At 45.3% G+C, this 343,669-nt stretch carries 301 protein-coding genes and 7 pseudogenes (1 of these 308 running past the window's edge); 143 read left to right on the top strand and 165 right to left on the bottom strand.

Going from position 1 to position 343,669, the window contains the following annotated elements; translation table 11 throughout:
• Window positions 1-37 precede the first annotated feature (37 nt).
• The 6 genes from rbsK to ACXABW_RS23430 all read right to left on the bottom strand — a co-directional run bounded on the left by rbsK (window position 38) and on the right by ACXABW_RS23430 (window position 6,353).
• Entirely contained in the window at window positions 38-958 is a 921-nt protein-coding gene (gene rbsK, locus ACXABW_RS23455) for a ribokinase (RefSeq protein WP_252033591.1), read from the bottom strand.
• Between the two features lie 240 nt (window positions 959-1,198).
• Window positions 1,199-2,077 carry a ribose ABC transporter substrate-binding protein RbsB gene (gene rbsB, locus ACXABW_RS23450; protein WP_457525905.1) on the bottom strand — a complete coding sequence of 293 codons (879 nt, stop codon included), beginning with the start codon at window positions 2,075-2,077 and terminating at the stop codon, window positions 1,199-1,201.
• A 115-nt stretch (window positions 2,078-2,192) separates the two neighbouring features.
• The gene (gene rbsC, locus ACXABW_RS23445; protein ID WP_457527198.1) at window positions 2,193-3,161 is read right to left on the bottom strand and encodes a ribose ABC transporter permease; all 969 of its coding nucleotides are present in this window, start codon (window positions 3,159-3,161) and stop codon (window positions 2,193-2,195) included.
• A 32-nt stretch (window positions 3,162-3,193) separates the two neighbouring features.
• Window positions 3,194-4,699: a ribose ABC transporter ATP-binding protein RbsA gene (gene rbsA, locus ACXABW_RS23440; protein ID WP_457525903.1), complete on the bottom strand. Its 1,506-nt coding sequence runs from the start codon at window positions 4,697-4,699 to the stop codon at window positions 3,194-3,196.
• Window positions 4,700-4,728: 29 nt separating this feature from the next.
• Entirely contained in the window at window positions 4,729-5,148 is a 420-nt protein-coding gene (gene rbsD / locus ACXABW_RS23435; RefSeq protein ID WP_457525901.1) for a D-ribose pyranase, read from the bottom strand.
• Window positions 5,149-5,462: 314 nt separating this feature from the next.
• Window positions 5,463-6,353, bottom strand: coding sequence for a dihydrodipicolinate synthase family protein (locus tag ACXABW_RS23430; RefSeq protein ID WP_457525899.1), 891 nt, complete (start codon window positions 6,351-6,353; stop codon window positions 5,463-5,465).
• A 289-nt stretch (window positions 6,354-6,642) separates the two neighbouring features.
• Here ACXABW_RS23430 and ACXABW_RS23425 point away from each other — a divergent pair, with 289 nt between their 5' ends.
• The 5 genes from ACXABW_RS23425 to ACXABW_RS23405 all read left to right on the top strand — a co-directional run bounded on the left by ACXABW_RS23425 (window position 6,643) and on the right by ACXABW_RS23405 (window position 11,904).
• Window positions 6,643-7,512, top strand: a complete 870-nt coding sequence (locus ACXABW_RS23425; RefSeq protein ID WP_457525897.1) for a MurR/RpiR family transcriptional regulator — start codon at window positions 6,643-6,645, stop codon at window positions 7,510-7,512.
• A 305-nt stretch (window positions 7,513-7,817) separates the two neighbouring features.
• Window positions 7,818-8,522 carry an N-acetylmannosamine-6-phosphate 2-epimerase gene (locus tag ACXABW_RS23420; RefSeq protein ID WP_457525895.1) on the top strand — a complete coding sequence of 235 codons (705 nt, stop codon included), beginning with the start codon at window positions 7,818-7,820 and terminating at the stop codon, window positions 8,520-8,522.
• 138 nt (window positions 8,523-8,660) lie between these two features.
• Complete coding sequence (locus ACXABW_RS23415; RefSeq protein ID WP_457525893.1) at window positions 8,661-10,160, top strand: sodium:solute symporter; 1,500 nt, start codon at window positions 8,661-8,663, stop codon at window positions 10,158-10,160.
• Window positions 10,161-10,223: 63 nt separating this feature from the next.
• Window positions 10,224-10,697: an N-acetylneuraminate anomerase gene (gene nanQ / locus ACXABW_RS23410; RefSeq protein ID WP_457525891.1), complete on the top strand. Its 474-nt coding sequence runs from the start codon at window positions 10,224-10,226 to the stop codon at window positions 10,695-10,697.
• A gap of 139 nt (window positions 10,698-10,836) precedes the next feature.
• Complete coding sequence (locus ACXABW_RS23405; protein WP_457525889.1) at window positions 10,837-11,904, top strand: porin; 1,068 nt, start codon at window positions 10,837-10,839, stop codon at window positions 11,902-11,904.
• A 116-nt stretch (window positions 11,905-12,020) separates the two neighbouring features.
• Here ACXABW_RS23405 and ACXABW_RS23400 read toward each other — a convergent pair whose 3' ends face one another.
• Window positions 12,021-12,188, bottom strand: a complete 168-nt coding sequence (locus ACXABW_RS23400) for a hypothetical protein (protein WP_457525887.1) — start codon at window positions 12,186-12,188, stop codon at window positions 12,021-12,023.
• A 153-nt stretch (window positions 12,189-12,341) separates the two neighbouring features.
• On the opposite strand from ACXABW_RS23400, the gene ACXABW_RS23395 reads away from it, so the two are divergent.
• Window positions 12,342-12,836 (top strand): peptidylprolyl isomerase, encoded by a 495-nt coding sequence (locus ACXABW_RS23395; RefSeq protein WP_457525885.1) that lies wholly within the window; start codon window positions 12,342-12,344, stop codon window positions 12,834-12,836.
• Between the two features lie 51 nt (window positions 12,837-12,887).
• Here the strand turns inward: ACXABW_RS23395 and ACXABW_RS23390 are convergent, their stop codons facing one another.
• Window positions 12,888-13,259, bottom strand: coding sequence for a YybH family protein (locus ACXABW_RS23390; RefSeq protein ID WP_457525883.1), 372 nt, complete (start codon window positions 13,257-13,259; stop codon window positions 12,888-12,890).
• Window positions 13,260-13,383: 124 nt separating this feature from the next.
• Here ACXABW_RS23390 and ACXABW_RS23385 point away from each other — a divergent pair, with 124 nt between their 5' ends.
• Together ACXABW_RS23385 and ACXABW_RS23380 are read left to right on the top strand one after the other, a co-directional pair.
• Window positions 13,384-14,217 carry a LysR family transcriptional regulator gene (locus tag ACXABW_RS23385; RefSeq protein ID WP_457525881.1) on the top strand — a complete coding sequence of 278 codons (834 nt, stop codon included), beginning with the start codon at window positions 13,384-13,386 and terminating at the stop codon, window positions 14,215-14,217.
• Between the two features lie 135 nt (window positions 14,218-14,352).
• Window positions 14,353-15,369 carry a polysaccharide deacetylase family protein gene (locus ACXABW_RS23380; RefSeq protein WP_457525879.1) on the top strand — a complete coding sequence of 339 codons (1,017 nt, stop codon included), beginning with the start codon at window positions 14,353-14,355 and terminating at the stop codon, window positions 15,367-15,369.
• 136 nt (window positions 15,370-15,505) lie between these two features.
• On the opposite strand, the gene ACXABW_RS23375 is transcribed toward ACXABW_RS23380, so the two are convergent.
• Complete coding sequence (locus ACXABW_RS23375) at window positions 15,506-16,027, bottom strand: MerR family transcriptional regulator (protein WP_457525877.1); 522 nt, start codon at window positions 16,025-16,027, stop codon at window positions 15,506-15,508.
• Window positions 16,028-16,042: 15 nt separating this feature from the next.
• Window positions 16,043-16,954, bottom strand: coding sequence for a DMT family transporter (locus tag ACXABW_RS23370; RefSeq protein WP_457525875.1), 912 nt, complete (start codon window positions 16,952-16,954; stop codon window positions 16,043-16,045).
• Window positions 16,955-17,199: 245 nt separating this feature from the next.
• On the opposite strand from ACXABW_RS23370, the gene ACXABW_RS23365 reads away from it, so the two are divergent.
• Window positions 17,200-17,445: a hypothetical protein gene (locus ACXABW_RS23365; protein ID WP_252033561.1), complete on the top strand. Its 246-nt coding sequence runs from the start codon at window positions 17,200-17,202 to the stop codon at window positions 17,443-17,445.
• Between the two features lie 218 nt (window positions 17,446-17,663).
• Here ACXABW_RS23365 and ACXABW_RS23360 read toward each other — a convergent pair whose 3' ends face one another.
• The gene (locus ACXABW_RS23360; RefSeq protein WP_457525873.1) at window positions 17,664-18,329 is read right to left on the bottom strand and encodes a class I SAM-dependent methyltransferase; all 666 of its coding nucleotides are present in this window, start codon (window positions 18,327-18,329) and stop codon (window positions 17,664-17,666) included.
• A gap of 453 nt (window positions 18,330-18,782) precedes the next feature.
• On the opposite strand from ACXABW_RS23360, the gene ACXABW_RS23355 reads away from it, so the two are divergent.
• The gene (locus ACXABW_RS23355) at window positions 18,783-20,249 is read left to right on the top strand and encodes a tetratricopeptide repeat protein (protein WP_457525871.1); all 1,467 of its coding nucleotides are present in this window, start codon (window positions 18,783-18,785) and stop codon (window positions 20,247-20,249) included.
• Window positions 20,250-20,355: 106 nt separating this feature from the next.
• On the opposite strand, the gene ACXABW_RS23350 is transcribed toward ACXABW_RS23355, so the two are convergent.
• A complete protein-coding gene (locus ACXABW_RS23350) occupies window positions 20,356-20,904 on the bottom strand; it encodes a nuclear transport factor 2 family protein (protein WP_457525869.1) in 549 nt (182 codons plus the stop codon).
• 11 nt (window positions 20,905-20,915) lie between these two features.
• Entirely contained in the window at window positions 20,916-21,779 is an 864-nt protein-coding gene (locus ACXABW_RS23345; protein ID WP_457525868.1) for an alpha/beta hydrolase, read from the bottom strand.
• 298 nt (window positions 21,780-22,077) lie between these two features.
• Between ACXABW_RS23345 and ACXABW_RS23340 the strand changes: the two genes are divergently transcribed.
• The 4 genes from ACXABW_RS23340 to ACXABW_RS23325 all read left to right on the top strand — a co-directional run bounded on the left by ACXABW_RS23340 (window position 22,078) and on the right by ACXABW_RS23325 (window position 27,566).
• Window positions 22,078-22,983 (top strand): helix-turn-helix transcriptional regulator, encoded by a 906-nt coding sequence (locus ACXABW_RS23340; RefSeq protein ID WP_457525866.1) that lies wholly within the window; start codon window positions 22,078-22,080, stop codon window positions 22,981-22,983.
• 529 nt (window positions 22,984-23,512) lie between these two features.
• On the top strand, window positions 23,513-24,655 hold the full coding sequence (locus ACXABW_RS23335; protein WP_457527196.1) for an MFS transporter: 1,143 nt from the start codon (window positions 23,513-23,515) through the stop codon (window positions 24,653-24,655).
• 245 nt (window positions 24,656-24,900) lie between these two features.
• Window positions 24,901-26,925: an alkyl/aryl-sulfatase gene (locus ACXABW_RS23330; RefSeq protein WP_457525864.1), complete on the top strand. Its 2,025-nt coding sequence runs from the start codon at window positions 24,901-24,903 to the stop codon at window positions 26,923-26,925.
• A gap of 242 nt (window positions 26,926-27,167) precedes the next feature.
• Window positions 27,168-27,566, top strand: coding sequence for a hypothetical protein (locus ACXABW_RS23325; RefSeq protein WP_457525862.1), 399 nt, complete (start codon window positions 27,168-27,170; stop codon window positions 27,564-27,566).
• Window positions 27,567-27,644: 78 nt separating this feature from the next.
• Here ACXABW_RS23325 and rpoH read toward each other — a convergent pair whose 3' ends face one another.
• Window positions 27,645-28,502, bottom strand: a complete 858-nt coding sequence (gene rpoH, locus ACXABW_RS23320; protein ID WP_457525860.1) for an RNA polymerase sigma factor RpoH — start codon at window positions 28,500-28,502, stop codon at window positions 27,645-27,647.
• 322 nt (window positions 28,503-28,824) lie between these two features.
• On the opposite strand from rpoH, the gene ACXABW_RS23315 reads away from it, so the two are divergent.
• The gene (locus tag ACXABW_RS23315; protein WP_457525858.1) at window positions 28,825-29,208 is read left to right on the top strand and encodes an STAS/SEC14 domain-containing protein; all 384 of its coding nucleotides are present in this window, start codon (window positions 28,825-28,827) and stop codon (window positions 29,206-29,208) included.
• A 156-nt stretch (window positions 29,209-29,364) separates the two neighbouring features.
• On the opposite strand, the gene ACXABW_RS23310 is transcribed toward ACXABW_RS23315, so the two are convergent.
• From ACXABW_RS23310 to ACXABW_RS23285, 6 genes are all read right to left on the bottom strand, one after another.
• The gene (locus ACXABW_RS23310) at window positions 29,365-29,610 is read right to left on the bottom strand and encodes a hypothetical protein (RefSeq protein ID WP_457525855.1); all 246 of its coding nucleotides are present in this window, start codon (window positions 29,608-29,610) and stop codon (window positions 29,365-29,367) included.
• A gap of 43 nt (window positions 29,611-29,653) precedes the next feature.
• Complete coding sequence (locus ACXABW_RS23305; protein WP_049844907.1) at window positions 29,654-29,869, bottom strand: DUF3820 family protein; 216 nt, start codon at window positions 29,867-29,869, stop codon at window positions 29,654-29,656.
• A gap of 125 nt (window positions 29,870-29,994) precedes the next feature.
• Complete coding sequence (locus ACXABW_RS23300; protein ID WP_252033528.1) at window positions 29,995-30,345, bottom strand: helix-turn-helix domain-containing protein; 351 nt, start codon at window positions 30,343-30,345, stop codon at window positions 29,995-29,997.
• Between the two features lie 244 nt (window positions 30,346-30,589).
• Window positions 30,590-31,192, bottom strand: coding sequence for a 2OG-Fe(II) oxygenase (locus ACXABW_RS23295; RefSeq protein ID WP_457525852.1), 603 nt, complete (start codon window positions 31,190-31,192; stop codon window positions 30,590-30,592).
• 145 nt (window positions 31,193-31,337) lie between these two features.
• Window positions 31,338-32,498, bottom strand: a complete 1,161-nt coding sequence (locus ACXABW_RS23290) for a serine hydrolase (protein WP_457525850.1) — start codon at window positions 32,496-32,498, stop codon at window positions 31,338-31,340.
• 196 nt (window positions 32,499-32,694) lie between these two features.
• Window positions 32,695-33,051: an NADH:ubiquinone oxidoreductase gene (locus ACXABW_RS23285; protein ID WP_252033525.1), complete on the bottom strand. Its 357-nt coding sequence runs from the start codon at window positions 33,049-33,051 to the stop codon at window positions 32,695-32,697.
• 483 nt (window positions 33,052-33,534) lie between these two features.
• Here ACXABW_RS23285 and ACXABW_RS23280 point away from each other — a divergent pair, with 483 nt between their 5' ends.
• Complete coding sequence (locus ACXABW_RS23280) at window positions 33,535-34,698, top strand: threonine/serine exporter family protein (protein ID WP_457525848.1); 1,164 nt, start codon at window positions 33,535-33,537, stop codon at window positions 34,696-34,698.
• A 46-nt stretch (window positions 34,699-34,744) separates the two neighbouring features.
• Here the strand turns inward: ACXABW_RS23280 and ACXABW_RS23275 are convergent, their stop codons facing one another.
• On the bottom strand, window positions 34,745-34,960 hold the full coding sequence (locus ACXABW_RS23275) for an alternative ribosome-rescue factor A (protein WP_457527194.1): 216 nt from the start codon (window positions 34,958-34,960) through the stop codon (window positions 34,745-34,747).
• A gap of 370 nt (window positions 34,961-35,330) precedes the next feature.
• Here ACXABW_RS23275 and ACXABW_RS23270 point away from each other — a divergent pair, with 370 nt between their 5' ends.
• Both ACXABW_RS23270 and ACXABW_RS23265 read left to right on the top strand, forming a co-directional pair.
• A complete protein-coding gene (locus tag ACXABW_RS23270; RefSeq protein ID WP_047047292.1) occupies window positions 35,331-35,540 on the top strand; it encodes a cold-shock protein in 210 nt (69 codons plus the stop codon).
• Window positions 35,541-35,613: 73 nt separating this feature from the next.
• Window positions 35,614-36,042: pseudogene (locus ACXABW_RS23265) on the top strand (YaeQ family protein); the annotation flags it as partial.
• Between the two features lie 626 nt (window positions 36,043-36,668).
• On the opposite strand, the gene hmpA reads toward ACXABW_RS23265, so the two are convergent.
• Window positions 36,669-37,847, bottom strand: a complete 1,179-nt coding sequence (gene hmpA / locus ACXABW_RS23260) for an NO-inducible flavohemoprotein (protein WP_457525846.1) — start codon at window positions 37,845-37,847, stop codon at window positions 36,669-36,671.
• A 227-nt stretch (window positions 37,848-38,074) separates the two neighbouring features.
• Between hmpA and norR the strand changes: the two genes are divergently transcribed.
• From norR to ACXABW_RS23240, 4 genes are all read left to right on the top strand, one after another.
• The gene (gene norR / locus ACXABW_RS23255) at window positions 38,075-39,658 is read left to right on the top strand and encodes a nitric oxide reductase transcriptional regulator NorR (RefSeq protein ID WP_457525844.1); all 1,584 of its coding nucleotides are present in this window, start codon (window positions 38,075-38,077) and stop codon (window positions 39,656-39,658) included.
• A gap of 101 nt (window positions 39,659-39,759) precedes the next feature.
• A complete protein-coding gene (locus ACXABW_RS23250; RefSeq protein ID WP_265687523.1) occupies window positions 39,760-40,122 on the top strand; it encodes a glutaredoxin family protein in 363 nt (120 codons plus the stop codon).
• 92 nt (window positions 40,123-40,214) lie between these two features.
• The gene (locus ACXABW_RS23245; protein WP_457525841.1) at window positions 40,215-41,570 is read left to right on the top strand and encodes an MATE family efflux transporter; all 1,356 of its coding nucleotides are present in this window, start codon (window positions 40,215-40,217) and stop codon (window positions 41,568-41,570) included.
• A 281-nt stretch (window positions 41,571-41,851) separates the two neighbouring features.
• Window positions 41,852-42,775, top strand: coding sequence for a DMT family transporter (locus ACXABW_RS23240; protein WP_457525839.1), 924 nt, complete (start codon window positions 41,852-41,854; stop codon window positions 42,773-42,775).
• A 10-nt stretch (window positions 42,776-42,785) separates the two neighbouring features.
• Here the strand turns inward: ACXABW_RS23240 and ACXABW_RS23235 are convergent, their stop codons facing one another.
• Window positions 42,786-44,159, bottom strand: coding sequence for a UDP-glucose dehydrogenase family protein (locus ACXABW_RS23235; RefSeq protein WP_457525837.1), 1,374 nt, complete (start codon window positions 44,157-44,159; stop codon window positions 42,786-42,788).
• 728 nt (window positions 44,160-44,887) lie between these two features.
• Here ACXABW_RS23235 and ACXABW_RS23230 point away from each other — a divergent pair.
• Window positions 44,888-45,445, top strand: coding sequence for an MSHA operon transcriptional regulator (locus ACXABW_RS23230; RefSeq protein ID WP_457525835.1), 558 nt, complete (start codon window positions 44,888-44,890; stop codon window positions 45,443-45,445).
• A gap of 331 nt (window positions 45,446-45,776) precedes the next feature.
• On the opposite strand, the gene ACXABW_RS23225 is transcribed toward ACXABW_RS23230, so the two are convergent.
• Together ACXABW_RS23225 and ACXABW_RS23220 are read right to left on the bottom strand one after the other, a co-directional pair.
• Complete coding sequence (locus ACXABW_RS23225; protein ID WP_457525833.1) at window positions 45,777-46,559, bottom strand: substrate-binding periplasmic protein; 783 nt, start codon at window positions 46,557-46,559, stop codon at window positions 45,777-45,779.
• Between the two features lie 77 nt (window positions 46,560-46,636).
• Window positions 46,637-46,918, bottom strand: coding sequence for a hypothetical protein (locus ACXABW_RS23220; protein WP_457525831.1), 282 nt, complete (start codon window positions 46,916-46,918; stop codon window positions 46,637-46,639).
• Window positions 46,919-47,094: 176 nt separating this feature from the next.
• On the opposite strand from ACXABW_RS23220, the gene ACXABW_RS23215 reads away from it, so the two are divergent.
• The gene (locus tag ACXABW_RS23215) at window positions 47,095-48,135 is read left to right on the top strand and encodes a sensor domain-containing diguanylate cyclase (protein WP_457525829.1); all 1,041 of its coding nucleotides are present in this window, start codon (window positions 47,095-47,097) and stop codon (window positions 48,133-48,135) included.
• Window positions 48,136-48,151: 16 nt separating this feature from the next.
• On the opposite strand, the gene ACXABW_RS23210 is transcribed toward ACXABW_RS23215, so the two are convergent.
• Window positions 48,152-49,069, bottom strand: coding sequence for a DMT family transporter (locus ACXABW_RS23210; RefSeq protein WP_457525827.1), 918 nt, complete (start codon window positions 49,067-49,069; stop codon window positions 48,152-48,154).
• A 95-nt stretch (window positions 49,070-49,164) separates the two neighbouring features.
• Between ACXABW_RS23210 and ACXABW_RS23205 the strand changes: the two genes are divergently transcribed.
• Window positions 49,165-50,592, top strand: coding sequence for an aminotransferase-like domain-containing protein (locus ACXABW_RS23205; protein ID WP_457525825.1), 1,428 nt, complete (start codon window positions 49,165-49,167; stop codon window positions 50,590-50,592).
• 77 nt (window positions 50,593-50,669) lie between these two features.
• Here the strand turns inward: ACXABW_RS23205 and ACXABW_RS23200 are convergent, their stop codons facing one another.
• On the bottom strand, window positions 50,670-51,629 hold the full coding sequence (locus ACXABW_RS23200) for a nitrilase family protein (RefSeq protein WP_457525823.1): 960 nt from the start codon (window positions 51,627-51,629) through the stop codon (window positions 50,670-50,672).
• Between the two features lie 99 nt (window positions 51,630-51,728).
• Between ACXABW_RS23200 and ACXABW_RS23195 the strand changes: the two genes are divergently transcribed.
• From ACXABW_RS23195 to ACXABW_RS23180, 4 genes are read left to right on the top strand one after another with little or no spacing between them, the layout of a single operon-like run.
• Window positions 51,729-52,616 carry a LysR family transcriptional regulator gene (locus ACXABW_RS23195; RefSeq protein ID WP_457525821.1) on the top strand — a complete coding sequence of 296 codons (888 nt, stop codon included), beginning with the start codon at window positions 51,729-51,731 and terminating at the stop codon, window positions 52,614-52,616.
• Between the two features lie 10 nt (window positions 52,617-52,626).
• Window positions 52,627-53,259 (top strand): type B chloramphenicol O-acetyltransferase, encoded by a 633-nt coding sequence (gene catB, locus ACXABW_RS23190; protein WP_457525819.1) that lies wholly within the window; start codon window positions 52,627-52,629, stop codon window positions 53,257-53,259.
• Window positions 53,249-53,785, top strand: a complete 537-nt coding sequence (locus tag ACXABW_RS23185; RefSeq protein WP_457525817.1) for a DUF924 family protein — start codon at window positions 53,249-53,251, stop codon at window positions 53,783-53,785. Before catB ends, ACXABW_RS23185 begins: the two co-directional genes overlap by 11 nt.
• A 2-nt stretch (window positions 53,786-53,787) precedes the next feature.
• Complete coding sequence (locus tag ACXABW_RS23180) at window positions 53,788-54,237, top strand: GNAT family N-acetyltransferase (RefSeq protein ID WP_457525815.1); 450 nt, start codon at window positions 53,788-53,790, stop codon at window positions 54,235-54,237.
• 91 nt (window positions 54,238-54,328) lie between these two features.
• Here the strand turns inward: ACXABW_RS23180 and ACXABW_RS23175 are convergent, their stop codons facing one another.
• A complete protein-coding gene (locus ACXABW_RS23175; RefSeq protein ID WP_457525813.1) occupies window positions 54,329-67,330 on the bottom strand; it encodes a retention module-containing protein in 13,002 nt (4,333 codons plus the stop codon).
• 454 nt (window positions 67,331-67,784) lie between these two features.
• Here ACXABW_RS23175 and ACXABW_RS23170 point away from each other — a divergent pair, with 454 nt between their 5' ends.
• Window positions 67,785-69,368: an EAL domain-containing protein gene (locus tag ACXABW_RS23170; RefSeq protein ID WP_265686151.1), complete on the top strand. Its 1,584-nt coding sequence runs from the start codon at window positions 67,785-67,787 to the stop codon at window positions 69,366-69,368.
• A gap of 39 nt (window positions 69,369-69,407) precedes the next feature.
• Here ACXABW_RS23170 and ACXABW_RS23165 read toward each other — a convergent pair whose 3' ends face one another.
• From ACXABW_RS23165 to ACXABW_RS23130, 8 genes are all read right to left on the bottom strand, one after another.
• Window positions 69,408-70,193 (bottom strand): LytR/AlgR family response regulator transcription factor, encoded by a 786-nt coding sequence (locus ACXABW_RS23165; RefSeq protein ID WP_457525810.1) that lies wholly within the window; start codon window positions 70,191-70,193, stop codon window positions 69,408-69,410.
• The gene (locus ACXABW_RS23160) at window positions 70,183-71,241 is read right to left on the bottom strand and encodes a sensor histidine kinase (RefSeq protein ID WP_457525808.1); all 1,059 of its coding nucleotides are present in this window, start codon (window positions 71,239-71,241) and stop codon (window positions 70,183-70,185) included. The genes ACXABW_RS23165 and ACXABW_RS23160 overlap by 11 nt, the downstream gene beginning before the upstream one ends.
• Window positions 71,241-72,542 carry a hypothetical protein gene (locus tag ACXABW_RS23155; protein ID WP_457527192.1) on the bottom strand — a complete coding sequence of 434 codons (1,302 nt, stop codon included), beginning with the start codon at window positions 72,540-72,542 and terminating at the stop codon, window positions 71,241-71,243. Before ACXABW_RS23155 ends, ACXABW_RS23160 begins: the two co-directional genes overlap by 1 nt.
• A gap of 61 nt (window positions 72,543-72,603) precedes the next feature.
• On the bottom strand, window positions 72,604-73,356 hold the full coding sequence (locus ACXABW_RS23150; protein WP_457527190.1) for an outer membrane lipoprotein-sorting protein: 753 nt from the start codon (window positions 73,354-73,356) through the stop codon (window positions 72,604-72,606).
• A gap of 28 nt (window positions 73,357-73,384) precedes the next feature.
• Window positions 73,385-74,659: an ABC transporter permease gene (locus tag ACXABW_RS23145; protein ID WP_457525806.1), complete on the bottom strand. Its 1,275-nt coding sequence runs from the start codon at window positions 74,657-74,659 to the stop codon at window positions 73,385-73,387.
• Entirely contained in the window at window positions 74,647-75,342 is a 696-nt protein-coding gene (locus ACXABW_RS23140; RefSeq protein ID WP_265686154.1) for an ABC transporter ATP-binding protein, read from the bottom strand. The genes ACXABW_RS23145 and ACXABW_RS23140 overlap by 13 nt, the downstream gene beginning before the upstream one ends.
• Window positions 75,343-75,351: 9 nt before the next feature.
• Complete coding sequence (locus ACXABW_RS23135) at window positions 75,352-75,996, bottom strand: hypothetical protein (RefSeq protein WP_457525804.1); 645 nt, start codon at window positions 75,994-75,996, stop codon at window positions 75,352-75,354.
• Between the two features lie 256 nt (window positions 75,997-76,252).
• Window positions 76,253-77,161: an aldo/keto reductase gene (locus tag ACXABW_RS23130; protein ID WP_457525802.1), complete on the bottom strand. Its 909-nt coding sequence runs from the start codon at window positions 77,159-77,161 to the stop codon at window positions 76,253-76,255.
• Window positions 77,162-77,257: 96 nt separating this feature from the next.
• Here ACXABW_RS23130 and ACXABW_RS23125 point away from each other — a divergent pair, with 96 nt between their 5' ends.
• On the top strand, window positions 77,258-77,662 hold the full coding sequence (locus tag ACXABW_RS23125) for an XRE family transcriptional regulator (RefSeq protein ID WP_457525800.1): 405 nt from the start codon (window positions 77,258-77,260) through the stop codon (window positions 77,660-77,662).
• On the opposite strand, the gene ACXABW_RS23120 is transcribed toward ACXABW_RS23125, so the two are convergent.
• The gene (locus ACXABW_RS23120) at window positions 77,613-78,236 is read right to left on the bottom strand and encodes a hypothetical protein (protein ID WP_457525798.1); all 624 of its coding nucleotides are present in this window, start codon (window positions 78,234-78,236) and stop codon (window positions 77,613-77,615) included. The genes ACXABW_RS23125 and ACXABW_RS23120 overlap by 50 nt on opposite strands.
• A gap of 234 nt (window positions 78,237-78,470) precedes the next feature.
• Between ACXABW_RS23120 and ACXABW_RS23115 the strand changes: the two genes are divergently transcribed.
• The 5 genes and pseudogenes from ACXABW_RS23115 to ACXABW_RS23095 all read left to right on the top strand — a co-directional run bounded on the left by ACXABW_RS23115 (window position 78,471) and on the right by ACXABW_RS23095 (window position 86,031).
• Window positions 78,471-80,516, top strand: coding sequence for an alpha-amylase (locus ACXABW_RS23115; RefSeq protein WP_457525796.1), 2,046 nt, complete (start codon window positions 78,471-78,473; stop codon window positions 80,514-80,516).
• Window positions 80,517-80,740: 224 nt separating this feature from the next.
• The gene (locus ACXABW_RS23110; RefSeq protein ID WP_252033471.1) at window positions 80,741-81,370 is read left to right on the top strand and encodes a chemotaxis protein; all 630 of its coding nucleotides are present in this window, start codon (window positions 80,741-80,743) and stop codon (window positions 81,368-81,370) included.
• Complete coding sequence (locus ACXABW_RS23105; RefSeq protein WP_252033469.1) at window positions 81,348-82,082, top strand: oxygen-binding di-iron domain-containing protein; 735 nt, start codon at window positions 81,348-81,350, stop codon at window positions 82,080-82,082. The genes ACXABW_RS23110 and ACXABW_RS23105 overlap by 23 nt, the downstream gene beginning before the upstream one ends.
• A 335-nt stretch (window positions 82,083-82,417) precedes the next feature.
• Entirely contained in the window at window positions 82,418-83,659 is a 1,242-nt protein-coding gene (locus tag ACXABW_RS23100; RefSeq protein WP_457525794.1) for an outer membrane protein transport protein, read from the top strand.
• A gap of 13 nt (window positions 83,660-83,672) precedes the next feature.
• Window positions 83,673-86,031, top strand: a pseudogene (locus ACXABW_RS23095) (VolA/Pla-1 family phospholipase).
• 36 nt (window positions 86,032-86,067) lie between these two features.
• Here ACXABW_RS23095 and ACXABW_RS23090 read toward each other — a convergent pair.
• On the bottom strand, window positions 86,068-86,550 hold the full coding sequence (locus ACXABW_RS23090; protein WP_457525792.1) for an Lrp/AsnC family transcriptional regulator: 483 nt from the start codon (window positions 86,548-86,550) through the stop codon (window positions 86,068-86,070).
• A gap of 117 nt (window positions 86,551-86,667) precedes the next feature.
• On the opposite strand from ACXABW_RS23090, the gene ACXABW_RS23085 reads away from it, so the two are divergent.
• Entirely contained in the window at window positions 86,668-87,267 is a 600-nt protein-coding gene (locus tag ACXABW_RS23085) for a LysE family translocator (RefSeq protein ID WP_457525790.1), read from the top strand.
• Window positions 87,268-87,324: 57 nt separating this feature from the next.
• Here ACXABW_RS23085 and ACXABW_RS23080 read toward each other — a convergent pair whose 3' ends face one another.
• The 5 genes from ACXABW_RS23080 to aroG form a co-directional block, all read right to left on the bottom strand.
• Window positions 87,325-88,179, bottom strand: coding sequence for a C13 family peptidase (locus ACXABW_RS23080; protein ID WP_457525789.1), 855 nt, complete (start codon window positions 88,177-88,179; stop codon window positions 87,325-87,327).
• A 191-nt stretch (window positions 88,180-88,370) separates the two neighbouring features.
• A complete protein-coding gene (gene tnaA, locus ACXABW_RS23075) occupies window positions 88,371-89,837 on the bottom strand; it encodes a tryptophanase (protein ID WP_457525787.1) in 1,467 nt (488 codons plus the stop codon).
• 592 nt (window positions 89,838-90,429) lie between these two features.
• Entirely contained in the window at window positions 90,430-90,855 is a 426-nt protein-coding gene (locus ACXABW_RS23070) for a hypothetical protein (RefSeq protein WP_457525785.1), read from the bottom strand.
• Entirely contained in the window at window positions 90,852-91,289 is a 438-nt protein-coding gene (locus ACXABW_RS23065) for a CC0125/CC1285 family lipoprotein (protein WP_457525783.1), read from the bottom strand. The genes ACXABW_RS23070 and ACXABW_RS23065 overlap by 4 nt, the downstream gene beginning before the upstream one ends.
• A 147-nt stretch (window positions 91,290-91,436) precedes the next feature.
• Window positions 91,437-92,489 carry a 3-deoxy-7-phosphoheptulonate synthase AroG gene (gene aroG / locus ACXABW_RS23060; RefSeq protein ID WP_252033453.1) on the bottom strand — a complete coding sequence of 351 codons (1,053 nt, stop codon included), beginning with the start codon at window positions 92,487-92,489 and terminating at the stop codon, window positions 91,437-91,439.
• Between the two features lie 307 nt (window positions 92,490-92,796).
• Between aroG and ACXABW_RS23055 the strand changes: the two genes are divergently transcribed.
• From ACXABW_RS23055 to ACXABW_RS23040, 4 genes are read left to right on the top strand one after another with little or no spacing between them, the layout of a single operon-like run.
• On the top strand, window positions 92,797-93,510 hold the full coding sequence (locus ACXABW_RS23055) for an amino acid ABC transporter ATP-binding protein (protein ID WP_457525780.1): 714 nt from the start codon (window positions 92,797-92,799) through the stop codon (window positions 93,508-93,510).
• A complete protein-coding gene (locus ACXABW_RS23050; RefSeq protein ID WP_457525778.1) occupies window positions 93,510-94,307 on the top strand; it encodes an amino acid ABC transporter permease in 798 nt (265 codons plus the stop codon). Before ACXABW_RS23055 ends, ACXABW_RS23050 begins: the two co-directional genes overlap by 1 nt.
• 23 nt (window positions 94,308-94,330) lie before the next feature.
• Complete coding sequence (locus tag ACXABW_RS23045; RefSeq protein WP_457525776.1) at window positions 94,331-95,179, top strand: transporter substrate-binding domain-containing protein; 849 nt, start codon at window positions 94,331-94,333, stop codon at window positions 95,177-95,179.
• Between the two features lie 25 nt (window positions 95,180-95,204).
• On the top strand, window positions 95,205-96,125 hold the full coding sequence (locus tag ACXABW_RS23040) for an amino acid ABC transporter permease (RefSeq protein ID WP_457525774.1): 921 nt from the start codon (window positions 95,205-95,207) through the stop codon (window positions 96,123-96,125).
• 198 nt (window positions 96,126-96,323) lie between these two features.
• On the opposite strand, the gene ACXABW_RS23035 is transcribed toward ACXABW_RS23040, so the two are convergent.
• The 8 genes from ACXABW_RS23035 to ACXABW_RS23000 form a co-directional block, all read right to left on the bottom strand.
• Window positions 96,324-96,758, bottom strand: coding sequence for a TadE/TadG family type IV pilus assembly protein (locus tag ACXABW_RS23035; protein WP_457525772.1), 435 nt, complete (start codon window positions 96,756-96,758; stop codon window positions 96,324-96,326).
• Entirely contained in the window at window positions 96,755-97,207 is a 453-nt protein-coding gene (locus ACXABW_RS23030) for a TadE/TadG family type IV pilus assembly protein (protein ID WP_457525770.1), read from the bottom strand. Before ACXABW_RS23030 ends, ACXABW_RS23035 begins: the two co-directional genes overlap by 4 nt.
• Before the next feature lie 19 nt (window positions 97,208-97,226).
• Window positions 97,227-98,660, bottom strand: a complete 1,434-nt coding sequence (locus tag ACXABW_RS23025) for a pilus assembly protein TadG-related protein (RefSeq protein ID WP_457525768.1) — start codon at window positions 98,658-98,660, stop codon at window positions 97,227-97,229.
• Window positions 98,661-98,815: 155 nt separating this feature from the next.
• On the bottom strand, window positions 98,816-99,502 hold the full coding sequence (locus ACXABW_RS23020) for a hypothetical protein (protein WP_457525766.1): 687 nt from the start codon (window positions 99,500-99,502) through the stop codon (window positions 98,816-98,818).
• Window positions 99,503-99,675: 173 nt separating this feature from the next.
• The gene (gene cyoE, locus ACXABW_RS23015) at window positions 99,676-100,572 is read right to left on the bottom strand and encodes a heme o synthase (protein ID WP_457527188.1); all 897 of its coding nucleotides are present in this window, start codon (window positions 100,570-100,572) and stop codon (window positions 99,676-99,678) included.
• Between the two features lie 26 nt (window positions 100,573-100,598).
• Window positions 100,599-101,627, bottom strand: a complete 1,029-nt coding sequence (locus ACXABW_RS23010; RefSeq protein ID WP_252033441.1) for a COX15/CtaA family protein — start codon at window positions 101,625-101,627, stop codon at window positions 100,599-100,601.
• A gap of 91 nt (window positions 101,628-101,718) precedes the next feature.
• Window positions 101,719-102,264, bottom strand: a complete 546-nt coding sequence (locus tag ACXABW_RS23005; RefSeq protein ID WP_457525764.1) for a hypothetical protein — start codon at window positions 102,262-102,264, stop codon at window positions 101,719-101,721.
• The gene (locus ACXABW_RS23000) at window positions 102,261-103,040 is read right to left on the bottom strand and encodes an SURF1 family protein (protein ID WP_457525762.1); all 780 of its coding nucleotides are present in this window, start codon (window positions 103,038-103,040) and stop codon (window positions 102,261-102,263) included. Before ACXABW_RS23000 ends, ACXABW_RS23005 begins: the two co-directional genes overlap by 4 nt.
• A gap of 19 nt (window positions 103,041-103,059) precedes the next feature.
• Here ACXABW_RS23000 and ACXABW_RS22995 point away from each other — a divergent pair, with 19 nt between their 5' ends.
• Window positions 103,060-103,287 carry a DUF2909 family protein gene (locus tag ACXABW_RS22995; RefSeq protein ID WP_252033435.1) on the top strand — a complete coding sequence of 76 codons (228 nt, stop codon included), beginning with the start codon at window positions 103,060-103,062 and terminating at the stop codon, window positions 103,285-103,287.
• Between the two features lie 26 nt (window positions 103,288-103,313).
• Here the strand turns inward: ACXABW_RS22995 and ACXABW_RS22990 are convergent, their stop codons facing one another.
• From ACXABW_RS22990 to coxB, 4 genes are read right to left on the bottom strand one after another with little or no spacing between them, the layout of a single operon-like run.
• The gene (locus ACXABW_RS22990; RefSeq protein WP_457525760.1) at window positions 103,314-104,198 is read right to left on the bottom strand and encodes a cytochrome c oxidase subunit 3; all 885 of its coding nucleotides are present in this window, start codon (window positions 104,196-104,198) and stop codon (window positions 103,314-103,316) included.
• Window positions 104,195-104,926 (bottom strand): cytochrome c oxidase assembly protein, encoded by a 732-nt coding sequence (locus ACXABW_RS22985; protein WP_457525758.1) that lies wholly within the window; start codon window positions 104,924-104,926, stop codon window positions 104,195-104,197. The genes ACXABW_RS22990 and ACXABW_RS22985 overlap by 4 nt, the downstream gene beginning before the upstream one ends.
• 19 nt (window positions 104,927-104,945) lie before the next feature.
• Window positions 104,946-106,577: a cytochrome c oxidase subunit I gene (gene ctaD / locus ACXABW_RS22980; protein ID WP_252033430.1), complete on the bottom strand. Its 1,632-nt coding sequence runs from the start codon at window positions 106,575-106,577 to the stop codon at window positions 104,946-104,948.
• On the bottom strand, window positions 106,574-107,740 hold the full coding sequence (gene coxB / locus ACXABW_RS22975; protein WP_457525756.1) for a cytochrome c oxidase subunit II: 1,167 nt from the start codon (window positions 107,738-107,740) through the stop codon (window positions 106,574-106,576). The genes ctaD and coxB overlap by 4 nt, the downstream gene beginning before the upstream one ends.
• A gap of 343 nt (window positions 107,741-108,083) precedes the next feature.
• On the opposite strand from coxB, the gene ACXABW_RS22970 reads away from it, so the two are divergent.
• Window positions 108,084-109,790 (top strand): phospho-sugar mutase, encoded by a 1,707-nt coding sequence (locus tag ACXABW_RS22970; protein ID WP_457525754.1) that lies wholly within the window; start codon window positions 108,084-108,086, stop codon window positions 109,788-109,790.
• Window positions 109,791-109,851: 61 nt separating this feature from the next.
• Here the strand turns inward: ACXABW_RS22970 and ACXABW_RS22965 are convergent, their stop codons facing one another.
• Window positions 109,852-110,484, bottom strand: coding sequence for a LysE family translocator (locus tag ACXABW_RS22965; protein ID WP_457525752.1), 633 nt, complete (start codon window positions 110,482-110,484; stop codon window positions 109,852-109,854).
• 247 nt (window positions 110,485-110,731) lie between these two features.
• On the opposite strand from ACXABW_RS22965, the gene ACXABW_RS22960 reads away from it, so the two are divergent.
• The 3 genes from ACXABW_RS22960 to ACXABW_RS22950 all read left to right on the top strand — a co-directional run bounded on the left by ACXABW_RS22960 (window position 110,732) and on the right by ACXABW_RS22950 (window position 112,735).
• The gene (locus tag ACXABW_RS22960) at window positions 110,732-111,541 is read left to right on the top strand and encodes an AraC family ligand binding domain-containing protein (RefSeq protein WP_457525750.1); all 810 of its coding nucleotides are present in this window, start codon (window positions 110,732-110,734) and stop codon (window positions 111,539-111,541) included.
• Window positions 111,542-111,671: 130 nt separating this feature from the next.
• A complete protein-coding gene (locus ACXABW_RS22955) occupies window positions 111,672-112,412 on the top strand; it encodes an AzlC family ABC transporter permease (protein ID WP_457525748.1) in 741 nt (246 codons plus the stop codon).
• The gene (locus tag ACXABW_RS22950; RefSeq protein ID WP_265686180.1) at window positions 112,412-112,735 is read left to right on the top strand and encodes an AzlD domain-containing protein; all 324 of its coding nucleotides are present in this window, start codon (window positions 112,412-112,414) and stop codon (window positions 112,733-112,735) included. The genes ACXABW_RS22955 and ACXABW_RS22950 overlap by 1 nt, the downstream gene beginning before the upstream one ends.
• Before the next feature lie 24 nt (window positions 112,736-112,759).
• Here the strand turns inward: ACXABW_RS22950 and ACXABW_RS22945 are convergent, their stop codons facing one another.
• The 3 genes from ACXABW_RS22945 to ACXABW_RS22935 form a co-directional block, all read right to left on the bottom strand.
• Complete coding sequence (locus ACXABW_RS22945; protein ID WP_457525746.1) at window positions 112,760-113,374, bottom strand: fumarylacetoacetate hydrolase family protein; 615 nt, start codon at window positions 113,372-113,374, stop codon at window positions 112,760-112,762.
• A 233-nt stretch (window positions 113,375-113,607) separates the two neighbouring features.
• Window positions 113,608-114,597, bottom strand: coding sequence for a porin (locus ACXABW_RS22940; RefSeq protein ID WP_457525744.1), 990 nt, complete (start codon window positions 114,595-114,597; stop codon window positions 113,608-113,610).
• Window positions 114,598-114,794: 197 nt separating this feature from the next.
• Window positions 114,795-115,826, bottom strand: a complete 1,032-nt coding sequence (locus ACXABW_RS22935) for a porin (RefSeq protein ID WP_457525742.1) — start codon at window positions 115,824-115,826, stop codon at window positions 114,795-114,797.
• 438 nt (window positions 115,827-116,264) lie between these two features.
• Between ACXABW_RS22935 and ACXABW_RS22930 the strand changes: the two genes are divergently transcribed.
• The 7 genes from ACXABW_RS22930 (at window position 116,265) to ACXABW_RS22900 (ending at window position 123,570) form a co-directional block, all read left to right on the top strand.
• Window positions 116,265-116,645, top strand: coding sequence for a hypothetical protein (locus ACXABW_RS22930; RefSeq protein WP_457525740.1), 381 nt, complete (start codon window positions 116,265-116,267; stop codon window positions 116,643-116,645).
• Window positions 116,646-116,965: 320 nt separating this feature from the next.
• Window positions 116,966-119,053, top strand: a complete 2,088-nt coding sequence (locus ACXABW_RS22925; RefSeq protein ID WP_457525738.1) for a protein-disulfide reductase DsbD family protein — start codon at window positions 116,966-116,968, stop codon at window positions 119,051-119,053.
• A gap of 4 nt (window positions 119,054-119,057) precedes the next feature.
• Window positions 119,058-119,582, top strand: coding sequence for a protein disulfide oxidoreductase (locus ACXABW_RS22920; protein ID WP_265686184.1), 525 nt, complete (start codon window positions 119,058-119,060; stop codon window positions 119,580-119,582).
• 32 nt (window positions 119,583-119,614) lie between these two features.
• A complete protein-coding gene (locus tag ACXABW_RS22915) occupies window positions 119,615-120,349 on the top strand; it encodes a DsbA family protein (RefSeq protein WP_457525736.1) in 735 nt (244 codons plus the stop codon).
• A gap of 244 nt (window positions 120,350-120,593) precedes the next feature.
• Window positions 120,594-121,595, top strand: a complete 1,002-nt coding sequence (locus tag ACXABW_RS22910; protein WP_457525735.1) for a porin — start codon at window positions 120,594-120,596, stop codon at window positions 121,593-121,595.
• Between the two features lie 407 nt (window positions 121,596-122,002).
• Window positions 122,003-122,884, top strand: coding sequence for a DMT family transporter (locus ACXABW_RS22905; protein WP_265686186.1), 882 nt, complete (start codon window positions 122,003-122,005; stop codon window positions 122,882-122,884).
• A 62-nt stretch (window positions 122,885-122,946) separates the two neighbouring features.
• Window positions 122,947-123,570, top strand: a complete 624-nt coding sequence (locus ACXABW_RS22900; RefSeq protein WP_265686188.1) for a glutaredoxin — start codon at window positions 122,947-122,949, stop codon at window positions 123,568-123,570.
• 338 nt (window positions 123,571-123,908) lie between these two features.
• On the opposite strand, the gene ACXABW_RS22895 is transcribed toward ACXABW_RS22900, so the two are convergent.
• From ACXABW_RS22895 to ACXABW_RS22885, 3 genes are all read right to left on the bottom strand, one after another.
• Window positions 123,909-124,043, bottom strand: coding sequence for a hypothetical protein (locus ACXABW_RS22895; RefSeq protein WP_286036694.1), 135 nt, complete (start codon window positions 124,041-124,043; stop codon window positions 123,909-123,911).
• 148 nt (window positions 124,044-124,191) lie between these two features.
• Window positions 124,192-124,542 (bottom strand): hypothetical protein, encoded by a 351-nt coding sequence (locus ACXABW_RS22890; protein WP_457525732.1) that lies wholly within the window; start codon window positions 124,540-124,542, stop codon window positions 124,192-124,194.
• Window positions 124,543-124,635: 93 nt separating this feature from the next.
• Window positions 124,636-125,835 (bottom strand): multidrug effflux MFS transporter, encoded by a 1,200-nt coding sequence (locus ACXABW_RS22885; protein ID WP_252034170.1) that lies wholly within the window; start codon window positions 125,833-125,835, stop codon window positions 124,636-124,638.
• Window positions 125,836-125,932: 97 nt separating this feature from the next.
• Between ACXABW_RS22885 and ACXABW_RS22880 the strand changes: the two genes are divergently transcribed.
• Complete coding sequence (locus ACXABW_RS22880) at window positions 125,933-126,820, top strand: LysR family transcriptional regulator (protein WP_265686190.1); 888 nt, start codon at window positions 125,933-125,935, stop codon at window positions 126,818-126,820.
• 180 nt (window positions 126,821-127,000) lie between these two features.
• Window positions 127,001-128,833 carry a putative bifunctional diguanylate cyclase/phosphodiesterase gene (locus tag ACXABW_RS22875; protein WP_252033403.1) on the top strand — a complete coding sequence of 611 codons (1,833 nt, stop codon included), beginning with the start codon at window positions 127,001-127,003 and terminating at the stop codon, window positions 128,831-128,833.
• 75 nt (window positions 128,834-128,908) lie between these two features.
• Here the strand turns inward: ACXABW_RS22875 and ACXABW_RS22870 are convergent, their stop codons facing one another.
• The 3 genes from ACXABW_RS22870 to ACXABW_RS22860 all read right to left on the bottom strand — a co-directional run bounded on the left by ACXABW_RS22870 (window position 128,909) and on the right by ACXABW_RS22860 (window position 131,428).
• Window positions 128,909-130,168 carry a peptidoglycan DD-metalloendopeptidase family protein gene (locus ACXABW_RS22870; RefSeq protein ID WP_457527186.1) on the bottom strand — a complete coding sequence of 420 codons (1,260 nt, stop codon included), beginning with the start codon at window positions 130,166-130,168 and terminating at the stop codon, window positions 128,909-128,911.
• Window positions 130,169-130,379: 211 nt separating this feature from the next.
• Window positions 130,380-130,682, bottom strand: a complete 303-nt coding sequence (locus ACXABW_RS22865; RefSeq protein WP_252033400.1) for an isoamylase early set domain-containing protein — start codon at window positions 130,680-130,682, stop codon at window positions 130,380-130,382.
• 119 nt (window positions 130,683-130,801) lie between these two features.
• The gene (locus ACXABW_RS22860) at window positions 130,802-131,428 is read right to left on the bottom strand and encodes a hypothetical protein (RefSeq protein WP_457525729.1); all 627 of its coding nucleotides are present in this window, start codon (window positions 131,426-131,428) and stop codon (window positions 130,802-130,804) included.
• 211 nt (window positions 131,429-131,639) lie between these two features.
• Here ACXABW_RS22860 and ACXABW_RS22855 point away from each other — a divergent pair, with 211 nt between their 5' ends.
• The 5 genes from ACXABW_RS22855 (at window position 131,640) to ACXABW_RS22835 (ending at window position 136,497) form a co-directional block, all read left to right on the top strand.
• Window positions 131,640-132,047 carry a GFA family protein gene (locus ACXABW_RS22855; protein ID WP_457525727.1) on the top strand — a complete coding sequence of 136 codons (408 nt, stop codon included), beginning with the start codon at window positions 131,640-131,642 and terminating at the stop codon, window positions 132,045-132,047.
• A gap of 102 nt (window positions 132,048-132,149) precedes the next feature.
• Window positions 132,150-132,809: a YoaK family protein gene (locus tag ACXABW_RS22850; RefSeq protein WP_457525725.1), complete on the top strand. Its 660-nt coding sequence runs from the start codon at window positions 132,150-132,152 to the stop codon at window positions 132,807-132,809.
• Between the two features lie 515 nt (window positions 132,810-133,324).
• Complete coding sequence (locus ACXABW_RS22845) at window positions 133,325-134,695, top strand: YjiH family protein (RefSeq protein WP_457525723.1); 1,371 nt, start codon at window positions 133,325-133,327, stop codon at window positions 134,693-134,695.
• Between the two features lie 246 nt (window positions 134,696-134,941).
• Complete coding sequence (locus ACXABW_RS22840; RefSeq protein WP_457525721.1) at window positions 134,942-135,406, top strand: hypothetical protein; 465 nt, start codon at window positions 134,942-134,944, stop codon at window positions 135,404-135,406.
• Window positions 135,407-135,426: 20 nt separating this feature from the next.
• Window positions 135,427-136,497, top strand: coding sequence for a GGDEF domain-containing protein (locus ACXABW_RS22835; protein ID WP_457525719.1), 1,071 nt, complete (start codon window positions 135,427-135,429; stop codon window positions 136,495-136,497).
• A gap of 24 nt (window positions 136,498-136,521) precedes the next feature.
• Here ACXABW_RS22835 and ACXABW_RS22830 read toward each other — a convergent pair whose 3' ends face one another.
• From ACXABW_RS22830 to ACXABW_RS22820, 3 genes are all read right to left on the bottom strand, one after another.
• Window positions 136,522-137,955: an NAD-dependent succinate-semialdehyde dehydrogenase gene (locus ACXABW_RS22830; protein ID WP_457525717.1), complete on the bottom strand. Its 1,434-nt coding sequence runs from the start codon at window positions 137,953-137,955 to the stop codon at window positions 136,522-136,524.
• Window positions 137,956-138,112: 157 nt separating this feature from the next.
• Complete coding sequence (locus ACXABW_RS22825; protein ID WP_252033372.1) at window positions 138,113-139,126, bottom strand: LacI family DNA-binding transcriptional regulator; 1,014 nt, start codon at window positions 139,124-139,126, stop codon at window positions 138,113-138,115.
• Between the two features lie 156 nt (window positions 139,127-139,282).
• Entirely contained in the window at window positions 139,283-142,372 is a 3,090-nt protein-coding gene (locus ACXABW_RS22820; RefSeq protein WP_457525714.1) for a GH116 family glycosyl hydrolase, read from the bottom strand.
• Window positions 142,373-142,438: 66 nt separating this feature from the next.
• Here ACXABW_RS22820 and ACXABW_RS22815 point away from each other — a divergent pair, with 66 nt between their 5' ends.
• Complete coding sequence (locus tag ACXABW_RS22815; protein WP_457525712.1) at window positions 142,439-143,407, top strand: aldose epimerase family protein; 969 nt, start codon at window positions 142,439-142,441, stop codon at window positions 143,405-143,407.
• A gap of 58 nt (window positions 143,408-143,465) precedes the next feature.
• On the opposite strand, the gene ACXABW_RS22810 is transcribed toward ACXABW_RS22815, so the two are convergent.
• The 7 genes and pseudogenes from ACXABW_RS22810 to ACXABW_RS22780 all read right to left on the bottom strand — a co-directional run bounded on the left by ACXABW_RS22810 (window position 143,466) and on the right by ACXABW_RS22780 (window position 152,640).
• Window positions 143,466-145,877 (bottom strand): GH36-type glycosyl hydrolase domain-containing protein, encoded by a 2,412-nt coding sequence (locus ACXABW_RS22810; protein WP_457525710.1) that lies wholly within the window; start codon window positions 145,875-145,877, stop codon window positions 143,466-143,468.
• Between the two features lie 89 nt (window positions 145,878-145,966).
• Complete coding sequence (locus ACXABW_RS22805; RefSeq protein ID WP_457525709.1) at window positions 145,967-147,058, bottom strand: ABC transporter ATP-binding protein; 1,092 nt, start codon at window positions 147,056-147,058, stop codon at window positions 145,967-145,969.
• A complete protein-coding gene (locus ACXABW_RS22800) occupies window positions 147,058-148,407 on the bottom strand; it encodes a GH1 family beta-glucosidase (RefSeq protein WP_457525707.1) in 1,350 nt (449 codons plus the stop codon). The genes ACXABW_RS22805 and ACXABW_RS22800 overlap by 1 nt, the downstream gene beginning before the upstream one ends.
• A gap of 16 nt (window positions 148,408-148,423) precedes the next feature.
• Window positions 148,424-149,272, bottom strand: coding sequence for a carbohydrate ABC transporter permease (locus ACXABW_RS22795; protein WP_457527185.1), 849 nt, complete (start codon window positions 149,270-149,272; stop codon window positions 148,424-148,426).
• 55 nt (window positions 149,273-149,327) lie between these two features.
• Window positions 149,328-150,310: pseudogene (locus tag ACXABW_RS22790) on the bottom strand (carbohydrate ABC transporter permease).
• Window positions 150,311-150,370: 60 nt separating this feature from the next.
• Window positions 150,371-151,610: pseudogene (locus tag ACXABW_RS22785) on the bottom strand (ABC transporter substrate-binding protein).
• Between the two features lie 22 nt (window positions 151,611-151,632).
• On the bottom strand, window positions 151,633-152,640 hold the full coding sequence (locus ACXABW_RS22780) for a LacI family DNA-binding transcriptional regulator (RefSeq protein WP_252033335.1): 1,008 nt from the start codon (window positions 152,638-152,640) through the stop codon (window positions 151,633-151,635).
• Between the two features lie 344 nt (window positions 152,641-152,984).
• Between ACXABW_RS22780 and ACXABW_RS22775 the strand changes: the two genes are divergently transcribed.
• Genes ACXABW_RS22775 through ACXABW_RS22765 form a run of 3 tightly spaced genes read left to right on the top strand, consistent with a single transcriptional unit; the run spans window position 152,985 to window position 157,358 of the window.
• Window positions 152,985-154,154, top strand: coding sequence for an HD domain-containing phosphohydrolase (locus tag ACXABW_RS22775; protein WP_457525704.1), 1,170 nt, complete (start codon window positions 152,985-152,987; stop codon window positions 154,152-154,154).
• 59 nt (window positions 154,155-154,213) lie between these two features.
• A complete protein-coding gene (locus tag ACXABW_RS22770; RefSeq protein WP_457525702.1) occupies window positions 154,214-156,244 on the top strand; it encodes an MHYT domain-containing protein in 2,031 nt (676 codons plus the stop codon).
• Window positions 156,225-157,358 (top strand): HDOD domain-containing protein, encoded by a 1,134-nt coding sequence (locus ACXABW_RS22765; protein WP_457525700.1) that lies wholly within the window; start codon window positions 156,225-156,227, stop codon window positions 157,356-157,358. Before ACXABW_RS22770 ends, ACXABW_RS22765 begins: the two co-directional genes overlap by 20 nt.
• 45 nt (window positions 157,359-157,403) lie before the next feature.
• Here the strand turns inward: ACXABW_RS22765 and ACXABW_RS22760 are convergent, their stop codons facing one another.
• The 9 genes and pseudogenes from ACXABW_RS22760 to pstS form a co-directional block, all read right to left on the bottom strand.
• The gene (locus tag ACXABW_RS22760; protein ID WP_457527183.1) at window positions 157,404-159,401 is read right to left on the bottom strand and encodes a methyl-accepting chemotaxis protein; all 1,998 of its coding nucleotides are present in this window, start codon (window positions 159,399-159,401) and stop codon (window positions 157,404-157,406) included.
• A gap of 174 nt (window positions 159,402-159,575) precedes the next feature.
• Entirely contained in the window at window positions 159,576-160,868 is a 1,293-nt protein-coding gene (locus ACXABW_RS22755; protein WP_457525698.1) for a carbohydrate porin, read from the bottom strand.
• Window positions 160,869-161,225: 357 nt separating this feature from the next.
• Window positions 161,226-161,669 (bottom strand): annotated as a pseudogene (locus tag ACXABW_RS22750) (EAL domain-containing protein); the annotation flags it as partial.
• A gap of 15 nt (window positions 161,670-161,684) precedes the next feature.
• The gene (locus tag ACXABW_RS22745) at window positions 161,685-164,036 is read right to left on the bottom strand and encodes a transporter substrate-binding domain-containing protein (protein WP_457525696.1); all 2,352 of its coding nucleotides are present in this window, start codon (window positions 164,034-164,036) and stop codon (window positions 161,685-161,687) included.
• A gap of 223 nt (window positions 164,037-164,259) precedes the next feature.
• Window positions 164,260-167,070, bottom strand: coding sequence for an EAL domain-containing protein (locus ACXABW_RS22740; protein ID WP_457525694.1), 2,811 nt, complete (start codon window positions 167,068-167,070; stop codon window positions 164,260-164,262).
• Window positions 167,071-167,300: 230 nt separating this feature from the next.
• The gene (gene pstB, locus ACXABW_RS22735; RefSeq protein ID WP_457525692.1) at window positions 167,301-168,149 is read right to left on the bottom strand and encodes a phosphate ABC transporter ATP-binding protein PstB; all 849 of its coding nucleotides are present in this window, start codon (window positions 168,147-168,149) and stop codon (window positions 167,301-167,303) included.
• Entirely contained in the window at window positions 168,146-168,982 is an 837-nt protein-coding gene (gene pstA / locus ACXABW_RS22730) for a phosphate ABC transporter permease PstA (protein ID WP_457525690.1), read from the bottom strand. The genes pstB and pstA overlap by 4 nt, the downstream gene beginning before the upstream one ends.
• The gene (pstC, locus tag ACXABW_RS22725) at window positions 168,979-169,908 is read right to left on the bottom strand and encodes a phosphate ABC transporter permease subunit PstC (RefSeq protein ID WP_265689199.1); all 930 of its coding nucleotides are present in this window, start codon (window positions 169,906-169,908) and stop codon (window positions 168,979-168,981) included. Before pstC ends, pstA begins: the two co-directional genes overlap by 4 nt.
• Before the next feature lie 67 nt (window positions 169,909-169,975).
• The gene (pstS, locus tag ACXABW_RS22720) at window positions 169,976-171,019 is read right to left on the bottom strand and encodes a phosphate ABC transporter substrate-binding protein PstS (RefSeq protein WP_457525688.1); all 1,044 of its coding nucleotides are present in this window, start codon (window positions 171,017-171,019) and stop codon (window positions 169,976-169,978) included.
• Between the two features lie 357 nt (window positions 171,020-171,376).
• Here pstS and ACXABW_RS22715 point away from each other — a divergent pair, with 357 nt between their 5' ends.
• The 3 genes from ACXABW_RS22715 (at window position 171,377) to ACXABW_RS22705 (ending at window position 176,130) form a co-directional block, all read left to right on the top strand.
• Window positions 171,377-172,771 carry a sensor histidine kinase gene (locus ACXABW_RS22715; RefSeq protein WP_457527181.1) on the top strand — a complete coding sequence of 465 codons (1,395 nt, stop codon included), beginning with the start codon at window positions 171,377-171,379 and terminating at the stop codon, window positions 172,769-172,771.
• On the top strand, window positions 172,768-173,400 hold the full coding sequence (locus ACXABW_RS22710) for a response regulator (protein WP_252033313.1): 633 nt from the start codon (window positions 172,768-172,770) through the stop codon (window positions 173,398-173,400). Before ACXABW_RS22715 ends, ACXABW_RS22710 begins: the two co-directional genes overlap by 4 nt.
• Before the next feature lie 540 nt (window positions 173,401-173,940).
• Window positions 173,941-176,130: a hypothetical protein gene (locus ACXABW_RS22705; protein ID WP_457525685.1), complete on the top strand. Its 2,190-nt coding sequence runs from the start codon at window positions 173,941-173,943 to the stop codon at window positions 176,128-176,130.
• Window positions 176,131-176,181: 51 nt separating this feature from the next.
• Here the strand turns inward: ACXABW_RS22705 and ACXABW_RS22700 are convergent, their stop codons facing one another.
• The 3 genes from ACXABW_RS22700 to ACXABW_RS22690 form a co-directional block, all read right to left on the bottom strand.
• Window positions 176,182-177,132 carry a DUF2955 domain-containing protein gene (locus tag ACXABW_RS22700; RefSeq protein ID WP_457525683.1) on the bottom strand — a complete coding sequence of 317 codons (951 nt, stop codon included), beginning with the start codon at window positions 177,130-177,132 and terminating at the stop codon, window positions 176,182-176,184.
• A 53-nt stretch (window positions 177,133-177,185) separates the two neighbouring features.
• Window positions 177,186-178,247 (bottom strand): HlyD family secretion protein, encoded by a 1,062-nt coding sequence (locus ACXABW_RS22695; protein WP_457525681.1) that lies wholly within the window; start codon window positions 178,245-178,247, stop codon window positions 177,186-177,188.
• Window positions 178,248-178,365: 118 nt separating this feature from the next.
• Window positions 178,366-179,514: an AI-2E family transporter gene (locus ACXABW_RS22690; protein ID WP_457525679.1), complete on the bottom strand. Its 1,149-nt coding sequence runs from the start codon at window positions 179,512-179,514 to the stop codon at window positions 178,366-178,368.
• Window positions 179,515-179,878: 364 nt separating this feature from the next.
• Between ACXABW_RS22690 and ACXABW_RS22685 the strand changes: the two genes are divergently transcribed.
• Window positions 179,879-180,856, top strand: coding sequence for a helix-turn-helix domain-containing protein (locus ACXABW_RS22685; protein WP_457525677.1), 978 nt, complete (start codon window positions 179,879-179,881; stop codon window positions 180,854-180,856).
• Between the two features lie 115 nt (window positions 180,857-180,971).
• Here ACXABW_RS22685 and ACXABW_RS22680 read toward each other — a convergent pair whose 3' ends face one another.
• The 3 genes from ACXABW_RS22680 to ACXABW_RS22670 all read right to left on the bottom strand — a co-directional run bounded on the left by ACXABW_RS22680 (window position 180,972) and on the right by ACXABW_RS22670 (window position 183,211).
• Entirely contained in the window at window positions 180,972-181,526 is a 555-nt protein-coding gene (locus tag ACXABW_RS22680) for a sugar O-acetyltransferase (protein WP_457525675.1), read from the bottom strand.
• A 216-nt stretch (window positions 181,527-181,742) separates the two neighbouring features.
• Window positions 181,743-182,396, bottom strand: a complete 654-nt coding sequence (locus ACXABW_RS22675; protein ID WP_457525673.1) for a cupin domain-containing protein — start codon at window positions 182,394-182,396, stop codon at window positions 181,743-181,745.
• A 47-nt stretch (window positions 182,397-182,443) separates the two neighbouring features.
• Window positions 182,444-183,211, bottom strand: a complete 768-nt coding sequence (locus tag ACXABW_RS22670) for an SDR family NAD(P)-dependent oxidoreductase (protein WP_457525672.1) — start codon at window positions 183,209-183,211, stop codon at window positions 182,444-182,446.
• Window positions 183,212-183,315: 104 nt separating this feature from the next.
• On the opposite strand from ACXABW_RS22670, the gene ACXABW_RS22665 reads away from it, so the two are divergent.
• The 9 genes and pseudogenes from ACXABW_RS22665 to ACXABW_RS22625 all read left to right on the top strand — a co-directional run bounded on the left by ACXABW_RS22665 (window position 183,316) and on the right by ACXABW_RS22625 (window position 189,206).
• On the top strand, window positions 183,316-183,660 hold the full coding sequence (locus ACXABW_RS22665) for a winged helix-turn-helix transcriptional regulator (protein WP_457525670.1): 345 nt from the start codon (window positions 183,316-183,318) through the stop codon (window positions 183,658-183,660).
• Between the two features lie 8 nt (window positions 183,661-183,668).
• Window positions 183,669-184,601, top strand: a complete 933-nt coding sequence (locus ACXABW_RS22660; RefSeq protein ID WP_457525668.1) for a Gfo/Idh/MocA family protein — start codon at window positions 183,669-183,671, stop codon at window positions 184,599-184,601.
• A gap of 287 nt (window positions 184,602-184,888) precedes the next feature.
• Window positions 184,889-185,101: a transcription antiterminator/RNA stability regulator CspE gene (gene cspE / locus ACXABW_RS22655; protein WP_252033299.1), complete on the top strand. Its 213-nt coding sequence runs from the start codon at window positions 184,889-184,891 to the stop codon at window positions 185,099-185,101.
• Between the two features lie 341 nt (window positions 185,102-185,442).
• Complete coding sequence (locus ACXABW_RS22650; protein WP_457525666.1) at window positions 185,443-185,652, top strand: hypothetical protein; 210 nt, start codon at window positions 185,443-185,445, stop codon at window positions 185,650-185,652.
• 216 nt (window positions 185,653-185,868) lie between these two features.
• Window positions 185,869-186,573, top strand: a pseudogene (locus tag ACXABW_RS22645) (class I SAM-dependent DNA methyltransferase).
• A gap of 2 nt (window positions 186,574-186,575) precedes the next feature.
• Entirely contained in the window at window positions 186,576-186,791 is a 216-nt protein-coding gene (locus ACXABW_RS22640; protein WP_457525664.1) for a DUF3565 domain-containing protein, read from the top strand.
• 55 nt (window positions 186,792-186,846) lie between these two features.
• Complete coding sequence (locus tag ACXABW_RS22635; RefSeq protein ID WP_457525662.1) at window positions 186,847-187,440, top strand: TetR/AcrR family transcriptional regulator; 594 nt, start codon at window positions 186,847-186,849, stop codon at window positions 187,438-187,440.
• Window positions 187,441-187,547: 107 nt separating this feature from the next.
• On the top strand, window positions 187,548-188,579 hold the full coding sequence (locus ACXABW_RS22630; protein WP_457525661.1) for an NADP-dependent oxidoreductase: 1,032 nt from the start codon (window positions 187,548-187,550) through the stop codon (window positions 188,577-188,579).
• A gap of 9 nt (window positions 188,580-188,588) precedes the next feature.
• Window positions 188,589-189,206 carry a glutathione S-transferase family protein gene (locus ACXABW_RS22625; protein ID WP_457525659.1) on the top strand — a complete coding sequence of 206 codons (618 nt, stop codon included), beginning with the start codon at window positions 188,589-188,591 and terminating at the stop codon, window positions 189,204-189,206.
• 55 nt (window positions 189,207-189,261) lie between these two features.
• Here ACXABW_RS22625 and ACXABW_RS22620 read toward each other — a convergent pair whose 3' ends face one another.
• Window positions 189,262-190,416 carry a response regulator gene (locus tag ACXABW_RS22620; RefSeq protein WP_457525657.1) on the bottom strand — a complete coding sequence of 385 codons (1,155 nt, stop codon included), beginning with the start codon at window positions 190,414-190,416 and terminating at the stop codon, window positions 189,262-189,264.
• A gap of 328 nt (window positions 190,417-190,744) precedes the next feature.
• On the opposite strand from ACXABW_RS22620, the gene ACXABW_RS22615 reads away from it, so the two are divergent.
• Window positions 190,745-192,175, top strand: coding sequence for a catalase (locus tag ACXABW_RS22615; RefSeq protein WP_457525655.1), 1,431 nt, complete (start codon window positions 190,745-190,747; stop codon window positions 192,173-192,175).
• A gap of 164 nt (window positions 192,176-192,339) precedes the next feature.
• Here ACXABW_RS22615 and ACXABW_RS22610 read toward each other — a convergent pair whose 3' ends face one another.
• From ACXABW_RS22610 to ACXABW_RS22600, 3 genes are all read right to left on the bottom strand, one after another.
• Entirely contained in the window at window positions 192,340-192,789 is a 450-nt protein-coding gene (locus tag ACXABW_RS22610; RefSeq protein WP_457525653.1) for a MarR family winged helix-turn-helix transcriptional regulator, read from the bottom strand.
• A 1-nt stretch (window position 192,790) separates the two neighbouring features.
• Window positions 192,791-193,273, bottom strand: a complete 483-nt coding sequence (locus ACXABW_RS22605; protein WP_265688692.1) for a glutathione peroxidase — start codon at window positions 193,271-193,273, stop codon at window positions 192,791-192,793.
• Between the two features lie 153 nt (window positions 193,274-193,426).
• Window positions 193,427-194,086, bottom strand: a complete 660-nt coding sequence (locus tag ACXABW_RS22600; protein WP_457525651.1) for a DUF899 domain-containing protein — start codon at window positions 194,084-194,086, stop codon at window positions 193,427-193,429.
• 249 nt (window positions 194,087-194,335) lie between these two features.
• Between ACXABW_RS22600 and ACXABW_RS22595 the strand changes: the two genes are divergently transcribed.
• From ACXABW_RS22595 to ACXABW_RS22585, 3 genes are all read left to right on the top strand, one after another.
• Window positions 194,336-195,880 carry a long-chain-fatty-acid--CoA ligase gene (locus tag ACXABW_RS22595; protein ID WP_457525649.1) on the top strand — a complete coding sequence of 515 codons (1,545 nt, stop codon included), beginning with the start codon at window positions 194,336-194,338 and terminating at the stop codon, window positions 195,878-195,880.
• A 171-nt stretch (window positions 195,881-196,051) separates the two neighbouring features.
• Entirely contained in the window at window positions 196,052-196,411 is a 360-nt protein-coding gene (locus tag ACXABW_RS22590; RefSeq protein ID WP_457525647.1) for a hypothetical protein, read from the top strand.
• Between the two features lie 83 nt (window positions 196,412-196,494).
• Window positions 196,495-197,094 carry a thiol:disulfide interchange protein DsbA/DsbL gene (locus tag ACXABW_RS22585; RefSeq protein ID WP_457525645.1) on the top strand — a complete coding sequence of 200 codons (600 nt, stop codon included), beginning with the start codon at window positions 196,495-196,497 and terminating at the stop codon, window positions 197,092-197,094.
• 100 nt (window positions 197,095-197,194) lie between these two features.
• On the opposite strand, the gene ACXABW_RS22580 is transcribed toward ACXABW_RS22585, so the two are convergent.
• Together ACXABW_RS22580 and ACXABW_RS22575 are read right to left on the bottom strand one after the other, a co-directional pair.
• Window positions 197,195-197,803 carry a short chain dehydrogenase gene (locus ACXABW_RS22580; RefSeq protein WP_457525643.1) on the bottom strand — a complete coding sequence of 203 codons (609 nt, stop codon included), beginning with the start codon at window positions 197,801-197,803 and terminating at the stop codon, window positions 197,195-197,197.
• 12 nt (window positions 197,804-197,815) lie between these two features.
• The gene (locus tag ACXABW_RS22575) at window positions 197,816-198,805 is read right to left on the bottom strand and encodes a haloalkane dehalogenase (protein ID WP_457525641.1); all 990 of its coding nucleotides are present in this window, start codon (window positions 198,803-198,805) and stop codon (window positions 197,816-197,818) included.
• Between the two features lie 103 nt (window positions 198,806-198,908).
• Between ACXABW_RS22575 and ACXABW_RS22570 the strand changes: the two genes are divergently transcribed.
• From ACXABW_RS22570 to ACXABW_RS22550, 5 genes are all read left to right on the top strand, one after another.
• Window positions 198,909-199,766 carry a LysR family transcriptional regulator gene (locus tag ACXABW_RS22570; protein ID WP_457525639.1) on the top strand — a complete coding sequence of 286 codons (858 nt, stop codon included), beginning with the start codon at window positions 198,909-198,911 and terminating at the stop codon, window positions 199,764-199,766.
• Window positions 199,767-199,947: 181 nt separating this feature from the next.
• The gene (locus ACXABW_RS22565; protein WP_252033263.1) at window positions 199,948-200,178 is read left to right on the top strand and encodes a hypothetical protein; all 231 of its coding nucleotides are present in this window, start codon (window positions 199,948-199,950) and stop codon (window positions 200,176-200,178) included.
• Window positions 200,179-200,208: 30 nt separating this feature from the next.
• Window positions 200,209-200,577 carry a VOC family protein gene (locus ACXABW_RS22560; protein WP_252033262.1) on the top strand — a complete coding sequence of 123 codons (369 nt, stop codon included), beginning with the start codon at window positions 200,209-200,211 and terminating at the stop codon, window positions 200,575-200,577.
• Window positions 200,578-200,609: 32 nt separating this feature from the next.
• The gene (locus tag ACXABW_RS22555) at window positions 200,610-200,945 is read left to right on the top strand and encodes a RidA family protein (RefSeq protein ID WP_457525638.1); all 336 of its coding nucleotides are present in this window, start codon (window positions 200,610-200,612) and stop codon (window positions 200,943-200,945) included.
• Window positions 200,946-201,089: 144 nt separating this feature from the next.
• Complete coding sequence (locus tag ACXABW_RS22550; RefSeq protein WP_252033258.1) at window positions 201,090-201,338, top strand: hypothetical protein; 249 nt, start codon at window positions 201,090-201,092, stop codon at window positions 201,336-201,338.
• Window positions 201,339-201,353: 15 nt separating this feature from the next.
• Here ACXABW_RS22550 and ACXABW_RS22545 read toward each other — a convergent pair whose 3' ends face one another.
• Entirely contained in the window at window positions 201,354-202,382 is a 1,029-nt protein-coding gene (locus ACXABW_RS22545; RefSeq protein WP_457525637.1) for a metal-dependent hydrolase, read from the bottom strand.
• 220 nt (window positions 202,383-202,602) lie between these two features.
• Complete coding sequence (locus ACXABW_RS22540; protein WP_252033254.1) at window positions 202,603-203,181, bottom strand: TetR/AcrR family transcriptional regulator; 579 nt, start codon at window positions 203,179-203,181, stop codon at window positions 202,603-202,605.
• A gap of 142 nt (window positions 203,182-203,323) precedes the next feature.
• On the opposite strand from ACXABW_RS22540, the gene ACXABW_RS22535 reads away from it, so the two are divergent.
• Both ACXABW_RS22535 and ACXABW_RS22530 read left to right on the top strand, forming a co-directional pair.
• On the top strand, window positions 203,324-204,364 hold the full coding sequence (locus ACXABW_RS22535; RefSeq protein ID WP_457525636.1) for an alkene reductase: 1,041 nt from the start codon (window positions 203,324-203,326) through the stop codon (window positions 204,362-204,364).
• Window positions 204,365-204,735: 371 nt separating this feature from the next.
• A complete protein-coding gene (locus ACXABW_RS22530) occupies window positions 204,736-205,350 on the top strand; it encodes a response regulator (protein WP_457525635.1) in 615 nt (204 codons plus the stop codon).
• A 244-nt stretch (window positions 205,351-205,594) separates the two neighbouring features.
• Here the strand turns inward: ACXABW_RS22530 and fdhF are convergent, their stop codons facing one another.
• On the bottom strand, window positions 205,595-209,797 hold the full coding sequence (gene fdhF / locus ACXABW_RS22525; RefSeq protein ID WP_457525634.1) for a formate dehydrogenase subunit alpha: 4,203 nt from the start codon (window positions 209,795-209,797) through the stop codon (window positions 205,595-205,597).
• Window positions 209,798-210,308: 511 nt separating this feature from the next.
• On the opposite strand from fdhF, the gene betI reads away from it, so the two are divergent.
• From betI to choV, 6 genes are all read left to right on the top strand, one after another.
• On the top strand, window positions 210,309-210,905 hold the full coding sequence (gene betI / locus ACXABW_RS22520) for a transcriptional regulator BetI (RefSeq protein WP_252033245.1): 597 nt from the start codon (window positions 210,309-210,311) through the stop codon (window positions 210,903-210,905).
• 20 nt (window positions 210,906-210,925) lie between these two features.
• Window positions 210,926-212,386, top strand: a complete 1,461-nt coding sequence (betB, locus tag ACXABW_RS22515) for a betaine-aldehyde dehydrogenase (RefSeq protein WP_457525633.1) — start codon at window positions 210,926-210,928, stop codon at window positions 212,384-212,386.
• A gap of 16 nt (window positions 212,387-212,402) precedes the next feature.
• Window positions 212,403-214,088 (top strand): choline dehydrogenase, encoded by a 1,686-nt coding sequence (gene betA / locus ACXABW_RS22510; protein WP_457525632.1) that lies wholly within the window; start codon window positions 212,403-212,405, stop codon window positions 214,086-214,088.
• 62 nt (window positions 214,089-214,150) lie between these two features.
• The gene (locus ACXABW_RS22505) at window positions 214,151-215,098 is read left to right on the top strand and encodes a choline ABC transporter substrate-binding protein (protein WP_457525631.1); all 948 of its coding nucleotides are present in this window, start codon (window positions 214,151-214,153) and stop codon (window positions 215,096-215,098) included.
• Between the two features lie 323 nt (window positions 215,099-215,421).
• Window positions 215,422-216,267 (top strand): choline ABC transporter permease subunit, encoded by an 846-nt coding sequence (gene choW / locus ACXABW_RS22500; protein WP_252033235.1) that lies wholly within the window; start codon window positions 215,422-215,424, stop codon window positions 216,265-216,267.
• Between the two features lie 2 nt (window positions 216,268-216,269).
• The gene (gene choV / locus ACXABW_RS22495) at window positions 216,270-217,457 is read left to right on the top strand and encodes a choline ABC transporter ATP-binding protein (protein ID WP_457525630.1); all 1,188 of its coding nucleotides are present in this window, start codon (window positions 216,270-216,272) and stop codon (window positions 217,455-217,457) included.
• Between the two features lie 23 nt (window positions 217,458-217,480).
• Here choV and ACXABW_RS22490 read toward each other — a convergent pair whose 3' ends face one another.
• Window positions 217,481-218,293 (bottom strand): MBL fold metallo-hydrolase, encoded by an 813-nt coding sequence (locus ACXABW_RS22490; protein WP_457525629.1) that lies wholly within the window; start codon window positions 218,291-218,293, stop codon window positions 217,481-217,483.
• A 218-nt stretch (window positions 218,294-218,511) separates the two neighbouring features.
• Here ACXABW_RS22490 and ACXABW_RS22485 point away from each other — a divergent pair, with 218 nt between their 5' ends.
• The 3 genes from ACXABW_RS22485 (at window position 218,512) to ACXABW_RS22475 (ending at window position 220,852) form a co-directional block, all read left to right on the top strand.
• Window positions 218,512-219,159, top strand: coding sequence for an HAD family hydrolase (locus tag ACXABW_RS22485; protein WP_457525628.1), 648 nt, complete (start codon window positions 218,512-218,514; stop codon window positions 219,157-219,159).
• Between the two features lie 151 nt (window positions 219,160-219,310).
• Entirely contained in the window at window positions 219,311-219,817 is a 507-nt protein-coding gene (locus tag ACXABW_RS22480; RefSeq protein WP_265687834.1) for a magnesium transporter, read from the top strand.
• A 3-nt stretch (window positions 219,818-219,820) separates the two neighbouring features.
• Window positions 219,821-220,852 carry an HlyD family secretion protein gene (locus ACXABW_RS22475; RefSeq protein ID WP_457525627.1) on the top strand — a complete coding sequence of 344 codons (1,032 nt, stop codon included), beginning with the start codon at window positions 219,821-219,823 and terminating at the stop codon, window positions 220,850-220,852.
• A gap of 91 nt (window positions 220,853-220,943) precedes the next feature.
• Here ACXABW_RS22475 and ACXABW_RS22470 read toward each other — a convergent pair whose 3' ends face one another.
• Window positions 220,944-221,780, bottom strand: coding sequence for a LysR family transcriptional regulator (locus ACXABW_RS22470; RefSeq protein ID WP_457525626.1), 837 nt, complete (start codon window positions 221,778-221,780; stop codon window positions 220,944-220,946).
• 272 nt (window positions 221,781-222,052) lie between these two features.
• Between ACXABW_RS22470 and ACXABW_RS22465 the strand changes: the two genes are divergently transcribed.
• The 3 genes from ACXABW_RS22465 (at window position 222,053) to ACXABW_RS22455 (ending at window position 226,132) form a co-directional block, all read left to right on the top strand.
• Complete coding sequence (locus ACXABW_RS22465; protein ID WP_457525625.1) at window positions 222,053-223,933, top strand: methyl-accepting chemotaxis protein; 1,881 nt, start codon at window positions 222,053-222,055, stop codon at window positions 223,931-223,933.
• A gap of 237 nt (window positions 223,934-224,170) precedes the next feature.
• On the top strand, window positions 224,171-225,436 hold the full coding sequence (locus ACXABW_RS22460; RefSeq protein WP_457525624.1) for an OmpP1/FadL family transporter: 1,266 nt from the start codon (window positions 224,171-224,173) through the stop codon (window positions 225,434-225,436).
• 33 nt (window positions 225,437-225,469) lie between these two features.
• Window positions 225,470-226,132: a hypothetical protein gene (locus tag ACXABW_RS22455; protein ID WP_457527180.1), complete on the top strand. Its 663-nt coding sequence runs from the start codon at window positions 225,470-225,472 to the stop codon at window positions 226,130-226,132.
• Between the two features lie 28 nt (window positions 226,133-226,160).
• Here ACXABW_RS22455 and ACXABW_RS22450 read toward each other — a convergent pair whose 3' ends face one another.
• Both ACXABW_RS22450 and ACXABW_RS22445 read right to left on the bottom strand, forming a co-directional pair.
• The gene (locus tag ACXABW_RS22450; protein WP_457525623.1) at window positions 226,161-226,628 is read right to left on the bottom strand and encodes a hypothetical protein; all 468 of its coding nucleotides are present in this window, start codon (window positions 226,626-226,628) and stop codon (window positions 226,161-226,163) included.
• Between the two features lie 33 nt (window positions 226,629-226,661).
• Window positions 226,662-227,099, bottom strand: a complete 438-nt coding sequence (locus tag ACXABW_RS22445) for a hypothetical protein (RefSeq protein ID WP_457525622.1) — start codon at window positions 227,097-227,099, stop codon at window positions 226,662-226,664.
• Between the two features lie 164 nt (window positions 227,100-227,263).
• Between ACXABW_RS22445 and ACXABW_RS22440 the strand changes: the two genes are divergently transcribed.
• A complete protein-coding gene (locus tag ACXABW_RS22440; protein WP_457525621.1) occupies window positions 227,264-227,941 on the top strand; it encodes an HAD family hydrolase in 678 nt (225 codons plus the stop codon).
• Between the two features lie 58 nt (window positions 227,942-227,999).
• Here the strand turns inward: ACXABW_RS22440 and ACXABW_RS22435 are convergent, their stop codons facing one another.
• On the bottom strand, window positions 228,000-229,154 hold the full coding sequence (locus ACXABW_RS22435; protein WP_457525620.1) for a DUF1501 domain-containing protein: 1,155 nt from the start codon (window positions 229,152-229,154) through the stop codon (window positions 228,000-228,002).
• Between the two features lie 12 nt (window positions 229,155-229,166).
• A complete protein-coding gene (locus tag ACXABW_RS22430) occupies window positions 229,167-230,522 on the bottom strand; it encodes a DUF1800 domain-containing protein (protein WP_457525619.1) in 1,356 nt (451 codons plus the stop codon).
• Between the two features lie 158 nt (window positions 230,523-230,680).
• Here ACXABW_RS22430 and ACXABW_RS22425 point away from each other — a divergent pair, with 158 nt between their 5' ends.
• Complete coding sequence (locus ACXABW_RS22425; RefSeq protein ID WP_457525618.1) at window positions 230,681-230,896, top strand: hypothetical protein; 216 nt, start codon at window positions 230,681-230,683, stop codon at window positions 230,894-230,896.
• Between the two features lie 72 nt (window positions 230,897-230,968).
• Here ACXABW_RS22425 and ACXABW_RS22420 read toward each other — a convergent pair whose 3' ends face one another.
• The 7 genes from ACXABW_RS22420 to ACXABW_RS22390 all read right to left on the bottom strand — a co-directional run bounded on the left by ACXABW_RS22420 (window position 230,969) and on the right by ACXABW_RS22390 (window position 237,327).
• Window positions 230,969-231,601, bottom strand: coding sequence for a 2-dehydro-3-deoxy-6-phosphogalactonate aldolase (locus ACXABW_RS22420; RefSeq protein ID WP_457525617.1), 633 nt, complete (start codon window positions 231,599-231,601; stop codon window positions 230,969-230,971).
• The gene (locus ACXABW_RS22415; protein ID WP_457525616.1) at window positions 231,594-232,490 is read right to left on the bottom strand and encodes a 2-dehydro-3-deoxygalactonokinase; all 897 of its coding nucleotides are present in this window, start codon (window positions 232,488-232,490) and stop codon (window positions 231,594-231,596) included. Before ACXABW_RS22415 ends, ACXABW_RS22420 begins: the two co-directional genes overlap by 8 nt.
• Before the next feature lie 22 nt (window positions 232,491-232,512).
• Entirely contained in the window at window positions 232,513-233,658 is a 1,146-nt protein-coding gene (locus tag ACXABW_RS22410; RefSeq protein WP_457525615.1) for a mandelate racemase/muconate lactonizing enzyme family protein, read from the bottom strand.
• 14 nt (window positions 233,659-233,672) lie between these two features.
• Window positions 233,673-234,941, bottom strand: coding sequence for a TRAP transporter large permease (locus ACXABW_RS22405; RefSeq protein ID WP_457525614.1), 1,269 nt, complete (start codon window positions 234,939-234,941; stop codon window positions 233,673-233,675).
• An 11-nt stretch (window positions 234,942-234,952) separates the two neighbouring features.
• Window positions 234,953-235,426, bottom strand: a complete 474-nt coding sequence (locus ACXABW_RS22400) for a TRAP transporter small permease (RefSeq protein WP_457525613.1) — start codon at window positions 235,424-235,426, stop codon at window positions 234,953-234,955.
• Window positions 235,427-235,468: 42 nt separating this feature from the next.
• Complete coding sequence (locus ACXABW_RS22395) at window positions 235,469-236,524, bottom strand: TRAP transporter substrate-binding protein (protein WP_457525612.1); 1,056 nt, start codon at window positions 236,522-236,524, stop codon at window positions 235,469-235,471.
• 77 nt (window positions 236,525-236,601) lie between these two features.
• A complete protein-coding gene (locus ACXABW_RS22390; protein WP_457525611.1) occupies window positions 236,602-237,327 on the bottom strand; it encodes an IclR family transcriptional regulator in 726 nt (241 codons plus the stop codon).
• A gap of 244 nt (window positions 237,328-237,571) precedes the next feature.
• On the opposite strand from ACXABW_RS22390, the gene ACXABW_RS22385 reads away from it, so the two are divergent.
• The 3 genes from ACXABW_RS22385 (at window position 237,572) to dgcA (ending at window position 240,584) form a co-directional block, all read left to right on the top strand.
• Window positions 237,572-238,456, top strand: a complete 885-nt coding sequence (locus ACXABW_RS22385) for a LysR family transcriptional regulator (protein ID WP_457525610.1) — start codon at window positions 237,572-237,574, stop codon at window positions 238,454-238,456.
• 127 nt (window positions 238,457-238,583) lie between these two features.
• Window positions 238,584-239,582, top strand: a complete 999-nt coding sequence (gene dgcN / locus ACXABW_RS22380; protein ID WP_457525609.1) for an N-acetyltransferase DgcN — start codon at window positions 238,584-238,586, stop codon at window positions 239,580-239,582.
• Between the two features lie 9 nt (window positions 239,583-239,591).
• On the top strand, window positions 239,592-240,584 hold the full coding sequence (dgcA, locus tag ACXABW_RS22375) for an N-acetyl-D-Glu racemase DgcA (RefSeq protein ID WP_457525608.1): 993 nt from the start codon (window positions 239,592-239,594) through the stop codon (window positions 240,582-240,584).
• A 70-nt stretch (window positions 240,585-240,654) separates the two neighbouring features.
• Here the strand turns inward: dgcA and ACXABW_RS22370 are convergent, their stop codons facing one another.
• On the bottom strand, window positions 240,655-241,266 hold the full coding sequence (locus ACXABW_RS22370) for a LysE family translocator (RefSeq protein ID WP_457525607.1): 612 nt from the start codon (window positions 241,264-241,266) through the stop codon (window positions 240,655-240,657).
• 100 nt (window positions 241,267-241,366) lie between these two features.
• Here ACXABW_RS22370 and ACXABW_RS22365 point away from each other — a divergent pair, with 100 nt between their 5' ends.
• Complete coding sequence (locus ACXABW_RS22365; protein WP_457525606.1) at window positions 241,367-242,230, top strand: LysR substrate-binding domain-containing protein; 864 nt, start codon at window positions 241,367-241,369, stop codon at window positions 242,228-242,230.
• Between the two features lie 22 nt (window positions 242,231-242,252).
• Here the strand turns inward: ACXABW_RS22365 and ACXABW_RS22360 are convergent, their stop codons facing one another.
• Complete coding sequence (locus ACXABW_RS22360; protein WP_457525605.1) at window positions 242,253-243,017, bottom strand: substrate-binding periplasmic protein; 765 nt, start codon at window positions 243,015-243,017, stop codon at window positions 242,253-242,255.
• Between the two features lie 57 nt (window positions 243,018-243,074).
• Window positions 243,075-244,490 (bottom strand): GGDEF domain-containing protein, encoded by a 1,416-nt coding sequence (locus ACXABW_RS22355; protein WP_457525604.1) that lies wholly within the window; start codon window positions 244,488-244,490, stop codon window positions 243,075-243,077.
• 336 nt (window positions 244,491-244,826) lie between these two features.
• Here ACXABW_RS22355 and ACXABW_RS22350 point away from each other — a divergent pair, with 336 nt between their 5' ends.
• On the top strand, window positions 244,827-245,825 hold the full coding sequence (locus ACXABW_RS22350) for a 2-hydroxyacid dehydrogenase (protein ID WP_457525603.1): 999 nt from the start codon (window positions 244,827-244,829) through the stop codon (window positions 245,823-245,825).
• A gap of 81 nt (window positions 245,826-245,906) precedes the next feature.
• Here the strand turns inward: ACXABW_RS22350 and ACXABW_RS22345 are convergent, their stop codons facing one another.
• The 3 genes from ACXABW_RS22345 to ACXABW_RS22335 all read right to left on the bottom strand — a co-directional run bounded on the left by ACXABW_RS22345 (window position 245,907) and on the right by ACXABW_RS22335 (window position 249,098).
• Complete coding sequence (locus ACXABW_RS22345) at window positions 245,907-246,383, bottom strand: Dps family protein (protein ID WP_457525602.1); 477 nt, start codon at window positions 246,381-246,383, stop codon at window positions 245,907-245,909.
• Between the two features lie 213 nt (window positions 246,384-246,596).
• A complete protein-coding gene (locus tag ACXABW_RS22340; RefSeq protein ID WP_457525601.1) occupies window positions 246,597-248,168 on the bottom strand; it encodes an ABC-F family ATP-binding cassette domain-containing protein in 1,572 nt (523 codons plus the stop codon).
• 309 nt (window positions 248,169-248,477) lie between these two features.
• On the bottom strand, window positions 248,478-249,098 hold the full coding sequence (locus tag ACXABW_RS22335) for a heme-binding beta-barrel domain-containing protein (protein ID WP_457525600.1): 621 nt from the start codon (window positions 249,096-249,098) through the stop codon (window positions 248,478-248,480).
• 447 nt (window positions 249,099-249,545) lie between these two features.
• Here ACXABW_RS22335 and ACXABW_RS22330 point away from each other — a divergent pair, with 447 nt between their 5' ends.
• A complete protein-coding gene (locus ACXABW_RS22330; protein ID WP_457525599.1) occupies window positions 249,546-251,456 on the top strand; it encodes a methyl-accepting chemotaxis protein in 1,911 nt (636 codons plus the stop codon).
• Between the two features lie 75 nt (window positions 251,457-251,531).
• Entirely contained in the window at window positions 251,532-252,464 is a 933-nt protein-coding gene (locus tag ACXABW_RS22325) for an urea transporter (RefSeq protein ID WP_457525598.1), read from the top strand.
• 37 nt (window positions 252,465-252,501) lie between these two features.
• On the opposite strand, the gene ACXABW_RS22320 is transcribed toward ACXABW_RS22325, so the two are convergent.
• Both ACXABW_RS22320 and ACXABW_RS22315 read right to left on the bottom strand, forming a co-directional pair.
• Window positions 252,502-252,969 (bottom strand): ASCH domain-containing protein, encoded by a 468-nt coding sequence (locus ACXABW_RS22320; protein WP_457525597.1) that lies wholly within the window; start codon window positions 252,967-252,969, stop codon window positions 252,502-252,504.
• Window positions 252,970-253,090: 121 nt separating this feature from the next.
• Window positions 253,091-254,455: an MATE family efflux transporter gene (locus ACXABW_RS22315; protein ID WP_457525596.1), complete on the bottom strand. Its 1,365-nt coding sequence runs from the start codon at window positions 254,453-254,455 to the stop codon at window positions 253,091-253,093.
• 118 nt (window positions 254,456-254,573) lie between these two features.
• Between ACXABW_RS22315 and ACXABW_RS22310 the strand changes: the two genes are divergently transcribed.
• Both ACXABW_RS22310 and ACXABW_RS22305 read left to right on the top strand, forming a co-directional pair.
• On the top strand, window positions 254,574-255,527 hold the full coding sequence (locus tag ACXABW_RS22310; RefSeq protein ID WP_457525595.1) for a LysR family transcriptional regulator: 954 nt from the start codon (window positions 254,574-254,576) through the stop codon (window positions 255,525-255,527).
• 101 nt (window positions 255,528-255,628) lie between these two features.
• Window positions 255,629-256,171: a phosphatase PAP2 family protein gene (locus ACXABW_RS22305; RefSeq protein WP_457525594.1), complete on the top strand. Its 543-nt coding sequence runs from the start codon at window positions 255,629-255,631 to the stop codon at window positions 256,169-256,171.
• A gap of 148 nt (window positions 256,172-256,319) precedes the next feature.
• On the opposite strand, the gene ACXABW_RS22300 is transcribed toward ACXABW_RS22305, so the two are convergent.
• The 4 genes from ACXABW_RS22300 to ACXABW_RS22285 form a co-directional block, all read right to left on the bottom strand.
• On the bottom strand, window positions 256,320-259,877 hold the full coding sequence (locus ACXABW_RS22300; RefSeq protein ID WP_457525593.1) for an inverse autotransporter beta domain-containing protein: 3,558 nt from the start codon (window positions 259,875-259,877) through the stop codon (window positions 256,320-256,322).
• Window positions 259,878-260,312: 435 nt separating this feature from the next.
• Entirely contained in the window at window positions 260,313-260,513 is a 201-nt protein-coding gene (locus tag ACXABW_RS22295; protein ID WP_457525592.1) for a hypothetical protein, read from the bottom strand.
• A gap of 499 nt (window positions 260,514-261,012) precedes the next feature.
• Window positions 261,013-262,770 carry an EAL domain-containing protein gene (locus ACXABW_RS22290; protein ID WP_457525591.1) on the bottom strand — a complete coding sequence of 586 codons (1,758 nt, stop codon included), beginning with the start codon at window positions 262,768-262,770 and terminating at the stop codon, window positions 261,013-261,015.
• A 1,017-nt stretch (window positions 262,771-263,787) separates the two neighbouring features.
• Window positions 263,788-265,134, bottom strand: a complete 1,347-nt coding sequence (locus ACXABW_RS22285; RefSeq protein ID WP_457525590.1) for an endonuclease/exonuclease/phosphatase family protein — start codon at window positions 265,132-265,134, stop codon at window positions 263,788-263,790.
• Window positions 265,135-265,562: 428 nt separating this feature from the next.
• On the opposite strand from ACXABW_RS22285, the gene ACXABW_RS22280 reads away from it, so the two are divergent.
• Window positions 265,563-266,687, top strand: a complete 1,125-nt coding sequence (locus tag ACXABW_RS22280) for a M14 family metallopeptidase (RefSeq protein ID WP_457525589.1) — start codon at window positions 265,563-265,565, stop codon at window positions 266,685-266,687.
• 143 nt (window positions 266,688-266,830) lie between these two features.
• Here the strand turns inward: ACXABW_RS22280 and ACXABW_RS22275 are convergent, their stop codons facing one another.
• Window positions 266,831-268,072 (bottom strand): peptidoglycan DD-metalloendopeptidase family protein, encoded by a 1,242-nt coding sequence (locus ACXABW_RS22275; RefSeq protein WP_457525588.1) that lies wholly within the window; start codon window positions 268,070-268,072, stop codon window positions 266,831-266,833.
• Between the two features lie 154 nt (window positions 268,073-268,226).
• Here ACXABW_RS22275 and ACXABW_RS22270 point away from each other — a divergent pair, with 154 nt between their 5' ends.
• Entirely contained in the window at window positions 268,227-269,099 is an 873-nt protein-coding gene (locus tag ACXABW_RS22270) for an aspartoacylase (protein WP_457525587.1), read from the top strand.
• Between the two features lie 62 nt (window positions 269,100-269,161).
• Here the strand turns inward: ACXABW_RS22270 and ACXABW_RS22265 are convergent, their stop codons facing one another.
• From ACXABW_RS22265 to ACXABW_RS22245, 5 genes are all read right to left on the bottom strand, one after another.
• Window positions 269,162-270,172 carry a CobW family GTP-binding protein gene (locus ACXABW_RS22265; RefSeq protein ID WP_457525586.1) on the bottom strand — a complete coding sequence of 337 codons (1,011 nt, stop codon included), beginning with the start codon at window positions 270,170-270,172 and terminating at the stop codon, window positions 269,162-269,164.
• The gene (locus ACXABW_RS22260; protein WP_457525585.1) at window positions 270,162-270,722 is read right to left on the bottom strand and encodes a carbonate dehydratase; all 561 of its coding nucleotides are present in this window, start codon (window positions 270,720-270,722) and stop codon (window positions 270,162-270,164) included. Before ACXABW_RS22260 ends, ACXABW_RS22265 begins: the two co-directional genes overlap by 11 nt.
• 103 nt (window positions 270,723-270,825) lie before the next feature.
• Complete coding sequence (locus tag ACXABW_RS22255; RefSeq protein ID WP_457525584.1) at window positions 270,826-272,160, bottom strand: dihydroorotase; 1,335 nt, start codon at window positions 272,158-272,160, stop codon at window positions 270,826-270,828.
• A gap of 103 nt (window positions 272,161-272,263) precedes the next feature.
• A complete protein-coding gene (locus ACXABW_RS22250; RefSeq protein WP_457525583.1) occupies window positions 272,264-272,728 on the bottom strand; it encodes a Fur family transcriptional regulator in 465 nt (154 codons plus the stop codon).
• A gap of 207 nt (window positions 272,729-272,935) precedes the next feature.
• Window positions 272,936-274,564 carry a diguanylate cyclase gene (locus ACXABW_RS22245; RefSeq protein WP_457525582.1) on the bottom strand — a complete coding sequence of 543 codons (1,629 nt, stop codon included), beginning with the start codon at window positions 274,562-274,564 and terminating at the stop codon, window positions 272,936-272,938.
• 244 nt (window positions 274,565-274,808) lie between these two features.
• On the opposite strand from ACXABW_RS22245, the gene ACXABW_RS22240 reads away from it, so the two are divergent.
• Window positions 274,809-275,246 (top strand): acyl-CoA thioesterase, encoded by a 438-nt coding sequence (locus ACXABW_RS22240; RefSeq protein ID WP_457525581.1) that lies wholly within the window; start codon window positions 274,809-274,811, stop codon window positions 275,244-275,246.
• A 139-nt stretch (window positions 275,247-275,385) separates the two neighbouring features.
• Here ACXABW_RS22240 and ACXABW_RS22235 read toward each other — a convergent pair whose 3' ends face one another.
• Window positions 275,386-275,928, bottom strand: a complete 543-nt coding sequence (locus tag ACXABW_RS22235) for a dihydrofolate reductase family protein (RefSeq protein WP_457525580.1) — start codon at window positions 275,926-275,928, stop codon at window positions 275,386-275,388.
• 106 nt (window positions 275,929-276,034) lie between these two features.
• On the opposite strand from ACXABW_RS22235, the gene ACXABW_RS22230 reads away from it, so the two are divergent.
• A complete protein-coding gene (locus ACXABW_RS22230) occupies window positions 276,035-276,649 on the top strand; it encodes a TetR/AcrR family transcriptional regulator (RefSeq protein WP_457525579.1) in 615 nt (204 codons plus the stop codon).
• Here ACXABW_RS22230 and ACXABW_RS22225 read toward each other — a convergent pair.
• Entirely contained in the window at window positions 276,614-277,780 is a 1,167-nt protein-coding gene (locus ACXABW_RS22225; protein ID WP_457525578.1) for a glycosyltransferase family 4 protein, read from the bottom strand. The genes ACXABW_RS22230 and ACXABW_RS22225 overlap by 36 nt on opposite strands.
• Window positions 277,781-278,100: 320 nt before the next feature.
• On the opposite strand from ACXABW_RS22225, the gene ACXABW_RS22220 reads away from it, so the two are divergent.
• The 4 genes from ACXABW_RS22220 to ACXABW_RS22205 all read left to right on the top strand — a co-directional run bounded on the left by ACXABW_RS22220 (window position 278,101) and on the right by ACXABW_RS22205 (window position 282,977).
• Window positions 278,101-279,033: a glycosyltransferase family 2 protein gene (locus ACXABW_RS22220; RefSeq protein WP_457525577.1), complete on the top strand. Its 933-nt coding sequence runs from the start codon at window positions 278,101-278,103 to the stop codon at window positions 279,031-279,033.
• A 13-nt stretch (window positions 279,034-279,046) separates the two neighbouring features.
• Window positions 279,047-280,492 (top strand): lipopolysaccharide biosynthesis protein, encoded by a 1,446-nt coding sequence (locus tag ACXABW_RS22215; RefSeq protein ID WP_457525576.1) that lies wholly within the window; start codon window positions 279,047-279,049, stop codon window positions 280,490-280,492.
• A 169-nt stretch (window positions 280,493-280,661) separates the two neighbouring features.
• Window positions 280,662-281,534, top strand: a complete 873-nt coding sequence (locus ACXABW_RS22210; protein WP_457525575.1) for a patatin-like phospholipase family protein — start codon at window positions 280,662-280,664, stop codon at window positions 281,532-281,534.
• Between the two features lie 552 nt (window positions 281,535-282,086).
• Window positions 282,087-282,977 (top strand): DMT family transporter, encoded by an 891-nt coding sequence (locus ACXABW_RS22205; protein WP_457525574.1) that lies wholly within the window; start codon window positions 282,087-282,089, stop codon window positions 282,975-282,977.
• 6 nt (window positions 282,978-282,983) lie between these two features.
• Here the strand turns inward: ACXABW_RS22205 and ACXABW_RS22200 are convergent, their stop codons facing one another.
• Window positions 282,984-283,445: a GNAT family N-acetyltransferase gene (locus tag ACXABW_RS22200; RefSeq protein ID WP_457525573.1), complete on the bottom strand. Its 462-nt coding sequence runs from the start codon at window positions 283,443-283,445 to the stop codon at window positions 282,984-282,986.
• Window positions 283,446-283,631: 186 nt separating this feature from the next.
• On the opposite strand from ACXABW_RS22200, the gene ACXABW_RS22195 reads away from it, so the two are divergent.
• Together ACXABW_RS22195 and ACXABW_RS22190 are read left to right on the top strand one after the other, a co-directional pair.
• The gene (locus ACXABW_RS22195) at window positions 283,632-284,480 is read left to right on the top strand and encodes a DMT family transporter (RefSeq protein ID WP_457525572.1); all 849 of its coding nucleotides are present in this window, start codon (window positions 283,632-283,634) and stop codon (window positions 284,478-284,480) included.
• A 65-nt stretch (window positions 284,481-284,545) separates the two neighbouring features.
• Window positions 284,546-285,466, top strand: a complete 921-nt coding sequence (locus ACXABW_RS22190) for a LysR family transcriptional regulator (protein WP_252033117.1) — start codon at window positions 284,546-284,548, stop codon at window positions 285,464-285,466.
• A 68-nt stretch (window positions 285,467-285,534) separates the two neighbouring features.
• Here the strand turns inward: ACXABW_RS22190 and ACXABW_RS22185 are convergent, their stop codons facing one another.
• A complete protein-coding gene (locus ACXABW_RS22185) occupies window positions 285,535-285,825 on the bottom strand; it encodes a putative quinol monooxygenase (RefSeq protein ID WP_457525571.1) in 291 nt (96 codons plus the stop codon).
• 3 nt (window positions 285,826-285,828) lie between these two features.
• Window positions 285,829-286,482 carry an oxygen-insensitive NAD(P)H nitroreductase gene (gene nfsB, locus ACXABW_RS22180; RefSeq protein WP_457525570.1) on the bottom strand — a complete coding sequence of 218 codons (654 nt, stop codon included), beginning with the start codon at window positions 286,480-286,482 and terminating at the stop codon, window positions 285,829-285,831.
• Between the two features lie 246 nt (window positions 286,483-286,728).
• Here nfsB and ACXABW_RS22175 point away from each other — a divergent pair, with 246 nt between their 5' ends.
• A complete protein-coding gene (locus ACXABW_RS22175) occupies window positions 286,729-288,039 on the top strand; it encodes an alpha/beta fold hydrolase (RefSeq protein ID WP_457525569.1) in 1,311 nt (436 codons plus the stop codon).
• Between the two features lie 63 nt (window positions 288,040-288,102).
• Here the strand turns inward: ACXABW_RS22175 and ACXABW_RS22170 are convergent, their stop codons facing one another.
• A complete protein-coding gene (locus tag ACXABW_RS22170; protein ID WP_457525568.1) occupies window positions 288,103-288,711 on the bottom strand; it encodes a TetR/AcrR family transcriptional regulator in 609 nt (202 codons plus the stop codon).
• A 190-nt stretch (window positions 288,712-288,901) separates the two neighbouring features.
• Here ACXABW_RS22170 and ACXABW_RS22165 point away from each other — a divergent pair, with 190 nt between their 5' ends.
• The 5 genes from ACXABW_RS22165 (at window position 288,902) to ACXABW_RS22145 (ending at window position 294,443) form a co-directional block, all read left to right on the top strand.
• Window positions 288,902-289,771, top strand: coding sequence for a TonB-dependent receptor (locus ACXABW_RS22165; protein WP_252033110.1), 870 nt, complete (start codon window positions 288,902-288,904; stop codon window positions 289,769-289,771).
• Window positions 289,772-289,779: 8 nt separating this feature from the next.
• A complete protein-coding gene (locus ACXABW_RS22160) occupies window positions 289,780-290,895 on the top strand; it encodes a BamA/TamA family outer membrane protein (protein ID WP_457525567.1) in 1,116 nt (371 codons plus the stop codon).
• A 26-nt stretch (window positions 290,896-290,921) separates the two neighbouring features.
• Window positions 290,922-291,998 carry a DUF4056 domain-containing protein gene (locus tag ACXABW_RS22155; protein WP_457525566.1) on the top strand — a complete coding sequence of 359 codons (1,077 nt, stop codon included), beginning with the start codon at window positions 290,922-290,924 and terminating at the stop codon, window positions 291,996-291,998.
• 189 nt (window positions 291,999-292,187) lie between these two features.
• Window positions 292,188-292,793, top strand: coding sequence for a YitT family protein (locus ACXABW_RS22150; RefSeq protein WP_265689078.1), 606 nt, complete (start codon window positions 292,188-292,190; stop codon window positions 292,791-292,793).
• 351 nt (window positions 292,794-293,144) lie between these two features.
• Window positions 293,145-294,443 carry a dicarboxylate/amino acid:cation symporter gene (locus ACXABW_RS22145; protein ID WP_252033106.1) on the top strand — a complete coding sequence of 433 codons (1,299 nt, stop codon included), beginning with the start codon at window positions 293,145-293,147 and terminating at the stop codon, window positions 294,441-294,443.
• 62 nt (window positions 294,444-294,505) lie between these two features.
• On the opposite strand, the gene ACXABW_RS22140 is transcribed toward ACXABW_RS22145, so the two are convergent.
• The 8 genes from ACXABW_RS22140 to ACXABW_RS22105 form a co-directional block, all read right to left on the bottom strand.
• Window positions 294,506-294,706, bottom strand: a complete 201-nt coding sequence (locus ACXABW_RS22140; RefSeq protein WP_457525565.1) for a DUF1289 domain-containing protein — start codon at window positions 294,704-294,706, stop codon at window positions 294,506-294,508.
• A gap of 135 nt (window positions 294,707-294,841) precedes the next feature.
• Window positions 294,842-296,797, bottom strand: a complete 1,956-nt coding sequence (locus ACXABW_RS22135; RefSeq protein ID WP_457525564.1) for a methyl-accepting chemotaxis protein — start codon at window positions 296,795-296,797, stop codon at window positions 294,842-294,844.
• A 482-nt stretch (window positions 296,798-297,279) separates the two neighbouring features.
• Window positions 297,280-299,013, bottom strand: a complete 1,734-nt coding sequence (locus tag ACXABW_RS22130) for an EAL domain-containing protein (protein WP_457525563.1) — start codon at window positions 299,011-299,013, stop codon at window positions 297,280-297,282.
• A 378-nt stretch (window positions 299,014-299,391) separates the two neighbouring features.
• On the bottom strand, window positions 299,392-301,341 hold the full coding sequence (locus tag ACXABW_RS22125) for a methyl-accepting chemotaxis protein (protein ID WP_252033102.1): 1,950 nt from the start codon (window positions 301,339-301,341) through the stop codon (window positions 299,392-299,394).
• Window positions 301,342-301,602: 261 nt separating this feature from the next.
• Complete coding sequence (locus ACXABW_RS22120; RefSeq protein ID WP_457525562.1) at window positions 301,603-303,339, bottom strand: EAL domain-containing protein; 1,737 nt, start codon at window positions 303,337-303,339, stop codon at window positions 301,603-301,605.
• Between the two features lie 614 nt (window positions 303,340-303,953).
• Entirely contained in the window at window positions 303,954-305,078 is a 1,125-nt protein-coding gene (locus tag ACXABW_RS22115) for a M20 family metallopeptidase (protein WP_457525561.1), read from the bottom strand.
• Window positions 305,079-305,087: 9 nt separating this feature from the next.
• Entirely contained in the window at window positions 305,088-305,555 is a 468-nt protein-coding gene (locus tag ACXABW_RS22110) for a YjiG family protein (RefSeq protein ID WP_252033096.1), read from the bottom strand.
• The gene (locus ACXABW_RS22105; protein WP_252033094.1) at window positions 305,555-306,292 is read right to left on the bottom strand and encodes a nucleoside recognition domain-containing protein; all 738 of its coding nucleotides are present in this window, start codon (window positions 306,290-306,292) and stop codon (window positions 305,555-305,557) included. The genes ACXABW_RS22110 and ACXABW_RS22105 overlap by 1 nt, the downstream gene beginning before the upstream one ends.
• A gap of 317 nt (window positions 306,293-306,609) precedes the next feature.
• Between ACXABW_RS22105 and nhaD the strand changes: the two genes are divergently transcribed.
• The gene (nhaD, locus tag ACXABW_RS22100) at window positions 306,610-308,049 is read left to right on the top strand and encodes a sodium:proton antiporter NhaD (RefSeq protein WP_457525560.1); all 1,440 of its coding nucleotides are present in this window, start codon (window positions 306,610-306,612) and stop codon (window positions 308,047-308,049) included.
• 124 nt (window positions 308,050-308,173) lie between these two features.
• Here nhaD and ACXABW_RS22095 read toward each other — a convergent pair whose 3' ends face one another.
• The 3 genes from ACXABW_RS22095 to ACXABW_RS22085 are packed head-to-tail and all read right to left on the bottom strand — an operon-like array spanning window position 308,174 to window position 310,396.
• Window positions 308,174-308,545, bottom strand: a complete 372-nt coding sequence (locus tag ACXABW_RS22095) for a hypothetical protein (protein ID WP_252033090.1) — start codon at window positions 308,543-308,545, stop codon at window positions 308,174-308,176.
• 16 nt (window positions 308,546-308,561) lie between these two features.
• Window positions 308,562-309,038 carry a methylated-DNA--[protein]-cysteine S-methyltransferase gene (locus tag ACXABW_RS22090; protein ID WP_252033088.1) on the bottom strand — a complete coding sequence of 159 codons (477 nt, stop codon included), beginning with the start codon at window positions 309,036-309,038 and terminating at the stop codon, window positions 308,562-308,564.
• A complete protein-coding gene (locus ACXABW_RS22085) occupies window positions 309,038-310,396 on the bottom strand; it encodes an AlkA N-terminal domain-containing protein (RefSeq protein WP_457525559.1) in 1,359 nt (452 codons plus the stop codon). The genes ACXABW_RS22090 and ACXABW_RS22085 overlap by 1 nt, the downstream gene beginning before the upstream one ends.
• Before the next feature lie 324 nt (window positions 310,397-310,720).
• Here ACXABW_RS22085 and ACXABW_RS22080 point away from each other — a divergent pair, with 324 nt between their 5' ends.
• Complete coding sequence (locus tag ACXABW_RS22080) at window positions 310,721-310,924, top strand: hypothetical protein (protein ID WP_252033084.1); 204 nt, start codon at window positions 310,721-310,723, stop codon at window positions 310,922-310,924.
• A 55-nt stretch (window positions 310,925-310,979) separates the two neighbouring features.
• Here ACXABW_RS22080 and ACXABW_RS22075 read toward each other — a convergent pair whose 3' ends face one another.
• Window positions 310,980-311,870, bottom strand: a complete 891-nt coding sequence (locus tag ACXABW_RS22075; RefSeq protein WP_265688880.1) for a LysR family transcriptional regulator — start codon at window positions 311,868-311,870, stop codon at window positions 310,980-310,982.
• Between the two features lie 147 nt (window positions 311,871-312,017).
• Between ACXABW_RS22075 and ACXABW_RS22070 the strand changes: the two genes are divergently transcribed.
• On the top strand, window positions 312,018-312,377 hold the full coding sequence (locus tag ACXABW_RS22070; protein ID WP_252033080.1) for a DUF413 domain-containing protein: 360 nt from the start codon (window positions 312,018-312,020) through the stop codon (window positions 312,375-312,377).
• A 62-nt stretch (window positions 312,378-312,439) separates the two neighbouring features.
• On the opposite strand, the gene ACXABW_RS22065 is transcribed toward ACXABW_RS22070, so the two are convergent.
• Entirely contained in the window at window positions 312,440-312,691 is a 252-nt protein-coding gene (locus ACXABW_RS22065; RefSeq protein WP_252033078.1) for a DUF3081 domain-containing protein, read from the bottom strand.
• 311 nt (window positions 312,692-313,002) lie between these two features.
• Between ACXABW_RS22065 and nagB the strand changes: the two genes are divergently transcribed.
• The 5 genes and pseudogenes from nagB to ACXABW_RS22040 all read left to right on the top strand — a co-directional run bounded on the left by nagB (window position 313,003) and on the right by ACXABW_RS22040 (window position 318,353).
• On the top strand, window positions 313,003-313,803 hold the full coding sequence (gene nagB / locus ACXABW_RS22060; protein ID WP_252033076.1) for a glucosamine-6-phosphate deaminase: 801 nt from the start codon (window positions 313,003-313,005) through the stop codon (window positions 313,801-313,803).
• A gap of 607 nt (window positions 313,804-314,410) precedes the next feature.
• Window positions 314,411-315,157 carry an FIST N-terminal domain-containing protein gene (locus ACXABW_RS22055; RefSeq protein WP_457525558.1) on the top strand — a complete coding sequence of 249 codons (747 nt, stop codon included), beginning with the start codon at window positions 314,411-314,413 and terminating at the stop codon, window positions 315,155-315,157.
• Window positions 315,133-315,519 (top strand): annotated as a pseudogene (locus ACXABW_RS22050) (FIST C-terminal domain-containing protein); the annotation flags it as partial. The gene ACXABW_RS22055 and the pseudogene ACXABW_RS22050, both read left to right, overlap by 25 nt.
• Before the next feature lie 117 nt (window positions 315,520-315,636).
• Window positions 315,637-316,341: a methyl-accepting chemotaxis protein gene (locus tag ACXABW_RS22045; RefSeq protein WP_457527178.1), complete on the top strand. Its 705-nt coding sequence runs from the start codon at window positions 315,637-315,639 to the stop codon at window positions 316,339-316,341.
• A 230-nt stretch (window positions 316,342-316,571) separates the two neighbouring features.
• Complete coding sequence (locus tag ACXABW_RS22040) at window positions 316,572-318,353, top strand: alpha-amylase family glycosyl hydrolase (protein WP_457525557.1); 1,782 nt, start codon at window positions 316,572-316,574, stop codon at window positions 318,351-318,353.
• 99 nt (window positions 318,354-318,452) lie between these two features.
• On the opposite strand, the gene ACXABW_RS22035 is transcribed toward ACXABW_RS22040, so the two are convergent.
• Window positions 318,453-319,280, bottom strand: a complete 828-nt coding sequence (locus ACXABW_RS22035; protein ID WP_252033071.1) for a MalM family protein — start codon at window positions 319,278-319,280, stop codon at window positions 318,453-318,455.
• A 114-nt stretch (window positions 319,281-319,394) separates the two neighbouring features.
• Entirely contained in the window at window positions 319,395-320,603 is a 1,209-nt protein-coding gene (gene lamB / locus ACXABW_RS22030; RefSeq protein ID WP_252033069.1) for a maltoporin LamB, read from the bottom strand.
• Between the two features lie 441 nt (window positions 320,604-321,044).
• Here lamB and glgX point away from each other — a divergent pair, with 441 nt between their 5' ends.
• From glgX to ACXABW_RS22015, 3 genes are all read left to right on the top strand, one after another.
• On the top strand, window positions 321,045-323,006 hold the full coding sequence (gene glgX, locus ACXABW_RS22025; protein WP_457525556.1) for a glycogen debranching protein GlgX: 1,962 nt from the start codon (window positions 321,045-321,047) through the stop codon (window positions 323,004-323,006).
• A gap of 15 nt (window positions 323,007-323,021) precedes the next feature.
• The gene (locus ACXABW_RS22020) at window positions 323,022-323,942 is read left to right on the top strand and encodes a LysR family transcriptional regulator (protein WP_457525555.1); all 921 of its coding nucleotides are present in this window, start codon (window positions 323,022-323,024) and stop codon (window positions 323,940-323,942) included.
• A gap of 262 nt (window positions 323,943-324,204) precedes the next feature.
• Entirely contained in the window at window positions 324,205-324,453 is a 249-nt protein-coding gene (locus ACXABW_RS22015; RefSeq protein WP_457525554.1) for a hypothetical protein, read from the top strand.
• Window positions 324,454-324,843: 390 nt separating this feature from the next.
• Here ACXABW_RS22015 and ACXABW_RS22010 read toward each other — a convergent pair whose 3' ends face one another.
• The 11 genes from ACXABW_RS22010 to ACXABW_RS21960 all read right to left on the bottom strand — a co-directional run bounded on the left by ACXABW_RS22010 (window position 324,844) and on the right by ACXABW_RS21960 (window position 334,251).
• Window positions 324,844-325,413, bottom strand: coding sequence for a hypothetical protein (locus tag ACXABW_RS22010; protein WP_457525553.1), 570 nt, complete (start codon window positions 325,411-325,413; stop codon window positions 324,844-324,846).
• Window positions 325,414-325,454: 41 nt separating this feature from the next.
• Entirely contained in the window at window positions 325,455-326,807 is a 1,353-nt protein-coding gene (locus ACXABW_RS22005) for a hypothetical protein (protein WP_457525552.1), read from the bottom strand.
• 391 nt (window positions 326,808-327,198) lie between these two features.
• Window positions 327,199-327,630, bottom strand: a complete 432-nt coding sequence (locus ACXABW_RS22000; RefSeq protein ID WP_457525551.1) for a YccF domain-containing protein — start codon at window positions 327,628-327,630, stop codon at window positions 327,199-327,201.
• 41 nt (window positions 327,631-327,671) lie between these two features.
• A complete protein-coding gene (locus ACXABW_RS21995) occupies window positions 327,672-327,968 on the bottom strand; it encodes an antibiotic biosynthesis monooxygenase family protein (protein ID WP_457525550.1) in 297 nt (98 codons plus the stop codon).
• A gap of 88 nt (window positions 327,969-328,056) precedes the next feature.
• Entirely contained in the window at window positions 328,057-328,758 is a 702-nt protein-coding gene (locus ACXABW_RS21990; protein ID WP_457527176.1) for a sulfite exporter TauE/SafE family protein, read from the bottom strand.
• Window positions 328,759-328,969: 211 nt separating this feature from the next.
• Window positions 328,970-330,910, bottom strand: a complete 1,941-nt coding sequence (locus tag ACXABW_RS21985) for a monovalent cation:proton antiporter-2 (CPA2) family protein (protein WP_457525549.1) — start codon at window positions 330,908-330,910, stop codon at window positions 328,970-328,972.
• The gene (locus tag ACXABW_RS21980; RefSeq protein WP_457525548.1) at window positions 330,910-331,527 is read right to left on the bottom strand and encodes an NAD(P)H-dependent oxidoreductase; all 618 of its coding nucleotides are present in this window, start codon (window positions 331,525-331,527) and stop codon (window positions 330,910-330,912) included. Before ACXABW_RS21980 ends, ACXABW_RS21985 begins: the two co-directional genes overlap by 1 nt.
• A 167-nt stretch (window positions 331,528-331,694) precedes the next feature.
• Entirely contained in the window at window positions 331,695-332,906 is a 1,212-nt protein-coding gene (locus tag ACXABW_RS21975; RefSeq protein WP_457525547.1) for an MFS transporter, read from the bottom strand.
• 21 nt (window positions 332,907-332,927) lie between these two features.
• On the bottom strand, window positions 332,928-333,101 hold the full coding sequence (locus tag ACXABW_RS21970; protein ID WP_457525546.1) for a hypothetical protein: 174 nt from the start codon (window positions 333,099-333,101) through the stop codon (window positions 332,928-332,930).
• Between the two features lie 131 nt (window positions 333,102-333,232).
• Window positions 333,233-333,832 (bottom strand): glutathione S-transferase N-terminal domain-containing protein, encoded by a 600-nt coding sequence (locus ACXABW_RS21965; RefSeq protein ID WP_457525545.1) that lies wholly within the window; start codon window positions 333,830-333,832, stop codon window positions 333,233-333,235.
• Window positions 333,829-334,251: a rhodanese-like domain-containing protein gene (locus ACXABW_RS21960; RefSeq protein ID WP_457525544.1), complete on the bottom strand. Its 423-nt coding sequence runs from the start codon at window positions 334,249-334,251 to the stop codon at window positions 333,829-333,831. Before ACXABW_RS21960 ends, ACXABW_RS21965 begins: the two co-directional genes overlap by 4 nt.
• Window positions 334,252-334,372: 121 nt before the next feature.
• On the opposite strand from ACXABW_RS21960, the gene ACXABW_RS21955 reads away from it, so the two are divergent.
• Together ACXABW_RS21955 and ACXABW_RS21950 are read left to right on the top strand one after the other, a co-directional pair.
• On the top strand, window positions 334,373-335,317 hold the full coding sequence (locus tag ACXABW_RS21955) for a helix-turn-helix domain-containing protein (RefSeq protein WP_457525543.1): 945 nt from the start codon (window positions 334,373-334,375) through the stop codon (window positions 335,315-335,317).
• 79 nt (window positions 335,318-335,396) lie between these two features.
• Window positions 335,397-336,317, top strand: a complete 921-nt coding sequence (locus tag ACXABW_RS21950) for a LysR family transcriptional regulator (protein ID WP_457525542.1) — start codon at window positions 335,397-335,399, stop codon at window positions 336,315-336,317.
• Between the two features lie 13 nt (window positions 336,318-336,330).
• Here ACXABW_RS21950 and ACXABW_RS21945 read toward each other — a convergent pair whose 3' ends face one another.
• Complete coding sequence (locus tag ACXABW_RS21945; protein ID WP_252033041.1) at window positions 336,331-337,512, bottom strand: MFS transporter; 1,182 nt, start codon at window positions 337,510-337,512, stop codon at window positions 336,331-336,333.
• A 115-nt stretch (window positions 337,513-337,627) separates the two neighbouring features.
• On the opposite strand from ACXABW_RS21945, the gene ACXABW_RS21940 reads away from it, so the two are divergent.
• Window positions 337,628-338,608 (top strand): endonuclease/exonuclease/phosphatase family protein, encoded by a 981-nt coding sequence (locus ACXABW_RS21940; protein ID WP_457525541.1) that lies wholly within the window; start codon window positions 337,628-337,630, stop codon window positions 338,606-338,608.
• A 33-nt stretch (window positions 338,609-338,641) separates the two neighbouring features.
• Here the strand turns inward: ACXABW_RS21940 and ACXABW_RS21935 are convergent, their stop codons facing one another.
• Window positions 338,642-339,643 (bottom strand): phosphotransferase, encoded by a 1,002-nt coding sequence (locus ACXABW_RS21935; RefSeq protein ID WP_457527174.1) that lies wholly within the window; start codon window positions 339,641-339,643, stop codon window positions 338,642-338,644.
• Between the two features lie 245 nt (window positions 339,644-339,888).
• Here ACXABW_RS21935 and ACXABW_RS21930 point away from each other — a divergent pair, with 245 nt between their 5' ends.
• Window positions 339,889-340,611 carry a flagellar brake protein gene (locus tag ACXABW_RS21930; protein WP_457525540.1) on the top strand — a complete coding sequence of 241 codons (723 nt, stop codon included), beginning with the start codon at window positions 339,889-339,891 and terminating at the stop codon, window positions 340,609-340,611.
• Window positions 340,612-340,666: 55 nt separating this feature from the next.
• On the opposite strand, the gene gltS is transcribed toward ACXABW_RS21930, so the two are convergent.
• Window positions 340,667-341,893 (bottom strand): sodium/glutamate symporter, encoded by a 1,227-nt coding sequence (gene gltS, locus ACXABW_RS21925; RefSeq protein WP_252033034.1) that lies wholly within the window; start codon window positions 341,891-341,893, stop codon window positions 340,667-340,669.
• Between the two features lie 868 nt (window positions 341,894-342,761).
• On the opposite strand from gltS, the gene ACXABW_RS21920 reads away from it, so the two are divergent.
• Window positions 342,762-343,669, top strand: partial view of a DUF368 domain-containing protein gene (locus tag ACXABW_RS21920; protein WP_457525539.1) — the 5' portion only. The gene runs 13 nt beyond the window's last position; only the first 908 of its 921 coding nucleotides appear in the window; the start codon lies at window positions 342,762-342,764; its stop codon lies beyond the right edge, outside the window.

The raw sequence follows: 343,669 nt of genomic DNA, 5'->3' as shown, positions 1-343,669 counted from the left end.
GTTACTTCCTTACTTTTACTTTCAAGCGACTCGCGTTTTACGCTCTCTCGCTGAGAAACTCATCCACCTCGGCACGAGTTGGAATAGATGTCTGTGCACCAAAGCGAGTCACAGAAATCGCTGCAGCAGCGTGAGCAAACTTAATCGCTGATTCTAAAGGCATATCTTCCAATAAACCAGTGACCAATGCCCCATTAAAGGTATCGCCTGCCGCCGTGGTATCAGTGGCTTCCACTTTGAAACCTGCAATAAGCTCACCACGCCCATTTTGACTTAACCAAACACCTTTCGCCCCTAAAGTAATCAGAACGATCTCTATACCTTTACGGTGCAGTGCATTGGCAGCTTCCTGCGCCGATTCGTCGTCATTAACCGTGATACCCGTTAGCACTTCAGCTTCTGTTTCATTTGGTGTAATGACATCTACACATTTTAGTAAATTGTCTGGCAGTTCGCGTGCTGGCGCTGGATTTAAGATGACATTAGTACGGTTTTCTTTCGCAACAAGCGCCGCTTTTTCAATGCCGTCTAATGGCGTTTCCAATTGCATGAGCAGGTAATTCGCTTGGCGAATGCGCTCTAAATCTGGTTCAATTGCATCGGCATTCAACTTAGCGTTTGCTTCAGCAGAAATACAAATACTGTTCTCACCGCTATCAGATACTTGGATCATCGCAATGCCCGTTGGGCAGTTTGGCTGCATCTTCACACCCGCGATATTTATGCCATCTAACTTGAATGCTTCGCGAATATTGATACCAAATGCGTCGTCACCCACACAAGCGATAAAGCCAGTGTCAGCATTTAAGCGTGCGGCGGCTACCGCTTGGTTTGCCCCTTTACCACCTGGGATAACTTGATAGTTGCGACCGTGAAGCGTCTCGCCTGGGCGAGGAAATGAAGGCACTTGAAGAACATGGTCAGCGTTAACACTACCTAATACCACTAACTGATTCATACGGTTATCCTCGGTTCTCTGTGAACCTTACTTAATTGAGATACGAATTCATGAAATTCACTGGAAGTGATTCCATATTGGCTGATGGTTGTGGGCTCTCTGTTAAAACAGCAAGAACCCATAAACATCAGCTTTGTTCTCCCCTAACGGTTTGACTATAGGGGGAAAGAGGAGAACAAAGTCAGTGGCTTACCAAACTACGTTAGCAAGCACACTGCTCACCCACTTGGGGTAAGTGAATTACTTAGTAACGACTTTTAGCGGTACTGGGATGTACTCTTCAACTTTGTCGCCTTCTAGTACTTTTGCCGCAGTTTCGATGCCAAGCGCGCCAATAAGGTCTGGTTGCTGTGCCACTGTTGCAGCTAGCTTGCCACGGTTAACCGCTGCAATACCGTCATCGGTACCATCAAAGCCGACAATCATTACGTCTTTGCCTGATGCTTGAACTGCACGTAGCGCACCTAGTGCCATCTCATCGTTTTGAGCAAATACCGCTTGCACGTCTGGGTTAGCTGCAAGCAAGTTTTCCATTACGTTCAAACCTTTAGTACGGTCGAAGTCAGCTGGTTGGCTTGCTAGCAGTTCCATGTCGTTGCCTTTCACTGCGTTCATGAAACCTTCACCACGTTCACGTGCAGCAGACGTACCTGCAATACCTTCAAGTTGGATAACCTTAGCTTTCTCGCCTACTTTTTCCATGATGAAGTGACCCGCCATTTCACCGCCCACTACGTTATCTGACGCGATGTGGCTAACAACTTCACCACGGCTTGCGCCACGGTCTAGCGTTAGTACTGGAATGTTAGAACGGTTTGCCATGCGAATTGCATTCGATACCGCATCTGAATCCGTTGGGTTGATTAGAATCGCTTTTACACCACGAACCGTAAGATCTTCCACGTTTGAAAGCTCTTTGCTTGGGTCATTTTGCGAATCTAGAACGATTAGGTCGTAACCTAGCTCTTTTGCTTTTGCTTCAGCGCCATCTTTCATCGTCACAAAGAATGGGTTGTTCAGTGTCGATAGTACAATCGCCATCGTATCTTGCGCGTGTGCAGACACAGAAACAGTGGAAGACAGAAGTGCAGCAGAAATAAATGTTGCTAGTTTTTTCATCGTTATAGTCCTTTTCGTAGGGGAGAGCCAAATTACCCTGTTAGTAAAAAGTTCGTTGGCTCAGTTTTATCCGTACTGTCTAATTTCGTACGTAATTATTGGAAATCGTTAAGATTTACTTGTTTTTGTTATCAACCAATACTGCCAAGAGAATAACCACTGCTTTGGCAATCATTTGGTAGTAAGAAGATACGTCGAGTAGGTTTAGGGCGTTGTTCAGGAAACCGATGATCAGTGCACCAATCAAAGTACCCATGATTCGGCCTTTACCCCCCATTAAGCTGGTACCACCGAGAACAACCGCTGCGATTGCATCCAGTTCGTAACCCATACCCGCAGTTGGCTGAGCAGAAGACAAGCGAGAAGTAATGATGATGCCCGCAAGCGCTGCCAACATACCGCAGATGGCGTAAACACCCATCTTCACGCGGTCCACATTGATGCCCGATAGACGCGCCGCAGATTCGTTACCACCCAGAGCGTATACGTAGCGGCCAAAACGTGTATGGTTAAGTAAGTACCATGCAGCAGCAAATACAATCACCATCATCCATACCGGAACTGGGATACCTAATGCGTAACCTGTACCAAACCATGCAAACGCATCTGCGGTATCGGTAAAGCCAGTCGAGATTGGGCGGCCGTCGGTGTAAACCATGGTCACACCACGTAGCAATGTCATCGTCACCAAGGTAGCGATAAACGCCTGAACCTTGCCTTTAGCGATAATGATCCCGCTGATCGCACCAAGCGCAGCACCGGCAACAAGAGACGTTGGTACGGCTATCATTACAGGCACTTCCATGCCAATAATGGTGGCGGCGAAAGCGCCACAGAGTGCGAGTACCGAACCCACGCTCAAATCGATGCCAGCAGTTAAGATAACCAAGGTCATACCCACTGCGATGATTGCGTTCACCGATGTTTGACGCAGAATATTAAGAATGTTGTCTACGGTAAAAAAGTTCGGGTTTAAGAAAGACACCACAACAATCAAAAAAAGTAAGGCAATCAGTGACTTTTGTTCAATTAACCACTCTTTGCTAAATAGCTTTTTACTGTTTTGTTCGGCTGTATTATTCATAGCATTGGTCGCTTTGTTTGTAGCATTCACACTCATGCTGCTTCCTCGTTCATCTTTTTACCTACCGCACACGCGAGTAGTTTCTCTTGGTCGGCATCTTTGGCATCAAACTCGCCGCTGATACGCCCTTCGTGCATCACCATGATGCGGTCACTCATCCCAAGCACTTCCGGCATTTCAGACGACACCAAAATGATGCTCATGCCTTCCGATTTAAACTTGTTGATCAGCTGGTAAATTTCTTTTTTAGCCCCAACGTCTACACCACGCGTCGGCTCATCTAGAATCAACACCTTAGGCTTAGTCATCAGCCCTTTTGCAATCGCTACTTTCTGCTGGTTACCACCAGACAAGTTGCCAATGATTTGATCGCGAGTTGGTGTTTTGATGTTGAATAAGCGAATGAAGTCTTCAACCGCAATCACTTCTTCATTGTGTTGAATTTGGCCGCCTTTGGTCAGCTTATCGAGTGCACATAAGGACATGTTCTCTTTAACAGATAAGCCCAAAACCAAGCCATCGCCTTTACGGTCTTCAGAAATATAAGCAATGCCATTCGCCAAGCCATCTTGTGGGCTTACTGGGTTAATGGTTTTATTATCAAGATTAATCACGCCGCGCTCACTAGGTAGAGCTCCGTAAATCACCTTCATCAGTTCGGTACGCCCTGCCCCCATAAGGCCAGACACACCAAGAATTTCGCCGCGCTTAAGCGTAAAACTCACATCGTGAACGCCAGAGCCGGTCAGGCCAATCACTTCAAGGCAAGTATCACCGTGGCGTACATCAATACGTGGGTACTGCTCTTCTAATTTACGCCCTACCATCATTTCGATCAGGCCGTCTTCATCAGTATCCGACACTTGGCATTCACCAATGAATTTGCCATCGCGCAGCACAGTGATGTCATCACAGATCTCGAAGATCTCTTTCAAACGGTGAGAGATGTAAACAATGCCGCAGCCTTGGTCGCGAAGTTCATTGATTACCTTAAATAGAGATTCAGTTTCCGTATCGGTTAGCGCATCGGTCGGCTCATCCATGATGATCACCTTAGATTCAAAAGACAGTGCTTTTGCAATCTCAACCATCTGTTGCTCACCTAGGCTTAAATCACCAAGCAAGGTTTTAGAACTGTGTTTGACGTTCAAACGAGCAAGCAGCTTGTCCGCTTCTTGATACATTTTGCCCCACTGAATGCGCCCCATCGCGCCAGTGAACTCTCGCCCCAGAAAGATGTTTTCTGCGATAGTCAGTTCAGGGATCAAGTTCAGCTCTTGGTGAATGATGCTGATCCCGGCTTGTTGAGAATCGCGTGGGCCTTTAAACGCTGCCGATGCACCTTGGTAATGAATACTACCGGCGTCCAGTGAGTAAATGCCTGTTAGCACTTTCATCAGCGTCGACTTACCAGCACCGTTTTCACCCATCAGCGCCATAACGCGGCCTGGATAAACATTGAGGCTTGCTTTGTCTAGGGCTTTCACCCCTGGAAAAGCTTTTTCAATTTCGCTGAGTTGTAAAATGGCTTGAGTCATGTCATGTCCTCAATTCGATATCGAAAGCGTTAAAATACAACGCCAGCTTGGAAAATAACGTTGGCGTAAGGCGTGCATTCACCCGTTCGCACGACTGCACGGCTCGACTGCGTTCTTACTTTGAATTCTTCGTGAGACACGTAGTGAATCTCGATGGATTTACCCGTGCATTCTTCTTCTGATTTTAGTTCTTTAATAAGTGCACTGTGGTGCTCTGGGCTAACAGCAGCAAACTCTTCAGCGATCACAACACCTTCAACTTGAGATTCCGACAGAATCACTCGCACTGTCTCAAGGAAACTTGGTACGCCATGGGTCAAGGCTAAATCGATGCGCTGCACATCATCAGGAATAGGCAAGCCTGCATCACAAATAGTGATTTCATCGGTGTGGCCTAGCGTCGCAACTAAATACGATAATTCGGCATTGATGAGAGTACTTTTTTTCATTTCTCGACCTTAATTTTGGGCTACGTTAAGACTTCATATGAGTGCTTGTTCTTGTGAAACTGTTGTCATTTTGCTTTGAGAAAACACCCATCGAAACGTTTCGATGAAAGAATAATGCACAAATTTTGTTTTGCACGACTCACCGAATCAATGTGTGATTTTGATCTTTGAAATGTTTTGAAACAGGCGGGAAACGGTGAACGGGATCACTGAGAGAGTTATCAATAAGTGTGGTTTAGAGCCAAAAAATAGCCCGAACTAATCCTTAGTTCGGGCTATCGACTCACTAAACGTAGGCAGTTAGTAAGTTAATTTTATAGGAAACCAGCTGCGCGCATTTTGCTTACTACCACTTCCTTTTGCTCTGCGGAAAGAGGAAGCAGTGGCAGACGAGCATCGCCCGCGTCGATATCGTGCAGTGCCATTGCAGCTTTACCCGCAGAAACGCCACCGAACTCCACCAGCACTCGAATAAGAGCAATAACTGTATCCATTTTTTCGATAACTTGAGCGTGTTCGCCTTGCTCAAACGCTTCGATGATCGAATTGAAGTGTTTCGCTGCGTAGTTATAGGTACTACCTACCGCACTTTTCGCACCAACCGCTAGCGCGCCAGGTAAATGCTCATCTACACCCCATGGAATATCGAACTTACCATCACATGCACGCAAGCAGCGTTGGTATTCGTATAAGTCACCGCTGTTGAATTTCAGGCCAGAAAGGTTTGGAATCTTCTTGTCTGCTTGGATAAGGAACTGCTCCATATCTAGATTTACGCCAGACATGCCAGAGTGGTAATAGTAGAAACCTTTTGAAGGTGCCGCTGCCGCAACGGTTGCACAGTACTCAACTAATGCTTCAACGCTGCCCGGTTTGAAGAAACAAGGGCCGATCGCCGAAGTCGCAAGAATATCGATAGTTTCAGCGTGCTTAGTCAGTTCTAACGTGTCTACAATGCTAAGCGCACCAGTGTGGACAATAATGTCTAGCTTTCCAGCACTCGCCGATACCCAACGCTCAGCAATCGCTTTGCGCTCTTCGACACTACAGTGAATGCCTTCGCCTGTAGTACCACAAATGTATACGCCGCTTACGCCATCCGTGATTAAGTGCGCAGCGATCTTGTCGATCTCGCTAAAGTTCACTTGGTTGTTACTATCGAACGGAGTGTGTGGAGCAGCAATTAGGCCAGTTAGTTTTTTCATGTTTTCCTCTCGGCATACCGAAGTAGCGGAATGATATGAAGCAATACTTCATAATTAATTTGAAAAGTGGAGCTGCACTTATATTATGGAGCTAAATTTCATGATTCAACAAAAATAATGGCGTAAAAGCCAAAATGTGACCTCGGCACAATTTTTTTCTTCACTAAACCCCTTTAAAACTCAGCGTTGCTATGAAAATGGGTTATCATGCTTTCATGGAGTATAACTTCATAATGTCATTAATATATGTCATTATGGCTTTAATTACCGAGTGAATAAGAGCGAAAGTATGACCAAACCGCAGATCAGAGCTGGAAACATTTTGGATACCATTGGTAGCCTGTATAACAGCTTGACGCCCTCTTCTAAACGCATCGCCGATTACGTGACAGCCAACCCAGAGCAAATCAGCACATTTTCTATTGCTGAACTTTCGCAAGAAGTGAACGCTGGCGACGCAACCATCATTCGTTTCTGTCGTACACTTGGGTTTAATGGCTATCAGGATTTCAAACTAATGCTGGCGGTAGAAGTATCTAACGCCAAAACCGTAGAACCTTCCATTCTCGATACCGACGTCACACCGGAAGACAGCCCAGAGATGATTGGCAAAAAGCTACAGTCGTCCATAGATCACGTACTATCGGAAACGTTGAATCTACTGAACTTCGCAGAGCTAGACGCCGCGGCAGAGTTAGCCAAAAACGCTAACGCCATCTATTTCTTCGGCGTAGGTTCATCCGGTATTACGGCTGAAAGCGCCAAATATAAGTTTATGCGTATTGGTCTAAATGTTGATGCTTACACCAACAACCACTTCATGTACATCAAGGCTTCTCTATTGAAACCTGGCGACATCGCTATTGGTATCAGCCATTCTGGTGACTCTACAGAAACCACTAAAGCATTGAAGCTTGCCAAAGATAACGGCGCGACAACCGTTGCTATTACTCATAATCCACGCTCAGCGATCACCAAATACGCAGACAAAGTTCTGGTTAACGGTAACCGACAAGGCCAACTTCAGGGCGACTCTATTGGTACCAAAATCTCTCAGCTATTCGTACTGGATTTGATGTATACCCTACTCGTTCAGCGCGATATTTCTGGCACATTCGATATCAAGCTGAAGACCACAGAAGCCATTTCACAGCAGTAGTAACTTCTCCACTCCAATCACCTTACTAAGAGCCCCAGCATTCCGTTGGGGCTTTTTTTACTCCATTAAAAACCATTCACCAAAATAATATTCTAAAACAGAATCATTCATAAAACATTGAATGTGAATTTATTTCACATATATTCAATAACTTAAGATCGATATACCGGCAATGGACAGTGAGGCAAGAAAATAATTTTGAGAGGTTAATCTCCATTTCGAACAATGATCGTTGAAGTTTCACTCCAAAACAACAAAATGGAGTGAAACTTACATGGCATTATCTCATTTGGAGTTTAGCTTACATGCAACACTTATCACATCCTATTCTTGCAACTCTCTCAAGGGGCTTTGTTTCTTCTTGCCAGCCTGTTGATGACGGACCAATGGATAAGCCTGAAATCGTCGCCGCCATGGCTCACGCGAGCGTACTTGGTGGTGCAGTCGCTTTAAGAATTGAAGGCGTAGACAACCTAAAAGCCGTTCGCCCACTGGTTTCAGTGCCAATCATTGGAATTGTTAAACGTGACCTTGAAGGCACAGACGTACGCATCACGCCTTTCGTTGAAGACGTCATCGCACTTAAAGAAGCAGGCGCTGACATCATAGCGATCGACGCAACCGATCGCGCTAGGCCAACTCCTGTCGCTCAGTTAGTCGACACCATTCACAGCCTAGGCTGCTTAGCGATGGCAGATTGCTCCAACCTAGAAGAAGGCTTACACAGCCAAGAATTAGGCTGCGAAGTGATCGGGACAACTTTATCTGGCTATGTGGGTGGGCCAACACCTACCGAGCCTGATTTCGAGTTCATTACTGAACTGGCGAAAAGAGGCTGCTTCGTAATGGCGGAAGGCCGATTCAACTCACCAGAGCTCGCATCTCAAGCAATTTCTGCCGGAGCGTCTTGTGTCACTGTCGGCTCTGCGATAACCCGAATTGAACACATATGTGGTTGGTTTGATAAGGCCGTGTCTGACGCGAAACAGCTAAAACAAGAAATCGCTTAGCCACGACACTCCGTCACCGAAAATATTAATAAAACTTTGAATAAATCGGCCAAGCAGTAGCGGGAAAACGCTGCCAATCACAGTATTACTGGCGCTGCTTTGCCTACAATTAAATCCTACAACAAAAGGTTTACCCTAATGGAAGCAAGTTCATTTGGCACACTAAACTATATCGCTTTGATAGTTTATTTAGGTGCAATTATGGGAGTCGGCGTTTACTTCGCGAAGCGCCAGAAATCAGCGGATGATTACTTTAAAGCAGGCGGACGAATTCCGGGCTGGGCAGCTGGCTTCAGTGTATTCGCCACTACCCTTAGCTCTATCACCTTCATGTCGATCCCTGCGAAAGCATACACCGACGACTGGACATTCCTCATCGGTCAGTACATCGCGATTGCGATCTTGCCGATCGTGTTTTGGTTCTACATTCCTTTCTTCCGTAAATTGAACCTCACTTCCGTTTACGAATACCTAGAGCGTCGCTTCGACGTGAAAATGCGCCTATTCGGCAGTATTTCATTCATGCTGTTCCACATTGGTCGTATCGCTATCGTGACTTACCTAACCGCTCTAGCGCTGATGCCATTCATCGACATGAGCCCACTCACCATCGTATTCTTGATTGGTGTTCTCTGTATCATCTACACCTTCTTGGGTGGTATTGAAGGCGTAATTTGGACCGACGTAATCCAAGGCATCATGCTGTCTGGTGCGGCTATCCTTATCTTCCTAGTGATCTGTTTCAACGTTGATGGCGGCGTCACTGAAATCTTCAGCATGTCGGCTCGCGAAGGTAAATACTTCCCAGCAGAACAGTTCCGTTGGAGTTGGAGTGAAAGCACGATTCCTGTTCTTATGATTGGCTTCTTCTTTGCGTCTCTACAGCAATTCACCGCAAGCCAAGACGTTGTACAACGTTACATCGTGACCGACAACATCGAAGAAACTAAGCGCGCACTTATTACTAACGCAAAACTGGTTGCGTGTGTGCCAATCTTCTTCTTCGCGGTAGGTTCAGGCTTGTTTGCTTACTATTCACAAAACCCAGCACTTCTACCAGAAGGCTTCAACACAGGTGGTATCTTACCGTTCTACGTAATTTCACAAATGCCAGCGGGTGTTGCAGGCCTGATTATTGCCGCTATCTTTGCAGCGTCTCAATCGAGTATTTCAAGTAGCTTAAACAGCATTGCGGCATGTTTCACTTCAGACATCTACGAAAAAATCAGTGACCAGCCATCGGCAGAACAAAAGCTGAAAGTAGGCCGAATCCTAACTGTAACAGCAGGTATTCTTGGTGTGTGTGCATCTACGTACCTTATCCTTTCAAACGAAAGCGAAATTTGGGATGCGTTCAACAGCCTACTTGGCCTAATGGGTGGCCCAATGACAGGTCTATTCATGCTGGGTATCTTCGTACGCAAAGCGAATGCATCTAGTGCACTAGTTGGTGTGGTTTCAAGTATCGCGACGGTTGTGTGTGTACGTTACTTCACTGACCTGAACTTCTTCTTCTACGGTGTGGTTGGCACGTTAATAGTAGTCATTGTGGGTTACCTAACTGCGCCACTGTTTAAAAACACGTTAAGCGACGCAGACAAAGAGCAATTGACTGTGGGAAAGCTCGCTAAGGCGTAACCAACCGTGCAGGGCTCGGCAGAGAGCCCTTGCAACCTACCCTAGAATTTGGAGATACCCACTGTGATTTACGGTCATATTCAACACCATAACGTTAACCAATATTTGCCAAAGCCAATCTTACGTTGCTTGGACTACTTACAAACCGTCGACTTGATGGAATTGGAAGTGGGTCAACACATCATAGATGGCGACGATATCTTCGCTAACGTCATGGAATTCAACACGACTCCAGCCGAAAGCAAACAGGCTGAAGTCCACCAAGACTATTTAGATATTCAATGCCTTATCTATGGTGAAGAGCGCATTCAATTTTGCAACGAATCACCAAAGAACCTTCCGGCGACCGACTACGATGCCGAGAACGACTTCTTCTTAGTCGGCAACATGACCGACGCCAGCGAAGTGGTTCTACAACCAAGCATGTTTGCGGTGTTTTTCCCGGGAGAGCCCCACAAACCCGGCTGCGAAATTGCTCAGCCTGAAAAGCTCAAGAAAGTGGTAGTGAAACTCCACAAGCGTTTGCTCGCTAACTAACAACTTTTACTAATACACGTTATCGCCCTCCTACTACGCCATTTCTAATGGCGGGGGCTTTGTCGTGCCAAAAACAAGCAAATACGGATATTTGCGAGTGAAACATTAGGGATATATCTCTACAAAAGTGGTACTTAAAATGAAAAAAACTTTACTTGCTCTGGCGCTGGCTCCGGTTGCTCTACTGCCTATTACCTCTCAAGCAGCACAAATTTATAAAGCAGAAGATGGCTCAGTGTTGAATATGTATGGTCGTGTCCAAGGTGATTTCAAATATCACGATGAGCACAGCAACCCAGCCGCAGATGGCGATGAAAAACTGAACGGTTCCGTCAGTGCTCGTGTTGGCTTCAACGGCCACCAAGTGATCAACGACGATTACTCACTCATTGGTCAGATGCAGTACCAATTGGTTTCAAACGATGACGACGCAAGCATCGATTGGCAAGCTCGTTACGTGTGGGCAGGTATCGACATGAACGAAAATGGCCGCATCGAAACAGGCCGTGTGCTGTCGGTAGTGACGCTGTTCTCTGATATTGGTGATATCTTCTCTACTGGTGGCGACCCAGTTGCGGGTTACCACGTAGGTACCGTTGACTCCAGTGCTGCGCTTATCTTCCGTCAAAACGGTACGTTCCAATACCGTAACGAAATCGGCAACTTGGCATTCGGTACAGCACTTATCACCAATAGCAACGTTGATTACGGTTACAACGCGGCAGCACGTTACACCATCGACATGGGTGATGCAGGTATCCTAAAACCAGCCGCAATGTTCCAGTACAACAAATCTGACGATGCAAGCGCCGACGTACAAGATTACCAAACTTGGGGCTTGGGTTCGCAATACTTCCTTGGCGGCCTATACCTAGGTGCGGCATACACCCAAGAATCAATGGGGCTTAGAAACAGCAGCGACAATGCCGACACAACAGGCTACGACTTCCGTGCAGCATACGATTTCGGCGACTGGGTTGTTCGTGCGGGTTACCGTTACTTAGCCCTAGATGAGTCAACCAACGGCGAAGATGTGATTGAAGATGCAATTCAAACTGAAGTGCAGTACCGCCTGACGCGTCAATCGTCAATCTTCTTGAACTACACCGACAACAAAGGTGGCAACTCAGACATTACCTCTTCTGGCGCAAGTGTTTCTGGCCAGAAAGGCGCAGTGTTCACCACCAGCCTGCGTTACGAGTGGTAATCACTCAGTCCATAACTACGTAATGCGGTACCTCCCCTATAGGTACCAATAAAAAGCCGAGCCCTAGTCCAGCTCGGCTTTTTCCTTTCTACTTTTAGCTTCGGAGTTTTTCTCCCCTATTCGGGCATATCGTCCTTTTTGCTTTGAGCTTCTACGTGCCAAAACTCAGTCGGGTCGAAGTTTTCATCACAAAGGTCGATGCTAAAACCCATTTCAGATATTTCTTTGAGAGTGAGGTTGTCTGCCATTCTGGCAATTTCACCTCGGCTGTTGCGGAGTTCCATAGTGTTTCTCCTTACTGACTTGTTCACTGTAATTATAGTGAAGAATTACTAGGGTCGGTCCCAAACGTAAGGTAAATATCGCTGGGGAATAACCCGTTATTTACACGGTTTTCGGTATATACTTGCCGCAGTTTACCTTTCGGAATGCAAGTCATGATTACCTTACATACCAACCTTGGCGATATCGTCATTGAGCTCGACCTTTCCACAGCTCCAGTCAGTGCTAAAAACTTCCTGCGCTATTGCAAAGAAGGCTTCTACACTGGCACCATTTTCCATCGAGTGATTCCGGGCTTTATGATTCAAGGCGGCGGTTACGATAACAACTTACTAGAAAAGCCAACCCGACCAGCCATCGTCAACGAAGCCAATCGCGGCCTAAAGAATAAGTTGGGTACTATTGCGATGGCCCGTACCGAAGCGCCTCATTCTGCAACGTCGGAATTTTTCATTAACTTGGCCGACAACGATTTTCTCGACCATACAGCAACCACCAATAAAGGCTGGGGCTACGCTGTGTTTGGTAACGTAGTTGCAGGGATGGATGTGGTAAACGCCATTGCTGCGATTGAAACCACCGCCAAGCAAGGGCATGAACACGTGCCAATCAGCACCATTACTATTGAAGACGTCACGGTGACTGAATAAACAAAAATGCCTGTGAACAATCACGGGCATTTCTTAACTTTAAGCCTAATTCTAGCGCTCACCGAGCACTTCAAACTCATCGTATTCTAGCCTTGCTTTACCGTCTGCTTGCAACTTCCAATGCTCTTTGTGCACCACGCCGTAGGCTTTGTTCATCGTCCAGCTAGAGGTTAGGATAAATCCGTCTTCGCCTTCTGCTGTCCATTCCACGTCTTGATACTCTACGTTCGAAAAACCTTGGTCGATGATGCCTTGCCAAAAGTTTTCGATTGCTTCGCGCCCAACAAACGTACCAAAAGGTTTAGCAACCATTGTCGTGCCTTCTGCGTACTGCTGTGCACACCCTTTCGCGTTGCCGTGATTGAAAGCTGATTGCCAAGCTGAAATACCCGCTTTACATGCGTCTAAAACTGAATTGTTCATGTTTGTTCTCCATTGCTGTTGAATCCAATATTAGCGATGGAATTGACCAAGAAAAACACGCTAAAATAAAATCACTGTTTAATCAAACCGAACAATAACATTCAAACAAATAAGAGATTACGAGATGAATAAGCTCAGACAGATGTCGCTGTTTTTAAATATTGTCGAAGCAGGTTCGATAACCAAAGCGGCCGATAAATTAAATCTCTCTAAATCGGTGCTCAGCCAACACCTTAAACAGTTAGAGTCGGACTTGTCGTTTACGCTATTAAAGCGCACGACACGTCGTCAAACCCTCACTCCTGCCGGCGAGAAGTTCTACCAACATTGCCTAAAAATGCACACCATCGCTGAACGGGCTTGGAGTGAAGTGTTGGAGCAGCAAGAACAACCTATGGGAACACTGACCATTACGGCGCCTCACGCGCTGATGAACACAATCGTGATCCCTGCGTTATCTAGCCAGTTGTCACAGTATCAAAAGCTCTCGTTTAATCTTATCTGCGAAGATCATCACCTCGACCTCATGCAGCATGACATCGACCTCGCCATTCGTGTTGGTGAATCTCCAGACAGCAATTACAGGCAAAGAAAGCTCGGTCAGTTCTCTGATGTACTTTGCCAAAACGTTGGCTCAACAGTGCCACTCAACCAAGCTTGCTACATTGCCAATCACTGGCAAGGCACACACATGCAGCACCAAATTAAAGGCGAAAATGTCGAGTTTCACGCGGTTCACCGCACCAATACAATTCACCAAACCATCGCCATGATTGAGCAAGGGCTGGGCATTGGCGTCGTCCCTGATTTAATGCTCACTCAACATCCTTCACTGCAAGCAATCGAAGCGATTTCAAACGCCAACATCTATGCACTCCACCCGTATTCGGCTTCTGTGCCTATTGGGGTGACTCTGGCGCAACAAGCGATTGAACAGCAGCTTATTCAACACTCCTAACACTCAGCGAGTAACTAAAGTGATTGATTACACACAAATAACAATCACAGTGCCCAATAGCAGCTACAATAAGGTTTATGTTTAACCCTATGATTTGGCAGTGCCAAATTCATCATCGTGAGAGGTTACCTTCCTTTGCTTAAGAAATGTCTACTTCCATTGCTAGCTCTGTCTGCCCCCGCTTCGGCGCAAACCCTAAACATTTTGCTGTACCACCATGTTGCTGATGACACCCCTGCGGTCACCTCAACCAGAGTCGCCGACTTTATTGCCCAGCTCGATAACTTTGAACAGCAAGGTTATGAGATTGTCGATTTGGAACAAGCGGTGAAACAAGTACAGGCTGGAAAACCACTTGAGAAACGAAGCATCGCGCTCACGTTCGATGATGGATTTAAATCGGTTTGCGATACCGCCTACCCTGAGCTCAAAAAACGTGGTTTACCTTTTACGGTATTTGTTACTACCAACCCAATAGACGACAACTACCAAGGTTACTGCAGCTGGGATGAGCTGAAAGAAATGGCTGATAATGGCGTCACCATTGCCAACCACACTCTCGACCACGGACATTTGGTGAGCAAGGCTCTAAAGGACGACAATTGGTTAGAAGCGGTTAAATCCAACATCAACGATGCACAAGCCAAGTTAGAGCAGAAAATCGGCCACGCACCGATGATTTTTGCCTACCCATACGGCGAGTACAATAACGAGCTCAAACTGTGGCTAAAAGAACAAGGCTACATTGCTTTTGGTCAGCAATCGGGTACTGTGGGAACAACAAGCGACTGGCAAGCGCTGCCAAGGTTCAACGCTGCTGGTAACTATGCCAGCATCAGCTCTTTGCGTTTTAAGATCAACGCCTCTGCCCTGCCACTCGATTACGCTGCGCTGCCTGATCCTCAAACGACATCAAGCCAACCAGAGCTAAACATCACCCTGCTGGAATCAAGCGAAGCGTACTACCCGCACTTGCAGTGTTTCATCAATGGCCAACCGATAGACGTAAGCTGGAAATCCGATTTGGAATTCAGCGTCACGCCGCCAGAGCCACTGAGTAATGGTCGCCATAGGCTCAACTGTACCGCCCCTCATAGAAATGGCTCGCCATTCTTTTGGTTGTCTCAACAATGGTTGGTAGACGCTCAATAACCCCATAGACACCATGACCAAAATCGAAAGAGCCAACACTCATGTGTTGGCTCTTTTTAATGACTGAAATGGGCTGTTTAACGACTCGTTACCACATACTTTTGCGTTTCTCGCTCATGACCTCGAGGCTTTAGCACTATTGTTTCGACGCATTGCGTATGGCCTCGATTTCCTCGCGTTCAATGTTCAGCGATTCCAAAAAATCTTGATGAGCCTGTGGCTCCCTTTTTTCGAACTGCTTATGCCAGTTCATCATATCGTCATCGTTCATCCCTGCTCCACGCATGATTTCAACCCAGCGTTCTTTGGTCAGTGCCGCTTGTTCGGGCAGGCTTGGCTCTTCCAACATCATCAATATGGCTTTTTGCTGTTGGCGCAGAGATTGGATCTCCTGCTCTAGCGCATTGAAGTGCCCGCGTAACGCATGCTCTTGTTTGTCATTACCGACACTGTCGAGCAGTGGCGCAATGTCTTGGACGGGTAAACCAAACGAGCGATACGACAAAATACTTTTCAAACGGGCGTGTTCTTTCTCACCATAGAGTCGATAACCACTATCCGTTCGGCTTGCGGGAAACAGTAACCCCACACGTTCGTAATACAATACTGTGGTACGCGAAACCTCGCAGGCTTTCGCGAGTTGAGTAACAGTGAACAATACAACCTCCAGCGGTTAACGCGCTTTAAACAGAATGGGTAGAACAGCACTCAATATCAGCACCGCGATTCCAGCCAATGCTACGATATTTGGGATCTCTGCAAACAACCAATAGCCAAACAACACAGAATAGATAATCTTGGCATACTCTACGTTGGCAACCACATTCGCTTCACCATATTTGTAAGCCGTGATACCAATCCACTGAGCGACAGATGAAATCGCGCCGACACATACTAACAATACCATCTGTTCTAGGGTTGGCCATGTCCAATTAAGCAAGCTTGGCACTAACGCAATTAAACCCACAAATATCGCTTGGTAGGCCAGCAAGGTGATCCTTGGCTCGGTTTGAGCCACCTTACGCACACAGATCACCGCTACCGCCGCACCTAACGCCGACAACAACCCAAGCAGCGTGTAGGTTAACGACGATTGCTCGAAGCTTGGTTGAACCACCAGCATCACACCGATAAAGCCAACGATGATGGTAAACAGGCGCGATGTCGACACTTGTTCTGCCAAGAACATCCGTGAGATAGCCGCAACAAACAATACCTGCGTAAAACCCAGCGCAGTGGCATCTGCCAATGGAATATTGCTCACGGTGACAAAACCGAAATACAAAGCCACAAACGCCCCTAAAATACGACATGTATGCAATTTGAGGTGCTTAGGCTTAAGTAGTACATCCATGTTCTTAACGATAGCAGGCAACAGTAATGCAATGAATACCACTTGGCGCGACAACAAGATCTGGAACAGATCAATGCTGCCACTTAATACACGTACCAGTACCCCGACGATGGTAAAAAGTGCCGTTGATGCCAACGCTAGTGCCACGCCTTTTGTGGTTGCCGATAACTTCTCGAATGCTTGCAATGCAAAGCGATTAGGGTGAGAAACTTTCTGCTGTAACGGTGCCATTTTTACCTCTTATCATAAGCCGAACCCTCAGCCTAAACCCTACACTTGTAGACGGGTCAACGCGCTTTGTTGCCTAAAGCGCTGTGAACGAACAAATAAGCAGCTAGTACCTTTTCGCAAACGGGGGTTATTGGCTGTCGACTATGGCAATTAGCCGCTATGATCGTTAAAGTACACGCAATTAATTTGGCGTGTCGAAATAGGCGCATGAGCCAAGGCACGCGTAAGAACAGCGAGAACAAAGAATGATTGATGACGATCGAATTATTGCCGACCTAGCAGAACTAGAAGCATTTCTAATCACTGTGGAAAGTGGCAGCCTAGGTTTAGCCAACGCAGCAGGCGTCGTGCTAGCAACCAACAACAGCGATGGCCGCCGTTTTGTTGCAGTACTCGATGACAAGCACCAGCTTATCTTAGGCCGTTGGGTAACAGAAGAAGTGTTCCAAACAGGCCAAGACCTAGTTCGCAACGGCCCAACCAAGCAATAAACGAACTCACCAAACGACAAAAGCCACGCAATGCGTGGCTTTTTTGTGTTTGCTGCTGTAGCTCATAATTGGACAAAACTTTGCCAGTCCCTTTGCTAATTCAGCAAGCTATGAATAATCACAGGTATTACAAAGTCGTAGTGAAAGAGCTAATGCAATGAGTAAAATCGCACTAGCAATAAGGTTTTCTTTAGATATGTGGATTAAGTAAGCTTATGTTAAATATGATTTTTTTTGTTTTTACATGAAAACAAAGCCACGCAACCTATGGTCTTAACCTCAACGTTAGAGAAGTGCTCATTTAAAGATTTTGATAGTGACTCAAAATCATCATCAAAGTTGCAAAAAATGCCTTTTTTATTATAGATATTCATTATTTTTCTAGCGAAAAAGTTCACTTCCACATCTTTTCCTAAAATTGTACTGCCAAACAAAACTCCGTCATCATTTAAAAGTTTCTTTAAGTTTTCAAATAAAATACTTTTTTCAACAAAGCTACCTGGTAAACAATGAAGTAAATAGTTAATACTTATGGAATCGAACTTTTCAACACATAGGTCATGCATATTGAGGACGTCGGCCTGATATACCTCTGGCTGGAAGGAGTGGATAGCCTTTTCAGCTTCACTAAGACTATTTCTATTCATATCTAGCAAAGCGATACGCCTTGTTGTTTGAGGAAGGTAATTCTTAAGATAATAACCAGTGCCGACCCCCACATCTAGATGGTTGTGGGATACATAATCAAGAAAGTGATTAGAGATATTTCTAGTCGGACACTTCCAAAAGTAATGATTAGAAACACCTAAAACCCAAAAGTCATATATGGATAAAACTTTCTTTGAATATATAGCTTGCCCTTCTACCGTAGCTCTGTCACTCATAATACCCCCTATTAATATACCGCATGGACTCTCCCCTAGGCATGGAGAGGCACTTAGTTCATAAGCCCCTTCTCTAAACACCTCAAGCAATTTTAAACCTGTTTACAGAGCAAAAATCAGTGTGTGCATTTGAGGTTGATGCTCCGTCAACCAATAGCATTTTGTTGCATAAGAAATAGTATATCAACCGCAGCGATGTCAAAGCGAGTAGAAAATAATCGAAACACGTTCTGAGGCAAAAACGAGTTAAACCTGTCCGTTTGGAATCATACCGTCCCCAAGCTCTGCGTAGCATGTTTAGCAATAAAATATCCCCCCAGTTCGAAAGCAAACACCCAAAGCGCAAGAAGAACACCACTCATCACTCAGCCCTATGTATCGAGCCAAAAAATGGCGAGATATTGATATTTTATGTAACATCTCAATTACGAAGAACTGATACTGAGGATCATAATGAAAGGAATCAAACCTCATCTCATCTTGTGTTGGCTGGCTCTGCTGTTTACTTCAGTAACATTCGCAGGCTACGACGAAGCACTAGCCGCATACAAAGAAAAAAACTATGCGCTCTCTTTAAGCTTGGTAACACCTTTAGTAAACGAAGGGGATGCTGATGCACAGACCCTCTTAGGAGACATGTACTTCTTTGGAAATGGCGTGGAGTTAAATTACGACAAAGCGTTTCGTTTATACGCTAAGGCCGCAAATCAAGGTGAAGTGACAGCAGAGTTCAACCTTGGCTGGTGCTATGAGTATGGTTTAGGAACCAAGAAAGACTGGCAAAGAGCAAAAGAATTGTACGAAAGAGCCGCTTATAAACTCTCAGCTAACGCAGCATATCGTTTAGGTCGCATCCACCAATTTGGCCTAGGCGATACTCAAAAATCCATAGGGATGGCAAAGGCTTTTTATGAGATCGCAGCTAAACAGGGGTACAAAGATGCGCTTTATATCTATGCGAAGATCGCAGAAAAAGATCTAGAAAAGGTAGCTCTTACTGACGATGAAACTGTTACTGCAGAGAAAAAGCAAAATTCATACAAAGAAGTCGCAATGTATTACAGAGAAGCAGTGTTGCTAGGGGACAAAGATGCCCCAAATGAACTCGGCCGGATGTATGAACGCGGCAGGGGCGCGGCACAGAACCTTCAAAAAGCACACGACCTCTATCTACTTGCAATCGAAAAGGGCGATAACTGGGGCTATGCAAACCTTGGCTATTTGTACTCTTATGGCGGAGGAGTAGATAAAAATCGTCAGCTAGCACGTAGTCTCTACAAAAAGTCTGGAATACGAGATAAAAGTGAAGATGGACTGCCCCACTTTTTCTCCGGGGTAAAACTGAGCGATGTTAGTGATGATTTTGACTTACCGGCAAGATTGACATCAGACTGCTTAGTCGGTGATGAAACTCTGTTCGGAATATCATTGAGGTGTGGGACACAATCCGAGTTTGTAGAGTCGTTGATGCAAAAAGGGGCCTCACTCATAGAGACTAAGAAACATGATGAACACGTCGAACTTCAATTTGACGTTTCCAGTTTTGTTGCCGATGCAGAAAAGCTTACTTTGTATTTTGATCACAAAGAACGATTCATTGTGGGCGAATACCAGTTTAAAGTTGGCACAGATGTAGAGGCACTACGAAAACGAGTAGTGCGTAAACACGGTTCGGTGCACTCGACGGAAGGTGATATAGATTATTGGCGAAAAGAGGACGGTACCAATATCGCGCTAGGTGTCCCCCAAGACAGCCAAAATAACCAACTCGCATATGTAACAGCATTAAGCGAGAGAATTATGTTCTTAGAGTATCGAGCCACAGCCAAGGAAATGAAAAAAAGGGCTCGTCAACAACGGATAGACGCCGTTGCCGAGAACGAAATAAGAGTAAAAGAAGAGGCACTTGATGCATTTTAAGCAAGTCGATGGAAGCGACGGTATTGAGTGTAGTTTGTGAAAACTTTCTTCCTACTAGTAAATAGAAACTCCCGTTGGGAGTTTCTATTTATGCTTTAACACCCTATCAATAGCTTACTTTGAGCGCTTCACGAGCTTTGAAATTCTGCGCGGCGTGCTTGGGCGCTTCTGCTAACACGTCACGGCTTCCTTGCTCTGCTTCTCTGTTCAGCTTCACTGATGTAATTTGCCAGTTGTCTTCTGTTCGCTCTAAACCAAACTCGTATTCACCCGAAACCGCCCAAAAGCCCCCTTCACCTAACCAGTGGCTAGCAGTAAAGTCCACCGTCGCATTTGCTTTATCACCATTAATAGTGACGTTCAGATTGCTCAAGTCATGGAATGTCGCATCAAACCCCGGTAGGAATCCCGCCCACTGCTGCATCAAATCTTGACGTTTGACTTGTTGGGCTTCTCCGCCAAACAGTGTGGTGTAGTCGACTGTCAGCTCGGGTGCGAACAACCTGCCTAGATATTCAAACGCTCCTTGGTCTGCAAGAGCAGAAAAGCTGTTAATGTTGCTGCGAATCTTAGCTTCATCCAAAGTCGTAGTCTGTGCGTTCACGTTCATTGCTAACACTCCTATAAGCAGTAACCAGTATTGTTTTAGATTCATCACACGCTTCCTTATAGGTTCGCTTCGAAGTGTTCGGCCACTTCATCGACAGCCAGTTTTACCGCGAGTGGTTGGTCGTAGAAATCAAACTGGTTGATGTCGTATAGCCATACTGCGTTAACATTGCTGCCTGCGTACTCTATGTAACGGTGAGCTCCGGCTGGCAAAGCCATGGCTTCAGATGCCACCATGAGTACTGGCTTATCTTGTTGCGCTGCGCTTGCTTGAGCATCGTAGCTCAACCACCCCGTCCAAGATGCAACGTTGAATTGGTTGTCATACTCGGGGATCAATCCGCGATCTGTTTCTGTGTAGTAAGGCGCTTGGAACATCAGGGCATTCTCATTCGTTGTACTTGCTGCTTCAATGTACGCAGGCGTTGCTGAACGTGCGGCTTCGTCCGCTGCCGCGAGTAGACTCTTCGCGCTTTCTTCACCACCGTAGATTTCGGTTGCCATCGCTTTGTCGTGTAACCAAGGGGCAACCACTGCTGCTGCTTTTATTTTGCTGTGACCTTTAACTGCGTCCAACATGTAACCTGCCGATGCGCAGATACCTAAACCACCGATGCGTGAGGCATCAACACCATCTAATTGACTTACCGCTTCAATCACTGCGCGAATGTCTTCTGTTTTGCGTACAGGATCTTCTAGGTACAAGACTTGGTCTTTACTCTCGCCCCAGCCTCGGAAATCGAAGGTTAATGCTGCGTAGCCTCGCTCTGCCAATGCTTGAGCGTATACCGCTGGCATTTGCTCTTTCACCGTTGTCCATGCGCCAGTCACAATCACTACTGGCGCATTTTTCACACCTTTTGGCAGGTAAAGGTTCGCGGCTAGTTGGCCAACTTGAGTATTAAGTTCAATTTGTTTCATGGTGGTTTCCTCCGAGGCTAGGTTAATGTGGTGATCATTTGCAGAAACTGGGGAAGCAAAAATGGTAAACGGCAAACTGCTCAATAGTAATAAAAGCGATTTCTTAAACATGGCGTCCTCTCTGTCTTATGTGTGCTGACCGGCTAACTTGGCTATAGATTAGCCCCACCTAACCAAAGAAGATTGAACAATCCTGCCCGAGTTTTTGTACTTTATTGCGCCTCTATCTGAGAGTTGACGAAGTGTGCAAAACTCAGCTAATTTCAGCTAGTAAGTGCAAGAAAACAAAGGATTGAAAATGAAGTCTGAGATTAAGTTTTATGACTTTGAATCTAACGCCCTATCAAACTGCGGCGATGTGTTGGATATAGAGTTTTCTAACCATGGATTGGACTGGGTGGGCATACTAGTAGAAAAAGGGACGTCTCCATATTTCTATCCGAAAAATGTGTTTACCCCTTACTTCTACTTCGCTTTGGCGCTAGAGAAAGATTTGAATTGGAGCGTCGAAAATGATGGTACATTCGCCGATTTGAAAACCAGCCCGGGTAACATTTGGATTAACCCGCCTAGAACCCCGTTTACCCATGACGTGGCAGAACCTTGTTACTTCGTGATATTGGCAATTGAAGAGCAGGAGTTTTTCTCACGTTGCCCGTTGAATATAGAAGGAATTGAGCTGCAGTTTTTGAACAATTACAACGTGTTAGATGAAGCCGTCAAAGGCATCATTGAACTGTTTATGCTGGAAGCAAAAGCCAAAGGGCGCAATGGCAAAACCTACCTCAACAACTTGATCTCGTTGCTGGCAACCCACTACATTCAGAACTACTCCAACTATTTTGATCTTAAGAACAACCAACAGGCTGCATCCAAATTCGACCAACATCAAGTCGACAAAATTGACCATTACATCGAAAGCAATATTGGACGCAACATCGCGGTAGATGATTTAGCGGATTTACTCGGTTGCAGTAAGTTTTACTTTCTGAGGGAATTTAAAAAGTTCATTGGTGTAACACCTTATCAGTACTTAATGAGCAAGCGTTTAGAGCAGGCACAGGAGGCACTTTCATCTAGCTCCGCGAATATCGCCTTAACAGCGCACGAGCTTGGCTTCAATGATCAGTCCCACTTTACTCGTGCATTCAAAAACCAATTTGGTATGACGCCGGGCCAATTCGTTAAACAACAAAAAGACTAGTGTATCGGCGGGCCAACTCATCTGATTGTAAGCAAAGCATATCGGCCCCCTCACCTTACCAGAAGCTTCACGGTGCTATTTCGACCTTTCGTATTTGTAGCCCACGGCAACGCTTAAACAACCCTCTCAATTTCCCAATAGTGAAGCCCACTAGCTCGCTTCCCATATAACACCACGAACAAAACATAAGTATTTCGGATGAGAAATTCGCGCAATGAAAATCGTCCTGAATACTCACCAACCTCAAGAAATAACATTCCAAAAACGATCGCGTAACAAAATATTAACCACGTGTATTATCTTCGTGTTCTTGATTTGAGTTGCATATCGTAACCAAGCACTGAGTACAATTTTATTTCATGAGGATCTGAACATGAACGGAAAACTACGCACAGCTTTGTCACTAAAGCTTAAGAAGCAAAATATCTCTGACCAACCTCCAAGATTGGTACGTTCAAATGCCGCATTTGAATCGGCAGCTTAAATGATGCACTGGATTCGAGCTTTAACATCGCGGAGTTCATTCGCCATGTTGGTGATTATCGCCATCGCGTCGGTGATAGCAAATACGGGGTGGCGCGTTGTTATGAATAACTTTGCCGTCGATACAGTCGGCATGACGGGTGCTGATGTGGGTATCTTGCAGAGTGTTAGGGAAATCCCTGGTTTACTCTCATTCACCGTATTGTTTTTGTTGTTCATCGCCTCAGAGCAGAGAGTTGCGGTATTGTCGGTTGCAACATTAGGACTAGGCGTTGCGGTAACGGGATACCTACCTTCGATTTATGGTTTCTATTTCAGCACCACAATTATGTCGATTGGTTTCCATTACCTAGAAGCAGTAAACAAATCACTTTCGACACAATTGCTAGCGACTGAAGATTTCAGTGAATCAATGGGGAAGATTCGTTCTGCGGCCTCATTTTTCTCGATGGTGACTTTTCTAGGCATAATGGTCGCGAGCTATCTTTTCGAGGTTTCTGATAAAGCCATATTCTTTACCTGTGGCGCAATCTGTTTCTCGCTGGCAGTCTATTTGATTACCTTTAGAGATACTCACACAGAGGTTAAGCAACACACCAAACTGATTGTGCGCCGCGAGTACACGACATACTACATTCTGACGTTTTTGAGCGGAGCAAGAAGACAGATCTTTGTCGCATTCGCTGGTTTGCTGATGGTCACTAAGTTTAGCTACACGATCCCCATGATGGCTGCTTTATTTATGATATCTAGCTTAGCGACCACGGTTGCTCTGCCTTATGTTGGGCGCTTTATCGATCGCATTGGAGAGCGGCGAGCTTTGATCATTGAGTACGCAGCACTAGTGTTGGTGTTTCTATCTTACGCATTTGTAGATGATCATTATGCAGCCGCTGGGCTATACATTATCGACAGTATCATTTTTAGCTTTGCAATAGCCTTAAATACTTACTTCAAGAAAACCATCAGGGAAGATGAAGTCGCTTCAACGGCAAGTTTGTCGTTCACAATCAACCATATTGCCGCAGTGTTCCTACCGTTTTTGCTCGGAATAATCTGGATGTCTGGGTATCAGTGGGTGTTTTTGACAGGATCCGTGATTGCTTTAACAAGCCTATTGGTATCGCTGACCATCGGAACGAAATGGCATCAACGAATTAATGGATTTGAAGAGTTACAGAAGCAATAGTGCAAGTGAAAAGGCGACTCGTATAGCCATTTAAAGCCATTGAATCTGTTCCTACATTGTGAATATTAAACCCTGCGAGATTTACTTTATAGTCCCTGCGCCACATGATATCACCAGAATTAATATCTGGTATATGAAAAATCGGTTAATTGATGATATCTAACTTGTTAAAGTCATCCCATCAACACGATGCAAGTAAGCAGCGTTAGTTTTTCCAAGGATGGCAACGAGTAGAAGGTATCATCATGAAAAAAACTATTTTAGCTCTAACAGTCTCTGCTATTTCATGTGGCGTAATCGCAGAAAGTGATTATGGTTCACTAGACACATATATGGGTAAAGCGGCGACTGAGCATACTACCGCAGCTAACAAGTCTTTGGATAAAACCCTACCATGGGAAGATGTTTCAGCATTCGAACGCTCTGAGCGTGGGCTTATTGCTGCGTTTGACGATCATGACGCTGGTCGTCTACGTAATAGCATGGCACACCTTGATGTTGAAGATATGCGTGCTGATCGTCCCGACACTGTAAACCCTTCTATTTGGCGCCAAGCTCAAATGAACTATGCGTCTGGAGGCTTGTATCAAGTGAACGAAGGGGTTTATCAACTTCGTGGAGCTGACCTTTCTAACATTACCATTTATAAGGCAACCAGTGGTTACATCATTCATGACCCACTTCTAAAAGCAGAAGCCGCTTCAGCAGCATGGGCTTTCGCAAAAGAACACTTACCAAAAATCAACGGTAAACATAACATCGTTGGTATGATCTACTCTCATACTCACCCAGACCACTTTGGTGGCTCTCGCGGTATCATTGAATCTGGTGATTGGGTAGAAGGCTCTCCTATCATTGCACCTGATGGCTACATGCGTGCATTCGCTGATGAAAACGTATTAGCAGGTCCAGCAATGGGTCGTCGTGCTTCATACCAATACGGTTCAGACCTACCAACAAACGAAACGGGTATTGTAGATAATGCCCTAGGTATGGGCCTTGCTAAAGGTAACGTAACGTTTGTTCCACCAACAAAGTTCATTGTTGATCGCGAAGAGAAGCACGTAATTGACGGCCTTGAAATGCAGTTTATCAACATGCCAGGTGCAGAAGCTCCAGTAGAAATCGTTACTTACATTCCTAAGTATCGTTCTCTGAACACCGCTGAACTTACTTACGACGGCCAACACAACATTTACACATTCCGTGGTGCTAAAGTACGTGATACTGCAGCTTGGACTAAGTACCTAACTGAATTAAAAATGCGCTTTGTTGATTCTGGTTTAGTTGATGATATTCATGCTGCTCACTCAGCTCCTGTTTGGGGTAAAGAAGCCATTTCAGAATACATGGGGTTACAGCGTGATAATTACGGTTGGTTGCACAACAACACAATGCGTCTAGCGAACCACGGTGTGAAGATCCACGATGTTGGTCGTGAAATCGAGAAAATTGTTCCTGAAGTACAGCAACAAACTTGGCACACTAACGGTTATCACGGTTCGTACTCACACAACGCTCGTGCAATCATGAACTTGTACCTTGGCTATCATGATCTCAACCCAATTAACACTAACCCTTTACAATCAACAGATCGCGCTTGTATGTATGTTGAAGTAGCAGGTGAAGATAAGCTGCTAGAAGCGGGTAATGAGTTCTTTGATAATGGTCAGTACCAAGAAGCTGCTGAGCTATTCAATAACCTAGTAACATGTGACCCAACAAACGTCGCTTATCGTGAGAAACTGGCTGATACTTTTGAACAACAAGGCTATCAATCAGAAACAATGGCATGGCGTAACTCTTACTTACAAGGTGCGGTAGAGCTTCGTACAGGTAAGATCGGCTCAGGTACTAAGACTGCTTCTGCAGACGTAATTGCAAACACGCCAACAGCGAATTTCCTAGATTTAGTTGGTGTTCAATTAAACGGTCCTAAAGCAGAAGAGCTAGGCTTAGACTTCAACATGACTATCGTTCACCCAGACCTAAAAGAAACACACTACATTGAAGTTTCTAACGCAGCAATGTCTAGCATTCCTGTAACGGATTTAGGTTTAGAAGACGATATGCCTGAACTTGATACTCAGCTAATCATCAATAAGACAGACTTAACTAAAGTACTACTTGGTAAAGCAACTATCGACCAATTAGTAAAAGATGGTCAAGCTGGTATCAAAGGTGAAGCTTCAAACATTAAGAAATTGGCAAGTGCTCTAGATAAATTCGACGGTAAATTTGAAATTTTACCTCTTGGTCTAGAAAAGTAACGCTACGCTGTTCTAAGTAAAACAACTCAAACGGCTTCAAAATCCGATATTAGGAAACTAATATCGGATTTTTTATGTCCGTAGAAAAACACTGAATAACGCTTTCACAACGGTTCATCTCCCTCTTTTTCTGATTTAGACAACAAAGCAAAAAAATTTAGAAATTTCGAAAATTTTCTTGAAATGGATATTTGCCCGCCCCTACCTCTCTGTTGTCAATAAATGAAATGAGGATATTCAACATGAAAAAAGCAGCCTTGGCTCTGTTACTAATTACTCCTGTCGTCTCATACGCAAACACTGAAGATCAGATTGCAGTCGGTATGGCATTCGATCGCGGGCTGAGTGTGGTTTTTGATTACAATCAGAAAGTTAAGATTGCAGCAGGTAACGATGGTATCGCTTTAGATTATACCTTCGCTAAGGGGCAATTCGACTCAAGCACACCATTAAACTGGTATGTCGGCGGCGGTGCGTATTTTGATTGGGATAGTGATTTTGGCGCTCGAATTCCATTGGGCATGAACCTAAATTTTGCTGAAGACTGGAAATTGTACGGTCAAATCCACCCGGAAATTGAGTTTAGTGACGATTTGAAACTGGATATTGGTGCGGCAATTGGTGTGACCTACGCCTTCTAACCGTGGTTAGACAGGAGGGATTTATCCCTCCAAAACATCAACAAAAAACCGCCTAATTAGGCGGTTTGTACTACAAATCTACGGGTGAATGTGCTTCAAAATGTTCTTTAATTTATCAAGAGCCATTGCTTCCAGTTGCCTTACCCTTTCGGCTGAGATGCCATGTTTGTGAGCAAGTTCGGTAAGCGTCAGCTTTTCTTCAGCCAGCCAGCGGTGGAAAATAATATCCTTACTTCTTGAGTTAAGCTTACTCAAACCAGCCATAAGCTCACTGTTTAAATGTTGCTCCCAATCTTGTTGTTCATATTCTAGTGCAATATTCGTTTGCGGTTCTGGAACAACACTAACCAGAGATGGGCAATATTCATCGTTTTCTGAAGACTGAGTATTAATATAAGAATCTCGCGCCGATAGCCTACCGTCCATCGAGATAACATCACGTTTACTAACATCGAGTTTTTCGGCGAGATCGGCCGCTTCAGAATCCCCCATCCACCCCTGACTACGCTTGTATTTTTTTAAGTTAAAAAAGAGCTTTTTCTGGGCTTTTGTCGTTGCTATTTTTACGATACTCCAATTTTTCAGAATATAGTCGGTAATTTCAGATTTAATCCAGTGAACTGCGAATGTTACTAGGCGGTAGCCTAGTGTCGGGTCAAATTTTCTCACGGCTTTAAGCAAGCCAATATTCCCGCACTGAATCATATCTGTAAGAGGTAGTCCATAACCGGCAAACCCTCTTGCTATAAAGACGACATATCTAAGGTGTGGAAGCACAAGCTTGGCCACCATAGATTCATCGTTGTTGTAGTACAGGTTTTCTGCAATATCCTTTTCTTCCCATTCCTTCAATATCGAGTGCGAATTCACAAACTTCATGTAGTGAGACAAACTCTCGCTGCTTTGTAGTGACATCGCCGCTGCTGAAGTAGACATTAATCCTCCAATATATAGTTTTTAATCGTGTCGCTGTGTGTTGAGCGATGCGAATACTATTTTTTGGGGAACTCATTTTAATAATGATTTACTCAAGATCAGATAAACAAAATATAAAAGCCTAAAATTCAAAAACTTAAATAAAGCTCATCAATAAATCATCAAGAGTATTTTAAGCACATTAGCAACAAATAATCCCTTTTTACAGAAAGCTTATTAAAGAGTTATCGACGTATTATGCGTTGTATTTGGACAGCGGATAGCATGATTTGGTGACGATTAATTCGTTGACAGAAATTCAAACACTTTTAGAGAGACACCAATGAACAATACTCAATTTTCAAACGTTTCAGTTCAATTTGAAGCATCGGAAGATAAGTCAATAATGATGCTAAAACCAAGTGGAAAACTTAACAAAGAAGTCATTAAGCAAGTGGCTAACTTTATCGACAAAAACGCGCAAGAAAACCAACAACGCCGAGTTAGCCTTATGTTAGATACATCAGATTTTGATGGTTGGGAATACGATGCGTTTATTGAGGATGTAAAACTGAGCATCAAACACCGCAATGATGTCAGCAAAATTGCGTTATTTGGCCATCAAGCTTGGTTAGATGTTGCAGCAACACTTGCCTCATTCGCGACCAAAGCGGAAGTCGAGTACTTTGATAATAAAACAAACGCTGTCGAGTGGCTCAGAAGTTAACGCCATAACATAAAAGCTTGAACCTGCTGTCTTTTAGCAGGTTCAGTCGGTGCAATCACCGATACCGTACTTTTGAAAGGCAGAGTAACGAAGAAGAGCTAAGTCCACAGCTTGTCTGCCTGATTGGCAGGCGTGGTTGAGTATTTATCTATTCTGTTAGTCTTTAGGCTGGTGACCCGTCTTCTTCGCAAACTTTTGCATCGCCTCGGCAAACGTTGTTGTCCCGCCTTTCGCTTTAACCTGTACGACCTTAAAGCCCATCTTTTCCAGCTCTTGGCGTTCTGCCAAAACCGCTTTGTCATCTTGCTGACTACCTTGTGCAGGCTGATGAATGTAATAGCCCTCTAACTGACCATCTTCAACTAATTGGTGGTGCTTGAGTGCATTGATATCAAAATTCATAGTGAGTCTTTTTACTAATAATGGGATAGGTTTTTATGGCAGCTTACATGCGCTTTAACGGCTTAACCACACTATCAAGCCCTTCGATTTTTAGAGCAAGGCAGAGTTTCAGTAAGTCACCGAGTTCGCCGCTTGGGAACCCTTTCTTATCGAACCACAACAAATACTCTTCAGGTAAATCGATCAATACGCGACCTGCGTATTTGCCAAATGGCATCTGCATTCTTGCCAGCTTTATTAGGTTTTCTTTTTCGAGCATTTCAGCGTCCATCATTACGTTTGGTCGCTAGGTTATCACTGAAGCGCGATGGGTAGAAGAAATGGGGCGAGGAAAATGATAAGCCAAAGCTGCGCGTCATTCTTCAGCTCTGGCTCATTGTAAGGCTAGTGGGAAACAGTATGAGCGTACTCTACAACGACTTGGTTACCTTCAATGTACGCACGTTGGATATCGCCATCGACACTCATACGGCTTTCAAGGTACACCACTTTAGGTACGTCCTGAGCATCTTGCTTGAGTGATGGGATGACCAATTTTGGATCTACATGAAGCTGACGGCAAAACTGGCTGATAAACGTCATTGAAAGGGCGGCGTCGCCACGTAGGAGGTTAGAGAAGTCGAGCTGGGTTAACCCTAGTCGCTTGGCGACTTCCATTTGCGTTAAACGCATCTTCGCTTTTTGAGACATCCATATGTCGTATAATGCATCGCGATCCTGCTGATTGAATTCCACTGCTATTACTCTTTTATATAATTGGATTGTGGTAAATTTTGGCAAGATCCTGACCTTCCTTGTCAGTCTTAGGTGAATTTTACTTCAAGGTTTCCCCCACTAATCGATGAGAGAAATCTCAATTATCAGGAGTTACAAGAAAGCTATCGAGGTAAGAAAGTGTGTCTGTTTATGCCTGAACATAAACACTGCATTAGGGCCGACCTGTGCGGCCGCCCCTTTCATTTTCGCCCAAGCGACTCACTCAGTTGGCGATGTCCAATAGGTTATCTTTCACGCCATTAATGCGGAACCAGCCTGCAATGCTGAAGCGCTCAGCGTTGGTCGGTAAAACCTCATGCGGGAACTGCTCAGAAAAGAAGACGAATAAGCGGCCTGACTTAGGAGGAATACGCGCAATTTGGTTGTCATCGAGATCGTAAACCACTAGCTCACCGGCGTCTTCTTGTTGCCAGCTTTCATTCATATAAAAAACGGTGGTTAAGCGTCGGTTCTCATTGCCTTGAAAGCAATCTAAGTGTTTCTCGTAGAAATCGCCTTGCTCGTATTTGGCAAAGTGCGCTTCATACTCGAACAAGCCGAGAAAGAAATGCCTGTTGGCTTCCAAACGGATCGCTTCCATCTTACTGAGAAAGGTTTGTACTGGCTCCCCCATCGTCGGGCTTAGCCACTGTATTTTATCGCTACGACGAGTGGCTTCGCGCACGGCTTCATCGCTTCGCCCTATACGCGCTTTCTTCCAGTTTTCTGGAATGCAATCGCGTAACTCTGCGACCTGCTGTGCGGTGAGGAAATCATCCCAAATGTAGTAACCGTCCTTGGATAAAGCCTGAATCATTTGTTGCATGGTTATCTACCTAGATCAAAAACAGGCGTTTTAGACCTAAGCCAACTCACTCGCAACTCAGCTTTTTTGTCGTGTCGATAAATCAAAAAAGCCGCTCAGTTGAGCGGCCTTGATTCAATTCTTGTTACTAGGGGGCGTGGTGACCTTAAAAGAAGCTCGCAATTAAGCGCTTAAACCAATCCAGCGCCTTTTTAAATAAGCTACCTTCTTCAACGTCTTCCAGTGCAACCAGTTCGGCTTCAGCCACGGTTTTTCCATCTAGTGAGTAGACAACCGTACCGATCACTTCATTTTGAGAGATAGGTGCTGTTAACTCTGCAGGTACTTCGATGTTTGCACTAAGATTGCGGATTTGCCCTTTCGGCAACGTAATGAAAATGTCTTCCGCTAAACCCACTGACACTTGGTCCTCTTTACCCATCCATACGCGTGGAGTCGCGATTTCTTCATTCGCCTCATTTGGTGACACGGTATCGAAGAATCTAAAGCCATAACTTAGTAGCTGTTTGCTTTCGCTCTCGCGACTCTTAGTGCTGTAAGAGCCCATTACTACCGAGATTAAACGCATGTCACCGTTGGTTGCAGAGCTTGCTAAGCTGTAACCAGCTCCACTGGTGAAGCCTGTTTTCATGCCATCAACATTCATGCTGCGGTCGCGCAATAAGCCATTACGGTTGTACTGTGTAATGCCGTTGTATTTGAATGAACGCTCGCTATACAGCGGGTAGATATCAGGTAAATCACGGATGATGGCTTGGCCTAGTTTGGCGATATCGTAAGGCGTTGAATAAAGACCATCACTATCCAAACCATGTGGGTTAGTAAAAGCTGTATTTTCTAGCCCTAGTCTTTGTGCCCATGAGTTCATCAATGCCACGAATGAGTCTTGAGAGCCTGCTACGTGCTCGGCAATCGCCACACTGGCGTCGTTGCCCGACTGTACAATGAGCCCTCGGTACAGGTCGCTCATGCTAACGCTGGTGCCCACTTCGATAAACATCTTTGAAGAATCTGGGAATTTCTTAGCCCAAGCGTTTTCACTGATGACCACTTGATCGTCGATCGAGATATTACCGCTACGGATTTCCTGCCCTGCGACATAAGCGGTCATTAACTTAGTTAAGCTGGCTGGATTAAGCTTTTGATGAGCGTTTTTTTCAACCAACACTTGCCCCGTGTTGTAGTCGATAAGGATATAACCTTTAGCACCTAGAACCGGTGGATCTGGAACGATAGTTGGCGCGGCCAAAGCAAGAGGAGCAATAAGAGAACTAACAAGTACAGAACTAAAGAAACGAATAGCCATTTTTCTCATAACAAAGCCAAATAAATAGATGTGTAGTGAGTATAGCCAAATATGCCACTTGTAAATCAGGACTTTACCAACCTTTACGATAATTCGAAATTCGTTACATTATTGGCGTTAAAAAGTATTTGAGAAGAGATATTCGAATGAGGAATGGATACAAAAAAGGCCAGTATTTGATACTGGCCTCTTGGAATTACTTAGCAGCTAACCACTTTGGTCTCGCTGTGATTGCATCTTTATAGCTGAACCATAGATACGTCAGCGCAATCGAGAAGAACAAGTAAGAGAGTGCAAATGTGAGTGGCGATGTCATTAGATCTGCCGATACGCCCCACATCACGCCTACTACCGTTACGGTTAGTTTAGACAGCATGCCACACAATAGTAGGAATACTGCTAACTGAGGGAAACGAGTGCTACGGAACGCAAACCAGTAACAGCTGCCCACTGCTAATGCTGAAATAGAAAGGCCTAGCATGAAAGAATGGAGGTGCTCACCTGATGCTACGCCAGCCGAGATAGATGCCATAAAAATTAGAAATAATTTCATTTGTATGCCTCGCTTTAAACTAAGAAAAGCTTCCTTTCATTTTTGCAAACTCATTTTCCACTTATTTTCGCTATTTTTGGCATAATTTCAAGCTCAAAAATTAAACAATTTTTGTTCATATCCTACTCAGGGAAACTATGTAACATAAAGGTTAACAATTGAAATCGAATACATTTAGGCCAGCCGGAGTACTTCTGAGTTATATATGTCAAAACACAAACTTTTGTAACAAACTATTAACCTGAAAAATATTTTATGATTTTGGTGAAAATGTGAGCCAATTCATTCGTCGTAGGAATTATCTGATACATTTGGATCACAACTTCTAAAAGGGTTGACCTCGTTTTTCGAGTGGGGGTGAGCATGCTTTAAACAGATTAAATCGATTGCGTGAGCACTAGCACTTTACCAACATGTTCTTCTGTTTAATTTGATAGTGCTCTGATACCTTTACGCCACTTTCAAATTCACGCTGCTAACACCATGCCTTCACAATACAGAATCAATAAAATCGTGGAGATCGGAGACACCCTTCACCGAAGTGGATGTGCTCCATATAAAGTCGAAAAATACACTCAGTACTACGCGCAAAAACACGGTGTCGATGTGATGATTCAAGCCACACCGACCACCATCAACTACCAGTTCCCAGACGACAACAATGCCGTTGTAATGAAACGTCTCAAACCTGCTTCTATCAACCTAAGTTTGTTGGCGAACACTATTATTCGCATCAATCAACCAAGCAGCGAGCCGGTACCCGAACCTGTGGGTTACCCCAAATGGGTGGTTGCGCTGGCAAATATGGGAATTCCACCAGCGTACTTAATGCTAGTTGGCAGCACGCTAGAAGCCGTCGCGTTTGCCGCGCTATTAGGCTTTATGGTGTGGTTGTGTCAATTGGTGTGCAAAGCGCGTAGAAGTATTGCTGTGGAATTTCTTTCTGCACTAGTAACAGGCATCTTGGTCGCATTCATCGCCAGCACGGGGTTGCCAGTTCCGGTTTGGACACTCTGTATTGCAGCCATCATTTTGTTTGTGCCCGGCCTTTCGATAGCAAACTCGCTGGAATGTCTGGCCTTTAATGATCTGGTTTCCGGTACCAGCTTACTAGGGCAAAGTGCTTTAACCTTGATTAAGCTGTTTGTAGGGATTGTGATTGGCCTCAATATAGGTGAAGCATTTTGGGGCGCAGCGCCCGATACCACCTATATGAATGCCGTACCGACTTGGCTGCATATTTTCGGCCTATTTTTGCTGTCTATTTCTATCGGTATCATCTTTAACGCGCGCCCGACCGATATTTTATTGGGGCTGCCGGTTGCGGTGTTGGGTATGTGGGGCCCGTTTTATCTAGGCTTTGAAAGTGGCTGGATCGTCGGTACTTGGATCACCACGGTATTGATTACGTTATATGGCACTTGGGTGGCGAAGAAAATGGAGCTCACCGGTGCCATCTACATCCTGCAAGGCATCATCATTCTTGTTCCTGGTAGCCGAGTGCTGGTGAGTGCAAGTCAGTCGGTGTTTGAGCAGTCTATTTTACCAATCCCGAGTATCGGCCTTTCGGCGTTGTTTATGTTTTCCGCCATCGTGGCAGGGCAAATCACCGCCTATTCAATCTACTCGCCGAAGATAGAAAGATAAAAGAAAAGCCCTATTCGAAAGTCGCGTGCAATCTGCTAAGTGATAGCTATGCGGCTTTTGAATAGGGCTCTTTGCCTCTATGTTTCTCTTTTCTACTGTAACTCCCTTTTCCTTTCTTCGCTTTCTCAACTCTACTTTTGAATACTTTGCTGGTAACCAGCGCCTTTAACGCGTTGTCTTTTATCTGCCCTCGACCGAGTTCTAGCTCACTCGATACCGGGCTGGCCCCCTCTTCTATCGGGGCGTGCTTTTTGTAATTCATCATTGCCTCATTTTCGTTGATGATGTGATTCCGAGCCCAATAATATGTGAAATATCAGGCGGATCAACCCCATTTCGCCTAAGTGCAATCTGTTTCATTAATATTAATCTCTGTTAGCAGACGGTAAAAATGAAACCTTGCGCATAAAACTGACTGAAAATGTAGAAAGTTCCGAGGTTTGAGTCGAGTATTCGTTGACTTAGGAGCGAATTACTCTACACTCATCTTCAGCAAGAAAGCAGTTCTATGTATACAATACATTTCGTTGAATTACTCGTAACTTCCACGTTGTGTCCGTACGCAATAGCAATCTACTTTTCCACGCTATCCGCGCCGAATTCGGCACAACAAATTAACTAGGATATTTATTATGTCTAACACAGTTACTGGTACAGTAAAATGGTTCAACGAAACTAAAGGTTTCGGTTTCATTCAACAAGAAAACGGCCCAGACGTATTCGCACACTTCTCTGCAATCACTGGTGACGGTTTCCGTACTCTAGTTGAAGGCCAAAAAGTTGAGTTCGTAGTATCTCAAGGTCAAAAAGGCCCTCAAGCTGAGAGCATCAAAGTACTATAATTTGTACTTACAGTTTCTAAAAAATAGCCAGCAAACGCTGGCTATTTTTTTGTCAAAATCATAAGAAGTTTCCATGGCATTAAAACCCACCATTTTTAAGTTCCGCATCGCATTAACGGACATGAATCGTGACTACTACGATTCACTGAATCTGACCATTGCTCAGCACCCTTCAGAGAACAACCAACGCATGATGGCTCGTATTCTTGCCTTCTGCCTTAATGCACAAGAGTCACTCCAGTTTACGAAAGGTTTATCGACCATTGAAGAACCGGATATCTGGTTAAAATCTCTCGATGATCAAATCCAATTATGGATTGATGTGGGTGAGCCGGATCCCGAGCGCATCAAGAAATCGTCTCGCCTTGCTAAGCAAGTAAAAGTGTACAGTTTCAATACCAAGTCGAACGTTTGGTGGTCTCAAAACCAAGGCAAGATTGGTCAGTACAAAGCTGATGTGGTTCGATTCGATGCTGAAGCGGTTGAACAGTTAGGTGATATGGTTGGTACACTTGCCAAGTACTGCGAGCAATTAGGCCTGCCGACCGTGGGACGCCTAGCTGAACGCAATCAAGAGTGGCAGCAATGGTGCGTTGAGCATGATGCGCTGTTTCAGCATGTACTCAAAGCGAAACCAGAGAGCAGCACAAACCACCACTTGTTAGGTTTGTTGACCAAAAGCCATATTGAAATCACCGCCAAACTCAGCCAACACGCAGACTCCGTGGTGGCTATGCGTGAAGCGATTACCCAATCGGTAGGTGAAGAACACAGCAATAAGTTTGGGCTACCCGACTGTATCCAGCTTGATATTATCACCCATGCTTGGTTGTACGTTCAGGGTTGTATGAATATGGATTACAGCTTGGCTAATGATCACGCCCAGAACACCGCCGAATTGCTTAACAGGCTGTACTTCACACCTGCTACCGATGTACAAGCGACACGAGTAGCGTACATGGAAAGCTTTTATGCAGGCAAAGCCGTATTCGGTGAACCGAGTAAGCCATCTTTTTGGCAAAAACTTTCGGATTGGATAAACGGTCGGGACTAGAGGTTAGTACTCAATCGGTTGAGCAATACAAAAACAGAGAAGCGATGCTTCTCTGTTTTTCATTAAAGGACGAGTTATAGATTCTCGTGAGGACCAAATACCTCGTAGTGAATGCGATCTCGGCTTACGTTTAACGAATCAAGCTGCTTAACAATAGCATCCATGAAACCGACTGGACCACAGATATAGAAGTCGCCTTCTGTCAATGGTAACTGTTCGTTAACTTTCGACAGTTCCATTTGCCCCTGATGATCCGCATCCCCCTCTAAGTACCAAGTGTGCTGTTTCCAATCGTTACCCGCAACAAGAGTACTTGTCTCATCGATGAATGAGTGCTGTAGCTTGCTGTTGCAAGCATGAAGGTAAGTCACGTCTGACTTTTTCGATTCAGACAGTGTTTGCAGCATCGCTTGCATTGGTGTTGCGCCGACGCCCGCTGAAATCAGCACAACTGGCTGATGCTTTTCTGTGTAGTAAAAATCACCGGCCGGTGCGTAAAGCTGAACCGTATCACCTTCTTGAACATTGTCATGCAAGTGATTCGACACAATGCCTTCGTAATCGCTGCCATAACCTTCTCGTTTTACTGAGATACGGTAGTTCTGACCGTTTGATTTTTGCGATAAAGAGTACTGGCGAATCTCATTGTATTCAGCTTTTGATGGCTTCACTTCAATACCAATGTACTGGCCAGCTTGGTAGCTAAGAACGTTTCCGCCATCTTTAGGCGTAAGTACAAAGCTACATACCAACTCAGATTCTTGTTTCTTCTCAGAAACCACAAACTCGCGGCTGTTTTCCCAGCCACCAATTGCTTGCTTTCTTTGCAGGTAAAGTTCGCCCTCACGATCAATAAAGACTTGAGCTAGGAACAAGTAAGCTGCGGTCCATGCCTCTTCTACTTCTGGAGTAAAAGCTTCTCCCGCTAGCTCGCGAAGTGTTTCAATCAGGTGCAAGCCTACAATTTGGTAGTGTTCTGGTTGAATGTTGAAACTGGTATGTTTATGAGCAATACGTTCTACGGCGCTGGTAAGTGCTGCTAGATTTTCAATGTGCTTTGCATAAGCTGCAATAGCTTCAAATAGTGCGACACCCTGTCGACCGGTGTGCTGGTGAGTCATATTGAAGATATCTTTCAGCTCTGGATTGTGGCTGAACATACGTTGATAGAAATGCTTAGTTAACGCGGGACCTGCGCTTTCTAATAGTGGAATAGTACTTTTTACGACTTCAATATGTTGATTGTTGAGCATGTATAAACTCTCCCCATCAGGATTTATTTGGCAATAGACTGGCTCATAGGCAAGCTAAGGCTTGCTCTTATTCAATTCCTATAGAGCAGATTGCGTGCCAACATAGAAAACATCGTGTTTCCTTGATTTTAAACAAGTTTAAGGCACATTTCGTGTCGTAATGACTCCTTCATTTTGAGTCACTTTGACACTATACTATCCAATTATCCCTTTTCCTTGGAAATAGCATGCAAGACATCTCTGCTTCTACTCTAGTTGAAATGACCATCGGGCTCGCCAGTGGTCTTAACGACCAAGATCGCTTTCATAAACTTCTCGATGCGATAAGAAAAACCATCCAATGTGACTGTGTGGCATTGATGTCTAAGCAAGGTGATACGTTAACGCCTCTCGCGATGCAAGGGTTAACCCGAGACACATTAGGAAGGCGCTTCATCATTCAAGAGCATCCTAGGTTTTCACAGATCTGTGACTCTAAAACCCCAGTGATTTTTGATGCCGATAGCGATTTGCCTGATCCATTCGATGGGTTGCTACTCGATCACGATGGCGACCTGCCAATGCATGCTTGCATGGGCTTACCACTCATATTTGGTGACACCCTGCTTGGCATACTCACGTTAGATAGCCTAACACCGCAAGTTTTTGACTCTATTCCCCACCGTAACCTCGATGTGCTGTCTGCGATTGCAGCATCGACGCTGAAAATGGCTCTGACCTTTTCACAGCTCGAACAACAAGCGAAACAAAGCCAGCAACGCCTTGAAGAGCTAAATGAAGAAGCATGGGAAAGAGATGGCGGTGAAATTATCGGCTCCAGCCCAGCAATGACATTGATGAAAGCGGATATCGACGTCGTTGCTCCATCGGATTTCAACATTCTAATTCACGGTGAAACTGGTGTGGGTAAAGAACTGGTTGCTCGTACTCTGCACCACAAGTCTTCACGTAAGAAGCAACCGCTTGTTTACGTGAACTGTGCAGCTATCCCAGAAAACTTAGTCGAGAGTGAGCTGTTCGGTCACATCAAAGGCGCATTCACCGGTGCAGATAAGAACCGTTTAGGTAAATTTGCCCTAGCCGATGGCGGTACACTGTTCTTGGATGAGATAGGTGAACTCCCACTTGCCGCACAGAGTAAGATCCTTCGCGCACTGCAAAACAACGAGATTCAACCTGTCGGGCAAGATAAGGTCGAAACAATTAATGTGCGTGTTTTAGCAGCGACTAACCGTGACTTGAAACACGAAGTCGCCGAAGGACGATTCCGAGCTGACTTGTATCATCGCCTCAGCGTCTACCCGGTTTCCGTTCCACCACTGCGTGACCGTGAAGGTGACATTGCGCTGCTGTCTGGCTATTTCTTAGAAGTGGCGAGAAGAAAGCTAGGTATCGTTCAACTAAAGCTTGGCCGCGAAGCATTAGTTCATGTCACCCGTTACAACTGGCCGGGTAACGTTCGGGAGCTAGAGCATGTAATTAACCGTGCGGCATTGAAAGCGCGTGCACGTATTCACAACCGTTCTGTCATTACCGTATCGGTAGATGATATTGGCCTGCTCGATAACGCTCCGTTAGAGTCATCAGCTCAAGTTCCGGCTTCACAACCAGAAGCGACGCTCGACCTTTCTCAAGGATTAAGGCAAGCAACCGAAGACTATCAGCGTCAGTTGATCACACATGCTCTAACCAATGCGGATTTTAATTGGGCGAAAGCCGGGCGACTATTGAAAACCGACCGCGCTAACCTCACGCGCCTTGCCAAGCGCCTAGGGATCACTGTCACCAAAGAACATAAAATTTCACTTTAATAGAGCTTAAATTACACCTACTTTTTACAAGGTTTAGTCCTGTTAACATCGCTGATACAATGCGGCGGTTAAATTGTTAAATTACTTATTAAAGGATGATTATGAAGTTTGTCCGCTGGTTTTTAGGCCGCATTATTTTGCTACTAAATTTTGTGTTTTCGCCTAAAGGGGTTAAACGTTCACAAGAAGCTCAAAAGGACGTTGACCAAAAGGCTGCCACTATGGCGCTATACCAATTTGAAGCATGTCCCTTTTGTGTAAAGGTACGCCGCTCAATGAAGCGTCAATCAGTGAAGATTGAGCTTAGAGATGCGAAAAACGACACGACTCACCGCAGCGAGCTTGAAGCAGGCGGCGGCCGAGTAAAAGTACCGTGCTTGCGAATCGAGAAAGACGGCCAAGTCGAGTGGATGTACGAATCTTCAGACATCGTCGCGTACCTCGAACAAGAGTTTGCAGCGTAAGAACGATGGTCTACAATAAAGGCCTACTATACTTGAGCAGCTAAGGATAATTCCTTAGCTGTTTTTTTTCATCATCAGCAATGAAGCTACCTATGCCAAATACACACAAGTCTGATACACACCATGAAGTTCCTTCTTTAGGCCGTCAACTCTTTACCATGACATGGCCGATGCTGTTTGGCGTTTTATCTCTAATGAGCTTTCAGCTCGTCGATAGTGCATTCATAGGTCAACTTGGCGTGCTTCCTCTCGCGGCTCAAGGTTTCACCCTGCCCCTACAAATGATCATTATCGGTCTGCAAGTCGGTCTCGGTATTGCAACGACTGCAATTATTTCTAGAGCGCTGGGCGCTCAGCAAGTTCGCTATGCTAAGCAGCTTGGTGGGTTGGTCGTGTTTATTGGCTGTGTGGGTATTGCTGCATTCTCCGTCCTGCTGTACCTCATTCGAGTGCCCATTCTTCAACTGCTCAGCGCCCCAGAGAGTGTTTACCCGATTATCGACAGCTACTGGGTTGTCTGGCTAATCAGTGCATGGGGCGGGGCTTTGCTGTACTTCTTCTACAGCGTATGTCGAGCTAACGGTAACACCATGCTTCCTGGCACTATGATGATGGTTACTAGCCTACTCAACCTAATTTTCGATCCTATCTTCATCTTTTATTTTGATATGGGCATTGAGGGTGCGACAGTTGCAACCATACTTGCCTTCTCTATCGGCTCTTTAGTTGTAGCACCCAAAATCCTCAAAAAACACTGGATGTCGTTTGACTGGAGTGACTTGAATATTGCCAAAAGCTTAAAAGAAATTGGCAACATCATGGGCCCAGCAATGATTAGTCAGCTACTCCCCCCTATTTCATCTATGCTGGCGACCAAACTTTTAGCAGGGTTTGGGACTGCAGCAGTCGCGGCATGGGCGCTAGGCTCCCGCTTCGAGTTTTTTGCAATTGTGTCCGTACTGGCACTCACTATGTCTATGCCACCCATGGTTGGCAGGCTACTTGGAGCAAAAAACTACGCAGACATTCGTCAATTGGTCAGCATTGCTTGTCGATTCATTCTGGGTTTCCAACTGGTCGTCGCGCTAATTACGTTCGTGGCAGCTTCACCTTTAGCCTCGTTAATGACGAGCGAAGAATCCGTAGAAACGATTTTGCATTGGCATTTACTGATTGTCCCTATTAGCTTAGGCCCACTAGGCATTTGTATGTTGATGGTTTCGGTTTCTAATGCCCTCGGTAAGGCTTACACCGCACTGACTATCTCAGCATTGCGACTTTTCGCGTTTTTCCTTCCTTGTCTATGGATTGGTGCTCAACTAGGGGGCATCAATGGGCTGTTTATTGGTTCGTTAATCGGAAATATACTCGCAGGCTTTACTGCTTGGATGCTCTACCGTCAAACGCTGTCTAAGCTAGAGTTACGAATCGAAACGGTCGCTAAGTAAGAAAGACATATCGACGGCTCAATGCCACTTATATCTACCTTAGAAATTGAGCCATCTAAATCCAAAGGATCACTTTAACCTCTTGCATGGGCTGATATTTTCGCGTAGGTTAAAAATTCACCACAAGGAAATGATATGAACTTCACTGTTACTTACCTCTGGCTCCTCCTAACTATGCCTGTAGTCCGGTAGGTGACCCTGTGCCTGGCTACGAGTGATGTAGCCAGCAATGTTTCAATCTTCATCACTTCGTAGCTCACTCTTTCTAAGGATGCGAAACGATGAATGAAAACCCCAGTATAGAAAACCCTTCTCAATCAAAATCCAGCGCCTATCGTATTGGCGTTTTACTGGCTCTGGCCGGTACTTTATTGTTTTCCATCAAACCCGTATTGGTAAAAGTTGCCTATCAATATGGTGGTGATGTTACGTCTATTATGGCGTTAAGAGCTCTAACCTCTCTGCCTTTTTACTTGTATATTCTGGTGCACATGTGTCGCTCAAGCGAAAACCGCCAGAATGTCCGGCAGCATGGATTGCTAGCAGTCGCAGTGGGTATATTAGGTTACTTCTTCGCGACATACCTCGACATCGTGGCGCTAGAGTACATCTCTGCACAGTTGGAACGATTGCTAATCTTTCTGTTCCCTACCTTTGTGGTACTTATCAGTTGGGTGCTATACAAACAAAAGCCAAATCGGAAAGTCGTGTCGGCAACGATCATCGGTTATGTCGGCATTGCGTTTGTTGTAGCTCACGATTTAACGAGCCTTGGTGAAGATGTCTTATACGGCAGTGGATTAGCGATTCTATCGGCCATTGCTTTCGCGTTCTACTTGGTATGGAGCAAGCCTTTAATCGCCAAGCTAGGTAGTCCGTTGTTTACCAGTATTGGCATGGGTAGCGCTGGAGTAGCTATTCTAATCCACTTGGCTTTTTCCAATGCAGATATCGCTTCGTGGAGTATTGAACTGATCGCCATTGGTGCGCTACTTGGTTTGTTCTGTACTGTTATTCCTTCGTATTTGATAGCAGCGGCCATGGCACGAATCAGCCCGACAGAGCTTAGTTTATCAAGCAACATCGGGCCCTCAATTACTGCAGTAGCCGCCGTGACCATACTTGGTGAAGCGTTTACTTGGTTCCACTTGATAGGAATGGCGCTAGTGGTGTTTTCCGTCTATCAAATCAATCGCTCTAAATAACTCAAGACTGCTAGGAAGCGGCGACATTCGTCGCTTCTTCTCGGCCTATCGACCGATAGATAAAGCCCTTCTGTTTCATGCGCTCGGGGTCAAATAGGTTTCGACCGTCGACGATTATCGGCTGGTTTAATTCACGTTCGATCAGATTGAAATCGGGCGCTTTAAAGTTTTGCCATTCAGTACAGATGATGAGAGCGTCGGCGCCACAAAGGGCTGATTCTTTGGTCCCCATAAGAGAAAGTTTCTTTCCTTTCACGCCGTATATCCGCTGAGCCTCTTCCATAGCTTTAGGATCGTAAGCTTGAATACTTGCGCCCGCCTCCCAAAGTGACTCCATCAATACACGACTTGGCGCCTCTCTCATATCATCCGTTTTCGGTTTAAAAGAAAGCCCCCATAATGCAAACGTTTTTCCATTTAAGTTTTCTCGCCCATTAAATAGGTCACACAATTTTTCGAACAAACGTCTTTTTTGATTGAAATTCACGTTCTCTACCGCACGAAGCACTTGTGTATCGTAGCCATGCTGTTCGGAGGTTCGAATCAGTGCCTGTACGTCTTTGGGAAAACATGAGCCACCATAGCCACACCCAGGATAGATAAAGTGATAGCCAATGCGCTCATCACTGCCTATCCCGCGCCTAACTTGCTCGATGTTTGCTCCGACCAACTCAGCAATGTTGGCCACTTCATTCATGAAGCTGATTTTGGTTGCGAGCATGCAGTTTGCCGCATATTTGGTAAGTTCAGCCGATCGCACATCCATGAAAAGTATCTTTTCATGGTTACGATTAAACGGTTCATAGAGTTCTCGCATCATTGATTTCAACTCTACATACTCTTTCTCATCGGGCTGGATGCCAATCACGATTCGATCTGGCCTCATGCAATCTGAAACGGCAGTCCCTTCTTTTAGAAATTCTGGATTCGATAGTACGGGAATGTACAGGTGTTTTTGATTGCGCTGCTCAAGTACTTCAGTAATTTTTTGGCTAGCTTTAGCTGCGGTTCCTACTGGTACAGTCGACTTATTAACAACCACGGTGTTTTTATTACTGTAGGTCGCAATTCTCTCTACCACATTTAGCACGTACTTGAGGTCAGCCGAACCATCTTCGTCTGGGGGAGTGCCCACCGCTACAAATTGAATATCACCAAATTCGACGCCCACTTTGGCATCGGTGGTAAACTGCAAATGTCCGGCCTGGTAGTTATCACTCACTAGCTTCTGCAACCCTGGCTCGTATATCGGAATTTGGCCTTGTTTTAGCTGCTCAATTTTGTCGTGATTGATGTCCACACAACACACCTGATGTCCCGCCTCACTCAATACCGCGGCTTGCACTAGCCCAACGTAACCAATTCCAAATACTGTAACTTTCATGTTTATCCCTTAAACCATGATTTGTTTCAGTATTCGAGTGAGATATTGCAGTGTTCTTACAATTAGGTAGCAGTTATCTTACGCTTAAGGTGCTAGAGTAACGCCGAGCTTCCATGACTATTTAGTGATAATGCTATATTAAACAGTACAGAGAGCCGCTTTCATTTAGCTCTAGCTCTGTTGATGAGTTTATTAGGGTCTGTTGACCTTTCGAGCTGACTTTTGCAGCACTTTGTGGAAGATTTATACAAGGCAGAGGCTTTGATGTGTAGCTAGCCTACATGAGAAGCCGATAACGCAGTAGAAATGAACCACAAAGGCTGCCCGAAGGGTTCGGTTAAAATCGTTTGATGCTTCATTGAAGACTATTTGCTTAGAATGACTAAACTACACAGTCTTCGCCTCGCCTAAAACGATTTTATCTCGAACAAAATTTAACCGCGAAAGATCAACAGACCCTAGTATTTTGATAGCCACTTCACTGAATACACTGGAATGCAGACTTAGTATGAGAGTAGAATGTGCAGCTGCTTATGGGCGATGGAATCAAATCTGTTGCTTACAGCCTGCCATATAGGTTGATGTTAAACCTGATGGCACTAAGACAAATAATTAAAACTCAGCCAACATCACCTGCGCATAGCTAGGTGGTTGCCATTACTTAATAAACTTTCCCAGTTGAACACCACCCGTTCATCTAGGTATTGATAGCACTGTGTAATAAGCAAATGGACCAAGACAAGTTTACAAATATTTATCGCTTACCCGGGTCAATACAAATTCGTATTGGCAAATGGCAGCAAACTCTGCGTGGAACGTCTGATCTTGTTCTTCACCAAGCGCTGCAATCAAGAAACAAGCAATACAAAACCAAAGCTCTTAAGCCTACGGGATGGTTCATCACTCCATTCCGCTATGAAGATATTTCTGTTACGCACCACGGCCGCTATATTCAAACGGCATTACGTACGATGTTAGACCGCAAAGTCGCATACAAACGACTTTATCTGTCTACGACCCCACTTGAACAAGCAGAGCCGGCACTGATCGCGTTCAAGAAGGAATGGATCCAAAAACATAATCGTGTGGCAAAAAAGTATAACCAAATCAAGCTGAAAGAATTTCTTCGCTACGCAACCGAAGAGCTAGAAACTCTCTACCCTTCTATTCCTAAGCCTCAGTTCGATAAAGCGCTATGGAATCGATTGGTGGTATCGGAGCTAGGTTCGCAGAAGAAGTTCAGCGACCCGTTTTACGTAACACGAGCCGATAGAAACAAGAAATAATCACTACGCCTTAGATGAGGTAATTAGGGTCTGTTGATCTTTCGAGCTGATTTTTGCAGCACTTTGTGGGAAATTGATACAAGGCAGAGGCTTTGACGTGTAGCTAGCCTACATGAGAAGCCAATAACGCAGTAGAAATGAACCACAAAGGCTGCCCAAAGGGTTCGAGCTAGGCGCCCCCGTTATAATCGTTTTATACTTCGTTGAAGACTATTTGCTTAGAATGCTAGGCTACACAGTCTTCGCCTCGCCTAAAACGATTTTGACTAGGCGTCCCCATCTGAACAAAATTTAACCGCGAAAGATCAACAGACCCTAGCTAAGGCGATATCTAGCGATACTTGTTAAGAATGGCTTGGTATTCAGTAATTCCATCAGCGTTTTTGCTTGCTTTGATGATATCAATGCCGCGCTGCAGGTCATCTAGCGTTTCTTGAGGAATGTTTTTGTTGAACGCGTAATAGATGTAGCCTTCTTTCAGCACATAGACAGGTTCAAACTCCTGAGAGTCGATTCCGGCCTGTTTAGCCCACCAATAAGCCGCCCTTTCCGCATACGCCAGCAAATCGATCCGCTCCTTCATTAACTGCTCTGCGAGCGTAGTAACGTATGATGCCTCTTGCATCGAATCTCTTGGTAGACCTAGTGCCAGCAAAGACTGTTCGCCGATATCATCACGAATCACACCAATTTTGTAATTCGCCATATCAAGTGGGGTTTCGATTTGAACAGCAGCATCTTTACGTGCTAGCACCACAACCTTGATATCAGCAATCGGACCAACCCAACGAAACAGTTCCTCACGATGCTCTGTGCGAGTTGTCGAGAACAACACTGCGTTAGGCTTGGTTAGCGTTGCACGGTACGATCTCGCCCAAGGTAAAGGCTTGATTTGATTGAGTTGGACTTCTTGCCCTACCGCTTTTGAAGCGGCGACGAGGATATCTACGGCGTATCCTGTAACTTTGCCTTCGACTTCAAAGTTAGCCGGTGGGTAATTTTCGGTATAGAAATCTAATGAGCTCAACGATTGAGCTTGAGCCGTTAGTGGCATGATTGAAAGATTTAGCGCGGCGAAGAGCAAGGCTAATTGGATAAACCGAAAGCAAACCATACGCACCTCAATCAACACTTCACTCACTACTATTAAACTAGTTGATCAAATTATCAGCGTCTAGGCGATGTAGCGAATCAACGTGCAATAATATTGTTTCTGACTAAACCACGCCTAACATTGGTGCACAACTTGCCAAATCGACGTATTTCATCAAAGTTTGGAATGACTCCTCGATTCATTGCAGCTTCCCAGTAAGACAACTCTGAATCAACCAGTTCTAACAGCTTTTTGGGGCAACCAATACAGCTCCCTTCAGGCCCGCACACAAACGTATCTTCCTCATATAACGGAAGCTCCGCTTTGACCTGTTCTATGATCAGGCGCATCGCACTGGTTCTATCTGGTTTTGGGTTCATAACATAGTTGATAGTGAAAAAAGGCGGGTGATTATATAAGCAGTTTGATGCATTAGCCCTACCCCTTGTGGGGAATATTGTTATCCAAATTACAAATCTCACAAGTGACATTTCAGAAATTGGTAAACTAGGTCTAGGTTTATTAATATATCAATCAACAATAGTGAGAGGCTACGATGGACGGTAAAGTTGATTCGCATTCACCTCTGACTTCATTCACGTCGACTTCCGAGGGAAAAGTACCACTAGCGTTTCTTGAGGCGCTGGCGCAGTCTAAATCGCTTGATCAAATCCTCAACTGCACGTCGCTATGGATGTGTAAGCTGTTTCAAGCGCATCGTTGCAGCATTGCCTTAGCTCAACAGGACGAGTTCCTTCATATCTACAGTTTAAAGGGGAATGACGCCATTCCTGCTGATCAACCAGTGCCGATCCAACACACTTTAGTTGGACAAGCTTTTACGCAGCATACGACGCTCAAATGCGACGATATGTCTTCGGTCGATCTACTCGACTGCCAATGGCTCTCGTCTGGCGGGCTACATTCCTGTATCGATGCTCCTCTTGTCAGCGATGGGACTTGCTATGGTACGGTGAATATCGCTCATGAAAACAAACACCGTTACAACCAATCGGACGTACAAACGTTAACCACTATTGCACATTGGATCGCCTCTCAAATCCGAGTCCAGAAAGAAGTTGATGCGATGAGAACCTTGGCTGACATCGACCCCCTTACTGCGATACTCAACCGACGAGCATTTTCAGAAGCAACGCAACAATTTGGACAACATTCTCGCTATCACGATGGCGAGCACGCGCTACTCATGTTGGATCTAGACAGGTTCAAATCAATCAATGACCAATATGGCCACCTAGTTGGCGACGAAGTATTAGTGTCTATTGCTCAAATTATTCGCGCGCAGATACGCCATGATGACTTGTTTGCCCGAATCGGTGGTGAAGAGTTTGCCCTACTATTGAGAAATACCAGTGAGGAAGCAGCCGTTGTCTTAGCGGAAAAACTACGTGCAGCCATAGAGTGTACTCCTACACACATAGATAACCACCAAGTGCACTGTACCGCAAGCTTTGGTATCGCCATTCCTCACCCAAGCGACGTGTGTTTCCGCGATTTAATGAGCCGTGCTGACCACGCACTTTACACTGCGAAAAGGCGTGGCCGTAACCGTGTGTTTCTTGAACTGAAAGCCTGATTAGCAGTTTTTAGTGCTACTGACTTTTGACCGTCTCCCTAACTAAAGGCTTCACCTCCGTTTCTAACGATTGACTTGGTTTTTTCACCACTAGGTAAACACCCGCGGCTGCCATCACAAACCCCACCATGCCGATAGCATCGAACGACTCACCGAACATTAGCCATGCTTGAATAGCGGTTGTGGGTGGAACGAGGTAAAACACCGACGCAACGCTCGCAGACGCACCGTTTTTAACCATATAAAGCAGTAACAGTATCGCGACACAAGACAACACCACCACTAGCCAGAACAAGGTCAATACCAGCTGATACGTCCATGTCACCTCCATCGTTTCAAACGCCAAAGCATAAGGCAACATCACTAAACCAGCTGCAAAATACTGAACCATTGCGCCACCCACCATATCGACATTTTGACAGTAACGCTTTTGATATAAAGTACCAAACGTAATTCCAACTAACGCTAGAATACAGAACGCGACGGCGGACACTTTATGCTGTTCCGATTGCCACTCGATGTTGCCCATCAATACCAAACATATGCCCAGAAAACCTAACCCTAGCCCCCACCATTGTGCGATTCGAAAACGGGTGCTGGCAAAGGAAACTAGCACCACCGCAGTTAGAATTGGCTGAGTCCCTACCAATAGTGAACTTAGCCCTGCGGGCATACCTAAATCAATCGCCACGTAAGTGCCACCTAAATAAAAACCGTGTATCAAGATGCCCACGACCGCACTATGAAACAGCCCTTTCCCTGTTGGCATACGACGACGTAAAAACACCACCAGTAACGCGAACAACGCTACATTAGCTGTCATTCGGATCAGCAGCAGGGTGGCTGGTTCGGCATACTGAAGCCCATAGCGTGCACCAACAAAACCTGATGCCCATAACACCACAAATGCAAAAGGGATCATTCGAATTAGCATGATTGCCTCTAGAAAATTAACTGCGAATACTGTTACCTTATCTGGGTACAGTTTTTCTAAAAAGATACAGAAAGGTTTATTTTGGTGGGTACAGAATGAGTGCAGATAACAAATATCGTCAAGTCGAAACGTATCTACGTCAAGCACTACAAGACGGCTTGTTCCAGTGCCACGATAAACTCCCCTCTATTCGCAAGCTCAGTGAAGAGCTTCAATTGAGCAAAAATACAGTGATCCGAGCCTACCAAGAACTGGAAGCGCAAGGCGTTATTTACGCCGTCCCTAAATCAGGGTATCGAGTCAAAGAAAAAGCATCACGCCACTCACCAATAGCAAAACCTACCGAGGTTAACCTGTTGTCAGTCAGCAAGGCATTACTCAGTTATCCAAAAGAAAAACAACAACTTGCAACCGGTTCCGCCCACCCAAACATCGATTCTCCCGCAATAAAAAGTCTGTATGCTGAAATTGGACGACACAGCAGATTACAAAGCCAGATGCCCAGCCATTATCAAATTCCTCCAGGCAATGACGTACTCATCAAGCAGCTGTTGAAGATCAGCCAAGACTTAGGCGTTCCCTGTCAAACCAGCGATATCGCCGTTACGCATGGTGCTCAACAAGGGATCAGCTTGGCGCTTCGGGCCCTTACACAACCTGGCGACATCGTTGCCGTAGAATCACCTTGTTACTTTGGCAATTTGCTGTTGATGGAATCACTAGGTTTGCAAGTGATTGAAGTACAAGGAAGTGTAACGACAGGAATAGATGCTCGATCACTGAAAGACACGCTACAAAAGTGGCCAGTGAAAGCCATATTAGTCACACCCAACTTCAATAATCCGACCGGATCTCGTATGTCGTTAGAAGGTAGGCAAGCCTTGCTCGACGTTTCCGGGGACATCCCAATCATTGAAGACGATGTGTTTGGAGAGCTGTTCTACGACTCACCCTTGCCTAGCTTGAAAGCGCTCGATACCAAAGATAGGGTTATCTACGTCAATTCGCTTTCTAAAACGTTGGACTCCAGACTGCGCATCGGGTGGATACTCTCGGGGAAATATCAGGCCCAGATTGAGAAATACCTAATTTGTGACAACATGGGCAGCTTGAACCTAATGCAATCGGCGGTTGGTGAGTTTCTAACTACTGGAAAATACCGCTCTCATACAAGAAAAATGACTCGAACGTATCAGGCTAATGGTAAACGCTTTCTTTCCTACCTGACTAAATCACTCAACACACACTCGGTATTACAAGGCCGTTACCACCTCACTCATCCTCAAGGCTCTTTTCTATGTTGGTTAACGCTCCCTAACCATGTTGATACTTTCGATCTCTACCAGCGTTGTCTAAAACATAGAATCAGTATTTACCCCGGAATGTTGTTTGGGACTCACAACCAATTTAAGCACTGCATAAGGCTTAACTTTGCCAACTTTGAAGACAACTCAGATTGGCATTCAGGAATAGACAAACTGACAAACTTGATCGCCGAGCACCTAGCCACTTACGGCCATTAAACGTTGCTGGCTCATAAGCCTAACGCGCCCTATAAGAACAAAATAAGTCACTTAGAGGGCGATTAAATTGAGCGTCGTTATACTTCTGAGAATCGAGCTTGATGAGGATCCAACTCGTTACCCTGCGAAGTCGTTAATGGCTGATACAAATATGGCTTTCTTCCACGAATCCAACGTCGGCCAGTACACATTTCAAGCTCTTGCCCGTTGAGTGTTGCGATAACCATATCGTCTTCAACCGAATCCGTTTCCACCATGATCTCTCCATACGGATTCAAAATCATCGCATTACCTGTTCTCACTTCATCCATGTCGACACCGACACCATTACTAAATACCAAGAACATACCGTTATCATGCGCGCGTGCAGGCAGCCAACGCATCAGCCATTCTCGCCCTTTTCGGCCTTGCATTTCACTGCGTATCAATTCAGGATTTTGTGCTCGGTTATGCCATAACTCTGGGTCAATGCGACCTAGCGCATTCGGACTTCGAGATTGAGTGCCACCCGTTTGATGGGGAGCTATCAAAACGTCCGCTCCCATTAACGCGGTAATGCGAACATTTTCGACTAAGTTGTTGTCCCAACAAATCAAGATCCCAACCTTACAACCATGTGGCGTATCGAACACAGTGTAGTCACTGCCACTACTCATATGAGGACTGACAAAGGTATGCAACTTACGATGCTTCTTAACTTCACCATTTGGCATCGCGAATACGTAAGTATTGTAAAGTTGGCCATCTTCCCCAAGCTCCACTAGGCCAGCGCCGATACTGATATCAAATGAGACAGCCATCTCGAGTAGTTTTTGGCTTGAATTACCTTGCGGCACTGGCTCCGCCAACTTCCGAATTTCAGCCTCCGACAAGGCAGAAAGGTGCCAATACCCTGAGATACAAGCTTCAGGGAAGACGATGATGTTGGTATCTTGCTGTTTGGCTTCCAACACAAACTGCTCAATAACAGTAAGGTTATACGCTTTATCTCCAGCGTGGTGATTGAACTGCACGGATGCAACCTTGGTATTAAACATCAGGATTCCTCTTAGTCTGTCGGCGATTCAAAAACTACTATAGCGATGCAAATTCATTCCATATAATGAAATAAATGACACATTTAATGAGTAATTGGAATGGATATAGATTTACTGAAAGCGTTTATCGCCTTAGCAACTACCAATACCTATCGAGAAGCGTCAGAAAAGCTCTTCATTACTCAATCAGCACTGACCAAGAAGATACAAAGGCTAGAGGACAAACTTGACTGTAAGCTGTTTGAACGTGGTCGTCAGGGCGCCCATTTAACCTTAGTAGGTGAAACGCTGCTTCCCGACGCTCAACGAGTTGTCGAGCAATTCGATAACTTCAAACAACTCACCCACTCAGTGGTAGATGGAACCCTCGGCCACCTGAACATTGGGTTCGGAATCTCCAGTTACTCGGTTGCACCTGAAATTATTGCGCTGTTTAAAAAGCATTTCCCCAATGTGCACATCACGCTCAATGACACTCCTTCACAACATCAACATAGTGCGCTGCTGTCTGGTGAAATGCACATCAGCTTTAATCGTTTGCCCGCTGAAAAACCTTTAAAGGGAGAGAAAATCTATTCAGACAGACTAGTACTCGCCGTTCATGACGAGCACACTATAGACATCGACTCCCCGTTCGCTTCAGTCAAAACGCTGCCCTACTTGGCTCTTTCCGCTGAACGCGGATTAGGGCTTCACCATCAAATACAGAGTTACTTAGTAAGCCAGTCGGTTTCCCTACAGCCATCGCAGCAGTCCGATGATATTTTGACCTTGCTCGCCTTAGTATCCGCTCGCTTGGGCTACACCATAGTGCCCGAAAGCGCCAAGGCGATCAGTCCACCTAACGTACGCTTTTTCGCCCTCGAAGGAGAACACTGTCAGTGGGACATCGGTATTCTTTATAACGCGAGCAAACAAAACCCATTGAGAGAAAAGTTTGTCGATACGGCGTTGAAGCACCTACAATCAACAATTAATAACGAATAAAAACAATCATATGAGTAACTATTTCGACAACCCATTTACTGGCAAATTGATCAAAGACCAAATCACCAATCCAAATATTATTGCCGGAGACCACAGCTATTATTCTGGGTACTATCATCAGCACAGTTTCGACGACTGCGCACGCTACCTCTCTCCAGATAGAGACGATGTCGACAAGCTGATTTTCGGTCGCTACTGCTCAATTGGCAGCGGGGCAGTGTTTATGATGGCTGGAAATCAAGGCCACCGCATTGATTGGATCGCGACCTATCCATTCTTTTACCAACAAGACCCAGCTTTCTCAGGCGCACAAGACGGGTTCCAAACAGCTGGGGACACTGTGATTGGCCACGATGTATGGATTGGTTCGGAAGCGATGATCATGCCAGGTGTCACCATTGGTGACGGCGCAGTTATCGCTAGCCGCGCTGTCGTGACTAAAGATGTAGAGCCCTATGCAATAGTCGGTTCTAACCCAGCGAAGCATATTCGTTACCGATTTAACCAAAGTGACATCACTTTACTGCTTGAAATGCAATGGTGGCACTGGGATAGTGAAATGCTACAACCTGCAATGGCATTGATGACATCTTCTGACATCAAGGGCCTGTATCAATATTGGAGTGAACACAATGGTCGATGAAGTATTGAAGTTTTGGTTTGAAGAGCTTGAGCCAAAAGATTGGTTTGTCAGCAGCGAGCAAGTGGACAAACAGATAGAACAGCGCTTCCTAGTGACTCTACAACAAGCGTCAGCATCCGAGTTATTCGATTGGCGTTCAACACCGCGTGGCCGACTAGCGGAAATCATCGTACTCGACCAGTTCTCTCGCAACGTTTATCGCAATACGCCTCTGGCTTTCGCACAAGACCCACTTGCTTTGGCATTGGCCCAAGAAGCTATTTCCGTAGGCGACGATAAAGCGCTTAACGATGTGGAACGTAGTTTTCTCTACATGCCCTTCATGCACAGTGAATCACAAAAAGTCCATGTTGAAGCCGAGAAATTGTTTAAGTCTTTAGGCCGTGAATCTAACTACGAATTTGAGATAAAGCACAAAGTGATCATCGATCGTTTTGGTCGTTACCCACATCGAAATGAAATACTAGGAAGAGAAAGTACCCCAGAAGAAGTCGAGTTCCTAACCCAGCCAGGTTCGAGTTTCTAACCATGCAATTTGGCACTCGTCTCGCGAACGACAATGACTACCAGTTCGCGTATGAAGTAAAAATCGCGGCTGAAGTAGACGCGATAACCGCAGTATTCGGTTGGGACGAGGAACTTCAGGTCGAGCTGCATCGACAAGAGTGGAATACCGGCAAACCAACCATCATCACCCATAATGACTGCTCCATCGGCACGTTTATGTTAGAAGAAAAAGGCGATTGCTGGTTTTTCTCTAGGTTCTTCATTTTTCCTAAATATCAGAACCATGGAATTGGCAGCGCTATTTTACAACAGGTAATCGAACAAGTTTCACTTTCAGAAAAACCTTGTAAATTGTGCTACTTGCAGGGAAATAAAGTGCGCAGTTTATATGAACGATTCGGCTTTGCTATAACGGAACAAGATAGCCAATATGTTCATATGATTTACCCTAAGCTTCAGGAGAAGGAATAACTAACCTTAAGCTTGGGCAACCGCAATACCAGAAAAAGTAGAATTAAAAACGCCCAATGATTTGAAACCATTGGGCGTTTTTCTTCGCTAATTACAAGTCATGCTGAATGACATTATTTTGTAATAGTGAATCCACGATCTGAGACGAATCCATCCCTGTGAAATCGATTTGAGAGCCTAGATCTTCTACTATTATCGTTTGATGAACACTATCATCAGTGGTGATATCTAGTTCGACATCATCGGTACCATCAACCACTTTCGCCTCAATTTTATCGCCAATTGCCGACAATAAATCTTCCATTGGGGTGTCTTTCAAGTCGGTAATTACGTCCCTCAAATCAATAGCATCACCATCATTCACACTGAAATCGGTGATGGTATCTGTTGTTCCTTCATCCACAGAGTCGGTCGTCCACTTGAATGTATCGTGCCCAGAACCACCAGTAAGAATATCGGAGCCTAATCCACCAATCAGAATATCGTTACCAGCGCCGCCAATAAGAGTGTCATCTCCAGCACCACCAAATAGCTGGTCGTCGCCATCGCCACCTTCAATGCGATCGTCACCATCTCCCGCTCTGAGTTCTATACCAGTATCGTCCCCCAGTATGAAGCTATCATCGCTTGCAGAAGATTGATCAATCGCAGAGCTGTCTGACGTGACATCAAGGTCTATCTCTATTGGCGATGATGTCGCAAAGCTTCCGTCCGTTTCTGTTGATACCGCTGAAACAGAGATGGTGTGAGAACCCACCGTCGCTCCTGATAATTGAAGACTGTCGATTGCATCAGCCGATACTGTCCAGACATTGCCATCTTGTACAACACTACCAACACTACTGCTTAAGACTGCGCCATTTGGAATACCTGATAATTCAAGTGACAGTACTTCGTTGCTATCGGTTAGGATCGCAACCAAGCCAACCAAACTGATACCCTGCATGCTGATACTTTGGCTTGCATGGATGTGTTTGATGTAGTTGAAATTCGGGTCCACTTGCAGTGTTGGCTGATTTGCTACAGGCGCAACCGCTATTTGGAACTTCTCCTCATCCTCTAACGCCATACCTGAAGCATTTTCGAAGTAGACACCATTATCTTGTGCTTTCACCGTGAGCTCGATCGTTTCGGTCGGGATCAGGCTAGCATCGACAAACACACCCGTGGATGGATCGCTACTTGATAGCACCGCATTGATGTCATCAATGGCGCCGATCAAAATAACTTCACCCGACATACCTACGCTTTGTGTCACACCGCTTGAAGGTGGAAGCACCACACTCAAGATACCAAAGTCTGTATCAAGCGTTACCGTCATGTCTGCATTCGCATGAGCACCGCTGTAGTCTACATCGCTCACACTAATGCCAGTGATTTTCTGGGCTGCCGCTTCATCAATACCCGATGTCACTAATGAGCCATCGATTTCAGGGGCATCGTTTACCGCTAATACCGTTGCTGAAGCACTACCAGAAATCGTTTGGAAGTCATTGACACCATCTGTCGTACCATCGTCAGTGATGTCATAGGTAAAGTTGACGTCACCATAAAAGTTTTCCGCAGGTTTAAATGTCCAAGTTCCATCACCGTTGTCCGTTAGTACACCAGAGGCCGTGTCAGTAAGTGCCAGATTACTAACCGTCATTGCATGAGATTCAGGGTCGTTGGCGTTAGACAAAAGCTGCGCACTCGTAATAACTAGGCCAACACTACTGTCTTCTTCGATATCGCTAAGGGTTACTGGTGCCGTAGTCGGCTTATCATTGACCTCAGAAACATGGATCACAAAGCTATCGCTGTTAGTGTTAGATGTGGATATATCTCCCGGATCGACACTACCTACATTGCCTTGGTCATCCACAATAACGTTAACCTGGACGCCATCAGCATCCGTCAGGTCGTTGCTGTCAGGAGCTGGAGTAAATGTGATCAAATCATCGGCTATTGCTGCATTCACATTGCTCACAGTGCCTAAAATCACAATGGATTGAGTACCTGGATCAAGTGTTACGGTTAAACCAAAGTCCGAGGCGGTTTGACTGTCAAACTGTAAGCTGCCTGAGTCGACGGTCAAGGTCACAGCGTATTCTGCATTTGGATCATCCAACTCGCTATCTACATCGGCAATGGTAAAGCCGTTAAGTGCAACCGGCTTATCTTCTTGAGTATCCACGTCAACAACATTGGCAAATGTAGGCCTATCATTGACAGCTTCGACATCAACAGAAACATCAAACTCTTGCGCAGGACCAAAGTCAGCCGCTCCAGCATCAACCGCTTGAACCTTAAAGTGCAAGTTGCCATCCCAGTTATTGCTGTTCGCATCACCGGAGTTAAAGATGATCTTATCTAAGCTTTGAGCATCGACTTCAACAATCCAAACACCTGCGACTAAGGTAGCCGTACCAGTCACACCCGATGGCAAAGAAACGCTCGCACCGTCTGGTGCTCCGGTAATCTCAACCCGCAATGTCTCTGGCGTATTTTCAGTGTGGTTAGCACCGGCTCCGATCGAGTCAGCCTTATCGACAACCGACGCTTTAATATCAATCTCTACATCTTGACCTTCAACCCCGAGAGCATCAGGAGTTGGCTCGATATCGACTTCGTCCGCCACTGGTGTAACATCAATGGTAAAGGTGCTGTTGTGCTCTGTTGGCACACCTAGCAACTCTTCCTGAGTAAAGACAGTAATACCAATCTCCGCGCTGCCGCTAAAGTGTTTAGGCGGTTTAATCTGGATCGCACTCAGGTCAATCGAGGTTTGGCTTGGATCTTTTAGCTGAATACTCCACTCTCCTCCACCATTGTTCTTAATGGTGAAGTCCGACGACGTTGAGTGAAGAATAAAGTCTTCAGGCACATCCGTAAGCTTCATTGAAACGAACTCTTCAGAGCCATCGTTATCATTTAAGCTCACCGTTAGCCCAGAGCTACCATCCGATAATGAAATCCATGTATCTTCATCTCCTTCAGCAACAAACGGGTCTGCTGGATCCATTCCAGTGATCGTAATGTCATCAACCACGGGTGTCACTTCAAAGGAGACGCTACCATCAAATTCACGCTCGTCTGTCACTGTACCGCCACCGGTGTCATTGAAGACTGCTGTATCAGTAATCTTTCCGCTAATATCAATGGTGACTGTGTTCTGACCATTATCTGTTGGATAGTTTTCTGCCGGTTTGAATAGCACCTCATCCAATGCACCCGCCGCAATTTCAGCTTGGGTGAATGTAATTGTGTCACCTAACACATTGCCAGAAGCGTCAACAAAGTCACCCATCGCTGAATCAGGTATAGTCAGAGTAACTTCCGACACAACTTCCTGACCGCCTTCAGTGCCATTCAGCTTATCCGCTAAACCAATAGAGAAATCTAACTGAATCAGACCATCTTCATAGCCTATGTTGTCATTGGTCGGTACATCGTTGGAAAGATCGACGTTACCGCTTCCGTCAACTATTGGCTGATGATCCGCATCCAAGCCCAATGTTCCTTTGATGTTTACAGACATAGAAGGAGTGACATTGTTGTCAAATGGCTGATCGACCGCGGAGTCTGGGACATCGGCAATTGGAGTCACCTGAACCGGTAGCTCTACCGGAATCACATTCTCATCACCCGATTCCGTGTCAGTGGTAATGATCACAAGCGGCAACTTAAAATCGCCAGAATAATCTTTCGGCATAGACAGGAACAAAGACCCGATCCCGCTCACTGAACCATCTGCATTCAATGTTGCTTGGAAAACATACTTACCATCAACAAAGTCGTAATCTGTTGCTGTGATAGAGGTACCTGACGGGATCTGTGGCGAATTCGGATCAAGTACCACAGTAATCTGGTCAGCGACACCATCATGCCCGACAATAGAAAACATCGATTGAGTTTGTGTACCTAAATCGATCACATTGTCTTCTTCGCCAGCCACAATGCTCACGCCGTCATAAACAATATTGGCGGCAGTAGACGTTTTCTCGACAACTTCAATCGGAAACTCTAACGTAACTTCTGTTTGTCTGAGTACAGTTGAGTCTTTCTCGTTGCCCACATCTTCGCCCAAATCGACGACTTCAGCATAGATCACCATATCGATTTGGCTCGTACCATTATTGTCGTTCGGATTCCCTGGCGTTAAATCCAAACCTGCTGGGGCTTTGATTGAGAAGTTTTCTTCATCAGTAATAACCCACTTGCCGCCACCCTCGTTGGTTGCGCCAGTGATGAACAACTGGTCGAGAACATCTTCAGATAGGTTCTTAAACTCGACAACAAGCTGAGTCACTACTTCTTGAGAAGAGTCATCAAACTCTTGATATTTAATGATATTGGCATCTGGTTCATCGGTGCTCTTATCATTGATGGTAAAGTTGATGGTGCCGTCACTATCCGCTTGAACAACAGAGAGTACCGCTCCATCTGATTCTGTCACCAACAGTTTTTCATGTTTAGCAGAATCAGGATCGGTTGTATTCTCTTCCTCAACCACTGGGTTGACGGTCACAGCTACCGTTCCAGAAATATCCTTAGAAGCAATGCCCTCACCTGGCTCCCCAGCATTCACGTATTCATGGTCTGTTTCACGAACCGTGACTAATGTATCCAAGGTGAAATCTTTACTTGAGTCTTCAGGTAGCTCAACTTGGATGTAACCGGATTGGGAGATCACCGCCGAAAAGTCTTGGTCGCTCTGACCACCAGTTGGTTCTAGAATTAAGACACCACCTGTAGCGGTAAGGTCTTGTGCAACACCATCGACATATACGATCGCTCCGTCAGGGAAGTTAGATATTTCTAATCGCGCATAATATTCGTCATTATCTGGGTTTTGCCCACCTTTCGGTTCCCAGTTAATATTGATAATCGTGTCTTCATCACCTTGAGAAGTAGCGGTATACCCGTCCTTCGCATCAATCACTGGTTCAACATTCAAACGGATCTCTCGCTCAAACGCTCGGCTATGACCATCATCCTCAGTCACAATAATCGTGGTTTTGATATGGATGTTTTCAGTTGAAGACTCAACCGGACGAATGGTGATACCGGAATCAAAGTGCATGCCGGTAATGTTCGCTTCGTAGACAGGCTCACCATTGATGTCGTAGCCAACGAAAGTTAGATCCACTGAGCTTCCATCACTGTCAAAAACTTCGACACCATGAGGAATATTCGACAGCAGTACGGTTACAGATTCTGAGTCATCAAGTGGAGCATCCGCTCGTTCACCGGACACTACCGAGAAACTTAAGTTCGCTTCACCGTTCTCTTGAATCAGAGCTTCAACACCCGAAACTGTTCCATCGTCAAACTCATGCCATGAAGTCTGCCCTGCAAGAATGATTGCGTCTGGTATATCGGCAACACCTTTCACCGCAACGTTAACTGTTTTCTCACCCAATGAAGTCTCATTGGTCACAGTCCCTGATGTCGTGACAGCAGTGTCCTTCACAATACCTTCGACTTTGAAATTAAAGTCTTCATTACTGTGCTTAGGTGGCAATATCTCAACTTGATCCAAGTACAGCTCTGGAATTTCATAGTAAGCGACACCACCGGCACCGTCCGAAACTTCAACAATCGGGTTATCGGCAGGGTCTCCAAGCCAAATTACGGAAACACCATCCTCAGAGAAGCTAGAAATGCGAACATGCAAGGACTCAGAACCGTCGGTATCAACGGAAGCTGACATGGTAATCACTTCACTGAGTAGAAGTGGATCATGATCGGTTTCAGGATCATCGGTATCCTGTGCAGCAGCATTGTCTTCGAAAATATTGATACGACTTACGCTAAAGCTGCCTTTATCGGCAACTGGTGCAACATCGATAACGATCTCTTGTGTCGTTGATTCTGCCGTATCTTTTCCTGCGTGAATATTGTTGGTTTCAGAAGTTACTGCAGTAACTTCAAGTTTGATCTGACCGGAAAACTCATCATTCGGGTCGACTTCGACATCGCCAATGCGGTCAGCGGGAACCAAATACACACCAGAGCCCGCTGGCGTGTCTATAATCGGCGTACCATCAGAATAGACCAGTTCAGCGCTATCACCACCGAGAGTAAACTCTAAGCGATAAACGATCGTTTCTGGCGTGCTGTCATCTTGCGTTTCTGCAAGTATATCCAGCTCAACGTTACTTCCATCTTCGTCCGTTTGATAATCAAACGTACTTGATGCAGTCCAAGTAGCAATATCCGCTACGCTCTCTACATCAATGACCAACTTACCGCGAATACTGTGATCAACGACACCACTATTGAGTACTTCCATCTCAATATTAACTTTGAAACCACCATCATTTGTTGAATAGTTTCTGTCAGGTACAAAGAACAGATTATCAATTGTCGAAACTGTACCATTGATGGTCTGATCAACGAGGCTCGCGTCTAGCACATAGGTGTTTCCAACCTTAGTCAAAGCGTGGTAGTCGCCACTTGAGTCTTGATAATAGAAAGTACCGTGGTGGTTATTGGCATTCTTAATAATGATGTTGCCAATTTCCTCTCCACTATCAATATCAAACAGATCGGCTTGCAGCTGCACTTGAATCGGCGCATTGTCTAAGCCTCCTAAGTTGTCCTCAGCATTCGCGTCATCAGTACTTGCAATCGAACCGTCTCTACCAGCATCTTCGGTTCCTTCTACTTTAGAAAGAATGATTTTGGCATTTTTGTCTTCGATTACGACATCAAGTTGTTCAGTAGAAGTATCCCCATCACTGTCTGTGGCAGTAATGTCTACGCTAAACGGAATATCTTCACCATCAGTATGTTCTAGGCTCTCAGCTGGCTTAAAGCTCACTCGTCCATCGGCACGAACATTCAGTGTCCCCAAAACAACTTCTACACCGTTAATAGTTTCAACAACCGATACGGTTTCTCCTCTGCCTGTAATTTCAATTTCATCGGTCAGTGGATCGTTGCCTTGCTTGAATTGAATGTCTCGCCCAGGTTCATCAACAATTTCAAACTTGGTTAGCTTACCTTCGTCAGCTCCTTGCGTGTCTGCTGCTCGATCACCGTCTTGATCGAACATATTAACCGCTCGCCATCCTTGTCCTTCTTGGCGAACAATCGTCTTGTCATGCAGAGTCGGTTCGTCGTCCGCCACGGTAATCGATAAGTCCGCCGCGGTTGCAGCTGTTTCACCAGTAATCGTTGAGCGGTCGCCGTCACTGTCTACCGCATAAACCGGCAGCGTGAAGGTCAGGCTGTCGTCGTTCGCACCGGTATGGTCCAGCGCTTCCAACAGCGTGAATTGGTATTGGCCAAGGGCGGGCGTATCGAGCGTGATGCTAAAGACTGGCGTCTTAGTGCCGCCCACCTCGATGTAACCTTGGTAACTGCCGTCGGGCAGCTCTTCTAAGCGAACCGGCTCACCTTGGGCTGTCAGTGAGTCATCGGTATTGAACTCACTTGGCTCCAGCTCATAGCGGGCAATGTCATCACTGCCTACGGTAGTCGTGATGGTGCCAGTGCCTGTGATGTGGTCATTATCCGGTGAAGAGCCATCGCCGAGGCCCGCTTCATCCAGACTCAAGCCCGTCACGTTAGTGATGATAGGTAACTCACCATCGGCAATGCTCAGGTCAATGGTCGCCGTTTGAGTGTCACCATCCCCGTCCACAGCGGTGAAGACCACGGTGCTTTCTATCGGATCGACCGTGCTGTGGTCTAAATCGCGGTCCGGCACAAAACGGAACTCACCGTCTAACGTGATGTACACGGTACCGTCACTGACCGCAAAGTCTTGCTCAGTGGCGTCGGTGTCATCCAGCGTATACTTGGTGCCGTTGTAGGTGAACGACTCTATCACGGCGCCGTCCGCCCCTTCTTGGTCAAACAGGCTGTGCGTCACTTCCACCGCGCCATCCGTCGTCGGCTCCGTCAGTGTAAAGTCGTTATCCACCAATGACAGCACATCGTCCGCCACGGTAATCGATAAGTCCGCCGCGGTTGCGGCTGTTTCACCAGTAATCGTTGAGCGGTCGCCGTCGCTGTCTACCGCATAAACCGGCAGCGTGAAGGTCAGGCTGTCGTCGTTCGCTCCGGTATGGTCCAGCGCTTCCAACAGCGTGAACTGGTATTGGCCAAGAGCAGGCGTATCGAGCGTGATGCTAAAGACTGGCGTCTTCGTGCCGCCCACCTCGATGTAACCTTGGTAACTGCCGTCGGGCAGCTCTTCTAAGCGAACCGGCTCACCTTGGGCTGTCAGCGAGTCATCGGTATTGAACTCGCTTGGCTCCAGCTCATAGTGGTCGATGTCATCACTGCCTACGGTGGTCGTGATGGTGCCGGTGCCTGTGATGTGGTCATTATCCGGTGAAGAGCCATCGCCGAGGCCTGCTTCATCCAGACTCAAGCCCGTCACGTTAGTGATGATAGGTAACTCACCATCGGCAATGCTCAGGTCTATGGTCGCGGTTTGAGTGTCACCATCCCCGTCCACAGCGGTGAAGACCACGGTGCTTTCTATCGGATCGACGGTGCTGTGGTCTAAGTCGCGGTCCGGCACAAAACGGAACTCACCGTCTAACGTGATGTATACAGTACCGTCACTGACCGCAAAGTCTTGCTCTGTGGCGTCGGTGTCATCCAGCGTATACTTGGTGCCGTTGTAGGTGAACGACTCTATCACGGCGCCGTCCGCCCCTTCTTGGTCAAACAGGCTGTGCGTCACTTCCACCGCGCCATCCGTCGTCGGCTCCGTCAGTGTAAAGTCGTTATCCACCAATGACAGCACATCGTCCGCCACGGTAATCGATAAGTCCGCCGCGGTTGTGGCTGTTTCACCAGTAATCGTTGAGCGGTCACCGTCACTGTCTACCGCATAAACCGGCAGCGTGAAGGTCAGGCTGTCGTCGTTCGCTCCGGTATGGTCCAGCGCTTCCAACAGCGTGAATTGGTATTGGCCAAGAGCAGGCGTATCGAGCGTGATGCTAAAGACTGGCGTCTTCGTGCCGCCCACCTCGATGTAACCTTGGTAACTGCCGTCGGGCAGCTCTTCTAAGCGAACCGGCTCACCTTGGGCTGTCAGCGAGTCATCGGTATTGAACTCGCTTGGCTCCAGCTCATAGTGGTCGATGTCATCACTGCCTACGGTGGTCGTGATGGTGCCGGTGCCTGTGATGTGGTCATTATCCGGTGAAGAGCCATCGCCGAGGCCTGCTTCATCCAGACTCAAGCCCGTCACGTTAGTGATGATAGGTAACTCACCATCGGCAATGCTCAGGTCAATGGTCGCGGTTTGAGTGTCACCATCCCCGTCCACAGCGGTGAAGACCACGGTGCTTTCTATCGGATCGACGGTGCTGTGGTCTAAGTCGCGGTCCGGCACAAAACGGAACTCACCGTCTAACGTGATGTACACGGTACCGTCACTGACCGCAAAGTCTTGCTCTGTGGCGTCGGTGTCATCCAGCGTATACTTGGTGCCGTTGTAGGTGAACGACTCTATCACGGCGCCGTCCGCCCCTTCTTGGTCAAACAGGCTGTGCGTCACTTCCACCGCGCCATCCGTCGTCGGCTCCGTCAGTGTAAAGTCGTTATCCACCAATGACAGCACATCGTCCGCCACGGTAATCGATAAGTCCGCCGCGGTTGTGGCTGTTTCACCAGTAATCGTTGAGCGGTCACCGTCACTGTCTACCGCATAAACCGGCAGCGTGAAGGTCAGGCTGTCGTCGTTCGCTCCGGTATGGTCCAGCGCTTCCAACAGCGTGAATTGGTATTGGCCAAGAGCAGGCGTATCGAGCGTGATGCTAAAGACTGGCGTCTTCGTGCCGCCCACCTCGATGTAACCTTGGTAACTGCCGTCGGGCAACTCTTCTAAGCGAACCAGCTCACCTTGGGCTGTCAGTGAGTCATCGGTATTGAACTCACTTGGCTCCAGCTCATAGTGGTCGATGTCATCACTGCCTACGGTGGTCGTGATGGTGCCGGTGCCTGTGATGTGGTCATTATCCGGTGAAGAGCCATCGCCGAGGCCTGCTTCATCCAGACTCAAGCCCGTCACGTTAGTGATGATAGGTAACTCACCATCGGCAATGCTCAGGTCAATGGTCGCGGTTTGAGTGTCGCCATCCCCGTCCACAGCGGTGAAGACCACGGTGCTTTCTATCGGATCGACGGTGCTGTGGTCTAAGTCGCGGTCCGGCACAAAACGGAACTCACCGTCTAACGTGATGTATACAGTACCGTCACTGACCGCAAAGTCTTGCTCTGTGGCGTCGGTGTCATCCAGCGTATACTTGGTGCCGTTGTAGGTGAACGACTCTATCACGGCGCCGTCCGCCCCTTCTTGGTCAAACAGGCTGTGCGTCACTTCCACCGCGCCATCCGTCGTCGGCTCCGTCAGTGTAAAGTCGTTATCCACCAATGACAGCACATCGTCCGCCACGGTAATCGATAAGTCCGCCGCGGTTGTGGCTGTTTCACCAGTAATCGTTGAGCGGTCACCGTCACTGTCTACCGCATAAACCGGCAGCGTGAAGGTCAGGCTGTCGTCGTTCGCTCCGGTATGGTCCAGCGCTTCCAACAGCGTGAATTGGTATTGGCCAAGAGCAGGCGTATCGAGCGTGATGCTAAAGACTGGCGTCTTCGTGCCGCCCACCTCGATGTAACCTTGGTAACTGCCGTCGGGCAGCTCTTCTAAGCGAACCGGCTCACCTTGGGCTGTCAGCGAGTCATCGGTATTGAACTCGCTTGGCTCCAGCTCATAGTGGTCGATGTCATCACTGCCTACGGTGGTCGTGATGGTGCCGGTGCCTGTGATGTGGTCATTATCCGGTGAAGAGCCATCGCCGAGGCCTGCTTCATCCAGACTCAAGCCCGTCACGTTAGTGATGATAGGTAACTCACCATCGGCAATGCTCAGGTCTATGGTCGCGGTTTGAGTGTCACCATCCCCGTCCACAGCGGTGAAGACCACGGTGCTTTCTATCGGATCGACGGTGCTGTGGTCTAAGTCGCGGTCCGGCACAAAACGGAACTCACCGTCTAACGTGATGTATACAGTACCGTCACTGACCGCAAAGTCTTGCTCTGTGGCGTCGGTGTCATCCAGCGTATACTTGGTGCCGTTGTAGGTGAACGACTCTATCACGGCGCCGTCCGCCCCTTCTTGGTCAAACAGGCTGTGCGTCACTTCCACCGCGCCATCCGTCGTCGGCTCCGTCAGTGCAAAGTCGTTATCCACCAATGACAGCACATCGTCCGCCACGGTAATCGATAAGTCCGCCGCGGTTGCAGCTGTTTCACCAGTAATCGTTGAGCGGTCACCGTCACTGTCTACCGCATAAACCGGCAGCGTGAAGGTCAGGCTGTCGTCGTTCGCTCCGGTATGGTCCAGCGCTTCCAACAGCGTGAACTGGTATTGGCCAAGGGCGGGCGTATCGAGCGTGATGCTAAAGACTGGCGTCTTAGTGCCGCCCACCTCGATGTAACCTTGGTAACTGCCGTCGGGCAGCTCTTCTAAGCGAACCGGCTCACCTTGGGCTGTCAGTGAGTCATCGGTATTGAACTCGCTTGGCTCCAGCTCATAGCGGGCAATGTCATCACTGCCTACGGTGGTTGTGATGGTGCCTGTGATGTGGTCATTATCCGGTGAAGAGCCATCGCCGAGGCCTGCTTCATCCAACGACAAAGGATCAATACTATCGATAACAGGAATGGAGCCATCGGTAATCTTGATATCCATAACGTTATTGGTCGTATCACCATCGAAGTCAATAGCCGTAACAGGTAGTTGAAGTGATATGCTATCGTCGTCTGAAGAGTGGTCCAGAGGAGCTGATTGCTGAAAGTTGTACTGCCCCTGAGTATCAATACTGATCACTAGAACCAAGTCACTGCTCCCTGTTAGGGCCAGAGTGATCGTCGTACCATCATCTGAAAGAGTCGCTGTAGTCGCTTCTCCATTACTAGTGAAACCATCAAACTGCTCTAAAACACTTGCGTCGAAAGTCACAGACTCTAAATTATCGGCACCGATATCAAATAGTGTACCTATTAAGGCTTCACTCGAAGATTCCACATTTTCGATGCTAACCTCTGCCGCTGTCGCATCAGCGCCATCCACGATACCAACATCAATGGCTACTGGAGACTTGATGTCGTTGCCACCGCTGTCTTGACCCAAAACCTCAAGGTTAATTGCGATCTGGTCATTCTCGATAGAAACCAAGCCATCACCAACACTAGATACATGATCGATTGGTTGGCTGACTGTAGTTATGACTTCCAGTTCAACGTCTTTGCCAACATTGATAGGGTTTAGCTCAATTCGTAGAACTTCGTCACCAGAAGCAAGCTGACCGACAATGGCATTAGTCGCTTCATCGAAAGAAAAAGAAACAGTTTGCCCCCCCGACGTAATGTCAGAGTCAAGCTCTTCAATTAGCGCGTCTAGCCCCTCTTGCGAGAAGGTAAATGTTGACGCTACTAAAGCAGAATCACCCGCAACAACGGTCACGGTTTCGGTAACTGATTGAGGGTATGAGTTTAGAGAGAGCGAACCTTCGGTTAATGTTTCACTTAGGGTTTCACCACCAGCAGCAAACACCGTAGGTCTGATGTCATCATTGACGGCATCTTCAGAGTCACTCTCTGGAATTGAGGTTTCAAAAAACGTGCTCGCCAGCACTTCAGTAAAGTTATAATCAATAGTGACAAAGCCTGCATTCGCCGAACCATTACCACCACCAGCAGCGGTAGCTTCCAGTACTTCCGTCGGATCGACACCGTCTAGAATCGCTTGCTGAATAGCTGCGATATCTTCCTCACCAAACTCAGCATTGGCAATATTATCAAGGTCCGCATTAATGGCCCCAGACACTTCAGCAGTCGCCAACCAAGGGTTCTCCGCATCGCTTTCATCAATACAAGCAACACAGTTTTCAGCAACCGGAAACGCTTGTTGATTCGCAATGACAACGGCAGATGCACCATTAATCGTGATAATGATATCGTTTTTATCGACTTCATTACCTTCAGCCAAAATCCTTGCACTCCCTTTCGGGCTCACAGCAATGACTTCCCCAATTACTTCTTCAACAACAGCGCGCTGGCTAACAACTTCTAGACTCATCTCAACCTCTCAATCAACGAGATGTGCGTAACTACTCTTCAATGGCAGCTATCTTATTGATTTGAATAAATGGACCACGATTTACATACAAAACATGCATATATTCTGCAATAAACCTTTGTACTACTTATTAAATCTTATAATTTGTAAAATATTATGTAGAACATACCGTAATACATCAATAATCTCTATATCAATTATAACCTAAGGTTTGTAATCAAGATTCACTCAAAAGTTTAGATAGAGAACCAAGTTATCGCCTAGGGTGACTAGCTAATAATAAGAATAACAATAAGTTATGGATATCACCTCACCTAAAAAGAACGAGAAAAGAACTAGTTAGCAAAACAATCGTATGGTTATCGTTTGAATCCCAGCCAATAAGTGAGAAGTAACCGTACGTTGCAACATATAGTTAAAGCCAAACAAAAAAACAAAATGGCTAACGTTCACTATGAATCAATCAACCAGTTCAGTGGGCAGTTACAACAGGCTTAAACTGCTAGTCAGACACAACATCAACTCCGCTCTACCGATCGCTCTGATCCTGTTTGGCGTTTTTCTTGTATCGACAGTCCTCAACTTCTACAGTGCAAACCGCTATGCTCAGCAACAAGGCAAGCTTGCTATCGCAGAGTTGGAAAACTTCATTACCAACACAGCCAGCGACTTACTCCAGTTATCGGAGCAGGTATCAGACAGATGCGATCGTACAGACGTACTGGCATTACGAAAATACGTATTCTATTCCCCAATCTTGAAAGAAACCGGAATCTACAAAGATGGACGTGTTTTTTGCACCAGCAATGAAGGCGTTAGTGATATTCCGTTGTTTAGCTCTATCCTGCAGAGAATTAGCGAGTCTCCTAACCACATAACTATTTCTCTTACACGCTCTAAAAGTCGGCTCCAAACCTTTTTCGTGTTTGCCTCAAACGATAAAAAGAGTGGCGTCAATGCATTGCTACCACCGGAACAGTTTCTGAGAATCGTGGCGCCAACCTTTGAAAAGTATGAATACGGCTATCAGATTTCTGTGCTCAACCAAACCATTCAAAGCGAGCACGGCTCTATAGAATCAGCGCATAAGCTATTTAGTTTCTCTTCTCACCTATACCCACTTTCCGTCACATTGCATTTGAATGCTGACTCCTATCAATATCATTACCAGCAACAGTTATGGAAAACGCTGCTGATGGCAGCACTCTTGTCTGTTGGTTATCTCTTTTTCAGCAATTACCTGATCTCGAGAAATTCCATAGAACACTCACTAAAAAGCGCGTTGCACCATAAAGAGTTCGAGTTGTATTTGCAGCCAATTGTAGATATTCACAAGCAGCGAATCGCGGGCTCAGAAGCATTGATACGTTGGGTGCACCCTGAACAAGGAAATATCCCGCCAGATATCTTTATTCCCCTGGCGGAACGAATTGGCGTCATCGATGAAGTCACTAAGAAAATGCTTAAAGCGGTAACCGCGTTTCTCTACCAGAATCGAAAATCTCTAGATGGCCAATACATCAGCCTGAATATCAGCCGCCAGTTAGTGATCAACGACCAGTTTATGCATTACATACAGAGATATGCGAAGAGACACCCAACGATTACCCCATTACTGTTGCTTGAAATTACAGAAAACAATGATTATTCGAGCTCTGAAATGGATAAAGCAATTGAAGCGATGAAAACACTCAACCAACTGGGATTTCGCATTGCCGTCGATGATTTTGGGACTGGCTACTCAGGGCTCAACTTTATTCGCCAACATAACTTTGACGTGCTGAAGATTGATAAAGTTTTCATCAAGAGCCTGCACTCTGACTCCTCAATTACACCAGTACTGATGTCCATGATTGGCTTAGGTGAAGAACTCAACATGAAGGTGATTGCCGAGGGGGTAGAAACACAAGCTCAGATTGATCAGCTAAGAAAACTTGGAGTGCGCTACATACAAGGTTTTTACTATTCAGCCCCCCTACCGCCAAGAGAGTTCATAAACTTTGGCCAGCACACGATGCAGCGCTTATTTCCGTACTAAGAGCAGCTGGGCAAGGGCACTTTCTTACTTGGTAAATGACTACTTAGTAAATTGCCCTTGCATGGCACGACTAACTGGCAATTTCTCATCGCCAATAAACACCGACATTTTCCCAGTAAAGTCCTTTTTCACCTTTTCTATCGCCGATACATTCACAACTATAGAGCGATGGATCTGCCAAAACAGTTCTGGGTCTAACTGGGAAAGAAGTTCCTTCAACGAAGTGCGCAATAAGTACTCTACCACTGCACCCTGCTCGCTTTTAAACAAAGACACATATTTATCTTCCGCTTTGAAAAACAAAACTTCTGAAATAGAAATGAGATGAATTTCTTCGCCCTTGGAAGCCTTGATCCACTTAAGATAACTCGGCTTCGCTTGATGGGTCAGTTGTTGAATCTGGTTAAGTAAGCTCACCATGTCCGGACTGGCTGCATGAGCAGTTTTGAAACGTTGTTTAAGCTTAGAGATACATTGCTCCAGCCTTTGTTCAGATAAAGGCTTTAAAAGATAATCGACTGCATTGTTTTCGAACGCTTGTACTGCAAACTCGTCATAAGCCGTAACGAACACCACGCAAGGTGCTGTTTCACCGAATGCTAGCAGTTGCTTTGCGAGACTCATTCCATCAATATTGGGCATTTTTATATCCAGAAATGCGATATCTGGTTGGTGTTCCTGAATCAATTCTAGAGCCTGATGCCCGTTTTCAGCAGCTCCGACGACTTCTAGTTCCGGCCAATAATCCGCTAACATTTTATTCAAGTGGTGGCGCAACAACGGCTCATCATCAGCTATAACTGCGCTTAACGCATTATCGTTCATCCAGTACTTCCTCAAGCCCATCCAGTGAGCGGGTTGCAAACCTAAGCGTTGCCTTAACGCCACCTTCTACATGTTCAGCGATGGTCAGAGAGGCGAATTCACCAAATAGTCCAAGCAGCCGCTGCCTAATATTGTCCAAGCCAATACCGTGGCCAGTATGTTGTGCTCCCGCCGTTAACCCAACCCCTGTATCCAACACTTCGATCACCGTGTCATCTTCTTCGACAAATGCTCGAATCGTGATTTGTCCGCCCTGCTCTTTAGGCTCAATACCGTGCTGCAGAGCATTTTCCACCAATGGTTGAAGAATCAATGGAGGAAGCGTCACTCCATGCTCCACTTGGTTATCTATCGTAAAATTCAGCCTGTTACCCAAGCGAATTTTCTGAATCGACAGGTAGGCATCAACAAGATCAAGCTCACCTTGCAAATTGGTGTGCTTTTGACGACTACTTTGCAAGGTTCCGCGCAATAAATCAGTGAGGCGCTCCAGCATCATTTGAGCACTTTTGGGTTCACTGGTGATCAGTGCATTGATGTTGGCAAGAGTATTAAATAGGAAGTGAGGTTCTATTTGGCTTTGCAATTGCTTCAATTGGCTAAGGATAAGTGCTTTTTCCTGTTCGGATTGCTTGCGTTTAACCACTTCAAGAGCTTTCTGAGCTTGCAGCTTCTGTTCATGAGCATAGAAGTAAAAGAAACAGGCAACGGTAAACACAAAGCCAAGAAACACCACTGGCTTCATTGAACCGATATGACTGAATTTCTCATACTTATTTAACCAAAGGTACGCGTTTCCGCTACCGAGTACCATAGCAACCAGTAACGAGTAGATGTTGATTTCTCTTAGCGAAAAGTTAGGTTTAAGCCAAGCAATCAAATGAGCACTGATCACCGCACTATAACCATAACCAAAACTGATCGCCAAGTGCTCCCACAGCGAACTAGGCCAGATGGTTTGCGTGGTGAATGCAATAACAGTACAAAACAGCGATGTCCACGCTAAGCTTTTTAAACTATTCGCAGCATGTCGCTTTAAATCAGACATCAGAACTTCCCTTTCAGATTTAGTAGAATCATATGCTTATCCGACAAATTTGCATACACAGAATCTTTGCTCCCGGTCATAAATCGCGCAGCAAGCTCCACATTAAAAGAAGATTGACCAGAGTCGTAGGCAGTGTAATTCAGCCACTGCGTTGCGATAAGCCCGCCATCTTGTGGTGAATACAAAAAGTCGAATGTCGGTTCTAAATTACCTAGCCACAACCATTCTTTGCTCCATTCCCAATGACTCCAGCTACTCGAATCTAAGGACCAATGCATCATAATGTTGTGCGCAACCAAATTGGCATGATTCAAACCTTGTGCATACGACAGCGCTAACTCGGAGCTCGTCGGATAAGACGATAGATTAAGCGCTCTCTGATAAGCGTTACTCCAGTCCGATTTGTCCCAACTTCGACTGTCATACCAGTATTCGACAATGATGTTCTGGCCAATGGTGTCCGCCCAGTTAAGGCCAACCAATGCTTGATACCCATTATCTAAGCGCTCATCACTTAGCTCCACGGGTTCAAAGTCGTAACCTTGCTCATAGCTCAAATATTTGTTTTGCCACAACATTGATGCATGAATTTCCCAAGCATGGCTCAACACGGTCACTACTGATCCACCAAGCACTCCATCGCGTACATCATCATAGTAAGCTAAGCCTTGCCATTCTGTATCACCCGCTAAAAGATAACGCCGGATGCCAATCCCTTGTTGTTCGGATCGTTCTTCTAGCTCACTCCCCTGTTGCGAGTTCCAAGAAGAATCGGTGTACACTAAGCTCCACTCTCCGTACTCGTCAAAGTATGATGTCATTAGGGTCCCAGCTCCTTCTTCTACTTGAATACCAACAGGATTACGTCGATACGGTTTGAATATGTCTAGTGGGCGATAGCCATAACCAACACCCCAATCTAAGCGGACCTTACCTACCGTCAAATCAACCGCATTATCAAACCAAGCAGGGCTACCTTGCCAAAACAGCTCTTGTATTATCAGTTCCCCATCAAAGGAGCGAGCGGCGTCTGAGCTATAAACATCTGTTCCTTTCGCTGCAAACAAGCCAGTCCAACCCTGCCAACCTACTTGAACATCCAAAAGGGCATCTACTGAGTTTGTCTGGTTTTGCTGCGGCTCTTCAAACCAAACCGAGCTTCTATGAGCGGCTATGCCACTGCTTACCATCCAATCCCAATCAAACGAAAGTTCGCTAGCAACAGCGTTTTGTGTGACCAGTAGCCCCAGCAGAAAAACCCTTGGATCTTGTGTGATTCGGCTGATCGATTTACCACTCATTACTTCCCTCGAATCACTATCGATTTTTGTCATTACTGCAGTCCTTTACCTACCAATCAACCTACAGTCCCGACACCGAGTTTCGTGTTAGATAGGCTGGGTTGTAATATTTTTCCGATAACTCTTTTGGTGTGATGGATTGATACTCAATCACCGTTTTCTTCGCCGGTTGAATACGATCGAGTAACGTCATAGCCACTACACGTTGCTTGCCTTCTCGTTCGCCTGGATGAAACCAAGCTTGTTTCGCGAGCTTACCTGACCTTAAGTACAAGTTTGCTTTAACTGGGAAGTCGTCGCTGGCATCAAGCCATAACTCGATTCGCTGATAACTCGCCCCATTGGTTTTTGCGGTAAGCTCAAGTTTATTCGTCACAACCTTCTGCTCGTTTTCTAACTCTACGTTTTGCTGTGTTATCAATTTGGGTTGATAGTCGTCGCTCCACGTTAAGGTTGAAATATCTCCAACCGATGCTTCACCAAGCAGCTTCTGCATCGGGGTAATACGAATCGGACGGCGACTTTTAGGCATTAGCAACCAATAGTTATCACCCAGCATGAGCATCTTTTGACCCGCTTCAACTTGGGATTTAAACACCACTAAGGATTCTCTATTGGGCCGTGTATAAACGTTGTACGCTCTGGTTTTATCCAACTCATCGTGCTCATAAAGTTTAACCAGAGACACTACTTTTGAAGAAGCTGAATCAAGTCGGTAGTTGTCTGCGTTGATCACCATTTGCTGAGCATTACTCTGACCATAAGACATACCAGACAACGCCATCAATCCCATCGCTAACCACGTGTTAATCATTTGTCGCATTGCTTTGTCCTCTTGTCGGTTAAACATAAATCAGCGCTTCGGTAATCGGCTTGTTCACGCCTTTGCGAGCAGATAACCACGCGGCCACAACACAAATCGCGACAACACCAACAAAGCTGTATGCCAGGAGTTCGAAGGAAAAATAGATATTCAGTGGGTAGCCATCCGTTCTGCCTGGAGGAGGTGGCATCTGAACATCCATAACAAGTAGTAAAACCGAAGTTAGTGCAGTCAATATACCGCCGAAAGCCGCACCAATCAGAGCAAGCAATCCCGCTTCACGCATAAAACCAAGTACGATTTCATTCGGGTAAGTCCCTAACGCTGACAATGTACCTATCTCTCGAGTTCGCTCCGTCACCGACATTGTCATGGTATTAAACAAAGCGACAAAGACCACCAACGCCATGACAGCTCCCATGATGCCAAAGATACGGTCATAAAGATCTTTAACCTTGGTATAGAAAAATGCCCTATCTTGCCAAGGTGTTACCTCGATAGGTTGAGGCAGTGTCATTCCAGACAGCAGTTGCTCTACCCATGCCTGCACCGCTTCTGTCTGTGGTGTATCAAATAAGAAGATCGACAAAGTGCTCACTTTGTTGGTTACGAGTAAATCTTGTGCCGATTGAATATGAATGTATAGCTGACGTTTATCCAACTCAGGTACACCTGTGGAATAGATACCGCGTACTTGGAAATCAAACGCATTCAAAGCACCATCACTGGTTGTAGCCAGTAGCGTCACCCAGTCACCAATGCCAACATTGAGATTGCGCGCAAGGTCAACACCCAGCATCACTTCAGGCTCAGCTGGGTCATAGCGAGATGAATGGATATTAGACAGTGTTCGTCCCGAACGAACATCCCAAAACGGGCCTTTCATGTCAAACTCACGTTCGTTGACACCAGTTCCGACAAAAATGGTCGATTTGTTTCCATTAGAGACCAACCCCGTGAATTCAATTCTTGGCTGTACACCACGAACTGCATCACTACCTAATAGAAACTTGGTTAGCTCTTCTGTTTTTGCTAACCCATTGGCCAATGGCATTTCTTCGTCCTGTTCAAAAAAACCCGGTTGGCTTAGCGTTAAGTGGCCTGTGTCTCGTGCGGTCGACTCTTTCAATGAATCATAGGTATACAGGCCAAAGCCACCTGCAGCCGTCAGTGCAAATACTGCGATCGCTATGATTAATATCGATAACACACTGCGGCGCCCATTACGCTTCAAGTTCAAAAATGCAATTCGTAACGACAATGTCCAGCTTGCGAGAAAAGTTAACTTGCCCATTTGACTACCTCCGTATTGTCTTTGGCTAGCTGTCCATCGACTAACTCAATTACCCTGTCACAGTGAGCTGCCATTCTTGAGTCATGCGTTGCCACAATGAAGGTGGTCCCCATTTCATGGCCCAATGTTTTCATTAGCTCTATAACTAATTCTGCCGTTTTGCTGTCTAGGCTCGCAGTCGGTTCATCGGCAATCACCATTTCTGGTTGATGTACTAATGCTCTCGCAATCGCAACACGCTGTTGCTGCCCACCAGATAAATTGTCCGGTCTGTGGTCAACGAACGCTTCTAATCCAACTTTTGCTAGAACCTCTGTCGCCAACCGTTTTTGATCTTGCCTACTGTAGCCGTTCAGCATGAGTGGATAAGCAACGTTTTCCCAAGCACTCATCACAGGAACAAGATTGAACTTCTGAAATACAAATCCCAGCCTTGAACGGCGCCACAATGCAGCCAGATACGCATCTTTGGGATAGTTTTCTCCACTTGCTGTACGCACTTCGCCTTGATAATCCATATCCAGTAAGCCAAGAACATTGAGCAACGTACTTTTTCCAGAACCAGATGGGCCACATAGCGCCACCATTTCACCTTGCTTAATATCACCACTGACGCCCTGCAGTGCCGTAACTTGTTGAACACCGAGTGAGTAGCACTTGGAAATGTCTTTGAATTTCAACATAACGCCTCCTTAAGCCGCTTTATCGATGAGGGCTTGAGCTTGAAGCGTCATTGGATGCTGGGAGTTTCTAGCCTGCATATCTTTCAGCCATGCTTTGGCTTGAGAGCTGTCCTCCGCCCTCAGCGAAGCTTTAATGGCATAAACATAGATCCAAGAAATCGCATCGTAGTCTTGCGCAGTAAACGTGTCATCGCTCAGCAATTCTAGGTATAAGTCGTAACCTCGCTCAAAGTGATTAAACATGTCTGGTAATGAGGTAAACGTAGTCGCGGCGATAGCTTTAGCTAACAAGGTTTCCGGCAGCCCCTGACGTATTAGCTGCTCTTGAAGTGGGATATTGGAGTCAGCCATGAGTGCCAATGCTTTGGAAATAGTAGCTAGGCCCTGCTCAGTGTGCTTCATCTTGGTCCAAGGCATAAATGCATCACGGCCCATAAGAGTCTGCGTACTGCCCAAATACACTAGGCTAAGCGCATCGGCTCCCTGCTCAGCAACCTGCTGTTGCAGCTGCTCGTAAACAACCTCCACCTTATCTTCATCACCTTCTGCGGCGAGGTTATATTGGCTAATGGTGGCTTCTGATGGCACTGCCTGTACTTGTGTACTGGCTAGAACAGTTAAAGAAATTAGTGTCGCTAGCTTAAATACTTTCATGATGTCGTCCCTTTCATTTGGCTGATGTTGAAAGGTTACGGTGCTTTATTCTAGCCTGCAGGAGTATGCGACAAACGGTATTTCCGTGGAGTGAATGGTTATATTGCGTCGTGAATGGCAATGGGGTGATTCAGCCGTTACCTGGCGTGAAAAATTGAAGATAGAAGGTGTCAACCTTATTTAAGACGGGGTCGAGGAAACATAAAGAGCCAACGTGTTTACGTTGGCTCTTTGTGGCGTGTTAATTGCTAAATTCCTATGGCACACCATGGCCTTTAGACGCCACCCAAACTCGGTACCATTGCTCACGAGTCAACTCGATATTCAACGCGTCGACAGCGGTCTGCACACGCTCGATTTTGCCCGACCCAATGATAGGTAACGGCTTAGAAGGCAAGCGACGTACCCACGCGTATATCACTTGGTCAATGCTTGCTGCACCTACTTCTTGGCGGATAGCTTCCAGTTCATCACGAACACGCTTCGCTTGTTCAGTGTCGCCAGAGAAAATGCTGCCACCACCTAAGCATGACCAAGCCATAGGACGAGTACGTTGCATTTGTAGCTGATCGAGTGTGCCATCATGAACAACATCGAAGTTCAGTGGGTTGATTTCCACTTGGTTGGTCACAAGCGGTTTACCTAGGCGAGATTGAAGCAATTCAAACTGACGCGGAGTAAAGTTAGACACACCAAAATGCTTCACTTTGCCGACTTTGTGCAACTCAGAGAAAGCCTCGGCTACTTCGTCTGCATCCATAAGTGCATCTGGACGATGAATGAGCAGCACATCAATCTCATCAACACCCAAACGCTCAAGAGAGTTGTTCACCGATTGATAAATGTGCGCCGCGCTCGTATCGTAATGGTTGATCTTACGCTCAGGCGTTTTGTCACCACACAAGTTAATATCGCACTTGGTCACGATTTCAATTTGGTCACGGACACTTTTATCTAACGCTAAACCTTCACCGAACAGCTTTTCACACTCATAACCACCATAAATGTCGGCATGGTCGACGGTTGTGACTCCTAGTTCAATATGCTGTTTCAAAAAAGTCAGTCGCTGTTGAGGGGTCATACCCCACTCAGCTAAACGCCAATACCCTTGTACTAGCTCGGAAAACTCTGGCCCCTGTTGAGCCATTGTCACTTTTGCTACCATGGATTTCTCTCCGTTAATAAATCTGCCCACAGAGTATGCTTGTTTACCCTGTCTCTCAACGTATACTAGCCAGTAACTCGAACTGGAGTACGAAAAATGAGTTTTGCTGCACGTTTAAAAGAATTAATTGGTGAAGAAAGCATCAGCGGATTTGCCCGCCGAGTGGATCTTTCGGAAGCATTGATCCGAAAATACCTAAAGGGAAGTGAGCCAAGTTTAGCGAAAGCCAATCAAATTGCCCTGCGCGCGAATTGCTCTTTAGAATGGTTAGCGACCGGCTGCGGGTATTTATATCGTAGGGCTGAAGTGGTTGATATGGATGCGTATAAAGCTGCGTTTCGTTTCGTCACTCAGCAAGAACTCGAAGACGAAGAACAACACCGTTTGATTGTGTCTGGCTACCAATATTTACGCGCCCACAAAAAAGCCGATGGCTATTTAGATGAAGCGGCTATGGCTGCGTTTTTAAATCGTCATCCTCGAGAAGTTCAGCAGGACTAAAACTAAGGGTGACTTGTTCACCATCACTATAGAATTTAGCGCTCTGCACCTGCAGTGGCTTCGATGACTCAATACGTTGCCATTCCATCTCAACGGGTTGTGCTATTCCTCCTTTGTTGAGAAATAGCACCAATGCTTTATCAGTTTCTTCGACACCTTGATGTTGGATTGCAGTTTTCACATCAAACACTTCTTGGCCTCTCACAACTTTTTGCAATGAAAAGCCATCTCGGCGGAGGTTCAATTGGATATCGTTGTAATTAGTGAGAGAAAACGCTGCACTCAGCAAAATGGTGTTGAGCTCATGACGTTCAGATAAAACGACTTCACCAAAAACCGGAACTTTGTAGTAACTGATACCATCACTGCAAAAACGTTGACCTTCATTTTCACCGCAATCGAACCAGTCAGAATGTTCAAAGTTTACTGGCAAGCTCATCAACTGTTGCGATGACATCGGCGTCAAATCTTCAGCAACACCCAAACCTGAAAACAATAAGAATAAAGCCCCCAAAAACCACGTCTTACGAAACCATCGACTTCTATTCCTTACGCGTCCATGTTGTGTACTCACACTGACCTCATCCGTTCTAGCCTCTATTCAATGCATTGTTACTTATATGAGTCTCCTCGCCAAACGCCTAACACACTTTCTTTTTCGTCAGTTTCTCCTCCCCCTACGTGAGCTTTTGTGAAAGAACGCAAACTTTGGGGCGTAGACTTTAGGAATGATGTTGAACCCATAGAAGCTGCTTATGATCGATACAGATAACGTGAACAAACTATAAACATAATTCGAAGGACTGATATGAAGCTGACCCGACTCTTGCTTGCGATGGCCTGCGCTAGCACGGCTGTTCATGCCGCACCAAACCTCACTATCTCAACTACCACGAACAGTCGCGATTTCCCTTTAGATCCCAACCAACCATTGGTGGTTACGTTAACTAAGGACCAATACACGTTAAGTATCTCTGGCGTAGAAGGTAAATGTTCAGCACCATCTGGGCAAAAAGTGAAATTCAGTAAACCCCTCTCGCTTAACTGTGGTAGCCCGACCGAACTGCCAGTCAAAATTCGTTTCACTGGTGATTACTCTTTTGCATATAACGAGCAAGATCAAACCATTACCTTCAAGCGTCAGCCTAAAAAGAGCACTAATAAGCCATTTAAGCGCCCAATCCCGACAGTACAATGTGAAGCTTACCAAGGTGGGCCTGTCACTGTGGACCTTCACGGGCAATTTCCAGATGGAACAGAATTGATCGACGCTTTTAGCAAACAAACTGCCATTGTCACCAACGGAGAAGTCACCATTCAACCGGCTACAAACAGTGGCGGGTTAGTCTTACTTGAGTCGCTCAAATCGACTCCTCAACCATTCAGTTACCAGAGCGCGAACATCTACTTTGTTATGGTTGATAGGTTTCACAACGCAGACAAAGCCAATGATCAAAGTTATGGTCGTAAAAAAGATGGAAAAGAAGAGATTGGTACATTCCATGGCGGCGACTTGAAAGGCGTCATCGAAAAACTCGACTACATCCAGAGCTTGGGTACCGATGCCATTTGGTTGTCCCCAATTGTTGAACAAGTCCATGGCTTCGTTGGCGGCGGCGACAGCGGCAGCTTCCCGTTCTATGCTTATCACGGATACTGGACAAGAGACTTCACCAAAATCGACCAAAACTTTGGTAACGATGAAGACCTAAAAACTCTGGTAACCGAAGCGCATAAACGAGGCATCAAGGTGCTGCTCGATGCGGTAATCAATCATTCTGGCTACGCTACTCTTGCAGACTTACAGTTCGACAACATCGATGTCGTCGATAGCCAAGCAATGCAAAAAAAATGGGCAGACTGGACGCCAAAAGCTGGGCAAAACTGGCATAGTTACAACGACGCTATTAATTATCAAAGTACCCAATGGGCACATTGGTGGGGGCCAGATTGGGTACGTGCAGGGCTGCCTAACTACCCAAAACCAGGCTCTAGTGATATCACAATAACACTTGCTGGATTGCCTGATTTTCAAACAGAGTCTAACCAAACCGTGACACCGCCCAAATGGTTGTTAAATAACCCGGGAACACGCGTCACCATCAAAGAAGACTATACGGTTGCAGACTACTTGATTGAATGGCAAACCGATTGGGTAAAACGATTCGGTATCGATGGTTTTAGAGTGGATACCGTCAAGCACGTTGAAGGTGAAGTATGGCAGCGTTTAAAACAGCAAGCTTCAGAAAACCTCGATAAATGGCGTCAGAAAAACGACCAAAATGGTCTACCTTTCTGGATGATGGGTGAAGTATGGGGGCATTCAGCCTATCGCAGCCGATATGCCGACGACGGGTTTGATGCGCTAATCAACTTTGACATGCAGAAGAAGCTCGACAAAGGTGCTGCCTGCTTTAGTCAAATGGCTGATACCTACCAAAGTTACGCAGATTCTATTCAGGAGTCTCCAGGATACACCCCTGTAAGCTACATGTCATCGCACGATACCGAGCTGTTCTTTGGCCGATTCAACTCTATGGAGATGCAACGCAATGCCGCCAATGCTTTGCTGCTCAGCCCAGGAGCTATTCAAGTCTACTACGGCGATGAAATAGCCCGTAACGTTGGCCCATATGCCGATGATTTCCATCAGGGCACTCGTTCAGACATGCTGTGGCAACTAGACGATGAGAGAAAAGCATTGCTCAACCATTGGCAAACGCTAGGTCAATTCCGCCAGAGGCATCCCGCTATAGGAGCAGGCATTCATACTGAGCTTGCTAACACACAAGCTTATGTCTTTTCTCGCACACTGAATGACGACAAAGTGGTTGTCATCTACGTGGGGAAATAGAGCGTGTTGACCAACGAGTTACCTAGTTTAACTCTGGCTTGAGTACATAACTCATTCGTACAGTCAGCCGAGGGAGTGCAATCGCACTCCCTACTGTTACCTCTCCATTGAATAGCCGTTGTTGGGCTTAATATCTTTCCACACTAAGCGTGTGGTTTATTTAATATTGTCTATAGTTACCAATATGATAAGTCGAACTGATTCGGCAAATGTAGGGCTAGGACATGTCAAACAAACCCGTATTTGTTATTGCTGCGGAAGTCGCAGCCGAGCTAAATCGCGGCATGGAAGTCGCTAAAAGACTGTTGCTGGTTGCCAGTAATGCGAGAGCATTGGCGCTTCGCGCAGGGGAAAGCGCCGCCGGATTTAGGCCAATCACTGACTCCATAGACGACCTAGTTCGCGTAACACTAGAAGCCTCAAACCGGATTAACATTCAAGCGCAACAACTCAGTAAAATTGCAACCGCTGGTACTCGTTCAGGCACTGCTGTCGAGCGATTCGAGCATGTATACCAACGTGCGAAAGGTGCTAATCACCTTGATTCACTCAATGAAGCGAGAGCGAATAACCTCAAAGAATATCGAGATATCAGCCAACGTTTTTCCCATGAAGCTAAAGGGCTGCATGAAGGACTCAAAACCCTTTACGACGAACTGAGGATCGCACAGATCATCTCAACCATGTTAAGTGTCGAAGCTTCTCAAGCAGATGAAAAGTATCAGGCTCAACTCAACACAATTGCAGACAGCGTGACTCAGCTGGCCGAGACCATCCAAGCCCACGTACTCCAATCCCTTAAACTGTTTTCCATTTTTGCCAAGGTGAACTATGCAATCAAAAGTACTATTTGAACACGGTGCACACCGCTGGGTGATGTTTGCACGCGATCCAGAAAAACCTGAAAAGATTATCGACACCAATCAATATATGATCGTTAACCGCGACCAAGCGATGCTGCTGGATCCTGGTGGCATTGAGTTATTCTCTGCAATGCTTGGCTGTGTGGTCAAAGAAGTCCCTATTGAGCACATTACTCATCTATTCGCTTCGCATCAGGACCCCGACATCATCTCTTCACTCGGATTATGGGACAAAGCTTTACCTTCGAGCACTCTACACTCACCTTGGCTGTGGGAATCTTTCATACGACATTTTGGTATGGAGTCTATTCAGTTCTCTCCGATCAAAGACGAAGGCGGAAAAATCCTATTATCTGGCCTCGAAATACAATTCATTCCAGCCCATTACATGCATTCATCAGGCAACTTTTCTGTTTACGATCCTGAGGCAAAAGTACTGATGTCTGGAGACATCGGCGCGGCTATGGACACACAAGATGCGCCGTTTTTTGTCCGAGATTTCAATCAACACATCCCTAAAATGGAATACTTCCATAGGCGATGGATGCCATCTAACAAAGCAAAACACGACTGGATCGAGCGGGTGAGTCGTCTTGATATCGATATGATGTGCCCACAACACGGAGGAATATTCAAAGGTGATGATATCCGCCGTTTCCTCGACTGGCTCGACACCTTAGATGTCGGGATCGCAGTGAAATAGCCCACTCCAAATCCCTCTGAGCGCATGGGGTTTGGCTCACTTTTCCCATACTGGAACTTGGCTAACCTATTCCTCTGATAAATTGAATATTTATTAATCTAATGAGTAGTTATGCGGCTTTTATTCACACTTACTCCATTTTCCACCATAAATACACAGGTCACACCTCTAACCTGTCAAAAATAACATCATAAGGCGTTGATATTAATAACCTTATAGATTCAAACACCTGATTTAAACATGTTAAAACACACAGTTTACTTTGACATTTATTTAACAAATAAATAACATCAAGTTGATTACGCAATCAAATATGGTTCTTGGAGATCCTAATAATGAAAATAAAGCAATACTCTATGCTCTCCCTTGCGTCGCTTGTCGCAGCCCATGCAAATGCTGCTGGGTTTCAGGTTGCAGAGCACTCGGCCTCAGGACTAGGCCGTGCTTTTTCAGGTGAAGCTGTTGTCGCTGATAATGCTTCCGTTCTTGCGCGCAACCCCTCTGCGATGACACTGTTTGAACGTGCGCAATTTTCTGGAGCAATTTCTGTCGTCGACCCAGAAGTGAATATCTGGGATAAGACTAATGGTGAATCATCCAAAGATGTTGCACCAATGCAAATCGTACCTGCCGCATACTATGTCAGCCCGATTAACGACAAGTGGTCTTGGGGTATTGGTATGTTCACCACTTATGGTGTAGCAACCGACTACCCTAACGATATCCAAGCGGGTGACATGGCGGGGGATACAGCCCTGATTTCAGTTAATTTAAACCCAGCTGTTGCGTATCGAATCAATGAACATTTCAGTATTGGCGGAGGCTTAAACTTAGTCTACGCACATGCTGAGCTAACCCGTCACAAAGGTGCCCTTGCCCCAGCCTTTAGTGCCGAACCTTCAGATAATCTCATTGGCCTAGAAGGTGATACCTTTGGTTTTGGTTGGAATGTCGGTGCAACGTATGAAATCAATCAAGATCACCGCTTTGGTTTCGGTTACCGCTCTCAGGTCGACCTTGACTTCGATGATGGTGAATTTACCAGTTACGATAGCGGTATTGCCACTAGCCCTACGGTCACAGGTCGCCTAGAAATCGCCCTACCTGCAATTTGGGAAATCTCAGGCTTCCACCAACTAACCGAAGAGTTTTCTCTCCACTACAGCTACCAACGCACCGACTGGAGTACCTTTACTGAACTTAAAGCAACCTCTCCGGACTGTAACGACGGCACAGCGAACCAATGTTTCTACAAAGAAGAGCACTATGAAGACAACGGCCGTTGGTCAATCGGTGGTACCTACCAATTCTCTCCAAGCTGGATAGGCCGTATTGGTTTTGCCTTCGACGAACAAGCCGGCGAAGCTACTTTGAGTATTCCTGACAGCGACCGTACTTGGTACTCCGCTGGCGTCACTTATATCTACAGTGACGACCTTTCTTTCGATGCAGGCTTTGCATACGTCGCGAGTAAAGATGGCTCATTCACCGAGACCAATGCACTCGATGAAACTTTAGAATTTGATTCTGAAGGCAGTGCTTACATCAGCTCTATTCAAATGAACTACAGCTTCTAAAGGCAGGATTACCATGAAAAAAGGACTTACACTTTCGTTGCTGTCTAGCGCGATATTGCTTGCAGGCTGTGGTGACGATACCTCAAGTACAACCAACGAGCCGCAGTACGAACCCTATATTCAAGATGCACTTTCACGCAGTACATCGATTGATTTCACGTTGCAGGGCACCAATGCCAACGTACCGCTTCCATCATTTGCGTTAATGAACACCAGTGACGCAACACTGGAACTACCAACCGGTGGTGACGATGCACTGACTAACCCTATCGCAGCAATGGGGACAATGGATGGCTGGTCAACCTCAATGCCTATCACTATGGCATTTGAAGGTACGGGGCTCGCCGATGGCGTGGTCGCGAATGGTGTGTATCTGGTCGAACTGAGCGACAGTATGACGGGCTCACCTACCCCTTCGGCTATATTATCGAACACAACAGACTTTACCGTTTATTCCAGCTCAGAAACTGATTCTTTGACGATTGTTCTACACAGCGACCTTAATCCTAGCTCTGAGTACATTTTGGCGCTTACAAGCGAAATTACCGATGAGAATGGGGATCCGGTGGGCACTTCAGGCAGTTACGCTGCTTTAAAATCATCAGCTAAAACATACACAACCGGAAGCCTTGCAACCGCTCAACAAGTCACTCAAGGTATTGAGGCGTTATTTCAGGCCACAGGCGTAGATAGCACAACTATTGTTTACTCAACTTGGTTCAGCACTCAATCTGTGGGCGACACGCTATACTCGGTTAAAGGCGCAACAGCAACAGGGTTAGCTGCTACAGATATTTCAACCGTGTGGAAAGACAGCGCTAACCCAAATAACGTTAATTTAAGCGCAGCCTATACCATGAGCTTTAGCAGCACAGACACTTACACTGATGCCTTGAATGCCGATACTAACTTCACTACCTACTTTGATAATGATGGCTCAATAAAAACGGCCCTTATTTCTCAGTTTGGCGCTTCTGGCGTTTACGTGAGTAAAGGTGTAGTTCAGCTGCCATACTACCTAGAAACTGGCGATGACTGGAATAGCCAACCTTTCGAATCGGCTATGCCAAGCTTGGCCCTTATCTCAGAAGCGCTTAGCGATTCGACAGAACAAGCCACCATTGGCGCTCAACTGGTCGATGCTGGAATAGACTCTTCCATTTTAGCAACTGACGCGAGTGAACAGTTAAAGCTCATTGGCGTAGACTTAACGAAGTCTGATGGTTCGGCACTAGATAGCAACCGCTACATCACTCGCTATAACCCAGTGCCAAAGATCAAATCGTTACAATCTGTTGATTTCATTTTGTTCACACCAAGTAGCACGGCCGCTAACTGGCCTGTAGTGATTTACCAACACGGGATTACTTCGGTTAAAGAGAATACCTACTTCTTCGCAGCAAACCGCGGCAGCAGGCTATGCGGTGATCGCGATAGACCAACCGCTACACGGCTCACGTAGCTTAGATTCTGATCGCTCAGCCAATAGTGATATCACTGCATACTTGAACCTAAATAATTTGGCGGTTGCTCGTGATAACGTTAGACAAAGTGCACTAGATATCATGGGGCTACGTGCTTCTTTAAGTTACTCACAAGCGGCAGGTTTGTTAGCGTCAAGCGTACTTTCATCTGTGGATATGGTCACATCAGCGCCACGCTTTTTAGGCCATTCATTAGGTGGGGTAACGGGTCTTCCAGCTGTAGCCGCGGCTAACCGAACCATTAACAATGCTACTGGCGATGCTATGTATGCGTTTTCTTCGTTCGCTGCTGCAAATACAGGTGGACAAATTTCGAATCTATTGCTGAATTCAGATTCTTACGGACCACTCATCAAACACAGTGTTGCCGCTTCTTCGAGCACCGAATACCAAGCTTTCGCCAGCGAAAATTGCAGTTCATTAAGTGACTCAGCTTGTTATACGTTGTTTGAAGATAACGCAACTTCAGCTCAACAAAGTGCTGTCGACGCGGGCATAAGCCAATTCGCCTATGCGACACAAACGTTACTCGACACCATTGACCCATATACCAATGCAAGTCATTTAAGCGCTAGCTTACCGACGTACTTGTTGCAGGTGAAAGATGACGACACAGTACCAAACAGTGTTACGAACACGTTTGCAGGTACAATACCTTTAGCGACTAAACTATCGCTAGCGACTGTCGACTCAAGCGACACCACGACGCCTGGCGCACAAGGTTTTGTACGCTTCTCTGATGTAGGGCAACACAGTACCTTTATCTTCCCGCAAGATTCAGGGTTGGCGGACGCGCCACTACACAGTGAGATGATGACTGAGGTCATCGACTTCTTAGGTGATAACAGCCTCGATGCTATTGATAACTCCAGCAGCGTCTTGGAATAGCAAGCAAAAGGCTCTCATTCGAGAGCCTTTTTTCATTTAGCCTAATGGAAGCTGTAAGTGAGTTTTCACTTCTTTTACTGACACGTTAGATTGAATAGAGCTCACCCCTTTAACTCGTCGCATTGCACTGATGTGTTCAAAGTAGTCATCCAAATCTTTCGCGACTATCTGCACAATGTAGTCCGCGCTACCCGCAATACAGTGGCACATCTGTACCCAAGCATGGTTTTGCGCAAACTCTTCAAAAGGCTCCGTGTTCTCTACCTCATGACTTCCCAAAGTCACAAAGGTAAACCCAACCACTTGATAACCCATTCTTTTTCGATTCAAAGTGGCACTGTAGCCATCAATAAATCCTTCTTCTTCAAGCCGTTTCCAGCGCCTCCAACAAGGTGTCTCGCTTAAATGCAATCGTTCTGCGAGCTTACTGTTGCTCATTCTGCCTTCTTTCTGAATAAGCTCTAAAATAGCGAGGTCGGTCTCATCTAACGAGAATTGAATGGATTCTTTCTTTTTCATGGCCAATTTTGAAATAGTCTTCCCTATATGAAGGAAATTGTAGCTGATATAGCAATTTTATTCCTAGCGATTTGTATAGACTGAACCTATCAATTTCACACAACTAGGAGTAAGTAAATGAGCGCTCAGTTAATGACAGCATTCTTACTGTTTTCCATTTCGATTTCATTGACCCCAGGCGCGGGCAATATTGCATTACTCGGAATATCAAGCAGATACGGTTTTGGGGCGACGCTACCGTTTGTATTGGGTAATGCGCTTGGCGCAACCATCGTGCTTGCCGGAAGTAGCATCGGCTTAGTCAGCCTATTCACTGTCTACCCTGAGCTTTATACCATTCTAAAAACAGTTGGCGCGGCCTACCTGTTGTATCTCGCATGGATGATAGCGACATCAGACATTCAAACCGATGCAGATGTACAAAAAGCAGGTTTTGTTCCGGGCGTCATTGTACAAATCGTCAATCCGAAAAGTTGGGTTGCTTCACTGACGGTGTTTTCTCAATTCATTACCGCAGACCAAAGTTACGTCGTTCAAGTGTCGATTATTATTACAGTCATGGTATTTTTTGGTGTACTGGGAATGCTTCTTTGGGCTTATTTCGGCGCCGTCCTTAAGAAGTTTCTCAACACAGAGAAAAGGATGCTCTGGGTGAACCGGGGGTTAGGTGGAATGCTTGCAGCTGTGGCTTTGTTTATGGTGAGCCAATCAACCTAGCAACGGGGAAGCTAAAATAAGGGTGTCACGTTAAACTACACCCTTATTTCTTTCATATTATTCTAAGTTCACAGAAGCGAGTTTGTTTCGGATTGGAGACTCGGCCACCAACATTGGATTTGAATGTTCGAAACCTTTGTCACGTTCTTTCTTTGCGATCTCTTCTATTGCATCGTTAAATGCCTCTGTTAAAGAAGAATTATTCGACAGGCCATTCTTGAAGAAGGCTTCACCAAAGTAAGTGTATTGATCAGCAGAGCTGCACCCAAAGGACGGCTGATGGGGATCGCTTGCGGTAATCACCATCGTATTCGGCCCTTTCAACTCATTGGCAAACCGACCAGAGAAGCAAGCAGAAACCACTACAACGCGCCATTTGAACCCTGCGGTATCGAGCTCCCGCTTTAATTCTTCCGGTGTAATTAACCCTTTATGATTGGCACCGTAATAGGTATAGAGCCCATATTGATTGCCTTCGAAAGTACCATGGCCGCTCAAAAACAAAAATAGGACATCGTTATCGATATCCATAATGTTCGCTACATTTGATAGTGTCTTGTTTAGGTTCTCAGGAGTCGCCATCGGAATCGTTTCCGACGTATTGCTGTTGTTGAGAAGTACTGCACCTCGACCTTGAAGTCCAAACTGCTGCTCGAGCAAACTTTTAGCAAGATTCACTTCGTTGCTGAATACCTTCAAGCTCGAATCCGCTGCAAAGCCAACATAATATACCTCCGCCACTTCCGGCTTCTGCGGCTGTAGTTGGTTAGTGTTTTGCTCAACTAGCAACGGCTGAGCATCCAGCACCGCCTGATTGACACAACCAGTAAGAAACAGGATCATCAAAACAACGCTTCGTTTCACTACTGAGGCAAGCTGCGCTCTCTGGCTAGCCATCCAATTCCTTTTCATTATCTACCCACTCCTATATTCATCTACCGCCAATCTATATGACTGACAGAGGAGAAAATATTAGGAGTGTTGAAACTTGCCTTTTGGCTAATGTATTAGAGTTCTATCAAACTACTCACTTACAAAAATTGGAGAAATCACTCGCAATAAAAAGCGCGACCTTGGCCGCGCTTGATGTTTAGCTGAAAAGCCTAGACTTCAGCGAGTTGCTTCTTTGGAGATGTCTGTTTTACCTCGCTAACCTCAACCTCTTTAAGTTGCGCTGTAAAATGGCGTAAAACAGGCGGCTCATAAGTAAACTCTAATCCTTTCACATTAGCTGCATTCGCTTTCACTTTCTCAAACGCTTCAATGATGAAATCCATATGAGTTTGGGTGTAAGTGGCTCGTGGTATGGTTAGGCGCAATAACTCTGCCGGACATTCATGTTGCTCACCCGTCGCAGGATCACGGCCTAATAGCAATGAGCCTATTTCCACTGCCCGAATACCCGCCACTTTGTACAGTTCGCATGCGAGAGCGTGTGCTGGAAATTGCTCGGCCGGAATATGGGGAAGCATCTTACCTGCATCGACAAACGCAGCATGGCCACCAGCTTGCTGACAAACGACACCTATTGCTTCAAGGCCATCCACTAAGTACTGTACCTGACCTATACGATAGGCTAACCAATCTTGCCTCATCCCATCGTACAGTCCTACAGCAAGGCGCTCCATTGCACCGCCTTCCAAGCCACCATAGGTTGGGAACCCTTCCTGGACTACACACAAGGTCCGACATTCAGTGTAGACATCCATAAACGCGTCATCTTTGAAGCACAATAAGCCACCCATTTGAACCATAGCGTCCTTTTTAGCCGACATCGCTAAACCATCGGCGTATTTGTAGGATTCCTTCGTGATCTGCTCGATGCTCCAATCTTGGTATCCCGGCTCACGTTGCTGAATGAAATAAGCGTTCTCTGCGTATCGAGCAGAATCCATGATGACTGGAATATCGTATTTTTGTGCGATCTGATACACCGCTTTAAGATTTGCAATCGAAACAGGTTGCCCCCCTGCGGAGTTACAGGTGATGGTGCTAACGATATACGGCACGTTCTCTGCGCCTGCATCGAGTATAGCTTGCTCTAATTTCACAAGATCGAAGTTGCCTTTAAAGTCGGCGTTAACTGCAGTATCAAACGCTTCTTCGGTATATACATTTTTCGCCACGCAGCAGTTGACCTGAGTATGGCCTTGAGTAGTGTCGAAAAAGTAATTGGATAGCGCAACCATCTTCGATCGGTCTAAACCCTTCTCCAATTCTCGTTTTTTAATCAAGACAGGAATATAGATTTGTTCTGCACCACGGCCTTGGTGAGTCGGAATAGTAAGCGAATAGCCAAAAATATCTTCAACTGCATTTTTTAACGCATGGTAACTGCGACTACCGCTATACGCTTCATCTCCTCGAAGCATTGCCGCTTGCATATCTTGGGTAATTGACCCCGTACCACTGTCGGTCAGCAAGTCGATAAAGACGTCTTCACTGTCCAATAAAAATGGGTTCATGCCTGCGTCCAAAATAGCACGCTCACGATACTCTCTTGTCGTGCGTTTCACTGGCTCAACAACGCGAATACGAAACGGCTCAGGTAGATGTTTAAAGTTTTCCATAAAATAACCTTGTCACGCTTAAAGAGTTTCTCTCAGAACGATGTCAAAGAGTATTTGCCTAAAGCGCCTAAAATAATGCTGCCAATCACCGTTTATTTAGGTTGTAAAAATCCCCTCACAAATAAACAGCGAGTAAAACTAAATTCGTATTAGTAAAAAGGCGGTAGCAGTTAAGCCCGTTATATATGCTAAGAACTAAGCAAAACTATAATTAGAAAATCAACACTCATTGCAGTTAAGAGCACTAGGGTTGCTACGCCATCAGATGCAGCGATGGTTATTCTGAGGATAGGTGGAATGAGAGCTGGTGATCGAGGTTATACCAGGCTTGCTGTGTAAGCCATGCAGTTGATTGCCATTTAAGGTACATGTCCATTTTATGTTCCTCTTCTGAAAACCAATTAGGTGAATAGAGTGTCTTTTCTATCAATATCCCAATCATTAATACATACATTATAGCTATATTTGTGATCGCGGCATTTATATTTCACATCCTTTAGACATTGCCATATAAAACAATGCACAGTCATTTTCCAATCAATACCTATGTTTTGAAGAGGCTAAAAAAATGGCCCTAAATAGGGCCATTTCATTACTTAGCAGAGCAAATGCTTCTTCCAGTGGTTTTTTCAAAGTCCAATCCAACTCGATTGATATCAGCAAATTTATATACTTCGACACGACATCGGTTTGATTCTATCTCCCAGTTTGCGAAGTAGTTTTCACCTGCTTTTGGCACAAAACTAATCGCTGGGTTACAACGATACGTCACAACTCCATTGTCACTATAATATGAGTTTCCGATCGTCAATCTTTCTCCGACCGGTATTAGTGCATTGTTGTTTTCATCGGCCTTTAGCTGGAATTTTTTATCATCGATACAGAGCCACGCCCTTGGTACCTCTTTAATGTTGACCATTGTGGTTTCATCACCTTCTTCGGGAACGTAACTCGGCAATGTAGAACACCCTACGAGTAATAAGCCGCTCACCATAACCGCTAGATTCTTATGTTTCATGAGCCTTTTACCTCATCTGTATGCTTCTCGATGATTTCCTGTGCTGAAAATGATCTAGGGCGCTTCTCTTCCTCCATCAATATATAAACTTTGGAAAGCGGCTTATCTGCAACTTGGGTGGTTCGAATAGCAACTATCGGTTGATCCGCAATTGCATGAGCAATACTGCGATAGGCAACAAAGTAGTTCCCACCTCGTTCTTTAACCAATTCAGCGCATCTGTATTTCAGATACAGGTTCACCTTTTCAGGCTCTATAAACCCGTTTCCCCCAAAAACGACCTCGATGAGTTCACCAGGCCCCTCTTGCTCAACAAACCCACCTGTCATACCAAATATTGGGTGTTCAGCACTTTGATAGCCTGTAGCACACCCACTTAGTATGAGGGCGCATAACAAAAGTAGCTTCTTCATAACTTCCTTGATTTCAATCATTTAATAGACCCAAGCGAAAATTAATTGATTCTATAAATGCGTTCAACGAAAAGTAATTCCATTACAAATACAAATGCGAGTGAACTAATAAAAACCATAAAAAAAGGCCCCTATATTAGGAGCCTTTCACTATTCTCATTTGTAAGACTATGCCTTACGACGTGCCTCTACGGCATCAGCTAATTGGCGAAGCACTTTTTCAGTATCTTCCCAACCAATACAAGCATCAGTGATTGATTGTCCGTAAGTTGCCGCTTTGCCATCAACAAGATCTTGGCGACCTTCAACTAGGTGCGATTCAATCATAACGCCGAAGATAGATTTCTCACCATTTGCCATCTGACCGGCTACGTCTTCAGCTACAAGCATCTGACGTTGGAACTGCTTAGAGCTGTTTGCGTGGCTGAAGTCGATCATCACTTTTTCCGGCAAGCCCGATGCTTTCAGCTCTTCTTTAATAGAAGCCACATGGTCAGCGCTGTAGTTAGGCTCTTTACCACCACGAAGAATGATGTGACAGTCTGGGTTACCTGCTGTTTCGATAATCGCTGAATGACCGTACTTAGTTACTGATAAGAAGTGGTGAGATGCACTCGCAGAGCGAATAGCGTCTGACGCAATTTTGATGTTGCCATCCGTACCGTTTTTGAAGCCCACTGGACAAGATAGACCAGACGCTAATTCACGGTGTACCTGAGATTCAGTAGTACGAGCACCGATAGCACCCCAACTAATAAGGTCACCCACGTATTGTGGCGTGATCATATCTAGGAATTCACTTGCAGTTGGCATACCCATATCAGTCAGATCAAGTAGCAACTTACGACCCATGCGAAGGCCATCATTGAGTTTGAACGTATCGTTCATATAAGGGTCGTTAATTAGACCTTTCCAACCAACCGTTGTACGTGGCTTTTCAAAGTAAACGCGCATTACCACTTCTAGGCGGTCACCCAGTTCATCACGAAGTACTTTTAAGCGTTTACCGTATTCTAACGCAGCTTCTGGATCATGAATTGAACAAGGACCAACGATAACCAATAGACGGTCGTCCTTGTCTTCTAAAATATTGTGAATCGCTTCACGCGATTGAAACGTTGTAGAAGAAGCAACTTCAGTAGCAGGAAACTTCTCTAAAACTGCTACTGGTGGTAATAATTCTTTTACTTTGTTAATTCGTACATCATCTGTTTGAAACATTGCTTACTTCTTCCTATTTATCTCGCTTTGAACGTGTTGCCATCAACATTGATGCATATTTGTTCAAGGCTTCTAATCTCTCTTCCCTGTAACTTATCTACTAAAAACGAGAAGTTCAATCATTAATTTAATCAAAAGGCAATATTTCTTGTAATTTTACACTTACACCAGCATGTAAAATTTAGTTTACAACCAAATTAACCGATGATATTGACTGCAAACTAGCCGAATAGCGTTAGGTTCAAAGTGCATTATCACCTTGATATTGCTAAGGTAGTAGCATAACTAAAACAACCTAATCGTCAGTATGAGCGTCATTGAGTTTACTAATGTCGACAAATGGTATGGAAAATTCCATGCCTTAAAACAAATCAATCTGTCCGTGATGAAGGGAGAGATTGTCGTTGTTTGTGGACCATCTGGATCCGGCAAATCGACACTGATCCGCACAGTTAATGGGCTGGAGTCGATTTCAAATGGTGAAATCTCCGTGCTTCCTGATTACAGCACGCCACCAGCAGGTAAAGTGGGGATGGTGTTTCAGCACTTTAACCTATTCCCCCATTTGACCGTATTAGACAATTTAACCCTTGCCCCGATTCGTACGCTCAAACTGAGCAAGCAAAAAGCAAAAGAACGAGCCTTACATTTTCTCGAGCGGGTTAATATCGTCGAACAAGCCAGTAAGTATCCTGTACAGCTTTCCGGTGGACAGCAGCAACGTGTCGCTATTGCTCGCTCTCTTTGTATGCAACCGGAAATACTGTTGTTTGATGAACCTACGTCTGCGCTCGACCCAGAGACTATTCACGAGGTACTCGATGTGATGGTCGACCTTGCAAAAGATGGCATCACCATGATGTGCGTAACTCACGAAATGGGGTTTGCTCGGAAAGTAGCTGATCGCGTCATTTTCATGGATCACGGTGAAATATTGGAAATGGCTACTCCAGAGCAGATATTTAGCCACCCTAAGCACGCTCGTACTCAGCAATTTCTTGATCAGATTTTAAGCCACTGATGTTGATAAAGTTATTTAAACCCATAGTTTCAGCGATAGCTCAAATTGCCTTAGTGATAATGGCAATGGTATGGCTATTGGACTCGGGTGCGCAATCAATGGGCTATCAATGGCAGTGGGAACGAGTCCCCGATTATCTCGCGTTTTACGAAGACGGAGAGTGGTGGCCTGCAGAGCTAGTTGAAGGGCTATTAGTTACCCTCAAGATTTCCGCGATCAGCTTGTTTTTCACCCTTGTCATCGGCTTGGCGACCGCGCTACTCAAACTTTCGGACTCTTTGATTGGCAGAGCACTTGCCAACGGTTATATCGAACTGATTCGTAATACTCCGTTGCTGGTTCAAATCTACCTGCTGTACTTCATATTTGGCCCTGTCATCGGCTTGGACCGCTTTTCCACTGCGGTACTTGCTTTGTCTTTGTTTCAAGGCGCGTATACCGCAGAAATTATCCGAGGTGGGCTAAAAAGCATTCCAATAGGGCAAGCTGAAGCAGCAAAAACATTAGGGCTATCGCCGTTTTTCACCTTTAAAGACATTATATTCCCTCAGCTCCTACAAAGAACCTTGCCTCCAATGACGAACGAGGTCGTGTCGCTGATTAAGAACTCCTCCATTGTCAGTGTCATGGCGATATTCGACTTAACGACGGAGGGACGTAACATCGTGTCAGAAACCGCAATGCCGTTTGAAATCTGGTTTACGGTAGCTGCAATGTATTTGCTTTTAACCCTAGCTTTGTCTGGGTTGTCAGCATGGCTAGAGCACAGGCTGGGCGCTCAGTGGCGCAGTCAGTAAAGTGCAAAAACATGGAGAATAAGATGAATAATATAGGAAAATGCTTTTCGCGCAGAAGTTTTACCAAAACAATCACCGCCCTACTTGGGCTCGCGTTGTTCTTGCCAAGTACTTCCGCACTAGCAGATATAGAGACCCCAAACCTTGATGCTATCAACGACCGTGGCACGCTAAGAGTCGGTATGTCGACCTTTGTTCCGTGGGCTATGCGTGATAAACGAGGGGAACTTATCGGCTTCGAAATTGATGTCGCCAAACGACTGGCGCAAGACTCCGGTTGGAAAGTTGAGTTTGTACCAACCGCTTGGGATGGCATTATCCCTGCGCTCCTTGCTAAAAAATTCGATGTGATTATCGGCGGCATGTCGGTGACACCTGAACGTTCAAAAAGCGTTCTATTCTCAGTACCTTACTCTCACTCAGGAGTACAGGTTGCGGCAAGTAAAGAGCTCGCAGAGGGTTTCTCACAGTTCAGTGACTTCAACTCTAGACGAGTCAAAATAGCGGCTCGCCGTGGTGCATTCACTGTACAAGTTGCTCGTGAAACATTCCCTAAGGCAAAAATCCTTCAATTCGATGACGATGCTCAGGCATTCCAAGAAGTATTAAATGGCAACGCACATGCTGTAATCGCTTCTAGCCCGAAACCAGAACATGAAGCGGTTAAACATAGCGATAAACTATTTATCCCATTCACGGATCGCCTGTCAAAAGGCAATGAAGCGTTTGCTGTTCGACTGGGCGAAGAAGACAAGAAAGCCTTCTTCAACAACTGGATTCAAGCCCGCACCGATGACGGTTGGTTACAAGAACGCTATGAATATTGGTTCTCTACCCTAGACTGGCAAGATCAGATCGCTTCTGGTCAATAACAAACTCGAACATATTGGAGACTAAGTGTCTGAAGTAAAGGCATCAGCCCAACCAACACTCTTAGCAAAGAAGCGTGATTTTCGACTTAATAAGCTCGATGTCACGCTGCTTGTGATCGTCGCAATTTTTACTTACTGGTTATATCAACGTTCGACGATTGGAGTGAATTACCATTGGCGTTGGGCTGATGCTTTTGATCTGGTTTTCACTTCTCGTTCCGATGGTAGCTTGCCTTACTTCTTTCAAGGTGTTCTCGCGACATTGAGGCTGAGCCTATGGGGTATGTTACTTGCCATCGGGCTGGGGACATTGCTTGGTCTAGCTCGACACAGCAAGATTACATTGTTTTCAGTGCCAGCAAACATCTTCATCCAGTTGGTTCGCAACATTCCCCCACTGGTTTTCGTATTTATTTTCTACTTTTTCATTTCCAACCAAGTCATTCCATTGTTAGGGCTTGAATCTTTACTACGTGGCTACACTGGACAAATTGCGTGGTGGCAGCTAGCTCTGTTTGGCTCAGCGAATTTGTGGGAAAACCTACTGTCTGGCGTGCTCTGCATTGGGTTACTTTCTTCAGCCTATATCGCAGAAATCGTACGTTCTGGTCTTGCTGGCGTTGAAAAAGGGCAATGGGAAGCATCACACTCGCTTGGGTTGTCAACTTGGTCAAAATATCGCTACGTTATCGCGCCTCAAGTCCTCTCGGCAATTACTCCAGCTATAGCTGGGCAAGCGATTTCACTGATCAAAGATACTTCAATCGTCTCGCTAATTTCGATTCAGGAAATGACCTTCGTCGGAACAGAGATCGCCAACTCATCAGGGCTGATCTTTGAGATTTGGTTATTGGTAGGCGCGTGTTATTTGGTGCTGTGCCTCTCGTTATCCATGCTGTTTAGGCGGCTGGAAAACAAAAATAGCCAATACCTTAGGGCCTGTTGAGCTTTCGAGCTGATTTTTGCAGCAACTTGTGGGAAATTTCTATTTCTTTACAAACAAGAGCAGGCAGAGGCTTGGATGTGTAGCTAGCCTACACGAGAAGCCGATAACGCAGTAGAAATGAACCACAAAGGCTGCCCGAAGGGTTCGAGCTAGGCGCCCCCATCCGAACAAAATTTAACCATGAAAAATTAACAGACCCTAATAATAGATAATTCCCTGTGAGGTACTGGAAATAGTTAGGCTTGGAATCAACACAGTCGTACCAAAAAAGTCAGTGCTCACTGTGACCTGAACACTCTGACCAGAGTCTTTTAATGGGTTATCATCACCATCCAATGTCCAAGTTATATCAACATCGGCGTCCGATAATATACTAGAGTGCCCTTGAACATAGCTTTTGATATCGGCATCAGATGCCGGAGCATCTGCACTTCGACGATCGTCCTGCGCCGCTTCGGAACCTCTGACTACTATGTATCTCACTCCTTGTTTCGCTGCGTGGGCAACAATGTTGAAGGTGTAGATGGCTCTAGCACCCTCAATTAGCCCAAAGGTCACCAAAAAGAACGCGACCATCACGATAGACAACTCGGCAATCGATACCCCTTTTTGCTTACTCGGCAACGTCATCATTGGACTCGTATCTCCGCTGTGTCAGAAAGCTGAATTTGCTCGGGAACGCCTGGGTAAGAAATTGTGGTACGAAAATCTCGCGTCGTCGTGACCTCTACAAATATCTGAGTACTACTGCTGCATGAGTTGCTGGTGCAGTTCACCTCGGTTGTTGAACCAGGGCAGCGGCAAAAACGACGAGAACTGACTCCAACGCTCGTTTCGTTATTGCCATCAATGACTAAATCTCCTGCATCGTTCAACGCGATAGTATTCATTCCCGTAAAGTCTGTTGCATGAGAAGCGCTCTGAGCGCCATAACCAGCGGCCACGCGCGCCGCATTGGAATTGGTAATCGATGCGTACATCACCCTACCCGCATCGACTGTAGCAACAAACAACAATAGCAACACTGGTACAACTAATGTCATCTCTACCGCAGCGTAGCCGGACTCTAGTTTCATTCTCATATCATCACCATCCTGTCCGCTACTCGACCAAGGTTACTCGTTTTAACGGTGAGCTATCACTGCTCCCCGTAAAGTTATCGATTTCTACATCCGAGCCACTCGATACCTCTAAAAATTTTGACACTAATATCGATTTAGAGCTGCTGCCTGACGATCCACTGTGGAACTTTAAGTGCTGATTCCACGCATAAACCGCGCCATTTAAAATCGCATCGGCATCACTGTCGATTCGATTCACAGGATCCGAGCCAGGGTCATCGCTTTCAGGTGCAAGCCTGTCGGAGAAAAACAAAACGCCATCCAGATCATTCTCACACTCTTTCCCACTAGAGCCACCATCGCATGCAGGTGCGGATAGCTCCACCGTCGCGCCCGACTTAATATCTAGAGGCCAATACCATTCTGGGCCATTATCAGGGCTGTGATCTGAATTAGAGTCATCGCATTCCCAAAAACAAGTGTTGTAGAAAGAAACATCTTCGCCTTTTAGTGTCGAGCTGCTGCCATCTACAACAAGTCCTCCTCCTCGTAAGATATACACCCCAGGGTTAAGGGTTGTGGTGCCATCTTTGATAAAGAGCCCCCCGCAATACACTCCAGGGTTTAGAGTTCTGTTGCTTTCAACCGTATAAGGTTCGTACGGCCCTCCCGAATCTTTTTCCTTACCACTACAGCCAGATGCATTGCAGCTTTCCTCTGGGGCACAACTGGCCGCCGTATAAGTGACGGAAGGAGGAGTTAATCCAGAAAAGGGATCGGGAGCTGGAATCGGTTTTTCGGATGCTGGTGCGCCTTGCCCCTCTATAGGGCATTCACTAGAGCCAGTACATTCATAGTTGCTGCTGCTACCCTCTGAGCCTCCCACTACCGTAATTGTTGTCCCTTCGATATCAGCACCACTGGTTACGGATAAACCTTTGCTGTCGCTCGAGTTCACAAAGACTCCGCAGTTAGTAATGAGCTCTGAGCTACTACTTACCTCTAAGGCTTTCTCTTTGTTAGGGGCAAGGACATATACGCAATTCAGCGAATTTGCGGTATTGCTGTTCGCCGTGGCACGCACGCTGTATTCAAGCTCATCGAAACCAATCACAGATAAAAACGACGTCCCGACCTCATGGGTAATGATCACTTCCACTGAAAAATCATCGCCACTGTATAGTCCAGATGTAGGAGGGTTATTAATGGTAACAGTTACACCATCGACACCATTCACAAAACCATGAGTTGATGCCGCTGTTGAGGCGGAGGAATTAATATCGCTGTCATTGCCATAAAACTTCTCGAATGCTCCAGCTAACGCTGCGGAATCAGCGGCCGTTTGAGCGTCTCGATATTGAGAAAAAGCGTTGCCTGTATCTAATGCAAAGCCCGTCATTGCAAGCAGAAGTAGCATGGCCATAGTTGCTACTACGGTCACTAATCCAGTTTGTTTTTTTGCTCTTCGTTGCACCTCACACCTCCTTGAGTAACGCGCGCTGAAAGCTTTAGGCTCATACAAAAGTTTAGTGCAGCACAGAGCTGAGTGTGTGGCATTCAATAGCACTTTCTTGCCATCTCGAACAACAAAGTCCTATTTGAGGTGAAGCAACCTTAAGGAGAGAGAAACTATTGAGAAAAAGTATCAAACAGGCTGGCGCAGCGAGACTCCACATACACGCCAATTTGGGTTTCGAGTAAGTAACTAGAAGAAAATTCTACCCTACTGAGTTCTTTCGAAGGTGTGTGTTTGCTCATTTCATCGAGAAACTGCTTATCCCCGAAGGTATAATCGACCCGCTGTTTTAAAAGAAGCTCTAAACCAACCTCTAAGTTGTCCACCAGCATTACCTCCATGCCAGCTTGAATAAACTGTTTCGCAAATGGGCCTTCAAGGTCGGTTCGTATTAACGCGACAGATTGACCAGACAATTCAGACAAAGATTGCCAATAAAACGCACCAGTTTGCTTGATCCTGAATAACCCCAGTTGAACCACTTGGCTAGACAAACTTACGAACTGCGAACGTTGTGATTTAGGTGGTGGGTAGAAGCTCATACACCACCCCGGATTTTCAAGGGTTTGTAGAGCACGTTTAGGTGGCAGGAAAATGGGAATAAGCATGCTGGAGTCTACATGAGACAATTTTTCCTTCAGCAGGCGAAAAGCAATGCCTCCATCTTCTAGGTCTGGCGAAGTAAAAGGCGGGTAATCTATTGCGACAACTGAATATCTGTCTTTATTTGACTCGGCAAACACATAAAATGGCAGCCAAAGCACCAAGAAATACAGATATTTCAAACCTGATAATCGCAAGTGCTTCCTCCTTCGATTGCACATATTCCGTTGTACACAGCTGTTACTGCACGCCAGTCAAAGTTACTGACATTAACATCAACAGCACTCAGAAAAGACTGAAGTTTAGTGGTCTCACTCGCATTGTTCTTAAGCAATAAGTACCAAACTAAACCAATAGTGCACATCCAACACTACATCAAGTAGTGATCCAGCAGTAACGCAATAAACAACAGCATTAAGTGATAGATGGAGAATTTGAACGTACCAATCGCAGACTTATCATGTGCATGGTATTTGAGCTCCCACGCTGAATAGATGAAACCAGCACTCAATACACTAGAAATAGCTAAATACAAGCCGCCGCTCATACCGACTAAAACAGGAAACAGCACAATCAATGCAAGCAAGACGGTATAAAGCAGTATGGATGTTTTGGTGTATTCGACGCCGTGAGTCACAGGTAGCATTGGAATATCCGCTTTGGCGTAATCTTCCCTACGATGGATAGCCAGCGCCCAGAAATGCGGCGGTGTCCAAATAAAAATGATCATAACCAGCAGCCAAGCGTGGGCATGTAGCTCCCCAGTGACCGCGGTCCAACCGAGTAGTGGAGGCATTGCTCCTGCAATACCAGCAATAACAATATTCTGTGGTGTGGCGCGTTTGAGGTAAAGGGTATACACCACAGCGTAACCGAGTAAACTAGCGAAAGTCAGCCATGCAGTGAGTGCATTCACTCCCACCATTAATATGCCAAAGCCCACAACCCCAATAGACACCGCAAATATAAATACTCTAGACGCTTTAATATCCCCAGACGGCAACGGACGCTTGTGAGTTCTTGCCATAATTGCGTCTATTCGTCGGTCGATTAAATGATTAAACGCCGCCGCTGAGCCTGCCATTAAGCCTATCCCAGACAGCCCTAATATCGTTTCTTGCACAGGCAATGCGCCCGGGACAGCCAAACACATACCAACAAGTGCTGTGAGTAGCATCAATGCGACCACTTTAGGTTTGGTTAGTGTGAGATAAGTTCGCCATGGTGCGTCAGTCACGATTTTTGAACGGGTCTGCTCACGATTCATCGCTTGAGGAAGTGTCGCTGATTTACTCATGAGATTCTCTCCTTGTTCAATTCGATCGCTTCATTGGGGTGCCAAAGCAAGAAATTAACGTGCAACACCGAAAGTAGCAGCAATGCCGCGACCAGGTTATGTGCGACTGCAACCGCTAACGGTAAGCTAAACGCCACATTGCTAATGCCGAGTAATATTTGCAACGTTAATACCACCAAAATCCGCCACCCCATACGATTGAGCTCAGGTATGGGTTGAGCGAAACATTGGCGCACCAATATCAGAGCCACCATGGTCGTGACCATCGCACCTATTCGATGGCTGACATGAATCGTCATTCGAGCACCGTAATCCAAGACCCCAAACTCATAGGAGTCATGCCCAGGCTGAATCAGCTTAAATGCGGTACCGAAATCGAGATAAGTCATCCAGTTACCTTCACAAATAGGTAAAGCTGTACACATAAGGGCTGCATAATTCGATGACGTCCATCCCCCCAGCGCTATTTGAGCAATCACAACCATTAGGGTGACAACAGCAAGCGGTCGAAGCATGGGAGGAATGGCTAAATGATCGATTGGCATCTCATCTTTAATCAGGCACCAATAGAGTAGAGCTAAGCCACACAAAAGTGTAAAGCCCCCCAGTAAGTGCCCCATTACGACTATTGGCATCAGTTTCAAAGTGACGGTCCACATACCAAGTAATGCTTGAAATACCACAATCGCGCACAAAGCTAAGGGGAGATAGAGAGGAGTTTGAGGGCGCTGAGCCCGGTTCATTACACACACGGCTAGAATAGCGAAAATTGCCAAGCCAAGTGTGCCTGCAAAATAGCGGTGAATCATTTCAAGCCATGCTTTGTCAGGCTCTACAGTAAGATCTGGGTAACGTTGATTGGCTTGTAGCAACTCTTTCGCATCCGTTGGCACAGTCAATTGACCATAACACCCAGGCCAGTCAGGGCAGCCTAAACCAGCATCTGCAAGCCTCGTGTACGCACCAAGAATGATGACGACAAACGTGAGAATGAGACTGAACCTAACCAACATCACCAAATTCATATGCTCTCCTTGCTATACGTTCACTTTGGCTAAATGAGTCCGGAAGATCGAGCTATCCACTACATCGTCAATCTACTCGTGTCGAGCGCTATCACCCAACACGAGATAGCTTTAGCAGTTTCCTTAAGTCAGCCAGCAACCCTTTGCTTTGTGGCACCAACGCCTGCTCGGCATCAACTTTAGGGTACCGCATCACAAGCTGACCAAGCGGATCAACGATGACATAGTCAGACGCTTTTACTTGCTCATTAAAACTTTCATTAATGGTAATCACCTGAAATTCATAGTCTTTTATTATTGTAGTATCACTTTTCTCAGAGAGTAAAATGACAGGTGTGACCCTTGTTTGATATTTTCCTAATGCTAGGTGGCTTTGCCCCAAAAAATACAGCTGCTGCACACAAAAATCATCACAATTGTCCGGGACTAAATACGCAAGTTGCCATGACTTCTTATCAAGCGGGTTATTCACCCCCAAAGATTGATAAGAAACCGAAGGTTCAAGCAAGGTTCCTTTGTTCGTTACTCCCTCTTGGTACCAGTGATTGCTGAGTACAAGCTTCGCAATCAAAGCCGGCATTGCGAAAGTAAATACAAGGCCCAGTAGTAACAAGCGGCCTCTCAATTTCTGATTCATTGTCGCTCTCCTTGCTGATCGCGAGTGATCCTTTTCAGAGACTTATAAGTCACCCAACTCGACAAAATGCACAGTGCTAATGCCATCGAAAACCATTGAAAAGCGTAGCCATAGTGCTTAGTCGATTTCATTGGCACTGGCTTCCAAGGCTGCGAATAGGGCCAATCATCTTGCTGAGGTTGCAGTACATATGCCGCCAAAGGCACACCAAATAAGGTAGATAACTGCTCAATATTGAGGTTTTGAATTCTATATATACCCTGCATAAATTCACTCTGGATATCCGAACTCAACGGGTTGTGTGAGCGAGTATAGACTCGCCCCTCAAGCTTATGGGGCGTATCTAGCCAACTTATGGTAGGCAAAGTGCGCCTATCACGCATCGCAGCAATGAACCCGCGTTCGACCAACAAGTATTGACCGCTACGACTGCGCATTACCTGCAGAGCCAAATACCCTACTTTACTCGGACCATTTGACTTTGCTCGGTAGGTTTGGTTGTCTAAATACACATAAGCGTTTGGTACAGGCTCAAGTTCCGCCCATATTTTCATCCCTACTAAATCGAGGCTGACTGCCCTACCTTGCCGTCCTTGCTGTATTCGTAAGAACTCCGCCAAAGGTATTGCCGGCTTAGATTGATAGTTTGCGAGCTGAACTTCCATTGTTTGCTTGTCATCTCCTCTACCCAACTGCCAGAAGCCCAGTTTGACCAATACGCTAAATACGACCACAGTTACTATTAAACCAAACCAAAACTGTTTACTTTTCAACATAATGCCAAGCGAGGTCGCGATGACACTACTGTTCAAATTGGTACTTGTTTTACTTCTGCTATTCATTGTATTCAACCTAGCAAGAGCCATGGTTCAAATGGTCAAAGAGCCCAGCGATGAAGATGAAAACCGCAAACCAATGAGCCATTACTTGGGCCGTCGGGTCATGCTTTCCGCAGTGGTTGTGGTACTGCTGATCGTCGCTCTGCTTAGTGGATGGATTGAGCCTAATGCTCGCCCTTACTAGGTCCGTCCTTACTAGGCCCGACCTCTTTAAAGCACGTAAACAAACACAAATAGCCCCAACCAAACCACATCAACAAAATGCCAGTACCAGCTACCTGCTTGGAATGCAAAGTGATCCTTAGGGGTGAAGTGGTCTTTGGCGACACGGAACAAGAGCACGGATAGGAAGATAGTCCCTAAACATACATGGAGGCCATGGAACCCCGTCAGCATGAAAAAGGTGTTGCCGTATATCCCAGACTGTAATGTCAGCCCCATATCTTGGTAAGCGTGAGCGTACTCTACAAATTGGTAGTAAAGGAAAAAGCCGGCCAACACGATGGTGATTTCTAACCAAACGATCAACGCCATGCGCTTGTTTTTCTCTAAACTCACATGCGCCATATGCAGCGTAATGGAAGACAAAAGCAGGATAATCGTATTGGTCAGTGGAATGCCCTGCCACGGCATCGCTTGAGTGGTTTCACCACTGGGTGTTGTCGTGAGTGGCCACATGGCTTCAAATGTCGGCCAGAGCACCTCGTGAGTCATTATATTATTGTCTGCACCACCTAACCAAGGCACTGAAAACATACGAGCATAAAATAGAGCACCGAAAAAGGCTCCGAAGAACATCACCTCAGAGAAGATAAACCAGCTCATACCCTGTCTAAATGAACGAGCAATCTGATTGGAATACAGCCCAGACATCGACTCTGTCACCACATTGGTAAACCAACCCGCTAACATGTACAGCAGCACCACGAAACCCAGAATCAGAATCACAGTACCAAAACCGCTGGCTGCTCCTCCAGTTTGTGTGCCTTGAACCGTTAATCCCGCACCGACAGCAACTAAAAACAGTGCGACTGCACCAATGATTGGCCAACTACTCTGCGCGGGCACATAGTAAGGTTGATGTTTTGAACTCATGGGGTCACTCCTTGTGTCGAGCTAACGCGAGCCAATTGACTGCCATCTTCAGGATATTGCTGTTCAAGATATTGCTGTTCAAGATAGTCATCGCCCATAAATGGGGCTATGTGCGCGGTATTCGCTCCATCATCAGCTTGCTGAGTACTCTCAGGTTCGACAGCATCCGTGATGTTGTACAGGGTATAGGACAGAGTCAGCGTATGGATTGAATCCGGAATATCTGGCTCTATGTAAAAGATCAGTGGCATTTCTGCCTGAGCCTTTGCTTCCAATGGTTGATGATTGAAGCAGAAGCACTCAATTTTATTGAAATAATTCGCCCCCAGCCCCGGTGATACCGATGGCACGGCCTGGCCAATAAGTGAACTTCCAGACTGGTTTGTTGCGAGGTACGTGGTTTGAATCACTTGCCCCGGGTGTACATCCATTGTTCTGGTTTCAGGGACAAACTTCCAAGGCATATCAGGGTTAATATGCGCCATAAACTCAACTCTTACGGTGCGACTGGTATCAGGCACCATACCTTGTGGTTGAATCGCTGAGACCGTATTGGTTTTACCGTTAATACCCAAAGCTTCACACATGACGTCGTACAAAGGGACAAGGGCAAAGCCAAATCCAAACATCGCAACTACCGCAACCAACAACTTAGCCGTCAATTTGGCATTCTGTTTGCTGCTTTGACTATCACGGGCTTCGGCATTGGATTGATTACGCGGCTCCATATCATCCCCCTCACTCAGTTCAGTCTACTTTCGGCGGGGTTGAGAATGTATGGTGCGGTGCGGGGCTTGGTACGGTCCATTCTAAACCTTCTGCACGCTCCCATGGTTTGGCCGGAGCTTTTTCACCACCACGAATACACTTGATCACCACCCACAAGAAAATGAGCTGAGAAACACCGAATGCAAAGCCACCTATAGACACAATTTGGTTAACATCTGCAAACTGGATGGCGTAGTCAGGAATTCGCCGAGGCATACCCGCTAATCCTAGGAAGTGCATAGGGAAGAAGAGGACGTTGACCGAAATAACAGAACACCAAAAGTGGAGCAAACCAAGCCGCTCATCGTACATATGTCCTGTCCACTTCGGCAGCCAGTAATACGCCGCTGCCATAATTGAAAAGACCGCTCCAGATACCAACACATAATGGAAGTGAGCGACAACAAAGTAAGTATCATGATATTGGAAATCCGCTGGCACTATCGCCAGCATCAGTCCGGATAGTCCACCAATGGTAAACAGTACGATGAACGCAATCGCAAATAACATTGGCGTTTCAAACGTCAATGCGCCTCGCCACATCGTCGCGACCCAGTTAAATACTTTTACCCCAGTTGGCACAGCGATAAGCATGGTGCAATACATGAAGAACAGTTCTGCAAATACCGGCATCCCCGTAGTGAACATATGGTGTGCCCATACTAAAAATGACAACAGCGCGATACTGCACGTCGCGTACACCATCGAATGATAACCAAACAGCTTTTTACCGCTAAAGGCCGGCACAATCGCCGAAATGATCCCAAATGATGGCAGGATCATGATGTAGACCTCGGGGTGACCAAAAAACCAGAAAATATGCTGGAACATAACTGGATCACCACCACCAGCCGCATCAAAGAAGCTGGTTCCGAAGTACTTATCGGTCAATACCATGGTCACGGCACCAGCGAGCACGGGCATAACAGCTATCAGCAGGAATGCGGTGATGAGCCAAGTCCAAACAAACAAAGGCATCTTGAACCACGTCATACCCGGAGCGCGCATATTGAAAATGGTAACAATCACATTGATTGCCCCCATGATCGAACTGATGCCCATGATATGAACCGAGAACACGAATAAGGCGGTGCTGTCTGGGCCATATGTCGTGGACAGTGGCGCATAGAAAGTCCAACCAAAGTCAGGGCCACCGCCTTCAGTAAACAGCGATGCTAACAAAATCAAGAACGCAAAAGGTAGAATCCAAAAGCTCAGGTTGTTCATTCGAGGCAGTGCCATATCTGGCGCGCCGATCATCATTGGGATCATCCAGTTTGCAAGCCCAGTAAAGGCTGGCATTACCGCCCCAAACACCATGATAAGCCCATGTACTGTGGTCATCTGGTTAAAGAAATCTGGCTCTACCAACTGTAAACCGGGCTGGAACAGTTCGGCACGTATGATCATTGCCATTGCGCCGCCAGTTAGGAACATAATGAAGCTAAACCAGAGATAAAGTGTCCCTATGTCTTTGTGGTTAGTTGAATATATCCAGCGTGCAATGCCGCTTGGAGCGTGGTGATCATCGTGAGAGTCGTGAACGCTGCCGCCAACTTCAGCTTCCGTTGCAGGTGCAGACTTTACATTTCTATCCGTGGACGTTTTCATTGTCCCTCCTTAGACTCTTCACTTGCTTGCTTAAACTGATTGATATCCGACGCTTGAATCACATCTCCAGTGTCATTACCCCAAGCGTTACGTTGGTACGTAATAACAGCCGCGATTTCTTGGTCGGTAAGTTGATTGGCAAACGCCTGCATAGCCGTACCCGAACGGCCATTGACCACAATATCAATGTGAGCATCGACGTCGCCTGTGGCAATCTGGCTGCCTTTAATGGCAGGGAATGCGCCGGGAATACCTTCACCAGAAGCTTGATGACAGACAGCGCATCGGTCGACATACACTTTATCGCCAATCGCCATAAGCTCTTCCATTGAAAGTGAACTGGTGAGCGCTTGCTCTGCTTGTTTCTTCGCCTCTGCGAGCTCTAGCTTCTTATCAGCCAGCCACTGGTCGTATTCGTCTTCTTCCATTGCATGGACCACAATCGGCATAAAGCCATGCGCGCGTCCACATAATTCAGCACATTGCCCACGGTAAACACCCGGTATATCGATCTTTGTCCATGCTTCATTGATAAACCCAGGAATGGTGTCTTTCTTCACAGCAAAATCAGGCACCCACCAAGAGTGAATAACGTCATCAGAAGTCATCAAAAATCGGATTTTTCGATTAATAGGAACAACAAGGGGATTATCGACTTCTAACAAATAATGGGCCCCCTTTGCTTCGATACCTTCTATTTGCTTTGAACTCGTCGCTAGCAAACTAAAAAACTCGACATCTTCGCCAAAGTAGCTGTAATGCCACTTCCACTGGGAGCCGGTAATTTTTATCGTGAGATCGGATTGGGAAGTATCTTCCATAGCGATAAGAGTTTTGGTCGCCGGAATGGCCATTGCGATCAAGATTAAGATAGGGATAACAGTCCAAATAATTTCGACTTTGGTGCTTTCATGGAAGTGGGCTGCAACGGCACCCTTAGATTTGCGGTGATTAATAATGGAGTAAAACATCACCCCGAACACCACGACAGCGATTGCACAACAAATATAAAAGATCAGCATATGCAGGTCGTATACCTGACCACTTATCTCGGTGACACCTTGAGTCATATTCAAGGGTTGTTCTGCCGAAATCGCTGGCGCAGCAAAGCCAACAAACATCAAATCGGTCAACAGCCAAAGACTCGCCTGTAATCTTTTCAAAAGATCTCTCCTCTGCCCACATGCACCTACCATGGTGCGCATACCCCACTGGATAAGAACCATGCGGGTATAAGCGTACGCCGAGCTTCCAACAGCGTAACGTCACGGAAAAACTCCGTAAAAACAGCGAATTCGACACAATTTGTTATATTTATGTTAATTAACGTTAGTTAACGAATGTCAATAGCGCAAGAAAGTCCTACTATTTATGTAAGCCACTCTATTTCTGATAATTAACTCAATAACAAAGTCAGGAGTAAGGGTAAATTTAACGATTGCGCTCTCGCAAATGATAATCAATATCAGTTAGTATCAGATCAATATACGGACAAAGGTTATCGATATGATTGAACAAGTAACAACATGGTTGGAGCGAGATCCCGACCCTAGAACACGTGAAGAACTCCAATACCTTATTGATGAAAAGATGGTCGATGAGCTTGCAGATCGGTTTAAATCACGACTTGAGTTTGGTACGGCTGGTTTAAGAGGCATGGTTGGCAGCGGTCCAAATCGAATGAATCGATTGGTGATTCAAGAAACAGCAACAGGCCTTGGCCACTACCTAGTGAAAAAGGTCGACAATGCCACCAAGAGAGGCGTCGTAATTGGATATGATGGCAGGCTCGATTCTAAGCAGTTTGCCCATGACACCGCATCAGTGCTAACTGCACTCGGAATCAAGGTGTACTTAACTCATGCCGTTGCAGCAACACCGATTGTTGCTTTTGGGGTTAAGCACTGCAATGCAGCAGCTGCCGTTGTTGTTACCGCCAGCCATAACCCTCCGGAGTACAATGGGTTTAAAGTGTACTGGGAAAATGGCGCTCAAATTATTCCTCCTCATGATTCCGGTATTGCCGCTGAAATAGAGTTAGCCGCAACTAGGCCGCTACCGCTGATGCCAATAGAAAGCGCCGAAGCAAATGGCTTGTTGGAATGGCTAACAGACGGCTACTACCAAGCATATCGCCAAGCAAATAACCAAAACTCGCTCCTACAAAGTGATGCAGACCCAAGCAAAATGATCATCGCTTATACAGCAATGCATGGCGTAGGTGCAGATATGGCTGAAACCCTTCTCGCTGACGCGGGCTATAAGACTTTCTTCAGTGTGGATGAGCAGCGTCAACCAGACGGCAACTTTCCAACCGTAAACTTCCCGAATCCAGAAGAAGCTGGGGCCATGGATATGGTCATCAATTTGGCAGATTCCGTTGGCGCGCAAATCGCGTGTGCCAATGATCCCGATGCTGACCGCTTTGCTGTCGCAGCCCGTAAAGATAACGGCGAATACCAAATGCTCACCGGAGATCAAGTAGGTGCCCTATTCGGCCAATACCTGCTGGATAAATCCAGCGCAGAACGTCCGCTGGTTGGCAACACCATTGTGTCGTCTAGTTTGCTGGAAAAGATCGCGACCTCTCATGGCGCACGCTATTACCAAACCCTCACTGGGTTTAAATGGCTAACGAATGTCGCAATGCTTAATCAAAGTGATGAAAGCCCTTTCTTGTTCGCTTATGAAGAAGCGTTAGGTTATACCATCGGCAGCCAGGTATGGGATAAAGATGGCTTATCTGCATTGGTCGTCTTCGCTCAGCTTTCAGCAGAGATCTATAACCAAGGTAAAACACTGTGGCAGCAGCTAGAGTCTATCTACAGACAACATGGTTTATATGTAAACGCGCAAAGAAGTATTGCTTTGAACCCAGACTCGCCGCCTATCGGTGACAAACTGCGAGCCTCACCGCCAGAAGAAATAGCAGGGCTAAAAGTACTGGTCACAGAAGATCTAAAAGCCTCACTCAAGTTTGTTACGGGTGGCCGAACAGAAGCATTAAACTTGCCCGCCAGTGATGTTCTTATCTACCATCTTGAAGGTGGAGCAAGGGTCATTGTTCGCCCTTCAGGCACTGAGCCGAAGTTGAAATGCTACTACGAGGTGGTCGAAGAGTTTCCCGAGTCGGATGAATATCAAACGGTGCAAGATAAAGCGCAAGCTTCCATGGACCAGTTGATCAAGCAGCACCAAGCGAGCTTAAGCTAAAACATATTGACGATGAAAAGCAAAAAGGCAGCCTGATGGCTGCCTTTTGATTGAGAGCACTCTATGCTGCAAAGCTACTTAACATCCAAAGAGCCAGTAAGATAAAAATTAGCCCCATAAACTTGTGCTGGTACAAGCGGAACTGGGCATTTTCCACTAACGACTTTCCAAGAGAGCCCACTAACGCGACCAATATTAGATTGAATGCTAAGCCCAGCACATTCAGCAATAGCCCAAGGGCTAACATCTGTTCTCCAGAGCTCGCGGTAATGTTGCTTGAAACAAACTGCGGTAAGAACATTACAAAGAAAACCAGTGCTTTTGGATTGAGTAAATTACTCACCAAGGCCCGTTGATAGAAGGCGCTGGCTATTTTATTGCTTTCACCCAGCTCAGGAGTATCTGACGCCTTCACCCGAACACAGTCCCAACCCATTTTCAGCAAATAGGCTCCTCCAAGTAAGTGGAGCGCAATAAGCGCGATAGGACTCATAGCGATAAGCGCAGATACCCCCATCGCAGCCAAAAAGGTGAGAATAATCCCTGAAGTCGCATTACCAAGGCTAGCGAATAGACCAACTTTACGTCCATAGCTCATGCTTGAGCTGGCAATAAGTAACATGTCAGGGCCTGGAAGAAGTAACAAAGCAACCACTGCTGTTAGATAAACAGGGAGAATAGATATATCGATCATTATTATTGATTATAAAACACAGAAAGCGCGAGATGATATAGCAACAAAGAACGGTTATCCATAATTTATCGCCATAAACATTCAAATAACCAATACATAACTACAGCCAACTAGAGTCGTTAGCTAATTAACTGCTCACAAAAGAGCAATTTTGTACAAAATAACTCAGGTGGTCTGATATACACTCTTAAGTATTCATACCAGCGTAACGCCAGTGGCAACCACCAAATCAGGAATACTCCATTCGATGAAAGCGCCATTTAAAGAATCTGCAGAATTTAAAGTTGCCGATGAGCTAGGTGGCTTGGAGCTGCTTAGCGCTCGATACAAAAAGCAGAACTTTTCTCGCCATAGCCATGAAGGCTACACCATTGGCGTTATCGAAAATGGAGCACAGAAATTTTACCGTACTGGCGGTAATCATATCGCCCCTGAAAATAGCATTATCTTGGTTAATGCCGATGAAATGCACGATGGTCATTCTGCTGCTGAGGGTGGCTGGGCATACAAAGCGATGTACCCACTTCCTGAACAGTTTACTACCCTTTGCCAAGATGTTGGCGCACCTTACTTTCCGAAACCTGTGGTCCACGACCCAGAAATGGCGACCCAGCTTAGGTTAGTTTTCGATACGTTAGAACATTCAGACAATAGGCTATTGCGCGAAACCTTGGTATACGGGACATTGGTAAAACTTGCAGGACGCCATGGAAAATCTCACCACGAACCAGACAGTAAAACACAGACGCAAAAACAAATCTTACTGGTCAAAGAGTTTCTCGACGACTTTCCTCAAGCTGATGTGTCATTGGAAGAACTGGCTAAGCTCGCCGGTCTGAGCCCATATTATTTGCTACGCCAGTTTCAGAAAGCTTTCGGCTTCCCACCTCACGCTTATCAAGTTCAAGCAAGATTGCGTTTCGCTAAGAATTTGCTGCGTCAGGGGCAATCCATCTCCGATGCGGCACAAGAATCTGGGTTCCATGACCAAAGCCACTTTCATCGCCATTTCAAGAGAGCGATGGGGGTGACTCCGAAGCAATTCGCCAAAAGTTAGATTCGCCCTAGGCTTTGAACTTGCCTTACCAAAGAAAAGATACCAGATGGCAATTTCATACAATTTGTTTTAAGTACACATCGATAAAGTGGATGCACCAATCAGACGCACCGATACCAAGTTTATTAGTATGGATACATCAATTTTGAACACCAATTCCAATCATGGCTTGAGCAAGCTACAGCTATTTTGGCAAGGAACCGTCGCAATGATGCCATTGAGCATCGCAGTGCTCCCTTGGGGGTTGTTAGCAGGCTCATTTGCTATTGAATCAGGCCTTACCCCATTTGAAAGCCAAGCGCTGTCTTCGATCTTATTTGCGGGTTCAGCTCAACTTGTCGCGACAGGTATGCTGAAAGTTGGCGCGGGAATGGCCACCCTTCTCATGACAACGCTTTTTATCACTTCAAGGCACTTTCTCTATAGTGTATCGATGAGAGATAAGATTAGTGGCTTACCGCTGCGCTGGCGTCTCGGGTTAGGCTTTTTGCTCACTGACGAGCTATTTGCGATATGTGGTCATCAATCACCAAAGCGATTCGAGCCTTGGTACGCTTTAGGAGCAGGTCTCAGTTTTTACCTGTTTTGGAATTTCGCCACCCTGGCCGGTATTGTAGCTGGGAGTTTCATTCCCGGGCTTAATGAACTAGGGCTTGAATTTGCAGTTGCAGCAACATTTATCGCCATTGTCATTCCAACCATCAAAACCAAACCTGTGCTTCTCTCTGTGTTGGTGGCCTTAGCCTTATCTGTGGCACTTAATTACTTCGCTGTTGAAGGAAGCCTAATGATTGCAAGCATAGCAGGAATGTTATCTGGGTATTACGCAGAAAAACTCTTACCTAATCAGCAGAGAGAGGGGCAGAAATAATGGTTATGATCTCTATTTTAGCGATGACAGGATTGGTTTTTATGAGCCGATACTTGTTCCTCGAACCTAAACTGCCGTTAAGGCTGAACCCTCAAGCTCAAAGGTTACTGAGTTATTCTAGCCCAGCAGTGTTGACTGCGATTTGGGCACCAATCGTCTTTATGCCAGACAATCAGTTAGATCTTTCAGTAAGTAACCCATTTTTATGGGCTGCACTACTCGCCGGGCTTATCGCCTGGAAAACCAAAAACGTGTTGCTGACAACAATTAGCAGTATGGTGGTGTTTCTGATACTAAAGCTGGTTGTGTTCGCACCGACATAGCTTTCGGCGGCATTAATTATCGAATTAACTGGCGAGCCATTCAATCTCAATTAGAGTTGTGTCACCACACTTAAGGCGACCAAGAAACACATCACCTCTGTGAACCTCTCCTACTCCCTTGGGCGTACCTGTCATGACAATGTCGTTATCGCACAGGCTAGTGTATGACGAGAGCTGGTCGAGAATGGTCTGCGGAGAATACATCATGTGCGGCACAGTGCCGCACTGTACTCGAACACAATTAATATACAGTTCAATCTGCAAATGCGAGAGCTCAATGTTATTGAGCGGAATAAACCGGCTGAAGACAGCAGAACCGTCGAAGCTTTTCGCTCTTTCCCAAGGCAAGCCTTTTTCTTTAAGCGTACTCTGCAGACCTCGCTTAGTTAGGTCTAAGCCCAAACCCACAGAATGGTACTGCCCATTGCGAACCAAAAAGCAGATCTCAGCTTCATAGTGCAATGGCTCTTGATGGAACGCTTTTAATTGTGAAGTAATCGAACTGTTCGGTTTGTTGAAGACTACCATTTCGTCTGGGATAGCGTTATTAAGCTCTTTGATATGATCTAAATAGTTACGCCCTACACACAACACCTTGCTTGGCACAACCTGCTCATCTCCCACACGAACCGTATTCATAACCCTTCCTTGACGACATACTAATGGCGAATAAATTCTATACGATCGAAGATATATGGGAACAACTTTAGTCAGCGAGATGATCAAAGTAAGATCATGTCCGCAAGTTATTAAGCCACAATAACGTGTGTAACACTTGCTCGGGCTCTAGATAGAAAAACACCTGCCCAAAGTGGACAGGTGCAAACACAAGAAGTGTGTTTAGGCAGTGTTCTTTTAATCTAATTTATGGCTTATAGGAAGTAACGAGCACCGATAATCCACTTGTCGTCTTCTTCCGTTCCGTAATCATCACCTAAATCAAACTGGTAGCCCGCAAATGTGACTAAGTTAGGAGTGACGGTGTATTCTGCCTGAAGAGCGCTTTGGCTAAATTGAGTCAAACTATTTTTGTCGTCTTCGACAGCTTCATAGTTCACACTGAGATTCAATCCATTACCAAGCGCATATGCGAGTAATGCTTCGTATTGCAGCGACTCTTCTAGGCCATCATAGAAATTCTCATTCATACCATACACGCCTGCAACGTACAGCCCTTCACCATAGCTACCGTAGTATAGACTCACGATATGAGAGGTAGCATCAACGGCAATAATACTTGGGCCGATGTCGCCACCAGAATACGAATATCCCAAACCAAAGCCCATCATGCTATAGCTCAGCGCTACCTGGAATCGCGTATCGGATACTCCGGAGTTTTCTCCTTGCCAACCTAGGCCAAAGTTAAAGCCTCCATCTTCACCAATAGCAAATGAGTTGCGATAGGTGACCATTTTATCACCACGACCGGACCCAGTAACACCTTGGTTTTCATAGAGAAAATCATTAGCAAATGCAATTGGTAAATCGGCGACACCCGCTACATCATAGTAAGGAGCCCACTGAGTACCTGCGACCAAACGGCCACCACTTTCATGAGTAGCACCGATGTAACCTAAACGAGTAGTGAAGCTTGTTCCGCCTCCATTTAAGTAATTGAGCTGCCATTCACCTTTAGCGTCAACTACGACACCATTACCGATATCCTGCGTGCCACCTACATTCAGCCTTGGCGAAACTTGGTTGACTTGAATATCGTCATCGGCGCCATACTCGCCGACGCCCACGTCGACATAACCACCGATAGAAAGAGTTGAACCTTCACTGTTATACACTTCGGCAGCGAAAGCTTGAGTACCACATGCTGTTGCCGCGATTGCTGCGGCTAATAATTTAATTTTCATGTTATATGTCCATATAGGTTTATACATTTCGTTTTTTTATGCATTACCACCAATGCATATCAAACACTTAAACCGTAGTAGGATTTCATAAACATGCAAATGCATCAGATCACATAACAAAAAAAACGCCAACTGCGCTATGCAGTTGGCGTTATCACAAATTACTGTGAAATCAGACAGTAAGGGGGACGTTTACCTTATAGGTAGTAACGTGCACCGATAACCCACTTGTCGTCAGTTTCGTTACCGTCAGCATCGTTTAGATCAAATTGGTAACCAGTGTAACCTACGAACTTAGGAGTGAAGTTGTATTCAGCTTGTAGAGCTAGCTCTTCACGATCTGTAGATTTTGTGTTTGATAGAGTTTCAGTGATTTCTACAGCTTCGTAGTTAACACTTAGGTTCAGGCTGTTTGCTAGAGCGTAAGCAGCGATCAATTCGTAAGAATCGCTCTCTTGACGGCTTACTTCTTTGTCTTCAGACATTTGGTAAACACCTGCTAGGTAAAGACCGTTACCGTAAGAACCGTATGCAGCAGAAAGTACATGGTAATCTAGAGAACCTTTCGCAGAACCGTAACCTTTAACATCACCAGTGCTGTATGCGTAACCTAAGTTAGCACCCATAACTGCGTAAGAAAGAGCGATTTGTACTCGATCGCTGTACTCAGAAATAAGAGTGCTACCATCTCTTGAATCTGTAGTACCTTGCCAACCGATACCTACGTTAAGTGCACCAGCGTTGCCGAAGTCGATACCATTACGGTAAGAAACCATATCGTCCGCACGAGTCTGACCTGTTTTAGCAAAGTCTTCACCTGTGTATAGGAAATCGTTCGCAAACGCGATTGGTAAATCAGTTACGCCAGCTACGTCGTAGAATGGTGCCCATTGAGTACCAACGTAAGTAGAACCGTAATCAGCGTGAGTAACACCGATGTAACCTAGACGAGTAGTGAATGACTCGTCAGAGTTTTCTAGAAGGTTTAGAGCCCACTCACCTTTAGCTTCAGCTGTGAAGCCGTTGCCTAGGTCTTGAGTTGCACCAAAGTTGATACGTGGAGAGTTAGTACCTACGCTAGCATCTTCAGCTTCAGAACCGTTCACGTTTACAGAAACGTGGCCGCCCATAGAGAAAGTACTACCGTCGTTGTTGTATAGTTCAACAGCAACAGCTTGAGTGCCGAATGCAGATGCAGCGATTGCTACAGCTAATAGTTTTTTGTTCATTTTAAAGTCCATATATGGTTGTCCACCGCAACCAGGGTGTTACACCTTGGTTAACAAGTGACACTGACTCTACCGATGGAACTCAGAAAAGTTGCATAAAATGATATAAAACAGACAAAAACAAATATAAATACAATAAAATCAACAACTTAATTAAATCATAAAAATCTATTTTTATCTTTTACTTATGTCACGACTGGTAACACCTTGTAATTTTTCGAGACACCTATCACTTTTTAGAAAAAACACATTCCTTTTTTAACACAATCAAAGACTTAACATCACCAGAATCTATAATTCAAACGTGTACTAATTAGTCGATTTTGAACACTGTTTTTAGTGTCAACGAATTCTTACAAATCGTTGACACAGCTAAGATTGCTCATCCTTCAGTAAAGCTTTATGCTTATCGCTTCGTTCACTGCTAGGTTTATTCACTTGCGTAAACTTTCCCAACACATTCGCGGTTATTGGTCATTATTTATGATCATGATTGTCGTGTTAGTCTGTTTTGGTAGCACTCTAGCGTCTACTAACGGTGCTATGGGAGTCACTTCGACTACAAATAGCCAAAACTTCGCAGCTGGTGAATCGAACGGAGTATCCACTCTTTCTTTAGAACAAGAACCCTGTAAGCTAATCACTCAGTTACTCAATCACGCTCAGAGCGGTTGGGAGCAGTTCGCACCAGCGCTGCTTCTGTTTACTATTGTATTAGCTACATCGGTTCGGTTTACTTTGGTTGCTGCCAAAACTGAAGTCATTCCAATACAGCCCAAGCGGCGTATTCATCTCAAGCACTGTATTTTCCAAGAGTAAAAACTCATCCACTCAAAATCTCCAGATGGACTCAAGGGATCGCTATGCCCATTGGCTTGGCATTTCCAAACGCAGTCGCTTTGTGTTCTTATTGCAGCCCCTTGACGTCATTTGGATTTAGATACCCATTGCCTGCTTGTGCGTTCCAGTTAAGATTGCTGTTCAGCTACACTGACATGTTTCTTTGATGAGAAGCATATACGCAATATTGACCGCACAGTTTCCTATGCACACAGCACTATAAGTGCGCCGTGTTCTTAGTTGATACAAGCAGAAATGGACGACCTGTTTGAATTTTTTGGAGAAAACAAGTGACAAATATGTCTGCCACTTTAGGCTTCAAACCCTTTAGGTTTGTCGCGCTTATTCTTACCCTACTTTCAAGTATCTGGGTAAGCTCGACTGCGTACGCTCAGTCAACCGGATGGTTACAGGACCCAAATCATCCTCCAGTTATGCTTCGAGTCATGACGACGGGACAGGTAGACAAGGAAGCCAAAACAATAGAAGCCGTTCTAGATGTAAAACTGTCTGGAGAGTGGAAAACGTACTGGCGCAGCCCTGGTGAAGGCGGTGTCGCTCCTGAGTTAGATTGGAGTCAGTCTGAAAACATCGCTGATATCGAATGGCACTGGCCAGTTCCAGCTTATTACGAGCAACTGGGGGTAATGACTTTAGGCTACAAGCACAATGTTAGCTTCCCTATTACCTTACGCGTAGAGGACATCAACCAACCGGTAATCCTGCGCGCGAATCTCCGTCTGCCTTCGTGTACCAATATCTGTGTGATTACGGATTATGATGTGTCACTGACACTTGATCCTACCGACCTCACCCTAGATGAAGATGCCGCTTTTTTATATACCCAAGGAATGAGCCTGACCCCTAAACATAATGGTATGGTTGAAGCTCAAGCCAACTACTGGGATCAAGCAAACCAGACGCTTACAGTAAAACTCACCACCAACCAGAAGTGGGAAAAACCGCAGATCTTGGTCGACGGTGACGATGTCGTCGATGAATACTTTGCGGAGCCAAAGATCGCTTACGATGGCAACGAGCTGTACGCCAAATTCAAGGTGTCCAACTGGCTAGGCGAAGCGGATTTAGCTGGCAAATCGGTCACACTTACTGTGTCAGATGCGTCGATTCTCAGCGAAGTAAGTACTGACATTTCCACTACACCACTCAACATGCCTAGCCAAACCAACTTTATCTGGATGGTCGGCTTCGCTCTGCTTGGTGGGTTGATTCTAAATATTATGCCTTGTGTCTTACCTGTGCTCGGAATGAAGCTTAACAGCTTGTTGCACTCCCAAGATATGGAACCAAGACAAATCAGATTGTCATTCTTGGCATCTGCATTGGGAATCATCACTTCATTTGCCATTCTCGCCGGCGGATTAACGCTGCTTAAGCTTGGTGGCAACGCTATTGGTTGGGGTATCCAGTTCCAAAACATGTGGTTCATTGGCTTCATGGTGCTGGTAACCTTAGTCTTTGCCATCAACCTACTAGGCTTGATTGAGTTTAGGTTGCCAAGTGGCATGAATACTTGGATGGCAACGAAAGGAAATAACTCTCACTCAGGTCATTTTATTCAAGGTATGTTTGCCACTCTATTGGCAACACCGTGTAGTGCTCCATTTTTAGGCACCGCAGTCGCCTATGCGCTTGGTGCTAGCTACGCCGAAATGTGGGCAATTTTCATCGCACTCGGTGTTGGTATGAGCGCACCATGGTTGTTGTTTACCGCTATGCCGCAATTAGTCAAATTCTTGCCGAAACCTGGTAACTGGATGAATACCGTGAAAACGGTGTTTGGCGTAATGATGTTAATCACCAGTTTATGGCTAATAAGTCTAATGAAACCTTTCGTTGGACAAATGGTCAGTATATTGGCTGTGATTGGCGTCTTGCTAGCGGTACTGATTTGGATCGGGTTGAAGCACGGTAAGAAAGTCGTTATCGCTATTTTAGCGGTCGTCACTTTTGCATTCGGAGGCGGTTTGATTATTGGTAGCCTTACTGCAGACAAATGGTCTACGCCAATCGTGGATGACTTACCATGGCAAAAACTCGATGCTGAGCAAATCCCAGAGTTAGTCGCGCAAGGCAAGACAGTATTTGTCGATGTAACCGCTGATTGGTGTATCACCTGTAAGGCCAACAAGATTGGCGTGATACTGCAAAACCCAGTATACGACCGACTTAACACAGGTGACATCGTACTCATGCGCGGTGACTGGACAACGCCAAGTGACTCTGTCACCAAATACTTGCAGAGTAACGATCGATTTGGCGTGCCATTTAACATCGTCTACGGGCCGAAATACCCGAACGGAATTCCGCTACCGGTGATTTTGAATAGCGATGTTGTAATGGATGCAATCAAACTAGCGGAGTAACACCATGACTGAGACAGGGGATCAGCCCAAAAAACCGAGCAAATTGCTCAAATGGGCAAAAGAACTGCTGGGCATCATTGTCATCGTCACGGTAGTTTCTTTCGTAATGAACATCTATTACAGCTCATCGATGCCCGAGGGCCAAGCTCCTAACATAGAAGCGTTTACTATTGATGGCAAACGTATCGATGTAAACGAGATGAGTAAAGACGGACCTGTGATCGTTTACTTCTGGGCGACATGGTGTGGTGCGTGTAAGTTAGTGAGCCCAAGCATTGACTACTTCGATAAGCACTACCCTGTTGTTTCCGTGGCACTGTCGTCCGGTAGTAACGAGCGTATTCAGCAATATATGACGGCTAAGGAACACCAGTTTGAAGTGATTAACGATCACAACGGGCAGTTTAGTCGGGAATGGGGAATCCAAGTAACTCCAACAATCGTCATCATTAACGATGGCGAAATTAAAAGCATTACAACAGGCGTAACCACTCCGATAGGAATATGGTTAAGAGCACTTTTCGCTTGATGCTCTGCTCAGTATCAAGCTAAGGAAATATTATGAAGAAATCATTTATCGCGCTTGCGACAGCGTCAGCTCTACTATTTAGCTCAGTTTCATTGGCAGAGCTAACTAAAGAACAGCAGCAGCAACTTGCTGATATCAACAAACTTCTAGAGTCGAACCCTGAAGTCATCGCTAACCTGCATCAAAGCTTAGCGAAATACGTTGATGGCCAAGCACTACTGGAAAAAGCCAAAGCAGAGAACCACGATTGGCTATACAACACCAAAGATCACAGTATCACCGGTAACCCAGAAGGTAAGACGGTCCTGATCAACTTTACTGACTACAACTGCCCGTACTGTAAGAAACTAGAAGCGGGTATCGAGCAACTTGTGAAAGAATATGACGACGTCAAAGTCATCAACATTATTGTTCCCCTGCAGCAACAACAAGTGAAAGGCCTAGACACAAACTCAGCCGTCTATTCACTCAAGGTTTGGCAAGAAGCGCCTGAATCATTCCAAGAGGTACATAACCTTCTGGTAGCGAAAAATGGCCGCCATACCAAAGATTCATTAGAGAAGATTGCGAAAAAGACCAACACTGAGAAGCTGTTAGTCGAAGACAGCGAAATCCAAAAGACGGTGATGAAAAACTACCGTGCGTTCAATGAATTAGGCTTAGGTGGTACTCCTGCTATCTTTATCGGCGACCAAATCATCCCAGGCTTTATTCCTTATACTCAACTAAAGGAGCTAGTCGCAAAAGAAATAGAGTCTAACGGCTAGATTTTGAAACTGAGAGTCCTCTTAAAATGCCCCTACTAATAGGGGCATTTTTTATTACTTGAGACTAAAACCAACAGCGGCAGCTCAAAAGAGACTATTTATTCAAGCAATAGTCATAAAATATAAATAAAACTGACACTTAAGCGTAATCTATCAGAAATTAAAACTTCATTTATCTCACTTATCTTTATCGCCAACAAACATTCAGAGCATCGAAGCTCAAACTATAAATAAGGTAAGTAAAATGAAACAAGCAGCAATCGCTACGGCAATTCTTTCAGCCTTGGTATCTGGTTCATCTCTAGCAGCATCGGTATACAGCAACGATGGTACAGACCTTTCTATCGGCGGTCGTGCAGAATTTCGTGGCGACTTCGGTGGTGACGACAGCGGTAACGAAATCGACGGCACAATGAAAAACAAGAGCCGTGTTCGCTTAAACGTAAAAGGCTCAACAGAAATTTCTGAATCACTAAAAGGTTTCGCGAAATATGAAGCTGAGCAATCAGTTACTTCATCTGGCGATAACGAAAAGACCGACAACTTCAAACAGCGCTACATGTTTGCAGGATTGAAAGGTGACTTCGGTGCATTCTCAGTTGGTAAGCAAGACACTGCTGGCGTTCAAATCTCAAACATGTCAGATATCTCTACTTACTCTGGCGACCAAAAAGCCTTCATCAATGCGGGTGACGAGCAAGCAAACAACGCATTCGTCTACCAATACGCGACTGAGCAGCTAAACCTACAAGCAAGTTTCATTGCTGCTGAAGCAAAAGATGAAAATGGCTTCGGTGTTTCAGGTACTTACTTCCTACCTATGGGACTAGGCCTAGGTTTAGGTTACGCGACTAACGACAACGGCGAAGGTGCGGGTTCTGCAAACCAAATCATTGGTGGTGTGAGCTACGAGCTAGATGCACTATACCTTGGTGCAACATACACAATGGGTGACCTAGACGACAAAGCGAAAACTGAGTTCAACGGTTTAGAGATCGCGGGTCACTACAAGTTTACTAGCCAATTCCGTCTTATTGCCGCTTACCAAAAGCAAGAAGAGGAAGACAAATCTTCAAGCACAACCACAAACTTGTCTGATTTCTTCGAGTTAACTGGCCGTTACGACTTCAACAAGTCAATCCGTGGCTACGTATCTTACAAACTGAACAACCTAGACAAAGAAGACATTGGCCAATCTTACGACGCGAAGGATTCTATTCGCCTAGGCCTACGCTACAACTTCTAATCTCTGAATATACTCCTAAAGGAACTGTCCTTTAACCCTTGGCCGAGCTAATGCTCGGCCTTTTTTATGTTCGATTTTGGCTCAGTTCTCCCCAATTCGGTGCGCTTTTATCAAACGTTCAACTTCGCTACATGTTCTGATCCCTTGCTTTCCCTTACGTACAAGCCATTTTTAATTGTTGTCTAAGTTGGCATAGAGTCTGCTACTACTAAATGGTTATCTGCTTACTTGATAACATGCTCCATCTTTCGTCACGGGCAAGGTGACGAAAACTTCATGTCCTTTGCCTCCCCTTTCGGGGAGGATTTTTTCAACCAACTACCTGAACATCTTGTTCAAACGACTTCTCTTGCTAACTATCTATAAAACCGTATGATTTTGCACAGTCTTTCAAAATCGTCATCAATATGAGTCAACAACATCACCACCCGATCCAAGGTGCCAGCTGGATGCTTACTGCTGGCCTCGCGTTTGCTATCGTTAACAGCCTGGCACAAATCGCCAGTATTAATTACGGGCTTTCTTCGACTACAGTCGCGTTTATCCAATATGGTGTCGCATTACTGGTCATCCTGCCGTATTTGAAAACACTAGGGATTCGACAATCTCTACGTACCCAGCATTTTGGCTTACATGCTTTCCGTGTGTTTCTCTCGGTCATTGGCATACAACTGTGGCTATGGGCATTAGCTTATCCAGTTCCAATTTGGCAAGGGATTGCGCTGCTGATGACGTCTCCACTTTTTGCCACCGTCGGCTCGGGGTTATTCCTTAAAGAAAAAGTAGGCATAGCCCGTTGGGGAGCAACATTAGCCGGCTTCGCGGGTGCCATGATCATTCTGGAACCTTGGTCTGATGAATTTAGCTGGGCAGCATTGCTACCCGTTGGTGCAGCTTTCTTTTGGGCGTGTTACTCATTGATGGTGAAAAAGCTCTCCTCCAATGATTCCCCTTCAACCATGGTTGTATACTTACTGGTATTAATCACCCCATTTAACCTGTTATTGGCAGTACCAGAATGGCAAACTCCAGACAGCATTGCATTATGGGGCATCCTGCTCTTTGCTGGCTGTATGACAGCCTTGGCTCAATGGGCCATAGTTAAAGCATACTCAGTTGCGGACGCCTCCTTTGTTCAACCCTTCGATCACGCGAAACTGCCATTGAACGTGCTTGCAGGATGGCTGGTTTTTAGTTGGGTTCCACCTGGTCGGTTATGGCTTGGAGCGGCAATCATTATTGCTTCAGTTGCGTTTATTACTCGGTGGGAAGCAAAAAAATCGTCATAGCTGAAATTTCTTGGCGAACTATCGGTTCTTATTGATTAAGAATCATTTAAGAGGGAATATCGATGACTAAACCAATCAAAGTAACGCTATATCGTTGGGCAGGCAGTTGGGGGCCATTCAAAGTCAATATTCCGTGTGGTGAATGCACATTAACCAAGGATATCTTGGCTGATACGTTTGCAAATGAACTTGCTGACGTGCCCGTTGAACTGGAAGTCAAAGATTGGTTATCGCACTGGTGGGAACCGTTGAAAAAAGGTGCATGGCATGCACCGATACTCATGGTAGAAGGCCAAGTTGTGAGTCAAGGGGAAGCACTCAACCGCGGCGTCTTGGTTCAATCGATCATCAAAGAGTGGACAACTCGAGACACACTAAAAGGCAATATTGTCTACGGCAAAGCAACTTGCCCATATTGTGTTAAAGCCAAACAAATGCTCGATGAAGCAGGTGTTGAGTATCAATATCATGATGTGGTTAAAGAGAGCGCAGCCCTGTACCGAATGATCCCGGAAGTAAAGGCAATCATTGGTGAGAAAACACCAGTGACCGTGCCACAAATTTGGCTTGATGGTCAATATATCGGTGGCGCAGATAATCTCGAAGCTTGGATGAAAGAAAAGGGTTTGGACAGCATTCCAGATAATGTCGTGACTATGGAAAATAACCAGTCTTCAGTCGGATAAAAGCCCTATATACCCAAGTGACTTCAAGATGAAGGATTCAGAGCGTTATCACTGGTTCAAGTTCAAGGCAAATGGCGCAGCGGAATAACGGGTTCTTTCCAAGTCATTTAACGTAGAAATTGAGCCAATGATACGCTCCCAAAGGGCGAGTTTGCCTAGCTCGCACACGTTGTTAACGATTCTCAATTTAGAACCACTAGATTGTCAAATCGTTGCCGCGTTTGCAAACTAGGCAATTCTCGCTGAACCACGCATCTTGACGTTACTTGGGTATAAACAAAAGCCCCAGTACTGGACGCTATTTACGGTCCTGAGTACTGGGGCTTTTTAATTCCGTTTTACTTGCTCATTTTCTTTTTCAGTCTTTTGAACAATGACACCTTCTTCGGTGCTGCTTTTCCATAAAGCGAATCTTCCATCATACGTTTTGCCATTAAGTGACCAACGTAGACATTTCCTAGATCATGACCCATTACAATTCTCCAAAAAGCCATAAATGCGGCGGAGGATTGTAACTGGAAAAGAGACAAAAACAAGATCTAAATCACACTTTTATGCCATTTTGTTTTAGGAACGATAGCGCGAAAAAGCTCAGCTCATACGAGCTGTATATAGAACACACTAGCTGCGTTTTGGCTGCTTGTATGTCTTGCCTGCTGCAGTGTATGTGTCTTTTTGTTTTACCTCGAACATAGCATCGAAGAACCACGCAACAAATTTGATCACGTCATCGCCTTCATTCATGACGTGCTCAACAAATTCTTCTTGCTCACCCTGTTCATTTTCTTGGAGCGTGACATGAAAGATACGCTGCTCACCTTCAACTTCAGCAAGTGCAAATTGGCCAACTAATGAGCTAGCCGCTTCAGAGATCTCATTGTCTTCTTGGCTTTTGAGTACTTCTAGCGCCTGAGGTAAATTTTCAGCTTCACACAAAGTTTTAACTAGTGCTTCGAATTCGTTATGTTGCATTTTGATTGCCCTTAATTGGTTTGGGCGCATTGTATACCCAAATCGCAATTAAACCCACCAGCCCTACCCTTCAAAAAAATCTAACGCAATGTATTAAGCGGTTTCGGTCACCAATTGGCGGCTTTTTCGACCACTTAGTAATACAGCCCCCATAGCAGCACAAATACACAGGTAGAAGTAGCCCAAACTCGTCTGGCTAGTCACCCAGTTTTCTACCAAGAAGCCACCAAACAAACCCGACAAACACATTTGTACCGATCCTGATAGCGCCGATACAGATCCTGCCTGCGTTTTGTGTGGCTCTAATAACAGGCTGATCGACAACGGAAATGAGATACCCTGTGCAATAGTCAGCCAAGTGAGAGCCCAAATCAGGTTAAAAATTGTCATCTCAGTAAACAATAACCAACCTCCAGCAAATGCCATGATCGTTATGGCAATGGCAAGTAACTGATGCGTACTGAAGAAACGATTCAGAATATTGAGGCTTACGCTGCCCATCATTAACCCTGCAGAAGGGATCAACATGACGGTGCCGTAGTCAGCCGCGGTTAGTCCCAATTGTTTTTGCAGTAGAAAGGGGAATATCGACAGAGAAACCAATGCAGCCAAATAGCTAAACCAGTTGTAACTCGCACTACCAATAACCTGAGGGTTGCGGACTAACAGCCAATAGTTAGAAACAACTTTACTGGCATCAAAACGTTGTTTTGAGTATGGCAAGGTCTCTGGCAGGATAAACCAGCCCAGCACAAAGATTCCACATAAGTATATGAGTACAAAAGCAAACACCGCTTCCCAACTCAAATGGAATGCTATCCAGCCCCCAAACACAGGGGAAATGATTGGCATAACGGACGCTGTTACAGACATATAAGATAGGGCTTTGGTAAGCTGTGCGCCATCATAGCTGTCTCTGAGTACACTTCTCCCCAGCACAGAAGCACTTCCCGCCCCTAAGCCTTGCAATAGGCGCCCAAATTCGAGTGCTGCAAATGAATCGGAAAAGAGCAAGCAAATCACAGTACCAACTAAGTAGACGCCTTGCCCAAAAATAAAGATAGGTCGACGCCCTATCGCGTCAGACATAGGGCCGTAGAATAGTTGCGAGACGCCAAAACCCACTAAAAAAAGCGTAACCAGCATTTGAACTTGGGTTTGGTCGACAGCGAGCGAATCACTAATCAAAGGTAGTGACGGTAAATAGATACTCACGCCTACTTGGCCAGTCGCAATGATCATCATTGCCAACAGCATCGGCGTTCGATTGAAGGTGTTTTTCTGTTCTTTCATCATGAAAATCAGTTTATATTGGTAACTGTGAATTGATAATTCAGAAAATGGGAAATGAATTACTTCCCAAAAAGAAACAATAAGAGGCAGACAAGCGATGGATTGGATACAAAGCGTACAAAGTTACATCCGAGTGGTAGAAGAAGGCAGCTTTAACGGTGCGGCACGCAAACTCAATACCACCAGCTCTGCAATCAGTAAACGAATCCATTGGCTTGAAGATCGTATTGGCGTTCAGTTACTTAAACGGACAACTCGATCTGTCACGCAAACCGAAGCTGGCGCCTTGTTTTATGAACGTGCCAAGAGCCAACTCGATAGTTGGCAGTCAGTGGTCGATGAAACACGCAGCGTAAACCAAACTCCTGCTGGCCTGTTGAGGATTGGCGCTACCTTAGCGGTCGGCGCGAAATTTCTAGTTCAGTATCTGGACGACTTCTTACAACAATACCCAGACATTCGAATCCAGCTCACCACGACTACCCCAGGGCAACTGCCAGAGCTCAGCCTGGATCTGTTTATCAGTCGTGAGATTGAACAGCTGAACTCTTTGAGCTTCAAAGCCACCCCTCTATTTGAACACCAAGCAGGGTTTTATGCCGCACCCAGCTACATTGAGAAACACGGCGAACCTAAAGATGTCGATGAGTTGATGCAACACAATATGCTCAACTGGGGGGAGCGACCACACCGGGAGATAAAACTGACTCACGGCCGTAGAATTCACTTGTCGGGTAACTTCGCAACGACTAACCCAGAAGCCTTATTCTATGCAGGTAAAGCAGGTATGGGGATCTTATTGTCCAACAACGTCATGTTGAAAGAAGAGCTTAAAACCGGTGCGTTGGTGAGAATTCTGCCTGACATTACCGCCGATGAAACGACGGTTTATGCCTATTATCCTAAGCTTGATTACCAACACACCCGCACACAACTGTTTCTAGATTATCTTAAGCAGCGCTTGGCCAGTGAAGAACAGAAATAGTGCGTTAAACTAAATCGAAAATATTCTTATTTAAGTCTCTGAATCGGTGAAAATTGTCAAAAAAGGTTCACAAAAAACTGTGAGCTGAGTTTGAAAAAATGTGTGATCTCTACCATAGTAACTAAGTGCATATTCTAATAACAAAAAGTGAATAGCTTCACTACAACGTGAGTTCTCATTATGGCTAAGAGATCAACGGCAAGTAGTCCAATTGGCTTAGATATTCTCAAAGATACCCTGCTATTGGATGGCGCCACACTGTTAGACAGAGTCACTTTAGTGCTTCATCAGCACTTCGATAGTCACTGCACCTGTGTGATCGAAATTGATAAACTCCACTATAGTGCTCAAACCCTTTCCTATGCTTGTGACAACAGCATTCAACAAGACATCAATTACCAGATAAAGAGCACCCCTTGTGAGCAGATAGGCAAGTCACATCAAGACTATTGCCTGTATTCCGATAATGTCTCCGAGGCTTTTCCAAACGATAACTACATCTACCAGAATAATATTCGCGGCTACTTAGGTATCCCACTAAAAACACAATCCGGTGAAGTGCTGGGGATCCTACTTTCTACCTACACCGAACCGCTTACTGACTCCAGTGATGTGGTTTATTATCATCAGATGTTTGCCAATGTGATCGTACATAGCTTGCGCTCTAAGTGGTTAATGGAACGTTCCGACAGCCTCGTGAATCAATTGAGCTATGAAGTCTCCCACGATAACTTAACCAACCTGATGAACCGCTCTTACCTTTCTGATCGATTAGAGGTAATGACGGAAAACTCGAATACTCCTTTTACACTCGCTTACATAGACATCGATAACTTCAAGTCAATCAATGATCTATATGGTAATTACATTGGTGACCAAGTGATCAAGTTTGTCGCCGACGCACTGACCAGTGTGGTACCTGAAAACAACTTATCATTCCGAATTGCGGGTGATGAATTCGCGTTTATTACCCATTCGCCAGAACCTTTGCAGATCTGTCGCTCGCTTGTCAGTAAACTCGAACAAGGTTACGTCGACTCATCACACGACATTAAGGTTAGCGTCAGTATTGGGATTGCGCGCAAATCTGAAGCGCCGATGAACCCCGACCAATTGATTCTCAATGCCAGCCTTGCACTTAAAGACTGTAAGCGGTCACGACAAACCAATATCCAGTGTTACGACACCCATTTAAGCGCTAAGTATTATCGTCGAACCCAGATCATTGATGCTCTTAGGCATGAATTGTCTAAACCTCGAGGTAGTATCAGCGAAATCTATGTCGCCACACAGCCAATCGTACATCGTGAACATAAACGTTGGGACTATTTTGAAATATTGGCACGCTGGACCAACCCTCACCTTGGCACCATTTCTCCGATTGAGTTTATCGAGGCCGCAGAGCAATCTGGCTTAATCATCGAACTTGGCGAACGTATCGTTGAACTCGCCTGTGCTGCTAAGTTAGAGCTGGAAAATGGATTGGGTTACAAGGTTAAGCTCGGCTTAAACTGTTCTGCCCACGAATTAAATGACTCAGGTCGTTACTTGGAACACCTGACCAATACCATTCAAAACTACGGATTTAAAGCCAACGAGTTTGTCATTGAGCTGACCGAAACCGTGCTTCTGTCTCGTACAGACGAGGTTCGTTTTGTGCTCGATAAGCTGAGAAACCTCGGCTTTACTGTAGCGCTGGATGATTTTGGTACTGGCTACTCTAGTCTCAACTACATCCATAGTTATCCTATTGATTGTATTAAGATAGATGCAACCTTTATCCGCAACATGCTAAACAATGAAACCTCAGAGCGCGTTGTATGGTTGATCATTCAACTGGCGCAGCAATTAAATGTCGATCTAGTCGCGGAAGGGGTGGAAGATCAAGAAGCGCTCGAAAAACTCTACAGCATGGGGTGCAAACAGATCCAAGGCTATTACTTTTCGCGACCTGAGACCCCATTGGCAATCATCAACCACTACTTCAACATCAAGAATACGCGAACTGCGTAGCCCTAGTAGGTGTAATCTAAATACAAAAATCCCCCAAACTTCGGGGGATTTTTATTAAGCATTGATGACCGCGACCTAGCCTTTTGAACTTTCGTTGCCCGCAGATTCAATCGCTAACTTTAGCTCTTGCTGCTTGAGCATCGCATCTAGCTCATTACGCCTTGCAACAAAACCAGCCATTTCCTTCTTCGGCACAGAGTTCGCCATAGGAATGTTAGCGGTCATCGCGTTTACAGGGCGACCTCGCACAATTAATTCATAGTGAATATGCGGACCGGTTACACGGCCAGACATACCCGACAAACCGATGCGCTGTCCACGGCTCACTTTCTGCCCTTTGCGCACTAAGATTTTACTCAGGTGTAAGTAACGCGTCTTGTAGGTACTACCATGCTGAATCACAACATAATTACCCGCGTACGGGTGCTTACGCGTCATGATCACAACACCATCACCTGTCGAAACGATAGGGGTACCAATCGGTGTCGCCCAGTCGGTGCCATTGTGTGGAGAGACACGGCCTGTAACTGGGTGTAAACGTTTCGGATTAAAGTTAGAACTTAAACGATAGTTCGACTTGATAGGCTTGCGCTGAAAAGCACGTTGCAAACTATTGCCGTCTTTATCGTAGTACTGACCATCTTTATGCAGATAAGCCGTGACTTCTTGGCCACGATTGAAGATCTTAATCGCCTGAATCTCTCGGTTCCCTGTCAATTTATCCCCCACATACTGACGGGATTGAACCACTTCAAATTTATCACCCGCTCGTAGGTCACGTGCGAAGTTAATTTTGTCTTTAAGCAGAGAAACCACATGTTCGATTTCTGCGCTGTTCAAGCCCATGCGGTTCACCGATTGTGAGAAACTGCCATTTATTTCCCCAACCATTGGAAACTCTTTCCACTCACCCGGAAGCTTCACATCCTCGAAGCTGTAACTACCGTCTTCCAGGCGAGTATAAACTGCTCGTTCAACAATGCTGAACTCAAGTTCCATTTTCGCAAGAGAGTTGTCAGTGTCAGATTTCCAAAAACGAAGTGTATTACCAGGGCGCAGAGTATCGAGAGCAAGGAAGTTTAAATCGGTTTCCATGACACTCATCATGTCTTTATAACCGAAACCGAGTTGGTCAAAAATGGTACTTAGATTATCGCCAGAAGCAATGACATACTCATAATCAGGTACATCGACTTGCTTGACCTCGGTATCCATTAGAATGTCTTCGACAATTTTAGATTCAGGTAACGAAAGTTCTACCGTCCTTTGTAGAGAGTTGCCACCTAAAGAAGACATCGCGACAGCCGCTGCCAATGGCAAGCATGCAACCAACATTTTCTGGCGTTTCGATAACGCAGACAGTCGGGCTGTAATTGATTTAGGACGCACAACAGAACCTATATATGATGAATACAAAGGCCTAAGAGTAAGGGTTTAAGGTGAAAATGTCACCTTTGTCGTATCAAGAAAAGGTTAAAAAAGGCACCGAAGTGCCTTGATATTTAGTTCATGGATGAGGCGTAAGTACACACTTACTTATTATCAATCAGTTAGCGTAAGTCTTAACTAGACAGTTGTCTTCGCCATAACCGTTGGGAATGTATTGGTCTGCATTCGGATCATTGACCCATTTCTGGTTATCGACCAAGTAACGAAATTCGAACTGAGCATCTTTCGGTAGACGCGTTTTAAACTTAAATGATTTGGATTTGGCTACTTTTTTCATTTCCGTTGGCTGCCAATCCAAAAAATCCGCCACCAACGCTACCGATGAATCGGCGTGTGACGCATCTAATTCAAAGGTGACTTCTACTTCGTCTTTGGTCTTGAAAAACCGCTTATTGATCATCTCAAACTCCCTTTCAAACAATATACTGATAACAACGTCTAATCATAGGCAACCTAAGACATATTCACAATCAGAAGTTGAATTTTTAATCAATTGCTCAACAAGGGGGCATATTATGGCTAAATGGATTTCACCAACGACAATTGGTTTCTGTTCGACACATTAAAACGCAGCGTAACTTGCTCAGCTGGCGCTTCAGCCATAGCTTGACCTTCTGCATGTTGGTTAAGTACTACGTGCACTTGGGGCGCTAAGTACTCCATAGCCTCTATGGTAATGCGATCGCCAACCAGCTTGGAATCCACCAGCACCATACGTTCACGCTGTTGGTCATATTGAAATGTTGAAAGATAGTTAAACACGCCAGTGCCTTGACTGGTTACTCGCATTACGGCCACGTATCCTTTGCCATCATTAACAGGTGTAAGCGTATCGGTTAACACTAACAGTTGGCCACGTTGCGAACCTGCATCGTAACGGCCACTTGCTACCTGATTCTCATGATCAACGGTTTCAATAAATGCAAATGCGTGCGTTTCTGGGACTTTTACCGTCCAAGGGTTTGGCGACTGAACATCAAATACCTCTTTCATTACCGAATTACTAGATAGCTGATGGCTTGGAAACTTGCTCAGAATCTCTTCATCGGTCAGGCTAAATCGGTAGACACCAGCAACGACGACGACAACCAACAAAACAATCGGGATAAGTAAAATCAGTGGAATAGGTAAAATTCTTTTTTTCATTAATGAGCTCAACGTGCAAATGTCTGCGAGATAGAAACACATCCCCAAAATGACTTCAAGATACTGGATTCAGAACTGCTCGCGGTTTGAATCATTGTCGCACTTGCTCGCCATGCATATCTTACTGAAGGGACGTATTGAGATTATTTAGGCATATCTATCTAAACTGAAGGTAGGTTAACACATCATTTAGCGTGAGGCGTTCGATATTATGAAGCAAGATATGAAAATACGCATGGCAGATTGCAGCTGTGGCCAAGTCAGCCTAGTTTGCCGCGGTGAACCGACCCGTTCATCGGTTTGCCACTGTTTCGAATGCCAGAAACGAACTGGCAGTGTCTTTGGAGTGCAAGTACGCTTCAACGTAGAGCAAGTCTCCGTAAACGGGGAGTTAGCCTCCTACACCCGAATCGCAGATACCGGCAATGAAGTCAGCTATCAGTTCTGCCCTCGTTGCAGTACAACCATGCTACTCAAACTTAGCGCTGTGCCTGAATCCATTGTTGTCCCTGTTGGCGTATTTAACGAACATGACTTCCCAGCGCCGAGCGTATCCGTTTACGAACAGCGCAAACAAGGCTGGGTCAAATTTGAAGGAGAGATGGAGCACCTTGAGTAACATCGCAGCAGGCACTACTTTCAGCCTAGTGGTCTGACTCCCCCATTTTAATTCGGTGACAATAGGCGTTATAATCCCGCACTTCAACTAAGGATTACTGCTGTGATCACTAAGCTTCCTCGCTGGGTAGAGTATGGAGCACTACTACTCGCTATTCTTGCAGGGATCGTCAACGCCGTTGGCCTACTCGGGTTTCAGCATCAGGCCGTTTCACATGTGTCGGGTACTATCACGTTACTTGGCACCCAACTTAGCGAGTTTGATAGCCAGTCATTTCATTTACTTCTGGTGCTATTGAGTTTCCTATCCGGCGCCATTCTGAGTGGTGTTTTGATCGAAAACACCGCGCTAAAAATGGGCAGAAGATATGGTGTGGCTCTTTGCGTAGAAGGGGGGCTGCTACTCACCGCCTGCTACTTGCTCAACCTTAATTCACTGTATGGGCAGTACTTCGCATCTGCTGCGTGTGGATTACAGAACGCCATGATCACAACGTTCAGCGGTGCGGTCGTCCGTACAACGCACATGACGGGGATCGTTACAGATTTAGGCCTGATGATCGGCGCTAAACTGCGCGGTGAAAATTTTGACTACCGAAAAGCCAAACTTTTTCTCTTTATTCTCACAGGTTTTATCCTTGGCGGACTTATCGGTGGCAAACTGTTTATCCGCCTTCAAGTCAATGCCTTAGTCATCCCAGCTCTACTTGCATTTGGCCTCGCCATTTTTTATTGGTATCGGCTCAATACTAGGGTCTGTTGATCTTTCGTGGTTAAGTTTTGTTCGAGATAAAATCGTTTTAGGCGAGGCGAAGACTGTGTAGCCTAGTCATTCTAAGCAAATAGTCTTCAACGAAGCATAAAACGATTTTAGCCGAACCCTTCGGGCAGCCTTTGTGGTTCATTTCTACTGTGTTATCGGCTTCTCATGTAGGCTAGCTACACATCAAAGCCTCTGCCTTGTAGAAATTTCCCACAAAGTGCTGCAAAAATCATCTCGAAAGATCAACAGACCCTAATAAATATCCATAGACTACACTTTGTTTTGGGTTAATACTGGCAACCAATTTATTACTCATGTAACATTTACAAAACAAATCACTACAATTTGGTAAATAATTAGAATTCAATAGTGAATATTTAGCGTTAGTTAATGAATAGTATTGCAAGAATTAGCGAATACAGATATTCTCTCGCGCACTGATTAGATACGGATATTTAGTGAATAAGTATGCCAAGGAATTTGGCAATCATTTGACTAGTAACATGAGCAAACCCATGCACAATCAGAATCCATCGATTGAACAGCCAACGAAAAAAGGCAACTTTTGGATGTTTTTCATCCCATCACTTCTTGGCCTGTTCCTATTTATGGCACCAGTGAGCTATAACGGCGATCTCACTATCCCTGTCGCGGTACTCGCGAAATCGATTCAAGCTATCTTTGGTGACTACCTCGTCGGGACTGTTACCGCCATCATTGCGTTTATGGCGTCAATGTCCCTGCTTTACCGATTCTTTAAGCCTACGTTCATTTCAAACAATGAATTCCTTAACGGCCTTTTCTCGCCATCTCCACTTTGGCTAGCGGTACGTCTAGTTGGTGGCGCAGCGGTAGTAATGACATACTTCCAGTTCGGCCCTGAAGCAATCTGGGAAGAAAACACTGGTGGATTGGTACTAGAAGGTCTGCTTCCAACGCTATTTTCTGTATTTATTTTCGCAGGTTTGCTCCTACCATTGCTGCTTAACTTCGGCTTGCTGGAGCTATTCGGTACGCTACTAAGCAAAATCATGCGTCCGGTGTTCAACCTACCAGGTCGCAGTGCGATTGACTGTATGGCTTCATGGCTTGGCGACGGTAGTGTCGGTATCCTTCTGACCAGCAAACAGTATGAGAACAAGTTCTACACTCAACGTGAAGCGGCTGTTGTAGGTACCACGTTCTCAGCGGTTTCTATCACATTCAGCTTGGTCGTTTTGGCTCAAGTTGAATTAGAGCACCTATTCTTACCGTTCTACGGCGCTATCTGTTTGGCCGGTATCGTAGCGGCGGTGATCATTCCACGTATTCCACCGCTAAGCCTTAAGAGAGACACGTTTATCGATGGCACAGAGCCAGCAAAAGATGCCGATGCGATCCCTGCGGGCCACAGTTCTTTTTCATGGGGCCTTGAACTTGCTCTAACTAAAGCGGGCCAAGTGAAATCAGCGAAAGGTGTATTTGGAGAAGGCGTTCGTAACGCTATCGACATGGTATTTGGTGTACTTCCTGTTGTTATGGGCTTAGGTACCATTGCGCTGGTGATTGCCGAGTATACTTCTGTATTCAGCATTCTAGGTCAGCCATTTATCCCATTCTTGGAGCTACTCGGTATCCCTGAAGCCGTTCAAGCATCACAAACGATTGTTGTTGGTTTTGCAGATATGTTTATTCCAGCGATCCTTGCAGCTTCAATCGACAACGAAATGACTCGTTTTGTGATTGCAGCAATGTCGGTTACTCAGCTGATTTACATGTCTGAAGTGGGCGCACTGCTTCTAGGCAGCCGAATTCCAGTTAACATTGTGGAGCTGTTCATCATCTTCATTTTGCGTACCTTAATTACCCTCCCGGTGATTGCAGGTGTCGCACACTTGATTTTCTAATTGATAGAAATCGCAAAATACCAATTAAATCCCTCGACCTTGGTCGGGGGATTTTTGTATACAACGCGAAAAAATCCTGACCAGACTGATGCTTAGTCTCTTTGCTGATACAGCTATACAGTGATTTGCAACATATTTCATAAGGAAGTCAGCTATTAATCGATCATTTCATTGGTTAGAATATCGCCTTATACTTAATTACGACTTTAGTTTGAGTCATAGAATCTCCCAAATAGGAATTTCAGTATGAAATGGATTTTTTCAGTATTCCTTTTTCTTAGCTTTTCGATTCACGCCGCCCCGCTTGTTATTCACCACACAGACAGTTCCAAGACAACCTTGTCATTCGAGCAAATCACTCAAGATATTCCAAGTAGCGGGTTTGCCACACACCTGCCGTGGTATGAAGGCACCAAAAGTTTCACTGGCATGCGCGTCTCTGACCTGATTGCTCATTTAGGTGCAAAAGACATAGGCGCTGTTTCTTTCGTTGCATTGAATGATTACGCTGCCACGACCACCATAGCCGACATTCAAAAATATGAGCCGATCGTAGCGTATTTGATGGAAGGCAAGCGGATGAAAGTCAGAGACAGGGGGCCATATTGGTTGGTGTTCAACACCGACGGCTATCCAGAAACCAACAATGAAGTGTTTTACACCCAGATGGTTTGGCAAATCGACGAGATTATTCTTCACCCCAAGAAGTAATGAGGTGTTAACCCAAAGTTATGCATAGCTTTTTATCCAAGTCGAAGACGTTACTTATATTGCTGACCGTTGCTCTCATCCTCGCGAATGTCTATATCGTGACCGCGACACGAGATTTGGCGAAGTCCTACTCGGCTCAGCAAAACCAAGCGACTTGGTTCTTATTCCAATTAACCAAAGAGTTTTCGGAGTTAGTGGCTATTGGGCCGTATATGTTGGAAAACCCAGCCAATCAATCGAAAGTTTGGCTGAAGTACGAACTCACATGGAGCCGATTCGATCTGCTGTTAAACAGCCGTGAATCCGACACCTTCATGTCCCTTGAAGGTGCACGACCATTTTTTAATGAAATCTTTATCGATTACCAGAAAATGGAGCCTGTACTGGAACAGGTCAACGATCAAGAGTCTCTGCGGACTCTCACCGAAGGCCTAGATAAGATCTATTACGATATGATCGGCTACGTGAATCAAAACTTCCGATTAAAAAGTCCACTTTACCAACAACAAATGGCTTTGGCACGGGAGCTTAGCTACATACAGTACTTACTGATGTTTTTGCTATTTTGCTGCGCCGCACTGGTTACATATATCCTGCATCAAGAGTCTCTTCACCATAAAAAGCTCGCTTTCACCGATACATTAACGGGGATTAAAAACCGTTTCTCCTTATTTGAAGCCCTTGAAAAGCAACATAAATTCGCCGAGTTTACGGTTGTGTTGCTTGATTTAAATGGCTTTAAAGAGATCAACGATACTCATGGGCATCAAGCGGGAGACGAGGCGCTGGCGCAAACCGCGTGGCGACTCAATACGTTTATTCCACTGAGCAATTATCATGTTTATCGAATGGGTGGAGATGAGTTCACACTGGTACTCGAATCGACTAGCTTGGAAGATGTTGCTCAGTTTAACGAGCTTATCTTGGCGTGTTTTAATGAGAAACTAATTTTAAAATCAGGGGAAAGTGTCCAGCTCGGTGCAAGCCTAGGCTTTAGCCGCTACCCAATTGATTCAACGGATATTAACCACTTATTGTCGATTGCCGATAAGAATATGTACAAGATGAAGTTTGAAAAAGAGCAGCTGTGATTCACTAACTGCTCCATCATTACTTCACGAGTCGATAGCACCTAAACAGATATACTTGATGTTCAAGTATTCCTCTATGCCTTGCTTAGCACCTTCTCTACCAAAGCCAGATTGCTTCACACCACCAAACGGGGCAACTTCGGTAGAAATAATGCCTTCGTTCAAACCAACCATGCCAAATTCTAGCTTTTCTGCGATACGAAAAGCGCGCTGAATGTTCTGTGTGTAAAAATAGCTCGCCAAGCCATACTGAGTATCATTGGCTTGCTCCAGAAGATCACTCTCATCACTAAAGCGAATAATAGGCGCGATTGGGCCAAATATTTCTTCTTGGACAATCGACATATTTTTGGTCACTTCAGTCAACACTGTCGGCGGGATGAAATTGCCATCTAATTCATCTCCTCCCAATGAGAGTTTGGCGCCCTCTTTAACAGCGCCGGAAAGCAAAGACATCACATCCGCTTTCGCTTTTTCGTCAATAAGAGGCCCAACAGAGACTTCTTGGTCAAAACCATCACCGACGACTAACGAGCTCGCAGCATCCACAAACTTTTCTACAAAATCATCATAGATTGTCGTATGGACATACAATCGATTCGCACACACACACGTTTGCCCTGCATTTCGAAACTTCGATGCAATCGCTCCTGCGACAGCCTGCTCGATATCTGCGTCTTCAAAAACGATAAAGGGAGCATTCCCTCCCAGTTCCATTGACGTTCGCTTTATCGTGTCAGCACACTGCTTGATAAGCGTTCTTCCTACTTCAGTAGAACCAGTAAAAGAGAGCTTCTTAATATCTTGGTCATTGCAGAATATATCCCCTACCAATCTGGACGACGCGTTACTAACTACGCAGAAGAGGTCTTTCGGTAGGCCAGCTTGTAAAGCAAGCTCTGAAAGCGCATAGGCACACATTGGGGTTTGATTCGCAGGCTTTACGATACAACTGCAACCAGCAGCCAAAGCAGGCGCTACTTTGCGAGTGATCATAGCGATTGGGAAGTTCCACGGAGTGATGGCTGCAGTCACACCAACCGGCTGCTTGATCGTCATAATACGCTTATTGCTGGCAGGGGTTGGAATCGTATCCCCATAGGTCCGCTTGCCTTCTTCAGCAAACCACTGGATGAAACTCGCGCCATACATGACTTCGCCCCTAGCCTCAGCAAATGGCTTCCCCTGCTCAAGCGTCATTATCGAGGCCAAATCGTTGGCGTTTTCAATCACTAGATCATACCAACGCATTAGAACCAAACTGCGTTCAGCGGCTGTTTTCTGCTGCCACTCTCTTTGCGCTAGTTTTGCAGATTGTATTTTTTCTTGTATGCCCGATTTAGACAAAGACGGCACATAACCAATAATACGTTGAGTAGATGGGTTATATACTGCGATTGCATCATCGCCTTGGTTACATAAACCGTTTAGAAGAGATTGATTTACTATTCGTTCCATCAGTATCGATACTCTGTTTAATCATTTTCACTCTACCGCATATAGTAGCCAAAAACAGACATCGTATGTGTGAGTTGGGGCAGCATGCAAAGCTTCCAATCGAGCTATTACCTACATACTCACCAATAGCTAGATTTTTTGGTTCTTTATCAACGTACTAACGGTAAATAGATTTTGTAGACTGGCGCACGATCAAGTCTATCGGCGGCAGTCTCGCTTCATGGCGCTCGCCAGTCAGTAGGTTCAAAATCGAGTGTGCACATACCGCACCAATCTCTTCAATCGGTTGCCTTAACGTGGTGAGTGCTGGGGTAAAATAGTACGAGGTTGGCAGATCATCGAAACCAATCACCGAGACATCTTCAGGTACGCGATAACCTCGATCGGTTAGTGCTTTAATTGCACCATAAGCAGTTTGATCATTCGCGGCGAATAATGCCGAGAAATGGACCTTCGATTCCAACAGTTCAATGGTTTTCTCGTAGCCAAGTTCTGAGCTGAAATCACCTTGTTTCACTAGCTTAGGATTAACTTTAATGTCCGATTCCTGCAACGCTTTCTTATAGCCTTCAAAACGATCGCCAGAGTCTGGCTGGCTACTCAAACCTTTAATATGTGCAATGTTGACATGACCCAGCTGCAACAAGTGCAGTGTCGCAATGTAACCACCAAGGACATTATCTAGATTGAGTGAGCGTACATTATTACCGACAACATCGTACCCAACCGTTACCATAGGTATTGTTTCGGCGGTTTTTAGGATTAAGTCTTCTTGAAGGTTGCCTGTCACGACGATGATGCCATCGACATTGCTTTTCACTAGGTACTCAAGAGCATGCACTTCCAGCTTACTTTGCCAATGCCCCGTTGCAATCACAAGCGAGTACCCCTGAGAGATCAGTACCTTCTCCATATCATTCAAGATACGGCTGGTATACGGGCTGTCTGGGTGTTGGATCAGGACACCAATGGTCATAGAACGACGATTAGTATTCTGTTGCATTTGAAAGTTGGGCTTGTAACCCAGCTCGTTGATCGCCTGTTCTATATTCTGACTTTTCTCGTCGGAGACATAGGTCGTGCGATTTAAAAAGCGAGATACTGTACTAGGCGATACGCCAGCGAGTCGGGCGACATCATAAACCGTGGGTGCTTTTTTCTTTTTGGCCATAGTCAGTATCTTGCTTGCTGTTTAATTGATAGAAATGTAAGAGCCTGTCCCAATTTGGTCAAACACCTTGATCTGCGAGTGAGATCTCAGTGAGAAACCAAGCGTTCACTTGGTTTCTCTTTAACCACTTTGGGTTCAATCCAAGCTTTAACGTCACTAAATGGAGCTGTTCCCATATAGATAGGCAAAGATCATCCCTGGCCTAAAGTAACGTCCTGCGGTGTACTTAAGCCCAGTACTGAGCAGCCATTTATGCAGAGTAGAGTGACGATCTTTCGCTAACTTGTCACCGATTAACAGTGTAAATTGATCCAATGACTGGCTGAGGTCTGGGTTAACCCTACCATCAGACAACAGGCAATCAGAACGGGTTAACCAATCAATTAGTTCCCTCGATTGTTGATCATCGCAGTTCAAGACTTTCGCCATCTCATCAGCCGTCACTGCCACAGAGCAATTAAAGCCTTCCGGAGCCGCAAAAGGTATTTTGGCATAGTGATACAAGGCGGTGTACACCGTGTCCATCAACTCTTCGGCTTGCCGGTTTTTACCGGCTAGCCTTAATGCTGTCGCGACACTAAACTGAACCCCAATCCACACATCTTGCGCTTGGAACGCATCATGAGGTGCGCCATTAGCCAAAGTCATATTCGCCACGCCCAGCTTCGGGCTGTTGATCTGAAAGTTGTGTTTGTACACATAATCCAACGCGCGGCGGATTCGCTGTTGATCGAATAGCCCCTCTAACCCAACAAGTCGCAAGTAGCTATCGGCTAGCAAGGCGTCACCAAAGCTGTTGTCCGAGTCGAGCAGCAATGCTTGATATTCATCGGTAAAGGCCTGTGGGGCCAATTCCAACAGTTGTTGTTTCTTTAATAGACGCTGCTCAAGTTTGCTTTGCTGACTATCCAAATCGCACTCATCCAGATACGCATTGAGTGTATTTTTATCTTGGATAGCATCGCCACACAGCTCAACCCCAATCGATTGTAGTGCCTCTAATCCCTTACCGGTCAAATGCTTGGTTTGAACTGGAGTGACAAAGAAGTGGTAATAGCCTTGGCGCTCATCCCATAAACCGCTTTCTAACGTTGCAAGTGCAGAATCAGAGCGCTGGCGGTATTCCAGTGCAAGCTCTGGTTGTTCCAATAAAACGGCTAACTCAGCCGCTGCTTTCAGCCCAGCAGCCCACAAGCTGGCACAGTAAATCGAAATACCGTGGGAAGATAAGTTATCAAAGGTATCATCCGTGCCACGAGTAAGAGGTAGCGTGTCCCCTTCTTCAATCAGAGAAGATAAAAACTCGATGCTCTCTTGGATAGCCGGCCAGCATGCAGCGACTAAAGAGAGGTTACCGCTGTGTTGGTAATGGCGATAAACCATTAAAATGTACTTCGGTGCTAAGTCTTTCCACTCTTTGACGTTGTGCCAGCTGTATGCATCGGGCTGGATGTCATACGGGCTGCCTAAATCGTGAATCACAGCACCACGCACTGCACGTACGCCTTCATACTTGCTATCCACCAGCTCCGCATAAGGCTTATCTTCATATTCCCAATAGCGTCGTTTGGTTGCATCGCTGGCAAGAATCGCATCGGCGAATGCTTGCATCACACAGCCATCAAGCTCTGGTAGTAAATACAACAAAGAGAACGAACCGTAGAAGTACACATCTAACGAGTTAAAGAATGGGTAATCGACACACTCTTTCACCAAAAATTTGTCCTGCTTATCCCACACGGTTGATTCAGCTAAGAAAGACAAGGTGTTCATTGCCATAGTGGCAAACCGTTGCGCTCGTTCAGAATCTTGAATCTGTTGCTGTGTTTGTAGCAAGAATGCATTTTGCTGCTCAACAATTTGCGCCTCGATTGCATCGAGTTGAGGCAATAGGAAGGCTAAGATCTGCTGAGCACGAGATGGCTGCTCAAAAAACTGCGTGTAGGCTTTGTCAGACTGCCAACCATTAAGCAAAATTTTGCTGTGATCCATGACTTGAGCAAAACGCAATTCAACACTCTCATTTGGCTGCAGTTCAACCTGAACGGTGACCAGAGACGACAAACCTTCGCGACCACTGTAAATGCCGTGGTCGAAATGATTGTTGGTGCGCCCAGTACTCAAAGCAGCGACCACTTGCTGGTCTACTTTACTGCTGTACAGTGACGATTTCACCGATACGGTTACTTTGCCGCTCTCAAGCTGGCTGTTATTGGCTTGAACGCCGTATACCACTTCCCCTTCTATATCCGAAGCGTAAGGAGAGTCACTCGCCAGCGTCACTCCGCTGAAACTATATTCTTCCCCGGTAATTTGAAGTGGGGAATGGCTTTGTGCAATTGGGTTTTGAGTCAAGGTACACGCCGAGTCTTGGATACCATCGCGTCCCTTTCGGTAAGTAGAACCTAACAGGTTGTTGAGCGGCTGAACTAAGGTGACGACTTTGACCTGTGAACTATTATTGGTCAGCTCAAAATGATTCCAGTGAGCAGGTAACGAACATAAACGTTTGTCATCTTTCACTACCGGAGACACGACTTTACGCTCGACCGTAACCCCAGAAAACTCTGAGTAACGATAATGAGCCATTGGGTACAGCGCCTGATACGTTACGTCGTCACTCGATACAGATTCAACAGCAGCACGACTATCAGCAGTCAAAGACTGGCTTTGCACCGAAGTATTAACAAGTAGACCATTGAAAAAATCCAATGCGACTAAAATTTGCGTCTCAATTGCGCGTGGGTTTTGTACAATGTGGCGCTTAGTTTTATCATTAAATTCGATATTCCAACGTTCAAATGAGTCTTTATTATCTAAATAAAACCGTCCACTTCCCAATGCAGACTTAATATCTAATAGCGCTAATTCATCTGAAGATAAATTTATACCATTTTGACCAAATTTAGCTGGGTAGTAATTTATAAAACTTGTTAAGTCACTTAATGAATATATTTCAAGGTTATTCAAACTCGGGACATCCATCACCGACAGATAATAGTCATTGAAATGAATATCTTGCTCCTGACAATCGATAAAGATACCAGGAATGAAGCTAAAGTTAGGTGTGTCACCCTTAGCAGTTAGCGTGAACGTATTGCCAATACCACCTACCGCCATTCCTGTATTTTCAGGCGTCGTTGAAATCGGTGTATACCATGGTTGAATAAACTCTACCGCATCCCCTTTGCGGCACATTTCACTAGCTAGCCCTGAATAACTTGTATATGGAATTTTATTCTTCATATTTAAAATCCAATATTGAATATTTTATTTTGCTTGTTAATATCATCACCAAATGGAGATATTACAATGTTCAAAATCAAGAAAGATAATTTTAATAATTTAAGTGCTGTCACAATATTAAATCCAAACCTTGGTATAGAAGTTCAAATAATCGAAGAATTTGGGGCTATTGTTAATAAATACATTGTTAATCATAGTCCATTCTCCTTTATTTCTGGTTACCAAAACTGTGATGATTTAATGCATCAACACCCTTTTTTCTCTCGTAGTGCCAAGCTCTTCCCCTTCCCTAACCGGCTCAACCTCGGCCACTATCAGTACAATCAGCAAAGCTATCAGCTTCCAGCGAACTTCCCTTGGTCCGATCATGCTGTTCACGGGCTCGTTTACAATCAGCAATTTAAGTTGATTGACTCACAAGCGAATGAACAGCATGCTGAAATCACTCTTCGTTTTAGCACGCAGGATCTCGACCAATCGTCACTGCACTCAGGCTACCCGTTTGCGTTTCAGCTTGATATTCAGTACCGAGTAGAGGCATCAGGGCAATTAAGTTGCTCTACGCAGATCACCAACCTTGGTGACGATACAATGCCTATGGGCGATGCTTGGCACCCTTATTTCACCCTTGGTTGCCCCCTCGATAACTGCACGCTTCATATGCCAGCTTGTCTTGAACTGGAACATCAACACGATCTCCCTACAGGGCAAAAAACCGCTTACGATGCGTTCTCTTCCCCGTCATCACTTGAAGGCCAGTGTTTTAATCACTGCTTCGAGTTTGGGTCGAACCAATCTGTTGAACTGACGTTACAGCGACAAGACGGTTTAGCTCAACTCACCTTCCAGCAAGGTTCTGGCTACCGGTTTGTTCAGCTCTACACACCAGACTCGGAACCTTCAATCGCCATTGAACCAATGACTTGCCCTGCCGATGCTTTTAACAATCGAATCGGACTCATAGAGCTGTTACCTAATCAAACTATTTCGCTCGCTTGGCAGTGCCACGCTCGCTATTCGAATCCAAGTGAATAAGAGAAAACGCACTACGTGAGAAAGGGCGCACTCTGAACCTCAGAATGCGCCCTAATTATTAACCTAGTACCACTTCAATACGATGTTCACCGGAAGTAAAGACAGGTGCTTTGTTCCCATCTATTGCCTCACCATTTACTCGCATTTCTACCACACCCTTGCTCACCCCATTCGGGTTGCTGACGTGAATATGATACGTCGCTCCGCGGAATTGGCGGCGAACCTTAAACTCAGGCCAACTGCTCGGAATACATGGGTCAATAAGCAATCCATCGATTTCAGGGCGAACACCAAGAATCCACTGAGTACCGGCCACGTATGTCCAAGAAGACGTACCAGACAGCCATGCGTTTCGGCCTAAACCAAACTGCTGGTGTTCATCACCCAGAATGTTTTGTGGGTAGCAGTAAGGTTCTGATTCAAAGGTATCAATATCGTCATTTTTCGATGCTGGATTGATTTGACGGTAGTACTCATAAGCACGATCACCATTACCCATTTTCGCTTCCGCAATCATCACCCAAGGATTTGAGTGCAGGAAGATGCCGCCGTTCTCTTTCGCACCAGGAGGATATGTCGATACACCACCTAACTGAGGATCGAAACCGTTATAGCCCGGTGTAGATAACTTAATACCGTTCGCGGTGTTGAGCTTGCTATACACAGACTCTAGCGCTTGTGTAGCACGCTCTTGAGTAGCAAATCCAGAGATCACAGGCCAGCTCTGACCATTGGTGTAGATTTGCCCTTGTTCGTTGGTATGAGAACCAATAGGAGCACCCGTTTCATCGAAGTAACGAATAAACCACTCGCCATCCCAACCACATTCATTAACGGTGCTTTGCATCTGCTCATATTGAGCTTGGAACTGTTTCGCAAGCGATGACTCACCGCGAAGTTCACACAAATCGAGCATATCCAATAGAGCTTTGCCGTACATGTTGGCTACCATCATCGACTCTGCGCCGGTAGGCAGGTTAACGGTATCATTCCAGTCAGCAAACCCTAGCAACGGCAATCCATGTTGACCTGTATTGCTGTAAGTAAACTCAATCGCACGGCATAAGTGATCCCACACCGTGCCTGATTCGACTGGATTGCCTTGCTTATCCTTCTGGTAATATGGGATTTCTTTGTTTAGGAAGTCTCCATTACCCGACTCTTTCACGTACTGTGTGACAGCGTAAATGATCCATAAGTGGTCATCACCGTAGTAGTCTGGGCGGTCTTCTTCTTCACGTGAGTCACCCGCATTCGCTTCCATTGTTGAAGGGAAGAACTGGTGCATGGCCGAACCATTGGTATTTTGTACCGACAACAAGCGCTCGATGAATTCGCGTGCTTCTTCTGGCATGTGAGTAATCACACCCAGAGTATCTTGTGACGAATCACGGAAACCAATGCCGCGAGCCCCATAGCCCAGTTGGTATAGAGATAAGTAACGTGACCAGTTTTTAGTGGTATGACACTGACGAGGGTTGTGGATGTTCAGCATGGAATTCATCGCTGGATCCGGCGTCTCAACTTGAACCGTATCTAGGTAGCTAGCCCAGTGTTCAGTCAGCTCCGCAAACGCTGCGTCCACCACAGAATGGTCGCGATATTTCGCTAACATGTCTTTAGCGGCGTCTAAACTTTCCATTTGGGTCAACTGCACGACAGTACGTTCTGTTTGCTGCGGTGCTAACCAACCAAGACGTAGATTCAAAGCGCCGATGTTGTCACCACGTAAGCACTCACTATTACCTAATTCGTTGTTGTTTAATGCTTCTGGCGCAGCCCAGCTGCCGTAACCTAGGTTACCAATGAACTTCTGTCGGTCACCATCAAATGAGGTCGCAGGGCGGTCTGCCGTCATTAGATTTACAGCGTAATCGCGCTTCATAAACGCATACTGCTCTAACACAGTGTGACCAGTTTGTTGCTGGTGCGCCTTGAGGGTCATCGTTTGTGGAACCCAGTCCGCATTCAGCAGTTGTTTAAGCGCGTCGAAGTGAGTGAACTCGAACACAGGTACAACATCCACATGCAGCTCTTTGCCAGAAATGTTGGTCACTTTAATGTCTTGCAGTAACACTTCGTCATTCTTTGGAATAAAGAACGTACTCTCACAACGCACACCAAATGCTTCCGCCACAATGGTGGTGTAAGACAAACCCGTGTGGTTTTCAAACTTATCTAGAGGTTTGAGTGTAGGGGTATAGAACGGAGAGAACACTTGTGTATTCCCTTCGCTATCACGTACCTTCAGGTACAAAGTCGACCCTTTAAAGTCAGAGTTTGGCAGCTGGGCAATATATTTGGTGATGCGATTGAGTGCTGGGTCCCCCTTACATAGCAGCACTCCACCATTACTATCGACCAAGCCGCCAAAATTGAGCGTGCCAACATAGTTACACCATTTGATGGGTGTACATGGTGTTGTTGCCACGTATTCTTTGTTTTTATCGTCAAAATATCCGAATTTCATCGTCACTATCCCTAGCCTCCCCCCGTAAGGGGAGAAGCTGAATTATTCTAGAATGAGGTTTACCTGAGTTGGCTTTTACTTGGGCAGATTTAGCTCGCGAGTGAGTTTTCGCTCAGTGCGTCAAACAAGTGAATAGCATCAAGATCTAAGTAGAGCGTCAGTGCATCAACATCGACTTCTGCCGCTTGAGTCTCAACCATCAAAGGTTGGCCAGCGATTTCTGTTTTCAACAGGATGCTCGCGCCAAGTAGCTCTTTATCTTTGATTTTCACAGGGAAAGGCAGCACTCTGTCATGATCCACTTGCTCCGCTCGCAGGTGAATATCCGTCGGGCGAACACCGAAATGGAGGGCGAGGTTCTTCGACGCGTGCGCTTTGAATCGTTCTGGTAACGGAATTTGAACATCACCAAGCTCTACGAAGAATTCACCTTCTTTTTCAATCAGTTGAGCATCGAGCATATTCATTGAAGGGTTACCAATGAACTGTGCAACGAATTTGTTTGCTGGACGTTGGAATACTTCCGTAGGTGTACCAACTTGAGCCACATAGCCATCTTTCAAAATCACGATGCGATCGGCCAACGTCATAGCTTCGATTTGGTCGTGCGTGACGTAGATAGTGGTGGTTTTCAGCTCACGGTGAAGCTGTTTGATCTCTTCGCGCATCACACCACGTAGTTTGGCATCCAAGTTAGACAAAGGCTCATCAAACAGGAACACTTTAGGTGTGCGAACCATCGCACGCCCCATCGCGACACGTTGGCGCTGACCGCCAGACAACTCTTTAGGTTTACGATCCAGTAGCGGCTCAAGCTCTAGCATCTTGGCGGCTTTTCGCACTTCTACATCAATTTCCGGCTTAGGCATCCCTTTCAGCTTTAGAGCAAAAGCAATGTTTTCGTACACAGTCATGTGCGGGTACAACGCGTAGCTTTGGAAAACCATCGCAAGGTCGCGATCTTTCGCATCGATCTTGTTCATCAGCTTATCGCCAACGAAAATGTCGCCCGAAGTAATGCTTTCAAGGCCAGCTAGCATGCGCAATGTGGTCGATTTACCACAGCCTGAAGGCCCAAGGAAAACCACGAACTCACCATCGTTCACAGTGAAATCGAAATGCTTCACCACGTCTACATCACCGAATGATTTCTTGATGTTTTTGAATTCAACTTTAGCCATTATTTGTTCTCCTCAGCGCGCTCTAGCAGCATGTTTTGATAAGCGATAGCGCTCTGTTTTAATGTTCTCTTTTGAGTTTGGTAATCGACATGCACCATACCGAATCTCTGGCAGTAACCGAATGCCCATTCGAAGTTATCCATCAAACTCCAAGCAAAGTAACCATCGACTTTAACGCCCGCTTTAATGGCGTTGTCCACCGCCTCTAAATGGCCTTGGAAATAGCGAACTCTTTGCTCATCATTAACTTCTCCGTTAATGCAGTGGTCATCACCGGCTGCACCATTCTCAGTGATGTAAATTGGTGGTAGGTTGTCGTAACGTGTGTTTAAGCGCACCAGCAGATCCGTTAAACCTTGTGGGTAGATTTCCCAACCGATATAGGTGTGCTCTGACTCTGTTTGTTTAACCGTTTCGATGTCGCCATTTTCATTAAAACGAGCAACGCTGCGGGTGTAATAGTTGATACCAATGTAATCCACTGGTGCCGAGATAATGTCTAAATCGCCTTCTAAGATCATTGGCATCTTAGTCGATTGACGCTCAATCACTGCTTGTGGGTATTCGCCCTTGAGCACAGGGTCGATAAACCAATGGAAGTTTTCAGCTTCGCAGTAATCTGCTGCCGCTTGGTCTTTATCTGTCAATGGGTAAGCAGGCGTCGCGTTGAATACCACACCATGTTTCGCGTTCGGTGCGTTTTTGCGTAGAACTGGCATCGCCAAGCCATGACCAAGCATCAGGTGATGTGACGCTAAAAAGCCCTCTCGTTCGCCCTTAACCCCCGGCGCATGTTCGCCCCAACGGTAGCCAAGGAACGCAGAAACGAACGGTTCGTTTAACGTCGTATAGACATCTATTTTGTCGCCAAAGTAGCGGCTAACAACCTCTGCATACTCGGCAAATTTGTACGATGTTTCACGGTTTAACCAGCCACCTTTATCTTCAAGGTACTGAGGCAAGTCCCAGTGATACAAAGTCACATACACCTTCATACCACGAGCATGGCATTCATCGATGATTTGCTCGTAGAAATCCAGCCCTTGCTGATTAACCACACCGTCTTGCGGCAAGATTCGTGGCCACGCGATTGATAGTCGATATGCGTCCACGCCCAAGCTGTGGATCATTTCGATGTCTTGTTTCCACAGGTGGTAGTGATCACACGCCACATCACCGTGGTCGCCATTATCTACTTTGCCTGGAGTACGACAAAACGTATCCCAGATAGAAGGCGTACGACCGCCCTCTTCGACGCCGCCTTCGATTTGATAAGACGAGGTTGCGACACCGAATACAAATTCCTTACTGCGTAACTGAGAATCACTTGGAAGTTGATATTTGTTCATTGTTATACCTTTAAACCTAACCTTTAACCGCGCCAGACGTTAATCCACTGATCATTTGCTTCGAAGCAAATAGATAAGTGATCACCAACGGAAGAATTGAAATAGTGGTACCTAGCATGACTGCGCCCCAAGGTGTGTTTGGAATACCTTGTACACTTCGCAGTGCTTGAGTAATGACATAGTTGTCTGGTGAATTCAGTACCACCAGCGGCTGCATAAACATGTTCCAGAAGAAGACAAACTGAACAATGGCAAGGGTTGCCAATGCAGGCTTCATCAGTGGCAATACCACGCTCCAATACGTTCTAAATTCACCTGCGCCATCGAGCTTGGCCGCTTCAAGTAGCTCTTTCGGAATCGATGCAATCACGTGCTGACGCATCAAGAAAATGCCAAACGGTGTTGCGGTGAAGGGCAGCCATACCGCTATGTGGTTATCGAGCAAGCCTAAGAATTTCACGATCATGAAGTACGGGATCAAGCTCAGCACTGGCGGAATCGCCATTGAACCAACCAACATCGCGAACAGCACGTTCTTACCTTTGAACTTGAATGCCGCAAACGCATACCCACCCATGCTACAGAACAGCAGTGAAATGGTTGTGCCTAAGAAAGCAACGTAGATCGAGTTAAACATTGCTTGCCAAAACGGCATGATTTCAAGCAGTTGCGCGTAGTTGTACGCTAGGCTATCACCGATAGCTAAACTGATACCGGTGCCAAAAATCTCTGAGCGGTCACGTGTAGACAGTAGAGCCGACCAGATAAACGGAAATACCGTCACGATGGCAGACACAATCAGTACGATTGCCAGCATCACCATCGCAATTTTGGTCAGAATATGGATGGTACGGTCACTTGGCATAAGCTTAAGCAAGCCCTTAGGATGCGACGATGATGTATTAATAGAAGTCGTCATTTTATTGTTCCCCTAAGCCTTTCTTACCAAAGAATAAGAATTGAATTGCTGTACAAGTTGCGATTAATGCAAACAGTAACCATGAAATCGCCGATGCTGTGCCCATCTCTAGCCACTCCCAACCCACTTTGTAGAGATACATAGAAATCGTTAGGCCTGATTGACCAGTACCACCGCTACCACGAGTCAGAACAAACGGTTCTTCGAACAGCTGTAGGTTACCGATGATGGTCATCGTGATTGCAAAGAAGATAAATGGACGAATCATTGGTAACGAAATATTCCAAAAACGTCGGAATGCGTTTGCACCATCCATACGCGCGGCTTCAAGAATGTCTTTAGGAATGGTCATTAAACCAGTGGTGTATAGCACGATGTTAAAACCGGTGTATTTCCAGAAAATCACAATCGCGATAGACGGCTTCACCATGGTTGCATCATCTAACCAACGGATAGGTTGGTATTCATTCACCCACGCAAAAGCCCAGCCAAATAGCGAGCTGTCTGCCAGCGCCATTAATGTTTGGTTGATGATCCCTGAATTAGGTGAGTACATATTGAAAAAGATAAGGGACGCTGCCACCGTTGACGTGATAAACGGAAGGAAGTAGGCAGACGTTAACCAGTGACGCATACGGTCACCCATTGATACTAGGATGTAGGCGACTGGAATCGCAACTAAGTGCTGCGCCACACCCGATGTCACCGCTAGCCATAAGGTGTTTTTCAGTGAACGCCACAGCCACGGGTCGGTCAATGCAATGTGGTAGTTCTCAAACCCCACAAACTCCATTGCACCCATACCCTCAACTGGGTTCCACATTTGAAATGATAAGAAAACAGTAACGGGAAAATCCCAAAAACAGAAAAAATGATCAGAAACGGCAGTAGGAACCCGTACGGTGTAAGCGCTTTCAAGCTCAGGCGAGAAAAAATGCTGTTACCTTGTGATGTATCCATGACGTTGCTCGCTGCTTGATTCATAGTAACGACCTCTTACACAAGGGGCGCGTTGCCACGCCCCCTACACTTAATAATTATTGCTTATAGATTACGAGTACGACGTTTAATTAGACGCTCAGCTTCTTTAAGCGCAGTTTTGATGTCTTTACCTTCATCCAACACTTCCATCAGTGCGTTTTCTAGGATGATAGAGCGAGCCACGTGGTCGCCTTTCGCTGGTGCCACTGGCTTGATGTTTTTCGCCACATCAGCAAATAGCAAGCGCGCTTTCTGGCCGCCTAGGAACTCCATCTCTTCTTCAAACAGTGCATCATCGTAAGTGGTGGTATTCGCTGGGAATGCAGCAATTGTTTCGAAGTGCTTAAGCTGAATATCACGCTGTCATGTATTCAATCAGCTTCCACGCATCATCTTGGTTGTCAGACTGGGTTGGGATAGATAGGAAAGAGCCACCCCAGCTACCATAGATGCCGTCAGGAAGGTGAGAAACTGCCCACTTACCTTTGGTTTCTGGCGCAATCCAGTTATTTAGGTGGCCAAGTAGCCATGCACCTGAAAGCTGAGTTGCAAACGTGCCGTTACGGAAACCTTCGTACCATTCGTTAGACCACGCTAAGATTCGGCCATCTAAGCCTTTGTCGCGGATCTCTTTCGCCACTTCAAATGCGTGAACGAAACGTTCTGAAGTCACCACTGGGTTACCGTCTTTATCGAAGTACAGCCCTTCACCTTCAGGTACCGTAGTAAAAATGATGGCCTGTGCAACGTCTGCTGCCGAAGCAATCAATTGAACGTTCTTCTCTTTTAGTTTTTCACCTGCGGCAATGTAAGAATCCCAATCTTTGATCGCTTCATCGATATCAATGCCGGCTTTTTCGAATACGTCAGTGCGGTAGTACATAACGCCTGGACCTAAGTCGACAGGAATGCCGTACATGTCGCCGTCTGCACCTTTACCTTGTGCCCAAGCGTATGGCGCGAAGCGCTCTTCATATTTATCGGCACCGTAGTTTTCAGACAGGTTGACTAGGCCACCAGACGCAACAAAAGGACCAATTTTCTCAACATCCACTACAATCACATCACCCGCACCAGAGCCGGTTGCCAAGTTCGTTGTCAACTTAGTGTGATGGTCACCATGGTTATTCATTAGGTAGTCGACTTTGATACCTGTTTCCTTTTCAAAGTCAGGTAACAGCACTTTCAAACTGCTATCGAAATCAGGAAAGCCGTCGAAACGGATTTGATTGTCGGCAGCCGTTGCTGTTGCAGCAAGCCCTAATGCAACCGCGCTAGATAGCGCTAAGGTCTTAAATTTCATGTTTTATCCTTAATAATCATTTTTATAGGGTGTTGAGTAAGTCCTTGACCGAATTTCGCACCACAAGTGAAGGTGAGAGTTTGAAATTCACGTCACGTTTATTTTTATTGAGTTTTTGAATGGTGAGCTGCACCGCTTCTGTGCTCATCAGCTCAATTGGGAAATTAATTGTGGTTAAGCCTGGGGTGAGATAACGAGCGAATAGAATGTTGTCAAAGCCAATCAGTGAGATATCCTGCGGAACCGAAATCCCCTCACTTTTCAGCACTTCAAACGCTCCAAACGCCATATGATCGTTAGAAGCAAACACTGCAGTGAATTCACATTCACGCTTGAGTAGCTTCTTCATCGCACTCACACCGGTTTCTTCAGTGAAGCCCGCCTCTGAAACCAATGCTTCGTCGTACTCTAAACCCGCTTCTTCCAGAGCCCTTCGATACCCTTGCAAACGCCCCCGTGCATCTGATTTGTCGAGTGGTCCGGTTATACACGCAATTTTGGTGTGCCCCATTTGCAGTAGATATTGAGTCGCGAGTTTGCCCCCAACTTCGTTATCAATATCAATGCAGCTTAACGCCATCTCTGGAATAAAGCGGTTCACCAAAACCACTGGCACCCCCTGCTCTTCCAAAGCAATTAAATAATCATCACTAAGGTGTTGAGTGTGAAGAATCAGTGCATCAACACGACGCCCTAACAAAAACTCCACCGACTCGCGCTGCCCCTGCTCCGTATTTGAGCCAGCTGTCACCACTGCGTGATACCCGAAGCGGCGCAGATTTTCTTCTATACAGTGCAAAATGCCCGAGAAGAAAGGTCCGCCTAATTCCGGAACGACAATACCAACACTACCAGTGCGACTTGAAGCCAATGCCTGAGCAATTGAATTAGGACGATAGCCTAACTCTTTGATTGCTTTTTCGACTTTAAGCTTTTTGTCGTGACTCACACGGCTAGTACCATTTATTACTCTGGATACTGTCGCTTGAGACACACCTGCATGCTCTGATACGTGCTTAATTGTTGCCAAAGGAACCTCAATACATCTTCAACTTGAAACCGCTTACATGGTGAGTATTCCCAAATTTAGGCGCTGGTTGCGTGAGAATCGTCACAGTAAGGTCGGCCTTTATTTGGCAGATCAGCAAAGATTGAAAGCTGCGACAGTTTCATTTCATGCCATGAAACTGTTTCATGAGATTGATAAGCAACTGATGTCGCGAGTCAGAGAAGTGAAGTTCAAATAGCACTCAGCACGAGTGTGGCAAGAGAACATTACACAAGGAAGATTCGGTAAAAGTAATCTTTTTAAAATCATCACCTTCTGGCTGTACTACACTCAAATAAGCAATACAACTAGTTGAGTATAGGGATATGAGAAAACCAGTTTTATTAGTCGATGACGAAGTCAACATTCTCAATTCATTTCGCCGAACATTGCGTAATCAAGTTGACATCGAACTGGCCAACAATGGGCAGGAAGCCCTAGAAAAAATACGCTCGAAGCAATACGCGGTGATCGTGTCTGACATGCAGATGCCGGAAATGAATGGCCTTGAGCTGCTGCAAAAGGTGAAAGAGATTTCTCCCGATACGGTGCGAATGATGTTTACCGGAAACGCCGACCAGAAAACCGCAGTGGATGCCGTGAACCTAGGCGACGTATTTCGCTTTATCAACAAACCGTGCTCTCCTCCTGAGCTCTTGGTCTACATTGAGTCCGCCATCCGACAATATGACTTAATCGTGGCCGAGAAAGTGCTGCTCAACAAAACGCTAAAAGGTGTGATTAACGTGTTGTCGGAAGTGATGTCACTCACCAGCCCCGAAATCAACGACCACAGCAATCGAATTCACCATCATATGCGCCAGTTAGCCAAAGCCATTGATTTAAAAAAACATTGGAGCTTTGAGCCTATGGTTCAGCTGTCACAACTGGGTTACATCATCTTCCCAGAAAGTAGCCTAAAAAACATGAGTGAAGGGAACGCTGAAACTGAAGAAGACCGTCAGCTCTTTGATCAGCACCCCTGTTTAGCCTCCGATTTGTTGCGTCAGATACCTCGAATGGAAGGCGTTGCCAAAACGATTTTGTATCAGCAAAAGTGCTTTAACGGTGAAGGTATCCCCTATGACGAAGTTAAAGGGCAGGACATTCCGCTTGGCGCTAGGATGCTCAAAATCGTTTGTGACTACACCCGTTTGGAGCGCAGTGGATTCTCTAGTCTGGAAGCGACCAACACGTTGGAAGAGCAACGTGATTTCTACGACCCAACTCTGCTTGCTGCTTTCAAAAGTACGCTTGAACTAGAACAGCCTAAATTAATGGTTGAATTGGAAAGGCTTAATCCGAGCATGATCATTGAAGGCGAGATCCGAACAGCACGCGGACAGTTAGTGGCTAGACAAGGCCAGCAAGTAACCAGTGCGCTGATGAACATTATCCGTCACTGCTTAGAAAACCGAGCGATATCAGGCGAGGTCGAAGTCTCGCTCGTTGAGCCTGAAATAGAACAAGATAAAAATAATCAACCGAATCATTAACGTCAGTCAGCCTGCGATTAACCGTAGGCTTGCTTTATGTTTCAAGGAAGAAAGTGGCTATGTTTGAATTTTGGCGATTCCAAACTGTCGATGAGACACAATACACTCTGCTCCACGGTGAATTTACGATCTCGTTAGTGATCCTTTCAGTACTAGTATCCAGCATGGCGGCCTATTCCAGCCTGATTGTTATCGAGCGAATGTGGTACTCCAACAACCCAAAAACCGTCCAGCTGTGGCGTGTGTTCGGCAGTATTGTATTCGGTCTCGGGGTGTGGGCGATGCACTTTACAGGCATGCTGGCGTTTATGATCCCAATGCCAATGTCTTACGATTCCACACTCACAATCCTGTCATTGTTTCCGCCGATCATCGGCGCTTTCTTTGCCTTCCAAATACTTTATAGACAACAGTTCACTTTGATCGACATGCTAGTTAGCGCTCTATGCCTAGCGTTAGGTATCGGCAGCATGCACTACATCGGCATGGAAGCGATGCAAATGGATGTGCTGATGGTTTACAGTTTTGGCTTGTTTTTACTGTCTATCGTCGTGGCCTTTATTTTTGCTTCTATAGCCATTTACTTGATAAAGCTGCAACACCAATACCATAGCGACAACTTGTTCAGACGGATTCTCGTTGCAACCGTTATGGGAATATCAGTAGCGGGAATGCACTACACGGCAATGACTGCGGTGAGTTTCTACGCGAGTCATGAGATGGGCATGATGGGTGAGCACATGAGCAACACCCTATCGATTGCGTTAGTCGTCGCTTTCTTCGTTGTGATCATTTTCGCTGCTACCGTACTGTGTTCCATCGTCGATAGTCGTCTTCAGGCGGCAGAATCTACATTGGAGGCCAGCTTAAGCCGTGAGAAAGACATCGTAAACAACTTGGCAGATGGTCTAATCATCGTTGATAGCAATGGCATTATCGACAGCATTAATCTAACTGGGCTTAACATGTTCGGTTTTGAAGAATCTGAGACTAAGGGGAAAAACCTGGAAGATTTGATGCCCTCTTTCGATAAGCAATCTTTGAACAACAGTGCCCAATCGGAACACGAACACCGTAGCAACCTAACCATGGATGGCATAAAACATAATGGGAACTCTTTCCCCATTGAAGTCAGCCTCTCTACCATGTCTCTCCAACATGATGGTAAAACACTGTTCAACTGTGTCGTACGTGACATTTCAGCTCGACTCGAACTCGAACAGCAACTCAGACAATCACAAAAGCTCGAGTCGATGGGGCAACTGGCAGCAGGGATTGCCCATGAAATTAACACACCTACACAGTATGTTTCTGATAATACGGTATTTCTTAAAGATGCGTTTCAGAGCTGCTTAACGGCTATTTCGGCAATCAAGACTCTCAGCGAGCAGTCAACCAAAGAGCCAAGCGACAACTACCCCCAAGAAATCATCGGTATCATAGAGGAAAACGATTTGGATTTTGTTGCCGAGGAAATACCACTCGCACTTGACCAATCCCTAGAAGGCCTACAGCGCATCAGCAAGATTGTTCGCGCTATGAAGTCCTTTTCTCATTCCAGCAACCATGAAATGCAACAAGTGGATATTGCAGAAGCCATTGAATCAACCGTGACGATTGCACGAAGCGAATGGCGTTATGTGGCGAAAGTAGAAACCGATTTCGATTCGAGCCTACCTGCCATCCCATGTTATCGAGACGAGTTTAACCAAGTCATACTTAACTTCATTATTAACGCGGCTCACGCCATCGAAGAAAAATTCTCCGACAGTGATACATTAGGGTTGATTAAGGTCACCACATCCTCTGATAGTGAATACGCCATTATTGCAATTGAAGACAACGGGACAGGGATTCCCGATAAGATCGTCAACCGTATCTTCGACCCTTTCTTTACCACCAAAGACGTTGGCAAAGGCACTGGTCAAGGGTTAAACCTCGCGTATTCATGCATTGTTGAACTTCACGGCGGCCTCATTCAAACCGACACCACACCGGGAGAAGGCACTACATTTACCATCAAATTGCCGCTCAATAACCAAAGTGCACAGTCGGAGCAGGAGGTCGTCGATGAGAATCCTATTAGTTGATGACGAGCGCATGATCCTAAATGGGCTCAAGCGCGCACTGTTCGGGACTCGCTGGAAGATTCATACCGCAGAAAGCGGCGCTGATGCACTTGTATTCTTGGAAGAGAACGATGTCGATTTAATTATCTCCGACATGCTGATGCCCGGAATGGACGGTGCCGAATTACTTGAAAAGGTCAGTAAGCTCTACCCTGGTATCATTCGCGCGTCACTGTCTGGTTATTCCGATCCAGAAATTACCATTAAAGGCGGGTTCTTCGCGCATCAGGCTTTCATGAAGCCATGTGAGCCTGCTGTCATCAAAGAAGAAGTCAACCGCATCGCGGATATCCTAGCCCTGTTTCCGGATCGAGTGATCCAAAATGCGATCGGTACCATTACCTCTTTGCCTATTACACCCAAGCTGTTTTTTCAGGTTAAACGACTGCTCGAAGCCCCAAACTCTTCTATGCATGATGTAGCAAAGCTCATCAGCCAAGACCCAGCAATGTGCGCCAAAATCATTCATATATCCAACAATGCGATGTTTCGCGGTCGTAAAGAAATCAAAAGCGTCACCGAAGCCATTACTCGCTTGGGCAGCCAAGTCGTTACTAATATCATCGCCATGCTAGAGATTTACTCACTATCTTTGAATGAACCGAGCAAACCACTCGAAGAGATTCAAGAGCACAGCTTGAGTGTTGCCTTACTCGCCTCCTCAATGGTGGAGCCTGAGATCAGGGACACTACATTCTTAGTTGGTATTTTGCATCGTATCGGCGAATACGTTCGCATGAAGATCGCTCCAGACCTTATGAGCGCCTATTTAAATCCCAAAACTAAAGGGGACGATAAAACCCACCTAGAAACCTACTTGTTTCAAACTAAATCGGCTCAACTTGGCGGGTACCTACTGCACTTTTGGGGATTCCCGTTACCCATCATCGAAAATGTGTTGCTTCACGACGATCCTGAAAAGCTCAAACAACACCCCTTTGGGCCCGGAGGTGCAGTGTATATCGCCAGTTGTATCGTCAATGATAAGCCAATCGATGAAGGCTTCCTTAGCCACTTTGGCCTCGAAGAAAAAATTAAGAAGTGGGAAAATTCTCCCCACTCCAAGCACTGTTAGAAAGTAGGTGTTTACCACGCGCAGCATGGTAAACACTCATCACAATCAAACGAGCTTAAATGCCTGAGTAAGTTCTGATTGTTTTTCAGCCATCCGTTCTAATTGCGCGCCTTGCTCCGCCAAACGCTCTGCCCTAGCACGATTCTGTTCAGCCAGTGCATGAATTAGGCTGACGTTTTTCGTCACTTCAGAGGCGACCGATTGGTGCTGAGTCGTCGCGGATGCTATTTGATGGCTGCGGTCCTCAACTTGATTCAACAAGGAATGTACATCGGACAACGAGTGGCTCACCTGATCAGTCTGAGTGACACAGTCAGCCATATCACCCACACATTGAGTAATTTGGTTCACCGCCAATTTAGAGCGTTGTTGCAACTGCTCAATCTTGTTTTGAATCTCTTGAGTACTCGCGGTTGTTTTGGCCGCTAACACGCGAACTTCATCAGCAACCACCGAGAAACCACGCCCTTGCTCGCCAGCTCGCGCAGCCTCGATCGCTGCATTGAGAGCAAGTAAGTTTGTCTGTTCGGATATGCCAGAAATGACTTCTAATATCGACTCTATACTGGCGCTCTCTTTCTCCAACAGATGAATCGTCTCTGTCGACTCATTTAAACGGGCAGACAACAGGCCCAACATGTCAACGTTCTCCTGCATAAAGGATTGCCCACAGCTCGATCGTTCGACCGCTCCAGTCACAATCGACAAGGTTTCGTTTGCTGAGTTAGCAATTTCGCTTACCGAACATTCAATCTCTTCCATCGCTGTCGCGACCAAAATAGTCTGCGACGTTTGTTCGGTAATAGCATCACTTAGCGCGTCACTGGTGTTCTGATTCTCTAATGAAGCACTGTTAAGCTCTTTCGCTGAGTGACGCATCTGCTTAATCATCAGCGAAAGGTGTTCAATCACTAAGTTAACCTTGCTCGCCACCATACCAAATTCATTTTTTGCACTGTAATCCACCGTTGAAGACAGATCCTTATCGGCTACCTTGCTCAGCGCTTGCTGTAGCTGCTTGCTTGGCCTACGAATAAGATTCGCAGTGCTCACGCCAATACCCGCAGCAATGATGACAGATAGAACAGATACAGAAATGAGCGCCACACGAGCTTGCGCAGACAAGCTTGATGACTCCGCATACAGTTTATTGGACGTCTCTACCGCATAGTTTGACAATGCATCAATATGACCGAGCTGCTTATCGATCGTCAGTTCTAACTCTTGCCTCTGCAACCCAAGAGATTCATAAAGCGATACAGAAGCTATATGCGAAGCGACCGCTCCTGTGTCTGTAAAAGCGTGTTTCTCCAGCAAAGATAATGCGTGTTCGCTGTTTTGGTGTGTTTTGCCCGCTTCTGCTTTCAGCCTATTGATAGCCTCAGAAAAACGTTCTTTTCTGGTATTAAATCGGCGCTCTGCTGAGCGGAGTTCAATCATATCTTGCTGGGTGAAAGCTTCGTTAACTTCGCCAACTAGCAAAGCGACTTGCGACAACGCATGCTCAACCGCCTCTCGCTCCTCATTGCTGTCTGCGCGAGCAATACCCGACACCAAATTGCTGTTAAGCTGGGCGGCTAATGACTGAAATTGAGTCTGCTGATACAAATCCAGATCTTTGGCATCGAGGTAGTCAACATACTGTGCCAAAACACGTTCAATCCTGACCAGTACGTCTTGCCCCTCATTAAGTAAGTCTGGCAGTTGCTGTTTTACATTCTCGTCGCGGCTGGCAACACTTTCGAACCACGTTAACTGCTGCTTGTAGCGCGTGATATTTTGTTCAATATTTGTTTGTAGCGGCTCAAGCTCATCGATATACATCGCGGATAAATATGGCGTTAAGCTACGGTTGATGTTCAAAAAGTCGATCATGAGACCCGCTGTTTTCATCATTAGCGGCGTCGACTCTTGTGTCATGAACTCCATGCGGTCAGTAAGATTTTGGCTGCTTTGTAACGAGAACCACGCTGACCCCAACATGATTGAAATCAACACAAAGAAACCGAGATAGACTCTGGAGACTAACGAAGTAAGCAGCATACGCATACCTCTCTGTCATTCTGAATGGTAAAAAAATGGGCACTAGCTGTGCCCAAAACTGTTTCTATAAGCCTTGCGGCTTTGGAGTTAATACTGGTAGGTAAATGTGGCCCCAAAAATCTGCCTTTAGGGGCCAAATATGGACAGTTAATTAAACTATTGGGGTTGCTCGGCTTACCACCAAGCCTCGAACATTGCTCCCACAGTTACGGTATCCGCCGTTGCTGTATCTGTGCTTGGTCCTTTCGTTTCTACGTCGCCAACCGTAGTGTAGAAGCGCAACATTGGACGGCTCCATGGCAGCCCACCCAGCGACACGTTTTGAGAAAGCGTGACTTTCCAACCATTTTTCTCGCTACCGTCGTCGAAATCTTCCATTGCGTAACCCGCTTCTAACCAAGTCGAGTGCACTTCATCCCATTGATATTGTGGACGAACGATACCCGCGTATTCGCTCTTCTCGTCAGTGTCCGTACCTGAGAAGTTTTTGTATGAGACTAAGTAATCAATGATGAATTGGTCGGTAGCACCGTAGCCACCTTCAAGGCTTACATAAGTGACCTTGTAGTCATCACCTTGAAGCTCAAATACTGAGTTATCTGCACCGTCACCGTACTTCATAACAAGCTTATTCGAATCGCCTAAGCCCATCACAGCACCAACTTGCCATGCTGTCTCATCGCTCACGTTCGGATCAGATGCCGAGTTCGCTTCATCTGAGGCAAAACCATAGTTTGCGTATAGGTCGAGGTTACCAATACCTAGGTCAATACCATGCAGCTTAGAGGTAATCGCATAACGGCCAGAGTCGTTACCTAGAGCACCTTCAGCGCTATCTACTGCACCAACAAAGCCCATATCCAGTTTAGCACCACCTAGGTTTAGGTTGTTGAAACCTGCACCCTGACCATCATGAGACATCCAGAAGTAATCATTCAAACCTTGTTGAGGACGTTGGTGGAAATCGCGACCAGCCCACATGTAAAGCTCAGGCTGGCTTTCAAAAATGTTGGTCACACCAGCGTACATTTTTTTCAGGTTAACACCGCCAGAAGATCCCCACTGGTCGTTGTTCCAATCATCAACCATGAACACGATGTCCCACTTTGCACCGCTAGCTGCTTGGAAGATCTTAGCGAACTGAACTTCACCACCATTCGCTTCGTTACCTAAGCGACCCAATGAACGCCCTGAACTACCAACTTCAACATAACGGTTATCGCCCGAGGAGTAGTGAGCACCGTAACGAGCATAACCCGAGAAGATGATGCCTTCTGGCACAGGTGTATCTGGTGTTAACACCGCTTGCTGCTGGTCATTAACGTAATCAATTTCAACAATCTTAGATTCAAGCTCTTGAATACGTTGCTCTAGTTCAGAGATATCTGCGTCAGCGGCAAGTGCAGAGGCAGAAGCAAGCGAAGTAGCCACCGCTAAAGTTACTGGTAAAAACTTAAAGTTTTTCATGTTATTTCCCTATTTATTTTTTTAGGTTTGTTATCTAACGGAATAAATAGTAAGCAATGAAATAACTGAAAATATCGGGGTGCTTCACAACGACTCTTTCATCAGGTCACTGTGAAACCAATCGAATCATCGACAGGAAAAATAGTTTTTACTATTCAAATGGATACAATTACAAAATCATCGAGAATAAATTTGAAATCGGTTTCATTTCATGGAATCAGGCGCGATTTGTCACGAAATTTCATCGCGAAAAGGTAGGGCAAACGGAAAGAGATTTGAAACTTTTCATAACTTTGAAAGGTTTCACAGCATAAGCGTTAAAAAGATAAAAAAAGAGCCCCGACGGGGGCTCTTTTTTTAAAGCTCAGGCAGTAATTCTTCCAGTGGTTTGGGCTTCGAGAAGTAGTAGCCTTGGTAATACTCAACTTGGTTATCTTTAAGCCATTGGTATTCCTGCTCGGTTTCAACACCTTCTGCGATAAGGGTATAACCAAGCTTTTGAGAGACTGTAACTAAACTTTTTATAAGCTGCTGACTTGGGCGATTAGCATGAATACGAGTTATAAACGTCCGGTCTATTTTCACTTCATCCAAAGGCAACTGACACAAAAATGAAAGTGAAGAATATCCGATACCAAAGTCATCAAGTGATAATCTGAAGCCCAACTTTTTAACGGCTAACAGGTTGGCTTTCATAGTCTCATACGACTCCGCCAACTCAGTCTCGGTCATTTCCAAGATAATATCATGTGGTTCTAGTTGGTGATGAAAACATAAATCATGGATAACTTGTGAGAAGTTTTCGGTTGAGAATTGCTACGCTGATATATTCACCGCAATCTTTATTCCTCTGTCGGTTAAGGCTTTACAATTGCTCAAGTTGATATCAATCAGCTTAATACCGACTTCAAGCATCTTGTTACTTTTTTCTAGGTAACGAATAAAGAAATACGGAGAAATAGGCCCAGCTTTCGGCAGCGCGATGCGGACTAACGATTCTGCACTTACGCATTTATTGTCTTTGAACTTGGGCTGATAAACATAGTGTATGTGCTGATAGATCTCGCTACTTTTTATTAGCTGATTCAGCTCTGTTTCAATCTCATACTCTTTAAGGATCTCTTTGTCACACAGGCGATAAGACGAAGCTTCTTGCCTATTCTTAAGCATAGCGACACGAGCGTAGTTCAGTGATTCTTTAACACTTAAGTCACTCCCCTCGTAAATACCCACCGCAACTTTCACTTTAATTGGGTTGCCGTTGAACAAATAAACCAACTCGCTCACCCGATTAGACAGCTTCTCGTATATAGACGGGCTGCGATCACAAGCCACTACGAATTCATAATCAGAAAATCGATACACTTGTTTATCTCTACTCGGGTGAGTTTTAGATACTCCTTTAAGTAGCTTCTTGGCGACAAATTTCGCCACTTCATCACACACTAAGTGGCCGTAGGAATGGTTTATCTCTCGGCTATTTTGAATATGAAAAAACGCAATAGCTCTTCTATCATCGAGTTTTTGCGAATATTTTTGGTACAAATAACTTCTGTTTCTTAGCCCTGTTTGAGCATCAATGTGCGCCCTTCTCCAATACAAAACAGCAGCTGCCACCGTTACAAGTAAGAACAATACCAAGAATATAAGAACTAATGTGGAGCCTCGCTCAACACGCTCTTTCTCTTTAATATTTTCTCGAAGCAAGGATTGCCAGTCCGGTACATAGATATGTTTTGAGTTTATATTTTCCGTCACCAAATCCAGCGCTTGGGAAAAGAACACCTCAAACTCTTCCAATTCTGGTGTTCTGCGAAACGCAAATGTGGCCGTTTCGATATTGTGTGCAGTGATTTCTACAGCTTTTTCGACAGGTAAAACAGGGTTGTCGCGAAGCAAAGAATTGAGATATATCTCATCGACAGCAATGTAATCAACTTGCTTAGCTAATAAAGCGTTAGTCATCTCCTTCCAGCTATCGTATAACTGCAGCTCTTTCATGGGCAGCAAATTTGAAAGTAACTCGTGCTTAACATCGCCTACAACAACACCGATTCTTTCATGAACTAGCTCTGATACATTAGTATATGCTTCGCGCTTGTACCCCGCTCTCCTCATAAGGTGAGCGGGAGCACTCAAGAAAGGATGGCTAAAATGCATATAGCGGCTCCTTTCTTCAGTGATAGAAACTGGCGTTAGAACATCAAACTTGCCTTGTTTGAACTCTTCAAGCATCTCTCCCCAAACAGAATTCTTTTCGGTTTGATTCTCACAACGAACCTCTAAGATGTCGCAAGCAGCGAAAAAAAGCTCGACAGAAAGTCCGACTTGTTCTTCGTTTTCCTTTATCCAATAGCCATAAGGGTAGTAATTTTCCACACGTACCCGCAGTGGTTGTTCTATATAAATACCACTACGTTTAAAAGCTTCCCGAATTGCCTGCGTTCTAAACTCAACGTAGTCCTCTTTGGCTTGCTCAACTAAGTTTATATAGTATTCATCAGAGACGATCTCACCGACAATAAGCCTCATCATCTTAACCATTTGAACATCAGACTTTCGGGTGATGTAGGATGCTGGTCTTATTGGTAAATAACTCCCAGTATTAATACTCTCAAAGCTTTCTGAAGCGAATAACTTTGCTTGTGAAATATTCGATACTACGGCGTCTATCTGGCCTGTTCTAAGTAATAACTTTGCTTCGTCTAAGGTGCGAAACGCAACAACGTTCACATCTATCCCTTTTAAATAACGACCATATACGCTCGCAATATCCACGCCTAAGGTATCGACTGTCGCAGGATCAATCGGCTCGCCAGAAGATTGGATGGGATACGTGAAATACAATTGTTCGGACATTACAGGCTCAGAGAAAGCGTACGCTTTTGCTCGCTGCCTGGTATAAGTAATGCCGGGAACAATATCGATTTCACCAGAATCCAGCGCTTCGAATACTCGGGTATAATCCGTGAATTCTCGAAACCGGAACTCAATTCCTAGCTCCTCACCAACTTTCTCTAAGATACTTGAATGCAGTGTGTTACCAGCTTCTATCGCTACGTGTATCGGACTATTTCCAGCCGATGCTTCAGGCGCTAATAGGACTGCAACATGAGGAAAAAACACACCTATAAGCAATTGGATTTGGTTTACAACTTTTCTAACCATGAACATCTATTACTCAGCAATAACCGATCGCTGTCAACACCAATTGCCATCGGGGTGACCTAATACTAGCTACCTCTGCTGACACAAAATGTATCCCAATGCGTTTGATAGCGATTCTTGAGTAGATATTATTTCTGCAAGACAGAAGATTACTAACCAAATTGCGCCACAATTGAAATTAGGTCTCTTTTGTCTGAAACCAAATTCCAGTCACTCTCACCATTTAAAGCTCCGGCAACAATTCATCCAGTGGTTTGGGCTTGGAGAAGTAGTAGCCTTGGTAATACTCAACTTGGTTATCTTTAAGCCATTGGTATTCCTGCTCGGTTTCAACACCTTCTGCGATAAGGGTATAGCCAAGCTCTTGAGCAACCGTCACCATACTCTTCACCAACTGCTGATTAGGTGGGTTGGAGTGAATATCAGTTACGAAGACACGGTCAATTTTCACTTCATCAAGCGGGAGTTGGCATAAGTAGGAAAGCGAAGAATACCCTACACCAAAGTCATCGAGTGACAGCCTAAAGCCCATCTCTTTAACGGCGAATAAGTTGGCTTCCATGTTCTCATACGATTCCGCCAGTTCGGTTTCGGTCATTTCCAAAATGATGTCTTGCGGGTCGAGCTGATGTTGTGCACATAAATCATGGATAACTTGCGAGAAGTTTTCTGTCGAGAACTGCTGCGCCGATATATTCACCGCAACCTTGACCCCTCTGCCGGTTAAGGCTTTACAATTGCTCAAGTTGATATCAATCAGCTTAATGCCAACTTCAAGCATCTTGTTACTTTTCTCTAAGTAACGAATAAAGAAGTACGGAGAAATCGGCCCAGCTTTCGGCAACGCGATACGGACTAATGATTCAGCACTAACGCATTTGTTGTCTTTGAACTTCGGCTGATAAACATAATGTATATGCTGATAGACCTCACCACTTTTTATTAGCTGATTCAGCTCGGTTTCTATCTCGTACTCTTTAAGAACCTCTTCGTCACATAGACGATACGTTAGAGGTTCTTGCCTATTTTTAAGCATAGCGACACGAGCGTAGTTCAATGATTCTTTAACACTTAAGTTACTCCCCTCGTAAATACCCACCGCAACTTTCACCTTAATTGGGTTGCCGTTAAATAAATAAACCAACTCGCTTACCCGATTAGACAGCTTCTCGTAAATAGACGGGCTGCGACCACAAGCCACTACGAATTCATAATCAGAAAATCGATACACTTGTTTATCTCGGCTCAACTCAGCCTTTTGTGAACCTTTGAGCAATTTTTTAGCAACAAATTTCGCCACTTCATCACACACTACGTGACCGTAGGAATGGTTTATCTCTCGGCTGTTTTGAATATGAAAAAACGCAATAGCTCTTCTATCATCGAGTTTTTGCGAATATTTTTGGTACAAATAACTTCTGTTTCTTAGCCCCGTTTGAGCATCAATGTGCGCCCTTCTCCAGTACAAGACTGCCGCGGCTGCTGTCACGATAAGGAACAGCACCAAGAAGATCAGAACTAATGTAGAACCTCGCTCAACACGCTCTTTTTCTTTAATGTTGTCTCGAAGCAAGGTCTGCCAGTCTGGCACATAGATATATTTGGGGTTGATGTTTTCAGTCACCAAATCCAGCGCTTGCGAAAAGAACACCTCAAAGGCTTCTAGCTCTGGTGTTTTTCGAAAAGCGAATGTGGCTGTTTCAATATTGTGGGTGGTGATCTCACCGGCCTTTTCAACAGGTAATGCAGGGTTATCTCGCAGCAAAGAATTTAGGTAAACCTCATTAACCGCAATATAGTCGACTTGCTCAGCCAACAAAGCATCGGTTATTTCTTCCCAGTTTTCGTATAGCTGTAGGTCTTTCATTGGCAATAGATTAGAGAGCAATTCGTGGTTCACATCGCCAATCACAACACCCACTCTTTCATGCACTAGCTCAGATACATTGGTATACGCACCCCGTTTATATTTTGCACGGCGCATCAGTTGTGAGGGTGCGGTAAGAAACGGTCGGCTAAAGTGCATTAAACTACGACGCTCTTCTGTAATCGATACCGGAGCTATAACGTCATATTGCCCTTCTTTGAAGCCTTCAATCAGCTTCTCCCATGTATCCTCTTTAGTTGTTTGATTCTCGCACCGTATTTGCAAAACCTTACAAGCGGCAAAAAATAGCTCAACAGATAACCCTGTTTGCTGACCTCCTTTTTCAGGCCAATACCCGTAAGGGTAGTAACCCTCAATGCCAGCCCGTAATGGCTGCTCAACTGAAATGCCACTGCGTTTGTAGGCATTCAGAATCGCTTCTTTTCTTAACTCAATGTAATCGGCGGTATCTCTTTCCACTAATTTCACATATTGCTCGCTCGCGATCAACTCACTGACAATCAACCTCATAAGTTCGACCATTTTTTGGTCTGACTTACGGGTAATATAAGAAGCGGGTCGAATGGGTAAATAGTTACCGGTATTAATCGACTCAAAGTTTTCTGATGCGAACAACTTGGCCTGCGAGATGCTAGATATCACCGCATCGATTTCACCGCTATTAAGCAGATGAGTAGCCTCTTTAAGAGTTCGATAGGGAATCACTTCAACGTCGATATTTCGTAAGTAGCGACCGTAAACACTGGCGAGATCCACCCCTACTTTAGTCATTGAGGCTGGGTCAATTGGCTCACCAGACGCTTGAGTCACATAGGTAAAATACAGTTGCTCACTCATAACTGGCTCAGAGAACGCGTACTCCCTCGCTCGCTGACGGGTATAAGTGATACCTGGAACGATATCAATTTGCCCCGAGTCGAGTGCTTCAAAAACTTGGCTGTAATCAGTGAACTCTCTATAACGGAACTCAATGCCTAGTTCATCTCCCACTTTCTCCAATATGCCTGAATGAAGTGTGTTACCTGTTTCTATCGCTATATGCACTGGTCTATCTTCTGCGCCAACAGGCAACACTACCAAGCTGCTCATAGCCATAATGACTAGGCTCGTAACTGACACCCAGCGATTCGCACAATATCTAATCATCTAACTTCCATACTACCCGCCAAAAGCTTAAGCGGTACTTGCTGCATTTTTCTAATTCATCAAACATGAGTAATTCATTAGTAAGCATAGTCGAATTTTAAAAACTCACAGATTTTCAATTAATTAGCATAGTATTTTGTTAACTTCCTCCGGTTTCTAAAAGCGAAAAAAATCCCCATGACCTTTATTATGGGGATTTCAGTTTGAATTACGTTAGCGGAAACTAGCGATTAGCCAAAGTCGCCACTGATGTAATGCTGAGTTCTGTCATTCGCAGGGGAATGGAAAATTTGGTCAGTCGTGCCAAACTCTTCCAGTTTGCCTAAATACATAAACCCTGTGTAATCGGAGATTCGCATTGCTTGCTGCATGTTGTGGGTAACGATAACAATGGTGAATTTCTCACGCAGCTCAGTAATTAACGTTTCGATTGCGGCCGTTGCAATTGGGTCTAGTGCAGATGTCGGTTCGTCCATCAATATCACTTCAGGCTCTAATGCGATAGTACGAGCAATACACAAGCGTTGCTGTTGTCCACCAGATAACCCATTCGCATCGGCGTGTAGTTTATCTTTCACTTCTTCCCATAGGTGAGCACGCTTCAACGCTGACTCAATGCGCTGCTCGATCTCTTTCTTCGACAACTCACCTTGGATTTTCAGCCCAAATGCCATGTTGTCGTAAATCGACATTGGAAATGGTGTTGGCTTTTGGAATACCATGCCGACTTTAGAACGCAGCTCATTGACATCAGTGTCTGAGAAAATACTTTCTCCATCGAGCAAGATCTCTCCTTCTGCGAACTGACTGCCGTATAAGTTGTAGATGCGATTCATGGTACGAAGCAACGTCGATTTACCGCACCCTGAAGGCCCAATCAGCGCCGTTACACGGTTTTTGTAAATTGGCATCGACACCTGTTTAAGCGCCGCTTCACCACCTTTTTGGTAGTAAAAGTTAAGCCCTTGAATATCCATTCGTAGTTTCGGGTCTGCGACAACATCCTGTGTTGAAAGCGCATCATTTGCTAGTGTATTCATAGCTTGTCCATTTAAGTCGTTGATGACTGCCGTATTCATGCTTTTCTCGCTTTTAAAATCTGCGGCAACGCCGTCGCCAAAACGTTCACGAATAAAATAAAGGTGGTAATAATCAATGCACCAGCCCAAGCCAACTCTTGCCAAGAAGTGTATGGGCTCATCGCAAACTGATAAATTGTCACAGGTAAGTTCGCCATTGGCTTACTCATATCTGTTGTCATAAAACTGCTGTTAAGCGCAGTAAATAACAGCGGAGCGGTTTCTCCGGAAATACGTGCCATAGAGAGCAATATCGCGGTCACTATCCCAGGCGCGGCAGCGCGGTAACTGAGCTGAGTAATGACGCGCCATTTGGGTGCACCGACGCCACTCCCCGCTTCTTTCAACGTAGAAGGAACTAGGCGCAGCATCTCTTCAGTTGAAGCCACAATAACAGGCAGAGCGAGTACAGATAGTGCAATCGCACCGGCCCAACCCGAGTAACCACCAGTTGGCACTACAATGATTGCGTAAACGAACAAACCAACCAAAATCGATGGCGCACTCATCAGCATGCCGTTTAGGAATCGAAGTGATTCTGCAATCTTGTTGTCTTTGTCTGCTTCAGCCAGCCAAGTACCTGCTAAAATACCAATCGGCGATGCGATCAAAATCCCCAGCGCAGTGAGTTTTAAGCTGCCATAAATAGCGTTTTTCAGCCCCCCTTCACTACCTGGGCCTGGTGTCATTTCAGTAAAAATCGACCAGCTAAGGCCTTTCACCCCTTCGCCCACCAGCGTGTAAAGAATGCATGCTAGGACAAACACACCGAATCCGGCCGATAAGGTGCAAAAAGATAAAAACAGCTGATTTTTTAGTTTACGAAGTTTCATGATGACTTCCTTAGTAAACGTCGAGCGAAGCCCATGACAAAGAAAGTGATAATAAACAGCACCACACCTAGTCCAATCAAAGACGCAATATGAATTGGGTCGGTAGCTTCGTTAAATTGCTGAGCAATGGTTGAAGAAATCGAGCTTGCAGGCATAAAGAACGAGGTTTCAATTCGGTTCGCACCACCAATCACAAAAGCGACTGCCATGGTTTCACCTAATGCTCGACCTAACCCTAAAATGCCGGCACTCACTGTAGCGTTTTTCACTTTAGGTAGCAGTACTTTAGTAATGACCTCAAATGGAGTTGCCCCCGTACCATAAGCGGCTTCACGCAATACGTTCGGAACGGATTTCAGAGCGTCTCGCGTTAGTGACGTCATAATTGGCAAGATCATGAAAGATAAAATGATACCGGCCGTAAGTAGCCCAATGCCTATTGGTGGCCCATCAAACCAAGGGCCAATAACAGGGATGCCGACTAGGTTAGCACTCGCCCACATCTGAAAGCCTTCAGAGAACCAAGGTGAGAAAACAAACAGGCCCCACATGCCATAAATAATGCTTGGCACAGCCGCCAGTAACTCGATGGCTTTACTCACTGGAATACTGATCCATTTCGGTGTCAGTTCAGCAAGGAAAATGGCAGTACCCAATGCAATAGGTGTTGCAATAACAATAGCGATGAATGAAGTAACCAACGTGCCATAAATGGCCGAGGCAGCTCCGAATTGCCCACCAATTGGATCCCAAACATTTTGGAACACAAATCCCGGGCCAAACTCTTTAAACGCAGGCCAGCCGCCTTCGATAAGAGAAAGAACGATACCGATTAAAGTAACGAAAATAAGCAAGGCGCTGGTAAAGCTCAGCTTGTTAAAAACTGAGTCGCCGTTCACCTTGTTTTGAATAGTTAGTGTTGTCATAAGCGTTGAATCATATGCAGTGAATCCTACGCCTCTGCCTTTAAGCAGAGGCGTGGGGTGCATCAAGTTAGTTAATCACCGACTGGCCGTTAGTCTGAAGACCTTGCTTCCACGTGTCGTTCACCATATTCACGACTTTGCTTGGCATTGGAATGTAATCTAACTCTTCTGCTAGCTCACCTTGGGTGTAGCTCCACTCGAAGAACTTGATGATCTCTTTTGCCTTGTCGGCATTCGCTTGATCTTTGTGCATCAAGATGAATGTTGCTGCAGTCATCGGCCAAGAGTTTGCACCAGGTTGGTTGTTTAACAGTAAGTGGTAGCCAGGCGCATTGTCCCAATCCGCATTTGCAGCGGCAGCTTGGAAACTCGCCATCGTCGGCATTAGGAACTCACCATCGCGGCTTTGCAGTTGGGTATAAGCCAAATCATTCTGCTTAGCGAACGCATACTCTACGTAGCCGATTGCACCGCGTGTGCGAGTCACAAAGTTTGCTACGCCTGCGTTACCGTTACCGCCAATAGTGGTCGCTTTACGTGGCCAAGTAATATCTTTACCAACACCAATGTTCTCGCTCCACTCCGTGCTCACTTGATCTAAATAATCGGTGAAGTTGTACGTTGTGCCTGAACCATCAGAGCGGTGAACAACGTAAATTGGTTGGCTTGGCAGCTCAACACCTTGGTTAAGCTCAGCAATTGCCGGATCGTTCCAGTTTTTGATGTTGCCTAGGTAGATATCTGCTAGCACTTTACCTGTCAGTTTTAGATCGCCAGCCGAAATGCCCGGAATATTCACGACAGGGACAATTGAGCCCATTACCATAGGAAACTGAATCATTCCCTCTTTGTTTAGCTCTTCAATCGTTAAAGGCGCATCAGTAGCACCGAAATCGACTGTTTTCGCCGTGATTTGACGGATACCACCGCCAGAACCGATCGCTTGGTAGTTAATCTGAACGCCCGTTTCCTTTTGGTATTGCTCAGCCCACTTTGCGTAAATAGGGTGTGGGAATGTCGCACCAGCACCGTTAATCGTCGTGTTGGCAGCAGCGCCAAAGGAAGCTACTGCAAGAACGGAAGTCACTAGAGCTGATTTGAAGAATTTCACAATATATCTCCGATATAATTAAGCAAAAGTTTGGGTCAATTAAATACAATATTTAATTGACCCGGATAGTTTTAGTGTTCAAGTAAAACTAAAGGTATTGAAATAAATTCAACTGCTGATCGGTGCGACCAATCAACGGTTCGGAGATTAGAAATTCAATATGACAGATTTATTAAACCTATACTTAAAACCACCACTAGTGAATAACAATTATATAAGTAATTTCAATTCTGATAAGAAAACTTCACAGATGTATTTTTAATAATAAATATCTAAGTATGAAAAACTATTCCAACCCAAGCTATTCCTTTGATGTTAAGTATTGATGAAGTAAATCTGGTCAATTACACTCACAGAATGGACATGCTATTAATCTTTAAAGTTTACCTACTATATGGGTTGGCATTTTTTGCCATCTTCTTTGCGATCCTGTTTCGAGATCTCAAGAAAAGCCGAATAGCCATTGCCTCAGCTCTGCCCACCCTAGCAGTATTTGGCCTCATCCATGGCTTTCACGAATGGTCAGAACTGTATTTAGTGCTCTATGAAGAAGACTTCCCACTGTCGACGCAAATGCAAACCTTCAAAGTGTTCAAACTTTGGTTCTCTTTCATAGCGTTAGGGGCATTTGCTTGGAAGATGCTGGATCTCACACAATGGCGCTTTACCAAACAGATTAAGTGGCTCAGCATCTGCGTAGTGACCTTATTTACTCTGAGCTTGTTCTATCGGTTCGACACTAGCGCCTATTTGGTTTACCTCAACAATACCGCCAATCACATCCGTTGGATTTTTGGTTTAGGCGCTGGGGCACTGTCGGGATTTGCGATGATCAGTTTCGCCAATATTTTGGAAAAAGAAGGCCATGGCGCCTCAATGCCATTCAAACTTACCGGCCTTGCACTCATCAGTTATGGGTTCAGTGCTGGCGTGCTATTAACGGATTACGGTATGTGGGTATTGCTACTGCGCACAGCATGTGCCGCGGCCATCTTAATTGCACTCATGTTTGCACTGCGAGTCTTCGATCACGAAAGAAACAATCAGCTTGAATCGAGTATTCAACAGAACCTTCAAGACGCCAAACTCAAAGAGCTGGGAGAGCTGACATCCGCCGTCGCCCACGAGATTAAAACGCCGCTGAGTAGTGCAATGATGAGCTGCGATCTACTTGAGCAGCGACTTCCACTCGATGAAAGCAGTCAACGCCATTTGAGCCGCATTAGACAGGGGTTAGAACGTTCAGCAGAAATCAGCCATGAAGTACTCAATTACGCGCACCATAGAGCCATCAAGCGTGACGTAGTCCCACTCACCACATTGATCGAATCTGCATTATCACTCAATCAGTTCCGCTTAGAACCTTTTCAGGTAGGGCTGAGCCTAGATGACCGTTTAAGTGTTATTGGCGATGCAGGGCAGCTTGAAGAAGTACTCACTAATGTGATCAGCAATGCGATCGACGCCAGTATACAGCACAAGCAACTGTATATCGAAACTCATCAAAACAAGCTTATTGCGATAATCTCAATATCTGACTGGGGAATCGGCATTGATGAGGACAAACTGGAGCAAGTGAAAACACCGTTTTACACCACCAAAGCCCGTGGTGAAGGAACCGGAATGGGGCTCGCTATCAGCAACCAAATTATCATGCAGCATGGTGGGACACTCAGTTTACGTAACACAAAGAAAAGCGATGACATCACCGGATTGACTGTGGAAATTCGCTTACCAAGGAACATCGAATGACATTAAAACTTCTTCTTGCAGAAGATGATAAAGCGCTTCGCGAAGTACTCATTGAAGCACTTGAACTCGAGTCTTTTTCTGTATCGGCATTTGATAATGCCGAAGACGCCCTAGATACGGCAATGGATGAGCACTTCGACCTCGCATTGTTCGATGTCGTAATGCCAGGCATAACAGGCATTGAAGCATTGAGAAGTCTTAGAAGGCTTCACCCTAATATCGGTATTGTCATTACTACTGCGTTTGCAACGGTTGATGTTGCAGTCGATGCCATGAAAAAAGGTGCGGATGAATTTCTCACCAAACCTTTCAACCTCGCAACCTTGTCCGTAACCTTGAAAAGAGTCCATGCGGAACGTTCACCCAAAACACCAAAACAAGAACGAAACAACGATCTCATCTTTTCCGCTTTGTCGAACCCAATTCGACGCACGGTGATTAAGCAGCTTAAAATTCACCGCAAAATGAAATTTATGGACCTATGCCGGGTAGTCGGGGTTGAAGACCACACAAAATTTAACTTTCACTTGAAGCAACTCGTGAACAGTGGGCTGGTCGAAAAAGAAGAAGGCCGAGTTTACTCGCTGACAGAAACAGGCCTGCAAGTTCACTCTGGCATGTTGCAATAAATACCCTTCTATCGTTATTTTTTAGAGGTTAAATATCCAATCAACCCTGAAAAATAACGATAAACACGCCCAAACCAATAACTACAACTTCCATCAATAAATATTATTAATCAGCTATAAATAATAAACCAAACCATGAAAATAAATATATTTACCAGCTATGTAAATATAAGGAGTTAATTTATAGGGAATGAGAATATAACTGTATGATAGTTATATTTTCATACCTATCTTTGAGAGCAGTTATTGTCAGATTTAGGATTTCCGGTTTTATTACCTCATTCCATCAACGTAAATCAACAGCATTATTAATTGATATGCTTTAGGTAAGAGCTTACCGCTGACATTTTTGCGCTACAGCGGCACTTTTAACATCGTAAAACTGCACCCTATCACCAACAATCCCCATAATGTATGAGAATGCAATATTTCTCATTTATGAAACATAACCCAAACACTCTTCACATACGGTATTGAATACCATTAAATTATATAGAACAATACCCCGTATAAATCAGCGAGTAACTATATGGAATCAATATGAAAAGAACACTGCTATCAGTACTGATGCTTAGCGCAATTTCACAAGGTGCGTTAGCCAACTCTACAATGCGCTCTCAAGTCGCCCAAGATAGACTAGATAACTATAGTGAAGCAGATCTGTCACGAGAGGTGTTTGGAAAACCTTATAGTGAGTTTCTCGAAAAAGTAGTGTTCATCAACTCGATACCTGAAGGGGCTCGCTTAATCAAAGTCGCAAACGCAGAATCATGCAATGGTATCTACGATTTCGATTTATGTATGGAATTTGCTCCGACCGCAGCGGGTATCCAACAAGATATCGTGCAAGTCATTATAGATACCCCGTTTCCAAACTATGAGAATGACAGGAACTCGGTCGGCAGTCCCATTGTCCCAATCCCAGTATCACCTAAGCCTCCATCTGTAACTCCGCAACTACCTGATTTAGGCGTTGAGCCTATCGATCCAGGCTATGGCGTCGAGCCCATCGACCCTGGCTACGGCGTCGAACCTATCGACCCGGGCTACGGCGTCGAGCCTATCGACCCGGGCTACGGCGTCGAGCCCATCGACCCGGGCTACGGCGTCGAGCCTATCGACCCTGGCTACGGCGTCGAGCCCATCGACCCTGGTTACGGGGTTGAACCTATCGACCCGGGATACGGCGTCGAGCCTATCGACCCTGGCTACGGGGTTGAACCCATCGGTGAAGAAGAGCAAATGCCAACCATTGGACTTGGCGCATTTAGAGCTATGACACTGGAGGAACAAGCACAAGTTCTCACAGAATACGTAAATAATAACAACAGTTCATCGAATGGATCGGTTGTTGTCGTTGGTGACAAGTTAATGTGGCAGACAAAAAACGGCACACTAAAACCACTTAAAGAATCCAACAAAATTCTGGAAGTGCTAGAAGATGCGCACCTAGAACGCCAGGCACGTCGTGACGAACGCATCAAAGTCGACCCGATTGATATCATTGTAGAACCTATTGACCCTGGTTTTGGTGTCGATCCTCTTCCACCATATGATGAAAATGCACCAATCATCGCTCCAGTTATATGGGGAAAAAATATCGCAACCATCAAATCGTGGACAGGGGCAATAAACCCAGCGTCACTCGAAAGCTACAAAGCAATGATTGCAATGGCTAATTCCCCAGAAGGAAAAATAGCGACGTTAAAGATGATGTTGGTAAATGAAATATCGACAGACAACATCTTAAAGGTACTCGCGACTAACGAAGAGTTCGTACATGCATACCCGCACTTGTTTAACGGCGTCGATCGTTTTGGAAACCCGATCCCATCTAAAGAACTCGAGTTGATTGTCCAAGCTGGCCGAGAAAAACAATGGCAACAGCAGGTCAATAGCTACTATCGCGGTATTGCAGACATCTATGATGATATTGAAGACGATGAGAACAAGCTAAAATTTGCCACGCTTCTCGACAGCCTAATGATCGGCGGCAGCAACAAGTCCTTGCTAGAAGTAATGCAAGGCAATGGTTATCTACAAGGCATTCCTTCTGGAGTTCGAGATCGTGACCTAGCGAATGAAATCTTGGAAAAGGCTAAGCAGCATTGGCAAAACAACACAACACCTGGTGGCATAGTTATCACCGATACGGAAAAGCAAGCATTGGCATTGCATCGAATCTTCAGTAAAGCCGGGATGACTCACTTGCATGTGTCTGTTCATGAAGAAAACATCCAAGTCTTCAACCAAAATAATGGCAAGCTACTCAATGAAAAGCAGATCATGACCAAGTTGACTAAAGCAGCCAGCAAAAACGCCACTTATCGCCAACAGGAGCGTGGATTTAAAGCGGGAGATCATGTCAAGAAAGGTAAACAACTTGATTCGAGCGAACAAGTTGCTGCTCTGAACGACATGTTCAAAATGGCAGGTTTCGACGCAGAAGCATTTCACAACCAGAAAGATGGTCACCTCGCAATAGTGACCAAAGATGGCACTGTCTACACCGTGATCCCAACTGGAGGCAATGGTGGAAAATCGGGAACCGTTGAGCAGTTCAAACTCAAAGTAACCCAAAACTTAAGTAGTACAGATGGACAGAAACGTCGCACTGAGCGTAGAGAGCAACGCCACAAAAACTACAAAGATCGTACCCCGAACCATAAAAGCAAATTTGATGGTAAAAGGTTAAAAGAGAAAGTGGCTGAACGCCGAAGCTCCCAGTAACCAAAACGTAATAACCGGCCAATGGCCGGTTTTTTTTTCTACATGTTCAGATTAAGACACGGTTTGCTTCTCGGGAAGCCATTTATCTACCGCCAGCATAGCGATGAAAATATACCCCATCGAAGCTGCGATCTGCATTAATCGAACAGCAAGCTTACCTTCTGCGTCATCCATAAGTGGGCCGAGTGAAACACCACACACGACAGTTAAAGCCGTCAATGCCGTTGGCGCGAGTCCATCACCGTTCAGCATCCTATTGGCTAAAATCAAGTAGGCCAACAGAAGTACCACGATTACAAGAGGCAGAAAAGGCGCAATAACACTTATTTCATAAATCGCGACCGCCATAGCACCGCCTACTATGTTTCCCACCATCGCATCTTTTATCATAGTGGGGCCATTGGTCGGACTGGCGGCAAACAAGGTCAGTTGAACTGACACATAAGTAAGCGTAAAGGCGCTGACATTATCAGTGACAAACGCGAAGCCAACAAAGGGCAGAAATGCAACGCATAGCCTGAGCCAGCGTCTGTTGGCATCATACTCTGCTTCCTTTTTACTAGGCGGTGCCTCATTTGGCTCAGCGGGCAACAAAGAAAACATCAAGTAACTAACCAGCCATGCAATCATCAAGTTATGAGGTAACCAAATGGCAAGTTCCCAAGCAGTCTCTGGGGAACTTTTCATTTGGAGCGGAATTAGCAGAGCACCAAGTAAAGCCATGACGACCATCAATATGTCGTTACGGGTGACCAGTAAATAATACGATAAGCTTACCGCAACAATAACTATAAGTAGCATCGCGCCAGGATAAGGTCGTATAACTCCGGTGACAAACCATGCTGCAATCATATACCCATACGCCGCTATGATGAGGGTTGCTGCATATTTCACAGGTACTTGCTGCTTACCTAGCACAAACAAACTGGTAAATACGGCACCGACAAACGATAGTGGCCAATCTATGAGCATGCCGAATACAAAGACAAGCCAAGGTGTCATGGCTACTCGAAGCCCATACCTAAAATCGGGATCATTGATCATAATAAAGGCTTCTAGTAGACGTAACTCAACACTGAAGCGAGTTTGATGTAAAGGTTACCCAGTGTGTTCATGAACCAATTATCACTCGTATACACAATCACATCAGCTTGCCCGTTAACGTACAGCTTTACATCATCAGTAGTGTCGGCAGATTGAAATTCGGGAAGCACTATCCGCACAGGAAACCTTTGCGGGTCGCGCAACCATTTGGTAGAGACTTGCGGGTTTGGCAGCCCATCCGCGCCGAGATCATCTTGATAGGCGGCAGAAACAATACTCTCAATACGGCCTTCAAACACTCTGCCAGGATGAGTGTCTAACAACACATCAACTCGATCACCTTGCTTAATGTGACCAACATTGTTTTCTGTCATGTAAGCTTCGACCCAAATGTTTCTGCCATCAATAAAAGTCATTAATGGCTTACCAAGTTGAGCTTGAGCGCCCACTGCAACATTCAGGTTCACAACACCACCTTGTGAGGGAGCGAGCAGTTCGGTAAAGGCGAGATCTAGCTCCGCCGTAGCCAAGTTCGTTAATGCGGCTCTCACCTTAGGATTATCGGCCCCCTCACTGCCCAGTCGCTGACGCGCACTGTTCAATTCAGCTAAAGCTACGCTGACATTTCCTTCCGCGTCTGACAGTGAGCTCCTCGCTTCATCGCCTTTGGACTTGGGAATGAGCCTTTTTCTCTCGAGTTCAAGAACTCGAGCAACTTGTACACGTGTATTATCCAGCTTTGCTTGAGCCCTAACTAGCTGGGCTTGAGCGCGCTCTACTTCAGCGGAACTTGCCCCTGCAGCTTGGGTGGCCGATTCAAGTTCTGCCTGACGTCGTTGAAGCACCAATTCGTATGGCCGAGGGTCGATTCGAGCTAAGAGTTCGCCTGCCTCCACCGCTTGCGCGTTCACAGCTGGTACATCAATTAGCATTCCCTCAACTCTTGGAATAATTGGCGTCACAACGGCTTTTACCCGTGCATTCGTAGTAAACGGTGTTGTTCTGTCTGCGATGACATACCAAGCAAATACCACCAATGCCAAAACAGAAATAATCCGAACAAATTTATTCATACTTTTTGTAGCTCAATCGAAGGTGACCAAAAGAAGTGAAAGGTTGGCAGGGATATGTTGTCCGCGCCAAAAATATTGATGAAAAGCTGGCAATCTGCCAGCTCAACATAAAGGCCTATTAGTGCTCTTGTTGCTGAGCGTTATCCGAGCTCACCGAACTCGACTCGCCGCTTTGCGTCTTAGCAACTTGCTCACTTTGTGACTCTACCCACTTCATGAACACTTGATACCCAGCGGCAAGGAACGCAGCTCCGATAAACATCCCTAAGATGCCACCCGACATCATGCCTCCAAGCGCGCCAATCAAAACTATAGCCATCGGAACATCAAGCCCGCGCCCTAGAATCATCGGTTTTAAGAAGTTGTCTGTTAAACTCGCGGCAATCATCAGTACCGTAAATATGCTGTTGTGTAGAGTCGAGGTATCGTTACCTGACCATAAAAGCCCCGCAGCCACGATCGCAACCAATGTGACGGGGATTTGGCAAATCGCAAAGATCAACGCAATTACAGTAAGTAGAGGGGCTGCAGGCACTTTTCCCAGCGCCACTGTGACACCAAATACCAGAGCGGTAAGAAATGCTATGCCAATGATGCCAACGGCAACCTGTCTGATTGTTGCTGTTGTCAGGCCATGAAGTTCTGGACCTCGGGTTTCATCAGAAAAGCTAACGAAAATCTGGCGAATGGATTGAGAAGCCGGTTGCGCCCATGCAAGCATGATCCCCGCGATAATAATCGCACCGATCAGAAGAAACACCGTTTTTGCAGCCCCACTTGCCGTATCGACCAATGTCCCTAGCAAGCTTTTGATTTCAGGCTGACGCTTCTCAACAAACCCTGTAATATCGCGAGCGGCTTCTTTCCAAGCGCCGTACAAGTTCTCACCAATGATTGGCCAACTTTGCACAGACTTCATAGGTTCTGGGATAACCAGAGTCCCTGACTGATAGGCGTCGTAAGCGTCAAACGTGCTGGTTGCAAAAGCATTTCCAACCATGGCTGTCGGCACACCTAAGATCAATACACCAACTATGGTTATCATTATTGAACTGCGACTCGCACTCCACTTCGTTTTAGATTCGATAAACAAGCGTACCGGATAGAGAGCTATCGCGAGGACTAATGCCCACAAAAGAATAGGTAGAAATGGCAAAAACGCCCATGAACACACTAAGACGATGAATGCGATGGTAGAGAAACGTATCAATGACGTGGTTAACGCTTTTGAGAGTGCTTTCTCTAAGTTTTCATTTGAATTACTCAATTAACTATCCCTTTACTTTATCTAAATACTTTACGAAGTTTGGTGATTAATGGATCCGCAACGATTCAATCTTCGTATCGCTATATTCGGCTAACCTTCGCCTAAACAGACTGCATAACGTTCTATACAACCCATTAATGTATAGTATGTTTTATCGCTTTTTAAAAGTTAATTCCTATATAAATTAACAAATTAGCGACGCACTGCGAACGATACAATGTCACCGTTGAGAAGTAAGAGTGTAGTGTTTTGAGTATTTGAAATTTGCCACTTTACGCCAATATGCTAGGCTGACATCATTCAATTACACCTTTTTAAGCCCTCATTACACATGGCTAGAAGCAAAGATCCTGTTAGTAAATTGATGAAATCTGGTTACGCCCGAATCTTAGTTGAGCTATGCCGCGAGTATCATCTAGACCCACACCAAATCATCAAAGAGTCGGGGCTCCCTGCCGATTTGTTCGAGCTCGATCAAGAATTTTTGCCTCATGATCCGTTTAAACGGTTGGTTTACCTGCTTGGAAATCAGTTAGGCATCACCCACTTTGGGGAATTGATACGCACGGCGATACGTCGGAAAGCATTACCTAGGTTGATTGGGGAGTTTTCTGGTTGCGCGACCGTACAAGAGGCCTTGCTGCTGACTCAAAAGGTGTTTGCACTCGACTCGACCAACGTGAATGTGGGCATTGAGCAATCACATGGTCGGTCATGGTATTGGTGTCAGCGACAGTATGATCACGGTCAGTCTTTTCTTTGGTCTGAAGTTTGGGCGGTTGTCTATATTACTGAACTGATCCGTGCGCTCACTAAATCCGACTGGATGCCTAGGCAGATCAAAATCCAATCTGACGATACTGACGTATATAAGGCTGTCGTATGCTCTTCAACTCAGTACTTTGTTGGAAACCATCGTATCGAGTGGCTCATCGAAGATGACATTCTATCGCACCCCATCATGGTCACTTCTTCCGATTCTATGATCACAAAGCCGCTACTTGATTGGCATTCGAGTTTTACTGATCAAGTATTCACAGCGTTACTCCCTTATGTCAAAGAACGTAATTTGACATTAGAGTTCGCCGCTCAATTACTTAAGATAACAACTCGAACATTTCAAAGACGGCTTAAAGAAGAAAAGACAAGCTTTCGCTACTTAAAAGATAATTTGATACTCACCACCTCGATACAATTGATGGAAGAGAATCATTCGATCACCTATATCGCTAACCAACTGGGTTTTTCGGACATTGCTCACTTCTCTCGAGCATTCAAACGGATCAGTGGCCTCACGCCGAAAATGTATCAAAAAACCATCTTGAGTCTGCACAATCACTAAGTGAAACAGTGCAGTCTGTTCGCCACGAAACGATGGAACATACAAAAAAGCAGCACAAATACTGGTAACAAGTATCCGTGCTGCCTTAAGCGTTTGAAGTGAGTTAAAACACTTACTATTCGATCGGCTTTATCACTTTACACGGATTGCCCGCAGCTAACACATTGGCTGGAATGTCTTTGGTCACCACACTGCCAGCTCCAATGACGGTGTTTTCTCCAATAGAAACGCCTGGACATACAATCACACCACCGCCTAGCCATACGTTGTCGCCAATCGAAATGGATTTGCCGAATTCAACACCATCAACGACTCGCCCTTTCACATCGAGTGGATGGCCTGCAGCATAAATTTGAACGTTCGGAGCAAACATTACATTGTCGCCAATCGTCACTTCGCCAACATCTAATACAACGCAATTGAAGTTAGCGTAAAAGTTTTTGCCTAGCTTAATATTCGAGCCATAGTCACAGCGAAAAGGCGGCTCTAAATAGGCATCCGGCGCATTAGGAATCAGAGCATCAATGGCACTGCGCCAATCAGGGGTATTAGGCAGGCTATTGTTCAGTTTTTGCATTACTTCACGACAGGCTACCCGTTCTGCGACAAGCTGTTCATCCCAAGCGTTATAAGGTTCACCAGCCAGCATCTTTTGTTTTTCAGTTGTCATAGTAGTTACTTCGGTATTGTTCACGGTAGAAATTGAAAACAGCGGAATCCTTGCCTTAATCGTCCGTTTAGATGTGATCTTTTATTTGAAAGAAACACATCAAAAGGTAACGCTACTCTATACCGAATAGCGTTGTTCGATTTTACGAAGATTATGGCTTTGCCGCAAAAAAGCATCGCTGGCTGATGAAACCGATTCACCGTTTTACTACTCCGGTCACGCTATGGGTAAGTGACCCGTTTTGACCAAGATGATTGTTTCTTCCTCAACGTATGGAAAATGTTCACTCATATGTGGACTGCGAATCCAGCTCCCTGCTGGATAATCACCATGTTCATCTTTGAATGTTCCCGATAGCACAAAAATCTCTTCGCCACCAAAGTGTCGGTGAGGCTGAAATCGCTCTCCCTTAGGCCACTTAACCAAGGCAACATGTTCGTGCTCAAACGCATGCAATGGCATCACCATTAACCCACCTATTCCCGGTAGCCATTCGGCGTTCTTTGTATCGACGCGCACCTGTTCCAAATCTCGCGAATCAAACTGGTTGAGCTTAACCAGTATCGTACACCCTTTACTACTGAAGGGAGCATGAGCACTACCAGGGGGATTTCGTAAGTAAGTCCCCGCTGGAAAGTCGCCAGTTTCATCAGAAAAAACGCCATCCAATACAAAGATTTCTTCGCCATGAGGGTGAGGGTGGGAAGAAAAGCTCGATCCCGCCTCATATTTCACCACACTAGTGGTGTGCCCAGATTCTTTTTGCTCTCGCTCAAGTGGTTTGCGCCACACGCCAGAGGCCGGGCTGGCGACCCAATCCATTGACTCGGTTTCAATCACGATGCGCTGTGAAAAATCCATGTTAAGCATTGCTCTGCTCCTCGAAATTAGTGGTGTATTACAACATGATATAAACGCTAGTTTCTTCCAGCGATCACACCACCATCAACATCCCATATCGCACCGGTAACCCAGCTTGCTTGATCAGACAATAAGAAGCTGACACTGTTTGCGATATCCGTTGGTGTCCCTACTCTACCAATCGGGTGAAAGTCATTAAAGCCCGCAAGAGCCTCATCCAAATCTTTCGGGTCAATAAAAGATTCGTAGATAGGGGTTTTCACAACCGCAGGAGAAACGGCGTTCACTCGAATACCATATTCGGCCAGCTCCATCGCCATATGTTGGGTTAGCGCATGGAGCCCAGCTTTTGCCATCGAATAAGCAGAAGATGGTGTGGCTTTAATGGCTTGCTTCGCCCACATAGAACCTATGTTCACTACCCGCCCACCTTTGTTTTCGATCATTCTACGCGCCACCGCCTGAGTGATTTTAAATGTCGCTTTATTCAGAGTATGGTAACGCTCGTAGTCTTCATCAGTATGATCGATAAAAGATTTAGGGCTAAAGTACCCTGCTGCATTGACCAAGTAGCCAACCTCTTGGGGTAACGTTGCGACTTGCTTAACAAAGCGGTCGACGTCTTCAGAGTTGTATAGATTGAGCTGAACACCGCTGGCTTGTCCCACACGATTTAGTGCCTCTAGCGCATTCTCTAGTTTGTCAGCGTTGTTTCCTACTATGATCACTGGGACATTGTTTGATACTAACTGCATTGCCGTTTCAAAGCCCATACCACTTGTTCCACCAATAATGAGTGCGATACCTGATTGAGTAAAAGTCATTTTTTGTTCTCTCGGTTAGTGTCTACGTGATAACCTTAGAACCAAGCTAACCTTATGAATAGTAAGTACAAATAAGTAGGGTAGGTACTTTTAGGTACATCTTTATGAATAACAAAGAAAAACTTTTTTCAAGAAAGCTGGCACCACAGAGTAGTGCACGTATGGTCGAAACCATCTATGGCTGTAAATGGTCATTAACGGTGTACCAATTGCTTGCAAACGGCGTCAACCGCCCCGGCGAAATGGTGCGCAGTGTTGAAGGTTTGAGCACTAAAGTGCTCAACCAATGCTTAAAAAAGAACGTCGAATTTGGGATATTGCAGAAAAACGTGTTTAACGAACTCCCTCCTCGAGTGGAGTATGAAGTGACCGAGTTTGGAGAAAAGTTTCTCGCTATCCTCGATCAACTCGACACACTGCAACAAGAAATCGATCGTCAGCTATCCTAGGAGTCAGAATGAAAATAGGTATTATCGGATTAGGCGATATTGCTCAGAAAGCCTACCTTCCGTTCATCACACAACAGCCTGGTATTGAGCTTATATTCTGTACTCGCAATCAGCAGACGCTGTCGCAATTAGCCAGCCAGTACCGAGTACCCCAAGTTTGTGACGATTACCGTCAGTTGCTCAAACTGGGTGTAGATGCCGTCATGATTCATGCAGCCACCAAAGTACACTTCAGCATCGCCTCATTTTTCCTTAAAAATGGAATTCCGACCTTCGTTGATAAGCCTTTAGCGGATTCCGCGACTGAAGTCGAACACCTGTACGCGCTAGCGGCATTACACCAGCAACCGCTGTACGTAGGTTTCAATCGTCGTCATATTCCTCTATACAACCAACACATTCCCGAGTTGGCTAAAGGTAGCATTGGTCAGTTGCTCTCTTTGCGTTGGGAGAAACACCGCCACGCTCTGCCAGGAGACATTCGCACGTTTATCTTCGACGACTTTATTCACCCCTTAGATAGCGTCAACCTCAATGCGCAGGCAAACATCGACGACGTGTACATCACATATCAAATGCATGGTGACCAACTAGCTAGACTGGATGTGCAATGGCAAGCGGGAAACACGCTATTACACGCTTCGATGAATCGTCAGTATGGCGTGACCAACGAAACAGTTTCAGCCTGCTATGAAAACCAAGCGTTTCAATTTGGGTCATTCATGGAAGGTGCTCATTGGCATAACAGCACCGAGCAAAAGCTGTCACTCAAAGACTGGACGCCCATGCTGGCGAGTAAAGGCTTTCACGCCATGCTATTGGATTGGTTCTCTGTTGTCGAAAGCGGGAAAGTAGCGGAGCATATCATTGACCGCAACATTGCCAGCCATAAACTCGCTGAAGCCATCTGCGAGAAAATCACCAAGCAATACCAAGTTTAGCTAGTGTCTATACTAAGGCGAAGCCCACAAAGCAGCCCATTTGGACTGCTTTGTGGTTGTTTATAAAAATAATCCTTTACAATGGTTCGGACTGCTGTAGTATCACCCTCGCTCTGTAAGCAGAGTTATTTAAGAAACATTAAGTAAAAGCAAAACTTCAGAATTCCTTCGTTAAAGTTGTAAACCTCTGTAACTCCCTTAGCTTCATCGTCTAATAAATAATTCAGCATTCAGTGTATTCGCATTAAGCGAAGTTTTATGAATTTAATCTTATAAGGGACATCAACATGTCAAACAAAACAACTGGTACTGTAAAATGGTTTAACGAAGAGAAAGGCTTCGGTTTCATTTCTCAAGAAAACGGCGGCGCAGACGTATTCGTACACTTCCGTGCTATCGCTTCTGAAGGTTTCAAAACTCTTTCTGAAGGCCAAAAAGTGTCTTTCGAAGTAGAGCAAGGCCAAAAAGGCCCTCAAGCTGCAAACGTTGTAGCTCTATAAGCTCTCAGCTTATTTTCGCGAGCAGGCCCTGCCTGTTCGCGACCTCTCTTCGCTCGACTCTCTCACTTTTCTTCTGAAACCCATTACCTTCAATTACCGCGACATAACCTATATCGCTTAGCTGCAATAGTATTGTTGCATTACTGCCACTAATTTTTCTTACAAGCGTAATAAATACGTCATTAAACGACCCTAAATTTTATTACATACCTAGGTGTTACGACTTTTTCGTAGCGCTGTTTTTAACTTAGAGGAACTCTCATGTCTCGTACTACAGGACGACATCGTTTTTGGTTTTATAAAAGCCGCGACAACAAAGTAAAAACTCACAGAGGACATAAATGAATATAGATTTTACTATCTTTAAATCCAACACTCAGTGGAGTGCACGCGCCCACCAACTCAACAGTGATTTTCTGCTGCGCAATGTACTCACCCATGGTCACGTTGCAGACCTAAATTTACAGTTCGCGTATGATGAAACTACTCATTCCGGACTTATTACCAACCTAAACAACCAAGTGATCGGCGATTTCACCGTTCGATTCTAGTTTGCCAACCGCCACCAACGGCAAACCCGAGCGATTCTATCGACAATAACAGCCATGATACCGCCGCCAGTATCAGGCTAAACAATTCCTCCACATCATCAACTTCCATTACAGCCTTAATTACTCACACGCTATCGCGTTCTATTTCAAACAAGGTTTACCATTGGAGCGACACAGTATAAACTCCGCCTCCCTTTAGCGAACCGAGGCCGAACTATGTCATCTTCCATGTATTCAACTCACGCTAAGCAATACGATTTAGCTATCCAAGACAACCTTTATAACGCGCACTTTGAAAGACCAAATACGCTTGAATTAGTGGGTGATGTTGCCGGCTTGAAAGTGCTGGACCTAGGCTGTGGCTCCGGAGTGTATGCCCAAATTCTTCTAGAGAATGGCGCCGACCACGTGACTTGTATTGATGCCTCTGAAGAGATGGTCGCTCTTGCCAAGGAAAAGCTCAGTAATTAGATCAACGCCTATGAACAGGACTTACTTCTTGGACTGCCGAAAGAGTTGGATAACCAATACGATGTTGTGATCTGCCCATTGATGTTGCACTACCTAAAAGATGTTTCGGTCTTGTTCGCGGATATCGCACGAGTGATGAAAAAAGGTGGCCGATTTGTATTTTCAACTCACCACCCATTTGCCGATTTTGAGTATTCGCAATCAGGCAACTACTTTGATATAGAAAGAGTGGTCGACACATGGAATACCCTTGGCGAACCCGTTGAAGTGGTATTCTACCGCCGTCCTTTAGTCGATATCACCAAAGCATTGACTGAAAACGGCTTAGTCATCAGTCACCTAAGCGAAGGTAAGGTGTCTGAAGCGCTTAAGCAAAAATGTGCGCAGACCTATCAACGCCTATCGACCAAACCTAACTTCCTGTTCGTTCGCAGCGAAAAGCCAACTTAAATATGAAGCAACCAATCATCGGTTATCACCTCGATGAACTGCAAGACTGGGTCGCAGAGTTACGCTGCGGCCACTTTCAGCATGTTCGCCACCAGCCTCCTTTCATCTGCCGGCCATGGGTCGTGAGCCAGCAAGGCCGTAGCTCAATGCTAGGTTTTGAGCTGGGATGCAAAAAATGCGATGCGGGTGCGCCCAAGGACACTGATACCTCTAACTAAATTTTGATTATTCCGCCACTAGACGACTGGTCTAATTTAGCTTATAGTCGCGCTTATGAATACAAAACCGCAAGACACAAAACAGCACATCCTTGATGTCGGCTACCAATTGGTCGTATCAAAAGGCTTTACCAGTGTTGGGTTATCAGAACTACTTAAAGCCGCTGATGTCCCTAAGGGCTCGTTCTACCACTACTTTAAGTCGAAAGAGCAATTTGGTGAGGCTATGATTCAGGATTACTTCCAGCAGTACTTTGCTAGAATTACCGCGTTGCTGATTGACGGACAAGGCAACGGCTTTGAGCGCCTCACCGATTATTTTTCACGTTGGATGGAAGTAGAAAATGGCGTGTGTAATGCAAACAAGTGTGTAGTTGTGAAGCTCAGTGCGGAAGTCTCGGATCTTTCCGACACTATGCGCAGCGCATTGCAAACAGGTGCTGCTAAAATTGTGTCTATCATCGCGACATGCATTGAAGCAGGCGTTAAAGACGGCTCTATCCGCAGTGCCAACAGCCAGGTAACCGCCCAAATACTTTACCAAATGTGGCTCGGTGCAAGCTTACTCCAGAAGCTCAACCATGACTTGTCTACGCTGTCGCAAACAATGGACACCACTAAACAACTGCTCATTGGTAAGCCACTATAGGCCACTAATGAGAGCGCTAAGCCCCGCCGAAGTACGGCGGGATTTTTTGAAATCAACACTAGACGACCGGTCTAATTATAGAAAGATAAATAACCAAGGACTCTCCAATGACAGATCACAATCGCCAAATCGTACTCGCCTCACGCCCAATCGGCGCTCCAATTACCGATAACTTCCGCTTAGAACAAAGCTCAATTCCACAACCATCGGAAGGGGAAATGCTGCTTCGCTCCGTTTACCTATCACTCGACCCATATATGCGTGGACGCATGAGCGATGCCAAATCGTATGCCGATCCGGTTCAAATTGGTGAGCCTATGGTAGGTGGCACAGTGTGCCAAGTAGTGGAATCTCGTCACGCTGATTTCGAGCAAGGGGAATGGGTACTCGCCTTTACCGGTTGGCAGGATTACGGAATCTCAAACGGTGAAGGCCTGATCAAGCTGGGCCAAAATCCGACTCATCCGTCATACGCACTGGGTGTGATGGGTATGCCAGGGTTTACTGCTTACATGGGGCTATTGGATATTGGCCAGCCTAAAGCGGGAGAAACCATTGTCGTTGCAGCCGCAACAGGCGCTGTTGGTTCTATGGTTGGGCAAATCGGCAAACTAAAAGGATGCCGTGTTATCGGAGTTGCCGGCGGAGAAGAAAAATGTCAGTACGCCAAAGAGGTATTAGGATTTGATGATTGTATCGATCACAAAGCAGGCAATTTCTCACAGCAACTGGCCGAAGCCTGTACCGATGGCATTGATGTCTACTTCGAGAACGTAGGTGGTAAAGTCTTCGATGCGGTAATGACTCTACTCAATACCGGGGCTCGAATCCCGTTGTGTGGTTTGATTTCGCAATACAACGCTACAGCCCTGCCAGAAGGCCCGGATCGCATGTCGATGCTCATGGGGCAACTGTTAATCAAACGCATCAAGATGCAAGGGTTCATCATCTTTGATGACTACGCACACCGTTATCACGAGTTTGCTGCAGATATGACCCAATGGCTATCAGAGGGCAAAATTCACTACCGCGAACACTTAGTCGATGGGCTTGAAAACGCACCAGAAGCCTTCATTGGCCTACTCGAAGGTAAGAACTTCGGCAAGCTTGTAGTGCAAACAAATCAACCATTATCGTAAGGAAACACTATGATCACTTTGCACCACCTTAACCAGTCACGTTCAAAGCGCATTATCTGGCTGCTAGAAGAGCTCGAGGTGCCCTATCAAGTCGAAGCTTACAACCGTGATAGCGTGACGTTCTTAGCGCCACCAGAGCTAAAAAGTATTCACCCACTGGGTAAGTCACCTGTCATCGAAGATAACGACTTGGTGATCACAGAATCCGGCGCGATTACGGAGTACTTGATCCAAACTTATGGAAACGGAAAGTTTGCCCCAGAGCAAGGTACAAGAACACATACCGAGTACTTGCAATGGTTACATTTTGCGGAAAGTTCAGCCATGCTACCACTATTACTGAAAATGTTTGTCTCAAAAGACGGTGCACAAACCAACTTTCTAGCCGATTATGCGGATGCTGAAATCAAGAAAGTGATCAGCTACTTCGATAGCAGCTTAGAAGGTAAGACTTACTTAGTTGATGAAAAACTCACTGGTGCTGACATTATGATGTCGTTCGTCGTCGAAGTGGTGGCTAAGTTTGGTCTTATTGAGCACTATCCAAACATTCAGCGTTACGGTGAACAGCTCAAAACTCACCAAGCGTTTAATCGCGCTGAGCAGATCGAAATTAAATACGGCTAACACAGCAGCAGTTAAAAAAGGGCTTAACGACACGTTAAGCCCTTTCTTCAGCAAACTAAAACAACTCAACATCCCCATCGTCAGGTGGATCTTGCGGTGGCTCCCTTAACGACTCAGTAGTAATGTCTAATGATTGAATTTTATCGGCGACAGATTGCATTAACACGTGGACATCGTTTAAGTCTTCTTTGGCGAACATCATCGACTTTAGGCCTTCCTCAAAAAGTGTGAGTAGCTCTTCTTCTTGATCGCCTACCAGCCCCAAAGTGTAAAAGCTGGAGTTCAGTCGATGAACGGAGTTGCCATAGGTTTCAGAAAACCTCGCATCGAAGCTAGCGGCTTTTTCTGCCACGCCTTCCATCGAACAATTTATCTCTTCTAGCACATCCACTAACGTTTTATAGCGTTTGAGATCCTGATATTTAGCCTCCAAACCTTCAACGATCACCGCAACCACATCCTGCAAAATACCTATTTTGACTTCATCGTCTTCGGGAAGGTTCTTAATCAAAATAGCGCAGTTTTTTTCATTTAAGATCAACCGGTTGCCAAAGCGAAATACTCGCCCTTTGGTATGAAGCAAATCAAATATGTTACGCTCAATCGGACTCACTGTGACATCAACATTGTCGAAGTAGAGGTCTTTATCATCTCGAATCACCATCGAGGCATGCAGGCCATAGCTGTCCATTGATTTAAACACAAAGTAGCTTAATTGCTCGATAAACTGACAAGTAGCTAAGCCACGGAAGAAATGCAGCACAGTGCCATACATACTGGCTTCTTGCATAAAGTGGCGTGAGGTTTCTTTGGCCTGCTGACACTCAACCTGCAACGAACGCTGCTCAGCCAAAAACTGTTCGATCACTTCCAGCTTTGCCAACACCTCTTCACAGTTCTCTTGCGCACTGATCACCTCAATTGCGCCCGCCTCATATACTCTCAAGCGCTCTTCTAAAGAATCAACATGCGTGAGGTAAACAATGGCACTACCAGTAAAAGAAAAAGGTTGTTCAGAATGCGCTGAATCTTCGTCGTAGAGTTGGCTGTCGACGATCACAATTTCGGGTTGGAATTCACTGTGGACACGATGAACGGTGCTAATGTCGTTCACCGTTTTGACATCGTAATTCATACTAAGCTTGTCTAACAAAGCGACTGAGCGACTGCGATTTTCGCCCACAATTAACACTTTGCATCTCTTACTCATACTAGCCACCTTTCAATGCTATTGTTGCACTGTATCCAATAAGCTTAGTGCAACTTATCACATAATCAATAAGGCGACGGTTCTCAAGGTAGTTGCCTTAATCCACGCTGGCTAACAATTCACTGATTCAATAATCAAAAGCTACTTAACCAATTGATTTGACAATAATTTAAACGATAAAAAATACCTATCAAATTAATAACCTAAATCAATTTCCCGAGTGTGCTGGAGTTCTATATTCTAACTGCAGATTGATATTTCGCAGGCTTCAAGGGAAGCCACAGCAGAGTATCACCAATGCTGCATAACCCTGGAAAAGGAACATGTCATGAGTAAGAAACTAACTACCGCTGCAGGTTGCCCTGTTGCTCATAACCAAAATGTACAAACGGCGGGGCCTCGAGGCCCACAACTTCTACAAGACGTATGGTTTCTAGAAAAACTGGCTCACTTTGACCGCGAAGTGATCCCAGAACGTCGAATGCATGCTAAAGGCTCTGGCGCGTACGGTACCTTTACCGTTACCAAAGACATTACTCAATACACTCGCGCTAAGCTGTTCTCTGAGATCGGTAAAAAGACTGAGCTGTTTGCTCGCTTCACAACCGTTGCAGGAGAGCGTGGTGCAGCAGATGCAGAGCGTGACATTCGTGGCTTTGCGCTGAAATTCTATACCGAAGAAGGTAACTGGGACTTGGTAGGTAACAACACGCCAGTATTCTTCCTTCGTGACCCACTGAAGTTTCCAGATCTTAACCACGCTGTAAAACGCGACCCACGCACAAATATGCGCAGTGCAACAAACAACTGGGATTTCTGGACCTCTCTGCCAGAAGCATTCCACCAGGTCACTATCGTAATGAGTGATCGTGGTATTCCTGCAACTTACCGCCACATGCACGGTTTTGGTAGCCACACATTCAGTTTTATCAACGCCGACAACGAACGTTACTGGGTAAAATTCCACTTCAAAACTCAACAAGGCATCAAAAACCTCACTGACCAAGAAGCGCAAGACTTGATTGGCGAAGACCGCGAAAGCCACCATCGCGACTTATACGACAGCATTGAAAACAAAGACTTCCCAAAATGGACTATGTACGTACAGATCATGCCAGAACTGGAAGCGGACGAAGTCAACTTCAACCCATTCGATCTCACTCGTGTTTGGTCGCAAAAAGACTACCCACTGATCGAAGTGGGAGAGTTTGAACTCAACCGTAACCCTGAAAACTTCTACGCAGAAGTCGAGCAATCTGCCTTTAACCCTGCAGCTGTTGTACCAGGTATTGGTTTCTCGCCAGACAAGATGTTGCAAGGCCGTTTGTTTGCTTACGGGGATGCTCAGCGCTACCGTTTGGGCGTTAACCATCACCAAATCCCAGTTAATGCACCACGTTGCCCAGTACACAGCTACCACCGCGATGGGGCAATGCGCACCGATGGTAACTTTGGTTCTACCATCGGTTATGAACCAAACCACAAACAAGAATGGGCGCAGCAACCAGACTACTCTGAGCCACCGTTACGCATCTCGGGCAATGCCGATCACTATGATCATCGTGTAGATGAAGATTACTTCACTCAAGCCGGTGACTTGTTCCGCTTAATGAGTGAAGAAGAGCGCCAACGTCTGCTCGACAACACAGCCCGCTCGCTAAACGGTGTCCCTGAATTTATCCAGCAGCGACACGTAGACCACGCCTTTAAAGCTGACCCAGCTTATGGCGAAGGTTTGAAAGCTGCACTAGGCTTATAAAACCAATAAAAAGCGAGGCGCTATGACGCCTCGCTCATTCAAGTAATGTTAGCGGCTAAGGATATCCACTATGAAAGAAATCTCATTCTTTAAGTTATTCGACACCTGTGAACTGTTTATTTTTTACTAAACAAAGTATTGGGTGATAAGACTGCACATCGGATCTACCGCTCTAACGTGTCTATCAATTCGTGCAGCAGCGCTTTGAGCTGCTCGGCTTTCTCTACATCGTAATCAACATTTTCAATCAGCTGACTAGGTAAACAAGAGAGCTCTTGCTGCAGTCGACCACCTTGCGCGGTGAGGTGGATAAGCATCTTGCGCTCATCATCTTCATCTCGTTGGCGGGAGATCAGCTCTGATTGTTCCATCCGCTTTAAGATTGGCGTTAGGGTATTACTGTTCAGTAGCGCTTGTTTACCAATCTCACCCACAGTGATGCCATCTTGCTGCCACAAAATAAGCAAGATGATGTATTGCGGGTACGTCAGGTGATGTTGATCGAGCAACGGCTGATATAAGCGAGTCACCAAGCGAGATGCGGCATAAAGGGGAAAGCACAGCTGGTTTTCCAACTTCTGATGCTCCTCTCCTTTAAAAGTCATTTTTGCCATGCTATTTCGCTAACGCTTTTTGAATATGTTTCTCTAGCGCGTCTGGTTTGGTGGTTGGTGCGAAGCGTTTGATCGGCTGGCCATCTTTACCAATCAGAAACTTAGTGAAGTTCCATTTGATTCGGCTACCCAAAACACCTGGAAGTTGCTGTTTTAGATACTTAAACACCGGGTGGCAGCCCTCTCCGTTCACTTCGATTTTTTCACTAATAGTAAAATCCACACCATAGTTAATTAGGCATCCACCTTGGATCTCACTAGCGCTGCCCGGTTCTTGGTTTCCAAACTGATTACAAGGGCAACCTAAAATGACCAAGCCTTGATCAGAATATTGTTGATGAAGCTTTTGCAAACCTTCGTATTGAGGGGTTAGGCCGCATTGACTTGCGGTGTTCACGACCAGCACAGCTTTGCCTTCAAACTGGGAAAAGTCTAGAGGTTGGCCTTGTAACGTGGTCATTGAAAGTTGGTGAAATTCGCTCATTGTTCTGCTCCTGTATCGGCTTGAGCAAAATATATCGCGCACGATATAATTCCACAACGATAGTTCAAAAATTGAAGTAATTCCAAATGTCGCTTAATCGTAGCAGTCGTGCCTTTTAACCCAAGCCATGGTGTAAGGGAGATCTTGCTCGTCTCACCCTTTAGGCACTAAGTCCATCAAATGATAAGCGCCATTGAGCATGTCTAACCCTCTGGCATAACAAGAATAAGTATGGAAAACCTCACCATGGTCGTTTTTCACAAACACGCTTATCCCAGGAGCTTCCAAGCTAGGGAACTGGCTGGGACGGTAGTTGTAGACTGCTTGCCCAGAATCGATCTCCTGTTGGCTAAAAGAGACATTGAAGTCCGAATTAAAGGAATTAGAAAAAGACGAGACCCAATCAAAGCTCCAACCCATACGCTTTCTGTAGTTCTGAAGTTTGTCTAAGGACGCCCGAGAAACAGCCACCAAGTGAATGTCTCGCTGATTTAAATGCGTCACAATCGGATTGAAGTTATCAGCCCAAAAGGAACAGCTCGGACACCCTTCTTCCCAGTCGGGACCATACATAAAGTGGTACACAATGAGTTGGCTTTTACCAGCAAACAGCTCAGTAAGCGATTTCGTCCCGTCTTCGGTTTCAAAAAGATAATCTTGGTTAATTTTACGCCAAGGCATGTCTCGGCGCTGCTGACTGAGTTCATCCCTCAATTGAGTAAATTGTTTCTCTTTTTCTAGTAGGCTCTGCCTCGCCGCTAGCCAATCTTCATCTGAAACCACTTGTTTTTTGAACTCACTGTTTTCACTCATTGCTCTACCCTTTCATCTGCTTTTGCTCGCGTTCCCCGAGCAGCTTTCTTGCCTTAAAGGTAGTTGCGAATTCCCTATTGTGCGCCGTAATCATTCACCAGAAAAATGACTCAATATGATACTTATCACACATTAACGAATTGAAACACAACCGCGCTTTTACGAAGTAAAAAACCCGATGTTGATAACATTTTATTTACATAAGCCGATGCAATAATCGGTTCGATAACTAAGGCAATGGATAAGACTATGATAAATCTAGCAACGGCTTTACAACGCAGTGCAACCTGCTCTCCAGATAAAACCGCGATCATTTGCGGTGATGTTGAACTCAGCTATCAGAAGTTCAACGATATTTCCAGCAAGATCGCCAGTGCTCTTATTGAGCAAGGGGTAGAAAAAGGCGATAAAGTGGCGTTAAGCTGCTTCAACATTCCATACTTCCCGCTGGTCTATTTCGGCATCCTTAAAGCGGGCGCCTGTGTGGTCCCACTTAATGTGTTACTGAAGAGTCGTGAGATCGCTTATCACTTAAAAGATGCGGATGCGAAGTTCTACTTCTGCTTTGAAGGTACATCGCAACTACCAATGGCAACCGAAGCGATTGAAGCGTTTAAGCAAGTAGACAGCTGCAAACAACTTTGTATTCTTACGGCGGATCAAACCGCCCTTGAGCATCAAGGGTTTCCTACGCTCAGTGCATTGATCGCCACCGCTGAGCCTATTGCACAAGCCGCAAATACCCAAAGTGATGACACGGCCGTCATTTTGTATACCTCTGGTACTACAGGCCTGCCAAAAGGAGCAGAACTGACTCACAGTAATATGCTCACCAATGCGTTGGTGTCGAACGATTTAATGTCGGCCACTTTTGATGATGTTCACATCATCACTCTCCCTTTATTCCACTCTTTTGGCCAAACGGTTCATATGAATGCAGCTGTCGTTAGCGGCGCCACTATGGTTTTGGTACCTCAGTTCACTCCAGATGGGGTACTGAGCCTTATCGATAAGTACAAAGTGACGCTATTTGCAGGTGTACCAACTATGTATATCGCACTTCTGGCAACACAAACCGAAGCAGATATCAGTTCACTACGCCTTGCTATTAGTGGAGGTGCATCGCTCAACCATCAGGTCATCAAAGAGTTCGAACAGCGTTTTAACGTCGCTATTTTGGAAGGGTATGGCCTCTCTGAAACCAGCCCTGTGGCAAGTTTTAATTACCAGCATTCTCGTCGCCCAGGCTCAGTCGGATTGCCAATTCTGGGAGTCGAGATTCAAGTCGTTGACCTTGAAGGCAGACCAGTGGCTCAAGGAGAAAAAGGCGAGATTACTATTCGTGGCCACAATGTCATGAAAGGCTACTTGAACCGCCCCGAAGAAACCGAAGCAGCCATTCGAAACGGTTGGTTTCACACTGGGGATATTGGCTATTTCGACGAAGCAGGCCACTTGTACATAGCTGATCGCTTAAAAGAAATGATCATTCGCGGTGGATTTAATGTTTACCCACGTGAAATTGAAGAAACCTTTATGACTCACCCAGATGTTGCCATGGTTGCAGTAGTCGGTATTCCTGACGAACATTACGGTGAAGAGATTAAGGCCTTTGTCGTGCTAAAACCAGATGCACAAATCGACAGCAGACAGCTGCAACAATGGGGGCAAGAACAGTGTGCCGCTCATAAATACCCGCGCTATGTTCAGGTGATAGATAAACTCCCTATGAGTGCAACCGGAAAGATCCTCAAACGAGAGCTAAAATCTGAACACGAATCTAACGCAGACTAACGCACAGTCACTACTGATAACCATTAAGGCCAGACATGCTCTGGCCTTCTTCATGTTCATCATCAGGATTTTCTGAACCTGTAGGGTGTAAATCGACAAAACTGTAAAAATTATTGGCGTCGGCAATGGCAATTTGGGTATGCTTGCTGTTCACCTCGATAAGGTTACGTCATGCCAAACGTGTTAAAGACAATTTGGATTACGACATTCACTCTGTTTGCGATGCTTTCAACTAGCCTATTTGTTGAAGCCAAAGCCAGTGGTGAGGCCTTGCGAGTACTTCACACCCAGTCAGAAAGCCAACAAAACGTTGATGTAGCCGCCAATTGCCCTGACGAGCAACACGGCTCGAGTGACCATGGTGTGAAAAACCATCAAAGTTGCAGTTCCACCTGCATACTCAAAATGCCGAGCCATCGCGCTTTATCTGAATTGGCTTATCAAGATTTTTCTCTAGCCCCAATTCCACCCGATGGCGCAATTAAACCGGTACTGATTGCCCAAGGGCTTTACCGGCCTCCAATCGTTTAATTCCATTCAAATAATCGAACTTAACTTGGCTTATTTCATTAGGCCAATACTGTTGTACATAAAATTTATGGAATTATTCAATTATGAAAAAGCTATTTGCTCTATTTACCGTACTGCTAATGAGTGCATCTGTTGCGGCAGCGCAATTTGAAGAAGGGACACACTACCAGGTATTGGATGTAGAGAAGGCTTCTAAGCCTGTTGTCACTGAGTACTTCTCGTTCTACTGCCCTCACTGCTACAAGTTTGAAGGTGTCGTTGAAAACCTGAAGCCAGCTCTGCCAGATAACGCGCGATTTGAAAAAGTACACGTAGCTTTCATGGGCAGCAACATGGCTGTTCCAATGGCTAAATCGTATGCAGCAATGGTGGCTCTGAAAGTGGAAGATACAATGGTTCCTGCCATGTTCAGACAGATTCATGAGCTACGCCAACCACCAAAAAATGAAGAAGCACTGCGTCAGATATTCATCGATAACGGCGTTGATGCAAAGAAATTTGACGCAGCTTACAACGGCTTCGCTGTCGATTCGATGCAAAAACGCTTCGATAAGAAGTTCCAAGCAAGCACTCTAACAGGCGTTCCTGGTGTTTTGGTTAACAACAAGTACATTGTAAAGCCGGACAACATTCGCAGTATCGAAGAGTACAACCAACTGGTGAACTACTTGCTGACCCTGTAACCACTGCTATAGGCGATACAGTTAAGCTCAATAATGCCCCGTTAAATCGGGGCATTTTTATTTTCGCCGCTACTCGTTAGTAAGCAGAACTCCATCCAATCTACAGGTAGCTACCCCCTTGTGCTTGTAGTACCTGACCATTTACATCCTTACTCACCGCCGCAGCGTAATACGATGCCACATCCTTAGCGGCGATCCCCGTGCTGCTATCCATTCCCCACGATTCCATCGTTTCTTTGACGATGCTTGGGCTGATCGCATTCAACCGCTGTTCGTTAGTCATGTCCAGCGCAGCGCTGCGAACAAAAGCATTGACAGCAGCGGTACCCATTGAAATCGCTACCACACCCGGCATCGGATGATCTGCAGCAGCTCCCGATGTTAACGTAATCGAACCACCGTGATTTAAGTAATTCAAACCAATTCGTGCGACATTCACTTGCCCCATCACCTTGTTGTTAAGTACTGTTTGATAACCGGCATCATCCGTTTGTTGCAAGGTTCCCATTTCTCCGTTACCCGCCATGCTAATGATGGCGTCGACCTTTCCTACTTGCTCAAACAAACGTTCAATGGACTGCTTGTCTTCGATATCGACACGGAACTCGCCTTGGCTGTACCCAACACTGATCACTTCATGCTGCTGTTGTAGGTTATCAACCACCGCTTTGCCAATCACACCATTGGCACCAATCGCTAATACTTTCATTTTCTTTCCTCGTTAATATTGGGTTTGCGCTAACCACTCTTGAGTCAATCGCGCGAGCTGTTTAGGTTGATCTTCTTGAAGGAAGTGGGAGGCATTAGTAACCGTATGATGCGGCTGCCCTTTCGCTCCAGAGAATTTGGTTTGGAAGTGGATGTCGTACCCTCGTCCTGCGAGAAAAGGGTCACTGTCACTAAATAAAGTCAGCACAGGCTTATGCCATTGCTTTAAGCGTTGCCAATCGGCATTCACTTGGTCCAGTTCAGAGGCCACAATCTCCGCCATCTTTTTCGGCCCAGCAGCATATTCCACCGATGGAAACGGCGCGTCGTAACCGCTCATGTCATCGTTCGACAGTTGGCGAGTCGTTAAGGCTTGGATCACCTTGCCAATTTCCAATGGCGCACTATGACGGAAGTAACCCGCCCAGTTGCCGTAGTTAATCTTGGACGATAGGTCTTCAATACTTGGTTTGCCCGCCATGGCCGCCATGACTTTGAGTACCTTCGGCACCATAAACTTCTCTAGGCCCTTCATCTCAGCCAGTGCCGTATTCGATAGCACCAATCTATCTAGCCATTGCAGTTCGCGAGCCAAAACTCGCAGGCCAATCATGCCTCCCCAGTCTTGGAAAAATCCGGCAGCGTGCTTAATGTTCAACTGCTTAACAAAGCTGTGCATCCAATCGACATGATTGCCATAGGTATGAACGTCGGAGCTGAGCGGCTTATCCGATTTTCCAAAACCAATTAAGTCCGGAGCAATCACTCGATAACCTGCCGAAACCAACTCGGGGATCATATGTCGGTACAAATAGCTCCACGATGGTTGGCCATGAAATAGGAATATCACTTTGGCGTTCGATTTTCCTTCGTCGACATAGTGCATGCGCATGCCATCAACCGACACGTAATTAGGCTGAAATGGATAATCTGTTAAATGTTCGAATGCGCTGTCGGGTGTACGTATCGTCTTCGGTTTCAGTGAATGAGTTAAGCTATTCATGGCTCTACCTCCGTGCTGTTTGGTTGGCTTAGACACACTTTAGGCAAGCTAATGGTCAATAAAAAGCATAGAATTTTGCACAAAATGGTCATATTATTTGACCATGACAAATTTAGAGCACCTGTTGGTTGTGGAAACTATCTGTACAGAAGGCAGTCTCCAGAAAGCCAGCGAGAAACTTCATAAAGTCCGATCCGCTGTTTCCTATTCTGTGAAGCAAGTGGAGTCTTTCTATGGCATCCAAATTTTTACGCGTGATACTTATCGGCCAGAGCTGACGGCTGAAGGTAAAGTGTTGATTGTTCAAATCCGCCGCCTACTCAAGCAAGCCAATGAATTCGAAGCGTTTGTCAAAGAGTTGAAAGGAGAGCAAGAGACGGAGCTCAAGCTCGGAATAGGCTCAATCTTCCCAATAGAAAGAATCACTGACCTTTTGCTCGACTTAAAAACAACCTTTCCAGCCACAACGATTCACCTAGATATCGAGGTAGCGTCGGGCGAGCGTAAATTACTGGATGACGACGTTGATATCGCCATCTATGGCAGTCCTTCACGGCACAAAGCTATTGATTATCAGCTGATTGAAACTATCGATGTCCCGTTGGTGGTATCAAATAAAATGCCATTGAGCAGATTAGAGAGCGTCAGCGAAGCCGACCTCTCCCACTACCCTCAAATTGTGATGAAATCTTCGGATCTCAAAGCGCCAGACACGCACGTTGTCGATGACGCACTGAAGTGGTTTGTCACTGACCTCACCACAAAAAAAACACTCATCACCGCAGGGCTAGGCTGGGGAAGGATGCCCATCCACTTGGTTGAAAAGGAAATCGAAAATCAGCAGCTTACATGCCTTGAAACGCTTGGTTCTCTGCAACTGCCAATATACGTTGCTAAAAGAAAGAATCAGCCTTTGGGCCCAGTAGCAAAGAAGATTTGGCAATATTTTTCCGAAAAATAGACCATATCACCTCAATGCCATTTGGGCATTTTCTGGGCGATAGTCATGTTTTACAACGCAAAAGAAACGCGTTGACTCAATGTGAAGACACTCTAACAATCTGAATCTGACGAACGTTTTTTGCACAAATCGCTTTGTTACTATGAAACAATTATCAACGATGAATCTCAGGGATTGATACATGTTTGATGGTTACCTCATACACACCAAACGCTTAGCACTCGAATTTTGCAAATACTACTTAGCGTCAGTGCTTGTGCTGGGTATCAACGGTGAACTGTTTAATATGGCGCTACGAGTTTGGTCTAACAATCAGATGTCTTTTTATAACGATGGCTTGTGGCAGATTAATCTCATCCTGTCGTTCTTTCTAACTTGCTGCGTGATGTTTTCTAAATACTGCCCTGAATAAGCAAACTTGCCCAATCAAGAGGATACCTCAATGATCTTGAACCACGTTTCCGTTGGTACTCAAAACCTAACCTTGGCAATTCAATTCTACGACGCCGTTCTGGCTACCTTGTCCATCGCACGCTCTCACCATATCGAAAATATTGCGGCTGCCTATGGCGAACAATTTGAGTTTTGGGTTGGTCATCCTTGTGAGAACCCTGCAACCTCAGGCAATGGCACACACATCGCGTTCAACGCTCCAAGTCAACAAGCAGTAGATAGCTTTTATCACGCAGCCATGGAGCAAGGTGCGCAATGCGAAGGTAAGCCAGGCTTACGCCCAGAGTATGGCGAAACATACTATGCCGCCTTCGTTAGAGATTTGGATGGAAACAAAATTGAGGCAGTTCACTTCTAATCCATAAGCATCGGACATTTCAAGGAGGAATCATGACGATAGAAAACCGACTAAGCGAGCTGGGGTTAACGCTACCAACAGCAAGCGATCCGCAAGGCAGTTACTGTAATTGCGTAAGAACAGGCAACTTACTTTATGTCTCAGGTAAAGGCCCAGTGGCTGGGTTATCAGAAGTTCCAAAAGGCAAGATTGGGCAAACGTATTCCGTTGAACAAGGATACCAGTTCGCCAGAGCCACAGGCTTAGATATTCTCGCTGCGGTTAAACTCGAGTTAGGCTCACTCGATAAGGTCACCCGTGTTGTGAAGCTGCAAGGTTTTATCAATGCCACCAGCGATTTTGAGCAACACCCAAAAGTCTTGGATTGATGCACAGACCTAATGGCAGAAGTATTCGGAGAAAAAGGCGTTCATGCTCGCTCTGTCTTCGGTGCGTATTCTGTGAGAGGAAACTTACCGCTCATCATAGACTCCATTTTTGAAATTCAAGCTTAGGGCGCTGCGGCCAACATCATGCGTAAACTTCAAATCGATACCTATAGCCTCAATCGGCAATCCATAAAAGATAGCACTACCTTGCCTCTCTTTATGGCCAAAGCGATGGCAAAACGTATACCGAAAGCCCTGGCGTCTAAGTTCGATGAAAACGGTGAACAGTTAGAGCAATTGGTACAAGCAGTAGTCGATGCTAAAGAGACCGGCGTGATCTATGAAGTGGTGGCAGAAGATGAAAACGAACGTATTGTGTTTTCAATCTTCTAGCCTACTTGGCACACACTAGCGCTGGTAAGTTATATCCATTGTTTGTAGGTTCGCATCTATGCTTTGATCACCTTTTAAGCGTTGCCATAACACACCTAATAGATCTAAACCTCGTTCACTTGGAAAGCGTTGTGTTGATTCTAATAGCTGCCACTGACCATCGCTCCCTTTCTCAGCAAAGACGAATTCAAACGACAAGTTATCTGCCATACCCAGCCTTAAATCCGACACGATCAACGCATCATCTTCCACTCGATAATTGAGGTAGTTGTGAGAAAATGCCTCTAGCCCTACCAATGTAGGTGGCTTCTCTTCTAATGGCCAGCTACCTAGCGGCCTAGCAACGAAATCAATCGCTTGGTCTTTATCTAATACCGACGCCAAACCTTCCCAGTACTGACCATCATCCATGACCACGACTCTCCACAATAATGTGTTGAACGCCGTTGGCGTAATCAGCACTTGCTGGTTAGGTAAGTTCTGAGCTGCGAGGTTTAGTTCCACTCGATTGGCAATGGTTTGTTGTGACGCGTACCCCCAACCAAGGTAGAGCGTTGAAAGCAGAACAACACTCTGACACCAGCGTCCTCCATGTTTTTTGGAAAACAACGCCACGCCGATGGCGAGCAGCAATGGTAAGGTGTATAGAGGATCGATAATGAACACATTTCGCAATTCGAAATAGCCTTCAAACGGCCAAATGAGTTGGGTCCCGTAAGTGGTCATCGCGTCCAAAAGAGTATGCGTGACCAATACGCTTACGGTTAAGAAAAATACCCGAGACAGGTTCCAAAATGCGTCTGGTCGCCAGCGACAATATAGCCAAGAAATCAGCAATGCGAACGGTGGTAAAACGAGCAATGAATGGCTGAAGCCACGATGTTTAATGGTGTTTTGAACAGCGTCCCCGTAATCAAGCATGACATCAAGATCGGGTAAAGTGCCAAGTGCTGCTCCCACCAGCAGTACTTTAGCATTACATTTTTTGCCAGCAATCGCGCCAGCGACTGTTGCACCGAGTGCCGCCTGAGTTATTGAATCCATATTGCCGTGTTCTTTTTTTCACATGTGATTAGGTTACGTTGAACTCGAAACTAAAGTTCAGTTGGGAGAGTGTCAAACGTAGAAGCCACTCTAGCTTTGCTCTTTACCTACTTTTACATTATCGACATGACACACCAGCATAAAAATACCAGCCAATTCATGCTTGGCTGGTATTAAAAGTATCATGTATGGAACCGTAAAAATTGCCTCTACGCGAAAGCTATTTACCAATGCACTCTAACAATTGAGCCGCTAGATTTCTCAATACCCCAGCTTCAGGCTTGGTATGGGAAAAAGTACGAATACCGTAGATACCCATCACCAAGAACTGGGACAAAGCCTGACAGTCTTTGGCTTGGTCGATCTCTCCAGCTTTTTGCGCTTCAATTAATTTGTCGGTAAACGCTTCCTGCCAGTCCGTCATCATATGACCGATAATGGCTTCAGCCTCATCATCTTGCTGTGACAACTCGCTCATGGCTTTTTGCAGTAGGCAATCTTTGATTTCTTCACGTTCGCACTCGGCAACAACGTGGTCGAGGTACGCTTGAATACCCGCCAAAACTGTTGGCGATTGATCGAACAAGGCTTGAAATTCGGCGCTTCTCTCGCTGCGGTAATGTTCTAAAGACGCCAGTAATAGCCCGCGCTTGTTAGAAAATGCACAGTAGATCGACCCAGGATGGAGGCCAGTCGCCTTTTTCAAGTCCTGCATACTCGTTTTGCTGTAGCCCTTACTAATAAAGGCATCCATGGCTGAACGTAATACTTCTTCACGGTCAAACTCGGCACTGCGCATAATCGTTCTCAAATCAATTTAGATGTTGCAAGTTTAACTTATCTTGAACAATCGTTCAAAAAGTTCTTGAATGATCGTTCAAGATGGACTAACTTGAATGGGCGTTCAAGAATATCACCCAAAGAATTCAAAAAGGCTCAGTATGGAAAACTTATTTCAACCTTATGCTCTAAACGACACGATTACTCTACAAAACAAGATTTTGATGGCGCCACTCACTCGTTGCATGGCGGACGAAAACTTAGTTCCAACCCAACAAATGGCTGACTACTACGCTCGACGCGCAGAAAGCGGTTTGATTATTTCTGAAGCGGTAATTATTCGCCCAGACGGTCAAGGTTATCCAAATACACCAGGGCTATTCTCGCCAGAGCAAATCAACGGATGGCGCACTGTCACTGATGCAGTGCATCAGAAAGGCGGTAAGATCTTCGCTCAACTTTGGCACACTGGTCGTGTGGCACACCCACACTTCTTTGATGGTGAATTCGTACTTGCACCGTCAGCTGTTGCAGTAGACGGCACCGTACCTCGCATGAGAGAACTGTCTTACACCGTGCCGAAGCCAGCAAGCAAAGAAGAAATTGAGCAACTAGTAGCGGACTACAGCCAAGCCGCAGCCAATGCGATCGATGCAGGCTTTGATGGCGTTGAGATCCATGGTGCTAACGGTTACTTGCTCGACCAATTCTTACATTACAGCAGCAATACTCGCGATGATGAGTTCGGTGGTAATCCAGAGAATATGGCACGCTTCCCATTGGCTGTGATTGATGCAATTTCAGAGCGTATTGGCGAAGACAAAACTGCCCTACGATTATCTCCGGGAGCATACTTCAACATGGACCCAGATACTCGCGATCGCCAAGTATTCGATCACCTGTTAGCACAATTGGAACTGCGTAATCTAGCCTATCTACACGTCGGTATATTCGATGACAGTATGGAATTCGAGTACCTAGGCGGATCAGCATCAAGCTACATTCGCGCGCATTACAGTAAGACACTTGTTGGTGTTGGTAGCTACAGCGCAGAAACGGGCAGCGCGGCGATTGAGGCAAACAAGTTTGATCTACTTGCCATTGGTCGTCCATTTATTGCCAACCCAGACTACGTTGCAAAAGTGAAATCGGGCGAAGCACTCGTTGAATACTCTGATGAAATGCTCGCGTCACTTGTGTAGTTAGTAACTTCGTTCCTAAGACTTTGAGCAATCTTTTGCCTTTTCATTGCTCGCTATATCACAGGGGAAGGTCTAACAGTAACCTACCCCCCTGCTTTGCCGCCACTCACTTGCTGGCGGCTTTTTCTTATCCTAATTACGCCCTTTCTAATTTGGTTATTACCCGCTTCACTGGATGCTGATCAGTCGCTAATTTCTAAATCTGATCAATCCCTTTCTTACATTGCTCGGAAATAGCTGACATCTCTCTGACCGTCTTTCCACTTTGGCAACTACGACTTTCCACACTTTCATACAAATCTCCTCTACATTTGCGTTCTAAATCAATGGGCAAGGAACTCTCAACTCAACCTAATACAAGAGAGATTACAATGAACTCAAACCATATTCTTATCATCGATACTTTTCCCATCGTCCGCCGCGCACTAGAACTTGAATTACGTACCGCAGTACCAAGCGCTCACTTTTATCACACGGACTCTTGCCAAGAAGCAGCAAAAATTTTACGAGCAAATGAGATCGATATGATCTTGCTTGATGTCGATTTAAATGATGGCAGCGGCCTTAATTTAGTGTCACGTATTCGCCGCCAGGGCTTCGCTGGAAAAATCCTATTTATTTCATCGAGCAGTTTTCCAAAAGTCAGCCAAACAGCGAAAGATGTAGGTGCAAACGGCTACATTTCGAAGACAGAGCCTTCTAACCTGATCCGCGATGCCATTATGGCTGTAAGAAGTGGTTATTCTGTGTTTAAGCAGGAGTCCGCGAGCACAGCCACATTCCAAGATTTATCCAAACGTGAATCGATTGTGCTGAACTACCTCTCTAAAGGTTACTCAAACAAAAAAATTTCTGAGCTGCTGTCGCTTAGCTCTAAAACAGTCAGTACCTACAAACGCCGAATTCTTAAAAAGTACGATGCTAACTCAATCATCGAAGTCATGAACCTAGAAGAGATGGCATCAGGTTCAGCATTGCATTCATAGATAATCAGTTATTCGATAACCTGGTATTTTCACTACAGCGTAAAGTCACCTTAATTTGGCTCAACAACTGTAGTGAAAGTGCCAACTGTAGTTCATCAGACATTAGTTAACACCTCTTTAGTCTCTCCCTTTTATTGAACACCAAAGCGCCCAATTTCGGCTAGAAAATATAAGTCGCTATCAAAAAGTCACCCGCTTGCTGCACCAGCAAGCGGGTTTGTTATAGCGAACGGAAAAATCGCGCTTAGCTATCCACTTCAATGCCTTCCAGTACCTCAACCTTCACCGCCGCAACCTTAAACTCAGGGATCTTCGCATGAGGGTCAGTCGCCGTGGTGGTTAACCTATTCACTGGTGATTCAACGAAATGGAATGGGATAAAGACCACGCCTTTTTGCATTCGCTTGGTAACAAATGCAGCAATTTCAATTTCGCCTCGGCGAGTCGAGACTTTGAGCATTTGGCCATTGGAGATTCCCAACAGCTCGGCATCTGACACACTGATCATCGCTCTTGGCCCAGCTAGGTTATTCAAGCCTTTGGTTTTACGCGTCATGGTTCCTGTATGGAACTGCTCCAGTACCCTACCGGTCGTCAACACTAATGGGTATTCCTCATCAGGCAGCTCGGCCGCATATCTAAACGGAATCGCTTCCATTTGGCCTCGTCCACGAGTGAACTGAGTTTGGTGCATAATGCGCGTACCCTCTGGGTTGTTTTTGTTACTTGGCCACTGCACACCATTAACGGTGATGTTCTCCCAGCGAAGCCCACCATATTGCGGGGTTACTCGGGCAATTTCATTGGTGATATCCGACACGTGCTGGTAATTCCAATCGCTACCCATTGCGTTGGCAATCATCTGAATAATCACCCAGTCTTCTTTAGCTTCGCCAGGCGGTTTAACTGCAGGGCTTACACGCTGAACACGCCTTTCGGTATTGGTAAAGTGCCCGCCTTTTTCCGCAAAAGAGCAAGAAGGTAAAACAACATCAGCGTACTGCGCTGTTTCCGTTAGGAAGATGTCTTGAACCACCAGAAAATCCAGTGCTTCTAATCCTTCAATAACGTGAGCTTGATTAGGATCGCTTAACACTGGATTTTCACCCATAACGTACAATGCACGCACTTCGCGTTTGCAGGCCGAATCAATGATCTCGGTAAGTGTTAATCCCGTTTCGGCAGGTAGGTCATTACAATCCCACTCCATCGCAAATTTCTGCCTCACCAGCGGATTGTACACTTTCTGGTAGCCTGGATAGTTGTTTGGCAGCGCGCCCATATCACACGCACCTTGCACATTTGATTGGCCGCGTAGCGGGTTGATACCGCCTCCTTCAATCCCGATATTGCCGCACAGCAATTGTAGGTTTGCAATCGAGCGAACATTATCGTGACCAGTCGTGTGCTGAGTAATACCCATTGAGTAATAGACGGCAGTACGATCTGAGGTGCCAATCAATCGCGCCATGGCAAATATGTCGTCCGCTTTTACTCCAGTGACGAGCTCGACTTTATCCAGTGCATAGTTAGGTGACATCACTTCTTGCAACAAGGTATCAAAGCCATCAACCCTATCTTCAATGTATTCTTGGTCGTACCAGCCGTGCTTGATGATTTGTTGCATCACACCGTTGAGTAGCATGACATCAGTGCCTGGGCGATGGGCAAGATACAGCTCCGCATGATCAGCAATGTCAATCCGTTTAGGGTCTGCAACAATTAAACGAGCGCCGTTGTGTCGCACCGCCTGCTTAATATGAGAGCCAATAATAGGGTGAGCCGCAGTGGTATCCGAACCAATAATAAAAATCACATCAGAATGCTTGATACTCGGTATATCGTTGGTCATTGCGCCACTGCCTAGCGATGCTTCTAACCCTGTAACGGTAGAGGCGTGGCACAGACGCGCACAATGGTCGACGTTATTGGTACCGAGTTCACGGCGGACAAATTTCTGGAATGCGTAATTGTCCTCATTGGTGGTTTTCGCAGAAGAAAAACCAGCCAACGCATTACCACCAAAGCCTTGTTTTATGGCGTTAAACTTGTCGGCAATGAGCCTAATAGCTTCTTCCCAACTTGCTGGCTGCAACCAACCATCCTTGCGAATCAGCGGTGTGGTTAGTCGCTCATCACTACCAATAAAATCAAAACCAAAACGACCTTTCACGCATAGCATGCCTTCGTTTACCGGTGATTGAGCCCCTTTTACATATCGGATCTGGTTGTGCTGTTCGTCGACATACATGGTTAGCTTGCAACCTACCCCACAATAAGTGCAGATGGTATCGACCGCTTTTAGCTGCTCGATTCTGCCTTGGGCACGGTCACGGGCATCGGTTAATGCACCAGTTGGGCACACTTGAACACACGCCCCGCACTGAACGCAGTTGGAATCACCCATTAGGGTTCCACCAGCGCCAAAGTTAGGTCGACATTCTGGTCTTGAAGCTGGTCGCCCCTCTTTGTCGGTCATAAAGCTCAAGATGCCATGTACTGATTGATCACGGCAGGCGTGAACACACTGGCCACAGCTGATGCATCGGTTGGCATCAAATACAATAAATTCAGAGCTGGAATCGACTTCGAATTTTTGGCGAGATTCTTTGCTGCGATGCGTTTGCCAATAGTCATCGGACTTTATCTCGACTGCATGAGCGAAAACCTGCTCTGCGCCATAGTCAGTCGAGTAATCGCGCAAATCACAATCGGTGTTTGCCTGACAGCCACACTCTAAACAACGTGCTGCTTCAGCCATTGCATCTGCATTATCAAAACCCGTCTCCACTTCATCAAAGCTCTGCTCCCTTTGCTCTGGTGTCAATTCGGGCATAATTCTACGCGCCACTTTCTGAAGGTTTTGGAACTGCAGAGGATCGATATGTTTAAGTTTTTTCTCTTTACGAGAATTAAACGGAGTCACTGGAATCACTTCCATATCACCGTGAAAGAAACGATCAATCGCTTGGGCAACAATCCGGCCATCACCAACGGCTTCCACTGCGGTCGCAGGACCACGCCTAAAATCACCAATGCTAAAGATGTTTCCCGTTCCGGTATGCATGGTATCTGGATTGACATCGGCAGTGTTCCAGCGAGTCAAAGGGATCTCCAACGATTCGTTGTCCATAAAACTCAAGTCTGGCTTTTGCGAAACGGCCGCGACAACGGTGTCGAAAGATTCGGTAAAAAACTCACCTGTTGGTTTAGGGCTGCGTCGACCTGAAGCGTCTGCCGGCCCTAGTTTCATTCGTTCCAGCTTGACCTCTTTTACGCGGCCACTTTCATCGGCGATGTTTTCCACTGGGTTGGTCAGAAAGTGGAACTTCACCCCTTCGTGTTCCGCTTCCTCGATCTCATAATCTTCTGCGGGCATTTCATCTCGGGTACGGCGATAAATCAGTGTTGTATCGGCGCCATCACGCACCGCAGTACGTGCACAGTCGATCGCAGTGTTACCACCACCGATGATCGCCACTTTTTTCCCGGTAGTGTAAGCACGGTCAGTAACATAATCTTTAAGATAATCGACCCCAAGGTAACAACCATCGAGATCGCTACCGGTGTAATTCATTTCTACTGCTTGTGATGCCCCTACCGCCAGACAGACAGCATCAAACTCTTCGCTCAAGCTAGATAAAGTAAAATCCTCACCCAGTTTTCGGTTGCATTTCACTTGCATGCCATTGCGACACATCAGCTCAATTTCTTTATCTAAAATACTTTTCGGCAAGCGATATTCAGGTATGCCATAACGCAACCAACCGCCCGCTTGTGACATCGATTCGAAGACCGTCACTTGATAGCCTTCATTAGAAAGGTAATAACCCGCAGTGAGCCCACCTGGCCCACTACCAACTATCGCAATAGTTTGTTCTTTATCGGCTTTTTTCGGTGAAATATAGCTTTCTTGCATTGCCAAATCCGCATCCGCGGCATGGCGTTTCAATTGACGAATCGCAATCGAGTCATCCACTAAGTTACGACGACACTCCGTTTCGCAAAACGCAGGACATACTCGGCCAATAGACAGTGGCATTGGCAAGGTTCGTTTGATGACTTCAATCGCTTTTTGGTGATCGTTTTGAGCAATGTGGTAAAGATAGGACTGGATATCGACACCAGCAGGACACGCCGTTTTACATGGCGCTTCACAGTCTGCATAGTGATCGCTCATGATGCGGTTTAATGCTTTTCTTCTATGCTCACTGAGAGTGTCCGATTGAGTTACAACACTTAGCCCAGAATAGACCTCAAGCTCACATGAGCGCTTTATGCCCCCGCTCTCGACTTCTACAACACAAAGGTCGCATGGCACCTTATCTTTGGTTTTATTCAACCCACACAGCGAGGGGATCTCAACACCGCAGACTTTCGCTGCTTCCAACAAAGTTTGTCCTTGTTCAACAATGCGGTATTTACCATCTATGACTATCTGAACCATGCTTACCTCACTCGCCTCTGAACTGCTGCAATTATTGGCATCAGACCTTGGTTGAGAACCACTCAAACTCACCAATGGCTCTTAATCTTCAAGCCCCAATATAACCATATTAAAAACAGGGGAAATAGCGTGTGACATTACCCTCATTATCCATACATTGTCTAGGGTTAAATCGCCATTTTTGTGCTCTCAAACGCCGCTAATGATAGAGCTAAAACTCAAACTGCAGCGCGAAGTAACTGCTCCTATAACTTAACGTAGCCAAGCAGCCTGCAGAGGTATTGCTTTGATGAATACAAAATCAGCCATCTGGAATTTACATTTAACTCAAATTTTTACACTTCTAAACACAACACCTATACCATCACTAAATCACTGTAATTAAAGAAAATAAACCTAAACCCCCACTCAAACAGAGGGATAATTGATCACAAAATAGATTTGTACTCTAAACATTTTCATGTCATTTTATATTTAATTGAACGTTCAATAAAAAATAAAGGACTCGAAAATGCCCAAGGTTGGGATGCCAGATATTCGTAAACCACAGCTCGTCAAAGCCACTATGGCAGTGATCGATCGCGTTGGTTTGCATGGCGCAAGTATTTCACTGATCAGCAAGGAAGCTGGAGTCTCGACGGGGATCATCAATCACTATTTTGGTGGTAAACACGGTCTGCTTGAAGAAACCATGCGAGTGGTACTGAGACAACTGTCCCAAACGATCATGGCCGAGCTCAAAGCGTTGCCGAAAGACGCCCATCAAGCGCGTATCAATGCCATTGTGAAAGGAAACTTTGAAGGCTTTCAGTCGGAAAGTGAGGTTGTGAAAACCTGGCTGGCTTTCTGGTCTTATTCAATGCACGACGAGCAGCTCAACCGACTACAACGCGTCAATGAAAAACGCTTGATCTCTCACCTTAAAATTGAACTTAAATCGTTACTCACTCCAGAGCAGGCAAACCTTGTCGCACACGGTATCGCTTCTTTGATTGATGGTATTTGGTTACGTGGGGCGCTCAACCCCGACGGTATTAACCCAGATAAAGCCAACGCAATCATCAACGACTACCTAGACAAGCAGCTAACGTTCTACGCAAAACAATAACAACCAATTCAGGCTCTCAAATGGAAATGAAATCACTTTATATTGATGGCAAGCTCGCTCACGCCCAATCCGGCGAAACGTTTGTGACTTATAACCCAGCCAGTGGCGAACCTTTGGCAGAAGTAGGCCAAGCGAGTCATGATGACCTCACGCTTGCCATCGAATCTGCACACCGTGGATTCAAGGCTTGGTCAGCGATGAGCGCGATGGAAAGAAGCCGAATTTTACTCAAAGCAGTAGAGATCCTTAGAGCACGAAACGATGAACTCGCTGCACTTGAGGTGGCCGATACAGGCAAGCCTTTACAAGAAGCGATCGAAGTCGATATCGCTACGGGCGCCGATGTTATTGAGTACTTTGCCGGCCTAGCACCAGCTCTACAAGGTGAGCAGCAACCTCTGAGCGAAACCCAGTTTTTCTACACTCGCCGCGAACCACTTGGCATTTGCGCAGGTATCGGTGCGTGGAACTACCCGATTCAAATCGCAATGTGGAAATCCGCCCCGGCACTGGCGGCGGGCAATGTGATGATTTTCAAACCTTCTGAAGAGACCCCGTTAACAGCGCTCAAGTTGGCAGAAATATTCACCGAAGCTGGAATGCCAGATGGCGTATTCAATGTCATTCAAGGCGACTACCGCGTCGGCCAAATGCTGACAGCACATCCGGCGATCGCCAAGGTGTCTTTCACGGGTGAATCCGGTACAGGGAAAGCGGTGATGGCAGACAGTGCGAAAACCCTCAAGTCCGTCACTATGGAGTTAGGTGGCAAGTCACCAATGATCATCTTTGATGATGCTAAGCTCGACGACGCGGTATCGGCCGCTATGGTCGCTAACTTCTACACTCAGGGCGAAGTGTGTACTCACGGTACACGTGTCTTTGTCCATGAGAAGCTTTACGACCAGTTTGTCAGCCAGCTTAAAACTCGAACAGAGAAACTGATTGTGGGTAATCCAATGGAAATGGAGACTCAAATCGGCGCCCTCATTTCAAAAGATCATCTGTCTAAAGTGCTAAATGCTATCGAGCAAGCTAAAGCGAGCGGCGCAACACTCTTAGTCGGTGGCTATCAAGTCACTGAGAATGGACTCGATAAAGCTAACTTCGTCGCACCAACTGTTTTTACCGATTGCAACGATGATATGCCTCATGTTCAGCAGGAAATATTCGGCCCAGTCATGTCGGTCCTCAAGTTCCGAGATGAAGATGAAGTAATTCAGCGCGCTAACAATACCGATTACGGGCTCGCTGCAGGCGTATTTACCCAAAATCTATCTCGTGCTCATCGAATCATTCATCAAATGCAAGCTGGGATTTGTTGGGTCAACACGTGGGGTGACTCTCCAGCAGAAATGCCGGTTGGTGGCTACAAGCACTCTGGGCTTGGGCGCGAGAACGGACCAGAAACATTGCATCACTACACCCAGACTAAAAGCGTGTTGATTGAGCTTGGCGATTACGCCAGCCCATACGCTTAATATGGGTGATCACATCATGCAATACGATTACATCATAATTGGTGCTGGTTCAGCCGGTTGCGTCCTCGCTGACAGGCTTACTGAATCTGGCGAGCACAGCGTTCTACTACTTGAAGCGGGCGGCACAGACAAAAGTATCTTCATTCAAATGCCAACAGCACTGTCTTACCCTATGAACAGTGAACGCTATGCATGGCAGTTTGAAACCAATTCAGAGCAAGGCTTGGATGGAAGAAAGCTACACTGTCCTCGCGGTAAAGTGCTCGGTGGTAGCTCTTCGATTAACGGTATGGTTTATGTTCGTGGCCATGCTTGTGACTTCGATGAATGGGAGCAACAAGGCGCTGAAGGCTGGAACTACCAAGCATGTTTGCCATATTTTCGCCGTGCAGAAAATTGGGTGAAAGGCGAAGACCAATATCGTGGCGGAAACGGCCCGGTTGGCACCTGTAATGGTAACGACATGGCGCTCAACCCACTGTATCAAGCCTTTATCGATGCAGGCAGCGACGCAGGCTACCCGAAAACCGATGACTACAATGGCTACCAGCAAGAAGGCTTTGGTGCCATGCACATGACCGTCGACGGCGGGGTACGTGCTTCAACCTCTAACGCCTACCTAAGGCGTGCGCTAAAGCGCTCTAACCTAACGCTACATAAAGGCGTGGTGGCACACAAAGTGTTGCTTGAAAACCAAGTGGCAACAGGCGTGGAATATCAAAAGTCAGGCACAATCACCCAAGCTAACGCGGCGAAAGAAGTGATCGTTTGTGCTGGCTCTATCGGCTCTCCACAACTGCTTCAGCTTTCGGGGATTGGTCCGAAAGCGGTGCTCGAACAAGCAGGTGTAGAAGTTCAACACGATTTACCGGGCGTTGGACAAAACCTGCAAGACCACCTTGAAGTGTATTTCCAATATCACTGTAAGCAGCCGATTACGCTCAACAGCAAACTCGACTGGTTCAGTAAAGGCAAAATTGGCGCTCAGTGGATCTTAACTCGCACTGGATTAGGCGCAACTAACCACTTCGAGTCATGCGCATTTATCCGCTCTCGTGAAGGGCTAAAATGGCCAAACATCCAATATCACTTCTTGCCAGCAGCAATGCGCTACGACGGACAAGCCGCATTTGATGGTCACGGTTTCCAAGTGCATGTAGGACCGAATAAACCGCAAAGCCGAGGCAGTGTTTCAATCACCTCCAGTGATCCAACCGCTAAGCCAGAAATCCAGTTCAATTACATCTCGACCGAGCAAGATCGCCAAGACTGGCGCGACTGCATTCGATTGACGCGTGAAATTCTTAATCAGCCCGCCATGGACAGCTATCGCGGTGAAGAAATCCAACCGGGATTCGACATCACCACCGATGACGCCATTGACGCTTGGGTGAAAGAGAACGTCGAAAGTGCCTATCACCCTTCATGCAGCTGCAAAATGGGCGCAGATAACGATCCTATGGCCGTGCTCAATGAACATTGTCAGGTGCGTGGAATTCAGCAATTGCGTGTCGTCGATTCATCGATTTTCCCAACCATTCCTAACGGCAATTTGAACGCGCCGACCATTATGGTCGCCGAACGCGCCGCCGACATGATTTTAGGAAAGCCAATGCTTACGCAGGAACAAGCACCGGTTTGGATCGCACCGGATTGGCAAACCAAACAACGCGAGAAGGAGCCGTTAAGAGTCATCGACTAACGCTCAACCATTCTCAACATAGCAACAATAAGAAAGTCAGTAATCATTACAAGGAATACATTATGTCTCTGTCTAAAAAGACAATCATTACTATCGGGCTAAGCTCTCTGGCCGCATTTAATGTCTCTGCGAATCAATCGTGCGAGACGGTTCGTTTTGCCGATGTGGGCTGGACGGACATTACCGCAACAACTGCTGTGACCACAGAACTTTTGCACGGCTTAGGCTACAAAACTCAAACTCAACTGCTTTCCGTGCCTGTGACCTATTCATCAATGGCAAACGGCGATATCGATGTTTTCCTTGGTAACTGGATGCCAACCATGGAAGGCGACATCGCTAAGTACCGCGAAGCAGGAACGGTAGAAACCGTGCGCGCAAACTTGGAAGGGGCAAAATACACGCTTGCCGTTCCTCAATACGTCTACGATGCTGGCGTTCAGTCGTTTGCTGATATCGCAAAGCACGCAGACAAGTTTAAAGACCGCATCTACGGCATTGAGCCGGGCAACGATGGCAACCGCCTAATCCAATCTATGATCGACGATGACGCGTTTGGCCTAAAAGATTTCTCTTTGGTTGAGTCCAGCGAAGCTGGCATGGTGTCGCAGGTTTCTCGCGCCGTTCGCCGCAACCAATGGATCGTGTACCTAGGTTGGGCTCCACACCCAATGAACAGCAATGTTGATATGGCATACCTAGACGGTGGCGACGACTTCTTTGGCCCGAACTACGGTGGTGCGAATGTTTACACCAATGTTCGCCAAAACTACACCGCAGAATGTAAGAACGTCGGTCAACTGCTGGAAAACCTTCAGTTCAGCCTAGAAATGGAAAACCAGTTGATGGAAGCCATTCTTAACCAAAACGAAAAGCCAGCCAAAGCAGCACGCGAGTGGTTAATTAAAAACCCGCAGGCCATTGATGCTTGGTTAGACAACGTCACTACCAAAGATGGTGCGGCTGCATCAGAAGCGGTAACGACTTACCTAACGCAATTTAAATCTTAAAACTCCTAGGGTCTGTTGAACTTTCAAGCTGATTTTTGCAGCACTTTGTGGGAAATTTCTACAAGGCAGAGGCTTTGATGTGTAGCTAGCCTACATGAGAAGCCGATAACGCAGTAGAAATGAACCACAAAGGCTGCCCGAAGGGTTCGGTTAAAATCGTTTTATACTTTGTTGAAGACTATTTGCTTAGAATCACTAGGCTACACGGTCTTCGCCTCGCCTAAAACGATTTTATCTCGAACAAAATTTAACCGTGAAAGATCAACAGACCCTAACAACAAGGACAAGGTGGGCACACTGCCCACCTTCTTAAAGGCGCTCGTGTGAACTTTATAACAGACAATAAAATCCCTTTAGGCACTTGGATGGAAAACGGGGTGGATTGGCTTACCATCAATGCAGCAGGGCTGTTTGATGCGATTTCATTCTTCCTAGAAACCGTGATTCTTTTCCTAGTCGATGTATTTAAATGGATGCCCCCTGCACTGCCAATGGCCATTACGGCGGCAATTGCTTGGTACTTGCACCGCAAAGTATCTCTGGTGGTGTTTGTCGTTGGTGCATTATTGCTGATTCTTAACCTCGGCTACTGGCAAGAAATGCTGGAAACCTTTGTTCTCGTCTTCGCAGCGACAACGATTTCCGTATTAATTGGCGTACCACTTGGCATAATGGCAGCGCATCGACCTTGGCTGTACACCATTATGCGCCCTATCCTCGATCTTATGCAGACAGTACCAACCTTTGTGTATCTGATCCCCACATTGGTTCTGTTCGGCTTAGGGATTGTTCCAGGATTAATCTCGACCATCATATTCGCTATCGCTGCCCCTATTCGCCTTACTTACCTAGGCATCACTCGAGTACCAGAAGAGCTTATTGAAGCAGGTAAAGCGTTTGGTGCCAGCAAGATGAAATTGCTGTTCAAGGTCGAACTGCCCGCCGCACTGCCGAATATTATGGCCGGAGTCACGCAATGCATCATGTTGTCACTGTCGATGGTGGTGATCGCGGCATTAGTTGGCGCTGATGGACTTGGTAAACCCGTCATTCGAGCATTGAATACGGTCAACATTTCACAGGGCTTTGAAGCAGGGCTGGCCATTGTTCTTGTCGCGATCATCCTCGATCGTCTGTGTAAAACACCAAAACAGAGTAAGGAAGTTTAATCATGGATGCCATTTCAATTACTAACCTCGACGTGGTGTTTGGCGACAAACCAGAACATGCGTTGTCTTTACTCGATCAAGGTTTAGCTCGCCAAGAAATCATCGACCAAACAGGGCAAGTTGTTGGTGTAGATAACGTTAGCTTGAACATCCAAGAAGGCGAGATTTGCGTGCTTATGGGTCTATCTGGTTCGGGCAAGTCCAGTTTGTTGCGCGCGGTAAATGGGCTAAACACCATTAGCCGTGGGTCTTTGAAGATCAAAGATGGCGACCAAGCAGTGGAACTCGCCAACTGCGATGACGCAACCATGCAGCATTTAAGAACTCACCGCGTTTCAATGGTGTTTCAGAAATTTGCCTTAATGCCATGGCTGACCGTGTTAGATAACGTTGCATTTGGCCTTGAAATGCAGGGCATGAGCAAAAAGCTACGCCGTGAAAAAGCGCGTGAACAACTAACGATGGTTGGGCTTGATGAATGGGAGAACAAGTTCCCTCATGAATTATCTGGGGGGATGCAGCAGCGTGTCGGCCTCGCTCGTGCCTTTGCGATGGACAGTGACATTCTGCTCATGGACGAACCTTTTTCAGCGCTAGACCCTTTGATTCGAGCCCAGCTACAAGAAGAGCTTCTGGAGCTTCAAAGTAAGTTAAACAAAACCATTCTGTTTGTTAGCCACGACTTAGATGAAGCGCTTAAGATTGGTAATAACATCGCAATCATGGAATCTGGGAAACTGATTCAACATGGGCAACCTGAAGATATTATTCTTAACCCAGCGACTCAATACGTGAAAAACTTTGTCGCTCACACCAACCCACTCAACGTACTAAAAGGCCGCTCTTTGATGCAACCAGTTGATGAATTGGAATCGCAAGGTAAACGCTGGCAAGTTTGCTCTGAATCCGAGTTATGGGTTGGGCACGAAAACAACGTTCTAAAGCTCCACCAGCAAAGTGAATTACAGCTCATCCATTGGGAGCAAGTGACGATGGATATAGAGCAACTCAACGAGAGTATGATTGTCGCCGCGTCTCCAGACATCGATATGCGAGAAGCCATAGAAATCAAACTTCGTACCGGTAACCCATTACTATTGGTTGAAGGCCAGCAGTTAATTGGAACGTTAAGTGACAACAACTTCTATCAAGCATTGCTCGGTAACTACCAGCAGCTTAATGCGGCCTAGAGCGTAAGTTCACTCCTTGAGCATTAGTGCCTATTTAAACGCTCATTGGTTGGCTTTTCTGCCGTTAGGTTATAGCGCAGTGCAGGTGAGATAAGCTTGGGCTGCGCTAATTCGTGATCTCGAGATTCCCGCTTTTCAACAAAATCAGCTTTTGATGTGTGGTCGGTGAGGAAAGAGTTTTCATGTTTCTCTTCACCAATGGTGGTTTTGTGAATCAAGTGCTCTTCATCATCCGGGTAGTTGTGGCACAAATAGACTTCGGTGCTGTCTTCAAGTTGATAGAGCTTTTGCAGCGATTCAAACATCTTTTCAGCACTCCCTCCCGGAAAATCAGCCCGCCCGGTCCCATGATGGAATAATGAATCCCCAACAAACAGCGCGTCACCTATCTTGTACGTAACGTCCGATGGTGTGTGCCCCGGGGTATCAATGACTTCCAAGTGCGAATCGCCAAAATCCAAATGCTCTTGGTCCAGCAGCAAGTGCTCAAAGTGGTACATCTCACTTAACGCAAGCTCGTCTTTCCACGAGGAGTAGACCTCTTTCACCTTCTCCGAAATATGAATCGGCGCGCCAAGCACTTTGCTCAAATGGAAGGATCCTGAAAGATGATCGGCATGGACATGCGTTTCCATAATCGCGGTGACATGCAGTTGATTGGCGTCCAAGTAATCCACTATCTTTTGCGCCGACTCAAAGCTGACCTTATTGGTTGTTACATCATAATCGGCAACCGGATCGATGATGATGGCTTCACGAGTGTGAGTATCGGAAACAACGTAACTGATGGTGCCAGAGTCGGCATGAAAGAAGTGCTGAATGATCTGGGTAGCCATATATCCCCCTAGAGGTTGCGACCATGTCGCAAGATGGATTCGTCTACAAAGTTTAGTTGTCCATCGGCTCCGCGCAAAATAACTAACAAAATTATAATTAACAAAGTTAACTCTGAGAGTGACTAGATTTATGGCGAATTTGACATAAAGGCATTCCGCCCGTGTGTCTGACTGTGCAACAATAGTGGCCTCCTGTCCCATGAGATAAAGAAGTACTGATGAAGTTTCAAGCGGCTATTTTTGATATGGATGGACTCCTGCTCGATACCGAGCAAGTCTGTATGCGCGTGTTCAAACAATCTTGTGAAGCGCAAAACCTTCCCTTTCTCCAAGAAGCTTATCTCTCAATCATTGGCTGTAACTCAGTCACCATAGATAAGATTTTACGTAATGCGTACGGTGACAACCTGGATCGCCTACATGCTGAGTGGCGTAAGCGTTACGATTCGATCGTCAAGCACGAAGCCATTCCAGTCAAAGATGGCGTGATTGAACTACTTGAGTGGCTAAAGGCAAACAACATCCCAACCGCCGTTGCAACCTCTACGCAAAAAGACGTCGCAAAAATCAAACTTCGCCTTGCGGGGTTAGATGGCTATTTTGCTAACATCACGACTGGATGCGAAGTGACCCACGGCAAACCAGATCCAGAAATCTACCTATTGGCGGCGAGCAGACTCAATGTAGAGCCAAGCCAATGTGTGGCGTTTGAAGACTCAAACAATGGCGTACGTTCTTCTGTTGCCGCTAACATGACTACCTTCCAAGTCCCTGATTTAGTGGAACCTTGCCCAGAAGTGCTAGCGCTTGGCCACAGCATCCAACCGTCCCTTCACCACGTACTTACGCAACTTAAATCACTTTAAGTTCTGACACAGTACGTAACATATCGTTACGTACTGTTCTTAATCTCGCTCAAATTTTTCTCGATTATGTCTGGAATAATCACTATTCCCACAAGATATACCACTCCAAGGTAAGGTAGCTGATAGATCAATAATTAAGGTAAAACCTATCATGTCTTCCAATAACGCTGCGCTTGTCCCAACGGAGGGTTCGGGCAATAAACTGCAAAGGATAGTCAAAAACACCCTACTTTTTCTTTTTAAAGCCATCATTGCCATTGGCACTCTTGTTGGTGCATCGCTACTGTTGTCAAAGCTGGGCAAAATTCACGGTAAAGACTTACCTGAAGAGTACTTTTCTAATGGTTATCCAACCATCTTGAAGTTACTCGACTCAGAAATCTTTATGGGATTCGTCTTTTTTGTCACGGTTGCCATCCTCATTTATACCGTCTACCTATTCTGGCAATTGCATGAAGTCGCAGTCCACAAAGCAGCAGAAATGTCGAGTGCACACACACAGATCGTTTTCGCTCTATCGCTTTGCGGCTTGTTCATCGATAAAACGTGGTGGGTTCTCGCCATCATTATCGCCTTCGCTCGTTGGGATGTGCTTGCGGCAGAAATGTCGAACATCATTCGTAACGGCCGTAAACCTGCAAAATCTACGGAGGAATAAGCCATGAAAGAGATTATGCTCCCTTACGTACTGATTTGTTGGATTTTGGTAAAAGCAGGGATTGTTCAGTGGACACTCAGAAATGCGGTAATCATCGTCGGTACAGGCGTGCTATTAGCCGCAGCGCTATTTACCGCTCACCGTTTTTGGTCACCTGCGGATTTGACCGACAGTACCACAGTGAAAGCTCCACATGCGGTTTTAAGCCCACTTATTGGCCAAGAAGTCGAAGAAATCTTTGTTGTGCATAACCAAATGGTGAAAAAAGGTGACCTAATTTACACCTTACGTACTGAAGATACGGCGCATCAGCTAGAAGGCTTACAAGCACAAAAGGATGCAGCGCAAGCTGAAATCCTAGCGCTCACGCACCAAATTAATAACGATAGAAAAAACCTGACTCGTTTAGAAAAACTCGATGACTACGCACAAGAATATCAACGTGATGACGTGCGCACTCGCATTGAGTCTACTGAAGCAGAGATCGCATCGGTTAATGCACAAATCTTAAATCTTGATGCCCAAATGGCGACGGCAAAGTGGCAAAACGAGCGCCGCGAAATCCGCGCTCCGTTTGATGGGCAGCTTTCAATTACTAACATCGCAGAAGGCACGCGAATTGGTAACATGCACCTTTACAACACCAACAAGAAGTTTGTTGAAATGCGTATCGCCGACCAAACTTATCGCGGTATTGAAGAAGGTCAATTTGCCGAGTTCTATGTTGATGCGTATCCAGGTGAGATTTTCCGCGGACGTGTACACAGTGTAACAACCGGTACAGGTGAAGCGAGTGTATCGCCAATCAACGGTTCGCAAAGTGTTCGTCGCCACGTTGGTGCCAACACAGGTTCTCATGGCCGTACTATCGTGATCGAGTTTGAAGAACCAGCAGGCTACAACGTACCAATCGGTGCAACAGGTTCAGGTTGGGTGTCAGCGAAGAAACCGCACTCTGCGCTTGGTTTTATGGACACCATTGGTGGTGCGACTGTGAGGCTTAAAGCGTACAAGTCTTACTTGTCTGCTCTATAAAGCTCGCCATTCTAAATAGCCATAACAATAGCAATAGAAATAACAACGTCAGGCTAGGCTCAATTTAATGAGCAACGAAAAAGGAAACCAACTATTTGGTTTCCTTTTTTAATTCACTTGGCCTTACCCACGATTCGATATAGCGATCGATAATATTTTCGATAATCTCAGACAACCACTTCTGCTTAGCCGCATGGCGCAGCGATGCTTTGCTGATCAGCGCAACATCTAAATTCAGCTGATGCTGCTCATTAGCATCGTAGTAAGGTTCGTATCTCAGAGTAAAACAATCGTCCATCAGCTGAGCCATTAACTGGTGGCTGTCGACGATGATACCGACCTCGACATTAGGGTCGAGGGTTTTGAAATGATCGGCATGTTCATTCACGCCCGAAACAATGAACTTAACGTACTCGCCCTGCTGATTGCCTTCAAAATATCCGGCCCCAGAGTGGATGCGCTTTTGGTAGAAACTTTGCGGTTTGTCGTTAATCACGTGTACGCCGAGGTCAACCTCTTCACGCAAAATCAGCTCTTCACTGTGCTCTCCCCACTGGCGAAGCTCAATAAGCGCACTCGTGTGTTTACGGATCTCTTCAATCAGCTCTTTGCCAATTTGGATAAGGTATGGCTCGACTAAGTGCAGCGTTATTTTTTCAAGCTTTGCGGGATCAAACACTTCAGGTGCGATTGCCAAATCCAGTTGATCGAGCGCATTACGTACTTTGGGTTCTATCGATTCAGCATAACTGGTTGGAACAAGGCCTGATACTTCGCGAAGAAAAAGCGGATCCGCCAAATCTTCTCGCAGCTGAGCCAACACTTTGGAAACGTATGACTGAGAGCGACCAATCTTTTTCGCTGCCTTCTGAGTAGAACGTGTTTGCATTAAGGCTAAAAACACATGAAGCGCATTTAAGTCGTTCATTTTTATCCTTGTTCGTTATTTCTTATTAAAATTAACCTATTCGTATGCACTGTGCCATCAATGCCGAAAGTAATGTTTGAAATATCTACTTACATCACTACTCATTTAGCAAAATGACTCAAACAATCGAAGCCGCGTAGTGTAGACCCGATTATTTCTATAAAAAACAACTTCTTGGCTACTCGCCTATTTCGTTTGGAATATCGACTATTCCCACTTAATGACTTGAATCGCATCTAATTACGTTTTTATAAATAACGTACGAGTCAAAAGTGAAGTTTACAACTAAGATCGTTGCAGCCGGCGCTGTCATCAGCGTCGTGGCACTGAGTATTTTATCGCTGATCCAATATAAAGCGGTAAGTAGCGGTGTCGAAGAATCCATCGAGCAGCAAATTGATAGAACTCTGGAAGATGTGTCTAAATTGGTCGCCGCAAGTCTGCAAGGAAAGTATGCACTTAGCCAATACGTTACGGAGCAACTGGCCCGTGAACACCACGCGCCAAATAGCCAATTGCTCACCACCAATTCGATCCGACAAACCTTTGTCACTGCAGGTATCGGCTACCACAAAGATGGCTCTATCTTGCACAACGACACTCAATGGACACCACCTGGTGATTGGGATTCTCGCAGCCGTCCTTGGTATCAAGATGCGGTACGCAACCAAGCACGCACCATTACCGAACCCTACAAAGATGAGGGAACGGGCGCAATTTTGGTTTCGATTTCCTACCCAGTGTACGACGCATCCACGCTGATCGGCGCAACCTTCTTCGATGTTGATCTGTCTGACCTTTCGAGCAAGATTCACCTCGATAACACCAATCACCTGAATAAAAATAGCGATGCCATGGTGTTTATCGTGCACAAAAATGGCACCTTAATCAGTTACCCAGATGAACGCTTCAACGGCGCTCCAATGGCTCGAGTGCTTAATGACGCTGAGATCATCACCAAGCCTATTGTGACCGATGTACAAGGCAAACGTACCTACTTGGACTTCGAACCAATTCCCGGCGAGGACTGGTACGTAGGTATGATTCTCGACTACGACTCAGCCCATGAGATGCTGTACGACATTAGAAACTACTCTATTGCAGCGACCAGTGTGGCATTAGTTATCGTTTCCATCATTTTCCTGTTTGTACTTAACTGGTTAACAAAACCGCTTGGGCACCTCAATCAAGCCATGGCAAATGTTGCGTCAGGCAATGGTGATCTAACCAAACGCCTAGAGACCAATAGCGATACTGAATTCAAGATGCTGGCGGAAAACTTCAATGCCTTTGTCGCCGCCATTCAGTCATTAGTGCAAAGCTCGCAAAAAACCGCTGACACCGTGTCAGACGTATCGGAGCAAGCGAAATCTGCATTCAGCGAGTCGAATCAACTGCTGAACAACCAAGTTCAAGAAGTTGAACAGTTAGCCACGGCCATGAACGAGATGTCGACCACTTCTAACTTAGTGGCTCAAAATGCTCAGCATGCGGCAGAGTCAACTCAAACAGCGGACTTATCGACCAGCGAAGGCGCCGACCTGGTGTCAGAAACCTCCGATGCGATTGATCGCTTAGCGCAAGAATTAGAAGCTGCTGCAGGTACGGTAAGTGAAGTCGCGCACTCAACCGAAAGCATTGAAACCATCGTCGATGTGATTAACGGTATTGCCGATCAAACCAACCTACTTGCCTTGAACGCAGCCATTGAAGCCGCTCGCGCCGGTGAATCAGGCCGAGGCTTTGCGGTAGTCGCCGATGAAGTACGCACCCTAGCCCAGCGCACACAAGAGTCGACCGACGAAATCCGCCAAATGGTAGAGCGCTTGCAGCAAGGCGCTAATAGCGCGTCAAAAGCAATGACCACCAGCTTCCAACTTGCCGAAGAAACCGTGCAGAAGGCGCAGCAAGCGAGTGAAGCTCTGGCGAATATTAAGAATTCTGTGTCGCAAATCGCTGAAGTGAATATTCAAATCGCATCGGCTGCGGAAGAGCAAAGCTTGGTCGCAGAGGAGATCAACTCAAATACTGTCACAATCAAGGATTTGTCTGACCAAATAGCCCAACGGACTGACCATACTTCGGAGCTTATCGAGCAGCAAAATGCTCTGGGTAAACAGCAATCGAAAGCGATGAACCAGTTTATCGTATAAGTCATCATTGCTCAGGCTCTCACTCTAGAGCCTGAGTGACGACATTGCTCTACGTAACCCATTTATTTGCTCTATCTCCATAAGAAATATAGCCGCAAGGAATAATGGTTATTCCTAAAGCAATCACGTATTTCCTTACAATATGCATGGCCTAGTGAGCGATAACAACATAGTCGATGAGAACGGATCTCTTCGACACATTTGGAGCATGGATGCCTCCTAATAAGTGGAACAACCATGCAGACTGAACACAACCCTCTGAACCGCCGCAAAGCATCGACTAAAGCTTTGCAAAGCAATTCATTCACGACAAAACTCGCGCCTATTTTTACTCTTTCTCTTTTAAGCGCAGCCATATTCACCGCTTCAACCGCAAATGCCAGTGGTCTATTTCTTCAAGAAGCCGTCGTTGCCAACGCGGGTACCACAGGAGCTGGTGACGGCGTGTACACTCAATCCGCGGCTGCCATGTGGACTAACCCAGCGACCATGTCACACATGGGTGAAAGCCTGACGACTGTCAACGTCACGGCATTCGATTTAGAAATGAAATACCAGCACGAGACTGGCGACCCAGCCGACAATGGTAAAGCGCATACCGTAATGCCATCGTTATCGGTCTTTCATGCTCGCCAATTGAATGACGATGTTCACCTTGGCCTCGCCTTTGGAACCGTTGGAGGCTCTAGCCTTGATTACGGCCACGACTGGGCTGGCAGCAATTTAATGACAGATATCACCCTAACTGCACTGCAGTTTAACCCAGCGTTAAGTTTCCGCGTAACCGACCAAGTCTCTTGGGGCCTAGGGGCGCAATTTAACTGGGCATCACTAGAAATGGGGATGGGCTCAGCGCAGCTAGAGCAATCTTCTGATTGGGCATACGGTTTCAATGCTGGCGTGATGTATAAGTACAGCGATAAGCTCGACTTAGGTGTCAGCTTCCGCTCTAAAGTTGAACACGAATTTTCCACGAACTTAAAAACCGCTAGTTCGAGTACTCATGTTGTCGCTTCTGACCTAGCCGTTCCAGCCATTGTGGACGTTAGCGCCAGCTATGCTGCAACCAGCGACTTAAACCTATTGGCCAGCATTCAATTACACCGCTGGAGTGAATGGGATCAAACCGTATTTGATTTTGGCTATTTACCAAGCAATCCAGCTGGATTGAACTCCATCGATCGCCAATGGGATGATGTGTGGAAGTTTGCAATTGGCACCGACTACCGCCTCAATGCCGATTGGCGCTTAAAAGCTGGTTTCTCGTATGAAACCTCACCACAGGATGACCCAACGAAACAGTGGGTCGACCTACCTGTAGGAGAGCAATACCGTTACTCATTAGGTGCCAGCACACAATGGGATGGTTACATCTTTGATGTGTTCTACGAATACGCCGACTTTGGCAGTGTTGAGATCACTGAACGCAGAGACGTTGGAATTGGTATCAACGGTACATTTGAAGGCCGCATCCACTTCGTTGGGATGAACCTCACTTTCTAACTTATGAAGCACTCTCTATATTTATCTGGCCTTATGGCCATAAGCTTGTGCGCATTGAGCGCACAAGCTGAAGAAAAACACCACGAAGACCCAACTAAAATTGTCACTAAAGCTGGACTCGCCTATAGCGAAAGCTTGCAGATATCTGGCTCTATCGGCCTTGATGATGCACGTATGATTAATGCACGCATTAATGCCGACGGCGAAGAGTGGCGAGTCGGTGGTTCATGGTTGTTGCCCATGGGTATCGTTAACTTCAACTTTAGCCGCGCTGAATACGACGACGACGGCTACCGAAATAATTACAGTATCGGCACTTTTGTTCCATTAGACTACTTCGGTATTGAACCGCTAGGCTGGCAACTATTTCCTATGGCTGGTTACAGTTATAACGATGGGGAAATTGCTCATTTCGATGACAACAACCTAGAGCAGGACTACGTATTAATGCCTGCCTCAAGCCACGGTGGCTACCTGGGCATGTTTGGCTTAAAACCGCTCACCAAGAAATGGACTCTAATGGGTTTTGGTGGTGGTTCAATGGGGTCAGATGACTACTCGGGGTACTGGTTTGGTGCAGGATTAAGCCACAAACTGACTGATGCTCAATCGTTTAATTTTTATGGTGTCGTCTCAGAAGATGACTTTGGTGAAAATAATCGCTGGGGCATTTCCTACACCTACGAGTTTAAGTAAACCGCACTTCCATTTTGGGCTTCGCTCCCTAATAACCCAGCTTGGTTCTCACCATTCTATGGTCAGAGCCAACAATAGAACTGTCTGCGCGGCGGGAACAAATCCGCCAACCAGATTTACGCGATTTGAGCCATAAATGATCAATCCCGATCATGGTGAACGCTGGAGTATCAAATAGGGGATTCCAGTTCGGCCAACTGGCTACAGGTGCCGTTTCGAAACTAGGGAACAAGGCGCTAAATCGACGGCTATTGGCCGACAAATTGAAATCCCCAATCACCAACATTTCATCCGCTGGGTACTGCTCTATCATCGCTTCAATGGTTCGTAGCAGTGCGTTGCGTCGATACCATAACTCCTTGGTCCGTGGTGACGGAGGGTGCGCAGTTAATAGCTTAATCCTTTTGCCGGAAACCGGTCGCCAAGTACCAGAGATGACGTTCTGACCATCAGGCGTATGAAAGACAGACATATCGACTAAAGGCGCTTGGCTCAAAATCATCTGACTTGATGGGTAACCGACTTCGGGCTAACCTCCATACTGGTAGGGGTAAATATCATCGAGTAGCTTAAACTTTTCGCCATCTTCAGGTGCAACTTCTTGGAGTACCACAAGATCTGTCGGGTGCGATAATAGATAGTTAATGAATTCATTCACATGTGGATTGTAATAAAGCATGTTGTATTGAAGCACTGTCACGGGGGAAGAACAATTGGCCGTCACTACACGACTATTGGGCGGCGTAATCAGAATTAACGCGGCGCACATCAACGCGCATAACGCGGTATAAAGCCACAACCGTGCAAGTACAAAGAACAGAGTCAGCATTAAATAGTAGGCGAGCAGCAAACTCGGTACACCAATTAAGTTTTCAATCCACCACTGGGTTGCGGTGAAATGCAGCGTGATCCACACAACACTCGGGACGATGATTGCTACCCAAATTAGCCACCGAAACCTATGCATTCCGCTTCCTCGCTCCATCTGACTTGCTGTCAGTTGTACAATTATCGTCTACTATTCACTAACTTGCGTACTTTTTCGCTACTTAGAGAGTGAAATAGAACTGACATAAACTCGCGCTATGCTTGCGTTTTTTGCTTCACTTCATCCCACAAAGAGACTCACTTATGACCCAGCCTTTATACGTGTTTGACCTAGACGAAACTCTCATCAACGGCGACTGCGCCATGATTTGGAACGAGTTCATGGTGGAAAAAGGCATTGTGTCCGACCCAAATTTCTTGCAGCAAGATGAGCATTTAATGGCGCTGTACGCTCGCGGTGAAATGAACATGGAAGAGTATCTTACGTTTTGCATGGCCCCTTTGCTGCACCATCCAAAAGCGCAAGTCATGGAGTGGGTAGAAGAATGTGTAACACGCGATGTGTTACCTAAGCTATTTCCCCAAGCAAAACAGCTAATTACCGAGTTAAAACGCGACCAAATCGACATGCTGATCATATCGGCTTCCGTTGCATTTTTGGTTGAAGCAGTTGCAGACAAAATTGGCATCGAGCAAGCCATTGGAATCGACTTAAAAGAGCAAGACCATCACTTTACCAGCGAGGTCGTCGGTACTGCCAGCTACCGAGAAGGGAAAGTGACGCGCTTGAAACAATGGTTAGCGGCAACCGACAAACGCTACGACAGCATCCATTTCTTCACGGATTCAATTAACGATCTTCCGCTGTGTCTGCACGCCGACCACGTTTATCTCGTTAACCCATGTGAGCAACTAAACCATTATTTAGTAACAAACAATGGGCAGAAGACAGCCAATTGGCAGCGATTAAACTGGGGCTAATTTGAGCCTAATTCATGAAAGAAGCCGCCTATACTAGGCGGCTTCTTTGTGCACAGTATTAAACTTTTATCAGCCCAGCCATTCCTTTCTCATCATTTTCAGGGAATATCGAATCAAGTTTGCTTTCTGATACCCCAAGATGATCCCGAAGCACGCCTTTAATAACCGTTTGCATATCTGCGGTTGGGGCAAGATCTCGCCCTTGATAAAGCTGGGATTCAGATAATCCAGGCCAGTCTGCGATCACTTTCCCACCGCTTACGGCTCCACCCGCAATAAACACAGCATTCGCGGTACCATGATCCGTCCCCTGTGTGCCATTCTCTTTGACGGTGCGGCCAAACTCACTGGCAATCACAATTGCAGTTTTTTGCCATTGTGGACCTAACGCTTTTTTTAGTGCCGCTAAGCCTTGATCCAACTTTTTCAACTGGTTGGGCAAACGACCTGCGACCGAGCCTTGCCCTGCATGAGTATCCCAGCCTCCAAGCTCTAGCACAGCAATGTTAGGGCCGTTTTCAGCGGTTAAAAATTTGCCCGCCTGTGAAGCGAGCGCAGAGAATTGTCGCCCTGTCATCGCCTCACCAGCCATTTTCTCTATCTCCATGGCTTCCATAAAGTTTTCAGACAACGCTTGATCACTTTGAAACAGTTCTTCAAGTAATTGAGCTTGTCTGTCTCTCACTTTAAGGTTGTTTGGGTACCAACTGCTTACTGATTCGTCACCTTGCATAATGAGCGGCAACCCCGCATCAATAGCAATACCTTTCGATTGGCTGTTTGTCAGCAGTAACCGGTTTAGCCAACCTTCCCTATGCATTGGATCACTCGTACCATTTTCAAGCACTTTTTGACCATCGAAATGTGAGCGCTGGCGGTAAGGCGTCGCAACGGCATGAACAATGGCAAGTTCGTTCGAATTAAACCAATCGTAAGCATGTTTTAGGTTAGGATGCAGGCCAAACATTCCATCCAACTTGTTCAATTGGCTCTGTTTTAAACCAATAGTTGGACGGCTCGGCAAATAATCGGGATCAGAATACGGAACCACAACGTTCAAACCATCCATCGCACCGCGAAGCGTTATCCAAACCAACAAGTTACTGGAGTCGGTTTTAGCAAAAGCCAAATTAGGTAACGCGGAGCATGCGCCAACCGCCGCAACAGATTTCAAAAACGAACGTCTTCCAATATCGTACTTAGATTCATTCATCGCATCATACTCCTATCGATACTGGAACTGGGGGCTGAGCCAAAGCAGAGATAACTTCATCGCTAAACCATCGGCTTTTTCTAACGCAACTTGCGTATGCTGGTCGATATCAGACCCATACAAGTTAGCGACAATGTCTTTCACCAGCTGGTCAGGTTTACCTCCCCTTTTCCTAGCCTGTTTGATAGTTGCTGCCGCTAAGTTATTCGCAATTTGCCACCTTTGCACCAACGAAGAAGGGCTGTTGTAATCTTTATCAGAATCAGACCAACCAGCCGGTGAACCTGCGACAAAGGGGGGCTGCCCTAACGTCCTTAACAAGTTGACGTTATCTGGCACACTCACTCCACTGCTGCGTAGCACGGCAAACAACCACTCTTGTGGAGTTCGAAACCGCACTGATTTCGGGCTATTTGACGCCATATGCTCAACCAAGACTTGATACACCGGCGTCAACTCCCCTTCAAATTTCAGGTAGATTTTACTTAGTTCATCGACCAGTTCACTCGGGGTATCACCGATAAAGTGCATGGTGAGCTTGGTCACTAAGTGCTTGGCCGTATCAGGGTGTAGCGCAAGGTCTCTAAGGCAATTCTCTCCTTGTCGCACACCACTTTGTGAATAACGGGTACCGAAAACCGTTACGCTGCCAGGTTCATGAGTACCAGCTGAAAAACGAAAACCCGCGTTAGGTTGGGCAAACTTAACCCCCCAGCCTGTAATCGCTTTGGCGAGATTTTCTACATCTTGCTGGGTGTAGCTGCTGCTCACCCCAAGGGTATGCAGCTCTAAAATTTCCCGAGCAAGGTTTTCATTGAGGCCTTTACCTCGTTTCTTACCGACTTTCGAATTTGGTCCTATGGATATGTGGTTATCTAAAAACATCAGCATGGTTGGGTGTTTGGTCACATCCACCAGCATGTCAACGAAATTGCCGTTCCAATGCTTACGAATCACTTCGTTCTCAACACCGGCGACAATAGGCTTTACTCTGCGGGTATCTGCAGATATCGCAAAGTGATTGCCCCAAAACTGAATTAACCGCTCTTGAAAGCCATAAGGGGTACGACGCGTTTGCTCACTACGGGCCGCCATTTGGGCCATATAGCTTTGATTGAAATATTGATTGAGCTGCTTTTGGACTTCACGTCGCTTCTCAGGAGATTGCTTTAGTTGCCGTCTCTTTTTATTAAACTCAGCGATATCATTCAGAGTTGCTGCCGTACTTGGTAGGTCAATAACGGCCGCGCTAGTATACGTACTAGCCAGCAATTGCTCAGACACTGAAGTTACTCGAGGCTGATTAAGTCGGGGCCCGAAGCCAAAACGCTGCTCAGCTAAAATTTCAGCGGTTGGGTAGTAATCCATACGACATCCTGAAAAGATTAATTATTGTCAGTGTAACAACACTGCCAAGAGTTATTTTAGCGCACTGTAAATATTTCAAAGTTGTTAAAAGCAATCCGCTATGCTTAACTAAATCCACCTCCACCTCCACATCCTACAGATACTATTGAGAGCTCCGTTTGAAATTCAACATCAGCCGAATTAACACACCCATAGGTATTTTCCGTTTATCAGGAGACATTTCGGAATCAGAACAGCCTCCAACGCTGACCTACAACGACGCCGAGTTTATGGGTACCGACGGCTGGGTGTTGATCAATACCGCGTCAGAACATGGTTCCAGTATATTGACGCAAATAGAGCCATATGTGCTTGAACACTTGGCAGATCAATAGGGATAAGTATATTCCACGCACAAAAAAGCTAGAGCAGAGCTCTAGCTTTTTACTTTTTCTAGCTAAACACTTCTATACGTTAGCTAATGCTTCGACAAACCCTTTCGCATTCGCTCGAATTTCGTCATCCGACAGGCCTGGTTTGTACAGTGAAGCACCTAATCCAAATCCTTTCGCACCTAAGTCTAAATAAGGCTTCATACTTTCCACGCTAGGATTAATCCCCCCGACAGGGAAGCAGATCGTTCCTTTAGGCAGTACCGAGTTCAACGCTTTGAAGCCGTCGAGGCCAAGCATTGAAATCGGAAACAACTTGAGCCCTGTTGCGCCAGCAGCGAGAGCCGCGAACGCTTCACTTGGCGTTACTACGCCAGGGAATGTGACACAACCGGCTAGAGCGGACATCTTCACAACTTGTTCATTGAAATTAGGTGTCACCACTAGATTTGCACCTGTCTCAATCACCGATCTCGCCTGCTCCGGCGTCGTTACTGTACCAGCACCGATGAGGTAATCACTACCGAAATGTTCTACTAAACGTTTAATGCTCGTCAATGCGTCAGGGCTATTGAGAGGCACCTCGATCATAGTGAAACCTTCTTCGATCAGAATCTGAGTCACTCTTATTGCATCTTCTGGCTGAACACCGCGAATGATCGCGACCAAAGGTAGGTGCTGCTCTAATTTAAAGTCGTTGTTAGTCATTACTCATTACCTGCTTAATTTGTCTCATACCTACTAAAAATGCATCGTCACCATGCACGTGCTGACTTTTTATGCTCAAAGCATCGCAAGCAATCTGATATCGCTGGCAGAGTCCTTCCCCTCCAACCAGATATAAGCTCTTAGATTCTAGGTTTTTAAGTTCTTGCCCAATGAGTAGCCCCGATAAGTAGTCGAGCACTTCCTCTGGCGCTACCCTGCCAAACAGGCGATGCGTCCGAACGGCAAACAGTTTCGCCGTAAAGTCACTACCACCGCTTTCTTCGATACCACGCAGAAAAGCAGGCTCCGACACCACTTGCTGAGGCAAGCCGCGACCAAGGATTGAATGCTCAGCCAAAACAGAAAACATCTCTCCCGTCATATAAGTGCGGAACTCGGTCAATTCTCCGTGTTCTACGTTAACGTGTTTGCTGTGTGTACCGGGTAGAACTGCAGTGAAAGAGGCTTTATCAAGCATTTTCTGTAAACCAAACAGCTGCACTTCCTCTCCACGCATGACATCAAAGTCCCCCTGCAGGTTTTGATAGCTCACCCCAGGAATAATGGTTGCGTTCGCCCCCCAAGGAAGCACAAATTGATGTGCACCTTGTGCCAATTGATTCGGTGTCACTGGCGCGGCCACGTAAGGCACATCAACCCAACCTTGAGCGGAACCAACCATTCCAGCCATATAGACTGGTAGATGTTGATACTCACCTAACCAGGCTTTCAAGGTGCTCTCTAGCTCAATGGCAAATTGTCCGTCAGCAACTTGCAAAAGCCCTAAGGGCTTTTCAATTTTATCGATGAGCACGCCATCGTTTTGCATCGCAAACGCGCGAAAGTTGGTCGTGCCCCAATCAATAATTAGCCAATCTACTCTGTTCATTATTGTTATTGTTCTCCGCCGATCAGTTAACTTTGTATTGATTGATGATGTCTCGATTCACTTCTACCCCAATACCCGGCTTAGTAGGAATCTGAACCATGCCATTTTCCATTTTGATACCATCGCATATCAGATCCTTTCGGAATGGGTGAGAAGATTGGTCAAATTCCAGCATCGGCTCTTCTGGATTCAAAGAAAGAGGCGAAGAAGGTATAGAAGCAATGAACTGCAACGAGGCGGCAATACCCACCCCCGAACCCCATACATGTGGGATCATCATGGTTTGGCTTGCCTGCGCCATCGCTGCAATCTTCTTGCACTCTGTAATCCCCCCTGAGGAGCACAAATCAGGTTGAATCACATCTAGGGCTCGGCCTTCAAGCCATGGGCGATAGCCCATTTTGCCAAACAGTTGTTCTCCTGCAGCAATATAGGTTTTCGATAGATTCTTAATTTGTTGGTAACCTTGAAGATCTTCCGGTGCCAGCAATTCTTCTAAGAAGTACAAATTAAGGTCTTCGGTTTCTTTGATGATTCGACGTGCCGCTGCCGAGTTATAGGCGCCATTTGCATCCGCCATGATGCGCACATCATCACCGACTGCTTCTCGAATCGCGCGCATGAACTGAATATCCTCTTCAACCCCGAAACCGATTTTGAGCTTAAATGCTTTGAAGCCAGCATCCACGTAGCGATGCGCTTCTGCAATCGCATCTTGCGGATAGTTGCCTTCAGCAACACGATAAAAACCCGTCGCATAAGGCATGACTTCTTTGCGGAATGCTCCGCCAATCAACGCATGAATTGGCTGATTCAGAGACTTACCAATCACATCCCACAGCGCAATATCGACACCACTAATCGCATTCACCGCTGAACCGCCTTGTCCATATGGCCTTGTTGTGTTGTACATTTCTTCCCACAACACTTCGACATCAAATGGATTACGACCAACCAAAATTGGTTTAAATACGTGCTCAATAAATGCTGCTGCAATATGCGGTGGCTGTAAACCATGACACAGGGCTTCCCCCCAACCAGATACGCCCTCATCAGTAACCACTTCGACAATCAAAGCACTACGGTTGTGAACCCAGCCTTGCGCGAAGTAGAACGGCGTATCCAGAGGAACCGAAATAGCATGAGGAATGACGTTAACAATCTTCATAATTTGAACCTTACTTAAATCAATGCCATTGAGATCTGTGGGATAAACACCACGAACGCGAGCGCAACAAGCATTGCAATGAAAAACGGAATAATGGCTTTAGATAACTTCTCAACTGAAACGCCTGAAACACTGGAACCTACAAATAGGTTTAGCCCGAGTGGTGGAGTAATGAAACCTATTGCGAGTGTCACCACCATGATGATACCGGTGTGGACAGGATCGAAGCCAAACAGCATTGCGACTGGAACTAGGATCGGAATCAGGATAATGATTGCTGCAACCGTCTCCATGAAACAGCCAACAACCAGTAACAGTGCAACCATCAGCAAGATGAACACCACTTTGCTTTCAGAGAATGCCAGCATAGCGTTAGCAATTTGGGTCGGAATCTGTTCCAGCGCTAAATACTTACCAAACGCTGTCGCCGTACCCACGATGATCAACACGATGACAGAAGTAATCACAGATTTGGTGAAGATTTGAGGTAAATCTTTCACTGTAATTTCTTTATAAACAAACAAGCTAACAACAAGGCCGTAAACCACCGCCACAACACTCGCTTCAGTTGGCGTAAAGACGCCACCGTAGATGCCCCCTAAGATGATCACTGGGATAAGCAGGGCTAGCTGAGCGTGTTTAAACTGTGTCCACACTTCGGCGAGCGAGAATGGCTCATCCGAACCTTTGTAGCCATTCTTCTTCGCATAGAAATACGCGTAGGCCATCAGACAGAAAGAAACTAAAACCCCAGGGACAATACCGGCGATAAACAAATCACCGATGGAAGTGCTAGCCGAAACGCCATACATCACCATTGGAATACTTGGTGGGATCATGACGCCAATCGCACCAGCAGCAGTCACCACTGCAGTAGCGAAAGCTTTGTCATAACCATACTTGATCATCGCTGGGATCATGATTCCGCCCACTGCTGCAACGGTAGCGGGGCCAGAACCAGATATCGCAGCAAAGAACATACAAGTGATAATTGATGCGATAGCGAAACCACCAGTGATGTTTTTGACTAGCGAGTTAGCAAAGTTCACCAAACGTTGAGATATACCCCCACTGCCCATAATGTCACCGGCTAAGATGAAAAATGGCACAGCCATAATTGGGAATGAGTCCACGGAGGTGATAAGCGTGCTGACTAGGAAATCTACACTCAGTGTACCCGTCGATAAAATGGTCAGTAGCGTTGCCACACCCAGAGCGATCGCAATTGGCACAGAGAAGAAAACCAGCAGTGCAAACGTCGCAAACAAAATGAAAATAGACATGAATCAGCTCCCTATCTCAGTGCTTTCAGTTCAGTAGAGGTGATCACCATCTGCTGGATTAAACGAAAGGCGGTCAAAGCAAAGCCGACTGGCCCCGCTAAATACACCAACCACATAGGTAACCCTAATGCCGGTGAAGTCTGACCCAATGAATATAGGTTGATGACCATCTGTGTGGATTTAAATAGAATCACGCACGAGAAAAGGAAAAATACGACATCGGAAAACAGTAATACGTATTTCTTTTCTTTATCATCAAGAAGCATATTTATAGCTTCTATTTTAATGTGACTTTTCTTTGCCACCGCAAAGCTGATCCCAATGTATACCAGCCATATAAAACAGTATCGAGCGAGCTCTTCTGTCCATGAAATAGAATAATCAAGAGTACGAGTAACAACCTGCAAAAAAATAGCAGTCGTCATGATGGCTAATAAAATACAAGCCACTGTATTTTCAAAATATTTATCTAACCATTTAAGCATAAGTTTATCCTCGCCCCACTTTATTAAAGCGGGGCCAAAAAATTATTGGTTGGCAAGTTCTTGTTCTGCTTTGTTAATTTCAGCTTTGAACGCATTAATCACATCTGCACCAATAATTGGCTCGTATTTATCAACGACTGACTTCGTCGCATCTTGGAATCCTTTACGTGCTTCCGGCGTTAATTCAATCACTTCCATGTTTTGCTCAATGGTAGCAAGGCTATCTAGATTGACGTTACGGTTCACTTCTCTCTCGTAGTCTCCAGCTTCAATCGCTGCCTGCTTAATCACTTTTTGGTCGTGCTTGCTCAGCTTGTTCCAGGTTGCTTGGCTAAAGATCAACGCCAGTGGTGTGTAAACATGGCCGGTATCCGTCATGCTACTTTGCACTTCATACAAGTTGTTCAAAGCGATGTTTGGATATGGATTCTCTTGTCCATCAACCGTACCTTGCTGCAAGGCCGTAAACAGTTCATTGAACGCCATTGGCGTTGGCGTTGCCCCCATCGCCTTCCATGCGTCAAGGTGAAGTGGGCTTTCCATGGTACGCACTTTCAAACCTCTAACATCTTCAATACTGCGCACAGACTTGCTTGAGTTAGTCAGATGACGGAAACCATTTTCCCAGAAATCTAGGCCCACCAACCCTTTAGACTGCAGCCTCGCCAGCATGTCATCACCAAATGGACTACGTAGCACTTTGTCAGCTACCGCTTCACTCGTGATCATAAATGGCAAATCAAACACGTTATATTCAGGGTAAAAGTTCGCCAAAGGGCCGGTTGAAGGGATAGACACATCCAGCGTGCCTAACTGAAGCATTTCAATAGCCGCTCTGTCGTCCCCTAACTGGGCAGAAGGATAAATATCAACCGTTAAGTCAGTATATTTCTCTACGATCTCTTTGAATTTAGCTGCGCCATCATAAATAGGGTGTTTATTATTCGAGCTCATACTAAAGCGCAGTGTTTGTACCTGAGATTCACACGCTTGAGTGCCCACTGTTTGATTATTCTGTGAGTTTGTTGCGATTGCAGCGCCAATGATTGAGGCGATAAACAGCCCACCAATGGCCAGAATTTTTCCTGTTCCAGACATAGTCGTACCTAATATAATAAGTTTTATTTTTGGCACACTTATATGTGTGCGTAGGGTATTGGTTGAATTACAGAACGTTAATTAAGCTGCTCTGATATTTTTTCGCAGTATTCGGTAATAATAGGAATCAATTCCTGCATTCTCGAATCTGGCATATATTCTTTAATACTGGTTACCGATATTGCGGCAATAATATTGTTGTATTTATTTCGAATCGGCACCGCAACGCACCTTACTAGGTCATCATTGTCTTCTAAGTCAAAGCTATAACCACCTTTGGCGTATTGCTCCATCCGGTTCATCATTTGCTCAACATCCAGTGCCGTTTGTCTACTGATAAGTCTTTGCCATTCCATCTTCGGCATATCAAGCATTAAAGCTTTCCCCACTCCCGTTGCGGCAAGTGGTAATCGATCCCCGACTTGGGAGCGCATCTGAACATGGCGCTGTCCTGGGATCTTGTCGAGATAAAAAATCTCGTCTTCATCTTTAATACCGAGATGCACTGTGTCTTTAGTCAGCTGCGCAAGCTCTCTAATGTATGGTTTAGCAATCTCTTTCAGTGGCATATCAGCCTGAGCTCGAATACCAAGTTGAATCATTTTGGTACCCAGTACCAAACCGATTCCTTTTACTTCTCGGACGTATCTCGCTTCAATTAGCCCTTGCAAAATACGGTGAACCGTCGACTTAGGCAGAGCCAATTGCTCGCAGATGTCCTTCAGATTACGGTGCCCGTCGGCAATCGAATCAATGACAGCGAATGCTTTAGCTAGCGCCTGGTTACCTTGTACTTTGCTCATAAAACGACCTCATGTTGATGATGAGAAATATACCTGCCAGATAAAAACGTTAATGTGACAATTATCAACATTCCATATTGCGAAACACTATTCCCACATTGTGGAACTTTTATTTGACTGACGAAGCATTTCATCCTATCTACAAGGCAAACGTATGATCTCATTAGATTTTCGCAACATATTGAAGCTTTCGTATTGCTGCTGTAATAGTATGCTTAAGAAACCAGCCGCATTGGATATCACTATGAACTTGAGACAACTCGAAATTTTCTATGCCGTGATGCAGGCAGGCACTATTTCTGGTGCGGCCAAAAACCTCAATGTCTCTCAGCCCAACATTACAAGAGTGCTGTCTCACACTGAAATGCAGCTCGGCTTTCAATTGTTCGAGCGAGTAAAAGGTCGTTTGGTGCCGACTCAAGAAGCGAAAACCTTGCTTCCGGAAGCCGAACGGATATACCAGCAACTCGGCCAATTTCGTTCTCTGACTAACAAGGTTAAAAAAGGCAGCTTGCACCTTCGAGTTGGTGCTCCCCCTATACTCGCCAGTGCTTTGCTTAGTTCGGTCATAGCCAAATTATGTGAGGATCAAGCCTTATCCGTCGAAGTTTCAACCGCGAATAGAGATGAGCTTTGCCAAGGGCTTTTGAAAAATGAATTGGATGTCGCGGTAAGCTTTGGTGACGACGCACCTTCAGGTATTGCTTGCGAACTTCTCGCCACAAAGAACATGGTTGCTTTGCTACCCACAACCGATACTAGTCAATCAGTTGAGCTCGCCTCTCTACTCGACTCTTCTCTACCCGTCATAGGATTAGATTCTCGCGATCCACTCGGTCAGTTACTTCACCGAGCTATACACAAAACCCATCCGCAGTATCACCACCAAATTTCTGTCAGAAGTTATGGCGCGGCCGCCGAGCTGGTAAAACACAATGCAGGCTCAGCAGTAGTAGACCCTTGGACAGCCGCGCAGTTTAGTCACGTAAACACAATGAAAGCTGCCGAGCTGACTCCGCCTATCCCATTGCACGTGTCGATCCTACATGCAGAACATCAACCCTTGTCTATCACCGCACAGCAATTCATCGCTGCACTCAAAGCTAGAATTGAGACACAAGAGAGTTAAAACGCTAGTCATTAAAGCTAGGGTATAACCTCAAGCTATAGGCTACGAATAGATAAGTATTCGGCGCGCGCCGCTGTATTTCATATGCTGCATCTCAACAGTTCACGGATACAACGCAAGGATTCTTATGTCTATCTCTCAGCCTTACCTACTTTTTCTTGGGGATGTTACTGACCCACTTTCAGCAAAAACAGCTCGCGGTATTCACCAGTGGCGCCCTAACGTTTGTGTCGGCCAACTTCGCCTCACCGAAAATACCGTATCCTTGGGTCTCGATGACCTATCGCTAGAACAAGCAAAAGAAGCTGGCGCAAAAACATTAGTCATTGGGACAGCGAATGCTGGTGGCTTTATTCCAAAAACTTGGCTCAGCACCCTGATCCTCGCAGCAGAAATGGGATTCGAAATTGCGTCAGGCATGCACCAAAGGCTGTCGGATGTGGAAGAACTCAGCGCGTTACAAAAAGCAGGAAAAACAACACTCCACGATGTAAGACACTTCGATGATGCCCTTGATGTTGGTAATGGAAAAGAACGAGCAGGTAAGCGCTTGCTAACAGTTGGAACTGACTGTTCAGTAGGAAAAATGTTCGCTGCACTCGCGATTGAAAAAGCACTACAAGAACGTGACATTAAGGCTCAATTCAAAGCGACTGGCCAAACAGGCATTCTGGTACAAGGCTGTGGCATCTCAATTGATGCGGTCGTTGCTGATTTTATTTCAGGCGCTGTGGAAGCGATTAGCCCTGCATTTACCGACCACGAATGGGACATCATTGAAGGCCAAGGCTCTCTGTTTAACCCATCTTATGCAGGCGTCAGTATGGGCTTGATCCATGGTGCACAACCTGATGCCATGGTGCTGTGTCACGAAATTGGTAGACAACACATTCGCCACTTACCTCACGCAAGCTTGCCGACCATTGAAGCCACCATTGCTGCTAACGAGCAAGCGGCTCAGCTTACCAATCCAAATGCGAAGATCGTGGGAATTTGCCTCAATACGTCCAGCTTAGCGGAAGAAGACGCGAGAGAACTGTGCGCACAGTGGAGTGAACGATACCAACTTCCTGTGACCGATCCTGTTCGCTTTAGCGTTAATAGTATTGTCGATCGTTTGGTGTAAGAGGCGCATATGAACATATCGGCGCAGCATCACTCAATCAAATTGGCTAAGCCTTTCAGTATTTCTCGAGGCACTCGTACTCATGTCGATGTCGTGCGTGTGCTCATTGAGTTTGAAGGCATGAGCTCATTAGGAGAATGTACTCCTTACCCTAGATACGGTGAGTCAGTCGACTCGGTAATCCAACAAATTGAATCGTTCGCTCAATATATCAGCACTCAAAACGTTGACACTCCAGAGCAAGCGAGAGCAATGCTTCAGCGCAACATACCAGCTGGAGCGGCTCGTAATGCACTGGACTGCGCATTTTGGCAAAGTGAGATTTCGCGTAAAGGAAGCCGTTTCCCTTCTCCGTACTTTGACGTTGCCAGCCAAATTGAAACGGCGATGACTGTATCAATTGCCACTCCAGCACAAATGGCAGAACAAGCCAAAGAGTACGTTGAATTGGGCGCAACACTGCTCAAAGTGAAACTCGACGATCAACAAATCATAGAAAGAGTCGCAGCAATTCGCCGTGTGGCACCTCAATGCAAAATTGTATTGGACGCCAATGAAGCATGGCTTGGTCTGCCTCTCGCTGAGCTTTTTGATCAACTGGCTAATTACCAGATCGCTATGATCGAACAGCCGGTACCTGCTGGACAAGATGACGTTTTGCAAGGTATCCCTCATCCAATACCATTGTGCGCGGATGAAAGCTGTCACACCAGTGAAGATTTACCTGCATTGCTCGGCCGCTATGAAATGGTCAACATCAAGCTCGATAAAACAGGAGGGCTTACTGAGGCGTTAAGGCTAGAGGAGCTCGCCAGAGATCATGGTTTTAGCGTGATGGTCGGTTGTATGTTGGGAACATCAATTGCAATGAAAGCCGCCCTGCCTATTGCAACTAGAGCAGAGATTGTCGATTTAGATGGCCCCGTATTGTTAGGCATAGAAGAACTCGATGGCTTAGTCTACCAATCCGGACAAATCTTAGTCCCTCACCCTGTCGACTAAAGTGCACAGGTAGCCAAAAGTGTACTGCTAGCGCAATAAAAGCCGCCTCCTTATGGGCGGCTTTGATTCGCTACCCTTTTACAGCCAGCATTGCACCAAACGACACAAGCGCCACGCCACATATCTGCTCCAGTCGTTTCTTCACCTTTAACAACCTAGATTGCATGGATGGAGAAGTGAAAACCACCGCAACCAAGACAAACCAGATAGCATGGAGAATGATCATATAGCCTCCGTACAATAGAGCGCCAAATAACCCTTGCTGATCAGGAGAAATAACCTGACTAAATATGCTAACGAAGAACAACATTGTTTTTGGGTTTAAGGCATTGCACAGCCAACCTTGCAATGCCAGCTTTATGAGATTGGTTTCCTGTTGTACATTCCCTTGTTGAGCTAATACGTCACTGCTATAGAAAAATCCTTTTACTCCCAAATAAATAAGATACGCTGCTCCCATATACTTAATGCACTGGAATAGAAATACGTTCTGTGAAACTAAATATCCAATTCCTAATATGGAATACGTAATGTGAACCGTAATAGCAGCACTGATACCTAACGCCGTCCAAATACCAGCCTTCCTACCCTGTGCGATACTATTTTTGAGCACCAGAACAAAATCAGCTCCTGGGCTAATAACGATAATAAGTCCTAATATAGCTAAACTCATCAATTCCATTTCTATACCTTACTTGTCTTAATTGTACGTACATTGTATGAGCTTACGAGCTATCTTATAATCGAAATGAACTCCACATATATGTGAGAAAAAGTCACACATGAGACATTTAAAAGCTTTCCATATATTCCATGTTGCAGCGTCTTGTACTAGCTATACCCAAGCAGCTAAACAACTAAACCTTACCCACGGTGCGGTGAGCAAACAGATTAAAACTTTGGAAAATTTTTTGGATCAAACATTGTTCCATCGGCAAGGCCGAAACGTTGTTTTGACTGAGGAAGGAAAGTTGCTACACACCTATACGACTCAGGCATTTAATTCTCTAAGCGAAGGTGTCGCAACACTGGAAAGAATGAAGAATCAGTCATTAGACGTATCGTGTGAACCAACATTAACTATGCGCTGGCTGATGCCAAAACTCGAAGAGTTTTACGCTCAAACGCAAATAGACGTTCGCCTTTCTACCGCAGGAGGGGCCATTAACCTAGCGAGTGCAGGGCTTGACCTCGCTATTAGAAGAAATGATTTTCCCATTCCAGAACAATACAATGTGACACCACTGGTCACCGAATGGATTGGACCTGTTTGCTCTCCGGCTTATTGGGATAACATTCAGAACCATCTAGTCGACGCTAAACTTTTGCATACTGAGACTCGCCCCTGTGCGTGGCGAAGCTGGTTTGAACACAGCAAATCAGCACAATTGGCGATATCGGCTGAGCAAACCTTTGCTCACTTTTATTTTTGCCTTCAAGCGGCAGTTGATGGCTTAGGCATAGCCATCGGTTCTTACCCCTTGGTAGAACAAGAGCTAGAACGAGGAAACTTGGTCGCTCCTTTTGGCTTCATTTCCACTCCGCAGCAATATGTCGTCATTACGCAGAAGGAAGGGGCCTCCGAAAACCAGCAAATCTTCATTAACTGGCTTAAAGGCAAGTTCCAATCGTGCGTACCGAACTAAATGTTTCCAATGTGGGGAGAAACTACTCTTCTCTCAATCGCTCAAAATAATCATAAATAAGCGAGTTATAGCGGCCATCTTGCTTCATTTCGAACAGCACTTGATCAATGTTCTTGAGAAGTTCTGAATGGTTTCTTAGCTTGGAGAACGCAATAAAGCTTTGGGTAGCATCGATGGATGGGGATAAAATTTCTAGCTGCTCTTCCAACTTTTCTTTTACCAAAATACTCCTAGCACCGAATTCGTTGTTTACCCATAAGTCGGCAACTTGTTCATTGATAAGGCGAGCACATTCACTTGCACTCTCGCGACGAATAACCTCTTTGAAACGGCCACCAGCTATTCTTTGATCGACCGCTTTGCCATAACTGACTTTGTTCACCACGCACAAAGTAAACTGGGAGGAGTTGGCGAACATGGCGACTCGCGGGGAAATGTCACGCCCTTTTAAGCTGACTAGGCTAATGTTTTGCATAAACAACATTTGAGAACTGAAATCGGCAAACTGTTCTCGCTGGCGATTTTTAAATATGGTGAAGATGCCATCGGTGCCACCACTTTCGACTAACTTCAATGCTTCAGCCCAAGGCATTACCGTGATAGTTACCGGTTGTTCTAACTCAGCAAACACATAGCGAACTAAATCGACCGCAACGCCCGAGACGCGGTCTTCTTTTTGCTCAATATAAGGAGGATAGTCGAGTGTCACGAGTTCAATTGGCTCTGCCGCTACCAATTGACTGACCTGTAACAAAGCTGCGACAGCAAACAGTCGTAAACCAATCATGCCACCTCCCTACTCAAGCTTAAGTATAGAGGCAATCTGAAAAAGAACAGTAAAAGCCTATGCTACGTCCAAGCGCTCAATATTGGAGTTTTTGTAAGCTTTCTTATCTTCGTACATTCGATGATCTGATAACGCAACAAACTCTTCCAATTGCTGATAGCTTTCTATCTCATCCACTAAGCACCCACCGACACTACTGGTTATTTTGGTGCCGTGAATCATGAAGCTCCCCTCAGAGCAATGCCCTTTGATGCGTTCGATTAATACTTGAAGCTCTTCTTCACTAGTCATGTCGTTGGCGATGATCAAAAACTCGTCGCCGCCATATCGGATGATCCAATCGGTCGATTTCACGTTATCTTTGATGGTTTTAGCAATGTGCTGAATGGCTAAGTCACCGACCTTATGGCCAAAGGAATCATTAATTTTCTTAATACCATTACCATCGACAAACAACACCGCTGCATTTGAGATTTTTCCGCCGTTGAGAAAGAATTTGCGAATATAACTTTTGGTATACACCCCTGTCAGCTCGTCTTTCTGACTTTCCAGTTCAGCAGCTAACGATCTTAAATAACGGGCATACGCAAAGCCAAACATTCTTACTAGAGCCACAGAGACAACAAACAAAACCGCCAACCATACTGCATCGTCTTCTAACACACTCATTACATAGACTCGAGACTCCATAATGGCGCGTGGAGACATAATGTAGTTATCTGAGAAATACAGTTTGGCATCGTCACCTTGCTCTCTGTTGGACGCCACATTGATGTACCCTCGGCCCGTATCTTCGGTGTGAAAGTAAAAGTCCTGTGATAAGAAGATATCTGAGGACAAATCTGCAATAAGTTCACCTTCGATGATGACGGGTGTAGAAACGGTAAGTACTTGCTTACCCGTTAGAATATCTTTGTAAAACTTAGAGATGATAAATCTATCACCTAGGCTTGATATCCCACGTGTACATTTATAGGTTTCTTGACAATTGATACTGTCATTCCTTGGTGCGCGGATTGGACGAACTTCTTGATCTGTCATGACCAAACTAGAATTATCTAGATAGCCACGATAATAAAAATCCGTATTTTGAGCCTGTCGACCTGCATGTGAACTGTATATTTTGGCAAGATGGAAGATAGGCGCGCTAATGCCCCCTTGTTTGTCCCCTGTTCGAAGAAAACCAAAATTCTTGTCTTCCATTAGTGCACGAACATCTTCATCCTGTATGGAAACGCTGGATTGGGACTCTAGCGCTTCTGTGAGCTCCGTAGATAGTACGAGTAATCTGGTAGAGACGTTGTGGACTTCACTCTCTAGCTCTGTTTGATAAGAGAATTGCTGTTCGACCTTTCTGTCGAGGCTATAAACAAACGCAAACGCCACAATCACCGCGGACAAAAGCAACGAAACTAGCCACGCAAGCCAACGCATTTTAAAGCTATATAGCGCATGCAACCGATTAATACTCATTTGCCCAACTACCTTTACTTATCAACATTGAAGCCTCGCTCAAATTACCTCATTCAACTTACCTACATCCCTACATTAGAAATTGAACTATTACACATACGAGTACTAAGGTTACTTCGATATGAAACGAGACTTTTACCTTTTTACGCCACTAGTGATATTTCACTCTTTAAGAGTATCCCCCCCTCCTAAGGCTGGTCGACCAAGATCTCGTATAGCTCCTTTTACATTTTCAAAGACAAAATCTTGCTTGTCATACGCTTACACGCTTGAAATGCAACCGTGAGCCATGTCACAGTGGAGAAAACTAAATCTCAACACAGAGTGAGGTCTCACATGCTCAACATAGCTTTTTTCAGCACCAAGAATTACGACGAATCGTCGTTTGACAACGCCAACCAAAATCCCAATATCGAATGTCATTTTCATGACTTCCGACTCAACGCAAAAACAGCTCAAATGGCAGCAGGTAGCCAAGTTGTTTGTGCGTTTGTAAACGACAACCTTTCTCGCCCAGTCTTAGAAATCCTTGCTGACGTCGGCGTTAAGCTGATTGCCATGCGCTGCGCAGGTTTCGACAAGGTTGATCTTGAAGCAGCCAAAGAGCTTGGATTACAGGTAGTTCGAGTGCCCGCCTATTCACCTGAAGCGGTTGCAGAGCACGCTGTTGGCATGATGATGTGTTTAAACCGCCGATTACATAAAGCCTACCAACGTACCCGTGATGCTAACTTTTCTTTAGATGGACTGGTTGGATTCAACTTCTTTGGTAAAACTGTCGGTGTCGTGGGCTCAGGAAAAATTGGCATGGCCGCGATGCGCATTTTCAAAGGTCTAGGCATGAACATCCTGTGTTTTGACCCGTATGAAAACCCATTGGCCATCGAACTGGGTGCTAAATACTGCTTGATCGATGAGCTGTTTGCTCAATCCGACATTATTTCTCTACACTGCCCATTAACCGCAGACAATAAGCACCTACTTAATGAACAAGCGTTCGATAAGATGAAAGACGGCGTGATGATCATTAATACCAGCCGCGGCAAGTTGCTTGATTCTGCGGCGGCGATTGAAGCGCTAAAAAAAGGAAAAATTGGTGCTCTTGGCCTTGATGTTTACGACAACGAAAAAGACCTGTTCTTCCAAGACAAATCGAATGACATCATTGTTGACGACGTATTCCGTAGGCTGTCGGCATGCCACAACGTGCTGTTTACCGGCCACCAAGCGTTTCTAACTAATGAAGCCCTGCACAACATCGCTACAACCACACTAAACAGCATTGACGCTTTCTTTGCAGGTCAAAAGTCGGGAAATGAACTCATCAACGACTAAATAAAAACGCGAAAAAAGGCCGCAGGGAATGCGGCCAAAAGTAGGACAAATGTTATAGGACGTAAATGGAAAGGGTTGGGATTACTGAAGGTAAGCGTTCAGCATCCACATCAATTTTTCTTGCTCACCAATGTAGTCACCCATTAATGCAGCCGTACCTTCATCATTGGCTTCACCCGCTTGCTCAAGCAGTTGGCGCTCTTTCTTAAGTAATACGCTAAATCCACTCACCAAACCTTGCACACATTCCACACCCGAAGTTGCATTTAGGTGCTCGCGAATTTCACTTGCTTCTAGGTAGCGGCTAAAGCTGTGGTCTGGCGTAAAGCCTAGTGTGAGAATTCGTTCTGCAAGTTCGTCGATCTTGGTTTGCAGATCGGTGTAAATCTCTTCAAATTTGACGTGTAATTCGAAAAATTGCTGACCTTTAATATTCCAGTGATAACCACGTGTGTTCATATACAGAACTTGGTATAGCGCTAATAAGTGGTTCAGTTCACCAGCAAGATCTTGTGCTTTTTCGTTATCTAGGCCAATTAAATTTGTTTGATTAGTCATACCGACACTCCTTGGAACAGGGTTAATTTGGTTAAGAGCTTTTTTCTCTTTGATGGTTGTAGTTTATGCAACCTCATCAGATAGATAAAACCGTTTAAACCTATTCATTTGATAGTGAAAACCAATCAAAATATGAAGTACACAGTGCCAATTCCCTTAGAGTAGCTGCAGCTGATAATACGATATCTACTCCAAGGCCAATGTTAGCTTCCGCTAGAGCTCATAGTTCAACGCCACACCACTTTCTGCAGCAAAATCCTCGTCGTGACTAATCAGAACAAAAGCGCCTTTATAAGCTTTGAGGGCATTTGCAAGAATGACCTTAGAATCAATATCCAAATGGTTATCTGGCTCATCCAGCAGTAGCAACGGCTGCTCTTTCTGGTGGCTGACGACTAACATGGATAACTTCATTTTCTCACCACCACTGACCTGGCAAACAGTGCGATAAACGGAGTCACGGCGAAAGCCTATTCCGGCCAGTAAAGTCCTAGCTTTATCATGTGGCAAATGTGGACACAATTCCGTCAGGTTATCGAGCATGGTTCGTTCTGAGTTCAGAACTCCGAAATGTTGGTCGAGATAGTAGACAGGTGTATTTAACTGTAATTCTCCACTCATTAACTCTACTTCACCCTGTAGCACTTTAAGTAAGGTAGATTTTCCGCACCCATTTCCACCACTCAATCGCATTTTGCTCCCGCCATTTAATTGAAGTGTAAGTGGTGTATTGCAACCGAAAGGCAACACACCATCCACAATAGAAAACAGCCGCTTCCCTCTGCCTTTTTCGCTATCCATGTAGAGTTTTTGCGCTTTAAGTTGCTCGTGACGACTTTGCAATTCCGACGCTTTTTGTTCCAAAAACTCTCGGCGGCCACTTTCATTTTTACGCCGGTTAGATGCAGATTTCGTCGCGCTACTTCTCATCGCATTAAGCAAAATTTTGGGCTGCCCGCCTTGTTTTCGGATTTTATTTCCTTGTGCGGCACGCTTATCCGCTTTTTCTTGATCCTTTTGCGCTTGCTGCTCTAACCGCTTCTGTTGATTGCTCACGCTGAGAAGCTGTCGCTCTACCGCCCTAGCTTCGAGATCTTTTTGCTCACGATAGAAATCGTAGTTCCCTCCATATTGGATTAGCCCTCGCTGACTCAGTTCCCATATTTGATTCACCGAACGCAACAATTGACGATCGTGGCTTACCACCAATACGTATCCTGGAAACGCTTGTATTTGCTCAATAAGCCAATTTTTGGCGTTGCCATCCATGTGGTTGGTCGGCTCATCAAGGATCAGTAGGTCGACGTTAGATTTGAACAATTGCGAAAGCTGCAGCTTCGCTAACTGACCGCCGCTTAGCTTGCAGCACGGAAAATCCAGATCAGTGGGCAGTCCCAGAACCAATAGCTCATCACTTAACGCCTGCCTAATTCCCCAGTTATCTCCGACAATCTCAAACCATTTAGGATCACTACTTCCCGCTTCGATGTGCGTCAAGGCAGTTAAGAGATCGTCGACTTTCAAAAACTCCGCCAAGCTGGCAGAGCTTTCAATCAAAGTGGATGGTGACTGGCTGTAATAACCCACATTACCTGATAATGAAACAGTGCCTGAGCTGGGCGCTTTGTGCTTCATTAGCAGAGATAGAAAAACCGATTTCCCAACCCCATTTCGCCCCACCAGCCCAACGCGGGATTCAGACAGTGAAACCGAAATGTCGCTTAGCAACGTTTCCCCATTAGCAAATTGGTATGTGAGATGATGTGTTTGTAGTAACAACGGCATAATGGCCTCCTGTGTGCAGGGGCATTAGGCATAGCGATGGTCGATCGACAGATAAAATGGCGCACCATTTAATCGAGTTTTAATGTTGTAGTCGGTTCGAGAAACGAGCGATGATGAGCTACGCCTACTAACCCTGTATATCCAAAGAAAAATGTGTAACGTTCTGGAAAACAGGTATTAGTTATTCATGTGGGCGTAAACTCCGAAAGAAATGATGTGAGGGAGTGTAACGTCAGTGGTGCGCAAAAATCAAGCAAAACGAATGACGACCATTAAGCCGCCATTCATTATTACTTTAGAGCTCGAACATTACTTCACTTTATAAAGTGTGCTGGCATCAGTATGTGCAAATGGCTTTCCATAGATATTCAATTCAGAGCTTTGAGAATAAGTGAGTTCATTCTCTGAAATATTAAGATTCATGGTAAAGTTCGTTGTAGTTGCATTATCTGTCATGTATTCAGATTCTGCGATTCCACGCTTAGAAGCCACTAAAGTCATGTTATTTCCAGCAGGACCTTCTGCGGTAACACATGTGGTACGTGGCACACAAAATGAGTTATATACAATTTGGTTTTCTTGGTCGTAAATTAAGTAGCCGCGTTGATCGTGAAACTTAGAGTCATCTGATTTTCTGAATACTTCTTGCTTATAGTACAAAGCAACTAAGTATTGATCACTGGCATTAGTCGCATCAGCAGCCACTTCAAATGTCATCACTTCGTAGAACGGCGTCACTGCCGGACCACCTTTCCCTACATCAGAGTCTTCCTGACCAGGAGACATATCAATACCACCTGACTCAACCGATTTCCATGTGCCAACTAAAGGGGCTAACGGACCAAAATCCATGCCGTTGATTTCAGTATGTTGAGCGACGACTGGCATAGATAATGCGGCACAAATTCCCACTGCTAATAATTTTTTCATTTTATATTTCCTTTATGTTTTGACTTTACTGCCAAGGAATATAAGTCAACAAATGAAAAATTATTTATTTCAGATCATTTTTTACACAAATTAACTTTCATAAATGTAATTATTTATTTCAATTAAAACTTAAGGATATATATTTAGACAACTAATTAATCAGAGAACTAGCGATTGGGAATAATTAAACATGTATCAAACAAAAAACACACATCATTAAATAAAAATGAGTTCAATTTATAGAATGAAAATACGTATTTAACGTGCTTGAAATAATAACCCATTATTAATATCTCTGTCATTAGCAATATTAGACTTAGTTACCAGACTTCGACTTCTGTTCACTTTTCAAACAAATTAAGTTGACCCACAGGTCAGATTTAACATATTCTTTACAGTTGAACTAAACTATTAGGTTAGAAAACTCGCGACCATAAAAGGAGCATTATGGTGAAGCTTACAATACGAGCCAAAGCAGTGTTAGCAACGGTTGTTGCTGCCCTAGTGATCATCACATTAATGGGGACTTATTCTTTCGTCTCTAGCTGGAACATTCTGATAGAAAAGACGTTCCAGAGAGAACTTCCCGCAGTGCTTGGCGAAGTAAGCAACGATTTAAATAGGCAGCTCGATGGCCCAATCGTCGCTTCTCAAGCGTTAGCATCTTTGCCGATTTTTACCCAATATTCTTCCTCTACTTCTGAGCAGGAGATCACGCAACTTTTATCGTCAGTCAAGCAAGAGTTCGGGGCAATTACCTCTTATTTTGTCTCCGCTAAAGACAACAAATACTACATCCCAGACGGCATTCTAAAAACCATCAAGTCGAGCGAAAGTGGTGATGCGTGGTTTTTCAATTTCATTAAATCAGGCAAAAAGTTTGAGCTTTCGTTCGATACCGATAGCGCAACTGGCATCCCAACCATGTTTGTTAACTATGCGGTTATTAATAATGGTCAACGCGTTGGTGTAGCAGGTATTGGATTAACCCTAGACGCCATCACACAACTCATCAGCCAATACAAACTGGGAGAAAATGGGTTTGTTTTTCTAGTGGATGCAAAAGGTGACATTAAGATCCACCCCGACAAGTCAATGATTGGTAAGTCGCTAACTCAACTTGGTGTTAGCGATGCCGCCTCTTTGCTCCAAGCTCAAGACTCAGCCGTACTAGAAGCCGATATTGGAGGCGAGACCCAAGTTATCGGAGCCAAGACAATGCCTAGCATTGGTTGGACGCTGATTACTGTAGAACCACGTAGTGACGTATTGGCTGATCTCAACAGCTTTAGCCAAACTATGATCCTTATGGCCATCGCAATTGCTGTCATATATACCCCAATCGCCGCTTGGATCACCAACAAACTTCTTGCACCGTTTGCTCAAGTTGCCACCCTTCTTGAAGATATCGGTAAGGGCGGCGGTGATTTAACACAACGTCTAGACGACTCCCGACATGATGAAGTTGGCCAAATGGCCAAAGGTTACAACCAATTTGTGCAATATCTGGCGGACTTATTACGCGATGTCTCGAATACTGGGCAAGAAATCTCCACTTCAGTACAAAGTGTCGATGGTATGGCTCACTCAATGGAGCAAGAGATCAAGCAGCAGACCAGCCAAATTGAGCAGGTTGCCACTGCTATCCATGAAATGGGCGCGAGTTCAGAAGAAGTGGCCTCAAGTGCCGATGGCGCGGCGAAAAGTGCTACGTCAGCAACCGACTCGATTCGTATTGGATTGCAATCAGTCAGTTCTACCTCAGACAGCGTTGAAGCCATGAACAATCAGCTTCAAGAAACCACCAATGTGGTGAATCAACTGGCGCAAGATGCAAGCTCAATCGATACCGTTCTTGACGTGATCAGTGGTGTTTCTGAGCAAACTAACTTGCTCGCCTTGAATGCTGCAATCGAAGCCGCACGTGCTGGTGAGCAAGGGCGTGGTTTTGCAGTTGTCGCTGATGAAGTCCGCACTCTTGCATCCCGAAGCCAAGCCTCGACCGAAGAAATTCGCGCGATTATCGAGCAGCTACAAAAGCGTACAGAGGCCGTGGTATCTGCCATTGCCACCAGTTCTGATATAGCGAAAAACTGTCAGGTTGAAGCAACAAACTCTCAAGAGCAACTTACTTCTATTTCTGCCGATGTAGAAGAGATGAACGCTATTAACATGCAAATAGCCTCTGCCACCAATCAGCAGTCTAATGTGGTGAATGAGATCTCTCCTCACGTCACGAATATCGCAGAGATCGCTCGTCAGAGTGATGAAATGGTGGAACGTACCGCCGCCGATTGTGAGCAGTTAAAACAAAAAGCCGATCACTTAGGGCAACTGGTCAGCAAGTTCAAGTTTTAAGCAGTTAAGCTCGTACACTTAACCCTGACACCTTAACCTAAAACAAATGCGCCGCGCGATTGCACGGCGCATTCTTTGACGATTCGTAAACAGTACATGCAAACCTTTATCCTCAATATATTCAAGGGTCCAACTCTTAGCAGCACGTTCCGCGGTGTTGGCCAAATTGCATTTCAATACAACCTGTGGTCAGGTGTGCTGTTTTCATTCGCTATTGCCCTCACATCGCCGAATGCACTGCTTTATACTCTGGTTGGCTCATTAATTGGTTATCTGGCAGGGGCCATACTCAAAGCCCCGACTAGTGCCTTACACGGGGGACTTTACGGCTATAACGGGGCCTTAGTCGGCTTGGCAACAGGGATGTTTTTTCAACCTTCCGTTGTCGCACTGCTCTTGGTCGTGGTTGCTTCATTCGCCACATCAGCCTTCATGAAACTTTGGGCGCAGTACTTTCCATCTAATCATCTGCCGCCTTTCACGTTGCCGTTTTTGAGCACTTTCTGGTTGATTAGCGGTACTGGCCTTCTTGAACCGGTGACCTTTGTGACGCTGTTACATGGAGAGTTAAATCAATGGCTTCAAACCGGCTTAGCGACGCTTCATGGCGTTGGCCAAGTTTTCTTCACTGGCTCTACACTGGCAGCCGTTATTATCGTCGCCGGATTTATTGCTAATTCAATGTCTGGGGCAGCGTGGGCTATCGGTGCTTCTTTGATTGGATATTGGATTGGGCAGCTACTTGGCGCGGATGATCCAAGTCTACATGTCGGGTTGTTTGGGTTTAACGCAACACTAACGGCAATCGCCCTTCATATACGTTACGCGAACCATATCGTTGTTTTAGGTTCGGGAGTAGTACTGGCTACTTTGCTGACTTGGCTGGCAGGGAGTTTGTCACTGACCGTGCTTACCCTGCCATTTATTGTTGCCACTTGGGCAACCATCCTTATTGCTGACCGAACATATTGGCGCAAACGAAACGAGCAGCCAAAGAAAAGCACATAGAATTATAATCCCACAAGGCCGACTTGCCGCTGTCGATTTAAACGGGATACACCACTTTAAACCTTTCCAGCAACAGCAAAGTGTCTTGTGAGAACGGAATATTCAGTTCCTCGCACTCAGCGCTAAAGAAGCGCTGATGAGCGTTACGCCACCATTCTATGCTTAGATCACCTTCACCTTCCGCCTGAGCAAACTCCACACTTACCTGCTCAAACGGACAAGTAGATACATCCGTAATTTCAATCACGCAAACAGGCTCACCGCTCCAGTTTGTTACAACCTGAAGATGACCAACTTGGGGCCGTTGCTCACCTTCCACGCTATACCAACGTTCCATCGAACATGTGGCAGTCTTCTTGCCGGTACGTACTAGCTCGGCACAGACATTGGCATTTTCTTCATCCGCACAGTAATAATCCGCACTGACCGATGGGATTGAACGACGTTCATCCGCCGTTAACGTGCTTAAATACTGATCTAGATATTGCTGAGCTTGAGCATCCATGTTGCTGTTTTCCTTCTACTTTCCCTTGCTTTAGGATGCAGAGCATAATGCGCTGCCAACTGAATACCAAGAAAAAGAGCCAGTAATACTGGCTCTTGTCATCCTTTTGCTTATTGGCACCTTAAGATGCTTGTTCAGCGAGAGTGGCATGGGTTGCAGATGGTGGGTTTTCATGGCGCTTAATCGCAACCATCAAGTGGATAAGAAGTAAAATCCCCGTTACCGCAAGGCCAACTCCGATACCAGCCCAAATACCCGCTAGCTCGAATCGTGGCATCAGCCACCAAGCGGCTGGCAGACCAAACAACCAGTAGCCTATCGCCGTCATAACCGTTGGCATTGAGACAATCTTCATACCACGCAGTAAGTTGATAGCAAGAAGTTGCCATGCATCGACAATAAAACACAATGCCACCACCCAAATAACCGAAGCCAGCAACGCGCCCATACCATTTTGACCATCATCTAACTGGAACAAAGCAGCAATGGCTTCAGGCCACAGAATAAAGATCGCAGATAACACAACACTAATCACACTGACCAAGAAGAAGCTTTGTAAAGAAGTGCGCTTTATCCCTTGGTAGTTTTCCGCCCCGTAGTCACGCCCAACCAATATGGCAGCAGCTTGAGAGAAACCGAAGTTCACGTTCCAGGTAAAGCTCAAACATTGCAGTAAGATTTGGTGCAGCGCTAAGGAAGCAATGCTGATGGTTCCTGCCATCAAGGTGCCTCCATAGATTAATCCATGTTCTAGCAAGGCTGCTGCTGCAATTGGCAAACCCATTAGCAGTAGCGGATTCATCAACTTAAGTGAGTATTCCTCACGGTTTAACCAAGGGGCAAACGGCAAATACTCTTCTCTTTTGAACACCCAAACACCGTAGCCAATCATCACAATAAACGCAGCAATGGCCGTACCAAGCCCAAGTCCAGTGAGCCCCATACCAAATTGGAAAGTCAGTAGGTAGCTAATTGGTACATTGAGCACCACAGTAATAACAGACATCACCATGATAGAACGCACATTGCCTAGCGCGCTGGTTAAGCCACGCAGCACCAATAGGATAAGTGATGGGAACATCACCCACTTAAGCGCATGCACGTATTCCATCGCTAAAGTCACCACTTCTTCAGGCTGATTCGCCGCTTGAAGAACGACAGACGCAAAATAGAAACTGCCCATCAAAATCACACTCATTACCACGGACAGCAATACCGCCCCTTTGACCGCCAATCGAATTTGCTGATTACCGAACTCTGGCCTTGCAACGCGCTGGCCATAGGCGATAGCGATGAGATTCGCGACACAACCAACGGTACTGCTAGCGATGATAAAAATGAAAAAGTAGATCGAAGCGCCCAAGCCACCCGCAGCCAATGCAGACACACTTAATCGCGACATCATCCACACATCGGTCAGAACCAATGCCATAGCGATGAGCTGAGAAATGATCAGTGGGAATGCCAAAGCGAGTATTTTTTTCATAGTGTATTGAGAGCCTGAATATCTTGCTTGTAATGTCGCCTAAATTAAGCGTATCGACACTGGTATTCAATTGATATATACGTCACACTGACATTACATAAACTCATGCGAGAGAAAAATGAACGCTTATCCTAGCTTGCCCTATTCACACAACGGGCTAAAAGTCTTTGAATCGGTAGCACGCTTGATGAGTTTTACGCTTGCTGCCGATGAACTGAACGTCACTCAAAGTGCCGTCAGCCGTCAGGTAAAACAGTTAGAGGATGACTTAAACGCAAATCTGATTGTTCGAAAGCATCGTTCAATTGAACTCACGCTACAAGGGTTGCAATTGTTCCAAGCTCTGCGAGAAAACTTCAGCAAATTGGAGTCATTAATCGCCTCTTGGCAATCACCAGAGCATAAACGAATCGTTATCAAAGCCACGCTGAGTTATGCCACTCGTATTTTGATTTCTAAAGTCCAAGATTTGAATAAGCTCTATCCCGACTACGAGATTGTGATTATTCCCTGTATCGAAGAAGACGAAAGCCTAAACACACCCGATTACGATCTTCTGATTTTTCATACCAAGCTGCGCGATCACTACGAAAACAAACCCAACATGTTCTTCCTACGAGAAGAGTTCATGGCCCCCGTATGCGCTGCAAGCAGTGTCACAGAATCCACCACCATTGATACGATTCTCAAAATGCCTCGTTTACACCCAACCCTCGACCACCATGATTGGAAAATGTGGACATCGCAAATCGACTATAAAGAAACAGCCCCAGCCAGAAACACCACCTTCTTTACCCTCGATCTCGCACTAAGTGCTTGCCTTTCTGGACAGGGCGTTACCGTGACCGATTTGTTGTTAATCCAACAAGAGCTTGAGCGTGAGTTCTTTTACTGCCCAGAAAACGCCAGCGTTCAATACAGCGCGTGGCGGTACTACGGCCACCAGCGAACGCAATCCCAAGTCATTGACGACATTATTGAATGGTTAAAAGAAGAAACTGCACAAGAATTACAGCGCTTACGTCAAATGGCACGTAAGCATAACTGGGGCGGTGTGTTGCGAGATTCGTAGCCAAATTACAATCGCTTAATGGCTTTTTTCACATTTCTTTGATCTTTGTGGTGGCACTCTATGCTATATATGCCCACCCATTTGCTGTAGGTGACTCCACAATGTTCAAAGCCTTCTCTTATAACCCACTGATTACCATTCCACTACTTTGCCTAAGTAGTAACGCGGTTGCCTCAGACTCTTGGAAAACGGTCAGTGATATTGGTGCGTATGGATTAGTCGCCACCGCACTCGCGGTACCCGCATACAAAGAAGATTGGCAAGGGTTTAAACAGGCTGGATTTAGTATTGCGACCGCGTCTGGTATGGGTTTACTAGGAAAAGCAACCATAGAGAAAGAACGCCCAGACGGTAGCGATAACCACAGCTTCCCGTCCAACCACACGGCTAATGCATTTGCCTCAGCCACCACTCTGCATTTGCGTTACGGCTGGCAAGCAGCATTGCCCGCCTATGGAATGGCAACCTTAGTGGGCGTTGGTCGTGTAGAAGCTGATAAGCACTATTGGAGTGATGTATTAGCGGGAGCTGTGATTGGATCAGTATCAGCATGGGTGTTTACCGACGCTTTCGATGACAATGTTCAAGTACTACCGTGGGTTGATAGCCAGTCGGTTGGGCTGAATGTATCGATGCAGTGGTGAAAATGCAGACATCAAAATAGCTTCACTAACCCTCCAAATAGTTGGCAGTCTCCTAAGACTTTCACACTTACAAGTTAAAAAAATCCCAAGTTAGATTACTCTAACTTGGGATTTTAGTACTTATCTCTTCGTAGATAGATATTTCAATCTATAAGCTATTAACCTGACTCAAGTTCACCATGTAAGCTTCACCATTTTTCAATGTGACTTTTAGGTATGGAGTACGCTTCAATGAGTAATTAAGGTTCAAACGACCAGTATAAGTTTGGTTGGATATATAATACATATGCCTTATGTTTTGATCAGGAACAGTCTGATGTATATGAACTTTCACTTCTATCCAAGTTATTGACGAGGCATGTTCATCTACAGTGAACTCATAGGCAATCTCACTTGCTGAACTATTGCTACATGTACCCTGACAAGACCATTTAGCTCCAGAGATACGAGGCCTTGGTAATTCATACACATCAGTGATGTTTACAGTCAGAGATTGCTCCTTGGTATTACCCTCAGCATCGGTCGCAACCACAGTGACTTCATAGCTATTCTGACGATCTTGATCTGCCGGAGACTCAAAGTCTTGCGTTCTGAGCATTAATGCACTGTGACCATTCGACCAGCTAAAGTGAGCAGAGTCGTCGCCTGCTAAACCCCAAGTTACGCCACCAATAGCCGAGCCTGTTAGCTCTACACCTGCAACCTTCACTGTTCCCGAATTTTCCGGTACTGCCGTGACTTTGTTTGTCAGGCTGACATCATGCGTTGCCGTCTCCACTACATTGGTCACCGTCACCGTTAGCGGTTGCAGCTTGATGTTACCGTCTGCATCTGTCGCAACCACGTCCACTGAATACGTGTTATTACTCCCTAAGTCCTTTGGTAACTCGAAATCTTGCGACTTCATAAACAACTCACTGCCACCACTTCTCAGTTCGAAATGTGATGCGTCTGCCCCAGACAAGGACCAAGTCTCACCGCCAATGGCTGTACCCGTTAGTTCGACACCCGCAACCTTCACTGCGCCCGAGTTTTCTGGAATTGCAGTATTTAGGTCTTTCAACGTGACATCGTGCGTTGCGCTTTCTGATACATTCTCAATCTTAACCGTCAGGGACTCTGAATCTCTATTACCATCCCTGTCCTCAGCAACTACGGTCACCTGGTAGTCATTCGAGTTATTGTTATCTCGTCGATTCTCAAAATCTTGATTGGAGAGGTACAAAGATTGACCATTAAGCGTAAAGTACTGCTCGTCCTCACCTTCTAGGCTCCAACTTAGGTTATTGTTTCCGCCAATTGCATTACCCAGAACAGTCGCATCCGCTACTTTAACGTCACCACTATTTTCATTCACCTTAACAACCGGATTCAAAAGCTTTATTGAATGCTGTATCAATTCAAGGACATCAAGTACTTCAACCAAGATCGTCTTGGTCGTTTGGTTAGCATTGGTATCCGTTACCGTTGCGCGGATTTCATACTTGTTGTCTTGGTTCGCATCTGTTGGACTTTCAAAATCAGCAGGACTAAAAGTAATTCGGCCACTTTCTGTGTCTATCAAATTCGCATTTGCGCCGTCCTCATCTCTAACAGACCAAGTAATCGGGCCAAGATTGTCTGTAACTGTTAAAGCTTCAGTTGTGACCGCTTCATTCTCGCGAACTTGGTAGGAAAAGTTACCATTAACCAAAATGGTAGAATGCTCTCGATTATTGAGAGGGTCAGTTCCATTTTCAAGCTCCTCTCTATCGGACATTAAATCGCCATCGGTATCGACTAAGTTAACATCCGTTCCATGGGCATATTCTTCTGAATCTTTTAATCCATCACCATCACGGTCTAGGTTTTCTGGACCAACGCGAAAATCAAATACTTTGGTCGCTAAAACCTGTGTCATCACTCCTCGCGAAGAAAAAGCAACAGGAGAAAGGTTATTAGCTATTGAATCCAAATATGGGATTTCGACTCTTCCGTTAGGCTGAGCATCTAACTGAGAAAGCTGAATTTCGAGCACATTAGGCCAAGTTTTATTCCTGAATTTATACTGGCTATCGGGTGCTGTTATGTCTAGCATCGCTTCGATGTTATCTCGGCTTAAGTACGCTTCATAATAGCTATTGAGTGCATCTACTAAAGGTTGCTTTTCTGAGTCGTTAGTCTTGAATAGAACAGCAAACTGAACGACTTTTTGAGGCGCGATCACGTTACCATCATTGGGTTCTAAGCCAATCCCATCAAACAACCCATCGTTAGCTTCAACTTTAACAACACCACCTGTTGTAATAACGTTTTTGGTTTCTTTATCAGTAATGGTGACTTGGTAAGAGAACCCTTTCCCTTTCACATCAAATGGCGGGACGACCACGCTCCCACCTACCTGCGCACTTAAAGAACGCGAAGAGCTGCTTGTAGCAAGAAGTTCAGGGGAAGCACTGAGATCCCACTGCACTGAATATCTGTCAGGAATTTCGCTCGCGGAGTAGGTTCTGCCATTAATATCAACGACTAACTCGATCGGTTCAAACGAAGGGTAGTTGAGAGGTTGTACAGCGAGTGTATGCGCATTGACTACAGCCAAGCGAGGATCAAATTTGTACTCTAGCACAATGTTATTGTTACGCTTTACAAAGTCATAACGGCGTAAATCCAAATCCAACACACTTTCCGGAGCTAACGCTTTTAGTTGGTTAGGTAAAGACTGGCCGAACTGATAAGTAAGATTGGAACTCAGCGAGAACTCACTATTACTCCCTTTAGCATCATTGTACTTCACATCGAAGCTAAGCAATGAGCTAGGTCGATAGCCTAGTTCAATAGAGTATTCATATGGGTCTTTAACAAATACTCCTTGGCCTAGTGGATCAACCTCATCACCAAAGTACATCGCAGCTCCTAATGTCGTACTTAGCGCTGGGTAACTTGGAAGGTAACCTTTCACAAACAGATCAACGCCCTGCGCTGCTCTTTCTAAGTAAAATGCTTTGTCTGGCGAACTTTTCCAGTCGGATAGAGGGAAATAATAGTTGCTAGAAAGATCGATGTAAGTAGAAAACAGCTCAGCACCCACGCTAGCTCGATTGTGTTTTCTGTCAACGTCGTGATCAAAAAACGCATTGACCCCGTAGACATACTCACCACTTGACAGTCGATAGCCAAGACCTAAGTTGAAGAAGTCTCGCCCCATAAACTGACCAGAGCCGTTCAGTTGATAACTGATTTGCAGCAAATAAGCTTCTTTTTCATTATCATACAGTGGCCCCACGAAACCAATTGACCCAGAGTAGTCACCGTCATTTTCAAACAGGTTATCATACAGGCTGAAATCAATTTCAAGAGAGCTTTTATCCCAGTAGGTTTTGGGGTCGATTGAAGAAACCAGTTCTTCGTCTTTATTCTTAATATATTGCTTTAATTGAGACTTTGCCCATTCATCGCTTTCTTTCTCTACAATTGACTCAGATAAGCCTGCTATATGGGGTGATAGGTCAACTGATGTTGAATCTGTTAGTTCAATATCACTACCTAGGTTTGGGAGTTCATTTGCATGAAGCTCTCCAAAGCCCTTATTGGTAGTTGCTATAAGAAATAGAAAAACCACTAGCTTGTTTAGATTAAATACGTTCCATGTAGCGTTTAGAGTATTACTCCCTAACCATGTCCTTTTATTGCGTCTGCAATAATGATTGTTGTTATTGTTAGACATAAATACACCTGTATCACTTCAACAAAAATGTCGTCTATATTTATGCCTGATATAAATAACCCTAAACACGAAAACAGAAGATATCCCTTTATTTTTGGCGATTATCCCATTTAATCAAGAGCTTCACTTTCTCAGATAAACAGCCATAGTCAAAAAATCGCAATTGCTTTTTATCTAAAAATTAAAAAGAGCACACTTAACAGATTCAATGGTCACCTTTGCGGTATAAACATTGCTTCATAGTTACTTGACAAGCCTAGAAAGATAGCTAGAAATTGAAATACTTATCTGTTAATCAAGTTTCCTAGAAACACAAGAGGGTCGCTATAAAATTACATGAGGAGGAATAATGGTGAAAACAATGAAAACTCATGTCACCGCTTCAAATAACAGATTTCAATGAGGGTAAGAGGAGAATAGGATAAAAGTCTATTTTTAACGTGTCAGTATTCTCTTATACTCTTGAAGTTTCCTTTCAATAAAAGGAAAATCTGGCTTATATTTTTGTGCTTGTTTCATTAGCGCATATGAGCGATTTACATTTCTATTCTGAACCCTAATAGCCTCATCGATAAAATGATTGGCAATAATGTCATCCATGTCATACATAGATTTCTTACGAGTTAGACCATGCATTAAGAAGCCTCCGAGGTTCGGACCTATATAGCTCTTTGTGATGATGTTGAAAAGTGAAACATCATCACTTAATTACAAAATTACTATATAGATCTATTCACCTTAAAATAGGGCTAACAGCGATATATCGCCTATCGATGATACTTATCCGTATAGAAGGCAACAGATATAGGTAAATTAAATACCTGTTCTTAGGTGTTACCTTTTCATTCTAGCTGTAGATCACGCAATTAAAAATGCGCCTCCCTTTAACAAGCGAGATGGCAACATAGCACATAGCACATAGCACATAGCACATAGCACATAGCACATGAAATGGTATCGATGCTTCTCTCTAATTAATCCGAGTAACACTAGAACGTTAGGAGCGATGTTCTCGAAGTTGCTTAATAATTGAAGCTAGGCTTAAGGTCAGATTAGAATGAGCGAGAACAGAGCAAGCGAAAATTTCGCTTGCTCTATAGTTTTATAAGGGAGTAACACACGTCACACTAGGCTATTACCCTCGATTGTAGTAATAACCTTGCTGAAATACAGCACCTTCACCGAGCATGGATTTAATGTTTTTGTCTTCCACACCTTCAAAGATGACATCGACTCCAAACGAGTTAGCAAGTTCAATGATCTTGGTAATCTTGTCTTTATAATTATTAGAAGACGTATCCTGTGTTATTTTTTTATCTATCTTAATGTACGATGCGTTTACAACATTAAGTAGACCAACATTGTTATTTCCCTGACCAAAATCATCAATTGCTATTTTAACATTTTCTAATCCAGAAAGAAGATTAATTTTTTCTACAATTTTATCGCTGTAGCTTACTTTAGAGTCTTCCGTTACCTCTATCACAAATAGCTTATCGCTATCCATAATTATTCTACAAATATTAGAAAAGTGATGATCATTTAATAATATGCTTGGGCATAGGTTAAAACCGATTGAACCATACTGCTCTTCTGCTTTAGAGAGAACCTCCAAAGTTATTATGGTATGTGTAGATAGAAGCTTACTCTTTCTCAAAAAACCAATTGCTCCTTGAGTATTCCTTCCGCCTATTTTGAATAAGCTTAGCGCCTCATAATACTCAACCTGCATACTATTCGTATTAATTACACCTTCTAATTTTATAGAAAAACCAAATAATAATATAATATACCTAGTTAAGTTAATTGCCTTCCTCAAGTAAATGATACTAAACAATACCAGGCTTAATAACACCATTTCTAAAATGATATTTTCCCCGTAGTAACTGACAACAAGTCCGGTGTTAATAGTGTCTTTGTAAACGGCTCTGCTCTCTACTTTATTACCTATAGATAGTTTAAACTGATCAAGCCTCTCGAAAGTCAAACTTTCAAACAATAGCGGGGAAAGGTACCTAGAATATCTCGAGTTTATGGATTTTAGCCTGATCCTGCCATGTACTTCATGGCCACTATTTATCCGGCTTATGTAAAGATAACTACTCGTTCTTTTATACCACTTATCTGGCCTTGACTGAAAACGCTCTACACTGTCTTCAGTTACCATACATTGATCGTTGCTATCTACATCTTTGATCAAAGCCGACTCTAAGCTAATACTATTGCCCAGCGTCTTCATCAACATTGCGTCATCACTACTACAACTAAGCTCTGTTAAGTTAATCATTGTACCAACAACGTCTTCAGAATTTTTCTGAATCTCTGATGAAATATAGTAATACTGAATGAGTAGTATGAGAAAAAAAGCAGACAAAGATACAAGAAATGACAACCCCAGTGTTTTTGCTATTCTCCTATGCTCACTCTTGATGCTATTAAAAACAGCTTTAATCTTTAAATATTTATCAACATCAACTTCAATCAATGCAGGTCTATAATTTGTTGGGCTTTTAACTTCATCTACATTCAAAAAGTAGCCAGAACGATTAATATTGACTACAAACTTTACTCCGCTAATACCAGTAAGATTGAATACACACTCAGAAAACTTTCGTCTCACCGAAGCTAGGGTATTCTTAATAAAGTTGAGGGGTAAATTAGAAGTTCCTGATACTTCCATGTATCTCGCTTCTATGTATCTTGAACTAATAGGAGTATGCTTAGCACCATACTGGCCAATTATGCCTATAAACTCACTTTCACTTTTTGATAATTTTGACTTATGCTTTTTTCTTTGGCCTTCACGCTCCACTTCGACTTGCAGTTCTTCCGCATAAACTAAGACTGTAATTTCACCTACTCTATCACATTGAATCTGGTACTTCCCTCTCACTACGCCCTCCCCAATGACAAGAAATATAAATATTGACGATCTGTCGGGTCATTTAATTCAGTATCAAGATTGAATTTTATACTTGTAATGATTTTTTATAACTAGCACATCAATGCCCCCCAATACTTGCACGCATGAACAAGAGTTAGTAAGTGAAACAATGGATTATTCAGCAAACCTGACGACTATCCACCTCTTTCAACAAACAGCATCAAAACAAAAAAAACCTTCAATAACAACAAGATAGTAGGATTAAGTTGTAGTAAACTATCCCATCCATCACTGAAGCTTCATTAAGTGAGGTATATAGTTGTTTTTATATTTTTGAACAAATAGTCCCCACCCCAATGACCATCAATGAGGCAATAGTGATAGAAAAACAAGAGATTACTCAAATATTAGATCTGCATTATACAAATAAAGGGTATGCATCATAATAACCAATAGTTTATTGGTCTTATGGTTGTCTGTTTAGTCACTTTATAAAAAGATTATTGCTATGAGTTACAAGAGAACTAATCAGGCATGATTGATTAATTTATATTAGTTATGGGAAAAGCAAATCTAGTACTTAAAATGCAAATACCCCTCCCAACTCTATTTCCATCAACAATTAAGATAAGTAATAAATTGTCGAGATAATCGCTAGTTTTCATTGAGATAATAGCAACATCGAATACCATAGCACCAAGCTCTTGCTTAATAAGGCAGTGGGAACTTAAATAGAGATAAAATCGGATATATCGATTTTGGCTCCCTATACTTTAACGTTTGCACAGGCAGGTACACTGCCTGTGCTTTTTTAAGTACAGGTTTCAACCTAAACATGTTCACCACGTTATTCTAGTATTTATCACTACGTATTCTCTCATTTAATTAAAGGAACTCATACGTGATAAAAGAAGAGTGGAACATTGAGGTATTAGCTACCCACTTGACTGAGAATCCCTAACCAAGCGAGTAGCTCTTTTGAGTTAGGCAGCTAAGTAACAGCACTAACTACCAGTGAACAAAGCCTTAAAACTGCGCTGTAATCCAGACCATGCGGTGATCAGATGACACATCTTTGCCTTCACCTTCTTCGCCAACACGAGGGTCATTGAATAGCTGACGCCCTTCTTCAAATGACGCCGCCCAGTACACACCAGAGTCGACGACGTTAAGCGTTGCAGAAGGCATTGCGTAATCAACACCGAGGCCAAATGTGGATGTCATGCGCTCAGGAATTGGGTGGTCCTCTAATTCGTCAACAGCATATTCGGCAGCACCATAACTGGTAGGGTATAGCTCACCATTCATCACCTTTTGATTGACCAATGGATCCGCATGCAACGCAGCCATAACTTCAGTAAATCCGTCGCCAGCGACTGGATCTAAGTTCTGATCGCCCATAATGACAAAGTTTGCGCCAGCAGTTAGGCCCCCTGTTTTACCAGCGTCATCGTATAGAGACTCACCACCCTGAATGTACTGGTGCCAGAACTCCACTTCATCAGCGTTCATTTGTTTGTTTTTGCCCGGATCAAATACTGGTGGTGTCGGGTGGGACATAAGAAGGTGCACAACTTCTTCACCGTTCTCCGTCGGGATAATAATAGGTGCATCTACGTGGTTCTTAGACGATAGACGAACTACATCCCACTCGGCTGCTGAATACCACGGGTCGCCACACTCCATACCTTCAGGAATGGTTTCAGAGCCATCACAAATAGTAATCACGGGATTACTCGCTCCTTCAAGATCCTTCCACTTAAATTCTTGGAATGTACGTGTATTTGCCGTGTCGATTTCATATTGAGACATCAGTGCAAATGCGTATTGACCGTGGTATAAGCCGAAGCCCCAGCTATCACCAGGTTGGAAACCGTCAGAGCCATCATTATCCAAATCGTGGCCAGATACTAAGCCTGTATTTGTCGCATACGATTCAAAAAACGGGTATTGAATCGGCTCTAAGTTTGCCTCACCTCCAGCTCCATCAATACTTTGTGCAACCGATAGATAGTTTTGCTGGAAACCAACCAACGCATCTTTGTTTTCACCGGTTCCATCATTATTAAATTCAGCCATCATCAAAACATTAGGGCGTTGCTTTTGAATAACAGCCGCAACATTACGTATTTGAATGACTTTTTGTGCCGTCGTTTTAGTATCTCCAGAAAGCGAACCATTTAAGTAGCCCGCAACCAACACGTCTTGTTGCTCTGGCTCGATTTGCATTTCAGCGACTAAATCTTCAAAAGTATTTCTGTCGAAAGAAAGGTTGTAAGTCGCGATTTTTACATTGGTTGTGTCTGAGTCATTACAACCCGCCAGCAACATCGCACCAAGAATGAGAGCTAAAGGTTTTTTTGACAGTTTCATGTGCAGCCTTATCGTTATTTGATTTCGGCTGCATACTAGTTTCACAGCAAGAAAATACGCATATACAGATCACATTATTAATGTTGAATTATGCAAATATTGATAAAAAACCGTGAAGTTTGAATCAATGTTCTAATTTCAATAAAAAGCGGTAACTTATATTAATTAACAATAGATATACCCAAGCAACCATACATTCACAAAATAATTAAAAATATTTTCCGACATCACTTAAACAGAATATTAAATACTGAAATTCAAATATTAGAATAAAGCTTACCTAGATTGTAAATTCGGCAATAAATAATAAAGTTCGTCTATAAAAAATCGATTAATATAAATTTACATCATACATAAGCAACAAAGTAGTTGGCTCAAATTAAAATGTGCTAGTCTTACCGCAACTCAACCACGAGATAACAACTACAATGAAAATTTTCAGTAACTTCGAAAGCGGCAACATTCATGTCGTGTCTGCCGATTCACCGCAAAACATTCAACTGACTATCCCTGCCGATAATCAAACCGAAATTTCCCAGTGGTTCCACTTCCGCTTAGAAAGCGAAGCACAAAAGCCACACCACTTTACCATCAGTGAGCTTGCTACTTCTGCTTACCCAGAGGGCTGGAAAGACTACGATGTAGTTGCATCATACGACCGCGAAGAGTGGTTCCGAATCCCAGCTCAATTCGATGGTAACTCGCTCGTTTTCGATATCATCCCTGAATTCGATTCTATGTACTTCGCTTACTTTGCGCCGTACTCATACGATCGCCACCAAGATCTACTGCACGGTGCACAAATGCACCCAGCATGTAAGCTAGAAACACTAGGCCACACGCTAGACAATAACGACATCAGCCTGCTCACCATTGGTGAGCCAAGCCCAGAGAAGAAAAACATCTGGGTTATTGGTCGTCAGCACCCTGGCGAAACAATGGCTGAATGGTTTATCGAAGGATTCTTACAACGCCTGTTGGATGAAACTGACACGGTTGGTCGCTCCCTGCTAGACAACGTGGTTATTCGCGTTGTACCAAACATGAACCCAGATGGCAGTATCCGTGGTCACTTGCGCACTAACGGCATTGGCGTAAACCTAAACCGTGAATGGCAAACCCCGTCCATGGATCGCAGCCCAGAAGTCTTTCTTGTGAGAGAGCGTATGCTTGAAACAGGCGTTGACATGTTCTTGGATATTCACGGTGACGAAGCAATTCCATACAACTTTGTCGCAGGCAGCGAAGGTATTCCATCCTACGATGAGCGCCTAGCTCGCTTGGAAAATCACTTCAAACAAGCGCTTCTAACGATCACTCCAGAATTCCAAGACGAATTTGGTTACGACAAAGACGAGCCTGGCAAAGCGAACCTAACTGTAGGTTCAAACTGGGTCGGTGAGCAATTCAAATGTTTGTCTTACACCGTTGAGATGCCATTTAAAGATCACATCAGCCAAGCAGACGAGCTTTACGGTTGGTCTCCAGAGCGCAGTGTCGCATTCGGTCATGACATGCTCGCAGCAGTATGGGCGACAGTCGGTGAGCTATAAGCATCGCGGATTTAGCGCCAAGTGATAAATGAAAAAGCCCGATACTTTCTGTATCGGGCTTTTTAGTATTTTGGTTTTCAATCCGCTCTTTTCAGTGAATCAACAAGCTCACAGCAACTCCATGGTTCGCGTTTAGGAGAAGCTTAAGTGCGGCTCTTACTTGCTTCGACTTGAGACTCGAACTCGTCAATTTTTGCTAAGAAAGCCGCCTTGTCCTCGTCCGAAATCGAACGAGCAATAGGAAGGTCTACCTTCATAGGGTCTACAGGACGGTTTCTTACTAACACTTCAAAATGCAGATGAGGACCAGTTAGCCGGCCAGTCGCACCAGAAATCGCGATTTTTTGTCCACGCTTAACTTCTTGTCCTTTTTTCACGAGAAAGCTGTCTAAGTGTAAATAGCGAGTGGTATAAACGCTGTTATGTTGTATAACCAAATATTTCCCTGCATAAGGGTGATTCCTAATCGCTGTGACTCTCCCATCTCCAGTTGAGTATATGTAAGCCCCCACCGGAGTGGCGAAGTCGGTACCATTATGTGGTGCAATTCTCCCCGTTACTGGGTGCTTACGTTTAGGATTAAACGCCGAGGTGATTCGACGATACTGCTTATCTACCGGGTAACGATTAAACGCACGCTCAAGACTATTGCCTTCTCTATCATAGAAGCGACCATCTTCCGCTAGGTATGCTGATATTTCTCCACTGGCCAATTTGAAAGACACGGCTTGAACTTCGCTGTTGCCCGTTTCATGATCCCCGAGATATTGGCGTTTAACCAATACATCAAACTTGTCACCAGCACGCAGTGCTCGTGAGAAATCTATTTTGTCGCGCAATACTTGAGTGATGTTAGCGATTTGAGCGGAAGACAGACCTATATTGTACGCCGACAATGAAAAGCTGCCGTTAATGGTCCCTGAATATATCGTGTCTCGCCATTCACTTGGGAGTTCATTAAATGCATAGCTGAACTCTCCATCCTCACTGCGAGTGTAAACCGCCTGCTCAACGAGGCTAATATGATAGATCAAAGAGAGAAGCTCACCATTTTCGCTGTCTATGACCAATTCTAAATGCTCTCCAGGCTTGATCATATCGAGTTGGAGGTGTGCTAGATCCGCAGATAATACCTGCTGTAGCGTTTGGTACGACAGCTTCCAAGAAGAGAAAATATCACTCAAGGTATCGCCGACTTTAACAATGTAATGCACACGAATAGGCTTCGGTTCTACATCTTGCTCAGGTGCTGGCGTGATAACGACTTGCATGGATTGATCATCACTCTGAATAGGGTGAGATTGGTGCTCAATATCAGGAATAAAGTAAGCGATAGATAAGGCAATGACTGCCGTGGAGAAAGCTATTGCTTTGAAGTTTTTCATGAGAACAGTACTGGATGACACTTTAATTTGATATGTTATAACATATCAAATTAAAGATAAAGCAAATGTGATGCGGTTAATGTCTCACTGAAGAGCGTACTCAACTAAGACATCATCAGGCAGCATTGGTTTCGAATATAGGATCTTCTCAATTATGGAAAAATGTAATCATGTTTTACTGGTTGCCGGAACTCATGGCAATGAACTCTCTGGGATATACCTTCACAAGCTCATCAGGGAGCGACTCTATGATGCAAGCCGCTCAACGTTTTCGACCGATTTGACCCTCGCGAACCCGGAAGCGGTGCAACAAAATGTTCGCTACATAGACTCAGACCTCAACCGAGAATTTTCCACTGACCACAATCCTGAGCCTCATGCCACACACGAGAGAAAGCTTGCTCAGAAAATAGGCGCAGAAACAGCAAAAGCCGAGACGCAGCTGGTTATAGACCTTCATAATACAACGAGCAATATGGGAGCCACGCTTATCTTGCTGTCCGACAGCTTCTTCTACAAAAGAATGGGAGCTTACGTTAAACAACGTATGCCTGAAGCAAACATTTTGTTCGAAAGCAGAAAGCCATGGAATGAGCAACCCTACCTGTGCACATCAGGTCAATACGGAGTCATGATTGAAGTCGGATCTCAAGCCCACGGCTCATTGAAATTCGACACTCTAGAACTCATGAAAGAAATGCTCACGGCCGTATTAGATTATCTTGAGTCACATAATTTAAATGAAATGATGGAGCTTAAGGATTACTGCGCATTCAACTACATCAAAGAAGTCGCCATTCCACTCGATCGCGACGGTATGCGAATCGCAACTGTACACCCAACAATTTGTGGTAAGGATTTTGAGGTGGTCAAACAGGGAGAGCCGCTTTTAGCAACTTTCTTTGGGTACGACATTTTCTGGGAAGGCAGCCACGATGTATACCCGCACTTCATAAACGAAAGTGCTTACTGTATGGCAAATATTGCTATGGCACTGGCAGAAAAACGCTTAGTTTCTGTTACTTAGTAAAAAGCCCCTGTACTTCGCCAAACATAAGGCAAGTTCAGGGGTATCATTGAACCATCATTCTAGTGCTGAGCAATAATACACTGAAGCAATTGCTTTTCTATATTGCCATCCACACTGCTAGCGATGATCTCAATCCGCGTTTCCATGCATTCATCTAACTCAGACTCACTCAAACCATCTTCAGTTAAGTTATAGCCAAATATCCCATCTTGCGTGATAAACACCGCTTTCATGCGCTCAGCTCGGATTCCAACTAACAATCTAACCAAGCGTTCACGATCAAAGACTTTTTGCGGAGAGAACCTCCACCCGATACTTTGAAAGCCTTCTCCCTCATTCATCGCTTTAACGACACCTTCCTTTGGCATTGGTATTTCTGATGCTAAAGGTTTGTCACTCGCATGATGATGGTGATGATGTGGTGGGTGCTCATGAATAGTGGTCTCACCTTCAAACTCGGTAAACGGAATCACACCATGCTTAGCAAAAACCACTTTAGTGTTTGGTCGCCCGACTTCTGCTACGTAAGCTTCTAGCTTCTGGGCATCGCCGGTTTGATACAGATCGAGCTTGTTACCGACCACAGTATCGGCAATCGCGATTTGCTGGTTGAATGTATCATGTTCTGTGTAACGCACATCCGCAAGCTTGCGCGCATCGACCAAGGTGATGTTCTTTTGTAGTGAAAGCACTTGGAGATAATGCTCAGTCGACAGCACTTGAAGCACTTCTTTCGGGTGACCAAGTCCGGTAGGCTCAATTAGCAGACGGTCTGGTTTTGCTTCACTTAACAGCTGATTCAATGCGATTTGCATTGGCAACCCAGCCGCACAGCACATGCAGCCCCCCGGAACTTCGCGAATGAAGACGTGCTTATCTTCATTGCGTTGCCCTTTCACTAGGCTTCCATCCACACCAATTTCGCCGAATTCGTTCACTAACACCGCCCAGCGCTCATTCTCAGGCTTGTTCGCCATTAAATTTAAAATTGCTGAGGTCTTTCCCACCCCCAGAAACCCAGTAATGATGTTGGTGGGAACAGCACGTATCGGCTGGTTCTTAGAGTTCATTGGCAATTCTCCTGTAGCCTTGTACCAGCTCGTGGTTTGCTGAAACCACAGACTCTGAAAATGCCGAATATTCCGGTGGCACTTTCGAGATGCTGTTCAAATCAAAATCAGCACCAATGTTCGTCATCGGTGGAACATGGAAATTCTCTGGCAAGTCTAGGCCATCCACCACACAGTTATGGCGAATCACACACCCCTTACCAATCACTGCGTCAAACACCACCGAGTTAAACCCAATGAACACGTCATCGCTAACTTCACATGGGCCATGGATAATAGATCGGTGTGCTATGGATGAGCGCTCTCCGACGGTAACAGCAGCACCAGCTTTTGAGTGGATAACCACGCCATCTTGAATATTAGTATCGCGTTTGATAACGATGGCTTCCATATCACCTTGCTCGTTCACTTCATCGGCACGAATCACCGCGTAAGGACCAATAAAAACATTATCTTCAATGATCACTCTGCCACAGATAATCGCCGTCGGATCGATGAACGCCGTTTCCGAAACTTTAGGCATGTGGCCAGTGGGATTTCTTCTTAACATTTTGATTTCTCTTCATACGGTGCCTCAAAGGCACTCTAGCTACGACAATCTTACTTCGACAAATAAAGCTCAACGAAAGCATTACATCTCTCGACCATACGCCTTATCGGTCGAACACCAACCTCATTGCTTGGGCAGCTTTCTCGTTCACTTTCTGGTCGGCATACACCAATCCGCCATTGACCCAAGTTTTCTTGATTTGCGCTGAGAACTGATGTCCTGAAAACGGTGACCAACCACAGTGGTACAAGCTATTTTCATTGGTCACAAGGGTTGGCGAGCCTGCATCCACCAGCACCAAATCAGCAAAATATCCTTCACGGATAAAACCTCGCTGCTCAATACCGTAGCGAATAGCTGGGTTATGTGCCGTTTTTTGAACCACTTGCTCCATTGTCATGTGCCCTCGAGTGACTTGGTCAAACAAGGTGAGCAAAGCATGCTGCACTAACGGTAAACCTGCTGGCGCTTGATCGTAAGGCACCTGTTTTTCTTCCCAAGTGTGTGGCGCATGGTCAGTCGCGATAATGTCTATTTGCCCTGAGTTCAATGCTTTTAGTAGCGCCTCACGGTCACTTGGGTATTTCACGGCCGGGTTACATTTAATTTGGTTTCCGCGCACTGCATAGTCTTCGTTGCTAAACCACAAATGGTGCACACACGCTTCAGCGGTAATGTTTTTGTTCTCAATTGGGCCAGCCTCAAACAGTGCCAGCTCTTTTGCTGTTGTAATGTGCAGAACATGCAGCAGACTGTTGTGCTTCTTAGCAAGCTCTACTGCATAAGAAGATGACGCATAACACGCTTGGTCATCGCGCAATACAGGATGATCTTCAATAGTGAATTCTGATTTCTCTTTGAGCAGTCGCTGCTTGTTTTGCGCAATCACAGGACCGCTTTCGCAATGCGTTACGATAAGCACTGGTGAATCACGGAAAATCTCTTCTAAAGCTTGAGGGGCTTCTACCAATAAATCCCCCGTCGAAGCGCCCATGAAGACTTTCACGCCACAGTGCTTCTTAGGGTCAAGCTGTTTGATTTGTTCAAGGTTGTCTTCGGTCGCACCGAGGTAGAAAGAGTAGTTTGCGAGGGAGTTCTGCCCGGCAATCGCGAATTTGCGTTCTAGCGCCTCAATCGTTGTGGTCGCAGGGCTGACGTTCGGCATCTCCATATAGCTTGTGATACCTCCAGCAACCGCAGCTCTAGATTCTGTCGCAATCGAGCCTTTATGCGTCAACCCCGGCTCACGAAAATGTACTTGATCGTCAATCATACCGGGAATCAGATAACACCCACCCGCATCAATCACCGTATCTTCAGGTGCTGCCGTAATATCGGTTGAGATGGTTTCGATTCGCTGACCGACAATTCGCAAATCGGTCTCGGTAATTGTCCCTTCGTTGACGATAAGGGCGTTTTTAATCAATGTTGCGGGCATAGTGGCTCATGATCTCCATGCTGATGAGACTAATGGTTTGAATAAGAAAAAGATCGCGAAAGCGTATCGATGATTACAGCGATAGGACAAAGCAAAGTAACAATCACGCCTCACTAGATTTGGCACACTCATCGCAAACACAGTTGATTTCTAACTGAGGGCTAATGACTGTAAAACCTTCTTGCTTTGCGTGGGATTTAAGCCCTTCGATCAACGCAGGTGCAATGGCTTGTTCGCTTATTTTGTTGCACTTGGAACAAATAAGAAATTGAGCGACACCATGTTCATGGTCACAAAGGATATGAGAACAAACGATATATTTATTAGAAACTTTAAGCTTATGTGCTAAATGCACGCCTTCGAGAAAATCTAAGATTCGATATACAGACATAGCCTGAATATTCTGCTCATAACGCTCTTTGCAATAGTCGACTAACTCATAAGCCGATAAAGCTCGATCTGCATCAACTAAGGCGCGCAGTACGAGCTTTCTTTTCGAGGTCAGGTACTTACCTTTCGCCTTTAAGTTTTGTTCAACTCGTTTTAAGGTAGATTCCAGATCTTGCATACATTGCCTTACAAAAAACCCACAAAAGATACATTATAACATAACACAAGACTTAGCGCTGTGTTAGTGAAAACCATTCACGTAGTTCAACAATTACAGCTAAGTTTTGGTATTAAGTGGGCGGTGTAAAAGTCGTCTCAAACGCATTGTGCCGAACATTAGTCAGGTTTGAGCATTGAAGGACTAGCCAATTTTCGCATCTGTGGGTTAGTTTGACGAATAAAGCTTAACGCAATTACGCCCATCTTTTTTGGCAAGGTATAAGGCTTCATCTGCTTGCGAGATAGTGGTCTCGATAGATGGATCTTTATGGGAGCTATCACTGGAATACAGTGCAAGACCTATAGAACAAGTAATGTACAAGTTCTCTTTATTAGTTATTGGGATCGATACGCCCTCCACGCCGATTCTGATTTCCTCGGCTATGGACATTAATGCCTTAGGTTCAGTATCTGCAATCACAATGCAGAACTCTTCGCCACCATAGCGACAGACAATATCGCTATCTCGAATTTGGGTTAAGAAGTATGCAGCGACACGCTTCAACGCTTTATCCCCAATATCATGGCCATTGTTGTCGTTGACCCGCTTAAAGTGGTCTAAGTCGACCATCATAATGCCTATTTGAGTGTGCTTTCTCTTAGCACTGGAGACCCATTGGTTCATGGTCTCGAACAAATACCGTCGGTTATACAGTTGCGTTAGCGAGTCTCTAAATGCTTGCTGACGCAAACTCGTTTTGAGCTCTATATTGGCAATAGAAATCGCAATTCTCTTTGCCACAGCTTGAGCCAGAACTATAGTGTCATCATCAAAGTTGTCTTTCAAAATATGCATCACACCAACCGTCTCTCCGTGCGCACTTAATGGTATACACAAAGAGGACTCCCCGGTATTTTCCATTGTGTGTTCACACTGAACGCCAGAGTCACTATCCACGATTAAGTGTTCGTGCCCTCTTCTCAGCGCCCAACACTGATCGGGATTATAATAACAACTGCCCTGCCACTGCCCACCCCAAAATAGTTTCATTTTTAGCAAGTTACGTGACTGCTTATAAATTGAAATCGCGCCTAATGTATCGGGTAGAAGACTCGGTATAAGCTTTTCCACAACCAGCCTAGCTTCAGTGATCTCACTGCATGCGTTGAGTAGTGAGTCTAGATGATGCATTCGATCAATTTCTTGTGTTCTCAATGCGACTTCCATCTCTAACGCCGATTGGTGACTCAGGATAGACGAAGAAACAAAACGCAGGATAAAAAATATGATCATGCTGATAGAAAGTACACCAGCCAATAAAAGAGACATTAACGCCATGCGCATGTCTTTCATCTGATTCTCGAGCACTAAAGACGAAAAAGAAGCGCGTGAATAGTACGGGATAACTTGACCTGCCACTTCAATCATTCGATAAACCGCAACGTAGTGAAAGTTAAGTTCAAGTGTGTCACTGTAACGAACTGAAAAACCAGATCCGTCCTGACGCGAACGAACCAGCTCTATACGATCAATGTGGTTTGTCATATCGGCAATAAGCTTGTGCTCAACGCTCGAATCGCCCGTAACCTTGCCATTGCTATCGATAAATGTAATCCGCGCTCCACTGATCTCGCTCAACTTCTTAGCAATCGGGTCGGCTGTTTCTATCGTGATCAGAGCATTGGTGGAGGCTAGAGTCACTAGCGCGTTTTTGGCAAGCCACTCAAGCTCTATATTGATTCTTTCATCCAAAGTACTTTTTAGTTGATGGTCAATAACCGCTAAGCCTAGGCAGCCTAAGAGAATCAAAACAATTGAAGGGACTAAAACAACTTTTGTCGAAGGTTTCACCATGTTGATCACCTATTCGCTTCCCTTGGCCACAACCGGATGTTTGTATCAAGCCCCTTATTTAAACGTAGCAGATAATAGCTCTTACTAACGATTTACTCGTTAAGCGGCAAAACAAATCCACATGACACCGCCACCTTTAGATCACAATTTATTAACAAAATTTCATATCAAGAAAGCATTCGATTTAGAATAAAAACTCAATCACCTATCACGACAAAAATTACCATTACACAAAGGAAGAGTTATGGACGACTTACTAGCCGATTTTCCCGTTATCATTGAAATTCCCGTGGCTTGGGGGGAAATGGACGCACTGCAACATGTGAATAACGCAGTCTACTTCCGCTACTTTGAATCGGTTCGGTTAGCGTATTTTGAAAAGATCGGACTATTGGTGGATATTGCACAAAGCCAAATAGGTCCCGTTTTGGGCGAGACCAGTTGCCGTTATAAATTGCCAATCACCTTCCCAGATACCTTACGCGTGGGAACGAAAGTGGTCGATGTTCAAAGCGATCGATTTACAATGGAATATAAGATCGTTAGCAAAGGGCAATCTCGAGTCAGTACCATAGGCCACGCTACTTGTGTCATGTTTGACTTCAAAAACCAGACTAAAGCGAAACTCCCCGAGCCCATTAAACAAGCTATTCTCGCGCTTGAAGAGCAATCAACATCATGACAGCCTAGGTGAATTCACTCACCGCCCTCCAGCAATAAAACCACTTGTGCTCGAGTTGTTTCCCCCCTCATTAAACGAAAAAGCGAGAAGCTAACGGGCTCCTCGCTTTTTCGTTTCACACCACCATCAAGTGCTGGCTCTACCAACCATTTCTAGTACGAACAAAACGGGTTTTTACCAAGATACCCGCACACTGCTCCGACTCCAGATGTTTAAACTTGAGAGGAGACTGAAGTTCACCAAATAGCGGGATACCACCACCAAGTAAAGTAGGAATGGTGGTAATGATCATTTCGTCGATCAAGTCTTGAGCTAAGAAGTTCTGAATCGTCACACCGCCGTCGATGTATAAGTCTTGGTAACCTTGTTCATTAAGGCTCGCGACCACGTCTTTCAGTTCACCTTTTACCAAAAACACCTTGTCTTGGTATTGCTCAGGGACAGACGTCATTGTATTACTCAGCACAAATACAGGCTTGCTATACGGCCAATCACCACCAAAGCTTGCCACCATATCAAAGGTATTTCGCCCCATAACCAAGGCATCTACTCTCTCCATGAAGTCGGCAAACCCAAAATCAGAACCCTCTGGGTTTGGCACTTCATGCAGCCAATCCACCTGATTATTTTTGTCTGCGATGTAGCCGTCTAAGCTAGTTGCGATGTAAACGATATTCGCCATGATGAGCTCCTATTTACTCTGAGCAAAGGAAGAAGATACGTTGAGGTTCGAGATCAAAACCACTATAATTCTACAGCGTAGAATTATAGTGTAAAGATCATCATCTATGAGTGTCAACATGAAAAAGCGCGGAAGACCATCGGCTGACAAAGTAAAACTCAATCAACAACAGATCATTGAGTGTGCGAAATCTATGATGCAGGAAAGTGGAAAGCTACCCAGTATCAGGCAATTAGCGTCCAATTTAGAGGTCGATGCGATGGCAATTTACCACTACTTTGCCAACAAAAATGCGCTGCTCGAAGCAATGACGATTTCACTGATCGAAAACTTATATCAACCCATCAATGGGCCATATTGGCAGCAGGAGCTTGAACAACTTTGCGTCAGTTATCTCGAGCTACTGAGCCAGTATTCAGGCTTGTTAGAAACATTGCTATCAATGAGTTCCGATGGACCAGCACGAGTGTTCAACGACAAGTTATCTACGATTTTTTCGGGGCTGAACTTACCTGCAGATCAAGAGCAGCACACCCGTGATTTATTAGTCGATTACCTACATGGGTTTGCATTAGCTATGCGCTGCCACAACGAACAACACACTCAGAAACTAGACAGCAGTATGATTAAAGGTCCGTTACAGCTCATTATTCGCTCCACCAACTCTACAGAGCTTAGTCAGGCGTTAAGAGCTAGACACTTGCTCAATCCAGTCCGATAAACAGCGAGCTTGCTTGAAGGCATCAAAGTTATTGATGACATGCTGACGCGCAGCTCTTCCCATCAACGTTCGCTGTTTACTGGTTAATTGAGAGAACTGTTCTATCGCCTGTGCGAGCTGACCGGCATCCTTTTCATCCACTAGGTAGCCAGTCCCTGGCACAACGATCTCTTTACACCCCATGATGTTTGAAGTGATGACAGGGCTACCTGATGCCATCGCCTCTTTAAGCACTAAAGGGCCTGTGTCTACACAGCCTGAATCCGAAAAACAAAATGGGGCAACCAAACAGTCATAAGTCTGTAGGGCTTCCAACACTTGTTGATGAGGTTTTGCTCCTAGGAATCGAACGCTATCACCTAAATTTAGTTGTTTGGTAAGCTGCTGCAATTGAGACTGCTGCTCCCCAGTACCAATAATATCTAACCTGATAGAGGTACGACGCGTACGCTTTGCCGATAACAACTCTGCTAATGCTTGCAACAAGAAATGGACACCTTTGGTTTCAACTAATCGCCCCACGAACACTAAATGCAAACCGTCACTTTGCTTTCGCTCTAGGTGTGGGATCTGATCGAGCTTCACTCCACAATGCAGATACTTGATATTAGATGGAAAAGTACGCTGAAAGTCGTGATACATATCTCGGCAGACTGCGACCGAAAAATCACTGAATCTGAGCTTTTGGTCGATATCAAATGCTGATTCGTAAACATCATGTCCGTGTCCGACAAAGGAACAACCAATACCTAACAGTTTAGACGCCACAATCGCATGTGCCGTGGTATGTTGGCAAAAGTGAGCATGAGCATGAGTCACACCCTGTTTGGAAAGCTGCAACGCCAGTTGAGCACCATAATAAAGCAGAGAACGTTTTGGCAAAGATGATTGGCTACAGACAAATGACACCGCATGGATAACATTAGGCACTTTAAACAAACTCAATACATGCCAGTCCAACGCGCAACCAATTTCTTCTACATCATAATCAAACTCTATCTTGGAGGGCTCTTTTTCGAATGTCATGACACAAACCTGATGCCCGCACGCATGTAACGCATCCACTTCTGTTTGGATAAACGTTTCGCTCAGCACTGGGTATGTTGGCGTGATAAATGCCACCTTCTTCATCCCGACCTCCATATAGGATTGTCTTCCATTTTTAGGAGTAAGCAACTTTCGCACCTGATTAAAACATCCTACTTATCTGATAGTTAAGGGATGAGGCTTGTCATTTCTCATTTTGAGAATCAATTTCAACGATATTCCACTCACTTCACTGCCGCTGCCTTTGCATTTTGGCAAGTTAACCAACAAATACATATAAAACAAATAGATAGCTATTGGCACATATCCTGCTCCCTGTTAATAGCAATACAAGTTATTCGCAAACTAGGTTAAACGCAGACTAAATCAGTCACGAAGAAGAACAGATAAAGAGAGTGTTGGCTATGAATAAAGTATCGGTGATCATCCCCACTTATAACTGTAAACAGTATCTCAATAAGGCGTTATCCAGCGTAGTAGAGCAAAGCCACCGTGATTTGGAAGTCATCGTCATTGACGACAACAGCAACGACGGTTCAGACGAACTACTCCAATATTGGGCAAGTGTAGATTCTCGTATCAAGGTATTGAATCAGCCCGGTTTGGGCGCATCGATGGCGAGAAACATAGGCATTGCACAAGCCACAGGCGATTACATCGCGTTTTTAGATGCGGATGATTTTTGGCTACCCAATAAGATTGCCGATCAATTGGAACTGCATCAATTCTACCCAGAGATCGCACTAAGCTTCACCAACTACAATCACCTGACAGAAAGCTATCAAGAGATCATCGACTGCTTTGGCTACTGGGACAAATTCCAATCAGAAACACGCCGGTTCTTGCTCCTCGAACAACCGCTCGACTTTATTATCGCCAATAACATTATCGGTACCTCTACTGTGATAGTGAAAGCAGATGTGCTCAAGCAGATGAAACCGTTTGATTCCAGCTTTACCTATTGTGAGGACTGGGAGTTGTGGTTGAGGATTTGTGAAAAGCATTCAGTCGCTGCGCTCAACTCAGTAAAAACGGGCTATCTAATGCGCCAAGGCTCTCAGACTCAATCGCATGAAAAGCGCCTTGCCAATTTGGCCTGTATCGAAAATATCTTGGAAAAGTATCAGGGCTATACGCACTCTCAGCGCCCCATTCGCATCGCACAGGCTCGCTTACTGGAAGGCTACGCGGACTACCACCGACAGCTAAACCAACACCTCACCGCAATGAAATTGCAATGCCGCTCTATGTTTGCCCACCCTCAACCAAGAAAGCTCCGCAGCATACTGGGGGATTGCAAACGTTCACTGCTCACACTCACTCCGGCTTGTCGCTAAAGGAAGGTGAACTGTGGGCGCATTATCTCAATCAGTTTATTACGCCATCGGCATCATCATGATGAAAGGGGTCTCGCTATTGATGATCCCCTACCTCACTCGCACACTTACTGTCGCTGAGTTTGGGGCCTTAGAGTCTTTGGTTTTACTGGCCGATATCGGCACAATTTTATTCAGCTTTGGCTTGGTCGATGCCATGTATCGCTATGTTGGTACTGCAGAGGGTAAACACAAGCAGCAACTAATCTCGAACTGCTTTAGCCTTAGCTGTTTATTGGTGCTGTTTGGAGCAGTTGCCATCGCTTTATCGCTTAATAGCCTTGTCGCTATCCTTCCTGCTCGATTTGAACCATATCAGCTTGTGCTGCTAGCGATTCCTATTTTGTTGGACGGGCTAATTTCGATTCCACTGACGTTAATGCGTATGCAGTCGATGGCGAAAAAGTTCTGCCAATTGAATGTGGCAAAAGCGCTAATTCAAGCTCTGCTTACATTTGTTTTAATGGAGCATGGCTATGGGATTGATGCGGTATTGATCGCAGCGTGTTTATCGAGCATTTTCCTCGCGCTGGCTCTGGTTCGCTTCCAATGGCAGCAAATGGAAAGATTCGGACACTTTGCTGATTCCGCCATGTTACTTCGCTTTGGTTTGCCTGTTTTAGTCGGCTCCGTATCGGTTTATATGATTACTGGGCTAGATCGATGGCTGTTAGCCGAGTTTGTAGGTGTCGAACAGCTGGCAGTTTATGCCATCGCGGTAAAATTCGCCCTGTTGCTTCCGCTTATATTACAGCCCTATGCGCTATGGTGGTTTCCAAACCGTATTCCTACGTTACAGAAACCTGATGGTGAGAAAAAGTGTGCAGAGATGGCGATTCTAGGCGTTAACTTCTGCATCATTGTCGCGCTGTGTATGGCGCTTACCGTACCTAGTTTTCTTTCTCTGATACTACCCGCTGAATACCATAACGCTGGGTTAATCACTGTGGCGCTGCTGATAGTCAATACGATAAAGAATGCTGGAGATTACTTAAATCTTGGCTGCTATTGTGGTGAATCGAGCCAAACCCAAATGTGGATCCATGTATTTTGCGCCGCTCTCGCTGTGGCGGGTTATTTCTATTGGGTACCAAGCTATGGTTTGTGGGCGACAGTATCCGTGCTGGCGGGTGTCTACTTGATTCGGCTAATGCTGATTTACTTGGCCTCTCAATCGATTAAGCCGCTGCAATACGCTCACCGACAGTGGCTCATCACGTTAGCCATATCTATCACAGCTTGGTCACTGCACCAGTTCGTTTCACCTTCCTTACCAGTTTTCGCTACCTTTCTGCTTGGAGGGGTAATTGGAATCGCCAGTATCGCCCTATTTGCTGGGCTCGGTATCCTGCCAATATTGGAGCCCATTAAGCAGCGAATCGCCAGTCGACGAAAATCGCAGCCCACCTCCATTCAGTAAGACATTGCTAAGTAACAAAGACTGACTATGAGGTCGATTGGTCAAGGCGCGTGTAGAAAACACAGCTGATAGCTATCACCTATTAATATGATTTAGAGAAGCGATTTTCTTCGCTGCGGAAGGTTCATTATTCTAACCACAATCTCGAATTTTGATGGACTGTTCCCCCATGACAAACAAAGCACTTATTGTTGAAGGTGGCGCAATGCGCGGTATTTTCGCCAGTGGCGTATTGGATGCATTTATGCAACAGGCTTATATGCCCTACGACTTCGCTATTGGTGTATCCGCTGGCGCTTCAAACTTAGTCGGCTATCTTGCTCACGCACCACAACGTAGTTTCAACGTGATCACTGAGCTCGCAACAGACACCGCCTTTTTCAATCCAACGCGTTTTGCAAAAGGAGGAAATCTGGTTGATGTAAAGTGGCTTTGGGAGCAATCTAATATTCGCTTTCCACTTGATAGCAACACCCTTTTCAGTTCCATTCCAATGTATGCTGCCGTCACTAATATTGAAACGGGCTACGCAGAGTATTATCACGTTCAACCAGATAACTTAGGGCGTGTCATCGAGGCCACAGCAGCACTGCCGATTGCCTATCGCGATACGCCTTGCTTCTCTGGTCGTTGTTTCGCTGATGGCGGTGTATCGGACTCCATTCCGGTGGAAGAAGCCTATCGACGTGGTGCAACGGAAATTACCGTCATACTGTCTCATCCACTCAATTATCAGATGAGCCCGACTAAATACCCTTGGTTGGTAAAAAAACTTCTCGCCAAACACCCACAAATCGCACAAGCGATGTTGGTTCGAGCAGAAAACTACAACCGCTCACTGGAATTCATTCGCCAACCGCCAAAAGGCGTTACTGTACGTGTTATTGCGCCACCAGAAGATTTTGCGGTGAAGCGACTGACGATGAGTAAAAAGACCTTAGAGCAGGGTTACCAAATGGGGCTAACCGCTGGCCAAGCGCATTTAGCCAGTCAGCAAGGCACCTATGGTCTTAGTGAGGAAAACTGCCATTTCTGTGTTTAGGGTAGACAAAGGACGAGCGCTTACGAATACCTCATTCACGGCAAATTAATTTTCACATTTCCATACGATTTATATGTGCCACTGTCGCATATGGTTACCTCGCCTATGCTACAGTGGCGGCAAACTCATAAACCATATCCTTTTCGATGAACAAACACGTTCTATCTTCACTTTTACTTGGGTTGGCTTGCCATCGGTATCAAGTTCTGTGGCCGTGCGATATTGAACAAATCTTATCTGGCGTTATTCCAACTTCTTCCCGCGTTAGGTGTTCTTTGAGTTCTAGGCTTACCAACCCACTTCACATCTCCCTACGCTGCAGCAACATCGTTATTTACTGTTTATGCATGCTTCGCCTTGTATGGCATCGGCCGAACCATAGCTAGGTACAAGCAATAGTTTGACCTCGACAGACCAAACAATATCGGCAGCATGGAGCACTATCCGCTTGAACTTACAAAGTGAGTTTTAACATTATTGTAAAATTCTGATTGCCTAACCAAGTGGATTGCTTCACATTAGCCGAGTGAGGTTCTATTGGGCAGGTGAATAATGTCGACAGCAAGTTTTTTACGTTTGGTCTGTTTAGCTTCGATTTGGGGTGCGTCATTTTTATTTATGCGTATCGCCGCTCATAGCTTTGGCCCGGCTTATCTGATTGAAGCGAGAGTCGGTTTTGCGGCATTGAGCTTATTGCTGGTTGCTATCTACCTAAAACGTAAGCTGCCATTTATGCAGCACCCTCGCCACTTCTTCACTATTGGGCTATTTAATACTGCGTTGCCTTTCCTGCTGTTCGCTTACTCAGCTCAAACGCTTAATGCCTCTACCCTATCAATACTCAATTCGACTGCAGCGATCTGGGGAGCAGTCATCGGCTTCTTCTGGCATAAAAGCCCACTTTCGTTCAAAGCCATATCTGGTTTAGCCCTTGGTGTACTAGGGGTAGCAATATTAGTAGGCTGGGATGCGATGCGAATTGGTGAAGGGGCAACACTGCCTATCATCGCAGGGGTTATGGCGGCGTGTTGTTATGGCATTGCGACCAATTACGCTAAGAATGCCCCGCAGGTATCAGCGTTCGATAATGCTCACGGAAATATGTGGGCAGCAGTATTAATCGTGTTACCACTGCTCCCTTTCATTCCCATGCGCGCCGTACCAACGGAAACAGAGATTCTTGCGGTTGTTGCGTTGGGAGTTCTGTGTACCGGTGTCGCCTACTTGCTCTATTTCCGTTTGATTGCAGATATTGGCCCAGCTTCCGCGTTATCGGTCACGTTCTTAATTCCCGTATTTGGCATTTTGTGGGGTTACCTCATCTTAAATGAACCCATTGGAATCAATACCATTGCGGGCACCATTTTGGTGCTTTCCGGCACCATGATGGTGACAGGATTCTCACCGACTCAACTCATCCGAAAGAGGGCCGAGGCAAGCTAAATGTCGTTAAGACGTCAGTGCTAACGTCATAAACTGGCTATTGGGGTCGAGTTGGTAATCTCCGAAAGGTTCGCAGTATTGGAAACCATGCTTTTCATACAGCTTACGTGCGGGTTTAAAAAATTCCATCGACCCTGTTTCAAGGCTCAACCTCTGATAACCTCGAGATTTAGACTCTGAAATGATGTAATTAAGCAGCTGCGATGCTACGCCTTTATTGCGTGCCGCTGTACTTGTTCGCATCGATTTAAGCTCAGCATGCTGCTCGTCTAGTACCTTAATCGCCGCGCAACCTAACAGTGTGCTGCCATCCCACCCAGTCCAAAATGTTACGCTGGGATCTTTCAATGCGGCGAGGTCTAATGCATGAACACTTTCAGGAGGCGACGTCGCGTTCATATCCTCTAAGTGTTCCTGCAATAACTGAATCACACCCGATGAGGTGATTGGGTCTATTTTGATGTCCATCTTGTTTTAAAATCTCCATAACCAACAAAGGCAAAAGCAGTAAAAGCAAAACCTGTGCCCGTCGTGAGATGTTTTACGTACCTTTCCGGTCACTTTACTTACATGCCACTTCACCGATACCCTAGCAACTGGCGCAAACCATGGAATCGGTTAGCTTTTGGACACTTTATCAATAGGGAAATACGCTTGTCTCACTACCTTATTACCGCCATCGCGTTAATCGCTTTTGCAGCCAACTCGCTCCTATGTCGATTGGCATTAGCGCAAGGAGCGATAGACGCAGGCTCGTTTACCGCTATTCGCATAATTTCAGGTGCATTGACCTTACTCGTCATTCACTTAGTTCTCCAACGTAAGGAACGCGTTAGCCTTACCGACAACAAATCATTATTGTTCCTCGGTGGTGTCGCCTTGTTTATCTATGCCATCACCTTTTCCTTTGCCTATCTTGAGCTTGCCACCGGAACAGGAGCATTACTGCTGTTTGGCTCGGTGCAACTCACGATGATTTCCGTTCATCTGCTACGGGGAAATCGACTCAATAAGTTCGAATGGCTAGGACTCATCACCGCTATGGTTGGATTCATTCTATTAATGTTGCCTTCTGCCACCGCTCCTGATTTGTGGTCTGCTGTACTGATGGTCGTCTCGGGGATCGCATGGGCGGCTTTCAGTATGTTAGGCCAACGAGCGTCCTCTCCTAGAATAGGCACCACCCAAGGGTTTATCAGCGCTGCGGTGATCATACTGCTTTGCTCCCCATGGTTAATCGAGTTGGACAGCATCACGGTTGTTGGCGCGTTATGGGCGACAGTGTCTGGTGTCGTCGCTTCTGCAATGGGGTATGTTGTATGGTACTCCGCGATCAAGTCGCTATCGTTACTTCAAGCATCAGTAGCGCAACTTTGTGTTCCGGTGATCGCTTTGTTCGCTGGTGTAGCCTTACTTGGCGAACAGTTGAATACCGTATTACTGGTGTCTAGCGCGCTAATTTTAGGTGGAATTGCGCTACTGTTTATTCGCAAAAATGGCTAGCGCTGGATTTATCTCACTTCGTAGATCGCTTACTATCAGCAGCGTACCACCAGTTAAGGACTGTTATGAAAGCGCTCAATGACCTGAATATTTTTGTTGAAACGGCCCGACAAGGCAGCTTTTCCAGTGCTGCACACAGCATGGATATGACGCCAGCCGCCATCAGTGCCAGCGTCAAAAGGTTAGAAGAGCAAATCGGTTTTCCACTTTTCGTGCGTTCAACCCGAAGCCTACGCTTAACCAGTGAAGGGGAAATCTTTCTCGACAAAACCACGCAAGCACTCAGCACACTTCAAGATGGCCTCGACTTGGTATCTTCTTCACGCGGTGAGTTATCTGGTAACTTACACCTCAGCGCACCGTCTGATTTTGGCCGTAACTTGTTGATTTACTGGATTGACGAGTTTATTGATTCTCACCCCAATGTGTCTGTGAAAGTTGAGTTGTCCGACAGCCTAACCAACATGTATTCGAAGCCCGTGGATATTGCGATTCGCTACGGTGAGCCAGCGGAATCCAATCTCATTGCTATCCCAATGTGTCCAGACAATGCCCGAGTGCTTTGCGCCTCTCCGGAATATATCAGTAAACATCCACCCATCACCAAACCGGAAGATCTGCTGTCACATAACTGCTTGTGCTACATGACGTCCGACAGCCTTTACAACAACTGGCCATTAACCAGTGGTGAGCAACAAACATCACTACTGGTGAAAGGGACGCCTTCTAGTAACGACAGTGACGTTATTCATCGCTTGGCGGTGCATGGTCGTGGAATTGCCAACAAGTCTCTCATGGATGTCAGCCAAGATCTGATTGATGGCAAGCTAGTACGCATACTGCCAGAATGGGACGGAGAAAATGCCCCACTTTACATGGTGTGTGCTGATCGCAGGGTTCTAAGCCCAACCATTCGAAAGTTTCAGCAGTTTATTCAAGAAAAGTGCTGCGCTCAACGTGCAACCGCGTTAGCCGAGATCAAATAAACTCAGTCCACAAAATGCAAAAAGAGGCGCTCACTGCGCCTCTTTGTCTTTTGTATCTACAGATGCTGTTAGCCGATAAAGCTAAGTGGTCTCATCTGAACGTACTCTAATAGCTCTTGTTCTTTGCATTGAGCACTGAACGCGGTTAGGTGTTCACTTTGTAAATGCACATCTAAACTCTCTTGCGAGCACCAAATCTCCTGCATGATGAACAGGCCATCGATATTTTGATCTTTATACAGTTCGTACTGACAACAACCATTTTCTTCGCGTGTTGGTGTTAACAGCTCTGTTAAGAGCTGCTCTACTTTCTGCTCCTGCCCTTGAGCAGCCTTAATTTCTGCAATCAAGTGGACCATGGATTAGCACTCCGTGAAGACTTGAGACTCATCCCAGCGAGATTTTGGTAGCGCCGCGTTGAAATCGTCTTCGCTACGGTAGCCAAGCGGTACGATCACTGCACTAGTATAACCTTGCTCACGTAGACCAAACTCTTCATCCAGCACTTTCGCATTAAAGCCTTCAATTGGCACTGCATCTAAACCTAGGCTTGAAGCGCCCAGTAGCAATGTGCCTACGTTCAAGTAAACCTGTTTCTCCATCCAATGATTCGCATCTTTTAGATCAAAACGGTGCATGTTTACAAAGAAAGAACGGCCGCCGTGCATGCCTTGCTTACTTTCTTCGTTGTCAAAACGGCCTGCTTGAGTTTCTGACTCTAGCAATTCCAATAGGTACTGTTCGTCGATGCTGGTTTTAGACGCAAACACCACAACATGAGACGCATCTAGAATTTTACGCGTATTGAACTCAAAACCACCTTGAGTTGATTGTGCGATACGCTCTTTACCTTCTTCTGTGCTAGCAACAATGAAGTGCCATGGCTGAGAGTTCACACTCGATGGGCTCATGCGGATCAGATCTTTTACCGCCTGAACATGTTCTTCAGACAGTTTCTTAGTTGGGTTAAACGCTTTTGTTGAGTAACGAGTTTTAGCATTTTGAACAATATTCATTGGGATACCTTTAAGAATCATGTTTTTCGTATCGCTGTATGCGGTAACAATCTTGGTGTGAGGAGAGAATAGTGCAAACCGTCAGAACGAAAAACCACGTGTCTTTTGAATCATTTTCAAAAAATAATTGAAAATGAATCGCGGGAACAAATTCGCGAAGATTTACACTCTTAGCATTCCCAATTAACCAGAATTCAGCCAAGATAGGAGCCCTACCTCTAGCCGTACTCCAAAGGGATTTCAGTCATGACTCACGCTGCCCAATCATTTGTTGATAAAGGGATTAAATACACACCACATTACTTTGATGTGCCACTCAACCACCAAGAGCAAAACGCGACTCGACTGACAATCTTTGCACGCGAGGTGAGCCTTGCGTCTGACACAGATAGCGAAAAGCCTTGGTTAGTTTATTTTCAAGGTGGGCCAGGTTTTCCATCACCAAGGCCAAACGGCACTTCAGGTTGGTTAAACCGAGCGTTGCAAGATTACCGAGTGTTGCTGCTCGATCAGCGTGGTACTGGCAACAGTAGCGTTATCTCTCATCAAACGCTGGCCTCTATGACCTCAGAGCAGCAAGCTGAATACCTAAGTCACTTCAGGTCTGATAATATTGTTCGTGATGCCGAGATAATTCGTCAGCAGTTAGGTGTCGAAAAGTGGGCAATCTTAGGCCAAAGCTTTGGTGGTTTCTGTTCCATCACTTACCTATCTATGTTCCCTCAAAGCCTATTGCGCTCATACATCACCGGTGGTGTACCATCAACCACTCGCCATGCCGATGACGTTTATCAAGCAACCTTTGCACGGACTTTAGAGAAGAACCAAGCATTCTTTGCCCAATTCCCTCAAGCACAAGCGCTTTGCCAAAAGATTGCTACTCACCTGGTTAATAACGTCGAGCCGCTACCCAATGGCCAGCGCTTTACCGCAGAACAGTTCCAGCAATTGGGTATTAATTTCGGCATGAGCGATACCTTCTTACCTATGTACTATTCACTGGAAAATGCATTTGTCAAAGTGGATGGAAAGGAAGTGCTGCGTTATGAGTTTCTTAACGAGATGCTGGCTCAGCAGTCTTTTCAAACTAACCCTATCTACGCGATTTTGCACGAATCGATTTATTGCCAAAATACGGCTTCTAATTGGTCGGCACATCGCGTTCGTCAGCAACACGATCAGTTCAATTATGAGCCGGGTAAACCCTTTTTGTTTACCGGCGAAATGGTCTTCCCGTGGATGTTTGAGCAATATGAATGCTTAAAGCCTCTGCAAACCGCGGCGCAAATGTTAGCTGAGAAGTCCGACTGGACACCGCTCTACAATGATGAAGTGCTCGCAACGAATACTGTGCCGGTTAGCTGCGCGGTGTACGCCGATGATATGTTTGTTGAAATGGATATCAGCCGTGAAACACTGAAGAAGATCCCGAACTCAAAAGCATGGATCACCAATGAATATGAGCACAATGGGGTAAGAGCCGATGGAGAGCGGATTCTCGATAAGCTTATCGAAATGGGTGATCAAACGGCTGCAAACCTAATGGCGCAACAGTAATCATCTAGATAATTGCGGCTCATTGTGTCGTCAAAAATCATAAGCCTCGCCATGCGGGGCTTTTTATTTCCCGCTAGACACTTGGTAGCCCGCTAAAAACAATTGAATGATGTCATCAAGCAGAGCACTTCTCACTTCTGGCTCTGCAACCGGCGTATTAGACACCAACTGCGGCCACAAAAAATGCCCCTGGTATAGACACATCAGCATTTTAGTCATTTTCGCAGCATCACCTTCTATCAACTTACCGTCTTTTATGGCTGCTTGGATCCACTTTTCTAGCTCATCATCCCGTCGGTGGATTAAGCGCAAATACTCTTGGGCAAGCTCAGGCTCACGAATAAACTCGCTGATCAGCATTCTTGCGAGAGGCATACCAAACTCTTCATAAAGTGCATCGAGCTTAACTTCCATATGACGTTTGAGCTGACTCGCTAATGGCTCTGCTGAGTCATAATTGAGTATGAGCTTGTCGCGAAAGCTGTGGACAATGTGGCTCATTGCTTCAATAAACAAGGTCTGCTTATTTTCGAAGTGGCGATACAAAGTACGCTTCGACACTCCGGCCTGCTCGCATAACCTGTCCATATTCGCCGCTACATAGCCATGCTCTACGAATTCCTGTTGAGCCGCTTCCATTATGGCTAAGCGCTTTTTTTCACTCACTTTCATCTTTTTGCCGCCAACGTCGTCTTATCTGGTGGGCAAGAGTAGTCCATTCATTTCAAAAAGTACACTTTCGAGTTTACTTTTTGAAATTCAGGAGTAAGATGGCCGCGCTGATCAAAGTGGATCAGTGGGTGTTTGCTCCTAGGGCAAACGTATTACCGATGACAACTTGTCACCATTGATGAAGACATAAATGAAGCGTCCGCTATATTCCTTACTGCTTTCCCTGTTGGTTTCACCTTCAGTATTTGCCAGCTCTTTTTCTCTACCAATTTGGAAAGAAAAAGCTGAAGCACTCGGCTACGAGTTACCTAAGCCAATCGGCTTTAACATCAGCTACATGAGCATGGAACAGGGAATCAGTGTTGACTCAATTATGTTGAAAGGACTCGACATTCCAGGCCTCGCACTGGATGCCCAAGACGGAACCCAAAAAACAGAAGTGGTGTCATTTCGTGCCGATGTCTGGCTGTTTCCGTTTCTGAACGTTTACGCTCTGTTTGGGATCCTTGAAGGCTATTCTCAAACCGATGTAGATGCGTCGTTAACCATGAACATTCCACCACTGTTTCCAGGTGGAAAACCGCATGAATATACCGTAAATGGTACGATCAACGATTTCCGCCTTGATTTAGATGGCTACACCAAGGGTGTCGGCTTTGTTCTAGCTGGAGGGTACGGCAACTGGTTCGGGTTAGTCGATGCCAGCTACACCCAAAGTGATTTAACCATTATCGACGGCCAGATCGATGCCATTGTGGTATCACCACGTGTGGGGTATGACTTTAATACCCACGATGTACCGCTACGAGTTTGGGTAGGTGCAATGTACCAAGATGTTGAACAACATCTTTCTGGTAGTGTCGCAGATCTTGGTTTACCGCCTGGGCTTGCTGGGATTGTTCCAAGTGATGCTCGTTTTGAAGTCACCCAACATCTCACCACTCCGTGGAACCCATTGGTTGGTATGCAATATCAAATCAATAAGGATTGGTATTTACTCGGAGAAGCTGGATTCGGTGATCGCCAGAGTATTTTCTTCTCCATTGACCGTCGATTCTAAGCACCACTATGACACGTTTTACGATAGCGATATTGTCCGCAGCACTGACTCTGCCAGCAATGGCAGAAGAACCTCAGTCTTGGTTGGACAAGATGTTGATCGCACTGGGTTCAAGTGATGAAGTGGATCATTCCAAAGCCATTGATTGGGGAGTCCTGCCCGGCCCTTTCTTCAATCCTGAACAAGGGTTAGGTATTGGGGTTGCCGCAGTGGGTTTATATACCCCTTATGACTGGAATCCAACCACCCCGTATTCGACCTTAACGATCAGTTCTTACGGCTCGACATCGGGCTCGTATGGTTTGGTCGCCAATAACCGGACTTATTTAAATAACGATAAAGTTCGCCTGCTTGTAGAAGGCGGATTGAGCCATTCACCGGGCTACTATTGGGGTGTAGGAAGAGCTCAGGCAGAGGATGAATCCAATAAAACTGAATACGATGTGCAGCGTTTCAGCTTAGCTCCAAAGGTTGCATTGGAAGTTCTTCCCGAAACTTACTTAATGGCTGGCTGGAACTACCAACACTTCTCAGCACTCGACGCCGATCCTGGGGCGTTTACGCCCAATGATTTGGAACAAAGCCAGATCAGTGGGCCAACAGTCGCACTCGGCTACGATAGTCGAGATTTTGAACCTAACCCAAGGAAAGGTTCCTACTTGAGTGTTGAGTGGAGTGACTTCAACCAACGCTATGGTGGTGACTATGACTTCACTCAGCTAACCCTGAATGCTCGCCAATATTGGTCGCTCAACAGCGCCAGCATTATTGCATGGGATCTTTATAGCCAGCGCGCTGAAGGCGACATCCCATGGTATGGCTACTCTCAGCTCGGTGATGACAAGCGCATGCGCGGTTATTACCAAGGGCAATACCGAGATGAAAATCAGATTTCGACTCAAGTAGAGCTGCGCCACAGCTTTAATGAAAGGCACGGCATGGTCGCGTGGGTGGGAGCAGGTAATATCGCGCCTGAATATAATCAACTTTTTGATGACACATGGTTACCCACTTTAGGCGTAGGCTATCGGTTCGCCTTTAAAGCCCGCATCAACGTCCGCGTCGATCTGGGTATTGGTAAAGACAGCGCTGGCTTCTATTTCAATATTAATGAAGCATTTTAAGAGGACTTGATCTAATGAAGTTTCGAATGACACGTACACTCTCACTGCTTACTGTACTACTTGGTTTATCAACGCAAGCATTTGCGCTCGAAGCCCCAGTAGGTGTGAGGCCATGCTGCGCTTTCGGCAAAGACCTCAAAGCCAAATTAGTGGGCGTACCGGTACCATTCTTTTCATTAGGCAATACGCTTGATGCCGATGATATTGGCGATCATAAATACAACGATGGCAGCAGTTCAGTATCCGCAAGTTTGCTGGGGATGGCCGATGAGAAAAACGGTTTAATCTTCACAGAAGAAGGTGGCTTCATCGATACTGCCCATGTGCGTGATACGGCCGATTACACTTACTACCTGTTCCATCAGAATCAGCAGCAATTCGGCCAAGATCATTACATTGAACTGCCCGATGAACTGAGAACTCGTCGGATTCAGTGGCATGCTCATGAAAATAGCCAATTGACCGCACAACAACGATTGAAGATGGAAGTGCAGTCAGCATCGTTGATTGCCTTTAGGCTGGCGCAATGGCACGAGATAGCACAATGGTTCGGCATGATCTCTGTGGGTGGCTTTGATGAACTGGCCTCTGCGTTTTCTTCCGAGGACTTGTACTCCAACATGTTAGGCGCTCAGTTGGCGAGCGCTATCTTGCTCGATAACCCTAACCTTTCCAGTTCGGAGTTCGCTGAAAGGATGGATGACGCCTTCGCACAGGCACTAAACAACCTCAAGGCTCAACCGAAATCCGTCACCGATGAGAAAATTGAGCAGCTTGACGGCAAGTGGTGGGACAGCAGTAAGCGCTTACCTAACAAATGGGCCGTTCTGTTCCGAGACTATCGCTTTGGCTTGACGCTGACCCCCAATTACTCAGGTTCAAGCCATGAGTTAAGCTTACCTTCGCAGTTTGATAATGGTGATGACATAGAGCAGTGGGTAAGCCTAGAGCTACACAAAAGCGACCTAGAAAAACACTTCGAGGCACTACCGGACAACAAAAAACAACAAGAGGTTTGGTACACCGACGACTTCCGACCGCTGGCAGATTTTGCCAAGCAAGCCGACGAAGCCGAATACCAGCAGATACTCGAAGGCAAGTAACGCTCGAACACACGCAAGGTGGTAGCCGACCTACCACCTTGTAAAGATAACTTAACAACCCATCGCCATACAGAATCCCCCCCAAACCTCGACATCATCGAGTGAAAACTCCATCTTATGCTCCGTTTTGCTAAGTGAGAAAATTATCGCTTAGCGTTTTGTATTACTTCTAGGATGGAGGTCTTTTGTATGGACGATAACCATACTTTACGGGAAAACATGCTAGCACTGATTTTAGGCAGTGCTTTGGTGTCGTTGGGCGTAATCTTTTTTAACCAAGTCGGTTTACTGACGGGGGGCACGGCGGGATTAGCGATTTTCCTAACCAAGACCACTTCGTTTAGCTTCGGACAAATCTTTTTCGCGCTGAATCTTCCCTTCTATATATTGTCGGTGACCCGAATGGGATGGCGCTTTACCATCAACACATTTGTGGCCGTCACTATTGTCTCGCTCGCGGTGGATCATCTTTACCACGTGATTCAAATATCGAGCATTAACCCTTTCTATGCAGCGGCATTGGGTGGTGGTTTAATCGGCATGGGAATGCTGGTGATCTTCAGACACAAAATGAGCCTTGGCGGATTCAATATTCTCGCTCTATTTCTACAGGAACGCTTTGGTATTCGCGCCGGTAAAGTGCAAATGGCGCTCGACTGCAGCATTGTTATCATGTCGCTGTTTATCGTTAACATTGAGTTGATCTTGCTGTCGGTACTGGGCGCTGTGGTCACCAACCTCATTCTAGCGATGAACCACAAGCCTGGTCGCTACCAACCTCAAGTCGCTTCTTAATCAACCGCTTAACCTATTCGGCTGATGACTTTACGAACACCCAAGTGAATAAAAACTGACTATTTATTCACTTGGTGCTTATCTTCGTCTTGATATGCACATGATTTCTCATGTGATAATAATCTCAGTTATTGTAAATAATTAAAATTTAATCTGTTAAACATATGGTTATCTAGATGCAATAACTAATAAACAGTGTTAATGAGTGGTTAAATAAAATTAAAAACTAGTGATTGCGATCACATCTATAAACCAGAACCAAGGATTTTACTTCTTTAATTTCTTGTTCCCCTGCTAATCTCCGGCTCGCTTCGAAACGATGTCGAAGTGAATAATAAAAGGAGTGTTCTAGTGAATACCAAGAAACCTAAGTCTCTAACTGCTCGCGTTATCGCCGGTATGTTAGCGGGTATTTTGACGGGATTTGTTATCCAATTTCTGTTCGCAGATAACGCGTTCATTAACGACTACATTGTTAATGGTTTATTTGAGGTTGGCGGTAAAATTTTTGTAGCCAGCTTGATGATGCTTGTTGTCCCTCTAGTGTTCGTATCGCTAGTGTGTGGTACCAGCTCACTAAAGGATTTATCTACACTAGGCCGTATGGGTGGTAAAACCCTAGCGTTCTACGTAATCACTACTGCAGTTGCTATTACCCTAGCACTTACAATGGGTACTGTATTCCAGCCAGGTGCTGGTGCTGATTTAACAGCTGCAAGTTCTTTCCAATCTGCTGAAGCGCCATCTTTGGGTCAGGTGATCATTAACATGTTCCCAACCAACCCAATCAACGCAATGGCAGAAGGTAAAACACTTCAGATCATCGTTTTCGCCGTACTATTCGGTATCGCGATCAGCCTGTCTGGCAAAGCGGGCGAGCGTATCGCATCACTATTTAATGATCTAAACGAAGTGATCATGAAGTTAGTTACGCTGCTGATGTACGTTGCACCATACGGTGTATTCTGTTTGATGGCGAAACTATTCACTGGCCTAGGCTTAAGTGCGATTCTAAACCTAGCAGGCTACTTCGCGGTACTTGCTGGTACGCTGATCATCCACGGCCTTGTGACTTACAGCATCATGCTTAAGAGCTTCACTGGTCTAAACCCAATGATCTTCCTACGTAAGATGAAAGACGCAATCATGTTCGCGTTCTCAACGGCTTCTTCTAACGCAACCATTCCAGTTTCAATGGAAACCGTTAAGAACCGTATGGGCGTTGAAAACCGCGTATCATCTTTCACTGTACCACTTGGCGCAACCATCAACATGGATGGTACTGCGATCATGCAAGGTGTAGCGACAGCGTTCATCGCACAAGCATTCAACATCGACCTAACCATGGGTGACTACCTAATGGTTATCCTAACTGCAACTCTAGCGTCAATTGGTACTGCTGGTGTTCCAGGTGTGGGTCTAATCATGCTAGCAATGGTACTAAACCAAGTCGGTCTACCGCTTGAAGGTATCGCACTAATCATGGGGGTTGACCGTCTTCTAGACATGATTCGTACTGCAGTTAACATCACTGGTGACTGTGCAGTAACGGTTATCGTTGCTAAATCTGAAGGTGCACTGGACGAAAGCAAGTTTGCAGACCCAGCAGCTGGCAAGAAAGAAGAAGAAGTTCAACTTTCTCACGCCTAACGCGCACAACCAGTAGTAAAAATACCAAGCCCCGATGCTGCCGTTGCATCGGGGCTTTTTGTTTATCTCAAGCTCTTTCTTTGTTGGCACTCTGCAAGCACCTGGCGCTTCTGCAACTCCGACAGGCTATTCCAATTCAAGATCTGCTCTAGGGTACGAAAACACCCGACACAGACATCTTTATCGTCTAGACAGCAGTGCCGGATACATGGACATTCCACCAATTCAAGATCTCGATCCTTGCTAGTTTGACCGTTCTTCATCCTTTACCTGCCCGTCGTATACATACCAGCGCACCACACTTAACAGCGCTAGCACTGACATAAGTATACTAAAAAGCACTGGGGCCGAGAGAGCACCCAGTGCAAAACAGAGGAGAGATAAAAAGCTGAAACTAACTAGCTATTAGCTTCAAGTTTGAAGAACTGCAGTTGATGACTTTGGTTCTCGGACAATTGCGATAAGTATGAAGCAGCTTCGGCGCTCTGAGTCACACCCGTCGCATTTTGAGCGATGGCTGAATCAATCGACGCAATATTTTCATTCATTGAAGTGATCGCACGACTTTGTTCATCTGCTGCTGCAGACATTTCGCTGTTATTCATCGAAATGTGTGCTACCTCATCCGATATGGTTGAAAGTTGTGCACTAGTCTGTTTATTGATATCGGAAGTCACCACAACTTTTTCAACACAGCGATCGACAGAAGACATCATATCTTTCGCTCTCACTTGCAGTGTATTGACCAAGTCTTGGATAGAGCCTGTACTTTCAGAAGTTTTCTGCGCTAGAACACGAACCTCATCGGCTACCACTGCAAATCCACGGCCACTTTCACCAGCACGTGCAGCTTCAATCGCAGCGTTAAGTGCAAGCAAATTGGTTTGCTCTGCAATATTCTCAATCATGTTTACGAAGCTCGACACGTTGTTTGACAGCTCTTCTAAGCTCGAAGCGACATTCGATGTTTCCTGTAGCTCGGTACAAAGTTCATCGGATAGCTGTACACCATTCTGAGCAGATTCTACGCCTTGGTTCGTAATATCAATCACTGCTTTGGCATTTTGATCCGCTGAAGCCGCAGATGCTGCAACCTGAGTCGAGCTGGTCGCTAGTTCAGTAATAGCAGACGCTATCAACTCAACCTGAGCACGCTGTTCATTAGCATTGGCTTCCAACTCAGTCATTACTGACGCGAGCTCTGTCGCAGAGGAAGATACCTCAGTGCCCACATTACGCAAGTTGCCTACCGTGCTGTTCAGAGAGTCAATTGTGCTATCTGTATTTTTACATAATGAGCCGATTTCGTTGGTCGCATCAACATTAACTTTGCTATACAGCTCCCCTCGAGAGACGGATTCAATCACCACTTGTAAGCTAGTTAAGTTTGCTTTAATGCGGCTGGCACACAGCACACCACCTAAAGCCGCTAACATAGAGGCCACAAGTACCGCAATCATCAACATAGACTGCGTGTCACTAATCAGCACTAGGCTTTGCTCTGACGCTAAGCCTGCTCGTTCATCGGCTTGGCTCGATAACTTGCTGACACTTTGGCGCAGCGACAACCCGAGAGCAGCAAGTTGTTCTTCTTGACTAAAAATCTGACGGTTAATATTGTTAATTCTACCAACCGCAGCTAAGTAGTCCTTGAGCACATTACTAATGTTCTGTTCTACAATCGGGTTATCAAGGTCAACGATAATTTTACCCAAATTAGCTAATGCATTATCTAGCTTCTCTTGGCTTTCCGGGTTATATATCTTCATCAACTCACCAAAGTACGTTTGCGCTTGAGTTGATTGGATAAATAACTGCTCTTTAGCCGAAAACCATTCTTGTCTGTCGTATTCGGTTAAGGTGCTATTCGATAAAACCATCGCATCTGTTTCGTTGATTTTCTCGTAAATCCATGGCAGCGACGAATACTCACGCTCGACTTCCGTTTTTAAACTGTGAATCTCTTTCATCTGCTTTTCATAAGCGACAACACCATTCTCAATGCTTTTGACTTGGCTATCAGCATCACCATTGAACACAGGAGAAGTTCTAACGCTTGAGAAACGCTGGGCAAGTTGTTCTTGGTGGCCAACCAGTTCCGAATAAAAATCATCCCATTGCTTATCACCAGCCAGCACCTGGTTTGCAGCCATTCGGATACGCCACACAATTCTTTCGGCTTCTTGTATGTAAGATGAATATTCAACGGTGTCCGAAGACAGTTGTGAATTATTTAAAGTATCACTTAGCTTATTATTTGAAAATGCTACTGCTATAACGAATAACACGATAGCTAAACCTACAGGTGCAAGTACCTGATACAAAATAGGTATATTTTGAAACTTAAACTTCATGACGACACATCCATGATTAAATTGTTATATATTATCTATAGCCACAGGTAGAATATTGCGACTATTTATTAAATCTCTGATTTCAGTACAACTAATGTATATATACTTTATTGGTTCAGTCTTAATTGATATTGATTTCAACAGCGTTAATACTTGATGAATCTTTATTTCTATATCGAGTAACAGCGTAATGTCGAGCTCTATACCGTTTCTTTCTTCCTCTATCAGTCTAGCGATTCTCCTCTTACAGACATCTAGGTTAAACATCGCAGTGAGCACGTCCTCGGGGTAATCTCCTCTAAACCCATTCACGTAAGACTCGGCTTGCAAGCATTGGGGGCAAGTTGAAGAACCCGCAGTCTCATCTAATGCATTGTTGCACTTCACGCATGCATTTCGACTGTTAGTGTCTTTTGCTTCCAACCCTTCGAATAAAAAATCAAAATTCACTAATGGTCGCCTCCTAAGTTGGTACCTAAGTGTTATTCCTCGCTATATAGATACCCCTGTTGATAGATATATCCTAATCGAGACAAAAAGTTCTTTTGCCTAGTGGTTTCTACTCCCTCTTGAATTATTTTTGAATCGGACACATAACCAATATTCGAGAGATTAATTAAAATTTCTTTAGCCGAAATATCATTCTCTATATCAGTAAGAAACTCTTTATCAATCTTTAAGTAATTAGGCTGAACTTTCTTAACCACTTCAACATTATTGTTCCCAGTGCCAAAATCATCTAGCGCAATAATAAACCCTGTCACTTTAAGGTATCGAATGTTCTCTATAATCTCTTGTGTGTATGGCACGGTCGAGTTTTCAGTGATCTCTAACGTCACTTCGTTCGCTTCTAGCCTACTCAAAAACTGTTCAAGTAAATCAAAGTCATCTCCCTGCAAGGTTATGGGACACAGATTGATTCCATAATTATTACTTGCTCCGCTTTGCTGAGCCGCTTCAATCGCTTTAATCGTCGAGATGGTATGGAAAGTTACCAACTGAGATTGTCGAAGATGGTTAATGTATTCAAGCGGAGAGCCTCGCTTCACTCTCGTGAGGATCTCATAATAAACCGGATGACTTTTCTCTGTATCCATGATGACTTCTAACTTGTATCGCAGCCCAATCCAAGTTGTCGCAAAATGAGCAAAACGATACAGGTTTTTCATGTAGAACAGGCAAGTTAGTAGTGCTAGTAAGCCTAACCATTCATAGACAATGCCATCACTGTAATAGACGATCTCAGCGCCTTCTCTAAAATTTTGTGAGTACACTTGAAACTGGCCAGGTTCCCCTGTCGACAACAGTTTCCCTAATTCAGTATTGATGTGCACAGAGTCAACCAAGAACGGCAGCAGCGTATTACCATAACGACTTTCAATCGATTGTCTGGATATTCGAGCATAAAACTCGGCGCCTTGCCCATTGGTTCTCGATGTGTATACAAACTGAGGTAAACTCAGCAAGCGTTCTAATTCAGCTTCGCTATCAATACTTCTCATGCTTTCTCGATCGATTAAGCAGCTGTTTCCATTTTTTATCAGGATCGCAGAGTCCAAATTCAACGACTGACTCAAAACTGCGACATTCTGAGTATCATCACACCCATAATCCATGATTTCATGCGCTATGTAATTGGTGTTCCCTTTGTATTTATGAAGGATTGAGCTGATATGCGAAATCTGAAGTATATACAGAATGCAAAGTAACACTGACGATAACACCACCATCTTGGCACCTTTGTTCAAGATGCTTAGGTGATAGAGCCTTATGAACAAATCCAGCATCGCGCCAGTACTCAACTTATAATTATTAATGTCAAAATTGAGCTGTTTGTTCTTGGATATACTATCCACTACATCAATGTTGATGTAGTAGCCTTTCTTAAATACATTGTTGATAAACTCTTTCGGGCCATCGATGTCATGGCTATCAGTGATAAGTTTGTATTTTCTTCGAATAGACGCGATGGTGTTTTTTAGGCTATACAGGCCAAACTCATCCGAAAACTCACGTTGATAAGCAAGCTCGATGTCTCTTGCAGCAGAAGGCGCATCCGAGGACGAATATTTGGCAAGATATTCAAGAACAAAACGTTCTTTGTCGTTAAGATAAAACTCCATTGTTTTACTTTCTTCATCTACGCCATATAATAGGTTTCCGTTAAGTACCAATTTGTAAGATGAGCTGCCCCCTAAGCTAAATAAGTACAACATAGCGGCCCCCCACAAATCGCTCACGCTTGGACGTAATCATTTACAACCCCCAATACATCCAACAAAAAAATGATTCATCGCTAAAACATGTATGATTGTTTTGTAATTTTTAGCTTTTATTTGATCATTTTTTGACATAAGCCAGACGTAACAGCTAACCAAACTTTGTTACAACATGTTATCTAGCACATTTAATTGACATTTTTATCTGATGCATGGGGTCGTGAGCAACCTAAAAATTAGATTTATCCAATTAAATATATGATTATCCAAGTGGAAAACTCTATCCGAGTATTAATTTCAATTCTGGAGGAGACTCGAGGGAGTGCAGAGGATATGAAAAGCCCAGAGCGAACTCTGGGCTTTTGAGAAAGGAGCTTAGGAAGCTTTAAGTTTGAAAAAATCAAGTTGCTGGCTCTGACCTTCTGACAACTCAGATAGGTATGCAGCCGCTTCAGCACTTTGCGTTACACCAGTCGCGTTTTGTGCAATCGCTTCATCAATGGTGGCAATGTTTTCGTTCATTGAAGAAATTGCGCGGCTTTGCTCATCCGCTGCTGACGACATTTCGCTGTTGTTCATAGAGATATGAGCAACTTCATCTGAAATGGTGGCAAGCTGGCTGCTGGTTTGGCGGTTAATTTCTGCTGTGGCTTCTACTTTCGTTACACAACGGTCAACGGATTGAATCATATCTTTGGCACGCAGTTGCAGCGTATCTACAAGCTCTTGGATTGATCCTGTGCTTTCCGACGTTTTCTGAGCCAGGACACGAACTTCATCAGCAACCACGGCAAAACCGCGACCGCTTTCTCCAGCACGTGCAGCTTCAATCGCAGCGTTAAGTGCAAGCAAGTTGGTTTGTTCTGCAACGTTCTCAATCATACTAACAAAGCTCGACACGTTGTTTGAAAGCTCATCAAGGCTAGAGGCTACATCAGAGGTTTGCTGAAGCTCCTGGCACAGCTCATCGGATAAATGCACACCATTTTGTGCAGACTCAACACCTTGGTTGGTAATTGCGATAACAGCTTTAGCATTTTGATCAGCAGACGACGCAGACGCCGCAACCTGAGTTGAACTGGTCGCTAATTCGGTAATTGCTGATGCGATTAGCTCAACTTGGGAACGCTGCTCTACTGCATTCGCTTCCAGCTCTGTCATTACCGAAGCAAGCTCAGTCGCTGAAGAGGACACTTCAGTTCCCACATTACGCAGGTTACCTACCGTACTGTTCAGAGAATCAATCGTGGAGTTAGTGTTTTGGCATAGCTGGCCAATTTCATTGTCAGAATCACTGGTCGACTTCTTGAACAGCTCACCACGAGATACAGCTTGAATCACTACTTGTAGCTCAGACACCGTTGATTTGATGCTCGATGCACAAATGTATCCCACAAACGCTGCTGCAATTGATGAAGCAACAAGCGCAACAATCAGCGTGGTCGATGTTTCACCGATAAGCACCAAGCTCTCGTCTGACGCAGCTTCTGCATTTTCGTTGGCATATGCTGCAAGCTCAGAAATATGCTGACGAATCGATTGACCGACTTCTACCGCATTTTGAGTCACATTGTAGAGCTCATCATTAATGTCATTCACTTCGCGAACTGCATCGGTGTATTCCGAGTAGGTAACACCAATGTTTTCATCAACAATTGAGTTGTCCAGATCATCGATAATAGTTGCAAAGCTTGCCATTGCAACACGCAAATCTTCACGGCTTTCAGGGTTGTAAGATTGCATCAGTTCAGCGAAGTAGGTCTGAACTTTAGTTGATGCAACGAACAGTTCTGCACGCGCTTGGCGCCATGCGTTCTTTTCATCTGCTGCTTGTTCGCTTGCCAGTACCAACTCGTTAGTGTTGTTGATTTTCTCGTAAATCCAAGGCAGCGATGCGTATTCCTTTTCTGACTCAGCTTTCAGTTTCGAAGCTTTCACCATCATTGCTCGATAGCTCGCAAACTCTCTTTCAATCGACTCTAGCTGACCTTTGGCATAATCACTAAATACAGAAGAGTTACGGATACTGTCGAACAATGAGTCGAGCTGCTGCGTATATTTGTCTTGCTCAGCAAAGAAATTATCCCACGCTCTTTGGCCAATCAGCGCTTCATAAGCTGCGCGACGGTATCGCTGCACAACGCGTTCAGAGCGTTGCATGTAGTTAGCGTAGCTTACTGTATCAGCAGAAAGCTGGGAGTTTTCAGAGGTCAGGTTTAGCTTACTCTGCGTAAAGCCAATCGCGATAATAAAAGACACGATGGCTAAAATAACCGGTGCAAGAACTTGATAAAGTATTGGCAAGTTTTGAAATCTAAATTTCATTGTATGTATCCATTAACGTATATTCTGGAAATGATTAGGCACAACTCAGCCCTCCCTGCTACGTATGGATAATTCAATTACCCGCAGCAAGGAAATCAGCAAATTGGTATGTGTTATTAATTTAATAATCGAGAAGTATTAAACAGCTCAATTAATTTAGGGAACTAAATCCATTTAAGGTGTGGCTGGGAATATTCCTCTACTACTCGGGTCAATATATATTCGAACTAAGTCTTGCTAGCACAGTAATAACCACATTGATTATTCATCGCTATATAAGTAGCCCTGTTGATAATGAAAACCTATTTTATCGATTATTCTTTTCTGCCCTACTCGCGCCACGCCTTCTTGAATGACTTTGACATTAGAAGATTTACTAATAGTGGCAATATTCATTAAAAAGCCTTTCACATCGTCACAGGTTTCTATTCCGTCGAGAAACTCTTTACCGAGCTTAACGTAATGTGGCTTCACTTTTCGGATGAGTTCCAAGTTACTACTCCCCGTTCCAAAATCATCTAAAGCAACAGTGAAGCCCAGCGCTCTGAGTTGGCTTAGGTTATCCAGCATCTCTTGGGATAGCTCTATGCTTGAATACTCTACAATCTCAATTGTCAGGCTTTGATCACCTAACTTTTGTAAACTTTTTAATAGGTACGGATAGTCACTTTTAGTCAAAGAACTCGGGCACAGGTTAATCCCATAATGATGGGAATCATCCTCTTGCCTAGTTCTGGCAATTTGCTTGATTAACATCACGCTGTGCAACGTCACCAGATTGTGCCGCCTTATAAACTCAATGTACTCCTTGGTTTCTAGGGCATTGACTCTGGTTAGTAGTTCGTAATACACCACATGGTTAGTACTGGCATCAACGATGGCCTCTAACTTCACGTACAAACGTCGCCAGTATCCAAGGAACTGAACCAATGGAATGAGTGACCTAATAGACAATAATAAAAATGCTGCCATTAGTACGATGAGCCACTCCACCAGTATGTCATCACTGTAATACTGGACTTCAATCCCGCCACCGATTTCATTCGAGTAAACTTCTATGCTGTCCTGCACACTACCAGAGGTGAAGATGTAACCAGAGTCACTCTTCAACACAATGACATCCAGCAGATAGCGAACCAGCAAGTTACCAAACTTAATTTCGGTCACCGACTTTGGCACTCGCGCATAAGCGTAATCGCCATCCTCGCCAGCGAACCGCCCATAGATAAACTGCGGATGGGACAGCAGCTCATCTATCTCTGTTTGGTCTGTAAGCTGCCTGACTTCGTCTTTATCAATCACACATGCATACTCGGGCGCGACCACAACCGCAGAATCCAAGTTAATGCTCTGGTTAATTCGCTGGATTGAAGGTTCAACTTCACAGCGACTATCCAAAATATCCGACATTATCGCTTTGGTTCTCGACACGCTCATATCAAGGGCCGAGTTTAAATACGATATATTGAGCGCGTACAAACTGCCGACAAACATCACTGACAACATCAAGGCAACAAGCCCACGCTGACACAGGCTCTTGCCATGCAGTTGCAAATAACCGCCCAACACATCGGCTAGCGCTGGCTTGTCACGATTGATATCCGGAGTGATCACCGTATATTCGCTTTCGTTACTCACGCCATCAAAACTGGTGTAATACCCTTTTTTGAATACGTTGGTAATAAACTCTTTTGAGCAACTTTCATTACTACTATCAATCAGTGTTTTGTATTTCTTTCGAACAGCAGCAATCGTGTTCTTTAGGCTGTACAAGCCAAATTCTTTACCAAACTCACTTCGATACGCGGCTTCTATATCGCGAGCTGTCTTAGGCGACTCAGGCGAAGAGTTTTTCGCTAAATAGTTGAGTACGAACCTTTCCTTTGAGCTTAATAGTTGCTCTTTGGTTTTCTTTTTTCCGCGGCTGATGTATAGCGTGCTGCCGTTAAACACTAACTTGCAAACGTGACTACAGTCCAAATAGATCAGGTGTAGCATTTGATCCTCATTTACCTTTTACAGGTTTCTTTTTTGTCTGTTTTTATCCCTGCAAATAATTATAGATTCGCTTGCCAATTGGTTGTTTTTTCGCGTTTAACAACGATATAGCGAGAGCCATATACGTTAAGCTCAAACACTATCCAATTGATCTGGTCTCAACAACTAAAAACTTGGCTGGATTATTGATGACACTAAGTATCCTTATTGAAGTGAATAGATTATAGCCAATTTAGCTTTATTGATATTTGCAATAACAGGTTAGGAGTAACCATGTAAATGCATGATAAATAATAGTTTTACCAATAGTGCAACTGATTATCTAATCATCAAAAAAACTCAATTAATGCACCACTACTCCTTCGTACTCGAAAACTCTAAAGTTGTTCAAGTTATCTAATTGTAAGGCATGTCAGAGAATAGTCAGAACTGACCATCGCGGCAATGTCACTGCGCAGGGCAAATCCCCTTCAACCTCATCATGATGGAGGGGCGAAACTTTAGATAAATAAATCAACATCCGCAAAGACAAAAGTGGGTGTGTTTTGAACAAAAAAAACCAGCAACTTTCGTTACTGGTTCTCAGGTTAACCTATGACTCTATGGTCACTCTGCTACTTGGCGAGTTTTTCCATCACGCGCATCAGCAACTTAATGCGAGGTTCAATGGACTCAAGTAGCAGGTATTCTTCGTCACTATGGAATCCCGCACCAATCGGCCCTAATCCATCGAGTGTCGGCACACCTAATATGGCAGTATTATTAGCATCTGAGCCACCGCCCACTTCTTTCCAATTGATATCAATCTCGAGCTCTTGGGCAGATTCTTCCACTAGCGACATTAGCGCAAGAGTCTGACCATTTGGCACCATTGACGGTTTATACGCTTCTCTCTCTAGCTCAATCGATACACCCTCAACATGGGGTTGTATGGCCAACGCATTGAACTGAGTATCAATATCGTCATACTCGTTATTGTTCCAAAAGCGAACATCAACTATGGCCTCGGCTAACTCAGGAACGATATTCGCACCCGCCCCACCCGATACCACGCCAACATTTAATGTCGTGCCAGACTCAAAGTTAGTCATCGTGTTAATGGCTAATATCCAATTCGCCATTTCCGTGATAGCACTTCGGCCATTTTGCGGTTCGTTCCCCGCATGAGCAGCCTTACCGTTAAAGGTCAGCTTATAACGAGCCATACCTTTACGTGCTTTAACCAGTCCACCATCTGCGCGTGCTGCTTCTGCAACCAGCACATTCTTGGCCTGTTTCGCGACAGATTGTAGCCAGTCGACAGAATCAAGCGAGCCCGTCTCTTCATCTGGATTCATGCAAATGCAGATCGACAACTTATCGATAACTTCTGGGTTGAGATTGCGCAATGCATATACGACGTTCAGTAATCCAGATTTCATGTCAGATACACCTGGCCCATAGGCTTTGGTATCGTCAGTGGTCATAGGACGCTTAGCGACCGTTCCTTTCGGGAAAACCGTATCCATATGACCAATGAGCATGATGTCTATGACTTCTGCATCCGGCTTGTTACGCACTTCAAGGCCCACACCTGCTTTACCACAATCGATGCGTTTAACCTGCCAACCTTCCATCGCGGCATACTTGCTTTCGAACTGAGTGGCAATTGCCTCGATGCCTTCAAGCGTGTATGTACCACAATCAACATCAATTAGAGGGCGAAGCTCTTCGAGGTAATCATTGAGTGAAAAATTCATCGCGTTCCCTTATAGCAAAATGTTCATGACGAACATGGCACCGAAGGCATTCAGTACAGAAATACCGATCATGACTGGAATGTAACGACCTTCTGTACCAATTGGGCCCATAATACGCCCCATGTACTGAACCTGAGACCCCATAAGGTAAATAGCCGGAGCAAGAATTGCGATATGAGTACCGTTAAGAATGCCTTGGTCAAACAAGGTGATCACAACGCCTACCGCGCCGCCCATCGACATCCAAGCACCAATAAGTACCGCCGCCGCTTCACCCGGCAGACCAAATACCGCCATAATTGGAGAGAACACCGATCCCATCAGATCCAACGCACCTGTGATTTGCAGCGCTTTGATAATCACAAACGCCATCAATACATTTGGAACGGTTGATGTAGTGGCGATAACCCAGCCTTTTTTCGCACCTTCGACGAAGATGTCTGTCACCATTGGTTTTTTCGCTTTCACTTCACTCATTACGCTGTCTCCTCTTTCATGTTTTGTGGCTTGCCTTGCTGATCTTTATCTTCTTTGCCTTCAGTGATGTTTAAGTAGATGCGGAACAAGTTCGCGCCAACGAATTTGAAGATGAACATGATTGCTACGGCTAAGCCAATCGATGAAGTTACTGCTAGAGAACCATCAGCCATAGTCAACGTGAATAGCACTGCACCCGAAGAAAAGAAGTTCACGATAGTGGCTCCAGCGGTAAACTGGAACATAGTGAACACGTCGGTTTCGCGTTTGGTTAAATGCCCTTCGTCTTTGAGCTGACGTGTCATTGCTGCACCAGCATCGGTACTTTGAAGAGAAGCAATGAGTGCAAGGCCAGAGTTACCAGGAATACCCATTAGCGGGCGTAGTAGAGGAGTAAGTAGCTTACGCGCAGCATCAAGTGCACCGTAATGTTCAAGCACGTTAATCATGCCTAGCGCAAACATGACAGTTGGGATCAGCGTTAACGCAAAAATGAAGCCATCACGAGCGCCACTGCCGCCTTGGCCACGCAGTGATGTTGTCGCAGCATTGATGCCATCTGCTGTTTCCGTTACATCGTAAGCAACCTTACCGAACGAGCCATTAAGGGTGGTGAAGTCAAATACACCATACCACTCGCTCGATTGAAGTAAGCCAGAAAAGAAAACCACCGCAAACGCTAGAGCAATGTAACTGCCGAGCGTAACTTTGCGTCCTTGTTCAGTAGGACTTGTCATTATCTACCTCGATTTTTATGTGGAACAGAACACATAAGATACTCACCCGAAAGTGGTACCAGCGAGATGACCCAAATCAAGAACCTTACCGAACAGAATTGCCTAGCCAAATCAATTCGGGAATTTGTGATACTACCCCCAGAAGCCCATATAGCTCGGTACACAGGCTCTACCTTTCGGTAATAAATCGGCAGCACCCATGCTACAAAATGGTGACAAAAGTGGCGTCTAATCAACCATTTCCGAGCTGTATCACACCAAGCAAAGGTAGAACTCTTTACTATAGGTAGTCATTAGCAGCAAATGGAGTGCAGCAAATGAAAATCGGGCTTTATGGACTCGCCATTTTGGGCGTACTTTCCCCGCTACAGGCATTCGCCTCGCAATCAACATCGGGTTATCTGGATCTGACTCAATCAGGGATAGGCTACCTCTGCCTACTGATTTTTGGTTGTGCTTATACCTTGGTGATGCTTGAAGAATACTTACAACTTCGAAAATCAAAGCCCGTTTTGCTTGCAGCCGGGATCATATGGGCGATCATTGGTTACGTATATCAGCAACACGGTCAAATCGATTTAGCCAAGGCCGCGCTCGAACACAACTTACTCGAATACGCTAAACTGCTATTGTTCTTGCTGGTTGCGATGACGTACATCAGTGCGATGGAAGAACGCAGGTTGTTTGATGCGCTGCAAGCATGGATGACTGGCAAAGGCTTCAACTTTAAAACCTTATTTTGGCTCACCGGTATTCTCGCGTTTTTCATCTCTCCTATCGCAGATAACCTCACGACAGCATTACTGATGTGTGCCGTTGTGATGAAAGTGGCTGGCGACAATCCGCGCTTTATTAACCTCGCCTGTATCAACATAGTTATCGCCGCCAATGCAGGCGGTGCGTTCAGTCCTTTTGGTGATATTACTACTCTGATGGTTTGGCAAGCAGGCCATGTTTCATTCTCTGAGTTCATGCCGCTATTTTTACCGTCCGTGGTGAACTACGTTGTGCCTGCAGTGATCATGTCATGGTTCATTCCGAACCAAAAACCAGACACCATCCACCAGCATGTAGAGCTAAAACGCGGTGCAAGACGCATTGTCGGCTTGTTCATTCTTACCATTGCCACTGCAGTTGCGTTCCACGCCGTTCTGCACTTCCCACCAGTTATCGGGATGATGATGGGCCTTGCATATCTGCAGTTCTTTGGCTTCTTCCTTCGCCGCACGCTTAAACACTCTTTAGCGAAAAAAGCAGCCGCCGCTATTGCTAATCGCGATGACCACGCGCTGAAGCGCTTGGGCTCTGTAGTACCTTTCGATGTATTCCGCCGAGTATCCCATGCGGAGTGGGACACATTACTGTTCTTCTATGGCGTGGTTATGTGTGTCGGTGGCTTGAGCCTACTTGGCTATTTAGGCGTCATTTCAGAGATCATGTACACCCAATGGGATCCTATCTGGGCTAACGTTATGGTGGGTATCCTTTCGGCGATCGTCGATAACATCCCTGTGATGTTTGCCGTTTTAACCATGGAGCCTGCCATGGATATGGGTAACTGGCTATTGGTAACGCTAACTGCAGGCGTAGGTGGTAGCTTATTGTCAATCGGCTCTGCGGCTGGGGTAGCATTGATGGGAGCAGCGCATGGCAAGTACACTTTCTTTGGTCATTTGAAGTGGGCCCCTATTATCGGCTTGGGGTATGCTGCCAGTATCGCAGTCCACATGATGCTGAACGGACACCTGTTTAGTTAAACTAAGAATGCCGCAACTGAAACGCTTCAGTTGCGGCACTCTTATACCCGAAAGCCAATGGTTATACGCTAAAACCAAGTATTGTACCTAAATGGCATCAAAGCGCGGCGTCACCGATTCAAGTTCAAGGTGACTCTGAGATATACAGTTCCTTAACCCAAATATTCATCATATTGTACTTAGCACAAGCACTGCAGGTAAGAAGCTCTCCATTACCATGAATACGCATAACGAGATCTTCACGCTTTTCCTTGGAGTTATTGGCAAACTTGATCAGCACATGCCCATCGTCCACTCGATAGCTTCTGCTCACTAATACCCCGCGAGTTTCGAAACTGACGTAGCCATCTTTAAATGTCAGCGTGTCTTGATTGTACTGATTGGTATACAGCCCTGAGAATTCATACGTGTCTGCATCTGCGATCCTTTCAAGTTTTTCTCGATCGCACCCTTGTAACATCAATACCAGCACTGCAAAGATGAATCCTTTCACCATAGCTGTCCTCTTTAATTTACCTGGTATACCCTTCTAATTTTAGCAAAGCCGCTTTACGTTCAACGCCACCGGCGTATCCGGTCAGTTTACCCGACTTGCCTATCACTCGATGGCAGGGTACCACTACCGATATTGGGTTCTTACCATTGGCTAAACCAACCGCTCGTACGGCTTTAGGGTTACCAATTGCATTAGCCAGATCTTGGTAGCTCCATACCTCTCCGTAAGGAATAGTCGTTAACGCTTGCCATACCTTCATCTGGAAATCTGTCCCTTTCGCAGCAAGCGGTAACTCAAATTGCTTTCTGCTTCCCGAGAAGTACTCATCTAGCTGTGCAACAGCTTGGCTAAGTATAGGAAAACTCTCATCTCTTTGCCCTAATTGTTCCGGTTTTGTGGTGTGAATTTCGAACCAGACTCCCAATAAGCCTTGCTCGTTAGCTTGCACAGTCACGCATCCCATAGGGCTTTGATATTCAGTGTAGTAATTCATTAAAAATGACTCCAACAATGGAAGGTCGCATAGCTGCCCCAGGGAGCAACCGATGCTTTACTCAACTTAGGAAAGCGTTGCAGCGCTTTCTTCACAACTAAATCAGAATCTAAGAAACAATCAGGCTGGGACTGACCTCTAAGGCGTGCATAATTCACCGTCCAAGGGCCGATACCTTTGATGGCCAGCCACTCATTCGGGTCGGCATCTCTATTGTCGTTCATATAGAGAGCAAACCGTTGAAGCGTTTCCTTTCGGCTATTTGGCATGCGCAAAAAACTGAGATCAGCCGCCATCACCATCTCTGGAGTTGGAAACACTTTATGATTTGGGCACAGTGTTTGCGTCAATAAGTTCAACTGACCAATAGCGGCTTTAATTGAAACCTGCTGACCTAGTATGGCTCTCACGCCAGCCTCCCAACAATCCCACACTCCTGGAATTCTAAGGCCTGAATGCAACACAATATTGGCATCTAATTCTCGCAGTTGGCGTTCAATCAACGCACTGTCTGCATCTAAGTCAAACATGCGCCGTAGTTGAACCACTAAATTGCGCAACTGACGGATATCCTCTAATTCAAACTCTACCTTTAAGGTTTCTCCCTGCAATTCGGCCTGAAACCAACCTTTACTGCCATTTAAGACAAAAGACCTTTGGTAGCTGGTATCCGTTACCTGCTCAATCCCTTCCACGGCTCTCAGCCGATAAAACGCGAGCATTTGGTGCCAATTAAAAGGCGCACGCACTGCTAAACAGATTGAATTGGACGAACTCAGTTGACTGTCCGTTTTACGTACTTGGCTTGGGGTTAGCTTAAGATGCTTTTGAAACGCATCGTTAAACCGCCTAACGCTATTAAACCCGCACGCAAAAGCGATATCCCCCACCTTCATCGCACTGGAATGCAGCAGTTGTTTTGCAAACATCAACTGATGATACTGAGCATACTGCTTAGGCGACATACCCAAGTGAGATTGAAATAACTGACGAAGATAACGATCAGTGATCCCAAGCCTCTCAGCCAACATGGCGAGTGTGCCATTCTGAAGTGCGCCTTCTTCTATTAGGGTTACCGCTCTGGCAAACGTCGTTTCAACACCTTTCCACGCCCAAGAGCTAGGCGCACTGTCTGGACGACAACGTAAACAAGGTCGATAACCTGCTTGAAGTGCTTGAGCTTGGTTGGAGAAATACTCGACGTTCTCTTCTTTAGGCAAGTTAGCCGGGCAAATAGGGCGGCAGAATATACCAGTTGTTTTCACTGCAACGTAAAAGCGGCCATCGTAGTGGACATCGCGAGCCATACGCGCTTTTTGGCATTGCGACGGGCATAACACTGCGCTGGTCTCTCCCATTTTTTCACCCTTAAGCATCATCTTCCAATAGAGCTATCTTACTACACAGGTTACGGTGTTTTAGCCACTTTCGGAACTCTACCTTGCCTAAGCCACATAGAGTCCAAAAAAAATTTCTCGCGACCGGCTCTCCAAGCCACTCCTGTAACGCAATGAATCCCCAGCAATAATTACACAGCTCAACCAATATGTTTCAGCAAAACAGAATTAGAAAAATAAAGATTTTGGAACTAATCTGGCATTATTTAGGGGGTAAACTAAAGTTATAGGGACAAAAACATAACAAACAAAAAAATCTACAACGTCTGCTACAAGGAATTGGCTATGGATCTGGAAAGATGCGTAATTGTGCTTCGCAACCACATGGAAATCACCTGCGACTCTGTCGAACACTCACTGGGGGTCATCGAGAACAATCATAGCGATGAAATCTCCGCGATAAAAATCGATGCCAGCGATGGCTCAAACATCCACTCTTATCACTTCAATACCATTGATGAATCTCTGGAAAGCTTAATGAATTTGTAGAGGTTAGTTTTCCATCCTCATCCGCAATCGATGAGGATGGACAGTTCGTTTATTGCTAATCAGACGCGACTTCACCTGCTTGCTGCAGAGAATATGCTGTAAGCGGATCAATATCTTTAACCAGTTCTTCCACTTGCGTAATCGCTTCAACTGAAGAGCTATTTTTACGGTAGCTGAGATAAATTGGCCTTTGCCATTCTTTAACCCCAGTGACATTGAACAGTTGCCCTGAGTTGATAAATGGCTCAACCAGTGAGGCAGGCAAATACGCACTCCCTCCTTTCTCTAGAATAAAATCGAGTGCGATACGTGCCGTTGAGGTTCGTAGATACGGTGCTGGTACTTTTGGATGGCGATCTGCATGCTCAGAAGCAAAGCGCGTTCCCCAATCCACATACACGTATTTAGAATCAAACACGGTATCGACACAATCCTCTTGAGTCGATACCAATACCAACACTAAATCCGCGACTTTTTTGCAATGCAGTTCTTCCGCTTTTATTTGGTCGAACGCAAAAGCCATATCCAAGGTACGTTCAAGAAGCTGACGATTGAGCTGCTCTCGCCCCATCACTTCAGCCATAAAGCCGTAACCACCAAATGAATCTGTCACAACACTCAAACAGTTCTGTAAATATGCATCCCAAATATTAGGCGTACCGCCAAGTGTCAGCTGTAAAGCCTTACCACTTTCTAACGATAGCTCTAGCTTTGCTTGTTGCAGCGTCGATACCATGACTTCCGCATAACTGATCAAACGCTCCCCCGAAGAGGTCAATTTGATGTTGTTTCTATCACGAGTAAACAATTGAGTATCAAAGTAACTTTCGAGTTGTTTAATGCGCGCACTGACGGCTGCCTGAGTGATGTAGAGGTTTTCTGCAGCGCGTCCAAAATGCTTGGCTTTTGCGACTTCAAGAAAGGTTCTAAAGACTTTTACGTCCATTTGTTGCTCTCTGCAATATTGATGAAATATTAATCAGCAAGATTAATCGAAACCACAAAAATAATTTGATTTTCATTTGTGCGATTTACCAATAACTTCGCCTTAAAAATTACACTACCAACAATAGCGTCATACACTGAGGTTGATATGTCCGACACTGAATTCCGCCATGGCAAGAAACGATTCTACGACAACACAAAGTTCCCACGTGGCTTTGCTAAGTCTGGCGATTTTACTCTTGCGGAAGAAGAAATCCTAACACTTTATGGTGACACCATGTTTGCCCTAGAAATGGGCGACATCACACCAGAAAATGCGGAAGAAAAGCATTTTCTAAAAGTGCTTAGTCATCCACATAAAGCCAAAACCAAGCTAGAACGTGTTTGGCTAAAATACATCCAACTGGCACGTGGTCGTAAGCGCTTCCACACGCTAAATGGTTGTAAGCGTTCTGCTATCGAAACTAACGATGACTACGAAGCTGAACCAGTATTAGAAGACGATTAACATAGCAAGCCCCGATACCCAGATATAGAACTAGGGTCTGGGGCTTGTTTTTTTATTGCCGGCTATTTAGATAGCTGCGCAACTTTCTTAAGGAAACTGTCACGCAGATGTTCCTGATCGTATTCTAAGTGGTAAGTATTATGAAAACCGACTTTCAGCTCTACCCCATTGCCTCGTAGATAAAGGTTATAACCGTCGTAATCAGAAAACGCTTCTACGCCATCATAGATCTTACCGTATTCGGTTGGTGTCCCTCTTTCCATTACACGCTCATAAGCATGCAAGACTTTGGTCGGATCCAATTGATTTTTCATTGCTCCGCCTCCTTCTTCTTTGCCAACAATTTTAGTATGGGTGACGAATGATATCGACGCCACGGCAAGAGTTGAGCTACGTCAAATAGCGCTTAATTTCTCATATAAATTTATTCTTCTCAGGCCATCACGCACAGCAATATTTGAGCAAATAAACAACAGAAAATGCCTGATAAAACGGGGACAGTTGGATATTCCCACAACAAAAAGTGAAAAATTGACCTAAAACAATGGCGGATCGCAACAACTTATTTTATAATGCGAATTAATGTTTCAGAGCATCATAAAAATTCAATACTTAGGGGCAAAAAATGAGACTTATCCCGTTAAATCAAGCAGCACAAGTAGGTAAGTGGGCAGCAGCGCACATCGTTAAACGCATCAACGATTTCAAACCAACGGCAGATCGTCCATTCGTTCTTGGTCTACCTACTGGCGGTACACCTCTAGCAACTTACAAAGCACTTATCGAACTGCATAAAGCTGGCGAAGTGAGCTTTAAGCATGTAGTGACATTTAACATGGATGAGTACATTGGTATTCCAGCGGATCACCCTGAGTCATACCGTACGTTCATGTACACTAACTTCTTCAATCACATTGACATCCAAGAAGAGAACATCAACCTTCTAGATGGCAATGCAGAGAACAACGAAGTTGAGTGCAAACGTTACGAAGACAAAATCAAGTCTTACGGCAAAATCAACCTATTCATGGGTGGCGTAGGTAACGACGGCCATATCGCATTCAACGAGCCTGCATCTTCGCTTTCTTCACGTACTCGTATCAAAACGCTGACTGAAGACACTCGTATCGCGAATTCTCGCTTCTTCGATGGCGACATCAGCCAAGTACCAAAATACGCGTTAACTATCGGTGTTGGTACTCTACTAGACTCAGAAGAGATCATGATTCTTGTTACTGGCCATAACAAAGCGTTAGCGCTTGAAGCTGCAGTTGAAGGCAGTGTGAACCACCTATGGACAGTATCTGCTCTACAACTTCACCCTAAATCAGTGATTGTTTGTGATGAGCCAGCAACTCAAGAGCTAAAAGTGAAGACAGTTAAATACTTCACTGAGCTAGAAGCAGAGAACATCAAAGGCTTCTAAGCCAAATCCAGTTTATATTCATAGCTTTCGCTAGCACGATTCGTTATGAGAAAAAGCCACGCATTGCGTGGCTTTTTTGCTAAATTAGAGTGTACTTAACTCTAGTTAATCAATGCCTTAGCAAAAAAGATGACATTGACGACAAAGAGCTCTATTCAACAAAGAGATTACCGCGTTATCTGCGAATATGAGTGCCCAATTCAACCTTACACCGCTGCTCAAAATCTCAATATACTAGGCGATTGAAGCATTTAACTGATGCCTTCTAACACTAGTCCCCACCCCAAAATATCCTAAAAAAAAACATAAATCCTAGAATTTAGTACCCTTACCCACCCACATTGAAACATAATGTTACACTCTCAAAGAAAGGTAACCATTTGATATAAAAACAGTAAAACAACGATAAGCTTCAACAAATCATAACCGCTTATTTTTCACTCATTCCCAGCTACCACTTCCCTCTGATTTAAACACCAAACAGCCGCTCGACCCACTTGGTCGGAGTGGAAACATGACTTTGCAAACTGCTCAGTATCGAACAGAAGTGATTTAGAACATGGATACACCAAGAATCAGTCAACAAGAATTGCATTAAGGCCGGATCATGCTTGCACGATTTAAGAAAAAAAAGAACGCCAAGGGCGACCACTCTCTATCTGAGGTTGAGATAATTAGTACTACAACCGATCAAATACATTCCCTTTCAGTTAAAGGACAACACAGGCTTGTTATTGCTTACTTACACCCTGATTGCCCAAACCCTGAAAGTATCATGCGAAGTATTGGACAAAAGTTTTCAGACATCCCGAATCGTTTAGTGTTAATGAGTGCAGGAATTCTTGGTGGTAACGAGCTGTACAATCAAACTGCTACTTCACGCCAAGTACTACTTCATTTCTTCCCGAAATCATTAATAGGTAATATTACGCATTTTGAAATACCAGTTTCTCAAGACTCAGAAGCAATAGAGCGCTCTATTTCTTCTCTCGTTAGAGTGCCATTCGATATAGACCCTAGAGATACTTTTGGCTTGATCTACTTTCCTGGGTTAACCGCATCTGAATCCTATTTTTGTGACGCTATACTTAATTCCTCTGTCTCTCCTACCCACCTCATAGGAGGCAGTGCTGGCGGTAAGCTTGACTTTTCTCAAGCGGATGTGTTTTTCAATGAGAAACAACATTCAAATAAATGTGTATTGCTTTACTGTAAACTCACACCTGAGTATCACTACGATATATTCAGAACCCACAACTTTAAGCCAACCAATCTTTTTTTGATGTTGTTGATTTCGAAAAATCGAGTCGAACTCTCAAAGCCGTCAATATCAACCATAGTTGGGAAGCAATAAACCCAGTCGATGCCCTTTGCCGTATCTTTAAATGCACTAAGGCTCAACTCAATGATCTTCTAGCTAATCACTCCTTTGCTATTAAGAACAAATCTGGAGAGCTATTTATCAAATCCATCGCCAGTATGAACACCGATGGTAGTGTTACATTCTTCAGTGACATGAACTTTGGAGAACGCTTATACATCGTAGAACAGCACGATCTGGCTCATCAGACTGAAAAAGACCTCAAACAGTTTCTTTCAGGTAGCCTGCCTGAAACTATGCTTCTGAATGACTGTGTATTGCGCAGGCTTAATAATGCGAGCTCACTGACACAGGTAAACTGCTTTGATGATATCAAGGTTTCTGGTTTCTCTACTTTTGGAGAAACAGCTTTTGGTCTACATCAAAATGAAACTCTGGCTGCATTAGCCATTTTTAAACGTGGAAGCAGTCGAAAAAATCGCTCACCTTTTGAGTTCACATTGCTATCTACTATGCAGTACAAAGCAGAAATCGAAGCTAGGAGGAGTCAACAAATCATCTCTGTTCAATCTGCTCTTATCGAACAACTAAGATCTTATGAAAGTGCGATAGCTCACACCTCCAGTAATCTTAAACAGATCCACGACATCATTATCGAGTCATCAGAAACGTACACCAATTTTGAAAGCCAAATGGAGAACTTAGCGACACAAACGGAGCAACAATCCAACCTACGTTCGAATACGCAAGACAAGATAAAAACCTTGGTTCAGCATAGTAGTCAAGTTACTGGCATTATGAATGAAATCAGTAATATTGCGGATCAAACAAATTTATTAGCATTAAATGCAGCTATCGAAGCCGCAAGGGCCGGTGAACATGGTAGAGGGTTTGCCGTCGTCGCTGACGAAGTTCGCAAGTTAAGTATCACTACACAAACTAGCCTTGCAGAAACTAAAACATTATTTAGTCAAATGCTCTCGAGTGTGGCAGACATCGAAGTATCCTCCAATTCACTTGCAACGATTACTGAACAGCTGACCATGTGCCAAAATGAGTTAACTCAGATATTCAACATCATTAGAACTGACTCTCGTGAGGCTATAACACACGCGGAACACTCCTATCGAGAAGCTAGTGATTCGGAGGAAAAAATCGAAACGATCCAAGAATCATCTGATAAACTGAATGCATTCCTTTTGTACAGTAGAAAATAGCATTACTACCCTCCCATAAAGCACTTCCTCTAAGGGATAATCCTCTAGCCTAATAATAGGTACAGGGTAAAAATTGAAGCCTAACATACTCTAGTTAGGCTTCAGGCAATAATCAGTCAAATTTGTAATTCATCCCCTTTTCCCCGAAAATCTTTCCTCAAGGATGAGCCCTTTCTGCTCGCCTTATTTTAGGCTGGATAGCGACACATCTTCGACTTAGTACATTCGTTATGCAAAAAGAGAAACACAATATTTATCAAGTCTTTACTCGCTTGTTTGGCAACACCAACACAACAAATAAACCATGGGGAACCATCGAAGAAAACGGCGTTGGGAAATTTAACGACTTTACTCCGCTCGCCTTACAAGAGATCAAACGTCTTGGCGTAACTCATATCTGGTATACCGGAGTGCTTCACCACGCTTTAGTGCGAGATTACAGTCAATGTGGCATCAGTCATGATCACCCAAGCGTGGTAAAAGGCCGTGCTGGCTCCCCTTATGCAGTTAAAGACTATTACTCGGTGAACCCTGATTTAGCCACTGATCCACGTAACAGAAATAAAGAGTTCGAACAGTTAATCGAGAGAACACACCAATCCGGAATGAAAGTAATCATCGATATTGTTCCAAACCACGTAGCACGCAATTATTGTGGTTTGAATAACCCACAGGGCACACTGGATTTTGGCCAAGCCGATGATACCTCACAGGAATACCATCGCGACAACAATTTCTACTACATTCCTGAGCGACGTTTTGAAACACCTGATATCCCTAAGGCCTACCTTCCGCTAGGTGGTGAGCCTCACCCAACTCTAGATAACCCATACCTTGAGCTGCCAGCAAAGTGGACGGGGAATGGTTCGCGTAAAGCGAAACCGGACTTCGACGACTGGTATGAAACGGCGAAGGTGAATTATGGCATTCGCCCTGACGGCACAAAGGACTTTGACGAGTTACCCGAAGGTTACGAGCACAAGAACCATCAGGAACATTTTAGTTTTTGGCAGACCAAAAGCGTGCCAGATTCTTGGATTAAGTTTCGTGACATTGCGTTATTTTGGTTAGAGAAAGGCGTTGATGGATTTCGCTACGACATGGCGGAAATGGTCCCGGTCGAGTTTTGGAGCTACTTAAACAGCTGGATAAAACACGTTAACCCTGATGCTTTTCTTATGGCAGAGGTGTACCAGCCAGATTTATACCGAGACTATATTCACCTTGGTAAAATGGACTACTTGTATGACAAAGTTGACCTATACGATACGTTAAAAGCCATAATGCAAGGGCACGGTACAACTGCTGATATTGGCCGAATTGAATACCAGCTCCGTGACATTGAACATCACATGCTGCATTTTTTAGACAACCACGATGAGCAGCGGATTGCGTCTCCTGAATTTGCAGGCAGCGCGGAAAAAGCTATCCCGGCGATGTTGGTTTCAACTTGCTTATCATCGTCCCCAACTATGATCTACTTCGGTCAGGAAGTCGGGGAAGCAGGCGCAGAGAATGCCGGTTTTGGTCAACCTTCGCGTACCTCAATATTTGATTATATCGGCGTTCCTCACCATCAGCGTTGGATGAACAAGGGCAAGTTCGATGGTGGTCAATTAACGCCACAAGAAGTCCAGCTACGTCAATTCTATAGTGCTTTACTCAACTTAGCTCAGAACAGTCCAGCTCTATTGGGGCGCTATCACGATTTATACGCCGAAAACCACCAACACTTTGGCAGGCTGAGAAATAAGCTCTATGCGTTTGCTCGCTCCTGTGAGCAGCAAACCCTTATCTTGGCGTGTAATTTTTCTAGCCACGACTCACAAGACGTTGAGCTTCATATACCAAATAGCCTTATCGAGGATTGGCACTTGTCAAACGGTCGACACACCGTACTGGACCGTTTGAGCGGACAACGTTACTCACTTATTGTCGATGCTCAGCGCGCGTATATACCATTAGTGTTTAAGCCGCTGTGCGCTATGTATTTGGAACTTGTTAAAGGCTAAGTGGCGTAGGCGTTTTTCCTGGATTGAGATCTTTTAAATAGCAAAAAGCCAGTCGAATACTCGACTGGCTTTTGAATTTTCATAACTGTAATAGAATCGCTATTTCTTACTATTGACGGCTTTTACAAACACTTCTTGTGCACCTTCAATATTGAGTGCTTTTGCTTCATCTAACAGGCTCAATGCTTTTGGTAAGTCATCCGCTTCTACGGCTTTTTTAATTGCATTGTGATAATAGCTTTGGGTTTCAGGCTGTGCATCTACAGGCGCCTTCTTGTAAGGTTCTTTGGTGCTATTATCTGTACCAATTATCATTCGGCCAGCGCCTTCAATATCGATTTCGATTCGACCTACATTCGCATGTGGAATCGGGATATCTTTTACTTCAGGCAGATAATTACCGCGACCTTCTGCATCCAGTCGTGCTGGGTGAATCACATCCGTTGTACCGTTCAAATCTGAAGGCTTGCTGTAAACGATAAGGTATACCGACTCTTCTCCATTTGGTGGATAAAAGTCTTTCTCTGCAACAATTCGGTTACCTAGGTGTAAGCGTGGTTTCTTGTATTCAAAATCGCTACCCTCGTAAGACTCCAGCTCTTTACCATTCTTATCTACGATAATCGCAGATGGGAAGAAAACTGAATCTTTGATGTGGCTAGTAATGGTAATTTCTAACTCACCTCGGTTCGCAGGGATTTCAAAAGCAGCGACAGGACCATTAATTTGTCCGTACTTAAGATTTTGAGTACTCGGGGTGATATCGACCAAAACATTACTTGGCAACTTCATCTTCGTACTTTGAAGCGCGGACAGTGAACTAACTACCTGGGCACTTTCTACCGCGTTCTGCTCAACGATTACTTGAGGGGACTGACAACCAGCAAGTGCAACGCACCCACTTAACATTAGTGCACGAAAATACATACCTTTTCCTTCTTATTATTTTTTTAAATGCTCGCACGAGCGTTTAAAAAAATAGCCGACTAAATGTCGGCTATCTTAACAGGACTTTAGACTTTTAGGACAGTTATAGGTCTATTACCACCAAGCTTCTACTTGGATACCAACAACGAAGTCGTTGTCAGCACCAATAGCAGTCACGTTACCATCTGCATCTGTAACTTGACCGAAGCTATCGCCTTCTAGATCCATTAGGTAGCTACCGTATACGCGGATTTCAGGACGAGCCCAGAAGCTGTCACCCATTGCCCAAGACTGAGCAACTGTGAACTTAGCACCACCGAAGTCTACGTTATCTACTTCACCAGCGTTGTAGCCAGCCTCGAATACTGTACGCATTGTGTCGTTCCACTTATACATTGGACGAGCAACTACAGAGTATTGGCTAGAATCGTATTTAGCTGTGCCTAAGTCAGAACCTGCTAGGTATGCTAACTGGTGACCCATCTCCCAAGACTCGCTTAGGTTCATTACACCCCAGTTGATGATACGGTAACCGAAACCATCATTTTGATCACCAGAGCGATCGTAGTATGAACCTGCACCCCAGAAGTTAGCCATTTGGATACCGTATCCTGCAGTACCAAGCTGAACAACAGTTTGGTTGAAACCGTTACTCATGTTTTGGTGGATGATACCTGTTGCAAGAAGACCGTCATCACCGTCGTATTGACCGTTCTTGTTCTCTGTTGAGAAGTTGTACGCAAGAGCAAGTTCTAGAGAAGCGTCTTCCCAAAGGCCGATGTTTGCTAGACGTGCATCTGCAATGTAACCCGCACCGTTTTCATCTTCGCCATCTTGAATCAGCGCTAGAGATAGTTTTTGATCACCTACAGAAATGTTCTCAATACCACCACCAGTACCAGACGTGTTTAGGAAGTAGAAGTCAGTGATGTGGATATCTTTACGTTGGTAGTAAGTCTTACCAGCCCAAAGTGTCGCATCCTTATCGAACTCAAGTACGCCAGTTGCTTTTACTGCAAACTGAGCAACGTTGAACTCGCCGTCTTCCCAACCGTTCGCACCGTCAGCACCAGATGCGATCATTGACTCTAGACGCCAAGTTTGCTCACCAGTTTTTAGCTCTTCTGCAAGACCAAACTCAGAGTAGTTGTCGTTTTCGTTACCTAGACGACCAATACCATTCTTCATGAATGAAACATCGCCACCATCATTACCACTGATACCAGTGCCAGCACGCATATAACCGTTAAAATCAACTGCGAACGCTGAACCAGCAGCTAAAGTCGCAGCCACTGCAGCAGCAATTACACTTACTTTTTTCATTATTAACTCCATTTAGGGTTTCTTATATTTCTTATCTCGTCTCAGTCAGACCCAAAAGGCAGAAATGGGTATCACTCAGTAATGAGGTAAGCTGGGAACGTATTCCCGATTTGTTTCAACTGTGGCTAGATTACCTAGGGAGTAATAGGTTGACTTCCTCCACCCCAAACTAATTTAGGGGGGATGAGAAAGGATGAGAAAAAATACAGTACGCCGTTTAAATTGGCTCGATCACAAAATTGAGGGGGAGGAGATAGCTGTCCGATCAAAATAAGCAGAACAAAATGCCAAGGCGCTCAAGTTTTTTGATAAATCCATCATATAAATGAAATAAAATTACATCGAAAATTTATTATTAGGGTGCTTGACCATTGTTGGACAAAGTCTTTTACTAACAGTTCATCCCAGAAAACGTAATCTGAATAAAAAGAACCTAAAAAGATGACCCAGTCTTCACGCCCATATCCTCTCGGAGCCACATTGACAGACAGTGGCTGCAATTTTTCTATCTACGCGCCGAATGTAAGCCAACTCCAACTCGCCATTTTCGACCAGCAAGGGCAGTACACAGCCTATGACATCGATAATGATTACGCGGGTGTGAAGCATACTTTTATTGAAGGCATCAGCGCTGGTCAAAAGTACGGCTACATTGTGAAGGTGGAGGGCGAATCTCAGCTTATCTCAGATCCTTACGCTAAATCACTGGAAAGCGCACTTCACTATCAACCGCCCTTTAATTCAAAAGCTAGCTTTGAGCTACCTAAATGCGTTGTGGTTGACGATAGTTTTGATTGGCAAGATTCCAGCCAACCAAGAATACCACGCGAAGAAACCATCCTATTTGAAACGCATGTCAAAGGCCTTACCAAGCTATGTCCAGATGTTGAGCAAGACCAACAAGGTACATATCTAGGTCTAATCTCAAAGCCGATGCTGGACTTCTATAAACAGCAGAAGATTAACACCATCCAGCTTCTACCTGTTGCCGCATGCATGCACGAGCCTCACCTTCTCAACATGGATAAGGTCAACTACTGGGGTTATAACCCTTATCTATTTATGGCTCCCGACCCGCGCTACGCTAAACAAGATGCTGTCACTGAGTTGAAAACTGCTATTCGTGAACTGCACAAAAATGGCATAGAAGTCATTCTAGACGTCGTGTACAACCACACAGCGGAAAGTGGCAGTGATGGGCCAGTTTTCAACTTAAAAGCGCTCGATGAACGTTTTTATCTCAAGCACGACAAGCATTTTGCCAACTACACTGGCTGTGGCAACACGGTAGACTTAAGCTATCAGCCAGCCCTTAATCTGGTTATGGATACCCTGCGTTACTGGGTATCTGAATACCACATTGATGGTTTTAGATTTGATTTAGCAGCGACCCTTGGGCGAAATGGTGATCACTTCTCCCAAGACGCAGCGTTCTTCCGCGCTATTGCTCAAGACCCAATTCTAAAAGACATAAAGTTGATTGCTGAACCTTGGGATATCGGCCCGAACGGCTATCAAGTGGGGAACTTTCCTTTCGGTTGGAACGAATGTAATGATCGCCTACGTGATATTTCCCGCAGCTTTTGGCGTGGTGACCAAGGTTACCTGAAAGAGTTCGCAACTCGTATTATGGGCTCCCGTGACTTATACAGTGCAGCAAACTGGCCATTCAAACTAACGGTCAATTACATCACCTATCATGACGGTTACACGCTACAAGACCTTGTTTCGTATAAACATAAACACAACGAAGCAAACGGAGAGCAAAACCGAGACGGACACGGGGACAACCGCTCAGATAACTATGGCGTGGAAGGGCCAACCGATAACCCAGTTATAAACGAACTGCGTGAAAAACAAAAACGTAACTTCATGGCAAGCTTGCTGTTTGCTTTCGGTATTCCCCATATTTTGACCGCTGACGTGTTATCTCACACGCAAAATGGCAACAACAACGCCTATTGCCAAGACAACGAAATAAGCTGGCTCAATTGGCAACCAACCGACAGTAAACAAGCGTTCAAGACATGGCTGGCGGAGATGGTTTCGGCACGCCAAGAGTACATGGTACCGTTTATCAAAGCCTTCAGCGGTGAAAAGCGTAACAACAACCGTATTTTTTGGCGACGAATCGATGGCAGACTGATGGAGCACGAAGATTGGAATCGCTTGAGCTCCGTCGCGTTGCACTTAGGTATTGATAAGCAAGGCAATGAGCTGCTGTACTGTATTAACCAAACCAATGCACCAGCTCGCTTTACGCTGCCAACAGAACAAGGTCAGCAGTGGAAGATGATCTGCAATACCGACTCACACGAGCTGCACAAGACCATTGATGATAAGCAAGTATTGGTTGAGCCGACTTCACTGGCTATCTTCCATTACCGCCACAAACCGGCATAGAGAAAGGAACCACAAATGTCTAAAGATCTGTACAACACCTTAGATCTGAACTTACTCAGAACATTTGTGGTGCTCTACCAAGAAAAGAACATGCGCCGCGCCGCAGAGCGGTTATGTATTTCGCAGCCAGCCATCAGTAAAGCGGTGCAGCGTTTACGCGACCATTTTAATGACGAAATGTTTGTCCGCACTCAGTATGGCATCGACCCAACACCATTTGCTGACCAACTAGCAGACACAGTTTCTCCGATATTAGATACCTTGTCACTGGCGCTCAATAATTCACACGAGTTCGATCCAGCGCAGTTGAGTAGCACTATTAAAGTCGCCCTATCACCGTTTATTCTCAGTTCCATATCCGCCGAATTATACAATGCGATTCTTGCTGAAGCGCCTAATGTTGACGTCCATCTACTTAGCTGGTCTAAATCGACCATCGATGAACTCGTCAACGATGAAATCAACCTAGCGGTGAACTACGACATTCCGCATGCCCCTAAAAAACTTGCCTGTCGAAAAGTGACGCAAGACAGTCTCAAGATGTACTTGCGCAAAGATCACCCTCATCAAGAAGATACCATTAATATCAAGCCCGGCTTTGGCTACTCTATCGCATCAATAATTGTCGCAGATTGGAATTCACACCAAACCATCGCCGACAAATTGATGAAGCAGCGGGGAATCGAAGTCAAAATTGGTTTTCGTTCTGAATTGCCATCAGCCATCGCTGATGTCGTCAGCAAAACTGATTTGCTGTTCCCCGCTTCACGCTTCTTTAGCCTCGACAACTACCCTCAGCTCCGGCGAGTTGACGTGCTAATCGACGACTACTCGATAGAGCCCGATGTATTTGCCTATTTCCAAAGTAAGTACCGTAACGAAGCCACTATCCAGTGGTTGATTCGATTGATTAAGTCTATCGTCGACAAACGATAACCACACTATCAGGCGTTCTGCCTGTTCAGATATAACTAAACGTTAAGTCCGCTATCACCGATATTCATTGGCTCGCAAAAGACCCTATTCCTTATACTTTCTACATCGGCTAATACCTAGACGATGATAATGAAACAAGCCAATCAGCAAGAGAGCCGGCCAAGTTATTGGCTGGCTCTTCTTGCACTTCTTCAATAAACGTTATGCGAAGAAGGAATTGGCTGAGATTAAGAATACGACAAGGGCTCAATGAGATTCCTAGATGAATATGAAGAAAACCATCAACCTATTTACCGCCATGTGCGCCTTGGTTCTACTTTCTGTGAGCAGCTTTACTTTTGCAGACAGCTCAAACACATCGGAAACAAAAGAAGCTCAATACTTTGCAGCGTTAGGTTTTTCACTCGCAACGACGTTTGATACAGACATGAGAAGAAACATCGGTTTCAGTGCAGGAGAGCTCGCACCACAAGGGGCATGGAAACCGATGGCAAGCGTTCAAAACACATAGTTCCAGGGTTATAGAACCAGCAGAACTCCAAAGCTAACAACTTACACTGCTGGAGCAAACTTCGGCATCAATGAGGCGTCTAAGTTATATGTACTCGGTGGATTAGCCGACTACCGTTCTACCGATTATACAGGCACAAAACACAACGACCGCGCTTTATCGCTCGGCGCAGGTTACATGCATAACTTTGATTTCGGCGGGAATGGATTGCTGCTGACCATTGGCGCAGAAACCAATCTTGTCGATTCAGAAAGCGGTCAAATAACCCATCTAATTACTAGAGTGGGCTGGAGCTTCTAACCGTCTTTTCCTTTTACCTGAGTGCGATTGGGTAACTCACCCCAGCCCTAATTAGGCTGGGGAATTTTTACCTCCGTTGCAGAGCGTGGCTCACCGACCTTGCCGAGCTTGCTTTAGAATACTTTGACCATACTCAAACCCAGATGGTGCAAGGCGGTAAAAGTGGGTATTACCCCAACGTAGATTTAACCGGTGCTCTTGGTCGAAGAAGACTTCGAGAGGCACATAACCAACAATATCCGACATCACTGCCAGCTGATCTTCCAAATCAAGATAATAAACAAACTCACTCAGCGGGTATCCTGTACTCAATTGAAACAATTGAGCACCTTCACTGGTATACAGTACAAATACGTCTGTGGTTGGCTCGACTTCAAAATAAAACGGTTCTTCTGAGTACGCCAATTCTCCGACGGTGCTCTGCCACAAGATGGTGCCTGACTCGATGTCTTTCAAGCGAATATCGTCATCGCTATATCGGTAAAGCAGCTTATCTTCTCCAACAAATACGACCGATTTCGGACGGTTTTTAAAGCCTTCACTAAAGTCGTCCACCTCGTAATCGGTATAAAATAGGTCGAGTGAAATTCGACTGCGCAGCTCTAATCGATTCGCCACCTTTCGATAAACATCCAAGTGTTCTTCATCGAAGACTGCCAATTGGGTTTCTTCATCACTGAGCCCAACTGAGGCCGAAGAAGTCAGGTATTTTCAAGCCATATATCGCCTTTCTCTGACATGCCCTTCATCAAAACACCTTTTTCAGCCTGATAAAAAGCGAGAGTTTGTGATTCAGTTAATCGCTCCACATGTTCTTTCCATGGTGAATCATTCGCTAAATCATAACGCAGTGCTTCCACGACTCGGCGATAGACTTTATCACCCCATTCCGACACATCGATACCGGCACTCTTAGAGCTCTCTGTCAGTTCATAAACCGGCGTATTTTCAGGGTCAAACGAAGCAATTTCAGGCAAATCGACTTGATATGGGTGCATCCCCCACAGCGCCGATTCTGGTTGAGTGAGCGGGAAACTCAACGACTCGACATCTTGCTCGGAGTAACACCAATTACTCAAGTCATCGAGCGTCCATGTGCCTGCGCGCTCTGCTTTACCGTTGTATAGCGTAAAGCCTTGTTGTTCCTTAACTAAGATCTTGCCCTGCTGATCGATCTGAGCAGAAAGGTCACGGCGAAGCCTTTCTTCGGTCAGCTTTTCCGAAGTGGTCATATCAAAGAAATCAAGTGTTTCAACCGCAGCTTGTTCTTGTTGAAGATAGTCGTCATTAAAGTAGTGAACCTGAGCACCTTTAGAAGTCTCGACCAATACGCTGTCGCAATACTCAGATACATACATGGCTTTATCATTGCCGTTTTGCTCGGTAAAGATTGGCTTAAGCCCAGATTGCTCAACGGCAAATAAACTCGCTCTCCCCACTTCAATAGCGTTGTTTTCAGGGTAAGCAGACAGCAATACATGGTCCGAGCCTTCAATGGATATCAGCGACTGGCCAAAACGGGCGAAGCCATCCACCGGATATTGCGCTAATACCTCGCCATTCTCGGTACTGTAAATGGACATTTGCCAGCTGTTTGAGCCTGATGTACTCAATATGTACAACTCCGTGGCGGAATCATTATGGACATAACCTAGAACATGCTCGATCGAAAGAGGGACTAAGCTTGCTTGCTCTGTCATATAGAAATAGCGCTCTTGATCGCGATAGATAATATTAGGTTCTAACCCTCGCAAACCCTCTTGCCTATCAACCAAGCGCGGCAACCAGTACTGAAACACGGTCTCGAACGGCTCAAGATCAGCGGCTTGAGCATCAACAATGTCACTGAGTGCAAGTACGCCTTGGCCAATATCGCCAGACTGAATGTTAAGAAGTGCAGATTCTGCTTTGATGCGTTGGTTAGCAGCCATACTATCTTGGTGATTTTGCCAACCAACTGTACCCAATACGGCGACGATAGCGACAAACGCGAGGCTGGCAAGCCAAAGTAAGAGTCGGTTCTTATCCATTTTCTGATTGGTCTCAATGTCCATTTTGGTCACTCTGTCCAAATTGATAGTAGTTATTAAAACATAAATATACCCAAATGACGTCAAGGTGCGGTGTTCAGAGCGATGTCACGGCTTCAAGTTCAAGGAAAACGACGCAGTGGAATAACAAGTTATTTCCAAGTCGTTTGACGCTGAAATCGTAGCTGTGACGCGCTCCCGAAGGGCGAGTTTGCTTTGTTTACATACTGTGTTAACGATTTTCAATGTAGGTCCACTAGATTTTCAAATCGTTGCCTTGTCTGTAAACAAAACAAATCTCGCTGAACCTAGCACCTTGAGGTTATTTGGGTATAGCCCATCAAATGTCAGAAGCAATAAAAAAGCACTGGTCGAAACCAGTGCTTTCGCTTTCAGAGTAAATTTTTCCCGGAAGTTAACGCAGCGAAGAATACCTAGCCATCGCTGCTTCTTCTTTTGACACTATGGTCTTGCCGATTGGCGCTAACGAGATAACCGCGAGTTTCAAGTGCTGCAGCGCAAATGGAATACCAATGATGGTAATAAAACACGCAACGGCAGAAAGAATATGACCAATCGCCAACCACAGGCCCGCAAAGACAAACCACACTACGTTACCAACTAACCCAAATGGACTGGTGCCTATGTCCATCTCGTTTGTCAGTTCATCACGCGATACAGCCTCTTGCCCAAACGGGAAGAAGGAGAAATTCCCCATCACAAAGCACGCTCTTCCCCACGGGATACCGATGATGCTAATGAAAGCTAATAGTCCGAAGAACCACCACATCAACCCCATAAAGACGCCGCCAAACAAAAACCAAATAATATTACCAATCGTGCGCATGGTTACTCCTGTTTTAACCCATTCACCATCGGCTGAAACGCTTAGCCCAGTTCTACCTGAGTATAGTGCTCGACCGTTGGAAATGGGTCATAAAAATGATGCAATAATTCCTTCCACTCTTGGTAAGGTTTTGATCCTCGAAAACCTTCAGTATGGTCTTCTAACGTTTCCCAGTTGACCAACAATATATAGCGATTTGGCTGTTCAACACAGCGCTGTAACTGATGGTTAACGTAACCTTTCATGCTTGAAATTATTGCCTGCGCTTTTGCAAAAGCGCGTTCAAACTTTTGTTCTTGAGATGGTTTTACATCCAAGATAGCCACTTCCATTATCATTATCTTTCCTTAACTCAAGATGAACCAAATTCAATCCGTATACACTGTCTATCATCCTAAGCGTGGGCTGCAACTCTAGTGAGATGAACTAGCCAAAAAATTGCGCAGCCCCTTGCCATACCGCCGTCAAGCCGCTCACGCTGCATAGTAGTAATGCCCCTATACGGATCTTTTCTTTTGGCAGAGATTGAGTGGTTAGCATAGCGAGCTTGTAGCCTAGCCACGAAGCTGGAATCAAAGGTATGGTAATCCAGACATGATGCCAGTTTAGAAAACCAGCGGGCATCTGAATAATCAATGAAATGATTGAGCTGAATACAAAAAAAGCAGATAAGTTGCCTCTCAATTGGTTTGCATCTTGATGTTGAAGCAACAAAGCCATTGGTGGGCCACCGATAGCAGAACTAGTACCAAAAAAGCCAGAGAAAAAGCCCGCGACGCCCATGCGTGCAGGGGTAGGCTCAATCCTAAAAGGCAACAGGCTTACCCCGACAGCAAATAGCACTAGGACCCCAAGCCAAAGAGCCAACATGTCGGTAGACACCATTACAAGCAGTACACCACCAGCTATAGAGCCCGGTATGCGGCCGATAAGCGCCATTTTTAATCCGCCTATGGATACATTCGCACGGTGCTTTAGAGCATTGAGAACAGAAATAAACAGAGCGACCAAGCAAATAGGAGCAGGTACGTAATCAGGAGATATCAGGAACAATAAAGGCGCAGCAACAATTGCCAGTCCAAAACCAATGGCAGTTTGCACAAACGAGCCAACAAATATCAGCAGCATGGCGATCAATGCTGGTGTGGTAAACCATTCAGACAATTGGAGACCTTTTATTCAAAATGCGAAAGAACTTAGGCCATCATAGAGCATTAAAATAAAAAGAAAATACAATTATTTAACATGATTAAATTATAGTTATCTAAAGAAAAAACGGCGGGCAATCACCCACCGTTCTACTTAGACCTAGCGGTCATTCAAGGATAACTCTCACCGCTTATTTCGATATAGGTTGTACGTTCTCTTCATCGAAGTCGTCGGCATAGCCTTTTGGCGGCGGTGTCCAACCACGCTCTGAAAGCGCGTGCTTATCGCTGCGGTCTTTACTCATCTGCTCGGCCATATGTTGCTCAAGGTGAATAAAGAGTTGGCGATAATTGTTATCGAAACGCTCCCCTTCTGCATCATCTTCCCAAGCCGCATAAAGCAAGTCTGATTTCTTCTCTTCAACACGTTTATAGGTCGATTTTTGCTGTTCTACATAGAAAGGGTGTAGCCCCATGACTTTCATGGCATGACCACCAATCTCCAACGATGAATGGTAGGTTTCAGATTCAATAATGTCGGCGCCCGCTTGTCGTAATAGATAACCATGACCACGGTCGAATGCTCGCGCTATCACACTCACGTTCGGGTAGGTATGTTTCACATACTTCACCAACTCAACGCTGCTTTCTTTGTTATCAAGCGCGATGACAATCGCTTTGGCATGCTCGATACCAGCCGTGTGCAGCAGATCTGGCCGCGTCGCGTCACCGAAGTAGGCTTGGGTACCGACTCGACGCACCACATCAACCTGATTGGCTTGATGATCCAATACCACTGTTTTTATCCCGTTCGATACCAGCAAGCGATTGACGATTTGGCCGAATCGGCCAATACCGACAATAATCACAGAGCCTTGTTCATCAATGACGTCAGTCTCTCTATCGTTAGAGTTTTCCTCAAATCGAGGCAAAATAACCTTATCAAACAAGATAAATAGACCTGGGGTGAGGAACATCGACAACGCAACCACCAGCGATAAGGTTTGTGCGATGTCTACAGGTAGTACATGGTTCTGCACGGTAAAGCTCAACAGTACAAAACCAAATTCACCGGCTTGCGCTAAGCTCAACGCAAACAACCAGCGGTCGCTACCTTTGATTTTAAAGGCCATTCCCAATAGGTATAGCACCAAGCCTTTCAACAGCATCACGCCTATGGTTAGGCCGATAATTAAGAAGAACTCGCCGAACAGAATCGAGAAATTGATGCCTGCACCCACAGTAATGAAGAACAAGCCGAGCAGTAGACCTTTGAACGGATCGATATTCGACTCAAGCTCATGCCTAAATTCACTGTTTGCGAGCACCACACCAGCTAAGAACGTGCCGAGTGCGGGAGAAAGCCCAACTAGGCTCATTAGCGCCGCAATACCAACCACCAGCATCAGTGCTGTGGCTGTGAAGATTTCACGCAAACCGGAGCTCGCAACAAAGCGGAACAATGGGCGGCTTAGGTAGTGTCCACCTACAACGACAATAGCAATCGATGCAATAATCACTAAGCCATAAGCCCAACCAGGCAGCCCTGCGACTAAGCTCAATTCTTCATGATGATCCGCGGCACTTGCTGCAGCAGATTGAGCTTTTTCAATCAGTTCCGGCATCGCTAACAATGGTATGAACGCCAGCATTGGGATCACTGCGATATCTTGGAACAGCAAAACCGAAAAAGCATTTTTTCCCCCTTCAGTTTTGCTTAGTCCTTTTTCATTAAAGGTTTGCAGTACGATAGCCGTAGATGACAGCGCAAAGATGAGGCCAATGGTCAGCGCTAAGCTCCACACTAAACCAAATGCCAAACCAATAGCCATAACAGCAGCAGTGGTCCCCGCGACTTGAATCCCCCCGAGTCCCATTAGACGATTTCGCATCGCCCACAGCATTTTAGGTTCGAGTTCCAAGCCAACCAAAAAGAGCATCATCACTACACCGAACTCGGCAAAGTGCTGAATAGTTGTCGTTTCTTCCCCGACTAAGCCAATGATTGGACCAATCACCACCCCTGCAATCAAATACCCTAGTACAGAACCCAACCCAAGCCGCTTAGCGATCGGCACAGCTATAACAGCCGCCACAAGGTAGATAAAGGCTTGTAGAAATACACCTGTCATCATTCTCTCCCTGAAATCAGTTCATCCAAGTAATGTGTCAGCTTTTCAACTTTACTGGCTTTTTTAAGATCGACTCTGTCTTCCACTAATGCCGTAAGTAGCTGTCCCCACTTTTCAACATGCTCGCCGATTCGGTTTTCTTCTAGCGCGGTACGAGAACCAAACAAGGCGAAAGGTGCAAGGTAACGCATACCCGTTAACGATGCCGTTTGCTCTAATGGATGCAGCAACTCTCGAATGGTGAAATGGTTATAGCCTTTCGATTGATACGCTTCCTCTTTGCCACCAGCGGTTGCCGAACAGAAGAAGACTTTGTCTTCGAGAGCATTTCCATCGGTGCCATACGCAAAACCGTATTCCAAAACCAAATCCTGCCACTCTTTGAGAATCGCCGGGGTCGAATACCAGTAAAGTGGAAACTGAAAAATGATGACATCATGGTCGACCAAGCGTTGTTGTTCGCGGTCGATATTGATGTTGAAAGTAGGATATTCAGCGTAGAGATCCACTGTGGTGACATTGTCGATGGATTGCGCCGCTTTGAACAAGGATTTGTTCACTTCCGAGCGATGCTGTGAAGGGTGCGCGTACAGCACCAACACTTTTTTATTTGCCATAAGTGCCCTGTAACAAATTGTGTCTAGGTTGAACCTACACTATTGTCGATATTGAGCAATTTCGCAACGCTGAACGAAATTGATTTTGATGGCTATCCATTTGAGTTCCATAATAAAAAGCCCTCGAACACTGAAGTGGTCGAGGGCTGGATATCACTCTTTAGAACCTAATTAGCCATTGCCAAGCGCTGTACAGGTTTGTCGTTGATAGGCAAATGGATTAAAGCTGCGGCAAAGGCCAATACTACCGTCGACCACCAGATTGGATCATAAGAGCCATAGTAATCGTAAATACGACCGCCTGCCCACGCGCCTAAGAAACTTCCCACTTGGTGAGTAAAGAACACCAAGCCATACAAAGTAGAAAGATACTTCGCACCAAAGATTTGGCGAACTAAACCGGAAGTCAAAGGTACGGTTCCTAACCAGCAAAAACCAATCGCACCACCAAATATCGCGGCCGTGCTCTCTATTACAGGCAAAGTAACGAACGCGCCGATGACCAATGTTCGCATCAGATACAGTGCAGACATCACGTGTCGTTTGCTGAAACGGTCGCCCATCACACCCCAAAAATAGGAACCGAAGATATTGAAGATTCCTACGTACGCTAATGCCATTGCCGCACTCGAGGCCGGTAAATGTTTATCTGCCAAGTAACTTGGTAGGTGGGTGGCGATAAACATGACATGGAAACCGCACACAAAGAAGCCAATGTGAATCAGCCAATAGCCACGATGTGAGAAAGCCTCAGTTAACGCTTGCTTAAGTGTTTGCGATTGTTCGGCCTGATTGCTTTGCTCCGTAGTACTTGATTTAGCCGTGCGCATAAATAGCGCAAACGCCACCATCAAGGTACACAACATCGCAAACCCTTGCAGCGCACCTTGCCAACCAAACTCAGTCATTAACGTTTGGGCGCCCGGGATCATTGCAAACATACCGAATGATCCAGCAGCAGTCGTCAGACCAAACGCTTTAGCAGCATGCTCGGCAGGCACAACTTTCGCGACAGCGCCGAGCACGATGACATAGCTAGTCGCACTCAAACCTAAGCCAACTAATACGCCCAACGACAAATACAGCATACTTGGCTCGGTTGCGATGGAAGTGAGATACAACCCTAACACATAAGAAACAGCGCCTAGAATAATGATTCGCTTCGCCCCCCATTTGTCTGCAGCCATACCAACAAAAGGTTGAAACACGCCAAACAGTAAGTTTTGTAGTGCAATCGCAAAACTAAAAAACTCACGGCCAGTACCAAAAAAGTCCGACACTGGCATCATAAAAATGCCAAATGACTGCCTGATACCAAGGCAAATAACCAGAATGCCTATCCCTAGCCACACCAGAAGTGGAAATCGAAAAATGCTCATAAATAATCTTAATATCGAAAGTTAGTGATGGTGATGCGAATGGTCCATGTCACCACTCGTTTGGTGACAACCACTGTTCACAGCTTGTTCTGCCAGTACTCTAAGCAACGCGGGAGAGTGGTGAACAATCACCAGCGACAACGCAAGCAACACCGTCACTCTCATGATTTGAGCGAAAAGAGATTGTGAAAACATAGCGCTCACTCAATAGATGATTAAATCGGTTAGTAAAACGAAAGCGCGCAGTGTAGTGACGCGCTAACTATGAATCCAATAACTTTTAGTCACGAAGGTTATGCATAAAACACATAGATTTTAAAAGGAGATCAAACTTTCTCTCGCCAAGCATGAGCTAACGCCATCGCTTCTTTGAGCAATGACCATTCCAGCAACTGATTTTGGTACCGTCCTGCCACACCATCAAACTGAATACCATAGCTACGCAAGCGATAGGCTAGTACCGCATAAAAGCAGTCTACAACGCCAGCCTCTTCATACATAAATGGCAAGGTTGCCATTGAGAATATGGTTTTGACTCGATCCACCTCTTTCGCAAGTTGCTCGTTAATAATTACAGGCTCTGGTGTATCGAAAGTAAACGGGCATTGTGAGCGGAGTTGAAAAAAGCCTGAATGCAGCTCGGCGCAAAGGCTTCGAGCTACCGCTCTTTGTGCCAGATTCGGCGGATATAAACAGCCTGGGCTTAACTCGTTGAGGTACTCGCTGATAGCCAAAGAGTCATGAATGTGCAGTTCTCCATCTTCAAGAACCGGTACTAAGGCAGAAGGAGAAAGCTCGGCTAGACGCGATTTAACTTCTGGCTTAGACAAGTCGAGCACCTGTAAGTCAACGCTTTGGTTGCTCAACCGAGCGCAAAGCCAAGCTCTCAATGACCATGTTGAATCGATTCCTACCAACATTTTCATACTATTTCTCCTTGATCTAGAGACTCCAATACTTTCAATGTAAAGCCCTCGTCTAACCAGCCAGTGACACCACCAATCATTTTCTTAACTGGCCTGCCCAATTTCGCTATTCGAGTCGCAGCCTTCTCTGTTCCATTGCAGTGTGGCCCAGCGCAGTAGACAACAAACAACGTGTCTTTAGAAAAATGTGCCAAACTCTTTTCGTTTAGTCTTGGATGTGGAATGTTGATCGCCCCATTGATATGGCCAGCCGCGAACATCTCTTGTCCCCTAACGTCCACCAACACAAAATCTTGCAACCCATTGCTAAGGGCATGATGCACATCCCAGCAGTCGGTCTCAAACTTCAAAAGTGATTCAAAATGATTTAACGCCTCAGCGCTGCTTGCGGCTGGAACTCTTGATACGGCACTTGTCATAACACCCTCCTTGTTATTTTTACCCTTCCATTCTGTCTCACTGTTTAAACATTAAACACTGGCGTAAAAGACAAGTATCGATAATAATCAGCCAAACCTTTAAAGATTAAAAGGATAGAGCATGACCAAAGTCGCCATCCTCGCCCACCCTCATGTGTCACTGTTTGAGTTAGCTTGCGCAGTTGAACTGTTCGCACTGCCAAGGCCGGAGTTTAACCCTTGGTACCAAACCGATATCGTCAACTTCGAAAACACTGTCATTACCACGACTGGAGGAATTGGGTTGATGACTCAACATACGGATTCGATTGAGGATTACGATCTACTGATTGTTCCCAGTTGGCCGACCAAACCTTCACAGGTTCCGGACTTGGTAAGGCAACAGGTCACTTCTTTTGCTAACAATGGAAAACGTATCCTCTCGTTTTGTTCTGGGGCCTTTCTACTTGCAGAGCTAGGGCTACTGAATGGGAAGCGAGCGACTACACACTGGAAGTTTGAGTCCACTTTTAGAGAGCGATTCCCACACGTCGATTATGCAGCCAATGTACTTTATGTATTTGATGGCAAGATAGGTTGCTCTGCGGGCAGTGCTGCCGGCTTAGACCTTGGATTAGCCGTGATCCGCAGTGATTTCGGCTACCAAATCGCAAACCAAGTAGCGAAAAGGCTAGTTGTGTCTGCGCATCGCTCAGGCGGGCAATCTCAATTTGTCGAATCACCGATTTTGGAAGTCCCGAATCAGTTTTCCCAGGCCGTTGAATGGGCACACGCCAATATTACCAAGGCCATCGGTATCGACGATCTTGCGTGCAAAGCCAATATGTCACGCAGAACATTCGATCGGAAGTTTCGCTCTAGCTTTAACTTATCGCCCAAGGAATGGCTGATCCATCAACGTATTGAACGAGCAAAAGCAATTCTCGAATCTGAACAAGTCGATATGGAAAGACTCGCCCAACAGGCTGGCTTTGACACCGCCGTTACCATGCGCCATCACTTTAGGAGGCTTATCGGCGTGTCACCAAAGCAATATCAACAACAATTTGCACAAAAGTTGGAATAGTCTGTATTCCAAAACAGCCTCTTACGAACCGTTACACTTTGTTAGAATATTCATACATTCACTGTGTAGCGAGGGGTCGATGGCGAGAAACTTATACGACAATTTAGACTTAAATCTTCTAAGAGTCTTCTTCGTTCTGTTCCAAGAAAAGAACACTCGTAAGGCGGCAGAAAGGCTGTTCGTCACTCAGCCGGCTGTAAGCAAATCACTGACTAAACTCCGCCAAACCTTCGACGATGAGCTGTTTGTAAAGCACAGCAAAGGTATCGTCCCAACACCTTATGCCGAAGATTTGTATCAGTCTTTACGCCCGTTGATGTTCGATCTTGAGCACACTCTTAACAGCAAAGAAGATTTCAACCCCGCTAATCTGGATGAACAAATCGTCATCGCGATCTCTCCGTTCCTGATGAGCGCCCTCGCGACCAACATCTACACTGAAATCCGTAAACAGGCGCCAAATGTATCGGTGCTGTTCCAGTCTTGGAATCAGGATACTCAATCAGAAATCGAGAGCGGGAAAGTCTGTTTTGGCATCAGCTACGACTTCCATGTTCCAGTGCACAAATCCCTGTATTCAACAAAAATCGCTCAGGATAGATTTAGAATTGTTTGCCGCGAAGACCACCCTCACAAGGGAGAAACGATTTCTCCGTTAGAAGCGACCAAATACCCAGTAGGTACAATACTAGCGCCGAATTGGAACTACTATAAGCCGGCGGCGGAAATTTTGGCTGATAGCCTAGGTATCAAATTTAACATCGTATTACGTTCTGAGTTTCCTTCCGTGTTGTTGGAAGCGGTAAGAACCAGCGACATGATGGCCGCTGTCTCTAAGTTCTCGGACTATGAATTTGTGAATGGCATTAAACTGTTAGAGTTCGACTGGGATCACCCACTCGAAACCCCCGATATTTACAGCTACTACCACTATAAGAACCACAACACTCAAAAAACCCAGTGGTTAGCGAGCATTTTAAAGCGAGTAATGCCTGATTAGATTATGGAACCGGTTAGTTCCAGCGAAGAATTCTCACTTCGTTGCCTTCCTGTGGTTTATGCGGGATATTGAACGACAACAATAACGACACCGCTGCCATTGCTGCGCCAATATAGAAAACCAATGCAGGCGAAGTAAGCCAAATAACGCCAAAGATCACCGGAATGACTACTGCGGCGATATGGTTAATCGTAAACGCAACACCAGCTGTCGAGGCCATATCAGCTGGGTCGGCAATTTTCTGGAAGTACGTTTTGATCGCTAATGCTAATGCGAAGAAAAGATGATCAATGATGTAAAGCGCTGCGGCCCATTCTGCTGTTTGCACAAACGCATAACCTACGAAAACGAAGATTAGCCCAACGTATTCGAATATGAGAGCTTTGCGCTCACCTACCACACCAATGAATTTACCTATGCGCTTAGCAAATAAGAAGTTAAACAGGTAGTTAACCAAGAACAACAGTGTAATATCTGCTGCTGAATAACCGAACTTTTCAACCATCAAAAAGCCAGCAAAAACGGTAAAGATCTGTCTTCTTGCACCACTCATAAACGTCAATGCGTAATAGAGCCAATAGCGCTTTCTTAAGAACAGTTTCTTGTTTTGCTGCGTTTCAGTTTTAAACTCTGGAAATGCAAAAGCAATCCATAACACCAGCACAAACCCTATACCACCAGTGATTGAGTAAACCCAAACGTAGTCTAGCTTAATTTGCTCCAGCATCACCCACAGTGCGCCATAGGTAAGCAGCGAAGCCAATGCGCCTACCGATATCAACTTGCCCAGCATTTCTGGCGCTTCTTCTTTACTTAGCCATTGCAATGAAAGCGACTGCTTCAATGTTTCGAAGTAGTGAAAACCGGTCGACATTAATAACGTGGTAAGCAGTAAACCAAACAAGCTAGGGAAAAAGCCTGTGATTGCGGTACCAAGTGTCAACATCGCCAGTGCAATTAACATGAATCGCTGTTCACGAATGAACAGCAAAACAAACACCGCAGTGAATGCTAAGAAGCCAGGAATCTCACGCACACTTTGAAGCAATCCAATATCCGCGCCATCAAAGTTCGCCTTTTCAATCACGAAATTATTCAGCAATGCCATCCAACTAGAAAACGCAATGGGCACTATGATGGAGATGATAAGTAAAAAGTTCTGAGGTGTTTTCCAGCTGGCTGATTGGGCAGACATCCGATATTCCTTGTTGCGGTATTCCCTAGGCTAAATAAGTTCGGCGAAATCGAACTGTGATTTAACACCAAATTGATCGTATTCTTAGTGTAAGACAAATACTAAGGACGATTGAGTGCTTTCTAAACTCGACTCTATCACGATATCTACGTTTAATCTGTTCAATTATTTGGCCCCGCCAAATGCATTCTATGACTTTGCCAACATCTATACCGTGCAAGAGTGGCAACAAAAAAAAGACTGGATAAGCAATGCCATTACTCGGCTCAACTCTGACGTCATCGCCTTTCAAGAAGTCTTCAGTGTTGATGAGTTACGGCAGCAAATGTTTGAGCTGGGTTATCCTTACTTTGTTACTGTAGATACACCCCACGCGGAAGAATACATCTATTCTCACCCAGTACTGGCCATTGCCTCTCGCTTTCCCATTATAGAATGCTCAGCAGTCGGGTCTTACTACCCAACTCCAGATACCGTATTCGAATACAATCGTAAGCCTATTCACGCGGTTATCGAACTACCATTGATTGGGCTATGTGACGTTTACGTTGTTCACTTTAAGTCGCAGCGACCTGCCGATACGGATGACGCACCAAAACCTCTAACCGAACTTTGGCATCAGGAAAACATCGGACGTTGGAAATCAACGATGCAAAGGGGGCTGGAAGCGCATCTACTGCACCAATCTATTGTCGATACTAAAAAGCGACATGACCGACCATGTATTATGCTGGGCGACTTTAATAAGCCAATTACCGCCGAAGAGTTCGCAGGTTTAATGTCACAGCAGATATTCCGACAAGAGGATTCTCACCTGCTGCTTTCACCCTTTCATCTCTATGATGCTTGGGATCTTTATTCTGCAGACCATGCTGTCAGCCGACCATATACTCATTGCATGGGAGCGAAAGGTTCCGTATTGGATTACATCTTACTCTCAGCAGAGTTTGCACCCGCCGCGTTTAATCCCAAAGCTAAAGTGAGTGATTATTTTGTGTTGGACTCCCACCTTGTCAATCCTATCTTTGAGCAGGATAAACAGTGCAGCGACCATGCAGTGGTTAGTGTGCAGCTAACAGCCTTGGGAAATGCATAGATAGCCCCAAATCAAATGAAAAGAGAGGTCAGGTCACCTCTCTTTTTTGATCTGCTCTAACGCTCGCTCTTTGAGGGATTCCGTATACGGATTAATCTTCCAGTGCTCGGGACTCCAACCTTTTACGAAACGCTGAAAGTCGGCCCACGCAACGCAAAATAATGGTCGCCACGATGCAATGACAAGCTCACTATCTAGGTGTGGCTGATGCTTTGCCAACGCATCATTAAGATAGGAAAAGTAAATGTCGAGCAACTCTGATTCACGCTCAAAACACTTTTCATAAGGCACAGCACTACTGATAAACAATGCCACATCTTTCATGGCACAGCCTCTGCCCACATATTGAAAATCCACAGCAGCTGCTTTTACTTGCTCATCGTCACTAGTTTGATCGCTTTCACCTTTTCTCGCGTCGCTAAAACAAAAGTTCGCCAGCTTTGCGTCCCCATGAACCAGCGTTTGATACGGCGCTCGATTGAGCAAGTCATCAATCTGCTCAGCCGCTTGTTTTAGCGGTAAATCATGCAGCTTTGCTAACTCATCAGGTCGGGTCTGCAAATGCCAGTAAGTTCCAGACTCCCACAACCCTTCTCCACGGTGAGAGATATGCTGTGCATGAAAATGCGCTAACCATTTAAGGCAAGGTCTTATATAAACCGGATCTACATGTTCTGGATCGGCGTTGCCCAGTGTATTAGGAAAACCAAGTTGCTTAAGATCTTCCATCACAAGCGTTAGCTCACCTTCAATTTCGCCTACAAAAATAGGCTTAGGGACTACGCAGTCTGAGCTGCACGCTGCGGCAAAGTCGCGATACCAATTCGCTTCAACTTGATAAGAGCGTAGCTTGCGATTATGTGAACGTGCAGTGTTCCACCCTCTAGGATGGTCGTTTTTTTCAGGCAAGCGAATATGTTTCACAATCAGTGAGCTCTCGCCATTGGATACACGAACCAACTCACCATAGCCGCCCCAAAGTGACTGAATAACTTCACTCTGCTCAATGTTGTGCCACCCTAGTTGAACCAACAACGCAACACTACCTTTATCCACTACACTCTCCTATCCACCACATTCGTCGCTACACTCCAAAACTGCATTTTTGGTCAAAACCACCATAAGCCTGAATCAACATCACGCTATTTCAGTTATCTTTTGTTAATTTTTGATAGATAACTCAAATAAATCAGCTCCCATCAATTTGAATAATTTTTGGGTCAAACTTAAAATCCTAGTTCTAACAAATATAATAATCGCAAGCACATAGGACGGCTTAAATGAACACCCAAACAGTGGTTGCAAAAGAATCAAAGGGTCAACAAACAGTTTCAACCATCAACAGTACCGACGCTCTCAACATGGTTGAACATAGCAGCGAACTCTCCATTATCGTCACTACCCCTGTCGGCACCAAATTCCAATGCAAAACCGCTTTCATTGGTACCCACGGGAAAAACCTTATCCTGATTGAAGTGCCCAAAATATCAGATGACGATCTAAATTTCTTCTTCCAAGAAGGATTCTGGTTGAACGTGAAAGCCATTTCACCACGCGGTGAAGGTGCAATGATCCACTTCCGCAGTCAATTGGTCCATTATATTCGCGAACCTATCGCTATGGTTGCGATATCAATACCCAATACAATGCAAGTAACACAGCTGCGTAAAGAACCTAGGTACGATGTGAACTTACCGGGCAAGGTCGTCGCTAATACTCATAAGGGAGACTGTGAAGTTCGAGATCTTTCAAAGGGAGGCTGTCGTTTCATCACTCCACCACTAAGCAGGCCTTTTCAAGTGGGCGACACCATTACCATAGATTTGGCGGCTGCGACCCGAGATAAAACACCACTGGCGCCATTAGTAGGAAAAATCTGTAACTTGCAACGTTCGCTGCACTACGCGCGCTATGGTTTAGAGTTTGATGAAAGAGGCAAAGAAAACGCGAAAGCTCTGTTGTCTCAACTGAAATTCAACGGCACAAAACTCATGCTCAAATAAAAAAGGCTCTGCAATGCAGAGCCTTTTTGATCAATCAGATATCTGTCACGAAGTACTAGCCAATAAAAGTAATGTAGCTTTGCAAGATGATCAGGTTAACGATATCAATGAAGAAAGCACCTACGATTGGAACTACCATGAACGCTTGAGGCGATGGACCAAACTTATTTACCAACGATCCCATGTTCATTACAGCGGTAGGCGTTGCGCCTAAGCCGAAACCACAGTGACCACCAGAAATGACGGCAGCGTCGTAGTTAGACCCCATCACCTTGAAAGTAACGAAGTACGCAAACAAGCCAAGTACCACAGATTGCACCGCTAGAATCACTAAGAATGGAATGGCTAGATCGAAGATATTCCATAATCTTAAGCTCATTAATGCCATTGCTAGGAACAAAGACAGGGATACTGTACCTAGAATATCCACCGTTTCGGTATCCACTTTGTGCACCTTGGTCACTTCCATCACGTTGGTGATGAACACACCAATAAATAGCGCGTAAACAAAATCTGGGATCATCAACCATTTGATTTCAAAGCTACTTACCCACGATTCTAGGTATTGAGCACCAGTCACACAGATAAGCAAAATAAATAGTACTTCAATCACTTTTTTTGCGGTGACTTTGTCTTCTTCATACTCATTGTAAGTAACAACTTCTGGGAATTTTTGGTGGGTTTGAGTGCCACGCCCATACTCAGATTCGAAGTTGTTCTTCTCAATCAGCTTTTGCGCAACCGGACTACCGATGATACCACCGATAATCAAACCGAAGGTGGCAGATGCCATCGCGATTTCGAGCGTGTTTGATAGACCATAGCTGTCGTTGAAGGTTTGAGCCCATGCAGCACCAGTGCCGTGACCACCAGAAAGCGTAATGGAACCTGCAATCAAGCCCATTAGAGGGTCTAACCCAAGCGCAGTAGCCAAAGACACACCCACTCCATTTTGAATGATGATATATACCGAAGCGACCGCAAGGAAGATAAAGACCTTCGCACCACCTTTCATTAACTGGGTGTAGTTAGCAGCTAACCCGACGGTACTAAAGAACATCAACATAAACGTGTTCTGTAGTGGCAACGAGAATTCTAAATTTACGCCATTGAAGTGCATGAACGTAATGATACAAGCTACTATCAGGCCGCCAACAATCGGCTCTGGGATATTAAATTTTTTAAGAATAGGCAGTCTAGCGTTTACGAAGTGACCAAGAAACAAAACGCCGATAGCGATTAAGAAAGATTCTAGCGGTCCAACCGAAATTAATTGATTCATATAACCTCTTTTATTGTCGCACTCATCTTCCTTAACGAGCTAGAGAACCATTAACGAAAAAGATAGTCTCTTTTTGTTAATTTTTCTCAGGAATTTAGGAATTTCCTATAGCTAAGATCCTTCTTATCGATGCCTCTTGGCATCATTGATTGACACTTTAACTGGTCAAAAAATAACCATAAATTTAGACGGAAGCGGCTATTATTAAAGATAAACTGCGCAATTGTCGAGTTTTACGGGCCAATTCACTCCATACGATCTGTAAATCGTCGTGCACTTCAAAATCTGAAAAATAAAGCGAAGATAAGTCAAACTCTGCAGTTGACCTACGCTGTTTGTAGGAATTTTGGGCAAAAAAAAACCAACCGTAGATTACGATTGGCTATGTATTTATATACATTGTGAACAAAATTATTCACTAACAACGTCAGTTGGCTAGGTGACCCTCGGCTTAAGAAGGGTCAATTTGTATATAGCAGGATGCGTGCCAACTTTAAAACCATAATTTTTGCGGTAGATTCAACAGAAATAGACCAAATCCACATTGAGATTTGCATATTGCAAATGCACTATGCAAATAAATGCAAAATACCACTCAACTAGTTTCTTATTATTCGTTTTATTATTAGCCTGATTGATAGTTTTGCCATCACAGCACGTGGAGACAGCGTTGATCTGTTGATACGTTACATTGGCTAACAGTTTTTCTCGAATGTGGTGTAGTTAGTAACTTACCAGCTCAATCAACACACCCTAACAATTTCCAAACAGGAATGAGTTAAGATTGTGTGAGTACGAGAAGTTTTCATACTTTTTCGACAAGAGACTTTGTATACTTCGACTCAATCAAAGTTACCTTAACAATCCAATGAATTATTTTAGTACGTTTCTCAAAGGCATGGCGATGGGTGCTGCGGATGTGGTCCCAGGCGTCTCAGGTGGAACCATCGCTTTTATTACCGGGATCTACGATACGCTGCTTGAAAGCATTCGTCGTATTAACCCAAGTGTTCTGGGCATATGGAAAAGAGAAGGCTTTAAGGCGGCATTTAACCATATTAATGGCTTTTTCCTAATAGCTCTATTCGGTGGCGTACTGACCAGTATCGCAACTTTGGCGAAGCTAATCTCTTGGCTACTCACTGAACACCCTATACCTATTTGGTCGTTTTTCTTTGGTCTAATTTTGGTCTCGGTATTTCACATGCTCAAGCAAATTGAGCAGCGCTCACTATCACGTTTAGTATTTTTGCTGCTCGGTATCGCTTTCGCCTACAGCATCACCGTGTTGAAACCATTGGAGCTCGAATTTACTAGTATCAATGTGCTAATAGCAGGTGCTATCGCAATCTGTGCCATGATCCTTCCGGGTATCTCCGGCAGCTTCATACTTCTGCTTATTGGTATGTACACACCTGTACTTGGCGCAGTGAAATCCTTTCAGATGGATATTTTGCTGCTCTTCTTACTGGGCTGTATCGGTGGTTTGCTAAGCTTTTCTCATTTGTTATCTTGGCTTTTGAAACGCTACCGCGACGTAACGCTCATTTTCCTTACCGGTTTGATGATTGGCACATTGCCGAAGATTTGGCCTTGGAAAGAAACGTTATCTTGGCGTACAAACTCTAGTGGTGAGCAAGTTCCTCTACTTCAGCAGAACCTGACACCTTTTCAATTTGAAGCGCTGACATCCCAACCTGCCCAGCTTGGTATCGCGACCTTGTTAATGCTGTGTGCAATCGCTCTGGTATTAGGTTTAGAAAAGTACGCAGAGGG

The organism is Vibrio paucivorans (assembly GCF_054053395.1).
The sequence above is the reverse complement of the archived record's forward strand: the minus strand, read 5'-3'. Positions and strand labels throughout refer to the sequence as shown.

Excerpts from the sequence above, each read along its gene's own strand:
- rbsK (WP_252033591.1), bottom strand. The coding sequence starts at position 958 with ATGAATCAGTTAGTGGTATTAGGTAGTGTTAACGCTGACCATGTTCTT.
- rbsB (WP_457525905.1), bottom strand. The coding sequence starts at position 2,077 with ATGAAAAAACTAGCAACATTTATTTCTGCTGCACTTCTGTCTTCCACT.
- rbsC (WP_457527198.1), bottom strand. The coding sequence starts at position 3,161 with ATGAATAATACAGCCGAACAAAACAGTAAAAAGCTATTTAGCAAAGAG.
- rbsA (WP_457525903.1), bottom strand. The coding sequence starts at position 4,699 with ATGACTCAAGCCATTTTACAACTCAGCGAAATTGAAAAAGCTTTTCCA.
- rbsD (WP_457525901.1), bottom strand. The coding sequence starts at position 5,148 with ATGAAAAAAAGTACTCTCATCAATGCCGAATTATCGTATTTAGTTGCG.
- ACXABW_RS23430 (WP_457525899.1), bottom strand. The coding sequence starts at position 6,353 with ATGAAAAAACTAACTGGCCTAATTGCTGCTCCACACACTCCGTTCGAT.
- ACXABW_RS23425 (WP_457525897.1), top strand. The coding sequence starts at position 6,643 with ATGACCAAACCGCAGATCAGAGCTGGAAACATTTTGGATACCATTGGT.
- ACXABW_RS23420 (WP_457525895.1), top strand. The coding sequence starts at position 7,818 with ATGCAACACTTATCACATCCTATTCTTGCAACTCTCTCAAGGGGCTTT.
- ACXABW_RS23415 (WP_457525893.1), top strand. The coding sequence starts at position 8,661 with ATGGAAGCAAGTTCATTTGGCACACTAAACTATATCGCTTTGATAGTT.
- ACXABW_RS23405 (WP_457525889.1), top strand. The coding sequence starts at position 10,837 with ATGAAAAAAACTTTACTTGCTCTGGCGCTGGCTCCGGTTGCTCTACTG.
- ACXABW_RS23400 (WP_457525887.1), bottom strand. The coding sequence starts at position 12,188 with ATGGAACTCCGCAACAGCCGAGGTGAAATTGCCAGAATGGCAGACAAC.
- ACXABW_RS23395 (WP_457525885.1), top strand. The coding sequence starts at position 12,342 with ATGATTACCTTACATACCAACCTTGGCGATATCGTCATTGAGCTCGAC.
- ACXABW_RS23390 (WP_457525883.1), bottom strand. The coding sequence starts at position 13,259 with ATGAACAATTCAGTTTTAGACGCATGTAAAGCGGGTATTTCAGCTTGG.
- ACXABW_RS23385 (WP_457525881.1), top strand. The coding sequence starts at position 13,384 with ATGAATAAGCTCAGACAGATGTCGCTGTTTTTAAATATTGTCGAAGCA.
- ACXABW_RS23370 (WP_457525875.1), bottom strand. The coding sequence starts at position 16,954 with ATGGCACCGTTACAGCAGAAAGTTTCTCACCCTAATCGCTTTGCATTG.
- ACXABW_RS23365 (WP_252033561.1), top strand. The coding sequence starts at position 17,200 with ATGATTGATGACGATCGAATTATTGCCGACCTAGCAGAACTAGAAGCA.
- ACXABW_RS23360 (WP_457525873.1), bottom strand. The coding sequence starts at position 18,329 with ATGAGTGACAGAGCTACGGTAGAAGGGCAAGCTATATATTCAAAGAAA.
- ACXABW_RS23355 (WP_457525871.1), top strand. The coding sequence starts at position 18,783 with ATGAAAGGAATCAAACCTCATCTCATCTTGTGTTGGCTGGCTCTGCTG.
- ACXABW_RS23350 (WP_457525869.1), bottom strand. The coding sequence starts at position 20,904 with ATGAATCTAAAACAATACTGGTTACTGCTTATAGGAGTGTTAGCAATG.
- ACXABW_RS23345 (WP_457525868.1), bottom strand. The coding sequence starts at position 21,779 with ATGAAACAAATTGAACTTAATACTCAAGTTGGCCAACTAGCCGCGAAC.
- ACXABW_RS23340 (WP_457525866.1), top strand. The coding sequence starts at position 22,078 with ATGAAGTCTGAGATTAAGTTTTATGACTTTGAATCTAACGCCCTATCA.
- ACXABW_RS23335 (WP_457527196.1), top strand. The coding sequence starts at position 23,513 with ATGTTGGTGATTATCGCCATCGCGTCGGTGATAGCAAATACGGGGTGG.
- ACXABW_RS23330 (WP_457525864.1), top strand. The coding sequence starts at position 24,901 with ATGAAAAAAACTATTTTAGCTCTAACAGTCTCTGCTATTTCATGTGGC.
- ACXABW_RS23325 (WP_457525862.1), top strand. The coding sequence starts at position 27,168 with ATGAAAAAAGCAGCCTTGGCTCTGTTACTAATTACTCCTGTCGTCTCA.
- rpoH (WP_457525860.1), bottom strand. The coding sequence starts at position 28,502 with ATGTCTACTTCAGCAGCGGCGATGTCACTACAAAGCAGCGAGAGTTTG.
- ACXABW_RS23315 (WP_457525858.1), top strand. The coding sequence starts at position 28,825 with ATGAACAATACTCAATTTTCAAACGTTTCAGTTCAATTTGAAGCATCG.
- ACXABW_RS23310 (WP_457525855.1), bottom strand. The coding sequence starts at position 29,610 with ATGAATTTTGATATCAATGCACTCAAGCACCACCAATTAGTTGAAGAT.
- ACXABW_RS23305 (WP_049844907.1), bottom strand. The coding sequence starts at position 29,869 with ATGCTCGAAAAAGAAAACCTAATAAAGCTGGCAAGAATGCAGATGCCA.
- ACXABW_RS23295 (WP_457525852.1), bottom strand. The coding sequence starts at position 31,192 with ATGCAACAAATGATTCAGGCTTTATCCAAGGACGGTTACTACATTTGG.
- ACXABW_RS23290 (WP_457525850.1), bottom strand. The coding sequence starts at position 32,498 with ATGGCTATTCGTTTCTTTAGTTCTGTACTTGTTAGTTCTCTTATTGCT.
- ACXABW_RS23285 (WP_252033525.1), bottom strand. The coding sequence starts at position 33,051 with ATGAAATTATTTCTAATTTTTATGGCATCTATCTCGGCTGGCGTAGCA.
- ACXABW_RS23280 (WP_457525848.1), top strand. The coding sequence starts at position 33,535 with ATGCCTTCACAATACAGAATCAATAAAATCGTGGAGATCGGAGACACC.
- ACXABW_RS23275 (WP_457527194.1), bottom strand. The coding sequence starts at position 34,960 with ATGAATTACAAAAAGCACGCCCCGATAGAAGAGGGGGCCAGCCCGGTA.
- ACXABW_RS23270 (WP_047047292.1), top strand. The coding sequence starts at position 35,331 with ATGTCTAACACAGTTACTGGTACAGTAAAATGGTTCAACGAAACTAAA.
- hmpA (WP_457525846.1), bottom strand. The coding sequence starts at position 37,847 with ATGCTCAACAATCAACATATTGAAGTCGTAAAAAGTACTATTCCACTA.
- norR (WP_457525844.1), top strand. The coding sequence starts at position 38,075 with ATGCAAGACATCTCTGCTTCTACTCTAGTTGAAATGACCATCGGGCTC.
- ACXABW_RS23250 (WP_265687523.1), top strand. The coding sequence starts at position 39,760 with ATGAAGTTTGTCCGCTGGTTTTTAGGCCGCATTATTTTGCTACTAAAT.
- ACXABW_RS23245 (WP_457525841.1), top strand. The coding sequence starts at position 40,215 with ATGCCAAATACACACAAGTCTGATACACACCATGAAGTTCCTTCTTTA.
- ACXABW_RS23240 (WP_457525839.1), top strand. The coding sequence starts at position 41,852 with ATGAATGAAAACCCCAGTATAGAAAACCCTTCTCAATCAAAATCCAGC.
- ACXABW_RS23235 (WP_457525837.1), bottom strand. The coding sequence starts at position 44,159 with ATGAAAGTTACAGTATTTGGAATTGGTTACGTTGGGCTAGTGCAAGCC.
- ACXABW_RS23230 (WP_457525835.1), top strand. The coding sequence starts at position 44,888 with ATGGACCAAGACAAGTTTACAAATATTTATCGCTTACCCGGGTCAATA.
- ACXABW_RS23225 (WP_457525833.1), bottom strand. The coding sequence starts at position 46,559 with ATGGTTTGCTTTCGGTTTATCCAATTAGCCTTGCTCTTCGCCGCGCTA.
- ACXABW_RS23220 (WP_457525831.1), bottom strand. The coding sequence starts at position 46,918 with ATGAACCCAAAACCAGATAGAACCAGTGCGATGCGCCTGATCATAGAA.
- ACXABW_RS23215 (WP_457525829.1), top strand. The coding sequence starts at position 47,095 with ATGGACGGTAAAGTTGATTCGCATTCACCTCTGACTTCATTCACGTCG.
- ACXABW_RS23210 (WP_457525827.1), bottom strand. The coding sequence starts at position 49,069 with ATGCTAATTCGAATGATCCCTTTTGCATTTGTGGTGTTATGGGCATCA.
- ACXABW_RS23205 (WP_457525825.1), top strand. The coding sequence starts at position 49,165 with ATGAGTGCAGATAACAAATATCGTCAAGTCGAAACGTATCTACGTCAA.
- ACXABW_RS23200 (WP_457525823.1), bottom strand. The coding sequence starts at position 51,629 with ATGTTTAATACCAAGGTTGCATCCGTGCAGTTCAATCACCACGCTGGA.
- ACXABW_RS23195 (WP_457525821.1), top strand. The coding sequence starts at position 51,729 with ATGGATATAGATTTACTGAAAGCGTTTATCGCCTTAGCAACTACCAAT.
- catB (WP_457525819.1), top strand. The coding sequence starts at position 52,627 with ATGAGTAACTATTTCGACAACCCATTTACTGGCAAATTGATCAAAGAC.
- ACXABW_RS23185 (WP_457525817.1), top strand. The coding sequence starts at position 53,249 with ATGGTCGATGAAGTATTGAAGTTTTGGTTTGAAGAGCTTGAGCCAAAA.
- ACXABW_RS23180 (WP_457525815.1), top strand. The coding sequence starts at position 53,788 with ATGCAATTTGGCACTCGTCTCGCGAACGACAATGACTACCAGTTCGCG.
- ACXABW_RS23175 (WP_457525813.1), bottom strand. The coding sequence starts at position 67,330 with ATGAGTCTAGAAGTTGTTAGCCAGCGCGCTGTTGTTGAAGAAGTAATT.
- ACXABW_RS23170 (WP_265686151.1), top strand. The coding sequence starts at position 67,785 with ATGAATCAATCAACCAGTTCAGTGGGCAGTTACAACAGGCTTAAACTG.
- ACXABW_RS23165 (WP_457525810.1), bottom strand. The coding sequence starts at position 70,193 with ATGAACGATAATGCGTTAAGCGCAGTTATAGCTGATGATGAGCCGTTG.
- ACXABW_RS23160 (WP_457525808.1), bottom strand. The coding sequence starts at position 71,241 with ATGTCTGATTTAAAGCGACATGCTGCGAATAGTTTAAAAAGCTTAGCG.
- ACXABW_RS23155 (WP_457527192.1), bottom strand. The coding sequence starts at position 72,542 with ATGAGTGGTAAATCGATCAGCCGAATCACACAAGATCCAAGGGTTTTT.
- ACXABW_RS23150 (WP_457527190.1), bottom strand. The coding sequence starts at position 73,356 with ATGATTAACACGTGGTTAGCGATGGGATTGATGGCGTTGTCTGGTATG.
- ACXABW_RS23145 (WP_457525806.1), bottom strand. The coding sequence starts at position 74,659 with ATGGGCAAGTTAACTTTTCTCGCAAGCTGGACATTGTCGTTACGAATT.
- ACXABW_RS23140 (WP_265686154.1), bottom strand. The coding sequence starts at position 75,342 with ATGTTGAAATTCAAAGACATTTCCAAGTGCTACTCACTCGGTGTTCAA.
- ACXABW_RS23135 (WP_457525804.1), bottom strand. The coding sequence starts at position 75,996 with ATGAAAGTATTTAAGCTAGCGACACTAATTTCTTTAACTGTTCTAGCC.
- ACXABW_RS23130 (WP_457525802.1), bottom strand. The coding sequence starts at position 77,161 with ATGGTAGCAAAAGTGACAATGGCTCAACAGGGGCCAGAGTTTTCCGAG.
- ACXABW_RS23125 (WP_457525800.1), top strand. The coding sequence starts at position 77,258 with ATGAGTTTTGCTGCACGTTTAAAAGAATTAATTGGTGAAGAAAGCATC.
- ACXABW_RS23115 (WP_457525796.1), top strand. The coding sequence starts at position 78,471 with ATGAAGCTGACCCGACTCTTGCTTGCGATGGCCTGCGCTAGCACGGCT.
- ACXABW_RS23110 (WP_252033471.1), top strand. The coding sequence starts at position 80,741 with ATGTCAAACAAACCCGTATTTGTTATTGCTGCGGAAGTCGCAGCCGAG.
- ACXABW_RS23105 (WP_252033469.1), top strand. The coding sequence starts at position 81,348 with ATGCAATCAAAAGTACTATTTGAACACGGTGCACACCGCTGGGTGATG.
- ACXABW_RS23100 (WP_457525794.1), top strand. The coding sequence starts at position 82,418 with ATGAAAATAAAGCAATACTCTATGCTCTCCCTTGCGTCGCTTGTCGCA.
- ACXABW_RS23090 (WP_457525792.1), bottom strand. The coding sequence starts at position 86,550 with ATGAAAAAGAAAGAATCCATTCAATTCTCGTTAGATGAGACCGACCTC.
- ACXABW_RS23085 (WP_457525790.1), top strand. The coding sequence starts at position 86,668 with ATGAGCGCTCAGTTAATGACAGCATTCTTACTGTTTTCCATTTCGATT.
- ACXABW_RS23080 (WP_457525789.1), bottom strand. The coding sequence starts at position 88,179 with ATGAAAAGGAATTGGATGGCTAGCCAGAGAGCGCAGCTTGCCTCAGTA.
- tnaA (WP_457525787.1), bottom strand. The coding sequence starts at position 89,837 with ATGGAAAACTTTAAACATCTACCTGAGCCGTTTCGTATTCGCGTTGTT.
- ACXABW_RS23070 (WP_457525785.1), bottom strand. The coding sequence starts at position 90,855 with ATGAAACATAAGAATCTAGCGGTTATGGTGAGCGGCTTATTACTCGTA.
- ACXABW_RS23065 (WP_457525783.1), bottom strand. The coding sequence starts at position 91,289 with ATGATTGAAATCAAGGAAGTTATGAAGAAGCTACTTTTGTTATGCGCC.
- aroG (WP_252033453.1), bottom strand. The coding sequence starts at position 92,489 with ATGTTTCAAACAGATGATGTACGAATTAACAAAGTAAAAGAATTATTA.
- ACXABW_RS23055 (WP_457525780.1), top strand. The coding sequence starts at position 92,797 with ATGAGCGTCATTGAGTTTACTAATGTCGACAAATGGTATGGAAAATTC.
- ACXABW_RS23050 (WP_457525778.1), top strand. The coding sequence starts at position 93,510 with ATGTTGATAAAGTTATTTAAACCCATAGTTTCAGCGATAGCTCAAATT.
- ACXABW_RS23045 (WP_457525776.1), top strand. The coding sequence starts at position 94,331 with ATGAATAATATAGGAAAATGCTTTTCGCGCAGAAGTTTTACCAAAACA.
- ACXABW_RS23035 (WP_457525772.1), bottom strand. The coding sequence starts at position 96,758 with ATGATGACGTTGCCGAGTAAGCAAAAAGGGGTATCGATTGCCGAGTTG.
- ACXABW_RS23030 (WP_457525770.1), bottom strand. The coding sequence starts at position 97,207 with ATGAGAATGAAACTAGAGTCCGGCTACGCTGCGGTAGAGATGACATTA.
- cyoE (WP_457527188.1), bottom strand. The coding sequence starts at position 100,572 with ATGAATCGTGAGCAGACCCGTTCAAAAATCGTGACTGACGCACCATGG.
- ACXABW_RS23010 (WP_252033441.1), bottom strand. The coding sequence starts at position 101,627 with ATGAATTTGGTGATGTTGGTTAGGTTCAGTCTCATTCTCACGTTTGTC.
- ACXABW_RS23005 (WP_457525764.1), bottom strand. The coding sequence starts at position 102,264 with ATGAATCAGAAATTGAGAGGCCGCTTGTTACTACTGGGCCTTGTATTT.
- ACXABW_RS23000 (WP_457525762.1), bottom strand. The coding sequence starts at position 103,040 with ATGTTGAAAAGTAAACAGTTTTGGTTTGGTTTAATAGTAACTGTGGTC.
- ACXABW_RS22995 (WP_252033435.1), top strand. The coding sequence starts at position 103,060 with ATGACACTACTGTTCAAATTGGTACTTGTTTTACTTCTGCTATTCATT.
- ACXABW_RS22990 (WP_457525760.1), bottom strand. The coding sequence starts at position 104,198 with ATGAGTTCAAAACATCAACCTTACTATGTGCCCGCGCAGAGTAGTTGG.
- ACXABW_RS22985 (WP_457525758.1), bottom strand. The coding sequence starts at position 104,926 with ATGGAGCCGCGTAATCAATCCAATGCCGAAGCCCGTGATAGTCAAAGC.
- ctaD (WP_252033430.1), bottom strand. The coding sequence starts at position 106,577 with ATGAAAACGTCCACGGATAGAAATGTAAAGTCTGCACCTGCAACGGAA.
- ACXABW_RS22970 (WP_457525754.1), top strand. The coding sequence starts at position 108,084 with ATGATTGAACAAGTAACAACATGGTTGGAGCGAGATCCCGACCCTAGA.
- ACXABW_RS22965 (WP_457525752.1), bottom strand. The coding sequence starts at position 110,484 with ATGATCGATATATCTATTCTCCCTGTTTATCTAACAGCAGTGGTTGCT.
- ACXABW_RS22960 (WP_457525750.1), top strand. The coding sequence starts at position 110,732 with ATGAAAGCGCCATTTAAAGAATCTGCAGAATTTAAAGTTGCCGATGAG.
- ACXABW_RS22955 (WP_457525748.1), top strand. The coding sequence starts at position 111,672 with ATGGATACATCAATTTTGAACACCAATTCCAATCATGGCTTGAGCAAG.
- ACXABW_RS22950 (WP_265686180.1), top strand. The coding sequence starts at position 112,412 with ATGGTTATGATCTCTATTTTAGCGATGACAGGATTGGTTTTTATGAGC.
- ACXABW_RS22945 (WP_457525746.1), bottom strand. The coding sequence starts at position 113,374 with ATGAATACGGTTCGTGTGGGAGATGAGCAGGTTGTGCCAAGCAAGGTG.
- ACXABW_RS22940 (WP_457525744.1), bottom strand. The coding sequence starts at position 114,597 with ATGAAAATTAAATTATTAGCCGCAGCAATCGCGGCAACAGCATGTGGT.
- ACXABW_RS22935 (WP_457525742.1), bottom strand. The coding sequence starts at position 115,826 with ATGAACAAAAAACTATTAGCTGTAGCAATCGCTGCATCTGCATTCGGC.
- ACXABW_RS22925 (WP_457525738.1), top strand. The coding sequence starts at position 116,966 with ATGTCTGCCACTTTAGGCTTCAAACCCTTTAGGTTTGTCGCGCTTATT.
- ACXABW_RS22920 (WP_265686184.1), top strand. The coding sequence starts at position 119,058 with ATGACTGAGACAGGGGATCAGCCCAAAAAACCGAGCAAATTGCTCAAA.
- ACXABW_RS22915 (WP_457525736.1), top strand. The coding sequence starts at position 119,615 with ATGAAGAAATCATTTATCGCGCTTGCGACAGCGTCAGCTCTACTATTT.
- ACXABW_RS22910 (WP_457525735.1), top strand. The coding sequence starts at position 120,594 with ATGAAACAAGCAGCAATCGCTACGGCAATTCTTTCAGCCTTGGTATCT.
- ACXABW_RS22905 (WP_265686186.1), top strand. The coding sequence starts at position 122,003 with ATGAGTCAACAACATCACCACCCGATCCAAGGTGCCAGCTGGATGCTT.
- ACXABW_RS22900 (WP_265686188.1), top strand. The coding sequence starts at position 122,947 with ATGACTAAACCAATCAAAGTAACGCTATATCGTTGGGCAGGCAGTTGG.
- ACXABW_RS22895 (WP_286036694.1), bottom strand. The coding sequence starts at position 124,043 with ATGGGTCATGATCTAGGAAATGTCTACGTTGGTCACTTAATGGCAAAA.
- ACXABW_RS22890 (WP_457525732.1), bottom strand. The coding sequence starts at position 124,542 with ATGCAACATAACGAATTCGAAGCACTAGTTAAAACTTTGTGTGAAGCT.
- ACXABW_RS22885 (WP_252034170.1), bottom strand. The coding sequence starts at position 125,835 with ATGAAAGAACAGAAAAACACCTTCAATCGAACGCCGATGCTGTTGGCA.
- ACXABW_RS22880 (WP_265686190.1), top strand. The coding sequence starts at position 125,933 with ATGGATTGGATACAAAGCGTACAAAGTTACATCCGAGTGGTAGAAGAA.
- ACXABW_RS22875 (WP_252033403.1), top strand. The coding sequence starts at position 127,001 with ATGGCTAAGAGATCAACGGCAAGTAGTCCAATTGGCTTAGATATTCTC.
- ACXABW_RS22870 (WP_457527186.1), bottom strand. The coding sequence starts at position 130,168 with ATGTTGGTTGCATGCTTGCCATTGGCAGCGGCTGTCGCGATGTCTTCT.
- ACXABW_RS22865 (WP_252033400.1), bottom strand. The coding sequence starts at position 130,682 with ATGATCAATAAGCGGTTTTTCAAGACCAAAGACGAAGTAGAAGTCACC.
- ACXABW_RS22860 (WP_457525729.1), bottom strand. The coding sequence starts at position 131,428 with ATGAAAAAAAGAATTTTACCTATTCCACTGATTTTACTTATCCCGATT.
- ACXABW_RS22855 (WP_457525727.1), top strand. The coding sequence starts at position 131,640 with ATGAAGCAAGATATGAAAATACGCATGGCAGATTGCAGCTGTGGCCAA.
- ACXABW_RS22845 (WP_457525723.1), top strand. The coding sequence starts at position 133,325 with ATGCACAATCAGAATCCATCGATTGAACAGCCAACGAAAAAAGGCAAC.
- ACXABW_RS22840 (WP_457525721.1), top strand. The coding sequence starts at position 134,942 with ATGAAATGGATTTTTTCAGTATTCCTTTTTCTTAGCTTTTCGATTCAC.
- ACXABW_RS22835 (WP_457525719.1), top strand. The coding sequence starts at position 135,427 with ATGCATAGCTTTTTATCCAAGTCGAAGACGTTACTTATATTGCTGACC.
- ACXABW_RS22830 (WP_457525717.1), bottom strand. The coding sequence starts at position 137,955 with ATGGAACGAATAGTAAATCAATCTCTTCTAAACGGTTTATGTAACCAA.
- ACXABW_RS22825 (WP_252033372.1), bottom strand. The coding sequence starts at position 139,126 with ATGGCCAAAAAGAAAAAAGCACCCACGGTTTATGATGTCGCCCGACTC.
- ACXABW_RS22820 (WP_457525714.1), bottom strand. The coding sequence starts at position 142,372 with ATGAAGAATAAAATTCCATATACAAGTTATTCAGGGCTAGCTAGTGAA.
- ACXABW_RS22815 (WP_457525712.1), top strand. The coding sequence starts at position 142,439 with ATGTTCAAAATCAAGAAAGATAATTTTAATAATTTAAGTGCTGTCACA.
- ACXABW_RS22810 (WP_457525710.1), bottom strand. The coding sequence starts at position 145,877 with ATGAAATTCGGATATTTTGACGATAAAAACAAAGAATACGTGGCAACA.
- ACXABW_RS22805 (WP_457525709.1), bottom strand. The coding sequence starts at position 147,058 with ATGGCTAAAGTTGAATTCAAAAACATCAAGAAATCATTCGGTGATGTA.
- ACXABW_RS22800 (WP_457525707.1), bottom strand. The coding sequence starts at position 148,407 with ATGAACAAATATCAACTTCCAAGTGATTCTCAGTTACGCAGTAAGGAA.
- ACXABW_RS22795 (WP_457527185.1), bottom strand. The coding sequence starts at position 149,272 with ATGCCAAGTGACCGTACCATCCATATTCTGACCAAAATTGCGATGGTG.
- ACXABW_RS22775 (WP_457525704.1), top strand. The coding sequence starts at position 152,985 with ATGAGAAAACCAGTTTTATTAGTCGATGACGAAGTCAACATTCTCAAT.
- ACXABW_RS22770 (WP_457525702.1), top strand. The coding sequence starts at position 154,214 with ATGTTTGAATTTTGGCGATTCCAAACTGTCGATGAGACACAATACACT.
- ACXABW_RS22765 (WP_457525700.1), top strand. The coding sequence starts at position 156,225 with ATGAGAATCCTATTAGTTGATGACGAGCGCATGATCCTAAATGGGCTC.
- ACXABW_RS22760 (WP_457527183.1), bottom strand. The coding sequence starts at position 159,401 with ATGCTGCTTACTTCGTTAGTCTCCAGAGTCTATCTCGGTTTCTTTGTG.
- ACXABW_RS22755 (WP_457525698.1), bottom strand. The coding sequence starts at position 160,868 with ATGAAAAACTTTAAGTTTTTACCAGTAACTTTAGCGGTGGCTACTTCG.
- ACXABW_RS22745 (WP_457525696.1), bottom strand. The coding sequence starts at position 164,036 with ATGGTTAGAAAAGTTGTAAACCAAATCCAATTGCTTATAGGTGTGTTT.
- ACXABW_RS22740 (WP_457525694.1), bottom strand. The coding sequence starts at position 167,070 with ATGATTAGATATTGTGCGAATCGCTGGGTGTCAGTTACGAGCCTAGTC.
- pstB (WP_457525692.1), bottom strand. The coding sequence starts at position 168,149 with ATGAATACGGCAGTCATCAACGACTTAAATGGACAAGCTATGAATACA.
- pstA (WP_457525690.1), bottom strand. The coding sequence starts at position 168,982 with ATGAAACTTCGTAAACTAAAAAATCAGCTGTTTTTATCTTTTTGCACC.
- pstC (WP_265689199.1), bottom strand. The coding sequence starts at position 169,908 with ATGACAACACTAACTATTCAAAACAAGGTGAACGGCGACTCAGTTTTT.
- ACXABW_RS22715 (WP_457527181.1), top strand. The coding sequence starts at position 171,377 with ATGGACATGCTATTAATCTTTAAAGTTTACCTACTATATGGGTTGGCA.
- ACXABW_RS22710 (WP_252033313.1), top strand. The coding sequence starts at position 172,768 with ATGACATTAAAACTTCTTCTTGCAGAAGATGATAAAGCGCTTCGCGAA.
- ACXABW_RS22705 (WP_457525685.1), top strand. The coding sequence starts at position 173,941 with ATGAAAAGAACACTGCTATCAGTACTGATGCTTAGCGCAATTTCACAA.
- ACXABW_RS22700 (WP_457525683.1), bottom strand. The coding sequence starts at position 177,132 with ATGACACCTTGGCTTGTCTTTGTATTCGGCATGCTCATAGATTGGCCA.
- ACXABW_RS22695 (WP_457525681.1), bottom strand. The coding sequence starts at position 178,247 with ATGAATAAATTTGTTCGGATTATTTCTGTTTTGGCATTGGTGGTATTT.
- ACXABW_RS22685 (WP_457525677.1), top strand. The coding sequence starts at position 179,879 with ATGAAATCTGGTTACGCCCGAATCTTAGTTGAGCTATGCCGCGAGTAT.
- ACXABW_RS22680 (WP_457525675.1), bottom strand. The coding sequence starts at position 181,526 with ATGACAACTGAAAAACAAAAGATGCTGGCTGGTGAACCTTATAACGCT.
- ACXABW_RS22675 (WP_457525673.1), bottom strand. The coding sequence starts at position 182,396 with ATGCTTAACATGGATTTTTCACAGCGCATCGTGATTGAAACCGAGTCA.
- ACXABW_RS22670 (WP_457525672.1), bottom strand. The coding sequence starts at position 183,211 with ATGACTTTTACTCAATCAGGTATCGCACTCATTATTGGTGGAACAAGT.
- ACXABW_RS22665 (WP_457525670.1), top strand. The coding sequence starts at position 183,316 with ATGAATAACAAAGAAAAACTTTTTTCAAGAAAGCTGGCACCACAGAGT.
- ACXABW_RS22660 (WP_457525668.1), top strand. The coding sequence starts at position 183,669 with ATGAAAATAGGTATTATCGGATTAGGCGATATTGCTCAGAAAGCCTAC.
- cspE (WP_252033299.1), top strand. The coding sequence starts at position 184,889 with ATGTCAAACAAAACAACTGGTACTGTAAAATGGTTTAACGAAGAGAAA.
- ACXABW_RS22650 (WP_457525666.1), top strand. The coding sequence starts at position 185,443 with ATGAATATAGATTTTACTATCTTTAAATCCAACACTCAGTGGAGTGCA.
- ACXABW_RS22640 (WP_457525664.1), top strand. The coding sequence starts at position 186,576 with ATGAAGCAACCAATCATCGGTTATCACCTCGATGAACTGCAAGACTGG.
- ACXABW_RS22635 (WP_457525662.1), top strand. The coding sequence starts at position 186,847 with ATGAATACAAAACCGCAAGACACAAAACAGCACATCCTTGATGTCGGC.
- ACXABW_RS22630 (WP_457525661.1), top strand. The coding sequence starts at position 187,548 with ATGACAGATCACAATCGCCAAATCGTACTCGCCTCACGCCCAATCGGC.
- ACXABW_RS22625 (WP_457525659.1), top strand. The coding sequence starts at position 188,589 with ATGATCACTTTGCACCACCTTAACCAGTCACGTTCAAAGCGCATTATC.
- ACXABW_RS22620 (WP_457525657.1), bottom strand. The coding sequence starts at position 190,416 with ATGAGTAAGAGATGCAAAGTGTTAATTGTGGGCGAAAATCGCAGTCGC.
- ACXABW_RS22615 (WP_457525655.1), top strand. The coding sequence starts at position 190,745 with ATGAGTAAGAAACTAACTACCGCTGCAGGTTGCCCTGTTGCTCATAAC.
- ACXABW_RS22610 (WP_457525653.1), bottom strand. The coding sequence starts at position 192,789 with ATGGCAAAAATGACTTTTAAAGGAGAGGAGCATCAGAAGTTGGAAAAC.
- ACXABW_RS22605 (WP_265688692.1), bottom strand. The coding sequence starts at position 193,273 with ATGAGCGAATTTCACCAACTTTCAATGACCACGTTACAAGGCCAACCT.
- ACXABW_RS22600 (WP_457525651.1), bottom strand. The coding sequence starts at position 194,086 with ATGAGTGAAAACAGTGAGTTCAAAAAACAAGTGGTTTCAGATGAAGAT.
- ACXABW_RS22595 (WP_457525649.1), top strand. The coding sequence starts at position 194,336 with ATGATAAATCTAGCAACGGCTTTACAACGCAGTGCAACCTGCTCTCCA.
- ACXABW_RS22590 (WP_457525647.1), top strand. The coding sequence starts at position 196,052 with ATGCCAAACGTGTTAAAGACAATTTGGATTACGACATTCACTCTGTTT.
- ACXABW_RS22585 (WP_457525645.1), top strand. The coding sequence starts at position 196,495 with ATGAAAAAGCTATTTGCTCTATTTACCGTACTGCTAATGAGTGCATCT.
- ACXABW_RS22580 (WP_457525643.1), bottom strand. The coding sequence starts at position 197,803 with ATGAAAGTATTAGCGATTGGTGCCAATGGTGTGATTGGCAAAGCGGTG.
- ACXABW_RS22575 (WP_457525641.1), bottom strand. The coding sequence starts at position 198,805 with ATGAATAGCTTAACTCATTCACTGAAACCGAAGACGATACGTACACCC.
- ACXABW_RS22570 (WP_457525639.1), top strand. The coding sequence starts at position 198,909 with ATGACAAATTTAGAGCACCTGTTGGTTGTGGAAACTATCTGTACAGAA.
- ACXABW_RS22565 (WP_252033263.1), top strand. The coding sequence starts at position 199,948 with ATGTTTGATGGTTACCTCATACACACCAAACGCTTAGCACTCGAATTT.
- ACXABW_RS22560 (WP_252033262.1), top strand. The coding sequence starts at position 200,209 with ATGATCTTGAACCACGTTTCCGTTGGTACTCAAAACCTAACCTTGGCA.
- ACXABW_RS22555 (WP_457525638.1), top strand. The coding sequence starts at position 200,610 with ATGACGATAGAAAACCGACTAAGCGAGCTGGGGTTAACGCTACCAACA.
- ACXABW_RS22550 (WP_252033258.1), top strand. The coding sequence starts at position 201,090 with ATGCGTAAACTTCAAATCGATACCTATAGCCTCAATCGGCAATCCATA.
- ACXABW_RS22545 (WP_457525637.1), bottom strand. The coding sequence starts at position 202,382 with ATGGATTCAATAACTCAGGCGGCACTCGGTGCAACAGTCGCTGGCGCG.
- ACXABW_RS22540 (WP_252033254.1), bottom strand. The coding sequence starts at position 203,181 with ATGCGCAGTGCCGAGTTTGACCGTGAAGAAGTATTACGTTCAGCCATG.
- ACXABW_RS22535 (WP_457525636.1), top strand. The coding sequence starts at position 203,324 with ATGGAAAACTTATTTCAACCTTATGCTCTAAACGACACGATTACTCTA.
- ACXABW_RS22530 (WP_457525635.1), top strand. The coding sequence starts at position 204,736 with ATGAACTCAAACCATATTCTTATCATCGATACTTTTCCCATCGTCCGC.
- fdhF (WP_457525634.1), bottom strand. The coding sequence starts at position 209,797 with ATGGTTCAGATAGTCATAGATGGTAAATACCGCATTGTTGAACAAGGA.
- betI (WP_252033245.1), top strand. The coding sequence starts at position 210,309 with ATGCCCAAGGTTGGGATGCCAGATATTCGTAAACCACAGCTCGTCAAA.
- betB (WP_457525633.1), top strand. The coding sequence starts at position 210,926 with ATGGAAATGAAATCACTTTATATTGATGGCAAGCTCGCTCACGCCCAA.
- betA (WP_457525632.1), top strand. The coding sequence starts at position 212,403 with ATGCAATACGATTACATCATAATTGGTGCTGGTTCAGCCGGTTGCGTC.
- ACXABW_RS22505 (WP_457525631.1), top strand. The coding sequence starts at position 214,151 with ATGTCTCTGTCTAAAAAGACAATCATTACTATCGGGCTAAGCTCTCTG.
- choV (WP_457525630.1), top strand. The coding sequence starts at position 216,270 with ATGGATGCCATTTCAATTACTAACCTCGACGTGGTGTTTGGCGACAAA.
- ACXABW_RS22490 (WP_457525629.1), bottom strand. The coding sequence starts at position 218,293 with ATGGCTACCCAGATCATTCAGCACTTCTTTCATGCCGACTCTGGCACC.
- ACXABW_RS22485 (WP_457525628.1), top strand. The coding sequence starts at position 218,512 with ATGAAGTTTCAAGCGGCTATTTTTGATATGGATGGACTCCTGCTCGAT.
- ACXABW_RS22480 (WP_265687834.1), top strand. The coding sequence starts at position 219,311 with ATGTCTTCCAATAACGCTGCGCTTGTCCCAACGGAGGGTTCGGGCAAT.
- ACXABW_RS22475 (WP_457525627.1), top strand. The coding sequence starts at position 219,821 with ATGAAAGAGATTATGCTCCCTTACGTACTGATTTGTTGGATTTTGGTA.
- ACXABW_RS22470 (WP_457525626.1), bottom strand. The coding sequence starts at position 221,780 with ATGAACGACTTAAATGCGCTTCATGTGTTTTTAGCCTTAATGCAAACA.
- ACXABW_RS22460 (WP_457525624.1), top strand. The coding sequence starts at position 224,171 with ATGCAGACTGAACACAACCCTCTGAACCGCCGCAAAGCATCGACTAAA.
- ACXABW_RS22455 (WP_457527180.1), top strand. The coding sequence starts at position 225,470 with ATGGCCATAAGCTTGTGCGCATTGAGCGCACAAGCTGAAGAAAAACAC.
- ACXABW_RS22445 (WP_457525622.1), bottom strand. The coding sequence starts at position 227,099 with ATGCATAGGTTTCGGTGGCTAATTTGGGTAGCAATCATCGTCCCGAGT.
- ACXABW_RS22440 (WP_457525621.1), top strand. The coding sequence starts at position 227,264 with ATGACCCAGCCTTTATACGTGTTTGACCTAGACGAAACTCTCATCAAC.
- ACXABW_RS22435 (WP_457525620.1), bottom strand. The coding sequence starts at position 229,154 with ATGAATGAATCTAAGTACGATATTGGAAGACGTTCGTTTTTGAAATCT.
- ACXABW_RS22430 (WP_457525619.1), bottom strand. The coding sequence starts at position 230,522 with ATGGATTACTACCCAACCGCTGAAATTTTAGCTGAGCAGCGTTTTGGC.
- ACXABW_RS22420 (WP_457525617.1), bottom strand. The coding sequence starts at position 231,601 with ATGACTAACAACGACTTTAAATTAGAGCAGCACCTACCTTTGGTCGCG.
- ACXABW_RS22415 (WP_457525616.1), bottom strand. The coding sequence starts at position 232,490 with ATGAACAGAGTAGATTGGCTAATTATTGATTGGGGCACGACCAACTTT.
- ACXABW_RS22410 (WP_457525615.1), bottom strand. The coding sequence starts at position 233,658 with ATGAAGATTGTTAACGTCATTCCTCATGCTATTTCGGTTCCTCTGGAT.
- ACXABW_RS22405 (WP_457525614.1), bottom strand. The coding sequence starts at position 234,941 with ATGTCTATTTTCATTTTGTTTGCGACGTTTGCACTGCTGGTTTTCTTC.
- ACXABW_RS22400 (WP_457525613.1), bottom strand. The coding sequence starts at position 235,426 with ATGCTTAAATGGTTAGATAAATATTTTGAAAATACAGTGGCTTGTATT.
- ACXABW_RS22395 (WP_457525612.1), bottom strand. The coding sequence starts at position 236,524 with ATGTCTGGAACAGGAAAAATTCTGGCCATTGGTGGGCTGTTTATCGCC.
- ACXABW_RS22390 (WP_457525611.1), bottom strand. The coding sequence starts at position 237,327 with ATGAGCAAAGTACAAGGTAACCAGGCGCTAGCTAAAGCATTCGCTGTC.
- ACXABW_RS22385 (WP_457525610.1), top strand. The coding sequence starts at position 237,572 with ATGAACTTGAGACAACTCGAAATTTTCTATGCCGTGATGCAGGCAGGC.
- dgcN (WP_457525609.1), top strand. The coding sequence starts at position 238,584 with ATGTCTATCTCTCAGCCTTACCTACTTTTTCTTGGGGATGTTACTGAC.
- dgcA (WP_457525608.1), top strand. The coding sequence starts at position 239,592 with ATGAACATATCGGCGCAGCATCACTCAATCAAATTGGCTAAGCCTTTC.
- ACXABW_RS22370 (WP_457525607.1), bottom strand. The coding sequence starts at position 241,266 with ATGGAATTGATGAGTTTAGCTATATTAGGACTTATTATCGTTATTAGC.
- ACXABW_RS22365 (WP_457525606.1), top strand. The coding sequence starts at position 241,367 with ATGAGACATTTAAAAGCTTTCCATATATTCCATGTTGCAGCGTCTTGT.
- ACXABW_RS22360 (WP_457525605.1), bottom strand. The coding sequence starts at position 243,017 with ATGATTGGTTTACGACTGTTTGCTGTCGCAGCTTTGTTACAGGTCAGT.
- ACXABW_RS22355 (WP_457525604.1), bottom strand. The coding sequence starts at position 244,490 with ATGAGTATTAATCGGTTGCATGCGCTATATAGCTTTAAAATGCGTTGG.
- ACXABW_RS22350 (WP_457525603.1), top strand. The coding sequence starts at position 244,827 with ATGCTCAACATAGCTTTTTTCAGCACCAAGAATTACGACGAATCGTCG.
- ACXABW_RS22345 (WP_457525602.1), bottom strand. The coding sequence starts at position 246,383 with ATGACTAATCAAACAAATTTAATTGGCCTAGATAACGAAAAAGCACAA.
- ACXABW_RS22340 (WP_457525601.1), bottom strand. The coding sequence starts at position 248,168 with ATGCCGTTGTTACTACAAACACATCATCTCACATACCAATTTGCTAAT.
- ACXABW_RS22335 (WP_457525600.1), bottom strand. The coding sequence starts at position 249,098 with ATGAAAAAATTATTAGCAGTGGGAATTTGTGCCGCATTATCTATGCCA.
- ACXABW_RS22330 (WP_457525599.1), top strand. The coding sequence starts at position 249,546 with ATGGTGAAGCTTACAATACGAGCCAAAGCAGTGTTAGCAACGGTTGTT.
- ACXABW_RS22320 (WP_457525597.1), bottom strand. The coding sequence starts at position 252,969 with ATGGATGCTCAAGCTCAGCAATATCTAGATCAGTATTTAAGCACGTTA.
- ACXABW_RS22315 (WP_457525596.1), bottom strand. The coding sequence starts at position 254,455 with ATGAAAAAAATACTCGCTTTGGCATTCCCACTGATCATTTCTCAGCTC.
- ACXABW_RS22310 (WP_457525595.1), top strand. The coding sequence starts at position 254,574 with ATGAACGCTTATCCTAGCTTGCCCTATTCACACAACGGGCTAAAAGTC.
- ACXABW_RS22305 (WP_457525594.1), top strand. The coding sequence starts at position 255,629 with ATGTTCAAAGCCTTCTCTTATAACCCACTGATTACCATTCCACTACTT.
- ACXABW_RS22300 (WP_457525593.1), bottom strand. The coding sequence starts at position 259,877 with ATGTCTAACAATAACAACAATCATTATTGCAGACGCAATAAAAGGACA.
- ACXABW_RS22295 (WP_457525592.1), bottom strand. The coding sequence starts at position 260,513 with ATGCATGGTCTAACTCGTAAGAAATCTATGTATGACATGGATGACATT.
- ACXABW_RS22285 (WP_457525590.1), bottom strand. The coding sequence starts at position 265,134 with ATGAAACTGTCAAAAAAACCTTTAGCTCTCATTCTTGGTGCGATGTTG.
- ACXABW_RS22280 (WP_457525589.1), top strand. The coding sequence starts at position 265,563 with ATGAAAATTTTCAGTAACTTCGAAAGCGGCAACATTCATGTCGTGTCT.
- ACXABW_RS22275 (WP_457525588.1), bottom strand. The coding sequence starts at position 268,072 with ATGAAAAACTTCAAAGCAATAGCTTTCTCCACGGCAGTCATTGCCTTA.
- ACXABW_RS22270 (WP_457525587.1), top strand. The coding sequence starts at position 268,227 with ATGGAAAAATGTAATCATGTTTTACTGGTTGCCGGAACTCATGGCAAT.
- ACXABW_RS22265 (WP_457525586.1), bottom strand. The coding sequence starts at position 270,172 with ATGAACTCTAAGAACCAGCCGATACGTGCTGTTCCCACCAACATCATT.
- ACXABW_RS22260 (WP_457525585.1), bottom strand. The coding sequence starts at position 270,722 with ATGTTAAGAAGAAATCCCACTGGCCACATGCCTAAAGTTTCGGAAACG.
- ACXABW_RS22255 (WP_457525584.1), bottom strand. The coding sequence starts at position 272,160 with ATGCCCGCAACATTGATTAAAAACGCCCTTATCGTCAACGAAGGGACA.
- ACXABW_RS22250 (WP_457525583.1), bottom strand. The coding sequence starts at position 272,728 with ATGCAAGATCTGGAATCTACCTTAAAACGAGTTGAACAAAACTTAAAG.
- ACXABW_RS22245 (WP_457525582.1), bottom strand. The coding sequence starts at position 274,564 with ATGGTGAAACCTTCGACAAAAGTTGTTTTAGTCCCTTCAATTGTTTTG.
- ACXABW_RS22240 (WP_457525581.1), top strand. The coding sequence starts at position 274,809 with ATGGACGACTTACTAGCCGATTTTCCCGTTATCATTGAAATTCCCGTG.
- ACXABW_RS22235 (WP_457525580.1), bottom strand. The coding sequence starts at position 275,928 with ATGGCGAATATCGTTTACATCGCAACTAGCTTAGACGGCTACATCGCA.
- ACXABW_RS22230 (WP_457525579.1), top strand. The coding sequence starts at position 276,035 with ATGAGTGTCAACATGAAAAAGCGCGGAAGACCATCGGCTGACAAAGTA.
- ACXABW_RS22225 (WP_457525578.1), bottom strand. The coding sequence starts at position 277,780 with ATGAAGAAGGTGGCATTTATCACGCCAACATACCCAGTGCTGAGCGAA.
- ACXABW_RS22220 (WP_457525577.1), top strand. The coding sequence starts at position 278,101 with ATGAATAAAGTATCGGTGATCATCCCCACTTATAACTGTAAACAGTAT.
- ACXABW_RS22210 (WP_457525575.1), top strand. The coding sequence starts at position 280,662 with ATGACAAACAAAGCACTTATTGTTGAAGGTGGCGCAATGCGCGGTATT.
- ACXABW_RS22205 (WP_457525574.1), top strand. The coding sequence starts at position 282,087 with ATGTCGACAGCAAGTTTTTTACGTTTGGTCTGTTTAGCTTCGATTTGG.
- ACXABW_RS22200 (WP_457525573.1), bottom strand. The coding sequence starts at position 283,445 with ATGGACATCAAAATAGACCCAATCACCTCATCGGGTGTGATTCAGTTA.
- ACXABW_RS22190 (WP_252033117.1), top strand. The coding sequence starts at position 284,546 with ATGAAAGCGCTCAATGACCTGAATATTTTTGTTGAAACGGCCCGACAA.
- ACXABW_RS22185 (WP_457525571.1), bottom strand. The coding sequence starts at position 285,825 with ATGGTCCACTTGATTGCAGAAATTAAGGCTGCTCAAGGGCAGGAGCAG.
- nfsB (WP_457525570.1), bottom strand. The coding sequence starts at position 286,482 with ATGAATATTGTTCAAAATGCTAAAACTCGTTACTCAACAAAAGCGTTT.
- ACXABW_RS22175 (WP_457525569.1), top strand. The coding sequence starts at position 286,729 with ATGACTCACGCTGCCCAATCATTTGTTGATAAAGGGATTAAATACACA.
- ACXABW_RS22170 (WP_457525568.1), bottom strand. The coding sequence starts at position 288,711 with ATGAAAGTGAGTGAAAAAAAGCGCTTAGCCATAATGGAAGCGGCTCAA.
- ACXABW_RS22165 (WP_252033110.1), top strand. The coding sequence starts at position 288,902 with ATGAAGCGTCCGCTATATTCCTTACTGCTTTCCCTGTTGGTTTCACCT.
- ACXABW_RS22160 (WP_457525567.1), top strand. The coding sequence starts at position 289,780 with ATGACACGTTTTACGATAGCGATATTGTCCGCAGCACTGACTCTGCCA.
- ACXABW_RS22155 (WP_457525566.1), top strand. The coding sequence starts at position 290,922 with ATGACACGTACACTCTCACTGCTTACTGTACTACTTGGTTTATCAACG.
- ACXABW_RS22150 (WP_265689078.1), top strand. The coding sequence starts at position 292,188 with ATGGACGATAACCATACTTTACGGGAAAACATGCTAGCACTGATTTTA.
- ACXABW_RS22140 (WP_457525565.1), bottom strand. The coding sequence starts at position 294,706 with ATGAAGAACGGTCAAACTAGCAAGGATCGAGATCTTGAATTGGTGGAA.
- ACXABW_RS22135 (WP_457525564.1), bottom strand. The coding sequence starts at position 296,797 with ATGAAGTTTAAGTTTCAAAATATACCTATTTTGTATCAGGTACTTGCA.
- ACXABW_RS22130 (WP_457525563.1), bottom strand. The coding sequence starts at position 299,013 with ATGTTGTACTTATTTAGCTTAGGGGGCAGCTCATCTTACAAATTGGTA.
- ACXABW_RS22125 (WP_252033102.1), bottom strand. The coding sequence starts at position 301,341 with ATGAAATTTAGATTTCAAAACTTGCCAATACTTTATCAAGTTCTTGCA.
- ACXABW_RS22120 (WP_457525562.1), bottom strand. The coding sequence starts at position 303,339 with ATGCTACACCTGATCTATTTGGACTGTAGTCACGTTTGCAAGTTAGTG.
- ACXABW_RS22115 (WP_457525561.1), bottom strand. The coding sequence starts at position 305,078 with ATGAATTTTTCACTCAATGATTACCTCGAAGAGCTTCGCCCTCTAATT.
- ACXABW_RS22110 (WP_252033096.1), bottom strand. The coding sequence starts at position 305,555 with ATGAGTGAAGTGAAAGCGAAAAAACCAATGGTGACAGACATCTTCGTC.
- ACXABW_RS22105 (WP_252033094.1), bottom strand. The coding sequence starts at position 306,292 with ATGACAAGTCCTACTGAACAAGGACGCAAAGTTACGCTCGGCAGTTAC.
- nhaD (WP_457525560.1), top strand. The coding sequence starts at position 306,610 with ATGAAAATCGGGCTTTATGGACTCGCCATTTTGGGCGTACTTTCCCCG.
- ACXABW_RS22095 (WP_252033090.1), bottom strand. The coding sequence starts at position 308,545 with ATGGTGAAAGGATTCATCTTTGCAGTGCTGGTATTGATGTTACAAGGG.
- ACXABW_RS22090 (WP_252033088.1), bottom strand. The coding sequence starts at position 309,038 with ATGAATTACTACACTGAATATCAAAGCCCTATGGGATGCGTGACTGTG.
- ACXABW_RS22085 (WP_457525559.1), bottom strand. The coding sequence starts at position 310,396 with ATGGGAGAGACCAGCGCAGTGTTATGCCCGTCGCAATGCCAAAAAGCG.
- ACXABW_RS22080 (WP_252033084.1), top strand. The coding sequence starts at position 310,721 with ATGGATCTGGAAAGATGCGTAATTGTGCTTCGCAACCACATGGAAATC.
- ACXABW_RS22075 (WP_265688880.1), bottom strand. The coding sequence starts at position 311,870 with ATGGACGTAAAAGTCTTTAGAACCTTTCTTGAAGTCGCAAAAGCCAAG.
- ACXABW_RS22070 (WP_252033080.1), top strand. The coding sequence starts at position 312,018 with ATGTCCGACACTGAATTCCGCCATGGCAAGAAACGATTCTACGACAAC.
- ACXABW_RS22065 (WP_252033078.1), bottom strand. The coding sequence starts at position 312,691 with ATGAAAAATCAATTGGATCCGACCAAAGTCTTGCATGCTTATGAGCGT.
- nagB (WP_252033076.1), top strand. The coding sequence starts at position 313,003 with ATGAGACTTATCCCGTTAAATCAAGCAGCACAAGTAGGTAAGTGGGCA.
- ACXABW_RS22055 (WP_457525558.1), top strand. The coding sequence starts at position 314,411 with ATGCTTGCACGATTTAAGAAAAAAAAGAACGCCAAGGGCGACCACTCT.
- ACXABW_RS22045 (WP_457527178.1), top strand. The coding sequence starts at position 315,637 with ATGCAGTACAAAGCAGAAATCGAAGCTAGGAGGAGTCAACAAATCATC.
- ACXABW_RS22040 (WP_457525557.1), top strand. The coding sequence starts at position 316,572 with ATGCAAAAAGAGAAACACAATATTTATCAAGTCTTTACTCGCTTGTTT.
- ACXABW_RS22035 (WP_252033071.1), bottom strand. The coding sequence starts at position 319,280 with ATGTATTTTCGTGCACTAATGTTAAGTGGGTGCGTTGCACTTGCTGGT.
- lamB (WP_252033069.1), bottom strand. The coding sequence starts at position 320,603 with ATGAAAAAAGTAAGTGTAATTGCTGCTGCAGTGGCTGCGACTTTAGCT.
- glgX (WP_457525556.1), top strand. The coding sequence starts at position 321,045 with ATGACCCAGTCTTCACGCCCATATCCTCTCGGAGCCACATTGACAGAC.
- ACXABW_RS22020 (WP_457525555.1), top strand. The coding sequence starts at position 323,022 with ATGTCTAAAGATCTGTACAACACCTTAGATCTGAACTTACTCAGAACA.
- ACXABW_RS22015 (WP_457525554.1), top strand. The coding sequence starts at position 324,205 with ATGAATATGAAGAAAACCATCAACCTATTTACCGCCATGTGCGCCTTG.
- ACXABW_RS22005 (WP_457525552.1), bottom strand. The coding sequence starts at position 326,807 with ATGGACATTGAGACCAATCAGAAAATGGATAAGAACCGACTCTTACTT.
- ACXABW_RS22000 (WP_457525551.1), bottom strand. The coding sequence starts at position 327,630 with ATGCGCACGATTGGTAATATTATTTGGTTTTTGTTTGGCGGCGTCTTT.
- ACXABW_RS21995 (WP_457525550.1), bottom strand. The coding sequence starts at position 327,968 with ATGATAATGGAAGTGGCTATCTTGGATGTAAAACCATCTCAAGAACAA.
- ACXABW_RS21990 (WP_457527176.1), bottom strand. The coding sequence starts at position 328,758 with ATGCTGCTGATATTTGTTGGCTCGTTTGTGCAAACTGCCATTGGTTTT.
- ACXABW_RS21985 (WP_457525549.1), bottom strand. The coding sequence starts at position 330,910 with ATGACAGGTGTATTTCTACAAGCCTTTATCTACCTTGTGGCGGCTGTT.
- ACXABW_RS21980 (WP_457525548.1), bottom strand. The coding sequence starts at position 331,527 with ATGGCAAATAAAAAAGTGTTGGTGCTGTACGCGCACCCTTCACAGCAT.
- ACXABW_RS21975 (WP_457525547.1), bottom strand. The coding sequence starts at position 332,906 with ATGAGCATTTTTCGATTTCCACTTCTGGTGTGGCTAGGGATAGGCATT.
- ACXABW_RS21970 (WP_457525546.1), bottom strand. The coding sequence starts at position 333,101 with ATGTTTTCACAATCTCTTTTCGCTCAAATCATGAGAGTGACGGTGTTG.
- ACXABW_RS21965 (WP_457525545.1), bottom strand. The coding sequence starts at position 333,832 with ATGAAAATGTTGGTAGGAATCGATTCAACATGGTCATTGAGAGCTTGG.
- ACXABW_RS21960 (WP_457525544.1), bottom strand. The coding sequence starts at position 334,251 with ATGACAAGTGCCGTATCAAGAGTTCCAGCCGCAAGCAGCGCTGAGGCG.
- ACXABW_RS21955 (WP_457525543.1), top strand. The coding sequence starts at position 334,373 with ATGACCAAAGTCGCCATCCTCGCCCACCCTCATGTGTCACTGTTTGAG.
- ACXABW_RS21950 (WP_457525542.1), top strand. The coding sequence starts at position 335,397 with ATGGCGAGAAACTTATACGACAATTTAGACTTAAATCTTCTAAGAGTC.
- ACXABW_RS21945 (WP_252033041.1), bottom strand. The coding sequence starts at position 337,512 with ATGTCTGCCCAATCAGCCAGCTGGAAAACACCTCAGAACTTTTTACTT.
- ACXABW_RS21930 (WP_457525540.1), top strand. The coding sequence starts at position 339,889 with ATGAACACCCAAACAGTGGTTGCAAAAGAATCAAAGGGTCAACAAACA.
- gltS (WP_252033034.1), bottom strand. The coding sequence starts at position 341,893 with ATGAATCAATTAATTTCGGTTGGACCGCTAGAATCTTTCTTAATCGCT.